The 461,373-nt window shown below is 38.2% G+C and carries 462 protein-coding genes, 3 tRNA genes, 2 pseudogenes, 2 riboswitches and 2 other annotated features (2 of these 471 cut by a window edge); of the genes and pseudogenes, 376 read left to right on the top strand and 91 right to left on the bottom strand.

Annotation, left to right across the window (positions count from 1 at the left end; translation table 11 throughout):
* Positions 1 to 555: the 3' portion of a TIGR04053 family radical SAM/SPASM domain-containing protein gene (locus tag ACWM35_RS03415; protein WP_454815487.1), read on the top strand. The gene continues 570 nt to the left of window position 1, outside the view; the window shows 555 of its 1,125 coding nt (coding positions 571-1,125); its start codon lies beyond the left edge, outside the window; it ends in the stop codon at positions 553 to 555.
* Positions 556 to 597: 42 nt separating this feature from the next.
* Here ACWM35_RS03415 and ACWM35_RS03410 read toward each other — a convergent pair whose 3' ends face one another.
* The gene (locus ACWM35_RS03410) at positions 598 to 1,293 is read right to left on the bottom strand and encodes a Crp/Fnr family transcriptional regulator (RefSeq protein WP_454815485.1); all 696 of its coding nucleotides are present in this window, start codon (positions 1,291 to 1,293) and stop codon (positions 598 to 600) included.
* 276 nt (positions 1,294 to 1,569) lie between these two features.
* Here ACWM35_RS03410 and moaA point away from each other — a divergent pair, with 276 nt between their 5' ends.
* Positions 1,570 to 2,586, top strand: a complete 1,017-nt coding sequence (moaA, locus tag ACWM35_RS03405) for a GTP 3',8-cyclase MoaA (RefSeq protein WP_454815483.1) — start codon at positions 1,570 to 1,572, stop codon at positions 2,584 to 2,586.
* A 66-nt stretch (positions 2,587 to 2,652) separates the two neighbouring features.
* Here moaA and ric read toward each other — a convergent pair whose 3' ends face one another.
* Positions 2,653 to 3,351, bottom strand: coding sequence for an iron-sulfur cluster repair di-iron protein (gene ric / locus ACWM35_RS03400; RefSeq protein ID WP_454815481.1), 699 nt, complete (start codon positions 3,349 to 3,351; stop codon positions 2,653 to 2,655).
* Positions 3,352 to 3,594: 243 nt separating this feature from the next.
* Here ric and ACWM35_RS03395 point away from each other — a divergent pair, with 243 nt between their 5' ends.
* A complete protein-coding gene (locus tag ACWM35_RS03395; RefSeq protein WP_454815479.1) occupies positions 3,595 to 4,860 on the top strand; it encodes a molybdopterin molybdotransferase MoeA in 1,266 nt (421 codons plus the stop codon).
* Positions 4,848 to 5,429 (top strand): molybdopterin-guanine dinucleotide biosynthesis protein B, encoded by a 582-nt coding sequence (gene mobB / locus ACWM35_RS03390; RefSeq protein WP_454815477.1) that lies wholly within the window; start codon positions 4,848 to 4,850, stop codon positions 5,427 to 5,429. The genes ACWM35_RS03395 and mobB overlap by 13 nt, the downstream gene beginning before the upstream one ends.
* 73 nt (positions 5,430 to 5,502) lie before the next feature.
* Here the strand turns inward: mobB and ACWM35_RS03385 are convergent, their stop codons facing one another.
* Positions 5,503 to 6,195: a Crp/Fnr family transcriptional regulator gene (locus ACWM35_RS03385; RefSeq protein ID WP_454815475.1), complete on the bottom strand. Its 693-nt coding sequence runs from the start codon at positions 6,193 to 6,195 to the stop codon at positions 5,503 to 5,505.
* 198 nt (positions 6,196 to 6,393) lie between these two features.
* Here ACWM35_RS03385 and ACWM35_RS03380 point away from each other — a divergent pair, with 198 nt between their 5' ends.
* Positions 6,394 to 6,573 carry a YjzC family protein gene (locus ACWM35_RS03380; RefSeq protein WP_454815473.1) on the top strand — a complete coding sequence of 60 codons (180 nt, stop codon included), beginning with the start codon at positions 6,394 to 6,396 and terminating at the stop codon, positions 6,571 to 6,573.
* Positions 6,574 to 6,678: 105 nt separating this feature from the next.
* The gene (clpB, locus tag ACWM35_RS03375) at positions 6,679 to 9,273 is read left to right on the top strand and encodes an ATP-dependent chaperone ClpB (RefSeq protein ID WP_454815471.1); all 2,595 of its coding nucleotides are present in this window, start codon (positions 6,679 to 6,681) and stop codon (positions 9,271 to 9,273) included.
* A 39-nt stretch (positions 9,274 to 9,312) separates the two neighbouring features.
* Here the strand turns inward: clpB and ACWM35_RS03370 are convergent, their stop codons facing one another.
* Positions 9,313 to 9,498 (bottom strand): YjzD family protein, encoded by a 186-nt coding sequence (locus ACWM35_RS03370; protein ID WP_454815469.1) that lies wholly within the window; start codon positions 9,496 to 9,498, stop codon positions 9,313 to 9,315.
* A 208-nt stretch (positions 9,499 to 9,706) separates the two neighbouring features.
* Here ACWM35_RS03370 and ACWM35_RS03365 point away from each other — a divergent pair, with 208 nt between their 5' ends.
* The 3 genes from ACWM35_RS03365 to ACWM35_RS03355 all read left to right on the top strand — a co-directional run bounded on the left by ACWM35_RS03365 (position 9,707) and on the right by ACWM35_RS03355 (position 12,449).
* Positions 9,707 to 10,429: a hydrolase gene (locus tag ACWM35_RS03365; protein WP_454815467.1), complete on the top strand. Its 723-nt coding sequence runs from the start codon at positions 9,707 to 9,709 to the stop codon at positions 10,427 to 10,429.
* An 84-nt stretch (positions 10,430 to 10,513) separates the two neighbouring features.
* Positions 10,514 to 11,341, top strand: coding sequence for a hypothetical protein (locus ACWM35_RS03360; protein ID WP_454815465.1), 828 nt, complete (start codon positions 10,514 to 10,516; stop codon positions 11,339 to 11,341).
* 145 nt (positions 11,342 to 11,486) lie between these two features.
* Positions 11,487 to 12,449 carry a BMP family ABC transporter substrate-binding protein gene (locus tag ACWM35_RS03355; protein ID WP_454815463.1) on the top strand — a complete coding sequence of 321 codons (963 nt, stop codon included), beginning with the start codon at positions 11,487 to 11,489 and terminating at the stop codon, positions 12,447 to 12,449.
* Positions 12,450 to 12,470: 21 nt separating this feature from the next.
* Here the strand turns inward: ACWM35_RS03355 and ACWM35_RS03350 are convergent, their stop codons facing one another.
* Positions 12,471 to 12,713 carry a hypothetical protein gene (locus ACWM35_RS03350; protein ID WP_454815461.1) on the bottom strand — a complete coding sequence of 81 codons (243 nt, stop codon included), beginning with the start codon at positions 12,711 to 12,713 and terminating at the stop codon, positions 12,471 to 12,473.
* Between the two features lie 187 nt (positions 12,714 to 12,900).
* On the opposite strand from ACWM35_RS03350, the gene ACWM35_RS03345 reads away from it, so the two are divergent.
* From ACWM35_RS03345 to ACWM35_RS03305, 9 genes are all read left to right on the top strand, one after another.
* Entirely contained in the window at positions 12,901 to 13,833 is a 933-nt protein-coding gene (locus tag ACWM35_RS03345) for a beta-ketoacyl-ACP synthase III (RefSeq protein WP_454815459.1), read from the top strand.
* Between the two features lie 104 nt (positions 13,834 to 13,937).
* Positions 13,938 to 15,179 (top strand): beta-ketoacyl-ACP synthase II, encoded by a 1,242-nt coding sequence (gene fabF / locus ACWM35_RS03340; protein WP_454815457.1) that lies wholly within the window; start codon positions 13,938 to 13,940, stop codon positions 15,177 to 15,179.
* Positions 15,180 to 15,555: 376 nt separating this feature from the next.
* Positions 15,556 to 16,335, top strand: coding sequence for a DUF2268 domain-containing protein (locus tag ACWM35_RS03335; RefSeq protein WP_454815455.1), 780 nt, complete (start codon positions 15,556 to 15,558; stop codon positions 16,333 to 16,335).
* Between the two features lie 130 nt (positions 16,336 to 16,465).
* Complete coding sequence (locus ACWM35_RS03330) at positions 16,466 to 17,488, top strand: ABC transporter ATP-binding protein (protein WP_454815453.1); 1,023 nt, start codon at positions 16,466 to 16,468, stop codon at positions 17,486 to 17,488.
* A gap of 5 nt (positions 17,489 to 17,493) precedes the next feature.
* Positions 17,494 to 18,498 carry an ABC transporter ATP-binding protein gene (locus ACWM35_RS03325; protein WP_454815828.1) on the top strand — a complete coding sequence of 335 codons (1,005 nt, stop codon included), beginning with the start codon at positions 17,494 to 17,496 and terminating at the stop codon, positions 18,496 to 18,498.
* 38 nt (positions 18,499 to 18,536) lie between these two features.
* Positions 18,537 to 20,249, top strand: a complete 1,713-nt coding sequence (opp4A, locus tag ACWM35_RS03320) for an oligopeptide ABC transporter substrate-binding protein (protein ID WP_454815451.1) — start codon at positions 18,537 to 18,539, stop codon at positions 20,247 to 20,249.
* A gap of 160 nt (positions 20,250 to 20,409) precedes the next feature.
* Positions 20,410 to 21,375, top strand: coding sequence for an oligopeptide ABC transporter permease (gene opp4B / locus ACWM35_RS03315; RefSeq protein ID WP_454815449.1), 966 nt, complete (start codon positions 20,410 to 20,412; stop codon positions 21,373 to 21,375).
* Positions 21,376 to 21,388: 13 nt separating this feature from the next.
* A complete protein-coding gene (gene opp4C, locus ACWM35_RS03310) occupies positions 21,389 to 22,306 on the top strand; it encodes an oligopeptide ABC transporter permease (protein ID WP_454815447.1) in 918 nt (305 codons plus the stop codon).
* Between the two features lie 119 nt (positions 22,307 to 22,425).
* Positions 22,426 to 23,172 (top strand): DUF3603 family protein, encoded by a 747-nt coding sequence (locus tag ACWM35_RS03305; RefSeq protein WP_454815445.1) that lies wholly within the window; start codon positions 22,426 to 22,428, stop codon positions 23,170 to 23,172.
* 56 nt (positions 23,173 to 23,228) lie between these two features.
* Here the strand turns inward: ACWM35_RS03305 and trpS are convergent, their stop codons facing one another.
* Complete coding sequence (gene trpS, locus ACWM35_RS03300) at positions 23,229 to 24,218, bottom strand: tryptophan--tRNA ligase (protein WP_454815443.1); 990 nt, start codon at positions 24,216 to 24,218, stop codon at positions 23,229 to 23,231.
* 49 nt (positions 24,219 to 24,267) lie between these two features.
* Positions 24,268 to 24,511, bottom strand: a binding site (T-box leader).
* A gap of 53 nt (positions 24,512 to 24,564) precedes the next feature.
* On the bottom strand, positions 24,565 to 24,921 hold the full coding sequence (locus ACWM35_RS03295; RefSeq protein WP_454815442.1) for a DUF3899 domain-containing protein: 357 nt from the start codon (positions 24,919 to 24,921) through the stop codon (positions 24,565 to 24,567).
* A 213-nt stretch (positions 24,922 to 25,134) separates the two neighbouring features.
* Here ACWM35_RS03295 and ACWM35_RS03290 point away from each other — a divergent pair, with 213 nt between their 5' ends.
* The 5 genes from ACWM35_RS03290 (at position 25,135) to ACWM35_RS03270 (ending at position 30,925) form a co-directional block, all read left to right on the top strand.
* Complete coding sequence (locus ACWM35_RS03290; RefSeq protein ID WP_454815440.1) at positions 25,135 to 26,820, top strand: peptide ABC transporter substrate-binding protein; 1,686 nt, start codon at positions 25,135 to 25,137, stop codon at positions 26,818 to 26,820.
* 132 nt (positions 26,821 to 26,952) lie between these two features.
* Positions 26,953 to 27,882 (top strand): oligopeptide ABC transporter permease, encoded by a 930-nt coding sequence (gene opp3b / locus ACWM35_RS03285; RefSeq protein WP_454815438.1) that lies wholly within the window; start codon positions 26,953 to 26,955, stop codon positions 27,880 to 27,882.
* On the top strand, positions 27,882 to 28,910 hold the full coding sequence (gene opp3C, locus ACWM35_RS03280) for an oligopeptide ABC transporter permease (protein WP_454815436.1): 1,029 nt from the start codon (positions 27,882 to 27,884) through the stop codon (positions 28,908 to 28,910). Before opp3b ends, opp3C begins: the two co-directional genes overlap by 1 nt.
* A gap of 15 nt (positions 28,911 to 28,925) precedes the next feature.
* A complete protein-coding gene (locus ACWM35_RS03275; protein WP_454815434.1) occupies positions 28,926 to 29,960 on the top strand; it encodes an ABC transporter ATP-binding protein in 1,035 nt (344 codons plus the stop codon).
* A gap of 23 nt (positions 29,961 to 29,983) precedes the next feature.
* Positions 29,984 to 30,925, top strand: coding sequence for an ABC transporter ATP-binding protein (locus tag ACWM35_RS03270; RefSeq protein WP_454815432.1), 942 nt, complete (start codon positions 29,984 to 29,986; stop codon positions 30,923 to 30,925).
* A 37-nt stretch (positions 30,926 to 30,962) separates the two neighbouring features.
* Here ACWM35_RS03270 and ACWM35_RS03265 read toward each other — a convergent pair whose 3' ends face one another.
* Entirely contained in the window at positions 30,963 to 31,148 is a 186-nt protein-coding gene (locus ACWM35_RS03265; protein ID WP_454815430.1) for a hypothetical protein, read from the bottom strand.
* A gap of 430 nt (positions 31,149 to 31,578) precedes the next feature.
* On the opposite strand from ACWM35_RS03265, the gene spxA reads away from it, so the two are divergent.
* From spxA to pepF, 5 genes are all read left to right on the top strand, one after another.
* Positions 31,579 to 31,974, top strand: a complete 396-nt coding sequence (gene spxA / locus ACWM35_RS03260) for a transcriptional regulator SpxA (protein WP_454815429.1) — start codon at positions 31,579 to 31,581, stop codon at positions 31,972 to 31,974.
* 296 nt (positions 31,975 to 32,270) lie between these two features.
* Positions 32,271 to 32,942 (top strand): adaptor protein MecA, encoded by a 672-nt coding sequence (gene mecA, locus ACWM35_RS03255; RefSeq protein WP_454815427.1) that lies wholly within the window; start codon positions 32,271 to 32,273, stop codon positions 32,940 to 32,942.
* 69 nt (positions 32,943 to 33,011) lie between these two features.
* Positions 33,012 to 34,523 (top strand): cardiolipin synthase, encoded by a 1,512-nt coding sequence (gene cls / locus ACWM35_RS03250; protein WP_454815425.1) that lies wholly within the window; start codon positions 33,012 to 33,014, stop codon positions 34,521 to 34,523.
* Between the two features lie 94 nt (positions 34,524 to 34,617).
* Positions 34,618 to 35,817 (top strand): competence protein CoiA family protein, encoded by a 1,200-nt coding sequence (locus ACWM35_RS03245; RefSeq protein WP_454815424.1) that lies wholly within the window; start codon positions 34,618 to 34,620, stop codon positions 35,815 to 35,817.
* Positions 35,818 to 35,948: 131 nt separating this feature from the next.
* Positions 35,949 to 37,766: an oligoendopeptidase F gene (gene pepF / locus ACWM35_RS03240; RefSeq protein ID WP_454815422.1), complete on the top strand. Its 1,818-nt coding sequence runs from the start codon at positions 35,949 to 35,951 to the stop codon at positions 37,764 to 37,766.
* Between the two features lie 761 nt (positions 37,767 to 38,527).
* On the opposite strand, the gene ACWM35_RS03235 is transcribed toward pepF, so the two are convergent.
* The 3 genes from ACWM35_RS03235 to ACWM35_RS03225 all read right to left on the bottom strand — a co-directional run bounded on the left by ACWM35_RS03235 (position 38,528) and on the right by ACWM35_RS03225 (position 40,516).
* Positions 38,528 to 39,388 carry a ClpXP adapter SpxH family protein gene (locus tag ACWM35_RS03235; RefSeq protein WP_454815826.1) on the bottom strand — a complete coding sequence of 287 codons (861 nt, stop codon included), beginning with the start codon at positions 39,386 to 39,388 and terminating at the stop codon, positions 38,528 to 38,530.
* A 2-nt stretch (positions 39,389 to 39,390) separates the two neighbouring features.
* Positions 39,391 to 39,798: a globin domain-containing protein gene (locus ACWM35_RS03230; protein ID WP_454815420.1), complete on the bottom strand. Its 408-nt coding sequence runs from the start codon at positions 39,796 to 39,798 to the stop codon at positions 39,391 to 39,393.
* A gap of 127 nt (positions 39,799 to 39,925) precedes the next feature.
* Positions 39,926 to 40,516, bottom strand: coding sequence for a CYTH domain-containing protein (locus tag ACWM35_RS03225; RefSeq protein ID WP_454815418.1), 591 nt, complete (start codon positions 40,514 to 40,516; stop codon positions 39,926 to 39,928).
* A 118-nt stretch (positions 40,517 to 40,634) separates the two neighbouring features.
* On the opposite strand from ACWM35_RS03225, the gene ACWM35_RS03220 reads away from it, so the two are divergent.
* From ACWM35_RS03220 to ACWM35_RS03205, 4 genes are read left to right on the top strand one after another with little or no spacing between them, the layout of a single operon-like run.
* Positions 40,635 to 40,994, top strand: coding sequence for a UPF0738 family protein (locus ACWM35_RS03220; RefSeq protein WP_454815416.1), 360 nt, complete (start codon positions 40,635 to 40,637; stop codon positions 40,992 to 40,994).
* Between the two features lie 33 nt (positions 40,995 to 41,027).
* Positions 41,028 to 41,666 (top strand): GTP pyrophosphokinase, encoded by a 639-nt coding sequence (locus tag ACWM35_RS03215; RefSeq protein ID WP_454815414.1) that lies wholly within the window; start codon positions 41,028 to 41,030, stop codon positions 41,664 to 41,666.
* Between the two features lie 38 nt (positions 41,667 to 41,704).
* Positions 41,705 to 42,505 (top strand): NAD kinase, encoded by an 801-nt coding sequence (locus ACWM35_RS03210; protein WP_454815412.1) that lies wholly within the window; start codon positions 41,705 to 41,707, stop codon positions 42,503 to 42,505.
* Positions 42,506 to 42,520: 15 nt separating this feature from the next.
* Positions 42,521 to 43,420, top strand: a complete 900-nt coding sequence (locus ACWM35_RS03205) for an RluA family pseudouridine synthase (protein ID WP_454815410.1) — start codon at positions 42,521 to 42,523, stop codon at positions 43,418 to 43,420.
* An 81-nt stretch (positions 43,421 to 43,501) separates the two neighbouring features.
* Here the strand turns inward: ACWM35_RS03205 and prpE are convergent, their stop codons facing one another.
* Positions 43,502 to 44,242: a bis(5'-nucleosyl)-tetraphosphatase PrpE gene (gene prpE / locus ACWM35_RS03200; RefSeq protein ID WP_454815408.1), complete on the bottom strand. Its 741-nt coding sequence runs from the start codon at positions 44,240 to 44,242 to the stop codon at positions 43,502 to 43,504.
* A 116-nt stretch (positions 44,243 to 44,358) separates the two neighbouring features.
* Here prpE and ACWM35_RS03195 point away from each other — a divergent pair, with 116 nt between their 5' ends.
* The 3 genes from ACWM35_RS03195 to ACWM35_RS03185 all read left to right on the top strand — a co-directional run bounded on the left by ACWM35_RS03195 (position 44,359) and on the right by ACWM35_RS03185 (position 47,706).
* Complete coding sequence (locus ACWM35_RS03195) at positions 44,359 to 46,215, top strand: monovalent cation:proton antiporter family protein (RefSeq protein ID WP_454815406.1); 1,857 nt, start codon at positions 44,359 to 44,361, stop codon at positions 46,213 to 46,215.
* Between the two features lie 101 nt (positions 46,216 to 46,316).
* Positions 46,317 to 47,087 carry an enoyl-ACP reductase FabI gene (gene fabI / locus ACWM35_RS03190; RefSeq protein ID WP_454815404.1) on the top strand — a complete coding sequence of 257 codons (771 nt, stop codon included), beginning with the start codon at positions 46,317 to 46,319 and terminating at the stop codon, positions 47,085 to 47,087.
* A 118-nt stretch (positions 47,088 to 47,205) separates the two neighbouring features.
* Complete coding sequence (locus ACWM35_RS03185; RefSeq protein ID WP_454815402.1) at positions 47,206 to 47,706, top strand: CotO family spore coat protein; 501 nt, start codon at positions 47,206 to 47,208, stop codon at positions 47,704 to 47,706.
* Positions 47,707 to 47,791: 85 nt separating this feature from the next.
* On the opposite strand, the gene ACWM35_RS03180 is transcribed toward ACWM35_RS03185, so the two are convergent.
* Positions 47,792 to 48,298, bottom strand: coding sequence for a CotY/CotZ family spore coat protein (locus ACWM35_RS03180; RefSeq protein WP_454815400.1), 507 nt, complete (start codon positions 48,296 to 48,298; stop codon positions 47,792 to 47,794).
* Positions 48,299 to 48,424: 126 nt separating this feature from the next.
* On the opposite strand from ACWM35_RS03180, the gene ACWM35_RS03175 reads away from it, so the two are divergent.
* The 7 genes from ACWM35_RS03175 to ACWM35_RS03145 all read left to right on the top strand — a co-directional run bounded on the left by ACWM35_RS03175 (position 48,425) and on the right by ACWM35_RS03145 (position 52,070).
* Positions 48,425 to 48,781: a DUF1360 domain-containing protein gene (locus tag ACWM35_RS03175; RefSeq protein ID WP_454815398.1), complete on the top strand. Its 357-nt coding sequence runs from the start codon at positions 48,425 to 48,427 to the stop codon at positions 48,779 to 48,781.
* A gap of 337 nt (positions 48,782 to 49,118) precedes the next feature.
* The gene (locus tag ACWM35_RS03170) at positions 49,119 to 49,586 is read left to right on the top strand and encodes a YhcN/YlaJ family sporulation lipoprotein (RefSeq protein ID WP_454815396.1); all 468 of its coding nucleotides are present in this window, start codon (positions 49,119 to 49,121) and stop codon (positions 49,584 to 49,586) included.
* A gap of 16 nt (positions 49,587 to 49,602) precedes the next feature.
* Entirely contained in the window at positions 49,603 to 50,079 is a 477-nt protein-coding gene (gene spoVAC, locus ACWM35_RS03165; protein ID WP_454815394.1) for a stage V sporulation protein AC, read from the top strand.
* The gene (gene spoVAD / locus ACWM35_RS03160) at positions 50,080 to 51,105 is read left to right on the top strand and encodes a stage V sporulation protein AD (protein ID WP_454815392.1); all 1,026 of its coding nucleotides are present in this window, start codon (positions 50,080 to 50,082) and stop codon (positions 51,103 to 51,105) included.
* Between the two features lie 4 nt (positions 51,106 to 51,109).
* Positions 51,110 to 51,466 carry a stage V sporulation protein AE gene (gene spoVAE / locus ACWM35_RS03155; RefSeq protein ID WP_454815390.1) on the top strand — a complete coding sequence of 119 codons (357 nt, stop codon included), beginning with the start codon at positions 51,110 to 51,112 and terminating at the stop codon, positions 51,464 to 51,466.
* A gap of 108 nt (positions 51,467 to 51,574) precedes the next feature.
* On the top strand, positions 51,575 to 51,691 hold the full coding sequence (locus ACWM35_RS03150) for a YjcZ family sporulation protein (protein ID WP_082799360.1): 117 nt from the start codon (positions 51,575 to 51,577) through the stop codon (positions 51,689 to 51,691).
* A gap of 124 nt (positions 51,692 to 51,815) precedes the next feature.
* Complete coding sequence (locus ACWM35_RS03145; RefSeq protein WP_454815824.1) at positions 51,816 to 52,070, top strand: stage VI sporulation protein F; 255 nt, start codon at positions 51,816 to 51,818, stop codon at positions 52,068 to 52,070.
* Between the two features lie 41 nt (positions 52,071 to 52,111).
* Here ACWM35_RS03145 and ACWM35_RS03140 read toward each other — a convergent pair whose 3' ends face one another.
* The 5 genes from ACWM35_RS03140 to ACWM35_RS03120 all read right to left on the bottom strand — a co-directional run bounded on the left by ACWM35_RS03140 (position 52,112) and on the right by ACWM35_RS03120 (position 56,609).
* Positions 52,112 to 54,403, bottom strand: coding sequence for a UvrD-helicase domain-containing protein (locus tag ACWM35_RS03140; RefSeq protein WP_454815388.1), 2,292 nt, complete (start codon positions 54,401 to 54,403; stop codon positions 52,112 to 52,114).
* Between the two features lie 126 nt (positions 54,404 to 54,529).
* Positions 54,530 to 54,952 carry a GNAT family N-acetyltransferase gene (locus tag ACWM35_RS03135; RefSeq protein WP_454815386.1) on the bottom strand — a complete coding sequence of 141 codons (423 nt, stop codon included), beginning with the start codon at positions 54,950 to 54,952 and terminating at the stop codon, positions 54,530 to 54,532.
* Positions 54,953 to 54,960: 8 nt separating this feature from the next.
* Positions 54,961 to 55,473 carry a YjcG family protein gene (locus ACWM35_RS03130; protein ID WP_454815384.1) on the bottom strand — a complete coding sequence of 171 codons (513 nt, stop codon included), beginning with the start codon at positions 55,471 to 55,473 and terminating at the stop codon, positions 54,961 to 54,963.
* Positions 55,474 to 55,571: 98 nt separating this feature from the next.
* Positions 55,572 to 56,294 (bottom strand): alpha/beta hydrolase, encoded by a 723-nt coding sequence (locus ACWM35_RS03125; RefSeq protein ID WP_454815382.1) that lies wholly within the window; start codon positions 56,292 to 56,294, stop codon positions 55,572 to 55,574.
* 102 nt (positions 56,295 to 56,396) lie between these two features.
* Positions 56,397 to 56,609 carry a WYL domain-containing protein gene (locus ACWM35_RS03120; protein WP_454815380.1) on the bottom strand — a complete coding sequence of 71 codons (213 nt, stop codon included), beginning with the start codon at positions 56,607 to 56,609 and terminating at the stop codon, positions 56,397 to 56,399.
* Between the two features lie 138 nt (positions 56,610 to 56,747).
* Here ACWM35_RS03120 and ACWM35_RS03115 point away from each other — a divergent pair.
* The 3 genes from ACWM35_RS03115 to ACWM35_RS03105 all read left to right on the top strand — a co-directional run bounded on the left by ACWM35_RS03115 (position 56,748) and on the right by ACWM35_RS03105 (position 58,011).
* A tRNA-Val gene (locus ACWM35_RS03115) sits at positions 56,748 to 56,820 on the top strand.
* 177 nt (positions 56,821 to 56,997) lie between these two features.
* Positions 56,998 to 57,345, top strand: coding sequence for a lmo0954 family membrane protein (locus tag ACWM35_RS03110; RefSeq protein ID WP_454815378.1), 348 nt, complete (start codon positions 56,998 to 57,000; stop codon positions 57,343 to 57,345).
* 18 nt (positions 57,346 to 57,363) lie between these two features.
* Positions 57,364 to 58,011, top strand: a complete 648-nt coding sequence (locus tag ACWM35_RS03105; protein ID WP_454815376.1) for a PspA/IM30 family protein — start codon at positions 57,364 to 57,366, stop codon at positions 58,009 to 58,011.
* 50 nt (positions 58,012 to 58,061) lie between these two features.
* Here the strand turns inward: ACWM35_RS03105 and ACWM35_RS03100 are convergent, their stop codons facing one another.
* The gene (locus ACWM35_RS03100; RefSeq protein ID WP_454815375.1) at positions 58,062 to 58,733 is read right to left on the bottom strand and encodes a response regulator transcription factor; all 672 of its coding nucleotides are present in this window, start codon (positions 58,731 to 58,733) and stop codon (positions 58,062 to 58,064) included.
* Positions 58,734 to 58,962: 229 nt separating this feature from the next.
* Between ACWM35_RS03100 and ACWM35_RS03095 the strand changes: the two genes are divergently transcribed.
* From ACWM35_RS03095 to ACWM35_RS03055, 9 genes are all read left to right on the top strand, one after another.
* Entirely contained in the window at positions 58,963 to 61,122 is a 2,160-nt protein-coding gene (locus tag ACWM35_RS03095; protein WP_454815373.1) for a YhgE/Pip domain-containing protein, read from the top strand.
* A gap of 89 nt (positions 61,123 to 61,211) precedes the next feature.
* Positions 61,212 to 62,090: a GNAT family N-acetyltransferase gene (locus tag ACWM35_RS03090; RefSeq protein ID WP_454815371.1), complete on the top strand. Its 879-nt coding sequence runs from the start codon at positions 61,212 to 61,214 to the stop codon at positions 62,088 to 62,090.
* A gap of 95 nt (positions 62,091 to 62,185) precedes the next feature.
* Complete coding sequence (locus tag ACWM35_RS03085) at positions 62,186 to 62,851, top strand: Yip1 family protein (RefSeq protein WP_454815369.1); 666 nt, start codon at positions 62,186 to 62,188, stop codon at positions 62,849 to 62,851.
* 5 nt (positions 62,852 to 62,856) lie between these two features.
* On the top strand, positions 62,857 to 63,984 hold the full coding sequence (locus ACWM35_RS03080; protein ID WP_454815367.1) for an efflux RND transporter periplasmic adaptor subunit: 1,128 nt from the start codon (positions 62,857 to 62,859) through the stop codon (positions 63,982 to 63,984).
* Positions 63,981 to 64,673, top strand: a complete 693-nt coding sequence (locus ACWM35_RS03075) for an ABC transporter ATP-binding protein (RefSeq protein ID WP_454815365.1) — start codon at positions 63,981 to 63,983, stop codon at positions 64,671 to 64,673. The genes ACWM35_RS03080 and ACWM35_RS03075 overlap by 4 nt, the downstream gene beginning before the upstream one ends.
* Positions 64,670 to 65,863 carry an ABC transporter permease gene (locus ACWM35_RS03070; RefSeq protein ID WP_454815363.1) on the top strand — a complete coding sequence of 398 codons (1,194 nt, stop codon included), beginning with the start codon at positions 64,670 to 64,672 and terminating at the stop codon, positions 65,861 to 65,863. Before ACWM35_RS03075 ends, ACWM35_RS03070 begins: the two co-directional genes overlap by 4 nt.
* A 127-nt stretch (positions 65,864 to 65,990) precedes the next feature.
* Entirely contained in the window at positions 65,991 to 67,157 is a 1,167-nt protein-coding gene (gene trpB / locus ACWM35_RS03065; RefSeq protein ID WP_454815361.1) for a tryptophan synthase subunit beta, read from the top strand.
* A gap of 135 nt (positions 67,158 to 67,292) precedes the next feature.
* Positions 67,293 to 68,975 carry an ABC1 kinase family protein gene (locus ACWM35_RS03060; protein ID WP_454815359.1) on the top strand — a complete coding sequence of 561 codons (1,683 nt, stop codon included), beginning with the start codon at positions 67,293 to 67,295 and terminating at the stop codon, positions 68,973 to 68,975.
* Positions 68,976 to 68,995: 20 nt separating this feature from the next.
* The gene (locus tag ACWM35_RS03055) at positions 68,996 to 69,901 is read left to right on the top strand and encodes an oxidoreductase (protein WP_454815822.1); all 906 of its coding nucleotides are present in this window, start codon (positions 68,996 to 68,998) and stop codon (positions 69,899 to 69,901) included.
* Between the two features lie 70 nt (positions 69,902 to 69,971).
* Here ACWM35_RS03055 and ACWM35_RS03050 read toward each other — a convergent pair whose 3' ends face one another.
* On the bottom strand, positions 69,972 to 70,775 hold the full coding sequence (locus ACWM35_RS03050; RefSeq protein ID WP_454815357.1) for an alpha/beta fold hydrolase: 804 nt from the start codon (positions 70,773 to 70,775) through the stop codon (positions 69,972 to 69,974).
* Between the two features lie 495 nt (positions 70,776 to 71,270).
* Here ACWM35_RS03050 and ACWM35_RS03045 point away from each other — a divergent pair, with 495 nt between their 5' ends.
* The 6 genes from ACWM35_RS03045 (at position 71,271) to ACWM35_RS03020 (ending at position 76,564) form a co-directional block, all read left to right on the top strand.
* A complete protein-coding gene (locus ACWM35_RS03045; protein ID WP_454815355.1) occupies positions 71,271 to 72,905 on the top strand; it encodes a long-chain-fatty-acid--CoA ligase in 1,635 nt (544 codons plus the stop codon).
* 20 nt (positions 72,906 to 72,925) lie between these two features.
* A complete protein-coding gene (locus ACWM35_RS03040) occupies positions 72,926 to 73,705 on the top strand; it encodes an SDR family oxidoreductase (protein WP_454815353.1) in 780 nt (259 codons plus the stop codon).
* A gap of 119 nt (positions 73,706 to 73,824) precedes the next feature.
* The gene (locus ACWM35_RS03035) at positions 73,825 to 74,265 is read left to right on the top strand and encodes a hypothetical protein (RefSeq protein ID WP_454815351.1); all 441 of its coding nucleotides are present in this window, start codon (positions 73,825 to 73,827) and stop codon (positions 74,263 to 74,265) included.
* 20 nt (positions 74,266 to 74,285) lie between these two features.
* Positions 74,286 to 74,897: a hypothetical protein gene (locus ACWM35_RS03030; protein ID WP_454815349.1), complete on the top strand. Its 612-nt coding sequence runs from the start codon at positions 74,286 to 74,288 to the stop codon at positions 74,895 to 74,897.
* An 18-nt stretch (positions 74,898 to 74,915) separates the two neighbouring features.
* Positions 74,916 to 75,482, top strand: a complete 567-nt coding sequence (locus tag ACWM35_RS03025) for a polyhydroxyalkanoate biosynthesis repressor PhaR (protein WP_454815347.1) — start codon at positions 74,916 to 74,918, stop codon at positions 75,480 to 75,482.
* Between the two features lie 20 nt (positions 75,483 to 75,502).
* On the top strand, positions 75,503 to 76,564 hold the full coding sequence (locus ACWM35_RS03020) for an alpha/beta fold hydrolase (RefSeq protein WP_454815345.1): 1,062 nt from the start codon (positions 75,503 to 75,505) through the stop codon (positions 76,562 to 76,564).
* A gap of 84 nt (positions 76,565 to 76,648) precedes the next feature.
* Here the strand turns inward: ACWM35_RS03020 and ACWM35_RS03015 are convergent, their stop codons facing one another.
* Positions 76,649 to 77,431, bottom strand: a complete 783-nt coding sequence (locus ACWM35_RS03015; RefSeq protein ID WP_454815343.1) for an alpha/beta fold hydrolase — start codon at positions 77,429 to 77,431, stop codon at positions 76,649 to 76,651.
* 199 nt (positions 77,432 to 77,630) lie between these two features.
* Here ACWM35_RS03015 and ACWM35_RS03010 point away from each other — a divergent pair, with 199 nt between their 5' ends.
* The 7 genes from ACWM35_RS03010 (at position 77,631) to pabC (ending at position 83,433) form a co-directional block, all read left to right on the top strand.
* Entirely contained in the window at positions 77,631 to 78,167 is a 537-nt protein-coding gene (locus ACWM35_RS03010) for a hypothetical protein (RefSeq protein ID WP_454815341.1), read from the top strand.
* 148 nt (positions 78,168 to 78,315) lie between these two features.
* On the top strand, positions 78,316 to 79,230 hold the full coding sequence (locus tag ACWM35_RS03005; RefSeq protein ID WP_454815339.1) for an ABC transporter ATP-binding protein: 915 nt from the start codon (positions 78,316 to 78,318) through the stop codon (positions 79,228 to 79,230).
* Positions 79,223 to 80,065, top strand: a complete 843-nt coding sequence (locus ACWM35_RS03000) for an ABC transporter permease subunit (RefSeq protein ID WP_454815337.1) — start codon at positions 79,223 to 79,225, stop codon at positions 80,063 to 80,065. The genes ACWM35_RS03005 and ACWM35_RS03000 overlap by 8 nt, the downstream gene beginning before the upstream one ends.
* 183 nt (positions 80,066 to 80,248) lie before the next feature.
* Positions 80,249 to 80,443 carry an IDEAL domain-containing protein gene (locus tag ACWM35_RS02995; RefSeq protein WP_454815335.1) on the top strand — a complete coding sequence of 65 codons (195 nt, stop codon included), beginning with the start codon at positions 80,249 to 80,251 and terminating at the stop codon, positions 80,441 to 80,443.
* Positions 80,444 to 80,572: 129 nt separating this feature from the next.
* A complete protein-coding gene (gene pabB / locus ACWM35_RS02990; protein ID WP_454815333.1) occupies positions 80,573 to 81,976 on the top strand; it encodes an aminodeoxychorismate synthase, component I in 1,404 nt (467 codons plus the stop codon).
* Positions 81,977 to 81,978: 2 nt separating this feature from the next.
* Complete coding sequence (gene pabA / locus ACWM35_RS02985; RefSeq protein ID WP_454815331.1) at positions 81,979 to 82,563, top strand: aminodeoxychorismate/anthranilate synthase component II; 585 nt, start codon at positions 81,979 to 81,981, stop codon at positions 82,561 to 82,563.
* A 6-nt stretch (positions 82,564 to 82,569) separates the two neighbouring features.
* On the top strand, positions 82,570 to 83,433 hold the full coding sequence (pabC, locus tag ACWM35_RS02980) for an aminodeoxychorismate lyase (RefSeq protein ID WP_454815329.1): 864 nt from the start codon (positions 82,570 to 82,572) through the stop codon (positions 83,431 to 83,433).
* Between the two features lie 43 nt (positions 83,434 to 83,476).
* Here the strand turns inward: pabC and ACWM35_RS02975 are convergent, their stop codons facing one another.
* On the bottom strand, positions 83,477 to 84,118 hold the full coding sequence (locus ACWM35_RS02975) for a hypothetical protein (RefSeq protein ID WP_454815327.1): 642 nt from the start codon (positions 84,116 to 84,118) through the stop codon (positions 83,477 to 83,479).
* Positions 84,119 to 84,425: 307 nt separating this feature from the next.
* On the opposite strand from ACWM35_RS02975, the gene ACWM35_RS02970 reads away from it, so the two are divergent.
* The 5 genes from ACWM35_RS02970 to ACWM35_RS02950 all read left to right on the top strand — a co-directional run bounded on the left by ACWM35_RS02970 (position 84,426) and on the right by ACWM35_RS02950 (position 93,285).
* A complete protein-coding gene (locus ACWM35_RS02970; protein WP_454815325.1) occupies positions 84,426 to 85,019 on the top strand; it encodes a hypothetical protein in 594 nt (197 codons plus the stop codon).
* A gap of 82 nt (positions 85,020 to 85,101) precedes the next feature.
* Entirely contained in the window at positions 85,102 to 85,572 is a 471-nt protein-coding gene (locus tag ACWM35_RS02965; protein ID WP_454815323.1) for a CoxG family protein, read from the top strand.
* A 120-nt stretch (positions 85,573 to 85,692) separates the two neighbouring features.
* Positions 85,693 to 88,455 carry a phosphoenolpyruvate carboxylase gene (gene ppc, locus ACWM35_RS02960; protein WP_454815321.1) on the top strand — a complete coding sequence of 921 codons (2,763 nt, stop codon included), beginning with the start codon at positions 85,693 to 85,695 and terminating at the stop codon, positions 88,453 to 88,455.
* A 243-nt stretch (positions 88,456 to 88,698) separates the two neighbouring features.
* Positions 88,699 to 91,302: a bifunctional acetaldehyde-CoA/alcohol dehydrogenase gene (adhE, locus tag ACWM35_RS02955; protein WP_454815319.1), complete on the top strand. Its 2,604-nt coding sequence runs from the start codon at positions 88,699 to 88,701 to the stop codon at positions 91,300 to 91,302.
* Between the two features lie 348 nt (positions 91,303 to 91,650).
* Positions 91,651 to 93,285 (top strand): long-chain-fatty-acid--CoA ligase, encoded by a 1,635-nt coding sequence (locus tag ACWM35_RS02950; protein ID WP_454815317.1) that lies wholly within the window; start codon positions 91,651 to 91,653, stop codon positions 93,283 to 93,285.
* 54 nt (positions 93,286 to 93,339) lie between these two features.
* On the opposite strand, the gene ACWM35_RS02945 is transcribed toward ACWM35_RS02950, so the two are convergent.
* The gene (locus ACWM35_RS02945) at positions 93,340 to 94,122 is read right to left on the bottom strand and encodes an alpha/beta fold hydrolase (protein ID WP_454815315.1); all 783 of its coding nucleotides are present in this window, start codon (positions 94,120 to 94,122) and stop codon (positions 93,340 to 93,342) included.
* Positions 94,123 to 94,271: 149 nt separating this feature from the next.
* Between ACWM35_RS02945 and phaQ the strand changes: the two genes are divergently transcribed.
* From phaQ to ACWM35_RS02915, 6 genes are all read left to right on the top strand, one after another.
* Positions 94,272 to 94,709, top strand: coding sequence for a poly-beta-hydroxybutyrate-responsive repressor (phaQ, locus tag ACWM35_RS02940; protein ID WP_454815313.1), 438 nt, complete (start codon positions 94,272 to 94,274; stop codon positions 94,707 to 94,709).
* Complete coding sequence (locus ACWM35_RS02935) at positions 94,690 to 95,298, top strand: hypothetical protein (RefSeq protein WP_454815311.1); 609 nt, start codon at positions 94,690 to 94,692, stop codon at positions 95,296 to 95,298. Before phaQ ends, ACWM35_RS02935 begins: the two co-directional genes overlap by 20 nt.
* 204 nt (positions 95,299 to 95,502) lie before the next feature.
* Entirely contained in the window at positions 95,503 to 96,675 is a 1,173-nt protein-coding gene (locus ACWM35_RS02930; RefSeq protein ID WP_454815309.1) for a coiled-coil domain-containing protein, read from the top strand.
* Positions 96,676 to 96,838: 163 nt separating this feature from the next.
* Entirely contained in the window at positions 96,839 to 97,672 is an 834-nt protein-coding gene (locus ACWM35_RS02925) for an undecaprenyl-diphosphate phosphatase (protein WP_454815307.1), read from the top strand.
* A gap of 181 nt (positions 97,673 to 97,853) precedes the next feature.
* The gene (locus ACWM35_RS02920) at positions 97,854 to 97,958 is read left to right on the top strand and encodes a YjcZ family sporulation protein (RefSeq protein WP_454815305.1); all 105 of its coding nucleotides are present in this window, start codon (positions 97,854 to 97,856) and stop codon (positions 97,956 to 97,958) included.
* 21 nt (positions 97,959 to 97,979) lie between these two features.
* Complete coding sequence (locus ACWM35_RS02915) at positions 97,980 to 98,111, top strand: YjcZ family sporulation protein (RefSeq protein ID WP_454815304.1); 132 nt, start codon at positions 97,980 to 97,982, stop codon at positions 98,109 to 98,111.
* Positions 98,112 to 98,173: 62 nt separating this feature from the next.
* Here ACWM35_RS02915 and ACWM35_RS02910 read toward each other — a convergent pair whose 3' ends face one another.
* A complete protein-coding gene (locus ACWM35_RS02910) occupies positions 98,174 to 99,913 on the bottom strand; it encodes an AAA family ATPase (protein ID WP_454815302.1) in 1,740 nt (579 codons plus the stop codon).
* A 135-nt stretch (positions 99,914 to 100,048) separates the two neighbouring features.
* Complete coding sequence (locus ACWM35_RS02905; RefSeq protein ID WP_454815300.1) at positions 100,049 to 100,306, bottom strand: hypothetical protein; 258 nt, start codon at positions 100,304 to 100,306, stop codon at positions 100,049 to 100,051.
* Between the two features lie 190 nt (positions 100,307 to 100,496).
* Here ACWM35_RS02905 and ACWM35_RS02900 point away from each other — a divergent pair, with 190 nt between their 5' ends.
* The 5 genes from ACWM35_RS02900 to ACWM35_RS02880 all read left to right on the top strand — a co-directional run bounded on the left by ACWM35_RS02900 (position 100,497) and on the right by ACWM35_RS02880 (position 105,969).
* Entirely contained in the window at positions 100,497 to 102,077 is a 1,581-nt protein-coding gene (locus tag ACWM35_RS02900; protein WP_454815298.1) for a peptide chain release factor 3, read from the top strand.
* 129 nt (positions 102,078 to 102,206) lie between these two features.
* The gene (locus ACWM35_RS02895) at positions 102,207 to 103,304 is read left to right on the top strand and encodes an SDR family oxidoreductase (RefSeq protein ID WP_454815296.1); all 1,098 of its coding nucleotides are present in this window, start codon (positions 102,207 to 102,209) and stop codon (positions 103,302 to 103,304) included.
* Positions 103,305 to 103,419: 115 nt separating this feature from the next.
* Positions 103,420 to 103,887 carry a hypothetical protein gene (locus ACWM35_RS02890; RefSeq protein ID WP_454815294.1) on the top strand — a complete coding sequence of 156 codons (468 nt, stop codon included), beginning with the start codon at positions 103,420 to 103,422 and terminating at the stop codon, positions 103,885 to 103,887.
* 238 nt (positions 103,888 to 104,125) lie between these two features.
* Positions 104,126 to 104,872 (top strand): RNA polymerase sigma factor SigI, encoded by a 747-nt coding sequence (gene sigI / locus ACWM35_RS02885; protein ID WP_454815292.1) that lies wholly within the window; start codon positions 104,126 to 104,128, stop codon positions 104,870 to 104,872.
* Entirely contained in the window at positions 104,869 to 105,969 is a 1,101-nt protein-coding gene (locus ACWM35_RS02880) for an anti-sigma-I factor RsgI family protein (protein WP_454815290.1), read from the top strand. Before sigI ends, ACWM35_RS02880 begins: the two co-directional genes overlap by 4 nt.
* Positions 105,970 to 106,008: 39 nt before the next feature.
* Here ACWM35_RS02880 and ACWM35_RS02875 read toward each other — a convergent pair whose 3' ends face one another.
* From ACWM35_RS02875 to ACWM35_RS02855, 5 genes are all read right to left on the bottom strand, one after another.
* Positions 106,009 to 106,212, bottom strand: coding sequence for a small, acid-soluble spore protein, alpha/beta type (locus ACWM35_RS02875; protein WP_454815288.1), 204 nt, complete (start codon positions 106,210 to 106,212; stop codon positions 106,009 to 106,011).
* A 143-nt stretch (positions 106,213 to 106,355) separates the two neighbouring features.
* A complete protein-coding gene (locus ACWM35_RS02870; protein ID WP_454815286.1) occupies positions 106,356 to 107,684 on the bottom strand; it encodes a (Fe-S)-binding protein in 1,329 nt (442 codons plus the stop codon).
* Complete coding sequence (gene glcD / locus ACWM35_RS02865) at positions 107,681 to 109,093, bottom strand: glycolate oxidase subunit GlcD (protein ID WP_454815284.1); 1,413 nt, start codon at positions 109,091 to 109,093, stop codon at positions 107,681 to 107,683. The genes ACWM35_RS02870 and glcD overlap by 4 nt, the downstream gene beginning before the upstream one ends.
* 113 nt (positions 109,094 to 109,206) lie before the next feature.
* A complete protein-coding gene (locus ACWM35_RS02860; protein ID WP_454815282.1) occupies positions 109,207 to 110,328 on the bottom strand; it encodes a CdaR family transcriptional regulator in 1,122 nt (373 codons plus the stop codon).
* Positions 110,329 to 110,556: 228 nt separating this feature from the next.
* Positions 110,557 to 110,904: a DUF3905 domain-containing protein gene (locus ACWM35_RS02855; RefSeq protein WP_454815280.1), complete on the bottom strand. Its 348-nt coding sequence runs from the start codon at positions 110,902 to 110,904 to the stop codon at positions 110,557 to 110,559.
* Between the two features lie 133 nt (positions 110,905 to 111,037).
* Here ACWM35_RS02855 and ACWM35_RS02850 point away from each other — a divergent pair, with 133 nt between their 5' ends.
* Positions 111,038 to 111,199 carry a hypothetical protein gene (locus ACWM35_RS02850; RefSeq protein ID WP_454815278.1) on the top strand — a complete coding sequence of 54 codons (162 nt, stop codon included), beginning with the start codon at positions 111,038 to 111,040 and terminating at the stop codon, positions 111,197 to 111,199.
* Between the two features lies 1 nt (position 111,200).
* Positions 111,201 to 111,350, top strand: coding sequence for a hypothetical protein (locus tag ACWM35_RS02845; RefSeq protein WP_454815276.1), 150 nt, complete (start codon positions 111,201 to 111,203; stop codon positions 111,348 to 111,350).
* Here the strand turns inward: ACWM35_RS02845 and ACWM35_RS02840 are convergent.
* Positions 111,347 to 113,107, bottom strand: a complete 1,761-nt coding sequence (locus ACWM35_RS02840; protein ID WP_454815274.1) for a B12-binding domain-containing radical SAM protein — start codon at positions 113,105 to 113,107, stop codon at positions 111,347 to 111,349. The two genes, ACWM35_RS02845 and ACWM35_RS02840, sit on opposite strands and share 4 nt — an antisense overlap.
* A gap of 388 nt (positions 113,108 to 113,495) precedes the next feature.
* Here ACWM35_RS02840 and ACWM35_RS02835 point away from each other — a divergent pair, with 388 nt between their 5' ends.
* Positions 113,496 to 114,509, top strand: a complete 1,014-nt coding sequence (locus ACWM35_RS02835; RefSeq protein ID WP_454815272.1) for a 2-oxoacid:acceptor oxidoreductase family protein — start codon at positions 113,496 to 113,498, stop codon at positions 114,507 to 114,509.
* Positions 114,509 to 116,803, top strand: coding sequence for a thiamine pyrophosphate-dependent enzyme (locus ACWM35_RS02830; protein WP_454815270.1), 2,295 nt, complete (start codon positions 114,509 to 114,511; stop codon positions 116,801 to 116,803). The genes ACWM35_RS02835 and ACWM35_RS02830 overlap by 1 nt, the downstream gene beginning before the upstream one ends.
* A 45-nt stretch (positions 116,804 to 116,848) precedes the next feature.
* Here ACWM35_RS02830 and mtnK read toward each other — a convergent pair whose 3' ends face one another.
* On the bottom strand, positions 116,849 to 118,033 hold the full coding sequence (gene mtnK, locus ACWM35_RS02825) for an S-methyl-5-thioribose kinase (RefSeq protein WP_454815268.1): 1,185 nt from the start codon (positions 118,031 to 118,033) through the stop codon (positions 116,849 to 116,851).
* 106 nt (positions 118,034 to 118,139) lie between these two features.
* Positions 118,140 to 118,299: riboswitch (SAM riboswitch) on the bottom strand.
* A 77-nt stretch (positions 118,300 to 118,376) separates the two neighbouring features.
* A complete protein-coding gene (locus ACWM35_RS02820; RefSeq protein ID WP_454815266.1) occupies positions 118,377 to 119,162 on the bottom strand; it encodes a carbon-nitrogen family hydrolase in 786 nt (261 codons plus the stop codon).
* Positions 119,163 to 119,272: 110 nt separating this feature from the next.
* Between ACWM35_RS02820 and ACWM35_RS02815 the strand changes: the two genes are divergently transcribed.
* The 10 genes from ACWM35_RS02815 to ACWM35_RS02770 all read left to right on the top strand — a co-directional run bounded on the left by ACWM35_RS02815 (position 119,273) and on the right by ACWM35_RS02770 (position 128,340).
* Positions 119,273 to 120,451 carry an aminotransferase class I/II-fold pyridoxal phosphate-dependent enzyme gene (locus tag ACWM35_RS02815; RefSeq protein ID WP_454815264.1) on the top strand — a complete coding sequence of 393 codons (1,179 nt, stop codon included), beginning with the start codon at positions 119,273 to 119,275 and terminating at the stop codon, positions 120,449 to 120,451.
* Positions 120,452 to 120,526: 75 nt separating this feature from the next.
* Positions 120,527 to 120,637, top strand: a riboswitch (SAM riboswitch).
* Positions 120,638 to 120,842: 205 nt separating this feature from the next.
* The gene (mtnW, locus tag ACWM35_RS02810; RefSeq protein WP_454815262.1) at positions 120,843 to 122,054 is read left to right on the top strand and encodes a 2,3-diketo-5-methylthiopentyl-1-phosphate enolase; all 1,212 of its coding nucleotides are present in this window, start codon (positions 120,843 to 120,845) and stop codon (positions 122,052 to 122,054) included.
* Positions 122,055 to 122,729: a 2-hydroxy-3-keto-5-methylthiopentenyl-1-phosphate phosphatase gene (locus ACWM35_RS02805; RefSeq protein ID WP_454815260.1), complete on the top strand. Its 675-nt coding sequence runs from the start codon at positions 122,055 to 122,057 to the stop codon at positions 122,727 to 122,729.
* On the top strand, positions 122,723 to 123,352 hold the full coding sequence (locus ACWM35_RS02800) for a methylthioribulose 1-phosphate dehydratase (RefSeq protein WP_454815258.1): 630 nt from the start codon (positions 122,723 to 122,725) through the stop codon (positions 123,350 to 123,352). Before ACWM35_RS02805 ends, ACWM35_RS02800 begins: the two co-directional genes overlap by 7 nt.
* Before the next feature lie 23 nt (positions 123,353 to 123,375).
* Positions 123,376 to 123,909 (top strand): 1,2-dihydroxy-3-keto-5-methylthiopentene dioxygenase, encoded by a 534-nt coding sequence (locus ACWM35_RS02795; RefSeq protein WP_454815256.1) that lies wholly within the window; start codon positions 123,376 to 123,378, stop codon positions 123,907 to 123,909.
* A 219-nt stretch (positions 123,910 to 124,128) separates the two neighbouring features.
* Positions 124,129 to 124,371, top strand: a complete 243-nt coding sequence (locus tag ACWM35_RS02790; protein WP_454815254.1) for an aspartyl-phosphate phosphatase Spo0E family protein — start codon at positions 124,129 to 124,131, stop codon at positions 124,369 to 124,371.
* A gap of 504 nt (positions 124,372 to 124,875) precedes the next feature.
* The gene (locus ACWM35_RS02785; RefSeq protein WP_454815253.1) at positions 124,876 to 125,703 is read left to right on the top strand and encodes an electron transfer flavoprotein subunit beta/FixA family protein; all 828 of its coding nucleotides are present in this window, start codon (positions 124,876 to 124,878) and stop codon (positions 125,701 to 125,703) included.
* A gap of 33 nt (positions 125,704 to 125,736) precedes the next feature.
* Positions 125,737 to 126,777, top strand: coding sequence for an electron transfer flavoprotein subunit alpha/FixB family protein (locus ACWM35_RS02780; protein WP_454815251.1), 1,041 nt, complete (start codon positions 125,737 to 125,739; stop codon positions 126,775 to 126,777).
* Positions 126,761 to 128,056 carry an FAD-dependent oxidoreductase gene (locus ACWM35_RS02775; protein ID WP_454815249.1) on the top strand — a complete coding sequence of 432 codons (1,296 nt, stop codon included), beginning with the start codon at positions 126,761 to 126,763 and terminating at the stop codon, positions 128,054 to 128,056. The genes ACWM35_RS02780 and ACWM35_RS02775 overlap by 17 nt, the downstream gene beginning before the upstream one ends.
* Positions 128,056 to 128,340 carry a ferredoxin family protein gene (locus ACWM35_RS02770; protein WP_454815247.1) on the top strand — a complete coding sequence of 95 codons (285 nt, stop codon included), beginning with the start codon at positions 128,056 to 128,058 and terminating at the stop codon, positions 128,338 to 128,340. The genes ACWM35_RS02775 and ACWM35_RS02770 overlap by 1 nt, the downstream gene beginning before the upstream one ends.
* Positions 128,341 to 128,463: 123 nt before the next feature.
* On the opposite strand, the gene ACWM35_RS02765 is transcribed toward ACWM35_RS02770, so the two are convergent.
* Positions 128,464 to 128,808, bottom strand: coding sequence for a hypothetical protein (locus tag ACWM35_RS02765; protein WP_454815245.1), 345 nt, complete (start codon positions 128,806 to 128,808; stop codon positions 128,464 to 128,466).
* 218 nt (positions 128,809 to 129,026) lie between these two features.
* Here ACWM35_RS02765 and ACWM35_RS02760 point away from each other — a divergent pair, with 218 nt between their 5' ends.
* A complete protein-coding gene (locus ACWM35_RS02760; RefSeq protein ID WP_454815243.1) occupies positions 129,027 to 129,548 on the top strand; it encodes a hemerythrin domain-containing protein in 522 nt (173 codons plus the stop codon).
* A 21-nt stretch (positions 129,549 to 129,569) separates the two neighbouring features.
* Here ACWM35_RS02760 and ACWM35_RS02755 read toward each other — a convergent pair whose 3' ends face one another.
* Positions 129,570 to 130,808 (bottom strand): MFS transporter, encoded by a 1,239-nt coding sequence (locus tag ACWM35_RS02755; protein WP_454815241.1) that lies wholly within the window; start codon positions 130,806 to 130,808, stop codon positions 129,570 to 129,572.
* Between the two features lie 168 nt (positions 130,809 to 130,976).
* Between ACWM35_RS02755 and ACWM35_RS02750 the strand changes: the two genes are divergently transcribed.
* Together ACWM35_RS02750 and ACWM35_RS02745 are read left to right on the top strand one after the other, a co-directional pair.
* Entirely contained in the window at positions 130,977 to 131,417 is a 441-nt protein-coding gene (locus tag ACWM35_RS02750; protein ID WP_454815239.1) for a MarR family winged helix-turn-helix transcriptional regulator, read from the top strand.
* A 95-nt stretch (positions 131,418 to 131,512) separates the two neighbouring features.
* Positions 131,513 to 133,207 carry a M3 family oligoendopeptidase gene (locus tag ACWM35_RS02745; protein WP_454815237.1) on the top strand — a complete coding sequence of 565 codons (1,695 nt, stop codon included), beginning with the start codon at positions 131,513 to 131,515 and terminating at the stop codon, positions 133,205 to 133,207.
* 44 nt (positions 133,208 to 133,251) lie between these two features.
* Here the strand turns inward: ACWM35_RS02745 and ACWM35_RS02740 are convergent, their stop codons facing one another.
* On the bottom strand, positions 133,252 to 135,402 hold the full coding sequence (locus tag ACWM35_RS02740) for an AAA family ATPase (protein WP_454815235.1): 2,151 nt from the start codon (positions 135,400 to 135,402) through the stop codon (positions 133,252 to 133,254).
* A gap of 194 nt (positions 135,403 to 135,596) precedes the next feature.
* Here ACWM35_RS02740 and ACWM35_RS02735 point away from each other — a divergent pair, with 194 nt between their 5' ends.
* Positions 135,597 to 136,643, top strand: a complete 1,047-nt coding sequence (locus ACWM35_RS02735) for a YkvI family membrane protein (RefSeq protein ID WP_454815233.1) — start codon at positions 135,597 to 135,599, stop codon at positions 136,641 to 136,643.
* 41 nt (positions 136,644 to 136,684) lie between these two features.
* Here the strand turns inward: ACWM35_RS02735 and ACWM35_RS02730 are convergent, their stop codons facing one another.
* Positions 136,685 to 137,296, bottom strand: a complete 612-nt coding sequence (locus tag ACWM35_RS02730; protein ID WP_454815231.1) for a CPBP family intramembrane glutamic endopeptidase — start codon at positions 137,294 to 137,296, stop codon at positions 136,685 to 136,687.
* Between the two features lie 146 nt (positions 137,297 to 137,442).
* Between ACWM35_RS02730 and ACWM35_RS02725 the strand changes: the two genes are divergently transcribed.
* Positions 137,443 to 137,562, top strand: a complete 120-nt coding sequence (locus tag ACWM35_RS02725; RefSeq protein ID WP_454815229.1) for a DUF6254 family protein — start codon at positions 137,443 to 137,445, stop codon at positions 137,560 to 137,562.
* A gap of 92 nt (positions 137,563 to 137,654) precedes the next feature.
* Here the strand turns inward: ACWM35_RS02725 and ACWM35_RS02720 are convergent, their stop codons facing one another.
* Positions 137,655 to 137,843 (bottom strand): YkvS family protein, encoded by a 189-nt coding sequence (locus tag ACWM35_RS02720; RefSeq protein ID WP_454815228.1) that lies wholly within the window; start codon positions 137,841 to 137,843, stop codon positions 137,655 to 137,657.
* A gap of 217 nt (positions 137,844 to 138,060) precedes the next feature.
* On the opposite strand from ACWM35_RS02720, the gene ACWM35_RS02715 reads away from it, so the two are divergent.
* The 6 genes from ACWM35_RS02715 to ACWM35_RS02690 all read left to right on the top strand — a co-directional run bounded on the left by ACWM35_RS02715 (position 138,061) and on the right by ACWM35_RS02690 (position 142,380).
* Positions 138,061 to 138,255, top strand: a complete 195-nt coding sequence (locus ACWM35_RS02715) for a hypothetical protein (RefSeq protein WP_454815226.1) — start codon at positions 138,061 to 138,063, stop codon at positions 138,253 to 138,255.
* A 296-nt stretch (positions 138,256 to 138,551) separates the two neighbouring features.
* Positions 138,552 to 138,818, top strand: a complete 267-nt coding sequence (locus ACWM35_RS02710; RefSeq protein ID WP_454815224.1) for a phosphocarrier protein HPr — start codon at positions 138,552 to 138,554, stop codon at positions 138,816 to 138,818.
* Positions 138,818 to 140,530, top strand: coding sequence for a phosphoenolpyruvate--protein phosphotransferase (ptsP, locus tag ACWM35_RS02705; protein ID WP_454815222.1), 1,713 nt, complete (start codon positions 138,818 to 138,820; stop codon positions 140,528 to 140,530). Before ACWM35_RS02710 ends, ptsP begins: the two co-directional genes overlap by 1 nt.
* A gap of 111 nt (positions 140,531 to 140,641) precedes the next feature.
* Complete coding sequence (locus ACWM35_RS02700; RefSeq protein WP_454815220.1) at positions 140,642 to 141,115, top strand: hypothetical protein; 474 nt, start codon at positions 140,642 to 140,644, stop codon at positions 141,113 to 141,115.
* Positions 141,116 to 141,253: 138 nt separating this feature from the next.
* Positions 141,254 to 142,132, top strand: coding sequence for an NAD(P)-dependent oxidoreductase (locus tag ACWM35_RS02695; RefSeq protein WP_454815218.1), 879 nt, complete (start codon positions 141,254 to 141,256; stop codon positions 142,130 to 142,132).
* A gap of 68 nt (positions 142,133 to 142,200) precedes the next feature.
* On the top strand, positions 142,201 to 142,380 hold the full coding sequence (locus tag ACWM35_RS02690; RefSeq protein ID WP_454815216.1) for a hypothetical protein: 180 nt from the start codon (positions 142,201 to 142,203) through the stop codon (positions 142,378 to 142,380).
* Positions 142,381 to 142,396: 16 nt separating this feature from the next.
* Here the strand turns inward: ACWM35_RS02690 and ACWM35_RS02685 are convergent, their stop codons facing one another.
* Both ACWM35_RS02685 and ACWM35_RS02680 read right to left on the bottom strand, forming a co-directional pair.
* On the bottom strand, positions 142,397 to 143,563 hold the full coding sequence (locus ACWM35_RS02685) for an aminotransferase A (protein ID WP_454815214.1): 1,167 nt from the start codon (positions 143,561 to 143,563) through the stop codon (positions 142,397 to 142,399).
* 287 nt (positions 143,564 to 143,850) lie between these two features.
* Positions 143,851 to 144,330 (bottom strand): YkyB family protein, encoded by a 480-nt coding sequence (locus ACWM35_RS02680; RefSeq protein ID WP_454815212.1) that lies wholly within the window; start codon positions 144,328 to 144,330, stop codon positions 143,851 to 143,853.
* Positions 144,331 to 144,567: 237 nt separating this feature from the next.
* Between ACWM35_RS02680 and ACWM35_RS02675 the strand changes: the two genes are divergently transcribed.
* Complete coding sequence (locus tag ACWM35_RS02675) at positions 144,568 to 146,661, top strand: sensor domain-containing protein (RefSeq protein ID WP_454815210.1); 2,094 nt, start codon at positions 144,568 to 144,570, stop codon at positions 146,659 to 146,661.
* Positions 146,662 to 146,702: 41 nt separating this feature from the next.
* Here the strand turns inward: ACWM35_RS02675 and ACWM35_RS02670 are convergent, their stop codons facing one another.
* Positions 146,703 to 147,581: a metallophosphoesterase gene (locus ACWM35_RS02670; RefSeq protein ID WP_454815208.1), complete on the bottom strand. Its 879-nt coding sequence runs from the start codon at positions 147,579 to 147,581 to the stop codon at positions 146,703 to 146,705.
* Between the two features lie 175 nt (positions 147,582 to 147,756).
* The gene (locus ACWM35_RS02665) at positions 147,757 to 148,566 is read right to left on the bottom strand and encodes a C39 family peptidase (RefSeq protein WP_454815206.1); all 810 of its coding nucleotides are present in this window, start codon (positions 148,564 to 148,566) and stop codon (positions 147,757 to 147,759) included.
* 157 nt (positions 148,567 to 148,723) lie between these two features.
* Between ACWM35_RS02665 and ACWM35_RS02660 the strand changes: the two genes are divergently transcribed.
* From ACWM35_RS02660 to ACWM35_RS02610, 11 genes are all read left to right on the top strand, one after another.
* The gene (locus ACWM35_RS02660; RefSeq protein WP_454815204.1) at positions 148,724 to 149,935 is read left to right on the top strand and encodes an EAL-associated domain-containing protein; all 1,212 of its coding nucleotides are present in this window, start codon (positions 148,724 to 148,726) and stop codon (positions 149,933 to 149,935) included.
* 69 nt (positions 149,936 to 150,004) lie between these two features.
* Positions 150,005 to 150,241: a hypothetical protein gene (locus ACWM35_RS02655; protein ID WP_454815202.1), complete on the top strand. Its 237-nt coding sequence runs from the start codon at positions 150,005 to 150,007 to the stop codon at positions 150,239 to 150,241.
* Between the two features lie 227 nt (positions 150,242 to 150,468).
* Positions 150,469 to 150,705, top strand: coding sequence for a YkuJ family protein (locus ACWM35_RS02650; RefSeq protein ID WP_045515459.1), 237 nt, complete (start codon positions 150,469 to 150,471; stop codon positions 150,703 to 150,705).
* Positions 150,706 to 150,817: 112 nt separating this feature from the next.
* A complete protein-coding gene (gene cbpB / locus ACWM35_RS02645; protein ID WP_454815200.1) occupies positions 150,818 to 151,270 on the top strand; it encodes a cyclic-di-AMP-binding protein CbpB in 453 nt (150 codons plus the stop codon).
* A gap of 56 nt (positions 151,271 to 151,326) precedes the next feature.
* Positions 151,327 to 152,835, top strand: coding sequence for an MDR family MFS transporter (locus tag ACWM35_RS02640; protein WP_454815198.1), 1,509 nt, complete (start codon positions 151,327 to 151,329; stop codon positions 152,833 to 152,835).
* Between the two features lie 92 nt (positions 152,836 to 152,927).
* Positions 152,928 to 153,803, top strand: a complete 876-nt coding sequence (locus tag ACWM35_RS02635) for a LysR family transcriptional regulator (protein ID WP_454815196.1) — start codon at positions 152,928 to 152,930, stop codon at positions 153,801 to 153,803.
* Positions 153,804 to 153,879: 76 nt separating this feature from the next.
* On the top strand, positions 153,880 to 154,590 hold the full coding sequence (dapD, locus tag ACWM35_RS02630; RefSeq protein WP_454815195.1) for a 2,3,4,5-tetrahydropyridine-2,6-dicarboxylate N-acetyltransferase: 711 nt from the start codon (positions 153,880 to 153,882) through the stop codon (positions 154,588 to 154,590).
* A gap of 59 nt (positions 154,591 to 154,649) precedes the next feature.
* A complete protein-coding gene (locus ACWM35_RS02625; protein WP_454815193.1) occupies positions 154,650 to 155,774 on the top strand; it encodes an N-acetyldiaminopimelate deacetylase in 1,125 nt (374 codons plus the stop codon).
* On the top strand, positions 155,771 to 156,220 hold the full coding sequence (locus ACWM35_RS02620) for a TlpA family protein disulfide reductase (protein ID WP_454815191.1): 450 nt from the start codon (positions 155,771 to 155,773) through the stop codon (positions 156,218 to 156,220). The genes ACWM35_RS02625 and ACWM35_RS02620 overlap by 4 nt, the downstream gene beginning before the upstream one ends.
* Positions 156,221 to 156,338: 118 nt before the next feature.
* On the top strand, positions 156,339 to 157,253 hold the full coding sequence (locus ACWM35_RS02615) for a DUF4349 domain-containing protein (RefSeq protein ID WP_454815189.1): 915 nt from the start codon (positions 156,339 to 156,341) through the stop codon (positions 157,251 to 157,253).
* Between the two features lie 71 nt (positions 157,254 to 157,324).
* Positions 157,325 to 157,984 carry a potassium channel family protein gene (locus ACWM35_RS02610; protein WP_454815187.1) on the top strand — a complete coding sequence of 220 codons (660 nt, stop codon included), beginning with the start codon at positions 157,325 to 157,327 and terminating at the stop codon, positions 157,982 to 157,984.
* Between the two features lie 45 nt (positions 157,985 to 158,029).
* On the opposite strand, the gene rnjA is transcribed toward ACWM35_RS02610, so the two are convergent.
* The 3 genes from rnjA to def (ACWM35_RS02595) form a co-directional block, all read right to left on the bottom strand.
* Positions 158,030 to 159,697 carry a ribonuclease J1 gene (rnjA, locus tag ACWM35_RS02605; RefSeq protein ID WP_454815185.1) on the bottom strand — a complete coding sequence of 556 codons (1,668 nt, stop codon included), beginning with the start codon at positions 159,695 to 159,697 and terminating at the stop codon, positions 158,030 to 158,032.
* 3 nt (positions 159,698 to 159,700) lie between these two features.
* Positions 159,701 to 159,913, bottom strand: a complete 213-nt coding sequence (locus ACWM35_RS02600; RefSeq protein WP_454815184.1) for a DNA-dependent RNA polymerase subunit epsilon — start codon at positions 159,911 to 159,913, stop codon at positions 159,701 to 159,703.
* 473 nt (positions 159,914 to 160,386) lie between these two features.
* Positions 160,387 to 160,941 (bottom strand): peptide deformylase, encoded by a 555-nt coding sequence (gene def, locus ACWM35_RS02595; protein ID WP_454815182.1) that lies wholly within the window; start codon positions 160,939 to 160,941, stop codon positions 160,387 to 160,389.
* 211 nt (positions 160,942 to 161,152) lie between these two features.
* On the opposite strand from def (ACWM35_RS02595), the gene ACWM35_RS02590 reads away from it, so the two are divergent.
* From ACWM35_RS02590 to lpdA, 5 genes are all read left to right on the top strand, one after another.
* The gene (locus ACWM35_RS02590) at positions 161,153 to 161,815 is read left to right on the top strand and encodes a YkyA family protein (protein ID WP_454815180.1); all 663 of its coding nucleotides are present in this window, start codon (positions 161,153 to 161,155) and stop codon (positions 161,813 to 161,815) included.
* A 349-nt stretch (positions 161,816 to 162,164) separates the two neighbouring features.
* Positions 162,165 to 163,280 (top strand): pyruvate dehydrogenase (acetyl-transferring) E1 component subunit alpha, encoded by a 1,116-nt coding sequence (pdhA, locus tag ACWM35_RS02585; RefSeq protein WP_454815178.1) that lies wholly within the window; start codon positions 162,165 to 162,167, stop codon positions 163,278 to 163,280.
* Between the two features lie 3 nt (positions 163,281 to 163,283).
* Complete coding sequence (locus ACWM35_RS02580) at positions 163,284 to 164,261, top strand: alpha-ketoacid dehydrogenase subunit beta (protein ID WP_454815176.1); 978 nt, start codon at positions 163,284 to 163,286, stop codon at positions 164,259 to 164,261.
* Between the two features lie 113 nt (positions 164,262 to 164,374).
* The gene (locus tag ACWM35_RS02575; RefSeq protein WP_454815820.1) at positions 164,375 to 165,685 is read left to right on the top strand and encodes a dihydrolipoamide acetyltransferase family protein; all 1,311 of its coding nucleotides are present in this window, start codon (positions 164,375 to 164,377) and stop codon (positions 165,683 to 165,685) included.
* A gap of 3 nt (positions 165,686 to 165,688) precedes the next feature.
* Positions 165,689 to 167,104, top strand: a complete 1,416-nt coding sequence (gene lpdA / locus ACWM35_RS02570) for a dihydrolipoyl dehydrogenase (RefSeq protein WP_454815175.1) — start codon at positions 165,689 to 165,691, stop codon at positions 167,102 to 167,104.
* 422 nt (positions 167,105 to 167,526) lie between these two features.
* Here the strand turns inward: lpdA and ACWM35_RS02565 are convergent, their stop codons facing one another.
* Positions 167,527 to 167,961 carry a DUF1885 family protein gene (locus tag ACWM35_RS02565; protein ID WP_454815173.1) on the bottom strand — a complete coding sequence of 145 codons (435 nt, stop codon included), beginning with the start codon at positions 167,959 to 167,961 and terminating at the stop codon, positions 167,527 to 167,529.
* Positions 167,962 to 168,107: 146 nt separating this feature from the next.
* On the opposite strand from ACWM35_RS02565, the gene ACWM35_RS02560 reads away from it, so the two are divergent.
* Together ACWM35_RS02560 and ACWM35_RS02555 are read left to right on the top strand one after the other, a co-directional pair.
* Complete coding sequence (locus ACWM35_RS02560) at positions 168,108 to 168,407, top strand: DUF3055 domain-containing protein (RefSeq protein ID WP_454815171.1); 300 nt, start codon at positions 168,108 to 168,110, stop codon at positions 168,405 to 168,407.
* A 163-nt stretch (positions 168,408 to 168,570) separates the two neighbouring features.
* On the top strand, positions 168,571 to 168,687 hold the full coding sequence (locus tag ACWM35_RS02555) for a GapA-binding peptide SR1P (protein ID WP_454815170.1): 117 nt from the start codon (positions 168,571 to 168,573) through the stop codon (positions 168,685 to 168,687).
* A gap of 62 nt (positions 168,688 to 168,749) precedes the next feature.
* On the opposite strand, the gene ACWM35_RS02550 is transcribed toward ACWM35_RS02555, so the two are convergent.
* Positions 168,750 to 170,222 carry an aminotransferase class I/II-fold pyridoxal phosphate-dependent enzyme gene (locus ACWM35_RS02550; protein ID WP_454815168.1) on the bottom strand — a complete coding sequence of 491 codons (1,473 nt, stop codon included), beginning with the start codon at positions 170,220 to 170,222 and terminating at the stop codon, positions 168,750 to 168,752.
* Positions 170,223 to 170,442: 220 nt separating this feature from the next.
* Between ACWM35_RS02550 and ACWM35_RS02545 the strand changes: the two genes are divergently transcribed.
* The gene (locus ACWM35_RS02545; RefSeq protein WP_454815166.1) at positions 170,443 to 171,402 is read left to right on the top strand and encodes an NAD(P)H-dependent flavin oxidoreductase; all 960 of its coding nucleotides are present in this window, start codon (positions 170,443 to 170,445) and stop codon (positions 171,400 to 171,402) included.
* Positions 171,403 to 171,444: 42 nt separating this feature from the next.
* Complete coding sequence (locus ACWM35_RS02540) at positions 171,445 to 171,717, top strand: UPF0223 family protein (RefSeq protein WP_454815165.1); 273 nt, start codon at positions 171,445 to 171,447, stop codon at positions 171,715 to 171,717.
* A 31-nt stretch (positions 171,718 to 171,748) separates the two neighbouring features.
* Here the strand turns inward: ACWM35_RS02540 and ACWM35_RS02535 are convergent, their stop codons facing one another.
* Positions 171,749 to 172,381 carry a YktB family protein gene (locus ACWM35_RS02535; RefSeq protein ID WP_454815163.1) on the bottom strand — a complete coding sequence of 211 codons (633 nt, stop codon included), beginning with the start codon at positions 172,379 to 172,381 and terminating at the stop codon, positions 171,749 to 171,751.
* A 177-nt stretch (positions 172,382 to 172,558) separates the two neighbouring features.
* Between ACWM35_RS02535 and ACWM35_RS02530 the strand changes: the two genes are divergently transcribed.
* Both ACWM35_RS02530 and ACWM35_RS02525 read left to right on the top strand, forming a co-directional pair.
* Positions 172,559 to 172,753 (top strand): hypothetical protein, encoded by a 195-nt coding sequence (locus ACWM35_RS02530; RefSeq protein WP_454815161.1) that lies wholly within the window; start codon positions 172,559 to 172,561, stop codon positions 172,751 to 172,753.
* Between the two features lie 153 nt (positions 172,754 to 172,906).
* Positions 172,907 to 173,707, top strand: coding sequence for an inositol monophosphatase family protein (locus tag ACWM35_RS02525; RefSeq protein WP_454815818.1), 801 nt, complete (start codon positions 172,907 to 172,909; stop codon positions 173,705 to 173,707).
* A gap of 36 nt (positions 173,708 to 173,743) precedes the next feature.
* Here ACWM35_RS02525 and ACWM35_RS02520 read toward each other — a convergent pair whose 3' ends face one another.
* Positions 173,744 to 173,920, bottom strand: coding sequence for a YlaF family protein (locus ACWM35_RS02520; RefSeq protein WP_454815816.1), 177 nt, complete (start codon positions 173,918 to 173,920; stop codon positions 173,744 to 173,746).
* A gap of 164 nt (positions 173,921 to 174,084) precedes the next feature.
* Here ACWM35_RS02520 and typA point away from each other — a divergent pair, with 164 nt between their 5' ends.
* From typA to ACWM35_RS02505, 3 genes are read left to right on the top strand one after another with little or no spacing between them, the layout of a single operon-like run.
* On the top strand, positions 174,085 to 175,923 hold the full coding sequence (gene typA, locus ACWM35_RS02515) for a translational GTPase TypA (RefSeq protein WP_454815159.1): 1,839 nt from the start codon (positions 174,085 to 174,087) through the stop codon (positions 175,921 to 175,923).
* A gap of 26 nt (positions 175,924 to 175,949) precedes the next feature.
* Positions 175,950 to 176,264 (top strand): YlaH-like family protein, encoded by a 315-nt coding sequence (locus ACWM35_RS02510; protein ID WP_454815157.1) that lies wholly within the window; start codon positions 175,950 to 175,952, stop codon positions 176,262 to 176,264.
* A gap of 14 nt (positions 176,265 to 176,278) precedes the next feature.
* A complete protein-coding gene (locus ACWM35_RS02505; protein WP_454815155.1) occupies positions 176,279 to 176,572 on the top strand; it encodes a hypothetical protein in 294 nt (97 codons plus the stop codon).
* A 303-nt stretch (positions 176,573 to 176,875) separates the two neighbouring features.
* Here the strand turns inward: ACWM35_RS02505 and ACWM35_RS02500 are convergent, their stop codons facing one another.
* Entirely contained in the window at positions 176,876 to 177,076 is a 201-nt protein-coding gene (locus ACWM35_RS02500; RefSeq protein ID WP_454815153.1) for a YlaI family protein, read from the bottom strand.
* A 165-nt stretch (positions 177,077 to 177,241) separates the two neighbouring features.
* Between ACWM35_RS02500 and ACWM35_RS02495 the strand changes: the two genes are divergently transcribed.
* Positions 177,242 to 177,697, top strand: coding sequence for a pyridoxamine 5'-phosphate oxidase family protein (locus ACWM35_RS02495; protein WP_454815151.1), 456 nt, complete (start codon positions 177,242 to 177,244; stop codon positions 177,695 to 177,697).
* Positions 177,698 to 177,776: 79 nt separating this feature from the next.
* Here the strand turns inward: ACWM35_RS02495 and ACWM35_RS02490 are convergent, their stop codons facing one another.
* Positions 177,777 to 178,376 carry a YhcN/YlaJ family sporulation lipoprotein gene (locus ACWM35_RS02490; RefSeq protein WP_454815149.1) on the bottom strand — a complete coding sequence of 200 codons (600 nt, stop codon included), beginning with the start codon at positions 178,374 to 178,376 and terminating at the stop codon, positions 177,777 to 177,779.
* A gap of 201 nt (positions 178,377 to 178,577) precedes the next feature.
* Between ACWM35_RS02490 and ACWM35_RS02485 the strand changes: the two genes are divergently transcribed.
* On the top strand, positions 178,578 to 179,906 hold the full coding sequence (locus tag ACWM35_RS02485; protein WP_454815147.1) for a PhoH family protein: 1,329 nt from the start codon (positions 178,578 to 178,580) through the stop codon (positions 179,904 to 179,906).
* 62 nt (positions 179,907 to 179,968) lie between these two features.
* Here ACWM35_RS02485 and ACWM35_RS02480 read toward each other — a convergent pair whose 3' ends face one another.
* Positions 179,969 to 180,466, bottom strand: coding sequence for a peptidyl-prolyl cis-trans isomerase (locus tag ACWM35_RS02480; protein WP_454815145.1), 498 nt, complete (start codon positions 180,464 to 180,466; stop codon positions 179,969 to 179,971).
* 163 nt (positions 180,467 to 180,629) lie between these two features.
* Between ACWM35_RS02480 and ACWM35_RS02475 the strand changes: the two genes are divergently transcribed.
* The 3 genes from ACWM35_RS02475 (at position 180,630) to pyc (ending at position 185,794) form a co-directional block, all read left to right on the top strand.
* Complete coding sequence (locus ACWM35_RS02475; RefSeq protein ID WP_454815144.1) at positions 180,630 to 180,914, top strand: YlaN family protein; 285 nt, start codon at positions 180,630 to 180,632, stop codon at positions 180,912 to 180,914.
* A gap of 172 nt (positions 180,915 to 181,086) precedes the next feature.
* Positions 181,087 to 182,289 (top strand): FtsW/RodA/SpoVE family cell cycle protein, encoded by a 1,203-nt coding sequence (locus ACWM35_RS02470; RefSeq protein ID WP_454815142.1) that lies wholly within the window; start codon positions 181,087 to 181,089, stop codon positions 182,287 to 182,289.
* A gap of 64 nt (positions 182,290 to 182,353) precedes the next feature.
* Positions 182,354 to 185,794 carry a pyruvate carboxylase gene (gene pyc, locus ACWM35_RS02465; RefSeq protein ID WP_454815140.1) on the top strand — a complete coding sequence of 1,147 codons (3,441 nt, stop codon included), beginning with the start codon at positions 182,354 to 182,356 and terminating at the stop codon, positions 185,792 to 185,794.
* Positions 185,795 to 185,829: 35 nt separating this feature from the next.
* On the opposite strand, the gene ACWM35_RS02460 is transcribed toward pyc, so the two are convergent.
* Entirely contained in the window at positions 185,830 to 186,741 is a 912-nt protein-coding gene (locus ACWM35_RS02460) for a COX15/CtaA family protein (protein WP_454815138.1), read from the bottom strand.
* A 555-nt stretch (positions 186,742 to 187,296) separates the two neighbouring features.
* Between ACWM35_RS02460 and cyoE the strand changes: the two genes are divergently transcribed.
* From cyoE to ACWM35_RS02425, 7 genes are all read left to right on the top strand, one after another.
* Positions 187,297 to 188,235, top strand: a complete 939-nt coding sequence (gene cyoE / locus ACWM35_RS02455; RefSeq protein ID WP_454815136.1) for a heme o synthase — start codon at positions 187,297 to 187,299, stop codon at positions 188,233 to 188,235.
* A gap of 122 nt (positions 188,236 to 188,357) precedes the next feature.
* The gene (gene coxB / locus ACWM35_RS02450) at positions 188,358 to 189,416 is read left to right on the top strand and encodes a cytochrome c oxidase subunit II (protein ID WP_454815134.1); all 1,059 of its coding nucleotides are present in this window, start codon (positions 188,358 to 188,360) and stop codon (positions 189,414 to 189,416) included.
* A 32-nt stretch (positions 189,417 to 189,448) separates the two neighbouring features.
* On the top strand, positions 189,449 to 191,320 hold the full coding sequence (gene ctaD, locus ACWM35_RS02445; RefSeq protein WP_454815132.1) for a cytochrome c oxidase subunit I: 1,872 nt from the start codon (positions 189,449 to 189,451) through the stop codon (positions 191,318 to 191,320).
* Entirely contained in the window at positions 191,320 to 191,949 is a 630-nt protein-coding gene (locus tag ACWM35_RS02440) for a cytochrome (ubi)quinol oxidase subunit III (protein ID WP_454815130.1), read from the top strand. Before ctaD ends, ACWM35_RS02440 begins: the two co-directional genes overlap by 1 nt.
* A gap of 4 nt (positions 191,950 to 191,953) precedes the next feature.
* Entirely contained in the window at positions 191,954 to 192,289 is a 336-nt protein-coding gene (gene ctaF, locus ACWM35_RS02435) for a cytochrome c oxidase subunit IVB (RefSeq protein ID WP_454815128.1), read from the top strand.
* A gap of 128 nt (positions 192,290 to 192,417) precedes the next feature.
* Positions 192,418 to 193,323, top strand: a complete 906-nt coding sequence (ctaG, locus tag ACWM35_RS02430) for a cytochrome c oxidase assembly factor CtaG (protein ID WP_454815126.1) — start codon at positions 192,418 to 192,420, stop codon at positions 193,321 to 193,323.
* 95 nt (positions 193,324 to 193,418) lie between these two features.
* Positions 193,419 to 193,883: a DUF420 domain-containing protein gene (locus ACWM35_RS02425; RefSeq protein ID WP_454815125.1), complete on the top strand. Its 465-nt coding sequence runs from the start codon at positions 193,419 to 193,421 to the stop codon at positions 193,881 to 193,883.
* A 52-nt stretch (positions 193,884 to 193,935) separates the two neighbouring features.
* On the opposite strand, the gene ACWM35_RS02420 is transcribed toward ACWM35_RS02425, so the two are convergent.
* On the bottom strand, positions 193,936 to 194,295 hold the full coding sequence (locus ACWM35_RS02420; RefSeq protein WP_454815123.1) for a YugN family protein: 360 nt from the start codon (positions 194,293 to 194,295) through the stop codon (positions 193,936 to 193,938).
* Between the two features lie 183 nt (positions 194,296 to 194,478).
* On the opposite strand from ACWM35_RS02420, the gene ACWM35_RS02415 reads away from it, so the two are divergent.
* Positions 194,479 to 194,913 (top strand): CBS domain-containing protein, encoded by a 435-nt coding sequence (locus ACWM35_RS02415; protein ID WP_454815121.1) that lies wholly within the window; start codon positions 194,479 to 194,481, stop codon positions 194,911 to 194,913.
* Between the two features lie 272 nt (positions 194,914 to 195,185).
* The gene (locus ACWM35_RS02410; RefSeq protein ID WP_454815119.1) at positions 195,186 to 196,139 is read left to right on the top strand and encodes a CAP domain-containing protein; all 954 of its coding nucleotides are present in this window, start codon (positions 195,186 to 195,188) and stop codon (positions 196,137 to 196,139) included.
* Between the two features lie 30 nt (positions 196,140 to 196,169).
* Here the strand turns inward: ACWM35_RS02410 and ACWM35_RS02405 are convergent, their stop codons facing one another.
* Positions 196,170 to 196,538 (bottom strand): hypothetical protein, encoded by a 369-nt coding sequence (locus ACWM35_RS02405; protein WP_454815117.1) that lies wholly within the window; start codon positions 196,536 to 196,538, stop codon positions 196,170 to 196,172.
* Between the two features lie 18 nt (positions 196,539 to 196,556).
* On the bottom strand, positions 196,557 to 197,045 hold the full coding sequence (locus tag ACWM35_RS02400) for a PaaI family thioesterase (RefSeq protein ID WP_454815115.1): 489 nt from the start codon (positions 197,043 to 197,045) through the stop codon (positions 196,557 to 196,559).
* A 144-nt stretch (positions 197,046 to 197,189) separates the two neighbouring features.
* Here ACWM35_RS02400 and ACWM35_RS02395 point away from each other — a divergent pair, with 144 nt between their 5' ends.
* From ACWM35_RS02395 to ACWM35_RS02375, 5 genes are all read left to right on the top strand, one after another.
* Positions 197,190 to 197,618 (top strand): YlbD family protein, encoded by a 429-nt coding sequence (locus ACWM35_RS02395; RefSeq protein ID WP_454815114.1) that lies wholly within the window; start codon positions 197,190 to 197,192, stop codon positions 197,616 to 197,618.
* Between the two features lie 18 nt (positions 197,619 to 197,636).
* Positions 197,637 to 197,876, top strand: coding sequence for a YlbE-like family protein (locus ACWM35_RS02390; RefSeq protein ID WP_454815112.1), 240 nt, complete (start codon positions 197,637 to 197,639; stop codon positions 197,874 to 197,876).
* Between the two features lie 90 nt (positions 197,877 to 197,966).
* Positions 197,967 to 198,407 (top strand): hypothetical protein, encoded by a 441-nt coding sequence (locus tag ACWM35_RS02385; protein ID WP_454815110.1) that lies wholly within the window; start codon positions 197,967 to 197,969, stop codon positions 198,405 to 198,407.
* Between the two features lie 60 nt (positions 198,408 to 198,467).
* Positions 198,468 to 198,911: a YlbF family regulator gene (locus tag ACWM35_RS02380; protein ID WP_454815108.1), complete on the top strand. Its 444-nt coding sequence runs from the start codon at positions 198,468 to 198,470 to the stop codon at positions 198,909 to 198,911.
* A gap of 115 nt (positions 198,912 to 199,026) precedes the next feature.
* Positions 199,027 to 199,302, top strand: coding sequence for a YlbG family protein (locus ACWM35_RS02375; RefSeq protein WP_454815106.1), 276 nt, complete (start codon positions 199,027 to 199,029; stop codon positions 199,300 to 199,302).
* 70 nt (positions 199,303 to 199,372) lie between these two features.
* Here ACWM35_RS02375 and ACWM35_RS02370 read toward each other — a convergent pair whose 3' ends face one another.
* On the bottom strand, positions 199,373 to 199,762 hold the full coding sequence (locus ACWM35_RS02370) for a DUF7147 family protein (RefSeq protein ID WP_454815105.1): 390 nt from the start codon (positions 199,760 to 199,762) through the stop codon (positions 199,373 to 199,375).
* A 361-nt stretch (positions 199,763 to 200,123) separates the two neighbouring features.
* On the opposite strand from ACWM35_RS02370, the gene rsmD reads away from it, so the two are divergent.
* Entirely contained in the window at positions 200,124 to 200,669 is a 546-nt protein-coding gene (gene rsmD / locus ACWM35_RS02365) for a 16S rRNA (guanine(966)-N(2))-methyltransferase RsmD (RefSeq protein WP_454815103.1), read from the top strand.
* Positions 200,670 to 200,695: 26 nt separating this feature from the next.
* Positions 200,696 to 201,178, top strand: coding sequence for a pantetheine-phosphate adenylyltransferase (gene coaD / locus ACWM35_RS02360; protein WP_454815101.1), 483 nt, complete (start codon positions 200,696 to 200,698; stop codon positions 201,176 to 201,178).
* 43 nt (positions 201,179 to 201,221) lie between these two features.
* On the opposite strand, the gene ylbJ is transcribed toward coaD, so the two are convergent.
* A complete protein-coding gene (gene ylbJ / locus ACWM35_RS02355) occupies positions 201,222 to 202,436 on the bottom strand; it encodes a sporulation integral membrane protein YlbJ (protein WP_454815099.1) in 1,215 nt (404 codons plus the stop codon).
* Between the two features lie 219 nt (positions 202,437 to 202,655).
* On the opposite strand from ylbJ, the gene ACWM35_RS02350 reads away from it, so the two are divergent.
* Entirely contained in the window at positions 202,656 to 203,435 is a 780-nt protein-coding gene (locus ACWM35_RS02350; protein WP_454815097.1) for a patatin-like phospholipase family protein, read from the top strand.
* 6 nt (positions 203,436 to 203,441) lie between these two features.
* Positions 203,442 to 204,461 (top strand): SepM family pheromone-processing serine protease, encoded by a 1,020-nt coding sequence (locus ACWM35_RS02345; protein ID WP_454815096.1) that lies wholly within the window; start codon positions 203,442 to 203,444, stop codon positions 204,459 to 204,461.
* A 27-nt stretch (positions 204,462 to 204,488) separates the two neighbouring features.
* Here ACWM35_RS02345 and ACWM35_RS02340 read toward each other — a convergent pair whose 3' ends face one another.
* Positions 204,489 to 205,703, bottom strand: a complete 1,215-nt coding sequence (locus tag ACWM35_RS02340) for a nucleotidyltransferase (RefSeq protein WP_454815094.1) — start codon at positions 205,701 to 205,703, stop codon at positions 204,489 to 204,491.
* Between the two features lie 267 nt (positions 205,704 to 205,970).
* Here ACWM35_RS02340 and ACWM35_RS02335 point away from each other — a divergent pair, with 267 nt between their 5' ends.
* The 4 genes from ACWM35_RS02335 to ACWM35_RS02320 all read left to right on the top strand — a co-directional run bounded on the left by ACWM35_RS02335 (position 205,971) and on the right by ACWM35_RS02320 (position 208,384).
* Positions 205,971 to 206,498, top strand: a complete 528-nt coding sequence (locus ACWM35_RS02335; protein ID WP_454815092.1) for a YceD family protein — start codon at positions 205,971 to 205,973, stop codon at positions 206,496 to 206,498.
* Positions 206,499 to 206,651: 153 nt separating this feature from the next.
* The gene (rpmF, locus tag ACWM35_RS02330) at positions 206,652 to 206,825 is read left to right on the top strand and encodes a 50S ribosomal protein L32 (RefSeq protein WP_024029176.1); all 174 of its coding nucleotides are present in this window, start codon (positions 206,652 to 206,654) and stop codon (positions 206,823 to 206,825) included.
* Between the two features lie 92 nt (positions 206,826 to 206,917).
* Positions 206,918 to 207,691 (top strand): enoyl-CoA hydratase/isomerase family protein, encoded by a 774-nt coding sequence (locus ACWM35_RS02325; protein ID WP_454815090.1) that lies wholly within the window; start codon positions 206,918 to 206,920, stop codon positions 207,689 to 207,691.
* A 75-nt stretch (positions 207,692 to 207,766) separates the two neighbouring features.
* On the top strand, positions 207,767 to 208,384 hold the full coding sequence (locus tag ACWM35_RS02320; RefSeq protein WP_454815088.1) for an RsfA family transcriptional regulator: 618 nt from the start codon (positions 207,767 to 207,769) through the stop codon (positions 208,382 to 208,384).
* A 123-nt stretch (positions 208,385 to 208,507) separates the two neighbouring features.
* On the opposite strand, the gene ACWM35_RS02315 is transcribed toward ACWM35_RS02320, so the two are convergent.
* Positions 208,508 to 208,981, bottom strand: coding sequence for an N-acetyltransferase (locus ACWM35_RS02315; RefSeq protein WP_454815086.1), 474 nt, complete (start codon positions 208,979 to 208,981; stop codon positions 208,508 to 208,510).
* A 237-nt stretch (positions 208,982 to 209,218) separates the two neighbouring features.
* Between ACWM35_RS02315 and ACWM35_RS02310 the strand changes: the two genes are divergently transcribed.
* From ACWM35_RS02310 to pyrE, 48 genes are all read left to right on the top strand, one after another.
* Positions 209,219 to 210,556 carry an acetyl-CoA carboxylase biotin carboxylase subunit gene (locus ACWM35_RS02310; RefSeq protein ID WP_454815084.1) on the top strand — a complete coding sequence of 446 codons (1,338 nt, stop codon included), beginning with the start codon at positions 209,219 to 209,221 and terminating at the stop codon, positions 210,554 to 210,556.
* 14 nt (positions 210,557 to 210,570) lie between these two features.
* Positions 210,571 to 210,783 (top strand): acetyl-CoA carboxylase biotin carboxyl carrier protein subunit, encoded by a 213-nt coding sequence (locus tag ACWM35_RS02305; protein WP_454815082.1) that lies wholly within the window; start codon positions 210,571 to 210,573, stop codon positions 210,781 to 210,783.
* A 21-nt stretch (positions 210,784 to 210,804) separates the two neighbouring features.
* Positions 210,805 to 212,346, top strand: coding sequence for an acyl-CoA carboxylase subunit beta (locus tag ACWM35_RS02300; protein WP_454815080.1), 1,542 nt, complete (start codon positions 210,805 to 210,807; stop codon positions 212,344 to 212,346).
* Positions 212,347 to 212,475: 129 nt separating this feature from the next.
* Positions 212,476 to 213,378 carry a 2-dehydropantoate 2-reductase gene (locus tag ACWM35_RS02295; protein ID WP_454815078.1) on the top strand — a complete coding sequence of 301 codons (903 nt, stop codon included), beginning with the start codon at positions 212,476 to 212,478 and terminating at the stop codon, positions 213,376 to 213,378.
* Positions 213,375 to 213,767, top strand: a complete 393-nt coding sequence (locus ACWM35_RS02290; protein ID WP_454815076.1) for a DUF3397 domain-containing protein — start codon at positions 213,375 to 213,377, stop codon at positions 213,765 to 213,767. Before ACWM35_RS02295 ends, ACWM35_RS02290 begins: the two co-directional genes overlap by 4 nt.
* A gap of 79 nt (positions 213,768 to 213,846) precedes the next feature.
* Positions 213,847 to 215,481 carry a bacillithiol biosynthesis cysteine-adding enzyme BshC gene (gene bshC / locus ACWM35_RS02285; protein WP_454815074.1) on the top strand — a complete coding sequence of 545 codons (1,635 nt, stop codon included), beginning with the start codon at positions 213,847 to 213,849 and terminating at the stop codon, positions 215,479 to 215,481.
* Between the two features lie 175 nt (positions 215,482 to 215,656).
* Positions 215,657 to 216,088 carry a division/cell wall cluster transcriptional repressor MraZ gene (gene mraZ / locus ACWM35_RS02280; RefSeq protein ID WP_454815072.1) on the top strand — a complete coding sequence of 144 codons (432 nt, stop codon included), beginning with the start codon at positions 215,657 to 215,659 and terminating at the stop codon, positions 216,086 to 216,088.
* 68 nt (positions 216,089 to 216,156) lie between these two features.
* Positions 216,157 to 217,095, top strand: coding sequence for a 16S rRNA (cytosine(1402)-N(4))-methyltransferase RsmH (gene rsmH / locus ACWM35_RS02275; protein WP_454815070.1), 939 nt, complete (start codon positions 216,157 to 216,159; stop codon positions 217,093 to 217,095).
* Between the two features lie 31 nt (positions 217,096 to 217,126).
* Positions 217,127 to 217,486: a cell division protein FtsL gene (gene ftsL, locus ACWM35_RS02270; protein WP_454815068.1), complete on the top strand. Its 360-nt coding sequence runs from the start codon at positions 217,127 to 217,129 to the stop codon at positions 217,484 to 217,486.
* Entirely contained in the window at positions 217,483 to 219,723 is a 2,241-nt protein-coding gene (locus ACWM35_RS02265) for a penicillin-binding protein (protein ID WP_454815066.1), read from the top strand. The genes ftsL and ACWM35_RS02265 overlap by 4 nt, the downstream gene beginning before the upstream one ends.
* A gap of 97 nt (positions 219,724 to 219,820) precedes the next feature.
* The gene (locus ACWM35_RS02260) at positions 219,821 to 221,740 is read left to right on the top strand and encodes a stage V sporulation protein D (RefSeq protein ID WP_454815065.1); all 1,920 of its coding nucleotides are present in this window, start codon (positions 219,821 to 219,823) and stop codon (positions 221,738 to 221,740) included.
* Positions 221,741 to 221,873: 133 nt separating this feature from the next.
* On the top strand, positions 221,874 to 223,334 hold the full coding sequence (locus ACWM35_RS02255; protein WP_454815063.1) for a UDP-N-acetylmuramoyl-L-alanyl-D-glutamate--2,6-diaminopimelate ligase: 1,461 nt from the start codon (positions 221,874 to 221,876) through the stop codon (positions 223,332 to 223,334).
* Positions 223,335 to 223,336: 2 nt separating this feature from the next.
* Positions 223,337 to 223,780, top strand: a complete 444-nt coding sequence (locus tag ACWM35_RS02250) for a hypothetical protein (RefSeq protein ID WP_454815061.1) — start codon at positions 223,337 to 223,339, stop codon at positions 223,778 to 223,780.
* Position 223,781: 1 nt separating this feature from the next.
* Positions 223,782 to 224,756 (top strand): phospho-N-acetylmuramoyl-pentapeptide-transferase, encoded by a 975-nt coding sequence (gene mraY, locus ACWM35_RS02245; protein ID WP_454815059.1) that lies wholly within the window; start codon positions 223,782 to 223,784, stop codon positions 224,754 to 224,756.
* Complete coding sequence (gene murD / locus ACWM35_RS02240) at positions 224,757 to 226,109, top strand: UDP-N-acetylmuramoyl-L-alanine--D-glutamate ligase (RefSeq protein ID WP_454815057.1); 1,353 nt, start codon at positions 224,757 to 224,759, stop codon at positions 226,107 to 226,109. It begins immediately after the preceding gene.
* Positions 226,110 to 226,178: 69 nt separating this feature from the next.
* On the top strand, positions 226,179 to 227,279 hold the full coding sequence (gene spoVE / locus ACWM35_RS02235; RefSeq protein ID WP_454815055.1) for a stage V sporulation protein E: 1,101 nt from the start codon (positions 226,179 to 226,181) through the stop codon (positions 227,277 to 227,279).
* 156 nt (positions 227,280 to 227,435) lie between these two features.
* Positions 227,436 to 228,539, top strand: coding sequence for an undecaprenyldiphospho-muramoylpentapeptide beta-N-acetylglucosaminyltransferase (gene murG, locus ACWM35_RS02230; RefSeq protein ID WP_454815053.1), 1,104 nt, complete (start codon positions 227,436 to 227,438; stop codon positions 228,537 to 228,539).
* Between the two features lie 61 nt (positions 228,540 to 228,600).
* Positions 228,601 to 229,509, top strand: a complete 909-nt coding sequence (gene murB / locus ACWM35_RS02225; protein ID WP_454815051.1) for a UDP-N-acetylmuramate dehydrogenase — start codon at positions 228,601 to 228,603, stop codon at positions 229,507 to 229,509.
* A gap of 190 nt (positions 229,510 to 229,699) precedes the next feature.
* On the top strand, positions 229,700 to 230,494 hold the full coding sequence (locus tag ACWM35_RS02220) for a cell division protein FtsQ/DivIB (protein ID WP_454815049.1): 795 nt from the start codon (positions 229,700 to 229,702) through the stop codon (positions 230,492 to 230,494).
* On the top strand, positions 230,475 to 231,182 hold the full coding sequence (locus tag ACWM35_RS02215; protein ID WP_454815814.1) for a DUF881 domain-containing protein: 708 nt from the start codon (positions 230,475 to 230,477) through the stop codon (positions 231,180 to 231,182). Before ACWM35_RS02220 ends, ACWM35_RS02215 begins: the two co-directional genes overlap by 20 nt.
* Positions 231,183 to 231,233: 51 nt before the next feature.
* Entirely contained in the window at positions 231,234 to 231,971 is a 738-nt protein-coding gene (locus tag ACWM35_RS02210; RefSeq protein WP_454815047.1) for a DUF881 domain-containing protein, read from the top strand.
* Positions 231,971 to 232,333: a small basic family protein gene (locus ACWM35_RS02205; RefSeq protein ID WP_454815045.1), complete on the top strand. Its 363-nt coding sequence runs from the start codon at positions 231,971 to 231,973 to the stop codon at positions 232,331 to 232,333. Before ACWM35_RS02210 ends, ACWM35_RS02205 begins: the two co-directional genes overlap by 1 nt.
* Before the next feature lie 126 nt (positions 232,334 to 232,459).
* Positions 232,460 to 233,743 carry a cell division protein FtsA gene (gene ftsA / locus ACWM35_RS02200; RefSeq protein WP_454815043.1) on the top strand — a complete coding sequence of 428 codons (1,284 nt, stop codon included), beginning with the start codon at positions 232,460 to 232,462 and terminating at the stop codon, positions 233,741 to 233,743.
* A gap of 39 nt (positions 233,744 to 233,782) precedes the next feature.
* On the top strand, positions 233,783 to 234,916 hold the full coding sequence (ftsZ, locus tag ACWM35_RS02195) for a cell division protein FtsZ (protein WP_454815041.1): 1,134 nt from the start codon (positions 233,783 to 233,785) through the stop codon (positions 234,914 to 234,916).
* A gap of 507 nt (positions 234,917 to 235,423) precedes the next feature.
* Positions 235,424 to 236,362, top strand: coding sequence for a sigma-E processing peptidase SpoIIGA (gene spoIIGA, locus ACWM35_RS02190; protein WP_454815040.1), 939 nt, complete (start codon positions 235,424 to 235,426; stop codon positions 236,360 to 236,362).
* Positions 236,363 to 236,406: 44 nt separating this feature from the next.
* The gene (gene sigE, locus ACWM35_RS02185; protein WP_454815038.1) at positions 236,407 to 237,126 is read left to right on the top strand and encodes an RNA polymerase sporulation sigma factor SigE; all 720 of its coding nucleotides are present in this window, start codon (positions 236,407 to 236,409) and stop codon (positions 237,124 to 237,126) included.
* A 162-nt stretch (positions 237,127 to 237,288) separates the two neighbouring features.
* Positions 237,289 to 238,068 carry an RNA polymerase sporulation sigma factor SigG gene (gene sigG, locus ACWM35_RS02180; RefSeq protein WP_454815036.1) on the top strand — a complete coding sequence of 260 codons (780 nt, stop codon included), beginning with the start codon at positions 237,289 to 237,291 and terminating at the stop codon, positions 238,066 to 238,068.
* Between the two features lie 96 nt (positions 238,069 to 238,164).
* Entirely contained in the window at positions 238,165 to 238,434 is a 270-nt protein-coding gene (locus ACWM35_RS02175) for a YlmC/YmxH family sporulation protein (RefSeq protein ID WP_454815034.1), read from the top strand.
* A 69-nt stretch (positions 238,435 to 238,503) separates the two neighbouring features.
* Positions 238,504 to 239,328 carry a peptidoglycan editing factor PgeF gene (gene pgeF, locus ACWM35_RS02170; RefSeq protein WP_454815032.1) on the top strand — a complete coding sequence of 275 codons (825 nt, stop codon included), beginning with the start codon at positions 238,504 to 238,506 and terminating at the stop codon, positions 239,326 to 239,328.
* Positions 239,325 to 240,002, top strand: a complete 678-nt coding sequence (locus ACWM35_RS02165) for a YggS family pyridoxal phosphate-dependent enzyme (RefSeq protein ID WP_454815030.1) — start codon at positions 239,325 to 239,327, stop codon at positions 240,000 to 240,002. Before pgeF ends, ACWM35_RS02165 begins: the two co-directional genes overlap by 4 nt.
* A 14-nt stretch (positions 240,003 to 240,016) precedes the next feature.
* Complete coding sequence (locus ACWM35_RS02160; RefSeq protein WP_454815028.1) at positions 240,017 to 240,457, top strand: cell division protein SepF; 441 nt, start codon at positions 240,017 to 240,019, stop codon at positions 240,455 to 240,457.
* Positions 240,458 to 240,462: 5 nt separating this feature from the next.
* A complete protein-coding gene (locus tag ACWM35_RS02155; protein WP_454815026.1) occupies positions 240,463 to 240,726 on the top strand; it encodes a YggT family protein in 264 nt (87 codons plus the stop codon).
* Between the two features lie 40 nt (positions 240,727 to 240,766).
* Positions 240,767 to 241,540 (top strand): YlmH family RNA-binding protein, encoded by a 774-nt coding sequence (locus tag ACWM35_RS02150; RefSeq protein ID WP_454815024.1) that lies wholly within the window; start codon positions 240,767 to 240,769, stop codon positions 241,538 to 241,540.
* An 88-nt stretch (positions 241,541 to 241,628) separates the two neighbouring features.
* A complete protein-coding gene (locus ACWM35_RS02145; protein ID WP_454815022.1) occupies positions 241,629 to 242,144 on the top strand; it encodes a DivIVA domain-containing protein in 516 nt (171 codons plus the stop codon).
* A gap of 51 nt (positions 242,145 to 242,195) precedes the next feature.
* Positions 242,196 to 242,440: a binding site (T-box leader), on the top strand.
* A gap of 74 nt (positions 242,441 to 242,514) precedes the next feature.
* Complete coding sequence (ileS, locus tag ACWM35_RS02140) at positions 242,515 to 245,286, top strand: isoleucine--tRNA ligase (protein ID WP_454815020.1); 2,772 nt, start codon at positions 242,515 to 242,517, stop codon at positions 245,284 to 245,286.
* 141 nt (positions 245,287 to 245,427) lie between these two features.
* Positions 245,428 to 245,724, top strand: coding sequence for a hypothetical protein (locus tag ACWM35_RS02135; RefSeq protein ID WP_454815018.1), 297 nt, complete (start codon positions 245,428 to 245,430; stop codon positions 245,722 to 245,724).
* A gap of 79 nt (positions 245,725 to 245,803) precedes the next feature.
* Positions 245,804 to 246,295, top strand: coding sequence for a signal peptidase II (gene lspA / locus ACWM35_RS02130; RefSeq protein WP_454815016.1), 492 nt, complete (start codon positions 245,804 to 245,806; stop codon positions 246,293 to 246,295).
* Positions 246,267 to 247,178, top strand: coding sequence for an RluA family pseudouridine synthase (locus ACWM35_RS02125; RefSeq protein ID WP_454815014.1), 912 nt, complete (start codon positions 246,267 to 246,269; stop codon positions 247,176 to 247,178). The genes lspA and ACWM35_RS02125 overlap by 29 nt, the downstream gene beginning before the upstream one ends.
* Positions 247,179 to 247,360: 182 nt before the next feature.
* Positions 247,361 to 247,903, top strand: a complete 543-nt coding sequence (gene pyrR, locus ACWM35_RS02120; protein ID WP_454815012.1) for a bifunctional pyr operon transcriptional regulator/uracil phosphoribosyltransferase PyrR — start codon at positions 247,361 to 247,363, stop codon at positions 247,901 to 247,903.
* Between the two features lie 177 nt (positions 247,904 to 248,080).
* Positions 248,081 to 249,382, top strand: coding sequence for a solute carrier family 23 protein (locus ACWM35_RS02115; protein WP_454815812.1), 1,302 nt, complete (start codon positions 248,081 to 248,083; stop codon positions 249,380 to 249,382).
* Positions 249,383 to 249,533: 151 nt separating this feature from the next.
* On the top strand, positions 249,534 to 250,478 hold the full coding sequence (locus tag ACWM35_RS02110) for an aspartate carbamoyltransferase catalytic subunit (RefSeq protein WP_454815010.1): 945 nt from the start codon (positions 249,534 to 249,536) through the stop codon (positions 250,476 to 250,478).
* Positions 250,438 to 251,724: a dihydroorotase gene (locus ACWM35_RS02105; RefSeq protein WP_454815009.1), complete on the top strand. Its 1,287-nt coding sequence runs from the start codon at positions 250,438 to 250,440 to the stop codon at positions 251,722 to 251,724. Before ACWM35_RS02110 ends, ACWM35_RS02105 begins: the two co-directional genes overlap by 41 nt.
* Positions 251,721 to 252,824 (top strand): carbamoyl phosphate synthase small subunit, encoded by a 1,104-nt coding sequence (locus ACWM35_RS02100; RefSeq protein WP_454815007.1) that lies wholly within the window; start codon positions 251,721 to 251,723, stop codon positions 252,822 to 252,824. Before ACWM35_RS02105 ends, ACWM35_RS02100 begins: the two co-directional genes overlap by 4 nt.
* The gene (gene carB / locus ACWM35_RS02095; RefSeq protein ID WP_454815005.1) at positions 252,803 to 256,009 is read left to right on the top strand and encodes a carbamoyl-phosphate synthase large subunit; all 3,207 of its coding nucleotides are present in this window, start codon (positions 252,803 to 252,805) and stop codon (positions 256,007 to 256,009) included. The genes ACWM35_RS02100 and carB overlap by 22 nt, the downstream gene beginning before the upstream one ends.
* Positions 256,006 to 256,779, top strand: a complete 774-nt coding sequence (locus tag ACWM35_RS02090; protein WP_454815003.1) for a dihydroorotate dehydrogenase electron transfer subunit — start codon at positions 256,006 to 256,008, stop codon at positions 256,777 to 256,779. The genes carB and ACWM35_RS02090 overlap by 4 nt, the downstream gene beginning before the upstream one ends.
* Positions 256,776 to 257,717 (top strand): dihydroorotate dehydrogenase, encoded by a 942-nt coding sequence (locus ACWM35_RS02085; protein WP_454815001.1) that lies wholly within the window; start codon positions 256,776 to 256,778, stop codon positions 257,715 to 257,717. Before ACWM35_RS02090 ends, ACWM35_RS02085 begins: the two co-directional genes overlap by 4 nt.
* The gene (gene pyrF / locus ACWM35_RS02080) at positions 257,689 to 258,402 is read left to right on the top strand and encodes an orotidine-5'-phosphate decarboxylase (protein ID WP_454815000.1); all 714 of its coding nucleotides are present in this window, start codon (positions 257,689 to 257,691) and stop codon (positions 258,400 to 258,402) included. The genes ACWM35_RS02085 and pyrF overlap by 29 nt, the downstream gene beginning before the upstream one ends.
* The gene (pyrE, locus tag ACWM35_RS02075) at positions 258,402 to 259,037 is read left to right on the top strand and encodes an orotate phosphoribosyltransferase (protein ID WP_454814998.1); all 636 of its coding nucleotides are present in this window, start codon (positions 258,402 to 258,404) and stop codon (positions 259,035 to 259,037) included. Before pyrF ends, pyrE begins: the two co-directional genes overlap by 1 nt.
* A 29-nt stretch (positions 259,038 to 259,066) precedes the next feature.
* Here pyrE and ACWM35_RS02070 read toward each other — a convergent pair whose 3' ends face one another.
* A complete protein-coding gene (locus tag ACWM35_RS02070; protein WP_454814996.1) occupies positions 259,067 to 260,779 on the bottom strand; it encodes an Rqc2 family fibronectin-binding protein in 1,713 nt (570 codons plus the stop codon).
* Between the two features lie 171 nt (positions 260,780 to 260,950).
* Between ACWM35_RS02070 and ACWM35_RS02065 the strand changes: the two genes are divergently transcribed.
* The 17 genes from ACWM35_RS02065 to spoVM all read left to right on the top strand — a co-directional run bounded on the left by ACWM35_RS02065 (position 260,951) and on the right by spoVM (position 278,738).
* On the top strand, positions 260,951 to 263,629 hold the full coding sequence (locus ACWM35_RS02065; RefSeq protein WP_454814994.1) for a calcium-translocating P-type ATPase, SERCA-type: 2,679 nt from the start codon (positions 260,951 to 260,953) through the stop codon (positions 263,627 to 263,629).
* Positions 263,630 to 263,722: 93 nt separating this feature from the next.
* Positions 263,723 to 264,598: a YicC/YloC family endoribonuclease gene (locus tag ACWM35_RS02060; RefSeq protein ID WP_454814992.1), complete on the top strand. Its 876-nt coding sequence runs from the start codon at positions 263,723 to 263,725 to the stop codon at positions 264,596 to 264,598.
* A 60-nt stretch (positions 264,599 to 264,658) separates the two neighbouring features.
* Positions 264,659 to 264,922, top strand: a complete 264-nt coding sequence (gene remA, locus ACWM35_RS02055) for an extracellular matrix/biofilm regulator RemA (protein ID WP_454814990.1) — start codon at positions 264,659 to 264,661, stop codon at positions 264,920 to 264,922.
* Positions 264,923 to 264,932: 10 nt separating this feature from the next.
* A complete protein-coding gene (gmk, locus tag ACWM35_RS02050) occupies positions 264,933 to 265,547 on the top strand; it encodes a guanylate kinase (RefSeq protein WP_454814988.1) in 615 nt (204 codons plus the stop codon).
* Position 265,548: 1 nt separating this feature from the next.
* Positions 265,549 to 265,767: a DNA-directed RNA polymerase subunit omega gene (rpoZ, locus tag ACWM35_RS02045; RefSeq protein WP_454814986.1), complete on the top strand. Its 219-nt coding sequence runs from the start codon at positions 265,549 to 265,551 to the stop codon at positions 265,765 to 265,767.
* 175 nt (positions 265,768 to 265,942) lie between these two features.
* Positions 265,943 to 267,160 carry a bifunctional phosphopantothenoylcysteine decarboxylase/phosphopantothenate--cysteine ligase CoaBC gene (coaBC, locus tag ACWM35_RS02040; protein WP_454814984.1) on the top strand — a complete coding sequence of 406 codons (1,218 nt, stop codon included), beginning with the start codon at positions 265,943 to 265,945 and terminating at the stop codon, positions 267,158 to 267,160.
* Positions 267,147 to 269,558, top strand: coding sequence for a primosomal protein N' (priA, locus tag ACWM35_RS02035; RefSeq protein WP_454814983.1), 2,412 nt, complete (start codon positions 267,147 to 267,149; stop codon positions 269,556 to 269,558). The genes coaBC and priA overlap by 14 nt, the downstream gene beginning before the upstream one ends.
* 118 nt (positions 269,559 to 269,676) lie before the next feature.
* Positions 269,677 to 270,162, top strand: coding sequence for a peptide deformylase (gene def / locus ACWM35_RS02030; protein WP_454814981.1), 486 nt, complete (start codon positions 269,677 to 269,679; stop codon positions 270,160 to 270,162).
* Positions 270,159 to 271,103, top strand: a complete 945-nt coding sequence (gene fmt / locus ACWM35_RS02025) for a methionyl-tRNA formyltransferase (RefSeq protein WP_454814979.1) — start codon at positions 270,159 to 270,161, stop codon at positions 271,101 to 271,103. The genes def (ACWM35_RS02030) and fmt overlap by 4 nt, the downstream gene beginning before the upstream one ends.
* A gap of 1 nt (position 271,104) precedes the next feature.
* Positions 271,105 to 272,457 carry a 16S rRNA (cytosine(967)-C(5))-methyltransferase RsmB gene (gene rsmB, locus ACWM35_RS02020; RefSeq protein WP_454814977.1) on the top strand — a complete coding sequence of 451 codons (1,353 nt, stop codon included), beginning with the start codon at positions 271,105 to 271,107 and terminating at the stop codon, positions 272,455 to 272,457.
* Positions 272,458 to 272,460: 3 nt separating this feature from the next.
* Entirely contained in the window at positions 272,461 to 273,552 is a 1,092-nt protein-coding gene (gene rlmN, locus ACWM35_RS02015) for a 23S rRNA (adenine(2503)-C(2))-methyltransferase RlmN (RefSeq protein WP_454814975.1), read from the top strand.
* Between the two features lie 5 nt (positions 273,553 to 273,557).
* Complete coding sequence (locus ACWM35_RS02010) at positions 273,558 to 274,310, top strand: Stp1/IreP family PP2C-type Ser/Thr phosphatase (protein ID WP_454814973.1); 753 nt, start codon at positions 273,558 to 273,560, stop codon at positions 274,308 to 274,310.
* Positions 274,311 to 276,275, top strand: coding sequence for a Stk1 family PASTA domain-containing Ser/Thr kinase (gene pknB / locus ACWM35_RS02005; protein ID WP_454814972.1), 1,965 nt, complete (start codon positions 274,311 to 274,313; stop codon positions 276,273 to 276,275).
* Between the two features lie 55 nt (positions 276,276 to 276,330).
* On the top strand, positions 276,331 to 277,212 hold the full coding sequence (rsgA, locus tag ACWM35_RS02000; RefSeq protein ID WP_454814970.1) for a ribosome small subunit-dependent GTPase A: 882 nt from the start codon (positions 276,331 to 276,333) through the stop codon (positions 277,210 to 277,212).
* Position 277,213: 1 nt separating this feature from the next.
* A complete protein-coding gene (gene rpe / locus ACWM35_RS01995; RefSeq protein WP_454814968.1) occupies positions 277,214 to 277,858 on the top strand; it encodes a ribulose-phosphate 3-epimerase in 645 nt (214 codons plus the stop codon).
* 54 nt (positions 277,859 to 277,912) lie between these two features.
* The gene (locus ACWM35_RS01990; protein ID WP_454814966.1) at positions 277,913 to 278,560 is read left to right on the top strand and encodes a thiamine diphosphokinase; all 648 of its coding nucleotides are present in this window, start codon (positions 277,913 to 277,915) and stop codon (positions 278,558 to 278,560) included.
* 94 nt (positions 278,561 to 278,654) lie between these two features.
* Positions 278,655 to 278,738: a stage V sporulation protein SpoVM gene (gene spoVM, locus ACWM35_RS01985; RefSeq protein ID WP_035445740.1), complete on the top strand. Its 84-nt coding sequence runs from the start codon at positions 278,655 to 278,657 to the stop codon at positions 278,736 to 278,738.
* Positions 278,739 to 278,830: 92 nt separating this feature from the next.
* Here spoVM and rpmB read toward each other — a convergent pair whose 3' ends face one another.
* Positions 278,831 to 279,019, bottom strand: coding sequence for a 50S ribosomal protein L28 (rpmB, locus tag ACWM35_RS01980; protein WP_007087786.1), 189 nt, complete (start codon positions 279,017 to 279,019; stop codon positions 278,831 to 278,833).
* Between the two features lie 249 nt (positions 279,020 to 279,268).
* Between rpmB and ACWM35_RS01975 the strand changes: the two genes are divergently transcribed.
* From ACWM35_RS01975 to ACWM35_RS01545, 87 genes and pseudogenes are all read left to right on the top strand, one after another.
* The gene (locus ACWM35_RS01975; protein ID WP_263328033.1) at positions 279,269 to 279,631 is read left to right on the top strand and encodes an Asp23/Gls24 family envelope stress response protein; all 363 of its coding nucleotides are present in this window, start codon (positions 279,269 to 279,271) and stop codon (positions 279,629 to 279,631) included.
* 15 nt (positions 279,632 to 279,646) lie between these two features.
* Positions 279,647 to 281,329, top strand: a complete 1,683-nt coding sequence (locus tag ACWM35_RS01970; RefSeq protein WP_454814963.1) for a DAK2 domain-containing protein — start codon at positions 279,647 to 279,649, stop codon at positions 281,327 to 281,329.
* A gap of 103 nt (positions 281,330 to 281,432) precedes the next feature.
* Positions 281,433 to 282,095 (top strand): L-serine ammonia-lyase, iron-sulfur-dependent subunit beta, encoded by a 663-nt coding sequence (sdaAB, locus tag ACWM35_RS01965; protein WP_454814961.1) that lies wholly within the window; start codon positions 281,433 to 281,435, stop codon positions 282,093 to 282,095.
* Positions 282,096 to 282,133: 38 nt separating this feature from the next.
* Positions 282,134 to 283,030, top strand: a complete 897-nt coding sequence (sdaAA, locus tag ACWM35_RS01960) for an L-serine ammonia-lyase, iron-sulfur-dependent, subunit alpha (RefSeq protein WP_454814959.1) — start codon at positions 282,134 to 282,136, stop codon at positions 283,028 to 283,030.
* Positions 283,014 to 285,062: an ATP-dependent DNA helicase RecG gene (recG, locus tag ACWM35_RS01955; protein ID WP_454814957.1), complete on the top strand. Its 2,049-nt coding sequence runs from the start codon at positions 283,014 to 283,016 to the stop codon at positions 285,060 to 285,062. The genes sdaAA and recG overlap by 17 nt, the downstream gene beginning before the upstream one ends.
* 118 nt (positions 285,063 to 285,180) lie before the next feature.
* Positions 285,181 to 285,747, top strand: coding sequence for a transcription factor FapR (fapR, locus tag ACWM35_RS01950; protein ID WP_454814955.1), 567 nt, complete (start codon positions 285,181 to 285,183; stop codon positions 285,745 to 285,747).
* A 14-nt stretch (positions 285,748 to 285,761) separates the two neighbouring features.
* Positions 285,762 to 286,757 (top strand): phosphate acyltransferase PlsX, encoded by a 996-nt coding sequence (plsX, locus tag ACWM35_RS01945; RefSeq protein ID WP_454814953.1) that lies wholly within the window; start codon positions 285,762 to 285,764, stop codon positions 286,755 to 286,757.
* Positions 286,758 to 286,772: 15 nt separating this feature from the next.
* Positions 286,773 to 287,720 carry an ACP S-malonyltransferase gene (gene fabD / locus ACWM35_RS01940; RefSeq protein WP_454814952.1) on the top strand — a complete coding sequence of 316 codons (948 nt, stop codon included), beginning with the start codon at positions 286,773 to 286,775 and terminating at the stop codon, positions 287,718 to 287,720.
* On the top strand, positions 287,717 to 288,460 hold the full coding sequence (fabG, locus tag ACWM35_RS01935) for a 3-oxoacyl-[acyl-carrier-protein] reductase (RefSeq protein ID WP_454814950.1): 744 nt from the start codon (positions 287,717 to 287,719) through the stop codon (positions 288,458 to 288,460). Before fabD ends, fabG begins: the two co-directional genes overlap by 4 nt.
* Before the next feature lie 107 nt (positions 288,461 to 288,567).
* Positions 288,568 to 288,798 (top strand): acyl carrier protein, encoded by a 231-nt coding sequence (acpP, locus tag ACWM35_RS01930; protein WP_454814948.1) that lies wholly within the window; start codon positions 288,568 to 288,570, stop codon positions 288,796 to 288,798.
* Positions 288,799 to 288,959: 161 nt separating this feature from the next.
* Positions 288,960 to 289,703: a ribonuclease III gene (rnc, locus tag ACWM35_RS01925; protein ID WP_454814947.1), complete on the top strand. Its 744-nt coding sequence runs from the start codon at positions 288,960 to 288,962 to the stop codon at positions 289,701 to 289,703.
* Positions 289,704 to 289,756: 53 nt separating this feature from the next.
* Positions 289,757 to 293,329: a chromosome segregation protein SMC gene (gene smc, locus ACWM35_RS01920; RefSeq protein WP_454814945.1), complete on the top strand. Its 3,573-nt coding sequence runs from the start codon at positions 289,757 to 289,759 to the stop codon at positions 293,327 to 293,329.
* A gap of 18 nt (positions 293,330 to 293,347) precedes the next feature.
* A complete protein-coding gene (gene ftsY, locus ACWM35_RS01915) occupies positions 293,348 to 294,331 on the top strand; it encodes a signal recognition particle-docking protein FtsY (RefSeq protein ID WP_454814943.1) in 984 nt (327 codons plus the stop codon).
* Positions 294,332 to 294,424: 93 nt separating this feature from the next.
* A complete protein-coding gene (locus tag ACWM35_RS01910; RefSeq protein ID WP_454814941.1) occupies positions 294,425 to 294,757 on the top strand; it encodes a putative DNA-binding protein in 333 nt (110 codons plus the stop codon).
* Between the two features lie 12 nt (positions 294,758 to 294,769).
* Complete coding sequence (gene ffh, locus ACWM35_RS01905; RefSeq protein ID WP_454814939.1) at positions 294,770 to 296,122, top strand: signal recognition particle protein; 1,353 nt, start codon at positions 294,770 to 294,772, stop codon at positions 296,120 to 296,122.
* A gap of 119 nt (positions 296,123 to 296,241) precedes the next feature.
* Positions 296,242 to 296,514, top strand: coding sequence for a 30S ribosomal protein S16 (gene rpsP / locus ACWM35_RS01900; RefSeq protein WP_454814937.1), 273 nt, complete (start codon positions 296,242 to 296,244; stop codon positions 296,512 to 296,514).
* 11 nt (positions 296,515 to 296,525) lie between these two features.
* On the top strand, positions 296,526 to 296,756 hold the full coding sequence (locus ACWM35_RS01895; protein ID WP_454814935.1) for a KH domain-containing protein: 231 nt from the start codon (positions 296,526 to 296,528) through the stop codon (positions 296,754 to 296,756).
* Positions 296,757 to 296,853: 97 nt separating this feature from the next.
* Positions 296,854 to 297,249, top strand: a complete 396-nt coding sequence (locus tag ACWM35_RS01890) for a YlqD family protein (RefSeq protein WP_454814933.1) — start codon at positions 296,854 to 296,856, stop codon at positions 297,247 to 297,249.
* Positions 297,250 to 297,768, top strand: coding sequence for a ribosome maturation factor RimM (gene rimM, locus ACWM35_RS01885; RefSeq protein ID WP_454814932.1), 519 nt, complete (start codon positions 297,250 to 297,252; stop codon positions 297,766 to 297,768). It begins immediately after the preceding gene.
* On the top strand, positions 297,768 to 298,508 hold the full coding sequence (gene trmD, locus ACWM35_RS01880) for a tRNA (guanosine(37)-N1)-methyltransferase TrmD (protein WP_454815809.1): 741 nt from the start codon (positions 297,768 to 297,770) through the stop codon (positions 298,506 to 298,508). The genes rimM and trmD overlap by 1 nt, the downstream gene beginning before the upstream one ends.
* 145 nt (positions 298,509 to 298,653) lie before the next feature.
* Positions 298,654 to 298,998 carry a 50S ribosomal protein L19 gene (gene rplS, locus ACWM35_RS01875; protein ID WP_454814930.1) on the top strand — a complete coding sequence of 115 codons (345 nt, stop codon included), beginning with the start codon at positions 298,654 to 298,656 and terminating at the stop codon, positions 298,996 to 298,998.
* A 168-nt stretch (positions 298,999 to 299,166) separates the two neighbouring features.
* Positions 299,167 to 299,718, top strand: coding sequence for a signal peptidase I (gene lepB / locus ACWM35_RS01870; protein ID WP_454814928.1), 552 nt, complete (start codon positions 299,167 to 299,169; stop codon positions 299,716 to 299,718).
* Positions 299,719 to 299,737: 19 nt separating this feature from the next.
* Positions 299,738 to 300,607: a ribosome biogenesis GTPase YlqF gene (gene ylqF, locus ACWM35_RS01865; protein WP_454814926.1), complete on the top strand. Its 870-nt coding sequence runs from the start codon at positions 299,738 to 299,740 to the stop codon at positions 300,605 to 300,607.
* 96 nt (positions 300,608 to 300,703) lie between these two features.
* A complete protein-coding gene (locus ACWM35_RS01860; protein WP_454814924.1) occupies positions 300,704 to 301,474 on the top strand; it encodes a ribonuclease HII in 771 nt (256 codons plus the stop codon).
* 209 nt (positions 301,475 to 301,683) lie between these two features.
* The gene (gene sucC / locus ACWM35_RS01855) at positions 301,684 to 302,844 is read left to right on the top strand and encodes an ADP-forming succinate--CoA ligase subunit beta (RefSeq protein ID WP_454814922.1); all 1,161 of its coding nucleotides are present in this window, start codon (positions 301,684 to 301,686) and stop codon (positions 302,842 to 302,844) included.
* Positions 302,845 to 302,867: 23 nt separating this feature from the next.
* Positions 302,868 to 303,770 (top strand): succinate--CoA ligase subunit alpha, encoded by a 903-nt coding sequence (gene sucD, locus ACWM35_RS01850; protein ID WP_454814921.1) that lies wholly within the window; start codon positions 302,868 to 302,870, stop codon positions 303,768 to 303,770.
* Between the two features lie 87 nt (positions 303,771 to 303,857).
* Positions 303,858 to 304,739: a DNA-processing protein DprA gene (gene dprA / locus ACWM35_RS01845; RefSeq protein ID WP_454814919.1), complete on the top strand. Its 882-nt coding sequence runs from the start codon at positions 303,858 to 303,860 to the stop codon at positions 304,737 to 304,739.
* 455 nt (positions 304,740 to 305,194) lie between these two features.
* The gene (gene topA, locus ACWM35_RS01840) at positions 305,195 to 307,273 is read left to right on the top strand and encodes a type I DNA topoisomerase (RefSeq protein WP_454814917.1); all 2,079 of its coding nucleotides are present in this window, start codon (positions 305,195 to 305,197) and stop codon (positions 307,271 to 307,273) included.
* A gap of 187 nt (positions 307,274 to 307,460) precedes the next feature.
* Complete coding sequence (gene trmFO / locus ACWM35_RS01835) at positions 307,461 to 308,768, top strand: FADH(2)-oxidizing methylenetetrahydrofolate--tRNA-(uracil(54)-C(5))-methyltransferase TrmFO (RefSeq protein ID WP_454814915.1); 1,308 nt, start codon at positions 307,461 to 307,463, stop codon at positions 308,766 to 308,768.
* 373 nt (positions 308,769 to 309,141) lie between these two features.
* Positions 309,142 to 309,684 (top strand): ATP-dependent protease subunit HslV, encoded by a 543-nt coding sequence (gene hslV, locus ACWM35_RS01830; RefSeq protein WP_454814914.1) that lies wholly within the window; start codon positions 309,142 to 309,144, stop codon positions 309,682 to 309,684.
* A gap of 17 nt (positions 309,685 to 309,701) precedes the next feature.
* Complete coding sequence (gene hslU, locus ACWM35_RS01825; protein WP_454814912.1) at positions 309,702 to 311,105, top strand: HslU--HslV peptidase ATPase subunit; 1,404 nt, start codon at positions 309,702 to 309,704, stop codon at positions 311,103 to 311,105.
* A 116-nt stretch (positions 311,106 to 311,221) separates the two neighbouring features.
* Positions 311,222 to 312,001, top strand: coding sequence for a GTP-sensing pleiotropic transcriptional regulator CodY (gene codY / locus ACWM35_RS01820; protein ID WP_454814910.1), 780 nt, complete (start codon positions 311,222 to 311,224; stop codon positions 311,999 to 312,001).
* A 456-nt stretch (positions 312,002 to 312,457) separates the two neighbouring features.
* Positions 312,458 to 313,162 carry a 30S ribosomal protein S2 gene (gene rpsB / locus ACWM35_RS01815; RefSeq protein WP_454814908.1) on the top strand — a complete coding sequence of 235 codons (705 nt, stop codon included), beginning with the start codon at positions 312,458 to 312,460 and terminating at the stop codon, positions 313,160 to 313,162.
* Positions 313,163 to 313,322: 160 nt separating this feature from the next.
* Positions 313,323 to 314,204 (top strand): translation elongation factor Ts, encoded by an 882-nt coding sequence (gene tsf / locus ACWM35_RS01810; protein WP_454814906.1) that lies wholly within the window; start codon positions 313,323 to 313,325, stop codon positions 314,202 to 314,204.
* Between the two features lie 106 nt (positions 314,205 to 314,310).
* Complete coding sequence (pyrH, locus tag ACWM35_RS01805; protein WP_454814904.1) at positions 314,311 to 315,036, top strand: UMP kinase; 726 nt, start codon at positions 314,311 to 314,313, stop codon at positions 315,034 to 315,036.
* The gene (frr, locus tag ACWM35_RS01800) at positions 315,036 to 315,593 is read left to right on the top strand and encodes a ribosome recycling factor (RefSeq protein ID WP_454814902.1); all 558 of its coding nucleotides are present in this window, start codon (positions 315,036 to 315,038) and stop codon (positions 315,591 to 315,593) included. The genes pyrH and frr overlap by 1 nt, the downstream gene beginning before the upstream one ends.
* A gap of 241 nt (positions 315,594 to 315,834) precedes the next feature.
* Positions 315,835 to 316,614 carry an isoprenyl transferase gene (locus tag ACWM35_RS01795; protein ID WP_454814900.1) on the top strand — a complete coding sequence of 260 codons (780 nt, stop codon included), beginning with the start codon at positions 315,835 to 315,837 and terminating at the stop codon, positions 316,612 to 316,614.
* A gap of 76 nt (positions 316,615 to 316,690) precedes the next feature.
* Entirely contained in the window at positions 316,691 to 317,479 is a 789-nt protein-coding gene (locus tag ACWM35_RS01790) for a phosphatidate cytidylyltransferase (RefSeq protein ID WP_454814898.1), read from the top strand.
* A gap of 49 nt (positions 317,480 to 317,528) precedes the next feature.
* Positions 317,529 to 318,671: a 1-deoxy-D-xylulose-5-phosphate reductoisomerase gene (dxr, locus tag ACWM35_RS01785; RefSeq protein WP_454814896.1), complete on the top strand. Its 1,143-nt coding sequence runs from the start codon at positions 317,529 to 317,531 to the stop codon at positions 318,669 to 318,671.
* A gap of 18 nt (positions 318,672 to 318,689) precedes the next feature.
* Entirely contained in the window at positions 318,690 to 319,952 is a 1,263-nt protein-coding gene (rseP, locus tag ACWM35_RS01780) for an RIP metalloprotease RseP (protein ID WP_454814894.1), read from the top strand.
* A gap of 153 nt (positions 319,953 to 320,105) precedes the next feature.
* A complete protein-coding gene (locus ACWM35_RS01775) occupies positions 320,106 to 324,431 on the top strand; it encodes a PolC-type DNA polymerase III (protein ID WP_454814892.1) in 4,326 nt (1,441 codons plus the stop codon).
* 238 nt (positions 324,432 to 324,669) lie between these two features.
* Entirely contained in the window at positions 324,670 to 325,140 is a 471-nt protein-coding gene (rimP, locus tag ACWM35_RS01770; RefSeq protein ID WP_454814890.1) for a ribosome maturation factor RimP, read from the top strand.
* 35 nt (positions 325,141 to 325,175) lie between these two features.
* Positions 325,176 to 326,297, top strand: a complete 1,122-nt coding sequence (nusA, locus tag ACWM35_RS01765) for a transcription termination factor NusA (RefSeq protein WP_454814888.1) — start codon at positions 325,176 to 325,178, stop codon at positions 326,295 to 326,297.
* A gap of 17 nt (positions 326,298 to 326,314) precedes the next feature.
* Positions 326,315 to 326,599, top strand: coding sequence for an RNase P modulator RnpM (gene rnpM / locus ACWM35_RS01760; protein WP_454814886.1), 285 nt, complete (start codon positions 326,315 to 326,317; stop codon positions 326,597 to 326,599).
* Entirely contained in the window at positions 326,596 to 326,898 is a 303-nt protein-coding gene (locus ACWM35_RS01755; protein WP_454814884.1) for a YlxQ family RNA-binding protein, read from the top strand. The genes rnpM and ACWM35_RS01755 overlap by 4 nt, the downstream gene beginning before the upstream one ends.
* Positions 326,899 to 326,919: 21 nt before the next feature.
* The gene (infB, locus tag ACWM35_RS01750) at positions 326,920 to 329,196 is read left to right on the top strand and encodes a translation initiation factor IF-2 (RefSeq protein WP_454814882.1); all 2,277 of its coding nucleotides are present in this window, start codon (positions 326,920 to 326,922) and stop codon (positions 329,194 to 329,196) included.
* On the top strand, positions 329,193 to 329,474 hold the full coding sequence (locus tag ACWM35_RS01745) for a DUF503 domain-containing protein (RefSeq protein ID WP_454814880.1): 282 nt from the start codon (positions 329,193 to 329,195) through the stop codon (positions 329,472 to 329,474). Before infB ends, ACWM35_RS01745 begins: the two co-directional genes overlap by 4 nt.
* Before the next feature lie 17 nt (positions 329,475 to 329,491).
* Positions 329,492 to 329,866, top strand: coding sequence for a 30S ribosome-binding factor RbfA (gene rbfA, locus ACWM35_RS01740; protein ID WP_454814878.1), 375 nt, complete (start codon positions 329,492 to 329,494; stop codon positions 329,864 to 329,866).
* A 52-nt stretch (positions 329,867 to 329,918) separates the two neighbouring features.
* Positions 329,919 to 330,839, top strand: coding sequence for a tRNA pseudouridine(55) synthase TruB (gene truB, locus ACWM35_RS01735; RefSeq protein WP_454814876.1), 921 nt, complete (start codon positions 329,919 to 329,921; stop codon positions 330,837 to 330,839).
* A 28-nt stretch (positions 330,840 to 330,867) separates the two neighbouring features.
* Complete coding sequence (gene ribF, locus ACWM35_RS01730; protein WP_454814874.1) at positions 330,868 to 331,839, top strand: bifunctional riboflavin kinase/FAD synthetase; 972 nt, start codon at positions 330,868 to 330,870, stop codon at positions 331,837 to 331,839.
* Positions 331,840 to 331,976: 137 nt separating this feature from the next.
* On the top strand, positions 331,977 to 332,246 hold the full coding sequence (gene rpsO / locus ACWM35_RS01725) for a 30S ribosomal protein S15 (protein WP_454814872.1): 270 nt from the start codon (positions 331,977 to 331,979) through the stop codon (positions 332,244 to 332,246).
* A gap of 201 nt (positions 332,247 to 332,447) precedes the next feature.
* Positions 332,448 to 334,568, top strand: coding sequence for a polyribonucleotide nucleotidyltransferase (gene pnp / locus ACWM35_RS01720; RefSeq protein ID WP_454814870.1), 2,121 nt, complete (start codon positions 332,448 to 332,450; stop codon positions 334,566 to 334,568).
* 130 nt (positions 334,569 to 334,698) lie between these two features.
* Positions 334,699 to 335,646 carry a polysaccharide deacetylase family protein gene (locus ACWM35_RS01715; RefSeq protein WP_454814868.1) on the top strand — a complete coding sequence of 316 codons (948 nt, stop codon included), beginning with the start codon at positions 334,699 to 334,701 and terminating at the stop codon, positions 335,644 to 335,646.
* A gap of 129 nt (positions 335,647 to 335,775) precedes the next feature.
* Positions 335,776 to 337,011, top strand: coding sequence for a M16 family metallopeptidase (locus ACWM35_RS01710; protein WP_454814866.1), 1,236 nt, complete (start codon positions 335,776 to 335,778; stop codon positions 337,009 to 337,011).
* Positions 337,012 to 337,112: 101 nt separating this feature from the next.
* The gene (locus ACWM35_RS01705) at positions 337,113 to 337,355 is read left to right on the top strand and encodes a YlmC/YmxH family sporulation protein (RefSeq protein ID WP_454814864.1); all 243 of its coding nucleotides are present in this window, start codon (positions 337,113 to 337,115) and stop codon (positions 337,353 to 337,355) included.
* Positions 337,356 to 337,529: 174 nt separating this feature from the next.
* The gene (dpaA, locus tag ACWM35_RS01700) at positions 337,530 to 338,432 is read left to right on the top strand and encodes a dipicolinic acid synthetase subunit A (RefSeq protein ID WP_454814862.1); all 903 of its coding nucleotides are present in this window, start codon (positions 337,530 to 337,532) and stop codon (positions 338,430 to 338,432) included.
* Complete coding sequence (dpaB, locus tag ACWM35_RS01695) at positions 338,429 to 339,028, top strand: dipicolinate synthase subunit B (RefSeq protein ID WP_454814861.1); 600 nt, start codon at positions 338,429 to 338,431, stop codon at positions 339,026 to 339,028. The genes dpaA and dpaB overlap by 4 nt, the downstream gene beginning before the upstream one ends.
* Before the next feature lie 194 nt (positions 339,029 to 339,222).
* Positions 339,223 to 340,278 (top strand): aspartate-semialdehyde dehydrogenase, encoded by a 1,056-nt coding sequence (asd, locus tag ACWM35_RS01690; RefSeq protein ID WP_454814859.1) that lies wholly within the window; start codon positions 339,223 to 339,225, stop codon positions 340,276 to 340,278.
* 36 nt (positions 340,279 to 340,314) lie between these two features.
* Positions 340,315 to 341,559 carry an aspartate kinase gene (gene dapG / locus ACWM35_RS01685; RefSeq protein ID WP_454814857.1) on the top strand — a complete coding sequence of 415 codons (1,245 nt, stop codon included), beginning with the start codon at positions 340,315 to 340,317 and terminating at the stop codon, positions 341,557 to 341,559.
* Positions 341,560 to 341,630: 71 nt separating this feature from the next.
* Positions 341,631 to 342,502, top strand: a pseudogene (gene dapA / locus ACWM35_RS01680) (4-hydroxy-tetrahydrodipicolinate synthase).
* A gap of 207 nt (positions 342,503 to 342,709) precedes the next feature.
* A complete protein-coding gene (locus tag ACWM35_RS01675) occupies positions 342,710 to 344,377 on the top strand; it encodes a ribonuclease J (protein WP_454814855.1) in 1,668 nt (555 codons plus the stop codon).
* 149 nt (positions 344,378 to 344,526) lie between these two features.
* A complete protein-coding gene (locus ACWM35_RS01670) occupies positions 344,527 to 345,282 on the top strand; it encodes a ClpP family protease (RefSeq protein ID WP_454814853.1) in 756 nt (251 codons plus the stop codon).
* Positions 345,279 to 345,515, top strand: a complete 237-nt coding sequence (locus ACWM35_RS01665) for a YlzJ-like family protein (protein WP_454814851.1) — start codon at positions 345,279 to 345,281, stop codon at positions 345,513 to 345,515. The genes ACWM35_RS01670 and ACWM35_RS01665 overlap by 4 nt, the downstream gene beginning before the upstream one ends.
* A gap of 159 nt (positions 345,516 to 345,674) precedes the next feature.
* Positions 345,675 to 348,023: a DNA translocase FtsK gene (locus ACWM35_RS01660; protein ID WP_454814849.1), complete on the top strand. Its 2,349-nt coding sequence runs from the start codon at positions 345,675 to 345,677 to the stop codon at positions 348,021 to 348,023.
* A 278-nt stretch (positions 348,024 to 348,301) separates the two neighbouring features.
* Positions 348,302 to 349,027 carry a GntR family transcriptional regulator gene (locus ACWM35_RS01655; protein WP_454814848.1) on the top strand — a complete coding sequence of 242 codons (726 nt, stop codon included), beginning with the start codon at positions 348,302 to 348,304 and terminating at the stop codon, positions 349,025 to 349,027.
* A gap of 85 nt (positions 349,028 to 349,112) precedes the next feature.
* A complete protein-coding gene (locus ACWM35_RS01650; RefSeq protein WP_454814846.1) occupies positions 349,113 to 350,195 on the top strand; it encodes a BMP family lipoprotein in 1,083 nt (360 codons plus the stop codon).
* 183 nt (positions 350,196 to 350,378) lie between these two features.
* Positions 350,379 to 351,914: an ABC transporter ATP-binding protein gene (locus ACWM35_RS01645; protein ID WP_454814844.1), complete on the top strand. Its 1,536-nt coding sequence runs from the start codon at positions 350,379 to 350,381 to the stop codon at positions 351,912 to 351,914.
* Positions 351,907 to 352,953 carry an ABC transporter permease gene (locus ACWM35_RS01640; protein ID WP_454814842.1) on the top strand — a complete coding sequence of 349 codons (1,047 nt, stop codon included), beginning with the start codon at positions 351,907 to 351,909 and terminating at the stop codon, positions 352,951 to 352,953. The genes ACWM35_RS01645 and ACWM35_RS01640 overlap by 8 nt, the downstream gene beginning before the upstream one ends.
* Entirely contained in the window at positions 352,954 to 353,913 is a 960-nt protein-coding gene (locus ACWM35_RS01635; protein WP_454814840.1) for an ABC transporter permease, read from the top strand. It begins immediately after the preceding gene.
* 195 nt (positions 353,914 to 354,108) lie between these two features.
* Positions 354,109 to 355,389, top strand: a complete 1,281-nt coding sequence (gene yfmF, locus ACWM35_RS01630; RefSeq protein WP_454814838.1) for an EF-P 5-aminopentanol modification-associated protein YfmF — start codon at positions 354,109 to 354,111, stop codon at positions 355,387 to 355,389.
* Positions 355,389 to 356,678 carry an EF-P 5-aminopentanol modification-associated protein YfmH gene (yfmH, locus tag ACWM35_RS01625; RefSeq protein ID WP_454814836.1) on the top strand — a complete coding sequence of 430 codons (1,290 nt, stop codon included), beginning with the start codon at positions 355,389 to 355,391 and terminating at the stop codon, positions 356,676 to 356,678. The genes yfmF and yfmH overlap by 1 nt, the downstream gene beginning before the upstream one ends.
* A 74-nt stretch (positions 356,679 to 356,752) precedes the next feature.
* A complete protein-coding gene (gene ymfI, locus ACWM35_RS01620) occupies positions 356,753 to 357,475 on the top strand; it encodes an elongation factor P 5-aminopentanone reductase (RefSeq protein WP_454814834.1) in 723 nt (240 codons plus the stop codon).
* A gap of 80 nt (positions 357,476 to 357,555) precedes the next feature.
* On the top strand, positions 357,556 to 357,813 hold the full coding sequence (locus tag ACWM35_RS01615; RefSeq protein ID WP_454814832.1) for a DUF3243 family protein: 258 nt from the start codon (positions 357,556 to 357,558) through the stop codon (positions 357,811 to 357,813).
* Positions 357,814 to 357,965: 152 nt separating this feature from the next.
* Positions 357,966 to 358,757: a YmfK family protein gene (locus tag ACWM35_RS01610; protein WP_454814830.1), complete on the top strand. Its 792-nt coding sequence runs from the start codon at positions 357,966 to 357,968 to the stop codon at positions 358,755 to 358,757.
* Positions 358,758 to 358,778: 21 nt separating this feature from the next.
* A complete protein-coding gene (locus ACWM35_RS01605) occupies positions 358,779 to 359,687 on the top strand; it encodes a RodZ domain-containing protein (RefSeq protein ID WP_454814828.1) in 909 nt (302 codons plus the stop codon).
* A 54-nt stretch (positions 359,688 to 359,741) separates the two neighbouring features.
* Entirely contained in the window at positions 359,742 to 360,320 is a 579-nt protein-coding gene (gene pgsA / locus ACWM35_RS01600) for a CDP-diacylglycerol--glycerol-3-phosphate 3-phosphatidyltransferase (RefSeq protein ID WP_454814826.1), read from the top strand.
* Positions 360,321 to 360,339: 19 nt separating this feature from the next.
* Entirely contained in the window at positions 360,340 to 361,590 is a 1,251-nt protein-coding gene (locus ACWM35_RS01595; protein WP_454814824.1) for a competence/damage-inducible protein A, read from the top strand.
* Between the two features lie 683 nt (positions 361,591 to 362,273).
* Entirely contained in the window at positions 362,274 to 363,314 is a 1,041-nt protein-coding gene (gene recA / locus ACWM35_RS01590) for a recombinase RecA (protein WP_454814822.1), read from the top strand.
* 320 nt (positions 363,315 to 363,634) lie between these two features.
* Positions 363,635 to 365,194, top strand: coding sequence for a ribonuclease Y (gene rny, locus ACWM35_RS01585; RefSeq protein WP_454814820.1), 1,560 nt, complete (start codon positions 363,635 to 363,637; stop codon positions 365,192 to 365,194).
* A gap of 87 nt (positions 365,195 to 365,281) precedes the next feature.
* Complete coding sequence (locus ACWM35_RS01580) at positions 365,282 to 366,079, top strand: TIGR00282 family metallophosphoesterase (RefSeq protein WP_454814818.1); 798 nt, start codon at positions 365,282 to 365,284, stop codon at positions 366,077 to 366,079.
* 157 nt (positions 366,080 to 366,236) lie between these two features.
* The gene (spoVS, locus tag ACWM35_RS01575) at positions 366,237 to 366,497 is read left to right on the top strand and encodes a stage V sporulation protein SpoVS (protein ID WP_003181955.1); all 261 of its coding nucleotides are present in this window, start codon (positions 366,237 to 366,239) and stop codon (positions 366,495 to 366,497) included.
* Between the two features lie 473 nt (positions 366,498 to 366,970).
* Positions 366,971 to 368,707, top strand: a complete 1,737-nt coding sequence (locus ACWM35_RS01570; RefSeq protein WP_454814816.1) for a 2-oxoacid:acceptor oxidoreductase subunit alpha — start codon at positions 366,971 to 366,973, stop codon at positions 368,705 to 368,707.
* Positions 368,708 to 369,574, top strand: a complete 867-nt coding sequence (locus ACWM35_RS01565; protein WP_454814814.1) for a 2-oxoacid:ferredoxin oxidoreductase subunit beta — start codon at positions 368,708 to 368,710, stop codon at positions 369,572 to 369,574.
* A gap of 308 nt (positions 369,575 to 369,882) precedes the next feature.
* Complete coding sequence (gene miaB / locus ACWM35_RS01560; RefSeq protein ID WP_454814812.1) at positions 369,883 to 371,427, top strand: tRNA (N6-isopentenyl adenosine(37)-C2)-methylthiotransferase MiaB; 1,545 nt, start codon at positions 369,883 to 369,885, stop codon at positions 371,425 to 371,427.
* A 1-nt stretch (position 371,428) separates the two neighbouring features.
* Entirely contained in the window at positions 371,429 to 371,881 is a 453-nt protein-coding gene (locus ACWM35_RS01555) for a RicAFT regulatory complex protein RicA family protein (RefSeq protein ID WP_454814810.1), read from the top strand.
* A 249-nt stretch (positions 371,882 to 372,130) separates the two neighbouring features.
* Positions 372,131 to 372,676, top strand: a complete 546-nt coding sequence (locus ACWM35_RS01550; protein ID WP_454815808.1) for an outer spore coat protein CotE — start codon at positions 372,131 to 372,133, stop codon at positions 372,674 to 372,676.
* 100 nt (positions 372,677 to 372,776) lie between these two features.
* Positions 372,777 to 372,977 carry a hypothetical protein gene (locus ACWM35_RS01545; RefSeq protein ID WP_454814808.1) on the top strand — a complete coding sequence of 67 codons (201 nt, stop codon included), beginning with the start codon at positions 372,777 to 372,779 and terminating at the stop codon, positions 372,975 to 372,977.
* A gap of 13 nt (positions 372,978 to 372,990) precedes the next feature.
* On the opposite strand, the gene ACWM35_RS01540 is transcribed toward ACWM35_RS01545, so the two are convergent.
* Complete coding sequence (locus ACWM35_RS01540; RefSeq protein WP_454814806.1) at positions 372,991 to 373,542, bottom strand: GNAT family N-acetyltransferase; 552 nt, start codon at positions 373,540 to 373,542, stop codon at positions 372,991 to 372,993.
* A gap of 126 nt (positions 373,543 to 373,668) precedes the next feature.
* Here ACWM35_RS01540 and ACWM35_RS01535 point away from each other — a divergent pair, with 126 nt between their 5' ends.
* Complete coding sequence (locus tag ACWM35_RS01535; protein ID WP_454814804.1) at positions 373,669 to 374,331, top strand: serine/threonine protein kinase; 663 nt, start codon at positions 373,669 to 373,671, stop codon at positions 374,329 to 374,331.
* A 76-nt stretch (positions 374,332 to 374,407) separates the two neighbouring features.
* On the opposite strand, the gene ACWM35_RS01530 is transcribed toward ACWM35_RS01535, so the two are convergent.
* A complete protein-coding gene (locus ACWM35_RS01530) occupies positions 374,408 to 374,743 on the bottom strand; it encodes a spore coat protein (protein ID WP_454814802.1) in 336 nt (111 codons plus the stop codon).
* Between the two features lie 21 nt (positions 374,744 to 374,764).
* A complete protein-coding gene (locus tag ACWM35_RS01525; RefSeq protein WP_454814800.1) occupies positions 374,765 to 375,043 on the bottom strand; it encodes a ferritin-like domain-containing protein in 279 nt (92 codons plus the stop codon).
* A 988-nt stretch (positions 375,044 to 376,031) separates the two neighbouring features.
* Here ACWM35_RS01525 and ACWM35_RS01520 point away from each other — a divergent pair.
* Positions 376,032 to 376,397 (top strand): annotated as a pseudogene (locus ACWM35_RS01520) (CAP domain-containing protein); the annotation flags it as partial.
* A gap of 56 nt (positions 376,398 to 376,453) precedes the next feature.
* Here the strand turns inward: ACWM35_RS01520 and ACWM35_RS01515 are convergent.
* Positions 376,454 to 376,846, bottom strand: a complete 393-nt coding sequence (locus ACWM35_RS01515; protein WP_454814798.1) for a hypothetical protein — start codon at positions 376,844 to 376,846, stop codon at positions 376,454 to 376,456.
* A gap of 152 nt (positions 376,847 to 376,998) precedes the next feature.
* On the opposite strand from ACWM35_RS01515, the gene ACWM35_RS01510 reads away from it, so the two are divergent.
* The 4 genes from ACWM35_RS01510 (at position 376,999) to uvsE (ending at position 379,652) form a co-directional block, all read left to right on the top strand.
* Positions 376,999 to 377,250: a transcriptional regulator SplA domain-containing protein gene (locus ACWM35_RS01510; protein WP_454815806.1), complete on the top strand. Its 252-nt coding sequence runs from the start codon at positions 376,999 to 377,001 to the stop codon at positions 377,248 to 377,250.
* Positions 377,243 to 378,271: a spore photoproduct lyase gene (gene splB / locus ACWM35_RS01505; RefSeq protein ID WP_454814796.1), complete on the top strand. Its 1,029-nt coding sequence runs from the start codon at positions 377,243 to 377,245 to the stop codon at positions 378,269 to 378,271. Before ACWM35_RS01510 ends, splB begins: the two co-directional genes overlap by 8 nt.
* A gap of 130 nt (positions 378,272 to 378,401) precedes the next feature.
* Positions 378,402 to 378,632: a hypothetical protein gene (locus tag ACWM35_RS01500; protein ID WP_454814794.1), complete on the top strand. Its 231-nt coding sequence runs from the start codon at positions 378,402 to 378,404 to the stop codon at positions 378,630 to 378,632.
* 66 nt (positions 378,633 to 378,698) lie between these two features.
* On the top strand, positions 378,699 to 379,652 hold the full coding sequence (gene uvsE, locus ACWM35_RS01495; RefSeq protein ID WP_454814792.1) for a UV DNA damage repair endonuclease UvsE: 954 nt from the start codon (positions 378,699 to 378,701) through the stop codon (positions 379,650 to 379,652).
* Positions 379,653 to 379,676: 24 nt separating this feature from the next.
* Here the strand turns inward: uvsE and ACWM35_RS01490 are convergent, their stop codons facing one another.
* Positions 379,677 to 380,615, bottom strand: coding sequence for an AEC family transporter (locus ACWM35_RS01490; RefSeq protein ID WP_454814790.1), 939 nt, complete (start codon positions 380,613 to 380,615; stop codon positions 379,677 to 379,679).
* A 126-nt stretch (positions 380,616 to 380,741) separates the two neighbouring features.
* Here ACWM35_RS01490 and ACWM35_RS01485 point away from each other — a divergent pair, with 126 nt between their 5' ends.
* Entirely contained in the window at positions 380,742 to 381,596 is an 855-nt protein-coding gene (locus ACWM35_RS01485; RefSeq protein WP_454814788.1) for a manganese catalase family protein, read from the top strand.
* Positions 381,597 to 381,652: 56 nt separating this feature from the next.
* On the opposite strand, the gene ACWM35_RS01480 is transcribed toward ACWM35_RS01485, so the two are convergent.
* Positions 381,653 to 382,285, bottom strand: a complete 633-nt coding sequence (locus tag ACWM35_RS01480) for a LysE family transporter (RefSeq protein WP_454814786.1) — start codon at positions 382,283 to 382,285, stop codon at positions 381,653 to 381,655.
* A 209-nt stretch (positions 382,286 to 382,494) separates the two neighbouring features.
* Here ACWM35_RS01480 and ACWM35_RS01475 point away from each other — a divergent pair, with 209 nt between their 5' ends.
* Positions 382,495 to 383,007: a DUF3231 family protein gene (locus ACWM35_RS01475; protein ID WP_454814784.1), complete on the top strand. Its 513-nt coding sequence runs from the start codon at positions 382,495 to 382,497 to the stop codon at positions 383,005 to 383,007.
* A gap of 89 nt (positions 383,008 to 383,096) precedes the next feature.
* Here the strand turns inward: ACWM35_RS01475 and ACWM35_RS01470 are convergent, their stop codons facing one another.
* Positions 383,097 to 383,981 (bottom strand): LysR family transcriptional regulator, encoded by an 885-nt coding sequence (locus tag ACWM35_RS01470; protein ID WP_454814782.1) that lies wholly within the window; start codon positions 383,979 to 383,981, stop codon positions 383,097 to 383,099.
* Positions 383,982 to 384,146: 165 nt separating this feature from the next.
* Here ACWM35_RS01470 and ACWM35_RS01465 point away from each other — a divergent pair, with 165 nt between their 5' ends.
* From ACWM35_RS01465 to ACWM35_RS01440, 6 genes are all read left to right on the top strand, one after another.
* The gene (locus ACWM35_RS01465) at positions 384,147 to 387,044 is read left to right on the top strand and encodes a 2-oxoglutarate dehydrogenase E1 component (protein ID WP_454814780.1); all 2,898 of its coding nucleotides are present in this window, start codon (positions 384,147 to 384,149) and stop codon (positions 387,042 to 387,044) included.
* 62 nt (positions 387,045 to 387,106) lie between these two features.
* The gene (odhB, locus tag ACWM35_RS01460; protein WP_454814778.1) at positions 387,107 to 388,357 is read left to right on the top strand and encodes a 2-oxoglutarate dehydrogenase complex dihydrolipoyllysine-residue succinyltransferase; all 1,251 of its coding nucleotides are present in this window, start codon (positions 387,107 to 387,109) and stop codon (positions 388,355 to 388,357) included.
* Between the two features lie 203 nt (positions 388,358 to 388,560).
* Positions 388,561 to 388,995 (top strand): MarR family winged helix-turn-helix transcriptional regulator, encoded by a 435-nt coding sequence (locus tag ACWM35_RS01455; protein WP_454814776.1) that lies wholly within the window; start codon positions 388,561 to 388,563, stop codon positions 388,993 to 388,995.
* A 91-nt stretch (positions 388,996 to 389,086) separates the two neighbouring features.
* Positions 389,087 to 390,850: an ABC transporter ATP-binding protein gene (locus ACWM35_RS01450; RefSeq protein ID WP_454814774.1), complete on the top strand. Its 1,764-nt coding sequence runs from the start codon at positions 389,087 to 389,089 to the stop codon at positions 390,848 to 390,850.
* A 40-nt stretch (positions 390,851 to 390,890) separates the two neighbouring features.
* Entirely contained in the window at positions 390,891 to 392,678 is a 1,788-nt protein-coding gene (locus tag ACWM35_RS01445; protein WP_454815804.1) for an ABC transporter ATP-binding protein, read from the top strand.
* A 254-nt stretch (positions 392,679 to 392,932) separates the two neighbouring features.
* Positions 392,933 to 393,115: a Fur-regulated basic protein FbpA gene (locus ACWM35_RS01440; RefSeq protein WP_454814772.1), complete on the top strand. Its 183-nt coding sequence runs from the start codon at positions 392,933 to 392,935 to the stop codon at positions 393,113 to 393,115.
* Between the two features lie 107 nt (positions 393,116 to 393,222).
* Here the strand turns inward: ACWM35_RS01440 and ACWM35_RS01435 are convergent, their stop codons facing one another.
* Positions 393,223 to 393,963 (bottom strand): SH3 domain-containing protein, encoded by a 741-nt coding sequence (locus tag ACWM35_RS01435; RefSeq protein ID WP_454814770.1) that lies wholly within the window; start codon positions 393,961 to 393,963, stop codon positions 393,223 to 393,225.
* Positions 393,964 to 393,965: 2 nt separating this feature from the next.
* Positions 393,966 to 394,880, bottom strand: a complete 915-nt coding sequence (locus ACWM35_RS01430) for a hypothetical protein (RefSeq protein ID WP_454814768.1) — start codon at positions 394,878 to 394,880, stop codon at positions 393,966 to 393,968.
* Positions 394,881 to 395,065: 185 nt separating this feature from the next.
* On the opposite strand from ACWM35_RS01430, the gene ACWM35_RS01425 reads away from it, so the two are divergent.
* Complete coding sequence (locus tag ACWM35_RS01425; RefSeq protein WP_454814766.1) at positions 395,066 to 395,893, top strand: Cof-type HAD-IIB family hydrolase; 828 nt, start codon at positions 395,066 to 395,068, stop codon at positions 395,891 to 395,893.
* Positions 395,894 to 395,959: 66 nt separating this feature from the next.
* Here the strand turns inward: ACWM35_RS01425 and pdxR are convergent, their stop codons facing one another.
* Positions 395,960 to 397,357 carry a MocR-like pyridoxine biosynthesis transcription factor PdxR gene (gene pdxR / locus ACWM35_RS01420; protein ID WP_454814764.1) on the bottom strand — a complete coding sequence of 466 codons (1,398 nt, stop codon included), beginning with the start codon at positions 397,355 to 397,357 and terminating at the stop codon, positions 395,960 to 395,962.
* A 148-nt stretch (positions 397,358 to 397,505) separates the two neighbouring features.
* On the opposite strand from pdxR, the gene ACWM35_RS01415 reads away from it, so the two are divergent.
* The 3 genes from ACWM35_RS01415 to ACWM35_RS01405 all read left to right on the top strand — a co-directional run bounded on the left by ACWM35_RS01415 (position 397,506) and on the right by ACWM35_RS01405 (position 401,741).
* Positions 397,506 to 398,033, top strand: a complete 528-nt coding sequence (locus tag ACWM35_RS01415; protein ID WP_454814762.1) for an ECF transporter S component — start codon at positions 397,506 to 397,508, stop codon at positions 398,031 to 398,033.
* Between the two features lie 315 nt (positions 398,034 to 398,348).
* Positions 398,349 to 400,280 carry a fructose-1,6-bisphosphatase gene (gene fbp / locus ACWM35_RS01410; RefSeq protein WP_454814760.1) on the top strand — a complete coding sequence of 644 codons (1,932 nt, stop codon included), beginning with the start codon at positions 398,349 to 398,351 and terminating at the stop codon, positions 400,278 to 400,280.
* Between the two features lie 222 nt (positions 400,281 to 400,502).
* Positions 400,503 to 401,741 (top strand): Bcr/CflA family multidrug efflux MFS transporter, encoded by a 1,239-nt coding sequence (locus ACWM35_RS01405; RefSeq protein ID WP_454814758.1) that lies wholly within the window; start codon positions 400,503 to 400,505, stop codon positions 401,739 to 401,741.
* A gap of 345 nt (positions 401,742 to 402,086) precedes the next feature.
* On the opposite strand, the gene ACWM35_RS01400 is transcribed toward ACWM35_RS01405, so the two are convergent.
* Together ACWM35_RS01400 and ACWM35_RS01395 are read right to left on the bottom strand one after the other, a co-directional pair.
* The gene (locus ACWM35_RS01400; protein ID WP_454814756.1) at positions 402,087 to 402,389 is read right to left on the bottom strand and encodes a hypothetical protein; all 303 of its coding nucleotides are present in this window, start codon (positions 402,387 to 402,389) and stop codon (positions 402,087 to 402,089) included.
* A 347-nt stretch (positions 402,390 to 402,736) separates the two neighbouring features.
* Positions 402,737 to 403,438: a hypothetical protein gene (locus ACWM35_RS01395; RefSeq protein ID WP_454814754.1), complete on the bottom strand. Its 702-nt coding sequence runs from the start codon at positions 403,436 to 403,438 to the stop codon at positions 402,737 to 402,739.
* A 506-nt stretch (positions 403,439 to 403,944) separates the two neighbouring features.
* Between ACWM35_RS01395 and ACWM35_RS01390 the strand changes: the two genes are divergently transcribed.
* From ACWM35_RS01390 to ACWM35_RS01380, 3 genes are all read left to right on the top strand, one after another.
* On the top strand, positions 403,945 to 404,313 hold the full coding sequence (locus ACWM35_RS01390) for a MerR family transcriptional regulator (RefSeq protein WP_454814752.1): 369 nt from the start codon (positions 403,945 to 403,947) through the stop codon (positions 404,311 to 404,313).
* Positions 404,314 to 404,492: 179 nt separating this feature from the next.
* Positions 404,493 to 405,617, top strand: coding sequence for an NADH-dependent flavin oxidoreductase (locus ACWM35_RS01385; protein ID WP_454814750.1), 1,125 nt, complete (start codon positions 404,493 to 404,495; stop codon positions 405,615 to 405,617).
* Positions 405,618 to 405,635: 18 nt separating this feature from the next.
* The gene (locus tag ACWM35_RS01380; protein WP_454814748.1) at positions 405,636 to 406,376 is read left to right on the top strand and encodes an SDR family oxidoreductase; all 741 of its coding nucleotides are present in this window, start codon (positions 405,636 to 405,638) and stop codon (positions 406,374 to 406,376) included.
* Positions 406,377 to 407,052: 676 nt separating this feature from the next.
* Here ACWM35_RS01380 and ACWM35_RS01375 read toward each other — a convergent pair.
* Positions 407,053 to 407,622, bottom strand: coding sequence for a recombinase family protein (locus tag ACWM35_RS01375; RefSeq protein WP_454814746.1), 570 nt, complete (start codon positions 407,620 to 407,622; stop codon positions 407,053 to 407,055).
* A gap of 380 nt (positions 407,623 to 408,002) precedes the next feature.
* On the opposite strand from ACWM35_RS01375, the gene ACWM35_RS01370 reads away from it, so the two are divergent.
* The 12 genes from ACWM35_RS01370 (at position 408,003) to ACWM35_RS01315 (ending at position 413,462) form a co-directional block, all read left to right on the top strand.
* Positions 408,003 to 408,455, top strand: coding sequence for a hypothetical protein (locus ACWM35_RS01370; protein ID WP_454814744.1), 453 nt, complete (start codon positions 408,003 to 408,005; stop codon positions 408,453 to 408,455).
* A 384-nt stretch (positions 408,456 to 408,839) separates the two neighbouring features.
* Positions 408,840 to 409,973 (top strand): helix-turn-helix domain-containing protein, encoded by a 1,134-nt coding sequence (locus ACWM35_RS01365; RefSeq protein WP_454814742.1) that lies wholly within the window; start codon positions 408,840 to 408,842, stop codon positions 409,971 to 409,973.
* Positions 409,974 to 410,278: 305 nt separating this feature from the next.
* Positions 410,279 to 410,515 carry a helix-turn-helix domain-containing protein gene (locus ACWM35_RS01360; RefSeq protein WP_454814740.1) on the top strand — a complete coding sequence of 79 codons (237 nt, stop codon included), beginning with the start codon at positions 410,279 to 410,281 and terminating at the stop codon, positions 410,513 to 410,515.
* A gap of 21 nt (positions 410,516 to 410,536) precedes the next feature.
* Entirely contained in the window at positions 410,537 to 411,145 is a 609-nt protein-coding gene (locus ACWM35_RS01355) for a hypothetical protein (RefSeq protein WP_454814738.1), read from the top strand.
* Positions 411,145 to 411,378 (top strand): hypothetical protein, encoded by a 234-nt coding sequence (locus ACWM35_RS01350; RefSeq protein WP_454814736.1) that lies wholly within the window; start codon positions 411,145 to 411,147, stop codon positions 411,376 to 411,378. The genes ACWM35_RS01355 and ACWM35_RS01350 overlap by 1 nt, the downstream gene beginning before the upstream one ends.
* The gene (locus tag ACWM35_RS01345; protein WP_454814734.1) at positions 411,378 to 411,770 is read left to right on the top strand and encodes a hypothetical protein; all 393 of its coding nucleotides are present in this window, start codon (positions 411,378 to 411,380) and stop codon (positions 411,768 to 411,770) included. The genes ACWM35_RS01350 and ACWM35_RS01345 overlap by 1 nt, the downstream gene beginning before the upstream one ends.
* 87 nt (positions 411,771 to 411,857) lie before the next feature.
* Positions 411,858 to 412,205: a hypothetical protein gene (locus tag ACWM35_RS01340; protein WP_454814732.1), complete on the top strand. Its 348-nt coding sequence runs from the start codon at positions 411,858 to 411,860 to the stop codon at positions 412,203 to 412,205.
* A gap of 3 nt (positions 412,206 to 412,208) precedes the next feature.
* Entirely contained in the window at positions 412,209 to 412,625 is a 417-nt protein-coding gene (locus ACWM35_RS01335; RefSeq protein ID WP_454814730.1) for a phBC6A51 family helix-turn-helix protein, read from the top strand.
* Positions 412,625 to 412,885 (top strand): hypothetical protein, encoded by a 261-nt coding sequence (locus ACWM35_RS01330; protein ID WP_454814728.1) that lies wholly within the window; start codon positions 412,625 to 412,627, stop codon positions 412,883 to 412,885. The genes ACWM35_RS01335 and ACWM35_RS01330 overlap by 1 nt, the downstream gene beginning before the upstream one ends.
* A complete protein-coding gene (locus ACWM35_RS01325) occupies positions 412,882 to 413,046 on the top strand; it encodes a hypothetical protein (protein WP_454814726.1) in 165 nt (54 codons plus the stop codon). The genes ACWM35_RS01330 and ACWM35_RS01325 overlap by 4 nt, the downstream gene beginning before the upstream one ends.
* A gap of 2 nt (positions 413,047 to 413,048) precedes the next feature.
* Positions 413,049 to 413,264, top strand: coding sequence for a hypothetical protein (locus ACWM35_RS01320; protein ID WP_454814724.1), 216 nt, complete (start codon positions 413,049 to 413,051; stop codon positions 413,262 to 413,264).
* Between the two features lie 15 nt (positions 413,265 to 413,279).
* A complete protein-coding gene (locus ACWM35_RS01315; protein WP_454814722.1) occupies positions 413,280 to 413,462 on the top strand; it encodes a hypothetical protein in 183 nt (60 codons plus the stop codon).
* A 373-nt stretch (positions 413,463 to 413,835) separates the two neighbouring features.
* Here ACWM35_RS01315 and ACWM35_RS01310 read toward each other — a convergent pair whose 3' ends face one another.
* The 4 genes from ACWM35_RS01310 to ACWM35_RS01295 form a co-directional block, all read right to left on the bottom strand.
* A complete protein-coding gene (locus ACWM35_RS01310) occupies positions 413,836 to 414,696 on the bottom strand; it encodes a hypothetical protein (RefSeq protein WP_454814720.1) in 861 nt (286 codons plus the stop codon).
* Positions 414,697 to 414,753: 57 nt separating this feature from the next.
* Positions 414,754 to 415,785, bottom strand: a complete 1,032-nt coding sequence (locus ACWM35_RS01305; RefSeq protein ID WP_454814718.1) for a tyrosine-type recombinase/integrase — start codon at positions 415,783 to 415,785, stop codon at positions 414,754 to 414,756.
* A gap of 163 nt (positions 415,786 to 415,948) precedes the next feature.
* Positions 415,949 to 416,022, bottom strand: a tRNA-Arg gene (locus ACWM35_RS01300).
* A gap of 399 nt (positions 416,023 to 416,421) precedes the next feature.
* Positions 416,422 to 417,138 (bottom strand): YwaF family protein, encoded by a 717-nt coding sequence (locus ACWM35_RS01295; RefSeq protein WP_454814717.1) that lies wholly within the window; start codon positions 417,136 to 417,138, stop codon positions 416,422 to 416,424.
* 151 nt (positions 417,139 to 417,289) lie between these two features.
* Here ACWM35_RS01295 and mutS point away from each other — a divergent pair, with 151 nt between their 5' ends.
* From mutS to ACWM35_RS01280, 3 genes are all read left to right on the top strand, one after another.
* A complete protein-coding gene (gene mutS / locus ACWM35_RS01290) occupies positions 417,290 to 419,884 on the top strand; it encodes a DNA mismatch repair protein MutS (RefSeq protein ID WP_454814715.1) in 2,595 nt (864 codons plus the stop codon).
* Positions 419,885 to 419,905: 21 nt separating this feature from the next.
* Positions 419,906 to 421,777 carry a DNA mismatch repair endonuclease MutL gene (mutL, locus tag ACWM35_RS01285; RefSeq protein WP_454814713.1) on the top strand — a complete coding sequence of 624 codons (1,872 nt, stop codon included), beginning with the start codon at positions 419,906 to 419,908 and terminating at the stop codon, positions 421,775 to 421,777.
* A gap of 136 nt (positions 421,778 to 421,913) precedes the next feature.
* Entirely contained in the window at positions 421,914 to 422,366 is a 453-nt protein-coding gene (locus ACWM35_RS01280; RefSeq protein WP_454814711.1) for a hypothetical protein, read from the top strand.
* A 72-nt stretch (positions 422,367 to 422,438) separates the two neighbouring features.
* Here the strand turns inward: ACWM35_RS01280 and mreBH are convergent, their stop codons facing one another.
* Positions 422,439 to 423,446 (bottom strand): rod-share determining protein MreBH, encoded by a 1,008-nt coding sequence (gene mreBH, locus ACWM35_RS01275; RefSeq protein ID WP_454814709.1) that lies wholly within the window; start codon positions 423,444 to 423,446, stop codon positions 422,439 to 422,441.
* Positions 423,447 to 423,764: 318 nt separating this feature from the next.
* On the opposite strand from mreBH, the gene miaA reads away from it, so the two are divergent.
* The 3 genes from miaA (at position 423,765) to spoVK (ending at position 426,151) form a co-directional block, all read left to right on the top strand.
* Entirely contained in the window at positions 423,765 to 424,721 is a 957-nt protein-coding gene (miaA, locus tag ACWM35_RS01270; RefSeq protein ID WP_454814707.1) for a tRNA (adenosine(37)-N6)-dimethylallyltransferase MiaA, read from the top strand.
* A gap of 26 nt (positions 424,722 to 424,747) precedes the next feature.
* Positions 424,748 to 424,978, top strand: a complete 231-nt coding sequence (hfq, locus tag ACWM35_RS01265; protein ID WP_454814705.1) for an RNA chaperone Hfq — start codon at positions 424,748 to 424,750, stop codon at positions 424,976 to 424,978.
* Positions 424,979 to 425,203: 225 nt separating this feature from the next.
* Positions 425,204 to 426,151: a stage V sporulation protein K gene (spoVK, locus tag ACWM35_RS01260; RefSeq protein ID WP_454814703.1), complete on the top strand. Its 948-nt coding sequence runs from the start codon at positions 425,204 to 425,206 to the stop codon at positions 426,149 to 426,151.
* A 33-nt stretch (positions 426,152 to 426,184) separates the two neighbouring features.
* Here spoVK and ACWM35_RS01255 read toward each other — a convergent pair whose 3' ends face one another.
* Positions 426,185 to 426,790: a trimeric intracellular cation channel family protein gene (locus ACWM35_RS01255; protein WP_454814701.1), complete on the bottom strand. Its 606-nt coding sequence runs from the start codon at positions 426,788 to 426,790 to the stop codon at positions 426,185 to 426,187.
* Between the two features lie 158 nt (positions 426,791 to 426,948).
* Between ACWM35_RS01255 and hflX the strand changes: the two genes are divergently transcribed.
* From hflX to glnA, 4 genes are all read left to right on the top strand, one after another.
* Complete coding sequence (hflX, locus tag ACWM35_RS01250; RefSeq protein WP_454814699.1) at positions 426,949 to 428,244, top strand: GTPase HflX; 1,296 nt, start codon at positions 426,949 to 426,951, stop codon at positions 428,242 to 428,244.
* A gap of 14 nt (positions 428,245 to 428,258) precedes the next feature.
* The gene (locus ACWM35_RS01245; protein ID WP_454814697.1) at positions 428,259 to 429,530 is read left to right on the top strand and encodes a methionine gamma-lyase family protein; all 1,272 of its coding nucleotides are present in this window, start codon (positions 428,259 to 428,261) and stop codon (positions 429,528 to 429,530) included.
* A 473-nt stretch (positions 429,531 to 430,003) separates the two neighbouring features.
* The gene (locus tag ACWM35_RS01240; protein WP_454814695.1) at positions 430,004 to 430,405 is read left to right on the top strand and encodes a MerR family transcriptional regulator; all 402 of its coding nucleotides are present in this window, start codon (positions 430,004 to 430,006) and stop codon (positions 430,403 to 430,405) included.
* A gap of 34 nt (positions 430,406 to 430,439) precedes the next feature.
* On the top strand, positions 430,440 to 431,774 hold the full coding sequence (gene glnA, locus ACWM35_RS01235) for a type I glutamate--ammonia ligase (protein WP_454814693.1): 1,335 nt from the start codon (positions 430,440 to 430,442) through the stop codon (positions 431,772 to 431,774).
* A 281-nt stretch (positions 431,775 to 432,055) separates the two neighbouring features.
* Here glnA and lexA read toward each other — a convergent pair whose 3' ends face one another.
* Positions 432,056 to 432,679, bottom strand: a complete 624-nt coding sequence (gene lexA, locus ACWM35_RS01230; RefSeq protein ID WP_454814691.1) for a transcriptional repressor LexA — start codon at positions 432,677 to 432,679, stop codon at positions 432,056 to 432,058.
* Positions 432,680 to 432,838: 159 nt separating this feature from the next.
* Between lexA and yneA the strand changes: the two genes are divergently transcribed.
* The 9 genes from yneA (at position 432,839) to ACWM35_RS01185 (ending at position 441,556) form a co-directional block, all read left to right on the top strand.
* Complete coding sequence (gene yneA, locus ACWM35_RS01225; RefSeq protein WP_454814689.1) at positions 432,839 to 433,162, top strand: cell division suppressor protein YneA; 324 nt, start codon at positions 432,839 to 432,841, stop codon at positions 433,160 to 433,162.
* Positions 433,163 to 433,165: 3 nt separating this feature from the next.
* Positions 433,166 to 433,816 (top strand): YneB family resolvase-like protein, encoded by a 651-nt coding sequence (locus ACWM35_RS01220; RefSeq protein ID WP_454814686.1) that lies wholly within the window; start codon positions 433,166 to 433,168, stop codon positions 433,814 to 433,816.
* 82 nt (positions 433,817 to 433,898) lie between these two features.
* Complete coding sequence (locus tag ACWM35_RS01215; RefSeq protein WP_454814684.1) at positions 433,899 to 434,129, top strand: DUF896 domain-containing protein; 231 nt, start codon at positions 433,899 to 433,901, stop codon at positions 434,127 to 434,129.
* A gap of 184 nt (positions 434,130 to 434,313) precedes the next feature.
* Entirely contained in the window at positions 434,314 to 436,320 is a 2,007-nt protein-coding gene (gene tkt / locus ACWM35_RS01210) for a transketolase (RefSeq protein WP_454814683.1), read from the top strand.
* A gap of 243 nt (positions 436,321 to 436,563) precedes the next feature.
* Entirely contained in the window at positions 436,564 to 437,004 is a 441-nt protein-coding gene (gene sirA, locus ACWM35_RS01205; RefSeq protein ID WP_454814681.1) for a sporulation inhibitor of replication protein SirA, read from the top strand.
* Between the two features lie 76 nt (positions 437,005 to 437,080).
* Positions 437,081 to 437,302 (top strand): YneF family protein, encoded by a 222-nt coding sequence (locus tag ACWM35_RS01200; protein ID WP_179602106.1) that lies wholly within the window; start codon positions 437,081 to 437,083, stop codon positions 437,300 to 437,302.
* 324 nt (positions 437,303 to 437,626) lie between these two features.
* Positions 437,627 to 437,827 carry a cold-shock protein gene (locus ACWM35_RS01195; protein WP_454814678.1) on the top strand — a complete coding sequence of 67 codons (201 nt, stop codon included), beginning with the start codon at positions 437,627 to 437,629 and terminating at the stop codon, positions 437,825 to 437,827.
* 182 nt (positions 437,828 to 438,009) lie between these two features.
* On the top strand, positions 438,010 to 439,761 hold the full coding sequence (locus ACWM35_RS01190) for an ABC transporter transmembrane domain-containing protein (RefSeq protein ID WP_454814676.1): 1,752 nt from the start codon (positions 438,010 to 438,012) through the stop codon (positions 439,759 to 439,761).
* A gap of 1 nt (position 439,762) precedes the next feature.
* Positions 439,763 to 441,556 (top strand): ABC transporter ATP-binding protein, encoded by a 1,794-nt coding sequence (locus tag ACWM35_RS01185; RefSeq protein WP_454814674.1) that lies wholly within the window; start codon positions 439,763 to 439,765, stop codon positions 441,554 to 441,556.
* An 89-nt stretch (positions 441,557 to 441,645) separates the two neighbouring features.
* Here the strand turns inward: ACWM35_RS01185 and ACWM35_RS01180 are convergent, their stop codons facing one another.
* Positions 441,646 to 441,825, bottom strand: a complete 180-nt coding sequence (locus ACWM35_RS01180; RefSeq protein WP_454814672.1) for a Spo0E family sporulation regulatory protein-aspartic acid phosphatase — start codon at positions 441,823 to 441,825, stop codon at positions 441,646 to 441,648.
* Positions 441,826 to 442,087: 262 nt separating this feature from the next.
* Between ACWM35_RS01180 and ACWM35_RS01175 the strand changes: the two genes are divergently transcribed.
* Entirely contained in the window at positions 442,088 to 442,795 is a 708-nt protein-coding gene (locus ACWM35_RS01175; RefSeq protein WP_454814670.1) for a cytochrome c biogenesis CcdA family protein, read from the top strand.
* Positions 442,796 to 442,871: 76 nt separating this feature from the next.
* Complete coding sequence (locus ACWM35_RS01170; RefSeq protein ID WP_454814668.1) at positions 442,872 to 443,342, top strand: CcdC family protein; 471 nt, start codon at positions 442,872 to 442,874, stop codon at positions 443,340 to 443,342.
* A 74-nt stretch (positions 443,343 to 443,416) separates the two neighbouring features.
* Here ACWM35_RS01170 and ACWM35_RS01165 read toward each other — a convergent pair whose 3' ends face one another.
* Entirely contained in the window at positions 443,417 to 443,848 is a 432-nt protein-coding gene (locus ACWM35_RS01165; RefSeq protein WP_454814667.1) for a DUF2621 domain-containing protein, read from the bottom strand.
* A 202-nt stretch (positions 443,849 to 444,050) separates the two neighbouring features.
* Between ACWM35_RS01165 and ACWM35_RS01160 the strand changes: the two genes are divergently transcribed.
* Positions 444,051 to 444,147 (top strand) — tRNA-Sec (locus ACWM35_RS01160).
* A 150-nt stretch (positions 444,148 to 444,297) separates the two neighbouring features.
* Here the strand turns inward: ACWM35_RS01160 and ACWM35_RS01155 are convergent.
* Complete coding sequence (locus tag ACWM35_RS01155; RefSeq protein WP_454814665.1) at positions 444,298 to 445,518, bottom strand: helix-turn-helix domain-containing protein; 1,221 nt, start codon at positions 445,516 to 445,518, stop codon at positions 444,298 to 444,300.
* A gap of 441 nt (positions 445,519 to 445,959) precedes the next feature.
* Between ACWM35_RS01155 and ACWM35_RS01150 the strand changes: the two genes are divergently transcribed.
* The 3 genes from ACWM35_RS01150 (at position 445,960) to ACWM35_RS01140 (ending at position 452,190) form a co-directional block, all read left to right on the top strand.
* A complete protein-coding gene (locus ACWM35_RS01150) occupies positions 445,960 to 450,102 on the top strand; it encodes a S8 family serine peptidase (RefSeq protein WP_454814663.1) in 4,143 nt (1,380 codons plus the stop codon).
* Between the two features lie 153 nt (positions 450,103 to 450,255).
* Positions 450,256 to 450,978 carry a metallophosphoesterase gene (locus tag ACWM35_RS01145; RefSeq protein WP_454814662.1) on the top strand — a complete coding sequence of 241 codons (723 nt, stop codon included), beginning with the start codon at positions 450,256 to 450,258 and terminating at the stop codon, positions 450,976 to 450,978.
* A 216-nt stretch (positions 450,979 to 451,194) separates the two neighbouring features.
* On the top strand, positions 451,195 to 452,190 hold the full coding sequence (locus tag ACWM35_RS01140) for an ABC transporter substrate binding protein (protein ID WP_454814660.1): 996 nt from the start codon (positions 451,195 to 451,197) through the stop codon (positions 452,188 to 452,190).
* 508 nt (positions 452,191 to 452,698) lie between these two features.
* On the opposite strand, the gene ACWM35_RS01135 is transcribed toward ACWM35_RS01140, so the two are convergent.
* From ACWM35_RS01135 to ACWM35_RS01115, 5 genes are all read right to left on the bottom strand, one after another.
* Positions 452,699 to 453,499, bottom strand: a complete 801-nt coding sequence (locus tag ACWM35_RS01135; protein ID WP_454814658.1) for a replicative DNA helicase — start codon at positions 453,497 to 453,499, stop codon at positions 452,699 to 452,701.
* 92 nt (positions 453,500 to 453,591) lie between these two features.
* Complete coding sequence (locus tag ACWM35_RS01130; protein ID WP_454815802.1) at positions 453,592 to 453,840, bottom strand: DnaB-like helicase N-terminal domain-containing protein; 249 nt, start codon at positions 453,838 to 453,840, stop codon at positions 453,592 to 453,594.
* The gene (locus tag ACWM35_RS01125) at positions 453,779 to 454,117 is read right to left on the bottom strand and encodes a hypothetical protein (RefSeq protein ID WP_454815842.1); all 339 of its coding nucleotides are present in this window, start codon (positions 454,115 to 454,117) and stop codon (positions 453,779 to 453,781) included. The genes ACWM35_RS01130 and ACWM35_RS01125 overlap by 62 nt, the downstream gene beginning before the upstream one ends.
* Positions 454,114 to 454,941: a hypothetical protein gene (locus tag ACWM35_RS01120; RefSeq protein WP_454814656.1), complete on the bottom strand. Its 828-nt coding sequence runs from the start codon at positions 454,939 to 454,941 to the stop codon at positions 454,114 to 454,116. The genes ACWM35_RS01125 and ACWM35_RS01120 overlap by 4 nt, the downstream gene beginning before the upstream one ends.
* A gap of 288 nt (positions 454,942 to 455,229) precedes the next feature.
* Positions 455,230 to 455,928, bottom strand: a complete 699-nt coding sequence (locus tag ACWM35_RS01115; RefSeq protein ID WP_454814654.1) for a hypothetical protein — start codon at positions 455,926 to 455,928, stop codon at positions 455,230 to 455,232.
* A gap of 331 nt (positions 455,929 to 456,259) precedes the next feature.
* On the opposite strand from ACWM35_RS01115, the gene ACWM35_RS01110 reads away from it, so the two are divergent.
* Positions 456,260 to 456,391 (top strand): hypothetical protein, encoded by a 132-nt coding sequence (locus tag ACWM35_RS01110; protein WP_454814652.1) that lies wholly within the window; start codon positions 456,260 to 456,262, stop codon positions 456,389 to 456,391.
* Positions 456,392 to 456,459: 68 nt separating this feature from the next.
* Here the strand turns inward: ACWM35_RS01110 and ACWM35_RS01105 are convergent, their stop codons facing one another.
* A complete protein-coding gene (locus tag ACWM35_RS01105) occupies positions 456,460 to 457,029 on the bottom strand; it encodes a biotin transporter BioY (RefSeq protein ID WP_454814650.1) in 570 nt (189 codons plus the stop codon).
* Positions 457,030 to 457,240: 211 nt separating this feature from the next.
* Between ACWM35_RS01105 and ACWM35_RS01100 the strand changes: the two genes are divergently transcribed.
* The 4 genes in view from ACWM35_RS01100 to ACWM35_RS01085 are tightly spaced (each overlapping or abutting the next) and all read left to right on the top strand, a layout consistent with a single transcriptional unit that may run on beyond the window.
* Positions 457,241 to 458,314 carry a Wadjet anti-phage system protein JetD domain-containing protein gene (locus ACWM35_RS01100; protein WP_454814648.1) on the top strand — a complete coding sequence of 358 codons (1,074 nt, stop codon included), beginning with the start codon at positions 457,241 to 457,243 and terminating at the stop codon, positions 458,312 to 458,314.
* Entirely contained in the window at positions 458,305 to 459,819 is a 1,515-nt protein-coding gene (locus ACWM35_RS01095) for a hypothetical protein (RefSeq protein WP_454814646.1), read from the top strand. The genes ACWM35_RS01100 and ACWM35_RS01095 overlap by 10 nt, the downstream gene beginning before the upstream one ends.
* On the top strand, positions 459,816 to 460,565 hold the full coding sequence (locus tag ACWM35_RS01090; RefSeq protein ID WP_454814644.1) for a DUF6063 family protein: 750 nt from the start codon (positions 459,816 to 459,818) through the stop codon (positions 460,563 to 460,565). Before ACWM35_RS01095 ends, ACWM35_RS01090 begins: the two co-directional genes overlap by 4 nt.
* A protein-coding gene (locus tag ACWM35_RS01085; protein WP_454814642.1) for a hypothetical protein crosses the window boundary here: on the top strand, positions 460,543 to 461,373 show its 5' end (the start). Its footprint extends 3,633 nt past the window's final position; the window shows 831 of its 4,464 coding nt (coding positions 1-831); the start codon lies at positions 460,543 to 460,545; the stop codon falls past the right edge of the window. Before ACWM35_RS01090 ends, ACWM35_RS01085 begins: the two co-directional genes overlap by 23 nt.

The raw sequence follows: 461,373 nt of genomic DNA, 5'->3' as shown, positions 1-461,373 counted from the left end.
ACTGGAAGAGGACAGGAATCAGATATGATTTCCCCAGTAGAACATGAAAAAGTATTTAGATGGCTATATGACCTAAGTAAACGAGTTTCATTTGATATAAAAACAACAGCAGCACAGCATTACCGTCGTGTTGTAATTCAGCAAAAGATGCGTGAAGCAAAAGAACACACCGACGAGATTAACTATCTTAGTGCCCTAACAGAACAGGGGCTAACAGGTTCAATTGACGGACTTGGCCGTGCTCCAAAAGGTGTAAATGATGGAAATGGATTTGTCTTTATTTCACATATTGGCGACGTTTATCCAAGCGGTTTGCTGCCAGTGAAAGCAGGGAATGTCCGCGAACAGCCGTTAGCAGAAATCTATCGGGAATCTCCAATCTTTCAATCTCTAAGAAATCCTGATTTGTACAAAGGAAAATGTGGAGTATGTGAATTCCGCCATGTTTGCGGAGGATCAAGGTCTAGAGCATATTCGATGACAGGAGATTACCTTGAAAGTGAACCATTCTGCGTCTACATTCCTAAAGCCTTACGAGAAAAGCAACAGCAATAAAATAAAAAAATGGAAGCAATCCTCGACGATTGCTTCCAAGTTCTATTCAATACTGCAATAAATGGCAGGACAATTTTCACAGCCGATTTCATCTTTTAAATATTGGAGATCAATAATCGTAATTTTTCCTTTTTTAACTTGAATAATGTTATCCCTTTTTAGTTCGCTGAGAATTCGGTTTGTACTTTCTCTTGAAGTTCCGCAAAAATTAGCAAGTTCTTGGTTCGTTAATGGTAAATCAATTAATATTCCGTTATCCTTTTGAATACCATAACTATTAGTCATCCTAATAAGTGTAGAAAAAAGTGCTCCGCGTTTTCCATTTAAAACAAGGTCACGGAATTTAGTTTGAGTTTTTCGGAAATGATCACTCATCCATTTCATAAATTCGAACGCAAGCTTACTATTTTGAAAAATTTCACTTTCAATCACGTCTTTTTTGATGGCAACTATTTCGCCTTCTTCAAGGACTTTAGCACTTAATAAATATCTCGGATTGTCGGTAAATAGTGTTAATTCACCGCAAATATCATTTTCACCACAAATTCTTAAGGAGAGTTCACGGCCATCAGTAGTAATTTTGCTTATTTGAACTTTACCGGAAACAATAATAAAAAGCTCTTCAGCAAGCATCCCCTCTTGGAACAAATAGGTTCCTCTCTCACTTTTTATCTTTCTATCGGCAAAACGAAGCAATTCTTTAATTTCTATAGAATGAGTTGGTTTGATATTCGTCATCATGGTTTTCACCTCAAAGTGTCTTTGATAAACATTGTATTTTATTTGTTAGTTTCATTTTATCGTAGGTTTTAACCATAAATACGATTAAACAATGACAATATAGTGAAAACTTATATGATTTCGTGTAAGAAAGTGTTGAAGTGTATTATAATTCGATTGTGAATAAATGTTGAAAAGTATATAAGAAGTGTAAAAATAGTGAATAATAGACTTAATGAAATGGCAAGATTTATGGAATCACTAGCTTCTTGAAACTACTGGAGTTGATATAAATTGGAAAAGACCATTATAAAAGATAAATTAAATCGGCCTTTACGAGATTTGCGAATATCTGTTATTGACCGGTGTAATTTTCGCTGCCAGTATTGTATGCCTGCTGATCAATTTGGAGATGATTTTGAATTCCTGCCAAAAAGTGCTCTCCTTAGCTATGAAGAAATTGAACGTTTGGCTAAAATTTTTGTGAGCTTAGGTGTGGAAAAAATCCGTCTAACTGGCGGCGAGCCTCTCCTTCGCCGAGATATGCCTACTTTAGTTCAGAAGCTTTCAAGTATATCAGGTTTAAAAGATATTGCTTTAACCACGAACGGTGTATTACTGCCAAAACTGGCTGTAAACCTAAAAGAGGCTGGGCTTAAACGAGTAAATGTCAGCCTCGATACACTAAATGATGAATTATTTGGCAAGATCAATGGACGCGGTGTCAGTACTAAACCAGTTTTAGATGGAATCGAAGCAGCTCAGAATGCGGGGCTTGGGGTAAAAATTAATATGGTTGTTAAAAAAGGGCTGAATGATTCGGAAATTATCCCTATGGCAAATTTCTGTAAAAATAATGGTTTAGAGCTTCGCTTTATCGAATATATGGATGTTGGATCATCGAACGGCTGGAAAATGGATGATGTCATCACAAAAAAACAAATATATGAAATGCTAAGAAAACATTATCAAATCGATGCTCTCGATCCTGCTTATTTTGGTGAGGTTGCAAAATTATATAATTACAAGGATACAGACGTAAATGTAGGCTTTATTTCTTCTGTCTCTGAGTCTTTCTGCGGCAGCTGTACTAGGTCAAGACTTTCTGCTAATGGACAGATTTTTACTTGTTTATTTAATGGGAATGGGCATGATATTCGAAACTTTATGAGGAACGGAGCAACAGATGCTGAGTTGCGTGAGCGGATTACTAGCATTTGGAATGGCAGAGAAGACAGGTATTCCGATGAAAGAACCGCTGAAACTACAAAACAGCGCAAAAAAATTGAAATGTCCTATATCGGTGGCTAAAACTCTCTCTTTTTTGAAGAGAGTTTTTTTCATTAAAATAGAGGCTGATTTCTCAGCCTCCATTTTTTAAAGATATCTTGGAAATAGAATATTGTTTTCGAGATGTACGTGCATGAAGGTCAGTCCCTCAAGATCCTCTAAACGCTTGTAAACTAAACGGTAAGTTCCGCAAGCATCTACTGGTGGAGTGAAATCAGAAGTGATTTCGCGTAACTCTCTTAAGATTGCTCCTGCATGATCATGTTCCTTTTCTAATTCTACAATCATTTGAATGGATTCCTCACGATTTTCAACCGTACCGTCTGCAAGCTTCTTAATGATTGGGAAGACAATGGCTTCTTCTTTATCCATATGCTCGATTAATTCTTTCTTTAACTCATAAAAAAGTTCATATACTCTTAAAAGCTCTGGGTGGCTGTCACCGTGAACACGAGATACCTTAGTTACATAAGGACTCATCATGGATAATTCTTCTCTTGATGTTAGGTGGTAATGGTTAATAACATGGTCAATAATCGTATTTGAATCCGATTTTGTCCAAACCTCTAAGTCAGTTTCTGTTGAACTGCTTTTTTCATAAACTTCCTTTAATTCGTTCATTAATACTTCTTCATTGATTTGGTTTGCAGCAATTGCATGTGACAGGGGGATATTGCCTCCACAGCAAAAGTCGATTCGATATTTTTTAAATATATCACTGGATTTTGGAAATTCATTGACAATATCTTTAACTAAAGAGTTTGTTGAAAAAGGGAATGTAATCATAAAGATCCTCCTTAAATTTGATAAGCTTTTTATTTCTAATTTAAGGATACTGGATTTTTAAGTGAAAATAGGTGACCTGAATCACATATCCATAAAGATTTTAATGTTTTTTGTGACTATCTGAAAGTTTTCGTTCATATGTGATGTTTGCTATGTCAGGAAATTTTCGATACCTTTATAATAAAGAGTAAGACGAACTAATGTAGTAATATTTTACCCGTTATATAGGCAGGAGTGAGTAATTTGCTAGAGAGAAGAACACCCATTGCGGTTGGAGTGGCAGTTGAAAAAATAATGGAGCATCAACTAACCGGGATAACAGAATTTGTGTCCATTGATGAGAGTTTCGGCCGTTTTTTATCAGAAGATTTAACGGCAACCAGTGATGTTCCTCATTTTGATCGTGCGCCGTATGACGGTTTTGCTGTCAGGTCAATCGACACAAAGGATGCAACGCAAAACAATCCAGTAGAATTTAAAGTGATTGATCATATTGGAGCAGGTTTGACATCTGCTAAAATTGTTAAGGAATACGAAGCTGTTCGGATTATGACCGGGGCAATGATGCCGGAAGGTACGGACTGCGTCGTGATGTTCGAAGTGGCAAAAGCTTTTGAAAAAGATGGAATGCCATTTATGTCCATTAAAAGAAGCTTTAACAGTGGTGATAATGTCTCCTTCCGAGGGGAGGATGCTAAAGAGGGCGAAGTGTTGGTGAGCAAAGGAACATTGATTAATCCTGGGATTCAAGCAATGCTCGCAACTTTTGGTTATCATCAAGTTCCGGTTGCCAAAAAACCGCTCATTGGATTATTTGCAACCGGTACAGAATTATTAGAGGTGGATGAAGAATTAGTACCAGGAAAAATCCGCAATAGTAATTCCCCTATGATCGCGGCACAGATTCAGAGAGCTGGTGCTGATGTTCATTATTTTGGCAAGCTTCCAGATGAGTTTGATACATGTTATGAAGCAGTAAAAGAAGCTCTTGGACAAGTGGACATCCTTATTACAACAGGTGGAGTTTCAGTCGGTGATTTCGATTATCTTCCCGCTATTTATCAAAAGCTTGGGGCCAATGTGTTATTTAATAAGGTTGCAATGAGACCTGGAAGTGTAACAACCGTTGCACAACTAGAAGGGAAGCTTTTATTTGGACTATCTGGTAATCCCTCTGCCTGTTATGTTGGTTTTGAGCTATTTGTACGACCGATTATTCGAAAAAAGTTATTTGCAAACCAACCACATTTACGCAAGGAGAAAGCACTTCTTGAAGTGGATTTTCCAAAGGCAAATCCGTTTACTAGGTTTGTTCGCAGTGCGTATTCGATTAAAGAGGGAAGGCTTACCGTTCAACCTAGCGGATTAGATAAGTCCAACATTATCATGAGTCTTTCTGGGGCTAACTCCTTTATGATCCTGCCAGGTGGAACAAGGGGTTTTGAATCGGGTACAGAAGTAGAGATTTTATTGCTTGAAGATCAAACTGGCAGTGAATGGCCTTGGTAAATACAGTTATTTTTCAATCAGTTGGCTATCAAAACAGTGGAAAAACAACTTTTTTATTAAATTTAATTCAAAAATTATCAGAACAAGGGATAAGAACGGTAACTATTAAACACCATGGGCATGGTGGGAAACCTGAAGTAGCCGAAGAAAAGGATTCGTCGAGACATCTTCAAGCAGGCGCGCTTGCCTCTTTGGTGGAAGGTGAAGGACGAATCGTTCTTCAAGCTGAGGGAATCCATTGGTTTTTAGAGAAACAAATTCAGTTGATGAAACTTTTTTCTCCAGATATCATTTTTATTGAAGGCCATAAACAGAAATCATATCCTAAGCTTGTTTTTCTAAGAAATGAAGCGGACCTTGGTCTGTTAATGATGGTGAAGAATATTAGGGCTATTATCGTCTGGAAAGAAGAGTTGATTTTTCAAGTGCGAGAAATGGTAGATGTTCCGGTTTATTATATAAATGATGTCAATGCAATTATTCAAATTTCTCGAACACTACAACAGTTTGTTCAAAAAAATGGTAAAAAGGACAATTCAGTTAATTTTATCACTGAGGATTTTTCATAATTTAGCTAACATGAATAAAGAGGATAGTATATTTGTTATGAAAAAAATCGGTCGTTTGACCGATTTTTTTGTCTTAATTTATTTTACAAATTTCGATGGGACAATCTTCACATTCAATTTCAATCTTTAAATATTCTAGATCATGGATGGTAATCAGTCCTTTATCGATGGAGATGACATCAGCTTTTCTTAGGTCACTGAGGAGACGATTAACTACTTCACGGGAAGTACCGCAGAAATTGGCTAATTCTTGATTGGTTAGCGGCATTTCAATTACTATTCCTTCATTTGTCTTAAAACCATAGCTATTAGAAATCCTAATTAAAGTAGAATAAAGCGCACCTTTTTTTCCGTGGAGAACTAAGTCGCGAAATTTCGTTTGAGAAATACGATAGTGTTGACTCATCCATTTCATGTATTCAAGTGAAAGTTCTGTATGATTAGCCATTTCTCTCTCTAATTCATCTTTCATAATGACAGCGACTTCTCCACTTTCAGCAACTCTTGCGCTTAATAAATATTTTGGCGTGGGAGAAAATAAATCTAATTCGCTGATGAAATCACCCGTCGAACACATTCTTAATGTTAGCTCACGACCATCTGGAATTATTTTACTCAATTGAATGATACCACTTTGGACAAGGAACAACTCACTCGCTACAGAACCCTCTTGGAAAAGAAAAGTGCCTTTTTCAATTTTCTTTAGATGATGAACCGTATTAAATAGCTGTGATAACTTTACTGGTACTTCTTTTACTGATTGCATAAGATAACCACCTTTAAAGGGGTGAATTAATAATTACTATAATTATATTGATTACAAAGATTATATCGCAAGAAATGTGGGATAAATTCATATAATCGTCATAATTCGCTGGGCTTTTCTCTCATTACAAAATTATTCCTTTAATGACTTTATGTTAGATGGAAATAATAAGTCTGAACATGGAAAGGAGGGAATATGATGGGGCAAAATCATCAATTTAAATCAGGAAAAAAGGCACCTAATAATGGAATATATGTAGAAGTTGGCGATACTGGAGATAACGTAGTTAAGCCAAAAATGATTAAATTAAAAGCAGGAGATGCATTTCCAGAAACGTCAAATATGAATCGTGTTTGGACATATAAAAGAAAGCCTTAAATTAGTCTTAAAAAGTCATCCAAACCGGATGGCTTTTTACATATATTACATAATTGGTTATAATAGAATTAATAGGTCAAAAATGGTCAAATGGAGTGAGGGAAGATGGATTTAAATCGAATGACAGAACGTCTGCAGCAGGGTATATTGGATGCCCAATCAATAGCGATTAAAAGCAATCATCAAGAGGTGGACGAACCTCATTTGCTCCTTGCCCTGCTTAGTCAAGAGGATAGTCTTGTCCGAACGGTTTTAGAACGGGCAGAGATAGCGCCGGGTATTATTAAAAAATCATTGGAAACCTCATTGGCAAAGAAGCCACAGGTAACAGGGAGCGGCTCAGAACATGGGAAACTGTACATCACTTCTAAACTACAGAAACGTATTGTGAGCGCAGAGGAATTTGCTGCTAAGTTTTCCGATGACTTTTTATCCATTGAGCATATATTATTAGCCTCCTCGTTTGCACATGATTCAGAATTAGCAAATTTCATAAAGGGAAATGGAAAAACGCCAGAAAATATTTTGCAAGCGATTAAAGAAATTAGGGGGAATCAAAGAGTGACATCACAAAATCCAGAAGCAGTCTATGATGCACTTAAAAAATATGGAAGAGATCTTGTAGCTGAAGTAAGGGGAGGTAAGGTAGACCCAGTCATTGGCAGGGATGCTGAAATCCGCCATGTCATCCGAATCTTGTCTAGAAAGACAAAAAACAACCCTGTCCTCATAGGAGAACCGGGAGTTGGGAAAACGGCTATTGTCGAGGGTCTTGCCCAAAGAATTGTAAGGAAAGACGTACCGGAAGGCTTAAAGGATAAAACCATTTTCTCCTTGGATATGAGTTCATTAATTGCAGGGGCAAAGTTCAGGGGAGAATTTGAAGAGCGATTGAAAGCTGTTTTAAATGAAGTGAAGAAAAGTAATGGTCAAATTCTCCTTTTTATTGATGAGTTGCATACCATTGTCGGAGCAGGAAAAACCGAAGGAGCTATGGATGCAGGGAATATGTTAAAACCAATGCTTGCAAGGGGAGAACTTCATTGTATTGGTGCTACAACCCTTGACGAGCATCGCAAATACATTGAAAAGGATCCTGCGCTCGAGCGTAGATTTCAACAAGTACTGGTCCAGGAGCCAAATGTTGAAGATACGATCTCGATTTTAAGAGGCTTAAAGGAACGGTTCGAAGTCCATCATGGTGTAAAAATCCATGATCATGCGCTAGTGGCTGCTGCAACTTTATCTGATCGCTATATAACCGACCGCTTCCTGCCTGATAAAGCGATTGATCTGGTCGATGAAGCGTGTGCCTTGATTCGGACGGAAATTGATTCAATGCCAACGGAGTTGGATGAAGTAACACGCCGGGTCATGCAATTAGAAATTGAAGAGGCTGCCTTGCGAAAGGAGCAGGATGAGGTAAGTAAACAAAGACTTGTTACCTTATTAAAGGAACTAGCTGAATTAAAAGATCAGGCTAATAGTATGAAAGCGCAATGGCTCCATGAAAAACAAGGGATTCAAAAACTACAGGAGAAACGGGAACAGCTTGAGAAACTGCGCAGGGAATTACAGCAGGCAGAGGATAAATATGATTTGAATCGTGCAGCAGAGCTTCGTCATGGACAAATTCCTCTTGCTGAAAAGGAATTGAAAGAGCTGGAAATGACGATATCACAGAGCGAGCGTTTACTGCGAGAGGAAGTCACCGGTGAAGAGATTTCGAACATTGTTTCCAGATGGACGGGAATACCTCTATCTAAGCTTGTTGAAGGCGAACGGGAAAAACTACTGCGCTTAGAAAAGATTTTACAAGAGCGGGTCATTGGGCAAAATGAGGCTGTACAACTAGTTACAGATGCGGTATTACGTGCCCGTGCAGGAATCAAAGATCCAAATCGACCTATCGGATCGTTCCTATTTTTAGGACCAACAGGTGTTGGAAAAACGGAACTTGCTAAAGCATTGGCTGAGTCCTTATTTGATAGTGAGGAACATATCATTAGGATTGATATGTCTGAGTATATGGAGAAACATGCGGTATCACGATTAATTGGTGCACCTCCAGGCTATATAGGCTACGAGGAGGGTGGGCAGCTCACAGAAGCGGTTAGAAGAAGACCATATTCCGTTATATTAATGGATGAAATTGAAAAAGCCCATCCAGAAGTGTTTAACATCCTCCTTCAGGCTCTAGATGACGGCAGGATAACTGATTCACAAGGTCGAATCGTTGATTTTAAAAATACGGTTATCATTATGACATCGAATATCGGCTCTCAATTCTTACTCGAACGGAATGAAAATGAGGTTGAGATATCAGATGAAACACGGGATAAGGTTCTTGGACAGCTGAGAGCACATTTTCGTCCCGAATTTTTAAATAGGATTGATGAGACGATTTTATTTAAACCATTATCATTAACTGAGATTAAGGATATTGTTGTCAAAATGATGAAAGAACTTCAAAACAGGCTCAAGGAACAGCAAATTGAAGTTACGATCTCAGATGAGGCAAAGGAATATATTGCTGTAAATGGTTTTGACCCAATCTATGGAGCTCGGCCGCTAAAACGGTTTATTCAGAGAAATTTAGAAACGAAGCTAGCAAGAGAGATCATAGCTGGAAAGGTTCACGATCATTCTACCGTAAAAATTACAACAGATAATGGTGAACTAAGTCTTAAAGTAAATTAAAAAAGGTCATCCTTGACGGATGGCCTTTTTACATACTTATTAATGTTTTTCTACTGGCTCATTAGGAATAATTGCGGAAGCTATGTAGATTAAAATCGTCACGCCAAAGGAAACAATTGCACCTGGCATAAAAGTAAATTCTGCTCCTTCAGTCATTGAGCTAACAACATATGAAAGCATTTGCACTAAAAGGAATGTCCAGAAAAAAGTCCAAAAGTATCGCACTATTTTTCACCTCTAACCTATTTTACATCTCTTTTCATATTACCATACCTTTATAAATTTATAAACGCAAAAAATGACATTTATCCATTCTAATCGGAAAAATCGGAAAATGTGATTAGTTGTTGCTTTTAACTTAGGCAATCTCCCATTCAAATTATGTGAAAATACATACAATATTTTGAGGAATTATGTAAAAGGAGATTTAGCGATGGAGAACCGGAGTTTTCAAATGGATACCCAGTGGAATATCATTCATTATCCTGAAAAGCCCACAGGTTTTGGAATCTTAATTATTGGAGATGAGAGACATTTTGTGGACGAGAATAAATGCTTTTGGACACAAAATGAAGGGAAGCTGGCCATTATTAATCAATTAAAAAAATCAGGATACACCATTTTTTCCTCAAATTTATATGGGCGAAACTGGGGAAGTGATCAAGCGGTTGAAATGGCACAAAGGCTTTACCAGCAAGTATTACGTAATGAAATCCTTAATGACAAAATTCATCTTTTAGCAGAAGGTATGGGGGCACTTGTAGCCGTTAAGATCATGGAAAAAATGCAAGATAAAATAAGGTCAGTTGTCCTACTTAATCCAGTGTTATCATTGAAAAACCATATTGAACAAGAAAAAGATCATAAATTCTTTTATAAAAAGTTAATGAAAGAAATAGCGGATGCTTACAAAAAGGATCAGAAAGCACTCGAAGAAGAACTGAATGAAATGGAATCCACGGTAAATGTGAATTTTGGTATTCCGATAAAAATTATTCACGTTATGTCTGGCGGCAGGTCATATAATCATTCAAAACAACTGCAGAAAGCATTAGTGAATACGGATATTTACCCGACATATATTGTTCTCGAAAAGAAACCGCAGATTGGCAGCATGATGATTAAATTTTTTACCAGTTTTGAAAATGAGCTTTAATTTACATGCCCCCCTCAAACGGAAATAATTCCAAATGAAGACGCATAGGATTCATTATAGAATAGAGGGGGGGCAGATACTTAAATGGACAAGGCAGTACTTTTAGGCGTATATGACTTTATTAACTTTCATGTGTGCAAAGCTTTACTGAATAAAGGATTTGAAGTAACCGGTGTACGATTTGAACCCGAAAGAGAGATAGCTTTTTTAGATGAGAAAAGAGACGAAATCGGAAGAAATGCAAATTACACAGAGTATCCATATTCAAATTGGATTTATACGTATGATGAGACAGAGGCAATTGTTCTGTCTATTTATGATCTTTATATGCAATATAAAGAGATTTTATTAAAAGAGTCAGAAATGCAGGGGCTGCTTACGAATTATTTTACCAAGATCCAAGATAGGAGGTTAAAGTTTATTATCTTTGTACCTAGCCAGTTGCTTACAGGAGCAATCGAGGAAAAAACATTCATAGTTATCGATGAATTCATAACGAAGTTAAGAGAATCCGTTCATCAAGTACAGCTTATTTACTTACCAGCTATTTTCGGACCATGGCAGCCGGAATCCTTCATGTATCAGCATACAATTGTTAGCGAAATACAAGGTAATAGTAATTTCAAAGGACTTCGGGAGGATACTAGGGACGCTTTATATATTTTAGATGTTGTAGATTTGATCATTGACTTAATGGATAATGGTAAACCTGGCACTTATTTGTTCGAAAGTGGCATGAAAGGCCAATGGGAAAAAGGTGCTGCCTATTTACATGTTGAAGAAGAGCCTGCTAAGGAAAGAAAATTACTGGATCAAAATGGTCCAATTACCAAAATTAAGGTGGATAAAATGACTGCAATTTCAGAGGGAATAAATAAACAAGTGGAACTAACAAAACGACTTTATAAATAGTTAATTAACAATATATAGAAGCAGAGGAAAATTATCTTTTCAATTTTTTTCTCAAAGGTTAGAATAAAAGTATTATGTCGTTTCTTGTCATTAAAATATAGTAGAAACGTATTTCGGATTGGCTGTAAAAAAGGAGTTGCAATGGATGCTTAACCGCTTCGGAATGATTCTAATATGTCTCTTATTCCTTGGAGCATGTTCGAATCCGACGTCCCCTAGTACGATACAAAAAGTCGGCCTATTAGTACCTGAAACAGTTGATGATCAAGTTTGGGGGACAAAAGGGTATGAAGGATTGTTAAAAATACAATCAAAATTTGACGTAGATGTATATTATAAAGAAGGTATGAATTCAGAGGCTGTTGTCGAGCAAGCCATCAAGGAATATGAGCAAAAAGGAATAAATCTAATTTTTGGACATGGCTCAGAATACGCGGAATATTTTAATGAAATTTCCACTAACTATCCTGATATTCATTTTGTCAGCTTTAATGGGGATGCCAAAAATAAAAATACGACAAGCTTGAACTTCAAAGCCCATGCGATGGGTTTTTTTGGAGGGATGGTGGCAGCCCATATGTCAGAAGCAAAAAAGGTTGGAATCATCGCAGCTTATGAATGGCAGCCTGAAGTTGAGGGTTTTTTTCAAGGAGCAATAACCGAAGATAGTGATACTGAAGTAAACATTGTCTATGTTGGAAATTGGGATGATGAGGATAAAGCACTTGAATTAGCGGACCAACTGATAGAAGAAGGTGTTGATGTTGTTTATCCAGCAGGTGATGGGTATAATGTCCCGGTAATTGAAAAGATGAAGGAACATGGTCTTTTTGTCATAGGTTATGTTTCGGATCAATCTGATCTTGGTGGATCAACAGTTTTAACGAGTACGATTCAAGAAGTGGATAAGCTTTATGAACATATTGCAGAACAATTTAATGAGAAAGAGTTGAAATCTGGTAATCTTTCTTTTGACTTTCAAGAAAATGTGATTTCGCTCGGGAAGTTTAGTCCGTTAGTAGATAAAGAATACATAAAAAAACTTGAAAAAAAGATTGATGTATATAAAGAAACAGGAAAACTACCAAAACAAGAAATAGCAGAATAAGCTGCCGGATAAAACGGCAGCTTATTTTTTTTTCCAAAAACGTTCAACTAGAGGATACACTTTATTAATTAAAGGCTTTAGATTCTGTGCAGACTTCATTAATGAATCAACATTCTCTAGGATTGCAACGATATCAGGTGAAGAAGGATTACTCCGTTCTTTCTCCTTTACCGCTTCGGTATGATGAGCACGACCTGGTCCAAACATAAAACGGTTAAAACGGTCACCATCACTCCGTTCTTTATTTTGTACTTCTTCGTCCATATAGATTAACCTGCCTTTCGAAGATATAAAGATTCATTTTAGATTATGATAAGGTTATATAAAAGGTATGGACATTAGCGGGGATAAAATTCATTTTAAATAGTTGCTTTAAGTACTGTATATTTGTTAAAATTAGTACCAAGTCATAATAATTGATAATAAATTTAATATATAAGGAGATGATTCCATGAATGCAGGTATTGTTGGAATCGGAAGATATTTACCAGAGAAAATTATAACGAATGCTGATTTAGAGAAAATGATGGATACATCGGACGAATGGATTCGGACTCGTACAGGTATTGAAGAACGACGTATCGCCGAAGATAATATTAACACATCCGATATGGCTTTCTTTGCGGCACAGAATGCAATTAAAGATGCTGGTATTTCTCCAGAAGAAATAGATTTAATCCTAGTTGCAACAGTCACCCCTGATCGTCCTTTTCCATCTGTTGCGTGTATGCTGCAAGAACGACTTGGGGCAAATAGAGCAGCGGCAATGGATATTAGTGCAGCATGTGCTGGATTTATGTATGGAGTGGTCACAGGTAAACAGTTTATTGAATCAGGGGTTTACAAGCATATTCTCGTTGTTGGGGTTGAAAAACTATCTAAAGTCACCAACTGGGAAGATCGTAACACTGCCGTTCTATTTGGTGATGGTGCGGGAGCAATCATCCTTGGTTCCGTTTCAGAAAATAGAGGGATTCTATCTTTTGAATTAGGTGCGGATGGAACCGGAGCAAAGCATTTATATCAAGATGAGTATATTATCATGAATGGACGGGAAGTATTTAAATTTGCAGTCAGACAAATGGGAGAAAGCTGTATCAATGTCCTAGAAAAAGCCGGGTTAACGAAAGAGGATGTCGATTTCCTTATTCCTCATCAAGCAAACATCCGAATCATGGAAGCATCTAGACAAAGGCTTGAGCTTCCGGTTGAAAAGATGTCTAAAACGGTTCATAAATATGGCAATACTTCCGCAGCCTCAATACCAATTTCGATTGTGGAAGAACTAGAGGCTGGAAAAATTAAAGACGATGATGTTATTGTAATGGTAGGATTTGGCGGCGGTTTAACATGGGGCGCCATCGCTATTCGATGGGGAAAATAAATTAGAATAGCAGAAGTATTATCTGAGAATATTCCCTAGGTAAAAGTTAGTCAGAAATACTATAAATAAATTGGGAAAAGTAGTGTTGTAAAGGAGATGTCAATATGGAAAAGCACAGGGTTGTGGTAACAGGTGTTGGAGCGGTAACTCCGCTTGGAAACGATGTTGAAACCACGTGGAAAGGGATACTTGAAGGGAAATCAGGCATAGGACCGTTAACCCGTGTTAATGCAGATGAATATCCAGCAAAAGTAGCTGCCCAGATTAATGATTTTAATCCAGAAACGTTTATGGATAGAAAAGATGCAAGAAAAATGGATCGTTTTACGCAATACGCGGTTGCTGCTTCTTTAATGGCGGTAGAAGATGCGAAACTAATTATTAATGAAGAAAATGCTCCTCGTGTCGGTGTTTGGATCGGTTCAGGAATTGGCGGCATGGAAACCTTTGAGGAGCAATATGAGATTTTTCAAAAGAGAGGCTATCGCAGAGTAAGCCCATTCTTCGTACCAATGCTCATACCTGATATGGCTACAGGTCAAGTTTCGATTACTCTTGGTGCAAAAGGCTTTAACTCTTGTACGGTTACTGCTTGTGCAACAGGTACGAATTCGATAGGAGATGCGTTTAAAGTCATTCAGCGTGGGGATGCGGATGTCATGATTTCCGGTGGAGCTGAAGCGCCGATTACAAAAATGTCTGTGGCGGGCTTCTGTGCAAATACCGCTCTTTCTAACAATCCAGATCCAAAAACGGCGAGCAGACCCTTTGATAAAAATCGAGATGGATTTGTTATTGGAGAGGGTGCAGGAATTGTTGTTCTTGAAAAGCTGGAGCATGCTTTAGCACGTGGGGCAAAAATATATGCTGAGATTGTTGGATATGGAGCAACAGGTGATGCCTATCATATCACTGCTCCGGCACCTGCTGGAGAAGGCGGTGCAAGGGCGATGAAAATGGCCATTAATGATGGCGGCTTAAATCCAGAAGATATTGATTATATTAATGCACACGGCACAAGCACCGAATATAACGACAAATTTGAAACACTTGCAATTAAAGAAGTCTTTGGTGAACATGCCTATAAATTGGCATTGAGCTCTACGAAATCTATGACAGGACATCTTCTCGGAGCTGCGGGTGGGATTGAAGCTATTTTTACGGTTCTAGCCATTCAAGACAGCATTTTACCGCCAACCATAAATTATGAAACACCAGATCCTGAGTGTGATTTGGATTATGTTCCAAATGCTGCTCGGCCTAAGGAAATCAAAGCTGCTCTTAGCAATTCCTTAGGATTTGGCGGACACAATGCCACCATTGTCTTCAAAAAATATGAAAATTAATCAATCGACCAGGACTTTCCTGGTCGATTTTTTAAAAGACAAGAAAGTAAAACATTAGACTTTGAGAATTGTCCAGCTCCAGCGCCCTAGCGGCTAGTGTCCTTCGCTCTCCGCCCTACGATAAGTCAAGTACGAATGCGCTAACGCTCTTCGTGTTTCCTTTATCTCAGTTGGAGTGCTCCATAAAGGAAGGCTTCGTAAGCATTGGCATCGCACGAAGGAAAAGCGTTTTTCTTTTTCGATGAGGCCATACGCCGCTGACCAGGGCGTTTCCGCTTTTCTATGAACCCTCCACTTAAATGGTACATAAAATATGTAACATCGATGTTTTGGTAATGGAGTGAGGGTAATGGGCATTGTTCGAACGGATGTTTGGTTGGAAGCTGATTTTGACCACCCCGCAAAAATCTGTAAAAGACTTTTACCTGTGTTCAAAGGTCTGGATACAACACAAGTTTATGACCAATTAGTAAGCTTTGGAATGTATAGACCAAATAGGGCTACAAAGCAGATTTTTGAAAAACTGAAGAAAAACGAAGTTTGGAATCAAGTTGAATTATTAATTAAGAAATATAAGGAAAAATGGAATGGTCCCGATGTCCCGATTTATATATTTCCAATTGGACAACAAAGTGGCCTTTTCTCAAGAAGAGAAGAAAAAATAAGAGGTGGTGTTTCATTCCCAGATAAGATGTTTTTGTTTCTTTCAGATATAGTTAGTATGAATGAGCTTGAGGCCCTGTTTGTCCATGAATACCACCATGTTTGCCGGCTAAATAAGTTAAATAAAAAGTTTGAGGATTATACATTACTTGATTCAATCATAATTGAAGGACTTGCAGAATATAGTGTATTGAAACATTGTGGACGACAATTTTTAGCAGAGTGGTGCAGTATGTATACGGAAGCTGAAATGAAAACATTTTGGGATAAGTACCTAAAAAACAAGTTGGAAAAGAAAAAAACAGACCGAGGTCATGATGAACTATTGTTTGGAAGCGGAAGAATTCCTAAACTATTAGGTTATGCTGTTGGTTTTAAAATTGTTGAAGATTACTTCAGTAATAATCATTATACTGCTAAACTTTCTTTTAGCATGCTATCAAAAAATTTTCTTTCAAAAGAAAACGTCTTTTTTCAAAAGCCTAAACCCTGAGGCTTTTTTTTATTCATGATAGTGAAAATAATAAATTATCTAAAAAATCTTGCAATTGTAATAATTCTGTAATAGACTTCTATTTAAGTATAGTGAATTGACAGAATAATTAAAAAGTAAGAGGTGTGCTATGAGCTCAAAAAATTCCCTACTCAAAGAGGCACCATTGCTCGAAGTTAAAAACCTAGAAACTGCATTTGATATTGACGGTACGTATTACAATGCCGTTGATCATGTTTCTTTTAAAGTAAAACCCCGGCAAATTGTTGGCGTTGTGGGTGAATCAGGGTGTGGAAAATCGGTAATGAGCCTTTCAATCATGCAGCTTTTACCAAAAGGTATAGGGAAAATCCAATCAGGTGAAATCATTTTCGATGGAATTTCCTTAGAAAACATGTCTGAATCTCAGATCAATAAAATCCGGGGAAAAGATATTTCAATGATTTTCCAGGAGCCAATGACTTCTCTAAACCCAGTATTTTCAATTGGCTATCAGCTTCAGGAAGTGCTATTTAATCACACAAAAATATCAAAGAGGGAAGCAAGACAAAAAAGTATCGCCCTTTTAAAAAGCGTGGGCATTTCTCGACCAGAAAAAATCGTTGATGAATATCCTCACCAGCTTTCTGGAGGAATGAGACAGAGGGTCATGATTGCGATGGCCATTGCTTGCCAGCCCAAATTGTTAATCGCTGACGAACCGACAACAGCATTAGATGTTACCGTTCAGGCTCAAATTCTTGAGCTTTTAAAAAGTATCCAAGAAGTGAATGATATGTCTGTTATTCTTATCACCCATGATCTCGGTGTAGTTGCTGAAATGTGTGATGAAGTAATTGTCATGTACGCTGGAAAAATAGTTGAGCGAACTGATGTAGATACCTTATTTTATAATCCTAAACATCCGTATACAACCCTCTTGTTGGGAGCTATTCCGAAAATGGATCAGATTGAAGAAAGATTAAGTTCGATTCATGGAATTGTTCCTTCCCTTACGAATATGCCAAAAACAGGCTGCCGTTTTGCCAATCGATGTCCGCAAGCATTACCAGAATGTCAAACCGTTACCCCAGTATTGGAAGAAGTTGAACATGGACATGAAGTAGCATGTTTACTCTACCAAACTAGTAAATCCAGTGGAGGGGTGATGTAATGACAATGCCAACCATACATAGAGAAAAGCATGAATCTTCCTCACAACCAAATAATCTGTTAGAAATAAAAAATTTAAAAACATACTATCCTGTTAAAGGAGGATTTTTTAAGCGGACAATCGGAAATGTAAAAGCAGTGGATAATATCTCATTTGAAATTAAAAAAGGTGAAACTTTCGGCTTGGTGGGAGAGTCTGGCTGTGGGAAATCAACCGCTGGACGAACGATTTTAAGACTATTAAAACCGACCGAAGGACAAATCATCTTTGATGGAAAAGATATTACCAAGGTTGGCGGTATTTCTCTACGGGAGATTAGAAGAGATCTGCAAATGGTCTTTCAGGATCCATATGCATCGTTAAATCCGATGCAAATGGTTGGGGATATTATTGCTGAGCCCATATACAATTTTGAGAAGAAAAGTAAAGAAGTAATGAAAAAAGAAGTCATGGATTTACTAGAAAAAGTCGGGCTCCCAGAGGATGCCTACTATAAATATGCTCATGAATTTTCTGGTGGACAGCGGCAAAGGATAGGAATCGCACGCGCCTTAGCATTAAGACCGAAATTGATTATTGCCGATGAACCTGTTTCGGCTTTAGATGTATCTGTTCAATCACAGGTATTGAACTTATTAAAGGATTTACAAGAAGAATTTGACCTGACATTTCTTTTTATTGCCCATGATCTCAGTGTTGTGAAATATATGAGTGATAGAATAGGAGTCATGTATTTAGGCCATATGGTAGAAATAGCAGGCAAGGACAGCCTTTATGCGGAACCTCTCCACCCATATACACAAGCATTAATTTCAGCGATCCCATCTCCAGATCCTCGGAAAAAGAAAGAGAGAATCATTTTAAAAGGTGATGTACCAAGTCCATTAAATCCGCCAGCAGGCTGTCCATTCCACCCGCGCTGTCCAATGGCGATGGAGGAATGTTCGAAAAAATTGCCGGTATTAAAGGAGGTGAAGCCCTCACATCGAGTTGCTTGCCACCTTTATTAAAAAAAGGCAATACCTAAATCTTTATAGGGGGGAAATGAATGAAGAAGAGTAATATGCTCTGGCTGGCAGCCTTAATGCTGGTATTATCAGCATTTCTAGCTGCCTGTAGTGGAGGAGAAAAAACAGGTACGAATGAGGAAAATGAAGGATCTTCTGGCGAATCTTCAAGTGGACCACAGGATGGAGGTACTCTGGTATACTCACTGGATTCTGCCTTCGAAGGTAAATTAAATTACAACTTCTACGGTACGGCTGTAGATGATGAAATTCTTCAATTTTTTGATGAAAACCTAATTGACTTTGACGAAAAATTACAGGCGCAGCCGAATATTGCATCATGGAAAACAACGGATAACAAGGTTTATGATTTCACGATCAAACAAGGTGTAAAATGGCACAATGGTGAAGAGTTAACCGTTCATGATTGGGAATTTGCTTTAAAGGTACTAGCTGATAAGGATTATGAGGGTCCACGCTATGCCAATGTTCAAAATATTGAAGGTGTTCCTGCATACCATGATGGAACAGCTGACAGTATTTCGGGCATTAAAGTAATCGATGATTATAATATTCAAATTACTTTTGATAAAGCTCGTGTGAACAACCTGGAAAATCTTTGGACATACGTTATGTCCCGTAAGGAATTCGAGGGTATCTCCGTTAAGGATATGATGGCATCTGAGCAAGTCCGTACCAAGCCAGTAGGATTAGGTCCTTTTAAAGTAACAAAAGTTGTTCCAGGTGAATCTGTTGAAATGGAACGCTTTGATGATTATTTTGGTGGTAAACCGCATATCGAAAAAGTAATCTTAAAGGTTATCGATCCATCTTTAACAGTTGGAGAGCTTAAGAATGGAACACTTGATATGACAACGTTCCACCCAAGTATTATTAATGAAGTTTCTGCGCTTGATAATATTGAAGCCATTAAATACCCTGGATTAAGTTATTACTATGTTGGCTTTAAATTAGGAAACTGGGATGGAAGCAAAAACGTTGCAGACGAGCCGAAATATGCAGAGAAAAAGCTTCGTCAGGCCATGTATTATGCAATCAATCGTGAAGAATGGGTAAAAGCTTTCTTCTACGGTGTTGGTGCACCGGTTAACCGCCCAATTCCTACAAATCACTGGATTGCAGCCGACAATGAAGAATTAGAGCAATTTGATTACGATCCGAAAAAAGCAAAAGAATTATTGGATGAAGCGGGATACAAGGACAAAGATGGCGATGGTTTCCGTGAAGATCCAAACGGAAAAGAGTTTGTGGTAAACTTCAGCCATTACGCAACATCAAACCCAACATTCGAAGCTCGTGCAAAGGCACTCACTCAATATTGGGAAGAAGTTGGCTTGAAATCAACGCTTACCATGACGGATTCTAACCTTTACTATGACATGCTTGAGAAGTCCGATAAATCGATGGAAGTATTTTTCGGAGGCTGGTCAACAGGTACAGACCCAGATCCAGCACCACTTTGGAGATCGGATGCGCTTTGGAATTATCCTCGCTGGGTAAATGAAGAAAGTGATAAGCTCCTTGACCAAGCACTTGATATGAGTGTGGTTGGAACAGATGCGGAAAAACGTAAGGACCTTTATGTTGAGTGGCAAAAGCTATTCATGGAAGAGCTTCCTGCGTTACCGATTGCCGAGCTTGAAGAAACAATGGCAATTAACAAGCGAGTTCAAGGCGTTAAATATGATGTATCTGGTAAAAACCGTCCAAATGAATGGTGGTTAAAACAGTAATACAACAAATTTACTAGTGTTAGTCATGTTGGCTGCTAAGATAATGCTAACTTAATCATGATGTTCAAATGGGATGAGGCTATGAAGGATTTTTCTTCACAAGTCTCTCCCATTTATACACAGTTGAGGGATACATAGCTTTTAGATAAGGAGAATGCACATGTTAAAGTATGCATTACGAAGAATATTGGGAATGATTCCAATGCTGCTCCTAATCTCTATTATCGTTTTCACTTTGGCAAAATTAATGCCAGGGGATGGACTAAGTGGAGAAATCGACCCAAGAAATACAAGTCCAGAATATATTGCAGAAATGCGGGAGAAATTGGGCTATAATGATCCATTGCCACAGCAGTATTTCCGATGGATTAGTGGTTTTATCGAAGGGGATTTCGGCAAGTCAACACGATTTAAAATTCCTGTATCAGAGGTAATTTTGGAAAAAATCCCAAATACACTTTTACTCGGAGGGACATCAATCTTAATTACTTATATTCTTGCCTTTTTAATGGGGACTTTTTCAGGTCGGAAACCATACACCATTGCTGACAATGTAATTGGCGGTTTAAATTATTTAGGATTAGCTATTCCTTCGTTTATTGCCGGTGTTTTTGCTATTTATTTCTTCTCCTTTACATTAAATTGGTTCCCATCCAATGGATCTGTCGATATTCAGTTGGAAGATGGAACGATAGAGTGGTGGTTGAGCCGTCTTCATCACGTCTTTTTACCGGCTGTTGTACTTGGTTTACTAAGTACTGCCAGTTATACTCAGTTTTTACGTAATGATATTATTGAAAATAGCAGGAAAGACTTTGTTCGAACTGCAAGAGCAAAAGGAACACCAGAGGGAAAAATTTATAATGTTCATATTTTAAGAAACTCAATTATTCCACTTATTACTTTTTTAGGGTTTGATATTGTTGCCATTATTAGTGGCGCAATTATAACTGAAACGATCTTTACTTATCCAGGAATCGGTCAACTTTTCCTTGATTCTGTTGGGACAAGAGATTATCCTGTGTTAATGACTTTAACTATGTTTTTCTCATTCATGACACTTGTGGGCAATTTAATAGCTGATTTATTGTATGGTGTTGTGGATCCGAGAATTAGATTGGATTAAGGGGGAGTATAAAATGGAAATTGTTACTCGAAAGGAATCAAAAGTTTTCAAAACACCCCTGAAAAAGAGTCTATCACCTTGGGCAATGGCCCGACAAAAGTTTCTCAAAAATAAGTTGGCAATGATAAGTCTTATCTTTTTGTTCATCGTAGCCGTTCTCTCTATACTTGCACCATATATTACTACTGCTGATATTTCCCGAATTAATATTGGTGATATGGGATTAAAACCATCCGGTGAACATTGGTTAGGAACGGATAAAAGCGGTAGAGATGTCTTTACCAGACTCTTATATGGCGGAAGAATTTCTTTACTGGTCGGACTTTCCTCTACTATATTTGTCATTTTCATTGGGACAGTTATAGGTTCGATTGCGGGGTATTTTGGAGGAACAGTTGACAATCTATTAATGAGATTTACTGACTTAGTCTTAAACTTTCCTTTTCTTGTTTTTGTCATCGTAATCAATGCGATTTTATTTGGAGTTGGAATTGTAAATAGTGTGTGGGTATTAATAGGAGTAATAAGCTTGCTGAGCTGGGGAGGGATTGCCCGAATTGTACGAAGCAAAATCCTCGCAGAGAAAGAAAATGAATATATCATTGCAGCGGTATCCATCGGCTGTTCACCAGCAAAGGTAATTATTAAACATCTTTTACCCAATGTACTATCAACCATTATTGTTCAAGCAACCATTACCTTTGCCACGATGATTGTGATTGAATCTGCACTAAGTTATCTTGGTTTTGGTGTTCCGCAAGAAATACCCAGCTGGGGAAATATGCTGAATTCAGCAAGAGAACCGGATGTATTGCAATTTAAACTTTGGATTTGGGTTCCGCCAGCAATTATTATTACTTTAACCATTCTGTCGATCAATTTTATTGGTGAAGGATTAAAAGATGCATTAAATCCGAAATCCAGAAGATAAAAGTCTGCCAACAAAAGGGCAGACTTTTTACTTGGTTCAAAATATATATTAAGGAATAATTTAACTAATGTCTGCCCATACTGATTGACAAATAGTTTCTTGAAGTGAGGGGTTGTACAATGTTGTATCTTCATGATGTTTGGGTAAATTGGTTTGAAGGTGAAGAAAACGGATATAATGTCTGCCACTTTCATGAGTGGCGTAAAGATGACGGCGTTGAACTATTAGATCAAGTTCCACTTTTAAAAGTTGAACCAATTCTCTTTAACTATATTGAGAACGATCTTTCAGAATTACCTCAACCGCTTCTAGATGATATCTTTCAGAAAGCCTATTTAAGAAAAAACCACGAAAGAGTTCAACTTGAGTATTGCTTTGTTGTTACGGACGGTGTTGGAATTCTAGCTGTTGATACGATCGGATATTCGATTCCGATAAGGAAAAGCAGACTTATTCCAAGGCAGGAGCAGCTAGTATATGAAATGATCGCCACTCACGAAGCAATCAACTATCAATTTCAGCAAAATTTCGAGAATAAGGATTTTCATATTTTATCTCCTGAACCTGGTTTAATGAATGGGCTAACTAGAAAAGAAAGACAGTTAAAACAATTATTATTTATGGCCCTTGATCAATTACATACATCCAAGAATGAAGCTGAAGTCCGCTATTGGTTTACTGAATGGTGTCCGGAAAGGTATCAGGCCATTCAAGAACTGAATTTTGAGAGTGCTTGGCAGCAATTATTCGAGGAGACAAAATATGGCTGGTCGAAACGTCATGAAACATTTTGTGAGAACCTAATAAAAGGACAGCCATTTTTTGAAAAACTTTGGGAAATGGAGCATGGCCCTAAGGTAAATTAAAAGCCTGACCCGAAAGGTGATCGAACCTTTCGAGGCCAGGCTTTTTGTCTTTCTTCTTATCTTCTCTTGCGTCCTAGTCCCATGGCGTTTTCCATTTTCTTAAGGGTTTTACTTGCTACTTGGTTTGCTTTTTCCGCACCGCGATCCAATATTTCATCTAGTTCACTTGATTCCATTAAATGATTATATTTTTCTTGAATGGGTTTAAAGAATCCTGAAACGACTTCTGCCATGTCTCCTTTGAAATCACCATATCCTTTTCCTTCGTACATCGCTTCTAGCTCAGGGATTGATTTATTACCAAGAATCGAATATATCGAAAGCAGATTTGAGATCCCAGGCTTGTTTTCTTTGTCGAAACGGACAATTCCTTCAGAGTCAGTAACCGCACCCTTTATTTTTTTCTCAATTTGCTTTAAATCATCTAAAGGAGTAATCGAAGCTTTTTGGTTTGGATCTGATTTACTCATTTTCTTGGTTGGCTCTTGTAATGACATAATTCTAGCTCCAACTTCAGGCAAACGGATATCTGGTATGGTTAAAATTTCCCCATATTTTTTGTTGAACCGTTCTGCTAGATCTCGTGTCAATTCTAAATGCTGCTTCTGATCTTCGCCAACAGGAACAAGATCCGTATTATACAATAATATATCTGCTGCCATTAATGGTGGGTAGGTCAGCAAACTAGCAGATACAGCTTCTTTTCCAGCTGACTTGTCTTTAAACTGCGTCATTCTTTCTAACTCGCCTATATAGGAGATGCATTGCATCATCCATCCTGCCTGAGCATGTGCTGGAACCTCTGATTGAATAAATAAAGTAGCTTTTTCTGGATCAATTCCTACAGCGATATATAAGGCTGCCAGACTGCGAATGTTTTTTCGAAGAGCTAATCGATCCTGTGGGACAGTAATCGCATGTTGATCAACAATGCAAAAATAGCAATTATACTCATTTTGAAGCTCAACAAATTGCTTCATGGCCCCAATATAGTTTCCAAGCGTGATTGTCCCGCTTGGTTGAATTCCTGAAAAAATTGTCTTCATTTCCTTTTTCCTCCTATTAATAAATATAAAAAACCATTCATCCCACAATAATAGGGACGAATGGTTTCGCGGTACCACCCTAAATTACTCTAAAAGAGTCACTCAGCTCCAAAATCATTTCTGATTAGGAATCCTTATAACGTAAGGCCAACGTCTTTTCCTACTATTTTTGTACAAAAGGTTCAGAAAGAAGCTCAAAAGTCCATTCGGTATTTTTCCGTGTTTGTTTCCACCATCCACAAACTCTCTAAAAACGGATGAAAATACTTACTACTCTTTATCATCGCTAATATAGATGTTAATTTACAATATATTATAATGAAACGAATATTGTTAATCAAGTTAGCTAAATATAAAAAAGGATTAAGGCAATTACCATAAATAAGCCAATAAATAAGCCATAGAAGAACAATGGTTTTTTATCGATGGAAACAAGTTCTGATAAAGCTGGGATTTCATGGAATTTTCGTTTTTCCTCATGTCTAGTAAAAATAAGGTTAAACGATCTAGATACAACATCAAAAAATCCAGAATGAATGGTGTGTATGAGCAAACCAGAGAAAAGTAATACTGCTGAAAAATAAAACGATATATTGATATAGCTTAACAATGTAAATTCGTGATAAAAAATAAGGGAAACGGCTAAAATAAGTAATTGAGAGATTGCCAAAATTAGGATTCTCTTTTTAAGCCGGCTGTTCATGTAAAAACCCCCAAAACATTGATTTAATAAGGAAGATTATACATGAATTTACCTGATAAGTCTAAATTATATCACATTACCTTGTAATGAAAACGTAATGAATGTATCTATTCTGTAAATTAAATATTAAAAAATTATGTACAATTCAAAAAAAATATGTATAATAGGAAATGTAGTAATTTTTCAGAATAATAGAAAAGGGAGGTCATACTAGTGAAGAAATCAAAATTTTCACTAATTCTAGTTCTATCATTAGTACTCAGCATGTTCTTAGCTGCATGTAGTGGTGGAACTAAAAAAGAAGAAGATACAGGAAAAGATAGTGGTGAAAAAACTGAAGAATCAGCATTAGCTGATACACAAGAAATCACTGTATTAGAGTCTGCTGAGATTCCATCTATGGATTCGGTTATTGCAGAAGATACTGTTGCATTTTCTATGTTAAACAATACTAATGAAGGTCTTTACCGTATGGATCAGGAGCAAAATCCTATTCCTGCATTATCAGATGGTGAGCCAACAATTAGTGAAGATGGCCTAACTTATACTTTCAAAATCAGAGATGCAAAATGGTCTAATGGTGATGCTATCACTGCTAACGACTTCGTATATGCATGGCATCGTGCAATTACTCCAGACACTGCGTCTGTATACGGACCATATATTATGCCAGGAGTAATTAAAAACGCTGATAAAGTTTATAAAGGTGAACTACCTGTAGCTGAACTTGGTGTTAAAGCATTAAGCGATAAAGAATTAGAAGTAACTCTTGAAAAGCCAGTTCCATATTTCTTATCTTTAATGGGCTTTGGTACATTCTATCCACAAAACCAAAAATTTGTTGAAGAAAAAGGTGCAGATTTTGCGAAAAATGCTGAAAACCTAATCTTCAATGGACCATTTACTATGACTAAATGGGATGGCGAAGTTGCAACTGAATGGACACTTGAAAAGAATGAAAATTACTGGGATGCTAAAAACGTAACCCTTGAAAAAATTAACTTTAACGTAGTGAAAGATCCTCAAGCAGCTGCGAATGCTTTTGAAGCTGGTGAGGCTGATGTAACACCAAAACTTTCTACACCTGCAGTAATCACTCAATATGAAGGTGACGACCGTTTAGTGAAATGGTTAGAACCAACTGAATTCTGGTTGAAATTCAACCAAGAAAACGAAGCTATGAAGAACAAAAACATTCGTAAAGCACTTTCAATGGCATTTGACAAAGATGCGCTTGTAAATGATATCTTACAAAACGGTTCTTTAGCTGCTAACTATGCAGTGCCAGCTGACTTTGTAAAAGATGAAAATGGTAAGGATTTCCGTGATAAATACGGTTCTTTCAACGAATACAATCTTAAAGAAGCTCAAGCAGCTTGGGAAAAAGGTTTAGAAGAACTTGGTAAAACTGAACTTTCATTTGAATATGTTGCTGGTGACTCAGAAACAGCTAAAACAATGGATGCATTCATTGAAAACCAATTAGAAACTAACCTTAAAGGTCTTTCTATTAATGTAAATAGTGTTCCTTTTGCCATTCGTTTAGACCGTGAAGATAATCAAGACTATGATATCTTACACAGCGGTTGGGGTCCTGACTACGCAGATCCAATGACATATTCTGACCTATGGTTAACAGGCGGCGGTCATAACAAAATGAGTTATTCAAACCCTGAGTATGATAAGTTAGTAAAAGATGCACAAACAACTCTTGCTAATGATCCAGCGAAGCGTTGGGAAGCTCTACAAAAAGCTGAAAAAATTCTAATGGATGATTTTGCAATTGCAGGAACATACCAACGTGCTGCTAACATGCTTGTAAACGAAAAATTAGAAGGCTTTACTTATCACTTAGTTGGTGCTGAGTACAGCTGGAAATGGGCTAAATTAACAAAATAATTTCCAATTATTTTAGGTGGCTAGGCCTTAAAATAAAAGAGAGTATATTTATATACTCTCTTTTTGCCTGACTTAGAAATGTCGAAAAATGGTGAATATTTTTTATCTTTAAATTTAATAGGAGGTGCACTAATGGTTAAATATATTGGGCAGCGTATTTTTTACATGATACTCACGTTGTTTTTAATCGCATCACTGACTTTCTTTCTAATGAAATTGATTCCAGGTACACCTTTTAAAAACCAAGCAAAACTAACAGAAGCCCAGTTGGAAATCATGTTAGACAAGTATAATTTGGATGAGCCAGTGCCAGTTCAATATATAACTTATATTGGTAATTTAGTTAAAGGGGATTTGGGAACATCTTTTCAGTTTGGTAACACAACTGTATCAGAGCTCATTGCTAATCGTATCGGAGCTTCAGCAGTGTTAGGGGCACAGGCCTTAATACTAGGTACAATAATAGGGATATTATTGGGGATTATTGGTGCATTGAGACAAAACACCTGGGTGGATTATGGTTCTACCTTTATAGCAGTACTCGGTAAGTCTATACCATCATTTGTTTTTGCTGGTTTACTTCAATATTATGTCGGTGTTAAATTAGGTTGGTTCCCGGTAGCGTTTTGGAAGGGACCTGAATACACCGTTATGCCAACAATAGCATTGGCGATGTTCCCGATTGCGATTTCAGCTCGTTTTATGAGAACTGAAATGATTGAAGTTTTGGGGTCTGATTATATCACACTGGCAAAAGCAAAAGGGGCCAGTTATTTCGAAATCGCTTTCAAACATGCTCTTCGTAATGCATTAATTCCAGTTATCACTGTATTAGGACCTTTGGCTGTAAGTTTGATGACAGGGTCATTAGTAATTGAAAAGATTTTTGCGGTACCAGGTATTGGTGAACAATTTGTTAAGTCTATAACTGTAAACGACTATTCCGTTGTAATGGGAACTACATTATTGTTTGCGTTCTTGTTCATCGTAATCATTCTTGTTGTAGATATTTTATATGGATTAATCGATCCACGAATTCGTTTAGCGGGAGGTAAGAAATAATGGCACAATTTGAAGAGAAAATCTCCAAAGATCAATTTCAGCCCGCAAAAATTGACTCCTCCCAATCAGAAAAAATTTCAAAACCAAGCTTGAATTATTGGCAAGATGCCTGGCTAAGGGTTAGGAAAAATAAGGGTGCAATTATTAGCTTAGTGGTCGTTGTGCTTTTAACTATTTTGGCATTAGTTGGACCAAGTATTAGTAAGTATGAGTTTGATAAGCAAAATACGAAACATGCAAACCTACCGCCGCGGATTGAAGGTTTAGAAAATGTTTCATGGCTTCCATTTGATGGAACAAGAACATTGAAAAATGGTAATGTTGTAAATCCTTACGAACAAAAGAATATTGAAGAACATTATTGGTTTGGTACAGACAGTTTAGGTCGTGATATCTTCTCACGGGTATGGAAGGGTACACAGATTTCTTTATACATTGCCTTACTTGCAGCGGTCATTGATATGATTATCGGTGTTACGTTTGGAGCCATTTCAGGTTATTTTGGTGGGAAAATTGATACAATTTTGCAAAGGATTATTGAAATACTTACCGGAATTCCGAACCTCGTTATTGTTATTTTGATGATTTTAGTATTAAAACCGGGTATCATTTCGATAACCGTTGCATTGACTATTACTGGCTGGGTAAGTATGGCCCGGGTTGTTCGTGCTCAAGTACTAAAGCTTAAGAACCAGGAATTTGTACTGGCTTCAAGAACATTAGGGGCATCTGACGCGAAAATTATTTTCAAGCACCTTATTCCAAATCTAGCAGGTGTAATTATTATCAATACTATGTTTACAATTCCTAATGCGATTTTCTTCGAAGCATTCTTAAGCTTCATTGGATTAGGACTACAAGAACCATTAGCATCTTTAGGGACATTAATTGATGATGGTTTTAAATCGATGATTGCTTTTCCACATCAAATGATTATTCCCGCAATTGTAATCAGTGTCATTATGATTGCATTTAATATGATTGCTGACGGTTTACGTGATGCATTAGATCCAAAAATGAGAGATTAAGGCAGGTGAATGATAATGGAAAATATTCTAGAAGTGAAAGACTTGAACATTTCCTTCCACACATTTGCTGGTGAGGTTAAAGCCATTCGAGGGGCAAACTTTCAATTAAAAAAGGGCGAGACTTTGGCCATTGTTGGTGAATCAGGTTCAGGTAAATCTGTTACAACAAAAGCCATTATGCGTCTACTACCAGAGAGTAATTCAGAAATTAAGTCAGGTCAGATACTATTTGATGGTAAAGATTTAGCAAAATTAACAGATAAAGAAATGCAAAAGATTCGTGGTAAAGAAATTTCAATGATTTTTCAGGATCCAATGACCTCACTAAATCCAACAATGACCATTGGAAAACAAATTATGGAGCCTATTATCAAACACCAAAAATTATCTAAGGCTGAAGCTAAAGGTAAAGCAATTGATATTCTTCGATTAGTAGGTATTCCAAGACCAGAAGAGCGTTTTAAACAATATCCTCATCAGTTTTCTGGCGGGATGAGACAAAGGGTTGTAATTGCGATTGCATTAGCGTGTAATCCCAAAGTATTGATTGCTGATGAGCCAACTACGGCACTAGATGTTACGATACAAGCGCAAATATTAGAACTTATGAAGGATCTTCAAAAGAAAATTGATACGTCAATTATCTTTATTACCCATGATTTAGGGGTAGTTGCTAACGTGGCAGACCGTGTAGCGGTTATGTATGGAGGCAAAATAGTGGAGATTGGAACCGTAGATGAAATTTTCTATAATCCGAAGCATCCGTATACTTGGGGATTAATTAGTTCGATGCCTGATATGGATACAAAAGAAACGGAGCTTTATGCTATTCCTGGTTCACCTCCAGATTTACTGAATCCGCCAAAAGGAGATGCATTTGCACCTCGTAATGAGTTTGCTATGAAAATTGACTTGGAACAGGAACCTCCGATGTTTAAAGTTTCTGAAACCCATTATGCTGCAACATGGTTGTTGCATCCAGATGCTCCAAAAGTAGAGCCTCCTGCTGCAGTACAAAAAAGAATGCACCAGTTCACGGGGTCTAAATAAACATTAAAGGAGGTTAATCAAAAATGGAAAAGAGAAAAAAACTGCTTGAGATTAAAAATCTAAAACAACATTTTAATGTTGGAAAAGTTAATGAAGTGAAAGCAGTTGATGGAGTCTCCTTTGATATCTATCAAGGTGAAACAGTTGGACTTGTTGGAGAATCTGGCTGTGGAAAATCAACAACAGGCCGTACAATTATTCGTCTGTATAATGCAACGGATGGAGAAGTAATATACGATGGGGTAAATGTTCACGGAAAAAAATCAAAAGATGAATTGAAAACTTTCAATCGAAAAATGCAAATGATATTCCAAGACCCTTATGCATCTTTAAATCCAAGAATGAAGGTCTCTGACGTAATTGCTGAGGGGATTGATATTCATGGACTAGCCAAAACCAAAGAACAGCGGATGCAAAGAGTTTATGATTTACTAGAAACTGTAGGGTTAAATAAAGAACATGCAAACCGGTATCCACATGAGTTCTCTGGCGGTCAACGACAGCGGATTGGGATTGCCCGTGCATTAGCAGTGGAACCTGAATTTATTATTGCTGATGAACCAATCTCTGCATTGGATGTATCGATTCAAGCGCAGGTTGTTAACCTAATGAAAAAGCTGCAAGAAGAAAAGGGTTTAACCTACTTATTTATTGCCCATGACCTTTCTATGGTGAAATATATCAGTGATCGAATTGGTGTAATGTATTTCGGTAAAATGGTCGAGCTTGCACCAGCAGAGGAATTATATAAGAATCCGTTGCATCCTTATACGCAATCATTATTATCTGCGATCCCAACTCCAGATCCAATCAGTGAGCGGACTCGTAGACGTAAAGCCTATGACCCTGCTAGTCATAATTATCAATCTAATGAGTCGGTTGAATTCAGGGAAGTAGCTCCAGGCCATTTTGTTCTTTGTTCAGAAAAAGAATTTAAACAACATCAAGAACAATATAAACATTAAAAAAAACGATCTCAATTTTTGAGATCGTTTTTTATCATTACTTTTTCTTACCGCCAACACTCTTCCAGCCAGTTTGGAATCTGGCACTTTGATTAACAAATTCTTTACGGCTTTTACCGCCAAATACATTTTCACCGAAACTGTTTGTCATAACACCCATTAGTGCGGTAATCCCGATAATTAGTAATGCAACAATGGATAAGTCGATTATGTAACCACCCATGAAAATCCCTCCATTATCAAAATGCAAAGCCATATACAAGATATGCATTGTAAATCCCCTACTATTATTTTAAAAGAACTCGATAGTTAATGAAAGAGGAAAAACAATTAATTTGGACAGAATATGATAAAGTGAAAATAAATGTATGCGTTTTCATTAAAACCTAGTAATTGAGAATAGAAAGTTTTAAAAAAACCTTAGTTTATTTCATAAAAAATGAAACCTTTTTGTATTATTTTCGTCTTATATAATGATAGATGACAAATATGAATAATTAACTATTTTTGAAAAAAGGATACCTTTTTTAGAAACAGTGGTGTATAATCAATGATATAAATTACTTATTTATAATAATTTTAATTATGATGCTAATATTTATAGATTCTACGATATATTATCAGCCGTAAATAAAAGAGGAGTGTGAAGACGAATGGTAACATTATACACTTCACCGAGTTGTACATCATGCAGGAAAGCGAAGTCATGGTTAGAAGAACATGAAATTCCTTATACTGAAAGAAATATATTTTCAGAGCCACTGTCCATTGAAGAAATTAAAGAAATTTTGCGCATGACTGAAGATGGGACAGATGAGATTATTTCTACAAGATCCAAGACATTTCAAAAATTAGATGTCAATTTAGACTCTATGCCACTTCAGGATTTATTTGAATTAATAAAAGCAAATCCTGGGTTATTACGTCGTCCAATTATTATTGATGAAAAGCGTTTGCAGGTTGGATATAATGAAGATGAAATTCGTCGTTTTCTTCCAAGAAGAGTTCGTACTTACCAACTACGTGAAGCGCAACGTATGGTGAACTAATTTATTTATAAAGCCTTCATAAAAATGAGGGCTTTTTCTGTTCCTTCATTTTATTATTATTTGAGATTTCGCTGTCATTTTGTTACAATATAAGGAATATCTAATTATTAGGCAAATGAATCGTTTTTGCATAATTGGTGATATTTATTTCCCAAATTCTTAATTCTATCATAAAATATAAGTACAAGGATTGTTTACTTTTTTCAATCATGATCGATACACAGGTAAACAATTTTGTATTGTCTGCATGAGGGTATTTAGTCCCTTCAATTTGAGCAAGGAAGGGAGAGGGAAAGATGGAAATCGAACGTATAAACGAGAACACTGTAAAATTTTATATCTCTTATGGCGACATAGAAGAACGAGGGTTTGACCGTGAGGAAATTTGGTACAATCGTGAGCGTAGCGAGGAACTCTTTTGGGAAATGATGGATGAAGTTCATCAAGAAGAGGAGTTTGTTGTGGAGGGTCCTCTTTGGATCCAAGTTCAGGCTTTGGAAAAAGGATTGGAAGTACTAGTTACAAAAGCCCAAATATCAAAAGATGGACAGAAGTTTGAGCTCCCAATTCCTAGTGACAAATTTAAGGATCTTCCTGTAGATGATAACATTGAGGATATTCTTGATCATCATTTCAATCCTAAGCATTCTGATGATGACGATCTTTTACTTGAGGAAGAGTCCTTAGAGTTTTTAATCGCTTTTAAGGATTTTGAAGATGTGATTATGCTTTCAAATCGCGGCGGACTTGATGAGTTAGTTACGAAACTGTATCATTTTGATAATAAATACTATTTATATACAGAGTTTCCAGAGGATTTATTTGGCGAGGATGAAATCGATGATATATTGAGTATCCTGCTTGAATACGGATATGAAACTCAACTTACGATTCATCGTATCCAGGAGTATGGAAAGCAAATAATTGCTACAAATGTCTTTGCTGAAGTTAGAAAACATTTTAAATAAAGATGCCGATTTCTTTAAGAAATCGGTATTTTTTACATACACTTCTTTATTAGACTGGCGGTGTTGAATTTGAAAAACACAGTAAGGATTGGTATATTTTTATCTACATTAGCTATCCTCCTGTTTATCTTTAAAGAATATTTATATAGTGGATTCTTTGGGTTTCTTAGCCTGTTAATCACACTATCTGTAATATTTATTGGATTTGTTATTTTTCTTGAGAATCGTCATCCTACACAGACTATTACTTGGCTGGTGGTATTGGGGAGTTTTCCACTGATTGGTTTTATCTTTTATTTGCTTTTTGGTCGGAATTATCGAAAGGAAAAAATGTATCGGAAGAAATACTTCCTTGATAAACAGGCTTTTTTAACGGTCGAAGGTATGAATGATCCACGCAGTGAAGAGAAACTTCAGCTTATGGGGGAGCATCAAGCAAGAATGTTTGCTTTAGCACAAAAGCTCGGGAATAGTCCGATATCCTTTGATACTTCCACCAAGATATTAACAAATGGTGAGGAAACGTTTAAACATATTCTTGAGCAGTTAGCTAAAGCAAGACATCATATACATATGGAATACTACATCGTTCGCCATGATGATATAGGACAAGAAATAAAAAAGCTGCTCATTGAAAAGGCAGTGCAAGGAGTTAAAATTCGTTTTTTATACGATGCCGTCGGCTCCTGGAAATTATCAGATGCCTATATTAATGATTTGAAAAGAGCGGGGATTGAAACGGTTTGTTTTGGACCGGTAAGGTTACCTTTCCTTAATAATAAATTTAATTTCCGCAATCATAGGAAGATTATTGTCATTGACGGAACAATTGGCTTTGTTGGGGGACTTAATATTGGCGATGAATACTTAGGAAGAAACCAAAATTATGGTTTTTGGCGTGATACCCATTTGATGTTAAGAGGAGAGGCTGTTCGAAGTCTGCAGTTAATCTTTTTACAGGACTGGTATTATATGACCAACCATAGTTTCTTAACAGCAGAGTATTTATCTCCGCAAATCGACGATGACAATCATGGTGGTGTTCAGTTAATTGCTGGTGGTCCTGATAATGAATGGAGTGTTATCAAAAATATCTTTTTCGCCATGATTACTTCTGCGAAGGAATCTGTTTGGATTGCTTCTCCTTACTTCATTCCTGATGAAGATATCTTTTCAGCCATAAAAGTAGCCGCTTTAAGCGGCGTGGATGTGAGATTACTCGTTCCGAATCGTCCGGATAAGCGTATTGTATTTCATGCATCACGCTCCTACTTTCCAGAGCTTTTGGAAGCAGGCGTGAAAGTGTATGAATATGAGCGTGGATTTATGCATAGTAAAATCGTTATTGTTGACTATGAGCTAGCCTCGATCGGAACGTCAAATATGGATATGCGAAGCTTTCATTTGAACTTTGAAGTAAATGCGTTTCTATATCGGACAACAAGTACACAACAGTTGGTTACTGAGTATTTGAATGACTTACAGTATGCAAATCAGCTGGATTTGAATACCTTTAATAAAAGACATTTAGGACTGCGACTACTTGAATCAACATCAAGACTGTTATCACCGCTTTTATAATAATAACTCGCCTCTGGCGAGTTTTGTTATTTCAGAAAAAGGATTTTTAAGTAGTGGTGGCGAAACTAGTAAACATAAGGAGGTGTCATTACTTTTGCTTACTGCACAAACAAAATCTGGAAAATCAATTTGTCTTGGATTAGATTGTAAGAAGGAGGTGCTGGTTAAGCTTCGAGAGAAAGAAGAATTTTTTTGCCCAATCTGTGGAGAAGCTGTATTGCTTAAATTAGGAAATCAGCGGATCTATCATTTTGCCCATCGGAGCGGTCATGTGTGCCGTGATTTTTATGAAAATGAAACAGTTTACCATTTGGAAGGAAAACGCCAGCTATATCAATGGCTGTTAGCTCAAGGGATACCAGTTGCATTAGAATATTATGATGCGGAAATTCAACAGAGGCCCGACATTGTGTTCAGGCATAATGGGAACAAATACGCCTTAGAATATCAATGTTCACCGATATCTGAGGAGCTATTTCAAGAAAGAACTAACGCCTATTTTCTGCAAAATTATATTCCACTCTGGGTAATCGGTAATAATCAACTAAAAATGAAAACGAGCAATGTTCTTTCTCTTACGAGTTTCAACTATTTTTTTTTAAGAAAGTCAACGAATGGTCAGTATTTCCTTCCATCCTATTGCCCCGAAAAAAAGCTTTTTCATATTTTTGGTTCCTTCCTGCCCTATTCAATTCGTAATACATTTACCAGCCATATTCAGTTTCCCTTATATAATATCTCTGTTCCTAATATCATCGATCCTATTTTACCCAATCCAAATTGGTTAAATGGATGGGATAAAGAGATGGAAAAGTTCAAGTTTAACTGTTCTATTCGACCTAGTCCGGAGCAAAAACGATTTCTTCATGAAATATATCTTCAACATCTTAACCTGTTCTTACTCCCGCCTGAAATAGGCCTTCCCGTCCGACATTCACTACTTATCCAAACACCAACAATTATTTGGCAGACCTATCTTTATATGGATTTTATTCAGCACTTACTCCCTAATGATTATATCGATCTTAGGGATGCAGAAAGAATCTTCTATAAGAGATTGAGAAAAAAAGATATTATCATGAGAGCGTTACCGCAGATTTCAAACGATTCACCATATATTCTTGTTGAAGAGTATTTTCAAATGCTCGAGAAGATGGGGATGGTCAGCCAAAAGGGGCAATTTATTTTTCAATTTAATAAAAGATTTACCATTCCCAAATCTAACAGGGAGCGAGAAGAGCAAAAGAGGTTGTTTGACCAAAAATATTCTCATCAAATTCTTGTGAAAAAATAATGAAAGGCTAGGTTTGGGCATAATATAAGGGGTAAATTGTTAATAAATAAAAGGAAATATGTAGGATAAGGAGAATATTAAAGAGGTAAACTTGTTACGGTTTGTGAAAAACCTGAATGGAGGATGGAATAATGGCAAATGAAGCGGCGGTAAAGACACTACCTGCTAGAAATGAAATTCCTGTCGAGGAAACATGGAGATTAGAAGATATCTTTGCTAGTGATCAGGATTGGGAAAAAGAATATCAAGAAGTGAAGAATCAAATTCCCGGGATAAAAGAATTCGAAGGGAATCTTGGTAAAAGTGCGGATATACTATACAACGCGCTGCAATTTCAGGATAAACTCCTTGAACGACTTGGTAAGTTATATACATATTCCCATATGCGCTATGACCAGGACACGACAAATTCTTTTTACCAGGGATTAGATGATAAAATTAAGAATTTATATTCTCAAGCAGCCAGTCAATTAGCATTTATTGTTCCTGAAATTCTTGAGATTAAGGAAAGTAAAATAAATGAATTTTTTGGTACGAAACCAGAACTAAAGTTATATGAGCAAGCACTCGCTGAAATTAATCTTCAAAGACCACATGTACTTTCAAAAGAACAAGAAGCATTATTGGCAGAAGCTAGTGAGGTTATGGACACTTCCAGCAATACATTTGGTATGCTTAATAATGCTGATTTAAAGTTTCCTTCCATTAAGGATGAAAATGGGGAGGAAGTTGAGATCACCCACGGTCGCTACATCCGCTTCTTAGAAAGCTCTGACCAGCGTGTGCGCAGGGATGCTTTTAAAGCAGTTTATGAAACATATGGAAAATTTAAAAATACCTTCTCCAGCACCTTAAGCGGGAATGTGAAGAAGGATAATTTTAATGCAAGAATTAGAAAATATGAATCGGCAAGACACGCAGCACTATCAGCAAACAATATCCCTGAGAGTGTCTATGATAATTTAGTAAACACGGTCAATGAAAATCTTCATTTATTGCACAGGTATGTACAGCTGCGTAAGAAGGTTTTAGGTCTAGACGAACTTCATATGTACGATTTGTACACACCTTTAGTGAAAGATGTGAAGATGGACATTCCTTATAACGAGGCAAAGGATTTTGTCATTAACGGATTAGCTCCATTAGGTGAGGAGTATACGGCTATTTTAAAAGAGGGCTTTGAAAACCGCTGGGTGGATGTCCAAGAAAATAAAGGTAAGCGCAGTGGGGCCTATTCTTCAGGTGCTTACGGTACGAATCCTTATATTCTCATGAACTGGCAGGATAATGTTAATAACTTATTCACGCTTGCCCATGAATTTGGTCATTCCGTCCATAGTTATTACACAAGGAAAAATCAGCCTTATCCATATGGAAACTACTCTATTTTTGTAGCTGAGGTTGCTTCGACATGTAATGAGGCATTATTAAATGATTATTTATTAAAAACGATTGATGATGAGCAAAAACGAATTTATTTATTAAATCATTATTTAGAAGGATTCCGCGGTACCGTTTTCCGGCAAACGATGTTTGCAGAATATGAACACCTGATTCATCAAAAGGCTCAAAATAATGAGGCATTAACGGCTGAATTATTAACAAATGAATACTATGCCTTAAATAAAAAGTATTTTGGTGAAGAGGATATTATCATTGATGACGAAATCGGTCTAGAATGGTCTAGAATTCCGCATTTCTATTACAATTATTATGTATATCAATACGCTACCGGCTTTAGTGCAGCCACTGCTTTAAGCAAACAGATTTTAGAGGAGGGCGAACCGGCTGTCAAACGCTATATTGATTTCCTAAGTGCGGGAAGCTCTGACTATCCAATTGAAGTCTTGAAGAAGGCCGGAGTTGATATGACAAGCGCTGAGCCAATTAGAAATGCGTGTAAAGTATTTGAAGAAAAGCTCAATGAACTAGAACTGTTATTATCGTAACAAAAAAGGATGACTGCTAAAACAGTCATCCTTTTTTGTCTAGCTCCAGCGCCTAGGGGCTCGAAGTCATAAGAGTGTCTAGTTCCGGCTCCTTGGGACTCGAGTCGTAAGCCGCCCCTGAAGAAGGCAAAAAGCGCCTTCTTGCAGTGGTCGTCTTACGCCTTCGTCCCAGAGCAGTCACCTCCACTTTTCGATCAATCCGTCAAAAAGGTTAAAGAACAACCTTCTCGCCTGCTCGTCTTATGCCTGTCGACCCTGAACGAGGCGCTTCCGCTTTTCGAATTAAAATCCTTTGAACTTTTTCCGATCATTCATAGAGAACAATAATATAAAGATTGAAACAAATAATAGGGGAATACTTATGAACAACGGGAAGATTTTCATTAGGGCAAGAATATGGAGAAAAAAAGCACCAGCAAAAAAGAGCACCATTAGAAAGAAAGGCAATTTGCTTACCACAGAATACCCCACCTTTAACACAATTAATAATAGAATTTACCACTAGTTTATTAATGAGATGCTAATAATATGATAATTTGACAATAATGTGAAATAACACACAAACTAATTGCCAATAGACCCAATCACATGATATATTTTATACGTGAAGTTGATCACAACAAACATATACCCCTTTGTTTGACCGTGAAAAATTTCTCCCATCCCCTTTGTTCGTATTTATAGAAAAAGACCTTGCAAATGCAAGGTCTTTTCGTTTTTTGATAAAAAGAAAAACCAGATTCATATAAGAACTGGTAATCTTAATCTTGTATATATCGCCAGAAAGTCCCATATTTAGCTGGCAGCTGTTCCACTTTTTGAAGCAAAAGTAGTTTTTTCATTTCACGTTCGACTTGAGAAATAGACATGTTATAAACAACCGCAATCTCCTTAGAAGCTACGAATTTAAAAAATTTCATAAAATTTTCTAAAGAAGGCGGCTGGGCCTTAACAGGTTGATCAGACAACATTTCTTCTAAAATCTGAACATACACCTCATAAGGGTAAAAACCAGTGATTTTTATTCCTTCATCTTCAGCATTTTCATTGAAAAATACAAGTGTAGGAGTTTCTTGAACCTCCATTTCTACCGTGATTTTTAAATCACACTGAAATGCTTTTGCTGCGCTTTCTGATAGAAGGTCAGATTCAAATTCATCTACATCTATTCCCACACTCATTGCACATTCCTTTAGAACATCGATTTGAGAAATATTTTGCTTATCTAAGAATAATACTTCCTGAAGTTTTCGCAGGAAGCGAATTCCTGCCCGTCGACCCTGTAGTTCCGCCGCTTTAATCGCAATCGAAGCAATATACGGGGTTGCCACTGGGTTCTCTAACCATAAGCTTCCATCACAAGACATTCCTGATCTGCTTGCTGTTTTCTCCCACAATTCCGCAATTATTTCAAAGTTCTTTTTACTACTTATATTTAAATGAGTGATTCGACCGCTAAGCACATGTTTTAGAGAAAAATAACGCCCGTATTCAATTTGCAATTTCTTTAAGATTGGCTCAAGTGCCCAGCACTCTGGGCATATTGGATCAATAAACATATATATTTCAATTGGCTTTTTATCATTATTGCATTGCTGTTTTGTACTATGCATGTCTTTCATTGTCACGAATCTTCACCTAGTAATTCTTCGCTGTCTGGCGTATTTATCATATGCTGGGCAGTGAGAAGCAATCGCGAATAAAACTCATCTCTTATTAGGCCTTCAAGTCCAGTTTTGTCCATTGCTTGTGTCATACAAGACAACCATGCTTTTGCTCTTGTCGGTGTAATTGGAAAGGGCAGGTGTCGTGCACGCATCATTGGGTGACCATGCTCTTCCGTATACAATGCAGGTCCTCCTAAATATTGTGTTAAAAATTGCTTCTGTTTTCGAGCAATTTCTGAAAAGTCATTTGGAAATATTGGGGCAAGATCGGGATGTTGTGCAACCAGTTCATAAAAATTATCGACAAGGCGGTGCAGGGTTTCTTCGCCAATTGCCTCAAAAGGTGTAGGCTTTTTCTCAATCATGTTGACAACTCCTCAAATTTTGTTGTTTGTATCCTAATTTTAGCAATGGATTTTTCATATCTCAAATAAACCGCTTAGAAAATAGTAATTTTTTAAAGACATACATTATTTTTTGCTTAAAAGCGTTTTATTTTGAAGCATCATTTAAGTATTTTTGTTCGTAAAAACGACGTATTTTATTTTTAGTTGGCCGGATTGGAATATCATATTGTTTAAGAAGTTCTAGGAATATTTGCTTACCGAGTTGATAGTTTTCCACTTCATACTCTAATTCATAGTCATCTTTATTTAAATAAAAGCTATGATCTAAAACCAATAGCCCGTTTTTATATAAAAATTCAACCCTGTTTGTTGTTAATGATCCAAAATACTCTACCTGATCGATCGGGATACCTAACTCTGTGATTCGATTAGAAACGATTCCTTTAGGCAGAGGACCGTTCTGAAGGGCGGTGATATATTCATCTAATGTTAGAATTTGTGTTGTTTCAAGAAGGCCAACATTTGCAGGTTGCTTTAAGGTTAATTCATAATCATCCGCTTTTTGTCTTATACGAAGAGCGGATTTAAATTTTTTTAAAGTAAAATCTGCTGTATCAAAATAATGGTTTTCTTGTGTAAAGATTTGCTCAGGGGCAATTTTGAATATTTGTAAGAACCGTTCATATTCGCTTATAGTAAGCATATTTTTAAATTCAATTTCTATCATCTCAGACATTTGTCCCATTCCTTTCGCTCATATATGTATTTTATCCTAGCTTCTATTTAAACTGCAATTCTTGGGGGAAATGGATAGATTATGCTAAAATAGGATAGTGGAAGTTGGAGGTATTAAGATGAAAAGAAAAATTGAAATTATTCATGCAGAATTAACAGATAATAACTTATTGTTTCAGACGAACCAATCAATTAATGAGTTGACACCAGGTGAGCAAATACTAGTTGACTCCGAAAACTTTTCCTTTATTTATTTAATGGAGGATCAACACGACTATATTTATATCGTCATTCCAGAGGATTTTTGGCCGCAATTGAAAGTTATGCTTGATCGTCCGGTGCCCGTATGGATTCATGATGGTGATAACAAAAAAGAGTTAACCAATTTTTATGAAGAATTAGACTATATTGTTAGCAACATTCGAGGAAATAGTAACTATGGTGTTGATATGGTAACAAAAGTGGAGGAAACTTTTTAGTCATAATTTAGTTAGTTACATAGAGGTGGAATGATGAAGCATTGGGACCAGTTTTTAGCACCATATAAACAAGCTGTTAATGAGCTAAAAGTAAAATTAAAAGGGATGAGAGGTCAATTTGAGCTTAATTCTACCCATTCACCAATAGAGTTTGTCACGGGGAGAGTTAAACCAATAGCAAGTATACTTGATAAGGCCAATCAAAAGGGGATTCCTCTAGATAAGTTAGAGGAGGAAATGCAAGATATTGCCGGGATGAGAATCATGTGCCAATTTGTAGACGACATTCATCATGTGGTCAGTTTATTGAGAAGCCGCAATGATTTAGAAGTTGTCGAAGAACGAGATTATATTTCTCATAAAAAGACAAGTGGTTATCGGTCATACCATGTTGTCATTCGCTATCCAGTACAAACGATTCATGGGGAAAAGAAAATCCTTGCTGAAATTCAAATTAGGACATTGGCGATGAATTTTTGGGCAACAATTGAACATTCACTAAATTATAAATATAAAGGCGTTTTCCCAAGTGATATACAGATGAGGCTACAGCGCGCTGCTGAAGCGGCATTCCGTTTGGATGAGGAAATGTCATTAATACGCGGTGAAATCCAAGATGCACAGGCTTTTTTTACAAAAAATAAAGAATTAAAGCAAGAAGAGACAAGTTAATCGGTGCCTTGTAAATAAGAATTAAGGAGTAAATGAAGATGAAATTTGCCATTACATCTAAAGGAGATCAGAAATCGAATATCCTAATGCACAAGATGCGGACCTATTTACTCGATTTTGATCTTATATATGATGAGGATCAACCTGATATTGTCGTTTCCATTGGTGGAGATGGTACGCTCCTATATGCTTTTCACCGCTATAGCAGCCGTTTAGCAAAGACGGCTTTTGTGGGAATTCATACAGGGCATCTTGGTTTTTATGCGGATTGGACACCTGAAGAAATTGAGAAGCTTGTTATTGCCATTGCGAAAACCCCTTATCAAGTAGTTGAATATCCATTATTAGAGGTTATCATCCGCTATCAGCATGCAGGAAAAGAGTCAAGATACCTTGCCTTAAATGAGTCGACTGTAAAAAGTGTGGAAGGAACATTGGTCATGGATGTAGAAATCCGTGGACAGCATTTTGAAAGGTTTCGTGGTGATGGACTATGTGTTTCAACTCCTTCAGGCAGTACTGCTTATAACAAGGCACTTGGCGGGGCGATTATTCACCCATCCATTTCAGCGCTTCAGGTAGCAGAAATGGCATCGATTAATAATCGTGTGTTTCGTACAGTAGGTTCACCATTAATCCTTCCATCACATCATACATGCATGTTAAAACCGGTAAATAGAGTTGATTTCCAAGTTACGATTGATCATTTAACTCTTTTACATAAAGATGTGAAATCGATTCAATTTAGAGTTCCTGATGAAAAGATTCGCTTTGCCAGATTTCGGCCTTTTCCTTTCTGGAAACGAGTCCATGATTCTTTTATTTCAGATTCCGATTAAGCGGAGGAAAGAACCATGTTATCACGTTTTCAATTACAATGGAAAATCGATATAAAGGATGAAGGAAGGTTAATTAAGGAATTCCTTAAGGAAGAGGAAATATCACGGTCCGCTCTTACTGATATTAAATTTAAAGGTGGACAGATCCTTGTTAATAACGAGGAAGTAAATGTCCACTATAAGTTAAAGAAGGGTGATTTTTTAACCTTAATCTTTCCACCTGAGACCCCTAGTGCAGGTGTAAATGGAGAAAACATACCACTTGAAATTATTTTTGAAGATGAATACTTGTTAGTTGTCAATAAGCCGCCGGGGATGAATACGATCCCTTCAAGAGAACACCCTAATAGCAGTCTGGCAAATGCACTTGTTGGTTATTATAAAGAAATTGGTGTGAAAGCTACCTCGCATATTGTTACACGCTTAGATCGTGATACATCAGGCATTGTTCTTATTGCCAAACATCGACATATTCATCATTTATTTAGTATGCAGCAGAAAAGTGGAAAGGTAAAACGTACATATGAAGCATTGGCAAAGGGCGTTTTGCTGCAAGCTAGAGGTACAATTAAAGAGCCAATTGGGAGAAAAGAAGACAGTATTATAGAACGAGAGGTTCGAAGTGATGGACAATATGCTTGTACTCACTACCAGCTCACACACCAATATTCGAAGTTTGCGCATATAAAACTGCAACTCGAAACAGGCAGAACCCATCAAATTCGTGTCCATATGTCGTTTTTGGGACATCCATTGCTTGGTGATGATTTATACGGAGGAGACAGGTCCTTAATCCAACGACAGGCCCTTCATTGTAGACATATCCAATTCATTCATCCGATTAATCACAGGAATATGCAATTTTCTGCACAGCTTCCAGAAGATATCAACAAAATCATTCAGGCTCATCCGTAATTTCGGGATGAGCCTGTTTTTTCGAAATATGTAGATTTCCTAGGAAATTTGTAGAGTGTCTCGTGACATTTTTCCTGATTTTTAAGCAAAGTCTTTAAATTTTTCAGCGATATATGGCATAGTAGAGTCTACGGAAACAATCTCCATTTCAGGATATCTTAATGCCGTTAGCTTTCCTCCAAAAACAGCACCCGTATCAATGTTATATGTATTATTGATGACCCGAGGTTCTCTAACAGGAGTGTGCCCATAGACAATCGTCGGTTCACCACGATAGGATTTAGCCCAATCCCTTCTTACAGGTGAACCATCAGGATGTTTTTCACCAGTAATGTCTCCGTAAAGGACAAATGTTTTCACCTTTGCATTTGTCTGACCTATGTATTCTTCTTTTATTCCTGCATGTGCAATAACTAATTTATTTTTGTCTAATACTAAATGCAATGGTGATTTTTCATAAAGTTCGATAAATTTATTACGAATGGATTGCTGCTCCTGTTTGTATAATGACTTATATTCCGCTACGGTTGTTTCTAGACCATGGGTCTCCTGAACTTTGTTTCCAAGAAAATAACGATATAGTTTATTGCAATGGTTACCCGGAGTGTAGTAAGCCTGTTTTTGTTCTATGACGAGGCGCCAAACAATTTCGGCTACCTTAAGAGAGGCAGGACCACGGTCAGTTAAATCTCCGACAAAGCCAAGAACACGATTTTCTGGATGCTCGGGAATCCCGTTGTCCCAATAATAACCGCATTTTTTTGTTAGTGCTTCAAATTCTGGTAAGCAGCCATGGATGTCGCCAATAATATCAATTTTCATAAAATCTTACCCCCTTTTTTATATTTTTGGTTTTTTATTGATATTTTATAAAGATCTGTTTGCCTACAGTTTCATTAATGAAAAAAATCTTTTAGTTGTAGAGGAGGATGATATAGTTGGAACATCATGCATCCGTTTTTTCGTTGTTGATCGTTGTCACTATTGCCTTTGTTACACCCCTGTTACTTCATCGATTAAGACTTAATTTTATGCCTGTTGTTGTCGCTGAGATCATTATGGGGCTAGTAATTGGGAAAAGTGGCTTTAATGTTGTCCATGAAGATATGTGGCTTTCCACCCTTTCCACCCTTGGATTTATATTTCTAATGTTTTTAAGTGGTCTTGAAATTGATTTTTCAGCCTTTACAGGCGGAAAGAAGCCAAGTGTCCTACCGAACGGGAAACAGGAGCCTAATACGTTTCTAATTTCATCGTTGATTTTTGCTGGAATCTTTATTTTTTCTCTTGGATTATCTTATTTGTTTGTCCTTGCTGGTTTTATTGATAATGCCTTCTTAATGACTTTGATTATTTCAACAATCTCCTTAGGTGTTGTTGTTCCTACATTAAAAGAAGCACATTTAATGAAGACAAATATTGGTCAGATCATACTATTAGTTGCCGTTATTGCTGATTTAGTTACAATGATTCTTTTAGCTATCTTTGTTTCGTTCTATGACCCTGAATCAAAAAATATTTGGTTATTAATCATTCTTTTTGTAGCTGGAGTCATTCTTTATTTTGTTGGTAAACGATTTAAAAATCGCCCACTATTAGAATCATTATCGAAAGGAACTGTCCAAATTGGAACAAGAGCGGTACTTACTTTAATCATTGTCCTAGTGGGGCTTTCTGAAACGGTAGGTGCTGAAAATATTCTTGGAGCTTTCCTCGCGGGGGTACTTGTTTCCTTATTGTCACCCAATCAGGAACTTGTACATAAGCTTGATTCCTTTGGGTATGGTTTTCTAATACCAATATTTTTTGTGATGGTAGGAGTCGACCTTGATGTATGGTCGCTGTTTGCAGATAAGAAGCTTTTGATGCTTATACCGTTCTTATTATTAGGTTTGTTTTTATCAAAAATGATCCCTGTATATCTGTTGAAAAGATGGTATGATACCAAAACAGTTTTGGCGTCGGGCTTCTTACTAACTTCTACGCTGTCTTTAGTTATTGCAGCAGCAACGATTGGTGAAAGAATGGAGGTTATTACCAATGAAATGAGCGGGACATTAATACTCGTTGCGGTCATCACATCCATTGTGACACCAATCGCTTTTAAGAAATGGTTCCCAAAAGAAGCAGCGGTAGAAAGAAAAGTAAAGGTTGCATTCCTGGGAGCTAATCAAACGACACTCTCTGTTTCAAGGGAACTTAAATCGGGTTTATATGAACCAGTTTTGTTTCATAAAAAAGTGGAGAAATCAGAAAAACAAATTGCCAATTCTGTATTCGACATTATTGAAATCAATGATTATTCTGTTGAGGAACTAGAAAAAACAGAGATCTTTCAATCAGATATTGTTATTATTTCAACGGGCGATCAAGATATAAATGCTGTACTCGCCATTGCTTGTAAAGAAAAAGGAGTAGCACGGGTCATTTCAAGGATTGAGTCGCCAGAAATTGAAGAAAACTTACGAAAACATAATATAGAGGTATTTTCGACCTTTCATTCAACAAAAGCATTATTACGTGCTCTAATAGAATCACCAAGTATTATCAATATCTTAACGAATCAAGAAACAGCTTTGTTCGAAATTAACATGTTAAATGAACATTTCGATGGAATGACGTTAAGAAGATTCCCGTTTACAGGCGATGTTATCTTTGTGCGGATTTTTCGCGGTAAGGATTCACTGATTCCTCATGGCGATACAGAGCTTATGTTGAACGACCGCTTAATCGTAACGGGTTCAAAGGAGTATGTGAACGAGTTGAAAAGAGAACTGGAATTTTGTAAATACTGAGGATAAATTGTCACATACTTTTCAATTTTAAAGGAATAGTGTAAAATTAGTACCAAGTACTAATAACTAATAACATGTATTAATAGGAGGACGTTCTAAAAATGAATCTTTCTTTAGCTGGAAAAACATATGTCGTTATGGGTGTTGCGAATAAACGCAGTATTGCATGGGGGATTGCCCGTTCACTGCATAATGCTGGAGCCCGATTAATTTTTACTTATGCTGGTGAAAGGCTTGAAAGCAGTGTACGTGAATTGGCAGAATCTCTTGAAGCTGAGGGTACACTTGTCCTGCCATGTGATGTAACAAGTGATGAAGAGGTTGCGAAATGCTTTGCTGGTATTAAAGAAACAGTAGGAACAATACACGGAATTGCACATTGTATTGCTTTTGCCAACAAAGAAGAACTAAAAGGTGAATATATGAATACTACCAGAGAAGGCTTCTTGTTAGCACACAATATTAGTTCCTATTCACTTACTGCCGTTGCTAAAGAAGCTAGAGGCTTAATGACAGAAGGAGGCAGCATTGTTACTTTAACATACCTAGGTGGAGAGCGTGCTCTGCCTAACTACAATGTTATGGGAGTAGCCAAAGCTTCTCTTGATGCTAGTGTCCGCTACCTAGCTGCAGATCTTGGAAAAGAAGGGATTCGTGTGAATTCCATCTCTGCTGGTCCAATTCGTACATTATCTGCAAAAGGGGTTGGAGACTTTAACTCGATTACTAAAGTAGTTGAAGAAAAAGCACCTTTGCGGAGAGCAACAACTACAGAAGAAGTAGGAGACACCGCCCTTTTCCTTTTCAGTGATCTTTCCCGTGGGATTACCGGTGAAAATATTCACGTTGATTCAGGTTATCATATTTTATAAAAGGAAGATTCGCTCATTATTAGATGGGCGGACCTTCCTTTTTTTTATAAGATAATGAACGTGTATAGGCGCCATGCATACATATAAAGTGTAGGAATATGTAAATGGAGGTGAGTGCATGGAAAAAGAGACAAAGCGTGGACCATTACTATATATTTCACAGCCTTTTTCAATCCAACCGTCCAATAATATGCAGGAAATCTTTTCAAGCAGGCAAGCACGTCAGCTGCCTATGGAAGAACCGCCACAAGTGGAAGAGGTTAAAAAGAAAAAAGGCTTTGAAGTCTCATTAGCGAAAACGGAGAAACCTAAAGAGATAAATAGGATGGAAACTAAAAAGGATTCCACACCTGATAAAAAGCACGATTCTCATCGTAAATTTAATCGGGTCAAAGGTTTTAAGGAAATGAATTTACATGAGCGTTTAGAGTATCTTGCTAATTTCCCAAGTGTCCTGCCGCCTGTTCCATGCGTTTTTTATACGGAGGAAGAGAATTATCAAGGATATTTACTCGAATATAATGAAGATGAGATAACAGTCCAATTTCCTAATCAAACAACGGAGATAATTCCTGTTAATGAATTAAAAGATATCATGATGATTGGGATAAGAAGATGAAATAAAAAAGCCAGCCGGGTGTTCGACTGGCTCATTTCTTTCATAGTCTAGTTTATCCATAGGCTATGAGTTTTTCCCTTTTCGCTTAATCACAAAGTCCAAGGTCAACATCGGCAATACATTGTATTGCACAGAAGCATCTTAAGTCAACAGTGATACAGTCATTGCTGGCACGGAAACGATCAACCTGGCAAACTCTTGATAGGTCGATACAGCATTTATCTCCACCAACTAGGTTTACTGGAACAAAGTTTCCACCTTCTCTACGGCCTGGAATTAGGACCCGGAGCGTTGCACAGCAGTTATCGAATACATCTTCAACGCGGAAGTAGATGGATACACATGCATTATTTTCGCCGTTAAAAAACGCGTGGAAAGGTGAGCCATCTGAAGTTTTTAATAAAAATACACGAGTATCTGGCATATCTCTCCTTGCCGGTGAAACTAAAGTGCCAAGCGGTTCCATAAAACAACTAGGACAATCTACGCACTCATCATCTACAGCATTATCCTGAATATCCTTAATTGCCCTTACAACTTCACAAATACAGCTGTCGCCACGAAAATCGTCGCTATTTCTGCCACAACCCATTAAATACTCCTCCTATCGTGATATATATCTTACATTAATAACATATTTAAGCAGGTCCTTTTGAGTAACGGACAAACGCCTTATTTACCAAAATTAGGCATATATAGAGGAAAGGACAGGGATTGAATGGCGATAAATTTTTTTGAATTTATTATATTGGCATTAGCCTGCTTCAGAGTGACAAGGCTAATTGTTTTTGACAAGATAACTGAGTTTATTCGTACTCCTTTTTTCGATGAAGTCGAAGAGGAAAATGAAAATGGTCATACAGAGATATATTTCATGCCAAAATCGACTCCGCTAAAAAAATTTATGGGTACTTTACTTAGTTGCTATTGGTGTACCGGTGTTTGGGTGGCAGCCGGGCTAACAGCTGGATATTATTTACTTCCCACTATTATGTCGCCGATCATTTTAGTATTTGCGATTGCTGGTTTAGCGGCTATCGTGGAGTCCCTCGTACAATTATGGATGGATAATTAAAGAAAACTAGTTGTTCGTTGAGACAAGTTTTTTTCTTTTTCATATTGTATAAGTAGCTTAAATATGATTTAGGAGTGAAGTAAAAAGATGAATCGAGAGAAGAAGAATTCACAGGTAAGTAGACCTTCTCAGAAAAATAGACCAGCTAAGAAAAATGGCTGTGGCTGCGGTAAAAAGACCCAGAGATGATGAAAAAGCTGTCAGGTAATTCTGGCAGCTTTCATTATTTTTTTATCATGTCTTACAAAAGTTCGTACTTTCCAGTCATAATTTTTGCTGATGTCGAAAAAACTATCTTTTAGGAATAGTTAAATCATCGACAAGGGACGGGAAAAAGATGGGTTTATACAATCGAATGATTATTATGGTATGTATTATGTTATTGAGTGCATGCAGTCACGACGAAAATCTAAAGGATAGCCAATTGGCACTTATGAAGACGACAAATCCCAACCCAATAATGACCGATCAAGATAGAAGTCATGACCGAGTGGAAAAAATTGAAAAAGAGGTGAATGCTTTTGATGAAATTTACGATGCTTCGATTGTGAAGGGGAAGGAAGAAACACTTGTAGTTTATAAAGTGAAGCATATGCAGCGTTTTAGAATGAAAGATATCGAAAAAAATCTCACCAAAATCCTCGAGGATAAATATCCAAAAGAAAAATTCGTGGTCTCAAGTGATTATAAAATATTTCTTGAAGCTGTCCGGCTGTCTGAAAGAATGAAAAATGGTAAACTTTCCGATCAGCAGGCTGAGAAGCGCTTCAGCGAAATTATTAAAATGACGACCGATATGAAGTAGGAAAGGATGAAGGGTGATGGCGAGCAAGAAAGAGAAGATGAATCCCCAACAACAGAAGTATCAACAGCTTCAGCAAAAACATGAACTAAAACGACCTGTTCTTAAAAACTGTATTAAAGCTTTTTGGGTAGGTGGCTTAATATGTGTTATAGGCCAAGCTATTAGTTATTTTTACATTTACTTTTTTGACTTTACCGAGCAAAATGTCGGCAATCCAACGGTAGCAACGATGGTATTTTTATCGATGCTACTCACAGGATTTGGAATTTATGACCGCCTCGGACAATTTGCAGGAGCGGGGAGTGCGGTGCCTGTCACCGGTTTTGGAAACGCTGTTATTTCAGCAGCAATCGAGCACCGGACAGAAGGATTTGTACTAGGTGTTGGCGGGAATATGTTTAAGCTTGCTGGATCAGTGATTCTTTTTGGAGTATTCTCTGCCTTTGTTGTGGCTTTAATAAAAACGTTACTGAAAATGTGGGGGGTATTGTAATTGTTAAAAGGTCATCAATCCTGGGTATTTCATAACCGGCCAATGATAACAGCAACAGGTGTTTCCGGTGGCCCCTTTGAAGCAAACGGAAATTTAGCCAATGACTTTGATATCCTCCATGAAGATTTATGGATGGGGATGGAATCCTATGAAAAAGCGCAGCGAGTCCTTCTTGAAGAGGCGATAAGAACCACATTAGCCAAAGCAAAAATCGAGAAGGAGTCGGTTCAATTTTTATTTGCTGGAGATTTGATTAATCAAATAACACCAACTAGCTTTGCAGCGCGAACAATGCAAATCCCCTATTTTGGATTGTTTGGCGCCTGCTCCACGTCGATGGAAGGGCTGGCTCTTGCCTCCTTTGTCATCAATTACCAAGGTGCTCAGTACATACTAACAGGCGCCTCCAGTCATAATGCAGCCACGGAAAAACAATTTCGTTATCCAACTGAATATGGAGGACAGAAGCCTCCAACAGCACAATGGACTGTTACCGGTGCGGGGGTGGCACTTGTAACAGCCAATGATCCTTCAAAACAGAATCCCGTAATCGTATCAGCAACGATTGGGAAAGTAATAGATATGGGCTTAACAGATCCCTTCAATATGGGTGGGGCGATGGCGCCTGCTGCTGCCGATACGATTATGGCCCATTTTCGCGATTTAGAGTTAGAACCTTCCTATTATGATTTAATTATCACTGGTGACTTAGGTAGAATCGGTCATGATACCGCCTTTGAGCTGATCAATAAAAGTGGACTTAAATTAGAGCGGAAACAATTTCAAGATTGTGGATTATTGATTTATAAGGATGATCAGCCCGTACAAGCTGGGGCAAGTGGAGCTGGCTGCTCGGCAACCGTTTTGTATGGTCATTTACTAAACGAAATGAAAAAGGGTAGATATAAGCGGATTTTAGTTGTCGCAACAGGGGCTTTATTGTCTCCCCTTAGCTTTCAGCAAAATGAAACGATTCCATGTATTGCGCATGCTGTGGCAATCGAAATGAATGAAGAAGGGAGGTAATTTTTTGCTAGCGATGTTTTTTTGGGCATTTGTAGTTGGTGGATTATTTTGTGTCTTAGGGCAGATTTTATTTGATGTTGCGAAGCTTACACCAGGACATACCTTAAGCTTGCTTGTTGTCGCGGGAGCAGTGTTGGATGGTTTTGGTCTGTATGAGCCGCTTGTTGACTTTGCTGGTGCAGGGGCCACGATTCCGATTACAAGCTTTGGAAATTCTTTGGTTCATGGGGCCATGCAGGATGCTGAAAAGCACGGATTGATTGGCGTATTGACAGGGATGTTCCAGGTTACAAGCTCAGGAATTTCAGCAGCCATTATTTTTGGCTTTCTTGGTGCTCTTATTTTTAGGCCTAAAGGCTAAAAAAGAATCCCGCATATTCACAGCTTGTTTTTAGAAAGTTGCCTAGTACACTTTGATGACCCTTCTCATATGTTATTAATGAGACTTATCAAAGTGAGGTGACATTGTATGTTCTGTGGATATGGCGGCTACGGTTACGGTGGCGGATATGGCGGCGGTTCTACTTTTGTATTAATCGTCGTATTATTCATTCTGTTAATTATTGTCGGTGCTAGCTTTTATTAAGAATTGGCAAAAGCTTGCAGCGAAGGAAGGGGTTGGCCATAAAAACCGGTCAGCCCTTTTCTTTTCACCAAATTTAAGTTCCTTCATACAATAAAGTAGTTTATGAAGGAGCGTGAATTTGAGCATGGATAACGGATTCTTTAAAAACGTCGAAAAGAAAACTGGCGTAAATATGAAAGATATTTTTGATTTAGCGAATTCCTTGCAAAATGCAAATTTTAAAGATGAGAAAACGGTTCGTAATGTCATTCGCCGAGTATCGCAAATTGCTAATAAACCGGTAAATAAAGAAACAGAAGATAAAATCGTTCAATCCATCGTTAAAGATGGAAAACAGCTTGATTTTAATACGATTTCGAAAATGATTAATAAGAAGTAAGAAAAAGGCCTTTTTCCTCATGTGGAAAAAGGTCTTATGTTTTATTGCTTCTTTTTTCTCATCAAGGGTGTGAGAAAACGAGAGGGGGAAGCTTTTTTACCTCTGCGAAATTGTGGAACAGAGATATATAATTCTTGCATTGCGCGGGTCATCGCTACATAAAAAAGTCTTCGTTCTTCTTCGAGTGCAGCGAAATCACCATTTCGACTTGCTTCTAATGCATAGTCATGCGGCAGACTTCCATCGACGGAACCGATAATATACACATTTTTGTATTCCAGACCTTTGGCACGATGAATCGTACTAAGAGTAACCGCATCGGTAAAGTGCTTACCTAAGTTTTTAATTTCTTTGTTCATCGCTGACATATGATCAGCATGGGCCAATAAAGTTTGAATCGTATCAAAACCTTTTGCGGCAACTTTTAAATCCTTCAAATCATCTGACCCTTTTTCCAGTTGATCTGACTCATTTCCCCGCTTCTTTAAAAAGTCAAGAAAACCAATATCCTTTTCAATGATTTCCAGCGCTTTAATGGGGGAGGAATACTTTAATGCTTGAATAAACGGCACGATCTTTTTTAGTTTTTTCTCTTGAAATGGATGCTTTGTTTTTAGATGTAAAAGCGCCTTAAGCGAACTGCAATCTTGAAGGATGCTCTCTGCTTTTAAATCCTTGATTACCGTTTGTTTTAAAAATAAAATTGGTAAAATATCTGATAATGCCTGTGAATCATCTTCGTTTAGGCTTAATTTAAAAAATGAAAGGACACTTTTCACAATTCGTCGTTCATAAAACGATTCAGCGTCAAGATCAATTTTAAACGGTAGATTCGAACTGGCCAATCGTTCAAATATCGCTCGAGATCCTGCATTCGTCCGATACAAAATCGCAAAATCTGAAGGATTAGCACCTAGGGCAATTTTCTCTTGTAAATCAGATACAATCATTGTTGCTTCTTCTTCTTCATCGTATGGAAAAAAGCTTACAGGCGGTGTAAGAGATTCAAATTGTGCAATCATCTTTTTTAGCCTTCTAACTTTATTTTTCTTAATCATTTCATTAGCTGCTGAAACAATTTCATGTGATGAGCGATAATTTTGATCTAGTGTAATCAATTTAGCTTCGGGAAAGTCTTTTTCAAAATCCAGCAAATAGGCAGGATCACTTCCGCGGAAGGCATAAATCGATTGATCATCATCGCCAACAGCACAAACGTTTTTATGTTTGCTCGACAGCAGTTTGATTAGTTCATATTGAACCATATTTACATCTTGAAATTCATCAATTAAGAAATAGTGAAATCTGTTTTGATACAATTCTAGAAGGGACGGGCTGGAGCTAAGCAGTCGGTAACAACCTATCAGCATATCATCAAAATCAAACATGTTTTCACGTGTTTTATATTCCTCGTATTTTTCATAAAGGAATAGAGTCTTTTCTTCCCATTCTGTTTCCGGCTTAACTGCCTGAGGTAATAAAAGTGAATTTTTCCAAAAGCCGATTTGCTGCAGGGCCAAATCAAAAGCAAATTCCTTTTCTGATAAATCGATTTCTTTTCCAGCCTCTTTCAATATCCGATCTCTCTGCCACTCTTTTTTCAGCAGTCGCTCAGAAGACCATTGGCTGCCTTCATGAAACATAAGAATGCGATAAAAAATACTGTGAAAGGTGCCTGTCACCAGTTGATTTATTTTTTCTCTTTTCATTTGCGGATAGGATAGCAGACGGTTTTTCATTTCTCCTGCAGCCTTTGAAGTAAATGTAACGAGCATTATGTTTCGCGGATCAATATTTTTTACTTCAAGCATAAAGGCCGTTCGTGCAGTGAGAACTCGTGTTTTCCCGCTTCCGGCTCCGGCAAGGACCAGCAGGGAACCATCAATTTCAGTGACGGCTGCCGCTTGACTTTTATCGAGAACAACTCCATTGGCTGATAGTTCCATTAAATAAGGGGAGTGCTCTAATTGTGGAACTTCATTAGACTTTTTAAAAGCTATAGAGGTTTCAATTAATTTAGCTGGCCGAAATAAACTGACATTATTGGGTGTATCCACTATGGTTCGCCCCTGCGGTATTCGGAATCCGTTGCGCTCCACATGATTGACTTCCTTGCTATTGGTAGGGATTTCAGGCACGATACAATCCGCTATTTTAGCATTCACATGGCTAAAGTGGGGAAGTTCATGGATTCCTAGAATGAACCGGACCTTTTGCTGACAAACAGGGCAGGATAATTCACCATTTTTTCCTGCTAAATATATTTTTTGATATTGGTCACGTTCTAATTGATCAAGACCAATTCTTCTATTTTGATACATGGCTATTTTCATTGTTCATTCCTCATTATCCAAAAATACGACAATCTTAATCATAACAAAACGTGTGGCTCTCGAAAAGTGGAGGGAAGTGGTCAAAATGAAAAAAGCACTTGTCACGAAAAGGACAAGTGCTTGTCTTTAAAATTTTTTTACCATTGTTTTATGAGGAATTCCTGCGTCTAAGAATTCTTCGGAAACGACTTCATATCCAAGACCAGAGTAGAAAGGGATAGCGTGTGTTTGTGCATTTAATTTTAATTTTTCGACCCCATGTTTGATTGCATGGGCTTCAATTTCATTCATGATGGCTTTTCCTGCACCAGTTTTTCTTGCTTCCTTTAATACGCAAATGCGTTCAACTTTTCCGTAACCATCAACGACACGGAAGCGTCCCGCGCCAATTGGTGAACCGTTTTGGTAAGAAACAAAATGCGTAGCTTCATCCTCATACTGATCAATTTCTTCTTCAGCTGGGACGTTTTGTTCACCTATAAATACGGTTTTTCTTACCGAAAAAGCATCATTAAGTTCATTTTCATTTTCAACAATTTTTACAGTCACGTTTTTATTTATTCCTTTCCAAGACGAAATGTTTCATAGACTGTCCATGAATCATTATCTAGTTGATAAAGTAAATGGAAACGGTCAATTGTTTCTTCATGATTGATTTTTTTCATTCTTAAGGAGCCATAAACATCTGAATGTTCATCGTTAGATAACTTTTGTCCAATGGTAATATGAGGAACAAAGGCATATTCCATATTTTGCTCACTAAATTCTTGGTTAATATCATTATGAAGCTTAGCCAGTTCTTCCGTAGGTTCAACTTTAAAGTAAATAACATTATTTACCGGCTGAAATGAGCTTATTTTGGAAGTCTTTAATGTGAAGGCATTCGTATTGCCTGCAATTTGACGCAGCTTTTCAGCATAGTGCTTGACTTCTTCTTCTGTTGCTTCAAAGGCATTTTTTAAAGTCAAATGTGGAGTAATCAATGCATAATGCGGGTCATAACGTTTACGATAGGAATTAGCTAAATCCTGCAGTTTTTTTGATGGAAAAATAACAACCCCAAATTTCATATGTTTACCTCCAATGAACATGAATTTATCTAAAAATAGACTCGTTACTCCAAAAGTCTTCTAATTATTATAGCAAATTTTCAAAAAATAAGATATGACTAGAACATTGCCTTAAGGGCACGCTTTAAATCGGTTTGCCAATATTTCCAGGTGTGATTTCCATTGAATTCTTCATAAAAATGGCTGAATGACTTTTCATTAAAAGCTTTCGCCAGTTCTCGATTAGGAGTAAGGAAATCACGGATTTCACCTTTTGTGGTTGGAACTTCTGTTTCTTGGTTACCAATAACATGATAGATGTCTAAAAGCTGTGGTTCGCCAAAATTTCTAACTGAGTTTATTATCTCATTATTGACAAACGGTGACTGCAACAACACCTTGCCAAACGTGTGCGGATATTGGAGGGCAGTCATTAGTGACACCGTTGCTCCTAGTGAATCTCCAATCAGTGCTCTTGTAGTACCCATATGATAGGTTGGAAATTCTTTATCGAGATATGGAACTAATTCATGGGCAAGAAAGCGTATGTATGCTGGATTTTGTTCGCCATCAGGATGATACTTTTTCCAGCGGTCCTCTACATTTTTATAGGGTATCCCAATAATGATTAAATTTTCGATTTCCCGCTCGTAAAGATACTCATCTGTTAATCGCCCAATTCGGCCTAGCTGAAAATAATCGCGGCCATCCTGAGCGATTAACAGAGAGTATTTGTATAATGGTGAAAAGTTAGCTGGCAAGTAGACAAGTAGCTGAATTTCTTCTCCCAGCTCTTTGCTTTGAAAGGTCGTTTCTTTAATTGTGCCTCTTGGAAATACCATGTGACAATTCCCCCCATGTTTCGATTGATACATTAGAATTTTATCATATACAAGTTGGAAATGCTCAAGGGGAAAGTATTGTGGTGGGGAGTATGTGTGAAGTTAATGGAGATATCGTTTATTTGGCATGATAGATAGGATATTTTCACGTTTAAAGGTTCGAATCTGTTTACGTAGCAAACAATAGGCGAGGATGTATTCATTATTTACTTCCTTCACAAGCAGCTTCCGTTGGGAAATTTGATTATCCTCAGACAGATAAATCATTTCTAATGGCATTTTTTCTTCGATGGATCGTAATAAAAGCCCTTCCATGTGATCACTCCTTTCTCTATATACTATTAGTATATCCGAACATTCGTTCTTTATTCGGTAGATGTGTAGGAGCAATTAAATAAAATTAGTTGACATTTTTAGCAATTTGAATATAATTAGATTTGTAGCTTAATAAGAGATCTGTTAGCTCAGCTGGGAGAGCGCAACCTTGACAGGGTTGAGGTCGGGGGTTCGAACCCCTCACAGGTCATCAAAAATCCTAATACTCATGTGGTATTAGGATTTTTTGTGTTTAAAGGGTCAGTCTCAATAGGGGACTGACCCTTTCTACGTCTTGGGACCTATATGAAAATCAAGCTTAGGCTCAATTATGAGAAGCTATGAAAAAAGGTAAGATGTAATCAAGAAAGCAAAGGAGGAAAACAAAATGAAAAAATTTGGTTTACTTTTAGCAGGTGGAATCGCAGCAATGGTGTTACTCTCTACAATTGGTCCGATGATTGGATTACTTGTAAGTTTGGGGATTCTTTACTTCATATACAAACAGTTTATTAAAGCTGAAACAACTGGAGGGAAAATTGTCCTAGGAATCTTCGGAGTTATTTTCTTAATGGCTTCTATCTCAAATGCTCCAGCAATCATAGGTGCTGTTGCTGCATATGTACTTTACCTGGTATATAAAAACTGGAACAACAGTAAACGTACCATCGTGAAAGAAGAAACTGATCCATTCGTTAATTTCGAAAAACAATGGAATGAATTAAACAAATATTAATAATAGGAGTGATTTACAATGACAAACTTATTTACTAGAATGAAAAATACGATAATGGCTGATTTACACGAGACACTTGATAAAAAAGAAAGACAAAACCCAATAGCGATGTTGAATCAGTACCTTCGCCAATGTGAGCAGGAAACAGAAAAGGTTAAAACACTGGTTGAACGTCAACATAAATTAAAAGATGAGTTTACAAGAGAACTTTTTCAGGCAGAGAAGTTAGCAGAAAAAAGAAAACATCAGGCGGAAGTCGCTGCAAAAGCAGGGGAGGTAGAGCTTTCTCAATTTGCGGCTGCAGAGTATCAGCAATATACCGAACGTACTGAACGATTAACAGCATCTTTGGAACACGTTAAAGGGCAGCTTGGGGAATTAGAAAGAAAATACGAAGAAATGAAGCATAAGCTGAAAGATATGGATCTTCGCCGCCTGGAGTTAATGGGGCGTGAAAATATTACCAGAGCAAACCATCGTATCAATCAAGTATTGGATTCCAATACTGATAACAATCAATTATTCTCTCGTTTCCAAGAAATTGAAAACTATCTCGATCGCCTAGAACACCAAGTAAACAGTTCTTACTACCGCAGTACCATTGATGCAAGGGTCGAAAAAATTGAAAATGAAATGAAAAAAGAAGAGAGCAAGATGAGTATTTAAGGATACGAAACACATGGATATTTAGTTATTATCCATGTGTTTTTTACTTTTTAAAGGATAATTCCTTTTCTCATCCCGACTGCAACAGCCTCTGCTCGATTATTAACACCAAGTTTTCTAACTACCGAAGTTATATAATCTCGTACAGTAAATTCACTAACCGTCATCCAAGCTGCCATTTCTTTTGTCGAATATCCATTAGCAAGATGCTGAAGTACTTCTGTTTCCCGTTTACTAAGGAGGCTCTTTTCTCGAATCGGCATGAATGGGGAAGAAAAATAATAAGAAAGCAAAGATAAGTAGTTTTTTTCAAATGGGTATTCACCATAATAGCGATCTACTAGAACGCAGCCAACGACAGTATTAAGTAAACTAATTGGGATGATAGCTAATGTTAAATCCAGTTCCTTTAAATATTTGTCAGGAAAATAGTCAAGACTTTCCTCGGTTTTAATAAAAGCAGGCATGTTTCTAATTAATGAATGATAGATTGGAAAAATGGGGCGGACATCCTCCTTTATTCCTCTTATCGACGAAGCCTGATCATTTTCGTACATTAATACCCCTTCACCTAAATGACTTAAGGGTGAGTAGGTAAAGAAGGCGGCTCGTTCGAATGGAAAGAATTCAACACAGCCACGAAGCATTGCCTCAACCTTAATTTTAAGATCGGAGATTCCAGCCATTTTCTTTAAATACTCGTTGACAGCTGTATCCACCATTCGACAATTTTCACCCCTATATTTTCAGTGATTTTAATCATAATACATTCATCTTACAATAGAGTGAAAGTTCTTACAATTTTTTCTGCTACTTTTTGACATATTCCTTAAATAAGTAAGAACTAATCAGAATTGAGGAGGATTGGTTATTCGGAAATAGGATCAATATTTAACAGCAATAATGAATGAGGCTTCAGTCATTATTTATTAAAGCTAAGGGGGAATTTTTTTGAAAGTATTTTCTGAATTAGCACTTCTAAGAAAAGGGAAAGGAGGCTTTTTAATACCTTTACTTGCGGCAATTGTGATTCCACTTATTTATGTCCTTATTTATCTATCGAATCTCTTGGATCCACCCGAAACTTTACCAGATGTACCCGTTGCTGTGGTAAACATGGATATGGGTGCTGAAAATGATGGTGAAAAGCTTACTGTGGGGGATGATCTAGTAAAGGAACTTCAAAAAGAAAAAAAACTGGGATGGGAATTTGTTAGTGAAGAAGATGCCGACCAAGGCTTAAAGGACAATAAGTATTACTTGGTTATAAAAATTCCAGAAGATTTCTCTGAAAGAGCAACCACCGTCATGGATGATAATCCTCAAAAATTACCGCTTGAATATATCCAAAATGAGGGGAAAAGCAGAGTTGTTGCGGATGTAACAAATGGCGCCGTTGAAACAATAAGAGAAACACTGGCAACCAAAGTAACAAAAAAATATGTAAATAATGTATTTACAAGTCTTGGAGATATTGCTGATGGTTATCAGACAGCAGCAGATGGAGCAAATAAGATTCATGATGGATCTACTCAACTCCACGATGGGTCAAGCTTGCTTCATCAGACCTTAACTGGTAAAGCCGGCGACATTCAAACACTAGCTAATGGAGCTAGTGAGCTAGCTGCTGGAACAAAAACACTTCATGCTGGTACTGCCCTATTAAATAGCAGTCTTCAGACAAAATTATCTGATGTCAAAAAACTTGCGGCTGGTGCGAAAGAAATTGAAAAAGGTTTAACCGATTTAAAACCAGGAACGGAAGCCATATTGGGAGGATTAAAGCAGACTCAAGCAGGTACCGTTGGTTTCAAGGAAAAGTTAGAAAAGGAGCTTCTTCCAGGAAGCACAAAGGTGAAGGATGGAATTAATGGGGTAAAGGCAAATGTACAGCAATTGTCAGATTTATCCTCCAACGTCAGCCAATTATTAGCGGCATACCTTGAAAAACATCCAGAGCTTAAGAATGATTCTGAATTGATGACGATTGCTGGTAAAAGTGATGCATTATCTAAAAATATGGCTGGACTTAACACTGGGATTATACCATTGCAACAAGGTGCAGCTGGCGTAGAAAAAGGAGTAAGTGATTCGATTACCGGGACACAGAAAATTATTGATGGAATTGGTACATTAGCTGCCAATCAAGAGCAAAAAATTGTACCCGGGACAGCGAAATTACTGGAAGGTTCAAAACAAGTTGCTAGCGGTAATGCAACGATTGAAACTGGCTGGAATACGCTGATAAGCACAACAGGGCAATTAACGGTTGGTGCTAATAAAATTAATACTGGCATGGTTCAGGTAAGCAATGGAACCCAAACGGTCAATACGGGCTGGGGTGAATTAACTGCTGGCGTGCAACAACTTGATACTGGCCTTGGAGATCTAAATAAAGGCGCAAATGAGCTTGCAACCGGACTGGAGGCTGGTGCTAAGGAAACTGGCGCCGTTCAAACCGGAGAGCAAAATGTTGAAATGTTTGCCTCACCAGTTGAATTAGTCAGCAATACAGTAAATGCGTTTGATCAATATCGTGATTCATCTGCACCATATATTCTCTCACTAGCTTTATTTGTTGGCTTACTGATTATGACAATATTTGTCGACCTTAAATCAACTACTTCAGGAGTTGAACCGAGATCTATTTTAAGCAGATTAACGACACTGCTGGTTATGGCTATTGCACAAGCGATAGTGGTCTCATTGTCTACAATGTTTATTCTTAACCTCAACGTTGAAAGCGGTATCATGTATTTTGTGTTTATGATCGTGACAAGCTTGACGTTTTTAATGATCATTTTATTATTGATTTCATTGGCAGGTCATGTTGGGCGATTTATTTTATTTGTGTTACTCATCATCCAATTAATTATTTCAGGCGGAAATGCACCTATCGAGGCATTACCAGCTTCGATACAAGGAATAAGCCACTTCTTGCCAATGACCCATTCTATTTCTGGTTTTAGATCTTTAATTACATTAGGAGAAATCGGCTCTGCATGGGCGAGCCTTGGAGCTTTATTTGTTTTCCTAATCATTAGTACCGTTATCACTATTGGCTGGAATTATCTGAAAACAAAAGGTGCAGACCAGCCCAGATTAGTTTAAAATTGACTTATATACTTAAAGTTGTAGGCCATGTCTATCAAAGACCTGGTCTACATTTTTGTTGAAAGATATTAATGGAGGGACAGAAGTTGAGAGAATTATTATTTGTTAAAGGATATAAAGATGATACCCATTTAAGAGAAAGTTTTAATCAATTGGCCGAACAAACTTTTGGGATTCAGTTTGAATCATGGTACCAACATGGCTATTGGACGGAAAAGTATCAGCCTTATTCATTTGTTGATAAGGGGAAAGTGGTAGCAAATGTATCCGTTAACCTCGTCAACTTAGTAATTCATCATGAGGTAAAACAAGCAATTCAAATAGGAACAGTGATGACACATCCAGATTATCGGAATAATGGGTTATCTAAAATGTTGATGGACCGAGTTTTAGAGGATTTTAAGAACGTTGACTTATTTTATTTGTTTGCCAATCAATCAGTATTAGAATTTTATCCAAAGTTTGGATTTGAGAGAGTAGAGGAAGTTCAGTTTTCTTTAGAAACTAAATACAAATCATCCAATCAATCTGGCATTAGAAAATTAGATGGCAGTAAAAGTGAAGATTTAGATTTTATCTATAAACTAGCTACTGACAGGGCAGTGATATCAAATATTTTCGGAACGATAAACTCTGAGGAACTTTTAATGTTTTATTGTTTAATGGTTTTCCCTAAGGATATATACTACCTGGAAAATGAGCAATCACTAGTCATTTACCAAATTGAAGAGAATGTTTTGCATCTATATGATGTTGTTTGCAGGAATGAGGTAAATATGAAAGAAATTCTTTCGCGGATAACCCATGATAATATCAAGGAGGTTGTTCTATATTTTCATCTAGATAATCAAGAATTATTGCAGAAGAAACAACCTTATCATTCAAGTAATGTCCTATTTGTTAAAAATATGACGAACGTTTCTCTGCCAGTGGACTTTAAGCATCCGATAACCTTACAAGCATAATTTGGAAATAAATATATTTCTATGAAACTTTCCTATTTTTGGTTCGTATAGATAATTGCAATATTTTACAGATAAAGAAAAGGGAGTGTTTGTGAGTGGAAATTCAAACGGATGTAAAGACAACGAAACAAAAACCGAATATTTTTGGGATGTTTACCAATCCAGGTGAACAATTTGAGAGGATTAAAGAGAATCCTAAAATTTGGCTGCCATTATTAATCGTCAGTATTTTCTATGTAATTGGTATGACGCTAATGTCACTTTCGATGGATACGTCCACATTAATTGATCAGGGGATTCCTGAAGATGAAGCAGCTTTAGTTTTAGGAATAACAAGAGTGACAGTAGCGATTACTGGTATCATTACCCCAATTATTGCTGTTCTAATCAGCAGTGCGATCCACCTAATTATCACAAAAATTGCTAGTTCACCGGCGACTTTTAAGCAATTATTCTCTATGAATACTTTTATTATGATTATTGGAGCTGCGGGAGTTATTCTTAATATGGTGATTAGATACGCAATTGGTGGAAATCCAGAAATATATGTTACTAGTTTAGCAGGTTTATTAAATCAAGATAAGGCAGGAGTATTAGGTTCATTCGAGGTATTTACTATCTGGACGACAATCTTAACGGCGATCGGACTTCATAAGACAGGCCAATTATCCAAGGGGCTTGCTTGGACCATTTCCATTATTTTCTTCTTAATTGGAATCGGCTTTGCCGTAATTGGCAGTCTGGTACAAGGGGCGTTCTAGTTGCCATGAAAAAAAAAGCATGGATTATTATTGGGGTACTAAGTTTAGTAGTTATTATGATTTCTGTTAGTGTTTATCGGGAGGTCTTGGCTAAAGGACCTTCCGTTAAAACGGCAGAGTTAAAAGAGGAGGAAATCTCCTCGCTGTTGATGATACCAGGTACAGTTCAATTAGCGGAAGAACAAATTGTATATGCCTCACCAGAAAAAGGTGAACTGAAGGAACTGCTGGTAAAAGAAGGACAGACAGTTAAAGTGGGTGATATTTTAGCTAGACTGCAAAATTCACAGCTTGAACTTGAAGTGGAGCAGAACAAATTGGCAATTGAAACGGCAAACCTGAAGATAAACCAAATAGATAAGCAAATAAAGCAGTTAAAAGAAAAAGAAAAAACATTAGTTGAACAGGTTGGAAAAGAAGAAGCAAAAAAACAAATAACACCTGAAACAGAACAACTTGATATGGAAAAAAAGCTAGCAAACCTCGATTTAAAGCAAGCGATGCTGCAAAAGGATATCATTAGTAAGCGGCAGAGTGAATTAGAGATTAAGAGTACGATAGATGGCGTTGTCTTATCGGTAAAAACACCTGAAGCTTCTTCTATCGAAGGAGCCATAGCTGAACCGATTGTACATATTGGCAAGTTGGAAGCTTTACAGGCTAATGGTCTTTTGTCCGAATATGACACATTGAAAGTTAGTGTTGGGCAGAAAGTGAACTTGAAATCGGATGCAGTACTTGATCAAAGGTGGGATGGAGAAATCGAGAGTATTGCCCTTCTGCCGCAACAAAATCAAACGGGTGTACAAACTGGAAGTCAAGCCGTACAGTATCCAGTATCTGTGAAAATTACTGGGGATCTTAAAATATTAAAACCGGGCTTCCAAGTCATCATGGAAATTGAAACGGACAAAAAAGTTGCCAGTGTCGTTCCGATGGATGCACTTTATGACGATGGTGATCAACCATTTGTTTATATTGTAAAGGATGGGAAGGCAGAAAAGAAAGAAGTGCAAACAGGTATAACTTCTGGGTCGAAGATTGAGATTTTAGAGGGGATATCAAACAAAGACCAAATTATCATCGATGGACCCGAATCCATCAAAAACGGTCTGGAAGTGACGGTGAAATGATCAGACTGGAATCCATCTATAAAGCTTTTCTGCTAGGGAAAGAGAAAGTAAATATCTTAAACGATATTCATCTTGAAATTAAACAGGGAGAATTTGTCGCGATTATGGGTCCGTCTGGTTCAGGTAAATCAACCTTGATGAATATCATTGGGTGTTTGGATAAACCCACTTCAGGCAATTATTTTCTCGGTGGAGAAAATGTCTCGAATTATAATGATAAAGAGCTAGCAGGGGTACGAAATCAATCGATCGGATTTGTTTTTCAGCAATTTCATTTATTACCGCGTTTGTCAGCGTTGAAAAATGTTGAGCTTCCAATGATATATGCGGGTATTTCCAAATCAGAGCGTCAATCTAGAGCAGAAGAAGCATTAATCAAAATGGGGCTGGAAGATCGGATGGGCCATCTTCCTAATGCCTTATCAGGAGGCCAAAAGCAGCGTGTTGCTATTGCCAGAGCGATTGTCAATAAACCAAAGATAATATTAGCAGATGAGCCTACTGGGGCTCTTGATACGAAAACAAGTAATGCTATAATGGAGCAATTTAGAGAATTGAATGAGGAAGGCGTCACGATTATCGTTGTAACTCATGAAGCAGAAGTTGCTGAGTATGCCAACAGGACGATTATGGTTAGGGATGGAATGGTTCAGTCTCCTACAGAAACAGTTGGGAGGCCTGTGATATGAGTTTTATAGAAAATCTAATGATGGCGTTAAATTCACTGAAGTCTCATAAAATGCGAAGTATTCTTACGATGTTAGGGATTATCATCGGTGTTGGAGCTGTTATTATCGTTGTGGCCATTGGGCAGGGTGGAGAAGCAATGTTGAAATCTCAGATTACCGGGCCAGGGAATACAATTGAATTATTTTATCAGCCTTCTGATGAGGAAATTCGGGCAAACCCGAACATTTTTCTACAGGCTCCATTTAAGCAGGAGGATATTCGGGCTCTTGAACAGATCCCGGAAATTAAAAGTGTTGTAGCCTCAAGCACGCAAGTATCCACAGCCAGGTTTCAGAAGGATACCCTGGATGTGTCTGTAATAGGGATCAATCAGGCCTATATTAAATTGAATGAATTGAAAGCAGGGAAAGGAAGAGATCTTTCAACTTCAGATTTTTTAGGCAGCAGGCGTGCGGGATTAATCAGCCATCAATTACAGGAGGAATTATTTAAAGGAGAAAAAGCGGTTGGTAAAGTGATTAACGTTGCAAATCAACCGATTGAAATCATAGGTGTTTTAGAGAAGCCGACGGGTCTCCTTGCCTTTGGATCGATGGAGGTTTATCTTCCATTTCAAACATGGCGCACCATATATGGAAGTAGTGACTATACACAGGTAACTTTGCAGGCAGAGTCTGCTGAGCAACTTCAGACAGCCGGAAAAAAAGCAGCAAGACTATTAAATACGATGCATAATACGGAAGAGTCCTACCAAGTTCTTAATATGGAGGAAATCGCTGCGGGAATTGGCCAGGTTACTAGAATCATGACTCTAATTATTGGAAGTATTGCCGGAATTTCTTTATTTGTCGGTGGTATCGGAGTGATGAATATTATGTTAGTTTCGGTGACGGAAAGAACGCGCGAGATTGGTATCCGAATGGCTCTCGGAGCAACTAGGGGCCAAGTATTGACGCAATTCTTAATCGAATCGATGACCTTAACATTAATCGGTGGCATTCTCGGAATTTTTCTTGGCTGGGGAACGGCCAGTCTCGTAAGCCTCTTTGCAGGATGGCCATCACTCATTTCTTGGCAGGTTGTACTTGGCGGAGTGGCTTTTTCAATGGTTATTGGTGTTGTGTTCGGACTGCTCCCAGCGAATAAGGCATCCAAGCTCGACCCTATTGAATCGCTTCGATATGAGTAGTGTAATAGAAAGGGATAGAGATAAAAATTCTATCCTTTTTTATGTTGTTATTTGAATATTCTGTTATTATGTTTTATAATGGGTTCAATTATTTGAAAATATTAGTTTAGAAGGAGTCGAGCAGAGCATGGAAAAAGTGAGTTTAGAGAATACAGGTTATTTTGGTGAGTTTGGCGGCAGTTTTGTACCTGAGGATCTTCAGCAGGTGCTAAATGATTTAGATGCCCAATTTATTAAGTATAAAGATGCCCAGGAATTTATTGAGGAATTTAAATATTACCTTAAGGAATATGTGGGAAGAGAAAACCCGCTAACCTTCGCTGCGAATTTAACGAAACAAGTTGGAGGAGCAAAAATATATTTAAAACGTGAGGATTTAAACCATACTGGTGCACACAAAATAAATAATGCTATAGGCCAAATCTTGTTGGCGAAACGGATGGGGGCAAAACGGATTATTGCTGAAACAGGTGCTGGGCAGCACGGTGTAGCAACTGCTACAGCCTGCGCAATGTTTGGCATGGAATGTATTATTTATATGGGTAAGCTTGACACGGAACGCCAGGCATTAAATGTTTTTCGCATGGAACTATTAGGTGCAAAGGTGGTCCCTGTTGAGAAAGGGCAAGGGAGATTAAAGGATGCTGTTGATGCAGCGCTGGCGGACTTAGTACAAAACTATGAAAATACTTTTTATTTATTAGGTTCCGCGGTAGGGCCGCATCCATATCCAACAATGGTTAAACACTTTCAAGCGGTTATTAGTGAAGAATCGAAGAGACAAATTATTGAAAAAGAAGGGAAACTGCCGACTGCTGTTATTGCTTGTGCAGGTGGCGGCAGCAATGCAATTGGTGCATTTGCCCATTATATTGAGGAAAAGAGTGTCCGCTTAATTGGTGTCGAACCAAAAGAAGCTCCGACTTTGACAGAAGGGGTCCCGGCTGTTATCCATGGTTTTAAATGTTTAACTTTGCTGGATGAAAACGGAGACCCTCAGCCGACCTACTCGATTGCTGCAGGTTTAGATTATCCTGGTGTCGGGCCGGAGCATAGTTACTTAAAAACAATTGGAAGAGCAGAGTATGTTACCGTCACAGGTCAGGAGGCTTTGCAAGCATTCCAGACGTTAAGTAAGACAGAAGGAATTATACCAGCGCTAGAAAGTTCTCATGCGGTAGCCTACGCAATAAAACTTGCTGAAAAATTGCCACAAGACAATGTCCTGATTGTCAACCTCTCTGGACGTGGTGACAAAGACGTCGAACAAGTATTTCAGATGATAAAAAAATAACGCTATTAAAAGACGAATCAGAATAATGGTTCGTCTTTACTTTATTAACGAAAAAGTCGCTTGAATATTAAACAGAAAAGTGAGAAGGTTGACATGAATACATAGAATAAAATACTCCAAACAGGAGTGAAAATGATGATTAAGAAAAAAATCCGTCATATTCAACGTTATCGAGACATCGTATATGCCTTCACACGACATGGATTTGGTCTTTTAATGAAAGAATTAGGGCTGGTTGACCTGTTATCGGTTCCAAAACGAGTATTTGTCGAAGGAAATAAAGCCGTGCATAACAGATCAACAGGAGAGCGTTTACGGTTATTTCTTGAGGAACTTGGGCCGACGTTTGTGAAAATGGGGCAAATAGCCAGCACAAGATCTGATATTCTTCCAAAGGATATCATTAATGAACTAGTAAAATTACAAGACCGTGTCTCGCTTTTTCCATTTACAGAAGTGAAACGAATCATCGAAGAAGAATTAGCCGACTCATTGGAGAATTCGTTTGCAGAATTTAGTGAAACCCCATTAGCGGGTGCATCGATCGGACAAGTTCATTGTGGAGTTTTATTAACTGGTGAACGGGTGGCGGTAAAAATCCAACGTCCTAATATACAAAATGTTATTGAAACAGATTTAGAAATTCTTCAGGATTTAGCTAGAATAGCTGAAACAAGACTTGATTGGGCAGAACGGTATCAGATTCGGACAATTGTAGAAGAATTAGCCACATCGCTCCGTGAAGAATTAGATTATGAAAAAGAAGCAAGAAATGCAGAGAAAATTGCAAAACAATTTATTAAGGACCCTAACGTGTTAATTCCAAAAGTATATTGGGAATTAACAAGCTCAAAAGTTTTGACGATGGAATTCATTGAAGGAATTAAATTAAATGAATTGGACGAACTCCAGGGAAATGGCTACGACACAAAAATCATCTGTGAGAGAGTAGTCAACGCTATTTTTCATCAAATACTAATCGAGGGATTTTTTCATGGAGATCCGCATCCTGGTAATATTGTAGCCTTGCCAGGTAATGTCATTGCCTTTATGGATTTTGGGATGGTAGGAAAAATCACACCGGAAATGAAGGCACACATCGCTTCCTTTGTAATTGCATTGATGAGGAAAAATACTGTAGAGATTGTTAAAGCCATTACTAGCATGGGGTTAGTCCCTGATGAGGTGAATCTCAAAAAATTACATGGTGATGTGGAGAAACTACGTGAAAAGTACATAGATGTTCCTTTTAGTGAAATGAGTGTGGGAGCAGCGGTGAACGATCTGTTTTCAGTGGCCTATTGCCATAACATCCAAATTCCAACTGATTTAACCATATTGGGTAAGGTGTTGCTTACACTCGAGGGAACGGTAGAAAAGCTAAACCCTGAAATTAGTATTTTAGCGGTCGCTGAACCTTTTGGCAGACAGCTATTAATAGACCGTTTTAACCCCAAAAATATGGTTGGCTTTGCTTGGAACAACCTTTCGGAATTTGGAGATATTCTTCATGAATTTCCAAAATCGATGAAAGATTTTACCTCTGTTATGAAAAAAGGAAAGATGCAGATTGAAATTTCAACTCAGGAAATCGAACCTTTCCTAAAAAAATTTAATCTCATTAGTAACAGGTTATCATTTAGTATAATTTTGCTTTCCTTCAGTATTATTATGGTAGGCATCATTATTGGAGCTTCCATTTCAGGTCAGACACCAGTGCTTTTTACCAAGATTCCAATAATAGAAATAGGATTTATTATCACTACACTAATGTTTTTATGGTTGTTATTTTCGATTTTTAAATCGGGAAGATTTTAATCTAGGATGTGAGCAAATTGATGGAACAAAACCTTACTGGAAAGAGAGTTATTATTACAGGGGCCAACAGCGGTATTGGCTTTGAAGCTGCGAAAGCACTAAGTCAAAAAGGTGCCCAAGTGATTTTGGCCGTAAGAAACATTCAAAAAGGGAATACAGCGGTTGAGTCTATCCTCAAGGAACAGCCTCAAGCAACGTTAGAGGTAATGAAACTTGATCTTGCTGATTTAGAAAATATAAGAGAGTTTGTAAAAAAGTATCGCTCTCACTATGAATCGCTTGATATTTTAATCAATAATGCGGGTGTTATGGTTCCGCCACTTCAAAAAACAAAAGATGGATTTGAATTACAATTTGGCAGTAATCATTTAGGACATTTTGCGTTGACAGGCTTATTACTCCCCTTACTCAAAAAAACAACAAATTCGCGTGTGGTATCCATTAGTAGTATTGCCCATAGAGGCGGTTCCATCTTCTTTGATAATTTGGATGGCTCAAAAGGTTATAAGCCAATGGAATTTTATCGGCAAAGTAAATTAGCTAATTTATTATTTGCGAAAGAGTTGGATGCAAAGTTTAAACAGCATGGAATTAAAGCATTAAGCCTCGCCTGTCATCCCGGAGTTTCAACCACAAACCTTTTTAAACTAGGAAAAAGAGATGCTCCGGACTTTCTGAAAAAATTAGCAACCTTATTTTTACAATCTGCAGAAAAGGGAGCTCTTCCAACGATTTACGCGGCAACCGAAAAAAGTTTACTAGGCGGTGAATATATCGGACCAGACGGAAAAGAAAATCGAAAAGGGAAACCTACAATTGAAATCCCTGCTGAAGGAGTATACAATCCAGAAACGATGAAAAAACTTTGGGAGGTTTCGGAAATCTTAACAGGTGTAAAATATGATTTTTCGAAAATAGAAAGCTAAGAAAATATATTTGAAAATTCATAGATAAATAAGAAAGATGCCTGATTATCTGATCAGGCATCTTTCTTATTTATTGATTATTCAAGAAATCCAACACTTTTGAATTTACTAGATCACAGGCTTCAGTCGGATAGATATGTCCTGCACCTTTTACTGTAAGGAATTCTGCATTTGGAATTTTTTCAGCAAGAGTCGTACCATTTTCATACGGTACCAGCCGGTCTGCGTCTCCATGGATGACAAGTGTCGGCACTTTTATTTGATGAATTTCATCGTAGGTGTCATGGGCAAGGCAGGCCTGGAGCTGAAGAATATAGGCATATGGGAGAATAGGCATTTCAATTCTCTTTTCAATGTCTTCGGCGACTAGGTTTCTATGATTCTCAAGAAATTCTTGACTGTATATGATCGGTGCTGTTGCCCAGGCAACTTCTTCAGGCGTTGCTGTAGAGGAACCTCTTGAAGCCATGTGCATGGAAACTTCGAGACTTGGTTGTACATGTTTTTCACCGCCAGACGTTGTACAGCCTAAGATCAAGGATTTGACTCGTTCTGGATACTTGAGGGTTAATCTTTGGGCTATCATTCCGCCCATAGAAATACCATAAACATGGGCTGATTCAATTTCTGCGGCATCCAATACAGTTCTAGCATCCTCTGCCATAAGTTCGATGGAATAAGGGGTGTTCGGTTTTCCGCTTCTACCTACTCCGCGATTATCAAAAACGATTACTTTATACTGCTCACTTAGTGCAGGGATGGTTCTAAACCAAGATTTCGAATTGAGGGACAATCCCATAATTAATAGCAGTGGTTCACCTTCACCATGGACTTCATAATATAAGTCAATTCCATTAGCATTCGTGATGGGCATGCTAACATCTCCTTTTCTACTATATATTTATTCATTGTATGTTAATTTTCCTTTCGAAAGAACAATTAGATGATAAGCCTTTCCTCTAATAGAGTGCTGAGTTATAGGAAAATATTAATTTCTTAAAGTTGCATCTCTAGTAATGGTAATAAATGTATAATCATAATGATTTTTCCTGCAAAGCTCGCGGTGAATATTGTGAACTTTCAATAAATATTTCGACAACTTTCGATGATATTTTTTATCGAAATAAATATGTACTGCATATGAAAATGGATGATTCAAGAGTCAAAGTTAATAGGTTGGGACAGCTGTTATGAACCGAATTGGAATTTGCAGAATTTTGTCGACAAAGGGAGGTTTACAAAACAACATTTTATTACAATAATCAGAATTATATTGATATTTTTTTTACGGGAGTAAGGAATAAGTTTGGACACTCGTAAAAGGGAATATGAATAATTTTATTTAAAAAACTGAGGAGGCATCGTGTTTATGGTTTACGAGAGAAAGCCGTGGTTGAAATTTTATGATTCAAGAATTGAAGAGGATGTTCGAATCGAGCACCATTCACTTTATGATTTCTTGCAAAGTGCAGTAACCCGATATAGTGATAAAACTGCTTTTACTTTTTTTGGCAAGACAATCAGCTACAATGACACGAAATTTGTGACAGATCAGTTTGCAGCAGCCTTACATAATGATGGATTTAAAAAAGGCGATCGCTTGTCCATTATGCTTCCTAATTCCCCTCATTACGTCTTCACTTTGTTCGGGATTTTTCGCCTAGGCGGAATTGCTGTTCAAGTGAATCCAATGTATGTCGAAAGAGAAATTGAACATGTTTTGAATGATTCAGGCTCTGAGTACATAGTTGTTCTCGATGCACTATATCCAAGAATAAAAAAAGTACAGCCAAACACATCGGTAAAAAAGGTCATTGTCGTTAGCTTTGGAGGAGCTAGACCTGAATTAGCCGAAGGTGATCAATATTTTGATGATTTTCTAGCTAGTGATGTAAACATCCCTGAAGTAGAAATAGATCTAGTGAATGATGTAGCATTGCTTCAATATACTGGTGGGACTACTGGTCTCTCAAAGGGTGTTATGCTTACCCACAATAATCTATTGGCAAATTTCAATCAAGTTTGTGATTTTGCGTATAAAACCTGTGATCATAAACCGGATAATTTAAAGATGATAACCGTTTTGCCGATGTTCCATGTTTATGGCCTTTCTAGTGTGACTCTTTGCGGAATTAGAGAAGGTGCCAATCAAATAGTATTGCCAAAATTTGATCCTAAAGAAGTAATGGAAATTGTAAAAAGAGAAAAGCCATTCCAAATGTCCGGTGTGCCAACCATGTTTTTTGCCTTAAACAGCCAACCAGGATTAGAAGAGAGTGGGTTTGATAGCTTTTACTATGTAAGTTGCGGTGGAGCTCCACTACCTGTAGAAGCGGCGAAAGTATTTGAAAAAAGAACAGGAACAAAGCTGCTTGATGGGTACGGACTTTCAGAGGCAGCACCAACTGTCATTTTTAGCCCACCGTTCCTTCCAAGAAAATTTGGCAGTATCGGAATTCCAGTTCAAAGCACGATTGTAAGAATTGTTCATGAAACCGATGATGGTTATGTAGATGCACCAGTTGGCGAAGCAGGTGAATTAATCGTCAAAGGACCTCAAGTAATGAAGGGCTATTGGAATCGTCCAGAGGATACTGATTCGGTCTTGAAGGATGGATGGCTGTTTACAGGAGATATCGCGAAAATGGATGAAGATGGGTATTTTTATATTGTTGACCGGAAAAAGGATATGATTATTGCGAGCGGTTACAATGTTTATCCAAGTGAAATTGAAGAAGTGCTTTATATGCTAGAAGCGGTAGAAGAGGCACTTGTAATTGGTGTACCTGATCCATATCGTGGGGAAACCGTAAAGGCGTATGTAAAAGTGAAAGATGGATATTCCATTACTGCTGAGGAAATCAAGCAGTTTGGTAGAGAAAATCTTGCACCATACAAGGCACCAAAAGATGTAGAAATCCTTCCTGAGCTGCCAAAATCTACGGTTGGAAAACTACTAAGAAGAGTATTAAGAGATCAAGAGAAAGCGAAAGTAAATGCTTAATTGATAGGAGGAGTTAAACAATGAATATTCAAGAATTATTCAGCTTAAAAGGAAAAATCGCTATTGTAACAGGCGGTGGCCGTGGCTTAGGGCAACAAATTGCAGAAGCTTATGCAGAAGCAGGAGCGAACGTTGTTGTTTGTTCACGAAACCTTGGAGCATGTGAGGAAATTAGTAGAAGTTTAAATGAAAAAGGCGTGCGTTCTCTTGCTTTAAAATGTGATGTATCCAATCCTGAAGAAATTCAATATGTCGTGGATGAAACGCTGAAGGAGTTTGGCCGAATTGACATTTTAGTCAATAACAGTGGCATTAGCTGGGGGGCACCTGCTCTAGAAATGCCCGAAGACAAATGGGATAAAGTAATGGATATAAATTTAAAAGCCGTATTTTTATTTTCTCAGGCAGTCGGAAAAATCATGGTTGAACAGCGATCTGGCAAGATCATTAATATTGCTTCAATCGCGGGAATGGGCGGACAGGACCCAAAAGTAATGGATGCAATCGGATACTCCTCAAGTAAAGGGGCTGTCATTGCCTTTACAAAGGATTTAGCGGTGAAGCTAGCACCATATAATGTCCATGTGAATGCCATTGCTCCTGGATTTTTCCCAACTAAGATGGCTAAAATGGTTTTGGATTATTCTGGTGAAAAAATTCTCGAACGGACACCTGCTGGACGCTTTGGCTCGGATGATGATATGAAAGGCCCTGCACTTTTCTTAGCATCCAATGCCTCGGACTATGTTTTCGGACATGTGCTAACGGTGGATGGCGGTACTAGTGCCTCTATTCAATAGGTAAAAGTTATATTTTACCAGAAATAAGTTGATGTTGAAATGATATTTTGAATTGACTTAATACTCAAAATTCATTATTCTAAAATCAACATACCAACCGGTTAGATAAGAGGTATCTTATGGAATCCATGCACCATAATTCGAATGCTTTTTATAAGCAATTAGAAGAAGAACTCAATAAAAGAATCCATCAAAATACCAATTGTCCAGCCTTTACTAAAGCCTTTGGTAAATCAGTAGACAATCACGTTGACAAAGTTTTGTTTTCTAGAAGATTAATTGCAAATTGGTTGAAGCGAGTGGATGTTCCTACCAAGGATGAGTTTGCTGATATTTCAGTGAGATTAGTAGATTACGAGGAAAAGTTAGATGAGCTGGAAGATACCGTTTATCTGATGAACAAACAACAAAATAAGAATATCGGTCAAATTGAAGTGCTTAAGGAATCATTAGAAGCATTGCTCCATGAGGTAGGGAAGGAAGTTCGAGGTCTTCAGGCCAGAAAAATTGAATCACTTGAAAATGACTTAGCGGATTTAAAACAATTATTTAATAAATAGCCAAGAGGAGGAGAAGGACAATGGTAAATAATAAAGAGGTAGAAAATCAAGAAATCGAGGTTAGCCCAGAAGAACAGTTATCAAGCTATGAATTAATGTGGAAGGCAGCCTTTGCAGAATTAGATGCATGGTCTGAAAGATTAAACTACCGCGATGAAGTCTTTTTGACCGCTACGAAAACTTATGTTGATGCAGTTAAACGCAATCAAGAAAATCTTAAAGCTGTTACTGAGCAATTTAATAAAGAGCTTCGTGAGTGGGAAAAAGGTGCACGTGAAGAATTATTAATGACTACAACAACGATTCAACATTTCATCCCTATTAAATCCTATGAAGAAATTAATCATGTTGTCGATGATATTCAAAAAAGAACTTATTCACTATTAACAACTCCTATTCGTTCATTAACTGGTGGACAAGCACTGGATAAATATTTGGATATGGTAGAACAATATATTTCTTTTAGAAAAAGAGGAAGAGAGAAGTATATTGAAAGTGTGAAGAAAACAAGTAATGTTTTATATGAAAATCAGAAAATATTTGTAAATCTGTTTGCAAAGCAAGTTAAAAATGCGCTATTCCCATTTCAACAATATATGAAGAATGTAACGGAAACAACAACTAAATCCTAAAAGAAGAGGGAGAAGACCATGACAAGTAATAAAACATACGATCCATATGAAGCTTTTCATAAGTACAGCCAATTATGGGAAAAACAAATCAATGATTTTATTTATCTTTGGACCAATAATAATGAATTTGTCAAAATGTCCGGATTAGGATCTGAATTACATGCGCGTAATGTTGAAAGATTTAAAAAGAATCAGGAAACAGTTGCGAATTTATTCAATTTACCAACGAAAAGTGACGTTGAAAACGTAGCTGCCTTAACGATCCAAGCGGAAGATAAAATTGAAGCTCTTGAGGAGCAAATTTGGGAGCTGCAGGATGCAGTGAAATCTCAGAGTAAAGAGATCGAAACTGTAGTAGAGGTTTCTAAAGAAATTATTAAACTTACAAAACAACTAAAAACAGAATTAGTGAAAACCAAAAAAGAACAGTCTGAAACAAAGCATTTATCCCTTGAAATTCAAGAGCTGAAACAGGAATTGTATAAATTAAATAGTTTTAAAGATGAATTTGAGAACTTAAAAGTTCTGTTAGAAAAAGAAAAGACAGGAGAACCAGTATTAGCAGGTGCAGGTACTTCTAAATAAGAACGAGAGGAGGGAAAACAGTGTCAGTAGAATCACCATTAAAAAATATTATTCCGGATTATGAGAAAGAAATGAACCGCTGGGCACATATGTTTAAGCTGTTAAGTGAACCGGAACCAAAGATTGGACATACTCCAAGGAAAGAAATATGGAGAAAGAATAAATCGGTACTTTGGCATTACCCTGCCAAGGAGAAAAAGTATGAGATCCCATTATTTTTTGTCTATTCTCTGTTTAATAAACCATACATTTTAGATATTGCTCCAAAGGCTAGTGTCATTGAAAGATTAACAAACATGGGCTACGACGTGTATTTATTAGACTGGGGAGCACCTGGCTATGAAGACAAAAAAATTGGACTGGATACCTATATTGAAAAATATTTACGTACCGCTGTAAAGCGTGCGATTCGCCATTCTGGTGCAGAGGAAATAACCGTGATTGGATACTGTTTAGGTGGTACAATTGCTTCTATTTATGCCTCGATTGCTGACGAGCCTATCAAGAATTTAGTTGTTGCTACAGTTCCAATTGATTTTGGACCGTTTATGGGACCAGATAAATGGGCAGAAGGAATGAGAAATGGTGATGTGAATATTGATCGCTTTATTGATGCTTATGGAGTGGTACCTCCTCAAATAGTAGAGGGGATGTTCCGTGCAATTGGAGCGCCAATTTATTTTACCAATTACACGATGCTCTTAAGTCGAGCGCATGATCACCGTTATGTCGATAAGTGGCGTCGTATGAATAAATGGACACGGGATCAGGTTCCGTTTGCTGGTGAAGCCTATAGACAATTATCCAACGATCTTTTTAAAGAGAACAAGCTCGTTAAAGGGGAATTGATGATTGGAAATAAAAAGGCTGACCTAAAAAACATTAAGGCTAACCTTTTTGTTGTATCAGGCTCTAGAGATAATTTAATTTTAGAAGACCAAAGCAAGCCGATTATGGATTTGGTATCAAGTGAAGATAAAACCTATATCTGTGTAGAGGCAGGACATGTTGGTTTAGCTTTGTCAGGCATGTTTGCAGATATAGTAAACGGATGGGCTTCTAGCAGGTCCAATCCGCTGTAATATTATTTTGTAATAAAACGATTCACAGGAACATATATACTATGTATGGGCAAGGGGGGAGAGGAAGGAATGTTTCCTTCCCCTCTAACTTGCCATCTTATGTTTATTTAAAAAATTTCGCAGCACTTTGTTGAATGCTTCCTTAGCTTCAAGCTTTGCTATATGCCCTGTATTCTTAAAAATCACAAATTCAGAGTGACGAATCGCTTTGTGCATCAATAATTGAATCCAGACTGGTGTCACAGAGTCATATTGTCCACCGATAATTAATGTAGGGACTTTAATGGTTGGGAGCAGGCATACATTATTCACTCTAAGGCATGCTTTCATTGCTTTAACATAGTACTCACGATTTGGTTTGTAAAATTTACTAAATTCCTCAAAGTTTTCTTCGCTCCATGAGTAAAGGCAAACACGGGCAGCAATGTCTTTTTGAACATCTATTGGCAGTGACTCGGACCGCGCCTTACGGTATTTAATAAAAAGCTCACCAAGACGTTTAGGTGCATAGTGAAAGGTGCTTACTAGCATTAATGAACGGCATATTTGCGGCGCTTGACGGTAGATTTCTTGGGCAACCATTCCCCCCATCGACAATCCACAAATGTGGGCGCTTTCAATATTAAGATCCTTTAAAAGACTAATTACATCAAAAGCAAAGTTTTGAATAGATATCTCTCCAGGGGAATGATGAAATTCACCATGGCCTCGTAAATCTGGGATAATTAACTCATACTGATCTGCGAATTCAAACTGATTGGACCAACCTTCCTTTACCTCTCCAAGTCCATGAATAAAAACTAAGGGTTCACCAACACCAAGGCGTAAATAAGGCATTCCAGAGCGGCTTTTGAATCCTTCACTCAAAACGCATTCCTCCTAGTGATTTTTTATAAACTTTGTTTCCAATATAAGTAAGTGTTAAACATTTATAATATTCTGATTAACTTATTATATAAATGAGGTTGACAAATTATTACATGTAGGTGTAAATTACATATATAGACGAGCATGAATCTACATAAGTTCAATTAAGACATTAATGGAGATACTAGGAGGTTCCAAAATGACAAAAAAAGCAGTTGAGATGACGGAAGAGGAAAGTAAAGTTAACGCATTTGTAGACACACTATGGAATCAGTACGAGCAATCGTTAGATTGGTCTAGAAAACTGACTGAGAGCAGGGATGAAGCCTATTTAAAAGCTGTCAAAGAAGTGACAAGTCTAAATAAACAATATCGCAGCTCAGTGGCCAATTTTTATCAACAATCTAAAAAAACAAATGGTGACATTGTTAAAGGAGTATCAAGTACGATTATAAATCGAGGTGAAAAAGGGCCTGAGGTTGCAGGTCAAGTTCAAGAAGTTTCTGCCCGCATCGAAGATCTAGTGTTAACTCCATTTAAATTAACTTTTAATTTATTAGACCGCCTGGATAATAATCTTGTGGAAAATAGTGAGAACCTAGTAAACTATGCGAAAGTACGCCGTTCTGGCTGGCAAAATGTTACGAACGAGTATGTAAAAGCAGCAAGAAATAATCACAAAAAATTAGTAGGACGCTTTGAAGACAGCCTAAAGGTCCTTGTCAATTCAAAATAATTTTAAGGCAAAAGGAAAGAGACAATCGATTCTGATTGTCTCTTTCCTTTTCCTATACGGGATATCAAAGAAAATAATTAAAAAGAATTGAACGAAGTTCATGGGTAAATCGTATTAAGAATGATGAGTGTTTTAAGGGGGGATTATTTTGACGAATATCATTGAGGTTGATAAAGTAAGCAAACAGTTTAATGACCGTGAGATCTTGAATGATGTTACATTCAAGATAAAAAAAGGTAGTATTAACGGGCTTCTCGGTCCAAATGGTGCTGGGAAAACAACGATCATTCGGTTACTAAATGGTGTAATTGAAGCGACAAGTGGAGAAATGAAGGTACTGGATTTTAACCCAGGTATCCAGGGGGATGAAATCAGAAAAAAAGCTGGAATCGTTACGGAAAGCGCTAGTCTTTATCACGATATGACCGCTTGGGACAATCTTGTATTTTTTGCAAAAATCTATAATGCCTATGATCCAAAGAGAATTACATATTTACTTGAGCAGTTCGATATGCTTGGTCATAAAGATCAATTAGTGGGCAGTTTTTCAACAGGGATGAAAAAAAGGATTTCCTTAGCAAAGGCGTTAATACATAGACCTAGTTTACTATTTCTTGATGAGCCAACCAATGGTTTGGACCCGGAGGGAATCAATGAAGTGATTCACTATTTACGTAAAGTGAATCAAGAGGACGGGGTAACTATCTTGATTTGTTCCCATGTTCTCCACCAACTTGAAACCATATGTGATTCTTATTTATTTTTGAATAAGGGCAGGATCATCGAAAAAGGGTCAAGGAAAGAATTAGAGGATAAGTATTTAACCGAAGTAAAATTATTAGTTGAAACAGGATTAGAACTTGCTGAAGGTCAACTATACAACGGTTATCCATTTATCAGGAAAGGGATTAATCAATTGGAGTTTACCTTACGCTCTAAAGGAGAGATAACCCCGTTATTAGCAAAAATCATTAATGAATCGTGGGTCCATAACAGTGAAATTACCAATAGGAGCCTTGAGGCACTTTATTTTAAAATTAGGGGGGCTGATGGGATTGAATAAAAGTACCGTCCTTACCATTGCAAATAAAGATTTAAAAGCGACGTTTTCATCAAAAAAAGTCTGGGTGCCGATGATTATTGTTGCCGTGATATTATGTATTATTATTCCAGCCGGTATGGCGTATGCTGGGCTCCATTTTGATATGGTGGGAGAATCCAGCAAGGATATTGAAAAAACAATAAATTCTTTTATACAAAGCTTTCCTAATGAAGAAATGAGAAATACACTCGCGGGCTTGCCAACACTAAATTTTAAATTTGTCTATTTTTTCTTAACATTTATGTTAATCCCATTTTTTTTATTGGTTGCGATTATTAATTCCACGGTGACGGCTTCAAATAGTTTTGTCGGAGAAAAGGAAAGAAACACCCTAGAAACCTTGTTATTTGCACCAATCTCGATTAAAGACTTATTCTTAGGGAAAGTGCTAGCATCACTTATCCCGACTCTGGCCATCACTTTTACTGCTTATATCATTAATCTTATTTTAGTAAATATGATTACTTATCCTTATTTTGGTGAGGTATTATTCATCAACTCTACCTGGTTGATTTTAATGTTCTGGGTGATCCCAGCATTAGTACTGTTTACTATCATTTTAAGTGTCTTTATCTCAGCAAAGGTCAAATCATTTCAAGAAGCCCAACAATTTGGCGGAATCTTAGTACTGCCAATCATCGGCATCGTCATCAGCCAAGCAAGCGGACTTTTCTTCTTAAGCCCGCTCATCCTCTTCTTATTTGGAACAGGCCTGCTCATCGCAAATGGCATCCTACTGAAAATCATCACAAAATACAACCAGAGAAACGCACTATTCACAAGCCAAATCCACTAACACAAAAAGCTGCCATGCAATCGCATGGCAACTTTTTGTGTATTGAATGTCCACTGGAGACAGACAAATGTATTTTTGTGGTGACAGCACCAGATAAAAATAATTTGAAAAATGCGAAATAAACTATTTGAATTTTTAGAAAACTAACTGTATAATTAAAAAAAGCTTAAGGAGTTGATTTCCATGGAAAAGAGATTATTGAATTCACCACAACCAACAGATGAGAACAACGATTCTGTGATTGCTGAAATGTTTTTAAACAACGTCCTGCTTGATTTTCGAAGAGATGCGATCCGTAAGGAAATCGACCGTTCTTTATTAGAAAGAAATAAGGAAGCCTTTATCCAGTTGACTGAGGAATTGAAGAAGATTTCTTAATGTTATTAAACGATTAGATATTTTTCAAAAGTGGGAAGTCCTATTTCATATAGGGCTTCTTTTGTTTTTTAAATTTTAGTAAAATTCATATAGGATAAAATAAAGCAATTTGGTATGGGAGTGAAATAGTTGAATCAGCTTCATGTGTACAGCAAAAAAATCCCTTTTTCTTTTTCAAATTTTTTTACAAGGTATCGAGCTATCGCTAAAGACTTCAGCCATCACATGGTACTGGAAAGCGGGCGAGGTGGGCGATTTAGTATTGCGGCATTTGACCCTGAGACCATTATTACAGGAAAGAATGGCCAGGTAGAAATACAAAAGAGGAATGAAACTGAGTATCTTCAAGGGAATCCATTACATTTATTGAAAGAATGGATGAGTCAATTTCAGGTTGAGAAAATCGAAGGCCTTCCAGACTTCTTAGGTGGTGCATTAGGTTTTATCAGTTATGACTATGCTCGCTATATTGAAAGGCTGCCTGACTTAGCGGAAGACGATTTACAATTGCCAGAAATCTATTTTTTTATTGTAAAAGAATGGTTCATATTCGACCATCAAGAAGAAGTACTTTGGCTGTTATTTCTATCAGAGAATGGACAAGGTGTAGATGATAAAATGGAATACTGGGAAGAACTCTGGCTTGATGAGACCGAAATTCCATCTTCACAAGCAGCTGCTAGAATGGATACCACGCAACTAGAAGTCTCCATGAACGAAGCGCAATTTAAGGATGCAGTAAACAGAATTCAGCAGTATATTTCTCAAGGTGACGTGTTCCAAGTAAATTTATCGGTCCGTCAATCAAAACCCATCCATGTTGAGGCCATTGAGGTTTATGAACAATTACGTGTCTTAAATCCATCTCCCTATATGGGATATTTTCATACACCAGAGTTTCAGATTGTCAGCGGCTCACCCGAGCTTCTTGTCAAAAAGAAAGGAACCGAAGTAAGCACCAGGCCAATTGCAGGTACCCGTTCGAGAGGAAGGGACGAGGAAGAGGATATAAAGCTTGCTAATGAGCTGATTGAGAATGAAAAGGAACGCGCTGAACATGTGATGCTTGTTGACTTAGAACGGAATGATCTTGGCAGGGTTTGTACGTATGGCTCGGTTGAAGTGAATGAATTCATGGTCATCGAAAGATATTCCCATGTGATGCATATTGTTTCGAATGTACGAGGAGTTTTAGAAGAATATAAAACAAGCTTTGATATCATTGATGCTGTATTTCCCGGCGGAACGATTACTGGAGCACCAAAGGTAAGGACAATGGAAATTATCGAGGAGCTTGAACCTGTGCAAAGAGGGATATATACCGGCTCCATGGGGTGGATTGATTTTAGTGGTGACTTAGAAATGAACATTGTTATTCGTACAATGCTTGTGAAAGATGGTAAAGCACATGTACAAGCTGGGGCAGGGATTGTGATTGACTCCCATCCCATGCATGAATATAAGGAATCATTAAAAAAAGCAACCGCTTTATGGAAAGCCAAAGAGATGGCGGAAGGGATAGAGGGTGAATAGCAATGATTTTCATGATCGATAATTATGATTCTTTTACCTTTAACTTAGTACAATATTTAGGAGAGTTAGGTGAAGAATTAGTTGTAAAACGGAATGACCAAACGACAATTTCTGAAATAAGGGAAATGAAGCCGGATTTCTTAATGGTATCTCCAGGGCCGTGCAGCCCAAATGAAGCGGGAATCAGCCTTGATGCAATCAAGGCGTTCTCAGGTGAGATTCCGATTTTTGGAGTCTGTCTGGGGCATCAAACGATCGCACAAGCCTATGAAGCTGAGATAGTCCGTGCTGAACGGCTTATGCATGGGAAAACTTCGGAGATGTTTCATGATGGGAAAACCATCTTTCTGGGTCTGCCCAACCCGTTTCCAGCAACAAGATATCACTCACTGATTGTCAAGAAGGAGACATTACCTGATTGCTTTGAGGTAACGGCTTGGACGAGCGAGGGAGAAATTATGGCCATCCGTCATAAGGAACTCCCAATGGAGGGGGTTCAATTTCACCCCGAATCGATCATGACTTCCTGCGGAAAAGATTTGTTGAGAAATTTCATTCATTATTATGCAAAGACATTGAAAGGTTAGCCATACATGTATATTTATATAAATGGCCAATTTGTTAAGAAAGAGGAAGCGGTTATTTCTCCCTTTGATCATGGTTTTTTATACGGTATCGGTCTATTTGAGACCTTTCGGATCTATGGAGGGCACCCCTTTTTATTAGATGATCATTTAGAACGGCTAAATTTAGGCTTAAGAGAACTTGAAATCGAAGTAAACTTTAACCGGGAAGTCACAAACCTCATCCTCCAGCAATTACTGGAAATGAATCAATTATCCAATGCGTATATTCGCTTCAATGTATCTGCGGGAATCGGGGAGGTTGGATTGCAGACTGAACCATATTGTCAGCCTAATGTGATTATTTTTCCTAAACCATTACCATCCTCCGGTGAATTAGTCGAAAAGAGGGCGGTATTACTAAATTTGAAAAGAAATAGTCCTGAAGGTAAGGAAAGACTTAAGTCCCACCATTTCATGAATAATATTCTTGCAAAAAAAGAGATGGGTGACGCAATGGATCAAGAAGGAATTTTCTTATCACCTGATGGATATGTTGCTGAAGGAATTGTTTCGAATATTTTTTGGAAAAAAGGTAATAGCTTGTACACGCCGTCGATTTCGAATGGAATATTAAATGGTATTACTCGCCAGTTTATTCTTAAATTAGCGAAAGAAATGAAACTAGACATACATGAAGGATTTTTTCTACCAGAACAAGTAGAGCAGGCGGATGAAGTTTTTGTTACGAATTCTATCCAAGAAATCGTCCCTCTTTTTGATGTTTGGGGGAATCCTAAACCCGGGAAAAATGGAGTCTTTGTTCAGACCCTTTTTCAATCCTATCGAGAATTCAGTTCAACTCTTTGGACTAGAAATGAGATTATTAGGTAGCTTTGAAAAATATACCAGGTGCCAATTGTAGAGGCACCTGGTATCATGTCTTTTTCTCCTCTTTTTTATTAAGCTTATAGAATGTTAATGGCTGATCGGAGCCAGTCATTAAATTATATACATAGGAGGAAGTAAGTTTATATCCATCTTCCATTTTTTGAGCGAGATAATTCGTTCTTTCAAAAAGTATGGAACGTATATGATTTAACTGTCGTGATATTTTCTCAGTTAATGCCTCTTGTTGATCTAGGCGATTTAATACACCAACTTGAAACTCTTCTTGATTCGAAAATTTCTCGGATAGCTGCTTTTGGAGTTCCATTTGTGCACTTATTTGTAAAGAAAGTTCGAGATTCGCTGTTTGAAGCTGACTGTTTTTTTCATCAAGTACTTTGAGCCAACGAATCATCTGTTCTTCAAATTCTTTTTGACTTTGAGTATTCAACTTAAGATCGTTTAGCTGACTGTTTAATTCGCTCCATTGGTTGGATTGTATATCTTCCTGTTCGTAAAAACGGTGCTTCATCTCATTAAATGAATGGATTAGTGAAACATTTGCCCTTTGTTGCTCGTCTATATATTCTGAAATATAATCATGTTTCATATAGTCCTGATTGGGTGCATTTATTTTCTCGTTATTCTTAAAAACATCCGGGTGATCTTTTCTGTTGATAAATAATCCCATGTCACCACCTCTTTCTTCTGAATGTACTATTTTATGCGGAAAATCTTAAAAATGGGAAATTTTAATAAAAAAACAGGAAAAATGTGTATCTATGATGAATTTAATTTAGTAAATTATAATGAATAAGTGAAAACCATCATTTCCTGTTCAATAAGTCTCAGGTCTTAGTTAAAAATAATTCCTAGGGGTGTTTACCTAAATTAGGAAAATAGTATGATGATAGAAAGAAGAAAAAGGGGAATTATTAAAATGTGAATAGGGGTAAAAACAATCCCTTCTTTTAGAGAAAACGTAGGGGGAGTATATAATGAGGAAGGTTTACGTACTTCTGACTGATACTGGAACGGTCTTAACAAAAATGATTAAATTATATACAAAAAAGCCTCATAATCACGCATCTATTGCTTTAGATGATCAATTATGGGATGTATATAGTTTTGGAAGGAAGAGGCCTCGAAATCCTTTCATAGCTGGATTTGTACGGGAAAATATCCGGGGTGGTATATTTAGAAATGCAGATTGTGCGATTTACTGCTGTACTCTTACGGAAAGACAATATGAAACGATTCGCCAAAAAATTAAAGAAATTGAAGAGAATAAAGGTGATTATCGCTACAATCTATTAGGTTTATTTGCAGTCATGTTCAATATGGAGTATGACCGAAAAAATGCCTTTTTTTGTTCTCACTTTGTAGCAGCTCTTCTTAATGAATCAGGAATTGAAATTAATAAGGAAAAACCACTGTCGCTTGTAACACCAGATGATATTAAAGAAGCCTCTTCATTAGAATTGGTCTATGAAGGGAAATTAGCTGATTACTTTGGTGAAGCAAGTAGGAGAGAAATTTCAAGTTCCAGTTATTATCATGATTTTAATTCAGATCGAGTAGAGGTTATATAACCAAGTGAAAAAACATATATCTTTTAAAAAGACCTTCATCAACATGAAGGTCTTTTACTTTGATAACGAAAGAGGGAGTTTCATGCCAAGTGAGTTACAGCAACTTGAATTAGCAATACCCATAGAATACATTTGGAGCTTCATAAGGGATGCTGATAATTGGGCACCAATGGTACCGGGGTATATTTCCCACGAGAAAATAAGTAATCAGATCATCACATGGGAATTTAAAAGTGATCTTGGCATTGTGAAAAAAAAAGTTTTTCTCCAAATTGAAATTAAAGAATGGAATGAGCCCCATCGGGTCAGCTTTGAATTAAAGCGAAAGAATGAAAAGTACCTGGGGGAAGGTTATTTTGAAGCAAAGGCGATGAACAAAAATAAGACGTGCGTGACTGCATTTCTTGAAATCAATGCCAGTGGTGCTATGGGTACATTAGCCAATTCGCTATTTAAATCAGCTAAACCCATGTCCTCAGAGGAAATGGAAGAAATAATTTCCTCAAAATTAGAAGAATATAAAGCAGCAAGTACGAATCAGCAAACCAGGTGATCAACTGGTTTGTTTTTTTTATTAAAAATTTAAACAATTTGTTAAACATGAAGCCGAAAGTTGTGATATATTAATAATTAAAATTTTACTAAGTTAAATTAGTAAAGGGAAGGTGAGAGTATGGCAACAGAGTTAAAGGCAAATGACAGCAGTCTTCCACTGCGCCGTGATGTAAAATTATTAGGCCAAATGCTTGGAGAAATTCTTGTAAATCATGGTGGAACTGAACTGTTAGATAAAGTAGAAAAAATTAGGGCAATGAGTAAGTCTTTAAGAACCCAATTTAATAAAGAAATATATTCTGAATTAAAACATGAGATTTCCAATTTAACTACACCAATGCGTAAACAAGTTATTCGAGCTTTTTCTATGTATTTCCATTTAATTAATATTGCAGAACAAAACCATCGAATTCGCAGGAGAAGACAATATCATCTAGATGATGAAAATATTTTTCAGCCAAATTCGATTGAAAGTGCGATCCTGTCTTTAAAAGATAACCATATAAGTGAAGAAATGATTCTCGATGTTCTGGATAATATGTCACTTGAATTGGTCATTACAGCACATCCCACTGAGGCAACGAAACGTTCTATTCTCGAAATACAACAAAGAATTGCGGAAATTTTAAAGGAACTGGATCACCCTTTACTTACTCCAAGAGAGCGAAGGAAACTTAATGAAAGTTTATTTAATGAAGTTACCATCCTTTGGCAGACAGATGAACTTCGCCATTACAAGCCAACCGTGTTAGACGAGGTTCGTAATGGACTCTATTATTTTGATCAAACATTGTTTGATGTTCTTCCTGAAATCCATCAGGAGGTCGAGGATTGTCTGACAAAGAATTATATGAATACTAGTTGGAACGTACCGAATTTCCTGCGTTTCGGTTCATGGATTGGCGGCGATAGGGATGGCAATCCAAACGTAACTCCAGAGGTTACTTGGGAGACCTTACATATGCAGCGGAAGCTAGTCTTGAAGAAATATAAAAATGTTTTAATCGATTTAATGAAACGTTATAGTCATTCTACAACCCGAGTTGGAGTTAGTGAAGAACTGCTGCAAACATTAGTGCAAGAGGAAGAGTTATTTTTACCAGAAGAGAAAAAGTGGCCGATAGAAACTGAAGTTTATCGCAGAAAATTTGCGATCATTATTGAACGAGTTAAGCAGGTCGGAAAATCTGAACGGGGATACAATACTTCTGAGGAATTATTAGAGGATTTATTTATCGTGCAAAGAAGCTTGCAAAGCCATCACCCAGCTGCTCACGAGTTAAAGACGATCCAAAAGCTTATTCGTCAGGTGCAGCTTTTCGGTTTTCATTTAGCGACACTGGATATTCGCAATCATAGTGGGGAGCATGAGGCGGCCATATCAGAAATTCTAAGAAAAGTTAGAATTGCTGAAAATTACTCTGAACTTGATGAGGAGACAAAAATACAAGTTCTCCAGAATATTTTGCTCGATCCACGCCCGCTGTTACTCCTTAACGAGGATTACTCAGTTGAAACTCAGCAGATGATTAATGTTTTTCAGATGATAAAGAATGCACATAAAGAATTCGGGCTTCGTTCCATCTCAGTATATCTCGTCAGTATGACCAAATCTCCAAGTGATTTGCTAGAGGTGCTAGTGTTGGCAAAAGAAGCAGGTATTTATCGTCTTCATGCAGATGGATCAATCGAAAGCCAATTAAATGTGGCTCCATTGTTGGAAACGATCGATGATTTAACGGCAGGCCCTAAAATTATGGAAACCTTATTCCAAATGCCGGTTTACCGTAATCACTTAACACAAATGAATAATCAACAGGAAATAATGCTTGGTTACTCGGATGGAAGTAAGGATGGCGGGACATTAACGGCAAACTGGAAGCTGTACAAAGCTCAGTTAGAAATCCATGAGATGGCCAAAAAATATCAAGTTAGGCTGAAGTTCTTTCATGGCCGCGGCGGATCTTTAGGGCGTGGAGGCGGTCCATTAAACAAAAGCTTGTTATCTCAGCCGGCAGAAACCATCGGGGATGGAGTGAAAATTACCGAGCAAGGTGAAGTGCTATCGTCTCGCTACCTGCTTGAAGATATTGCTTATCGGAGCTTGGAGCAGGCAACTTCGACACTTCTGCAGGCTTCTGCTCGAGTTTCAAAAGAGGCTGAGAAGGGAAGAATCCGAGATGATCAATGGGAAAGGACTATTGAGGAAATCTCTAATACTGCTCTTACGAAATATCAATCTCTAGTTTTTGGGGATCCAGACTTCCTAACCTATTTTAATGAAGCAACGCCATTAAGGGAGCTTGGAGACCTAAACATCGGCTCAAGACCAATGAGCAGAAAAAACCGCGGCCGTTTTGAGGACCTGAGGGCAATCCCATGGGTATTTGCCTGGACCCAAAGCAGGCAATTGCTTCCAGCTTGGTATGCTGCAGGGACAGGATTAGAAAGCTTTGCTTCTAAAGGTAAGGAAAATTTACAGTTATTGCAGCAGATGTATGAGAGATGGCCATTTTTCCAGTCCACGATTGATAATTTGCAAATGGCATTAATGAAAGCTGACATAACAACTGCTAAGGAGTATTTAACATTAGTGGAAGATCATTCCATAGCTGAGAGGATTTTTGCAAATATTCTCGATGAATATGAAAGAACAAAAGAAATACTCCTCAAAATAACAGGCGATAATGAATTGCTTGATCATACACCAAATATTAAAGACTCTGTGTTCCGGCGTAATCCATATGTTGATCCATTAAACTTCTTGCAAGTGGAGTTAATAAAGCAGTTACGAGGTCAGGACGAGCCCAATGAGGAGCTATTAACCGAGGTGCTATTAACAATTAGTGGAATCTCAGCAGGCCTTCGCAATACTGGTTGATTTATTGGAAGCTATAAACCCTTTCACGGGTTTATGGCTTTTTTCATGAACACTTAGTCCTGCTATTTTTTGAACATTTCGTGAATTTTTGAAAAATGAATGAATATTCATTCGTTTTTTTGCAAAATTCGACATTTATCTTCATATCGACCGTGATATATTTTAGCCAGAATTACATAATGCAAAGAAATTAGAGCTAAAAATCTATCATGAAAAGTTCATTTGATTTGGAGGGGTATGAAAATGGCAGTTGAAGAAAAGGTAGTTCAGGAGAAACAGAATGTAGCAGCAATGATTGATATTCTAGGAAGACATGCGGATAAGGCGTTACGTGAATTCCGTGGTTTCACTCAAGAAATGGTTGATAAAATCGTCAAGCAAATCGCGCTAACAGCACTTAATAATCACAAACATCTTGCAAAGCTTGCCGTAGAAGAAACACGAAGAGGTGTGTATGAAGATAAAATATTTAAAAATATGTTTGCAACAGAGTTCATCTACAACAATATCAGAGATTTAAAAACGGTTGGTGTCATCAATGTAAATGAGAATGAAGGTATGGTAGAAATTGCTGAGCCGGTTGGGGTTATTGCAGGTGTAATCCCCATTACCAATCCTACTTCCACCGTCATTTTCAAAACGCTGATATCGATAAAAACTAGAAACCCAATTATTTTTGCATTTCCGAAATATGCGCAAAAATGCTGCACGGAGACAGCGAAGCTTCTTAAAGAGGCAGCAGTCCGTGCAGGAGCGCCTGAGCATAGTATTCAATGGATTGAATCACCCTCACATGAAGCATTCCAAGTGTTAATGAAGCATCCGAAGGTGTCGCTTATCCTCGCTACCGGAGGACCAAATTTGGTGAAAGCTGCCTATAGCTCTGGAAAACCAGCACTAGGTGTGGGGGCTGGGAATGTACCTTGTTATATTGAGAAAACAGCCAATATTAAGCGTGCTGTCAATGACATCATTTTATCGAAAACATTTGATAACGGCATGATATGTGCATCCGAACAGGCATTGATTATCGACCAGGAAATTTATGACGAAGTGAAACTGGAAATGATTGCTCATAACTGTTATTTCCTTAATAGTCAGGAAAGACATATGCTCGAAAAGGTTGTCATTGACGAAAAGTCTGCGGGACTTAATCCAATGATAGTTGGATTACCTGCGTTTAGCATCGCAAAAATGGCTGGAATTAGCGTACCCGTAAATACCAAAATATTAATTGCTGAAATAGACGGTGTCGGTCCTGCGTATCCTCTCTCTTGTGAAAAGTTAAGCCCTATCCTTGCCTGCTACAAGGTTAATAGTTTCGCAGCAGGTCTGCTTAAAGCTGAAGAAACTCTTGAATATGGCGGGCTTGGACATTCGGCAGCGATTCATACAAGTGATCAAAATTTAATCGATACCTTTGCATTAAGAATGAAGGCAGGAAGAATCATGGCCAATACGCCATCTACTCATGGAGCAATTGGTGATATTTATAATACCTCATTACCATCGTTAACAATTGGATGTGGAACATATGGAGGGAACTCTGTGTCACAAAATGTGGGAGCAGAAAATTTAATTAATATTAAAAAGGTTGCCAAAAGAAGAACGATGACTCAATGGTTTAAAGTTCCATCACAAATTTTCTTTGAGCCAAACTCCATTGGAGTTCTAGCTTCAGTTCCGGGAATCTCAAAAGCATTCATCATTACAAGTTCAAGCCAAGTGAAAAATGGTTCGGTCGACCGGGTCCTTTATCAGTTGAAAAAAAATCCTGGAAACATCCAAGTCGAGGTTTTATATGATGTTGAGTCAGAACCATGTATAGAAACAGTTAAAAACGGTGCCGAAAGAATGGGAAAATTTCAACCGGATTGTCTTATTGCCCTTGGCGGAGGCTCCGTAATGGACGCAGCAAAAGCAATGTGGCTGTTTTATGAGCATCCTGATGCAGACTTTCATCAGTTAAGGCAGAAGTTCTTTGATCCGAGTAAAAGGGTAGTTAAGTTCCCACTCCTTCGAGGAAAAGCAAGGTTTATTGCCATTCCGACAACCTCTGGAACGGGATCTGAGGTAACTGCTTTTTCGGTTATCTCTGATAAACAGGCAAATATCAAATATCCACTAGCAGATTTTCAGCTTACACCAGATATAGCGATTGTTGATCCGCAATTTGTCATGACTGTGCCAAAGCATGTTACAGCAGACACTGGAATGGACGTGTTGACACATGCAATCGAGGCTTATGTATCCGTGCTCGCTAATGACTTTACTGATGGACTAGCATTAAAAGCTATCCAATTAGTATTTGAATATTTGCCACGTGCCTACCAGGATGGAATGGACGAACGTGCCCGTGAAAAAATGCATAATGCCTCCACAATTGCAGGTATGGCCTTTGGAAATTCATTCTTGGGAATTAATCATAGTCTTGCGCATGCCCTTGGTGCCGAATTCAATATCCCACATGGACGGGCGAATGCCATTATGCTACCGCATGTTATTCGCTATAATGCAGCAAAACCGAATAAATTCATGACCTATCCAAAATATGAACACTTTATTGCCGACCAGCGCTATGCGGAGATTTCAAGAATGCTGGGACTTCCAGCCAGCACAACAGAGGAGGGTGTAGATAGTTTAGTTCAAGCGATCATTAATTTGGCCAAAGAGTTAGAATTGCCAATGAGCATTGAAGAAGCGGGGATAAACAAAAGCAAGTTTGAAAGTAAAATTAATATTTTGGCAGAAAATGCCTTTGATGACCAGGATACAATCGCCAATCCGAAACAGCCACTAGTAACGGAGCTGGTTGAATTATACCGCCAAGCCTATGAAGGGAAATAGATGAATACCAGCCTCAAAAACACTAGGTAAATAATAGAAAACCTATATTAAAGTAGTTTGTAGATTGTAAATCATATGAGCTAATTCCGAATATTGTGTGAACAAGGATGAATGTTTCGACAAAAAACCTCTGTATTCTTCCCTTCTGATTCGTTTTTTTAAATGATTTGAATGTAGAAAAATCGTCATGGAATGAAAAATGCGTAATCTTGTCGATTTGGATACGTTTACAAAAATCGATTTAAAAACAATAATTTAAGTGGTTATAACTTCTTCCAACTTAAGAAGGTGAATTCGAAAGTGAATCATTTCAATAAATTGGGAGGGAAGAAAGAGGAGGAGACGTTAATGGTATATATGCAAAAGCCGTGGTTGAAATTTTATGACCCGAGGATCAGTAAGGAAGTGACCGTCGATTATCATTCATTATTTGACCTTCTGCAGCAAGCAGCAAATATTCATGGTGATAAACCAGCTCTTACCTTTTTTGGAAGGTCGTGGAGCTATAAAGAAACAAGAATGATTTCCGAAATGCTTGCTGCCTCATTATATCGAATTGGCTTTAATAAGGGTGATCGGCTAGCCATTATGCTTCCTAATTGTCCTCATTATATTTTTAGCTTATTTGCTGGATTTCGATTGGGTGGTATCGCAGTTCAGGTTAATCCAATGTATGTAGAGAGAGAAATAGAATACGTCCTTAATGATTCCGAAGCAGAATACATGATAGTCTTTGAAAATCTATATCGGAGAGTGAAACAGGTTCAGCCAATAACCTCTTTAAAAAAGATTATTGTAGTAGGTTTTGGTGGAGAAAGGACAGAACTAGCCGATGGCGATCTATACTTTGAAGATTTTTTAACTCATGATAACCTCATTCCTGAAGTTCCTATTAATATTAACGATGATGTAGCCATATTACAATATACAGGTGGAACAACAGGTGTTTCCAAAGGAGTAATGCTTACGCATCGCAATCTGCTCGCAAATATCATTCAGGTTTGTGATTTTACCTATAATGCAGTTGATGAAAAACCGGAAAACTTTAAAATTATCAGTGTGCTGCCAATGTTTCATGTTTATGGACTTTCATGCAATGCCCTTTCAGCGATTAGAATCGGTTGCAATCAACTAATTCTACCACGTTTTGATGTGAATGAATTGATAGAACTGGTCAACAGGGAAAAGCCATTTCAACTTACAGCTGTGCCGACGATGATTTTTGCTTTAAACGGCCATCCACATCTAGAAAAGAGTGCCATAGGAGAAATCTTTTATTTAAGCAGTGGCGGAGCCCCGCTGCCCGTTGAGCAAATTAAGTCATTTGAAAAAAAAGTAGGAGCAAGGCTCTCAGACGGCTATGGGCTATCCGAAACGGCGCCTTCAGCCATTTCCACTCCACCATTCCTGCCGCGAAAATTAGGTAGTGTCGGAATTCCGCTTCCTGGTACAGAGGCGAGAATAGTAAAAGAGACGGAGCATGGATTTGAAAATGTTCCTGTAGGTGAAGCAGGGGAGCTAATACTTCGTGGGCCACAGGTCATGAAAGGTTACTGGAAGCGACCAGGTGATACGGAAATGGTCATAAAGGATGGCTGGCTCTTTACAGGTGATATTGCCAAAATGGACGAGGATGGATATTTTTATATTTTAGACCGTAAAAAAGATATGATTATTGCGAGCGGCTACAATGTATATCCTCGTGAAATTGAAGAGGTTTTATATCAGCACGAGGCTGTTGAGGAAGCCATTGTTATCGGGGTTCCTGACTCTTATCGAGGAGAAACCGTCAAGGCGTTTGTTAAATTAAAAATGGGTGCATCCATTAAACCAGAAGAATTAATTGGATTTACCAAAGAATTCCTTGCACCATATAAAGTGCCAAAAGAGATCGAATTTCTTCAAGATCTCCCAAAATCATCCGTTGGCAAACTTTTAAGAAGAATGGTGCGCCAAGAAGAAGAGAAAAAACTTAAGATTTAGATTCAAGTAAATATGTTAGCGGGAAAGACCCCCATCTTTCCCGCCAATATTAAATTAAGCAGCAGCCTTATGCCGGTTTAAGAACTTACGTAGCAGAAAATTAAACCGGTCTGTTGCTTCTAGCTTTGTTAAATGCCCTGTATTTCTCAAAATAATAAATTGAGAATGAGGTATCCGCTTATGCATACAAAGTTGAATCCAAACTGGTAAAATAGAGTCATATTGTCCGCCAATAATAAGTGTTGGAACACTGATTTTAGGCAGTAATGTAATATTATTTACTTGAAGACAGGCTTTAAGTGATTTTAGAAAAATGTCGGGCTTTGGTTGGAAATAGGAGCTGAAAATTTCAATGTTTTTTTTATTCCAGGAATATAGAGCTAAATGAGCTGCGGTTTCTTTTTGCTTGCCTTCTTTCAGCAAGGATTCGAACTTCGATTTTCTGCTTTTAAATAACAATTTTCTAAGTCTCTTAGGGAAAAAGTGGAATGTACTAACCAAAATGAGAGATCTGCAGAGGTTGGGGGCTTGACGATAAACTTCTTGAGCGACTGCTCCACCCATCGATAAGCCTAAAATGTGAGCGTTTTCAATTTTTAATTCATTCAATAGACCAATAACATCAGCAGCGAAAGTGGGAATAGATATTCCATTTGTTTTGGTGCATTCACCGTGCCCACGCAAATCAGGAATGATTAACTCATACTGATCAGCTAGCTCATATTGACTATGCCAGCCTTCTTTCACTTCACCTAAACCATGGATGAGAACTAATGGTTCCCCACTGCCAAAATGTAAATAAGGAACCCCTGACCTACTAATTTTTACTATTACCATTTGACACCACCTTCATTGGAATTAATAAATTTATTTCCAAGTTATGAATATAATAAACGTGATGTTAGAATCTATAATAACATGTATTTGTCAACTTGACAAAATATTACTTATAGGTGTAAAATACATCTAGGTGAGGTGATATAAAAATGGTAAATCAAGACAATCAATCTGTCAACCCTTCAAAAAATTTTGTTCTGCCATTTGTTTTATTGCTTCTTAGCAGGGTGTCTCTCCATGGTTATGAATTAAGTCAGAAGTTGCAAGCATTTGGTTTTAAAACGATTGATCAGGGAAATCTGTACAGACTGTTGAGGCAACTAGAGAAAGACGAACTTGTTTCATCAGAATGGGATACAAATGGAACTGGTCCAGCAAAAAGAAGATACTCGATTACAAAAGCAGGTATTACATACTTAAATGGTTATGCGCATCAGCTTGAAACCTATCAATCGATGTTGGATCAATTTTTCAAAATGTATTCTAGTTTCCTAGAGCTCTATATTCCTTCTTTTCAAAAGAGGGATTCGATAGAGAAAGTATCTAGTAAAAAAAGGAGGAAGGACAATGGCACAGAAGAAGAGTGAAGCGGTTCAAGCTACAGTAGATAATATCATTCCAGTCGAAGAACCTAAAACTGAAAATGTATTTGTTGACACACTTTGGAATCAGTATGAGCATTCACTTGAACGAGCAAGACAATTGCGGGAAACTCGTGAGGACGCTTATATCAATGCATTAAAGGAAGTCATCAAGTTTAATAAGCAGTATAGAAAATCACTCGCCAACCTCTATGATCAAGCAAAAAAGACGAATAAAGAAGTGGTATCTGAACTTGTGCAAGAATTGAATGCCCGCAAGGAAGATATGTTGAAAGAAGAAGCAAAAGTTGAAGCGGAAATATTGACTGAACGGGAAGAGCTTAAAGCCCAGTTAAAAGAAGTGACTAAACAATTGGAAAACCTAGCTTTTACTCCGGTTAAATCTGTATTCCAAATCATCGACCAATTAGAAGATAACTTTGAAAAGAATACAGAGGCCAACATTGCTTATGCCCGTGAACGTAGAAATGCATGGCAGCAAGTAACGAATGAATATGTAAAGATGGCTAGAAAAGCTCATAATGAAATTGTTAATCGAACCACAAATAGCATGAAAGAGCTTGTTAAATCCTAGTTGCAGTTTTAATAGCATTTTTTAGCAGATCAAATTCCAATGGTCTGCTTTTTTATGTTAATTATTTAACAAATTGTAAAAAAATGGTCAAATAGGAATTTTGCAACAAAAACTTAATATTTTTATTACTAAATTGATATGTTTTAGTGTTACACTCTAGTTGCTATTAAAAGGATATGTAAACTAGGAAAGCAGGGAGTATATTTGAAAAAAAGGATTACGGCAATAAGTGCATTCATGATGCTCGGAATCGGAAGTCCAACAGTTACCCCCCTTGTTCATGCAGAGGAAAATGAAAGTTTAGATAACCAGCGTAGTAAAATCCAAATGGAGATCTTAGATGCAAATGTAGAACTTATGCAAGTGAAAAATGAGCTGGAAAGATTAAATGAACAAATAATCCGTGTAGAGCAGGCAATCCTAGATAATAACAAAATGATTGTGGAGACTGAAGAGAAAATAAAAGTTTCCCAAAAAGAAATAGAAGATCTTGAACAAGAAATTTCTATTTTAGAAGAGAAAGTTTTTAAGCGGAATGAAGTATTAAAAAAACGAGTTATTTCCTTTCAGGAATCTGGTGGGAAAGTTAGTTATCTTGACGCTTTGTTAGGGTCGGTAAGCTTTGCTGATTTTATTGACCGAATGGGTGCCGTCGCAACCATGGTGGAGGCAGACCAAAACCTGATAAAGATTCACGAAGAGGATATTCTGAACATTGAAAAAAAACACACAGAAGTAAAAACGAAATTGCTTGAGCAAAAAGAGATGATGACAGAGTTAGAGGGTATGAGTACGCAAATTTTAGAGCAAAAACAGCAAAATGAACAGCTAAAGGAAGAATTAAAAAATAGAGAACAAGAGACGCTATCTGAACAGGAGAATTTACAACAACAAGATCGTGAACTTGCTGTGAGCTTAGGTTTCGATGTGTCAGACTTGTTGAATGATCCACAACTATTTCGTAATGAAACCGTCCAAAAGGTAGTAACCGCAGGTTTTCGATATATTGGCAGTTCAGTCTATGTTTTCGGCGGTGGTCGATCAGAAGAAGATGTTGCAAATGGCAGATTTGATTGCTCGGGATTTGTTCATTGGGCTTTTTCTCAAGCTGATATACAAATTGGTGCCAGTACAGAAACATTAAAAAATGAAGGAACACCGGTAAAAGTGACTGAGATGCTCCCTGGTGACCTTGTCTTTTTTGATACTTATAAGAAAGATGGTCATGTTGGTATTTACCTAGGCAATGGCAAATTTATCGGCTCCCAAAGTTCAACAGGTATAGCGATTGCAGATATGACAAATGGTTATTGGCTGGAAACTTTTAATGGTCGGGTTAACCGAATAATAGCTGATAGTGAAAGCGAGGCTAATTAACCTCGCTTTTATCGTTTGATAAGGACCTTAATATTTTCTTTCTGTTTTTCATTTAAGTTATAGTAAAATATATTTGCTAATGAATATGGAAATTCAGTACAATAATTTAAGTCATCATTGTCCCTTATCATTGTAAAAGAAAAAGTTAGGAGAAGTTTACAAAATGGATTTTCTTTTGATTATTAAAGCAATTATTTTAGGATTAGTAGAAGGTCTAACAGAATTTGCCCCTGTATCATCTACAGGACATATGATCATTGTGGATGATATGTGGCTCAAATCGGAAGAATTTTTAGGTAAGTATAGTGCAAATACCTTTAAAGTTGTTATTCAGCTTGGTTCGATTTTAGCAGTGGTGGTAACTTTCTATCAAAGATTCATTGACCTATTAGGATTAGGTCGAATAATGAACAAGGTGTCGACTCAGGGCGGCAGCCGCTTAAAACTTACTCATGTCATTGTTGGTTTAATTCCTGCTGGGGTCTTAGGAGTTCTTTTTGAGGATTACATCGATGAGTACTTATTTTCAACTGAGACTGTATTAATTGGGTTAGTTATTGGCGCAGTATTCATGATTATCGCCGATCGTTTTGGGCCGAAGCAGCCTAATATCGAAACGGTTGACCAAATTACATATAAACAGGCATTAACAATTGGGCTTATTCAATGTTTCTCGTTATGGCCTGGATTTTCACGTTCCGGCTCAACAATCTCAGGTGGCGTTTTACTCGGCCTGAGTCACAGGGCGGCAGCTGACTTTACATTTATTATGGCTGTTCCGATTATGGCAGGTGCTAGCTTCTTGTCTTTGTTGAAGAATTGGGAGTACATAACTGCTGAAGCATTGCCGTTTTATATCGCTGGATTTATTAGTGCTTTTGTTTTTGCCTTAATCTCAATCCGCTTTTTCTTAAGACTAATAAATAAAATCAAACTTGTTCCATTTGCAATTTATAGAATTGTACTAGCTTTCATCATTTTTCTTGTTTATTTATAATTAGTAAGTTCTTCATAGGCAGCGCCAATAAGGCGACTGCCTATTTTTTATTTCATGGTTATAAGCCCATTAGAATAGGCTTAGTCTTTTTTCCAAAATTGGGTAATTTGGATATGTGTCTATCGCACATTTTTATCAGGATGAATAGGATATATGGAATTAAGAAAAGGAGGTAATGTTTATGTCTGGTTCACATGGCGGTTACGGCGGCGGCTTTGCTTTACTAGTTGTATTGTTCATTTTGTTAATTATTATCGGTGCTTCTTGGTGTGGAGGATACTATTAATATAATGAGGAGGTCATAAATATGCCATTTGGTTATGGATATGGTGGTTGTGGCTACGGCTATGGCGGTTGTGGTTATGGCGGCGGCTTTGCATTAATCGTTGTTCTTTTCATCCTATTAATCATTGTCGGAGCAGCTTGTTTTAGATATTAATTGATAAGAAAGAGACCCTCTTGATCAGTCAAGAGGGTCTTGTGTGTTCTTCTTTATCGGTTTTAAGCCAATACCAACTCTTCCGTAACTGCCTCAGCTTTTCCCCAGACAATTTCTTCAACCTCAAAGCCTTCAAGTGTTTCTTTCTTTAATAATGCGTCGACCAATTGCTGGTACTGTGTTGGGTGGTTTTTAATGAGGTTATCAGCTTTTGCTAATCCCTTATCAAATAATTCTCGCATTTTTGTTTCTTTTTCTTGTTTGTTAAAAGTAAGAGTAAAACCATCGTGGAGTATACCGTTTTCTACCATTTGTTCGATCATCTGTTTTGCCTGTTGGACGTCTCCGCTGACACCAATACTATGTTCACCAAGCAATATTCTTTCTGCAACACCGCCGGCCAATATCATTGCCACTCGGTCAAGGAGGTCACTTGCTGTCGACAATTCCAGTTCTTTCGGAATAGGTGCCACATAACCAAGTGCTTCACCACGAGGGATGATCGTGGCTTTTCGCACTGAACCTGGCTTCGTTAGTGAAGCAACCATCGCATGACCAGCTTCATGTATGGCAACTCGATGTTTTGTTTCTTTATCTTGTAACGCACGTGAAGTACTTCCTAAAATGGTACGGTCAAGGGCATAATCAATATCAATCTTTGTAATGACATCCTGCCCGTGTCGAACTGCGTGTCTACTGGCAGTATCAAATAGTGATTTCAGTTCAGCACCTGAAAAACCGGATGTACTTTCCGCTAATTGGTTTAAAGAGTCAAGAACGTCAGTGGTTAAGGATTTTCCATTAGTGTGAATATCAATGATTTCCCTTCTGCCTTTTTTATCTGGTAGCGGTACATGAAATGAGAAATCAATCCTTCCTGGACGAAGGAATGCTTCATCAAGCATATCCTTACGATTCGTGGCGGCAATAAATAATATTCCATCGTTGGCATGACCGCCATCCAATTGAACGAGCAACTCGGTTAATGTCTTTTCTCCTTCTTCCCCGCCATGGGCTTTCCTTCTTCCGGCAAGCGCATCTACTTCGTCAATAAATATTACTGCCGGACTTTGTTTCCTAGCTGATTGAAATAAAGAGCGGACTCGGCTTGCACCAACGCCTACAAATAATTCATTAAAGGCAGAACCGCTCGATGAAAAAAATGAAGCATTTAGTTCACGGGCAATTGCTTGTGCTAATAAGGTTTTTCCTGTTCCTGGCGGGCCGTATAACAGGATTCCTTTTGGTGGATTAATACCCAATTTAATCGCCCTTTCTGGCTCCTTTAACGTCGTAAGTGTTTGTAAAATTTCTTCCTTCATTTCTTCAGCAAGTCCGCCAATATCATCTAGACTAATGGTAGGGAGTGGACGCGCCTGTGAAACACTGTTTTTCATTGATTTCGTTAGACCTAAGCCGCCTTTTGATTTTTGAATGGCAAAAGCTGTTCCAGCTAGAGCAAGGACCACAACGGCCATCATCCATTTTCCATAGGGGCTGCTGTTTGAATAGGAATAATGGATCTTATATGTCTCAACAAGTTTCTCGATCATTTGACTGTTTGGCGGAACATTGGATACATATTCCTCACTTCCAGCTTTAAGTTGAATACTCCCATTTGAATGCTCTGTAAGTGATACTGCTTTTCCCTGTTGGTTTTGTATGATTTGCTCTACAGATGAAAAGGGTATCTCCATTTTTTTATTTGCAGTTTGGGTAAACCACACAATTCCTGCAATAATAAATATGAACGCTGTGATGAGCGGAATTATCTTTGAAACTAATTTTTTACTTTGATTCAAGTACTGTCATCTCCTTAAACAGAGTCTCACTCTATTATAAAAGGAATTATGCAAAAGAGGATGTGGGAATGGATGGGATTTTCCAAAAGAAAACCCTTCTGATTTCTCAGAAAGGGTAATAGATAGAAATACAGTTTATAAACTTCTTAAAGTCGGGATTAGTGGTGCAAGTACACTTTGAGCAAGTACACCATAACTGATACCAATACTCGATTGTTTAGGCCATTTAAAAACATGAATTTTTTCAGACTTTCCTTCAAACAAAAATAATAGCTGATCGCCCTCCACGGCAATTCCAATATTTTTATAAGCAATGTTATTTTCGGTTAATACAATTTCAAAAGCTCTTTGAATAAGGTTTAAAGTAGGTTGATCAATGGTCGTAATATTCATAGTTCCTCCTGTAATTCTATGGATTCATTGTGAACCTTCAGTTCAACAGATTTCTTTATTATCCTCTCTTTTATTATATTCTTAATAGATGATGGATAAAAGAAAAATCGAGGATTGCAAAGTTCGCGTTAGACATATAAGATTGAAGTTATGGGCAAAAATTTTGACTGTCAAAAGAGAGGAATAAAAAATGGGTAATAAATTTACAGACGAAGTATTATCGCGTCGGACTTTTGCGATTATCTCCCACCCGGATGCTGGGAAAACGACGTTAACTGAAAAGCTGCTCTTATTTGGTGGAGCAATTCGTGACGCTGGAACGGTAAAAGCGAAAAAAACAGGAAAATTTGCAACAAGTGACTGGATGGAAATTGAAAAACAACGGGGAATCTCTGTAACATCCAGTGTTATGCAATTTGATTATCATGATTTTCGGGTGAATATTTTGGATACTCCTGGACATCAGGACTTCAGTGAAGATACGTATCGTACGTTAATGGCAGTGGATAGTGCTGTCATGATCATTGATTCCGCTAAAGGGATTGAGGAACAAACATTAAAACTATTTAAAGTCTGCCGAATGCGGGGAATACCGATTTTCACATTCATAAATAAGCTTGATCGACAAGGGAAAATGCCTTTAGAATTACTTGCGGAATTAGAAGAGGTCCTTGGAATTGAGTCCTACCCTATGAATTGGCCGATTGGTATGGGTAAGGAGTTCCTAGGGATCTATGATCGTTATTATAATCGTGTCGAGCAGTTTCGGGTTGCTGAAGAGGATCGCTTCCTAGCTTTAAATGCTGACGGAGAAATAGAAGGCGACCACCCGATCAAAGCCTCTGGTCTTTATGAGCAAACACTTGAAGAAATTATGCTATTAAATGAAGCTGGAAACGAATTCTCAGCTGAAAAAGTAGCAGCTGGTAAAATTACTCCAGTTTTCTTTGGAAGCGCACTAACTACCTTTGGCGTTCAGACGTTCTTAGAGTCTTATTTGGAATTTGCTCCGCCGCCAAAAGCTCGGAATTCGTCGATAGGTGAAATTGATCCGCTTTCTGAACAGTTTTCAGGTTTTGTCTTTAAAATTCAGGCAAACATGAATCCTGCCCACCGCGACCGGATTGCCTTTGTTCGAATTTGCTCAGGTAAATTTGAGCGTGGAATGAACGTAAATATACCACGACTAGGGAAGCAAATTAAGCTTTCACAATCGACCTCGTTTATGGCTGAAGAGCGAAACACGGTAGATGAAGCGGTTAGTGGTGATATTATCGGTCTTTATGATACGGGAACTTATCAAATTGGTGATACGATTACGACTGGCAAAGAAAACTTTCAATTTGAGAGATTGCCGCAGTTTACCCCAGAACTATATGTTCGGGTATCCGCGAAAAATGTTATGAAACAAAAATCATTCTATAAGGGCATCCAACAGCTAGTTCAAGAAGGTGCGATTCAGCTGTTTAAAACCGTAAAAATGGATGAATATTTGTTAGGGGCAGTTGGTCAATTACAATTTGAAGTATTTGAACATCGAATGAAAAATGAATATAATGCTGAAGTTTTAATGGAACGTATGGGATCTAAGATTGCCAGATGGGTTGATAGTGATACGATAGATGAGAATCTTTCCAGTTCAAGAAGCTTACTTGTAAAAGATCGCTACGATCAATATGTCTTTTTATTTGAAAATGATTTTGCCCTTCGTTGGTTTCAAGAAAAAAATCCTGAGGTTAAACTGTATAATCCAATGGATCAGCATGAATAATCATAAAGGCGGGAGAAATCCCGTCTCTTTTTTTGTTGAATATACTGAAATTTCAGACTTTACTCCTATTGACGGAGAAATTTGAAGACGCTTACAATTAGGACAAATGTTTAGGGGAGGATGAAGGGGATGGAAAATGGGTATTTTTTCACAGGATTTCCTGGTTTTATTTGTAATCAGTTGATCAGGGAGGTAGTAAAAAAGAATCAAATTCAATTTGTCGTCTATGTTCTGGTAATTCAAGGGATGATGGATAAGGCAAGAAAAGAACGTCAGGAAATCATTACAGAGCTGGGTTTAAAGGAAGAGTCATTTATCATCATTGAAGGTGATATCACTGTACCTGGTCTGTTAATTTCAGAAGCAAATCATACCCTTCTTAAAGAAAAAGTTACCCATGTTTTTCATCTGGCTGCTATTTATGATTTAGCTGTTCCTCGCGAAATCGCCTTTAAAATTAATGTAAATGGAACGGACAATGTAAATCATTTCGTCAAAGGGCTTACCTCCTTAAAAAGATATGTTTATTTTAGTACAGCCTATGTAGTGGGGAAACGTGAAGGGATTCTATATGAAACAGAGCTCATTCGCCCAGAAAGCTTTAAAAATCATTATGAAGAAACTAAATATGAGGCAGAAGTTTTAGTTGAAAAGCTGAAAGCAGAAGTACCCATTACAATCATTCGCCCAGGGATTGTAAAAGGTCATTCCGAAACAGGTGAAACCATTAAGTTCGATGGACCATACTTTATGATGAATTTTTTAGAACGGCTTAAATTTCTACCTGTATTACCTAGAATTGGAAAAGGGGAAGCGAATGTAAATTTAGTTCCAATTGACTATATTATCAAAGCAACGACATATCTTAGTTTTTTTGAAAATAGTGCAGGGAAAACCTATCACTTAACTGATCCCAAGCCGTATCGTGCCTCAGAGATTTATCGTTTCTTTATGAAGGAATTGATGAACAGAAAACCGATAGGGATGATTCCGTTAGCAGTAGGAAAATGGCTGCTTTCCATTAAACCAATGAGGAAATATCTTGGGGTTGAGAAAGAAGCGCTAGATTATTTTTCATGGAAAGGAAATTTTGATTGTTCTCAAGCTGTGATGGATTTAAAGAATTCTGGAATAACCTGTCCCGATTTTACAGAAGGTATTAAAGTTATGACCTCTTTTTATTTAAAGCAAAAGGATAATCCCAACTATCAAATACCGATCCGATAATTAAAAAGAACGGAAAAATTATTTTGGATCTTCTGGTTATTTATTCCAATTGCGGAGAAGCTAAATAATAACAGCTTTCAAAGCTAAATAATCATATTAGAAACGGAATAGACTCATGAAGAAAATGACAAGATTTGAAGCCATATTGTGGAGTATTGCCTTTCCAGGTTTTAGCCAGCTATTAATGAGGGATTATATAAAGGGTATTTTATTTATCTCCCTTGAGTTCATTATTAATGCAAATAGCAAATTTAATAGTACGATCATGTATAGTTTCTTAGGTGAAATAGAAAAGGCAGAGGCAAATGTAAACTACCAATGGCTTATGTTTTATCCTTGTGTCTATATGTTTGCGATGTGGGATGCGTATCGTTCAGCAATGCCCCAGGAAGAAAAATACTCGTATTTACCGTTTGTATTTGGTGCTTATTTTGTTACTGTTGGGTTAATGGTTTCTCCAAGAGTAAATATTTTAAATATGCATCCGGGTCCTGTGTTTTTACCGATGCTGTTTTTAATCCCTGGTTTACTTATAGGATTTTTCTTTAAATGGTTGATCCAAACCCTAGTCGCAAGAAGATAGCAACGACTTCAAATCAGTATCATTCTGGTTTGATTTTTTTTTGTTATAAAAAATATTTTCGATTTGCCCCCACAATGACATTTTATTATTCGTAAATGTTTAGTGAAACAAAAGTTATCATGAAATGTTTTCTGGAATTTATATCCTTTTTTGGTTATTCTTTTCTTCCTTGTATTGCCCTCACAAAATCAATAATAATTTACGTATGTTATAATTGGTTTCATAGTGAGGTGAGGTAATGCTAGGTTTATTGTTCAGACCCGTGAAAAAGAAACAAACATTAGAACAAACGGTTTTGTTGATACAACAAGGAAACCGGACACTTTTAGACGAAATAATTGAAAACTATAAACCCTTTATTGCCAAAACTGTCTCCTCGGTATGTAAACGATATATATATGAAACCGATGATGAATTTAGTATTGGACTCATTGCATTTAATGAGGCAATTGAAAAATATTCTCCTGAAAAAGGAAGTTCACTATTAAGTTTTTCCGAAGTGTTAATAAAGAGAAGAGTTATTGATTATATTCGGAAACAGTCGAAAAATCAGCATGTCAGTTTGGATTTAACATACTCCTCTTTAGAGGAAGAATCACCGGGCACGATAATTGTGAATGAACTTTCACTAGAGGATTATAAAAAAAATTCGGATGCTGATTTAAGGAAAGAAGAAATCGTTCAATTTCAAACTTTATTGGCTTCGTTCGAATTAAGCTTTCATGATTTAGTAGAAAATTCTCCAAAGCACTCTGATGCCAGAACGAATGCAATTATGGTAGCGAAGGTATTAGTTGAAAATAGTGAGTTAAAAAACTTTTTATTGGAGAAAAAACGGCTTCCAATTAAGGATTTAGAAAAAATGGTTGATGTCAGCAGAAAAACGATTGAACGAAATCGAAAATATATTATTGCAATTGCTTTAATTTTATCTAGTGATTATTTGTATCTGAAGGACTATCTTAAGGGGGTGTTAGAGGAGTGAAAAAGGGTGTAATAATGGATATGAACGAGTCTTTTCTGACTTTGTTAACCCCCGAAGGAGAATTCCTACGAGCAAAAAAGCAGGATATAGCCTATTCTATTGGAGAAGAAATTTATTTTTTTCCAATTGTAGATAGTGAGAAGAGAAAATGGTTATTATCTATAAAAAATTCATTTAAACTTAAATCAATTTGGAAACCTGTTACTGCTCTAATTCTCTTTATTAGCGCCGTTTTCCCAATTTACCAAAGTAATCAAGCCTATGCATATATGTCAATTGATGCTGAATCGAGTATTGAACTTGGACTGAATAAAAAAATGCAGGTTGTTGAAATAAATGGTTTTAATGATGATACGGAAAAGATCATCGCGGAGCTTGAGGATTGGAAGAAATTAGATGTTGCCGAAATAACAAAAATTCTTTTAGCAGAATTGAAAGAAGAAGGAATTATTGCAGCAGAAGAACCTATTATCATTTCAACGGTGAAAACAAACCAATTAGATGAAAAGGTAGAAACTAGATTAGAGCAAAACATAGAAGAAATTAAACAAAGTGTTGTGGACCAGCAAATTAAAGTAAATGAATACACTACCACAAAAGATGAACTGGAAAAAGCACTTGCCTCAGGAGTATCAGTTGGCAAATATCATAAGCGGAAAAATGATTCAGAACAAAAACAGCAGCCTAAGGAAAGGGCAAATATGGACCGATTTGGAAAAAAACAAAATCAAAATGTCCCACCTGCGCCTTCAAATCCAGATGTTACGAATAAAGATGCTGGTAATAAAGATTGGGAATCTGATAATAAATCCAAAGGGAAACAGAAAGAAGAAAATATGGATATCCCGAATGTTCCTCAAGAGGGACATGAGATAAAAAGTCGGGATCAGTGGAGAGAAGATCGTCAAGAACAGAGGGAAGATAACCGACCAAATCAGAATCAAGTTCAACGACATGAACAGCGTCAGCAGGAAAACAGAGGACCGCAGGGCCAAAATAAGAATGAGCAGCAATCACGGGTAAACGAAAATAATAATAATAGTCAGCAGTGGCAGTCGAATGATAAAAACAAAAATAATAAAAATAAACATGATTAAGTCCGGCAGATGTGTGCCGGACTTTTGCCATTTATTCAATTATTGTTGTGGAGATTGACCAGACATTTGTGCTTGTGCTTGTTTGACCAATCTTTTTGTAATTTCGCCGCCAACAGAACCATTAGCACGTGAGACGGTATCTGAGCCGAGGTTTACGCCAAATTCTTGTGCAATTTCATATTTAACTTGATCAAGATACTGTTCAATTCCTGGAACTAATAACTTGTTGCTGCTGTTAGCCATTTTTTTCACTCCTTAAGATCTATACAGAGCAGGATTTTCATCTCTGTAATGGTATTTTGGATTGATTGGGCTATTTTCATAAGTGGTAATGTTTATCGGTAATGGAATACTTCTTTAAAATAAACAGAACGGCTCAGTACTTTTTACTTTTGTTGAACTGCTAGTAATAGTAAGTCAACGATGTGGATGCCGCGAATTTTTGCTGATAGACCTTCTCGTTCGATTCCGAGTTTCATTTGCAGTAGACAGCCTGGGTTTGCGGTTACAATAGTTGTTGCATTTGTATTCTTTGCATGGACCATTTTCTTATCCAGATATTGCATGGACATTTCTGATTCAACAATATTATAAATGCCTGCAGAGCCGCAGCAACGGTCAGAATCTTTCATTTCAATATACTCTATTCCCTTTATCGCTTTAAGTAGCGTACGAGGTGCCGATGCTGTTTTCATAACGTTTCGCAGGTGACAGGAATCCTGATAGGTAATAATTTGCGGTGGAAGTTCTAAGTTCACTTTTTCGTGAAAACGAACCCCCACTAACACCTCAGAAATATCTTTGATTTTTGAGGTGAATGCTTTTGCGCGGTAAATCCATTCCTGGTCATCTTTTAATAAGTGGTCATAATCAATCAAAAATGCCCCGCAACCTCCTGCATTTGTAATGATATAATCAACATTTAAATCTTCAAAGGCTTTAATATTCCGTTTTGCTAGATCTTTTGCTGATTCCTTTTCGCCACTATGCCCATGTAGAGCACCACAGCATGTTTGAGCAGGAGGAATAACGATTTCACAGCCTGCGAGCTGGAGTAATTTCATCGTTGCGTCATTGGTTTTCATAAACATAGTATCCATTAAACAACCGCTGAAAAAGGCAACACGGTTTGTCTTTGTTCCTAATGCCGGCAATTGTCTTGGACGATTTTTTAATTCCTTCATAGTTGGAACATTGGGAATGATTTTTTCCATTGTTACTAAACTCTCTGGTAAAAGACCTAAAAAACCAATTTTTCTCGCAATCGTTTGGATCCCTGAGCGTTGATAGAAACCGATTAGCCCCGTTAGCTTTCTCATTCGGTTTGGATGTGGAAATAAGCCTTCAAAAACGGTTTTCCGCACTACGAGAACAGGCAAAGAGTGTTTTTTATTTTGTTGAATAATATCCCGTGCCTCCTCAAGCAGGTGACCATAATTTACACCCGATGGACAAACGGGCTCACAAGCACGACAGCCAAGGCAAAGTTCAAGTGAACGTTCAAAGTCTTCATCAGGCTCAATAAGTCCATCCACAACGGCTTTCATGAGGGCTATCCTACCTCGAGGGGAGTGGGATTCCTTGTAGCCTGATTCTATATAGGTAGGGCAAGAGGGCAAGCAGAATCCACAACGCATACAATTCAATAGTTCATCTTGATCCATTCTTGCCTTAAATTGTTCTTGGATCTTAGTCTGTTCATATAATGTGGTCATTTTGATATCACCACACGCTTTCGGCTTTCTTTTGCAAATACTTTCCCAGGATTCATGATATTATTTGGATCTAAAGCTTGCTTGATTGCCATCATGGCAGCAATCCCTGCTTTACCAAGTTTTAATTCAAGAAAAGGAGCTTTCATGACACCGACACCATGCTCGCCTGTTATTGTTCCACCGAGTTCAATTGCCTTTTCAAAAATTTCTGCAAAAGCCATTTCAACTCTTTCCATTTCATCATGATTTCGCGAGTCAGTTGGACAAGTAGGATGAAGGTTTCCGTCTCCTGCATGACCAAAAGTGCAAATTTCTATGTCATATTTTTCGGCAATCTTGTTAATCGCATTCACCATATTGGCTATTTCGGATCTTGGAACAGTTGCATCCTCAAGTATAGTAGTTGGTTTCAATCGAGCAAGGGCTGAGAGCGCTGCTCGTCGTGCCGTCCTTAATGCATCTGCTTCTTGTTCAGAGGAGGCGATTTGAACCGAAATCGCTTGTTCCTGCTTACAAATTTCCGTCATTTTTATTAAATCACGCTCAACCACTTCTTGAGGGCCGTCTTGTTCGATTAAAAGTACTGCTTTAACATCTGTTGGCAAGCCAATTTGCGCAAATGCCTCTACTACTTTTAATGTAGGTTGATCCAAAAATTCAAGTGTTGTTGGAATGATTTTATTAGCAATGATCTTTGAAACGGATTTTGCCGCTGCCTCAATATCTTGATATAAGGCAAGCATTGTTTTTTTTGTATCAGGCATTGGGATGAGTTTTAATGTAGCTTCGGTGATGATGCCTAAGGTTCCTTCAGATCCCACCATCAACCGTGTTAAATCATAACCGGCAACATCTTTTGCCAATTTTCCACCCGTTCTGATAATCTCACCGTTTGCTAAGACAACCTCCAAACCAATCACATAATCTCGAGTAACACCATATTTAAGTCCACGGAGTCCACCAGAATTTTCATTAATATTACCGCCAATAGTAGAGATTTTCATGGAACTTGGGTCAGGTGGATAGAAAAGTCCGTGTGATTCAATCTCGTTGATCATATCCAAAGTAATCACACCAGGTTGCACAGTAATCGTTAAATTCTCATTATCAACTTCAAGGATTTTATTCATATGTTTAAATAAAAGGACTATCCCGCCTTCTGTTGGACAAGTTCCTGCACAAAGATTGGTTCCTGAACCGCGGGGGACAATAGGTATCTTATGCTCATTACATATTTTTACGATTGCAGCTATGTCATTTGCATTTCTTGGACTGACAACTGCATCAGGCATCGACTGAAAATTAGGTGTAGCATCATAGGAATAAACAAGTCTTTCTACTTTTGAATCATCATAATTTTCTTTTGAAACAATCGAAACAATTTTATCTTTTATTATGTTAGTTAGCATATATTTTCCCCCATTGTCACGCTTACACATTTTCTTAACGTAATTAACTATAATTAAGTATAAAAAAAACAGGCTTGGGCCTGCTATGGATTAAAATACAAAAAATGAATGATTTATCTTAAAATATTTGGATGTTTATCTAAAATGTGTAGGGCGATTTTAAGGGATAGAAGGTCATCAAGATTTTGATGGTTTAAACCGGTCATCTCCTCTAGTTTTTTTAACCGGTAGTGTAATGTATTAATATGGATATGTAATTTTTCTGCGGTATTTTTTAAGGAATGATTTTGATTTATTAGTTCTCTTAATGTTTCAAGTAACTCTTTATCCAATATAATAGAACCTATAGTCCGTTGGATAAATTCTAGTTTTGTGTTCGTACTGAGTTCGTCCATAATCATTTCAAAGGTTAAGTCTTCGTCAAAGACAATTTTTCTCATTTCATCCGCTGATTTTAATGCTCTTTCCGCATTTCTGTAAGAGTGTCCAAGTTCCTTAGCCGATGCTTTTTGACCGATTCCCGCGTAGGCGATGACGCCAATGGTGTTTTCCAAATAATATATGAAATCTCTTAGTTTCTTTTCAATGAGCTGGCGTGAAAGGTTTTTTTCACCGTCCAAAATAAGAAGCATTCGTTCACTCCCGAAGCGTGCAGCAATATCATTACTTAATGGGTTGAAATAGTTGAAAATCGAGGACCATTCATCTCTTGTAAGCCGCTGGGTATTTTGTTTAAACTGGATGATGGCCATTACTCGCTCAACATTTAGCTCAATATCGAACATCCTAGCTTTATTTAAGTAACTATCATCCCATTCCTTTAATTGGAGCCAATCCAAAATAAATGATTCGAGGGAGCGATAATGTGATTCAAATTGTTCGGTAAAATAATTTTCACTTATGAGCAATTCTGTCATTTTTCGAATGATTTCTCCAAATGGTGTTACCGTCAGCGGATTCCCTGTAATGCCAATGACTCCAATGACTTCGTGTTGGAAGAATATGGGCAAGTTTATTCCGGCTTTAACACCTTTAAGAGAAATGCTATCTTCCTCAGTTATGATGAACTTTCGTTTTTTCTCAAGTGTAATTAATGCTCCTTCATGTAAATTTCCGATTCTCTTTTCGTCTGTTCCAGCAATAATGATTCCATTGGTATTCACGACAATGATCTCTTCATCGATTAATTTCCGTACCTCTAAAACGATCTTGGCAGCAAGTTTTGGTAATAACAAAATTCACACCTCCGGCTTATCCGTGGTTTAATTATATAAAAAATCCGGGGAATTTCCCCGGATTTTATACATTAGATAAGAAGAATAACATTCGACTTTGAGAATTGTCTAGCTCCAGCACCTAGGGGCTTGGGTCATAAGCCGAGCCGTCAAAAAGGTTAAAGAGCAACCTTCTCGCCGGCTCGTCTTATGCCTGTCGCCCCTGGACAAGGCGCTTCCGCTTTTCTTTTAATCCGTACCTTTACTGACATCTTTAGTGGGATGCATAAATGGATAGCCCTTTGGTTTCTTTTTACTTTCAAGCAGTTCTCGATTTTCAGGTGTATTCCAGCCGATATCATTGGTAGGATGAACCCATTCATCACCAGACATAATCGCAGGGTCAGTATCTTCAGTCCAGTTTTCTAATGGTGAGTTAGGAGAGGAGTATAAGCTATCCCCAATAACAACTCCATGTTCGTTCACAAAAGGTTCTTCCATTTTAATTCCTGTGTCTTCAAAACTTGGAGCATTGATTTGATGGGGCATAGTCTCATTAATGCTTAATTTTTCTGGGACTGATTTCTTTTTTACCATTTCACTCACTCCTGTTTTTATTTATTTTCCGCTCCCAAAGTAAAAATATTTATGAAAAATAAGGAAGTGATTGATTAAAGACTTTTGATAAAAACTAAAGGGGAAACAAATATAAAAATTGGAGGTCCATTGAATGGCGAAAAGAAAAGCAGAATATAATGCAGTTGAAAAATACTCCAAGACACCGCATAAAAATGTACAAAACACTGAATTCACAGCAGAATTTGCAAATGATGATAATGCAATTCGTTTTGCTAACCGCAATTCGAAGCAGGGGAAAAAGGGAAGAAGCTAAGATGAAAAAGAAGCTTGATGTAAAGGTTCCTCGTGAGGAATTCAGCATTGAATTTGGTGATGTGAATGGCATTAAGTTATATGAAATTCTTCAATCAACGAGTGAAAATAAAAAGACCCACAAAAATAAAAAAAATAAGCCGGCACATTAAGCCGGCTTATTTGTATCCACTTGGAAAGAAAAAACAAGAGTTCGATTATGGGAAGGATCAAAGTAGGCAAATAAAATGGTAGGATTTCTCTCTAAAATCCCGTCTGAGAGATAAGTTCCAAGGTCAAAGGATAGATCTTCTGCCATCGTATGCTTAAACAAATCTTTTTCATCAAGCTGTAACTCGCAAAACTCCTGTCCTAATCTGGATGGCTTATCAATAATTTGATCGTATACATTCGTTCTCTTCTTTTTATCCATGCTATTTTCCCACCAAGGTTTTCTTGGCTTATATTTATGGTTTCGTAGATAATCATATTTCATTAGTCCAGCAATTATATCCAAATCTGCTACGTACTGACTTTCCAAAAAAGAATAAAGTCTGCGGAATAAATCTTCAAGCTGATGACCAATTCTTGACCAGCCTTGAGAATCCCAGTAGGTTCCAAATTCTTGGAAAAAGTCGAAAGGGGTTGAAAATACTTTTGTTACTAAGAATTCAACTGTATGGTCCATCCGATGATCGTTCCAGTATTTTTCTAATACATCCTCTACTTGTTTGATCCTGACGATGTCCTCGAACGAGAGGACATTATTTCCTAAGATCTCATAAGGCGAGTGGTCCATATAAATATAATCGTGATCTGCTGCCCGAAGTCGCAAACCAGTCCCTCTTAACATCTTTAAAAAGCCTAACTGCAGTTCCTCTGGCCGCATTTCGAAGACATCATTGAAAGTTTTGCGGAATGAGTGGTAGTCCTCTTCTGGAAGTCCGGCAATTAAATCAAGATGCTGGTCGATTTTCCCGCCTTCTTTTACCATCGTGACTGTCCGTGTCAGCTTTGCAAAATTTTGCTTACGCATGACAAGTTCATTCGTATAGTCATTGGTAGATTGCACTCCAATTTCAAAGCGGAACAATCCTTTTGGTGCCTCATTATTTAAAAATTCGATAACCTCAGGACGCATTATATCTGCGGTAATTTCAAATTGAAAGACAGTCCCAGGCAGATGTTCATCGATTAAGAAGCGGAACATTTCCATCGCATAGCTTCTGCTAATATTAAATGTTCGGTCCACGAATTTGATTGTCTTTGCTCCGTTTGCCATTAAATAGCGGATATCTTCTTTAATTTTTTCTCTGTCGAAATAACGGACACCTACTTCGATGGATGAAAGGCAGAATTGACAGCTAAAAGGACAGCCGCGGCTAGTTTCTATATAGGTAACTCGCTTTCCAAGATGGGAGATATCTTCAGGAAAACGGTACGGAGATGGCAGTTCTTTTAAATCAAGCTTATTCATTTGCGGGGTGAATTTCACTTTGCTATTTTCCCTAAAGGCAATTCCAGAAACCTTTTTGTAATTATGGGTAGATTTCATTTCTGTAAGTAATTGTTTGAAGGTTTGCTCTCCTTCACCCATAACGATAAAATCAATATTTGGATTTTTTTCCATCCATTCACCGGTATCATAGCTGACTTCTGGCCCACCTAATACGATCACGATGGAAGGGTTTATTTTCTTCAACATATTAATAACTTTTAATGTTTCTTCAATATTCCAGATGTAGCAGCTGAAGCCGATTACCGTAGGGTTTTGCTGGTAAAGGTCAGTAACAATATTCATAACAGGGTCTTTAATCGTGTATTCCTTAATTTGTATTTCATGCTCAGGGGCAGCATAGGATTTTAAATAACGAATGGCCAGGTTTGTATGGATATACTTGGCATTCAAGGTCGAACAAATAACATTCATAGTAAAACTCCTTTGTATAATTGAAAACGATATTTTATTATAGTTTATTTTATCGGAATTAGCTAGACAGGGACATAAACAAGGCTCACATCCAATACGGTGTGAGCCTTGCTATGCTAGGTTGGAGAGAGGTATTATTGTCTGTTGTACTACAGTTTTCCACCTGTTATATTTTCGTATTACTGTAAAATGATCAATTAAATAAAGGCTTCAAAGAAAAAATTTAATTGTGTTATAGGAAATTTTTGTTGATGTTTGATTTTTGTCACAGCGTAATATTCAAATTTCCCCTACAATAATTTTGAAAGTTTTATGTATTTAATTTGTATTTTATTTGTATTTTATTTGAACGAGCAGTAGTTTTGCTATCTATATGGGGAGGGATAGTATGTCGAAATTACCGAAAAAAAATGACCTTGGATTTTTTGAAATCCGCTTAGAATCCATTGGTGGCTTAGGAGCCAATCTGGCTGGAAAAATGCTTGCTGAAGCGGGAGTATTAGGTTTAGGACTAAACGGTTCTAATTTTTCGTCCTATGGATCTGAGAAAAAGGGATCACCGGTAAAGAGTTTTATTCGCTTTTGTGATGCAGATGTAGAAATAAGAGATCATAGCCCGATTGAGCAGCCGCATGTAATTGGCGTTTTTCATGAAGCACTCTATAAAACGGTAGATGTTGTAAGCGGTTTGAATGCGGATGGCATTGCATTGGTCAACTCTTCAAGAGAATTTGATGAAGTCAAGACCGATTTGCAGCTTGAATACGGTACACTTGCGATTGTCGATGCGTTAACAATTGCAGTTGAGGAAAAAACAAAGGTAAATACAGCGATGCTTGGTGCCTTATACCGAATTTGTGATTTTCTAGATCCGGATTCAATGCGAAATGTCATTCGCAAAACTTTTGAAAAGAAATACCCTCATCTAGTTGAACCAAATATTCGTACGTTTGACCGAGGTTACAATGAAGTTCAATTTAAAAGATACGAAGTTCCTGTAGATGCTGAGGGGAAAAGCTTCACAAGAACGGTACCACAATTAGGTTATTTAACCCAGGAAATTGGCGGAGTAATGACTGCACAGGCAAATAGTATTTTAAAAGATTTAAGTGGATCACGACAAGGATTCCTGCCAGAGTTCAGTCAAGAAAAATGTATTCATTGTGCGGCATGTGACAATGTATGTCCGGATTATTGTTTTGTTTGGGAAGAAGGCGAAGACAAGCGCGGAAGAAAGCAAATGTTTCTTAAGGGAATTGATTATCAATACTGTAAGGGTTGCTTAAAATGCGTTGAGGCATGTCCTACCGATGCGCTAGGAGATCTGCGTGAAATGATTGGGTATGCGGATGCGAACCGGGTAAAGCAAAACTTTCCTTATGTAACAGGAGGTAGTTTCTAATGGCTATTTTGGAAGATAAATTAACAAGTCAGAGAGTTGCTGAACAACTTTCAACCTTTGAATCCGGAAATGAAATGGCTGCGATGGCAGCTGCTCAAATTAATTATCATATCATGGGGTATTTTCCAATCACGCCATCTACGGAAGTTGCTCAATTTTTAGATCAAATGAAAGCACGTGGCGAGCATGATATAAAATTGATTCCGGCGGATGGAGAGCATGGCTCTGCAGGAATTTGCTACGGTGCAGCAGCAACTGGTGCCCGTGTATTTAACGCGACAAGCGCAAATGGTCTTTTATATATGATTGAACAGCTGCCAGTTCAAGCTGGAACTCGCTTTCCAATGGTTATGAACCTAGTTACCCGGGCTGTTAGTGGGCCGCTTGATATTAGAGGAGATCATTCTGACCTTTATTTTGCATTAAATACTGGGTGGGTTATTTTAACGGCAAGAACTCCTCAAGCTGTTTATGATATGAATATCATGGCATTGAAAATTGCCGAGCATTCAAAAGTGCGACTCCCAGTTATTGTTGCTTATGACGGGTTCTTTACTTCCCATCAAAAGCGGAGAGTAGAGTATTTCAAGGATCGCAGCATTGTTCAGCAATTTGTTGGTGAATGTCCAACCGATTACCATTTTGCTAGAGATCCGAAGAAACCTGTTACGATTGGCGCTCATATGAATGGTGACGATCTCATGAACAATCATTTTCAGCAGTCAGAAGCAATTTACGCAGCTGGTGAAGTATATAAAGAGGTTGCAGCAGAATATGCACGTATTTCAGGGCGTGAGTTTCCAGTACTTGATTTATATCAAATGGATGATGCTGAAGTCGCATTGTTCCTATTAAATTCTGCCGCTGAATCAGCTAAAGATGTAGTTGATCAGCTTCGGGCGAAAGGAATAAAAGCGGGGGTAATTAGTCCAAATATTATTCGTCCATTCCCTGCCAAGGAAATCCGTGAAGCTCTTAAAAATGTAAAAGCATTATTAGTGGGGGAACGTGCAGATTCTTATGGTGCAAATGGACCGAATTTAACACATGAAGTCAAATCAGCGCTTCAAGATGATCGTGAAAATCAAACAATCGTTTTAAGCCGCGTCTTTGGACTTGGCGGTAAGGACTTTTACGCAAGTGATGCACTAAACTTCTTTGAAATGGCGATCTCAGCAATGGATAAAGGCTGCGCTGATAAACCATTTGATTATTATGGCCATATACCAGGGAATCCGGACAACATTCTTAAACCGGTCATTACTCCACAACATGGCGATGTCTATAAATCGGGATTAATTGAAGTGAAAATGGATGAAGAAATGAACAGGTTAAAGGTAAAGATCCCGCCATTACGAGCACTCACAACTAAACCAAAGCGGATTGCCTCTGGACATGGTGCATGTCCTGGCTGCGGAATTTTTGCGGGATTGGAATTGTTCTTTAAAGGGATTGAGGGAGATATCGTTACACTATTTCAAACAGGCTGTGCTTATGTGACAACGACCTCTTACCCGCATAGTTCACATAAGCAAACGATGATTCACAACCTGTTTCAAAACGGTGCCGCTACTTTGTCAGGTACACTCGAAGCATTTCTTGAGCTGAAACGCCGTGGAGAAATTGAAGTATCGGATGATGCAACCTTTGTGATGATTACTGGCGATGGTGGAATGGATATCGGTATGGGTTCTGCGATTGGAACGGCTCTACGTGGACACAAATTGATCATGCTTGAGTATGATAATGAAGGTTACATGAATACGGGTTCGCAAATGTCCTATTCTACTCCACTCGGTCATATGACGAGTACATCTGGAGTAGGGAAAATGCAAAAAGGGAAGTCCTTCCATCATAAGGATACGGCACAAATAATGGCAGCTACCAATATTCCTTATGTCTTTACTGGAGCAGAAGCGTTCCCACAAGATTTAATTAAAAAAGGTGCAAAGGCACAATGGTATGCACAAAACGTTGGGACCGTCTATGGGAAAATTCTTATTACCTGCCCGTTAAACTGGAAGTCTGAGGATCGTTATGGTGCAACGATATTGGAGGCAGCTGTCAATTCCTGTTTCTTCCCGCTTTATGAGGTTGAACAAGGGGTAACGACGATTACCTATGATCCAGAGGCAAAGAACAAACGTATCCCTATTTCTGACTGGTTAAAATACATGGGTAAAACAAAACATCTTCTCAAGGAAGAAAATAAACCAATCCTAGAAGAATTTGAAGCAGAAGTAGAAAATAGATGGCAACGCCTTAAAGCAAAACATGAAAATCCATTTTTGTAATGTAAACAGGAAAAAAGCAATCATGATGATTGCTTTTTTCCTGTTTTATAGCAGACTTTTAATTGTATTCAAAAGAGTTTCAAGATCATTCAGCTTTTTTCTTTGTTTAATCAGTACTTTTCCAAGTTCAAGGGTTTTCTGCTTTGCAGCTAAGCGGAAACTATCGTCATCAATGTGGTCTAGATCTGCAACATGGGCAAGACCAATCGTTCGACGGATTAACTCGCAGCCCGCAAAGCCAACGGCATCTTCAAAATACTTAGACAGAACATGGTTTAAAAATAAATTGGATTTTGACAGTAAGTCCTTATTTTCTGACACCCAAAGGCTGGAGAATTGTTTTTCAAAAACAGTCCAGAAATTCTCAACATGATGGACAAATACCTCACTTTTTTCATGATTTACAATCACCTGAAAAAGAAGATTAGCAAATACTTGTCCAATGTCAAAACCTGCTGGTCCATAAAAAGCAAATTCTGGATCAATGACCTTTGTCTCTTGGTTATCGGCAAAAACACTACCAGTATGCAAATCACCATGTAGAAGGGCTTCCGCTTCTGTTAAAAAGCTCTTTCTTAAAACAGCAACATGAAACTTTAAATCTTCATCATGCCAAATCGCTTCGACATCTTGGCGTAATCCTTCTTCAAATTCATTTGTTTCTGCATCAAAATAAGGGTCCGAGAAAATTAAGTCCTCCGTAATATGGCATAGGTCTGGATTAATAAACTTTGCAACTTGCTCTTTTTTTAGTTCCGGACCTAATGCATAATCTGAGGTATAGAAAAGTACTTTGGCTAGAAACTCCCCTAGATCCTTTGAGAGTAATGGATAAGTCTCACCATTAATAAAACCTGTTCGTGCAATGGTTAAATGGGATAGATCTTCCATAATTGTAATCGCTAACACATCATTGGTGAAATACACTTCTGGAACAAGATCGGGAACAATATGACCAAACACCTTCAAGGCATCGGCTTCAATTTTTGCTCTTTTTAAAGTAAGAGGCCAGCTTTCTCCCACTACCTTTGCATATGGAAGTGCTTGTTTGATAATTATGCCTTTACCACTTTTGCTTTCGACGATATGAAAGACAAGATTGAGGTTTCCGTCGCCAATTTCAGTGCATGTAAGGTCTGGGTTTTCATCAAACAACTTTAACGATATTGCTAGCTGGATTGCATCGTTTTCCGTTAATGGTTTATAGATTTCTTGATTAAGTGTCTGCAACTGTATTCCTCCTTGGTATAGGGAGGCCTGTTTATGCTGTTTTGTTAGCATGAAAAAGCCTCTTTCTTAAATCTGAAAGAGGCTAGAAGACAAATGTACTTCGCACCTCTTATCTCTCAGAAAGAATTTCCTTCTGTTGGAATTAGCACCGTGCCTTAAAGGGTAACATCCCAGCGCCTATTTGTACGCGCCCCATTTCACAATGGAATTACGGTCGGTTGCTGGGCTTCAAAGGGCCAAATCCCTCAGCCAGCTCATGATAAGAGAAAATGTAATTTTCAATTTTTTCAGTATGATAAAAATGATAACAGGATGTTAAATAAACTGTCAATAATTTTAATGATTATTTATAAAATTCTGGTTTTCGATCGGCAAAAATAGGAATTTGCTTTCGAACATTTTTTACAAGTTCTAAGTTAAGCTCTGCTGATAATATTTCTTCGTTGCTCCCAGCTTCTGCGATTACTTCCCCCCATGGGTCAATGATCATAGAATGTCCAGCAAATATATTATTGGGATCTTTTCCGGCACGATTACATGCAATAACGAAACATTGATTTTCAATGGCGCGAGCAATTAGCAATGCACGCCAGTGTGCTAAACGTGATTTAGGCCATTCCGCTACAACAAAAAGAACCTCCGCTCCCTGTTCCGTATGGGCCCGAATCCATTCCGGAAAGCGAATATCATAACAGATGACTCCCGCAAAAAGATGATTCTCTAATTCGAACAAGCCTTTTTCCGTTCCTGCTTCAAGGTATAGATGTTCATCCATCAGTTTAAAGAGATGTAGTTTACTATATTGATGGATTAGCTCTCCTTTTTTGTTGATGATAAGGAGGGTATTTTTTACCCCGTTTTCACCTCTGTTAGCTATGGACCCACCAACAAAATGTACCTGATATTTTTGTGCTAAACGTTTTAAAAAAGTGATAGAGTCCTGTCCATCCTTATCAGCAATTTCATCCAGTCGTGTTAAATCGTATCCTGTTGTCCATAATTCGGGCAGCACAATAATATCTGGAGTTTCCATCATGGCTCGGTCAATCAAACGTTCTGCTAATTGATAATTCTTACTTGGTTCACCAAAGCAAATATCCATTTGCAGGCAGGTTATTTTTAATTTCAAAAATGTTCACCCCATTGTAAATTTTGAGAAATTTTTCTTTACAAGCTTTTATAAAAGTTATATCATTTGTGACTAGAATTTCAACATAAAAAAATGAATGGGGTGAGACCATGAAACAATATCCACCATCAGAGCGATTAAAAAGTCTTCCAGACCAGTTTTTTGCTTCACTCGTGAAAAATGTGGGTCAATCGATTGCTGCAGGTCATGATGTGATTAATTTAGGACAAGGTAATCCTGATCAGCCTACTCCGGAACATATCGTGAGAAAATTGCAAGAGGCTGCAACTAATCCCGTTAATCATAAATATTCACCGTTTCAAGGACATCATTATTTAAAACAAGCTATTGCCGATTTTTATTTTAGAGAATACGGTGTTAACCTGGATCCCCATACAGAAGTGGCGATTTTATTTGGCGGTAAAGCTGGATTAGTAGAAATTCCTCAATGCTTATTAAATCCTGGTGATACTATTCTCGTCCCAGATCCAGGATATCCAGATTATTTATCAGGTGTTGCCCTAGCAAAAGCTGAGATGGTAACAATGCCGCTGCGAGAAAATAATCATTTTTTACCCGATTATAACGAAATACCAATAGATGACTTAGAAAAGGCAAAATTAATGTTCCTTAACTATCCAAATAATCCAACAGGGGCAACGGCGACGAAGGAATTTTTTGAAGAAACGGTTCTGCTTGCCAGCAAAAATAATCTTTGTGTGGTCCATGATTTTGCATATGGGGCAATTGGTTTCGATGATAAAAAACCACTGAGCTTTTTGCAAATTGAAGGAGCAAAAGAGGTTGGGATTGAAATCTACACCTTATCAAAAACCTACAATATGGCAGGATGGCGAGTTGGATTTGCTTTAGGGAATGAAAGTGTCATCTCGGCAATTGAGCTTTTGCAAGACCATCTTTATTGCAGTCTTTTTGGGGGAATCCAAGAGGCTGCTGCCGCGGCACTAAACGGTCCACAGAGATGTGTCAATGAATTAAATGAGTTATATGAGCGAAGAAGAAATGTGTTGATACAAGGTCTTCGATCCTTAGGATGGGATGTTAAGGCGCCAAAAGGATCATTTTTTGCTTGGCTAAAGGTTCCTGAGGAATTTTCCTCGGCTGAATTTGCTGATCTTCTTCTTAAGGAAGCACATATAGCGGTTGCACCTGGCATTGGCTTCGGGGAATTGGGTGAAGGCTATGTCCGAGTTGGACTCCTAACATCCGAAGAAAGACTTGAAGAAGCAGTCAGAAGAATCGGCACTTTAAAAATTTTTAAAAAATAGATTGACAAACATTTTATTCTTGGAATAATCTTAAATAAAGTTTAACAACATGGAAATGTATAATATACGATCGTTTTCTTATCAAGAGCAGGCGGAGGGAAAAGCCCTATGAAGCCCGGCAACCGACTTAATTTTTGTGTTAAGCACGGTGCTAATTCTTGCAGCGATGATGCTGAAAGATGAGAAGATGTTAGTAAGTGACACTAACCTCTTCTTTTTTGAAGAGGTTTTTTTATACGTTAAGAAGGTATAAAATTTTAGCAAAGAAGATATTTCGACGTAGTTAAAATTTTTAGGAATTAAGTATAAGTGCAACTAGGCAATCGCCTGCGCCTTACGGCTTGGCGCTAGCCAAGTTTTCTTTACGTTTTTGGAAAAAGGAAGTGTTTGAATGACGGAACTAATTGCAACTTATGTGGTAAATGACGAAAAATATCCGGAAAAAAAAGCAGAGGAAATTGCTTTAGGTTTAACTGTTGGTTCGTGGACGAACTTACCTGAGCTTGAGCAAAGTCAACTTCGGAAGCATAAAGGCCGGGTGGTTTCCATTGAAGGAAATACATCTGAATTGGGAGAACAATCGCTAATTCGAATTGCCTACCCAACAATCAATTTTTCAAATGATTTACCTGCTATTTTAACAACTGTATTTGGAAAGCTGTCATTGGATGGGAAAATCAAATTATTAGATTTGAAGTTTGAGCAGGAATTAAAAAGCCATTTACCTGGTCCTAGATTTGGTATCGAGGGACTGAGGGAGAAAATTGGTGTATTTAATCGACCGCTGTTAATGAGTATTTTTAAAGGGATTCTTGGGAAGGATCTTTCTTTCTTAACCGAGCAGCTTAAGCAACAAGCCCTCGGTGGTGTTGATTTTGTAAAAGATGATGAAATTCTCTTTGAAAATGAATTGACTCCATTTGAAAAAAGAATTTCTGCCGGAAAAATAGTTCTTGAAGAAGTATTTGAGCAAACTGGACAGCGCACTTTATATGCAGTCAACCTAACCGGAAGAACATCACAGCTGAAGGAGAAAGCTAAACGTGCTGCGGAGCTTGGTGCTGATTTACTATTATTCAATGTTTTTTCATATGGATTGGATGTTCTGCAAGAATTGCGAGAGGAGGATGAAATCAGTCTGCCAATTATGGCCCATCCCGCAGTTAGTGGGGCTTTAACCTCATCCTCTCAGTACGGATTATCTCATTCGTTATTACTCGGGAAGCTACTCCGTTATGCAGGTGCTGATTTATCGTTATTCCCATCCCCATACGGAACTGTAGCATTAGAGAAAGCACAAGCTTTGTCAATTGCCAAGGAATTAACAAGAGAAGATGTCTTTAAAAGGGCATTTCCAGTTCCGTCTGCAGGTATACATCCCGGATTAGTCTCATTATTAATACGTGATTTTGGGGTGGATTCTGTCATAAATGCAGGTGGAGGGGTACATGGCCACCCAGATGGTGCTCGCGGTGGCGGTCTTGCCTTCCGTCAAGCAATTGATGTAAGTCTTCAAGGGAAAAGCTTAGCCAGCGGAGCTGAAAGTTATTCCGAACTTAATAAAGCTCTTCAGTTGTGGGGCAATGCTGAGGTGACAATCTAAATGAGTAAGCCTGTCATTTACTGTGATTTTGATGGAACCATCACAGAAAGCGATAATATCATTGCCATAATGAAAAAATTTGCACCCCCAAATTGGGAAGAAATCAAGGATCGAATCCTTGCCCGAGAAATTTCAATTAGTGAAGGAGTAGGGCAGCTTTTTGCGGCATTACCAAGCAGCAAAAGAGATGAAATCACAAGCTTTGTGATTGAAAATGCCAAAATTCGTGAAGGATTTGCGGAGTTTGTTGATTTTGTTCGGTCCGAACAGATTCCACTTTATATTGTCAGCGGAGGAATTGATTTCTTTGTTTATCCCATTCTTGAGAGATATGGTCCGTTTGAAGGGATTTACTGTAATGAAGCCGATTTTTCAGGAGAAACCATCAAGATTCTTTGGCCGTATGATTGTGACTCAGGCTGCGAAAATAAATGCGGCTGCTGCAAACCAAGTATTATTCGAAATTTATCTCAGAATGAAGACCATTATAAAATAGTCATCGGTGATTCCGTAACAGATCTGGAGGCAGCTCGTCTAGCAGACTTTGTCTTAGCAAGAGATTTACTCGAGGAAAAATGTGCGGAGTGGGAAATAAACTATCAGGGATTTACAAGCTTTTTTGAATGTATAGAAGCGATAAAAACTAGGATTGGGGTGAAGAAGCTATCATGTTAAAGGAGAAATGGCTAGAATTAGCGGATGTTAAGGATGAATTATCTGAACGGGATTGGTTCATGGGAACGAGCGGAAATCTAGCAATTAAAGTAAGTGATGCACCGATTCAATTTCTTGTGACAGCGAGTGGCAAGGATAAGCGTAAACGAACCAATGAGGATTTTGTCTTGGTGGACGAGTTTGGGCATGCCGTTGAAGAAAGTAATCTGAAGCCTTCTGCAGAAACGCTTCTTCACGTTGAAATTTACCGTAAGACCAATGCCGGCTGCAGTCTCCATGTCCATACAATTGATAATAATGTCATTTCAGAGGTATATGGTGATCATGGTGAAGTCACCTTTAAAGGACAAGAGCTAATAAAAGCATTTGATAAGTGGGAAGAAGACGCGGTGCTCACGATTCCTATCATCAAAAATTATGCTCATATTCCGACTCTTGCAAGTGCTTTTTCAGAACATATAAAAGGTGATACAGGAGCTGTTTTAATTCGCAATCATGGAATTACCGTTTGGGGCAGAAATGCTTTTGAAGCGAAAAAAATCCTAGAGGCCTCGGAGTTTTTATTCCGGTACCAGTTACGCCTTCTAGAGCATAAACCATATCAATTATTTAAAGTAGTATAATAATCAAAGGAGAGAAGACTCATATGGCCAATATTACATTTCAAACTAGGAAAGAACAAATCAATAATCAAGAAGCGGTAGTAAGTTTTTTAAACAGTCAAGAAGTCATCTATGAAAAATGGGATATCACTAAATTGCCGCAGGAATTGGTAGAAAAGTATCTTTTAAGTGACGAGGAAAAACAGGCTATCTTAAATGCCTTCAAAGTGGAAATCGCTAATATTTCCGAAAGACGGGGCTATAAAGCTCAAGATGTGATTTCATTATCTGAAAACACTCCCAATCTAGATGTTTTACTGACCAATTTCAAAAATGAGCACCACCATACAGATGATGAAGTTCGATTCATTGTAAGCGGACACGGTGTATTTGTCATTCAAGGGAAAGATGGCGAATTCTTTGAAGTGCATCTTGAACCAGGTGATTTAATTTCTGTTCCAGAAAACACTAGGCACTATTTTACACTTGAGGAAGATCGAAAGGTTGTTGCTGTCCGGATTTTTGTTACGACAGAGGGCTGGGTACCAATTTACGAAAAAGAAGAAGTAACACCATAACGAAGAAAACTGGCTGCAAAAGTGCAAGCCAGTTTTTTGTGTTACTTAGAAAATAGAATAGGAAGAAGTAGAGATGATATACAAGAAAAATGTCGAAAAATGCTTGTTTTGTCTACTTTTGCGAAAGTATTTACTTTTACCTAAAATCTTGTCATAATTCTTCAAGTAATCTATTTTTTAGTAATTTAATGTAAAAGAGTAAGGAGTAGGTGGAGAAAATTGGATACGTATGGTAATAATCCTTTTGAAATGCTAGAGGCAATTAAAGTCAAAAGGGAAATGATGATTGAATGTGCGAACCTTAATGGTTTCACTTGTGAAGAAACTATCAAATACAGTCAGGAACTTGATGTTTTAATAAATGAATACCAAAAAGCTTCAAAAGAATTTACCAAATCAAAAGAAGAAGTGAAAATTGCATTTAAGCAAATGATCCTGATTTGGCCAAAGGTATGTGTATAAACCTAAGTAGAATTCCATTGCACAAGTTATCGTCGCTAAGATGAAGGCCTTAAAATTACTCTATTTACCTCATAAAAAGTGCTGCTAAAAGGCCTTCTAAGCATATTTTGAAAGACCCTTCCCCTGTGAAAGAGCAGAAAGAACACTCCTAACTTTTACCACAATTATATCAGTCCTAACACTTCTTAAATTAACAGTCCTAATATATCTACAAGTTTAGACAGATACTGTGATTTTTATCATTGTATATATTTGAATATTTCATATAGTTGAATTAGTGCTGCAACATGGAATATTCTCTCTCTTAACTAAAACCACGACAACCTCTTCTACTTCTAGAGTAACATCCTTATTAAATTTATCAATTATAACAGAAAACGATCAATGTTTGGTCATATGCTTGTGTTGCGATTCATATATCGTAATAAAAAGCATTTTTAATAACCAAGTAAAGAAAGCGTTTTACCTTTTTACTTAAAAAATCTGGAGGAGGGAAAGTCCTACATGCACATTGTCGTATGTGTCAAACAAGTTCCCGATACAAAAATTATTAAAATCAATCCAAAAACAAACACACTCGACCGTCGCAGCGCACCTGCCATTTTGAATCCTTACGATGCGCATGCCGTCCAGGAAGCTGTAAAGATTAAAGAAAAAACCGGCGGTACTATTTCCGTATTATCAATGGGGCCGCCACAGGCTACAGCGGTAATTAAGAAGAGCGTTGAGATTGGTGCTGACAGAGGCTATTTAATTACGGATCGTGCCTTTGCTGGAGCAGATACGCTTGCAACAAGCTATGCCCTATCGAAGGCATTGGAGAGAATCAACAAGGAGCTTCCTGTTGATATGATAATTTGTGGGAAACACGCGATTGACGGTGATACTGGACAGGTTGGACCAGGAATCGCCAGGAGGATGGATATTCCCCCAGTTACCAATGTTATTGATGTATCAGAAGTGAATTTAGAAGAGAAGACAGTGTTAATAAAACGTAAATTATCCAATGGTTATGAATTGATTCAAGCCGAAATGCCATGTTTATTAACGGTCGAAAAAGAAATAAATGCGATCGAGTACTCACCAATGCCAAATATGATTAAAGCCGCAAGGTATGAACCCGTCATTTGGGCTGTCAGCGATCTTGAAAATGTTGATCGCACTCAGCTAGGACTCAAAGGGTCGCCGACCATTGTCGGAAAGATGTTTACACCGCCGCGTCCAGAAGGCGGGAAAAAAATAGAGGGATCGGCGGATGAGCAAGTTAAACAGCTGATGGAAATCCTGATGGAGAAAAAAGACGTATTAGCCATTCAAACATCTAACCAATAAAGAACATACCTTTTGACGTGGGGAGGGGTTTACATGAATTTTGAAGAATACCGTGGAGTCTGGGTTTTCATCGAACAAAATAACGGAAAAGTTGAAGGAGTATCACTTGAGCTTTTGGGTGCAGGCCGGAAGCTAGCAGATAAACTACAAGTTCCTTTAGCAGGATTTTTATTAGGAAGCGAAATAAAACCATTAGCCAATCAAGTGATTGCTTATGGTGCTGATGAAGTTTATTTAGTGGATCACCCCGTTTTAAAACTATATCGGACAGAGTCCTATATGAAGGGCGTTATGAAGCTTGTTGAAACCTATAAACCGGAAATTATTTTATATGGAGCAACACCGAATGGAAAAGACTTAGCGAGTGCCGTTGCTACTGACTTAGCAACAGGTTTAACAGCGGATACAACGATGCTTGATGTGGACTTGGATAAACGATTGCTAGAAGCGAGCCGCCCAGCTTTTGGTGGTAATATCATGGCGACCATCCTTTGTAAAAAACATCGTCCACAAATGGCAACGGTTCGACCAAAGGTAATGAAAGCTCTTGAACCTGATGCGGGTAGAAGTGGGAAGATTATTGAAGAAAGCATTGATTTAAAGGAAGAAGATATGCGGACAAAAGTGCTGCAAATTGTGAATGACGTAACAAAAAAGGCAAATTTAGCTGATGCCCATGTTATCGTGTGTGGCGGCAAAGGCATGGGGGATGTCCAAAACTTTGAAATTCTTTATGAACTAGCGGATTGTATAGGTGCAACAGTTGGCGGAACACGGGATGTTGTCGAAGCGGGCTGGCTCCCGCATGAGCTCCAAATTGGCCAGACTGGTGAAACCGTTACTCCAAAAATTTATTTCGCAATCGCCTTATCAGGAGCCATCCAACATGTAGTAGGAATGAAAAACTCAGAGTTAATCATCGCCATTAATAAGGATCCTAACGCACCAATCTTTGATGTTGCAACATATGGAATTGTAGGGGATGCAATGGAAATTGTCCCGAAGTTAATCGAGCAATTTAAGCAGCTGCGAAACGAAAAAGGCGGTGAAGTAAGCTATGCGAGAAAAATTTGATGTAATTGTCGTTGGAGCAGGTCCAGCAGGCACAGCCTGTGCGCTCGTTTGTGCTCAAAGCGGCTTAAATGTATTGCTGATTGAAAGAGGCGAGTATCCAGGAAGTAAAAACGTTATGGGTGGTGTTTTGTACCGCAAACAAATGGAAGAACTGATTCCTGAATTTTGGAAGGAAGCACCACTTGAGCGACCTGTTATTGAACAACGGTTCTGGATGATGGACAAAGAATCTGTCCTTCAATTTGGTTATAAAGGACTTGAATGGGGAGTAGAGCCTTATAATAACTTTACCGTTTTAAGGGCACAGTTTGACCAATGGTTTGCGCAAAAAGCAGTAGCAGCTGGTGCTTTGCTTATTAACGAAACGGTGGTTACGGAGTGTATAGTGGAGAATGGCAAGGTTGTTGGTGTTCGGACCGATCGTCCAGATGGTGAAGTGTATGCAGATGTCGTGGTTCTAGCCGATGGAGTAAACTCGCTGCTTTCCAAGCAATTAGGCTTTCATAAGGAATTCCGTCCGGATGAGGTAGCCCTAACCGTAATGGAAGTTATTAATCTTCCAAAAGAGAAAATAAATGACCGCTTTAACTTGGAAGAAAATCAAGGCTGTACGATAGAAATCTTTGGAGATTCCACAAAAGGGAATCTTGGAACTGCGTTTCTTTATACGAATAAAGATAGCTTGAATATTGGGGTAGGCACAACCCTTTCTAGTATGATTAATGCGAAGATGAAGCCGTATGAGCTTTTGGATTATTTAAAAACTCATCCAATGGTTCGCCCCCTTATCGCAGGCGGTGAATCGGCTGAATATCTTGCCCACCTCATTCCAGAAGGGGGTTACAGGTCTGTGCCAAAGGTTGCCGGGAACGGTGTTGTTGTCGTCGGAGACGCAGCCCAGTTAGTTAATGCGATTCATCGAGAGGGATCAAACATGGCGATGGCATCAGGCAAAATGGCCGCAGAAACCGTTATTGAGGCTAAGTTCCGCGGGGATTTTTCTGAATCTAGTTTAAATCTCTACCGGGAGAAGTTATATGATAGCTTTATTATTAAAGATTTAGAGAAATATAAAGATGCGGCGCACACATTTGAAAAATATCCACAATATTTTAAGGAATATGTTCCGATGATGAACAAAGCGGCCAGCAAGTTCTTTACGGTTGATGGAACCCCAAAACGTGATAAGCAGAAGCAAATTATGAAGAGTGTAACAGCTGAACGAGGAACGATTAAAGTATTGCAAGATATTTATCGTGCTTGGAAGGCGGTGAAATAATGTCAACGAAGAATATCGAAGAAAAACAGTATCTTCTTCGCTTTAAGGCAGACACGAAGTCACATTTAACGGTAATGGACCATGATATTTGTATGACAAAATGCCCTGATAAAATTTGTACGGTGTTCTGTCCCGCTGAGGTTTATAAATGGGAAGGCCTAAGAATGCAGGTTGGTTATGAAGGCTGCCATGAATGCGGCAGCTGCCGCATTGGATGTCCCTATCAGAATATCAAATGGGAATATCCAAAAGGAGGTCATGGAATTGTCTTTAGATTAGCATAAGAAAAGGTGCTGTTGCAAAATAAGCAACAGCATCTTTTTCTTTTATATATAACGACATATGTATGTTATTTCACAAGTGAGAATAAAAAGAAGGTGAAGCGGAAGGTAAGTATATTTTGGGGATTAGCTTATTTTCTCTTGTAGGCTTAATGAGGAAAGGTTATCAAGTTTGCTTGATTTCACGAACGAACTAGCTAAATGATTGGCAGAATCCATGGACTCCATTGCTTGAGAACAATAGAATGGTCTTCGCCAATTAAAATCACCTTCGCAATCGGCAGGATAAATACTCACTTTCCAGTGGTAATAGATTTTTGGCTGAGGGAGCTGTACCCCTTCGACGGCAATTAGCCAATGCGTCGGTGAATCATAGTGAAAAAGCTCGGATTCCTGAAGTGATGCTAGGTCATTTACACCAATAGGAATTAGTGCCTTTTGATAAAAATCGTGATAATTAGGGGTTTTCATAATTTTTAGCCCTCCCTTATTACTTCTATCTATATTATATGAAAGTTTCTTAGTTTTTTTGAGTATAAATGTTAAAATTTTTTGAAAATTTTAACAAGCTATTTTGTCTTGTTGATAAAATGCCTTTTTTCTTGCAATATGTGACTGGTGTCACAACAAAAGAGAAACTTAACTTTTATACTAATAACAACAATAAACACAAAGAGGTGTAGTTAGAGATGAGTGGTTGCATGAGTGCTTTTGGAGGTATGCCTCCAGCAGACCTTTGTAAAGGATTGAAGCAATTAAAGGAAGAACATCCGCCATTATTAGTCCAATTAGATGGACTATATAAATTAACGCAGGAAATTGAACAACATGATGAGGTGGAAAGAAGTTTTGCTGAATTAATCATTCAGGTGACAAAATTTAAGGATGATCTTGACCCACATTCTGACAGGGAAGAGGGGGTTCTTTTTCCAATGATGGGAGTATATATTGGAACAACTTCTGGTCCGATTGCCGTAATGGAATACGAACATGACCAAGCGAAATCCCATATTGGAGAATTCTTGTCAAAGGCTGACAGCAGTCAAGCGATAGAAGAAATGAAAAATTTAGCTGTATTAATTAAAAATGCCTACTTCATTCTAACTGAGCATTTTGCTAAAGAAGAAAATGTGCTTTTCCCGATGGCAGAAAGAATGCTTTCAGATGAAGAGAAGGAAGAATTATATCAAAAAATTCAAGAGATAAAGTAAAGGATGGGATGCCCCATCCTTTTAATTATTCCATTCCCTTAATTTTTGGTCACTTGGTAACAGGTAGGCGGTTAATCCCAGTAATGGCAGGAATCCAAGTAACGATACCATTGAGGATAAACCAATTAAGTCAGCTATGTAACCGAGTCCAACGGAACCAATGGCGCCCATACCAAAGGCAAGTCCGACCGTTAATCCTGACATGGTTCCAATTTTTCCAGGAACAAGCTCTTGTGCATAGACAACGGTAACCGAAAAACTTGTCATCAAAATAAAACCGGTTAATGTAAGAAGAATAAATGTGACCATTGCCGGTACAAATGGAATGAGGATTGAAAAAGGGACCGTTAATAGCATCGAAATGAAAATAACCTTTTTCTTCCCAAAACGATCGGCAAGAGGACCACCAAAAAAGGTCCCTACCGCACCGGCTACTAAAAAGGCAAATAAGAAAAGCTGTGATTCTTTAATAGAAAGCGAATATTCTTTAATGCCATAAAAAGCATAGAAATTAGTCATTCCTGAAATATACCATGATCGAGCGAATATAAGGAGCAAGATTAACCATAATGTTTGCTTTACTTTTTTTGAAAGGACATTTTTTTGTTTTTGGTTCACACTCTCTTTTTTCTTTAGTAACAATCCATCTGGTGCTTTTAGTCTCTTATTATACCAATTTGCGATATAAATTAATAATATTACTGCCAGTGCAGCAACAATAGAAAACCAAGAAGCACCCCTTTGTCCTAGAGGGACAAGAATGAGTGCGGTAATCAGTGGAGCAAGTGCCTGACCCGTGTTACCGCCAACTTGATAGATTGATTGGGCCAGCCCTCTTCTTGTACCCGCCGCCATATAGGCCACTCTTGAACCTTCTGGGTGAAAGACAGCTGATCCAAGCCCAATAAAGAGCACTGAGATAACAATGAACTCAAAGCTTGGAGCAAAGGCTAAGCCTAGAACCCCGCCCAGCGTGAAGGTAAGGCCTATGGGCAAGGCATAGGGCATTGGTTTTTTATCTGTGATAATACCTATTACCGGCTGCATGACCGAGGATACAATATTTAAGGAGAAGGCAATCATACCAAGCTGGGTGAAGGAAAGTCCCATTGATTTTTCTAATACCGGAAACATTGCAGGAATGACTGATTGAATGGCATCATTGAGTAGATGACATATCCCTATGATGAAGAGTATATTGTACATCGTTGTTTCCGATGTGTTTTTTAGCTTCGCAGCTAAAACAGCAGGTTGACTCAAAATCCTCACCTCATGTATTTTTGGATATAATTTGTGAATAGTCACAATTATATCACTATTCCTAGCTGGTGGAAAAAAATACTGTTTTCATATGTAAATTGACACAAAACTAAAAGAGATTTATAATAATCTTGAAGCTGAGATAATTTTATAAAGGATGTAGTTTTTATGGATAATGAGTCATTGTCTCAATCATTGAAGTTATTTATTGTCCTCTCAAGGGCTTACAAAGCGATTAATGAGCATGTTAATAAAGTTATTCAGACAAGTGGGTTAAATCCAACAGAATTTGCTGTTTTAGAGCTTCTATACCACAAAGGCGACCAACCAATGCAGCAAATTGGCGGAAAAATCTTGCTTGCAAGCGGCAGTATCACGTACGTGGTAGATAAACTTGAACAAAAAGGCTTGCTAATAAGAATTGCTTGTCCAAACGACAGACGTGTTACGTATGCTCAAATTACGGATAAAGGGAAAAGTTTTATTCAAGAAATTTTTCCGGAACATGCCCAGCAAATCCATCGTTTAATGTCGAGCTTAACAGATGAGGAAAAACTGGAAGCGATTGAATTATTAAAAAAATTAGGATTGCCAGCAGGAAAATTTTAATACGGCTTTTTGCCGTATTTTTTTTGTGTAAAAGGAATATGAATCACTAGTGTAGAAATCATATAATTGGTAATCAAGAAAAGGGGGCTAATCTGATGAGTTTTGAAAATTTTACATACGTACGTCCAGAGTTAGAAGAAGTAAAGAAAAACTTCGAGGCTGTTCTGGGCCGATTTGAGAGTGCAGCATCAGTAGAGGAACAGAGTCTTGCCATGAATGAAATAAATGAAATCAGGAACAATCTGGGGACAATGTTCAATCTATGTTATATACGTCATTCTATTGACACAAATGATGAGTTCTACAAAGCTGAACAAGACTATATGGACGAACTCCAGCCAGAGGTTGAAGGCTTAGTGACAAAGTATTATCAAGCACTTGTTAATTCTAAGTTTCGCTACCAATTAGAAACAAGGTGGGGCAAGCAACTATTTGCCCTTGCAGAAGGTCAAATTAAGACATTTAAACCAGAGATTGTTCCATTGCTTCAAAAGGAAAATCGCTTATCCACAGAATACACAAAGCTGATCGCTTCTGCCAAAATTGACTTTGAAGGCGAAGAAAGAACTTTAGCTCAATTAGAGCCGTTCACTGAATCGACCGATAGAAATATGAGAAAAAGAGCAAATGAAGTAAAGTTTGCTTTTTTAGCTGAGCATGAAACTGAGCTTGATCGCATTTATGATGAGCTTGTAAAAGTTAGAACAAAAATTGCGCAAACACTTGGGTATAAAAACTTTGTTGAACTCGGCTATTATCGGATGATGAGAACAGATTATAATGCCGAAATGGTTGCAAAATTTCGTCAGCAGGTGAAGGATTTCATCGTCCCGATTGCGACAAAGCTAAAGAAGCGTCAACAAGAACGAATTGGTGTTCAACAATTAAAGTATTATGATGAAGGCTTCAATTATCAAACAGGTAATGCTGCTCCGAAAGGCAGTCCAGAATGGATCATTGAAAATGGACAAAAGATGTATGAAGACCTTTCAACAGAAACGGGCGAATTTTTCAAGTTTATGCAAGAAAATAACTTAATGGACCTTGTTGCGAAAAAAGGGAAAGCAGGCGGTGGATATTGTACGTACATTGAGGATTTCAAAGCCCCATTTATTTTTTCTAACTTCAATGGAACATCTGGCGATATTGATGTACTGACACACGAAGCAGGCCATGCTTTCCAAGTTTATTCGAGCCGTCATTTTGAAATTCCAGAGTATTATTGGCCAACGTACGAAGCGTGCGAAATACATTCGATGAGTATGGAATTCTTTACATGGCCATGGATGGAGCTTTTCTTCAAGGAAGATACCGATAAATACAAGTTTTCTCATTTAAGCGATGCTCTATTATTCCTTCCTTATGGAGTTTCCGTCGATGAATTCCAGCACTGGGTTTATGAAAATCCTGAAGCGACTCCAGAAGAGAGAAAATCGCAGTGGCGTAAAATTGAGAAAAAGTATTTGCCGCATAAAGATTACGATGGAAACTCGTATTTGGAAAAGGGCGGATTCTGGCAGCGCCAAGGTCATATTTATAATTCACCTTTCTATTATATCGACTACACACTAGCTCAAATTTGTGCTTTCCAATTTTGGAAACGCGGAAGAGAGAATCAAGAAGAAGCATGGGCCGATTATGTAAAGCTTTGTAAACTAGGTGGCAGTATGTCATTCACAAACCTCGTGAAAGCTGCTAATTTAATTTCACCATTTGAGGATGGCTGTGTTGAATCAGTTGTCGGTGAAATTGAAGCATGGCTAAACTCAGTTGAAGATCAAAAATTATAAAGTAATAAAAGCGAAGCTTAAGAGCTTCGCTTTTATTAATAGATTTAATTAACATTGATTCTTTCAGCGGATACGGTTATTTGGCCGTTTTCGATTGTGACAGCTAACTGAGCAGCATTTGGGTCTTCGAGGATAGTATCAGCAATCTTATCTTCTAATTGTTCTTGTATCACCCTGCGGAGCGGGCGTGCACCAAAGGATGGATGGTAGCCAAGCTCAGTTAACTTTTCCTTAGCCTCAGTTGTTATAGTCATTTTAAGCTTTTGTTCTTTTAACGTTTCTTGTAATTCGGCAAGCATTAAATCCACAATCTGTATTAGATGTTCTTTCTCTAGTGATTGGAATTCAATAATACTGTCAAAACGATTTAGGAACTCTGGCTTAAAGAAGCTGCCTAATGAATCTAATATGCTTGCTTCCTCAATGGCTTCAGTCGTTCCAAACCCGACATGAACCGTTTTATGTCCGACTCCAGCATTGCTTGTCATAATAATAACAGTATCTTTAAAGCTAACAGTTCTTCCTTGACTGTCAGTTAGACGCCCATCTTCAAGAATTTGTAGGAACATATGTTGAACATCGGGATGAGCTTTTTCAATTTCATCCAAAAGAATGATGCTATATGGGTTTCTTCGGACTTTTTCAGTTAATTGTCCAGCTTCTTCATGTCCAACATAACCTGGTGGTGAACCAATTAATTTAGAAATACTGTGTTTTTCCATAAATTCACTCAAATCTAAACGAATCATAGAATCTTTTGTTCCAAATAATTCTTCTGCAAGCGTTTTGGTTAACTCGGTTTTACCAACACCTGTTGGACCTACAAATAAGAAAGATCCAATTGGGCGATTTTTAGGCTTCAAACCAGCTCTGCTGCGTCTAATCGCTTTTGCAACTTTATCAACCGCTTTTTCTTGACCGATTACCTTATTATTTAAATGTTCTTTCAGATTTTTTATCTTTAACTGCTCATCCTGCTGCAGTTTGCCGACCGGAATGCCAGTTTTTTGCTCAATGATTTTTTGAATATCTTCAACTGTCACTATCGGTCTTTCAAGATTTCTTTCAGTATTTAAGGCCTTTTCAAGTTTTGCTTCTTCATCCCGAAGACTAGCTGCCCTTTCATACTCCTCATTTTTAAGAGCTTTTTCCTTCTTTGCTGCTATTTCATTCAGACGATTTTCAATTTGTTCATGGCTAGTAGAATCTGTATTAAGATTTAATTTTGATCCTGCCTCATCAAGTAAATCAATCGCCTTATCTGGTAAGAAGCGGTCTTGAATATATCGCTGTGATAAATGTACACAGGCTTCAATAGCGTCATTAGAATAGCTTACTTCATGGAAATCCTCATATTTCTTTTGGATTCCTTTTAAGATTTCGATGGCTGCTTCTGTAGTAGGCTCTAACACGTGAACTGGTTGGAAGCGTCGTTCTAGAGCAGAATCTTTTTCAATTTGTCGATACTCTTTTAAGGTTGTGGCTCCAACTACTTGCAATTCTCCACGGGCTAGTGCAGGTTTTAATATGTTTCCTGCATCCATAGAACCTTCAGCAGAACCAGCACCAATTAATAAGTGAATCTCATCAATAAATAAAATAATATTCTTTCGTTCTTGCAGGTCAGCAATCAATTGCTTCATCCGTTCCTCAAACTGGCCGCGAATACCAGTATTTGCTACAAGCGATGCAACGTCAAGGAGATAAACCTCTTTGTTACGTAATTTACTTGGTACATCTCCTTCTGAAATTTTAATCGCTAGACCTTCCGCAATCGCGGTTTTACCTACACCGGGTTCACCAATTAACACCGGATTATTTTTATTTCTTCTATTTAATATCTCGATCACGCGCTTAACTTCATCATTTCGGCCAATAACAGGATCAAGCAGACCTGCTTTGGCTATTTGAGTTAAATTACGACCAAATTGATCAATAAAGCTGCCGCTATTTCGATGCATTTTTTGAGTGGGTTGGGGGCCATTTTCTTTTTGTTCGTAAGAATTCTTTGAGAAAAATAAGTCTTCAAATGAAAAACCTGGTAAAGCATTCATTGCTGGTCCAATTTTTCCTCCCATTGCAGACTTTTCTTTTACATAACAATCATGACAAAGTTTGATATCCTTACGTTGTCCATTGATGTTCAAGTTAAGTTGAACGTTAGCATGATTTTGTTGACATATTTGACAAAGCATTTAATATAACCTCCTCAATGATTGTAATTGTTTTGACTTTGACTATATTTGACCTTATGACCACAGTATACTCTGACCTTTTTTGACTTTCAAGTGATTTGTTCAGGGATTTTTTACCACAACTTTGAAAAAAATAAATAGCTCGTCTTTGTTTGTCTCTTTCCTCATATATTGATGGGAGAGGGGGAGATGAGGTGAAAAAGAATTGGTCAGCAGCTTTTCAAATCGCCGCGGTTTATGTGGGTACTGTTGTTGGCGCGGGATTTGCAACTGGAAGAGAAATCGTGGAGTTTTTTTCACGCTTTGGCTTCATCGGCTTTATCAGTATATTACTAAGCGGCTATCTCTTAATTGTGTTAGGTTCAAAATTAATGAGAATTGCAGCTCAAATAAATGCAGTCTCTTATCAGGAATTAAATACACACTTGTTTGGCAAGTGGGCAGGCCGGGGTATTAATATTATCATGTTGTTTATGCTTCTTGGAGTTAGCGCGGTAATGCTTGCTGGGGCCGGGGCAGTATTTGAAGAGCAACTAGGTCTATCAAAAAATTTAGGTGTGTTTATCACAATATTTTTATCCTTCCTCGTAATGATGATTGGAACAAGGGGATTATTTGCTGTAAATTCTTTTGTAGTCCCAATCATGATTTGCTTTAGTTTAATGTTAATGACGTTTTCCGTTAAGCAGGCTGATTTTATTGATCATTTATTATTCATACCCAACGCTCTAGATGGTTGGAAAGGGATATTAGCACCATTTTCATATACTGCATTAAACTTAGCGCTAGCCCAAGCAGTCCTTGTGCCGATAGCGAATGAGATTAAGGATGACTGGACGATCAAGTGGGGAGGTTTTTTGGGTGGGGCTGCATTGACAATCATACTTATTTCTAGCCATTTCACTCTAATCATGCTTCCTAATTTAGAGCTGTATGATATTCCAATGGCTATCATTATGAAACAAATGGCACCTTTTTTTTATTGGGTTTTTGTCCTTGTTATTTATGGAGAAATATTTACTTCCGTTATTGGTAATGTGTTTGGACTAGATCGCCAGTTAAAGCAATTTATGAACATCCCTACTCTCATTTCGATTTCAGCGATATTTTTTGTTTCGTACTTTATCAGCCTAGTTAATTATAGTGAATTGTTAGCTGTGCTGTACCCATTGTTCGGTTATATTAGTCTGGGCTTTTTTTTCCTATTATGGATAAAGCCAATGGACCGGCCTGTAAAATAATCAAAAGAAAAAGCATCAGTTCAGCGAGAACTGATGCTCTTTTATTTCAGCGGGATGATAAGAAAAATTAATATATCAAAAATAATATGTGAAACAATGACCAAGGGCATGCTCTTTTTCCATAAATAAAGGGCTCCCCAGATTGAACCCGAAATAAAGGCTGCAAGCATTAAGATAAAAGTACCAGAATAGATGTGGGCAGATGCATAGAGGATTGATCCACCGAAAATACTAGCCACTGGTCCAAGATAGCGCATCAGCCTCTTTTGAATAAAGCCGCGCCAAAACAATTCCTCTCCCGGTGCAGCTACTAAAATGAGGGCAAGATAGTGCCAAAATTGAGAGGGGGCAAACCATCGATATAGTTTGTTTATGGTTTTTTCAAACGGGAGATTAAATATTTCAATAACTTGAAAACCGAGCCAAAACAGCAAATATATCAATAAACCCGAGATTACGCCAAGTGATATGTATTTGAATAAGGCTGCTTCATCATCAACAGCTTCTTGAAACATCGCGAAGGTAATTAACACAAGGATTGACCCGGAAAAGATATACCAAAAAATCGCACGATCATGAAAAGTGAAATACATAAGGATATGTGCAATAACCAAACCCGCAATGAGGCGGAGGTCAAAAAAACGGTTCTGCAATTCAGTACCTCCTTTCTAAACATTAAAATTTATTTTAGCAAAAAAGCTTAATGGAAGGAAATCATTACATCACAGTTTAGACGGTTTTTAATAATAAGTTTGAAGAAAATGAAAAAAATATATAAATGGAAGGAGGATGATTAAAAATGAGTAAATCTCAACGTCAGTATGAACGAGAATGGACTGTTCGTAAACAAGACCAAAACCCTCACGGAAAAGTAAAATCTTTTAAGCAGCTTTCAAATGAAACGAAAAAAGATGAATGACGGCTTTCACGAACAGTTTTGCCAAAAGATAACTTTTTTTACTCAAAAAGAAAAGACAGTTCAGTGGCTGTCTTTTCTTGTACTCTATTAAATTAATAAGCGCTTTCTTTTATAATCTTATAATTTTTATGGTTAACAACTGTTCGCTGATCTAACTCTAAGTCACGGTAATTGTCCATATACGTTAGGTCGACTATGACGGAATTTTCATTTACTTTCTCAACAATCCCTAGTAAGCCACCGCGGAATTCAATAATATTCCCTACCTCTGCTTTTTTCAAATTAGTCTCACTCCCTTGACAAACTATTAATATCCATGTAAATAACAGTTTGCACTAATTTTCTAGATTCGTAAAGCCTTTTATATGACAATTAAGTTAATTCTTTATAAAAATTATCAAAAAAATGGAATCGTTTTCTTTTTTCTTTAAATATTAGACAGAAGCCAGGTCATTATTATACTTTATAATAATAAGCTATTAAGAGAGGTGCTCATTGGTGCAAGAACAATATGTAAATGAAATCTTAGATAAATTAATGAACGGAGAGCTTTCAGAGTATTACGTTAAGAATGAGGAGTTTATGGTATTTCGCCAAGTGTTGGTCAAGAGAACAGACTTTAAGCATTTTCGTGGAATTGCCCAGCGGAGTGGTGACGTCCTATATAAATACTTAAAAGAAGCAAGAAGCTAGGGATAATTTCGGGATAATTCGACTTTTTTATGAACTTTTTTATCAAAAATTTATTTCTTTGATTTTAATGCGCTTACATAAGTGTTTTTCAGTTGTCTGTAGTGTTTGAAAATGGTATCCTAGCAATTGTATAAAATTCAAATTATGCAATATTTCTTGTCTTTTTTACATACTCCACAGCTTTCGGGAAAAAATAACAATTAGTTCAGCCGTACTTTTTTCCTGATAAAAAGTTGTTTGGTAAATAAGTAAATAGTGACAAGTAACCCATTTAAACTAGAAGGAGTTTGATTATCATGGCGGTAAAACAATTTAAGGTAACAGCAGATACAGGGATTCATGCAAGACCAGCAACTCTATTAGTACAAACGGCTAGTAAATTTGATTCTGAAATCAACTTAGAATATAAAGGCAAAAAAGTGAATTTAAAATCTATTATGGGTGTTATGTCTTTAGGAATCGGACAAGGTGCTGATATTTCCATTTCTGCAGAAGGCAGTGACAGCGAAGAGGCATTAAGAAGCCTTGAAGAATTATTGAAAAAAGAAGGATTGGCAGAGTAATGACATTTTTACAGGGAATAGCGGCTTCAAATGGCATTGCCATTGCAAAAGCATATCGTTTAGTTGAACCAAATTTATCTTTTGAAAAGAAAACGATTGAAGATTCAGCTTCTGAGGTTGACCGTTTTCGTCGTGCAATGGAAACCTCGAAGTCAGAGCTAGAAGCAATCCGTGACCGGGCAAATACTGAGCTGGGAGCAGATAAAGCAGCAATCTTTGAAGCACATCTTCTAGTTTTAAGTGATCCTGAATTAACTGGGCCAATTGAAGATAAAATTCAATCTGAGAAAGTAAATGCAGAATCAGCCCTGAATGAAATTGCAGATATGTTTATCACGATGTTTGAGCAAATGGACAATGAATATATGAAAGAACGCGCAGCTGACATCCGTGATGTGACAAAACGTGTTCTAGCCCATTTGTTAAATGTTCAGTTAGTAAATCCCAGTATGATTGCCGAAGAGGTTATCATTGTTGCTGAGGACTTAACACCATCAGACACAGCACAGCTTAACCGTCAATTCGTAAAAGGTTTTACAACTGATATTGGTGGACGGACATCGCATTCTGCCATCATGGCACGTTCAATGGAAATTCCGGCAGTAGTAGGAACCAAGACTGCTACTGAAGAAATTAACAATGGTGACTTTGTCATTGTCGATGGGATTAAAGGTGAAGTCCATATTAATCCGACACCAGAACTCGTTGAACAATATCGAAAAACACATCAGGAATTTGAAGCTCAAAAAGCGGAATGGGCAAAGTTAGTCAATGAAAAAACGGTTTCTGCTGATGGTCATCATGTAGAGCTAGCAGCGAATATCGGTACTCCTAATGATTTAAAGGGTGTAATTGAAAATGGCGGCGAAGCAGTGGGTCTTTATAGAACAGAATTCCTCTATATGGGCCGCGACCAGCTCCCAACTGAGGAAGAACAATTCGATGCTTATAAAGCTGTTTTAGAAGGTATGAAGGGGAAACCAGTTGTTGTCCGCACATTAGATATTGGCGGCGACAAAGAACTTCCATATCTTCAACTGCCTAAAGAGCTTAACCCATTTTTAGGTTTCCGTGCGATTCGATTATGTTTAGAAGAACAAGAAATCTTCCGTACACAGCTTCGTGCACTCCTTAGAGCAAGCAGCTACGGTAATTTAAAAATTATGTTCCCAATGATTGCAACTTTAGATGAATTTAGAGAAGCGAAGGCCATTCTAGAGGATGAAAAACAAAAGCTTGTTTCTGAAGGGAATAAAATTTCTGACAAAATCGAATTAGGAATTATGGTAGAGATTCCATCAACTGCCGTATTAGCAGATCAATTTGCTAAAGAAGTAGATTTCTTTAGTATTGGAACCAACGACTTAATTCAATATACAATGGCTGCTGACCGTATGAATCAGCGTGTATCTTATCTCTATCAGCCTTATAGCCCATCGATTTTACGATTAGTCAAAATGGTGATTGATGCTGCCCACGCAGAGGGTAAATGGGCAGGTATGTGCGGAGAAATGGCTGGAGATGAAACGGCGATTCCTCTTCTTCTCGGACTTGGTTTAGACGAATTCTCAATGAGTGCCACGTCAATTTTAAAAGCACGTTCACAAATTAAGAATTTGAAGAAATCTGATATGGAGAAGCTTGCAGCACAAGTACTCAATATGCAAACAACGGAACAAGTAATTGAAGCCGTTAAAGAAGCAACTAAATAACACTTCTATGTAAAGAGACAGAATGAAACTTTCTGTCTCTTTTTTATATCTTTGGCTACGTTTATTACCAGAATTTTTTGGTTATGGTAGAAGCATAAAGGAGTGTTCGATATGCAGAGGAAGACAAGGTGGATTGTAATATGTGTCAGCGTAATCATTTTAATGTCGTCTATCACTGGATGTGGATTCCCAATTTCAAAGGAATTGATTGTCAATCGTTATGCAGACGCCTTATTAACCAAAAATAATGAACTTCAATTTCGCTTTCGGATTAATAACGAATTTTTGGAAAACTATGACCTGTATAAAGTGAAAGTTACGATTCATGATGATAAGTTAGCTGCTGCGATGGGGAAAAGAGAAATTATTTATGGAGAAGAACAGGTTCTTAACGGAGAATATGTAGAGGTAGAAGAGAAAAGTGAGAAATATATCTTTATGGAGCCAATCCGCTTAGTAGAGGATTTACACATCCATGAACTTCAAGAGATGATAGAAAAAAATAATGCTGTCTCAATTGAAATCTATAATGATCAAGAGGTTTTTGGAAGAGTGTATTTAACAAATTTTTCTTCTGAACTCTAATAATTATAGCATTTACTGGACATGCTAAAAAGGTGCATAAATTGGAGATTGAGCACAAACCCGGAATGCTATTGGTTCCGGTTTTTTTGTGTTTTGGATTATAATGAGAGACAAATAGGTAAAGGTGGATTGATTCGGTTGCTTACTCCAGAAAATACAATAATTGGCTTTATTGGGACAGGCGTAATGGGAAAAAGTATGGCAGGTCATTTAATGAAGGCGGGATTTCCTTTGATCATCTACACAAGAACAAAGGAAAAAGCTTCGGAACTAATAGACAATGGGGCTCAATGGGCGGAGACTCTTGAAGAATTAGCGGCAAAGGCAAATGTTATTTTTACTATGGTTGGTTACCCCGAGGATGTGAAACAAATTTACTTGGGAGCAAATGGAATCCTTGAAACCGTAAAAGCAGGAAGCTATGTTATTGATATGACAACTTCTGCTCCAACGCTAGCAGAGAAAATATTTGAAATTGCGAAGGAGAAGGGTATTCATGCAATTGATGCACCTGTTTCAGGTGGAGATATTGGGGCAAGAGATGCGAAACTATCTATTATGGTTGGAGGTGTAGAGGAAGACTTTGATAGAGTAAAACCGCTTCTTGAAAGGCTAGGAACAAATATTGTTTTTCAAGGAAAGGCAGGAAGTGGTCAGCATACGAAAATGTGTAATCAAATTGCCATCGCTTCCAATATGATTGGTGTTTGTGAGGCCATTGTCTACGCTGAAAAGGCCGGATTAAATCCGAATACAGTTTTAAAAAGCATTACATCAGGTGCAGCAGGAAGCTGGTCTTTGAGCAATCTTGCTCCTAGAATGTTAGCAGAAAACTTTGAACCGGGATTTTACATTAAACATTTTATTAAGGATATGAAAATTGCCTTAGATGAGGCAGAAAATATGCAAATGGAAGTGCCTGGTCTGGCTCTGGCAAAATCCCTTTATGAACAGCTGGCTGAAAAGGGAGAAGAGGATAGCGGCACCCAAGCGCTTTATAAATACTGGAAGGATTAATATATACCTTGAATAAATTTCTTTTCAATTCAAAAACTAGTGAAGAAATTGAATTGGGAGGAATTTTAATGGCAAAACGGACCAAAAAGAACGATCCACAGCAAAAAAACAAAAAGGGATTTGATTCTTCGAAACTAAATGAAGAATTTGCTCATGAAATGGGATCGGCTGCAACGAATAAAATTCATAAAGATAAAGCAAAAAAAGAAAAGGCGCCGAAAAATAACGGTCAATATAATGGTCAATAAACGGTCACCCTCACTTTTAGCAGTGAGGGTGACTGTCATTTTGAAAATAATGTTCCATGCGGTTTAGTCCTAATGTTAAGGTTTCCATAGAGCAAGCAAAGGATAGGCGGAAATAACCTTCACCGTAGTCTGAAAAGGCACTACCCGGTACGACAGCCACTTTTGCTTGATGCACTAAATCTAGTGCAAAATCAAAACTATTCGATGGGAAGGATGGAGGGATTTTTACAAAGAAATAAAAGGCTCCGTCAGGCTTCACTACATCTAATCCCATTGAAGTTAAACGCTGAAAGACATATTCGCGTCTTAATTGATATTCTCGTTTCATCGGAAGAGCATCATCGATCCCGCTGGTTAATGCCTCTAAAGCGGCATATTGGGCAATCGAATTTGCACATGAAACATTGTATTGATGCACTTTAATAATATGTTTAGAAATGTTCTCAGGTGCAAATAACAAACCAATACGCCAGCCTGTCATGGAATGAGATTTAGATAAACCATTAATGACGATCGTTTTCTCTTTAATGAAGGATGCAATCGACACATGTGGTTGGTCATAAAGTAACTCACTGTATATTTCATCTGCAAGAATAAAAATATCTTTGTTCTTTAGGTAATTTGCGATTTCCTTCAACTCTTGTTCTGTCAGACTTACCCCAGTCGGGTTCGAAGGATAGGGCAGAACAATACAACGGGTATTTTCTGTTATGTAAGGTTGTATCGTTTCCAGTGTAAAACGGAATTGATTTTCTCTTATATCCACATAAACGGGTTTTGCACCACACATTCGGATAATCGGCTCATAGCCTGGATAAATCGGCCCTGGTAGAATGACTTCCGTTCCAGGTGCCAGGATTGTTCGAAAAGCAATATCAATCGCTTCGCTTGCCCCCACCGTTACAATTACTTCTGTCTCTGGATTATAATTAAGATTATATTTTTGAGCGACAAATTGACTGGCAGCCTTTCGAAGTTCGATGGTGCCAGCATTATGAGTATAGGTAGTTAAATTTTTCTCAATTGCCTCAATTCCTGCTTGTTTGACATGGTCAGGTGTCGGGAAATCAGGCTGTCCGATTGTCAAGGAAATGACATCCTCGATATGTGAAACCATATTATAAAATCTTCTAATTCCTGAAACCTCTATGTCTGTTACCGTTTTATTCACTAGGTGTTCCACGCTTTTCATCCCTCCATAATACTGATTATATACAGAACTTTATAAAGATAAAAGCCGGATAGTCCGGCTTTGTTACAGGAAAAGAAAGAAATCTAGACTTCGAGAATTGTCCAGCTCCACAAGAGTAAGCTTCGAAAGCGGTACCTCGCACGAAATAAAAGCGTTAGCTTTTATGAGGAGCGCCTAGGGGCTCGGGTCATAAGCCAAACCGTCAAGAAGGTTAAAAAGCAACCTTCTCGCCGGCTCGTCTTATGCCTGTCGCCCCTGACCAAGGCGCTTCCGCTTTTCTACGTATATCTTTCTCCAAGTTTTTTGAAAATTGGCTTTTGATAAGCACGCTGATTTCTTCGATTATTTGAGGGGGGGTTTTCGAATTCAGAAATCCCTGTATAGGCTTGTAAAACCATTTTAGCATGATTGAGTGAAAACGAGGATTTAGGATTTCTCATACTTCCATCCAATTTCCCCAAATGAGGAAGTTCTTCGAAATCAAGCTTTGTTGGTGGAATATGAAAAGTATACCGCCCGCATTCGACAAGAACATCGGATTGCTGCTGGCTATTTCGAGGATTTTGAGAAAAATGGAGTCCAATTTTTTTCGCTTTTCCTTCTGCAATTAAATTTTTTAATGATTCATGCTTTAATTTATATAGGTATTTGGGGTTGGTTGCTGTTTTGGCATGGCGATTCACAATAAAGAGAGCTTGTGAGAGGTTATCAATTGTTAGCTTTCCGTGTATGTGGGGAGGTTTTCGATCGTGATTCAAAATATGTTCTCCTTTCTCTGGTTAAACATCAAAAGGTATATAAATATTTTCCTTTAGATGCTCTAGGTAATAAAATTATTTTGTAGTAAGATAGTAAATAGAGATATTTTAGTGAAATAATCATTATTTTCTATAAATTCTTTTTCTTTCTTATTATATAATTGTAAAATAGAAATACAAGAAAGTAAAAACATTATTGTAAAAAAAGAGAATTTTTTACGTTTAAAGGATGATAACATGGAGCATTTCAATAGTGTTCTAGCTAATGAACTGACAGTAGGACAAGTTAGCAGTAAGATTCAGAAAATTATTTTTGATATTATTTTCCAACATGTTCAAGATATGGTCTATGTTATGAAGGTAGAAAAAGGGCCAACTTTTCGATATTTATTTGCTAATGAGGCGGGTTTTAAAAAAGCAAATCTTTCTTTGGATGCCATTGGAAAAACAATGGATGAGGTACTGCCTTATGATTTTGCCGTTAATTTAAAAAAGAACTATGAAAAATTATTGAAGAAAAGAGAAATTATTTCTTTTGATGATGTTTTCTATTTTGATGATGGTAGAAAAGTTTATGGTGAGTCAATATTAACTCCTATATTTAGCGGTAATAATTCTATTCGCTATGTAGTAGCCATCACGAGGGATGTTACACAATGGTCGTTAGAAAAGAATAGGATTATTGAAAGCGAACAGCGTTATCGCTCCATTGTGAATAATAATTTAGATGCCATCCTCTCGATAAGTCTTGATGGGAAAATACTCGAAGCCAATCCTGCAGCTGCCTTGATGACAGGCTATTCTGAAAAGCAGATGATAAACCGGTCTATTTATGACTTGATTAATGATTATGAATTAGAAGATTTTAAAAATCAAATAGAAAAAACATGCACTGGTTATGCTTTAGAAACACTGGATTGTAAAATTATACATAGCAAGGGGCAACTGCTCACTGTTCATTTAAAAACCATCCCGATTGTAATCCATGGTGAAATAACAGGGGTCTATGTAATAGGTAAGGATCTTTCCGAACAAGCTAAAAATATGGAAACAATAAAATTTATGGCATTTCATGATCAATTAACAGGATTGTTAAATAGAAGGGCATTGCTAGAACACTTAAATGAACAGATTAATAAGCCTGTTGAAAATGAGTTTGCATTGATTTCCATTGATCTTGATCGTTTTAAATATTTAAATGACACACTGGGGCACCTAGCTGGCGATGAAATACTTAAGCGAGTTGCTGATCGCTTAAGTCAATTCCAAACAGAAAATTGTCTTGTTTATCGCCAAGGCGGGGATGAATTTACTATTCTTCTGTTTAATGCGAATCGTGAGGGGACAGTGAAATTTGTCCAAAAGATATACTCACAGTTTGTTCAATCATTTTATTTTAACTCCCAAGAGTATTATATTTCACCTAGCATTGGAATTAGCATGTATCCAAATGATGGTAAGGATGCGGAAATGCTGATAAAAAATGCGGATGAGGCTTTATTTAGGGTTAAAGAAAAAGGAAAAGCACATTATCAATTTTATAGGTCTGACATGAACCCTGTGTTAAGTAATGTTGTTACATTAGAAACACATCTTCGTAAAGCAATTGACCGTAATGAATTTATTCTATATTTTCAGCCGCAAATAAATATAAAAAATGAAGAAGCAAAAAGCTTTGAGGCACTTCTTCGCTGGAAAAATAACGAATTGGGTTTTATCACTCCAAGTGTTTTCATCCCACTCGCTGAAGATACTGGATTAATTATCTCAATCGGAAATTGGGTAATAGAAAAGACTTGTGAACAGATTAGAAAATGGAATCAACAAGGTTATAAAGAAATTCGAATTGCTATTAACATCTCTCAAAAACAATTTCAACAGCATAATCTTGTAGATTTTATCAGATCTATGATTGAAAAATACCAGATTTCGCCAACCTCTTTAGAAATTGAAATAACGGAAGGTTCGATGCATGATGCTAAGGAAACGCTGCCAATTCTAAAAAAACTAAAAGAATTAGGAATTACGATTTCAGTAGATGATTTTGGTACAGGATATTCCTCGCTGAATTATCTAAAACAATTTCCAATTGATGTGTTAAAAGTGGACCGTTCCTTTATTAGAGATATTTTAGTGGATGAAAAGGCAGCTGCTATTACCTCTACGATTATTCATTTGGGGAAAAGTCTAGGTTTAGAAGTCATTGCTGAGGGAGTAGAGAATAAGAGTCAGGTTGAATTTCTGTTAAAAGCAAACTGTCATAAAATCCAGGGTTATTATTATTCTCAACCTATTCCAGCCGAGGAATTAGAGAAAAGGTATTTTTCATAGGGCAATAAAAAAATCCTTATCATTTTATGATAAGGATTTTTTTAATTTAAGGCCACTTGTTTCAAGGTAAATACCGTTAATTCAGGTTTTGCCATAAAGCGGAAGGGGAGACGAGTGGTTCCGATCCCCCTATTTACATATAGAGACAGGGGGTTATTTTCACCAATTGAATATAGTCCTTCAGGATAGTTTTGAGCATATGGAGGAATGACGAGTGCACCTACAAATGGAATTTTCACCTGGCCGCCATGGCTATGTCCACTAAGCTGCCACTGGATTTGATAGGTAAATGCCTCATCAGCCACATCTGGGGCATGGGACAGGAGCATTTTAAATGCTTCGCTTGGTACTTGTTTTTGAGCTAGATCAAGGTTGGGCCTTCCAAGCATGTGATCGTCAATTCCAATTAAGTAAATCTTGCTGCCATCATTTTGGATGATTGGACGGGATTCGTTTAATAGTACGGTAAAATTTGAAAGTTCCATAAGATTTCTATAAATGTCAGAACCATAGCCGCCGTGGTCATGATTGCCGAAAACGCAATATTTTCCTAATGGGGGATTTAACTCCTGCAGAATTGGGACAATTTTATGAATCTCTGCAAATTTATTTGGCTCGTCCATCAAGTCGCCTGTAAAAAAAATTAAATCAGGCTGAAGCTGGTTAATCTTCTTAATCAAGGTTTTAAACTGCTTTACGGTATAGTGGAACCCGAGATGGGTATCGCTGAACTGGACAATTTTTATTCCATCAAAGCTAAGGGGAATAGAGGGGTGCCTAATATCAAGTGCATTAATTTCAAGTAGTGAAGGTTCGATTCGATTGGCGTATAAGTATCCTCCTGAGCTAAGCCCGAGGATGGTAAGAATTGAACCAAAGGCAGTTTTCAGAAACGTTCTCCTTTTTATTGTTTTAGGCATTATTATTCTACCAACCTTTTTTTAAATGTTTTTTATATTCACTGGTATTTTCTTTAAAAATGATCGATAAAGCAAGTGATAACCTTTTTTGGATTTTTTACAAGCTCTTAATAGTTATTATTCAAAGGTTGGTCGTTTCATGCAAAAAAGAACAGCACTGTGGCTGTTCTTTGTATCAGCGATAGCTTACTGCTCTGCTTTGCAAAGCTTTCCAAGATGCGATAAATCTTTCCTTTTCTACTTTAACTTGTTTTCTCCCTGAGAGTGGATCATTTAAATAGACAAAATTTGCGTCATAACCTACGAGAACTACCGCGTGTAAATCAAGTGGAGTCTTTATCAACTGCTGGCCGTGTGACCAAGACTCCCAGCGGTCCGGAAGGCGATAATCACCTGTTGTCCAAACAACTACTGGATATCCTGCGGAAACATGTTCTAAAACGCGTTCAAAGGGTTGGTTCGTTAAATTTATAGCACGGCCAGGGAGTTTTTGATTTATCAGCTCAATCATTGGCCCATCAAACACAGCATAACCTGCTTGCCTTCCTGTCATGTCTCCTACAAAGCCATCAGCTGGATTTCCCCAGCTGATAATATCGCCGTTTGCGGCTCTGCTAATTGGGTCTTGGTCTTTTTTTATTAATTGGTACAGCTCCATTTTATTGGTATTGGCACCGGCATAATTCAATACCATCGCAAGGCTCGTCACTTCGCACCCATATTTCAATTCGGGGTTTTGTCTAATTAAGATTACATCTAGCATGGCTGAATCCTTTTTGGCAATAACGGTTTCTTGACTAGTCTTGTTTAATGACTCAGCTTGAGGTTTATTGAGGGTTTTTGTAATTTTAGGCTTCGGTACTTGCTCATACGTTTCTAAATAGCTTGTTCTATTTTGATTTTGGTGCTTAGTTAGCACCTCAGTATCATTAGAACTACATCCAAACAGTGGAAGGATTGAAGCTAATAAGCAAAGTTTGTTCAAAACTCTTCCTCCTAACATATGGACTTGAAGATAGTATTCATTTGTTTGAAAAGCACTATAATGGTATTCTTTTGCCAAAGAACAAGTAATGCAAGTTGAACGTATTGTATATTAGGGTATGGTATAATGAGGAAAAATCTTTCTGGAGGGTACTTGAATGGATGCATTGGATATCCTAACGGATCTTGAAAATGTCATTCCTTATTTTCAACCAATTATTAGTGCAGATGAACAGCGCGTCATTGCCTATGAGGTATTGGGAAGATATAGGTCAGCAGGCAATATTATTAGTCTTGGCCCATTTTTTCATGATGATCAAATTCCTGATGAATATAAGTATGAAGTGGATCAGTTATTAGTACAAAAAGCATTGGAAAAAGCATTCGATCTTGAAGAGGATGTAAGCATTTATTTGAATCGCGATGCAAATTTGCTCATGTATCGGCACGGAGAGCCATTTTTACAAGAACTATTGGCTTTTGAAAAGCGTGGCATGAATTTAAGTCGGATTGTCTTAGAAATCTCTGAGGGAAATTATCAGGGTGATTTTGATCAACTAGATCACTTATTGCAATACTATCGGACATATGGTTTAAAAGTAGCGATTGCAAGTATTGATAGTGAGACAAATTTTTTTGAACGAATTGGTCAGCTAAAACCAGAAATCATAAAGATTAATTTACAAACATTAAAATCAAATGGAAATGGGAATAACTTCACGGATGTTTTATTCTCACTCTCACTGTTAGCAAGAAAAATTGGTGCCACACTCCTATTTGAAAATATTGAAATGAGCTATCAACTCCAATTTGCCTGGAAAAATGGCGGTAGATATTATCAAGGGTTTTATCTCCATAAGCCGGCACCGGAGTTTATTAACAGGCAATTATTAATGGAACGCTTAAAGGGAAAATTTCATGAATTTATTGCTTATGAGAAGAAAAAACTTGAAGCCATTTACACGGCAGCTGAATTTTTTCAAACGAAAGTACAGGATATTGTTGTGAAGAACCGAAAAGCTGACTACGAAGAACTTTTACTGTCTTTGGCCAAAGAGATGGATCAAATTGCCTTTCGGATGTATGTTTGTGACGAAGATGGTTTTCAAAAGTCAGCGAATATTTTTAAAGGGAAAAATGGCTGGCAAACACAAGAAGAATACATCGATAAAAATTGGAGCTGGCGTCCTTATTTCTTAGAAAATATTATCAAGATGAGGAATGAGCGCAAAGGAATATTGTCTGATTTATATAGCGATATCGAAACGGGAGAAACAATCCGAACATTTTCATTTCCTTTAAACGGCAACGATTATTTATTTATGGATATCTCGTACCAGTATTTATTTGATCATGACCAGTTGTTATAACTTCAATTGTATAGAATGGTTCCTGAAGTGGAAATTTAATAAAAAACTTCGTTAAAGGAGAATTCACGGATGAACCTGCTTGTTAATGTCCTTTCCATTGTTATTTTTGGAATTTTAGCGGTTTCGCTTATCTCAACTTGGTCTCTTGCCAGAAAACAAAAAGCGGTTGAGGGGGAAATTGATACACAAATCCCTAAGCATGTTCAGGAACATGTCTACATGAGAAATCCAATTTTTTTAGCTTATATCATTTTTTTTGCCTTAGTTTTATTTATCATCCTTTTTGTAGCTATTACTTTTTATTAATAGGTCTCAACTTTAGGCCTATTTTTACGGAAAAAATGGCTTTGAAAGAAAAAAGTTGCCATTTTCTTCATTTTTGCTTGGACAAATGCGTTCGGTTATTTTATTCTTTTAATATTGGCATATTCCGAACGGAAGAGTTTCTGGAAAAAATCCATGTGGATAGAAATATGCCAAAAGAGAAACATAATAGTAGAAAGTTTGCTTGTGTTTGAAAGGAGACGGAGCATATGTCACAGCTTCAAGGTATATTAACCCGGTTAAAAAACCTTCAGGAACAATCTAATGGAGGAGAACCGGCACAACGCTATTTCGAAGTAAATGGCGAAAGAAAATGTCAGGTAACATTTCATCCAAAAACCGAAACATTTGAATTGGAAATATATAATGAAAAGGAAAAGCCAAAGCGTTACCAATTTGACAACGTAGATATGATAACAATTGAAATTTTTGATTTAATTCAATAGGGACCTTCTCAGGTTCCTTTTTTTCATCAATTCGATTTGTTTAATAAACCAGTTCACCGAAAACTATGATAGAATATACATGTGTTAAAACAAAATTGAGGAGTTTTCGGCGATGATTAGTCTTCACAATGATGAATTTTTGCAAATAGATATTCGTAAATTGATGATTCCATCTGAGCGGGTTGCACATGTACAAATTGGAAATAATTTAGAACACGCTTTGTTGGTGTTAACTAAAAGCGGTTACACGGCTATCCCGGTTTTAGACCCAAATTATAAATTACATGGGTTAATAAGTACGCCAATTATTATGGACTCCATTCTTGGGTTAGAGAGAATTGAATTCGAAAAGCTGGAAATGAAGCGCGTTGAGGAAGTAATGAATAAATCAGTCCCACGTGTGAAAATTACTGCTTCTTTGGATACCTGCCTAAAGCTCCTGGTGAACCATCCGTTTCTATGTGTTGATACAGAGGAAGGATATTTTGAAGGTATATTGCCCCGAAGTACTTTGCTTAGGCAGTTAAATAAAGTTATTAGCACAATAAGTAATATTGATCGTTAAGGCTCCCTAATTGGGGGCTGTATTATTTTTATTTGAGGATAGTAGAAGGTGTAATTATGGATGTTGTGATAAATAGTAAGCAAACTAAGCAAACAAAAAGGCCATTTGTTCTGGCGGCAGTTATGCTTGCCATGTTTATGGGGGCGATCGAAGCAACGATTGTTTCCACTGCGATGCCAGCGATTGTTGCAGATTTAGGAGGGTTCACTCTATATAGCTGGGTGTTTTCAGCCTATTTATTAATGAATGCGGTAACGGTTTTAATTTATGGAAAGCTTTCGGATTTGTTCGGGAGAAAACCGGTCCTCCTTTTTGGTATAACCGTTTTTTTAATAGGATCGATACTATGTGGGTTTGCAACCTCAATGAAGACCCTCATCATTTTTCGATTAATTCAAGGCTTTGGTGCCGGAGCTGTCATGCCGATTGCAACGACCATTGTGGGAGATATTTACTCTGCCGAGGAAAGAGCAAAAGTTCAAGGCTATTTATCAAGTGTATGGGGCATATCTGCTATCACGGGACCAGCGGTGGGGGGGTTACTTGTTCAGTATGTTAGCTGGAAATATGTGTTTTGGATTAATATTCCGCTTGGGATATTCTCTATGATTGGTCTCATTCTTTATCTACATGAAAATATTGAAAAGAAAAAGCATGAAATTGATTACATTGGAGCGCTATTATTAACGGTATCCATCTCCTCCTTAATGTTCGTCCTCGTTGAAGGGGGAGGAAGATGGTCTTGGGGTTCCTGGCAGGTATTCTCCTTATTTGCCTTGTTTACCATTACGATAATTGGATTTGTCTTTCAAGAGGGACGGGCCAAGGAACCGGTTATGCCCTTTAATATATGGAAAGAACGCTCGATATTTATCGCAAATATAACTTCATTAACTACTGGGATTATGTTAATTGGTATATCTAGCTTTCTTCCAACCTTCGTTCAAGGGGTTATGGAACAATCCCCGATTATTGCCGGGTTTACATTAACAACGATGTCCATCGGTTGGCCGATTGCATCAACAATGTCTGGGAAGATGCTGATATCGGTGGGATACCGCAAAACCCTGCTGATTGGTGGAGTTGCCTTAATTCTTGGAAGTATTGTTTTTACGACGATGTCAGCCACTTCTGGGCCCCTCTGGGCAGCAGTTGGTTCATTTATTGTAGGGATTGGTATGGGATTAACGTCCACAGCCTTTATTGTCTCTATCCAAGCTACTGTTAGCTGGGAGCAAAGGGGGATTGCAACAGCCGCTAATATGTTTATGCGCAATCTCGGGAACACGATTGGAGCGGCTTTGCTAGGTGGTATCCTTAATAATCGTCTAGCGGGCTATTTAGATGAACATTCCGGACAAGCGACTCAAAAGCTTACCATTGATTCAGCCAATCTATTATTAAATGAGGATGAACGGGCAAATCTTCCCGAATTAGTAAGAGGTATCCTCCAGGATGGATTGACGATGTCCCTACATTGGGTCTATTACGGTGTCCTTGTTTTTTCAATTGTAAGTTTGGTCCTGATCTATTTTACCCCTAAGAAAGAAACTGGCTCTGCATAAAAGCAGAGCTATTTCTGTGTTTTTTAATGAAATAATTCAATCTTCTCTATATAATAAAAAGGAAATTGAAAAACATAAAAAGGTGGATGCTTTTGTCTTCATTGTCAGAATTTCAGTTACTCTCTGTATTAGCTCAGGAAATGAATATGCGCAAAGCATCAGAAAGGCTTTTTGTATCTCAGCCAGCACTGTCCCAACGGCTTCAAACCATTGAAAAAGACTGGGGAACAAAATTATTCATTCGTTCTCAAAAAGGATTGGCGCTGACTCCGGCTGGAGAGCTGGTCATTCAATTTGTTAATGACATACTTACGAAAGAGGAAAAGGTGAGAGAAGCCATTCACTCCCAGCAAGCAGGTGTGTCAGGGACCTTAAAAATTGCTGTTGCATCCATTGTTGGTCAAAATTGGCTTCCAAAAGTATTAAAAAAGTATATTGATACATACCCACAAGCGAAAATCTCACTCGTCACAGGTTGGAGCAGTGATATATTAAAAAGTCTATATGATGACCAGGTTCATATCGGGATTATTCGAGGTGCTCCTGATTGGAAAGGAGTAAAATTAAAACTTTTCAGTGATCCGCTATTTCTTGTAGACAGAGTTATTACAAGTCCAGAGCAGGTGCTAATTACCGACCGTCCCTTTATTCAATTTAGGAGCGATTCGAATTATTATCAAGAAATCCAAGATTGGTGGATGCGACAGTTTAAGACGTCACCGAAAAGAACAATCGTAGTGGATCAAATTGAAACATGTAAGCAAATGACCTTTAATGGCTTAGGCTATTCGATTCTACCGGGTATTACCCTAAATAATACTGAAAAGGAAATCTATAAGATTCCATTACTAGATGAACATGGAACCCCATTGAAACGTGATACTTGGCTTTTGGGTTATGAGTCTTCATTTCAGCTAAAGCAGGTACAAGCGTTTGTAGACTTAATTAAAGAACATAGCGGAGAATAATCTATTTTTCTTGTTTTCAGAACCTTTGTTTGATAAAGTAAATTTTAATTACAAAGTTATGGAGGTACATAATATTATGACAATGATGGATGCAAATGAAATTATTTCTTTTATTCAAAATGCCAAAAAATCAACTCCTGTAAAGGTATATGTTAAAGGAGATTTAGAGGGAATAAATTTTGGTGAAAATGCTAAGACCTTTATTAATGGAAACACAGGCGTTGTTTTCGGGGAATGGTCCGAAATTAATCCTGCCATAGAAGCAAACCAAGGAAAAATTGAAGATTATGTGATTGAAAATGATAGACGTAATTCTGCTATTCCTTTGTTAAATACGAAAAATATTAATGCGCGAATTGAACCAGGCGTCATTATTCGTGACCAAGTTGAAATTGGTGATAATGCCGTTATTATGATGGGAGCAGTTATCAATATTGGTGCGGTAATCGGAGAAAAAACCATGATCGATATGGGTGTTGTTCTTGGAGGAAGAGCAACTGTCGGGAAGAATTGTCATATTGGGGCTGGTACTGTGTTGGCAGGAGTTATCGAACCGCCATCCGCAAAGCCTGTTATCGTGGAAGATGATGTTGTAATTGGTGCAAATGCTGTAGTGCTTGAGGGAGTTACCGTTGGAGAAGGGGCAGTCGTTGCAGCAGGTGCGGTTGTCATTGACGATGTTGCTCCATATACAGTTGTTGCGGGAACACCGGCCAGAAAAATTAAAGATATTGACGAGAAGACAAAATCAAAAACAGAAATTAAGCAAGAACTTCGACAGCTATAAATATATGGAGGAAGCGTAGGGACATTCCTGCGCTTCCTTTTTAGAAAAGGAGTCTATCGATGAACCCTTATGTGAAAATCCGTCGTGATCTTCATCAAATACCTGAATTAGGATTTCAGGAATATAAAACCCAAGCCTATTTATTATCCTATCTTGAAACATTGCCACAAAATCGTCTCACAATCAAAAAATGGAAAACAGGTTTGTTTGTTAAAATTCATGGGACAAATCCAAGGAAAACAATTGGATATCGTTCCGATATTGATGGCCTGCCTATTTCAGAAGAAACAGGATTGGACTTTCCGTCGACACATCCGAATCAAATGCATGCTTGCGGCCATGATTTTCATATGAGTATTGCCCTAGGGGTCATTACACATTTCATTAATAATCCGATTTGTGATAACCTTTTATTTTTATTTCAACCAGCTGAAGAAGGTCCAGGTGGGGCAGAACCAATGTTGAAAACAGATATCATGAAGGAATGGAAACCTGATGAAATATACTCACTCCATATTGCACCGGAATATCCTGTAGGAACAATCGCCCTTAAAGAAGGATTGCTTTTTGCCAATACATCAGAACTTTTTATTGATTTAAAAGGGAAGGGTGGACATGCTGCGTACCCTCATCAAACAAATGATATGGTCATTGCAGCATGTACACTTGTCAATCAATTACAGACCATTGTTTCGCGCAATGTCGATCCGCTCGATAGTGCTGTTATCACCATTGGGAAAATTACTGGAGGAACGGTACAAAACATTATTGCAGAAAGAGCTAGACTAGAAGGGACGATCCGCTCACTTTCAGCAGAATCAATGAAAAAGGTAAAACATCGAATTGAGTGTTTAGCAAAAGGAATCGAGGCTGGTTTTGAATGTGAAGTCATGATTGATTATGGTTCGATGTATCATCAAGTGTACAATGATTCGCAAATAACGAGAGAATTTATTCAATATGTCGAGACAGAAGCAATTGTGAATGTAGTAGAATGTAAAGAAGCGATGACCGGGGAAGATTTTGGTTATATGCTTAAGGAAATTCCTGGCTTGATGTTTTGGCTTGGAGTGGATTCATCTTATGGACTGCATCACGCGAAATTAAATCCAAAAGAAGAGGCCATTGAAGTAGCCATCAATCTTCTTACTAGTTACTTGACTAATCGGGGGAATATCGGATGAAATTACGTGAACCAATGCCAGAATTGGCTGGTGCAACGGAATGGCTAAATGGTGAAGTGAGAAAAGAGGATCTAGTAGGCAATAAACCGACTTTGATTCATTTCTGGTCAGTCAGCTGCTATTTATGTAAAAAAGCAATGCCTCAGGTCAATCAATTCCGTGATGACTATAAAGATAAATTAAATGTGATTGCTGTTCATATGCCAAGGACAGAAGAAGATTTAAATCTTGAGCAGATTAAAAAAGATGCAATAGAGTATGGAATTATTCAGCCCATTTTTGTGGACAGTGAGCACAAATTAACAGAAGCCTTTGAAAATCAATATGTACCTGCATACTATATATTTGATCGTGAAGGTAAACTGCGTCACTTCCAAGCAGGTGGCAGTGGAATGAAAATGCTTGAAAAGCGTGTTAACCGTGTCCTAGAAGAAAAAGTAGAATAAAAAACGAGAAAAGACTGTTCGTATTTATTTACGAGCAGTTTTTTTGTGGGATTGTAACCATCTTCCAATGGTATCGTCAATATAATTATAGGGGTAAAAATTAAAAGGGGTGTCGATAGTGAAGAAATTTGTTAAGATATTTGTTCCTCTCATGATGGTTGCAATATTATTTTTGATATCGGCTTGTAGTTCGAATAGTAATACTGAAAATGCAAAAATGAGTGCTGATAAGAGTACGGAAATGAATTCTGCATCATCAGGTGGACAAGATAGCAAAGCTTCTCTTTCAAATGAAGCGGCAAAAACGGAACAAAGGAGTGCAACAGATATAAAGATACCGAATCAAATGGTCATTTATCAAGCAGATTTACAATTACGCGTGAAAAAGTTTGAACAAACCTTACAAAAAATAGAGGAGCAAGTACTTAAGTATGGCGGTTATATTGCACAGTCTAATGTAATAAAGGAAGGGAAAGAACAGGTGAGTGGTACAATTACGATCCGTGTTCCCCAAACTCATTTCCAGGCCTTTCTATATGATGCAGAAGGCCAAGCTGCTGAAGTTCTCGGGCGGAATATAAATGGGACAGACGTTACCGAAGAATATGTTGATCTTGAATCAAGAATAAAGTCAAAAAGGGTGGTGGAAGAGCGACTTACTTCATTTATGCAATCAGCCACGAAAACAGAAGACTTATTAAAGATTTCTTCCGACCTTGCAGCTGTCCAGGAGGAAATTGAAATGATTCAAGGAAGAATGAAGTATTTAGAAAATCAAACCTCCTTATCGACGATAACGATTACCTTATATGAAAATAAGGTCATCGTTCCAGAGCTTGAAGAGGATGACCTAAATACATGGGAAAAGACGAAAAAGCAGTTCATGAAAAGTACAAATATGCTGTTAGCTGCCCTCTCCGGAATTGTCGTGTTTGTTTTAGGTAATTTACCAATTATCATAATAATAGCTGTTATAGCCGTTGGCATATATTTTTATCTAAGAAAATTTCGAAATAGAAATAGTGGTGAATAAACAGGCTATTTGCAACTATATTGGATATGCTAAAATGAAAATGGTTAATTGATTATCCTGGGGGAATTGTAGTGAAAAAGAATTTTGCAGTAATTGGACTTGGCCGGTTTGGCGGCAGTATTTGCCGCACGTTATCTGAAGAAGGATTTGAAGTACTGGCTATTGATAAAAATGAAGAAAGAGTAAATGAGTTTGCAATGATTGCATCCCACGCTGCTGTGGGAGATACAACGGATGAGGCTGTTTTAAAAAGCCTTGGAATTCGCAATTTTGACCATGTCATTGTCGCTATCGGTGATGATATCCAATCTAGTATATTAACAACGCTAATTCTAAAGGAGCTCGGTGTCACTCATATTACCGTTAAGGCACAAAATGATTACCATGAAAAAGTCCTCTTGAAAATTGGGGCGGATAAGGTAGTTCACCCTGAAAGAGATATGGGAAGAAGAATTGCTCATAATATGTCTTCTAGCAGTGTTCTCGATTATTTAGAGCTTTCAGATGAACATAGTATCGTAGAAATTGTTGCCAATGGAAAAATTGGAGGACACACGATCATTGATTTAGACATTCGAAAGAAATATGGATTAAACATAGTAGCAATCAAAAGAGGCTTGGATATCATAGTTTCTCCTAAACCAAATGAGGAGCTGCGAGCAAATGATGTGTTAATTGTCATTGGTACAGACGATGATATCGATCGCTTCGAGAAAAAGGTTATGCAATAAGAAAAAGAGGAAGCGCCATCAACGAGACGCTTCCTCTTTTCATTATTAGACTTCCATAATTATCGGCAGAATCATTGGTCTGCGCTTTGTTTTTTCGTAAAGGAATGGTGCTAACGTATCAGTAATTTCATTTTTAATTTCTGACCATTGGCTAGTTTTTCTTTCCATCACTTTATTTAAATGCTTGGTGATAAGGTTTTGAGCATCATTGATTAAATCACCAGATTCCCTCATGTAAACAAAGCCTCTTGAAATAAGATCAGGACCAGATGCTATTTTGAAGTCTTTCATATTAATACTTACAACGACAACGACTAAGCCTTCTTCAGAAAGGATTCGACGGTCACGTAAAACGATATTTCCGATATCACCAACACCACTTCCGTCAATATACACTGAACCAGAAGGGATTTTCCCAGCTACTTGCGCACTGTTTTCAGAAAGAGCTAAAACTTCACCATTATCCATGATAAAACAATTTTCTTCTTCGACACCACAGTCTACTGCAAGCTTTGCATGCATTCTTTGCATCCTGTATTCACCGTGAATTGGCATGAAGAACTTAGGTTTGATTAAACGAAGCATAAGCTTTTGTTCTTCTTGTCCACCATGACCAGAGGTATGAATATTACTTAGTTTACCGTGAATGACTTCCGCACCCGCTCTAAACAGCATATTGATTGTGCGGCTTACACTAATGGTGTTCCCAGGAATAGGGGATGAAGAAAACACAACCGTATCACCAGGGATAATTTGAATTTGTCTATGTGTACCATTGGCAATTCTTGATAAAGCGGCCATCGGTTCGCCTTGACTGCCTGTACAAAGTATCGTAACTTTGTCAGCAGGTAGACGGTTAATTTGATTTGCTTCAATAAACGTTTCTTTTGGTGCGGTAATATAGCCTAACTCTAAGCCAATATTTATTGCAGCTTCCATGCTTCGGCCAAAAACGGCAACCTTTCTTCCGTTGGCTACTGCAGCCTCAACCACTTGTTGAAGCCTGTGAATATTAGAGGCAAACGTCGCAAAAATAATGCGGCCATCCACTTTTCGGAAAATATCATCAATGCTTTCACCGACACGGCGCTCTGACATTGTAAATTCAGGCATTTCACTATTTGTACTATCAGAAAGTAAACATAGAACGCCTTCTTTTCCGATTTCTGCCATCTTTGTTAAGTTTGCAGGTTCTCCTACTGGAGTAAAGTCAAATTTAAAGTCACCTGTATGAACAACTTGTCCAGGAGGCGTCTTGACAACAATTCCATAGGAATCTGGAATACTATGGGTGGTTCTAAAGAAACTTACAGATGTTTTACGGAATTTAATGATATCATCTTCTTTAATCTCAATAAGCTTCGCAGTTCGTAATAAGCCGTGTTCTTCCAGCTTGTTTTTAATAAGTCCTAAGGCAAGCTTACCGCCATAAATCGGAATATTAATCTCACGTAACAAATAAGGAATACCACCAATATGATCTTCATGACCGTGAGTGATAAATAATCCTTTAATCTTTTCTTCATTTTTTACTAAATAGGTGTAATCAGGAATAACATAATCTATCCCTAATAGTTCGTCCTCAGGGAATTTTATCCCCGCATCAATTAGGATGATCTCATCCTGAAATTGAACTGCATACGTGTTTTTGCCGATTTCGCCTAAACCGCCAAGGGCGAACACTGCAGTTTGATCATTTTTAACAAATTTCATAAATTATCCAATCTCCAATACTTTAAAGTCTTCATTTTGCTGTTCATATTCTAAATAATCGCCTTTTACTGCCTGAACAAATTCAACATTATATCCTTTATCCGCTATTTTTTTACGAACCTCTCTTACCGATTCACCCTCAATATAAAGAGTTTTTGTTTTCTCTCTAACAGGGACTTCTTTGATGCTCTCTTGATAATATACCTTAAATACCATTACTATATCGCTCCTTAAACAATCATAACTTTTTTATTATATAGAAATATTACATCTTTTTCATTTATTTTCTATTTTCGCCTATAAAGGCAACTTTTGGACAATTAGAGAAAAATATGTAAAGTGGATCTTTATAATTAATTTACAATAAGGAAGGAGCCCTTCTCAAGTTTGAAGGGCTCGAAACAATGTTTTAAGCAATCGATTTTTTTCGCAGTAAACCATTCCACTGTTTTAAAAGCTTCTTTCTTAGCTTCTTTAACATAGTGGATCATCTCCTTACTTCTTATTTTAAACGATCCTTGTCCAATGTAAAGCAAGCCACGATAGATTATTGAAGATTTTTTTAAAATTAGTGTTTTTTTACTATTATTATATGGTGAAAACGCTGATTCTTTCATGGATAAACATGGAATTATTCTTGAATAAAAATAAAAGCGGTCGCAGTTAACAGCGCTTCCGCCTTTTGGTTCTTATCGTTCGATAGCAATGGCACCTTCAATTGGTTTAAATGGATCCTGCTTGTCAATATAATCATAAAACATAATTCCATTTAAATGATCAATCTCATGTTGAAAGCAAATCGCAGGAAGTCCTTTTAAGCGAAGCTTTACTTCATTTCCGTCAATAGTTGTACCTTTTAAGGTAATACGAGCAAATCGAGAAACGTAGCCAGGAATATTCTCATCTACAGACAAGCAGCCTTCACCAGAGGTTAAATATGATTTTTCTACTGAATGGCTGATGATTTTCGGATTAAACAAAGCATAACTGTAGAGATTTCCTTTTTCGTCATGAAGATGAACGGCAATCATCCTTTTAGAAACATTTATTTGCGGTGCTGCTAGCCCGATGCCTGGCCTCAAGCCATATGTAGAGGCAATTTCTTCATTTTGGCTATTTATTACATATTCTAATAATTTTTTTAAGGTATTTTTATCTTCTTCTGTAGGCGGCATTGGTACATCTTCTGCTACTTTTCTAAGAGTAGGATGGCCGTCCCGAATAATATCATCCATCATTAACATGATCCTTTTCACTCCTGTTAGTTAACTAAAATTATTGATATTCATTAGTCTAACAGACTATACCTGAAAAGTTAATTAGCTGAGACAATTTAGTATCGGAAAGACAAGGAGGCTCCTACATTACTGTGTAATAATTTATTGAGGAGAGATTGTCAATAATAAGCTCGGAGGATATAGTAAGGAATGTAATTACATTGGGAGGGTGGGGACTGTGATTATAAGAAAATACTTGACCGTTTTTTCTATTTTGGTCTTTGTTTTCATCTTAAGTGGTTGTATAAGTGAACAGTCATCAGCAGAAAAATTATATAAAGCATTAGAAAAAGTCGCTGCAGCTGAAAAGCAATTCGAGGAGCAACAAGAGCCACTTACTGTTCTCGAAAAGCAAGAAAGAGATATTTACAACAAGATTATGGCACTTGGCATGAAACAACATGATGAAATTGTTAAATTGGCCGATGAAGCGCTGGTAATGGTTGAGAAAAGAGAAGACCATTTAATAAAGGAAACAGAAAGTATCAAAAAATCTGAAGAAGAGTTTAAAAAAGTTGGGGAAATTAAGGAGCAACTGGAAGAACCTAAGCAAAAGCAAAAGGCTGATGAGTTATTTGATATTATGCTGAAGCGTTATCAAGCGCACAGTCAATTGGCAAAAGATTATTCTGAGGCGCTAGTTAAAGATAAAGAATTATACACTTTGCTTAAAAATAAAAATATTTCCTTTCAGGAACTTGAAAAGCAAGTAACCACTTTAAATGAAACTTATCAAAAAGTGTTAAAAGTAAATGAAGAATTCAATACCCTAACAGTTCAATATAATGCAAAAAAACTTGAGTTTTATCAAGTATCAGGATTAGAAATAGCGGAAGAATAGAAATCGGTAGAAAAACTACCGATTTTCTTATGTATTTAAGTGAAAATATATCAATATAACAGTGTGTGCTATTGAGTGGTACAGAGGATTTTGTGGAGAGGATATTTTTTTATACATCCATGATGTAAAATTATAAAACATAGTATTTGACGAGGTGCAATAGATATTGTAAACTCAATATGGAATCAATTATTGTACCATTATTTTTAAAAAAAATTATGATACAGGGTTAATTGGAGATGGCAGATAGAATTTCACGTTTATGTTGTAAAAGTTTTTTGGGTAATCTAACAAGAGTGGATTAATATCTTTACATTATTGTTATCAAAAGAAAGGAAGATGTGACAAAATGGCTTCTAAACTTAAGAATGCCCAGCTCGATGCAAGGAAAGCACTCGATGCAGCAGCAGATCAATTTCAAACGTTTCAAATTTTAAATGAAGAGGGCGAAGTTGTAAATGAAACAGCTATGCCTGACTTAACTGATGAGCAGCTTCAAGAATTAATGCGCCGTATGGTGTATACACGTATTCTTGACCAGCGTTCAATTTCTTTAAATCGCCAAGGTCGTCTTGGTTTCTATGCTCCAACAGCTGGCCAAGAAGCATCTCAATTAGCTTCACAATTCGCTCTTGAAAAAGAAGATTTTATCCTGCCTGGATATCGTGATGTTCCACAATTAATCTGGCATGGTCTACCATTATATCAAGCTTTCTTGTTCTCGCGTGGACATTTCCAAGGAAACCAGATTCCAGAAGGTGTTAATGTTATTTCACCACAAATTATTATTGGTGCTCAATACATTCAAGCAGCAGGTGTTGCTTTAGGATTTAAAAAGAGTGGTGCAAAAGCTGTTGCAATTACATATACAGGTGACGGTGGAGCATCTCAAGGTGATTTCTATGAAGGGATAAACTTTGCAGGTGCATTTAAAGCGCCGGCGATCTTTATCGTTCAAAATAACCGTTTTGCAATTTCTACTCCAGTAGAAAAGCAATCCGCTGCTAAAACAATCGCTCAAAAAGCAGTTGCTGCAGGAATTCCTGGTATTCAAGTAGATGGAATGGATCCACTAGCGGTATATGCGGCAACTCGCGATGCCCGTGAACGTGCGATTAATGGAGAAGGCCCAACATTAATTGAAACCTTAACATATCGATATGGCCCACATACAATGGCTGGTGACGATCCAACTCGCTATCGTACATCTGATCTTGATAATGAATGGGAAAAGAAAGATCCACTTGTCCGTTTCCGTAAATTCCTTGAAAAGAAAGGAATTTGGAGCGAAGAGAAAGAAAACGAAGTAATTGAACAAGCAAAAGAAGATATTAAAGAGGCAATTAAGAAGGCAGATGCTGCACCAAAACAAAAGGTGACTGATCTAATGTCTATTATGTTTGAAGATATGCCTTATAACTTAAAAGAACAATTTGAAATTTATAAAGCAAAGGAGTCGAAGTAAGTCATGGCTCAAATGACAATGATCCAAGCTATCACGGATGCACTGCGCACAGAATTGCGCAACGATCCTAAAACATTATTATTCGGAGAAGATGTTGGTGTGAATGGCGGTGTATTCCGTGCGACTGAAGGTCTTCTTAAGGAATTTGGAGAAGATCGTGTATTTGATACTCCACTTGCTGAATCAGGAATCGGCGGTTTAGCTGTTGGTCTATCATTAACAGGCTTCCGTCCTATCCCTGAAATTCAATTCTTTGGATTTGTATTTGAAGTAATGGACTCCATTGCAGGACAAATGTCTCGGATGCGTTACCGTTCAGGTGGCCGCTACAATATGCCAGTTACAGTCCGTTCTCCTTTTGGCGGTGGTGTACATACACCAGAGCTACACTCAGATAGCTTAGAAGGTTTAATGGCTCAAACTCCAGGATTAAAAGTAGTTGTTCCTTCAACTCCATATGACGCAAAAGGATTATTAATTTCAGCGATTCGTGATAATGACCCTGTTATATTCCTTGAGCATTTAAAATTATATCGCGCTTTCCGTCAGGAAGTTCCTGAAGAAGAATATACAATCCCACTTGGAAAAGCGGATGTAAAACGTGAAGGTACGGATTTATCTATCATCACTTACGGAGCAATGGTTCATGAGTCATTAAAAGCTGCGGAAGAATTAGCAAAAGAAGGATTTTCTGCAGAAGTTATCGATTTACGTACTATCAGCCCGCTTGATATTGAAACAATCATTGCCTCTGTTGAAAAAACAGGTCGTGCAATCGTTGTTCAAGAAGCTCAAAAACAAGCTGGTATTGCAGCGAATGTAGTGGCAGAAATCAATGATCGTGCTATTCTAAGCCTTGAAGCACCTGTTCTAAGAGTGGCAGCGGCAGATACAATTTATCCTTTCTCTCAAGCAGAAACAGTATGGCTTCCAAACTATAAAGATGTCATTGAAACAGCAAAGAAAGTTTTAAATTTCTAATTGTCGGTGGGAAATAGGAAAGCTGTTTCCCTACTTTTACTAATGATAGCTGATTAATATAAATAGGAGGATGAATCCCAGTGAGCGCAACCGCAACCACATTCCAATTTAAAATGCCTGACATCGGTGAAGGTATTCACGAGGGCGAGATTGTCAAATGGTTTATTAAGTCTGGCGATAAAGTCCAAGAAGATGATGTACTTTGCGAAATACAAAATGATAAAGCTGTTGTAGAAATTCCTTCGCCTGTCGAAGGTACTGTTCTTGAAGTTTTAGTTTCTGAGGGAACTGTTGCAACGGTTGGACAAGTTTTAGTTACTTTTGATGCACCAGGTTATGAGAACTTACAATTTAAAGGTGACGATCATGGTGATGAAGCACCGGCATCTGCTCCTGCGGCGGCACCAGCTCCAGCTGCATCAGAAACGAAACAGGAAGCACCTGTGGCAGCAGCACCAGCACCAGCACCAGTTCAAACTCAAGCTGAAGTAGATCCTAATCGTCGTATCATTGCAATGCCAAGCGTTCGTAAATATGCTCGTGAAAAAGGTGTTCAAATTGCACTTGTAGCTGGCAGCGGTGAAAATGGTCGTATTCTTAAAAATGATATTGATGCATTCTTAAGCGGTGGAGCAGCTCCACAAGCGCAAGTGGAAACTCAAGTTCCTGCTGGTGAAGCACAAGCTGCTGCACCTAAGGCAGCACCAATTCCAGAAGGTGAGTATCCTGAAACCCGCGAAAAAATGAGCGGTATTCGCAAAGCGATTGCAAAAGCAATGGTCAATTCAAAACATACTGCACCACATGTAACTCTTATGGATGAAATAGATGTGACTAAGCTTGTAGCACATCGTAAGAAATTCAAAGAAGTTGCTGCAGGTAAAGGTATTAAGCTTACATTCCTGCCTTATATTGTTAAAGCATTGACAAGTGCTTTACGCGAATTCCCAGCGTTGAACACATCACTAGATGATGCAACGAGTGAAATTATTCATAAACATTACTACAATATCGGTATCGCAGCTGATACTGAAAAAGGTTTATTAGTACCTGTCGTGAAAGATGCGGATCGTAAATCAGTGTTTACTATTTCCAACGAAATCAATGAATTAGCTGGAAAAGCACGTGATGGCAAGCTAGCTCCAAATGAGATGAAGGGTGCTTCTTGTACGATTTCAAATATTGGCTCTGCAGGTGGACAATGGTTTACTCCAGTCATTAATCACCCTGAAGTAGCAATTTTAGGTGTGGGCCGAATTGCTGAAAAACCAATCGTTAGAGACGGTGAAATTGTTGCTGCTCCAGTATTGGCACTTTCATTAAGCTTCGATCACAGAATGATTGATGGTGCAACGGCACAAAATGCATTGAACCATATTAAACGTTTACTGAACGATCCAGAACTATTGTTAATGGAGGCGTAACAAATGGTAGTAGGAGATTTCCCAATTGAAACAGATACTATAGTCATTGGTTCCGGTCCTGGAGGATATGTTGCAGCTATCCGTGCAGCCCAATTAGGACAAAAAGTGACAATTATTGAAAAAGAATATATCGGCGGTGTTTGTTTAAACGTAGGCTGTATCCCATCGAAAGCTGTTATTGCAGCCGGTCATCGCTACGAGGTTGCTAAGCATTCGGATGCATTTGGTATTACTGCAGAAAACGTCAAGGTTGATTTTACAAAGGTTCAGGAATTTAAATCTGGAATTGTAAAAAAATTAACTGGCGGTGTTGAAGGTTTATTAAAAGGTAACAAGGTTGACATCGTTCGTGGAGAAGCATACTTTGTTGATGGCAATTCATTGCGCGTCATTGGTGAAAATTCTGCACAAACATACACATTTAAAAATGCGATCATTGCAACAGGATCTCGTCCAATCGAGTTACCTACCTTTAAATATTCTAAACGTGTTCTAAATTCAACAGGTGCACTCAATCTTCAAGAAATTCCAGAGAAAATCGTTGTAATTGGCGGCGGTGTAATTGGAATTGAGCTTGGTGGTGCTTATGCAAGCTTCGGTACTCAAGTAACGATTTTAGAAGGTGCAGATGAAATTCTTGGACTAGGTGTATTTGATAAACAAATGGCTGCCCTTGTAAAGAAAACCATGAAGAAAAAGGGTGCAGAATTCTATACAAAAGCATTAGCTAAAGGTGTAGAAGAAACCGAAAACGGTGTTGTTGTAACGTTTGAAACTAAAGGTGAAGAGAAGAAAATTGAGGCTGACTATGTATTTGTAATGGTTGGACGCCGACCTAATACAGATGAAATGGGACTTGATCAAATTGGTGTGAAGCTAACGGATCGAGGACTTATTGAAATTGATAAGCAATGCCGTACAAGTGTTGGAAATATTTACGCCATTGGTGATGTCGTTCAAGGTCCACAATTAGCACACAAAGCATCCTATGAAGGGAAAATCGCGGCAGAGGCTATTGCAGGACATTCCTCTGAAATTGATTATTTAGCGATCCCTGCAGTTGTCTTCTCAGAACCAGAATTAGCAAGTGTTGGTTATACAGAAGAGCAAGCGAAAAAAGAAGGAATCACAGTAAATGCGGCTAAATTCCCATTTGCTGCAAATGGCCGTGCATTATCGCTTGATAGTGCAGATGGTTTTGTTAAGCTTGTGACTCGTAAAGAGGATGGCCTTGTTATCGGTGCACAGATTGCCGGTGCAAGTGCATCTGATATGATTGCTGAATTAGGTTTAGCTATTGAGGCTGGTATGACTGCAGAAGATTTAGCAATGACCATTCATGCTCACCCAACATTAGGGGAAATTACAATGGAAGCTGCTGAAGTAGTGCTTGGAACACCAATCCACATTCTAAAATAATGATACATCCAAGTCCTTTTCGTTTCATAACGGAAAGGACTTTCCCATTTTTTAGCGAATATCAAATATATCTCCCTGTTTTCATTCATATATATTACTTAACAACAGAACGATATTTCTATTAAGACGTATGTTTAAAGTGGTGATGAATATGAGGGTTTATATTGTCGTAATTCTGCAGTTTTTCATTTGGAGCAGTTTCACCTTGATTGAATGGCTGTCCAAGCATGACCAGCTCATGTATAAAGTCTTAATGTTTTTTGTTTTCTTTTATATAGCATTTTTAATTGGAAATTCTGTGACAAAATCGAAAGAAAAAACTTTCTTTATTACTTCACTCAGCCTCGTGATTTATACTTCCATCCATTACACACTTTCATTAATTACACATTAAAAAACTCCCTATTAGGGAGTTTAAGCATTTATTTCCTTGGATAGTAGTACATGACTCTTTCATTAAAAAGATGCAATTCTGCTTTTAATTTCTTAGCAAGGAATTTACAGAATTCATTTGCCTTTCCTTTATCACCAAAGGTTGATTGTTCCGGTAATGTGACCTGTATGTAGGTTTGTTCACTTTCATTACCCTCTTCATCTCGAATGGTTTCTTGATCAATGCCAATTAAAATCGCGTAATAACGTTCGTTGTTTGAGTGTAAATAAAACCATTTCCCTTTTCCATCCTCTGTTTCTTTTATTTCATACGGAAAAGCAGATTCGCCATATTGCCAATTTAATTGATCTCCCGTTTTAACGGTGATATTTTTATAATATTGGAAAAGATCCTTTAGCTCATCAACCGTTACGGTTTGCTGTGCAGATGAAGGCACAAGCTTAATGAATGCGTTTTCAGCCATCATCATTCCCCCCTAGCCCATTTATGTCACCTCTATTCTAGCACTGAAAAAACCTGGATGACAACTGTTAGTGATAAATGAGGTTGTTAATTACCAAAAAATGAATTATAATAATATTCTGAATGTTAATATAAAGGAGGCTTCATATGGAATTATTCGATAAACTCTATGATGAGCATGAGAATGTAAATGTGAGATTTATTGGATTTACAACCGAACATACACGGTATGATTTCGGGATCATTTTCACTAATATGTTTTTTGGAAAGCCCCTTGTTGTCTGCATGCAAACTGGCCGTTCAACTCTCCTCGACCCAAACGAAATTAAAGACATTGAATACCTTCAAAATGTTTTTCGGATTCCTGATAAGCAACAAGCCGCTGATTTAGCCGAATTCTTCAGCTTAACCCTTCCACAAATTCCTTTTGTAACCGAATATGAGTAATTTTAAATGAAAAAGGCCTGTTCGAGGGTCTTTTTTTATTATAAAAAAATAAATGTGACATACAATTTAGGCTTGAAATTTTAAATGTGTTATATTATTATAGATTTAAGGATGTTAAAACGCTTTCAATAAACATTTCATTATGAAAAGGGGATTGAAAAAAATGGGTACAATCGTATGCCAGGCTTGTGATTCAACTATTGATCATTTTGAAGATGAAAAAGTAACAGTTCTCTATTCAAAATGTAATTGCTGTGATGAACATCATTCAGAAGAATAATTTAAAACCTACTTTTTAAAATAGAAACAGGATTCCAAATTGGAATCCTGTATTTTTGTGTATTAACGAATAGCTTTATATTCTTTTATAACACGAATGGTTTTGATTTCATCATCTTCAGGACCTTGAACAGGTAATCCAGCCTCAAGATTTTTCTGGATGTAATGTAGGTTTTCTTTTGTGATAATTTCACCTGGAATGAAAATTGGAATTCCAGGAGGATAGACCATGATGAACTCCGCAATAATTCTACCTTCTGATTCTTCAAATGGAATGACTTCCGTGTCTGCATAGAAAGCGTCTCTAGGCGTTAATGCAAGCACAGGGATGTCTGGCAACAATACTTGTAATGGATTATGCGTACTCCCGAGATCTTCGCGTTCCATGGCTAGTTCTTTTAAGGCATTTACTAACAGGTCTGCTTCATAATCTGTATCCCCAAGGGTGATAATACAAAGGATATTGTATAAATCGGACATTTCAACTTCAATATTATGTTTCTCTCTTAACCATTTTTCGACCTCATAACCGGTTAATCCCAATTCTTTTACGGAAATAATTAACTTTGTTGGATCATAATCAAATGTGGCCTTAGAGCCTAATATTTCTTCACCAATACAATGCAAATGATCAATTTCGTTGATTCTTTTTCGTATTGTTTGTGCAAGGACGATCGTTTTGTCGATTAATTCCTTACCTCTGGTTGCCAATTGTTTCCGTGCAACATCTAGAGAAGCAAGTAATAAATACGATGTGGAAGTGGTTGTAAGCATGCTTAGTATTGCTTGGACATGCTTAGCAGAAACTAAACCTTCTTTTACGTTCAAAATTGAGCTTTGTGTCATCGACCCTCCGAGCTTATGAACGCTAGTGGCAGCCATGTCCGCACCTGCCTGCATGGCAGAAAGAGGTAATTCATCGTGAAAGTGAATATGAACCCCATGCGCTTCATCAACAAGTACCGGAACATTATGAGAGTGGGCGATTTCAACAATCTTTTTTAAGTCCGCAGAAATTCCAAAATACGTTGGATTAATCACCAGAACTGCTTTAGCGTCTGGGTGCTGAAGAAGTGCTTTCTCCACAGAATCGGTGGTAATTCCATGTGATATACCTAGTTCTTCATCAATTTCTGGATGAATAAATACAGGGATAGCTCCCGAGAAGACTATGGCTGACATCACAGATTTATGCACATTTCTTGGAACGATAATTTTATCATCAGGTCCGCAAACAGCCATAATCATGGCAATTATGGCACCGCTAGTTCCTTGAACAGAGAAGAATGTACGATCTGCACCAAATGCTTCCGCTGCTAAATCTTGAGCCTGTTTAATCATTCCTTTAGGGCTGTGAAGATCATCTAAAGGTCCGATATTTATTAAATCAATGGATAGGGCATTGTCCCCAATAAAATGGCGGAAATCAGGATCAATTCCTGCTCCTTTTTTATGTCCCGGTATATGGAATTGGACCGGATTATTTTTTGCATGTTCTAATAAACCGCTAAATAACGGTGTTTGATTTTGCGACAATTTAGTTCCACACCTCTTTATTTAAAAAGTACATTGTATATAAATACATAAAACAAATGAAATTATAGCACTATTACTTATGCTTGCATAGAGATATATGTTTCACTTAGCTACTTTTATTTCGTACGCCTTGTGCTTTTCTGTTTTAGTGTCCCTTCAAAAAAGGATATTTACCCTTTAAGAAAGAAATATGTTAGTAACATTATTAGGAGGGATTGTATTGAATTGGCAAACACGTGTAACGGACATTTTAAATATCAAATATCCGATTATTCAGGGGGGGCTTGCTTATCTTGCTTATTCTGAACTGGCGGCCGCCGTTTCGAATGCTGGCGGACTTGGGCAAATTACCGCGATGTCACTAGCGAACCCAGACCAGCTTCGTGAGGAAATAAGGAAAGTGAAAAAGCTGACGAATAAACCTTTTGGTGTCAACTATGCAATAGGTCAGCACGGTAGACCGTTTGCGGATATGCTACAAGTAGCCATTGATGAAGATGTTCCGGTTATTTCGATGACTGGAGGCAACCCAGCCCCTATTTTTGAACAATTAAAAGGGACAGACATCAAAAAGCTGGTCTTAGTAGCAGCAAAAAGACAGGCTCAGAAGGCGGAGCAGCTTGGTGCAGATGCCGTGATGGTTGTTGGACAAGAAGGAGGAGGACATCTGGGTAGGGATGATATTGGAACAATGGTTCTTATTCCACAAGTGGTGGACGCTGTTTCTATTCCGGTTATTGCTTCCGGAGGAATAGGGGATGGAAGAGGATTTATGGCGGCCTTAAGCCTAGGAGCAGAAGGAATTGAAATGGGAACGAGATTTATTGCTACGAAGGAATGTGTCCATGCAAATGAGCTTTATAAACAGAGGTTAGTCGAAGGAACAGAAGCTGATACTGTTATTATTAAACGCACTCTAGGGATGCCAGCGCGGGCGATTGCTAATTATTGGACTGAGAAAATCCTTGAGGTAGAAAAAGAAAACGGGGATTACGAACAACTGAAAGATCTAATTAGTGGCAAGGCGAATAAACGCTACATATACAATGGGGCGGAAAATGAAGGTTTTGCTTGGGCTGGTCAGGTAATGGGACTAATAAAAGATGTTCCTTCGGTAGCTGAACTTTTTAGCCGCATGATTAAAGATGCAGAAAAAATTCGTGAAAAATGGACAAAATAACGATAATATAAGGTTATGTAAAAATAGTGAGCAGGTGAAATTTTGGAATATCAGTACCCAATTGATTATCATTGGTCAACCGATGAAATCGTTGATGTCATTAAATACTATGAAGCAATTGAAAAAGCCTATGAAAAAGGCATCGATCGTGATGAACTAATGAACATCTATCGCCGTTTTAAAGAAATTGTTCCAAGCAAAGCAGAAGAAAAAACAATTTGTGGCGAATTTGAAGAAATTAGTGGTTATTCCTCCTATAGGGCAATAAAAAAAGCAAAAGAAACTGCCTCTGGTGAGAAGATCATAATGAAGTAGAAAAAAGCTCCAGGTTCTCTGGAGCTTTTTTCTATTTGATATTTAAAGCCATTTTGTATAGAGGTGCTACTTTATTAAATACCTCATTTATTTGTTGAAGCAAATCGTCTGCACTCATCTCTAATACTTTTTCCCGACTTATTTCATATCCGCACAATAACTCTGCTTTCTTTACTTTTTCCAATCGCTCTAACATGCTTTTAAGATCCTCTTTTTTTAGCTGCCCATGTTGATAGGATTCTGTCTTAGTGTGGTCAAGAGACCAAGCAAATTCCTTTGGTATTTCTTTATAAATTTTTGATATTTTTTTTGAGAGCCGTACCGCAATCTCTTGTTTTTGCGGTGCCTCATAAATAACAGCAAACCAGATAAATAGATGAGTTTCCCAAAGTCCAATTTGGAAATGGGGCATCATTTTGTAACCCCTTGGATTATTTGCAAACGCAACCCAAGTATCTTTTGGTGGATTAATGGTTCTTCTCGCATGTTTAGCCACATGAACAAACATTTCATCGCCGGTCAAGGTCGATAAAGTGGGGGCAAAATATTCCCCAAGGCTTTCTAGTTTTGGGCGAATCCTTTCTTTTAACGCATCCATTCTTGGTTCTAAACCATCTATTTGAAAAACTTCGAAATCAATATTGGTGAATCCTTGAAATTCCATAAAAAGTCCTCCTGCCGAACATTTTTATTTATTGTAGCATATTGTCGGAATTTGAATAAGTTTAATGCCTATCTAGGTTAACACACAAATTTGTTGCAACCTTACATAGTGGCTCATATTATATCAGTAAAAATAGTCTGAAAAATAAGTTAATAACGATTGAAAGGAGAGCGTAAAATGAAACAAGTCATGAATACGTCCTTAAAAAAAGTTGGCGAGAAAGAAAGAAAGGCAGTCTTAAGATTAGAAATGGATTATGAATTAGCAACGCTATTTGAGGCGATCGAAGAAAAAAATGAAAAGAAAATGAAGGAATGTAAACAAAAATTAGAGAAAATTCGCCTAGAATTAGTGCGATTAAAGGCTCTTTAGAAATAATCTTCAAAGGTGATACTTTTGGGAATGATACGAAATAGATTATTTTATGAGATAATATAGAACGAACTCTGGAAATATTGGAGAGAGTTCGTTTATTATTTTATTTAGATACATAAAATGGATGATTATAGAAAATATTGGAGGGAAATTATGGACTGGGAATACATTGAACTTCTTGCAAAGCAATGGGTAATTGAGGCAGGGGAGAAAATCCGAAGTTCGTTTCATCAAACCTTAAATATTCAGACAAAATCAAATCCAAATGATCTAGTTACGAATATTGATAAGGAAATTGAACAGTTTTTTATTAATAAAATTAGAACCACTTTTCCAGCCCATAAAATATTAGGGGAAGAGGGATTAGGCGATGAACTAGAGGATCTTGACGGCATTGTTTGGATCATTGATCCGATTGATGGGACCATGAATTTCGTTCATCAACAGCGGAACTTTGCAATTTCCCTTGGTATTTATGAAGAAGGGAAAGGTAAAATTGGAATCATATATGATGTAGCCCACAACGAATTATACCATGCCATTAAAGATAAAGGGGCTTTTATGAATGATGTTAGGCTTCCTATATTAAAGGAAACTACGGTAAAAGAATCGATTATAGCTTTGAATGCAACTTGGGTGATGGAAAATCATCGTATTGATCACAATTTGATGATCCCGTTAGTTAAAGAAGCAAGGGGAACTAGATCTTATGGGTCGGCCGCACTTGAAATGGTGTTTGTAGCAACTGGCCGGGTAGATGCGTATATCTCGATGCGGTTATCACCATGGGATTATGCGGGAGGTGCTGTTATTATTGAGGAATTAGGAGGGGTAACCTCGAACTTAAGAGGTGAAAAGCTCGACTATATATCGAAAGATTCACTTCTCGTTGCCAAACCTGGCTTACACCAAACAATCATGAAGGATTATTTAAAAGATGGGAAATGGTAAGAAGCCTGATTGTCTCAGGCTTCTTTTAAGTATGATTTATAATTCTCCGTTCGCTCGCATTTTTGCTTTTGTTTTAAAACCCATTCCCATCACAACGATAACGGCAAGGATACAACCGATAATCCCGGTAACACTCTTTTCTCCAATTGCTACACCAATTCCCATAATTCCACAGGCTGCAAGAATCGAATAGACAACGAAAATCCACTTGATTTGATTCTTCAGATAAATCCCCTCCCCGAGAAAACAAATATAATAATTTCATTCTATATAAAAACCTTATAGGTTTCCACTTTAATTATGGTATAATGTTTTAGTTGTAAATGGGAAACTATATATAGCTTGAATTTTTTTAAATAGAGGTAGGAGTGAATCTTTTGAAGATAAGAGAAGATATTCGCAATATTGCAATCATCGCCCACGTAGACCATGGAAAAACTACTTTGGTCGACCAATTATTGAAACAGTCAGGAACTTTCCGTTCAAATGAGCATGTTGAAGAACGTGCAATGGATTCAAATGACCTAGAGAGAGAACGTGGAATTACGATTCTTGCAAAGAACACAGCGATTCAATATAAAGATACAAGAATCAACATTTTAGACACACCAGGACACGCTGATTTCGGCGGTGAAGTGGAACGGATTATGAAAATGGTTGATGGTGTTTTACTTGTCGTTGATGCCTATGAGGGTACAATGCCACAAACACGTTTTGTTCTAAAGAAGGCACTAGAGCAAAATTTAACTCCGATTGTCGTTGTCAATAAAATTGACCGGGACTTTGCACGTCCAGCAGAAGTCATTGATGAGGTCATTGATTTGTTTATTGAGCTGGATGCAACAGAAGATCAGCTTGAATTTCCTGTCATTTATGCTTCTGCTATCAATGGTACTGCAAGTGTTGATGCTGAAAAGCAGGATGAAAACATGCAATGTTTATATGATGCGATTGTAGAGCACATCCCAGCACCAGTTGATAACCATGAGGAGCCACTTCAATTCCAGGTTGCCTTACTTGATTATAATGATTATGTTGGTAGAATTGGGATTGGAAGGGTATTCCGGGGCACAATGAAGGTTGGCCAGCAGGTTGCCTTGATGAAACTGGATGGTTCTGTTAAACAATTCCGTGTTACCAAAATTTTTGGCTTCTTCGGATTAAAGCGCCAAGAAATTCAGGAAGCAAAAGCAGGAGATTTGATTGCCGTTTCAGGAATGGAAGATATCAACGTCGGTGAAACCGTTTGTCCAGTTGAGCATCAAGAGGCACTGCCTGTTCTAAGAATTGATGAACCAACCCTGCAAATGACTTTCGCTGTAAACAATAGCCCGTTTGCAGGTAGAGAAGGAAAATATTTAACTTCAAGAAAAATTGAAGAAAGATTACATGCACAATTACAAACAGATGTAAGCTTGCGAGTTGATAATACTGATTCGCCTGACGCTTGGATTGTTTCAGGGCGTGGTGAATTACATTTATCCATCTTAATTGAAAATATGCGTCGTGAAGGCTACGAGCTTCAAGTGTCAAAACCAGAAGTAATTGTAAAAGAGGTTGACGGTATTCGCTGTGAACCAGTAGAAAGAGTTCAAATTGATGTTCCTGAAGAACATACTGGTGCGGTAATGGAATCTATTGGTGCCCGTAAAGGTGAAATGATTGATATGATCAACAATGGTTCTGGTCAAGTTCGCTTAATCTTTAATGTTCCAGCAAGGGGATTAATTGGCTATACGACTGAGTTCTTAACGATGACGCGAGGGTATGGAATTATCAACCATACATTCGATAGTTATCAGCCAATGCTTCAAGGCCAAGTAGGTGGAAGACGTCAAGGTGTCCTTGTTTCTATGGAATCAGGTAAAGCATCTACTTACGGGATTATGCAGGTTGAAGATCGCGGAACCATTTTCGTTGATCCGGGAACTGAAATTTATGAAGGCATGATTGTTGGTGAACACACTCGTGAAAATGATATCACCGTTAATATTACCAAAGTAAAACAGGCAACCAATATCCGTTCAGCAAACAAAGACCAAACCTCGGTTATTAAAAAGCCAAGAATAATGACTTTAGAGGAGTCTTTAGAGTATCTTAACGATGATGAGTTCTGTGAAGTAACACCTGAATCCATTCGTTTGCGTAAGAAAATCCTTGATAAAAATGAACGAGAAAGACAAGCGAAAAAGAAAAAATATGCAGAATTGAGCTAAGCTCTCGTGAGAGGAGGTTTTGCTAAGTGAATGTAGCGGAACGGCTTTCGTTTTTCCCTGCTCTGTATAATGTAACCGAACAGCCAAAATTAGGAATGTGGCTTCTCTATTTAACCATCGTCGCATTATCGATTTTGGTATATAAACTTGGTTTTGCAAAAAAGCTGCCACTTGGAAAAACGATTATTATTTACATTTTTTTAGCGGCTGGCAGTACAATCCTTACTTTATTAGGTATCTTTTTGCCGATTGCAGAGGGACTTGTTGTAGCTGCTTTAATCTTAATCATTTATAAAATTCGCTTACACCAATCGAAGAAACAGCAGGCTGAAGCAAAGTAACGGGGGATACAGAAATGAAATCGGTACAGGATGCACTTTATAATTGGCTTTCGATAAAGGTTGTATGTGATGCTCGTCCTGAGGATACGGCAGCGAGAGAAACGTTAGATCTGTTTGATGATATGATCATGAACGAATACCGTTTGACGAATATTGAAGTGACAACCGATGAGATGATGTACTATGTTTCATATATTCAGGGTGGAGAAACGAAAAAGACACGCTTTCCTCGTGAACTGATAGAGGTTATGCTCAACCAAATCAACGAAGAGCCTGATAAATATTGTAACTTCCCATTTGAAGACTAAGAAAAGCGGAAGCGCCCTGGTCAGCGGCGTATGGCCTCCTCGAAAAAGAAAAACGCTTTTCCTTCGTGCGATGCCAATGCTTACGATGCCTTCCTTTATGGAGCGCTCCAACTGAGATAAAGGAAACGCGAAGAGCGATAGCGCATTCGTGCTTGACTTATCGTAGGGCGGAGAGCGAAGGACACTAGCCGCTAGGGCGCTGGAGCTGGACAATTCTCAAATTTGAATTTTATACTTTCTTATCATAGAAAAGACCCGCATGTCATAAAAACATGCGGGTCTTTTGTTTAAGTAGCTGTTCTCTTACCAATTATCATCTTCAGAACGAGCGCGGTATAATCTAAAATTTCCACTGTCAAGTCTTGCCTTTGTTTTTTCAGATATTCGATTACTGCAGTCATGACACATATATGTATGGATTGGACGATTTCGAAGACGTTTTGCCTCCAAGGATTCATCTTCAATTGATTCAATTTTATCGCAGATCACGCATTTTACTCTCATCATACACCTCGAGTCCATTCTTTTACAGTTATATTATAGTATAACATTCTCTTCTGTGGAAGGTAACCAAATGTGTTTAAGTTGATGAAAAAAACAGATAATAGTAATATGAGAATATCTGTTTTTAAAATAGCATCATGGAAATGATTAAAGGGGTTGTATGGAATGGCAAATCAGGTTGAACCAAAGCTTATTCAGCCATTATTTGAAGAGCTGCAAAAGGAAAGGTTCGTTACATTAGCAACAATTGATTTTGAAACAGGAGGCCCAAATGTAAGTGCAATTTCTTGGGTATTAGCAAAAGATGAAGATACAATCTATTTTGCAGTAGATAATCGGTCAAGAATTATTCAGAATATTAATCAAAACAACAAAGTTGTATTAAATTTAATTGCTAATGAATCTACATACTCCATTCAAGGCGATGCCGCTCTTAAAGAAGAGAGACTAAAAGATGTACCACTAAAACTGGCGTTGATCGAGATTAGGATTAACGAGGTTAGAGATGTAATGTTCTATGGTTCTAAAATTGTCACAGAGCCACAGTACGACAAAACCTATGACAAGGCGGCAGCCGCAAGATTAGATACTCAAGTAATGGAAGCCATGAAAAAAGCTTAGTCGTTTGACTAAGCTTTTTTGGCTAGCTCCAGCGCCTAGGGTCATAAGCCCCTAGGCGCTGGAGCTTCCGCTTTTCTTTCTATTGTGGTTTTTTGTGCATATGCTCTTTTGATTCTTCTTCTTGTTTACGATCTAATGTCTTTTCTTCTTGTTGATTAAGCTGTTTCTTTGGTTCTTCGGGTGCTTTTGTTGGATTCGGGTCGATAATTTTAGCTGGAATTTCCGGCATTAATCGTCCGGCAACATCGGCTAACTCCTCCATGATTCCACGTATTGGTCTTCCCTTTTGAATATCAGCTGATATTTCCTTTAAGCGCTGATTAGTATCTGCATCAGCAATGACCACTGCCCTGGCACCATAGGGGTCGTTTTTCAAGCTTTCAGCGACTGAGTACTTAATCGAACCCACCTGTGAACGATCTACCTTGGAATTGACATCAATTCCAACGATTGCATACCTTCCGAGGACGACTGCCGTCGCATCGTTTACCTCTGGAATACTAGTTGCGAGTTCAACAAGACGTTTGGAAACCTGCTGACCGGTTTTACGATCGACATTTTCAATTTCGCTGTTCTTTACGTTTATTAAATTTTGCTTTTGATCATTTTGGGCAGTATTGGTGTTATTACATCCAATTAAAACTAAAATTAAGCCAATAATCATAAAAAACTTCTTCATTTAATATCCTCCTCCACAAAGAGTTGAAATAAACGAATAAAAAAGATTGTTATTTGTAATAGTCAACTTACATTTATTGTGCGGAAAACCTTCTATCTTTATTCGAATAAACATATATTTTACCAAAGTCGTTTCTAGCAAATAGGTTTGTCATCTATTCGGGGTACAAACCTAACAACTAGAAATAGTGGAGGCGTCGCTTTGAGTAAAATATACGTGTTAGATACAAACGTCTTATTACAAGACCCGTATTCCATATTCTCTTTCGAAGATAATGAAGTTGTCATACCAGCAGTTGTCCTAGAAGAAGTGGACTCAAAGAAAAGGTATATGGATGAAATAGGAAGAAATGCCCGGCATGTTTCAAGATTAATTGATGGCATGAGAGCCGCAGGAAAACTTCATGAGAAAATTCCGCTTGAAAATGGTGGAACCATTCGGATTGAGTTGAACCATCGAGCATTTCACGATTTACAGGACATTTTTATTGAAAAAACAAATGATAATCGAATTCTCGCAGTTGCAAAGAACTTATCTTCAGAGGAACTAATGAAGGAAAATGGTAAGCCTGTTATCTTAGTGAGCAAGGATGCTCTCGTGAGAGTGAAGGCTGATGCCATTGGATTAACAGCTGAGGACTTTTTAAGCGATCGAGTCGTCGAGGTTGATCATATTTACACAGGCTTTGTGGAGGTATTTCTCTCAGTAGAATTACTAGGGCGCTTTTATGAAAAAGGTGAACTGCTTCTATCGGAAATTTCAACACATTCATTTAATCCGAATCAATATTTAATCATGAAGGATTCACTTGGCGGTTCATCTTCAGCGTTAGGAATGGTGGACAAAACCAGGAAAAAAGTAAAGAAACTTGCCATCAATCAAGAACATGTTTGGGGAATTCATTCCAGAAATGTTCAGCAAACAATGGCCATTGAATTATTGCTGCGTAAAGATATTCCACTTGTCACCTTGATTGGGAAAGCTGGAACTGGAAAAACCCTACTTGCACTTGCAGCTGGTTTAATGTTGACTGAGGACTTTAGAGAATTTAAAAAACTTCTCGTGGCACGGCCAATTGTACCAGTAGGAAAAGATCTCGGTTTTTTACCTGGAGAAAAACAAGAAAAACTTAGACCATGGATGCAGCCGATTTATGATAATCTTGAATATTTATTTAATACAAAAAAGCCAGGGGAGTTAGATGCCATCCTTGCGGGTATGGGGTCGATCGAGGTTGAGGCCCTAACCTATATTCGCGGTAGGAGCTTACCAAAGCAATTTATCATCATTGATGAGGCACAAAATTTAACGAAGCATGAAGTAAAGACCATCTTAACCCGGGTGGGTGAGGGAAGTAAAATAGTCTTAATGGGGGATCCAGAGCAAATTGACCATCCATATCTTGATGCCTATAATAATGGTCTTACTTATGTAGTTGAGCGGTTTAAGGATCAGCTTGTTTCCGGACATGTTAAATTATTGAAGGGGGAAAGGTCTGGATTAGCAAGACTTGCAGCTGAGCTTCTCTAGCGGTAAGAAAGCAATGCGATAGCATTTAATAGGAAACGGGTACCAAAAGGGCACCCGTTGTCTTACTTTACGATGAACTCTCTCACGTTCTTTATCGGATTTCCTTTGTTTGAGCCATCTCCGAAATAAACATGAATAGGTCCGTCGCTAGTTAGAGGTTTTCCTGCATCAGAGAAAGCGAGAATAAGTTCTTTCGCTATATCGAGTGATATTTCATGTTCCTCATTAACCGTTTTTACAATCACTTTCTTTGCGTTTTGTTTAGGCTCAGCGTTTGTTAAGAATGGCTTAAAAGGAATTCCAAATGTGCCAGTTAAAACCTTTTCTTTTTCATATTTTTTTTCGGTCTTTAAAGTTGGCGGAAAAACGGCACCTTCAGTTATTTCACGATCCCAATGTTTTGAAACAGACCTTGTATAGGCTTCCAGCTCATCGGTTACTTCTTGTTGCTTAGAAAAAAAGGTAGTTAACTCAATTTTACGGTCATCGAAAATCCAAACACCTGGGTCAAGTGTAATGGAAAATTTCGTTTCTCCAGAAATTATTATGATGCTCTCCATCTTCCATTCCTCCAATTCTACACAATAAAAGTATAACCTGTATGATGGGGAATGTCATATTTGGACAATCATGGTATTCATTGCGTTAATGTTCTTGCAATTTTCACTAGTAAAAGGTAAAATTTATAGATAGATTGGTAATCGCTCTGAAATGGGGGGATCAATGTTGGCGTCTGAAATGGTTGTGAATCATCACGAAAAAGCATATGCCTTATTGCAGGCTGACGCTGAAAAGATATTAAAGCTTATTAAAGTGCAAATGGATAATCTCACGATGCCTCAATGCCCTCTTTATGAAGAGGTATTGGACACGCAAATGTTTGGGTTATCTAGAGAGATTGAATTTGCGGTTAGATTGGGCTTAATTGACGTCAAGGATGGCAAAGCGATCTTAGATAAATTAGAAAGAGAATTATCAGCGCTTCACGATGCATCCATAAGAAAATAACTAAAAAACTCAAACAATGTATCAGGGAGTTGTTTGAGTTTTTTATTATATTCCTTTTTCGGAATATTCTCTATTTAAAATCTTGATGTACAGTAACTTTTCCTCAAGAAATTCGTAGGATTTTCTATTATAATAGTAATAACGACAATTTTGAAATCGAGGAAGTTATTATATGATTAAGAAAATATTTAAGTCCTATGATTATTCGATCATCATTTCCATTATACTTTTAGCCCTATTTGGTATGGTCATGGTCTATAGTGCCAGCATAGCATCGTCTGTCCAAAGATATGATGTTCCAAGTGATTATTTTTACCAGAAACAAAAACTATATCTATTAGTTTCTGCGATTATTTTTGGTGTGACAGCATTATTCCCTTATAAAATAATGAAAAGTACGAAATTCTTACTACCAATGGTTGGTTTTTCTATCATTGCTCTCCTAGGACTTTTTGTTTTCGGACAAGTTAGAGGGAATGCCCAAAGTTGGTATGACTTAGGCTTTATTAGTATTCAACCCGCTGAATTTGTAAAAATTTCATTAATTATTTATCTATCTGCAGTTTATGCCAAAAAACAAGAATATATTAATAAATTTAATCATGGCGTCCTTCCTCCGTTAGCATACCTAGTAATTGTCTGTGGATTAATTGCTTTTCAACCAGACTTTGGGACAGCCATTATTATTTGCTTAATAGCTGGTACGATTATTCTTTCGTCAGGAATGAACTTCAAAAATATAATCAAGTTAATTTTACTTGGATTGATATTGATGTCACCAGTCATCCTTGCATTACAGGATGAAATTTTTTCCGATAAACGTAAGGACAGATTTTCCGTATTAAGTGATCCTTTTGCCGATGAACTAGGTTCAGGTTTTCATCTAGCAAACTCTTATATTGCCATCGGTTCTGGTGGAGTAAATGGGCTAGGACTAGGGAAGAGTGTTCAAAAGCTAGGTTATTTACCAGAGTCACATACGGACTTTATCATGGCAGTAATCGCCGAAGAACTTGGAGTTTGGGGAGTTAGTTTTGTCATTCTTACGCTAGGGTACATTGTCTTGCGAGGGATCTATCTTGGCTTGCGCTGTAAAGACCCTTTTGGCAGTTTATTAGCGATTGGAATCTCTAGTATGATTGGAATTCAGTCATTTATTAATCTTGCAGGTGTTTCGGGAATCATTCCGCTTACTGGTGTAACATTGCCATTTGTAAGTTATGGTGGATCATCGCTTCTTCAATTAGCAATTGCTTCAGGAATTCTCGTGAATGTTTCTATGTTTGTGAAATATGAAAGTAAATACAAAACAAAGCAGTCTGAGAAGGAAAAAAAGATAACCCTGCAAGAAGGAAATGTATATAAATTGCGTTGATAACGCGGGGAACAAAAATTCCCTGCGTTTTTTATAAAATAATAGAGAGAATGAGGTGCTTCTATTGGGGAAACAAATCAAAAAGGTTTTGGTAGCAAACAGAGGGGAAATTGCGATCCGTGTTTTTCGTGCTTGTACGGAGTTAAATATACGTACGGTAGCAATATATTCAAGAGAAGATTCAGGCTCTTATCACCGCTACAAAGCTGATGAAGCTTATTTAGTTGGAGAAGGAAAAAAACCTATAGATGCTTATTTAGATATAGATGGAATCATTGAAATCGCTAAATTCAGCGGTGCAGATGCCATTCATCCAGGCTATGGCTTCTTATCGGAAAATATTCATTTTGCAAGAAGATGTGAAGAAGAAGGAATTATTTTTATCGGACCGAAATCTAAACATTTAGATATGTTTGGTGACAAAGTTAAGGCAAGAAAGCAGGCAGAACTTGCCGGTATTCCAGTTATTCCGGGAAGTGATGGTCCAGTAAACGATTTAAGTGACGTACTAAATTTCGTCGAAACTCATAGCTTTCCAATAATTATTAAGGCTGCACTAGGCGGCGGCGGTCGAGGGATGAGAATTGTCAAAACGGAAGAGGAACTGAAAGAAGCTTTTGAACGGGCTAAATCGGAAGCAAAAGCAGCTTTTGGCAGTGATGAGGTTTATTTAGAAAAGCTTATTGAAAAACCTAAGCATATTGAGGTTCAAATTATTGGTGATGCTCATAAAAATATCGTTCATTTATTTGATAGGGATTGTTCCGTTCAACGACGACACCAAAAAGTTGTTGAAGTGGCGCCAAGCGTTTCAATTTCGGAGCAATTACGCGAGGAAATTTGTGCTGCTGCAGTTAAATTAATGGCAAATGTAGAATACCTAAATGCGGGAACAGTTGAGTTTCTTGTTTCAGGAAATGACTTTTACTTCATTGAAGTAAACCCGAGGATCCAGGTAGAGCATACTGTCACGGAAATGATCACAGGGATTGATATTGTACATACTCAGATATTAGTTGCTGAGGGTCAAGAACTTCATAGTCCGATTATCGGGATTCCAGCACAGGAAGATATCCGAATCAATGGCTTTGCGATTCAGTCACGTGTTACAACCGAAGATCCATTAAATAATTTTATGCCTGATACCGGTAAGATTATGGCTTATCGCTCCGGTGGGGGATTTGGAGTTCGTCTTGACGCTGGAAACGGATTCCAAGGAGCAGTTATTACCCCGTATTATGATTCTTTACTTGTGAAGCTTTCAACATGGGCATTAACATTTGAGCAAGCTGCATCCAAAATGGTCAGAAATTTACGAGAGTTTAGAATTCGTGGAATAAAAACAAATATCCCGTTTCTAGAGAATGTCGTTAAACACGAAAAGTTTCGAAAAGGAGAATATGATACCTCCTTTATTGATACAACACCGGAGCTATTCGTTTTTCCAGTTAGTAAAGATAGGGGCACGAAGATGCTCTCCTATATTGGAACGGTAACTGTGAATGGATTCCCTGGTATTGAAAAAAAGAAGCGACCAGTATTTACAAAACCTAGAATACCAAAATTAAAATATGACACGCCTTATCAATTTGGAACAAAACAAATTCTTGATCAAACCGGTCCTGATGGACTTGTGAGATGGATTAAAGAGCAAAGCCAGGTGTTGTTAACAGACACGACTTTTAGAGACGCCCATCAATCATTATTAGCTACAAGAGTAAGATCAACAGACATCTTGCATATTGCTGAGCCGACAGCCAAGCTTTTACCTGAATTATTTTCGTTTGAAATGTGGGGAGGAGCAACATTTGATGTCGCCTACCGCTTTTTAAAAGAGGATCCATGGGAAAGGCTGCGAATGCTTCGGAAAAAAATTCCGAATGTTCTGTTTCAAATGTTGATTCGTGGTTCAAATGCGGTTGGTTATAAAAATTACCCTGATAATCTTATTCGAGAATTTGTCGATCAATCAGCTAAAGAAGGAATTGATGTATTTAGAATCTTTGATAGTTTAAACTGGGTAAAAGGAATGGAAGTGGCGATTGATGCTGTTCGTTCTTCCGGGAAAATTGCTGAGGCTTCTATCTGTTATACGGGAGATATTCTTGATACCACAAAAACAAAATATGATTTAACGTACTATAAATCCTTGGCTAAAGAGCTTGAAAATCAAGGTGCTCATATATTAGGGATTAAGGACATGGCAGGACTATTAAAACCAGAAGCGGCTTACCGTCTCATTTCAGAACTTAAAGAGTCGATTAATATACCAATCCATCTGCATACCCATGATACAAGCGGAAATGGAATCTTTACTTATTCACGTGCGATCGACGGTGGGGTAGATATTGTAGATGTAGCATTAAGTACAATGGCGGGACTTACCTCACAACCAAGTGCAAATTCACTTTACTATGCTCTTGATGGGAAGAGTAGGAGACCAAATATTAAAATTGACTCATTAGAGCAGCTCTCCTATTACTGGGAAGATGTCCGAAAATATTATCATGATTTTGAGTCAGGAATGATTGCTCCTCATTCTGAAGTATACCAGCACGAAATGCCAGGGGGACAATATAGTAATCTTCAGCAGCAGGCGAAGGGTGTAGGTCTTGGTGAGGACTGGGAACAGGTAAAAGAAATGTATGGACGAGTCAATCAAATGTTTGGCGATATAGTTAAGGTAACTCCTTCTTCAAAGGTAGTAGGCGATATGGCGCTATTTATGGTTCAAAATAACTTAACCGAAGCAGATGTGCTGGCAAGAGGTGAATCTCTAGACTTTCCAGACTCTGTTGTTGAAATGTTCCAAGGTTATTTAGGGCAGCCGTATCAAGGGTTCCCAGAAGAATTACAAAAAGTGATATTAAAAGGTAAAAAAGCTTTAGAAGTCCGGCCAGGTGAACTGCTAGAAGAGGTTAATTTCGATGGTTTAAGGAATGAACTCGAAAAAGAACTAGGGCGAAAGGTTACAAACTTAGAAATACTTTCCTATGCTCTTTATCCCAAGGTTTTTCAAGAGTATATAAATACGGTAGAACAGTTTGGAAATATTTCCTTCCTCGATACTCCAACATTCCTTTATGGATTAAGGCTCGGAGAAGAAATTGAAGTGGAAATTGAAACGGGGAAAACTCTTATAGTGAAGTTAGTTTCGATTGGTCAGCCACAAGCAGATGGGACACGTGTCGTTTATTTTGAATTAAACGGACAACCCCGTGAAGTTAATATTAAAGATGAAAGTATCAAATCAGCTGTAACAGCAAGATTAAAGGCTGATGCTAAAAATGAGCAGCATATCGCCGCGACAATGCCAGGTACTGTTGTTAAAGTTTTAGCTGAAAAAGGTGAAAAGATTGAACGAGGTGATCATTTAATGATTACAGAGGCAATGAAAATGGAAACAACTGTCCAAGCACCTTACTCAGGGATAGTTAAAGATATTCATGTAACGAGTGGGGATTCCATCCAAACTGGGGACCTGCTAATAGAACTTGAAAAGTAATATAAAAAAAGTTGCCGGATATTCGGCAACTTTTTTTAGCTTTGTTTATTTTTTCTTGATCTTGATAGTAACAATAGAAAATAACTAAGCATTCCAAAAAGACAAGTAATAAACAATGCATGGAACAGGGCGATATACAGATTTAAACGGGTGATAATAACAAATGCACCGGACATTACCTGTAATGAAACAAGTAAAAAAGCGACGATCCAGCCCCAATAGATAACTTTTTGATGTTTATAATGCTTGACCGCCAAATATGCAATATAGGCAATCCAAATAAATATGACCCCTGCTGCAGTACGATGGCCCATTTGTACCCACTCAAATAAATTACTTGGCAGTGCGAATGAGTCATTAATACATAACGGCCAATCTCGGCATATTAAGCTTGATTCCGTATGACGAACAAGTGCCCCGGTATAAATCACAAAATAACTAAAAATGGATACGGAAGTGATATGAAACCCCATTCGTTTGTCAATGATGAGTTTATCTGCTTCAAACTTTTTATCAATCTCAAAAATTAATAAGGTTAATAAAAACACAGCGGCAAAAGATATGAGAGAAATACCAAAATGCAGGGCAAGAACAAAATCAGATTGCTCCCAGATAACTGCAGCAGCCCCAATTAAACCTTGTAAAACTAAAAAGAAAAATGACAAAAATGAGAGGAATTTTGTTTCCCGGATATGCCCGATTACTTTCCAACTCCAAATAGATAGAATCAGAACCATGAAACCAACTGAACCAGAGACAAGCCTGTGGGCCAATTCGATTACTAGTTCTGGAGTTATCTCTGTAGGCATAAATTGTCCGTTACATAGGGGCCAGGATCTGCCACACCCCATTCCAGATTCCGTTTTTGTAACAAGTGCTCCACCTAACAAAACAAATATCATCCCAATAGTAGTGGCTACAGCTAGCCACTTTAAAGAGCGACGCAAGAAAATCACCTACTTAAATAATAAGTTCAATAATTTGTCAAAGAATATTCTTGACAGTATAATTAATAAAAAATGTTGGAACGGAATAAGCCCTTATCCATCATAACGAATTACTTTAAAAAAGAACAGAATTTATCCTTGGAAAAAAGGAAAGATGATAAAAAATAAGGGTGAATAAATAATTTTTGGTTTCCACTATTATTATAGTGAAAACGATTGAGGTTTAAAGGGAAATCTGTTAGAACTATAATTGGAGTCTTTTTCTCTCATCCATTATCTTCAAAAATTTGAGCCGTATCAATGTTTTTTTGTTTTTTAACTAGAATTTTAGGAAAAAATGTATTGTTTTTGGTGTCGGATTATGTTGGACACAATTTAGTCAAAAATTATTCGAAAAAAATTCACAAAAATGTTCGAAAGTGTGATTTAATATACAGAGAAAGTGTTATCTGAATCACGCCTTTTTTATTTAATTATGAGAATTTATCTAATAATGATAAACAATATTTAGTACGGTTTTTAGGAGATTGAAAATGGTTTTTAGGAGGGGAATAGATGTCCAATTCAAAGGTAATTGGTGATCCGTCAATTGAGAATGGGGCCTCAAGTCTCAATTCAACTTTAGAAAAAAGTTCAGTTTGGAAAGATTTCACAGCACTTATTAAAATTGGGATTGTGAATTCTAATATTATTACCACCTTTACAGGTATATGGCTAGCACTTCATTTCACTGGTCAAAGTTTTCTTGGTAATTTAGATATTGTTCTCCTTACCGTTGTTGGGTCATCCTTAATTATTGCGGGTTCCTGCAGTATTAATAATTATATTGATCGTGATATTGATCCTTTAATGGAAAGAACAAAAGCTAGGCCTACAGTAACAGGGAGAATCGAACCCTCTAAAGTACTTCTATTAGGTATTTTACTGATTGGTCTGGGTACAATGTGTTTATTGTTTACAACAATGACTGCAACGGTGATAGGACTGCTTGGAGTTTTTAGTTATGTCGTCCTCTATTCACTATGGTCGAAGCGGCAATTAGTTTCAAATACAATCATTGGCAGTGTATCCGGGGCTGTCCCACCGTTAATCGGCTGGGCAGCAGTAGATGGAAATCTTGATATGATTGCTTGGGCATTGTTCATTATCATGTTTATATGGCAGCCCCCGCATTTTTATGCCTTAGCGATGAGAAGGGTAGAAGAATATCGCGCAGCAGGTATTCCAATGCTCCCTGTTGTGAAAGGGTTTAAAACAACGAAGAAACACATTTTAATCTGGGTAGCACTTTTGTTGCCAACACCATTCTTACTTACTTCTTTAGGAATCCCATTTCTAATTCTGGCAACTGTTTTAAATATCGGTTGGCTCGTTTTAGGGATTTATGGATATAAGATCAAAGATGATATAAAGTGGGCAAAGTTAATGTTTGTGTACTCATTGCAATATTTAACTATTATTTTTGTAGCAATGGTTATTGTTACATTAGTTTAGCTTTGTCTGGATGTTCTTTCTTTGTTAAGGGGATTCTCTAATAAAGAAAGAACAATTCTACATACATTTTTGATCAAAACATAATTTAGAAATCAATATGCGAAAGAGGGGTTTGATTAAGCATGAAAAGGCTTGCAAAATGGCAGATGTTCTCGATGTTTGCTATTCTTATGCTCGTTCTATCAGGATGTGGTAAAGAGTACTTGTCGACGTTACAACCTGCTGGTGAAGTTGCAGACATGCAATACGATTTAATGAAATTAAGTACTTTTATTATGGTAGGAGTCATTTTAGTTGTTTCTATTATCTTTATTCTAGTACTTGTTAAGTTCAGAAGAAAAGATGATTCTATTCCAAAGCAAGTAGAAGGAAGCCACAAACTTGAAATTATTTGGACAACAATTCCTATCTTATTACTACTTATTCTTGCCGTTCCTACGGTTGCTGCTACCTTTAAACTTGCAGATGTAAAAGAAATGGATAAGAAGAATTCTGATGCACTTGTTATTAATGTACGCTCCAATCTATATTGGTGGGAATTTGAATATCCTAAGCAAGGAATTGTGACGGGTCAGGATTTAGTTGTACCTACAGATGAAAGAGTTTACTTTAGTTTGAAGTCTTCGGATGTAAAACACTCTTTCTGGGTTCCAGCAGTAGGTGGAAAGCTTGATACAAATACTGATAATGTTAATAAGTTCTGGCTGGAATTTGACAGCAAGAAGGCAGAAGAGGCCGGTGATTTATTCTATGGTAAGTGTGCTGAGCTATGTGGTCCTTCCCATGCGTTAATGGACTTTAAAGTTAAAACGATGAGTCGCGATAATTTTGATAATTGGGTTACAGCTATGAAGGATGTCAAAGAGCCGAAACAAGCTGAAACGGATTTGGCTCGTGAAGGTCAAGAAATCTTTAATCAAAGCTGTGTGAGCTGTCACGCTGTCACACCTTCAAATGAAACACCTGAGGCAGCCAGGATTGCTCCGAACTTAACGACCTTTGGTGAGCGTTCACGAATTGCTGGTGTTTTAGATCATAATGAAGAAGAATTAAAAAATTGGTTACGTACGCCTGAAAAATACAAACCAGGCAACTTAATGACCGGTAAGTATCCAGAGTTATCTGAAGATCAGCTTGATGCTTTAACAGAATACTTAATGGGCTTAAAAGTTCAGGAATAATAGGGGATATAGTTGAAAGGGAGGTAAAACGCGTGAGTACCTACGCTCAAAAAAAGGGATTTGGCGCAACAATATGGGATTATCTAACAACTGTTGACCATAAAAAAATCGCCATCCTATATCTTATTGCAGGTGGATTTTTCTTCGTAGTAGGCGGACTTGAAGCAGTCTTCATCCGCATCCAGCTTGCAGTGCCAAACAATGACTTTGTAAGTGCGGGTTTATTTAATGAAATTATTACAATGCATGGAACAACAATGATATTCCTTGCAGCGATGCCGCTTGTATTCGCCTTTATGAATGCGGTAATGCCATTACAGATTGGTGCACGTGATGTTGCGTTTCCATTTGTTAACGCATTAGGATTTTGGTTGTTCTTCTTCGGGGGAGTATTCTTAAATCTTTCATGGTTTTTTGATGGGGCACCTGATGCAGGTTGGACATCCTATGCATCACTAGCAATGGAATCGAAAGGTCACGGTGTCGATTTCTATGTCCTAGGTCTCCAGATTTCCGGTATAGGAACACTTATTGGTGGTATTAATTTCCTTGTCACGATCATAAATATGCGTGCACCTGGAATGACTTATATGAGAATGCCGTTATTTACTTGGTCAACTTTTGTTACTTCGGCACTAATTTTATTTGCTTTTCCACCATTAACAGTAGGTCTTGTATTAATGATGTTTGATCGTATGTTTGGTTCAAACTTCTTTGTTACAACAATGGGAGGAAACACCGTAATCTGGGAGCACTTATTCTGGATTTTTGGACACCCAGAAGTATACATTTTAGTACTTCCTGCCTTCGGTATTTTCTCAGAAATCTTTGCAATGTTCTCAAGAAAACGTCTATTCGGTTACTCTTCAATGGTATTTGCAACCGTATTAATTGGTTTCTTAGGATTCATGGTTTGGGCACACCATATGTTTACAACAGGACTAGGACCAGTTGCGAACGCCATTTTCGCTGTAGCTACAATGGCAATTGGTGTACCAACAGGAATTAAGATTTTTAACTGGTTATTAACGATGTGGGGTGGAAGTGTTAAATTTACAACTCCAATGCTCTATGCATTAGCTTTTATTCCATCTTTTATTGCTGGTGGAGTTACTGGTGTAATGCTTGCTTCTGCAGCAGCAGACTATCAATATCATGATACTTATTTTGTTGTAGCGCATTTCCATTACGTTATTGTCGGCGGTGTAGTTTTCGCAATTCTTGCAGGCACACATTTATATTGGCCGAAAATGTTTGGAACGATGTTAAATGATACTTTAGGAAAGATTACTTTCTGGTTATTCTTTATTGGTTTCCATATGACATTCTTTATCCAGCACTTCCTTGGTCTTTGGGGGATGCCGCGTCGTGTATTCACATACTTACCAGGTCAAGGGTTTGAGACGTCTAATTTAATTAGTTCCCTTGGTGCGGTATTTATGTCATTAGCAGTTATCGTCCTTCTTTACAATATTATTATGACATCTGTGAAAAATGTTAGAGTAGGCAACGACCCTTGGGGCGATGGCAGAACTCTTGAATGGTCGCTTCCATCACCACCACCATTCTACAACTTTAAGCAACTTCCGCTTGTTCGTGGATTAGATGCTTATTGGTTAGAAAAGATGGATGGTAAAAAAGGAATGACTCCAGCTGAGCCACTTGGAGATATTCATATGCCAAACGCATCATTTTTACCATTTGTGATTGCATTCGGTTTATTTGTAGCTGCTTTTGGTGCACTATTTAACATGGATGATAAAGCTTGGTCATTGCCAGTGATAATCATTGGATTATTAATTACCTTTGGGGCAATGTTCATGCGCTCTGTTAAGGATGACCATGGCTTCCATATCCATAAGGAAGAGTTAATGGATGAAGAGGATAAGGGGGTAAAGGCATAATGCACGCAGAAGAAAAATTTACTGTAGAGACATGGCCTGCTGAGCCTGAAAAAGCATCCCTTGAGGCAAAAAATAAATTTTTAGGCTTTTGGTTCTTCTTAGGGGGAGAGACAGTACTATTCGCTTCCCTATTTGCAACCTACCTTGCCTTAAAAGACAAGGTGCCTGATTCAACACATAAACTAGCAGCAGATTTATTTGATTTACCACTTACATTTGTAGCTACGATGCTGTTATTAACGAGCTCTTTAACAAGCGTATACGCTATGTATCATATGAAGAACTTCAATTTTAAGAAAATGATGACATGGTTAGGCATCACACTTGTTTTAGGTGCAGGTTTCTTAGGACTAGAGGTTTATGAATTTAACCACTATGTTCATGAATATCATCATACCTTTACTAGCAGTGCTTTCGGATCCGCTTTTTACACATTGGTTGGATTCCACGGAGGTCACGTTGCATTTGGTCTTGCATGGATTCTAACGTTAATGATTCGTAATTCAAAACGCGGATTGGACCTTTACAATGCTCCTAAGTTCTATGTAGCAAGCCTTTACTGGCACTTTATCGACGTTGTTTGGGTATTCATCTTTACTGTTGTATATTTAATGGGAATGGTGGGATAAACTGATGGCAAATACACAATTAAATTCAGGTAACCCAAGAGTTGACATTGAATATCGTCGCAAGAAAAATGCTGAAGAAATGAGACACCAAGTAATTACTTTTACCTTGATGATTTTCTTAACTTTAATTGCATTTGCGGCAGTAGCTGTAAAAGGTTTTACCTCGTGGTTTACAGTGCCTTTTATCTTCTTGTTAGCAGTAGTTCAGGTTGTATTTCAGCTTTACTATTTCATGCATATGAAACATAAAGGGCATGAAGCACCATCATTATTTTTATATTCAGGTTTACTAGTGGGATTAGTAACGATTCTTGCATTCGTTACAATCATTTGGTGGTAATCTAAATGAAAGAAAATCGGCTCGAAGCCGATTTTCTTTTTTAGGAAAGAATTTCATTTCTTTGCGTCGCGGATTGGCAAAGGTTATAATGACTATATGATTTATCTATTATTTTGAGGTGATATGCGGTGCTTACATTAGATATTTTTGGCTTTAAAGCACTTTGGAGCCCGTACTTCCTATTAACACTTATCGCATTAACAGTTGTCTATTTTTTAGTAACAGTTAAGTATCGTACCAGGTTTGCTGATAGTGAGACATTAACGAAGAAACAAGCTGGATTATTTATTCTAGCAATGATTCTAATCTATGCGATCAAAGGGTCGCCTCTTGATTTAATGGCTCATCTTATGTTCTATGTCCATATGACTCAAATGGCATTACTCGTGTTGGTAATTCCGCCTATTTTTATTTTTGGAATACCGGTTTGGATCTGGAGGAAAATCTTTAATCATAAATGGATCGAATCTTCATTCAAATTCTTAACCAAACCACTGATAGCCTTAATTGTTTTTAATGGTTTATTTTCCTTTTATCACATTCCGATGATATTTGACAGCGTAATGCAGAATTTTTGGTTGCATGCAGGCTATTCATTCTTACTATTTATTGTCGCTGTATTAATGTGGTGGCCGCTTATAAATCCTGTACCAGAACATCAAAGACTAAGTGGGCTTAAAAAAGTTGGATATATTTTTGCAGACGGAATCTTAATTACGCCAGCATGTGCCTTAATTATCTTTGCTCCAGATTCTATTTATGCCACTTATTCAAATCCTGAAATATGGGCAAATGTTATGAGCTTATGTGTTGGACCGGCTACGTTTGCAGGCTTAAACATATCAGGACCGGAGTTGTTTAGTTCAATGTCATTGGTTCACGACCAACAACTGGGTGGTGTATTAATGAAAATTATCCAGGAAATTGTCTATGGCGTTGTTTTAGGACATGTATTCTTTGAATGGTATCGTAAAGACCAGGCAGAAACAGAAAAAGAAATGAAACAAACGCTTAAGCCGACTCTGGTAAAATAATCTCCCATCCAAATGGGAGATTTTCTTTTAATTGAAATTGCAGTAAAAGTAAATTAAGATTATCATAGAATATTATTGAAGAGAGGATTTTTTTAATGAATTCCTTACCGATTTTACCAACAATAAGTACAACCTTCATTGCTTTAAGTGCCATTACGGTAGCGATTGGTTGGTGGCAGATCAAGCAAAGAAAAATTGAAGCACATAAAAAGACAATGTTCCTTGCTGCTATTTTTGCCCTGTTATTCTTTATTATTTATGCCTCAAGAACTGTTTTTATAGGGAATACGGCTTTTGGCGGCCCGGAGGATATAAAAATCTATTACACTTTATTTTTGATTTTTCATATTACATTAGCTACAACTGGGGCAATTTTTGGTATCGTTACTTTGTATACTGGCTATAAAAATAGTTTAAAAAGGCATAAAAAGCTTGGTCCGATTACAAGTGTTATCTGGTTTTTTACTGCTATTACTGGTATAGCTGTTTATTTATTATTGTATGTATTCTACCGTGGTGGAGAAACTACTTCTGTAATAAAAGCCATTTTAGGATTCTAAATGAAAAAAAACAAAGGCGTATGAAAATTAATTCATCCGCCTTTGTTTTGCTTTAAATTGCAAATTTTTCTACTTCTGTCTTAACTTCTTCAAGAATTTTCTTGCATTGATTTACTAATGAAGTAGGGAAGTTTTCGCCTTCACCGTATTCAACACCATGTGGATAGTAGTGTTTACCTAATAGTGGGGTCATCAGCTGGATGACAGCTTTATTTGCACCAACATCACCTTCAACAGCGTAGCCGCGTAGACGTAAGTAAAATACCCCTTCTTTTAACTCAAACTTACGATCATATGTAACTCGTTCATAGTCGCCTTGTTCTCCGCGATATAAACCTTGATCAAGCATCACTTCATCTAAACGGTTTAAATCAGCTTTAAATTTTTCAATTCCGATATTCTCGAATTTCACACTTAGTCCCTCCTATGAAAAATGCCTTACCCCTTATGTTTTTTACTGCAGGTTAGCAAGTTAAGTCAATTTAATAATAGTTGAAAATGTTTAAACTTGCAATGAATAGATGAGCGAATAAATTAAACCGAGATGGAAAACCTAAATTATTGTAAAAGACTATTCTATGTAGGGGGCGACTTAGTGGAAAAAATACGCGATATTATGACTGATGATGTTGAATGTTGTACTTTGTTGGATAATATATATGAAGTTGCGCTAAAAATGAAGGAATTAAATGTTGGTGCGATACCGATTGTAGATCAGGAAAAGATTGTTGGTATGATTACAGACCGCGATATTGTTATTAGAGGTGTAGCAGAAAAACATCCAGGATCAACTAAAGTAGAAGATATTATGAGCAGCAAATTGATTACGATTTCAGCTGATGCTTCAACGAAAGAAGCAGCTAAGCTAATGGCTGAGCACCAAATTCGCCGTTTACCAGTGGTTGAGGGTGATAAGCTTGTTGGTATCGTCTCACTTGGTGACTTTGCAATTAGAGAATTGACTGATGATCAAGCAAAAACGGCTCTTACCGAAATTTCAGAACCAAACTATAACGGAGTTCAACATTAACAAACAACAAAACAGATACAAATTGTATCTGTTTTGTTGTTTTAATATTACTGTTAAAAATAATATTCTTTATTACTACGAATGCTATAGGTGATATAATTATTTTATCTATAATATAAACATAGAAATAGTAATAGAGAGGGTGAAAGCCTCTGCGTTCTCTCATCAGAATTCTCATTTTATCAGCAGTTTTTGTAACCATTGGGTTTTACGCCACCGTAAACGAAAAGGATGATAGTGGTATCTTAATTAAAGATGACGCTGGATTAGAAATGAATCAATCGTTATCTCAGAAACAGAATAATAATATTCAAGGAGCCACACCTAATGAGCGGCCAAAAGAGGGTTTGGGTTTATTAATTGGCCAAGACGTTTCTATGTTAAAAAATGAATTTGGTGAGCCACAAAGAATTGATGCATCCTTTTATGGGTATCAATGGTATATATATAATCTCGATTATTCTCGTTATATTCAAGTTGGCGTCGATCATAATAATCAAATCGTAACACTATTTGCTGTTGGAGAGCAGATGAATGTAATGCCATTTAAAATTGGCCAGCCGGTTGAAGAAATCTTTAATAGTACTGATATTGAGATGAATATTGACATTGATCTTAATGGCAATTCCTATCGTTTTGAATTAAATGAGGCAGATTTTAATATGCGGCCGCTAGTCCGCCTCGGTGATGTCTATGTTCAGCTATACATCGATAAATTTACTGGTACGCTATCGAGCCTTCGTTTTTTGAATGCAGAGACCTTAATAAAACAACGTCCATACGAGCTCGTTTATAGGGGGAATCTGTTGGAGCCAGATGAGCCAAACGAAGAATTGTGGCGTAATATTGAGGAAGGTACAGAAAAAGAGATTCTCGATATTACGAACGTTTTAAGAATAAGGCATAATTTGGATCCATTGATTTGGGATGAGGAGACCTCCCAGGTTGCTCTTGGCCACAGTAAAGATATGTTTGAGAGTAAGGACTTTTCTCATACCTCAAAGAAATTTGGAAACCTCTCTGATCGCCTTGAGGCAGGAAAAGTGGTGTTTAAAGCGGCAGGAGAAAATATTGCAGCCAATTATACCGATGCTCCTGCTGCTGTAGAAGGATGGCTGAATAGTAATGGGCACAGGGAATCGTTGCTAAATGATGATTTTACCCACTTAGGTGTTGGTGTATATCAAAAGTATTATACTCAAAATTTCATACGGAAAGAAGAATAAAAAAGGAGACAATTATGTCTCCTTTTCATTTTAGCCCATTTTCGTGTTTATTTGTTGGTATTGATTAAAGTGGAAGTTGCTTCCTTCCCAATGACCATATATTCTAATGACATCCCCAATCGTAAATAAATCCATTTGGGTATTCTTTTGCAGTGGTGTAATTTTTTTTGCTTTTATTAACTTTGTTTCTGTCTGCAATTTTATTTCTTGAACAAATATATACCGGTGGTAATAAAAGCGTTGTCTTTCTTCCGTTATACTTTTAATCTCACCTGTGAGAATGGCATCTTCTCTTACTTCAGCGACTGCGAGCCATTTGTGATCATTTTCTCGCATCTCTTTTTTCGTCAACCAATAGAAATAAAGACATATGATCGGGATTAAAATCGCGGTAACCATTTTATTTCATTCCCCTAACTATTTTTGAATGATAAAAAAAGTACCAGTTGCATGGGCGATTTTTTTTCCGTCGCTGCGATAAGCTTCACCTGTGACGACGACTGTTTTTGAACCTTGATGAATGAGTTCCGCTGTACAGCGCATATGCTCCCCAATTCCTGGTGCAATATAATGGATATTAAGCTGATTCGTTACAGCACCATGACCTTCCGGGAGAATCATATTTGCGACTGTCCCCATTACTGAATCAAGAACCGTTGCCGTTATCCCTCCATGGACAATGTTTAAGGAATTATCTAATAATGGATTTAAGGGTATCGTTATTTCACATGTTTTCTTCTCTTTATCCATTTTTCTTTCCATATGTAATAAACCATCAATATATTGCAATTTTGGTTTTTTTACTTTTTTCTGAATCCCTTCTAAAGCGTGGACAAGGGCGCTAATATCCTTTTCTGTTCCTTGTTCGAGGCATTGGTCTAAAAGTTGGTGTAAATAGTCCTTCATTCTTAACTTCCTCTCTAAATATATGTCTGAGGACATCTTATCACATAAAATAACTATTTTCATAAGTTCAGGAGAGTTTTCACAAATCTCAAGATGCTACATATCGTATTAATAGGCGGTTGATTTGGGCAGGAGTGAAGTAAAATGCAAAAAAAATTACATCCTTCCGTGATTGAGTTCAAAGAATTTGTACGTAACAACCCAAATTTAATACGAGAAGTTCGAAGTGGTAAATCAACGTGGCAGGAATTATATGAAGACTGGTATCTTTTGGGGGATGAGGACACCCGCTGGGAAGCAATCGGGAAGGAAAAAAGTTCAAAACAAGAATCAAATAAGGAAAATGATTCTAAATCAGATTCCAATAAAGATAAAAAAGGTGACTGGGCGTCGCAAATACTTGGATCCGTACAGAAAATGGATCCAGAGCAGATTCAGTATTATCTAAATAATTTAAGTCAAGCTCTTGGGGCCATTCAAGGGGTGATTTCCCAATTTAAAGGAAGTCATCAAGGGAAGCTTGTAAAAGCACAACCGGAACATAAGCATCCTTTTTTATTTCGGAAAGATTAACAGAAGGGATTAATGCTCATGAGAAGAGATGTTTTAGAATATTTGAATAATCAAAAGGAGCTAAAAAAATTTATTCGCGAACAACCGCTATGGTACCGAAAGCTTTCAAGAAATCCATATGATTTGCAGTCACTGCAGATTGAATCACTCCATTATTATAAAAAGACGATACCGCATCAGGTGGAGAAGTTTTCTAATAATGTGCAAATGGCTTCTATGATGTTTTATATGCTTCAGTCAATGAAAGAGCAAAATTAATCTTTGACCACTTTACGGAGTGGTCCTTTTCTTGTTTTTTGAGTAAAAAATACAAAGGAGGCGAACAATACACACAAAGGAGTGATTGGTTTGAATAAGTTGAAAGAAATTTCCTTGCTATCATTAGTGATGATGATACCCATTCTTTCTGGATGTCATCACGATATTCCAAAGCCAGAATCCGTAGTAAAAGCAGAGCAAATAAAAACAACTGCCATTCCTGTTAATCAAGAAACGATCAAACAAAATTCGACCCGATCCCTGTTTGTGCAGCATAAAATTAAGGGTAGTCATGTCTTTGTGGAATGTATCTTAACGGGAATTAGCTTTCGTGAACAGGACAATGCTGGACAAGAAGTAGGAAAGCTAGTGGTATCGGTTGATGGAAAGAAAACAGATGAGGTTACATCTGCTGCGTTTATTTTGAAAAACCTTCCTCCTGGAGAGCATAAAATTAAGCTTGAGGTTGTAAATTTGAAGGATGAGCCTTATGGAATTACTAAGGAATTCTTGGTAAATATCCCTAAGTGATTGTTTACTTCACTATCGCTATACATTCATGGTAAAATGGTGAATGGAGGTGGGCGCAGGATGCTTGCTACGTCAGAAAGAATAGAATTACTTGATCATGCTGAGCAATTAGCAAAAATGGTATTAGAATATGATATTGTTGAACAATATCATATTTGTTTATATAAAATGCAAAATAACAGAGAAACACAAGGGAGAATCCGTCGTTTTGCAAAATTAAAAGACGAATATGATGAGGTCCAGCGTTTCGGTAAGTACCACCCTGATTATAAAAGGGTAATGAGCCAAATCCGTGAATACAAACGAGAAATGGATCTTGATCCACTTGTTGCTGAATTCAAATTAGCGGAAAACGATTTACAAAATCTTTTAGATGAAATCAGCATATTAGTAGGTGGAGCTGTTTCCCAACATATTAAAGTTCCTACAGGAAATCCATTTTTTCATACAGGTTCACACGGTGGAGGCTGTGGCAGCGGTGGAAGCTGTGGCTGCTCAGCTTAAAAATCAGCTATTTTTCAGCTGATTTTTTTTATTAATTAATCATGTACAATTGAAATAAACCGTTTAACTATGCTAGACTAATGTAAAATGATGGTTTGTTGAAGGGGAAAAATGTATGTTTGTTCAAAGACAGGGGCTTGTGGTTTGGCTATACTCATTAAAACAGGCTAAAATGTTAAGACGTTTTGGCAATGTTCATTTCGTCTCAAAAAAATTAAAATATGTCGTCCTATATTGTAATCAAGAGGACCTTGAAGGAATTATGGAAAAAATAAATTCCTTTTCATTTGTTAAAAAAGTCGAACCATCTTATAAACCATTTTTAAAAATGGAATTTGAGAATTCTCAGCCAGATAAAGCAAAGGAATACGATTATAAAATGGGTATTTAAAATAGAAAAGCGGAAGCCTAGGAGCTGAAGCTAGAAAAAAAGGTGAGGAAAAGGTCCTCACCTTTTTTTGTTACTCTAATGGTTTGATATAGTGGTTTAATCTTAAAATCGCAATCAAATGCTGATAATATAACTCTTTTTCATGGAAAATAGTTGATGGTTTTACTGAAAGCTCAATCACCTGTTTTTCAAGTTCCTGAGCGGTCTGATTAAAAAGGTCAAATCTTTTATTTGGGATGAACTTTGGATTTGGAATACCTTCTCGACAAATATATAGTGGCTGGAATTTGCCAGGATTGGTAGGCGCTAAAACAACGACTAGTGATGAAACTTGTTTGTCCTTTACGAATGTATGAAAAGCCATCATATGCATGAGTCGATGTTTATTTGCTTTTGCAAGTTCTAGCAACTCATATAAGTCTGAATAACCCTCTCCTAATTCAATAAAACGCTGTATCAAATAAAACTCCCCTTTATTAAAACAAATTCATTCATAAGATATCATATTTGCACAAAAGAAAAAACCCTGCAGAAAAACACTGCAGGGTCCTTCTACATCCTTATTCAGGATAGAAGGCAAAGGGAGAGGAGAAACCGGAGGAAGAACTTATGGGGAAACGTAAGTCTTCTCCGCGGTTGGCAACAACATCCTCGAATTGATGTTGTTAATTACATTATCTCCACATGCTGAAAGGTTATACGTGTTTTAGATAATTTTTCAACATAGTCTATTTGTTCATTATGGTTAGTTGGCTAGTTATGTCAATTATGATAGGATTATGTAGAAATATGATTTTTGAAAAAATTGTGGTGATGATATTTTGAGAGTAGTTTCAGGTGTTTGTAAAGGCAGACCGTTAAAAGCAGTTCCAGGAACTTCAACAAGGCCAACAACGGATAAAGTAAAAGAAGCTTTGTTTAATATGATCGGTCCCTATTTTGATGGTGGAATCGGATTGGACCTTTTCGCTGGGAGCGGCGGATTAGGGTTAGAAGGACTAAGCAGGGGATTAGAAAAGGTTATTTTTATTGACCGGGATCCGAAAGCAATTCAAGTAATCCATGAGAATATTCATGCTTGTAAAATGGAGGATTTTGCAGAAGTTTATCGAAATGATTCAGAGCGGGCGCTAAAAGCCCTAATAAAAAGAGAGATTAGCTTTGACTACATATTTTTAGACCCGCCATATAAGAAACAGCAATTAATACAGTTAATGGAAAAGATCGCTGAACATCATCTGTTAAATAGTGGTGGGATCATTGTTTGTGAACACAGTCATGACGTAGAATTACCAAAAGAAGTGGGAGGATATTCTCAATATAAGCACGAAAAATATGGGATTATTGCCATTACCATCTATTCTTAAATTTAACATTATAGGAGGAGTTCTATTTGGCGAGCATTGCGGTTTGTCCAGGAAGTTTTGATCCAATCACATTTGGTCATCTAGATATCATTCGAAGAGGCGCTAAAGTTTTTGACATGGTCTATGTAAGTGTTATGAACAACTCTTCGAAAAATCCGCTATTCAGTGTAGAAGAACGAATTAACTTAATTAAAGAAGTAACGAAGGACCTACCGAATGTAAAGGTTGACGAACATTCTGGTCTCCTTGTGGAATATGCCAAGGCAGTCAATGCCAATGCCATAATCCGTGGCCTGCGTGCAGTTTCAGACTTTGAATATGAAATGCAAATTACTTCAATGAACAGGGTGTTAAATGAAGAAATTGAAACCTTTTTTATCATGACGAACAATCAATATTCATTCTTAAGCTCCAGTATTGTTAAAGAAGTCGCGAAGTACAATGGCAATATCTCTGAGCTTGTACCACCAATTGTTGCAAAAGCATTGCATGAAAAATTTAATCGATAATCATCACAAGCCGAAAAGCCTTTGAAGTAATTCCAAAGGCTTTTTAATTTTTTCGTAATCTTAAATAAAGCAGGAAAACGTAAATAGCTAATGAAAAGATGGTGATAATAGGGCCATATTCAATTAGTTTATGGTAATAGCTATGAAGCCATGCCCCCTCTTCAAAAAAACCAACAGGAATTGCATTAGAAGGTTGCTCAGTTTGGAAAAAGCGTAGATAAACCGGCTTCCACAAGAATAAAGTAAACAAACTGGCAAGAATTCCATGAATGATTCTCGCAATAAAGAACGGCTTAAAGCGAATATCTGTTTGAGCGAGAATGCTTGCTACTTGTGCTTGAATACTAAAGCCGCTAAAAGCTAAGATAAAGCTTGTAATGATAGCTTGCTGTAATAGTGTTGCATCTTGAACTTGGCTGGTTAATTGACTTCCAAGAGTAATTTCAAATAAACCAGAGATAAATGGAATGCTTAGCATGGTTGGTAATGAAAGTGAGGCAAATAGGAGATCAAAAACTTTTGCAATGGCAGCCGTAATATGTAAATGAAATAGAAGCTTATTTATCACCGAAAAAATAATGATAAAACCCCCGATCATTAGCAAAGTTTGAATGGAAGAATTGACCGCATCCCCTAGGAGCTTACCAATTGGCCTTTGGTCATTTAATCTTGTTCGGTGTAAAGTTGACAGGGCTGTTCTAATTTTAGAACCCTTCCGTCTATTCTTTTCCTTATCTGGTGTTTCATTACCGTAAAATCGCATAATAATCCCAACACAAATATTCCCTAAATAATGAGCTAAAGCTAAAATAACACCTAAATGTGGATTATAAAAAAAGCCGACTGAAACAGCACCAAAGATAAATAATGGATTAGAGGAGTTAGAAAAGGATACTAGTCTTTCCGCTTCAATCTGTGTTAACTGACCTTCCTGCCGAAGTCTTGCCGTAAACTTAGCTCCAGCAGGATAACCTGAGGCCATTCCCATTGCCCAAACAAACCCTCCAACACCTGGAACTTTAAATAGCGGTCTCATCAATGGTTCTAATAAAACCCCAATAAATTTCACAACACCAAAACCAATCAACATTTCGGCTATGATAAAAAAAGGTAAAAGGGAAGGAAAAACTATCTCCCACCACATATTTAAACCTCGTATCGAGGCATCTAAAGCCTCCTGAGGATAAGTGATTAGCGAAACAGCTAAAATGATTACTGAAATAGATAAGAAAATCGTTTTTAGTTTTGAACGAAACAAGGAAAAGGCCTCCTTTCCGATAGTTTTGTTATACGCTATAAAAAATTAATGTTAAAATAAGGATTATTCATTAGCTCGTTAAAAGTCCCAACTTGTCCCCATATAACACAAATATACTCATTGAAAGTTAATTTAGACCATAAGTTTCATCAGATTTCATCAGCCTTACAGAATGAATAATTCTCTACCCTTAATGCTCTATGAGAAGGAGGGAACATGATGGACCATCCTAAAATCGGATTAGCGCTTGGTTCTGGTGGTGCACGTGGTTTTGCCCATTTAGGTGTTATTAAGGTCTTAAAAGATGCCGGGATCCCTATTCATCTTATTGCAGGTAGCAGTATGGGTGCTCTTGTTGCCAGCTTTTATGGGGCGGGTATCGAAATGGATCGTTTATATAAACTTTCTACTGCATTTAAACGTAAGTACTTTCTAGATTTCACTGTGCCTAAAATGGGGTTTATTGCGGGGAAGCGGGTGAAAGAATTCATCAGGGTTTTCACTCATGGAAAGAACATTGAAGAATTATCCATCCCATTAGGGATTGTCACCACAGATTTATTAACGGGTGAGAAAGTGGTCTTTAAACAAGGACCAATTGCGGAAGCGGTTAGAGCTAGCATTTCAATCCCAGGAATTTTTGTACCTGAAAAGTATAATGGGAGAATCTTAGTAGACGGTGGTGTTTCCGACCGCGTTCCCGTATCGGTGGCAAAGGAAATGGGAGCAGATATTGTAATTGCTGTTGATGTTTCCAGTGTAAAACGGAATGCAGAAATTACATCGATCTATGACGTCATCATGCAGAGCATTGATATTATGCAAACGGAAATAATCATTAATCGAGAGATTGCTACAGATGTCATGATTCGTCCACCCGTTGAACTTTATAGTTCTCGTGCATTTACCAACATTGATGAGATTATCTCCATCGGAGAAGAAGAAACCAAAAAACAGCTTGGATTGATAAAAAATGTGATAGAGAACTGGAAGGGGTAACAATGCATGCGCAAAAAGATATTGATCGGTTCCTTAATTCTTGTAGCCATTATGATGATGGGAGCCGTATTTTATCCATTGCCTTTTTATGTCTCGAAGCCTGGAATGGCAAAAGTATTGGAGCCTATTGTCCAGGTTGAAGATGGAACAAAGGCAAAGGGCAGTTATATGCTGACAACTGTAAGAATGGGAAAAGCGAATATATATTCCTATATAGAAGCAAAACTGTTTGATTATGTTGAAATCTATCCAGAGAATGCAATCTTACGGGAATCAGAAACACAAGAGGAATATAATGCACGTCAGCTCCATTTAATGGCAGGTTCAAAGTTAAATGCGATTGAAGTAGCCTACCGAAAAGCTGGTTTTCCAGTTGATTATAAATATAAAGGAGTCTATGTGGTTCAGGTATTACCGGGCATGCCTGCAGAGGGGAAACTCCTTGCTGGTGATCGCGTCATCGAAGTGGATTCTCAGGAATTTTCATCTTCTGAAAGTTTCATCGAGTATGTTGGGAAGAAAAAAGCTGGGGATCAATTGATTTTAACGATCAGAAGAAACAAAGAGACGAAAACAATCAAAATCAATGTTCAGCCCTTTAAAGAGGACCCAAATAAGGTTGGAATTGGAATTTCTCTTGTGGATGATAAAGAAATTATTGTTCAGCCAAAAGTTACAGTCAATACCGACGAGATTGGTGGCCCTTCTGCAGGACTAATGTTTTCGTTAGAAATCTATGATCAGTTAATGGAAGATGACTTTACCAGAGGCTATAAAATTGCCGGGACTGGTACAATAGATCCAGAAGGAAATGTGGGACCAATCGGAGGAATTGATCAGAAAGTGGTTGCTGCTGACAAAGCTGGAGCTGAAATCTTTTTTGCCCCAAATGAGAAGGGAAGCAGTGAGTCTAATTATCGAGTTGCAGTGAATACGGCACGTGAAATCAATTCCAAAATGAAAATCGTACCGGTAGATTTAATTGATGATGCAATAAATTATTTACAAAAACTTTCCAATAAGTAAAAAAGATGGTGCAGAGCATCATCTTTTTTACTCAATATAAAGAGGCGGCTGTTTAAACTCTAGGTTGAAGGGTTTGGCTGTAGAGGGTCCGCTAGTCCCTAATGTATAAATTCGTGCAGCTTTGATGTCCAGTAAAATCTCGTTACTTTTAAAGGCAGATAGTTTAGCAATGAGAGGAAGACTTAGATGTGTTTTCTGCTTATTTAAGTATTCTTTCCCATCTCGGGTCATTCCCAGCAATCTTAAATAGGAGGCTTTTTCTGAGAACCGCTGCATTTCTATTTTTTTCGTATTCGTCAGGACATGGACACATAATCTCTGAAGTCTTGTCCATGTATAACGTTTTGTTTTGATTTTTTTCATGAAATCCTGAAAACTGGAAGCCTCTAGGGCTGCAGCTATTAATCTGTGCTCAAGTCCTTCTTCGACCTCATATATTTCTTTCAATTCCTGGGGCTGACATTGGAGCAGACGAAATTGTAAATATGGCCAATAATTTTCCCATTCGTGAAAAGTACCATATTCGTTTATATATTCCTTCAACAATTGGCTGGTTGGTGCTGGTACATATTGTTCAATCGTTGCTGCATCCTGACTAGTGGAAAATAGGGCTTTCCGAATACTAGTTGCACTTGCGATGGTTTCCGTAGCGAAGTGTTCGTCATGGTAATTCGCATTTTTTCTTTTTACTGTAAAAGGTTTAACAGAACTACTTTGTTGTTGAAGCGCTTTTATATAATGATAACCTAGAATATTATTTGGTTTTGCTAAATTCACATTTTTTTCGGTGCTAGACAGTGCCTGAAAGGATATGGATAATGCTTTAGGATAGCTGATTCCTGTTTTTATATTATTTTTAATATGAAGATCTAATTGCTCTTTTTGCTTATCAAAAAAGTCGATTGTTTCTAGAAAAGAAGAAAGATCCCCGCTTTCGCTGCCAAAACAAAGGGAATCACAGCCGATTGCATCTAAGATTGAAACAGCGCCGTTAGCGAATGTTTCTGCTTTTTGTGTTGCAAACTGGTACGGTAGTTCAATTACGATATCGACTCCATTTAAAAGGGCCATCTTTGTTCGATACCATTTCGAAACAAGTGCAGGCTCGCCACGTTGGAGAAAATTCCCGCTCATGACTGCGATGACGATATCAGCACCCGTCGCATCTCTGGCAGCTTGTAAATGGAAAGCATGTCCATTATGAAAAGGGTTATATTCTACAATTACACCAACAGCTTTCATAAATATAAAATCTCCTTCTATTTTCATAGTGATCTATGTTATTATCTTAAAGTACTGTTATTATAGCAAAAATTCCAATAATAGGATAATTCAGCGTTAGTTTAGAGATGAAGGGATTGTAAATGAACTTTCATGGATAAACTATGGAATGGAACAATAATACGGTTCAAAAATGAAATAAAACTCGCCTTTAGGGTGTAAAGAAAAAACATTGACAAAAAATTAATCGAAGGCTATAATTACCTTTGTTGCCTTGGGGTGATTCAAATGAAATGGACATTAAGCCAATTACAAAAATATCGAAACAAGGATTTTCAGATTGATGATATTATTCGAGTAGATGAGATTAAGGAAACGGATCCATCCATTCGCGAAGTCTCACCGATGCATATTACAGGCCGGGGAGATATTGATTCAACAAAAGTGACATTCCATATAAAAGTTGAAGGTCATTTAATCCTGCCTTGTTCTCGAACTTTAGTGGATGTAAAACTCCCGATTAATGTCGAAACAACTGAAACTTTCCTCTTAAATGGTTCTGAATATGAAACTGAAGAGGAAGTCTATCAAGTAAAAGGTGATGTGATTGATTTAATGCCTGTCATTAGAGAAATTCTTTTACTTGAAGTTCCGATGCAGGTTTTCTGTGAAGATGTCAATTCTGAAGATGCTGCTCCTCAATCAGGTAAGGATTGGGAAGTTGTTCGTGAAGAAGATCGTTCTCAAAAGATTGATCCAAGACTAGCAGGGCTTGCGAAGTTTTTTGATGAAAACAAATCATCTTCCGACTCATAATCGGCAAAACAAGAAGCAAAATGAAGATTCAGAATTCCTGTTCTTCATTACACTTAATCAACTTTGAAAATTGTCTAGCTCCAGTCGCCATCGGCTCGATGTCACAGCCGGTAAATAGGCGCCTTACGCTTTTCTTATAAGGAGGTGGGAAGAATGGCTGTACCTTTTAGAAGAACATCTAAAACTGCAAAAAGAAAACGTCGTACACATTTTAAATTAAACGTACCTGGTATGGTAAGTTGCCCAAACTGTGGTGAAATGAAACTTGCTCACCGCGTATGTAAAGCTTGCGGAACATACAAAGGAAAAGACGTTGTTAACGACTAATTTCCATGATTGTAAAAAGCACAAGGGTGATGAAACCCTTGTGCTTTTGTCTTTTTACATAAATAGTAGTTTTATGGAGGGAGGAGAAAACAGTGTCATACACAATTGAGAAACGTGAAAAGGGTTATTTATTATTCACCATCACAAGAAATGAAAAAAGAAATGCTATTAATTATGATGTGATGGATGGTTTAGTAGAAGCTGTTTCGCGGGCAAAAGAATCTGATGTTAAAGCACTAGTACTCACTGGTGAAGGTCATTCTGCATTTTGTTCAGGTGGAGATTTATCCGTTTTTCATTTATTACAAACAGAAGAAGAGGCCTATTCAATGCTTTCAAAAATGGCAGGAATTCTATATTCTCTGCTTACTTTACCTAAGCCAACCATTGCTTTAATGAATGGAACGGCTATTGGCGGGGGATGTGAACTAGCGACTGCCTGCGATTTTCGCTTGGCAAGACAGGGTATAAAAGCAGGTTTTGTGCAAGGAAAACAAGCGATAACGACTGGCTGGGGTGGCGGATCCATTTTAATGGAGAAATTTCCAGCTCCAATTGCCATGAAACTATTAATGGAAGCAGAAATCCTAACTGCTGGATACCTCCATACTGTTGGCTATATTAATGAACTGTATGATGATCAAGATGCAATCGTTGCATGTGAAGCATATTTAGAGAACATTTTGTCTATTGATGTTTCCGTCCTAGAAGCCTATAAAAAGATGTTAATTCGAAAATGGGAGGAAAGCAAGCTTCGAGAAAGAATAGAAAAAGAGGTTCGCTTATGCTCTGTCCTATGGGAAAGTGATGCCCATCATGAATATGTCCAAAAATTTATTCAAAAAAAAACACATAATCAGGAATAAAAGACAAACTGTAATCAGTCTATCTTTTCTAGTAGATGCATATGTATGAATAAAAACACTAGGAGGGATTTTCTGATGTCACCAACTCGCCAAGATGCATGGTCACAAGATGAAGATTTATTGCTTGCAGAAGTTGTGTTAAGACATATTCGCGAAGGCGGGACACAACTGCAAGCGTTTGAGGAGGTTGGCAAACAGCTATCGCGTACGTCTGCGGCATGTGGTTTCCGTTGGAACTCATTTGTAAGAAAGCAATATAAGTCTGGGATTGAACTAGCAAAAAAGCAACGGAAAGAAATGAAAAAACAAAATAATGTGAAAGAACTGAGCCAAGATCTTGCTCATGTGGAATCTCCAGCATCACCATCAGTTCCTAGTGATACGGTATCCTTTCAATCAGTTATTCAGTTTTTAGAGGGGCTTCATAAAAAAGCGGAGGTATCCGCAAAAAATGAGGCAGCTAGGGATAAGTCAAGTGAGAAAATAAAAGAATTGGAAAAGAAAGCTTTTACTCTTGCGGCGGAAAACGAGAGACTTACAAAAAATTTAAAAGCTATTGAAGAGGATTATCGTTCCTTAATTGAGATTATGGAGCGGGCACGTAAAATGGTTGTCTTACAGGAAGAAGACCGCCAGCAAAAAGTAAAGTTTCAAATGGATAAGAACGGAAATTTGGAAAGAGTAGAAAAATAAGAAAAAGCGGACGTAATGTCCGCTTTTCTAATTAGAGAATATACTTTGTACTTTGTTTACTGTCTAGCTCGAGCCCCTAGGGGCTCGGGGTCATAAGCCCCTGGGCAAGGCGCTTCCGCTTTTCTAATTATGCTGTGCCTCTACGCCTTCTGGATACCAGACAATTGGGTTCTCACCACGGTCGCGTTCCATATCATAATCAACGGCAATGAATCCCATCTTTTCCCAAAACTCTGCAGATCTTACTCTTGGATTCGTTTTTATTGGCTGACCGAATGTTTTGGCAAATTCTACAAGCGTTTTTCCATAACCTTTACCCTGATAATCTGGAAGTACTTCTAGCTTAAATAATTCTAGATATTTTTGTGGCGGGTAAAAATAGCGGTCGAATTTTGCGTCAATTTGATAAAGACTCATCCGAGCAACTAATTTGTCCCCGAAGTAGATCCCGTAGAAAGGAGATTCACTATCATTATCAACCATATTCGCTTCAAGATCCTCAAGCATTGACAGTTCTTGAATCCCATATTCTTTGAATTTTTTAAATTCCTCTAGTGTTTTAAAGTTAACTTTAAGCTTCTCTACCTTCAACCGCATATTTGAACCTCCTAAAAGTGATAACCAACTTTAATTGTATATTTACTTTAATAACTGAATAAGATGGAGATGAAATAATTTTGGCATAATTCAAAATGAATTACTTTCATTATATAACAAAATAACAAAAAATTCTTTACTTAATTTTCGAAAGCGTTTTCAAAATTTGCAGGAAATTTAGATAATCATGTAGAAATATAATACCGGAGCGTAAAAGGGTAGGAAAGGGGTAAAAATGTGCAAAAAATCTTAATTGCTAATAGAGGTGAAATTGCCCTTCGGATTATAAAAACATGCGGGCAAATGGGAATAGAAACGATTGCTATTTATTCTGAGGCAGATAAAGACCTGCCATTTGTTAAAGCGGCGACAAAAGCAGTTTGTGTGGGAGAAGCTCCTGTAAGTAAATCCTATTTGATGACAGAGAAAATTTTAGAAGTTGCAAAAAATGAAAAGGTTGATGCAATCCACCCTGGCTATGGCTTTCTCTCTGAAAATGCTGCATTCGCCAAGCTAGTAAGTAACGAGGGGATTGTATTTATAGGACCTAAACCTGAGACGATTGAATTAATGGGGGATAAAATCGTTTCAAGGCAAACGATGGAGCGGGCAGGCGTTCCGATCGTTCCAGGTAGTGGTAAGGGATTAAAAACAGTAGAAGAAGCATGCAGTTTAGCTACAACCATTAACTACCCGGTCATGTTAAAAGCGAGCAGCGGTGGCGGCGGAATCGGTATGGTGCTGTGTGAAGATGAGCAAGCGCTCGTTAAGTCTTTTGCTTCGACAAAAACAAGGGCTTTATCATATTTTGGTTCAGATGAAGTCTTTATCGAAAAATATATTCCCGATGCACGACATATAGAGGTTCAAATATTTGGAGATACTCATGGAAATCTTGTCCATCTATTTGAAAGGGATTGTTCCATTCAGAGAAGACATCAAAAGGTTGTTGAAGAATCTCCATCTCCATTTTTATCAAACGAAACTCGTCAAAAGATCTATGATACTGCTGTCAAAGCAGCAGAATCTGTTGGCTACATCAACGCTGGTACGATTGAATTTATTGTCGATGAGAAAGAGAATTTTTACTTTTTAGAAATGAACACCCGTTTGCAGGTCGAACATCCCGTTACGGAAATGGTTACTAGCTTGGACCTGGTAAAGTGGCAGATACTTGTGGCACGTGGTGAAAAATTACCACTTTTGCAATCGGAAATAAAGTCGTTTGGTCATGCGATTGAATTCCGTCTCTATGCAGAGGATCCTGTCCGTTTCCTTCCTTCACCAGGAAAGATAACTACATTGTCTTGGAATGAAACAAAAGGAGTTCGAATTGATGCAGGTTACCAAGAAGGGAATACGGTAACTCCTTATTATGACCCGATGATTGCAAAATGTATTTTTTATGGTGACAACCGTCAGGAAACCATATCAGCAGCGGAGAATTTTATTAACAATATTAAAATCGAAGGTATAAAAACAAATTCTCCACTATTTTTAACAATCCTCGCTGCAGAGGACTTCCGAAAAGGCAACTATACAACCAACTTTTTAACAAAAAAATTAGTGAAATAAGGAGCGGAAATAATATGAAAGAAATAACAGCATCCATGGCAGGAACAGTATTAAATGTGTTTGTAGCGAATGGTGATAGTATCAACTCAGGACAAGAGGTTATGATGCTCGAATCGATGAAAATGGAGATTCCGATCGAAAGCGAGGAATCTGGGGTTGTAAAGGAACTTCGAGTTGCGATTGGCGACTTTGTTAATGAAGGCGACGTATTGCTTGTACTAGAATAGGAGTTTAGAAGGAGGATTAGCATGGCAACAACGAATACATTAAATGAACAATTAATGGAAAAAAGAAAAGTCATTGAAGCTGGTGGTCATCCCAAATATCACGAGAAATTAAAACAGCAAAATAAGCTTTTCGTTCGCGATCGTCTTGCTTTGTTATTTGATGACGGCAAGTTTGAAGAGGATGGGAAATTTGCCAATGCCGAAGCTTTGGATTTGCCAGCAGATGGTGTTGTCACTGGAATTGGAAAAATTAATGGTCAAACCGTATGCGTGATGGCAAATGATTCAACGATAAAAGCAGGCTCCTGGGGGGCAAGAACGGTAGAAAAAATTATTCGTATTCAAGAGACTGCTGAAAAGCTGAGAGTTCCATTATTTTATCTCGTTGATTCCGCTGGTGCACGTATTACCGATCAATTAGAGATGTTTCCAAACCGAAGAGGAGCGGGGAGGATTTTTTATAATCAAGTTAAGCTCTCTGGGATGATTCCACAAGTTTGTCTATTATTTGGTCCTTCTGCAGCAGGTGGTGCTTACATTCCAGCTTTTTGTGATATTGTCATCATGGTCGATCAAAATGCATCGATGTATCTTGGCTCGCCGCGAATGGCAGAAAAAGTTATTGGCGAAAAAGTTACCCTCGAAGAAATGGGCGGAGCCCGAATGCATTGCACTGTCAGCGGCTGTGGAGATGTCTTGGCATATAGTGAGGAAGAGGCGATTGAGTCCGCTAAGAAGTACATAAGTTACTTCCCGGCAAGTTTCAAAGAAAAGCCGAAAATGGTCAATGGTGTGGAGACGAAGGATGGCCGCGAATTAGAAGCGATTATTCCAGAAAATCAAAATGCTCCATTCGATATGTATGAAGCGATTGAACGCTTAATTGACAAAGATAGCTTTTTTGAAATAAAAAAATTATTTGCCCCAGAATTAATTACTGGGTTTGCTAGATTAAATGGTAGAGTGGTTGGTATCATAGCAAACCAGCCGAAAGTAAAGGGTGGAGTCCTGTTTGTTGATTCTGCAGATAAAGGGGCGAAATTTATCCAACTTTGCGATGCCTTTCATATTCCATTGCTGTTTCTTACTGATGTACCAGGGTTTATGATTGGTACAAAGGTAGAAAGAGCAGGAATCATCCGTCACGGTGCGAAGCTAATTGCTGCGATGAGCTCTGCTACTGTACCGAAAATTTCTGTTATCGTAAGAAAAGCTTATGGTGCCGGTCTTTATGCAATGGCGGGTCCCGCGTTTGAACCTGATTGCTGTATTGCCTTACCTACAGCTCAAATTGCTGTAATGGGGCCAGAAGCAGCAGTAAACGCAGTTTATTCCAATAAAATTAATGAGATCACAGACCCGAAAGAACGGATTGCCTATGTGCAGGCAAAGCATCAGGAGTACAAAGAGCATATCGATATTTATAAATTAGCATCAGAGTTAATTGTGGATGAAATTGTGGCTGCTTCGGAACTGCGAAATGTCCTTATTCAACGTTTTGCCTATTATGAAACAAAAGAAATGAACTTTAGTGTTCGTAAGCATCCAGTGTATCCTGTTTAGGTGGTTAGCAAATAATAAATCCCGTGCCGAGTGCTCTCGAAACGGGATTTTTCTATTTATTATCTAACTATGAAGCTGCGTATTCTGCTAAAATATGATTAAAAAATAGAGTAAAATGAGGGAGTTTTCATGAATATTGGGATTATCGGTGCGGGTTCTATCGGGTTATTATTTGCTGCATACTTGAACAATGCTTTTAACATAACCATTTATTCAAAAACAACTGAACAAGCAAATTTGTTAAATCAGCGAGGACTAACGCTCCAAAAAAGAGGAACAGAAGTAAATGTTAAAGTTCAGGCGGTTCCAATCTCGGAGTGGACTGGAAAAGATGACCTTACCATTGTTGCGGTCAAACAATATCAATTGGATTCTGTCATAACCAAATTAAATAATCAACCTGTTATGCCGAAACAATTATTGTTTTTACAAAATGGAATGGGTCATTTAAAGCTGTTAGAAAATGTGGAAGCAAATCAAATTTTTCTCGCATCTGTTGAGCATGGAGCGTTGAAAATAAACGCAACCACTGTTCGCCACAATGGAGAAGGAGCAATATATGCAGCGGTATATAAAGGGGATCAAGAAAAACTACAAGCTTTTTCTCAGGCCTCTCCAGCAGAATTCCCAATTTTCTTGAAAGATCATTATGTTGAAATGCTTGTAAATAAATTAATTGCAAATGCTGTGATCAATCCCTTAACAGCCATCCTACAGGTGGAAAATGGTGAACTCATTGACAATTTTTATTATTTCACTGTATTAAAAAAGCTTTTTTCTGAATTATCCTTTGTCCTTAACCTGGATGACCCTGACCGACATATAAAAAATATTATTACTATTTGCAAAAACACAGCAACAAATCGATCTTCCATGCTTAAAGATTTGGATACAAAGCAAATAACAGAGGTTGATGCAATTTTAGGATTTGTTATAGAGGAAGCGAAAAAACAAGGAAAGGATGCTCCGCTGATAGAAAGTTATTATAATATGTTAAAAGGGAAAGAAAGAGAGTGGGGGGATAATAGTTGAGTTCATTCATTTCCGCGGTTATGACGATTTTTTTTATGATACCATTACTGGGATTCATAATTATCTATTTATTGTATAAAATGATTACAAAAAACTCGCTCAAATCTTTTCATGTAGCTTTAGATTTATCAACGATTCTATTTATACTATCTGTACATTTTCTTACCATGACCATTTGGGGAGAATCATTTTTCTGGTTGATCGTAATCTTATTATTGCTTATTGCGATGGTTTTCGTTATTATCCATTGGAAAATCAAGGGGGAAATAGAGTTCAATAAGGTATTCAAGGGGTTTTGGAGATTTAACTTTCTTATCTTTTTTTTCGCCTATATTACCTTAACGCTCTATGGCTTACTTCACCGTGCCCTTACTTTTACTTTTTCGTAAGCAAAGATTTTTTGAAATTTAATGGTTAATGCTATACTCGTATGGAGTGAATATGGTTGAGTAGAAAGGAAGTACTTAAATGGAGATTTTAAATCTCTCTTTGCCAGCAACGAATCGATTTGCCTCAAATTATCTAGAGCAATCTGATGATATCCAGCCTTTTTTTCATTATCGATTTAACCACAAAACGGATGATGTCAAAAGGTTGGATGAGCTAAGTAATCGACATTTCCCTCGTGAGGAAGTTGCGGCATATATTGAGAAATTTATGGAGCGTTTTCCATCCTCAGAAGCTGTTAAAGCATCGCTAATTAAATTTAGTCAGGCGAATAGTGTTGTTGTCATTGGTGGTCAACAAGCAGGAATTCTAACGGGACCTCTTTATTCGATACATAAAATAATTTCGATTATTAAATTAGCGGAACAAAAGGAGAAGCAGCTGGGGATACCGGTAGTTCCTGTTTTCTGGATTGCTGGTGAAGATCATGATTTCCATGAGGTTAATCATGTGTATGTCCCATCAAATCAAAAAATAAGCAAATGGACGTATCCTGAAAAAGTGGTTCAAAAGAAAATGGTATCGGATATTGTTTTGGATAAGGATATTTGCCTGAATTGGGTTGAACAAATCATTGAGAATTTTGGTGAAACGAACCATACAAAACAGTTGCTTTCATTTGCGCAAGAACAACTAAAGAAATCCAATACGTTTGTCGACTTTTTTGCAAACTTGGTTATGGAGCTTTTTAAAGACCATGGACTGCTAATTGTTGATTCTGGAGATAATCAATTCCGTCTTTTACAAAAGGAATTCTTTACAAAACAAATTACCTATCATGATGCGATAACCAGCCATTTACTTGAACAGCAAAGTATCATTAGTAAAACAGGATACCCACTAACAATTGACACACATGAACGGGCGGCCAATCTATTTTATTACAATAAAAGATTGAATGAACGAATACTTCTTGAATTTGATTTGGAAAATAATAAATTTGTGGGGAAAAGTGGAGTGGTTTCGTTTACTAAAGATGAGTTGGTGGGGATTGCGATGGATGATCCTGCAAAACTTAGTAATAACGTGGTGACGCGGCCATTAATGCAAGAATGGCTATTTCCAACCCTCGCTTTTATTGCTGGTCCGGGAGAAATCGCCTATTGGGCAGAACTAAAGTTGGTATTTGAACATTTTGGGATCAAAATGCCCCCGATTGTGCCAAGAATAAATATCACTTTATTAGATCGTGGAGTTGAAGCGGATCTTTTGGAGCTGCAATTAGAATTAGCGGCAGTTTTAAGCAACGGCACGAAGGCAGTAGAAGAACAATTCCTAGAGAAAATTAAGGATCAAGAAGTGGAGGAGTTGTTCTCGGAGACAAAGACGCAGCTATTGCTCCAATACGATCGAATAGAAGCAAAAACAGAAAAGCTTGACCCGGCATTAATACCTTTGTTAAAGAAAAATGAAGAGTTTTTACTCAAGCAAATCAGCTTTATGGAAAAAAAGCTGGAAGATTCAGTAAAACAAAAGCATGAAGTGATGATTAATAAATTTCGCAGAATTGATCTTTCATTAAGGCCGGACGGTTTTCCACAAGAACGAATTTGGAATATATTCTATTATTTCAATCAATACGGGACTGAATTAATAAGAGATCTAATGGTGCTTGATTATGATTTCGATGGTCGTCATAAGGTAATAAAAATGTAGAGAAACTTTACTTAATCGTAAAGTTTCTTTTTTTTGTGTTGTTGTAAGGGTATTCAATATTGAGGAATTCTCTGGATAAAAAAGGATTTTTGGAAAAAGGGGAGAATATTAAAAAATAAGTGGAGGAAAGTGGGGGAATGTGGTACATTTTAAATAGAAAGTGGGGGTAGCGGGTATGTTCATGGGTGAATACCATCATAGCATTGATAATAAAGGTCGAATGATTGTGCCCTCCAAATTCCGTGATGAACTTGGTGAGATGTTTATCATCACACGCGGTTTGGATCAATGTTTATTTGGTTACCCATTATCTGAGTGGGCGGTTATTGAAGAAAAATTGAAAGGCCTGCCGCTGACAAAAAAAGATGCCCGTGCATTTACTCGATTCTTCTTCTCTGGAGCGACAGAGAGTGAGCTTGATAAACAAGGAAGAATCAATATTCCAGCCCCATTGCTGCAATATGCAAAATTAGAAAAAGAATGTGTCATTCTTGGCGTTTCCAATCGAATTGAAATCTGGAGCAAACAGATTTGGGAGGACTATTTCTCACAATCCGAGGAATCTTTTGCTGAAATTGCAGAAAATATGATTGGATTTGATATATAATGGAAAAGTTATATTAAAATAATTCTGTTATATAATCAGATCTTTTGATTGGAAAAGGTGATTAAAAAATGTTTGAACATACAACTGTGTTACTAGATGAAGCTGTTGAAGGATTAAATATCAAACCGGACGGCATTTATGTTGATTGTACATTAGGTGGAGCCGGGCATAGTTCCCTCATTCTTTCAAAACTTGGAGAACATGGAAAATTAATCGCATTTGATCAAGATGAAACAGCGATTGTGAATGCAAAGGAAAAATTGGCGGCATACAGTGAGCAGCTTACTATAGTAAAAAGTAATTTCACCTATTTAAAAGAAGAGTTAGAGAAACTGGGAATTGAAAAGGTTGATGGGGTTCTTTATGACCTCGGTGTTTCCTCTCCGCAATTAGACACTCCTGAAAGAGGCTTTAGTTATCATCATGATGCACCGCTTGACATGAGAATGGATAACGAAGCAAGCGTTTCAGCCTATGATGTCATTAATCATTGGTCCTTCGAGGATTTAGTTCGAATCTTTTTTCGCTATGGTGAGGAGAAGTTCTCTAAACAAATTGCCCGCAAAATAGAAGCAAGAAGGGCAATCAAACCGATTGAAACTACCTTTGAGTTGGTTGAGCTTATTAAAGAGGGCATACCAGCTCCGGCGAGAAGAAAAGGTGGACATCCTGCAAAGCGAATTTTTCAAGCAGTTAGAATTGCGGTTAATGATGAATTAGGGGTGTTTGAAAGATCATTACAACAAGCAATTGAACTTTTAAAACTTGAAGGAAGAATTAGCGTTATTACTTTTCATTCATTAGAGGATCGAATTTGTAAAGCAACGTTTAAAAAAGCAAGTGAAACACCAAATCTTCCACCAGGCTTGCCGGTAATACCTGATGAATTTAAGCCAGTATTAAAGTTAATTACGCGAAAGCCTATTGTTCCTTCTGATGAGGAATTAGAACATAATAATCGTGCACGCTCTGCAAAGCTAAGGGTTGCAGAAAAACAAAAGATTTAGAAGATAAATAAATAAAAATGGAGGGGAAAGAATGAGTAATCTTGCCAGGAAATTTCAGCAACAGCAACAAGCGGAAGGGACAGTTCAAAACAAGAATCAAGTAAAAACCAAGAAGCACTGGCTTACGCCAGGTGAGAAAATTATCGGTTTGGTGTTTACAGGATGGGTTTGTTTTGGCGCTGTCCACATCATTTCGAATCAAGCGGAAATTTACCAGGTCAATAAGGATATCCAAGAGGTACAGACTACCATAAAGGAACAGGAAAAAGTAAATAATGATCTTGAAGTTCAAGTAAGTGAGTTAAGCACGTACGAACGGATATGGGAAAAGGCAAAACAAATGGGGCTAGTTTTAAATGAAAATAACGTCAAGGTTGTGCACGAGAGATGAACAAAAAACAGCCATATATGAATTTCGGAGCAGCTGGATTATTTATATTTTTCAGCCTGCTCTTTTTTGTCTTAGTTTTTAGATATTTTTCGATCCAACTTACCGGTGAGGTTGGAAATCATGCATTAGCGGCTAAGGCTGAGCAAAAATACAGCAAGGAAGGGACCCTTGAGGCAGCAAGAGGTGTGATTTATGATCGCAAGGGTGAAGTAATTGCTGAAGATACGACAGCCTATACCTTAATCGCCATTCTTGATAAAAAAATGACGACTAATCCTAAAAAACCGAATCACGTCGAAGACCCCGAAAAGACAGCGCGAGAGCTGGCAAAAATTATAGATATGGAAGAGTCAGAGATTTATAGCAGATTAACGAAAAATCAATTTCAGGTGGAGTTTGGGAAAGCGGGCAGAGATATTTCCCACCAAACAAAGCAGGAAATTGAAGCGTTGAAACTCCCAGGTATTACTTTTAAACGTGATTCTAAACGTTTTTATCCAAATGGGATATTTGCTTCCCACTTAGTCGGCTATGCAGAGCGAGACGAGGAGCAGGAAGGATCTTATGTTGGACAAATGGGGATTGAGAAAACATTAAATGATCAATTAACCGGAACGAACGGCAAAATAAATTATGAAAGTGATCTATGGGGATATATCCTTCCTGATGGCAAGGAAAAAATTACTCCGGCAGAAAATGGTAATGATGTTTATTTAACCATCGATAAAAAGATACAAACGTTTTTAGAGGATGCCATGAACAAAGTAGTAAAAGAATATAAGCCGAAAAAAATTATCGCGATTGTGGCTGACCCAAAAACAGGGGAGATTCTAGCAATGGGTCAAAGACCCTCCTTCCATCCAAAAACGAAGGAAGGGATTAATAATAGCTGGCATAATGAAGTGATAGAAACATCCTTTGAACCAGGTTCAACGATGAAGATTTTTACGCTGGCAGCAGCGATTGAGGAAAATAAGTTTAATCCAAATGAACTGTATCAGTCGGGTTCATATAAAGTGACAGACAAAGACGTTCCGATTCATGACCATAAACGCTCTGGCTGGGGAACGATTACCTATCTTGAAGGTGTGCAGCGTTCATCCAATGTAGCATTTGCGAAAATTGCAAATGAAAAATTAGGCTTTGAAAAATTCCGAGAATATTTAACGAAATTTGGTTTTGACAAAACGACTGGTATTGACCTGCCGTTTGAAACTTCGGGGAAAATTCAATATCAATGGCCGATTGAAAAGGCAACAACAGCTTATGGACAAGGGACAGCGATCACACCCATTCAACAAATCCAAGCTGCTACGGCGATTGCAAATGGCGGTAAAATGATGAAACCACAGGTTGTTGATAAGATTGTTAACCATGATACAGGGGAAGTTGTGAAAGAATTAAACCCTGAAGTTGTTGGTTCACCAATTTCAGAAAAAACGGCAAAGGAAGTACGTGATATTCTCGAAACGGTAGTTACAAACACTGAAACAGGTACAGGAACTCGTTATCAAATTGAAGGATATAGTGTTGCGGGGAAAACCGGAACTGCTAGTATTCCAGATCCCAAAGGTGGGTATTTAAATGATAAGCCTGGAGATTATATATTTTCATTCTTAGGGATGGCACCAAAAGATGATCCAAAGCTGATTGTTTATGTTGCCGTTCAACAACCTGAAATAGAAGGTCATTATTCTTTAGGCTCCATTCCTGTTTCAATGATTTTTAATCCTGTTATGAAAAATAGTTTACAGTATTTGAATATTCAGCCTTCCCAACAGGAAAAAGCATCAACTATAAAATTAGCTGATTTCCATGATCAATCCATTAACAATGTAACGAAAAGCCTTCAAGACCAAGGGCTGAATGTAGTAGTTCTTGGAAATGGAACGAAAGTGATTGGGCAAGTTCCAGCAGCAAATACGACCATTCTCGAAGGTACAAAAGTCATGCTCCAAACAGATGGTGATTTAATCGCACCGGAAATGGAAGGGTGGTCACTCCGTGATGTGATGAAGGTTGCTAAGTTAGCGGGTATGAAACTCAATTCAACTGGTAGTGGTTATGTCTTCAAACAAAATATTAAAGCCGGAGCCATCCTGCAAAAAGGTGATTACTTAATTGTTGATCTAAAAACTCCTGAGGAAATAATAAAAATTGACGAGAATTTAGAGGACACATCGGGTATTGAAACCGAACAAACGGGTGGGGAGCAAGAGAATCTCCCGCAAGAGTAAGAACGAATAGGAGTGATCTTTGTCCAACCCCCGTTCTAATCAAATAGGTACAAGCATATAAATGAACGACCAGTAATGAAGGAGGCTCGTTCATTTTATGCGTGTTTCAAATGTAACTGTCCGTAAACGGTTAATGATTGCTATGTTCGCAGGTATTCTCATCTTTTTAATTATTGATGTACGACTTGGTTATGTTCAGTTTTTTCTGGGTGATATGTTAACAGGTAAAGCGAAGGATTCATGGAGCCGGGATATACCTTTTGAGCCTAAACGTGGTGAGATCGTTGATCGCAATGGTGTTGCGCTTGCGACCAATATTAGTGCTCCAACAGTATATGTGGTGCCTAGACAAGTAAAAGAGCCAGCTGTAACAGCTGAAAAACTTTCCTCTGTTTTGGGGATGACGAAAGAAAAGGCCTATCAACAAATTACGCAAAAGAAAAGTATTGTCCGAATAAATGAGGGTAGAAAAATTTCTCATGAAAAGGCTAAGGAAATTCGAGCCCTTGGGCTCGAAGGAGTCTATATTGGTGGAGATTCTAAACGTCATTATCCATATGGAAGCTATTTATCCCATGTTCTTGGTTTTACGGGCATTGATAATCAAGGTTTAATGGGACTGGAACAATATTATGATAAAGAGTTGAGCGGCGACCGCGGCTCCGTTAAGTTTTATGCCAATGCCAAGGGAGAAAGAATGAACGATATGGCAGATGATTATGAGGAACCGATTGATGGTCTCGATCTTAAACTAACCATTGATACGAAAATTCAAACCATTGTCGAAAGAGAGCTGGATATTGCCGAAGCAACCTATAATCCTGATGGGATTATTGCAATCGCCATGAATCCCAATAATGGTGAAATTTTAGCAATGTCAAGCCGTCCAACCTTTGATCCAGCTAATTTCCGAAATGTCCCACAGGAAGTGTATAACCGTAATCTTCCCGTTTGGTCTACGTATGAGCCAGGGTCGACTTTTAAAATAATCACCTTAGCTGCAGCGTTGGAAGAAGGAAAGGTTGACTTAGAAAAGGATCATTTTCATGATCCGGGTTCGGTCGAAGTAGGAGGGGCTAGATTAAAATGTTGGAAAAGAGGCGGACATGGCAGTCAATCCTTTCTTGAAGTTGTCCAAAACTCCTGTAACCCTGGATTCGTCGAATTAGGACAAAGATTAGGAAAAGATACACTATTTAAATATGTTAAAGATTTTGGTTTCGGCCAAAAGACCGGGATTGATTTAGCAGGAGAAGGGACGGGAATCTTGTTCAATTTAGATCGTGTTGGACCAGTGGAGTTAGCTACAACCGCATTCGGGCAGGGAGTGTCGGTGACCCCAATCCAACAGGTTGCCGCTGTGGCTGCTGCTGTAAATGGGGGGATCTTATATAAGCCATTTATTGCAAAAGAACTAATCGATCCCTTAACAAAAGAAATTGTGATGCGGAATACCCCTGTTGAAAAAAGGAGAGTAGTTTCTGAGGAGACATCCAAAGAAATCCGCCATGCTCTTGAAAGTGTCGTTGCTCAAGGTACAGGCGGTAAGGCGTTTGTTGATTCATATCGTGTTGGCGGCAAAACAGGTACGGCACAAAAAGCACAAGGCGGCAGATATCTTGAAAATAACTTTATTGTTTCCTTTATAGGCTTTGCTCCAGCTGATGATCCGCAAATCGTTGTCTATGTAGCGGTTGATAATCCAAAAGGAGCACTTGCCTTTGGGGGACTCGTTACGGCTCCTATCGTGGGTAGTATTATGAAGGATGGCTTAACGGCTATGGGAGTCGAACCAAGAAAAGATCAAATAGAAAAAGAATTAAAATGGCCTGACACTCCGCTAATAACTCTCCCTGATTTAACGGGATTAACCAAAATTGAAATTACGGAGCAGTTATTAAATCTTAAAATTGATCCTAGCGGTGAAGGGAATGTTGTCGTGAGGCAATCACCGGAACCTGGTACAAAAGTAAAAGAAGGATCTACGATAAGACTTTATTTTGATAAAGAAGAATAAATATAGGATATTATAGGCGGCCGGAAAATTTTCCGCCGCCTGTTTTTTCGAATGATAAATAGCAATATAGAATGTTTTGCTGTAAAATAAGGTGAATTATGTGTATGTGAACGTATTGAGAGGATTTGAGACAATGAAACTACAGGATTTACTAGATCATTTGCATCTGCTCGTTCCTTATCAAGGAATTAATCCAGAAATTACATCCATTGAAAATGACAATCGTAAGGTGCAAAAGGGAAGTTTATTTATTTGTATTAAAGGATATACGGTTGATGGGCATGACTTTGCAGAATCAGCGGTAAAAATGGGAGCAGCAGCCGTCGTTGCTGAGCGACCACTTGCACTTGCAGTGCCTGTTATCGTCGTTAACGATACAACTAGGGCAATGGCTGTTCTTGCAGATGCTTTTTATCAGCAGCCAAGCAAAAAATTTCATTTAATCGGTATTACCGGAACAAACGGAAAGACCACAACTAGTCATATTATTGAGAAGATATTTTCCGATATTAATCACCGTACAGGTTTAATTGGAACGATGTATACGAAAATCGGGGAGCAAATAATTGAAACGAAAAACACTACCCCAGAAAGCTTAGTCCTTCAAAAAGGTTTTCAGCAAATGGTTGAGGCTAAAGTGGACACAGTTATTATGGAAGTTTCTTCGCATGCCTTACATATGGGAAGGGTTCACGGCTGTGACTATGATGTGGCGGTATTTACGAACCTCACCCAAGACCATCTTGATTATCATAAAACAATGGAAGAGTATCAGCATGCCAAAAGTCTATTATTTTCTCAACTAGGAAATACATTCAATAACGATAAACCAAAATTCGCTATTTTGAATACGGATGACGCTGCCTCGGAAATGTTTCATAAAGCAACAGCAGCCCATGTCGTGACATATGGAATTGACAAGGAGGCAGATTTCCGGGCTAAGAATATTCGGATGACAGCTTCAGGTACTGACTTTGAGTTGATTTTTAAAGAAGAAAAATATCCCATACATCTACAATTGCTAGGTAAGTTCAGTGTTTATAATGTATTAGCCAGTATTGCAGCAGCGTTTGTTTCCAACATACCGTTGAAAGACATTATTACATCGATTGAGAGCATTAAAGGGGTTTCTGGACGATTCGAGCTTGTGGATGGGGGGCAGGATTTCACTGTTATCGTTGATTATGCCCATACACCTGACAGCCTCGAAAATGTATTAAAAACCATTCAGCATTTCGCTGAGAAAAGGGTTTTTGTCATTGTTGGCTGTGGCGGCGATCGAGATCGGACGAAGCGTCCGTTAATGGCGGAGATTGCTTGCAGACTTGCCACTGACCCAATCTTTACATCTGATAATCCTAGAAGTGAAGATCCTATAGCCATCTTAAAGGATATGGAAGCAGGTGTTCAGGGGAATACCTATAAGACAATACCAGATAGAAAAGAAGCGATCACAGCTGCAATCGAGCAGGCTTCTCCGGGTGATGTTGTTTTGATCGCGGGTAAAGGCCACGAAACTTATCAAATCATCGGAAGCAATGTATATGATTTTGATGATCGAGTGGTTGCTTTGGAAGCAATTAAGGGGAGATAGGAATGTATTTAGCGTTTAATGATTTAGTTGAAATGTTTGAAAAATTCAAAGGTGTGCAAGAAGCCGATCACTGGTACTATACTGTAACAGACAGTGCCAAAATGCCGCAGCCAAGGGGATTATTCCTGCCTATTAGTGATGATTCAGGGGACCTTTTAGAGGCGATTGCCAACGGAGCGATAGCAGCTGTATGGGATAGTAAGAAACAGGTTCCACATTATACACCAAATCACTTTCCTGTTTTTTATACGGATGAACCTGTGGCTGCCCTTCGACATGTACTAAAAATGCTATTAGAAAAACTAGATGGAGAAATAGAAGAGAAAATGATTAAGACAAATTTCGTAATTTTAAATAAAGAACTTCTCAAAGAAAATAAACAAACATATGATATTGCTGTAATGCTCGAAAAAATAGCTGAACGTAAATCTGAGAGGGGGGAATAAAATGCTGGAGCAAGTTATTTTTTTCACAATCCTGATGGGCTTTCTTATTACTGTCCTTCTATCTCCTATATTTATTCCCTTCTTGAGAAGGTTGAAATTTGGACAAAGCATTCGAGAGGAAGGACCAAAATCGCATCAAGTGAAAACGGGGACTCCAACGATGGGCGGCATTATGATTTTGTTCTCCATCATTATTACAACTCTTATCATGACAGGTAAGTTTTCGGAGCCAACGGTTAAAACCTATTTATTATTACTTGTAACAATCGGTTTTGGTTTACTGGGCTTTTTAGATGACTTTATCAAAGTGGCTTTAAAGCGTAATTTAGGTTTAACCTCAAAGCAAAAACTTTTAGGTCAAATCATCATATCCGTTATTTTTTATCTCGTTTATAAACAAAATGGATTTCCTACTGAAATCAGTCTCCCGATTAGCGGATACTCGATTGATTTAGGATGGTTCTTTGTAATTTTTATTGTTTTTTGGCAAGTAGGTTTTTCGAATGCTGTTAACCTCACTGATGGTCTTGATGGATTATTGTCTGGTACAGCGGCCATTGCATTTGGTGCTTATGCGGTTCTTGCCTGGAATCAATCACAAGTGGAAGTTGCGATCTTTTCAGTGGCTGTTGTAGGAGCTGTATTAGGATTCCTAGTTTTTAACGCTCATCCTGCAAAGGTATTTATGGGTGATACAGGGTCACTTGCACTCGGTGGGGCTATTGCCACCATTGCGATCTTAACGAAGCTTGAGTTATTGCTGGTTATTATCGGTGGAGTATTTGTGATTGAAACGTTGTCCGTTATTTTGCAGGTTATCTCGTTTAAAACAACAGGAAAGAGAATCTTCAGGATGAGTCCTCTCCACCACCATTATGAGTTGATAGGCTGGTCAGAGTGGAGAGTTGTTGTTACGTTTTGGAGTGTAGGGTTAATCTTAGCGATACTAGGTATCTATATTGAGGTGTGGTTATAATTGAAGCAGATTAATACGTATCTTCATAAAAAAATATTAGTACTCGGCTTGGCTAAAAGCGGGGTAACGGCTGCTGCTCTTTTACATAAGCTGGGAGCATTTGTTACAGTAAACGATAAAAAACCTTTATCAGAAAATCCTGAGGCACAAGGGCTCTTAGAGCAAGGAATTAAAGTGATTTGTGGTGAGCATCCTGTCGAACTGCTGGATGAAGGCTTTGAATTGATTGTCAAAAATCCGGGAATTCCCTATCAGAATCCAATCATCGAAGGTGCGATTGAAAAAGGAATCCCAGTTTTAACTGAGGTTGAGCTGGCATATCAAATCTCAGAAGCTCCTTTCATCGGTATTACTGGAACAAATGGAAAAACCACGACAACAACGCTTGTTTATGAAATGTTGAATGAAGGACATAAAAATCCACTCATTGCAGGTAATATTGGAACGGTTGCATCAGGCGTCGCTCAGGAAGCAACGGAAGAAAATCAAATTGTCATTGAGTTATCCTCTTTTCAATTAATGGGGATTGATACTTTTAAACCGAAGATTGCCATTATCACTAACCTTTATGATGCTCATTTAGATTATCATGGGACTCGAATGGAGTATGTCAAGGCGAAAGCAAATATTGCAAAAAACCAGACCAAGGCCGATTATCTCATTGTAAACGCCGATCAAGAGGAGGTCTTAGAGATTGCTCGTCAATCGAAGGCTTCAATCATCCCTTTTTCAACCAAGAAGGTACTGGATAAAGGTGCATACATTAAGGATGGCTGGATTAGTTTCAATGGTGAAAATGTGATGTTGGTCAAGGATATCGCCTTGCCAGGTGTCCATAACCTTGAAAATATTCTATCGGCAATGGCAGCTGCAAAGTTAACTGGGGTCGATAATGAAGCGATAATCCAGGTGCTTAAGACTTTCACTGGGGTAAAACACCGATTACAATACGTTGCTGAATTGGACGGAAGAAAATTCTATAATGATTCAAAAGCAACCAATACCTTAGCAACGATGAATGCATTGAAGGCATTTCAGGCACCTATTATTCTTCTAGCGGGTGGACTTGATCGTGGTAATGAATTCGATGAATTGATACCATATTTGAAACAGGTAAAAGCGTTGATTACCTTTGGTCAGACCGCAGCAAAAATTGAACGAGTTGGCAGAGATGCGGGAATAAAACGGATACTTCGAGTCGATAATGTGGAAAAAGCCGTGCCTGCTGCTTATGATTATTCCGAAGCAGGCGATGTAATCTTGTTATCTCCTGCATGTGCCAGCTGGGACCAATATAAAACTTTTGAGGTCAGGGGAGACATTTTTATCAAAGCGGTGCATAAGCTTAATTAAGGGCTTGTCCACTTAGAGTTGTTTTAAAAACTCGGCATAGCCCAAATCTTGTTACCCGAGGTGTGTGTGGTGCCGACTAAGAGAACGACTCCTGACTTTATTTTATTAATTGTAACATTTACGCTACTGGCAGTTGGACTAATCATGGTATACAGTGCTAGCGCTGTATGGGCAGAATATAAATTTGAGGACTCTTTCTTTTTTGCCAAGAGGCAAACTTTGTTTGCTGGTGTCGGAATTGCTGCCATGTTCTTTATTATGAATGTTAACTATTGGACATGGAGAACTTGGTCAAAAATGATATTAATTGTCTGTTTCATATTGTTATTACTCGTTCTCATCCCAGGGATAGGAAATGTTAGAAATGGATCACGAAGCTGGATCGGAGTTGGAGCTTTTTCTATCCAGCCATCCGAATTTATGAAGCTAGCGATGATTGCTTTTTTAGCAAAGTTCCTTTCTGAACGCCAGAAATTGATTACATCGTTCCGAAAAGGACTTGTCCCATCATTAGGTCTTGTGTTTATTGCATTTGCGTTAATTATGCTTCAGCCGGACTTAGGTACGGGAACCGTTATGATAGGAACCTGTGTTGTCATGATTTTCATTGCAGGGGCAAAGGTGGGACATTTTGCATTACTAGGGTTATTAGGTTTAGCTGGTTTTGTTGGTCTGATTGCTTCAGCCCCTTATAGGATGAAAAGGATAACTTCGTTTCTTGATCCATGGGAGGATCCTCTGGGAAGTGGATTTCAAATGATTCAATCACTATATGCGATTGGACCGGGTGGTTTGTTTGGTCTAGGTCTTGGTGAAAGCAGACAAAAGTTTTTTTACTTACCTGAACCACAAACGGATTTTATATTTGCAATCCTTTCAGAGGAACTTGGATTTATTGGCGGTTCGTTCATCATTCTGTTATTTGCTCTGTTACTATGGCGAGGAATCCGAATTGCTCTTGGAGCACCGGATTTATATGGGAGCTTTCTCGCAGTTGGAATTATCTCCATGGTTGCGATACAAGTAATGATAAATATCGGCGTTGTAACAGGATTAATGCCTGTAACCGGGATTACATTGCCGTTCTTAAGCTATGGCGGTTCATCCTTAACTCTTATGTTAATGGCAATTGGCGTTTTATTAAACATCAGCCGCTATGCCAGATATTAAAACACCCTGTTTTAAGACAGGGTTCTTTTTATTTTAATGTTTTATTAATTTACAATTAGATAACATTCTATTTTCAATTACTATCTTGCGCAGATTTTATAGTAAGATAAGATGAGAATTTAGATAAGCCAAATTTTTATTGAGGTGGAACCTACCATGAGAATAGTAGTAAGTGGTGGCGGGACAGGTGGACATATTTATCCTGCTCTTGCATTAATACGGGAAATTCAAAAAGAGACAAAGGATGCAGAATTCTTATACATAGGTACGAAGAACGGTTTAGAAAGCACGATAGTTCCAAGGGAGAATATCCCTTTTAAATCAATCCATATTACTGGGTTTAAAAGAAAACTATCTTTGGATAATATTAAAACGGTTCTGAGATTTTTAAAGGGCGTTAGGGATAGCAAAAAAATGCTCAAAGAATTCCGGCCAGACATTGTGATTGGAACTGGTGGGTATGTTTGTGGCCCGGTCGTCTATGCAGCTTCAAAAATGGGTGTCCCTACAATCATACATGAACAAAATAGTGTTCCAGGGTTAACAAATAAATTTTTAAGCCGATATGTAAATAAGATAGCTGTATGTTTTGATGAGGCGAAAGACTACTTTCCTGAGAATAAAGTAGTCTTTACAGGCAACCCTCGTGCTTCTGAAGTTATCGGCAAGGATGGAATTCAGGGACGGTTGTCGGCAGGATTAAGCACGACGATGCCGGCTGTATTAATATTTGGCGGGAGCCGCGGAGCAAGGCCAATTAACGATGCCGTTGTGAAGGCACTTTCGGAATTGGGGGAAAAACCCTACCAAGTTCTTTACATTACTGGTGATGTCCATTTTGAAGATGTAAAAAATGAAGTGGAGTTAGTGGGAAACCCCAAAAATGTGATTATAAAACCATTTATTCATAATATGCCGGAAGTGCTCTCAGGAATGGATTTAGTTGTTTCTAGAGCTGGAGCTTCTACACTTGCAGAGATTACTTCACTTGGAATACCAAGTATCCTTGTACCAAGTCCATATGTAACGAATAATCATCAAGAAAAGAATGCAAGATCACTTAGTGATCATGGTGCAGCAGAATTACTATTAGAAAAGGATCTTAACAATAAAAGTCTTGTTCAGCATATTGACAGGATATTATTAAATGAAGACATTCGCGATGAGATGCAAATAAAAGCAAAAAAATTAGGGGTTCCGGATTCTGCAAACAGGCTTTTTGAACTGATGAAACAGCTTGTAAACGGGAGACAAAAGTAGCCCAAAAGATTTTTTAGCATACACTGATATTACACGTTTGTTTAAAGATAGGGTGATAGGAATGAACGGATTATTAACGGAATTACAAAATTTAAATATTGGAAAAGTAAAAAGTAATGAACCACTTTCCCAGCATACAACGATGAAAATTGGCGGACCTGCTGATTTGTTAATTGAACCTTCTTCAATAGAAAACATAAACAAAGTCATGAATGTAATTAAGGAGAAGCAGCTGCCTTGGAGAGCGATAGGCAGAGGATCCAATCTTCTTGTCTCTGATAAAGGGATAGAGGGGATTGTAATCAAATTAGCTAATGGATTAGGTCACTTAATCATGAATGGTTCGACGATTATCGCAGGCGGTGGTCATTCCTTAGTCAGCTTATCAACGATGATATCGAAAAAGGGTCTATCCGGTTTGGAATTTGCCAGCGGTATCCCTGGTTCTGTTGGTGGAGCGGTATATATGAACGCTGGTGCACATGGGTCTGATATCAGCAAAATTTTAACAAGAGCACATATCTTATTCGAGGATGGAACGATGGAGTGGCTTTCGAATGACCAAATGGAGTTCACCTATAGAACGTCTGTACTGCAAAAGAAGCGTCCCGGAATCGTTCTGGAAGCTGAATTTAAGCTTATTGAAGGAGATCGCGCAGCAATAGTGGCACAGATGCAGAAAAATAAGGATTATCGAAAAGAAACACAGCCATGGAATTTTCCATGCGCAGGCAGTATTTTTCGAAATCCACTGCCACAATATGCAGGTAAGCTAATTGAAGAAGCAGGTTTAAAAGGCTATCAAATTGGCGGTGCAAAAATATCAGAGATGCATGGGAATTTTATCGTAAATGCAGGTAATGCAACTGCGAATGATGTTTTAGCATTAATTCAGCATGTAAAGGATACAATCGACCAATTATTTGGTGTGAAAATGGAAACGGAAGTAGAAATAATTGGACGAAAATAGAAAATAAAATGATCGGCTAATGACAAATTTTGTGATATAATATCTCATTATAAATATAGGAAAAATCTAAGAAAATGATGACGGCATGATTTTTCGTGCCGTTGTTTTAGGTTTTAGGAAACTCATGATTTGCTCTTTTTGAGGTTTTCTTTCAGACATGCTGGGCATGTTTCTTAATGGAGGGAAGTGTATGGATAAAGGTAAGATTGTTGCTCTTGAGGATCGCATCCCAAAGCTAAAAGAGCAACGGCGGCGAAAAGCGAATAAAAGGCTTATTTTACTGCTTTTCTTATTTTTTACAATGATTGCCGTAGTTGCTTATGTACAATCGCCATTAAGTCATGTTAAAAAGATAACAATTAAGGGTAATGAGATGCTATCAACCGATGAAATAATTAGTGAAACAGGGATAAAGAAAGAAGAAACAAACATTTGGAGCATCAAGAAAAAGGAAATAACGAAAGAACTGCAAGGGTTAAGTGAAATAAATAAAGCAGAAGTAATGATGCAATGGCCAAACTCAATTATTATTAACATTCAAGAGCGAAAAAAAGTAGCATATGTGGAAAACGAAAATTCCTATTTTCCAGTTATGGAGAATGGAAAAGTTTTAAAGGATAGGCAATTAACTGAAATCCCCGTAAATGCACCGATTTTATTTAAATTTAACGAAGGGGCTATCCTTAATGAAATGATCGCAGAATTAGACAAACTGCCCGATGAAATTCTAAATTCCATTTCCGAAATCCATTATTCCCCGAAAAAAACGGACGACTACCATATTTCCTTATTTATGAATGATGGTTTTGAGGTTAGTGCAACGATGAGGAGTTTTTCTGATAAGATGGTTCACTATCCTTCCATCATTAGCCAATTAGATCCTAGCCAAAAAGGAATTATCGATTTAGAAGTAGGTTCGTTTTTTAAGGCCTATGAAACGGAAGTGGAGGAGTCAGAGGGTGAAAATGATAAAGGTGAAGGGTAAGCATGTAATTCTATCCCTTGTTTGCCTTGTTCTAGGGTATATGATTGCATTCTCCTATCATTTTACCCAAAAGGAAATGAATGAAGAGCGCTCCAATTTGTCAGGGAAACAATGGGAGAAAACCCTTGATTTAAGAAACCAGCTTAATGAACAAAAGGAACTCAATCGTAAATTAGAAAAAGAACTTCACGAGAAGCAAGCAAAGGTTCTCGAAAACGAAAAGGATCTTTCAAAAGAGGCGCAGGTTTATTTAAATCTTGCCGAAGATGCAGAGAAATTCAGAATGTTTCTAGGGAAGGTAAAGGTAAAGGGGAAAGGCGTTACTGTAAACCTTGCAGACGGTGCCTATGATCCAACAGAGAAGAATATTAATAATTACCTTGTCCACGAATACCATGTATTTAAAGTAATTAATGAATTGTACATTTCAGGGGCGGCCGCAATTGCCATCAATGGGCAGAGATTAACTAGCCACTCCTATATTATTTGTAATGGGCCTGTTATTACCGTTGACGGTATTCAACATCCAGCACCATTTGAAATTACCGCAATTGGGGATCCTGAGGTTTTATCTTCTGCTCTGAATCTAACAGGAGGAGTAAAGGATCAGCTCGTAAATGATAATATTGTCGTTTCAATAGAAAAAAAGAATGACATTATTTTCAATCCCATACTAGGAAACTCATAAGAAAACAATCCGTGTCCACGTTAATTATTTTTAAAAGGTTAGGTGAAAAAAGTGGACAAGCATAGAAAAAACATTCGATTTACTTTAATATCTATCCTCATCGGCTTTATGATTGCGATCCAATATCAGACCATGCAAAAACCAGAAGAGCGGGATACACGTGATAATTGGCAGCTTAGAGAAGCGTTATTAATTGAAAAAGAATTACAATCCAATTTATTAAGTGAAATGGGTTCGATTGAAGAAAAATTATTGGCATATGAATCCAAGCAAAAACAAAGCAAAGAACAGGCTTTGCGGGATACTCTACAAGAATTAAAAATGGAAGCTGGTTTGACAGAAGTGAATGCTCCAGGCATCATTTTGAAAATCGAACCGATTCTTGAGGAAATTCAACTTGGTGCTCCAATTTCTTCAAGTGTTTCGCCGGATCTTTTAAAAAGATTATTGAATGAATTGAACATGTATGAAGCAAAATACGTAGCCATTGATGGGCAGAGAATTATTAATACAACGGTAATAAGAGATATTAATAACGAAACTAAAATAGATGGACATTCATTAACCAGCCTGCCTATTGAAGTAAAGGTAGCTGTTGATAATACTGTCATTGCTGAAAAGCTGTACAATCGGATGAAAGCTTCTAAGGCTGCAGAGGAATTCTTCATTGATAACCTTAAGTTAACCGTTTCTGAACCAGTGTCAGAACTTAAAATTCCTGCTTATGAACATCCGATAAGGGTTCGCTATTTAGAGTCGATGAAAGTGAATGAAGGAGGCAGTTCATAATGTGGCTTCCGGTACTAGGGTTGATTGTGGGTGTAATCCTCGGTTTACTGACAGATATAAAAATACCTGAAGAATATTCTAATTACTTGTCGATTGCTGTATTAGCAGCACTAGATACTTTATTTGGGGGAATAAGGGCACACTTGCAAAATATATATGATGAAAAAGTATTTGTTTCTGGTTTCTTTTTTAATATATTACTAGCTGCAAGTTTAGCTTTTCTAGGCGTACATCTTGGTGTAGACTTGTATTTAGCAGCAGTTTTTGCCTTTGGTGTACGCTTATTTCAAAATATTGCTGTCATTCGACGGATTTTATTGACAAAATGGTCAAATTCAAAAGAAAAATTAGAAAAAAATTGATTTTTTTAAAGGGAATCATTTAGTTGTGACGAATATTTTTATAGAATATAAGGTGTTAATTCATTTATTACTATTTTATAAAAAGTTGTTGTTCGACTGAAGGAATGCTAAAGGAGGTGCCAAAGAATGAACAGCAATGAAATATATGTAAGTCTTGACATCGGTACATCCAGTGTAAAAGTTATCATTGGTGAAATGGTCAATGACTCGTTAAATATTATTGGTGTGGGCAATGTAAAGTCTGAAGGACTAAGAAAGGGTTCAATCATTGATATAAACGATACCGTTCATTCTATTAAAAAGGCGATTGAAGAAGCTGAAAGAATGATTGGAATGGAGATTCGACAAGTGATTGTCGGAATTACGGGGAATCACGTGATGCTACAGCCTTGTAGAGGAGTAGTAGCTGTATCAAGTCAAAATCGTGAGATTACGAATGAAGACGTTACTCGAGTGATGGAAGCAGCACAAGTGATGTCTATCCCTCCAGATCGTGAAATTATTGGAGTGGTTCCTAAACAATATATTCTTGATGGTAAGGATGAAATTCATGACCCGCGCGGAATGATAGGTGTCCGCTTAGAAATGGACGGGGTTCTCATTACCGGTTCAAAATCCATTATTATTAATACATTGCGATGTGTTGAACGTGCTGGACTTGATATACTTGACATTGTATTACAGCCGCTTGCAGCTGGTGAATATGCATTGTCAAAGGATGAAAAAAATCTTGGAGTAGCTTTGATAGATCTTGGTGGTGGTTCGACAACCATTGCCGTTTTTGAACAAGGTTTCTTGGCTGCAACAAGTGTTATTCCTGTTGGTGGAGATCATATTACTAAGGACCTATCAATTGGACTTCGTACTTCAACAGAAGATGCAGAAAAGATCAAAATAAAATATGGACATGCTTTTTATGATGATGCTTCAGAAGATGAAGTGTTCAGTGTTCCGATTATCGGCAGTGATCAACATCAACAATTCAATCAATTGGAAGTTTCTGATATTATTGAAGCAAGATTAGAAGAAATCTTTGATTTGGTCGTTAACGAGATGAAGCGTTTAGGTTATAGTGATTTACCAGGCGGATATGTTTTAACCGGTGGAATTGCAAATATGCAGGGTGTGCTCGAACTAGCCCAGGTAATTTTGCAAAATAGAGTCCGCAATGCCGTACCTGACTATATTGGAGTAAGAGAACCTCAATATACAACAGCTGTTGGTTTAATAAAATATGCATATAAGAATGCCAGCTCACCAGGTGGAAACTTTGTAGCCGCAGCGCCTGTGTCTGAACCAATCGAAAAGAGAAGTCCAAAACAACAACAGCCAAAAGCAAAAGCAGAAAAACATCCGGAAGATAAGATGTCATCAAAAGTAAAAAAATTCCTTGGTCTCTTTTTCGAGTAGAATACGAAAAGGAATATCGACGAATTAGGAGGATTTGTCATGTTAGAGTTTGATACAAATTTAGATTCTCTTGCTACAATAAAAGTTATTGGTGTTGGCGGCGGCGGAAATAACGCGGTAAATCGTATGATTGAACACGGTGTTCAAGGTGTAGAATTTATTGCGGTTAATACCGATGCCCAAGCATTAAACCTTTCAAAAGCAGAAGTAAAAATGCAAATTGGTGCAAAGCTAACTCGAGGACTTGGTGCAGGAGCTAACCCAGAAGTTGGAAAGAAAGCGGCTGAAGAAAGTAAAGAGCAGCTTGAAGATGCATTGCGCGGTGCAGATATGGTGTTTGTAACTGCAGGTATGGGCGGTGGAACAGGAACTGGTGCAGCACCAGTTATTGCGCAGATAGCTCGTGACCTAGGCGCATTAACGGTTGGTGTTGTAACACGTCCATTTACTTTCGAAGGTAGAAAGCGTTCAAATCAAGCTTCTGGTGGAATTGGAGCAATGAAAGAGGCGGTAGATACACTAATTGTCATTCCAAATGACCGACTTCTTGAAATTGTTGATAAAAGTACGCCAATGCTTGAGGCATTCCGTGAAGCAGATAATGTTCTCCGTCAAGGTGTCCAAGGTATTTCAGACTTAATCGCCACTCCAGGTCTGATTAACTTAGACTTTGCTGATGTTAAGACGATTATGTCTAATAAAGGATCTGCATTAATGGGAATTGGGGTTGCAGCAGGTGAAAACCGGGCAACAGAAGCAGCAAAGAAAGCCATTAATTCACCATTACTAGAAACTTCTATTGATGGGGCACAAGGCGTTTTAATGAACATTACTGGTGGAAGCAATTTAAGCTTGTATGAAGTTCAAGAAGCTGCTGATATTGTAGCTACAGCGACTGATCAAGAAGTGAATATGATTTTCGGTTCCGTTATTAACGAGAATCTTAAAGATGAAATTATCGTTACTGTCATCGCGACAGGATTTAATGAAGAGGCAATTCAACCAAAATCGACTCGTCCAGCATTTGGACAAGCCAAACCGCAAATCACGCCTGTTAAAAAAGAATCAAAGCGTGAAGAGATTCAGCACGAACCAGTTCGTAGCAACAGCGGATCTCAAGAGGATGCACTAGACATCCCAACATTCCTACGCAACCGTAACCGCAGACGTTAATAAAAAAATTTAAAGACATGATCCAAAATGGATCATGTCTTTCTTTTTTACTTCATAAGAAAGTGTAAAACTCGACTTTGAGAATTGTCCAGCTCCAGCGCCTAGGGGCTCGGGTCATAAGCTTGTCTAGTTCCGGCTCCTTGGGACTCGAGTCGTAAGCCGCCCACTGAATGAAGGCAAAAAGCGCCTTCTTTCAGTGTTCGTCTTACGCCTGCGTCCCAGGGCAGTCGCCTCCACTTTTCGGTCAATCCGTCAAGAAGGTTAAAAAGCAACCTTCTCGCCGGCTCGTCTTATGCCTATCGCCCCTAGACAAGGCGCTTGCGCTTTTCTTTATCATAAAAACCAATTAGACAAAATACGTTTTTAATAGTGGAAATTTCTGATTTTTTGATTACAGAAAGTGACACACTTCCAACCATTACCTAAGTTATACTTTTTCGTAACCAGAATAATAGATATAAGCATGCAAATATCCATAGGGTCGGAGAAATCAAAGGGGGAGACTGCTTGACCGTATATTTAGATGTAATTTGGGCTCTTAACCTACTATTTGATAGCCTGCTTCTCTATTTATCCTCCATTTTTTTAAAAAGACAAACACCTATTTGGAGGTTAGTTGCTGGAGGTTTTATCGGTTCTCTAATTATATTATTATCGTTTACCCCTTTACATTCTTTCACGAACCATCCAATTACCAAACTATTTTTTTCCGTCGTAATGGTGTTGATCGCATTTGGATATAAACGTCTAACTTTTTTTATAAAAGCATTAATGACGCTTTATGTAACCACGTTTCTTATTGGCGGAGCATTAATAGGTGCACATTATTTTGTTCAATTCGATTCACAGATGTCATCCAAGGTGATGATGGCTAGTATTACAGGGTTTGGTGATCCAATCAGTTGGCTTTTTGTAGTTTTGGGATTTCCAATAGCATGGCATTTCTCGAAAAAGAATATTGAAGGTATGGAGATGACCAAAATTCAGTTTGATCAAATCGTAAATGTCACAGTGAATATAGCTGAGGAAACTCTGACGGTCAAAGGATTAGTAGACAGCGGTAATCAACTTTATGACCCTTTGTCAAAGCTGCCTGTCATGTTTGTTTCAATAAAACACCAAATAGAGCAGATGGCTGAACCTATACAAAAAACGGCAATTGATCCTGATGGGATTATCAACGGGAATCAAGAATTCCCCATCGAATGGCAAAATAGGCTGAGAATTGTACCTTGTCGGGTGGTTGGACAAGAGCATCAACTAATCGTGGCCTTAAAGCCTGATTCCATAAAAATTGTCTCAAATGGAGTCCAATATTTATGCAAGGAGGGACTTGTGTCGTTTACAATACAGCAGCTTTCAGCCGATGATGCCTTTCAATGCATCGTTCATCCGAAAATGCTAACCGGACAAAAACAGAATGCCGACTCAGTGAAAGTAAGTTAATAATACTATACTCTGAAAAATAATTTTTAGAAGGAGGAACATGCATGAAAAAATGGAGACTTCGCTTATCCTATTACTGGTATAAATTATTAATGAAATTAGGGCTTAAAACAGACGAAGTATTTTATATAGGCGGCAGCGAAGCCCTGCCGCCTCCTCTGAGTAAGGATGAAGAAGAAATGCTGTTAAATAAGCTCCCTGGGGGTGATAAGGCAGCAAGATCCATACTAATTGAGCGAAACCTAAGGTTGGTTGTTTACATTGCAAGAAAATTTGAAAATACAGGAATCAACATCGAAGATTTAATTAGTATTGGGACGATTGGATTGATTAAGGCTGTAAATACCTTTAATCCAGAAAAGAAAATTAAACTGGCTACATATGCATCAAGATGTATTGAAAATGAAATTCTCATGTATTTACGTAGAAATAATAAAATAAGATCAGAAGTTTCATTTGATGAACCATTAAATATTGATTGGGATGGTAATGAATTATTATTGTCTGATGTTCTTGGAACAGACGACGATATCATTACGAAGGATCTTGAAGCGAACGTTGATCGGAAGCTGCTGACAAAGGCGCTTCACCAGTTATCAGACAGAGAAAAGCAAATCATGGAGCTTCGCTTCGGCCTCACGAATGGAGAAGAAAAAACACAGAAAGACGTAGCGGATATGCTGGGAATATCTCAATCCTATATCTCTAGATTAGAAAAAAGGATCATCAAAAGACTGCGCAAAGAATTTAATAAGATGGTATAAAAAAATAAATTTTTTTCCTCTTAAAAAATCCAGTAAAATAAATGAGTTAGTCGTATTTTTCGACAATCGAAAGTGATTCCTTCTCGCTGACATGTGCATATTTTTCCTTCTCAAGGAGATACTGTTTTTTGTACAGCAACTCCTATGAGGAGGGAAAAGGGATTGACTCGAAATAAGGTTGAAATTTGCGGCGTAGATACATCAAAACTTCCTGTATTAAAAAATGAAGAAATGAGATTACTCTTCAAGCAAATGCAAGATGGTGACATTACAGCCCGAGAAAAACTCGTCAATGGAAATTTACGACTCGTTCTAAGTGTAATCCAGCGCTTTAATAACCGAGGCGAATTTGTTGATGATTTGTTTCAGGTAGGCTGTATTGGACTTATGAAATCAATCGATAACTTTGATTTAGGTCAAAACGTAAAGTTTTCCACTTATGCCGTACCAATGATTATAGGCGAAATACGTAGGTACCTGCGTGATAATAATCCTATACGCGTTTCGAGGTCCCTAAGAGATATCGCATATAAGGCTCTCCAAGTCAGGGAACGATTAATGAGTGAAACTTCACGGGAACCGACGGCAGAGGAGATTGCAAGGGTATTAGAAGTGCCACATGAAGAAATTGTATTCGCCCTAGACGCCATTCAAGACCCAGTTTCTTTATTTGAGCCGATTTATAATGACGGAGGGGATCCTATTTTCGTCATGGATCAACTTAGTGATGAGCGAAATAAAGATATTCATTGGATTGAAGAGATAGCCTTAAAAGAAGGCATGCGGCGTTTAAATGAACGTGAAAAATTAATTTTAAGAAAGCGATTCTTCCAAGGGAAAACCCAGATGGAAGTAGCAGATGAAATTGGTATATCTCAAGCCCAAGTTTCAAGGCTTGAAAAAGCAGCAATTAAACAAATGAATAAAAATATTCAAAGCTAAAGCTGCCCTTTGGGCAGCTTTATTTTTGTATTTAAAGATAAATTGCTGACGCCAATCATATATTTTAATAGTAAAGATGGCAGGAGTGTGAATGGGATGGTTAAGATTTCTGAATTCCAAATAAAGGATGTTGTAAATGTATCTGATGGTAAAAAGCTTGGAAACATAGGTGATATAGAAATAAACTTAAGCACCGGGAAGATTGAAGCGGTTGTCATATCTGGTAATGGCAAGGTTCTTGGCTTTTTTGGAAGAGATGAGGATATTATTATTCCGTGGAAAAATATAATAAAAATTGGTCAAGATGTAATTCTGGTTAGGTATAAGGGGATGGAGGAAAGAATATCAGAAGAATTGGAAGCTTAATATGTCCCACGTACGGTGACCATTTTCCCTTTTCATGGTAAACTAGAAAAAAACAAAAGAGGATTGTATATGGAACCGTTTGTATTAAACAATCAATCATTTTTTTTGCTTGAAAACTGGATGGAACAGTTCCCTGGACTCGTTGCTGGAATCACTAGCAAAAATGGTGGATCAAGCGTTGGGATGTATGATAATCTAAACCTTGGTTTTCATGTCGGGGATCATCTTGATTCTGTTTGTGCCAATCGATATAAGGTGGCCGATTTGCTCGAATTTCCGCTTTCCCATTGGGTCGGTGCTGAGCAAACTCATGCCATTCAAATTAAGAATGTCACTCGTGATGATCGTGGTAGAGGGGCAGAAGATTATAATAGCTCATTTAAGGAAACCGATGGTTTTTATACCAATGAAGAGGGAATTTTATTAACTCTTGTGTTTGCTGATTGTGTCCCTCTTTTCTTTATTTCTCCTGAGCGTCGGATGATTGGTGCAGCACATGCTGGCTGGAAAGGGACCGTTAACGATATTGCAGGACGAATGATCGATACTTGGACGAATGAAGGAATTGAGCCAAGTCAAATTTTTGTAGCGATAGGACCGTCTATATGTGAAAAATGTTATATTGTTAATGATAATGTCATTAACTTCGTTGAAAATATACTGGATGATGTCGAAAAAAAACCATATAATCTAATAAAAGAGGGTCAATATCAATTAGATTTACGAGAAGTTAATAAATTACTCCTCCTTAAGGCCGGTGTGCCAGAAAAGAACATTCTTATTACGGGTTATTGTTCTAGCTGTAATGATGCTGAGTTTTTTTCACACCGCCGGGACAAAGGGAAAACAGGAAGAATGTTAAGCTTTATAGGCTGGAAGGAGGCCGCTAAATGAAGGTAGCAGATAACCTTGCACAAATACAAAAACAAATAAATGATGCTTGCCTAAAGGGAAATAGGACTCCTGATGATGTAAAGTTGATTGCTGTGACCAAATATGTAAGTACTGAAAGAGCAAATGAGGCACTCGAAGCAGGAATCACGGATTTAGGTGAAAATCGAGATGATGGTTTACTTGCTAAGTCGGAGGTTTTAGGGGACAAGCCTACCTGGCATTTTATTGGCACATTGCAAACCCGCAAAGTTAAAAACATAATAGAAAAAGTCGAATATATTCATTCTTTAGACCGTATTTCACTTGCTGAGGAAATTAATAAAAGAGCTAGTCATAAAGTGAAATGTCTTGTTCAGGTTAATGTATCACAAGAAGAATCAAAGCATGGTCTTAGAGAAGAGCAGGTTATAGAATTTGTTAAAAGCCTTCAGCCATTTGATAATATCATTGTTTCGGGGTTGATGACGATGGCTCCTAATACCGTTGATGAAACTATATTACGTGACTGTTTCCGTAAGTTAAGCAGGCTGCGAGACAATGTCAGAGCATGCCAGCTGGACTATGCCCCGTGTACAGAGCTTTCCATGGGGATGTCGAATGATTTTACCATTGCGATTGAAGAAGGGGCTACAATGGTGAGAATTGGAACGGCCCTTGTCGGTGAAGATGGGTAGGAGGAAAAAAGAAGATGACGATTAAATCAAAATTAAAAACATTTTTCTTTTTAGATGATGACTATGATGAAAATGAAGTTGAAAATGTAAAGGTAGAGCCGGTTAAACCTTTAAAACAACAGCATTCCGTTAAAACACAAAATGTTGTGAGCTTGCAAAGTGTACAAAAATCAGCAAGTAAAGTAATTTTAGTTGAGCCCCGCGTTTATGCAGAGGCTCAAGATATCACCGATCATCTGAAAAACCGACGCTCCGTCGTAGTAAATCTTCAACGTATTGGACGTGAGGAAGGCAGACAAATCGTTGATTTCCTAAGCGGAGCTGTTTATGCCCTAGGTGGTGACATTCAAAAAGTAGGCTCTAGCATTTTTTTATGCACTCCTGATAATGTTGAGATTTCAGGGAATATCTCTGAATTAATCCAAGGACAAGAATATCACGATACGAGGTGGTAGAAGAAATGGATATGATTTTTACTATTTTGATTCAATTAATTGGAATATACAAATGGATGCTCATTATTTATATTTTACTCTCATGGTTCCCAAATATGAGAGAGTCACAAATTGGAGCAATCCTTGGTCGCCTTTGTGAGCCATTTTTAGAGCCTTTTAGGAAGATTATCCCGCCAATTGGAATGATGGACCTCTCACCTCTAGCTGCGTTTTTCGTCTTATCTTTTGCACCGGCTGGTTTACAAGTCATACACCGTTTAATTTCCTAAAAACACCAGGTTTATTCTGTAGACAATTGAGGAGTAAATTATGAACATCTACCAGCATTTCCGGCAGGAAGAGCGGGAGTTTATTGATCAAGTGTTAAGCTGGAAGGACTATGTGGAAACTTCCTATTCGCCAAAATTGACAGATTTTTTAGATCCTCGGGAACAGCATATCGTTAAGACCCTGATTGGAGAAAACGGAGCAGTGCAGCACCAGTTATTTGGAGGCACAGCTGAAAGTGAGCGAAAAAGAGCGCTTCTTGTCCCTGATTATTGGACACCAAATAAAGCAGATTTTCAAATTAATCTGTTTGAAATTGATTATCCGATGAAATTTGTTACGATTGAGCACCCACAAGTGTTAGGTTCACTAATGTCGTTAGGACTGAAACGGGGGAAATTCGGTGACATCCTAATGAGAGATGGGCGTGTTCAATTTTTTATCGCAGCAGAAGTAAATGACTACATGAAAATGAATCTTGAATCAATTGGCCGGGCATCCATTCGTCTAAAAGAAATAGAGTTGGAAAGGGCCATAGAGATGAAGGATTTATGGATTGAACAGGATTTTACTGTGTCTTCATTACGTCTCGATACGGTCATTTCAGGTATTCATCATGTTTCCCGGCAGAAATCGTTAACTTTTATCCAACATGGTCTAGTGAAAGTAAACTGGACTTTATCTGAGAATCCTTCGTTTGAATGTGCTGAAGGTGATTTATTGTCAGTAAGAGGTCATGGCAGAGTGAAAATTTTGTCAGTTGAAGGAAAAACAAAAAAAGATAAATGGCGGATTGTTGTCGGGAGACAAAAATAATTTTTTGTTCTCTTGCAGGAAATTAAGAGAACATTGTCGAATCTTAGCCTATACATATTAATATAGAGAAATTCTTGGAGGTGGCATCATGCCGTTAACGCCGTTAGATATTCACAATAAAGAATTTAATAAAGGATTTCGTGGATATGATGAAGATGAAGTAAATGAATTCCTTGATCAGGTGATAAAGGATTATGAATTAGTTCTACGTGAAAAAAAGGAAATGGAAGAGCGCTTGAATGAAATGAAAGAGCGTCTTGGTCATTTTGTAAATATTGAAGAAACCTTAAATAAATCGATTGTCATTGCACAAGAGGCTGGGGAAGAAGTAAGACGTAATGCCCAAAAGGAAGCCAAGCTTATTATTAAGGAAGCAGAAAAAAATGCTGACCGAATTGTGAATGAGTCGCTGTCTAAAGCTAGAAAGATTGCTCTTGAAATCGAGGATTTAAAGAAACAGTCAAAAGTATTCCGTACACGATTTAAGATGTTAATTGAAGCTCAGCTTGATATGCTGAACACGGATGACTGGGATCATTTATTAGAATATGAAATTGATGCAACCGAATTAAAAATTCATGAGGAAGAGGATTCCTTAGCTTGACGAGAAAGTAATACTTAGCATATAATTTCTTAACAGGTTAGAATAGAATCGACATTGACAATGATGGGGACAGTACAATTTTTAGTGAACTTTTCTTAGCGAGTCGGGGACGGTGTAAGCCCGATAAAAGCGAAAAATTGGAAGATCACCCTTGAGTCCCAGGCTGAAACTCTCAGGTAGAGACGAGTAGGTTGTGGCGGGTTATTCTCGTTACGAATTTTTAAGAGGAATGTAAGTTTTGAACTTAACATTCTATCAGGGTGGTACCGCGGGAACAAAACCTTCTCGTCCCTATTTTGGGATGAGAGGGTTTTTTTATTTGGAAAAATGGCAATTCTGTTCTATAAAGAACCACAGGAGGAAGTAAAAAATGGAGTATAAAGATACGTTATTAATGCCAAAAACGGAATTTCCGATGCGTGGCAATCTTCCACAAAGAGAACCTGAACTTCAGGGAAAATGGGAAGAAATGAATATTTATCAAAAGGTACAAGAGCGGACGAAGGGCCGGCCAATGTTTGTCCTCCATGACGGACCTCCATATGCGAATGGAGATATTCATATGGGCCATGCTCTCAACAAAATTTTGAAAGATTTTATTGTCCGCTATAAATCAATGAGCGGCTTCAATGCCCCGTATGTCCCTGGCTGGGATACACACGGTCTCCCGATCGAACAGGCACTGACAAATAAGGGTGTTAAACGTAAAGAAATGACAGTTGCTGAGTTTCGACAACTGTGTACAAAATATGCTCTTGAGCAAATTGATAACCAGCGGGAACAATTTAAACGACTAGGTGTCCGCGGTGATTGGGAAAACCCATACATCACCCTTAAGCCAGAGTATGAAGCACAACAGATTAAAGTATTCGGTGAGATGGCTAAAAAAGGTTATATTTATAAGGGGCTTAAGCCTGTGTATTGGTCACCTTCGAGTGAATCTGCACTAGCGGAAGCAGAAATTGAGTATCAAGACAAACGTTCAGCATCTATCTATGTTGGCTTTAAAGTAAAAGACGGAAAAGGAGTTCTTGATACCGATACGGAAATTGTTATCTGGACGACTACTCCGTGGACGATTCCAGCTAATCTTGGTATTTCTGTCCATGCTGATTTAAACTATGCTGTAGTTGCTGTAAACGAAAAGAAATACGTAGTAGCTGAGGCTCTTTTAGAATCCTTAACAAAAGAATTTAGCTGGGAAGAAGCCGTTATTGAGAAGAAGGTTAAAGGGAGCGAGCTAGAGTATATCGTAGCGGTCCATCCTCTTTACGGTCGTGATTCATTAGTCATGCTAGGTGATCATGTTACAACCGATGCAGGAACAGGCTGTGTTCACACAGCACCTGGTCATGGTGAAGATGACTTCTATGTGGGACAAAAATATGGACTTGATGTTCTCTGTCCAGTCGACGATAAAGGTGTTATGACTAGCGAAGCACCAGGTTTTGAAGGATTATTCTATGATGCTGCTAATAAACCGATCACGACTGCACTCGAAGAGGCCGGGGCACTATTGAAGTTGGATTTCTTTACTCATTCTTATCCGCATGATTGGAGAACAAAAAAGCCTGTTATATATCGTGCTACTGCACAATGGTTTGCATCTATTAAAGATTTCCGTAATGAACTTCTTGAAGCCGTTAAAGAAACAAAGTGGGTTCCTGCTTGGGGAGAAACACGATTATTTAATATGGTACGTGACCGTGGTGACTGGTGTATTTCCCGTCAGCGTGTATGGGGAGTTCCAATCCCAGTTTTTTATGCGGAGAATGGTCAAGAAATTATTACGGATGAAACCATTGATCATGTTTCAGCGTTATTCCGAGAATTTGGATCTAATATTTGGTTTGAGCGTGAAGCGAAAGACCTTCTTCCGGAGGGCTTCACACATCCGGGCAGTCCGAATGGTTTGTTCACGAAGGAATCAGATATCATGGATGTATGGTTTGATTCGGGTTCTTCTCATCAAGCTGTTCTTCACGAGAGAGAGGATTTGGTTCGACCTGCCGACTTGTATTTAGAAGGTTCTGACCAATACCGCGGCTGGTTTAACTCTTCCTTATCAACGGGAGTTGCTGTAACAGGTAAGGCTCCATATAAAGGTGTTTTAAGCCATGGCTTTGCTCTTGATGGTGAAGGTCGTAAGATGAGTAAGTCAATCGGTAATGTCGTTGTTCCGGCAAAAGTAATGAATCAATTAGGTGCGGATATATTGCGTCTTTGGGTTGCTTCTGTTGATTATCAGGCGGATGTCCGTGTATCTGATGCAATCTTGAAGCAAGTTGCCGAGGTTTACCGAAAAATTCGTAATACTTTCCGCTTCTTATTAGGAAACTTAGCTGATTTTAATCCTGATACAGATACGGTTGCCTTTGAAAACCTGCGTGAAGTGGATCAATTCATGCTTGTAAAACTGAATAAATTGATTAAATATGTCCGCAATGCTTATGACAATTATGAATTCGCTGGCATTTACCATGCGATTAATAATTTCTGTACATTAGATTTAAGTGCTTTCTACTTAGATTTTTCCAAGGATGTTCTGTACATTGAATCTGTTAATCAACATGATCGTCGAGCGATCCAAACAGTTCTATATCAATCCTTGTTGTCATTAACAAAGCTGGTATCACCAATTCTTTCTCATACGGCTGACGAGGTCTGGAAGCACATTCCTGCTGTTTCCGAAGAAAGTGTGCAGTTAACGGATCTTCCGGAATATGAGGAGCTTGATAATGCAGTAGCATTAGAAGAGAAATGGACTGCATTTATGAATCTTCGCGATGATGTTTTAAAAGCTCTTGAAGAGGCAAGGAATGAAAAAGTTATTGGTAAATCATTGACTGCTAAAGTTACCTTGTATGTAAGTGATACAACAAAAGCTTTATTAGATTCGATCGAAGAAAACGTGCAACAGCTATTTATCATTTCTGGCTTTGAGGTTGCAGGTTCTTACGATCAAGCACCTGAAAATGCGATTAAATTAGATAGTGCAGCTATTGTAGTTACCAAAGCAGAAGGAGAAACATGTGAACGCTGCTGGGTAGTAACACCGGAAGTAGGCAAGGATTCAGAGCATCCAACACTTTGCCCGCGCTGTGCTGAAGTAGTCAAAGAAAACTATAGCCATTTGGCCTAAAGTCTAGCCCTGTGCATGAAGCGCAGGGCTTTAAAATTTTCCACCTCCGTTAATTCCTGCTGATGATGTCAAATGTTTTCCTGTGTCAAGTTGAAAGGGATGACAAACAATAAGACAAATAAGGAAACGGAGGTAACAACTATGGATGCACTGCAGGAAAAGCTGTTTTTAGAACTCCGTCAAACGCAAGAGGAAATTCTGACATCGTTAAAAAGCAAGGAAAAGAATGAGTGGATCATGACGATATTAGAAGAAGAGCTTACAGATATTAATGCAGCCATTGAGAAGCTCGAAAATGGGTGTTATGGGCAATGTGATGACTCCGGAGAACCGTTTCCAGATTATTTATTAAAAATTATGCCGACCATTAAGTCGACAAAGGATAGAGAAACGATGGAGCATTTTTACCGAAAGCCAATTAGTTCCACTTTTTTCTAAGCTTAGATTGTCGTTTCGCTGAAAATTATGCTAAAATGCTAAGGAAGTAAAGTGCTCGTGCAGATGGAGGTATTTCTTAGTGTTTTATTATTTAATTGCTTTTTTTATTATTTTGTTAGACCAAGTTACAAAATGGCTGATTGTCACAAAAATGTATCTTGGAGAAAGTATTCCTGTTATTGATAATTTTCTGTATATTACCTCCCATCGGAATAGAGGTGCTGCATGGGGAATTCTACAAGGTCAAATGTGGTTCTTTTACTTGATTACTACAATCGTCATTATTGGAATCATTTACTATATCCAAAAAGCGGCAAAAGGTAAGCTGCTTTTAGGAGTCTCACTTGCCTTCATGCTTGGTGGGGCGATTGGGAATTTTATTGATCGTGTCCTGCGAAAAGAAGTAGTTGACTTTATTCACACTTACATTTTTAGCTATAATTTCCCAGTTTTTAATATTGCGGATTCAGCTTTAGTTATAGGTGTCATTTTATTAATGCTTCAAATGCTTCGTGAAGAGAGAGAAACAAAGGAGAAATCATATGGAGAAAATGGAACACATCATTCTTGAGGAGCAAAAAGGTGACCGGATTGATAAGGTTGTTTCAACTTTAAATGAAGAATGGTCCAGAACCCAGGTCCAGCAATGGATTAAAGATGGGAATGTCCTTGTGAACGGGCAGAAGGTTAAAACAAATTATAAATGTGCTTTTAATGATCAACTTGAAATTAATATCCCAGAACCGGAAGAGTTAGATGTTATTCCAGAAGAAATGGATTTAGAGATCTACTTTGAAGATAAAGATGTAATTGTGGTTAATAAGCCGCGAGGAATGGTTGTACATCCAGCACCTGGCCATTTAACTGGCACCCTGGTAAATGGTCTTATGGCCCATTGTAAGGATTTGTCTGGGATTAACGGTGTGTTACGCCCTGGTATTGTCCATCGTATAGATAAAGACACCTCCGGTTTGTTAATGGTGGCAAAGAACGATATGGCCCATGAAAAGTTGGTTAATCAATTGGTCGAGAAAACGGTGACAAGAAAGTATAAAGCGATTGTCCATGGTGTCATTCCACATGATTTTGGCACCGTTGATGCACCGCTTGGCAGGGATACGAAAGACCGTCAAAGTATGGCAGTTGTGGATAATGGGAAGCATGCAGTGACTCATTTTCATGTACTTGAACGGTTTAAGGATTTCACCTTTGTAGAATGTCAATTAGAAACTGGAAGAACCCATCAAATTCGTGTCCATATGAAGTACATTGGCTATCCTTTAGCTGGTGATCCAAAATACGGCCCGAAAAAGACCCTTGAAATAGATGGACAAGCATTACATGCGGGTGTTCTAGGTTTTAATCATCCAAGAACAAATGAATATATAGAGTTCGAAGCACCGCTTCCTGAAGAATTCGAAAGATTGCTGACTCAACTTCAAAATAATCGTTGACAGTAATTAAATAAGTATAGTAATATAACTACAGTTGAATATGCCTTTAAATCAGTCCTGTGAGGCTGAGAAGGAAACGGTTTAGGATAGGGATAATAATACCCTTATCTGTTCATGCAAACTTGTCTACCTCTCACCTCAAGGTGAGAGGTTTTTTTATTTTTAACAAAGTAGGTGCCAGGATGAATCAAAAAGCAGAAGTTCTTGATGCACAAGCGATCCAAAGAGCATTGACAAGGATTGCCCACCAAATTATTGAGAAAAACAAAGGAATAGAAAATTGTGTTCTCGTTGGAATTCGGACTAGAGGAATATTTCTAGCAGAACGACTGGCAGCCAAAATTCAAGAAATTGAAGGAAAGCCAATCCCTGTCGGTGAAATTGATATTACCTTATATCGCGATGATTTAACAAAAAAAACAGACAATCAAGAACCGCTTGTTAAAGGCTCGGATATTCCGGTAGAAATTTCAAATAAAAAAGTTGTTTTGGTTGATGACGTATTATATACAGGTAGAACAGTAAGAGCGGGTATGGATGCTCTTATGGATCTTGGAAGACCGGCTGCTATTCAGCTTGCCGTACTCGTAGACCGCGGTCACCGAGAGCTTCCAATCCGAGCCGATTATGTCGGGAAAAACATCCCAACTTCCAGTACAGAAAAAATTGTGGTAGAACTAGCAGAAGTGGATAAAGCAGATCACGTAAGTATATTTGACAAATAAATAGCTGCCCTTTTAAAAGATAGTCCTGTGAGGCTAACAAAGGGGAAATGACTAAATGTTTATTTAATTTGGCATTTCTATACCCTCTTTGTGCCCTCCGGTTAAAGAGGGTATTTTTTTGGGAACATAAACTAGAAAAAGATAAGTGTTTCAAACATAGGAGGAGAAAATTAAATGATCAATCAACCCATTTTAGATGTAACAGATGCCCCGAAACCAGCCCAATGGTTAACACTAAGCCTGCAGCATTTATTTGCGATGTTTGGTGCCACCATTTTAGTTCCTTATCTTGTTGGTTTAAGTCCGGCAATTGCCTTAATCTCCAGTGGACTTGGAACCTTAGCGTTTCTCATCATTACGAAATGGCAGGTACCAGCTTACCTCGGCTCATCGTTTGCATTTATCGCACCAGTAATTGCGGCAAAAGCATCAGGCGGTCCTGGGGGTGCGATGATTGGATCGTTTTTGGCGGGTCTTGTATACGGAATCGTGGCACTAGTAATCAGTAAAGCAGGGCATAGATGGATTATGAATCTTTTGCCTCCAATCGTAGTTGGACCAGTAATCATTGTCATCGGTTTAGCTCTTGCAGGAACGGCTGTTGGTATGGCAATGAATAATCCAGCTGGTGAATACAGCTTGCTTCATTTCTCTGTAGCCCTGGTCACATTAGCAGCAACGATCATTTTCTCGATCTACTTAAAAGGAATCTTGAGCATCATCCCGATTTTGGCAGGGATTGTTGTGGGATATATTTACGCGTTATTAGTAGGAATTGTTGATTTTCAACCAGTTTTGGATGCCAAGTGGTTTGAAATGCCAGAATTCATCATCCCGTTTGTAAGTTATGAGGTAAAATTCACTTGGGACTTAGCCCTGTTAATGGTGCCAGTAGCCATCGTAACTTTGTCTGAACATATCGGTCACCAGCTTGTCCTAAGTAAGGTAGTAGGCAGAGATTACATTAAAAAGCCAGGATTACATCGATCAATCCTTGGTGATGGAACAGCAACCATGATTTCAGCTTTAATTGGCGGACCGCCAAAAACAACGTATGGTGAAAACATTGGGGTCCTCGCGATTACAAGAGTATACAGTGTTCACGTAGTAGCAGGAGCGGCGATATTAGCGATTATCTTCGGCTTTGTTGGAAAAATTACAGCATTAATCAGTACAATCCCAACTCCTGTTATGGGTGGTGTATCAATTCTCCTCTTCGGAATCATCGCTTCATCTGGGTTGCGTATGCTGGTTGACAGCAAGATTGATTTCGGTGACAAACGTAACCTTATTATCTCATCTGTCATCCTAGTGATTGGAATCGGTGGCGCCTTTATTAAAGTCTCCGAGCAATTTCAAATCCAAGGAATGGCCATGGCTGCGATTTGCGGATTAATCTTAAATCTTGTCTTACCTGGAAGAGAGCCGGCTAAGGATGATCTCTTTGAAGAAGTGGTCGATAGTAAGAAAACAGCATAAATCAATTAACCTTTTAAATGAAGTCCAGAGAGGCTTATAAGGGTGTACAAACTTGAACCATGTCTACATTCATGGTCTAAGTATGAATTTTTGCACCCTGATTCTTTTGGTCAGGGTGCTTTTTTAATCCAAATGGAGAGGCGGGAAATGCATGTTAAATCATTTATTGACCACGAATGAATTAAAGGTGGAAGAGATTTATCACATCTTAGAAGATGCGCAGAGGTTCGCTGATGGTAAAGAGTGGCGCCCAGAGGATCAAATGTTTTCAGCTAACTTATTCTTTGAGAATAGCACTAGAACGAAATGTAGTTTTGAAGTGGCGGAAAGAAAATTAGGTTTAGGTGTCATTCCCTTTGAAGTCCAAACTTCAAGTGTTCAAAAGGGTGAAACTCTTTACGATACCGTTAAAACTTTAGAAGCAATCGGTGTCAATGCCATAGTTATCCGTCATGGCCAAGACCGTTACTTTGATGAGTTGGTCGGAAAAGTAAATATCCCAATTATTAACGGTGGTGATGGATGTGGACATCATCCTACTCAATCACTGCTGGATCTCTTAACCATCTACCAAGAATTTGGAACCTTTACAGGATTAAAGGTCGCCATTATCGGTGATATCAGACATAGCAGAGTAGCAAGATCAAATGCAGATGCACTGACAAGACTAGGGGCTGACGTTATTTTTTCCGGGCCTGAAGAGTGGTTTGACCAACATAGTTTAAACTCTTCTAAATTTGTACCAGTTGACCAAGCAATCGAGGAAAGTGATGTTGTCATGCTGCTTCGTGTTCAGCACGAGCGCCATCAAAAGAAAGGAAGCTTTACAGCAGCACAGTATCATGATCAATTTGGTCTCACTTTAGATCGGGAAAAGAAAATGAAACCGAGGAGCATTATTATGCATCCGGCTCCAGTCAATCGCAATGTTGAAATTGCAGATGGATTAGTAGAATGTGAGCGGTCTAGAATTTTCAAACAAATGGAAAATGGTGTTTTTGTTCGAATGGCTGTGTTAAAACGGGCGATTGAAAGTTTAAAAGGAGGTTATAACCATGAAAATACTTATTCAAAACTCAAACTACAAAGCCTCTAATGGTGAGATGAAACAGGCAGACATCTTAATTGAAGACGGTATGATTACAGAAATTGATAGAAACATAGAGGCAAGCGTTGACAGAATCGTAGATGCCAAGGGATTGTTAGTGGCTCCTGGATTTATTGATTTACATATTCATCTCCGGGAACCTGGCGGGGAAAAAAAAGAAACCATTGAAACCGGTACATTGGCTGCCGCACGAGGCGGATTTACCACCGTTGCTGCAATGCCAAACACAAGACCAGTTCCAGATTCAAAGGAACAAATGGAGTGGCTGCAAAATCGAATCCAAGAAACGGCTAATGTTCGAGTGCTACCCTATGCCTCAATTACAGTAAGGCAGCTTGGGAAAGAACTAACTGACTTTGAAGCATTAAAATGTGCTGGTGCCTTTGCTTTTACGGATGACGGGGTAGGGGTACAGGAAGCAGGAATGATGCTCGCAGCGATGAGAAAAGCAAAAGAAGTAAATAAAGCGATCGTTGCTCATTGTGAGGATAATAGCTTAATTAATAAAGGTTCTGTCCATGAAGGGACTTTTTCAAAGAAGCATGAAATAAATGGAATTCCTTCCGTGTGTGAATCTGTCCAAATTGCAAGGGATGTTCTGTTAGCTGAAGCAGCTGGCTGTCATTATCATGTTTGTCATATCAGCACGAAAGAGAGTGTGCGAGTGGTAAGGGATGCGAAAAGGGCTGGAATTAAAGTAACAGCGGAAGTTACACCACATCATTTACTTTTATCAGAGGATGATATTCCTGGACTAGATACCAATTATAAAATGAATCCGCCGCTGAGAGGAGCAGCCGATCAACAAGCATTAATCGAAGGCTTGCTTGATGGAACGATTGATTTTATTGCGACTGACCATGCGCCACACACAATCGAGGAAAAAGGGGAAGGAATGTTGCTGGCACCTTTCGGTATTGTAGGATTGGAAACAGCATTCCCACTTCTTTATACCCATTTAGTACTAAAGAACATTATTACATTGGAGCAATTACTTGATTACTTAACGATTAAACCAGCTGAAACCTTTGAGTTACCATACGGAAAAATCGAAGTGGGAGCACCGGCTGACATCGTACTTTTGAATCTAAAAGCGGAACGTGAGATTAACCCAGAGGAATTTTTATCGAAAGGAAAAAATACACCTTTCACTGGCTGGAAATGTAAAGGCTGGCCGGAAATGACAATTGCAGCAGGACAAATCGCTTGGGAAAAAGGACGTGTTACTGTATGAAAGCTCAACTAATTCTTGAAGACGGTACGATTTTTGTAGGAGATGGCTTTGGCGGTCATAATGACACAATGGGTGAGGTTGTTTTTAACACAGGGATGACTGGATACCAGGAAATTCTTTCAGACCCTTCCTACTGTGGTCAGATCGTGATGTTGACCTATCCATTAATTGGTAATTATGGTATCAACCGTGATGATTTTGAGTCAATCACACCTGCTGTGAAAGGCTTCATTGTTAAAGAAGTTACGGATTTCCCTTCCAATTGGAGAAGTGAATTTACTATCGATGAATATTTTAAAATGAAAAAAATCCCTGGGATTGCAGGGATTGATACCCGTAAATTAACAAGAATTATTCGTCAATATGGAACACTAAAGGGTGCGATTTGCAGCATCGAACATGATCCAGCAGAAGTGTTAAGCAAGCTGAAGCAGACTCGCTTTTCAACTGACCAAGTCAGAAAGGTTTCAACGAAAAATGCCTATCCAAGCCCGGGACGGGGAAAACGCATTGTTGTTCTAGATTTTGGAATGAAACATGGTATCCTTCGGGAATTAAATAAACGCGGCTGTGATGTGGTCGTCGTTCCGTATCATTCAACGGCAGATGAGATTCTCCAATTGAAGCCGGATGGAGTCATGCTTACAAATGGACCTGGGGATCCAAAAGATGTACCAGAAGGAATCCACACAATCAAACAGCTTATTGGAAGAGTGCCGATTTTTGGAATTTGCCTTGGCCATCAATTATTCGCCCTTGCCAGCGGTGCAGATACTGTAAAAATGAAGTTTGGACATAGGGGCTCTAATCACCCTGTAAAAGACTTATCGACGGGGAAAGTAGCGATCACTTCACAGAACCATGGTTATACAGTGGATATGAAATCAATCGAAAATACTAGATTAGCAGTAACTCATATTGCATTAAATGATGGAACGGTTGAAGGATTGAAACACTTGGATTACCCGGCATTTACAGTCCAATATCACCCAGAAGCATCCCCGGGACCTGAAGATGCCAATAATTTATTTGACCAGTTTCTTACTATGATTGAAGCAGAAAAGCAGGAGGGATCATCATGCCTAAACGTACAGATATAAACTCCATTTTAGTGATTGGATCAGGACCTATTATCATTGGTCAGGCAGCTGAATTTGACTACGCAGGAACACAGGCTTGTATCGCGTTAAAAGAAGAAGGATACAGAGTCATTCTTGTGAACTCGAATCCAGCAACGATTATGACAGATACAGAAATAGCAGATGCAGTATATATCGAACCACTAACATTAGATTTTGTTTCTAGAATAATTCGTAAGGAACGTCCTGATGCACTAGTGCCAACACTAGGTGGTCAAACTGGATTAAACTTGGCGGTACAATTAGCGGAATCCGGTGTGCTTGAAGAGTGTGGAGTGGAAATCTTAGGTACAAAGCTGTCTGCGATCAAGAAAGCGGAAGATCGGGACTTATTTAGAACGTTGATGAATGAATTAGGCGAGCCAGTTCCTGAAAGTGAAATTATCCATCAATTAGAGGAAGCTGAAAGCTTTGTTGAAATAGTTGGTTATCCGGTTATAGTCCGTCCCGCGTATACGCTTGGCGGAACAGGCGGAGGTATCTGCCATAATCATGATGAACTAGTGGAGATCGTTACAAGCGGTTTAAAACACAGCCCTGTTAATCAGTGTTTATTAGAAAAAAGTATAGCAGGCTTTAAAGAAATTGAATATGAAGTAATGCGTGACGCAAATGACAATGCCATTGTTGTATGTAATATGGAAAACATCGATCCGGTAGGTGTTCACACAGGTGATTCTATTGTGGTTGCGCCAAGCCAAACACTTAGTGATCGCGAGTACCAGCTCCTGAGAAACGTATCATTGAAAATTATCCGTGCTTTAGGGATTGAAGGTGGATGTAATGTCCAGCTAGCTCTTGATCCGGATAGCTTCCAATACTATATTATCGAAGTAAATCCACGGGTAAGCCGCTCATCAGCACTTGCTTCCAAGGCAACAGGCTACCCGATTGCCAAACTTGCAGCGAAAATTGCTGTTGGGCTGACACTTGATGAAATGATGAATCCTGTTACAGGAAGAACGTATGCAAGCTTTGAACCTGCTCTTGATTATATCGTATCGAAGATTCCGCGCTGGCCATTTGATAAATTTGAGTCTGGTAATCGTTCGCTTGGAACGCAAATGAAAGCGACAGGAGAAGTAATGGCGATTGGCCGTACGTTTGAAGAATCATTATTAAAGGCTATTCGCTCTTTGGAAGCAAATGTCTATCATTTTGAATTAAATGGGGCAGAAGAAATCGATGATGAATTGTTAGAAAAGCGGATCCGTAAAGCGGGTGACGAGCGCCTCTTCTATATTGCAGAGGGCTTTAAGCGCGGTATTACCATCGAAACAATCCACGAATGGAGCAAAATTGATTTATTCTTCCTTAAAAAGATGGAAGGAATCATAGAACTTGAGAGAAAGCTGGCAGACAGCCCATTAGATCCTGTAATTCTTAAAGAAGCGAAACAAAAAGGCTTTACAGATAAAAAAGTTGCGGAACTCTGGAATATGACAGAAAGTGAATTATATCAATTCCGTAAGCAAAACCAAATAATTCCCGTATATAAAATGGTTGATACATGTGCTGCCGAATTCGAATCGGAAACACCATACTTCTATGGCACATACGAAGAAGAAAATGAGAGCATCGTTACAACTAAGGAAAGTGTCATTGTTTTAGGATCAGGGCCAATCCGAATCGGCCAAGGAATTGAATTTGACTATGCAACCGTGCATTCCGTAAAAGCGATAAAAGAAGCAGGCTATGAAGCGATCATTATTAATAGTAATCCTGAAACGGTTTCTACTGATTTCAGTATCTCAGACAAACTTTATTTTGAGCCGCTAACGATAGAAGATGTCATGCATATCATCGATTTGGAAAAACCATTAGGCGTGGTCGTTCAATTCGGCGGTCAAACAGCGATTAATCTGGCTGCAAAACTTGAGGCCAATGGTGTGAAGATTCTTGGAACTAGCCTAGAGGATCTTGATCGTGCGGAAGATCGGGATAAATTTGAAATGACATTAAAACAGTTAGGTATTCCGATGCCGCTTGGAAGAACGGCATTATCTGTTGATGAAGCCGTTCAAATTGCAAATGAGATTGGCTACCCGGTGTTAATTCGTCCTTCCTATGTATTAGGAGGCCGGGCAATGGAGATTGTGCACCAGGCAGAAGATTTGCTTAGGTATATGGAGAATGCTGTGCGCGTAAATCCAGACCATCCAGTCCTGATTGACCGTTACCTAACAGGAAAAGAAATAGAAGTTGATGCGATTAGTGATGGAGAAACAGTCTTAATCCCAGGAATAATGGAGCATATCGAACGTGCAGGAGTTCACTCCGGTGATTCGATTGCTGTATACCCACCGCAGACTTTATCAATGGAAATTAAACAGCAACTAGTAGATTATACAAAAGAGCTTGCACTAGGACTAAATATTGTTGGGTTGTTAAATATCCAGTATGTTATCTCTAATAATCAAGTATACGTTTTAGAAGTAAATCCAAGATCAAGCCGAACAGTGCCATTCTTAAGTAAAATTACGAATGTGCCGATGGCGAAAATTGCAACAAAAGCAATCTTAGGGGTTTCGATCCCTGATCAAGGCTATGCAGCTGGACTTGTGCCTGAAAAGGAAGGAGTATTTGTAAAAGTACCAGTCTTTTCGTTTGCTAAGCTGAGAAGTGTCGACATCACACTTGGACCTGAAATGAAGTCGACTGGCGAGGTTATGGGCAAAGATACAACATTAGAGAAAGCCTTATATAAAGGATTAATTGCCTCTGGTATGAATATTCAGCCATTTGGAACTGTCCTGTTCACGGTAGCGGATAAGGACAAGGAAGAGTCACTTAAGCTAGCAAAACGTTTTGCGGCAATTGGTTACCGTTTAATGGCGACAAGTGGAACAGCTGCGATGATGGAATCAGCTAATCTACCAGTAAAAGTTGTTGGGAAAATCGGTTCTGAAGGAACCACCTTACTCGATGTTATCCATCGTGGAGAAGTACAGTTCATTGTCAATACAATGACAAAAGGGAAGCAAATAGAAAGTGACGGCTTTAGAATCCGCCGTGAGGCCGTTGAGAATGGTGTCCCTTGCTTAACATCCCTAGATACGACAGAAGCAATCCTGAAAGTAATTGAATCGATGAATTTTTCAACTGAAGCGCTGGTACCAGATACAAAGGAGGCTGTGTTTGCATGATCAAAAAAGAAATATGCAAAATTACCAGCCAAAAAGAAATCGCTGAAAATATTTTCGAGTTATCTGTGAAAGCAGATTTCGTTGAAGATATTCAGCAACCTGGACAATTTGTTCATATTCGGGTCTCAAATCATTGGGACCCGGTTTTACGAAGACCGATTAGTATTTCTTCGTATGATAAAGAAAACCATGAATTTACCATGATTTATCGCAGGGATGGCAAGGGTACATCAATGCTTGCGGAAAAAATAGCGAGTATGGAGCTTGATATTCTTGGACCGCTTGGAAATGGATTTCGTGTTGAAGAAGCAAGTGAGGGTGAAACGGCCTTGCTTGTCGGTGGTGGGATTGGTGTTCCACCTTTATATGAACTATCGAAACAGTTGAAAGCAAAAGGTGTTAAAGTGATCCATATTCTAGGCTTCCAAACATCCTCTGCGGTGTTTTATGAACGTGAATTTTTAGAACTGGGTGAAACCTATATAACAACTGTTGATGGGACGCATGGGCATAAAGGTTATGTTACAGATGTTATGAAACACTTGTCTTTTGACATGATTTTTTCTTGCGGTCCAACGCCAATGTTAAAAGCCATTGAAGAAGGATATCCAAATCACAAAGTATTTTTATCCCTGGAAGAGAGAATGGGTTGTGGAGTTGGTGCTTGCTTTGCCTGTGTTTGTAAGCGTAAAGACGATCCAGAAGGAATTTCTTATAAAAAAGTTTGCACGGATGGTCCAGTATTCCAAGCAGGGGAGGTTATTATATGAGCCGGTTAAAGATTGAAATCCCGGGATTAAGCTTGAAGAATCCAATTATGCCAGCATCGGGATGCTTCGGTTTCGGGAAGGAATACAGCCAATTTTATGATTTGAGTCTTCTTGGCGCGATTATGATTAAAGCAACAACAGTTGAGCCAAGATTCGGTAATCCAACACCACGTGTAGCTGAAACTTCCGCTGGAATGTTAAATGCTATTGGTTTACAAAACCCAGGTCTTAAAAAAGTGGTGAGTGAAGAGTTGCCATGGCTGGCTGGATATGATGTTCCGATTATCGCAAATGTAGCGGGTTCGTCAGAAGAGGATTATGTTGTAGTGGCAAAAGAAATTTCAAAACAGCCCAATGTGCATGCATTGGAATTAAATATCTCTTGCCCAAATGTTAAAACTGGTGGAATTGCCTTTGGTACGATTCCGGAAGTGGCTAAAAATTTGACACGTAAGGTAAAAGAAGTTTCAGAGGTACCGGTTTATGTAAAACTCTCTCCTAATGTTACGAATATAGTAGAGATGGCTAAGGCTGTAGAAGCTGGTGGAGCAGACGGGCTGACAATGATTAACACACTCGTTGGGATGCGACTCGATCTAAAAACTGGTAAGCCAATTCTCGCCAATGGTACTGGTGGTTTATCGGGTCCTGCAGTTAAGCCTGTTGCAATTCGAATGATTTATGAAGTAAGTCAGAATGTTAATATTCCGATTATCGGGATGGGTGGAATTCAATCGGCTGAGGATGTAATTGAATTCTTTTACGCTGGTGCAAGCGCAGTAGCAGTCGGTACAGCAAATTTTGTTGATCCGTTCATCTGTCCAAGTATTATTGATGGATTACCCTCGTTGATGGACAAATTAGGCTATGACCATATTAGTGAATGTACGGGAAGGAGCTGGAAGAAAAATGAAAAAATCACTCATCATCGCGCTTGATTTTGCCAACGGGAACGAAGTAGAAAAATTTCTAGCCCCTTTTGATGAAGAAAAGCTTTTTGTAAAAGTAGGGATGGAGCTTTTTTACCAGGAAGGCCCATCTATTGTCACAAAATTGAAGGATAGAGGACATCAAATTTTCCTAGACCTAAAACTTCATGATATTCCTAACACCGTGAAAAGTGCGATGATTAGGCTCGCTGGTCTTCAGTGTGATCTTGTCAATGTCCATGCAGCTGGAGGAAAAGAGATGATGATGGCTGCCCTTGAAGGTTTAGAAGCAGGGACGACTGCGGGGCAAAGGCGCCCAAACTGTATCGCAGTCACACAATTAACAAGTACATCGGAAGCACAAATGCAAAATGATCAGCTTATCCCAGTTTCATTGACGGATTCGGTTTTGCATTACGCTGGACTGACAAAGGAAGCTGGTCTTGATGGAGTCGTTTGTTCTGCTTGGGAAGCCTCAGCGATACGCGATCTTACAAGTGATTCGTTTTTAACGGTAACGCCTGGAATCCGGATGGAAACGGATGCTGTTGGTGATCAAAAACGTGTAGCTACACCACAATTTGCTCAAAGTGCAGGTGTAAGTGCGATCGTGGTAGGACGCTCCATTACAAGATCGGCTGACCCTGTTAAAAGTTATCAACAATGGATAAAGACATGGAAGGGAGATATTTAATGAAACACACAATTGCAGAAAGATTATTAGACATCAATGCGGTAGCATTAAAACCCAATAATCCATTTACTTGGACCTCCGGACTTCGTTCCCCGATTTATTGTGATAATCGCTTAACATTATCCTTTCCTACTGTTAGAAGAGAGATTGCCGTAGGGCTGCAAAAATTAATTCTAGAAAACTATCCAAATGCAGAAGTCATCGCAGGGACTGCAACTGCTGGTATTCCCCATGCTGCATGGGTCAGCGAACGGATGGACCTGCCAATGTGCTATGTCCGCTCGAAAGCCAAAGGGCATGGAAAAGGTAATCAGATTGAAGGTAAGGTAGAAGAAGGTCAAAAAGTGGTCGTTGTTGAAGACTTAATATCGACTGGCGGCAGTGTCATTACGGCTGTTCAAGCATTACGAGATGCAGGTTGTGAAGTACTTGGCGTCGTATCCATATTTACATACGGCCTTGAAAAAGGGAAAATGGCCTTTTTACAGGAAGAAATTAACAGTGAATCACTGACTGATTTTGCTGCATTGGTTGAAGTAGCGATTGAAAAAGGTTCGATTAGTCAAAATGATGAAGAAAGCTTAATGTCATGGAGCAAAGATCCGGCTGAATGGAGTAACCGATATAATAATTAATGAAAAAGCCCCGGAAATCCGGGGCCATTTCAATTTTTTTTCAATTTAAGAACGATTTCTTCATCCGGTGTAACGTAAACCGTTTGCTGATTGTCATAAATCACGAATCCTGGCTTTGCACCACTTGGCTTCTTAACAAAACGGACTCTAGTGTAGTCAACTGGCACAGAGCTTGAATTTCGAGCTTTGCTGTAATAAGCTGCTAAACTCGCTGCCTCATGTATCGTCATATCTGATGGCTCTTTACTTCGAATCACAACATGTGAACCAGGTATGTCCTTCGTATGAAGCCAAATTTCATCCCTAGCCGCAAGCTTATTCGTTAAATAATCATTTTGTTTGTTATTTTTTCCAACGATAATTTCCACACCATCGGAAGATTGATAATGGTCAAGGACTGGCTTCGCGTTATTTATTTTTTTGCTATTTCGTTTTTGACGATCGCGAATATAACCGCCTTCGACGAGCTCCTCACGAATTTCCTGAATATCCTTCGGTGAGGCTGTATGAATCTGCTGTTGTAAATTTTCAAAGTAATCCGCTTCAGCCCGAGCTATTTGTATTTGTTCTTCAACAATGGTTAATGCATTTTTAGCTTTTTGGTATCGTGCAAAATATTTTTGTGCATTTTCTGCGGGATTCCTACGCGGATCAAGTGTAATCACAATGGTAGCACCTAATTCATCATAATAATCAAGGACCTCGATCTCTGTCATACCCTTTTTGGCTGCATAAAGGTTTGCCGTTAACAGTTCACCGTAGCGTTGGAATTGCTCTGCTCTCGCTGCTTCCTTTAATGTCACTTGTAATTTTTCAATCTTCTTTTCGTTTTTTTCCTTTTCATTGATAATCAACCGCTCAATATCATTACCCTGCTGTTTTACCCGGTCACGTTCTGCCTTGCCAAAATAATAACGGTCGAGCATTACGCTTAAGTTCTCAAAGGTTTTAGCATGTCCTTTTAAATGCTCAAGAGGAAATAAATAGAAGAATTCTTTGCCATCAGCATCGATGATGGAAGGGGTAATATCACCTCTTCCAACTCTTTTCATTAGTGAAATAAATGTACTCGGTAATGTTGTTCGATTGGCTAAACCGCTTTGAAAAATAACTTCTTTTGCAAATAATGGTGATGTTCCAGAAAATTGTTCGACAAGTTGGCGGTCTAGTTTTCCACTATTGAAATCAACCTTTCGTAAAACATCCTCTTCCGTTGCTAAAAATGGATTGGCTTTGTTTTGCTCTGGAGGTGCGACGTAAGGCTGTCCTGGGAGCACAGCTCTGTGACTGTTAATGGCAAAGGAAACATGCTTAATACTATCAAGAATCATGTTTCTCGTTTTATCGACTAAGACAATATTACTGTGTCTGCCCATTATTTCAATGATCAATTGTTTATAGCTAATATCACCGATTTCATTTCGGCCTTTGATCTCAAAAATAATCATCCGATCATTATCAACTTGATAGATATCTTCTAAAATATATCCTTCAATATGCTTACGGAGGAGCATACAGAACATTGGCGGTTCACTTGGATTATCGTATGCTTCGTTTGTCAGCTGAACCCTTGCGTAACTTGGATGGGCTGACAAAAGCAGCTTTTGATTTGCTCCGTTTGCTCGAATCGTTAAGATTACCTCATTTTTATATGGCTGATGGACTTTATTAATTCTTCCGCCCTTTAAGGAACGTGAAAGTTCATCGGCCATTGCTTTTGTAAATAAACCATCAAATGACATGGAAAACATCCTTTACTTCTTCAATATAAAATAATTATATCCTACAAAATAAAATTCTGTCTCATTTTACCTTAAACCTTCCTCGAATATCCTAGCATTTTTTTGGACGAGTCTGAATAAACATTCTTTAGAGCTAGTCTGAATGATAAAAGGGGGAAGTGAGATGGTCGGATGAAATTCCATGAGATGGAGATCAAACAGGTAGAAAAGGTTCTAGATACCGACTTTTCATCAGGGTTATCACCGGATGCTGTTAAAAAGCGGATAGCCCAGCACGGGTATAATGAATTGGAAGAAGGAGAAAAGCAATCGGCTTTACTCTTATTTTTTAGTCAATTTAAGGATTTTATGGTTTTGGTACTACTTGCGGCTACACTGATATCTGGTCTCCTTGGTGAGTATATTGATGCGATTGCGATTATCGCCATCGTTATTATTAATGGTTTTCTTGGATTCTTCCAGGAACGGAAAGCAGAAAAATCCCTTCAGGCACTAAAGGAATTATCAGCCCCGCAAGTATCGGTCCTTCGGGATGGTCAGTGGTTGAAAGTTCCATCAAAAGAAATAGTTCCTGGGGATATTATTAAATTTTCAAGTGGCGATCGGATTGGTGCAGATGTCCGAGTCATAGAATCACGGAGCTTAGAAATTGAGGAATCCGCTCTAACGGGTGAATCTGTCCCCGTTTCAAAGCATACAGACAGCTTAAAAACAGTGAATCCTGGTATTGGAGATATGGAGAACATTGCCTTCATGGGGACAATGATTACGAGGGGAAGCGGGGTAGGTGTTGTCATCGGCACAGGGATGAAAACGGCAATGGGGCAAATTGCTGATTTGCTGCAAAAGGCGGAAACACAGGATACCCCATTGCAGCGGCGCTTAGAGCAATTAGGGAAAATATTAATTACCGTTGCTTTATTTTTAACCGTTCTTGTTGTCGCGATAGGGGTTATTCAAGGACATGAGCTGTATACGATGTTTTTAGCAGGGGTTTCACTGGCAGTAGCGGCGATTCCTGAAGGCCTCCCAGCTATTGTTACGGTTGCCTTATCCCTCGGCGTTCAAAAGATGATAAAACGAAATGCGATTGTTCGAAAACTTCCTGCAGTAGAAACGCTAGGCTGTGCTTCCGTCATTTGTTCAGATAAAACGGGTACGATGACACAAAATAAAATGACCGTTACCCATCTGTGGAGCGGTGGAAATACGTGGACTGTTGATGGAGTAGGCTACCAGCCGCAGGGGGGATTTTACCGCAACAAAACACGTGTTCACCCAAAAGATGAAAAGGCATTACAGCAAATGCTCATTTTTGGAATGATTTGTAACCATTCAGAATTGGTCATGAAAGACGATGACTATTACCTAGATGGTGATCCAACAGAAGGCGCGCTCCTTGTAAGTGCTATGAAAGCAGGTTTTCAACGCTCAGACCTGTTAGCTGAATTTACGATTCTTAAAGAATTCCCATTTGATTCAGCAAGAAAAATGATGAGTATGCATGTAAAGGACAAACAAGGAAGACACTTTATCGTGACAAAGGGAGCACCCGATGTCATTTTAGGTAAATGTGAATCGATTCTATGGGGAAGCAGGTCACAATTTCTTGGAACAGAGATGCAAAATGGCGTCCAGGATGCCATAAATAATCTAGCCTCAAAGGCGCTAAGAACGATTGCAATTGCTTTTAAACCTGTGCAGGCAAATACAATCATTTTAAGTGAACAAGAAGCGGAGAAAAATCTAACCTTCATTGGTGTCCAAGGTATGATTGACCCACCAAGGCCAGAGGTAAAGGCAGCCGTAAAAGAATGTAATGCAGCCGGGATTAAAACGGTGATGATTACCGGTGATCATGTTATTACCGCAAAAGCAATAGCCGCTGAACTAGGAATATTGACGCGGAAAAGTAAAATCCTTGATGGGAATGCTTTATCGGGGATGTCGGTGGATGAACTTGAAGAAGTGGTGGAGGATGTCTCTGTTTTTGCCAGGGTTTCACCAGAGCATAAACTTAAAATAGTAAATGCATTACAAAATAGAGGTCATATTGTTGCGATGACAGGTGACGGTGTAAACGATGCTCCTGCGATAAAAGCGGCAGATATTGGTGTGGCAATGGGAATTACCGGTACAGATGTAGCGAAAGAGGCATCTGCACTTGTATTATTGGATGATAATTTTGCCACAATCAAAGCAGCTATTGAAGAGGGCAGGAACATATATGAAAATATTCGTAAATTTGTCCGTTATTTACTTGCTTCCAATGTTGGAGAAATCTTAGTGATGTTGTTCGCGATGTTATTGGGGTTACCATTGCCCCTCGTTCCGATTCAAATCCTGTGGGTGAATCTTGTTACAGACGGGCTCCCGGCAATGGCACTTGGGCTAGACCGCCCTGAAGAGGATGTGATGAAGCGGAAGCCGCGTAGTCCAAATGAAGGCGTGTTTGCTCGAGGGTTAGGCTGGAAGGTGATCTCTCGTGGTTTTCTCATTGGGGTTGTAACCTTGCTGGCATTTATGATTATTTATGATAAAAATGCTGATAATCTGCAGTACGCACAGACCATTGCCTTTGCTACATTGGTTATGGCACAGTTAATCCATGTTTTTGATTGCCGCAGTGAAAAATCTGTCTTATCAAGAAATCCATTTGGGAATCCCTACTTAGTATGGTCGGTTATCTCGTCACTCGCATTAATGCTTGTTGTGATTTACTACCCGCCATTACAGCCGATATTCCATACTCTGCCAATTTTATTCAGTGATTGGCTGTTAATTCTAGGTCTTTCATCTGTTCCAACTTTTTTACTAGCTGGATCATTTTTGTTAAGAAAAACAAAATAAAGTATGTTATAATCCAAAAGGTAGTAGAGAACAAACTCTATTACCTTTTGTTAGTTGGACCGATCACTGAATCGTAGATTGGAAGTGCAAATGATGGTTATTAGTATGACGGGCTTTGGAAGAAGTAAATTAGAATCTGCCGCTTTTTCTGTAAATGTCGAAGTAAAAACGGTCAACCATCGTTTTTGTGAGATCAATATTCGGATGCCTAGACAATTATTAAAGATTGAAGATAAAATGAAGAAAAAATTGAATCAACAGCTTAGGCGTGGCAGAGTGGAAGTATATGTGACAATTGACGGGGAAGGGGCAGTATCTCGTAAAGTCCTTGTTGATTGGAAATTGATTGATGAATATTACAAATTTATCAATCAAGCTCGTGAGAAATATGGTATTGATACAAAAATAACCCTTCATGATTTACTTAACCGCAATGAACTTATACATATTGAAGAAAATGAAGTTGGCAATGAAGAGCTTGAGAATCTAGTTTTATCTGCCACGGAAGAAGCGGTTCTGCAGTTAAAACAGATGAGGATAGCTGAGGGAGATGAGTTAAAAAAAGATTTACTCACCTCCTTATCACAGCTGGATTCAATCATCATGGATCTGAAGGAACTTGCTCCACTAGTGGTTACCGCTTATAAAGAGCGATTAACGAAGAGAATGCAAGAATTTATTCAAGGACAAATCGATGAAACAAGAATTGTAACAGAAGTGGCTGTTTTTGCAGACAAAGTAGATATTAATGAAGAATTGACGAGGCTGTTAAGTCATATTCAGCAGTTTATGAAAACTTTAAATGAAAATGAACCAATTGGCAGAAAGCTTGATTTCCTTGTTCAAGAAATGAATAGAGAAGCGAATACGATTGGGTCAAAAGCAAATGATTCGAAGATTGCCAAAAAGGTTGTCGACATTAAAAGTTTACTTGAGAAGCTGAAAGAACAAGTTCAAAATATTGAATAGCAGTTGTTTAGAAAATGTTTGACTCGGTCAAAATATATTATTAATGATTGGATGATAGTCATGTCGATTAAGTTGATTAATATAGGATTTGGAAATATCGTATCTGCCAATCGGATTATTTCCATCGTTAGCCCTGAATCTGCTCCTATAAAAAGGATTATCCAAGATGCTCGAGATCGGGGATCATTAATTGATGCTACATACGGAAGACGGACACGTGCAGTTATCGTTATGGATAGTGACCATGTGATTCTTTCGGCTGTACAGCCTGAAACAGTTGCCCATCGTTTAGTGGACCGTGATGAAATTATTGATGAAGGGTAGGATTTTTTAGATGCAAGAAAAAGGATTGCTAATAGTTCTTTCTGGCCCATCAGGTGTTGGAAAGGGGACGGTGAGAAAGGAAATTTTTTCTCATCCTGATACTGCGTTTGAATATTCGATTTCCATGACAACCCGTTCTCCTCGTCCTGGTGAAGTGGACGGGGTTGATTATTTTTTTAAGACAAGGGAACAGTTTGAAGAATTAATCGAACAAGACAAATTATTAGAGTATGCTGAATTTGTTGGTAATTATTATGGAACACCCGTTGATTATGTTCGAGAAACTCTGGATGCTGGAAAAGATGTTTTTTTAGAAATTGAAGTAAAAGGTGCACGTCAGGTACGTGAAAAGTTCCCAGACGGGCTGTTTATCTTCTTAATGCCTCCAAGCCTCTCTGAATTAAAGAATCGGATTGTGACAAGGGGTACAGAAACGGAAGAGTTAATAAACAACCGCCTGTTATCGGCCCGTGAAGAAATTGAAATGATGGAATTATACGACTATGTCGTCGAAAATGACCAAGTTGAGTTGGCGTGTGAACGAGTGAAAGCGATCGTTGTCGCGGAACATTGCCGAAGAGAACGAGTAGAACATCGTTATAAAAAATTGCTGGAGGTAGAATAGAATGTTATATCCTTCTATTGATTCGTTATTAAATAAAATTGATTCAAAGTATTCTTTAGTATCAGTGGCAGCAAAGCGTGCCCGTGCTATGCAGCAAGCACATGATGAAAGATTGCCAAAATATGTTTCATATAAATATGTAGGAAAAGCGCTAGAGGAAATCTACAGCGGCGACCTTACTTATCGTGTTGCCAAAAAAGCTGACTCAGTGACTGAATAACGGATTCCAACAAGCCAAAGACAAAAACAAGAAAGGTCTGACAGAAATTAAATGTCAGACTTTTTATTTTTATTGCAAAAATTGTAGAAAAATGGGTGAAATAGATGAAAAATCATCATCATTCTAGCATAATAATAGGAAAGAGTATTTGGAAAAGATGTGGGGGTTTTAGACAATGAATAAAAAAATCTTATTATGTGTAACAGGAGGAATTGCTGTATATAAAGCAGCCGCTTTAACGAGTAAACTTGTTCAATCAGGTGCAGAGGTAAAAGTCATACTCAGTGACTCGGCTGCCAAATTTGTTTCCCCATTAACCTTTCAGGCTTTATCCCGCAATGAAGTCTATACTGATACTTTTGAAGAAAAGAATCCAAGTGTGATTGCCCACATTGATCTGGCTGACTGGGCAGATTTAATACTTGTTGCACCTGCGACAGCTAATACAATTGCAAAGCTTGCCAATGGGATTGGCGATAATATGATTACGACCACCTTATTAGCGGCAACAGCACCTGTTTGGATTGCTCCCGCTATGAATGTACATATGTATGACCATCCAGCAGTGAAAAAAAATATAGCTACTTTAGCTGACTACGGATATCAGTTTATTGAACCGAGTGAAGGTTATTTAGCCTGCGGCTATGTTGGCAAGGGCCGATTGGAAGAGCCTGAAAAGATTGTTGAACTATTGAAGCGGTACTTTTTATCAAAAAGTTCATTGAAATTGAAAGGAAAGACCGTTTTAATTACCGCCGGTCCGACAAGAGAGAAAATTGATCCTGTCCGGTTTATTTCCAATCACTCTACTGGGAAAATGGGGTATGCCTTAGCAGAAGCGGCGAAGAGTGCAGGGGCGAAGGTTGTGTTAGTGTCAGGACCAGTAAATCTTCCGGCTCCAGCTGGAGTTGACCTAATAAAGGTTGAGAGTGCAGAAGAGATGTATCAGGCAGTGATGAACCGCTATGACGCTGTTGACATTGTGATTAAAACAGCTGCTGTTGCTGATTACCGGCCAAAAATTTCCTATGACCATAAAATGAAAAAGCAACCAGGAGACAAAACAATTGAGTTAGAAAGAACAAAAGATATATTATTTGAGCTTGGGAGTATGAAAACGAACCAAGTCCTTGTGGGTTTCGCGGCGGAAACAGACAATGTAGAAGAATATGCATTGAAAAAACTACATGCAAAAAATGCTGATATGATTGTTGCCAATAATGTAAAGGCTGAAGGAGCGGGATTCGGTACAGATACAAATATAGTTACGCTCTATAAACGGCAAGGTGGCAAAATGTCGCTGCCATTGCTATCGAAAAAGGAGACGGCCGAACGAATTATAGAGGAGACCGCTGAGATAGTGAAGGAATTGAATAAAAATGGGAATTGCTAGTGTCATCGTGGATGTTCCCGCGAAACAAACGGATAGGACGTTTGATTATCTTATACCTGATGATTGGGTTGAGACGATTCAGCCGGGGATGAGAGTCATTGTACCGTTTGGCCCAAGAAAAGTTCAGGGATTTGTCATTGATATTAAGTCTGAATCAGATTTTTTAAAGCTTCGTGAAATCAGTGAGCCAATGGATCTTGAGCCAATCCTTAATCCGGAATTATTAGCACTCGGGGAATGGCTGACAGATCATACGCTGTGTTTTAAGATCTCTGCTTTTCAGGTCATGCTTCCTGCAGCATTAAAAGCCAAATACGAAAAGACAGTTAAGCTTGCTGCAGATGTCCAAATAACAGCATTACCTGATAAACTCCAGGAGATTTTTCACCATGAGGGAATGATTCACTGGGATGAGGCTATTAAGCTAGGCATCGTTCCGGTGCTTCAAAGGGAGGCGTATAAGGGCCATCTTGAGGTTACCTATAATGTAAAGGGAAAAATTAAGAAAAAACAATTGAAGTTTGTTAGCCCGATTGTCTCAATCCCTGAATTAATAGAGGCTGCACACCAATTGCCGCAAAAAGCAGAAAAACAAAAAGTATTATTAGAATTTTTTATCAAGCATTATGAACCAGTTGAATTGAGGAAGATCATCAGTGAATTAAAGATTTCCTCGACGACAGTGAAAGCGCTCATTGAGAAGCAATTGCTAATGGAGCAAGAAATGGAAGTTTACCGTGACCCTTATGAACATCGCACGTTTGAACGGACAGAGCCGCTTCGATTAACAGTTGATCAGCAATCAGCAATTGGACCAATTCTTGAAACGATTGAAAATAAAAAACATGAAGTATTTCTTCTCTATGGGGTAACTGGCAGCGGAAAAACAGAGATTTACCTCCAATCCATTCAAGATTGTCTTGAAAAGGGAAGGGAAGCAATCGTACTTGTACCCGAAATCGCCTTGACTCCACAAATGGTTAATCGCTTCAAAGGTCGATTTGGTAATTTAGTTGCTGTTTTACACAGCGGTTTATCAGCAGGTGAAAAATATGATGAATGGCGTAAAATTCAGCGCAAAGAGGTAAAAGTAGTGGTTGGTGCTCGGTCGGCTATTTTTGCACCGTTTGAAAATCTAGGGATTATTATTATCGATGAAGAACATGAAACGAGCTATAAACAAGAAGAAATGCCCAGGTACCACGCCAGGGATGTTGCGATTGAACGAGCAAAGAATTATGATTGTCCAGTTGTCCTTGGCAGTGCTACCCCATCGTTAGAATCCTTTGCGAGGGCGCAAAAAGGGGTTTATCAGCTCTTAAACCTGCCAAACAGGATGAACCAAAAAGGGCTACCCACAGTAGAAATAATTGATATGCGTGAGGAGCTTCGTGCTGGCAATCGCTCCATGTTTTCTACTAAGCTATTTGAAATGCTAAAACAGCGAATGGAGCGGAATGAACAAGCAGTCTTATTTTTAAATAAGCGTGGCCACTCCTCATTTGTCATGTGCAGGGACTGTGGATACGTGATGAATTGTCCAAATTGCGATATTTCTTTAACCTATCATCGCGTGAATGAACAAATGAAGTGTCATTACTGCGGCTTCGAAAGCCGCGTCCCGCTAGTCTGTCCAGAATGCTCCAGCGAGCATATTCGCTATTTTGGGACTGGTACGCAGAAGGTAGAGGAGGAGTTAGCGAAGATTCTTCCAGAAGCAAGAGTCATTCGAATGGATGTTGACACTACTGGAAGAAAAGGAGCACATGAAAGTCTTTTAAAGGACTTTCAGGATGGAAAAGCGGATATCCTCCTTGGGACACAAATGATTGCAAAAGGCCTGGATTTTCCTAATATCACCCTTGTAGGTGTTCTTTCTGCCGATACGATGCTCCATTTACCAGATTTTCGATCGTCTGAAAAAACCTTTCAGTTGTTAACGCAGGTTAGTGGCAGGGCTGGGCGTCACGAATTACCTGGTGAGGTAATTATTCAAACGTATACACCTGAGCATTACAGTATAGAATTGGCTGGAACACAGGATTATGATCGCTTTTATCAAAAAGAAATGATGGTTCGAAAAATGCATCACTATCCGCCGTTCTACTATTTAACCTTGATTACTATAAGTCATGAACAATTAGTTAAGGTTGTTTCGGAAACGGAAAAGATTGTCTCGTTTATTCGTTCTCGAATTTCAAACCATGCCGTTGTTCTTGGACCTGCGGCTTCACCGGTACCAAGAGTGAATAATCGCTATCGCTATCAATGTTTAATAAAATATAAACGGGAACCTGAGCTTTTTAAAACATTGAAAACCATTCTGGACCAATATCAATCAGATACGAAAAGCGGCTTACTTGTATCGATTGATGTAAACCCATTTATTTTGATGTAATTGGCCTAAAAATCGTTGCTATAAAAGGTTATGATAAGGTATTTTGGGTGAAAATGAATACTAACTATAAGGGCTTGAGAATAATTTTCCCCTTTAAGATGAAACTGGAGGAACAGCATTGGCAATACAAAAAATTGTTACCTACCCTTCTGAAATACTCGAAAGAAAGTGCAAGCCGGTAGGAAAGTTTAACAAAAGGCTGGCAAGATTGCTTGACGATATGTATGATACCATGATTGAATATGACGGTGTTGGACTTGCAGCACCACAAATAGGTTTAGATGAAAGAATCGCCATTGTCGATATCGATGATGAAATGGGAACAATTGAGATGATCAATCCCCGAATCTTGAAAACCTCAGGAGAACAAACGGGGCCGGAAGGGTGTTTAAGCTTCCCGGATCTTTATGGAGAAGTGACAAGACCCCATTATGTGAAAATCGAAGCATTTGACCGGCAAGGAAGAAAGTATACATTGGAGGCTGAAGAGTTTCTTGCAAGAGCGATTCAGCATGAAATAGATCACTTAGACGGAGTTCTTTTTACGACTAAGGTTTCGAGATACTTGACAGAAGATGAGCTAAAAGGAGAAGAAAGTGAATGACAAAAATCGTTTTTATGGGTACACCAGATTTTTCGGTGCCCGTCTTACGCAAAATTATTGATGATGGCTTTGATGTAATCGGCGTGGTTACTCAGCCAGACCGACCGGTAGGGAGGAAAAGAGTTTTAACACCTCCACCTGTCAAAGTTGAAGCATTAAAGCACAGTATTCCGGTGTTTCAGCCAGAAAAAATCCGTCAACCAGAAGAACTCGAAAAAATCCTCTCCTTAAAGCCAGACTTAATTGTTACGGCAGCTTTTGGGCAGATTTTACCAAAAGAGCTGCTTCAGGCACCGACTTATGGTTGTATAAATGTTCATGCCTCCCTGCTCCCAGAGCTTCGTGGCGGAGCACCTATCCATTATGCGATTATCCAAGGAAAGAAGAAAACGGGAATTACCATCATGTATATGGTTGAAAAGTTAGATGCTGGTGATATTTTAACTCAAGTAGAGGTCCCGATTACAGAAGAAGACAATGTAGGGACGCTTCATGAAAAGCTAAGTGCTGCTGGTTCAGAACTTTTATCTAAGACATTGCCACAGCTGCTTGAAGGGAAATTAACTCCGATTCCGCAAAACAATGAGGAAGCTACTTTTGCGTATAATATTAAACGGGAACAGGAAAAAATTGATTGGACGATGACCGGTGAGGAAATTTACAACCATATTCGCGGTTTAAATCCATGGCCAGTTGCATTTACCCTCATAGATGGACAGGTTTTAAAGGTGTGGCGTTCAGAGAAGACTGCAGGTACTTCTGAACAGGATGCAGGAACTATCCTTAAGCTTGAAGCCGATGGGATAACGGTAAGTACGGGAAATGGAACAGCGATAAAGATTACGGAACTACAGCCTTCTGGTAAAACAAAAATGACGAGTGAACAGTTCTTACGGGGAGCTGGCGCTAAACTTACATTGGGCAGTAAATTAGGAGAATAACATGACTTCAACAAGAAAAAAAAATGTACGTGAAATAACCATGGAATTACTTACAACCATAGAAAAAAATCAATCGTACAGCAACCTATTATTAAACAGTACGATTGAAAAGAATAAGGTAGCTGCTATAGATATTGGGTTATTGACAGAACTTACCTATGGGACGATTCAGAGGAAAATGGCTTTAGATTATTTCTTAAAGCCATTCATAAAGAATAGTAAAAAATTAGAAAATTGGGTGTTACAGCTACTAAGGCTAACGCTCTATCAAATGGTTTACCTTGATAAAATTCCAGACCATGCAGCAATTTATGAAGCAGTAGAAATTGCCAAAAAACGTGGACATAAAGGGATTGCAGGAATGGTGAATGGGGTGCTGCGCAGCATTCAGAGGCAAGGTCTCCCATCCTTAGAGGAGATCGCTGACCGAAACGAAAGATTAGCCATTGAAACCAGCCATCCGAAATGGCTGGTTGACAGATGGGTTAGGCAGTTTGGATTTGAAAAAACACAAGAAATGTGTGAGATAAACTTAACAGCTCCCTTGCAAACAGCTAGAGTGAATCTAACTAAGATAAGTGTTCGTGAATGTATCGAGGACTTGGAAGAAGAGGGTTTCCAAATTGAAAAAAGCCCTGTCATCCCGGAAGCGATACGCTCCTATAGAGGGAATTTAGCTTTATCACGAGCGTATAAAAAGGGTTTCCTTACGATACAGGATGAGAGTTCTATGTTTGTTGCATATGCTCTCGATGCAAATGAAAATGAAAAGATTCTCGATGCATGTGCTGCTCCTGGTGGAAAGAGTACCCATATAGCCGAAAAAATGAAATTAACTGGGGTAGTTTACTCCATTGACTTGCACGAGCACAAAGTCAAACTCATTAATGATCAGGCATCTCGCTTAAATCTAGGTAATATAAAAACAATGGCAATGGATTCCAGAACCTTGGGGAACCATTTTGAAGAAGAGTCATTTCACAGAGTTTTATTAGATGCCCCTTGCTCAGGGCTTGGTGTAATGAGAAGAAAACCTGATATGAAATATACGAAGCAAGAAAAGGATATTATTAAATTAAGTACAATTCAGCAAAATCTTCTTGATTCTGTTTCTACCTTGGTGAAAAAAGGTGGTATTCTTGTCTATAGTACGTGTACAGTAGATAAAGAGGAAAATGAAAATACAATCAAGGAATTTCTAGCACAACACTCAGAGTTTGAACCAGACCTTTCATTTAAAGATAGGATGCCAGAGGCGGTTCAAGAGCTGATTACAGAGTATTATTTGCAAATTTTCCCGCAGGATTTTGGATCAGACGGATTCTTTATCGCAGCATTAAGAAAGAAGGTGTAACAGTTGGAACAACTAAATACAACTGAGAAGAAAACAACAATAGAAGAAAAGAAAACATCAATCTATTCCTTAGAACTTCACGAATTAAAAGATTGGTTAAGTGAAAATGGTGAAAAACCTTTTAGAGCAGAACAAATATTTGATTGGCTTTATAAAAAAAGAATCTCTTCATTCGAAGAAATGAGTAATCTTTCAAAAGGGTTACGAGATAAAATATCCCAACAGTTCCAGCTTACAACATTAAAAACCGTGATTAAGCAAACCTCTGCAGACGGTACGATTAAGTTTTTATTTGAGCTCCATGATGGATACTCAATAGAAACAGTACTTATGCGTCATGATTACGGAAATTCGGTGTGTGTCACCACACAGGTAGGCTGCCGAATTGGTTGTACTTTTTGCGCATCAACCTTAGGAGGATTAAAGCGCCACCTGGAAACTGGTGAAATTGTGGCCCAGGTAGTAACGGTGCAACAGGCACTTGATGAAACGGATGAACGAGTAAGCTCAGTGGTAATTATGGGGATTGGCGAACCTTTTGATAATTATGATAACATGCTATCATTTTTGAAAAATATCAATCATGAAAAGGGATTGAATATTGGAGCGAGACATATTACTGTCTCTACTAGTGGAATTGTTCCAAAGATTTATCAATTTGCAGACGAAAATATGCAAATCAATTTTGCAATTTCCCTACATGCTCCAAACACCGAATTACGGTCACGGTTAATGCCAATTAATAGAGCGTATAAATTGGATGACTTGATGGAATCGGTAAGGTATTATATCGATAAGACGGGGCGTCGAATTAGCTTTGAGTATGGTCTTTTTGGTGGTGTGAACGATACGGTAGAGCATGCGGAAGAGTTAGCAGAGTTGTTAAAAGGCCTAAAATGTCATGTGAATCTCATACCAGTTAATTATGTTCCAGAAAGGGATTATGTGCGTACACCGAAAGATAAGATTTTTGCATTTGAGAAAACACTGAAAAATCGTGGTATAAATGTAACTATTCGCCGAGAGCAGGGGTCTGACATTGATGCAGCATGTGGACAACTTCGTGCAAAGGAGCGAAAAGAAGAGACGAGGTGACAGTTGTGAAAGCTGTATATAGAACAGACGTAGGGAGAATTAGGCAAAATAATGAAGATAGTGTAGGGATTTTTGTCAACCAAGACGGTAATCGCCTGGCCATTGTAGCCGATGGGATGGGTGGTCACCGTGCTGGTGATGTGGCAAGTTCCATGACATTAGCGCATTTAAAGGATTTATGGGAGCAAACTTCTGGGCTTCAAACAGCCGATCAAGCAGAAGCATGGTTAAAAACAAGCATTTCACATGTAAATCAATTATTGCTAGATCATTCTATCAGTCATGAAGAATGTGAAGGAATGGGAACAACAATAGAAGCCATCATTACTACAAACCTTTTTGCAAGCGTAGCTCATGTTGGTGATAGTCGTAGTTATATATTAAATGATTCTGGATTTCAACAGTTGACGGAGGATCATACGCTTGTAAATGAGTTAGTTCGTTCCGGACAAATTTCTAGAGAGGATGCGGAGCATCATCCAAGAAAGAATGTTATTTTAAGAGCTTTAGGAACAGAACAAACTGTTAACATCGATATTAAGACGATTACTTTTGAAGAGGGCGATATTCTCTTATTATGTTCTGACGGACTTTCCAATAAAGTAAGTGAAGCAGAAATGATTGAGATTTTAACGAATGATGAGAAGTTGGAGAAAAAAGCAGAAACGCTGGTATCCTTAGCCAATGAATATGGCGGCGAAGATAACATTACCCTGGCAATTGTGGAGTTTTTCGAAAGTGGCGAGGGTGATGTATAGATGGTAATTGGTAAAAGATTAAGCGGACGCTATAAGGTTTTAGAAATGATTGGCGGCGGCGGAATGGCGAACGTCTATTTAGCTCACGACATGATTTTGGACCGTGATGTTGCCGTAAAAATGCTTCGCCTTGACTTTGCGAATGATGAGGAGTTTATTCGTCGATTTCGCAGGGAGGCTCAGTCTGCCACAAGCTTAGCGCATCCGAATATCGTAAATATTTATGATGTTGGTGAAGAGAACGACCTATACTATATTGTAATGGAATATGTAGACGGGCAGACTTTAAAACAATACATACAGCAAAATTCACCGCTTCGAGTAGAGGAAGCGCTTGAAATTATGAGACAGCTGACATCAGCTATTTCTCATGCCCACCAAAATCACATTGTCCATCGCGATATTAAGCCGCAAAACATTCTTGTGGACCGCGTTGGGAATGTAAAAATAACGGATTTTGGGATTGCGATGGCCCTAAGTGCAACAAGTATCACCCAAACCAACTCGGTTCTTGGTTCGGTTCATTATTTATCACCAGAACAAGCAAGAGGCGGTATGGCTAATAAGAAGTCTGATATTTATTCTTTAGGGATCGTTATGTTCGAATTATTAACAGGTCGTTTACCGTTTTCTGGTGAATCAGCGGTTTCAATCGCGTTAAAACATCTGCAATCAGAGACTCCCTCCGTAAGAAGATGGAACCCAAACACCCCACAAAGTGTGGAGAATATTGTTTTAAAAGCAACAGCTAAGGATTCCTTCCATCGTTATAACAGTGTAGATGAAATGGAGGAGGATTTAAGAACTGCTTTAGATTCGGATCGGATCAATGAACAAAAATTTATCATTCCAATCGATGACGATGCAACAAAGGCGATACCGGTAATTACAAACGACCGGCCGCTGCAAAACCTTGATGAAACGTTAGTGCATAGCCAAGAGAAAATTCCAAACAACCAAAGTAATCTTGATAAAAAGGGAATAGAAAAGAAAAAGCGTAAAAAATGGCCGATTATCTTACTATCAACGGTTGTTCTTTTAACCTTATTAGCAATTTTCACGATAACTTTATTACCCGATTTACTTTCCGCTAAAGAAATTGAAGTTCCTGAAGTTCAGGGAATGGAGGCAGATGAGGCTAAGATAAAGCTTGAATCAGCTGGATTAAAGGTAAGTAAAGAAATAGAAATTACCGATGAGGAAATAGAAGAGGGCAAAGTAATTAAAACGAACCCAGAAGAAGGAAGCACAGTAAAAGAACATGCCTCGATTACCTTGTATATTAGCACTGGAAAAGAAAAATTTGAGCTATCAGATTACGTTGGCCGCGATTATGAAGATGTCGCCCGCTTATTGGATAATTACAATTTTAAGGATATAAAAATATCCGAAGTCACTGACGACAGTGATCCGGGAACGATTCTAAGTCAAGATCCTGAAAGCGGCGAAAAAGTGGTTCCAGAAGAAACGGTGTTAGAGTTTGAAGTAAGTAAAGGTCCAGAGAAAATTATTTTAAAGGATTTAACCCAATACAACACGAGGGGAGCACAGGATTATCTTGCTTCTGTTGGACTTACTCTGGATGCTTCCCAAGAAGCATTTCATGATACGATTCCTGCAGGCATGATTATTTCCCAAACTCCAGCAACAGGGACAGAAATGAAAAAGGGTGACAAGGTCTCAGTGGTTGTTTCCAAAGGTAAAGAAGAAAAACCATTTAAACCAGTTTCGGTAGATATCACCATTGAGTACACGGGTATAGAACCAGGTCAAAAACAAGAAGTTATCATTTATATTCAGGATGTGAATCATACAATAAGCACGCCGGTACAGTCCTTCCCGATTACCGCAACAACGAAAACAACGATCGAGCTGACAGTTTCAGCTGAAAGTGACGCAGGTTATAAAGTTTTCAGAGACGGTCGTGTAATTGAGGAAAAATCTGTACCTTATCCTGCAGATTAGAATAATTATACTTCCTGGAAAAGATATGATTGTAAAAAAGGCAAGGAGTGTTGCTATGCCTGAAGGAAAAATTGTCAAAGCGCTAAGTGGTTTTTATTATGTCATACATGAAGGTCAACTTATCCAGTGCCGTGGCAGGGGAGTATTCCGAAAAAACAAGATTACACCTCTTGTTGGTGATGAAGTGGTCTTTCAAGCGGAGAATGACCGTGAAGGATATATATTAGAAGTAAAGCCGCGAAAAAATGAACTAGTCCGGCCGCCAATTTCAAACGTGGATCAGGCTATTCTTGTTTTTTCAGCTGTTGAACCTGATTTTAGTACGGTCCTTTTAGATCGGTTCTTGGTGTTGATTGAATTTAATCATATTAAACCACTTATTTGTATTACAAAAATGGATCTCACTAATCAAGAACAAATGCAGGCAATTACAGAATACGCAGATGAATACCGAGGTATGGGGTATGAAGTGATTTTAACATCGTCAGAAACGGCAACCGGTATTGAGGGCCTCAATCCCCATATAAACAATAAGATATCGGTATTTGCTGGACAATCAGGTGTTGGGAAATCATCATTATTAAACGTATTACGTCCAGATCTTGAGTTGAAAACAAATGATATTTCCTCTCATCTTGGCAGAGGTAAACATACTACCCGTCATGTGGAATTAATCAAAATAGGCGATGGTCTGGTTGCAGATACACCGGGCTTTAGCTCGCTTGAATTCACCAATATTGAAGCAGAAGAGTTAAACTATTGCTTTCCGGATATAGCAAGCGTAAGTGAAAATTGCAAATTTCGCGGCTGTCTCCATCTCAGTGAACCAAGGTGTGCCGTTAAAGCAGCGGTAGAATCAGGCATGATTGCAAAATATCGCTATAAACATTATGTTGATTTTCTTGAAGAAATTAAAGATAGAAAGCCGAGGTATTAAAATGGTGAAAATTGCACCTTCTATCCTTTCAGCTGATTTTGCTAATTTGGGGAGCGAGATTATAGCGGTAGAAAAGGCGGGAGCCGACTATATTCATGTTGATGTAATGGATGGACATTTTGTCCCTAATATTACGATTGGGCCTTTAATCGTTGAAGCGATTCGACCCGTTACACAGCTTCCGCTGGACGTTCATTTAATGATTGAAAATCCGGATCAATATATTGAAGCATTTGCAAAGGCAGGTGCCGACTATATTACCGTCCATGTTGAAGCTTGCCGTCATCTACACCGGACCATCCACCATATTAAGTCGTTTGGAGTAAAAGCCGGGGTCGTGTTAAATCCAGCCACACCAGTCGATTCGATTCAGCATATTTTGGCTGATATTGATATGGTATTATTGATGTCTGTTAACCCAGGTTTTGGCGGGCAAAAGTTTATCCCTGAGGTCCTTCCGAAAATCAGACAGGTGAAAGAAATGGCAGCTAAGAAAGGTTTAACGATTGAGATTGAAATTGATGGCGGTGTTAATCCAGAAACGGCAAAACTATGTATGGAAGCCGGAGCAACCGTTCTAGTTGCTGGTTCAGCCATTTATAATCAAGAAGATTATGCGGAAGCAATTTCCTTAATCAGAGGATAAAAAAGTAAAAAGCCGGCTTAAGCTGGCTTTTTCTTTTAGAAAAGAGGACGTGTAATGAAAATTAATATTGTCGCTGGAGGGCCTGAAGAACTGCTCCCGAATTTGCAGGATTATCAGGATCAAAATGAAATCTGGGTGGGAGTGGATCGCGGGGTATTCTTCCTCCTAAAAAACGGCCTAATACCTGCAATAGCGTTCGGCGATTTTGATTCCGTATCAACAAAAGAATTAGCGGTAATCGAAGGACAAGTTAAACAAATTAAAAGATATAAGCCGGAAAAAGATGAGACTGATATGGAACTAGCATTAAATTGGGCGTTAGAACAGGATGCTGAAGTTATTCGGATATTTGGTGCAACAGGAGGAAGATTAGATCATCTATTCGCCAATATACAATTATTATTTAAGCCGTTTAACGAAGTAAAAAGGACGGAAATCATCTTAATTGACAAGCAAAATAACATGTTTTTAAGAGGTCCAGGCAGTTATCAAATAAAAAAATGTCCAGAAAAAAAATACATATCTTTTATCCCTCAAACCTTATCAGTTAAAGGAATAACCCTAACAGGATTTAAATACCCATTAAAAAACCGTCATATTTCCATCGGATCCACATTATGTATTAGTAATGAACTTGTTGGTGATTATGGTACTTTTTCATTTTCTGAAGGCATATTATTAGTGATAAGAAGTGATGATTAATTCGATTTCTAGTGGTACTGATTTCGTTTATTTGAATAAAATAGTATGGGCATACGAAAAAGTTGAGATGTGTGAGATGGTGAGGAGGGACAGTATGAAGTTTTATACAATTAAACTGCCGAAATTTTTAGGTGGACTTGTCCGAGCGATGATTGGTGCATTTAAAAAGAATGAATAGAATTTTGTTTGAAGCACCTATAAGGTGCTTTTTATTTTGCAAAAAAAGGGGAAGAATGATTAAAGGGCACCCTTTACAGGATGCCCATCTAATTATACGCGTTCAACTTTACCAGATCTTAATGCTCTTGCAGAAACCCAAACACGCTTTGGCTTTCCGTCAACAAGAATACGTACTTTTTGTAGGTTAGCACCCCATGTACGCTTGTTAGCGTTCATAGCGTGTGAACGAGCGTTACCAGTTGTTGTTTTCTTACCAGTTACAACACATTTACGTGGCATAATGATTTCCCTCCTTAATACCAAAAGCTTTAAACAGCATTTACGTTATTGTCCAAAGATACCTTAATAATTTATCACACAACTTATCGTAATGCAATAGTTGTTATCAAACCTTTCAAGAAAAATACCTTGACAATGAATTTATTTTAATACAGTAATATTATAAAGGGAAGTATGACTTTCAAATTTTTCTTGACTATAGTAAAATGTCATTATTCAAGGAGCAAATTCCAAAAGGGGGAACGATTCATGTCCATTGAATTAAAGAATAAGTACGGACAAATTGATATTTCAAATGAAGTAATCGCCACCATCGCTGGAGGAGCCGCAATCGATTGTTATGGAATCGTCGGTATGGCTTCTAAGAATCAAATTAAAGACGGTCTAACCGAGATTTTACGAAGAGAAAATTTTACTCGTGGAGTTATTGTTCGTCAGGAAAATGAAGAAGTACATATTGATATGTATATAATCGTTAGCTATGGAACGAAAATTTCCGAGGTTGCTCATAACGTGCAATCGAAGGTTAAATACACACTCGATAAGACCGTTGGACTTGCCGTTGACTCGGTAAATATTTACGTTCAGGGAGTTCGTGTGACGAACCCGTAGTGAGGAGGAAAGTTTGTGTCAATAACAGCATTAGATGGAAAACGTTTTGCAGAGATGGTGATTCAAGGTGCGAATCACCTGTCAGCCAATGCTAAAATGGTTGATGCATTAAACGTTTTTCCAGTGCCCGATGGTGATACTGGAACGAATATGAATTTATCGATGACCTCCGGGGCAAAAGAAGTTAAGAATTACGTTCAAGAGCATATTGGAAAAGTGGGTACGGCCTTATCAAAAGGTTTGCTTATGGGAGCACGAGGAAATTCAGGTGTCATCCTTTCACAATTGTTTCGTGGGTTTTCAAAAGCAGTGGAAACTAAAGCGGAGATTTCTGCCAAAGAATTTGCTGCTGCCTTTGAGTCAGGTGTTGAAACGGCCTATAAGGCAGTCATGAAGCCTGTTGAAGGGACGATTTTAACGGTTGCCAAAGATTCTGCTAAAAAAGGCGTTCAGGCAGCGCAAAAGTCAAATGATATCATCGTTATTATGGAGGAAATTTTAAAAGAAGCGAAAGCATCCCTTAAGCGTACTCCAGATTTACTTCCTGTACTTAAGGAAGTGGGAGTTGTTGATAGCGGCGGTCAAGGGCTTGTTTTTGTTTATGAAGGCTTTCTAGCTGAATTAAAAGGCGAAAAATTGCCTGATAGCCCAGAAGCGCTTCCATCCATGGATGATATGGTCAATGCAGAACATCATAAGAGTGTTCAAAGTCACATGAATACAGAGGATATTGTATTCGGCTATTGTACAGAATTTATGGTGAGGTTTGAAGAGGACAAATTATCTAAGCATCCGTTTAAGGAACAGGTTTTCCGTAATGATCTCAGCAGGCTTGGAGATTCCCTTCTTGTCATTGCTGATGAAGAGGTCGTTAAGGTGCATATTCATTCGGAACAGCCGGGTGATTGCTTGAACTATGGTCAGCGTTATGGAAGTTTAATTAATTTAAAGATAGAAAATATGCGCCAGCAGCATACGAATATTGTTGGCGAAACTCATACACCATTAGTGTCAAATAAACCACAGCCTCCAAAAGAGAAACAGGAATATGGGATTGTAACGGTTTCAATGGGTTCAGGTGTAGCTGAATTGTTTAGAAGTATTGGTGCTCATGCTGTGATCGAAGGCGGCCAAACAATGAATCCTAGTACAGAGGATATCGTGAAGGCTGTGAAAGAGGTAAATGCGAAGAAAGTATTTATTCTTCCAAATAATAAGAATATTATTATGGCTGCGGAGCAGGCTGCTGATGTTTCGGAAGAAGAAATTTATGTCATTCCAACCAAAACTGTACCACAAGGGCTTACTGCTTTATTAGCCTTTAATCCAGGTGCCGATGTTCAAAGTAATGAAGCTGCGATGAAGGATGCGATGCAGCAGGTTAAAACAGGTCAAATTACCTATGCTGTCCGCGATACACAAATCGATGGCTTGGAAATTGAAAAAGATGATTTCATGGGAATTTCTGAAGGGAAAATTGTTGTAAAGAATAAAGAAAAAGCAAAAGTTGCTGAAGAATTATTGGCTCAAATGTTAGATGAAGATTCGGAGATCTTAACGATTATTTATGGTGAAGATGTTTCTGAAGACGAAGTGGGTGCACTTGCCGCCTTTGTTGAGGAAAATTTTGCAGACGTTGAAGTTGAACTTCATGACGGAAAACAACCATTATATTCCTTTATCTTTGCAATTGAATAAGGTGTTAAAATAAGAAGAGGAAACTCTTCTTTTTTCTTTTTAATATGTTATAACTATAAAGGGATGTAAATAAAGAGTTATTTTCCTGAGGGGAGAAGACGATATGAAATATAGAAGTGTTTTTGACATCATTGGACCGGTAATGATTGGTCCTTCAAGTTCACATACTGCTGGGGCAGCTAGAATTGGTAGGGTGGCTCGAAGTTTGTTTGGCAGGGAGCCTAAATGGGCCAATATTTCATTATACGGCTCATTTGCCCAGACCTATAAAGGGCATGGAACAGATGTTGCGATTGTCGGCGGTTTATTAGATTTTGATACGGATGACGTTAGAATTATTAATGCAATTGATATAGCTAAGGAACGGGGCATTAAATTACGTTTTATTGAAGAAGAGGCGGTAACAGATCACCCAAATACTGCTCGAGTCATCATTGGTGATGATAAAGGCGAACTAGAGTTGGTCGGAATATCCATTGGCGGCGGAAAAATTGAAGTGACGGAATTGAATGGCTTTGAATTAAAATTATCCGGAAACCATCCTGCAATCTTAGTTGTCCATAATGACCGTTTCGGGGCAATCGCTAGCGTTTCAAATGTACTGGCAAAATATGAAATCAATATTGGTCATATGGAGGTTTCTCGTAAAGAAAAAGGAAAACTTGCCCTCATGACGATTGAGGTTGACCAAAATATCGAGGATAAAATCATTCATGAACTTGAACAACTACCAAACATTCTTAAAGTAACTAGAATAGTTGATTAATTAGAAAAGCGGTTATGAACAACAAGGGGGAAGTCACATTGTTTCGTAATGTTGCAGAGCTAGTAGAACTGGCAATAACTCAAAATAAAAAAATTTCAGAAATTATGATAGAACAGGAAGTGACTGTAACCGGGCGCAGCCGGGAACAAGTTCTTGCCTTTATGGAAAGAAATTTAACTGTTATGGAGGAAGCCGTTGAACGTGGAATTAAAGGTGTTACCTCCCATTCAGGTTTAACAGGTGGAGATGCGGTTCTTCTTCAAAAATACATTGAAAAAGGTAATTTTTTATCAGGAAAAACGATTTTAGATGCAGTAAGTAAAGCGGTTGCAACAAATGAAGTGAATGCAGCTATGGGAACCATTTGTGCAACACCAACGGCTGGTTCGGCAGGCGTGGTTCCTGGTACATTGTTTGCTGTCAGAGATAAGTTAAATCCGACGCGAGAGCAAATGATTTCCTTTTTGTTTACAGCTGGAGCCTTCGGATTTGTTGTTGCTAACAACGCTTCTATTTCGGGTGCAGCAGGCGGATGTCAGGCTGAGGTAGGTTCTGCTTCTGGAATGGCGGCAGCTGCCATCGTTGAATTGGCTGGCGGTACTCCTCAGCAATGTGCGGAAGCGATGGCGATTACTTTAAAAAATATGCTGGGTCTCGTTTGTGACCCTGTTGCAGGCTTGGTTGAGGTACCTTGTGTAAAGCGAAATGCCATGGGGGCTGCCAATGCAATGGTCGCTGCCGATATGGCATTAGCGGGGATTACGAGCCGGATTCCTTGTGATGAGGTAATCGATGCCATGTTTAAAATTGGTCAATCAATGCCAACAGCATTAAAAGAAACTGCGCAAGGAGGGTTGGCGGCTACACCGACAGGTCGTGAACTCGAAGCAAAGATCTTCGGTATTCCGCGCGGGCAAAGTGAATCTAAATCTTAAACAATCTGTAACAGCATTAAAAGGGATAGGGGAAGAAACGGCAGAAAGCTTGGCAGAAATGAAAATTTTCACGATTCAAGATATAATGGAGTATTTTCCTTATCGTTATGAAGATTACCGTCTTCGTGACCTCGCGGAAGTGAAGCATGAAGAAAAAATTACCGTGGAAGGGAAGGTTCATAGTGAACCTTCTCTTGCCTATTATGGGCGGAAGAAATCAAAGCTGATGTTTCGGATGTTTGTGGGGCAATATTTAATTAAGGTTGTTTTTTTTAATCAACCCTATTTGAAAAATAAGATTTTGATCAATGAAACAATTACGATTACTGGTAAATGGGATGCCCACCGCCAGACGATAACCGCCAGTGAAATGCAAGCAGGGACAAATGCAAAAGCGAAGGAATTTGAACCTGTTTACTCACTTAAAGGTAAAATAACCACAAAGGGTATGAGAAAATTTATTCATATGGCCTTTCAACAGTTTGGTCAATTTGTGGAGGAGACTTTACCTTTAGCGCTGGTAAAAAAATATCGTTTGCTTGATCGGCGACAAGCATTAAAAACAATGCATTTTCCAATTGACCAAGAAACGGTTAAACAAGCTAGACGACGTTTAGTGTATGAGGAGTTTTTGCAATTCCAGTTAAAGATGCAGGCGTTGCGAAAGTTTGAACGGGAGCATTCACCAGGTATTGAGATAATATATCCGGAGGCTAAAGTAAAGGAATTTATTGACCGCCTCCCGTTTCCACTCACAAATGCTCAAAACCGGGTTGTCGATGAAATATTAACCGATTTAAAGTCACCGCTTCGGATGAACCGCCTGCTTCAGGGGGATGTTGGTTCGGGGAAAACGGTGGTAGCGGCAATCGGCTTATTTGCCAGTGTCACGGCTGGTTATCAAGGAGCTTTAATGGTTCCAACAGAAATATTAGCAGAGCAGCACGCTGAATCACTTAAGCAATTATTAGAACCGTTTGAGATCAGATGTGAGTTGTTAACGAGCTCAGTCAAAGGGAAACGCCGGAAAGCAATCCTTCAGGACATAGCAGAAGGGAGTGTACATGTTCTAATCGGGACACATGCTCTCATTCAGGACGAAGTTTCCTTTCATAAACTAGGTTTTGTGATTACGGATGAACAGCATCGTTTTGGAGTGGAACAGCGCAGAATTTTGCGTGAAAAAGGTGAGAATCCAGATGTGTTGTTTATGACGGCAACCCCGATTCCGAGAACATTGGCGATTACTGTTTTTGGAGAAATGGATGTATCGATCATTGATGAAATGCCTGCAGGACGGAAGGCCATTGAGACCTATTGGGCTAAGCCAGATATGCTAGATCGTGTGCTTTCCTTTGTGGAGAAAGAGTTAGTGAAAGGTCACCAGGCGTATGTCATTTGTCCTTTAATTGAGGAATCGGACAAGCTCGATGTACAAAATGCCATTGATGTACATACGACATTAAGCCATTATTTCCAAAATCGCTATCAAGTAGGGCTCATGCATGGTAGATTAAGTTCTGAAGAGAAAGATTCAGTTATGAAGCTGTTTAGCAGTAATCATGTTCAGGTGCTTGTTTCTACTACGGTTGTTGAGGTAGGGGTAAATGTTCCCAATGCTACGATGATGGTTATTTATGATGCAGAAAGATTTGGTCTCTCTCAGCTTCATCAGCTTCGAGGCAGGGTTGGTAGAGGTAGTGATCAATCCTACTGCATATTACTGGCAGATCCGAAATCCGAGGTTGGTCAGGAAAGAATGAGGATTATGACGGAAACGAACGATGGCTTTGCTCTGAGTGAAAAGGACCTTGAGTTACGAGGACCAGGGGACTTTTTCGGTAGAAAACAGAGCGGAGTCCCGGAATTTAAGCTGGCTGACATGGTTCATGATTATCGAGCATTGGAAACAGCTAGAAATGATGCAGCCATGATGATTCATTCAAACTCCTTCTGGACTTCTCCAGAATACGAAACGTTAAGGAACCAATTGGAGGAGACAGGTGTTTTAGAAGGGGAAAAACTAGATTAGTTTCATTAGTAAAAATAGTTACACTTTAAGCAGCTTGCATCTTTTTCTTGCAATCTGCTTTTTCAAATTTTATACTACTATTAGTACCTAGTCATAAGATCTCGGACGGTGTGTTATTATGAGAAGAACAAAGAAAGAACGGCAGCAATTATTAACAGAGACAATTCAGGGAAATCCATTTATTACTGATGAAGATTTGGCAGAGAAATTTCAAGTTAGTGTCCAAACCATTCGTCTTGATCGTTTAGAATTATCGATACCTGAATTGCGTGAAAGAATTAAAAACGTGGCAGAGAAGAAATTTGAAGATGAAGTTCGTTCACTGCCAATTGATGAAATCATTGGTGAGATTATTGATATTGATTTAGATGATAGTGCCATTTCGATTTTTGATGTCAGAGAAGAACATGTTTTTAAACGTAACCAGATTGCACGCGGACATCATGTCTTTGCCCAAGCCAATTCCTTGGCAGTGGCGGTCATCAACGATGAATTAGCTTTAACGGCAAAAGCGAATATCCAATTTAAAAGATCGGTTAAGCAGGATGAACGAGTGGTAGCAAAAGCCAAGGTGATAAAAATTGATGATGGCATTGGCAGGACCATTGTGGAAGTAAACAGCTACGTCAATAATGAAATCGTATTTAGCGGTGAATTTGAAATGTACCGGTCTAAAAACAACTAAAGGATTGAGACTAGATGAAATTAGCGATAGATGCAATGGGCGGTGACCATGCACCAAAAGAAATCGTCCTTGGTGCAATGAAAGCCATTAAAACCTACCCAGACATACATATAACACTCGTTGGTGATGAGAGTAAAATAAAACAGTACTTAACAGATGCTGAGCGAATCACAATTCTACATACGAATGAGGTAATCTTAGGGACGGATGAACCCGTTAGAGCTGTTCGTCGGAAAAAGAATGCATCGATGGTTCTAGCAGCGCAGCAAGTAACCGACGGAGAGGCAGATGCCTGTATTTCTGCAGGAAACACAGGGGCATTAATGGCAGCCGGACTATTTGTCGTTGGAAGAATAGACGGAATTGACAGACCAGCCCTCTCTCCTACATTACCGACCATTGGCGGTGAGGGTTTTCTCTTATTGGATGTTGGGGCAAATGTCGATGCAAAGCCTGAACATTTGCTGCAATATGCAATTATGGGCTCGATCTATAGTGAGAAAGTCCGGGGAATTGCCAATCCACGAGTTGGGTTATTGAATATTGGAACGGAAGATAAAAAGGGAAATGAATTAACAAAGCATTCATTTGAACTGTTAAAACAGGCAAATGTCAATTTTGTTGGGAATGTTGAAGCTAGGGATCTTCTTGACGGTGTGGCAGACGTTGTTATAACAGATGGTTTTACGGGAAATATGGTATTAAAGACCATTGAGGGCACAGCCCTTTCAATGTTTAAAATGTTAAAAACCTCATTAATGAGCAGTGTGAAAAGCAAATTAGCAGCGGCTGTATTAAAACCGGAATTTGCAGCGTTAAAAAATACGATGGACTATTCGGAGTATGGTGGTGCAGGATTATTTGGCCTAAAGGCTCCTGTCATCAAAGCTCATGGATCCTCAAATAGCCAATCTATTTTTAGTGCGATACGGCAGACTAGAGAAATGGTCGAAAAGGATGTTGTAACGCTCATTAAGAAGACGGTTGAAGAATCAAAAATCGAAGCATAAAAAAGGAGAGTGGCCATGAGTAAAATTGCATTTATTTTCCCAGGGCAGGGTTCACAAGTTGTCGGAATGGGGCATCAGCTTGCTGATCAGAATCCTGAAGTAATGGCTTTTTTTAAAAAGGCGGACGAAACTCTTAACTATGAGTTAAGTAAGCTTATTTTTGAGGGGCCTCAAGAGGAATTAACCTTGACCGTTAATACTCAGCCAGCACTTTTAACCACTTCTATAGCGATTTTGGAACACTTCAAAAAGGCAGGAATAAAAGCGGATTTTCTGGCAGGACACAGCCTTGGCGAATATACTGCTCTTGTTGCCTCTGGAGCGATTTCCTTTGAAGAAGGGGTATTTGCTGTTAGAAAAAGAGGCGAGTTTATGGAAGGGGCTGTTCCTAATGGTGAAGGGACAATGGCTGCAGTATTAGGACTTGAGCGAGAATCACTATCTGCAGTTACTGCGGAGGTTACTAAATCAGGTGCTCCCGTTTCATTAGCCAATTTGAATTGTCCTGGACAAATCGTCATTTCAGGTTCGCGTAAAGGTGTAGAGCTTGCTAGCGTTAAAGCGAAGGAAGCTGGGGCGAAGAGAGTAATTCCTTTAGAGGTCAGCGGACCGTTTCATTCTACCTTAATGGAGCCTGCCGCAAGCCAATTACGTGATGTTCTAGATGGACTAAGCATGCAAGATGCAGAAATTCCGGTTATTGCTAATGTCTCAGCAAACCCTATGAGTGCAGCTGATGAAATAAAAGAAAATTTAATCAAACAGCTATATTCACCGGTATTGTGGGAAGATTCAGTTGTGAAAATGGTCGATTTTGGTGTAGATACATTTATTGAAATTGGACCAGGGAAGGTCCTTTCCGGATTAATTAAGAAAATTAATCGATCCGTTAAAACGTATGCTGTATCTGATGAGGACAGCTGTCAATCTGTGATAGCAGCATTAAAGGAGGAACAGCTATGACTTTAGAAGGTAAAGTAGCCCTTGTTACGGGTGCTTCCAGAGGGATTGGCAGAGAAATAGCCCTAGAACTGGCGAGACAGGGTGCGAATGTTGTCGTTAATTATGCGGGCAGCGAAGCGAAAGCCAATGAAGTTGCAGAAGAAATAAAAATGCTTGGGAAAGAAGCTTTTGCTATTAAGTGCGATGTTTCTAACAATGAAGAGGTTTCTGCAATGGTTAAAGAAACCATAGAACGCTTCGGTAAATTAGATATTCTTGTAAATAATGCTGGAATCACGAAAGATAATTTATTAATGAGAATGAAGGAAGAAGAATGGGATGATGTTATTAACATCAATCTAAAAGGTGTTTTCCTTTGTACCAAGGCAGTAACACGGCAAATGATGAAGCAGCGTGTTGGCCGAATTATCAATATTGCCTCCATCGTTGGCGTAAGTGGAAATCCTGGACAGGCTAATTATGTTGCTGCTAAAGCAGGGGTCATTGGATTAACAAAAACGACGGCAAAGGAACTTGCTTCGCGCAATATTACCGTTAATGCCATTGCACCAGGTTTTATTACAACCGATATGACCGACAAACTAACAGAAGAGTTAAAGACTGAGATGTTAAAACAAATTCCATTAGCTCGGTTAGGAGAACCAAAGGATATTGCGAAAATGACTGCTTTCCTGGCATCAGATGACGCTTCCTATATAACTGGCCAAACCCTTCATATTGATGGCGGAATGGTTATGTGATTAGAAAAGCCGAAGCGCCTAGGCGCTGGAGTTGGACAATTTCACAAACAAACGTTTGAATTTTTTACTAAATACACTATAATAGCTTGAGGGGAGGTGAAGTGAACATGGCAGAGGTTTTAGAACGTGTTACTAAAATCATCGTTGACCGTTTAGGTGTGGATGAGTCTCAAGTTACCCTTGAAGCTTCTTTCAAAGAGGATCTTGGCGCTGATTCCCTAGACGTAGTTGAATTAGTTATGGAATTAGAAGATGAGTTTGATATGGAAATTTCTGACGATGATGCTGAAAAAATCAGCACAGTAGGTGATGCTGTTAATTACATAAATAACAAGTAATAATCGTTGGATTTCTTCAAAAGCTCCGTTTTCAAACGGAGCTTTCTTCTGTATTATAGAACTTGGCAGTAAAATAATTCTGCCAGGTTTCTTTGCGTTTTGAATGGTGTTTTTTTAAACTGTGATTAGATGTAAAATTTATGCAAGGTGGAGACTTGATAATGCGCAAAAAAGGTAAAGAAAACGAAATGAAAAATCGCGCAAAAGATAATCAATTTAAGGATTTTCAAACTAAAATTGGTATTCATTTTGAAAATGAAAAATTATTGAAGCAAGCTTTTACTCATTCATCCTATGTGAATGAGCATCGCAGAAAGCCTTATGAAGACAATGAAAGGCTTGAATTTTTAGGGGATGCTGTACTTGAACTGACGGTTTCACAATTCCTTTTTAAAAAATATCCAATGATGAGTGAAGGTGAATTAACGAAGCTCCGCGCTGCCATTGTTTGTGAGCCATCGCTTGTAACCTTAGCCAATGAGCTGAACTTCGGCCCGTTAATCCTATTAGGAAAAGGCGAGGAAATGACTGGCGGTAGAGAACGGCCTGCACTACTTGCCGATGTGTTTGAAGCTTTCATTGGTGCCCTATACTTGGATAAAGGTCTAGAAATCGTCATCGAGATTCTCGATAAAGTTGTTTACCCTAAAATAAATGAAGGTGCTTTTTCTCATGTGATGGATTTTAAAAGCCAACTGCAAGAATTAATTCAAAGAGATGGGATCGGTATAATTGAATACCGGGTATTACTTGAAAAAGGTCCTGCTCATAACAAGGAATTTGTTTCAAGGGTTTCATTAAATGGTGAAGAATTAGGTATTGGTACTGGAAAATCAAAAAAAGAAGCAGAACAGCATGCCGCCCAAAAGGCGCTGGAAGTATTGAAAGCAAAGACAACTTTGTAATACAGTAGAATGCTAAGGGGTGTTTCCGGCCAAGCTCTAGGGAGGATAACGAAATGTATTTAAAACGGTTGGATATCATTGGATTTAAATCCTTTGCCGAACGGATCGGTGTGGATTTTGTTCCAGGAGTCACAGCAGTTGTGGGTCCCAATGGAAGCGGGAAAAGTAATATCACAGATGCTATCCGTTGGGTGTTGGGCGAACAATCTGCTAAATCATTAAGAGGCTCTAAAATGGAAGATATCATTTTTGCTGGAAGTGATTCGAGAAAGCCGTTAAATTATGCGGAAGTCACACTAACACTCGACAATCAAGATGAACGGTTGGCCATTGACTACAATGAGGTTAGCGTTACAAGAAGAGTTACGCGTTCAGGTGAAAGTGAGTTTTTAATTAATAAACAGCCATGCAGGTTAAAGGATATTATTGATTTATTTATGGATTCTGGCCTTGGGAGAGAAGCGTTTTCGATTATCAGCCAAGGGAAGGTAGAAGAAATTCTAAATAGTAAAGCCGAAGACCGGAGAACGATTTTCGAGGAAGCAGCAGGTGTTCTAAAGTATAAAAACCGCAAGAAAAAAGCTGAAGTAAAACTGTCGGAAACACAAGAGAATTTAAACCGTGTAAACGATATATTACATGAGCTGGAAAGCCAGGTAGAACCTCTAAAAATCCAGGCATCGATTGCTAAGGATTATCTTGAGAAAAAAGAAGAACTGGAGAAAATCGAAGTTGCCTTAACTGTATATGATATTGAAGACCTCCATCAAAAGTGGGAAAACTTATCACACCAGCTTGAGACACATCAACAGGAAGAGATAAAACTTGCTTCAACACTGCAAATAAAAGAGGCAAAGATCGAGGAGACGAGGGATCATATCGCTGCCCTTGACGAGTCGATTAATGATTTGCAAAATGTCCTCCTCTATGCGAGTGAAGAGCTTGAAAAGTTGGAAGGCAGAAAAGAAGTTTTAAAGGAACGGAAAAAAAATGCCTCGCAAAATCGGATTCAGCTTGAGAAAAATATCGCTGAATTTACTGAAAAGGTCAATCATTTACAGGGGAATAGAGATAGTCAAAAAGAACTTTTTGATCAGTTGAAAGATCAAGTGAACTCTCTACAGGTTCTTCTTAAGGAAAAACAGGAGAAGCTAACCCTATTTGCTGAAAATATTGATGAAAAAATAGAATCTTTAAAAGGTGAATATATTGAGCTGCTTAACGAGCAGGCAGGTGCTAAGAATGAATCGAAATATATTGATCAACAGCTAGAACAGCAGGAGAGAAAAAGTACCCGGCTCGACTCTGAAAATCAGAGGTATATTGAAGACCGCCGCTTAGCTCAAGCGAAAAAGCAAAAAATCCAGTCAGCGTTAGAAGAAGTTCAAAAAAAGTTAGCTGATCAAGTGGTTGAATTTAGGGAACAGCAGCGAAAGCTCGAGAACATAAAAAATAATTATCAAAAGCAAGAAAAAATGTTGTATCAAGCCTATCAAATTCTTCAGCAGGCTAAATCAAGAAAAGAAATGCTAGAGGAAATGGAAGAGGATTTTTCAGGCTTTTTCCAAGGGGTTAAGGAGATTCTTAAGGCACGCAACAAGAAGCTCCATGGCATTGAGGGGGCTGTAGCAGAACTTGTTACGGTTCCAAAGGAATATGAAACAGCCCTTGAAACGGCATTAGGGGCAGCCCTGCAGCATATTGTTGTTGACACAGAGCAGAATGCCCGACAGGCCATTCAATATTTGAAACAAAATTCTTTTGGTCGTGCTACTTTTTTACCAATGAGTGTTATCAAAGGTAGACCGTTATCCACTGCGCAACTGTCATCCATACAAAATCACCCTTCATTAGTGGGAAGTGCGGTCAGTCTTGTAAAATATGAGGGGAAATATGAAGAAGTCATTCAAAACCTTTTAGGGAATGTCGTAGTCACTAAGGATTTAAAGGGTGCTAATGAACTTGCGAAAATCCTCCAATACCGCTGTCGTCTTGTTACCCTTGAAGGGGATATTGTAAATCCAGGCGGCTCGATGACAGGAGGGGCGGTTAAACAGAAAACAACGTCGTTACTTACTCGTAAAGGTGAGCTTGAAGAGTTAAAGGGGAAAATTGCGGTAATGGACGACAAGACAGCCGTTATCGAAAACCAAGTCAAATCACTGAAAGAGTCCGTTGCTTTAAACGAACAAGCTCTTGAAAAGATTAGGGAATCTGGTGAAGAGTTAAGATTAAGTGAACAATCATTAAAAGGCGACCTTCGTGAAGCAGAGATCGAAGAAAAGAATATTAATGACCGATTAGCCATTTATGATCAAGAAAAAGGTCAATTTTCTGATGAACAACAATCTTTAACCTCACGAAAAGAAAAACTGCACCAAGAAATGGAGATATTCAAAGGGAAAATTGCTTCTCTTGATGAAGAAATCGCCAAATTAACGGAACAAAGGTCGAATAATCTTACTTCAAAAGAGTCCTTAATGAAAGAAATCAATGACCTAAAAGTGGAGTTTGCCGCGAAAAATGAGCAATTTATCAATACAAATGAACGGTTTGAGTTGATTAAAGCGGAATTAAAGGAGAGCGAGCAAAAGTTAATCCTTTATACAGAGGACCTTCAATTATTAAACTCAGAGATGGAAGGCAGTACTTCTGGTGAGCAGCAATTAGAGATAGCTGCCAAACAGAAGCAGCAGGATAAAGAGGAAACTATATCATTAATCTCTTCAAGAAGACAGGAACGGATGAAGATGCAAACCGGACTGGAAGATGCTGAACTTGAGACGAAGGAGATAAAACGGCTTCATAAGGGCATGATTGAAGTTTTAAAAGATGAAGAAGTCAAAATAAACCGTTTGGACGTTGAGCTTGAAACGCGACTTGCCCATCTCAGAGAAGAATATCTCCTTTCATTTGAAGGCGCAAAAGAGCAATATCCGCTTACCGTGCCAGTAGAGGAAGCACGCAAAAAGGTAAAACTCATTAAATTGGCGATTGAAGAACTCGGCAATGTGAATCTTGGAGCGATTGAAGAATACGAGCGAGTCTCAGAACGATATGAATTTTTAAATGAACAAAAGACCGATCTTCAAGAGGCAAAGGATACGCTCTTCCAGGTCATTGAGGAAATGGACATCGAGATGAAACGGCGGTTTGAGCTCACCTTTAATGGGATTCGTGAACACTTTGAGCCCGTGTTTCGTGCTTTATTTGGTGGTGGAAGGGCAGATCTTAAGCTGACCAATCCAGAGGATTTATTAAATACAGGGGTAGAAATTGTTGCCCAGCCGCCAGGAAAGAAACTGCAAAACTTAGGACTTTTATCCGGTGGAGAAAGAGCATTAACAGCGATTGCGCTATTATTTTCCATTTTAAAAGTCCGCCCAGTACCATTCTGTATTCTTGATGAGGTAGAAGCAGCACTAGATGAAGCGAATGTTTTTCGTTTTAGCCAATATTTAAAACGATTTAGTTCTGAAACGCAATTCATTGTTATTACGCATAGAAAAGGCACAATGGAAGAAGCAGATGTTCTTTATGGTGTCACGATGCAGGAATCAGGTGTCTCAAAGCTCGTATCCGTTAGACTAGAAGATACGAAGGAGCTAGTTGAAGTTGAATCATAAAAAATAGGAAGTGAAGAAATGAGCTTTTTTAAGAAATTAAAAGAAAAAATTACGAAACAAACTGAGACGGTAACAGAAAAATTTAAAGAAGGCTTAACCAAAACGAGGGATAATTTCTCTGGCAAAGTAAACGACCTTGTTGCAAGGTACAGAAAAGTGGATGAAGATTTCTTCGAAGAATTAGAGGAAATTCTCATTCAAGCTGATGTGGGGTTTGATACCGTTATGAAGCTCATCGAGGAGCTGAAGATGGAGGTTAAACGCCGAAATATTCAAGACCCTCAGGAAGTTCAAGGTGTTATTTCCGAAAAGCTTGTGGAAATTTACAATGCAGGTGAGGAACAGTCATCACTATTAAATATCCAAGAGGGAGAACTTACCGTCATTCTTTTTGTTGGTGTAAATGGTGTAGGTAAAACAACGACAATCGGGAAACTCGCCCACAAATTCAAAACGGAAGGTAAATCAGTGCTCCTTGCTGCAGGAGATACATTCCGTGCTGGTGCAATCGATCAGCTTGAGGTGTGGGGGGATCGAGTCGGCGTGGATGTGATAAAGCAGGAGGAAGGGTCGGACCCGGCTGCTGTTATGTACGATGCCCTTAAGGCTGCAAAATCACGTAAAGTGGATATTTTGATTTGTGATACAGCAGGACGCCTGCAAAACAAGGTTAATCTGATGAAAGAACTGGAGAAGGTCAAGCGGGTAATTGAACGGGAAGTTCCTGGTGCACCACATGAAGTTCTCTTAGTCCTTGATGCAACGACAGGACAAAATGCCCTCATTCAGGCTAAAACTTTTAAGGAAGCAACGAATGTTAGCGGAATTGTTCTTTCAAAATTGGATGGAACCGCAAAAGGTGGGATTGTTCTTGCAATCCGTAATGAATTGAAAATTCCAGTTAAATTCGTTGGCCTTGGAGAGAAAATGGATGATCTTCAAGTGTTTAATGCAGAGCAATACGTATATGGATTGTTTGCGGACCAAGTGGAACAATCTTAATTGCCGTTGTAAAGGTATTATCTTGACAGACAGTGTAACACTGTGTAAACTTACTTTTGTAAAGGCTTTTCACTTAACATGGGAGTTGGTAGCATGCTTGAAAAAACAACACGAATGAATTATCTCTATGATTTCTATCATTCGTTGTTAACACCAAAGCAACAAAGCTATATGTCTCTCTATTATTTGGATGATTACTCACTTGGAGAAATTGCCGAAGAGTATGATGTCAGCCGACAAGCGGTTTATGATAATATCAAGCGAACAGAGGCAATGCTTGAAGAGTATGAAGAAAAGTTATTATTATTTCAAAAATTTCAAGAGCGCAGCAAGCTTTTACGACATGTTAAAGGAATGCTGTCTGAAGAACACCCTTCAAAGCAGGCAATGTTAGAGGTGGTTGCCGAGCTTGAGAAATTAGATTAGGAGGCGGCATGAATGGCATTTGAAGGATTAGCCGACCGACTGCAGAATACAATTCAAAAAATCCGTGGAAAAGGAAAAGTCTCTGAAGCGGATGTAAAAGAAATGATGCGTGAAGTTCGTCTTGCTCTATTAGAAGCAGACGTTAACTTCAAGGTTGTCAAAGATTTTGTTAAGAAAGTCAGCGAACGTGCAGTAGGACAAGAGGTGTTAAAAAGTTTATCCCCTGGACAGCAAATCATTAAAATTGTTAATGAAGAATTAACAGAGTTAATGGGGGGAGAACAAAGTAAGATTGCCGCATCGAACCGTCCTCCTACCGTTATTATGATGGTGGGATTACAAGGTGCTGGTAAAACAACGACAACAGGGAAATTGGCAAATTTACTTCGTAAAAAGTATAATCGTAAGCCGATGCTTGTTGCCGCCGATATTTATCGTCCAGCAGCGATTAAACAACTTCAGACGCTTGGAAAACAGTTAGATATGCCTGTTTTCTCGCTAGGGGATCAGGTAAGTCCAGTTGAAATTGCCAAAGAAGCCATCGCCAAAGCAAAAGAAGAGCATAATGACTATGTTCTTATTGATACCGCAGGTCGATTGCATGTGGATGAAGCCTTGATGGACGAGCTGAAGGATATTAAAGAATTAACAAAACCTGATGAAATTTTCCTTGTCGTCGATGCGATGACAGGACAGGATGCTGTAAATGTTGCCCAAAGCTTTAATGAACAGCTCGGATTGACGGGTGTTGTTTTGACGAAACTTGACGGTGATACGCGCGGTGGGGCAGCCCTATCGATTCGTGCCGTTACCCAAACCCCAATTAAGTTTATTGGTATGGGAGAGAAGATGGATGCATTGGAGCCGTTTCATCCAGAAAGGATGGCTTCAAGAATTCTTGGCATGGGGGACGTTCTGACGCTCATTGAAAAGGCGCAGGCAAACGTGGATGAAGAAAAGGCAAAAGAGCTTGAGCAAAAAATGCGAACAGCATCTTTTACGCTCGATGACTTTTTGGACCAACTTGGACAGGTACGCAATTTAGGACCGCTTGATGAGTTATTAAAAATGATGCCTGGCGCAAATAAAATCAAAGGCTTGAATAATCTTCAAATCGATGAGAAACAAATTGCCCATGTTGAAGCGATCATTCGCTCTATGACAATGGAAGAAAAGACTCATCCAGAAATCTTGAACTCAAACCGTAAAAGGCGGATTGCAAAAGGGAGCGGTAGACCGGTGCCGGAAGTAAATCGTTTATTAAAACAGTTTGAGGACATGAAGAAGATGATGAAGCAAATGACAGGTATGCAGCAAAAAGGCAAGAAAAAAGGTGGATTTAAATTTCCATTTAAACCTTTTTAATAAGTTTTGTTTTGTTTAAAATTGGTAATAATATATGTAAAGAAAAAACACTTTACAAATGATTTAATAATTGATAATATACTATCTTGTGTGAAACTATTCGGAGGTGCTTATTTAAAATGGCAGTAAAAATTCGTTTAAAGCGTATGGGAGCAAAGAAAACTCCTTTTTATCGTATCGTAGCAGCAGATTCTCGTTCTCCTCGTGATGGACGTTACATTGAAGTGATCGGAACGTACAATCCGGTTGCTCAACCAGCGGCAATCCAAATCAACGAAGAATTAGCTCTTAAATGGTTACAAAATGGTGCGAAACCATCTGATACAGTTCGTAACCTTTTCTCTAACGAAGGCATCATGGAAAAATTCCATAATGCTAAGTTAAGCAAGTAATTGGAGTAAAAATGAAACAATTACTCGAAACGATTGTTAAGCCTCTTGTTGATTTTCCAGATGATGTTCGAGTGGACGTAATCGAAGAAGATCAACGAATTACCTACCATTTATCAGTCAATAAGACAGATATGGGGAAAGTAATTGGAAAGCAGGGGCGCGTTGCAAAGGCCATTAGAACTGTTGTATATGCAGCAGGATCATCACAACAAAAGAAAATTTTTCTAGAAATTGGTGAATAGCTTTTTGCATCTAGATAAAAGGGAGGGTTAATAATCCTCCCTTTTTTGCTATCTTAGAAAAGTGGAAGGATGGAAATTGCTTTAGGGAGGCAATCTTGTGCAAATCATTCAAACGGTTGTGGTGAAACAAATATTAACAGAAGAAAGTAAACAAAAGCTGCTTGAAAAATATTTTGCAGCAAAGCTGCAATTGCAAAAAGAATATCAACAGCTTCAATTTGAATTAAAAAGACTTGAAAAAAATAAAAAGTATCAAACCAGCCTCTTAAACAAACATTTTGAAAAGGAACTTCAAAAACGGGGTGAAAAAGAAAAACAGCTTGAGTTTCAAATTGAACAATTACATATGCTACCGATAGGGAGCGAATTAAAGGAAAAAGAGGTACAAGCCCTTATTGAAGTCAATGTTGGGGATGTATGGGATGAAAAATTAACTCAAAGAACGATCCTTATTAAGGATGGAATGATTGAAGAAATACGAGGTGAAAAATAGATGGAAAAATGGTTTAATGTTGGCAAGATTGTGAATACCCATGGGATTAGAGGTGAGGTGCGAGTTATTTCTCGAACTGATTTCCCTGAGGAGCGCTATAAGATTGGCAACGTTTTGTATTTATTTATGCCAAAAGCTACTGTCCCAATCGAATTAACTGTTAAAACGCATCGCAGTCATAAAAACTTTGATCTCCTAACGTTTGAAGGCTTTGAAAACATTAACGAAGTTGAAAAATTTAGGGATGGGATTTTAAAAGTTCCTGAGTCGCAGTTGGGAGATTTAAATGAAGGTGAATACTATTATCACGAGATTATTGGCTGTAAAGTTGAGACGATTGAAGGAGTGGAAATAGGCACGGTGTCAGAAATCCTTTCACCGGGTGCTAATGATGTTTGGGTTATAAAAGGCAAGGGTGGAAAAGAAATCTTGATTCCTTATATTGATGAGGTAGTTAAGAAAGTTGATGTCAAGGGAAAACTCATCTTAATTGAACCGATGGAAGGGTTACTTTCATGATGAAGATTGATGTTTTATCGCTATTCCCTGAAATGTTTTCAGGTGTTTTTGGACAATCCATTCTACATAAAGCAACAGAGAAGTCGGCAGTTCAATACAATGTTGTCAATTTCCGCGATTACGCTGATAATAAACATCATACCGTCGATGATTATCCTTATGGTGGCGGTGCTGGCATGGTTTTAAAGCCACAGCCTATCTTTGATGCGGTAGAAGCATTAAAAGCACAGGCAGATAGTAGAAACGCGAGAGTCATCCTCCTTTGCCCTCAAGGGGAGCGCTATGATCAACGCAAAGCGGAGGAATTAGCTCAAGAGGAACATCTTATTTTCATCTGCGGTCATTATGAAGGATATGATGAAAGAATCCGCGACCATGTAGTGACAGATGAAATTTCAATTGGTGATTATGTCTTAACTGGCGGGGAGCTTGGCGCCATGGTGGTAATCGACAGTGTTGTCCGTCTTTTACCAGAAGTACTAGGCAATGAAGAATCCCATATGAAGGATTCTTTTAGTACAGGTCTTTTGGAACATCCTCATTACACAAGACCAGCCGATTTTAGAGGATTGAAGGTTCCGGATGTGCTGCTGTCTGGTAATCACAAACTAATCGAGGAGTGGCGGAATAAGGAAGCACTCCGAAGAACACTTACCCGCCGGCCGGATCTTTTAGAGAAGATAGAGTTAACCAAAGAACAGGAAAAATGGCTGATGGAAGTAAAAAAAGAATTTGAATAGTTATTGCACGGGGTTCTTTTTTGTGGTAAGATACTTCTTGTGACTTGAGCTGAGTTTAATAATTCGGGTTGGTCTTATAAAGATGTTCCGCTGCAATGAAATGAATGAGATGTGCATGAGCGTCTGTTGGAAGGAGTTGAAAACGATGCAACAATTAATTAAAGAAATTACACAAGAACAACTTCGTACTGATCTTCCTTCGTTCCGTCCTGGTGACACTGTACGTGTACACGTTAAGGTTGTCGAGGGTACTCGCGAACGTATTCAGTTATTTGAAGGTGTTGTAATTAAGCGTCGTGGTGGTGGAATTAGCGAAACTTTCACAGTTCGTAAGATTTCTTACGGAGTAGGCGTTGAGCGTACTTTCCCTGTCCACACACCTAAAATTGCGAAGCTTGAAGTATTGCGTCGCGGTAAAGTTCGCCGTGCTAAGCTATACTACCTACGTAAGCTACGTGGTAAAAAAGCGCGTATTAAAGAAATTCGATAATAAAAGAAAGAGCTTGCTCTGCAAGCTCTTTTTTCGTACAACCAATCTTATTACTGTAAATAAATCATTAAAGTTTCATAAAAAAAGAGCCCCATCGTGAATAATAGGGTGTTTTTATGTAAAATAAAAGGTAGATAATATTTTTTCAGTGATTGGTGGGGAATTGCTATGGCGAGAAAGAAAAATGAACTCTGGGAATGGATCAAGGCATTATTAATTGCTGTTGCACTTGCAGCAGTCATTCGATATTTTCTTTTTGCACCAATTGTGGTCGATGGATTATCAATGATGCCAACATTACAACATCAAGACAGGATGATTGTAAACAAACTAAGCTATAAAATTGGTGAGCCGGAGCGATTTGATATTATCGTCTTTCATGCACCTGAACAAAAGGATTACATAAAGCGAGTCATTGGCTTACCGGGTGACCAAATTGAATATAAAGATGATACATTATATGTCAATGGGAAAGCCTATGAAGAACCATATTTAGATGAATATAAAGAAGGCGTTGAAGGTCCATTAACGGATCCTTTTAAGCTTGAAGAAACAAAAGTCGGTAAACAAACTGTCCCAGAGGGTGAATTGTTCGTTATGGGTGATAATCGCCGTTTTAGTAAGGATAGCCGGCATATTGGAACCATACCAATGGAAAAGATCATTGGAAAAACGAGCATTGTTTATTGGCCTTTAAAAGATGCTCACATCGTGAAATAGTGTTTGGGAGGTGACTCTTATGACGATTCAATGGTTTCCGGGCCATATGGCCAAAGCCCGTCGAGAGGTCACAGAAAAATTAAAGCTAGTTGATATTATTTTTGAATTGGTTGATGCAAGAATACCGTATTCATCAAGGAATCCAATGATAGATGAAATCATCCAACATAAACCACGGCTGGTTTTATTAAATAAAGCTGATATGGCAGATAAAGCTGTGACAAAAGAATGGATAGCCTTCTTTGCTAAACAAGGTATAAAAGCACTAGCAATCAATTCTCAAGCTGGTGAAGGGATGAAGGAAATAGTCCAAGCATCCCATGAGATTTTAAAAGAAAAATTTGATCGTTTAAAGGCAAAAGGAGTTAAAAATCCACGAGCAATAAGAGCAATGATTGTAGGTATTCCAAATGCTGGTAAATCAACACTGATTAATCGGCTTGCTAAAAAAAATCTTGCCAAGACCGGGAATACACCAGGTGTAACAAAAGCTCAACAGTGGATAAAAGTCGGTAAAGAACTAGAATTATTAGATACCCCCGGAATACTATGGCCTAAATTTGAAGATCAAGAGGTTGGAAAAAAGCTGGCAGTAACCGGAGCAATTAAAGATACGCTATTAAATCTTCAAGATCTTGTCGTTTATTCATTGCAATTTCTCGAGCAACATTATCCAGAGAGACTAAAAGAGCGTTATAAGCTCGAGGCTGTCCCGGAAAATGTAGTGGAGATGTTTGACCACATTGGGGAATTAAGAGGCTGTCTTGGGGCCGGAGGGGTCGTTGATTATGATAAAGTCTCAGAGCTTGTCATAAGGGAAATCAGGTCGGAAAAATTTGGATCGATATCTTTTGAACGGCCAAGCGAACTCGCCACTCCAACAGAATAGTTCAAAGAAAAGCTCACTTACTTGGTGAGCTTTTCCTTTATTTTGGGATTGAAACGGTAGATGCTTTAAAGGTATGATTACAAGCGGGTGAAGAAAATGAAGATACAAACAATAATTGAAATTGAAGAACTGCTTCGTACTATTACTTCTGAAGATGATCCTGCCCTGCAAACCTTACTGCATGATGAGCGGAAAGGTGTTCAAAAGCTAATACATAAATGGCGTAAGCAAAAAGCAATGGAGAAACAAATACACGAAAAGTTTCTTGTCATGAATTCCTACGAAAAAAAATATCGGTCACAAGGATATCATTATATCGCTGGTGTGGATGAGGTTGGCAGGGGACCGCTGGCAGGTCCCGTGGTGGCAGCGGCAGTGATTTTGCCAAATGACTTCTACCTAGCAGGGATTGATGATTCTAAAAAACTATCGGAAAATAAGCGTCTTGAATTTGATGAAATCATCAGAAAAGAAGCAATTGCTTATAGCGTAGCGAGGATCGATGCTGAGGTAATTGATCAAATTAACATTTATGAGGCTACAAAAAAAGCAATGCTATCAGCGATCGTCAATTTAACTAGACAACCAGATTTTCTGTTAATTGATGCCATGAAACTAGAAACTCCATATCCTGTTGAATCGATTATTAAAGGGGATGCTAAAAGTGTATCCATTGCTGCGGCTTCGATTGTTGCAAAGGTCGCAAGAGATAAATTAATGGTTGAAATGGCATCTGAATTTCCTGTATATGGATTTCAGAATAACATGGGCTATGGCACAAAAGAACATTTGACTGCCATAGAGAAGCATGGAATTACTCGGTACCATCGAAAAAGCTTTGCTCCTGTGAAGGATATGTTTAAATAATAATAATAGGACAGGCTTTGGCCTGTTTTATTATTGTAAAAAATAGTTTTATAGTAGAACTGGTTGAAAACGCTTTATTTTCAAGTGGTGGAACAATCATAATATTAAGATGAATATAATTTTTTTGCATTTTGGTAGACAAGGTTAGTGTCATTATATAAAATGAAAACGGAGTCAATTTTTTGAAGAGTTTGATAGGAGGATGGGAAATGAATATCCATGAGTATCAAGGAAAAGAGATCCTCAGAAAGTATGGGGTAACGGTTCCTAATGGAAAAGTAGCTTTCACTGTTGAAGAAGCTGTCGAAGCTGCAAAAGAATTAGGTACACAAGTATGTGTAGTAAAAGCGCAAATCCATGCTGGCGGACGGGGGAAAGCTGGCGGAGTTAAGGTTGCAAAAAACCTTGACGAAGTTCGTACATATGCAAGCGAAATCCTTGGTAAGACATTGGTTACACACCAAACTGGCCCAGAAGGTAAAGAAGTTAAGCGCCTGTTGATTGAAGAAGGCTGCGATATTAAAAAAGAATATTATGTCGGCCTTGTTTTAGACCGTGCAACTTCTCGTGTCGTCCTAATGGCTTCAGAAGAAGGCGGAACAGAAATTGAAGAAGTAGCTGAAAAAACTCCGGAAAAAATCTTTAAAGAAGAAATCGATCCGGTTATTGGTTTAATGCCATATCAAGCTCGCAGAATCGCATTCAACATTAACATTCCTAAAGAACTGGTCAATCAAGCGGTTAAGTTTATGATGGGCTTATATAGTGCTTATATTGAGAAGGATTGCTCCATTGCCGAAATCAACCCTCTCGTTGTTACTGGTGATGGAAAAGTAATGGCATTGGATGCAAAATTAAACTTTGACTCTAATGCACTATATCGTCAAAAAGACGTACTGAGCTATCGTGACCTTGAGGAAGAAGATCCAAAAGAAATCGAAGCTTCAAAATATGATTTAAGCTATATATCGTTAGATGGTAATATCGGCTGTATGGTTAATGGTGCCGGACTTGCGATGGCAACAATGGATATCGTTAAGCATTATGGCGGCGACCCTGCTAACTTCCTTGATGTTGGGGGCGGTGCTACAGCTGAGAAAGTTACCGAAGCTTTCAAAATTATCCTTTCAGATCCAAACGTAAAAGGTATTTTTGTTAATATCTTTGGCGGAATCATGAAATGTGATGTCATTGCTGAGGGTGTTGTAGAGGCAGCTAAACAAGTTGGACTTAGTGTACCACTTGTCGTTCGCTTAGAAGGAACGAATGTTGATTTAGGTAAGAAAATCCTAGCTGAATCCAGCATTGACATTATTGCAGCTGAATCTATGGCTGACGGAGCACAAAAAATCGTTTCCTTAGTGAAATAGGATCTTAAGAAAGGGGAATTAACGTGAGCGTTTTTATTAATAAAGATACGAAAGTAATTGTCCAAGGGATTACTGGTTCAACAGCCCTTTTTCATACAAAACAAATGCTTGAATATGGTACACAAATTGTTGGCGGTACTACTCCTGGTAAAGGCGGTATGGAAGTTGAAGGAGTACCTGTCTTTAATACCGTGAAAGAAGCCGTTGCAGCTACTGGTGCTACTGCATCCGTCATCTATGTGCCAGCTCCATTTGCAGCTGATGCGATTATTGAAGCTGTAGACGCTGAATTGGATCTTACCATTTGTATAACTGAGCATATCCCAGTATTGGATATGGTAAAAGTTAAGCGATATATGGAAGGTAAGAAGACTCGTTTAGTAGGTCCTAACTGTCCGGGAGTTATTACACCTGACGAGTGTAAAATTGGAATCATGCCTGGTTACATTCATACAAAAGGCCACGTGGGTGTTGTTTCACGTTCTGGTACCTTAACATATGAAGCCGTTCATCAATTAACACAAGCTGGAATCGGCCAAACAACAGCAGTTGGAATTGGCGGCGACCCTGTAAACGGGACAAACTTTATTGATGTTTTAAAAGCATTCAATGAAGATCCTGAGACATATGCTGTCATCATGATTGGGGAAATTGGTGGTACAGCTGAAGAAGAAGCGGCTGAATGGGTGAAGGCTAATATGACGAAACCTGTTGTCGGCTTTATCGGCGGACGCACAGCACCTCCAGGGAAGCGTATGGGGCATGCTGGAGCGATTATTTCTGGCGGTAAGGGGACAGCCGATGAAAAAATCCGTGTTATGAACGAATGCGGTATTAAAGTTGCTGATACACCTTCTGTTATGGGTGAAACCTTGATTGAAGTATTAAAAGAACAAGGATTATACGAAAAGTGTAAAACACATTAATTCGATACATCTTTGAATACTAGAAATAGTCTCCTAATGAAGGGGGGCTATTTCTTCTTTTTAAAAAATATATTTGGAGGTATATTTATGGACGATTTTAAGGAAAGGCTCATTACTTTGCTTCATTATCCAGATATCTCATGGAATACAGTCTTTCAATTGCTGAAAAAAGACCCAAAGCTTCAATTTGTTCACCAGCATCCCCATCAAAAAAGTATATTCCCACATTCTCCAGGTACCATTACCCAAACCACACTTTCCACAACCCTAAACCTTCCATTAGAAACTATTCACGAACAAATCCGTCATTATGAGACAAATGATATTAAGGCTATCTCCATTTTTGACAAGGACTACCCCGAAATGTTAAAAGAAATTTATCAGCCACCCTGGGTCTTATTTGCTAAGGGAAATGTACCATTACTTTATAAAAAGCCGAAACTTGCGGTGGTAGGCTCACGCCAAGCGACACAATACGGTAAAAATGCGATTCGCTTAATCTTCCCCCATCTGATGGAAAAAGGAGTACTCATTGTCAGTGGTTTAGCGAAGGGGATTGATACCCTTGCCCATGAATATGCTATAAAAAATCAAGGAAATACGATTGCTGTGATCGCAGGAGGTTTTTATCATATATATCCAAAAGAGAATATGAATCTTGCGCTAGAAATAATGAAAACACAGCTGATTGTTTCAGAATATCCTCCCGATACAAAACCATTAAGATGGCATTTTCCAGCAAGAAATCGAATTATCAGTGGACTATCAAATGGAACCTTCATCATCGAAGCGAAGAGGAAGAGCGGCTCTTTAATAACCGCCAACTACGCCGTCAATGAAGGACGTGAAGTATTTGCATTACCAGGAAGTATATTCAACCCATTCTCATTAGGTACGAATGACCTAATCCAACAGGGAGCAAAGCTCGTCACATGTGCAGAGGATATTTTCGAAGAACTACGATTGTAAATGAAAACTAAGAAATTCATAAAATTTAACGTAGATTTTTGTAGTTTTTTTTCATTAATATAAAAAATTAGCAAAAAAAGGTTGAAATTAGTTCAGATATGTTATACATTTTCCAACAGATATTCGAAAAAATATGACTATATAGGAATAATTTGGAGTATGATTATCATTAAATAAGTGTAAACGGTTTCTCTTTCAACCGCTTGTTCGTTGACAACAGACCGACTTTTGTTTCAGAATAGTAGGTATTAAAAAAACGAATTCTATCCGAAGTGATTTTAGTACGAATAGAAAAAATTTGGGATAAGGCATTTTTGTAAAGTATTTTCACATATCCGAGTTAGAAATTTGGAAATTAGGAAATCTTCTCAAATTGTAAGCAGCTTAGAATCTGGTTTTTTCCTGTTTCGGGTGCTTCCACAATTCTTATATCCCTCTCCGAGGAGGATTTTTGCATGTCAGATTTTCTTGTAATTGTAGAATCGCCAGCAAAAGCGAAAACAATTGAACGCTATTTAGGAAATAAATATAAAGTAAAAGCCTCGATGGGGCATATCCGTGACTTACCGAGAAGTCAAATGGGTGTCTCTAAAGAAACGAACTTTGAACCGAAATACATTACGATACGCGGAAAAGGACCTGTTTTAAAAGAATTAAAAACAGCCGCCAAAAAAGCAAAAAAAGTTTTCCTTGCAGCTGACCCGGATCGTGAAGGGGAAGCGATTGCTTGGCATTTAGCACATAGTTTAGATGTTGATATATCATCAGACTGCCGGGTTGTTTTTAATGAAATTACAAAGGATGCAATTAAGGAATCCTTTAAGCATCCACGTCCCATCAATATGGATTTAGTAGATGCTCAGCAGGCAAGAAGGGTTTTGGATCGTCTCGTTGGTTATAATATTAGCCCGCTTCTTTGGAAAAAAGTAAAAAAAGGCCTAAGTGCAGGACGTGTTCAATCGATCGCGGTCCGATTGATTATTGACCGAGAGAAAGAAATTAAAGCGTTCACTCCAGAGGAATACTGGACCATTGAGGGAGATTTTGTTAAAGGGAAAAATCATTTTAACGCAAACTTTCATGCTTTAGTAAATCATCCAAAAACGACACTTTCTTCTAATGAGGATGTCGAGGCGATTTTAAAACAATTAAATGGGGATAGCTTTAAAGTTATTTCAGTAACCAAAAAGGAAAGAAAACGAAACCCATCACCAGCTTTTATTACATCATCTCTACAGCAGGAAGCAGCTAGAAAACTTAACTTCCGCGCCAAAAAAACAATGATGCTTGCACAGCAACTGTATGAAGGAATTGAGCTGGGATCCGCTGGTACAATTGGTCTTATTACTTATATGAGAACCGATTCAACAAGAATTTCTGAGGTTGCTCAGAAAGAAGCCGCAGATTATATTCGTAATGAGTATGGAGAGAACTATTTAAAAGAAGAACAAAGAAAAGAAAAAAAACAATCTAACGCCCAGGATGCTCACGAAGCAATTCGACCAACAAGTACCCTCAGGGAACCTAATAGTGTTAAACAGTTTTTATCAAGAGATCAATTCCGTTTATATAAGCTAATTTGGGAAAGATTTTTGGCTAGTCAAATGGCTCAAGCGGTTATGGATACGATGAGCGTCGATTTGCAAAATGGAAATGTGGTATTTCGTGCTACCGGCTCTAAGATTAAATTTCCAGGTTTCATGAAGCTATATGTTGAGGGTTCTGATGACCAAGTGGAGGAAGGCAATAAAATGCTCCCAGATTTGCAAGAGGGGGACGAGGTTTTCAAAAAAGATATAGAGCCTAAACAGCATTTTACGCAGCCGCCACCAAGATATACGGAAGCTAGATTAGTAAAAACGCTTGAAGAACTAGGTATTGGCCGACCATCCACCTATGCGCCAACATTAGATACGATTCAGAAGCGTGGCTATGTTGCATTAGATAATAAACGTTTTGTTCCCACTGAATTAGGTGAAATTTGTAATGAGTTGATGCTTGAATTCTTTCCAGACATTCTTGATGTTGAATTCACAGCAAAAATGGAACAAGATTTGGATAATATTGAAGATGGTAAAGTCCCATGGGTTGAGATTATTGATCATTTCTATCAGGATTTTGAAAAGCATTTGGAAAAAGCTGAAAAAGAAATGCAATCAGTTGAAATTAAAGATGAACCAGCAGGAGAAGATTGTGAACTATGTTCAAGTCCAATGGTCTTCAAAATGGGACGATTTGGAAAATTTATGGCCTGCAGCAATTTCCCAGACTGTCGTAACACAAAAGCAATAGTCAAGGAAATCGGAGTAACTTGTCCGAAGTGTAAAGAAGGTCAAATCATCGAACGGAAAAGTAAGAAGAAGAGACTATTCTATGGCTGCGATCGCTTTCCGGAATGTGAGTTCATTTCATGGGATAAACCACTTCCAAGAAGCTGTCCTAAATGTGAGGGGCCGCTTGTTGAAAAGAAATTAAAAAAAGGTGTTCAAGTCCAATGTACGGAATGTGATTACAAGGAAGTTCCGCAAAGTTAGAAAAGAGTGAGCACTGCTCACTCTTTTTGTATGTCAATTCTTTTTAAATTTTTAAATCATAAAACTTTTTTCTGTTTGATTCGTATAGTACAATGCAAGATGGGTTAAAAAGAGGGAAAAGTAATTGTTGTAAAAATCAAATACACCTAATAACTTATTCAGCTATGAAAATATCAGGAGGTTCGTAATGACGAATGTAACCATTAATGTAATTGGTGCTGGCTTGGCAGGAAGTGAAGCGGCATGGCAAATAGCAAAACGCGGTGTAAAAGTTCGCTTATATGAAATGAGACCTGTCAAACAGACACCAGCCCATCATACCGATAAATTTGCGGAACTTGTGTGTAGTAATTCATTAAGAGCGAATACATTAACAAATGCTGTCGGTGTATTGAAGGAAGAAATGAGGAAACTTGATTCTGTTATTATTGCTGCAGCTGACGCTTGTTCGGTTCCAGCTGGTGGGGCATTGGCTGTTGACCGCCATGAGTTCGCCGCCAAAGTGACAGAATTGGTAAAGAATCACGAAAATGTTACGGTTATAAATGAAGAGGTTACGGAAATACCCGAGGGGATTACTGTTATCGCTACTGGTCCGCTAACAAGTCCTGATTTATCGGCTCAGCTTAAGAACCTAACTGGTGAAGATTACCTTTATTTTTATGATGCTGCTGCACCGATTATTGAAAAAGATAGTATTGATATGGATAAGGTATACCTGAAATCCCGTTATGACAAAGGGGAAGCTGCGTACTTGAATTGTCCAATGACGGAGGAAGAGTTTAACCGTTTTTATGAAGCGCTAATTTCTGCAGAAACGGTTCCATTAAAAGAATTTGAAAAGGAAATCTTTTTCGAGGGATGTATGCCGATTGAGGTAATGGGACAGCGTGGAAAGAAAACGATGCTGTTTGGTCCATTGAAGCCTGTTGGGCTTGAAGATCCAAAGACAGGGAAAAGACCTTATGCAGTAGTTCAGCTTCGTCAAGATGATGCTGCAGGAACTTTATATAATATTGTTGGTTTCCAAACGCATTTAAAATGGGGCCCGCAAAAAGAAGTAATCCAATTGATTCCAGGGCTTGAAAATGCCGAAATTGTTCGTTATGGAGTTATGCACCGGAATACGTTTATTAATTCACCGAAAGTGCTGAAATCGACCTATCAATTCCGTAATCGTGAAGAGCTGTTCTTTGCAGGGCAAATGACAGGGGTTGAGGGATATGTAGAATCTGCAGCGAGTGGCCTGATTGCTGGCATCAATGCAGCCAGATTAGCTGCTGATCAAGAACCATTAGAGTTCCCTGAAGAAACAGCAATCGGAAGTATGGCGCGATATATAACGACGGCAAATCCTAAGAATTTCCAACCGATGAATGCAAACTTTGGCTTATTTCCAGAGCTCCCTGAAAAAATCAGAGGGAAACAGGAAAGAAATTTACAACATGCCAATCGAGCGTTAGAAACAATTCAGAACTTTGTGAAAGTTTTGTAAAATTCCTTGCAAGGGTTTCTAAAGTGTGATACGATTTAGTAGCCTTTGTAGGTAAATATAATAATAAATGTGAATGTTTTTCTAAAAATTTGATTCACCTGTTTACAAATCGAGAAGAAATAGGCACAATATATTATTGTGCCTTACCAACATACTGTCAGTGATTACGTATTGTTCACGACTGAACAAATGATTAGGATCTTATTATTACCTCCTTTGAATTTGACATAAGAAGATGAAATAGTTTCAGTTTGAATGTCTAAGGGTATAAATAAATTCAGTTTTCATACTATTTTAAGGGATATCCATAACTAAGTATGTCACTCTCTTGTTACATATGATTAGTTAGTAAAAATGCAAGAGGAGGATCTTAATGAATCAATTTCATGCAACGACAATCTTTGCTGTCCAACATAATGGACAATGTTCAATGTCTGGGGACGGTCAAGTAACATTTGGGAATGCGGTTGTGATGAAGCACACTGCAAAAAAAGTGAGAAAGATTTTTAATGGTAGAGTATTAGCTGGATTTGCTGGTTCTGTAGCAGATGCGTTTACCCTTTTCGAAATGTTTGAAGGGAAATTAGAAGAATATAACGGTAACCTCCAAAGAGCTGCTGTTGAGTTAGCTAAACAATGGAGAAGTGATAAAGTACTCCGAAAGTTAGAAGCAATGTTAATTGTTATGAACTCCGAGGATTTACTTCTAGTGTCTGGTACAGGTGAAGTCATTGAGCCTGACGATGGAATACTGGCAATTGGTTCTGGCGGAAATTATGCTCTAGCAGCAGGACGCTCATTAAAGAAATATGCTGGCGACCATCTAACAGCCAAAGAAATTGCCAAGGCTTCTTTAGAAATAGCTGCTGAAATTTGTGTGTACACAAATCACAACATTATTGTTGAAGAGCTTTAATGGGAGGGAACCAATAAATGGCTAATACGACAAATTTAACCCCGCGTCAAATTGTTGAAAAACTCGATCAATATATTATTGGACAGAAGGATGCGAAAAAAGCAGTTGCTGTTGCTCTTAGAAACCGATACAGAAGAGGCCTGTTGAACGAAAAACTTCGTGATGAAATTATCCCAAAGAATATATTGATGATCGGTCCAACGGGTGTCGGTAAAACGGAAATTGCCCGAAGAATTGCAAAATTGGTAGGTGCACCATTTGTAAAAGTCGAAGCCACAAAATTTACTGAAGTAGGCTATGTTGGCCGTGATGTTGAATCAATGGTCAGAGATCTCGTTGAAACATCAGTCAGATTAGTGAAAGAAGATAGAATGCTAGCTGTAAAAGAACGTGCAGAGCAAAATGCGAATGCTCGACTTGTCGATTTACTAGTTCCTTCTGCAAAGAAATCAGCTAATTACAAAAATCCTTTAGAGATGTTATTTGGCGGTGGCAACCAATCCGCTGAACAAGAGTCGCATCAAGAGGACTATTCTGTTACTGAAAAAAGAAAGATTGTTAAGGAGAAGCTTTCCCTTGGACAATTAGAAGATGAGATTGTAACCGTAGAAGTAGAGGAGCAAACTCCTTCAATGTTTGATATGCTTCAAGGTTCTGGCATTGAACAAATGGGTATGAATATGCAGGACGCACTAAGCAGTTTTATGCCGAAAAAACGTAAAAAGAGAAAATTGACGGTTCGGGAAGCTAGAAAAGTTTTAACAAATGAAGAAGCCGCTAAATTAATTGATATGGATGAGGTATCCTCAGAGGCTTTATATCGAACAGAGCAGACTGGTATTATTTTTATCGATGAGATTGATAAAATTGCCAGCAAGAGTTCTGGTGGTTCGTCTGCAGATGTTTCACGTGAGGGAGTACAAAGAGACATTTTACCAGTAGTTGAGGGTTCAACAGTTGTTACAAAGTATGGAACTGTTAAAACTGATCATATTTTATTTATTGCTGCTGGTGCCTTCCATATGGCGAAACCATCAGATTTAATTCCTGAGTTGCAGGGAAGATTTCCGATTCGCGTTGAATTAACAAAATTAACGGTTGAAGATTTCTTCAGAATTTTGATTGAACCGGATAATGCCTTAATTAAGCAATATCAAGCATTATTGGAAACAGAAGGTATACAAATTGAATTTTCTGACGATGCTATTCGTAGAATAGCTGAAGTTGCTTTCGAAGTGAATCAAAATACGGATAATATTGGGGCAAGAAGACTCCATACAATTTTAGAAAAATTATTAGAGGACTTATCTTTTGAGGCTCCGGATATATCAATGGAGAAAATTACGATAACTCCACAATACGTAGATGATAAGCTTGGAGCAATTTCAAAAAATAAAGATTTAAGTCAATTTATTCTCTAGAAACAATCGTTCACGACATGATGGTTTGATAAACGCATTACCTAATTTCGCTGTAATGATTGATATATAATACTAAAACTAAATAATGGTTCCAGATAATTAGGAGGAAGAAACAGATGGATTTACTTACAAAAACAAGAAAGATTAATGTGCTTTTACAGAAGGCAGCAGGAAAGCCGGTTAACTTTAAAGAAATGTCCGAAACTCTTAGTGAAATTATTGAAGCGAATATTTTTATTGTTAGCCGTCGCGGTAAGCTTTTGGGCTTTGCAATTAACCAGCAAATTGAAAACGACCGTATGAAACAAATGTTAGAAGACCGTCAATTCCCAGAAGAATATACAAATGGATTATTTAATATTCAAGAAACTTCATCAAATCTTGATGTTGAAAGCCAATATACAGCATTCCCTGTAGAAAATCGTGATCTTTTCCGTGAGGGATTAACAACGATTGTTCCAATTATTGGTGGCGGGGAACGTCTTGGTACATTGATTCTTGCAAGATTACAAGAAAAATTCCACGATGATGACCTTATTCTTGCTGAATATGGTGCAACCGTTGTTGGTATGGAAATTTTACGTGAAAAATCAGAAGAAATTGAAGAAGAAGCAAGAAGCAAGGCAGTTGTTCAAATGGCAATCAGTTCATTATCTTACAGTGAACTGGAAGCGATCGAGCATATTTTTGAAGAATTAAACGGTAATGAAGGCTTACTTGTTGCATCTAAAATTGCTGACCGTGTTGGAATTACACGCTCCGTTATCGTTAACGCGTTAAGAAAGCTTGAAAGTGCTGGAGTAATCGAATCCCGTTCCCTAGGTATGAAAGGAACTTATATCAAAGTCCTTAATGACAAATTCCTAGTAGAACTAGATAAATTAAGATCAAACTAATCTACTCAACCCCTGTCAGATCAAAATTTGACAGGGGTTTTATTTTAAATGACTGTGTAAAAGGCCATAGTTAATTGTTTTACTGAGTTGATTGGAGCGGAAGGCACGAAGACTCCTGCGGGAGTACGGGGCAGGGGGAGACCCCGCAGGAGCAAAGCGACGAGGAGGCTCCTCGGCACGCCCGCGGAAAGCGAAGTGCCTCGTGACAGGCAAAAACCACCTGTCCCTGCGGTGATTATTCGAAGAAGCTTTCATTAGTGGAGTGGACATCAACGGGCAAGTTTAACGAGCCTATTAAAAATTAATATTTAGACTTGATTGTATGCGGGACATATGCTATATTATTTCATGGTGTTATTACACACGCTTGTTGATTTATCAGTTGGTGCTGTTAACAACAGTTTCTGTTAAATATGAGACAAGCGGAGGAAATCAAACCATTAGGAGGAAAAACACATGTCAGTCATTTCTATGAAGCAATTGCTTGAAGCTGGTGTACACTTCGGACACCAAACTCGCCGTTGGAACCCTAAGATGAAGAAATATATCTTCACTGAGCGTAACGGTATCTACATCATCGACCTTCAAAAAACAGTTAAAAAGGTTGAAGAAGCTTATAACTGGGTAAAAGACCTAGCTGCTAACGGTGGCACAATGCTATTTGTTGGTACTAAGAAACAAGCTCAAGATTCTGTTAAAGAAGAAGCAGCTCGTTCTGGTATGTACTATGTAAACCAACGTTGGTTAGGTGGTACTCTAACAAACTTCGAAACAATCCAAAAGCGTATTGGCCGCTTGAAAGATATCGAAAGAATGTCTGAAGACGGTACTTTCGAAGTATTACCTAAAAAAGAAGTTGTTCAATTAAAGAAAGAACAAGAACGTCTTGAAAAATTCTTAGGCGGAATCAAAGATATGAAGCAACTTCCAGATGCTTTATTCATCATCGATCCTCGTAAAGAGCGTATCGCAGTTGCTGAAGCTAAGAAATTGAACATTCCTATCGTAGGTATTGTTGATACAAACTGTGATCCAGACGAAATCGATGTAGTTATTCCTGCGAATGACGATGCGATTCGTGCGGTTAAGCTTTTAACTGGTAAAATGGCAGACGCTATTCTTGAAGCAAAACAAGGTGAAGAAGTAGCGGTAGAAGCTTAATATTAAATGGTATGAACTGATAAAAGGTGATAAGAGGGAGACCCTTTATCACCTTTTTTTAAAGAAAACTCGTCGATTGACTGGGTAAAGAATGTTTATCTTAAGTTTGAATGGCTAAGATATGACTATAATACATAGTATTTGAAGGAGGAAATGAATTATGGCAGTTACAGCTCAAATGGTAAAAGAATTACGTGAAAAAACTGGCGCTGGGATGATGGATTGTAAAAAGGCGTTAACAGAAACAAATGGTGATATGGAAAAAGCAATTGACTTCTTACGCGAAAAAGGAATTGCTTCAGCTGCGAAAAAAGGTGACCGTATTGCTGCAGAAGGCTTAACATATGTTGTTGCTGAAGGAAACAATGCAGTTATTTTAGAAGTTAACTCTGAAACAGATTTCGTTGCTAAAAACGAAGCGTTCCAAAATCTTGTTAAGGAATTAGCTGCTCACTTGCTTGCAAATAAGCCTGCAACAGTTGAAGAAGCATCTGCACAAACGATTAATGGCGTAACAGTTGCAGATTATATCAATGCTGCGATTGCTAAAATTGGTGAGAAATTAACACTTCGTCGTTTTGCAGTTGTTTCAAAAACGGATAATGATGCATTTGGTGCTTACCTTCATATGGGTGGACGCATCTCTGTATTATCTGTTCTTGAAGGCACTACTGATGCAGAAGCTGCGAAAGATGTTTCTATGCATATCGCTGCATTACGTCCAAAATACGTTTCTCGTGACCAGGTTTCTCAAGAAGAAGTTGAGCGTGAGCGTCAAGTTCTTACTACTCAAGCTCTTAACGAAGGCAAGCCAGAAAACATCGTTGCGAAAATGGTTGAAGGCCGTCTTGGAAAGTATTTCGAAGATGTATGTCTTCTTGATCAAACATTCGTTAAAAACCCGGATCAAAAAGTTCGTCAATTTGTTGAATCTAAGGGTGCAACTGTACGCGAATTCATTCGTTTTGAAGTAGGCGAAGGAATTGAAAAGCGTGAAGATAACTTCGCAGAAGAAGTTATGAACCAAGTAAATAAAAAGTAATTTTTTTTAAGCAAGGTTACAGAAATATGTTTTGAATAGGGAACACGCCTGTGTTCCCTATTTTTAAAGGTTTTTTTGCAAGATATTACATAATATGGAGGTTCATATGAGCGGTCCTAAGTATAAACGTGTCGTATTAAAATTAAGCGGTGAAGCTTTGGCTGGTGAATCAAGCTTCGGTATTAAACCATCGGTTATCAAATCCATTGCTGCTCAAGTGAAAGAAATTCAAGAACTAGGGGTTGAAGTAGCTGTAGTTGTTGGCGGCGGCAATATTTGGCGTGGTAAAATCGGCAGTGAAATGGGTATGGATCGTGCAACAGCTGATTATATGGGGATGCTGGCAACAGTTATGAACTCTTTGTCGCTACAAGACAGCTTAGAGCAATTGGGAATTGAAACACGTGTGCAAACTTCTATCGATATGCGCCAGGTTGCTGAACCATATATTAGACGCCGCGCGATCAGACATTTAGAGAAAAAGCGTGTTGTTATTTTTGCTGCCGGTACTGGAAATCCGTATTTCTCAACAGATACAACTGCAGCATTAAGAGCCGCTGAAATCGAAGCTGAGGTCATCTTAATGGCTAAAAATAACGTCGATGGAGTATATTCTGCCGACCCACGATTAGACCCAAATGCAACAAAATATGATGATTTATCATTCTTGGATGTTCTTAAAGAGGGTCTGCAGGTTATGGATTCAACGGCTTCTTCATTATGTATGGACAACGATATTCCACTTATCGTTTTCTCTATTATGGAACAAGGAAATATTAAACGAGCGGTTATGGGTGAAAAAATCGGAACGATTGTTAGGGGGAAACATTAATGCCAAAACAAGTGATAGCAGTTACAAAGGATAGAATGTCAAAAGCCATTCAAGCATATTCACGTGAACTTGCCAGCATTCGTGCGGGTCGTGCAAGTGCATCGTTATTAGACCGAATTACCGTTGATTATTATGGTGCACCGACTCCTGTTAACCAAATGGCTGGTATATCCACACCAGAAGCTAGATTACTTGTTATTCAGCCTTACGATAAAACCATTCTAGGTGATATTGAAAAAGCGATTCTTAAGTCAGATTTAGGGTTAAATCCTACCAATGATGGCTCGGTTATTCGTATTTCCATTCCTCAACTAACAGAGGAGCGACGTAAGGAACTTGTAAAATTAGTGAAGAAAGAATCAGAAGAAGCGAAGGTTGCTATTCGTAACATTCGCCGTGATGCCAACGATGATTTAAAGAAGTTGGAGAAAAATGGAGAAATTACCGAGGATGCCCTTCGTGGTTATTCTGATGATATTCAGAAACTAACGGATGAGCATATTAGTAAGGTCGACCAAGTTACAAAAGATAAAGAAAAAGAAATTATGGAAGTTTAATTTACCATTAAAAGTAGAGGGCCCTCTTTTTAAGGGGGTTTTTTCTCTATTTCATATTTTAAATTAACGGTATTCTTATTTGTTGTAAAAGTACATAAATTATATATTAGAAGATATCTTTTTGCTTTTTTGGTATGATAAAGGCATGCGAAAATAAGTGTTCTTATAACGTATCAACACATAGTCTGTGGAATAATCTATTTCGGAGGAAATGATTATCTTAATTTGGAGGAGCAATGTTATGTTTAAGAAAATAAGGCTTTGGAAGAATCAAAATAATAACTCTTCCACACTCCGAGAAAAAATAGAAGAAATTAAAAATTTGCCTGTGCCTGATCATGTTGCAATCATCATGGACGGGAACGGCCGTTGGGCTAAGAAAAGGGCTTTACCACGAGTTGCTGGACATCACGAAGGCATGAAAGTCGTTCGTAAAATTACAAGGTTGGCGAATAAATTAGGAATAAAAACCTTAACTTTATATGCATTTTCAACCGAAAATTGGAAACGGCCAAAAAATGAAGTCGACTTTTTAATGAAGTTGCCAGAAGAATTTTTAGGAACCTTCCTTCCTGAATTAATTGAGGAAAATGTTCAAGTTAAAATGATGGGTTATAAAGAACAGCTTCCGTTACATACCTTGAATGCAATTGAAAAAGCTATAAAAGAGACAAAGAATAATGATGGACTTATTTTAAACTTTGCCCTTAATTACGGTAGTAGAGCGGAGATTATTGATGCCGCGAAACGAGTCTTAAATGATTACAAAAGTGGAATGCTAAATGAGAATGAGTTAGATGAAGAGGTATTTTCCTCCTATCTTATGACTTCTGAAATTCCAGACCCTGATTTATTAATTCGGACAAGTGGTGAAATTCGTCTTAGTAATTTTATGCTATGGCAGGTGGCTTATTCTGAATTTTGGTTTACAGAAGTTCTATGGCCAGATTTTAAAGAAGAACATCTGCTTGAAGCAGTAGAAGTATTTCAAAACCGCCAACGCCGATTCGGGGGAATTTAATTTTGAAGCTATTGAATAGTTCAGATAGACATCACAGATGAGACAATCTCGAACGAAAAAGGTGTTGAAAACTTAGATGAAGCAAAGAATCATAACAGGAGTTGTCGCAGCAGCCTTATTTTTACCAATTGTTTATTACGGCGGTCTGCCATTTGTACTCCTAACATATTTCATGGCAACAGTCGGATTATATGAATTATTAAAAATGAAAAAACTTAGCATTTTTTCTGTTCATGGACTACTATCTATTTTATTCCTTTGGGTAGTTCTTTTTCCAGAGCAGTATAATCATGTTTTAGATGGATTTTATTATACTAAAACTGAACTGGCAATTGTTTTGATCATGTTATTATTAACTTATACTGTGGTAACAAAAAATCGTTTTACCTTTGAGGATGCCGGTTTTTCGATTTTATCAGCAATATATGTGGGCATCGGGTTTTACTTCTTGATAGAAACTCGTGAGGCTGGTCTTGTCTATATCATTTATTCCTTATTTATGATTTGGGCAACAGATTCGGGAGCCTATTTTATTGGAAAAGCAACTGGTAAGAGGAAGTTGTGGCCAGAAATTAGCCCGAATAAAACCGTTGAAGGCTCGATTGGCGGTGTGATTTGTGCATTAGTTGTTGCTGTATTGTTTGTATTGCTAACGGATATTAATGCATCGATCGTTTCATTGATGGGGATTACTGTGATCCTATCTATTTTTGGACAAATTGGCGACCTTGTTCAATCCGCTTTTAAACGTCATTTTAATGTGAAAGATTCCGGTAATATCTTGCCAGGACATGGCGGGATTCTTGACCGCTTTGATAGTATTTTATTCGTTTTACCTTTGTTGAACTTATTTCATCTATGGTAAACGGTAAAAATTTATGTTAAAAGCTTTACTCTATAGGAGTTGAACCTTGTTGAAAATGATTAGTATTTTGGGGGCAACTGGCTCGATTGGCACCCAAACATTAGATATTCTCCGTGAGCACCCGACAGAATTTAATTTGTTGGCAATCTCAATTGGAAGAAATCTTGATTTAGCGAGAAAAATGATTGTTGAATTTCAACCTGAGCTTGTCTCTGTTCAAGATTACCATGACTGTCAAACTTTAAAGGGAGAATTTCCTCAAACCAAATTTACTTTTGGAGAAGATGGACTGGTTGAAGTGGCAGTTTACCCGAAAACAGATATCCTTGTTAATGCTGTACTAGGAAGTGTTGGTTTAAATCCAACCCTACAGGCAATAGAAAGTGGAAAAACAATTGCTATTGCGAATAAGGAAACGCTTGTTACAGCTGGTCATATTGTCATGAAGGCGGCTGAGAAAAATGGTGTGGCTTTACTCCCAGTAGATAGCGAACATTCAGCTATTTTCCAATGCCTACAGGGTGAAAAAGAAAAGAATATTGAACGCTTAATTTTGACAGCATCAGGTGGAAGTTTTCGTGACCGAAGTAGAAAAGACTTAGAAGGTGTAACAATAAGTGATGCATTGAACCATCCAAATTGGTCAATGGGAGCAAAAATTACCATTGATTCGGCCACAATGATGAATAAGGGTCTTGAAGTAATAGAGGCACACTGGCTTTATAACATACCATATGAGAACATTGATGTACTTCTTCATAAAGAAAGCATTATTCATTCAATGGTAGAGTTCCATGATAGCAGTATCATGGCTCAATTAGGAACACCTGACATGCGCGTTCCGATCCAATATGCACTATCATATCCGGACCGTTTGCACCTTCCTTCTTCCAAACGATTAAACTTAGCAGAAATCGGCAAGCTTCATTTTCAAGAAATGGATCTAGAGCGCTTTCGCTGCTTGAAATTTGCATATGAAGCAGGAAAAATAGGCGGTACAATGCCAACGGTTTTAAATGCAGCTAATGAAGTAGCTGTTGCAGCATTTTTAGAAGAGAAAATTCAGTTTTTACAAATTGAAGATTTAATTGAGAAGGCTTTAAGCAGCCATCAATGGATAGACAACCCCAGTCTTTCTGTCATTCAAGAGGTGGACAAAGAAACAAGACAGCTCGTACGTTCACTATTATAAAAAAGGTGGTTTTTTCGTTTGAGTACAGTTATTGCTTTTATTGTTATCTTTGGTGCACTAGTTTTCTTCCATGAATTAGGACATTTAGTTTTTGCAAAGCGTGCCGGGATCCTTTGCCGGGAATTTGCGATTGGTTTTGGACCTAAGATCTTTTCGCATAAAAAAGGTGAGACGACTTATACCATAAGGCTTTTGCCGATAGGTGGTTTTGTCCGCATGGCAGGAGAAGACCCTGAAACAGTTGAAATTAAACCTGGTTACCGAATTGGTCTCATATTTGATCAGGAGAATAAAGTTAATAAAATCATCCTAAACAATAAAGAAAAGTTTCCTAATTGCCGTATTGTTGAAGTGGAATTTGCGGATATTGAACGTGATTTAATCATTAAAGGATATCCGGATGATGATGATGAAAGCTTGCAAACCTTTTCTGTGAGTCAAACCGCTGTTACCGTTGAGAATGGAATTGAAACACAAATTGCTCCTTATCATCGTCAATTTGCTTCTAAAACACTACCACAAAGAGCGATGGCGATATTTGCTGGGCCGATGATGAATTTTGTGTTAGCGTTCTTTGTTTTTATCGTTATTGCTCTATTACAGGGTGTTCCGACAAACGAACCGAAATTAGGAGAAATCACTTCTGATGGGGCAGCGAGTGCAGCAGGATTAGTAAAAGGGGATATTGTTCAGAGTATTAATGGTGCTGAGATCTCCAGTTGGTCAGATGTTGTGGAGATTATCAGAGAAAACCCGAATAAAGAACTTGATTTCACCATTACTAGAGAAGGTAAAGATTTAGAAATTCCTGTTACACCTAAGGAGCAAACAGTTGAGGGTAACAAGATTGGAATTATCGGCGTATACAGTCCGGTGGAGAAATCCCCAATTCAAGCTATCACTTCTGGTTTTGAAGAGACCTATTTTTGGACGAAGCAAATCTTTGTGATGCTTGGAAAATTAGTAACCGGGCAGTTCTCGATTGATATGCTTTCAGGACCTGTTGGAATTTATGTTTCAACGGATACCGTCGTTCAATCAGGTATTTATTATGTCATGAAGTGGGCTGCTATATTAAGTATTAATCTAGGTATCATGAACTTGCTGCCACTCCCAGCGCTTGATGGAGGAAGATTAATGTTCTTTGCGGTTGAAGCGGTACGAGGAAAACCAATTGACCGTCATAAAGAAGGGCTTGTTCATTTTATTGGTTTTGCCCTGTTAATGCTTCTCATGCTAGTGGTGACCTGGAATGATATTCAAAGATTTTTCTTAGATTAATGCAATTGTAAATCCCTGTTTAAAACAGCAGGGGTTTATTTTTTTTGCCTATATTTTTCTGTCGAATTAAGACGAACGATTGTGTTTGATATGGTATAATTACATTTTGTAATAAAGAATCAACGTGATTTTATATAGATGGGAGAGGGAATGATGAGCGATCATGCCGCAGGCAAAAAAGAGCGATTCTTACTCTTGCTCCAGCAACTAGAATTAAATGAGGACGCTGTTGTAGCACAATTTCCAAATGCAGAAATAGATCGATTAATTGTCGAAAAGAAAGCACGAAAATGGCATTTTCAATTTTTATTAGAAAAAGTACTTCCATTTGGTATGTATCTTCGCTTTACAACCCAATTGGAGAGAAAGTTTTCGAATATCGCAACGATATCCTATGATTTCAAAGTAACAGATCAAGACATTCATCCTGAACTGATCCTGGAATATTGGAGTCATGCTGTTCAGCAAATCGATGGAATCGCACCTCCTTTAGTAAAGCTATTGAATGAACAAGTTCCTGTCATTAGTGGGAACAAACTAACCGTAGCAGTTCGTCATGATGCTGAGGGTGGGGCAATAAAGAAGAAGTATGGACCAGTTCTGACCTCGACGTATCAGTCATTTGGTTTTCCGAGTTTATCGATTGAAACGGAAATCCAAAGCGTCGAAAAAAATGACGAATACCAGCAGTTTTTATTAGCTAAGCAAAAAGAAGACCAAGAGCGCGGCTTGATGGCGTTTGTAGATTTACAGAAACAAGAAGCTGAAAAAGCTTCAGGCGGAGTAGAAATTCCAGATGGACCGCTTTCAATTGGCCTAACGATTAAGGATAATCAAGACTTCCGAACCATGATTGAAATAGTAGATGAAGAACGAAGAGTCACGGTGGAAGGATATATCTTTGATGCAGAAACAAGAGAATTAAGAAGCGGCCGTACTCTGCTAACCTTTAAGATTACGGATTATACAAGCTCTATCATGGTTAAGATGTTCTCTCGAGACAAAGAAGATGCTGCCCTCTATCAACGAGTAAAAAAAGGGATGTGGGTTAAAGTCCGAGGCAGTATTCAAAACGACACGTTTGTTCGTGACTTGGTGATGATTGGAAATGATATAAACGAAATGAGACCACCTGGTCGTAAGGATACAGCACCAGAGAATGAAAAGCGGGTAGAACTTCATCTTCATACGCCAATGAGTCAAATGGATGCCGTAACTCCGGTAAGTGCATTGATATCGCAGGCGAAAAAGTGGGGACATAAAGCGATTGCCGTTACGGACCATGCGGTTGCACAATCCTTCCCTGAAGCTTACGGTGCGGGAAAGAAGAATGATATAAAAATTCTTTATGGTGTAGAAGTAAACTTAGTCGATGATGGAGTTCCAATTACGTACAATGACGCCAACCGATTACTAGCAGAAGATACATTCGTTGTCTTTGACGTAGAAACCACAGGACTGTCAGCGGTATATGATACGATTATCGAGCTAGCTGCCGTTAAAGTGAAAGAAGGGGAAATCATTGACCGCTTTGAGTCCTTTGCAAATCCGCATCATCGTTTGTCTGCAACAACGATCAATCTGACAGGAATTACCGATGATATGGTGCAAAATGCTCCAGAAGTCGATGAGGTTATTAAAAAGTTTTATGAGTGGGTGGGAGACGCTGTCTTAGTTGCCCATAATGCTTCCTTTGATATGGGCTTCCTTAATGTGGGCTATAAAAAGATTGGCTTAGAGAAAGCAAAAAATCCAGTCATTGATACATTAGAGCTCGGAAGATTTTTATATCCTGAAATGAAAAACCATCGTTTAAATACATTAGCAAAGAAATTTGATATTGAATTAACCCAGCACCATAGAGCGATCTATGACGCGGAGGCCACTGGGTATTTATTACTGAAAATGCTAAAGGATGCTCTGGATAAGGGGATCGAATACCATGATCAATTTAATGATAATATGGGAAAAGGTAATGCATACCAGCGTGCGCGTCCGTTTCATTGTACATTGCTTGCGCAAAATGATATTGGCTTAAAGAACTTATTTAAGTTGGTGTCCATTTCGCATATTGAGTATTTTTACAGAGTACCTCGAATTCCTAGGTCGGTTCTGCAAAAATATCGAGAAGGCATTTTAGTCGGCTCTGCCTGTAATAAAGGCGAAGTTTTTGAAGGGATGATGCAAAAGTCTCCAGATGAAGTCGAGAATGCAGCGAGATTTTATGATTATCTCGAGGTCATGCCGAAAGAGGTAAATGCCCCGCTAATTGAAATGGAGCTTGTTCGCGATGAAAAGGCGCTTGAAGATATTATCGGAAATATCGTCAAGCTAGGTGATAAATTGGATCTTCCTGTCGTTGCTACAGGGAATGTTCATTATTTAAATGAAAATGACAAGATCTACAGGAAAATATTAGTTAATTCCCAAGGCGGTGCAAATCCGCTTAACCGACATCAACTGCCAGATGTCCATTTCAGGACTACGAATGAAATGATAGATGCCTTTTCTTTCCTAGGTTCAGAGAAGGCGAAGGAGATTGTTGTAACGAACACAAATAAAATAGCGGATATGATTGATGTCATTAAACCGATTAAAGATGATTTGTATACACCTAAAATCGAAGGTGCCGACGAAGAAATGCGTGAGATGAGTTATGCTATGGCTCGAAGCATTTACGGGGAACAACTACCGGAAATTGTTGAAGCTCGATTGGAGAAGGAACTGAAAAGTATCATTGGCCATGGTTTCGCCGTTATTTATCTCATTTCTCATAAATTAGTAAAAAAATCATTGGATGATGGTTATCTAGTCGGTTCACGTGGGTCGGTTGGTTCTTCTTTAGTCGCGACAATGACTGAGATTACCGAAGTAAATCCACTGCCTCCGCACTATGTTTGTCCTACCTGTAAGCATTCAGAGTTTTTCAATGACGGATCAGTAGGCTCAGGCTTTGATTTACCTGATAAAGACTGTCCGCAATGTGGAGAAAAATACCGTAAAGATGGACATGATATCCCATTCGAAACATTCCTAGGCTTTAAAGGGGACAAGGTACCCGATATCGATTTGAATTTTTCCGGTGAATATCAACCGCGGGCACATAATTACACGAAAGTGCTTTTCGGTGAAGAATATGTATATCGTGCGGGAACGATTGGTACTGTTGCGGATAAAACTGCTTTTGGTTATGTGAAAGCCTATCAGCAGGATAACAATCTGCAAATTCGTGGTGCGGAAATTGAACGGCTTGCGTCTGGATGTACTGGCGTTAAGAGAACAACCGGACAGCACCCTGGGGGAATTATTGTTATTCCTGATTATATGGATGTTTATGATTTTTCGCCAATTCAATTCCCAGCTGATGATCGGAATTCTGAATGGAAGACAACACATTTTGATTTCCATTCCATCCATGATAATGTATTGAAACTTGATATCCTTGGACACGATGATCCCACTGTTATTAGGATGCTTCAAGACCTTAGCGGGATAGATCCAAAAACCATTCCCACCGATGATCCTGAAGTCATGAAAATTTTTAGTGGGACTGAATCTTTAGGCGTAACTGAGCAGCAGATTATGTGTAAAACAGGTACGCTGGGAATCCCGGAATTTGGGACTCGATTCGTTCGCCAGATGCTTGAGGATACAAAACCAACAACGTTTTCCGAATTAGTTCAAATATCAGGGCTTTCCCATGGGACAGATGTATGGTTGGGAAATGCGCAAGAATTAATCCATAACAAAATCTGTAACCTAAGTGAAGTAATCGGCTGTCGTGACGATATCATGGTTTACCTGATTTATCAGGGACTAGAACCTTCTTTTGCTTTTAAAATTATGGAATCGGTCCGTAAAGGTAAAGGTCTGTCGGAAGAAATGGAAGATGAAATGCGCAAGAACGAAGTACCTGAATGGTACATCGACTCCTGTAAAAAAATAAAGTACATGTTCCCGAAGGCGCATGCTGCCGCATATGTACTTATGGCTGTAAGGATTGCTTATTTCAAGGTACATCTTCCGTTGTTATATTACGCTGCATATTTTACGGTTCGTGCTGATGATTTTGATATTGAAGCAATGGCTCGTGGTTCTGAAGCGATTCGTGCAAAGATTGAAGAAATTAATGCAAAAGGGCTGGAAGCGTCAAATAAGGAGAAAAATCTTCTAACTGTCCTTGAGCTTTCATTAGAAATGAGCGAGCGAGGTTTCTCTTTTAAGAATATCGATTTATATAAATCATCTGCTGATGAATTTATTATTGAAGGAAATTCACTGATACCGCCATTTAATTCTATTCCGGGTCTTGGTACAAACGTTGCCTATAGCATCGTAAAAGCAAGACAAGACGGGGAGTTTTTATCAAAAGAAGATTTGCAGCAGCGCGGTAAAGTATCTAAAACGATTATCGAGTTTTTAGACAAGCAAGGCTGCCTCGGTGATCTGCCTGACCAAAACCAGCTATCACTTTTCTAGATGAAAAAATATTCAAAAGTAGAAGCGTATGGACAAGGCGCTTCTACTATAGGTGTTTGCATATAAATATTGGTTATGGTATAGTTTTATTGGAAATACTAAGAAATACTCTCGTTCAAGAGTGGGGAAACCCGCTCTTTCATTTTTGTATACAACTTTTTTTAGACAGAGATATTTATAAAATTTTCCGTGAACTACATATAATATGGGTAAAAATGATCGGTAAAGGAGGTTTAACATGAGTAAAGTAACAGAAATAGTTGAAGAGCTCACACAGCCTATCGTTCAAGAGCTCGGATTAGAATTAGTGGAAATTGAGTTTGTGAAAGAAGGGAAAAGCTGGTTTCTGCGCGTATATATTGATAAAGAAGACGGTGTCGATATTGAGGACTGCGGAACTGTTAGTGAACGGCTAAGTGAAAAACTCGATGAGCTTGACCCGATAACCCATAATTATTTTCTTGAGGTTTCTTCTCCTGGAGCAGAGCGGCCACTGAAAAAACCGAAAGATTTGGAAAAGGCGATTGGTAAAAATGTTTTTGTTAAAACATATGAGCCGATCGACGGTGAAAAAAGCTTTGAAGGAACTTTGCTTGAATTTGACGGGAAAGTATTGAAAATCGAGGTAAAAATAAAAACCCGGAAAAAGGCCATTGAAATTCCTTATGAAAAAGTAGCAAATGCAAGACTGGCAGTTATCTTTTCTTAGAAGAGAAATTAATATAGTGAGGGGGATATAATCAGATGAGCAGCGAACTATTAGATGCTCTTATCATACTAGAAAGAGAAAAAGGCATTTCAAGGGACGTTTTAATTGATGCGATTGAAGCAGCGCTTGTATCAGCTTATCGCCGTAACTTTAACCAGGCCCAGAACGTGCGAATTGACTTAAACCTGCAATCAGGCTCAATGCGAGTTTTTGCAAGAAAAGAAGTAGTGGATGAAGTGTTTGATCCCCGACTTGAAATATCGTTAGCGGATGCAAGAAATATTAATCCCAATTACGTTGTTGAAGATGTAGTTGAAATGGAAGTAACACCAAAAGACTTTGGAAGAATCGCAGCGCAAACGGCAAAACAAGTGGTGACCCAACGCGTTCGAGAAGCTGAAAGAGGCATTATTTATTCCGAATTTATCGACCGTGAAGAAGATATTATGACGGGGATCGTTCAAAGACTGGATTCCAAATTTATTTACGTAAGCCTTGGAAAAATCGAAGCATTACTTCCAGTAAATGAACAAATGCCAAATGAACGTTATAAGCCACATGACCGTATTAAGGTCTTCATTACGAAAGTGGAAAAAACGACAAAGGGTCCGCAAATTTTTGTATCGCGTACACATCCTGGACTGTTAAAACGATTATTCGAAATCGAAGTTCCTGAAATTTATGATGGAACAGTGGATATCAAGTCGGTAGCTCGTGAAGCTGGTGACCGTTCGAAAATTTCCGTTCATTCGGAAAATGATGAAGTGGATCCAGTAGGTTCATGTGTTGGACCAAAAGGCACAAGGGTACAAGCAGTTGTGAATGAATTAAAAGGCGAAAAAATTGACATCGTGAAATGGTCAGATGATCCTGTTGTGTTTGTAGCCAATTCATTAAGCCCATCTAAGGTGTTGGATGTTATGGTCAATGAGGCTGACAAAGCAACAACCGTAGTAGTTCCTGATTACCAACTGTCTCTTGCGATTGGAAAGCGCGGGCAAAATGCACGACTTGCTGCAAAATTGACAGGCTGGAAAATTGATATTAAGTCTGAAACTGAAGCACGTGAACTAGGAATCTATCCTCGGGAAGAAATGATTCGTCTGTTTGATGATCAAGATGATATTGACTTCAATAATGAAGAAGAATTGGAATAAGAGTGAGGTGAATGATCGTGAACAATCGTAAAAAAGTTCCTATGCGAAAATGTGTAGCAACCGGTGAAATGAAGCCGAAAAAAGAACTCGTTCGCATCGTTCGCTCAAAAGAAGGGGAAGTAACCATCGACCTGACTGGTAAAAAAGCTGGCAGAGGTGCTTACCTTTCTAAGGACAAAGAAGCGGTCCTATTAGCCAAGAAAAAGAACACCTTATCTAATCACTTACAAGTTACAATAAATGAAACATTATATGAGGAGCTCTTAGAGCTCATAGAGAAGGAGAATCGGCAATCCATATGAAGTCGAATCAATGGATGTCATTACTTGGCTTAGCCAATCGAGCACGCAAAATCATATCGGGTGAGGAGCTGTCCGTTAAGGAAATTCGTAGCGGAAAAGCGAGACTCGTATTATTATCGGCAGATGCATCGGAAAATACGAAAAAAAAAATTACAGATAAATGTAGGTCCTATGAAGTCCCAATAAAATTCGTAGAAGATCGTTATCTTCTTGGTCAGGCAATTGGCAAAGAAGCCCGCGTTGTTGTAGCTGTAATGGATGATGGATTTGCCAAAAAACTGGTTACGTTGCTCGATTAATTCTAGCGGGGGTGAAATAATATGAGTAAAATTCGTGTTTATGAATATGCAAAAAAACACAATCTTTCAAGCAAAGATGTTATTACAAAGTTAAAAGAAATGAATATAGAGGTTACCAATCATATGGCAACATTAGAGGATGCCGCGGTTATTAAGCTTGATGCAACATATAATAAAAACCAAAGCAACCCTTCCGGGCAAAAGCAAGCTAGACCACAACAACAAAATCGCCAGAATCAGAATCCACAGCAGCAGGGAGTTAAACCACAAGTGCAAAGTAAAACAAGTCCAAAAGCTTTTGAGGATGACGACACAAAAACTAATACTCCAAGCAAGGTAAAAGTGGCTTCACCACCAAAAACGGCTGACACTAAAAAACAAAATCAACAATTCCAATCTAAGGAAAATAAGGTTTTCAGCGCTGGAAAAGGGAATAAAAAACCTTTTAATAATAATCAGAATCGCAATAATAATAATAACAATCGGAAGAAGAATCATACACCTGTTCAACAGGCTCAGCCACAAGTAAGAAAGGTGAAAGAACTTCCGGCTAAAATTACTTTTAGCGAATCTTTAACTGTTGGTGAGTTAGCAAAGAAAATATACCGAGAACCTTCTGAAATTATCAAGAAGTTATTTTTACTTGGCGTAATGGCAACAATCAATCAGGTATTAGATAAGGACGCAATTGAATTGATTGCAAGTGAATATGGTGTTGAGGTTGAAGAGGAAATTAAAGTAGATACTACTGATCTTGAAGTTTATTTTACAGAGGATGAAACAGAAGACCTCGTAGAAAGACCGTCAGTGGTAACTATTATGGGTCACGTTGACCACGGTAAAACAACGTTACTTGACTCCATTCGTAATACAAAGGTAACCGAAGGTGAAGCAGGTGGAATTACCCAGCATATTGGTGCATACCAAGTTGTTGAAAATGGTAAAAAGATAACATTCCTTGATACACCAGGACATGCTGCTTTTACAACGATGCGTGCACGTGGTGCGAAAATTACTGATATTACCATCCTTGTAGTTGCTGCTGATGACGGTGTAATGCCGCAAACCGTTGAAGCCATCAACCATGCAAAAGCTGCGGAAGTTCCAATTATCGTGGCTGTTAATAAGATGGATAAAGAGGCTGCCAATGCTGATCGGGTTATGCAGGAACTTACTGAGCATGGATTAGTTTCTGAAGCTTGGGGTGGAGATACAATCTTTGTTCCGCTTTCCGCGAAAACTGGAGAAGGAATCGATAATCTTTTGGAAATGATTCTTCTTGTAAGTGAAGTGGAAGAATGGAAAGCAAACCCTAATCGTAAAGCAGTTGGAACTGTAATTGAAGCACAATTAGATAAAGGTCGTGGATCAGTTGCTACCTTACTCGTTCAGAATGGTACACTGAAAATAGGTGACCCTATTGTTGTAGGAAACACGTATGGTCGTGTTCGTGCAATGGTAAATGACCTTGGACGCCGAGTGAAAGAAGCTGGACCATCTACGCCAGTTGAAATTACAGGTTTAAGTGATGTTCCACAAGCAGGTGACCGTTTCGTCGTATTTGACGATGAGAAAACAGCTCGTCAAGTTGGTGAAGCACGTGCGCAACAAGCACTTGCAGCTCAACGTGGTGAAAAATCTATCGTCAGCCTCGATAATTTATTTGAACAGTTAAAGCAGGGTGAGATGAAGGATTTAAATATCATCCTTAAAGCTGACGTTCAAGGTTCTGCTGAAGCTGTGGCAGCTTCCTTACAAAAAATTGATGTTGAAGGAGTGAATATCAGGATTATTCATAGTGGTGCTGGTGCCATCAATGAGTCGGATATTACACTTGCTTCGGCTTCTAATGCCATTGTAATTGGCTTTAACGTTCGTCCTGATGTCAATGCGAAGCGTGCAGCTGAACAAGAAAAGGTAGATGTTCGTCTACACAGTATTATTTATAAAGTAATCGAAGAAATCGAATCAGCTATGAAAGGTATGCTAGACCCTGAATTTAAAGAAAAAGTCATTGGTCAGGCAGAAGTTCGCCAAACCTTTAAAGTGTCTAAGGTTGGAACGATTGCTGGTTCTTATGTAACAGATGGAAAAATCACCCGTGATAGTGGAATTCGTTTAATTCGTAATGGTGTTGTTATTTTTGAAGGAAATATTGATGCATTAAAACGATTTAAAGATGACGCCAAAGAAGTTGCACAGGGTTATGAATGTGGTATTACCATTAAAAACTTCAATGATGTTAAAGAAGGAGATATTATTGAAGCTTACGTAATGGAAGAAATTGAACGTAAATGATCGTAGGTTTAGTACTTTGTGAATGTATCATTTACGATGCCCATTCTTTAAAAGAAAAACGTGCAGTTTTGCAGCGAATTCTCACTCGTTTGAAACAGAGATTTAATGCCTCTGTTTCTGAGGTAGATCATCAGGATGTATGGCAGAGAACAAAAATTGCAATAGCGGTTGTTAGCTCCACGCGGGCTTCCACCGAGCTTGAGCTGCAAAACTGCTTGAAATTAATCGACTCGTTTCCTGAGATAGAAAGAACGATCACCGATATTGAATGGCTTTAAATTAAGAGGTGAAAGTGATGAGCCACAGAGCAAATCGTGTTGGAGAACAAATGAAGAAAGAACTAAGTGACATCATCGGTCGAAAGATTAAAGATCCTCGGATCGGCTTTGTGACGGTTACAGACGTTCAAGTAACAGGAGATCTACAACAAGCAAAGGTTTTCATTTCTGTACTTGGTGATGAAGAACAAAAAGAGAACACGTTAAAAGGTCTTGCAAAAGCGAAAGGTTTCATTCGTACTGAAATTGGACACCGGATTCGCTTGCGCAAAACACCTGAAATCCTATTTGAATGGGATGAATCTATGGAGTATGGTAACCGAATTAACTCTCTCCTTCATCAATTGCATCGCAGTGATGAAAAGCCAATGGAAAAAAATGAAGAAGAATAGAAGGATAGACAAATGTCTATCCTTTTTTTGATAATAGAAAGGGATGGTTGACGTGGAAGGGATTCTGCCGTTATTTAAACCTGCCGGGTTAACGTCGCATGATTGCGTCTTTAAATTAAGGAAAATATTAAAAACAAAAAAGGTTGGTCATACCGGTACATTAGACCCTGATGTAACGGGTGTTCTTCCGATTTGTATCGGGAAAGCAACGAAGGTAGCTGAATACATAACAGATGCAGGAAAAACCTACGAAGGGGAAGTGACCATTGGTTTTGCAACTACTACCGAAGACGCTTCGGGTGAAGTCGTAGCTGCAAAAAAGGTAACGGGCACTATAACAAGAGAAGAAATTCTTCGAGTGCTTCAATCCCTTACAGGTGAAATTGAACAAACCCCGCCAATGTTTTCTGCAGTTAAAGTAAATGGAAAACGGCTATATGAATATGCTCGGAAAGGGATTGAAGTTGAGCGGCCAACGAGAAAGGTAACGATTTATTCGATTGAATTAATGGATGAAAGAGAAGAGTTTGCAGGAGATACGATTTCTTTCAAATTTAGAGTGGACTGCAGTAAAGGAACCTATATCCGAACCTTAGCGGTGATGGTAGGAGAAAAATTTGGTTACCCTGCACATATGTCAGGTTTAAAAAGGGTGAAATCGGCTGCTTTTACGATTGAAGACTGCTTAACCTTTGAACAAATTGAAAGTATGATGGAATCTGGTGCGATTTCTGAAGCATTAAGACCGTTAGAAATGGCTCTTTCTCATTTGCCGAAATACGTAATTAATGATAAAGTAGCAGAGAAAGTGAAAAATGGCGCACTTTTGCAAATACCAGACCATTTAAAAAATAGTGACGGACCTGTTATCGCTGAAACGGAGGAAGGGCAGGCACTTGCCATTTACGCCAAACACCCAAGTAAGCCTGGTCTTCTTAAGCCAGTTAAAGTGTTAAGAAATGATCAAGAATAAGGAACGGTCTAGAAAAGGTGAGTTTTACTTGGAAGTAATTAAGCTTAATTTTCCACTAACTATAGATGTAAAGCAATTCCCGCCACTTTCAATGGCGCTTGGATATTTTGATGGAGTGCACTTAGGTCATCAAAAGGTTATTACTGAAGCAAAATTGCAAGCAGTGAGCAAGGGTCTTTTTTCTGCAGTTATGACCTTTGATCCTCATCCTTCTGTTGTTCTAGGTAAAAATGAGAAGCACATTCAATATATCACTCCATTAGTTGAAAAAATTAAAATTATCGAAGATATGGGCATTGATTATCTTTTTATCGTGAACTTCTCGAGGGATTTTGCCAACCTGCTGCCACAAGAGTTTATTGATCAATTCGTTATTGGCTTAAACGTAAAACATGTAGTGGCTGGCTTTGATTATACGTATGGGCGGATGGGTAAAGGGACAATGGAAGTATTGCCTTTTCATTCTAGGGAGCAATTTTCAATTTCAATCGTTGATAAATTTTCTACTGGAAATGAAAAGGTAAGTTCAACGCGGATTCGACAATTTCTAAAGGAAGGACGAACTGCCGAACTTCCTGAGCTATTGGGAAGATATTATACTACTTCCGGGATTGTCGTTGATGGAGATAAACGCGGCCGAACAATCGGTTTTCCGACTGCAAATGTTGAGGCAAATGATGACTATATCCTGCCACCCCTTGGTGTTTATGCGGTAAAAATCAAAATCCTTAACAAGTGGTATCATGGGGTTTGTAATGTCGGGTACAAACCAACCTTTAATAAGGAAACGTTAAGGATTTCTGTCGAAGTGCATATATTCCATTTTGATGAGGATATTTATGGGGAAGAAGTAATTATTGAGTGGCATCAGTATCTCAGAAAAGAACAAAAGTTTTCAGGGATTACAGAACTGGTAGCTCAAATTGAGCAGGATAAGCAAAATGCCATCCATTACTTTGAACAAATCGACAAACTTATAACTAATAATTGTGAAAACTAGTCTTTATTCAGGTTTTAACTTGCTTTTTGCCAGGAAAAGTTGTATTCTTATTAACGTATTAATAACCTTTGCTTGGCAAGTCGAGTCACCGACGCTTGCTCAGTAACAGGGGATAGTAAATTTAGGAGGTGAATAGGATGGCAATCACTCAAGAGCGTAAAAATGAACTTATCGCTGAGTATAAAACTCATGACAACGACACTGGATCTGCAGAAGTTCAAATCGCTGTCCTTACTGAATCAATCAACAATTTGAATGAGCACTTACGTACTCACAAAAAGGACCACCACTCACGTCGCGGTCTGTTGAAAATGGTTGGTAAGCGTCGTAATCTTTTAACTTACCTACGTAACGCAGATGTACAACGTTACCGTGAGTTAATCAATAAGCTTGGTCTTCGTCGATAATTCAAAAGAAAGCGGGAGTTTTCCCGCTTTTTTGTTAGGTTTAAAATATAATGATACATATTAAAGTCATGAAAAATTGTACATACTATTAGTATATTTATTTTGATAACATAAGCTTAACAGGCTTTTTTTATATTAGATGATAAAAGCGATTAACTTTCGCATTATCCTCCAAAGTGATTTAGAGAGAGAGGTAAAAATATGGAACAAACGAAACATGAATATTCCATGGAATGGGCTGGCCGCAAGCTGTCTGTCGAAATTGGCCAGCTGGCTAAACAAGCAAATGGAGCAGTATTAGTCCGTTATGGTGATACGGCAGTTTTAAGTACTGCTACAGCATCAAAAGAACCTAAAAATCTGGACTTCTTTCCTTTAACGGTTAATTACGAGGAAAGATTATATGCAGTTGGTAAAATTCCAGGGGGATTCATTAAACGCGAAGGCCGTCCAAGTGAAAAAGCGATTTTGGCTAGTCGTCTAATTGACCGTCCGATTCGTCCGCTTTTTGCAGATGGATTCCGTAATGATGTCCAAGTGATCAGTATTGTAATGAGTGTTGACCAAGATTGTTCATCTGAAATGGCTGCAATGTTTGGGTCTTCATTAGCAATATGCACTTCTGATATTCCATTTGAAGGACCTATTGCTGGGGTTGTTGTTGGCCGTGTAGAAGGTGAATTTGTTATTAACCCAACTGTTGAACAAGCTGAAAAAAGCGATATTCATTTAACAGTAGCGGGTACAAAAGATGCCATTAACATGGTTGAGGCAGGCGCAAATGAGGTTCCTGAGGAAACAATGCTTGAAGCTATTATGTTTGGTCATAATGAAATCAAACGATTGATTGAATTTCAAGAAAAAATTGTCGCTGAGGTAGGCAAAGAAAAACGAGAAATTAGCTTATACGAAATCGACAAAGAGCTTGAAGCAGAAGTGAGAAACATCTGTGAAGCAGATATGGTAAAAGCGATACAAGTACAAGAAAAGCATGCTCGCGAGGATGCAATTAAAGAAGTGAAAAATCAGGTTATCTCAAAATATGAAGAGCAAGAAGCAACAGAAGATGATCTAAAGCAAGTGAAACAAATTTTAGATAAGATTGTAAAGGGCGAAGTGCGCCGCTTAATTACGGTCGAGAAGGTACGTCCAGATGGCCGTAAAATCGATGAGATCCGTCCATTATCCTCTCAGGTAGGTATTTTACCGCGAACTCATGGATCAGGTCTGTTTACACGTGGACAAACTCAGGCATTAAGTATTTGTACACTGGGAGCAATGGGTGATGTTCAAATTCTCGATGGTCTGGGAATTGAAGAAGAAAAACGCTTCATGCACCATTATAATTTCCCATCCTTCAGTGTTGGGGAAACAGGACCAATTCGTGGACCAGGCCGCAGGGAAATTGGTCATGGTGCACTAGGTGAAAGAGCACTTGAGCCAATTATTCCTAATGAAAAAGATTTCCCATATACCATCCGTGTCGTTTCTGAGGTGCTTGAATCGAATGGTTCTACTTCACAAGCAAGTATTTGCGGAAGTACGCTAGCGATGATGGATGCTGGTGTTCCAATTAAAGCACCTGTTGCAGGTATTGCTATGGGACTTGTTAAATCGGGTGAACATTACACCGTTTTAAGTGATATCCAAGGGATGGAAGACCATCTAGGAGATATGGATTTTAAAGTGGCAGGTACAGCAAAAGGTGTAACGGCATTACAAATGGATATCAAGATTGATGGTCTATCTCGTGAAATTTTAGAAGAAGCGCTTCAACAGGCAAAAGTGGGTAGAATGCATATTCTAGATTCCATGCTGGCTACAATTTCTGAACCAAGAGAAGAACTATCTCAATTTGCACCAAAAATCTTAACAATGAACATAAATCCAGATAAAATCCGTGATGTTATTGGGCCAAGCGGTAAACAAATCAATAAGATTATTGAAGAGACTGGCGTAAAGATTGATATTGAACAGGATGGTACGATCTTTATTGCTTCAGCTAATCAGGAAATGAATCAAAAAGCGAAGAAAATTATCGAAGATATTGTCCGTGAGGTTGAAGTAGGCCAAATGTATCTTGGTAAGGTGAAACGAATTGAGAAATTCGGTGCCTTCGTAGAAATTTTTGCTGGAAAAGATGGACTAGTTCATATTTCTGAATTGGCAGAAGAACGTGTTGGTAAAGTCGAAGATGTCCTTGCAATAGGTGATGAAATTCTCGTTAAAGTAACCGAAATTGATAAACAAGGTCGTGTGAACCTTTCACGTAAGGTAGTGTTAAAAGAACAACGTGAAAAGGCAGAACAGCAACAGCAATAAGGGTAACCTCTCGTCTCGATGAGCCGATGAGACATAGGAAGGTCAGGGGTAACCCTGACTTTTTCCATGTTAATGCTTAGTTCTACCTTGTCCCCACCATACATAATCTATATGGAAGGGGGCATAGTAGATGAAAAAGTTAAGTTTAATTGTAATTTTATTTGTGATTGCATGGATTTCTGTAAATAATCCAGTTGTTAATACATATGTGGCTTCTCTTCAGGAAAATGCCTTGCCTGCGGGCAAACAAGAGGATCCGCTTTACCAAACCATCATTAAAAATGCACCTACATACAATATCCCCGCTTCCGATGCGAAAATCGACAGAGTGTGGAAAGCCATCCCTGGCTATAATGGACGTATGGTTGATGTAGAAGCATCTTTTAAAAATATGAAAAAAAACGGCCATTTTGATGAAAAAAAACTGATATTTACACAAACTAAACCGAAAGTCCATCTTAACAATCTTCCTCCGACCCCTATTTATCGTGGACATCCCGATAAACCGATGGTTAGCTTCATTATTAATGTGGCTTGGGGGAATGAATACTTATCGGAGATCCTTGCTACTTTAAAAAGGCATCAAGTTTCAACTAGTTTTTTTCTAGAAGGTAACTGGGTTAAAAATAATCCGGATTTGGCCAAAATGATCGTAAGTGCAGGACATGAAGTTGGCAACCATTCCTATTCCCATCCGAAGATGGAAAACTTATCTGCAGCACAAACGAGGGAACAATTACTTAAAACAAATGAAGTCATCGAAGCAGCCACCGGCGTAAAATGTGTTCTATTTGCCCCACCCAGCGGTGGATATCGTGATGAAACGGTAAAAATAGCAGCTGAATTTAATATGAAAACCATTATGTGGACTGTTGATACAATCGATTGGCAAAAACCAACTCCGGATGTATTAATCAATCGGGTAATGAAAAAGATTGACAATGGTGCAATGGTATTAATGCATCCAACTGAATCAACTGCGAAATCGTTGGATCGCTTAATTACACAAATGAAAGAAAAGGATCTTAAAATCGGTACTGTAACTGAGCTAATGGACGAAGAACGAATTTTAAAGTAGCTTCCGTCTTCTATTTTAAGAAGTGTAGGATAATACCACTTTGAGAATTGTCTAGCTCCAGGCGCCATCGGCTCGAGGCATAAGCTGATAAGCAGGCACCTTCCGCTTTTCTAGATAAGGAGGATTTTGATGATTAATAAATACACTTGTAAAAATGGAGTAAGAATCGTACTAGAAAATATCCCAACTGTAAGGTCTGTTGCGATTGGTGTGTGGATTGGAACTGGTTCAAGACATGAAAATCCGCAAACAAATGGGATTTCCCATTTCTTAGAGCATATGTTTTTCAAGGGAACTTCCACACGAACAGCAAAAGAAATTGCAGAATCGTTTGACAGTATTGGCGGTCAAGTAAATGCGTTTACTTCTAAGGAATATACTTGCTACTATGCAAAAGTTCTCGATACTCATGCACAGTTTGCTTTAGATGTTTTAGCCGATATGTTCTTTAATTCAACTTTTGATGAAGAAGAATTGAAAAAGGAAAAAAATGTTGTCTTGGAAGAAATCAAAATGTATGAGGATACTCCAGATGATATTGTTCATGATTTATTAAGCAGAGCGATTTATGGAGACCATCCACTTGGTTACCCGATACTAGGAACAGAAGAAACATTAAATACTTTTAGCGGCGCCTCACTGAAAGAATACATCCATAACCGCTATACCCCTGAAAATGTAGTAATCTCAATTGCGGGCAATGTGACGGAAAAGTTTATTCAAGAGGTAGAAAAGTATTTTGGATCCTATGAGGGCGGAAATAGTGGCGAAGAAGAAACCATTCCTGTTTTTCACGCTAATCGTCTAACGCGAAAGAAAGAAACCGAGCAAGCTCATCTATGCATTGGTTTTGAAGGATTAAAGGTTGGTCATGAAGACGTCTACAGCTTGATTATTTTAAATAACATCTTAGGCGGGAGTATGAGCAGCAGGTTATTCCAAGAAGTTCGGGAACAAAGAGGTTTAGCTTATTCTGTCTTCTCATACCACTCTGCTTATCAAGATAATGGAGTCGTAACCGTTTATGGCGGTACGGGTGCAAAGCAACTTGATGTTTTATTTGAAACCATCCAAGAGACACTTAACACCTTAAAGCGGGATGGCATTACGGATAAAGAATTAAAGAATAGTAAAGAACAGTTAAAAGGAAGCTTAATGTTAAGTTTGGAAAGTACAAATAGCCGTATGAGCCGTAACGGAAAAAACGAGCTACTTCTAAAGCGCCATCGTTCATTGGATGAAATTATCGAACAAATTGACCAAGTTTCCAAACTAGGTGTTGATAATATGGCAAGAACAGTGTTTACTGATAACTATTCTGTTTCCTTAATAAGTCCTGATGGAGAGCTTCCAAAGGGGTTATAGTAAAGAAAGAACAGTTCGTTTCCGAACTGTTTTTTTATGTCTATTTTAGGACTACTCTCGATAAACTTATATAAATGAGTAATGAGAGGAGTTCGTTTTTTATGCGGTTAAGTGAATTAAGTGGCAAAGAGATTGTAGATGTGAAGAAGGCAGAGCGTCTCGGCGTCCTCGGTCAAACAGATCTTGAAATTAATGAAGGAACTGGTCAAATTCAAGCACTGCTCATTCCCACTGTTAAATGGTTTGGATTTAAGAAACTCGGGGAAGAAATTAGGGTTCCTTGGCAGCATATTAAAAAGATAGGTAATGACATGATCATAATCGATGTACCGGAAGAAGAATAAACAGAAATTAAATAAAATTGATAAAAGCCCAAGCAAAATTCATTTTTGCTTGGGCTTTTTTATTGAATCATTCATGGAAAACTCACAGAATGAATGTCACTTACATAAGATGTTGAAGTGATAAGAGATAAGAATTCCTGCTTGGATTTTGTTGAAAAGAAGGTGAATGATTTCATGCTAACAGGGATGCAGATAGCAGTGATTGGCGGAGATGCTAGACAGCTGGAAATAATAAGGAAATTAACTGAGTTAGATGCCAGACTATCTTTAATCGGCTTCGAACAGCTTGACCACGCCTTCACAGGTGCTGTTAAAGAAAAGTTGGATGAAGTCGATTTTTCAAATATGGATGCTTTAATCTTACCGGTTCCCGGTACAAATTTAGAAGGACAGGTTGAGACTATCTTTTCGAATGAGAAGGTTATTTTGACAAGTGATATGTTAATGAAAACACCAGAGCATTGTACGATATATTCTGGTATCAGTAATTCCTATTTAAGCGGAATTACTAATGAGGCTAAACGTCATCTTGTTCAGCTTTTTGAGAGGGATGATGTAGCAATTTATAATTCTATACCTACTGTAGAAGGGACCATCATGATGGCAATCCAGCACACGGATTTCACCATTCATGGTTCAAATATTGCGGTATTAGGATTAGGAAGAGTAGGGATGAGTGTAGCAAGAACGTTCCATGCTCTCGGTGCAAAAATAAAGGTTGGAGCAAGAAAAACGGAACACCTGGCAAGAATTACTGAAATGGGGTTAACACCTTTTCATCTAAATAATATCGAAAAGGAAGTTCGAGATTCCGATATTGTCATCAATACAATCCCGTTATTAATCGTTACAGCATCAGTTATTTCCAAACTTCCTGCCCATACCCTCATTATTGACCTTGCCTCAAAGCCCGGCGGAACTGACTTTCGATACGCGGAAAAAAGGGGAATAAAAGCCCTGCTTGCGCCAGGATTACCCGGGATTGTTGCGCCAAAAACAGCTGGTCAAATACTAGCGAACACTTTGGCCCAATTGCTTCAAGATGACTTAGGAAAGCGAAAGGGGAAAGCAAAATGAGTTTAAAAGGTAAAAAAATTGGGTTTGGATTAACGGGATCTCATTGTACTTATGATGCAGTGTTTCCCGAAATTGAAAAGTTGGTTCATGCAGGTGCGGAAGTCATCCCAGTCGTTACCTTTACAGTAAAAAACACGGATACCCGCTTTGGTAAAGGGGAGGACTGGATCCAACGAATTGAAGACTTAACAGGGAATAAAGTGATAGATTCCATTGTAAAAGCAGAACCGTTAGGACCAAAAATTCCGTTGGATTGTATGGTTATTGCCCCCTTAACAGGTGTGTCGATGAGTAAATTTGCTAATGCTATGAATGATAGTCCAGTATTAATGGCTGCGAAGGCAACCTTAAGGAATTTAAAACCGGTTGTCCTCGGAATCTCTACGAATGACGCCTTAGGCTTAAATGGAGTTAATTTAATGAGATTAATGGCCACAAAAAATATATATTTTATTCCTTATGGCCAAGATGATCCTGTGAAAAAGCCAAATTCCATGGTGGCACGGATGACGATGCTGATGGAAACGGTGGAAGCAGCGATTGAGGGCAGGCAGCTACAGCCAGTGTTAGTGGAAAGATACAAGGATCTCGACTAATTCAATCTCCTTTCATGTCAAAAATGGTTATTTCTTTTGTAGAATATGTTAATATATTTATAATTCAATCATCAGTGGGAACCTTTGTCCCGCTGATGAGTATTCTTATATTAACAAGCCTTTTCTGATTCTATCTTCCATAGAACCAGAAATGACTAATAAATTTTGCTGAAAGATTGAGAGGAGTCCATGAAATGAGTCAACAAAATGGTTTTCACGTTGCTGTTGTAGGGGCAACAGGTGCGGTTGGGCAACAAATGATTCAAACATTAGTGAAAGAAAAATTCCCTATTAGTCAATTAACTTTATTATCTTCAGCCCGTTCCGCAGGGAAGGAAGTTGAAGTTAATGGAACATTGCATACGATTCAAGAAGCAAAGCCTGAGAGCTTTGAAGGAGTCGACATCGCTTTATTTAGTGCGGGCGGAAATATCTCTAAAGAGCTTGCTCCAGAGGCCGTAAAACGTGGGGCAATTGTTGTGGACAATACAAGTGCTTTCCGTATGGATCCAGAAATTCCTTTAGTTGTGCCTGAAGTAAATGAAGAGGACCTTCACAATCATAATGGTATTATTGCCAACCCAAATTGTTCGACCATTCAAATGGTGGTTGCATTAGAACCCATTCGAAAAAAATATGGCTTAAAGAAAGTGATTGTCTCTACTTATCAAGCAGTATCAGGCGCAGGTGCTGTTGCCATCGAAGAATTGCAGGAACAAACGAAAGCCATTTTAAATGGAGAACCAGTAGAACCTAAGGTTTTACCAGTAAAAGCAGACAAGAACCATTATCAAATTGCTTTTAATGCGATTCCTCAAATCGATAAATTCCAGGACAATGGTTATACATTTGAGGAAATGAAAATGATAAATGAAACGAAAAAAATCATGCATTTGCCAGATTTACACGTATCAGCTACTTGTGTTAGATTGCCTGTAGCCGTTGGGCATTCTGAATCCGTTTATTTTGAAATCGAAACAGATGACATTCAGGCAAACGAACTTAAGGGATTATTAAGTGATTCCCCAGGTGTAGTTTTACAAGATGATCCTGAAAATCAGGTTTATCCAATGCCTGCAGACTGCGTTGGGAAAAATGATGTCTTTGTTGGAAGGATTCGTAATGACCTGAATGAAAACCGTGGATTCCACATGTGGGTCGTTTCTGATAACCTGTTAAAAGGTGCAGCGTGGAACTCAGTTCAAATAGCACAAAGCTTAGTTAAGTTAGGATTAATCAAGAATAAATAAAAAAGTTTTCATCAAAGAGGCAGGTTAAATTGTCATATGAAAATTATTGTACAGAAATTTGGCGGAACATCTGTCAAGGATGAAGAAAGTAGAAAGCATGCTAAGGCACATATTAAAAAAGCCATTGCAGATGGATATAAGGTGGTAGTAGTTGTATCAGCAATGGGGAGAAATGGCGACCCTTATGCAACCGATACACTACTCTCATTAATAGGCGGAAATGTAAGTAAAGTAAGTAAACGAGAACAAGATATGCTTTTATCTTGTGGCGAAATTATTTCTAGTATTGTATTTTCAAACATGTTGATAGACAGTGGATTAAAGGCAACTGCTTTAACGGGAGCCCAATCAGGATTCCGAACAAACAGTGACCATTCAAATGCAAAAATTATTGAAATGAAATGTGATCGTCTATTACGGGAACTAGAATCGAATGATGTTGTGGTAGTTGCTGGTTTTCAAGGTGCAGCAAAGAACGGGGACATAACAACAATTGGACGAGGCGGCAGCGATACCTCTGCTGCGGCGCTCGGTGCAGCACTGAATGCAGATTGGATTGACATTTTTACCGATGTCGAAGGAATTATGACAGCAGACCCACGCATTGCGGAAAATGCAAGACCATTATCTGTAGTCACATATAATGAGGTTTGCAATATGGCTTATCAAGGTGCGAAAGTAATCCATCCTAGAGCAGTGGAAATTGCGATGCAGGCGAAAATTCCGATTCGAATCCGTTCAACCTATTCTGAAAATCTTGGTACGTTGGTCACTTCGATTCATAAAGAATCTAGGGTAGGCAGTGATATTCGCGAAAGAACGGTTACTGGAATTGCACACGTATCTAACGTTACGCAAATCAAGGTTTTCGCAAAGAAAGATCAATATAATTTACAAGCAGAAGTATTTAAGGCGATGGCAAATGAAAAAATAAGCGTTGATTTTATCAATATTTCTCCAAATGGTGTCGTTTATACGGTAACAGATGAAATGTCCAATCGGGCGATTGAAGTGTTATCACAATTAGGACATGAACCTGTTGTTGAAAAGCATTGTGCGAAGGTCTCTGTAGTTGGTGCAGGAATTGCGGGTGTACCAGGAGTAACTTCTAAAATCGTCACGGCGCTGTCAGAAAACGGAATTCGTATCTTGCAATCTGCTGATAGCCATACAACGATTTGGGTGCTTGTGAAACAAGACGATTTGGTGAAATCAGTGAATGCACTGCATGATGCCTTTCGTTTAGAAGAAGAAATAGATACGAAGGTTTATGATTATTAATTTTATCCTCAACCTTTATCCTAACTTGATATACTGAATATGGATTTGTTAGTAGTGAAAGGAGTAAGAAAATGGTTCATTTTGGGCGAGTATCAACTGCCATGGTTACGCCTTTTGATAAAAAAGGACATATCGATTTTGCTAAGACCACTCATTAGTTAATTACTTGATTGAAAATGGAACTGATTCACTAGTTGTGGCTGGGACTACCGGAGAATCACCAACGCTTTCGAAGGAAGAAAAGCTGGCTTTATTTAATCATGTTGTAAAGGTAGTAAATAAGCGAATTCCAGTAATCGCAGGTACCGGCAGTAACAATACGTACGCATCAGTAGAATTAACAAAAAGGGCAGAGCAGCTTGGTGTAGATGGAATCATGGTAGTTGCGCCTTATTATAATAAACCGAACCAAGAAGGCTTATATCAGCATTTTAAAACTGTGGCTGAATCTACCTCTCTTCCTGTGATGTTGTATAATGTACCAGGGAGAGCATCGGTAAATATTCTCCCTGAAACAATCATTAAGCTTTCAAAAATCCCTAATATTGTTGCTGTGAAGGAAGCTAGCGGGGATATAAATGCAATGACGCAAATCATAGCGAATACCGCGGAGGATTTTCACCTTTATAGCGGAGATGATGGAATTGCACTCCCTGTATTAGCGGTAGGTGGGGTGGGGGTAGTCTCAGTAGCCTCACATGTTATTGGCAATGAAATGCAGGAGATGGTAAGAGCATTCTTCCAGGGAGAAAATGCGAGAGCGGCAAAACTGCATCAAGAGCTCCTGCCGATTATGCTGGGATTATTCGCAGCACCTAGTCCAGCACCTGTAAAGACGGCTTTACAAATGAAAGGATTAGATGTTGGACCATTAAGGCTTCCGCTTGTACCATTAAATGAACAAGAACGGGCTGTATTAAGTAAACTTATATTAGGTAAATAAAAGCACTTCAAGCCAATTGACCCGATTGTCGATTGGCTTTTTACTTTTTTATAAATAATAAAGAACCTCCCAGGTAAGTCTGATTCCATCAATGGAATTAACAACTAAATTTGGTTGTAAAGGTTTTCTTCCATCAAGTATAATGGAAATAACTGATTTCGATCGGCCTGAATTTATACCAGACAACTTCATAGGAGGAAACGGAAATTGAGACACAGAAAAAATCAATCCATTAAGATTATCGCTCTTGGTGGAATAGGAGAAATCGGGAAAAATATGTACCTTGTTGAAGTGGACAATGACATTTTTGTTATTGATGCCGGGTTAATGTTCCCCGAGGAAGAAATGCTTGGCATCGATATTGTTATTCCTGATATTACATATTTAACCGATAATAAAGATAGGTTGAAAGCAGTTTTCCTTACTCATGGTCACGAAGATCATATTGGTGCCCTTTCCTATCTATTGCGCCAAATAAATGTACCTGTATATGGAACAAAGTTAACTCTGGCCCTAGCAAATGCCAAACTGAAAGAGCAGGACTTTAGCGGAAAGCCTAATTTTATTGAGGTGGATTCTAATTCTATCATTGATATGGAATCGGTAGAAGTAAGTTTTTTTAGAACTAACCACAGTATTCCTGATTCAGTGGGGATATGTATTCATACATCCGAGGGTGGCATTGTTTACACTGGGGATTTTAAATTTGACCAAGCAGCCACGAAGCTTTATAAACCAGAAATCGGAAAGATGGCAGCAATCGGTGAAAACGGCGTATTGTGCTTGCTATCAGATAGTACTGAGGCAGAAAAGCCGGGATACACGACCTCTGAGGCCATCGTTGAGAGAGAATTATCGAATGCGTTTTACAATGCACCAGGAAGAATCATCGCAGCTTGTTTCGCATCGGATATAAACCGAATTCAGCACATTTTTGATGCAGCGCGAGATAATCGCCGCAAAGTTGCTGTAGTTGGTAAAAGCCTTGAAAGGATTTATCATATTGCTCTTGATTTAGGATATTTAGAAGTAGCAGAAGATTTAATTATTCCTATAAGTGAGATAAACGAATTTGAAGACCGGGAGATCGTTTTATTGGTGACTGGCAGCCAAGGAGAACCGATTGAAGTTCTTCAGAAAATGGCAAAGCAAACAGCAAAGCCTGTCAACATCCAACGGGGTGATACTGTATTAATTGCCGCTTCACCACTGAGAGGTAGTGAAGTATTAATCTACAAAACGATTGATATGCTATTCCGAGCAGGAGCCAATGTTGTTTCGGGAAAAAGAACCATCCATGTCTCCAGTCATGGAAGCCAAGAAGAACTGAAGTTTATGATAAATTTGATGAAGCCTACGTTCTTTATACCTGTACACGGAGAATATCGAATGTTAAAAGCTCATCGAAAACTGGCAATTGAATGTGGTGTTGCGGATGGAAATATCCTCATTCCAGACCGCGGGGATGTTGTCGAATGGAAGGACGGAGCAGTTTCTATCAGTGGAAAGGTTCCTTCTGGAAATGTTTTAATTGATGGAATTGGTGTTGGTGATGTTGGTAATATTGTACTCCGGGATCGGAAACTCTTATCCCAGGATGGTATTTTAATTGTTGTTGTAACATTAACCCGCCAGGAGAAAAGAATTGCGGCAGGTCCAGAAATCATTTCTCGAGGATTTGTCTATGTTCGGGAATCTGAAAAATTAATGGACGATTCAACGAAATTAGTCAGAGATATCGTCGAAAGAAACATCGCGAAAGAAACTTTTGAATGGGCAAGCCTAAAACAAGACATTAGAGATGATCTAAACAAATTTTTATTTGAAAAAACAAAACGAAGACCGATGATACTACCAATCATCATGGAAATATAATCACAATATCAAAAGGCATTGGGATCCCCCCAATGTCTTTTCTGTGTGGAGTAAAGTAAGCAAAACTTTAATTATGAAATCAAATCTAAAAGAATGAAAATAGCATCAAGGTCAATACTAGAATTATCATGCGTGAAGGGAGACTTATCATGAATAGGGATTTACAAAAAAGTGAATCTGGAAATCAGGAAGGTCAAGAGCCTCCAAAAGAGGAAAAGCCGACTTCCCCGTTAATGGAAAAGATTCAGCAGCTTGGGCAAACAAATGTGCCACAGCTGACCCCAGATTCAAGAATTCATTGTTTAACCATTATCGGACAAATTGAGGGGCACTTAGCCCTGCCTCCGCAGAATAAAACAACAAAATATGAACATATCATCCCGCAACTAGTAGCGATTGAACAAAATCCAAAAATAGAAGGAGTTTTAATTATATTAAATACAGTTGGAGGCGATGTTGAGGCAGGACTTGCCATTTCAGAAATGCTTGCCACGCTATCAAAGCCAACTGTATCCATTGTATTAGGAGGAGGTCATTCTATTGGCGTACCGATTGCGGTATCTTGTAATTATTCCTTTATCGCAGAAACGGCAACAATGACCATACATCCAATTCGATTAACTGGACTGGTGATTGGGGTTCCGCAAACCTTTGAATACCTCGACAAGATGCAGGAGAGAGTGGTCAATTTTGTTACAAAGCACTCGAAAATTACGGAAGAGAAATTTAAGGATTTAATGTTTGCTAAAGGAAATTTAACACGTGACATAGGGACTAACGTTATTGGTGCGGATGCCGTTCAATATGGTTTAATGGATGAAGTTGGCGGCTTGGGGCCAGCAATGAAAAAATTAAATGAATTAATTGACCAATCAAAGGAAAATACCGAGGGGCTGATTCAATGATTTTATATACGATGATGCCACAGGAACTTATATTCCCATCTGAAAATGAGTCGATGATCAACCAGCAGATTGTTTCCTATCAGGGGGTTTCCTTAATAGTGGAGCATATTGATCAGCAAAATGTACAAGTAATTCGAGTTCTAAGCAGTGATCCTCAACATTTTCTCGATGGCAGATTTTGTCCTGGAACAAAAATTTCTTATGCTGATATTAGTGGATTGTCCTCATTCTAAGCGAATAATATGGTATAATCAGGTTATAAAGATAGAAGCAGCCATTCAGGCTGCTTTCTTCCTTTTCTCCCTATTATTGTTTGCCTTTAGACCTTGTAGGGTTTGTAATGGCGAGTATTTGACAATGATAGTACTACATTTTATTGGCTAGGTGATCAAATGGCAAAACGAAAGAGAAGAACTCCCAAAAAGAGAGATAATCATTTAAAACAAACCATTCAATATGAATTAACCGCTCTAGCGCTATTAGCTCTTTCTATTATCTCGATGGCAAAGTTAGGAGCCGTTGGTGGAGTGACGGTATTATTTTTCCGCTTTTGGATGGGAGAATGGTACATGCTCAGTTTAATTGGACTTCTAATTTTAAGTATTTATTTAATGTGGAAGAGAACCATCCCTTTTTTCTTTCATATTAAATTAACAGGTTGTTATTTTATTATTTCAGCTATTCTTCTCTTAAGCCATGTAACACTTTTTCGCTTACTTTCAAATAATGGACAATTCAAAGATCCCAGTGTAATAAGTAATACATGGGAAATCTTTATGATGGAAGTTCGCGGTGAAACGAGCACGATTGATCTTGGTGGAGGAATGATCGGTGCAGTTCTATTTGCTATGTTCCATTATCTATTTGCTGAAACCGGTACTAAAATTATCGCATTTATTTTTATACTGATTGGATTTATTTTGATTACTGGACGATCTTTTGGTGATTTTATCGCGAAAATTGGCGTCTCTGTTGGTGGTTTTTCCAAAAACCAATGGGGTGCCTTTAAATCTGATGTAGCAGAGTGGAAACAAAAACAACAAGAACGTAGAGAAGAGAGAAGAACCCAGCAAGAGCAGGCACGTGAAAATCGTTCTACCAATCAGGCTCCTGAAATATTGGTTTCGCAACAAGCTCTTCAGGAAGAAGCAGCGACTCCGGCTCCTGAACCAATTATTTCAAGCTTTGCGGATCGCGCTTATCAAGATGAAACTCAGAAACCGAAGCGGAAAAGGGAAGAGTCTAAGGAAAAGCGAAATGAGCAGAATGATGAAGAGGACCATACTCCGCCTATAACCTTTACAGAAGTAGAGAATGTCGCTTACGAACTTCCACCGCTAAAGCTATTAAGGCTGCCGAAACAAACAGACCAGAGTGGTGAATATGAATTAATCCATGCGAATGCAGCTAAACTTGAACGGACTTTCCAAAGCTTTGGTGTGAAAGCGCGTGTTACCCAGGTGCATCTCGGTCCTGCCGTTACTAAGTATGAAGTTCATCCTGATGTTGGGGTTAAAGTAAGTAAGATTGTCAGCTTGAGTGATGATTTAGCCTTAGCTCTTGCGGCTAAAGATATTCGCATCGAGGCACCAATCCCAGGAAAATCAGCTATCGGTATTGAGGTGCCTAATTCTGAAGTAGCAGTCGTTTCACTAAGAGAAGTCTTGGAAGCAACTCAAAATAATAAGCCCGATGCAAAACTTCTCATCGGTTTAGGTAGAGACATTACAGGTGAGGCGGTACTTGCCGAATTAAACAAAATGCCGCATTTACTTGTTGCCGGATCAACTGGAAGTGGTAAGAGTGTCTGTATCAATGGAATCATCACCAGTATATTAATGCGTGCAAAGCCACATGAGGTTAAATTAATGATGATTGATCCGAAGATGGTAGAGTTAAATGTTTATAATGGTGTGCCACATCTACTAGCACCTGTTGTGACTGATGCTAAAAAAGCATCGCAGGCATTAAAAAAGGTAGTTAGTGAAATGGAACGTCGTTATGAATTATTCTCCTTTACGGGAACTCGTAATATCGAAGGCTACAATGATCATATTAAAAGGCATAATATCGAGGAAAATGATAAACAGCCACTATTGCCATACATTGTCGTCATTGTCGACGAGTTAGCGGACTTAATGATGGTCGCCTCATCGGATGTTGAGGATTCAATCACTAGACTTGCACAAATGGCACGTGCTGCTGGAATTCACTTAATCATCGCCACACAGCGGCCGTCTGTAGATGTCATTACAGGGGTAATCAAGGCTAATATACCGTCAAGAATAGCCTTTGCCGTTTCTAGTGCGACGGATTCACGAACGATCTTGGACATGGGCGGTGCAGAAAAACTACTTGGACGGGGAGATATGTTATTCTTACCTGTTGGAGCTTCAAAGCCTGTACGAGTTCAAGGTGCCTTTTTATCTGACAGTGAAGTAGAGGATACCGTTAATTTTGTAATTGGCCAGCAAAAAGCACAATATCAAGAGGAAATGATTCCGGATGATACCCCTGAAGCGATGGGGGAAGTGGATGATGACCTTTATACTGAAGCGGTTGATTTAGTTATTGAAATGCAAACAGCTTCTGTTTCGATGTTACAGCGCAGGTTTAGAATTGGTTATACGAGAGCCGCTCGATTAATTGATGAAATGGAGGCACGCGGAATCGTTGGTGCCTATGAAGGTAGTAAGCCAAGAGCGGTTTTACAAACAAAAACGAATGAAGAAGTCAATTGACGCACAATTCAAAAAAGAGCCACCCTCCGGCTCTTTTTTTGATTCTATTGAATTTATTACCATAAATATACACTTAAAATAAGGTTAATGATAAATTATAGCAGATTTTATTGGAAAAACACTTTTTATTTGTGACAATTTTCGACAAATTAGCTTTTTTCGACAAAATCTTGAAATACTATTTCCTAAATCCAAAAAACATGGTATATTATTTTCGATTAGTAGGAATGATTATACATCAGATGTCTGATGTCTTAGAAGAAGTTGGAGGTACCTGCATGTCAATAAAGTTAGATAACCGACATTTATACCTGCAAGTGATCGATCGGTTGAAGCAAGATATCGAAAAAGGGGTATATAAAGAAAAAGAAAAATTGCCTTCTGAATTTGATCTTGCCAAACAGCTCGGTGTAAGCAGGGCAACACTTAGAGAAGCGCTGCGTATTCTTGAAGAAGAAAACGTTATCATCCGCCGTCATGGAGTTGGAACGTTTGTTAACTCTAAGCCGCTGTTTACGTCAGGGATCGAGCAACTTTATAGTGTAACTGACATGATTTTATATGCAGGGATGAAACCTGGAACAATCTTTCTAAGTTCATCGACTATTGGAGCTACCGAAGAGGACAGTCGTCGATTTTCATGTTCTTTAAATGAGGAAATAGTGGTCATGGAGAGGGTTAGAACTGCAAATGGGGAGCCTGTTGTCTATTGTATCGACAAAGTACCCGAGAAAATCTTGCCTGAAACATTCTCACATGGTGAGGAATCAATTTTTTCCATTTTGGAAGAAGAAGCTAACCGGAAAATTACATACGCGGTTGCCCAGATTGAACCTATTGGTTACCATGAAAAAGTTTCCCCAATTTTAGAGTGTGATCCAGAAACAGCGTTGCTTGTGTTAAAGCAAATGCATTTCGATGAAATGGATGAACCAATCCTTTTTTCGGTAAACTACTTTAAAGCAGACAAATTTAGTTTTCAGGTATTACGAAAAAGATTTTAATTTTTATGTATGAATGAAAACGGAATCAAAGCTGCTAATTGGTTATTTTCTACTCAATCAACAACAATATTAGGGGGTAAATACCTTGAAAAAGCGAAAAATTGGTATGGCTTTATCACTTGTTCTTGCTGCGGGAACACTTTTAGGAGCATGCGGCAAAGCTGATGACAAAAACGAAGGTGCTACTGGCGGTAAAGATGAAGAAAAAGCATTTACAGTAGCAATGGTTACTGACGTCGGCGGTGTTGATGACAAATCTTTCAACCAATCTGCTTGGGAAGGTCTACAAGCATTCGGTAAAGAAAACAACCTAGAAGAAGGAACAAAAGGTTATACTTACCTTCAATCGAAATCAGATGCAGATTATTCAACAAACCTTAACACACTTGCACGTCAAGATTTTAATTTAATATACGGAATTGGGTTCATGATGGAAGGTGCTGTTGACGAAATCGCTCAACAACAAAAAGATTCAAACTTCGCCATCGTTGATGCTCAAGTAAAACAACCTAACGTTGCAAGCGTTCTTTTCAAAGAGCAAGAGGCATCATTCTTAGCGGGTGTAGCGGCTGCAATGACTACAAAAACAAATAAAATTGGATTCATTGGCGGTATCGAAGGTGCTGTAATTGAGCGTTTCGAGTCAGGATTTGTTGCTGGTGTTAAAGCTGCTAATCCAAATGCTACTGTTGATGTACAATATGCGGGTGCATTTGACAAAGCTGAACTTGGACAAACCATTTCTGCAACAATGTACTCTGCAGGTGCTGACGTAGTATTCCACGCTGCTGGCGGTACTGGTAACGGACTTTTCAAAGAAGCAAGCGATCTTAAGAAAAAAGATCCTGCTCGTGAAATTTGGGCTATCGGTGTAGACCGTGACCAAAGTGATATGGGGCCAGAAGTTGTTCTTACATCAGCTCTTAAGCGTGTAGACGTAGCTGTTAAAGACTTAGCAACAAAATCAAAAGATGGTAACTTCCCTGGTGGAGAGGTTGCACTTTACGGTCTTGCTGAAGACGGAGTTGGCGTAGCTCCAATCAATGCTAAAGTTGCTAACAAAGCTGATATCGAAGCTAAAATCCAAGAATGGGTTGAAAAAATCAAGTCAGGCGATGTAAAAGTTCCTGGAACTCGTGATGAATTAAAAACATTCAGTGCAGAATAATAAAAGTGAATAAGCGGGATGAAACAAGCCCGCTTGTTCTTTTAATGAAAATCTTAAATAAAGTGTAGAAATGAATTCTATATTTCATTTAGGATTTTAAAGGGAGAAATCCCTATTTTTAAAATGCTAAAAAGGTCTGACCTCTTACTACTACTATTTACCTTATTAAAGGGAGTGAAATAGATGGAATATGTAATTGAAATGCTCAATATCCGTAAAGAATTTGGCGGATTTGTTGCGAATGATAACATAACCCTTCAGTTGAAAAAAGGAGAAATTCACGCATTACTAGGTGAAAATGGAGCAGGAAAATCTACTTTAATGAACGTTTTGTTCGGTCTCTATCAGCCAGAACAAGGAGAGATTCGAGTAAAAGGTAAACCAGTCAAAATTTCGAATCCAAACATTGCGAATGATCTTGGTATTGGAATGGTGCATCAGCATTTTATGCTAGTAGATACTTTTACAGTTACAGAAAATATTATTCTCGGGAAAGAAATTACGTCTGGCGGCCGGATTGATTTAAAAAAGGCCGAGCAAGAGGTTCGCGCTATTTCTGAAAGATATGGATTAGCTGTGGATCCAACTGCGAAGATTTCTGATATTTCAGTAGGGATGCAGCAAAGGGTTGAAATCTTAAAAACACTCTATCGCGGTGCAGAAATTCTAATTTTTGATGAGCCTTCTGCTGTTTTAACACCACAAGAAATAAAAGAATTAATGCAAATTATGAAAACTCTTATTAAAGAAGGTAAATCTATCATTCTTATTACTCACAAACTAAAAGAAATCATGGAAGTTTGTGATCGTTGTACCGTTATTCGAAAAGGAAAAGGGATTGGTACAGTTAATGTAAGCGAATCCAATCCAAATGAACTTGCGAGTCTCATGGTTGGCCGTGAAGTTACTTTTAAAACTGACAAAACGCCTGCGGTACCAAAGCAGGAAGTATTTGAAGTAAAAGATTTAATAGTAAAAGATGCTCGAGGTATTTCGATTGTTAATGGGCTTGATTTAGATATTCGTGCTGGTGAAATTGTTGGAATCGCCGGTATTGATGGAAATGGTCAAACTGAATTTATTGAAGCGATTACTGGACTTCGTAAAGCAGAAAGTGGAAGCGTGAAGCTAAACGGAAAAGATATATTCAATCTTACCCCGCGTAAAGTGACAGAATCAGGTGTCGGACATATCCCGCAAGACCGTCATAAACATGGGCTAGTATTGAATTTTCCTATTGGAGAAAATATGGTTCTACAGACCTATAACAAAAGACCTTTTTCAAAGAGTGGCATTTTAAATTTTAAAGAAATTTATAATAAGGCGCGAAAATTAATCGAAGAGTTTGATGTGCGTACACCAAGTGAATATACTTTAGCTCGTGCTTTGTCAGGTGGTAACCAGCAAAAAGCGATCATCGGCCGTGAGGTTGACCGAAATCCGGATCTCTTAATTGCTTCCCAACCAACTCGTGGTTTGGATGTTGGTGCCATTGAGTTTATCCATAAACGTCTAATTGAACAACGTGATAATGGAAAAGCAGTTTTACTTGTGTCATTTGAATTAGATGAAATTATTAATGTAAGTGATAGAATTGCTGTTATTTATGAAGGCAAAATTGTTGCAGTCGTTAATCCGAAAGAAACAACGGAACAAGAATTAGGATTATTAATGGCTGGATCGAATAGAAAGGAAGCGGGTGAAGCAACCAATGTCTAAACGCTTACGGGGAATTATTACACCAATTATTGCCGTATTATTAGGTATTCTTGTTGGTACGATTATCATGTTATTAAGTGGCTACGATGCTGCCGCTGCATTTACAGCACTTTGGAATGGTGCATTTGGTGATGTTTACTACATGGGAGAAGTAGTTAGACAATTCACACCATATATTTTGGCAGGTTTAGCCGTTGCATTTGCTTTCCGTGTTGGTTTATTTAATATCGGGGTTGAAGGGCAATTCATGGTTGGTTGGCTTGCTGCAGTATGGGTAGGGGTTGCCGTTGACCTTCCAAGGATTATTCATTTGCCACTTGCAATCATTGCTTCCATTGTCGCAGGTGCACTATGGGCATATATACCCGGACTTTTAAAAGCCCGTTTCCGTGTTCACGAAGTAATCGTAACAATCATGTTAAACTATGTCGCATTGCATGTTACGAACTATATTATTCGATATGTTATTACTGATAATGGTGATAAAACAGAAATAGTAAAAGAATCTGCTACATTAAGATCTGAATTTTTCCAAAGCATTACAGACTATTCTCGTCTACACTGGGGAATATTTATCGCGATTGCATGTTGTTTTATCATGTGGTTCCTATTAGAGAAAACCACAAGAGGTTTCGAATTACGAGCAGTAGGATTTAACCAGCATGCATCACAATATGCAGGTATGAATGTGAATAATAATATTATTTTATCTATGGTTATCTCTGGTGGATTTGCTGGTTTAGCAGGCGCAATGGAAGGTCTGGGTACTTTCGGTTATGCTGCTGTTAAAGGTGGATTTACAGGAGTAGGTTTCACAGGTATTGCGATTGCTTTATTAGGTGCTAACACAGCATTGGGTGTTTTCTTCTCGGCTTTATTATTCGGTATTTTAGAAGTTGGAGCTTTAAATATGCCGCTTGAGGCTGGAGTTCCAAATGAACTTGTTGATATTATCATTGCCTTAATCGTATTCTTCGTTGCGGCAAATTATATGATAAGAGTAGTTCTGGATAAGTTCAGTAAAAAGGGGGTGAAGTAAGTGAGCTTAATGGATATTTTGATGATTGTCGTTCCATCTACTCTTTTATGGGCAGCTCCACTTCTCTTCACTGCATTAGGCGGTATTTTCTCAGAACGATCTGGGGTTGTAAATATTGGTCTTGAAGGTTTAATGGTTATTGGTGCATTTACGGCTATCGTATTCAACTTAACATTTGTTGATGCATTTGGGAGTTTAACGCCATGGATTGCGATCCTTGTAGCGATGGTGGCAGGTGCGATTTTCTCAATCCTGCACGCGGTAGCAGCAATTACATTCCGTGCGGACCATACAGTTTCCGGGGTAGCGATTAACCTCTTGGCTTCAGGATTAACATTGTTCCTTGTAAAGCTTATTTATGATAAAGGTGAAACAGGGATTATTAGTAAAGGATTTAACAAAATTGATATTCCTGTTTTGAAAGATATACCAATCTTAGGAAAAATCTTTTTCCAAAACACTTACTGGACATCTTTCCTTGCAATTATCGTAGCAGTTATTGTATGGTACATCATTGCGAAAACTCCATTTGGTCTCCGACTTCGTTCTGTTGGTGAGCACCCAATGGCTGCAGATACGATGGGTATTAATGTTACAAAAATGCGTTATTTAGGTGTAATCATCTCTGGTGCTCTTGCTGGTATTGGCGGTGGGGTATATGCCCAATCGATTACATCAAACTTTAGCCACTCTACGATTAGCGGACAAGGTTTCATGGCTCTAGCAGCAATGATCTTTGGTAAGTGGCATCCACTAGGCTCACTTGGAGCAGCGTTGTTCTTTGGGTTTGCACAAAGTATCAGTATTATTGGTTCGAACCTACCGTTCCTATCCAATATCCCAAGTGTGTATTTATTAATTGCACCATATGTCTTAACCATTCTTGCCCTTACTGGTTTCATCGGCCGTGCCGACGCACCAAAAGCAAGTGGTACTCACTATATCAAAGGAAGTCGTTAAGGCTCTCCAACCAAGATCCTCTGGTCTACCAGGGGATCTTTTTGTTATGTAAGAGTGTTATTACTTGTATTGAACGAGCTTGGGAAATTATAGTAAGAATAAGGGTTTATAACAATGGAAAAGATGTAAAATAACCGCATCAATGTTTACATACTTTATTATTAGTACCTACATTCCCTAAAAGGAGGGCAAATAATGGATTCAACTGCTGAAAAAATAAGCCAGATGCAAGGATACAAGCTCCACGTAATCGAAACAGATAAATATAAAACCAATACATTTGTATGGAAAATGAAGGCTCCATTATCAAAAGAAACGGTAACAAAGAGAGCACTTCTCCCTCAGGTGCTGCAAAGCAGTTCAGGAAAATATCCGACCACCACCGCACTTCGCTCATATCTTGATGATTTATATGGTGCCACCCTATATATCGATTTAGCCAAAAAAGGGGAGTATCATATTATTAGTTTCTCCCTTGAAATTGCGAATGAAAAATTCTTGAGTGACCCGAGTCCGTTATTGAAGAAGGGTTTCGAGTTATTAGCAGAGGTATTAACAAATCCAAATGCCTCGGGCAATGCTTTTGACCAGGAGACTATAGATAAAGAGAAGCGAACGCTAAAACAGCGGATTCAATCTGTTTATGATGATAAAATGCGATACTCGAATGTTCGCCTTATGGAAGAAATGTGCAAAGGGGAGCCATACGCCCTGCAAGTGAATGGGGAAGCAGAGGAAGTCGACTCCATCACCGCAGAAAATTTATTTGATTATTATAAGCGCGCATTTTTGGAAGACGAAATGGACCTTTATGTCGTTGGGGATGTTAATGAGGATGAAGTAAAAAACATTGCCAATGAATTATTTAATTTTGAAAACCGTACGCCTAAAACGCTTGAAACAGCAGAGATACGGAAGAAGGATGAAGTCCTGGAGGTTAAAGAGCAAGAAGATGTCAAACAAGGAAAATTAAATATCGGCTATCGGACAAATATTGTTTTTGGTGATCCGGATTATTTTGCTCTTCAACTATTTAATGGAATCTTTGGCGGTTTTTCACATTCTAAATTATTCATTAATGTCCGGGAAAAGGCAAGCCTTGCCTATTATGTTTCCAGCAGGCTTGAAAGTCATAAAGGATTAATGATGGTGATGTCGGGGATTGACTTAAAGAACTATGACCAGGCGGTAGGGATCATCCGCGAGCAAATGGAAGCCATGATAAATGGTGACTTTACCGATCAGGAGATAGCTCAAACAAAAGCGGTCATCCGCAATCAAATTCTTGAAACAATTGATACCTCACGAGGTTTAACCGAGATCCTCTATCATAATGTTGTTGCCGATAAGGACATAAAGCTGAATCAATGGATTGATGGAATAGAAAATATTAACAAAGAGGAAATTGTCGCAGTGGCAAACAAGATTAAACTAGATACGATTTATTTCTTAATTGGAATGGAGGCGGATAGTTAGTGGAGAAGATTAATTTTGATCAACTTCAGGAAGAATTATTTCATGAAAAATTACCTAACGGTTTAAATGTTTATATTTTGCCGAAAAAAGGATTCAATAAAACATTTGCAACCTTTACGACGAAGTATGGGTCGGTGGATAACACATTTGTTCCACTAGGAAAGGATGAATACATTCAGGTTCCGGATGGAATTGCCCATTTTCTAGAGCATAAGCTGTTTGAAAAAGAAGATGGTGATGTATTTCAACAATTTAGCAGGCAAGGAGCATCTGCCAACGCCTTTACCTCCTTTACACGAACTGCCTATTTATTTTCCAGTACCGCGGATGTCGAAAAAAACCTTGAAACATTAGTTGATTTTGTTCAAGATCCTTATTTTTCAGAAAAAACGGTTGAAAAGGAAAAAGGGATTATTGGACAGGAAATTACGATGTATGATGATAATCCAGATTGGCGTCTATATTTTGGTCTAATTCAAAATCTTTATCAAAACCATCCGGTTAAAATTGATATTGCAGGAACGATTGAATCGATCTCAAAGATTAACAAGGATCTGCTTTATGAGTGCTATAATACCTTTTATCATCCAAGCAACATGTTATTGTTCATCGTAGGACCAGTTGACCCTGATACATTTATGAGTCAAGTTAGAGAAAATCAAGCGAAAAAGGAATATAAAGACCAACCGGAGATCAAGCGGAAATTTGATGACGAACCTGCACAAACTGCAGAAAAGCTTCAAGTCCTGAAAATGAATGTGCAAACCTCGAAATGTCTGGTAGGGATGAAAGCTCTTCATGTGGATCAGACGGGTAATGAATTATTAAAGAATGAATTAACGATGAATGTACTCCTTGATTTACTATTCGGAAAGAGCTCTGAAAATTATAATCAACTATATAGTGAGGGGTTAATCGATGAAACCTTCTCCTATGATTACACCCAAGAACAGGGTTTTGGTTTTGCGATGGTTGGCGGCGATACAAGCAATCCGGATCTACTTGCTGAGCAGCTTAAAAAGATGCTGTTCCAGGCGAAAAATGGAACTGCTTTTACCGATGAACAATTGGGGCGTGCCAAAAAGAAAAAAATTGGGGCATTCCTTAGAGCTGTGAATTCTCCAGAGTATATTGCCAATCAATTCACTCGATATGCTTTTAATGATATGAATTTGTTTGATGTCGTTCCGACGTTGGAGAAAATTACGTTAGATGACGTAAAAGCACTAGCGGCCGAGGTCATCTCTGAAGAACGGTTCTCTGTATGCCAAGTAATCCCTAAAAAATAAAAGTGAAGGCGCCGCTGGTCGGTGCTTTTTCTTTGGAGTAAAATAAAAGGATATGGAAAGAAAGAGTGAAGGACATGAAAAAGTACATCCTTATTACTGGCGCAAGCGGCGGCATAGGCCAAGCTGTTGCCATCCAGTTGGCTTCAAAAGGCTATCATTTATATTTACACTATAATCGGAATGAAACCTCAATCAGAAAATTATTAGCAACATTAGCTCCGTTTGGAGGAGAATACATCACCATTCAAGCGGATTTGTCAGACCCTAATGGATATATAAAATTGTGCTCGCAAATTTTTTCATTGGATGGGATGATACACTGCAGCGGCAATAGCCATTATGGCCTGTTAATTGACCTTAAACAGAAGGAAGCAGAATCTTTAATGCAGCTGCATGTGACCAGCCCGCTAATGATTACTAAGGAATTGCTGCCAAAGCTTCTCCAAAAGCGAGCGGGAAATGTAGTCGTGATCACATCAATATGGGGTCAAACTGGAGCTGCCTGTGAAGTGGCCTACTCCGCGGCAAAGGGGGCTCAAATTGCCTTCATTAAGGCTCTTAGCAAGGAGGTAGCACTAAATGGAATTCGGGTTAATGCGATTGCCCCAGGGGTGGTAGAAACCCCCATGATGAGCCAGTTTACCCAAGAAGATAAAGATTTGCTAAAATCTGAAATTCCGATGGGTAGATTAGGTGATCCAAAAGAAATTGCGAATGGAGTCGTTTTCCTCCTATCAGATGAGTCCTCTTATATAACCGGACAAGTTCTATCTATCAACGGGGGCTGGCATTCATAATTTATTCACATTTTTAATTGAATAAATCTCACTCTTCCTCCGCAAAATAACCTTGTACCATTTTTAAAGGAGGGTTATGTATGTCAGTTTTAGATAATTGGAAACAATGGGAAGATTTTTTAGCTGATCGTTTACATCAAGCGCAAAATGAAGGGATGAGTGAGGGAGCAATCAGCAACCTGGCTTATCAAATTGGTGATTATTTATCTAACCAAGTTGAGCCTAAGAATGAACAAGAAAGAATTTTAGCAGACCTTTGGTCCGTCGCTGATAAAGAGGAACAACAGGCAATTGCAAATATAATGGTTAAACTCATCCAAAATAATGGCACACGCTAAAAGAGAGGATTCCTCTCTTTTTTTTTGATTTTTCTCACATCTATACATTATGGGCCTTTCCCTTGTTTTTCCTTTCATCTTCATTCAAAATCATATATTATAGGGGATAGATGATGATAGGTGAAAATTGTCGTAAACTTGAGGAGGGTTTTATGGTAAAAAAAGAATGGTATTTAGAATATGAGATACAAAAAAACCGTCCCGGTTTGTTGGGCGACATTTCATCACTGCTTGGTATGCTATCCATTAATATTGTCACGATAAATGGGGTAGACGAAGGAAAACGAGGGTTGCTCATTTTAGTTAAAGATGACAATCAAATAAAACGGTTAGAGTCAATATTAAAAACAATGGACACAATAAAATTAATAAAGATTCGTGAACCGAAACTGCGTGATCGGCTTGCTGTTCGTCATGGTCGTTATATCCAGCGAGATGCAGATGATAAAAAAACATTTCGCTTTGTTCGGGACGAACTAGGGGTATTAGTCGACTTTATGGCTGAATTATTTAAAAAAGAAGGTCATAAATTGATTGGAATTCGAGGGATGCCTCGGGTTGGTAAAACCGAATCAGTGGTTGCAGCAAGTGTCTGTGCCAATAAGCGATGGATGTTTCTATCTTCTACTTTATTGAAACAAACCATTCGAAATCAATTAATTGAAGATGAGTACAATGCTGATAATCTCTTTATTATTGATGGAATTGTTTCAAGAAGACGGGCAAGTGAACGTCACTGGCAGCTAGTTCGGGAGATTATGCGCTTACCAGCTGTAAAAGTGGTGGAGCATCCTGACATTTTTGTTCAAAATTCTGAGTACACCCTAGATGATTTTGATTATATTATCGAGTTAAGAAATGATGCTGAAGAAGAAATTACATACGATATTGTTGACCAGAATAATATGTTTACTGGTTCGGAATTTGGAGATTTTGATTTTTGAAATATTGGAAGGTGTTAAAAGGTGACTGAATTAGGTAATCGACTAAAAGAAGCGCGATTAGCCAAAGGTTTAAGCTTAGAAGATGTACAGTCAATCACAAAAATACAAAAGCGGTATTTGATTGGAATTGAAGAAGGCGATTATTCCAGTATGCCGGGGAATTTTTATGTCCGCGCCTTCGTCAAGCAGTATGCAGAATCTCTTCAACTGAATCCTGATGAAATATTTGAAACCTATAAGAATGAGATTCCTGCTACTCATAACGAAGATTTACCCGAGCAATTATCCAGAGTTAAAACCCGGAAAACGCTAACGGAAGGAAACTCGAAGATTTTTGATGTTTTGCCTGCAGTATTGATTGGAGTTTTTGTTCTCGGTGCAGCAGGATTATTGTATTTCTTCTTTATTAATAATGTCGGTGACAGTGCAAATGATTCCGTAAAAAAAGAAACAGAACCCGTTAAATATGTGAGATCCGAAAATCTTGATAAAGCGGAAGAAGCGGAAAACGATACAACTAAGGAAGAAAATACTGAAAAAGAGGATACTGAACAAAAGCAAGAAGAGGAAGAAACAAAAGTTGAAGAAAAACCAAAGCAAGAATTAACATTTATTCAAAGCAGTGGCAAAAATTCAACTTATGACTTAAAAAATGCAGAAAAATTTGAAATAAAATTGGTTTCAAAAGGACAAACTTGGATAAATGTAAAAAATGGCAGTGGAAAATCCTATTTTCAAGGGATGCTCTCAACTAATGGCACGGCTGAGCAGGCCGTAGATTTATCCAGTGAAACGCAAGCGGTAATCGTTGTTGGAAACACAATCGATACTGAAATTTTTGTAAATGACCAAAAGCTTGAGTTTGCTATTTCACCGACAGAAATGGTTAATCAGAACATTACGATTCAATATGTTCCGAAGACCGAATAGTCATCTCATGATGACTATTTTTCTTCGTTGCAATAAAAATTTGGAGGAAATGATATGAATGTCCCAAATAAAATTACGATTTCAAGAATATTATTAATTCCATTATTCTTGATTATTATGCTCGTTCCCTTTGAGTGGGGTACGATGAAGCTGTTAGGAGCAGAACTTCCCGTTACTCATTTTGTTGGAGCGCTAATCTTTATTTTTGCTTCTTCTACTGACTGGGTCGATGGCTACTATGCCCGTAAATATAATCAAGTTACCAATATGGGAAAATTTCTTGACCCGCTTGCCGATAAACTACTTGTATCCGCTGCGCTTATTGTTTTAGTTGAATTAGGATATGCGGCATCATGGATAGTGATTGCGATCATCAGCCGTGAATTTGCAGTAACAGGTCTCCGTCTTTTATTGGTAGAAGGAGGAGAAGTCGTAGCAGCCAATGTTCTAGGAAAAATCAAAACATGGGCACAAATAGTCGCGATTTCAGCACTTTTATTACATAATATTATTTTTGAAATGATTGGTTTTCCATTTGATGATGTTGCATTATGGATTGCATTACTATTCACCATCTGGTCTGGATGGGATTATTTCTCGAAAAATATGCATGTTTTTAAAAATTCAAAATAGCTAGCAGGAGTGACGGATAATGAATGCTGAAATTATTGCTGTTGGATCTGAATTGCTGCTTGGTCAAATTGTGAATACTAACGCCCGTTTTTTATCGCAGCATTTAGCGGGCTTAGGGATAAATGTATATTTTCATACAGTTGTGGGCGATAATTCTGACCGTTTAAAGTCCGCACTGGAAATTGCAGAAAAGCGTTCTAACTTAATAATTTTTACAGGTGGATTAGGTCCGACCAAAGATGATTTAACAAAAGAAACAATAGCGAAATATCTTGGAAAACAATTGGTAATGGACGCAGAGGCATTAGCGTCGATTGAGCTGTTTTTTAAAAAGACCAACCGAGTTATGACCGAAAATAATAAAAAACAAGCCCTTGTTTTTGAAGGTTCACATATTCTCCCAAATCATCATGGAATGGCTCCAGGCATGATGGTAGAGAACGATGGGCATATTTATATGCTATTGCCAGGTCCGCCAAAGGAAATGGAGCCAATGTTTTTACATTTTGGGACAAAGGCTCTTGCAGATAAAATGAAAACCGATGAAAAAATTGTTTCCAAAGTATTAAGGTATTTTGGAATCGGAGAAGCAGCATTAGAAACTGAAATTATCGATTTAATTGATCAACAAACGAATCCGACAATTGCTCCGCTTGCTTCTGATGGGGAGTGTACCTTACGGTTAACGGCTAAGCATGCGGATGCTGCTTCTGCCCATGCAATGCTCGAAAAAGTGGAACAGGCGATTAATTCCCGAGTAGGTCAATATTGTTATGGTTATGACAATACTTCGTTGACCGCTGAACTTACGAAGCTGATGAAAGAAAAAAACTTATCAATCGCGGCTGCCGAAAGTTTAACAGGGGGGGTGTTTCAACAGGAATTAACCAGCTTTCCAGGAGCAAGTTCTGTTATTAAAGGCGGCGTTGTATGTTACACCAATGAAGTGAAACACAAGGTTTTGAATGTTAAGGAAGAGACGATTGAAAAGTATGGCGTAGTGAGCAGTGAGTGTGCAAAAGAGCTTGCTGAAAATGTCGCCGACCTTATATCCACGGATATTGGGATAAGTTTTACCGGAGTGGCTGGTCCAGGTGAATTGGAAGGGAAGCCTGTAGGTACAGTCTTCATTGGAATTGCAATCAAGGGAAGACCAACAATCGTCGAAAAACTGCAGCTTGGCGGCTCAAGAGAAGCCAACCGGATCCGCTCAATCAAATACGGATGCTATTACTTAATGAAATACTTGAAAGAATCACAGAACGCTTAATGGCGATCTGTGATTTTTTATATACTGGGAGAAGAAAGAGAATGCTGTATTAGGGTAAATCTAAAAAATCGACATCATAAAGAGTTCATTATGCCCGAAAGAATGAAGGAAGCAGGAAAGCGGTCATTATAAAGGAGTCATAATGCCCGAAATCATGAAGGAAGCAGGAAAGCGGTCATTATAAAGGAGTCATAATGCCCGAAAGAATGAAGGAAGCAGGAAAGCGGTCATTATAAAGGAGTCATAATGCCCGAAAGCGTGAAGGAAGCAGGAAAGAGGTCATTATAAAGGAGTCATAATACCCGAAAGCATGAAGGAAGCTGGAATGTGGTCATTATAAAACATTTATAACGACCAAAAAAGAAAAGGAAGAGGAGAAACGGTTATTATAGATCCGAACCACAATTGTGAAACTTAACTAAATGGGTATTTTATTCAACCAAAAACTATTTTTCAGATAATAATAGAAAAAAGCCAATTAGGAATAGGATTCACTGTAAAATGTTTCAAATCCCATGGGGAATTGCCTATTTTTACATACATATTCGCATTAAAAAAACAGAATAAACGTTCGTCTTTTTGCTCGACAAATGACACAAAAGAGGTTATATTATTAATAGGTTTTAAAACAAATGATTTTTTGGCTATTATTTTATGTTTTATATATAGAGGAGGAAAAATGAGTGAGTGATCGTAAAGCGGCCTTAGAAATGGCGTTAAAGCAGATAGAAAAGCAATTTGGTAAAGGCTCCATCATGAAAATGGGCGAGCAAACAGAAACAAAAATTTCAACCGTTTCAAGCGGTTCCTTAGCGTTAGATGCAGCACTTGGAGTTGGTGGATATCCTCGGGGAAGGATAATTGAAATATATGGTCCAGAAAGCTCAGGTAAAACAACAGTAGCACTACATGCGATTGCAGAAGTACAGGCAGCTGGTGGACAAGCAGCGTTTATCGACGCCGAGCATGCCCTAGACCCAGCATATGCACAAAAATTAGGTGTTAACATTGATGAGCTATTGCTATCCCAACCAGATACAGGGGAGCAAGGACTTGAAATCGCAGAAGCATTAGTGCGAAGCGGTGCAATCGATATTATTGTCATTGACTCAGTAGCTGCGCTAGTACCAAAAGCAGAAATTGAAGGAGAAATGGGAGACGCTCACGTGGGTCTACAAGCACGTTTAATGTCTCAAGCCCTTCGTAAATTATCAGGAGCTATCAACAAATCCAAAACCATCACAATCTTTATTAACCAAATCCGTGAAAAGGTTGGAATCATGTTCGGAAACCCTGAGACGACTCCTGGGGGTCGTGCGTTAAAATTCTACTCCACGGTCCGTCTTGAAGTACGCCGTGCTGAGCAATTAAAGCAAGGCACTGATGTGGTCGGAAACAAAACAAAAATTAAAGTTGTTAAGAATAAAGTTGCGCCACCATTCCGTACAGCTGAAGTCGACATTATGTATGGAGAAGGAATTTCTAAAGAGGGCGAGATTATCGATATTGGCTCGGAATTAGATATCGTTCAAAAGAGCGGTTCCTGGTATTCATACAACGATGAAAGAGTTGGTCAAGGACGGGAGAATGCTAAGCTATTCTTAAAAGAAAACCCAAATCTTCGCCTTGAAATTCAACAAAAAATCCGTGAGCATTACGGCTTGGATGGAGAAAAAGTTGTAACCGAAACAGATGATGATGAGCAATTTGAACTATTAGATTAACATTTTCAAGCAAAACCTATGATCAGGTTTTGCTTTTTTTATAAAATTTTATAAAAATTCTGTTGGATCTATTTTTATAAAAACTTTATTACTATAGTAATAGAATTGGTGGTAAGGAATTTCTAAATATTTCAAAAAGCTGATTGGACTTACCCTTGACAATGAATATACACACATTTACAATTAACATGTATATTTTACATTTTTGTTAATATTACAATGAAAAGCCTTAGTGCTTGCTGTATGTTGAACCGAAACAATGTACATGCCGACACTTAAAAAAGTGTAACAAAAAGTTCATAGCAAGAGGAGGTGTAACGATGGAACCAATTACGATCATCTCCATTTTGCTTGGCATTATCGTCGGTGCCGTTGTTGGCTATTTTGTTCGTAAGTCCATTGCAGAAGCAAAAATAGCGGGTGCAAAGAATGCTGCAGAGCAGATTCTTGAAGATGCAAAGCGTGACGCTGATTCATTGAAAAAAGAAGCTTTGCTTGAAGCAAAGGATGAAATTCACAAGCTTCGTACTGAAGCTGAACGTGAGGTTCGTGAACGAAGAAATGAACTGCAAAAACAAGAAAACCGTTTACTGCAAAGAGAAGAGAATTTAGATCGAAAGGATGAATCGTTAAATAAGCGTGAAATTCTTTTAGAGAAGAAGGATGATTCTCTAAACCAAAGACAACAGCATATTGAACAGATGGAAAGCAAAGTGGACGAGTTGGTACGATCACAACAAACAGAACTCGAACGTATTTCTAGCTTGACGCGTGAAGAAGCAAAAACGATCATTTTAGAGCGAACAGAGCAGGAATTGTTGTATGATACTGCAATTATGATCAAAGAAAGTGAAAACCGCGCGAAAGAGGAAGCTGACAAGAAGGCGAAGGAAATTCTGTCGCTAGCAATCCAGCGTTGCGCTGCTGACCATGTTGCGGAAACAACTGTTTCTGTAGTCAACCTTCCAAATGATGAAATGAAAGGCCGTATTATTGGTCGTGAAGGAAGAAATATCCGTACCCTAGAAACATTAACTGGAATTGACTTGATTATCGATGATACTCCAGAGGCTGTTATTTTATCCGGATTTGACCCTATTCGTCGAGAAACTGCCAGATTGGCACTAGAAAAACTAGTTCAAGATGGGCGAATCCATCCTGCACGTATTGAGGAAATGGTAGAAAAATCTCGTCGGGAAGTGGATGAGTACATTCGTGAAGTTGGGGAACAAACAACCTTTGAAGTGGGAGTTCATGGATTGCATCCAGACCTCATCAAAATTCTAGGGCGCTTAAAGTTCCGTACTAGTTACGGACAAAATGTCTTAAAGCACTCTATGGAGGTTGCACAACTTTCAGGCTTACTTGCAGCCGAGCTTGGAGAAGATGAAACATTAGCACGTCGTGCTGGGTTACTACACGATATTGGTAAGGCAATTGACCATGAAGTGGAAGGAAGCCATGTTGAAATTGGGGTTGAGCTTGCGACAAAGTACAAGGAACATCCTGTCGTTATCAATAGTATTGCATCCCATCATGGTGATACTGCACCAACTTCAACGATTGCCGTGCTGGTAGCGGCTGCTGATGCATTGTCAGCTGCGAGACCAGGGGCACGAAGTGAGACACTAGAAAACTATATCCGCCGCTTAGAAAAGCTGGAGGAGATTTCTGAGTCTTATGAAGGTGTTGAGAAATCATTTGCGATTCAAGCTGGACGTGAAGTGCGGATTATCGTGAGACCAGATGCGATTGACGATCTTGCTGCACATCGTCTTGCAAGAGATATTCGGAAACGGATAGAAGAAGAGCTTGATTATCCAGGACATATTAAAGTAACAGTCATCCGTGAAACAAGGGCTGTAGAATACGCAAAATAAAGCGGTGCGCATGCACCGCTTTTATTTATTAAATCAAAGTGTGATACAATCTATTAATAAAATTCCTATCTATGAAAGGGTTTAACAATGAACTTATTATTTGTTGGAGATGTTGTCGGTTCACCAGGCAGAGATATGGTGAAAGAATATCTGCCGAAATTAAAGGAGAAATTCCGTCCTACTTTTACAATCATTAATGGGGAAAATGCAGCAGGCGGCAGGGGAATAACAGAAAAAATCTATCGCGAGTTTTTGGGCCATGGTGCCCAAGCTGTTACCCTGGGAAATCATGCGTGGGATAACAAAGAAATCTTTGAGTTTATTGAAAATGCTAAAAATATGGTTAGACCTGCGAACTTCCCTGAAGGTACGCCAGGAAATGGACTAACTTTTTTCAAAGTAAATGATATCGAAATAGCCGTTATCAATTTGCAAGGAAGAACCTTTATGCCTCCATTAGATTGTCCTTTTAAAAAAGCGGATGAATTGGTGGAAACGGCACAAAAGAGGACACCGTTTATCTTTGTGGATTTTCATGCCGAAGCAACGAGTGAAAAACAGGCAATGGGTTGGTATCTGGATGGTAGAGTATCTGCAGTAGTTGGGACACATACACATGTGCAGACAGCAGATAGCCGTGTGTTACCTAATGGGACCGGCTATTTAACAGATGTAGGGATGACAGGGCCATATGATGGAATCCTGGGGATGGAAAGAGAAGCAGTGATAACGAAATTTCTTACAAGCCTCCCGGTCCGGTTTGAAGTACCTAAGGCTGGACGCAATCAACTAAGTGCTGTCTATATGGAATTAGATCGAAAAAACGGTCACTGTAAAAAAATCCAACGTATTTTAATTAATGATGATCACCCATTTTATTCATAATTATTTTCTCTAGGAACTCGCCATACGGCGAGTTTTTTTGTCCAAGCCGGAATATGTCTTTAAAAAAATGAATATAGTAGCAGTGGAATCTTATATACTCGATTTTTTCATGAAACTCTCATGCGGGGGATCGGGATTATACAAGGAGGAGCTAGGAATGGAAATATTAAAAGTTTCAGCAAAATCTAATCCTAATTCTGTAGCTGGTGCGCTTGCCGGAGTTCTGCGTGAAAGAGGTGCTGCAGAAATACAGGCAATTGGTGCAGGTGCATTAAATCAAGCCGTTAAGGCAGTAGCGATTGCACGAGGATTTGTAGCGCCTAGCGGAGTTGATTTGATTTGCATCCCTGCCTTTACCGATATTCAAATTGACGGTGAAGAACGCACAGCTATAAAGCTAATTGTGGAACCGCGGTAAGAGACAGAGGTTTTATTTCATTCCAATGGGGGGGCAGCATGATAACATACATTTAACCTGCTTATTGTCAGCAGGTTTTTTTATGTCCTTTTATGAGGGAAAATATTATTCTGGTATATAGCTTATTGTTTTCTTCTATAAAAAATTTAAAGACAAATATTTAAATAGTTTTATTAGAAATCCCATTAAATCGCTATTAATCGTTATTCTTTTTATTATTTGAAGCAGGAAGCAAAATGTCAATTTTTTAATTATAAAAAAATATTCATATTTTAGACAATAATTCGTCTGAAAGGGTTGCATTTTTAAGTTTATAGGTCTAGAATTGTAAGCGTTTAGTACATATTCATTAGTTCATTTATTATAGTCTTTATCGCTTTAAAAGATTAAAATCTAGTGAATTACTTGGAAAAGTGCTACAATTTAAATGATTTATTAAATATATCTTTTACATATCCAAAGGGGTGTAAGTCATGATCAATCAACTTTCGTGGAAAGTTGGCGGACAACAAGGGGAAGGTATTGAAAGTACTGGGGAAATATTTGCAATTGCATTAAATCGCCTCGGTTATTACTTGTATGGTTATCGTCACTTTTCATCTCGTATTAAAGGTGGTCATACCAATAACAAAATTAGAGTAAGTACGACTCAAGTTCGTTCAATCTCTGATGACCTAGACATTTTAGTTGCATTTGACCAAGAAACGGTTGATGTAAACTACAAAGAATTACATCAAAATGGTGTTATTTTAGCTGATGCGAAGTTTTCACCTGTAAAACCTGAAGATACTCAAGCAGCTATGTATGCGGTTCCATTTACAGAAATTGCAACTGAGTTAGGGACTTCCCTAATGAAGAACATGGTTGCAATTGGTGCAACTTCTGCTGTCTTGAACTTGGATATTACGGTCTTTGAAGAAGTAGTTCAAGAGATTTTCGGCCGTAAAGGCGAACAGGTTGTTGCAAAGAATATGGAAGCGATCAAAGCTGGCTTTGATTATATGAAAAAACAACTTGGTGAAGGCGTACAAGTCATGGAGCTTGAAAAAGCGGATGGCAAAAAACGTATGTTCATGATTGGTAATGATGCAATTGCATTAGGTGCACTTGCTGCAGGATGCCGTTTTATGGCTGCATACCCAATTACACCTGCTTCTGAAATAATGGAATATTTAATAAAAGAACTTCCACCACTTGGCGGAGCGGTAATTCAAACAGAGGATGAAATCGCAGCTTGTACAATGGCTATTGGCGCAAGCTATGGTGGTGTTCGTGCACTTACAGCTTCAGCGGGCCCTGGATTATCCTTGAAAATGGAAGCTATCGGTCTTTCTGGCATTACAGAAACACCTCTTGTCATCGTTGATACGCAACGTGGCGGTCCATCTACTGGATTACCAACTAAGCAAGAACAATCCGATTTAATGGCAATGATTTATGGAACACATGGAGAAATTCCAAAGATTGTAATGGCTCCAAGTACTGTCCAAGAGGCATTCTACGATACTGCCGAAGCGTTTAACTTAGCTGAAGAATACCAATGCCCTGTTATTGTCTTATCTGACTTACAGTTGTCATTAGGTAAACAAACAGTGGAACCACTTAATTTTGAAAATGTTGAAATCAGACGCGGAAAGCTTGTAACCGATGAAATTCCTGAAATTGAAAACAAAGGATATTTCAAACGATATGAAGTAACAGAAGATGGTGTTTCACCACGTGTGATTCCTGGTATGAAAAATGGAATTCACCATGTAACTGGTGTAGAACACGATGAAACTGGGAAACCTTCAGAATCTGCTGCTAACCGTATTGCACAGATGGATAAGCGTTTCCGTAAAGTTGAAAATATTCGTTTTAACACACCTGTTCATAAAAATATTAAGCATGAAGAGGCTGATATTTTATTGGTAGGTTTTAACTCAACTCGCGGTGCCATTGAAGAAGCTATGGTTCGTTTAGAAAGCGATGGTTTAAAAGTAAACCATGCGCATATTCGCTTGATTCACCCATTCCCAACTGACGAAGTTCTTCCGCTCGTTCGTTCAGCTAAGAAGGTAGTAGTTGTAGAGAACAACGCGACTGGTCAATTGGCGAATATTATGAAAATGAATGTTGGACATGCTGAAAAGATTATTAAACATGTAAAATATGATGGAAATCCATTCCTACCACACGAAGTATATACAAAATGTAAGGAGTTGTTCTAAATGGCCACTTTTAAAGACTTTAGAAATAATGTTAAACCGAACTGGTGCCCTGGCTGTGGCGACTTCTCTGTACAAGCGGCAATGCAACGTGCGGCAGCAAATGTAGGTCTTGAACCTGAAAACTTAGCTGTTATTTCAGGTATTGGCTGTTCTGGTCGTATCTCTGGTTATATCAACTCTTATGGCTTCCACGGAATTCATGGACGTTCTTTACCAATTGCACAAGGTGTTAAAATGGCCAACCGTGATTTAACAGTCATTGCCTCTGGTGGTGACGGAGACGGTTTTGCAATCGGGATGGGACATACCATACATGCGATTCGTCGTAACATTGATATTACCTACATTGTAATGGATAACCAAATTTATGGTTTAACAAAAGGACAAACATCACCGCGTTCTGCTGCAGGCTTCAAAACAAAGTCTACGCCAATGGGCTCAGTAGAGCAGGCAATTTCTCCAATGGAAATGGCTTTGACAGCGGGTGCAACATTTGTCGCACAAAGCTTTTCAACTGATTTAAAAGATCTTACGGCTTTAATTGAAGCTGGTCTTAATCATAAAGGGTTTTCTTTAATCAACGTATTTAGCCCATGTGTAACCTATAATAAGGTAAACACTTATGACTGGTTTAAAGAAAATCTTACGAAGCTAAGTGATGTTGAAGGTTATGATTCATCAAATCGAGAACTGGCTATGCAGACATTAATGCAGCATAATGGTCTAGTAACAGGACTCATTTATCAAAACACTGAACGTCAATCTTATCAGGAATTAATTAATGGATACTCAGATTCTCCATTAGCAAAAGCTGAACTTAATCTTGATCAAGCATACTTTGATAAATTAGTTGGCGAATTTATGTAAAATCAATCCCCGTGGTTAATACCGCGGGGGTTTTTATATTCCAAAACGTGATGTCTTTCACATAAATTTATATAAAACCCCTGTAAAATGTAGGAATAGGTGTCTTTTTTTTATGTATTGGATTATCCCAAAAGCGGTTGTAGTGGTAGTCCATCGGCTATTATCTATTGTTTTCATGTCTATTAACCTTTATACTATAATAATGTGCAGATTGAGCGTTTTCATGTCTTTGTTTGCACAGGTAAATATTGACATAGTGAACATAAATAGACATTACTAAGGAAATGGACTGAAAGGAGTTTTTTTACTTGAACGAAAATCAACGCTTAGAAGGTCAACAAACAAAGGCTGCTAATTCTTCGGACAAAAAATCCGCCAAGGATTATAGCAAGTACTTTGAGCAAGTCATCACGGCGCCTTCTTTAAAAGATGCAAAAAAGCGTGGGAAAGAAGAAGTTAAATACCACAACGACTTCGCCATTCCAGAAGAATTTCGTGGCATGGGTGAAGGTCGAAAGTTTTATATCCGTACGTATGGCTGTCAAATGAATGAACATGATACAGAAGTTATGGCAGGAATTTTCTTAGCATTGGGTTATGAGCCTACTGATAATACAGAGGATGCCAATGTCATTCTTTTAAATACATGTGCGATTCGTGAGAACGCTGAAAATAAAGTATTTGGTGAACTTGGCCATCTAAAAGCGTTAAAATTAGAAAAGCCTGATCTGCTATTAGGTGTATGCGGCTGTATGTCTCAAGAGGAATCCGTTGTTAATAAAATTCTAAAAACATACCAACAGGTCGATATTATTTTTGGTACACATAATATTCATAGACTTCCAAACATCTTGCATGAAGCTTATATGTCAAAGGAAATGGTTGTTGAAGTTTGGTCCAAAGAAGGTGACGTTATTGAAAACCTTCCGAAGGTACGCCGTGGGAATATTAAAGCATGGGTGAACATTATGTACGGCTGTGATAAATTCTGTACGTATTGTATTGTTCCATTTACACGTGGGAAGGAACGCAGTCGTCGTCCAGAGGAAATTATTCAAGAAGTCCGTCATTTAGCGGCACAAGGTTATCAGGAAGTGACTCTTCTTGGCCAAAACGTAAATGCTTACGGCAAAGATTTTGAAGATAGCCAGTACGGTCTTGGCGATTTGATGGATGAGTTACGCAAGATTGATATCCCGCGTATCCGTTTTACGACTAGTCATCCACGTGACTTTGATGACCATTTAATTGAAGTTCTGGCTAAGGGCGGCAATTTAATGGATCATATTCACCTTCCTGTTCAATCAGGTTCCACGGATGTCTTGAAAATAATGGCTCGTAAATATACAAGAGAACAGTATTTAGAGCTAGTTCGTAAAATTAAAGCGGCGATTCCAAACGTTGCGTTAACAACCGATATTATTGTTGGTTATCCGAACGAAACGGATGAGCAGTTTGAAGAAACGATGTCCTTGTATCGCGAAGTTGGATATGAACTTGCATATACCTTTATCTATTCTCCACGCGAAGGCACACCTGCGGCAAAAATGGAGGATAATGTTCCAATGGAAGTAAAGAAAGAACGTTTGCAACGCTTGAACGCTCTTGTAAATGAACTATCTTTAGAGGCGATGAAAAAACATGAAGGCCAAATTGTTGAAGTGCTTGTTGAAGGGGAAAGCAAGAACAACCCTGATGTACTAGCAGGTTATACATCTAGAAATAAGCTTGTTAACTTCAGGGCACCAAAATCAGCGATTGGTAAGATTGTAAAAGTGAAAATTACTGATGCAAAAACATGGTCATTAAACGGAGAAATGGTGGAAGAACTAGAAACAATAGAGGTGAAGTAAAGTGGCGAAGTATACAAAAGACGATATCGTCGCACGCGCTATAGAATTAGCAGGCATGATTGCTGAAACTGAGGAAGTAGATTTTTTCAAGCGAGCAGAAGCTCAAATTCATGATAACCAAAAGGTTAGTACATTAATATCAGATATTAAGGGTCTACAAAAGCAAGCTGTTAATTTACAGCATTATGGAAAACCTGAAGCCTTAAAAAAAGTGGAAGCCAAGATTTCTTCTATTGAAGAAGAATTAGATGATATTCCTGTTGTTCAAGAGTTTAAGCAGTCACAATTAGAAGTAAATGAATTGTTACAACTCATTGCAACAACCATTTCCAATAAAGTTACCGATGATATTCTTGAATCAACTGGCGGAGATGTTTTGCGCGGTGAAACAGGCGCCAGCCTTAAAAATGGCGGGTCATGTGCCGGTCATGATGATTGCGATCACGAGCATTAATTACTTCAGCCAGGCTAATTGCAGCCTGGCTTTCTTATTGCCTAGCTTCAGCGCCTAGGGTCTTCCGCTTTTCTTTATTTATCTTATCCCCGAATCAACGAAATACTTGCCTACTAGGAACATACCTATAAATTCCGCATAAACTGAACTATCAATAAACATTTATCCAATATTCACAGAAAATATCGCACACTAGTCTAAAAAAATGCATAGGATGAATTGAAAATGAATGAGGAGGTTTCGCGCGAAATGGGAGAATACAGAGAGATAATTACAAAGGCCGTAGTTGCGAAAGGGCGTAAATTCACCCAGTCCAATCATACGATTAGCCCTGCACATAGTCCATCCAGCATCCTTGGCTGTTGGATTATCAACCATAAATACAACGCGAAAAAAGTCGGCAAGACAGTAGAGATACACGGATCTTATGACATCAACGTTTGGTACTCTTTTAACGATAACACGAAAACAGAAGTTGTGACTGAACGTGTTCAATATACTGATGTCATTAAGTTAAAATACCGTGACGATGATTGCTTAGATGACAATGAAATTTGTGCCCGCGTGTTGCAGCAGCCAAATTGTTGTGAAGCAGTCATTTCCCCAAATGGGAACCGTATCATTGTCCATGTTGAAAGGGAATTCCTTGTGGAAGTAATCGGTGAAACAAAAGTATGTGTAGCCGTTAATCCAAAGGGTTGCCGTGATGATGATGATGACTGGGGCTTTGATGTTGACGATGAAGAATTCGAGGATTTAAATCCAGATTTCTTACTAGGCGTCGAAGAAGAATAAACAAACTAGGAAGTTTCCACTTCCTAGTTTTCTTTTTAATGAGAATGATGCATCAAACACCAAAAAGTATAACACCCTAGTGTTAGGAGGTGTTTGATTCATGGAACCAAAGCAACCTGGTAGTCATAAAATGCCTGATTTTGATCAACTAAACGACCGAATTATAGCAGAAAATACTGCTGGCCCTCATTTAGTGATCAAAACAAATCTTGATCCGAAAAATGCCACAGAAAATAACCCTTACTATCATAGTGAAGAAACGAAGGACCCCAAAAAATTTAGAAATTATTTTGAGGAATGACCAGCCAGGGGGTTTAACCCTGGCTTTTTAGCCATTCTTCTTTAAGTAAAGATAATACATAAGTGTCATGGAAATTGTTGTTTTGAAACATATAGTCACGTAATAATCCTTCTTTTTTGAACCCCATTTTTTCTAGGAGGGCAACAGATGGTGTATTTTCTGGATAGACGACAGCACCAATACGATTTAATTCTAATTCTGTGTAACTAAAGCGTAACACCTCTAATATGGCTTCCAACGTATATCCCTTTCTCCAATAATCAGGGTGTAATTCATATCCAATTTCTGCCCGCATATTTTTTAACTGTAAACCATTTAGCCCAACTGTCCCAACGAGTTTATAATTTTCTTTTAAAACCATGCCCCAGCGTATTCCACGTTTTTCAAAGAAATTCTTTTGAAACATATCAATCAACTTTATCGCTTCACCGAGTGAACGGAAATGGTCCGTTCCATAGTACTTTGTAACTTCTTCTCGTGATAGAATTTCATATAAGCTATTCGCGTGATTATGGGTTATCTCTACCAACTTTAGCCGCTTTGTTTCTAAAAGTGGGAAATTCATGGTTTCACCTCTACAATAAATATTTCAGGAATTATGTCTAAATACTGAAAATTATTTCAAATTTTAGTGTACAACGGCTGTATAATAAAATAAAGTAATTTTTAGATTTAATGCTGAGGTGTGCAAATGCAAATTGAAAAGTATATCAAATTGATCGGAAAAGAATTACTACCCCATATTCAATTATCAATGGAAAGTCCTTTTGATCCGATTATTGTTAAAAATGAATCAACGACTTGGAAAACAATCGGGAGCGGTAATTATGCTGGTGTTTTTTCACATGAGTCTAATCCTAAATGGGTAGTAAAGGTGTACGGACGGAGTCCTGAGGCAATAAAAGAGGAAATTGAAGTTTATAAAAAACTAGGCAATCATCCAACCTTTTCATCGCTAATTGACTACGGGGAAAATTATTTAATTTTAAGAAGGATTGAGGGGATCACATTGTTCGATGCGGTCATAAAAGGAATTCAAATTCCGCAATCCGTGATGGATGATATTGATGAGGGAATTGCCTATGCAAGGTCAGTTGGTTTGAATCCATATGATATACATGGGAAAAATGTAGCGATGTCTAATGGACGGGGGTATATCGTTGATGTGTCTGATTTTTATAAGGAGGGTGTATGTCGAAAGTGGACAGATTTGAAGAAAGCCTATGAAAAGATATATCGGCCTTTTCTTTATAAATATCACCCACCCATTCCTTTTTTCATTGTCGACAATGTCAGAAAAGGCTATCGTCTGTACCGTAAAATAAAACGGAAATTAAATAAGAAGGGAGATTGAGCCTGATACTTCCTGAATAATATTTTTGAATTAATTGGTAGAAAGATGGCCACGCAGGGTCATCTTTCTACATACATTAGTAGGGAAATTGCGAGGAATATCCGTTAAACTGCTGATAAGCTTGATCGATTTTTTGTTGTTCTTCTGCTTCAAGCTTATACCAGCCATGCTGAAACATTAAGTTATAAAGCGCGCGGCAGCTTTGATGTGTTTCGGATAAGATTTGCAATAAGTCTGAATGCAACTGTTGGTGGCTTGCCTCGCGGATGGCAATATTTAAACTGTCTGTTATATATTTACAAGTACTTAGGCCATCATTTAAAAAGTCTCGATCATTCATATCTGGCCCTTTTACTGTTGGTAATTCTCCAGTTTGGGGATTGGCGATTTGATTGTTATTCTGATTTTGCATAGTTTCTGCCTCCTGGTCAAATTAACCTTGCTGCTGTGACTGTTGCGGTTTAGGTAAGCTTGCTAAAACACTGTTGTTATCCACCTGTAAATGAGGGAGCAACCTCTGGAAATGATTCTGATGCATCTTCCCCATATTATCGAGGGCTTGTTTAATTTCTGGATTTTTCACTTGCTGTGCAAAAAAGTGGAATTTTTTAAGTGCTAAAAGCTGCCAAGATAACACATCTTTTATATAGAGCAAGTCTTTTGTAGTTATAGCACGCGGCGGAGTAGGAATTGGAACCGGATTCGTTGGCATGATTTGAGCTCCTTTCATCTTTGAACTACGTTTATAGAATAAACAAATGGTCCTGTAGTTATGCTTTTTAAAAATAGGCTTCACATATATCCAGAAAAGCATTCGGCAAATATTGCCGAATGCTTTTTGTTTTCCCGATTATGCGTTTATTTTCCATCATTATTTTTTTGAAAAAAATTAAAAATAAGGAGGCAAAAACATTTTGTATTTTTGCAAGGAGGTAATCAATTTGATAAAGAAGCCTTTTAGTTTTGTTTTGACAGCTGTTTTATCACTTGGACTTGCGGCATGTAATAATGATGCGGATAATGCAGCTAATGGTGATCGTACCGCCAGAATAGATCGTAATAACAATATTATGAATGTTGGTAACGGAAGAGATGACGGTATAGACCATAATGGTCCACTGACAGAGGATTATACGAATAATGATAATAATGACAGTGACATCGACCGTAATAATAACAACCGTCGAGATCGAGTAATTACCAATGTAAATAATAATCGCGATCGATATCTTAACAATGATCGCAATGATCGAGTGGATCTAAATAATGATCGAAATGGTCATCGCGGGTTATTTAATGTAAACAACGATCGAGATTTCGATTGGAACCGTGATAATAAGCGAGCAAACAGAATCAATAATAATGATATGAACATCTCCGCCTCTAATACGACGATTAATAGTAATAAGTATCCGCACACGAGGGCGGTATTAATTCAAGATGCCAAGTATCAATTTGTTCGAATTGATCCTAGATCTGGAGTTCGGTTACAGATAGGAGTCCCTGGGCAAGTGCCAAATCAGCAGCAACAGATAGGACTGGCACCAACTCCTCAGCAACCAGCAACACCGGCACCAGCACCAGCAACACCGGCACCGAAGCCTGCTGCTCCTGCACCAGCAGCACCGGCGCCGAAACCGGCAGCTCCTGCACCAAAGCCAGCAGCACCAGCTCCTGCCACAGGGGATGTCAATAACTTTGTACAACAGGTTATAGATTTAACAAATGCGCAGCGAAGCAAAAATGGTCTGCCTGCATTAAAGGCAGATGCGCAATTAAATAGTGTAGCACAAAAGAAATCAGTCGATATGCAGCAAAATAATTATTTCTCACATACTAGTCCAACGTACGGATCTCCATTTGACATGATGAGGGATTTTGGAGTGTCCTATAAATCAGCCGGGGAAAACATCGCTCAAGGTCAACGAACTCCACAAGAAGTCGTAAATGCGTGGATGAATAGTGAGGGACATCGAAAAAATATTTTAAGTGGTAATTTTACTCATATTGGTGTTGGTTATGAAAAAACGGGCCATCACTGGACACAAATGTTTATTGGAAAGTAAAAAAAGTCAAAAACCCCTTTGAGAGGGGTTTTTGATACCATATAGGGTCCGTCTCACTAGAGCCGGACTTTTAGATCCTTTTGGATATTAGAAGCTTGAAGAGGAGAGTTTCTGAAGATGTTTAGTAAGCCCACGATACTCAGTAAAAGGAACAGTAGTGTCAATCCAGCCCAAGCATAAGTGAATAGATCACGGATTGTATTGGCTTTAGACTTTTCATCTTCATTTGGAACTGGGTTTTCAGTGCCGTAATAAGTCTTACTGCCATCAACACCATTGATGACTAGCCAATCTTGTTTCGCCCAATGATCTTTTTTATGGGATAGGATAATGTTTGTGTCGTTATCCTTCGACGTCTGCTTAGGTCCATAGGACCACCGTTGAGTCCAAGCGAACACTAAGGCGATCGTAATGGTAACACATACAGCAACAAAAAAGGTATTTTTCATCATTCCGACCTCTCTTTTTCTCTAGTAATTTGCATCTTTATGTAAAATTTTACTAGGATGATTATACCAATTAATTAGAAGATTTCGAATATTATTCGTTCGACAATGTTCTTTGTAAATATGTCGTAAAGGAGGATTTATTGTAGATGGATATGTACCAATCCTACCAGCAGGGACAAATCGTATATGTGATCATACGGAATCCGCATGCCCAAGACGTAGCAAATGTACAAGAAGCAGCTGTTGTTCAAAATCCTGAGTCACCAAATCAATTGGCCCTTTTTATATATGAAACCTATTATCCCTTAACGGATGAAGTAGCGGTATTCTCGACCGTATCCGAGGCTGAAAATGCCTATCAGGAAGCCTTTGGCTTAACTGAAATAGAGGAACAATATGGTTAAGCCATTTGTCCCCCAACTCGTTTATGTTGAACCAGCGGCCTTAGAGTATCCACTTGGAAAAGAACTAATGAAAAAATTTAAAGATATGGGAATTGAAGTTAGAGAAACCACCTCGCATAATCAGATTCGCAATTTACCAGGCGATACGGACCTTCAGCGTTATCGAATTGCAAAATCGACATTGGTGATCGGCGTGAGGAAAACGTTAAAGTTCGATACATCCAAGCCATCCGCAGAATATGCCATACCTTTTGTTACAGGTTGTATGGGGCATTGTCATTACTGTTACTTGCAAACAACTATGGGCAGTAAACCTTATATCCGTACATATGTAAACATTGAGGATATTTTTGACGCAGCTGAAAAATATATGAAGGAGCGGGCACCGGAAACAACTAGATTTGAGGCTTCCTGTACCTCAGATATTGTCGGTGTTGACCATTTGACCCATACATTAAAAAAAGCTATTGAATTTTTTGGACAATCAGAATTTGGGAACCTCCGTTTTGTCACAAAATTTGCGCATGTCGACCATTTGCTTGACGCCAAGCATAACGGACGGACGCGATTTCGCTTTAGTATGAATGATGATTATATTATTAAAACATTTGAACCAGGAACATCGAGACAGCATGAAAGGATTGAAGCAGCTGGAAAGGTAGCTGACGCAGGATACCCCTTAGGTTTTATTATTGCACCGATCTACCTTCATGAAGGGTGGAAAGAAGGGTATAAAGTTATGTTTGAGCAGTTAGAATCTAAGCTTCCCCATTCAGCGAAACAAGACTTAACTTTTGAATTGATCCAACATCGTTTTACCAAACCTGCGAAAAGAGTGATTGAGAAAAATTATCCAATGACTAAATTAGAACTTGATGAATCCAAGCGGAAATGGAAGTGGGGGAAATATGGTATCGGCAAGTTTGTATATACCGATCAGGAGCAAGAAGATATAAAGGATACTCTAGGTGACTACATCAATAAATTTTTCCCTCAAGCGAAAATAGAGTATTTCACATAATGTAAACTGACCATGGGAAAGATAAATACCTGTGATGTTAATATACTAATCATTTAATATAAGGCTGTGTGAATGCTGGAATGGAAATCAACAGATATTTAAACAGCTTAATTAAACAAGGTAAAGGAGAATGATGACATGGCTAATCAACCAAGTAATAAAAATCAAAAAGGTAAATATCAACAAGGATCAGGCACTCAATATCATAAAGAGCATGCCAGTCATGTCCCTGATTACGGTGGAAACACTGTCGATCCCAACGCCAAAGGATTGGCTAATAGCAATCCAGCCGATCAATAAACGTAAATTAGTATTAGAGAAGAAGACCATCGATACAAAGAGATGGTCTTTATTTATGTAACCGTAATATTGAAAGAAACCGTGGGAAAAAATAAATGTGCTTCAGGAAAGGTGGCACTGTCAATTAATGAAAATTCGTTTTGGGTATGTGGCGAATGCATTAAGCTTATGGGATGCGAGTCCTTCAAAATCACTAACGTTTACAAGGTATGCAGCTCTTCCTAAAAATGAGCGTATGGAAAAGTTAAAAGCTGTAACCGCTGAAAATATACATCATACAATAAGAATTTTGCATTATAATATCGCCCATGAAATAAAATTATATCGGTTTTCAAGCTCCTTAGTGCCGTTAGCCACTCATCCAGAAGTAATGTGGGATTTTGTTACTCCGTTTAAAAGTGAATGGGAAAAGCTAGGTCAATTGGTTCGAAATCATCAGATTCGACCAAGCTTTCACCCCAATCAGTTTACCTTGTTCACAAGCCCCCGAGAAGAAGTGACCGTTAACGCAGTGAAAGATATGGAATATCATTATAAGATGCTTGAGGCTATGAATGTTCTCGATAATGGATTTATTAATATCCATATTGGAGGAGCTTATGGTGATAAAGAGAATTCAATAGAGCGATTTCACCATAATTTAAAAATGCTTCCAAACGAGATTAAAAGCAAGATGACGCTTGAAAATGATGATAAGACTTATAATGTCGAAGAAACGCTCCTTGCGTGTGAAAAGGAAAAGGTCCCGATGATACTTGATTATCATCATTATATGGCGAATAAAGGGGAAGTTGATCTTCCACGGTTCTTAGAACGTATTTTTAAAACATGGGATTTTTTTGAAGCTATTCCTAAAGTCCATATTTCCTCACCTAAATCAGAACAAGCCTTTCGTTCCCATGCTGATTTTGTTTCAATCGAGTTCATTCTTCCATTTTTGAATATGGCTAAAATAGTGAACCAGGACTTTGATATTATGATAGAAGCAAAACAGAAGAATCTTGCTATGCATAAGTTAATAGAAGATATATCCTCAATCCGAGGAGTAAAAAGAACCTCAAGTTCGATGGTGGAATGGTAGGTTCTTAAACGATCCTTTTAGGGTTTAAAACCTGAAAAAATTTAAGAGCATGTAAAGAAATGGAATGCTAAAAACACATAAAAGGGTAGTTAATAGGACACCAAAAGATGAAAAAGCAGTATCAGCACCATATTTTTGTGAATACAGGGAAATCGTAGGGGCTGAAGGCATCCCTGAAACCAGCACAGCAATGGTGATTAGTGGAAATGGTACAGACAATCCAGCGAATGGAAGTAGCAGAATGGGAATAAGGAGCAACTTGACAAAGGCAGATTTCCAAAGGTAGATATTTTTCATAAAAATAAAGGCCTCTTTCATTTTTACGTTTGCAATTAATATTCCAATCATCATCATTGAAAGGGGAATGGTCATTTTACCGATGGATTCTAAACCTGTGGAAATCATCTCTGGCAAACGGATGGGAAGTAAAAATATGACCAAACCGCTTAAGGTGGATAGTATTCCTGGATTAAGAAAAATACTTTTCCAACTTACGGTTACTTTCCTTTTATTAAAAAGATAAATTCCATAAGTCCATATGAGGATTAAATAACATAAGTTAAAGATGGTTAGATAGACAATTCCTTGTTCACCAAGTAGTACATAACTTACAGCGTAACCGATAAAGCCTTGATTACCAAAAATCGTGAGGCCCTCATAGACGCATTTTTGTTTTTCTGGAAGTTTAGAGCGCCTTCTCATCCAGCTAGCAATAAAAATAGAGAGTCCAAGGATATACGCAGACATCAAAATAAGCCACAAAAAATCTTTTACGATGGTAAACGAAAACGAAATATCTAAAGAGAACAAAATCATGGCGGGTAAAGTAACAGTAAGGATCAGTTGTGTTAATACGTCGTTAGCGTTGTCATTTAAGATACCTTTCTTTCTCACGATATAGCCTAGAATGGCTATTCCATATAGGATCAACATCTCCTGCAAAAATGCTCCAGCTGAATCCATCATACCACCTCCTCAATTTACTGTATGAGGTAGGCATTTGGATGGTTATTGAGGAATGAAGAAATTGGATAAAGGAAATTTCTTTAGCAAAAGATAGAAGGTAAGGAATTTTAAGGAGGAAAAAGAATGTATTTTTATAGAGAAGACCTAATTAATATGATTGTTCCTGATAAACCAGACCCAGCGGCCGCCAAGGTGCTCCAAGAAACGTTAGGTGGAAGATTTGGTGAAATGCGAACGATGATGCAATTTTTCTTTCAAAGCTCCAACTTTCGTGGAAACCAAAAGCAGTATCGAGATTTGATTAGAGGTGTTTTTCTAGAGGAAATAAGCCATGTAGAACTTGTTCAAACAACTATTAATCAGCTGTTAAATGGTTCAGGAGAAGATGCGGTAGGGGCTGAAGGTTTTACTGGTGCACCATTAGAAGAAGCAATCAAACACGCAAATCCGCACCATTTTATTATGGGGGCACAAAGTTCCCTTCCTGTTGATGCAGCAGGTCTTCCTTGGAATGGTAATTATGTTTATAGCCATGGAAACTTAATAAGTGACTTATTGGATAATCTTGTGTTAGAGTCTACAGGTGTTTTACAAAAATCACGAATTTATGAAATGAGTTCCAATAAAACGTTTAGAGAAACTCTTGCTTTCTTGATAGTTCGGGATAATGCCCATCAAAATGCTTTCGCAAAAGCATTAGAAACATTAGGGGTTAATTGGGCGAAACTTTTCCCAGTTCCTAATTACGATATAAATAAATATCCTGAATGTCGAAAATATGTTGAAATGGGCTTTCATAATGCACAATTCAACTTTAGACTGGATGAAACACTTATCGGTCAAATTTTCCAAGGTGAAACCCCAAGCAGAAATGGAGGTACACTACAAGTAGTACCACCTCCAAATGGTTTTCCTGTACCGGTATTGCCAGAAATGCCAAACGAACATAGCCCGGGTTTACATGATTTAAATTCCTAATTATAGAATTAAGAAGGATGGGACAATCCAAGTGTCCATCCTTTTTGTTTTGTGGATTAACCCAAAAGTGATGTCATACCTTGATATCCAAAATATAAGCCGAAAAGGATCAATGAAACTCCAGAAACAATGGATATTAGGATTAAACTTTTTACATTTAGAAGTTTTCGGAATCCTGTAGTAAGTGCTGCAACCAATATATCCCAAAAGGTTAGCCCTAGAAAAATCATACTACTGTAAATTAATAGTGATTCAGTTCCGTTTGTTTGTACCGTTTTAGCTAAGACAGAGCCATAAATCCCTAACCAAAAAAGAATCGATAATGGACTGGTAATCGACATAATAAAACCAGTAATAAAGCACTTAAACAATGACTCCTTTGTTCTACTTTGGGATAGGGTAATGGTATTTGAATTTTTTATACTTTCGAATCCTGTATAAATAAGAATAAATCCACCAAATAGCCAAAGAAAAATTTGCACAATCGGGATAGTAAGAAATTGAACCATTCCTAAATAAACCATTAGCATGAAGATTCCATCAGCAATCATAGATCCAACTCCTACGATCCATGCATGCCAGAAGCCATTTTTTATCCCCTTATCTAATCGTGCAGAATTAACGGGACCAATTGGAGCGGCTAATGTGAATCCTAAAATGATGTAACTAACCAAAATGGGTATGCTCAAAAAATCACTCCACTTCACTCGTCGTAACAACCTGTACATTTTATGAGGGGAATCCAAACCCTAGTCCAAATAATTCGTAATTTCCTGTACGAAAAAATTATTAATAAAACTTCAATAATTAGGGAGTCGAACGGAGAAAATATATTTGTGCTTGAGGAAAGGTGGCACTGTGTATGAATAAATTTTCCTACAACCTAAGGAGGGTAACTATGGGAATTTTAAGTGGAAATCCTAAGGAAGAGCCATTACATTATGGTGAGGTTTTTGATCTTTGGGCTTCTGTTTTAGCTGGCAATAGTATGATTGCTGGTTATCAAACGATGATCAATCATGCAGGTGATGCTGATTTAAAAAAGTTACTAGTTGAAGCGGTTGAAATTTGTCAGCAAGAAAAGAAACAAGTGGAAGAATTATTAAAAGAAAATGGAGTTGGCCTGCCTCCTGCATCGCCTGAGCCTCCTGAAGCATGTTTAGAGGATATTCCTGTAGGAGCAAGGATTCCAGATCCAGCGGTAGCTGCTACACTTTCGGCAGATATCGCTGCTGGACTCGTCGCATGTAGTCAAGTGATTGGGAAGTCAATTCGAGAAGATGTAGCGATGATGTTTGGTCAGTTCCATACACAAAAAGCAGCACTAGGTGCAAAAGTACTTCGTTTAAACAAAGAAAAGGGATGGCTCATTCCGCCCCCATTGCATCTGAATAAGCATGGGGATTGTTAAATAAACAGAAAAACCCTTGTGATGACAAGGGTTTTTCCTCTGTTTTAGTGCAATAGCAGTTTTGTTCAGAAAATGGTTGAATTTTTAAATTAATTATTCTTCCAATCAAAATTTTCAATGAATTGGACAAATGCCCTTACGACATTCCATTCCAGGGAATCCTTATGATAGTACATCCACGTTCTTCGCAATATAGGATTTCCTGCTTGATCCGTTAAATTAACTTTGTATAAGTCCTCTATCCCAGATAGTACCCTGTTGGACAAGATCCCATAACCTAGACCATTTATAACCATTTCCTTACATGTATCCACTTGATCGACTTCAATACTGATAAAAGGCGCTTGTGCATAATTTTCAGCCCACCAATGATCGATGATAGATTTTAATAAGTAATCCCCTCGATATTCGATTCTCGGGAGACGAGGGAGATCCACCATATCAAACTTCTCGTTTGAAGCAATACAAATATTTTCCTCAAATAATTGGTGCGTCGCTAACCCCCTCCAGCCATAGTCGCCTCTAACAAAACCGATATGAACATCTTTATTGTGAATCAGTTGGGTTACATCTCTGCTCCATCCTGTAATCACTTTAAATTCTACATGGGGATATTGCTTTTTAAAAAGTTTCAAAAGATAGGGGAGTTCATAATTTGCGAAAAAATTGGATACCCCCAATTTCAATGTACCAACTACTTCATTCTTTTCTTTATTACTCATATTTTGGACATTTTCTTTTATCCTTTGATAATGAGCGAGAGCCTCTTCTGCACACTGGACAAGGTATTCTCCTTCTGGGGTAAAATGCACTCCTCGGCTTTCACGGGTTACGATCTTAACACCTAGCTCTTCCTGCATATGCTTTAATCGGCTCGTCAATGCCGGCTGGGTAAGAAATAATAATCGGGCCGTTTTCGTTAGATTCTTTTGATGATATAGTTCCTTCAGTATTTCCCAATCACGATAATCCATTGTTCCACCCATCTATCTGTTATAAATAATTTTTATAGTTTAATATAATTTTTTATCATTTTATTTATTTCAATTATTACATTATCCTTAAGATTGAGCAATTAATAATATTTGATTTTATTATCCAAATTAACATATGAGAATCTCAAACTTGGGGGTATTGAAATGGGAGTGGAGTATAACATGCCAAATCCATGGAGAAATTTTAATGGTCCAAACCTTGGTTATGTAATAGAACAATATGAGCGGTACACTAGCGGTGATGACACCGTTGATCCTGAACTAAAAGAACTGTTCCTTAAATGGGGCTCACCTTTGTTATCATTTGAGTCAGAAAATAAGATAGAAACAATCAAAAAGGAAACCACACTAGATTATTCTGCTAATATAACAAAAGTTATGAATGTAGTAAGACTGCTCGATACAATACGCTCACATGGACATGTAGCAGCAAAAATAAATCCTTTGGAAGAAAATGAAAAAAATCATGAGTTGTACAATCTTGAAAAACAAGGATTAACTGAACATGATTTGAAAGCGATTCCAGCTCGATGGGTATGGGAGAATTCACCGGACGGCATTGCAAGTGCTTGGGATGCTATGAATCATTTAAAGAGTATTTACTCCTCCAAACTAGCTTATGAATTTAGCCATGTACAGGATATGGAAGAAAGAAAATGGTTACAGGAGATGGTGGAGAGGGGTTCTGTATACGGCTCCTTAACTAAAGAAGAACAAACGAATTTGTTACAGCGGTTAACTGAGGTAGAAGGATTTGAGCAATTCTTGCATAAAATCTTTGTCGGTCAAAAGCGCTTCTCCATTGAAGGTGTAGATATGCTTGTACCGATGCTAGATGAAGCAGTGCACCAAGGTGTCGGCGAAGGAACACGCAATGTCCTGATTGGTATGGCGCATCGCGGTCGCTTAAGTGTCCTTGCGCATGTTTTAAATAAACCATACAGTAAGATATTCTCAGAGTTTCTGCATTCTTCTGCAAAACAACAAGGGCCATCAGCTGATTTAGTAGACATCAGTGAAGGCTGGACAGGAGATGTCAAATACCATTTGGGTCGTAATCGATTCATAGAAGGAAATAACGCGGTAAGGACTCGCGTTACTCTCGCCAATAATCCGAGCCACCTTGAATTCGTCAACCCCGTGGTCGAAGGATTTACAAGAGCGGCTCAAGAGGAACGGCAAAAAGCTGGTTACCCTGAGCAGGATGTGTCAAAAGCATTTGCGATTTTAGTCCATGGTGATGCCGCCTTTCCTGGACAGGGAATTGTTGCAGAAACATTGAATTTGGGTGGATTAAAAGGGTATCGGACTGGTGGAACTATTCATATTATTGCCAACAATATGGTTGGCTTTACGACGGATAGCCATGATTCTCGTTCTACAAGATACTCGAGTGATTTAGCTAAGGGATTTGAGATTCCGATTGTCCATGTCAATGCGGATGACCCAGAGGCATGTATGGCCGCAATTCGACTAGCGTATCAATATCGTACGCGTTTTCAAAAGGATTTCTTAATTGATTTAGTTGGATACCGACGTTTTGGTCATAACGAAATGGATGACCCAGCGGTTACTCAGCCACAGGTGTATAAAAAAATCGGAAAACATCCGACGGTCAGAGCTTTATATTCCCAATTATTGCAGAACAAAGGCGTTGTAAATCAAATTGATGTTGAGCAAATTAATCGCACAGTCCAAGATTTACTGAAAGCCGAGTATGACAAAGTTTCAGAGAAGAAGCAGGGTGAACCCCTTGTGGAAGTAGGGGTACCAGGGGTAATTGCCAAAGGGATTCCTCCGCTTCAAACAAGTGTACCGCTTGAAACGCTTCGTGTATTAAATTCTGAATTGCTGAAATGGCCTGAGGGTTTTCGGGTTTATCCTAAATTAAAGCGGATATTGGAGCGCCGGGAAACGGCATTACAAGAGAACGGAAAAGTTGAATGGGCGGTAGCCGAAGTATTGGCATTGGCATCAATGTTAAAAGATGGAACGCCGATTCGTTTAACTGGTCAAGATTCTGAGCGCGGAACGTATGCACAGCGCCACATTGTGCTCCATGACACAGAAACGAATGAAACATATTCGCCATTGCACCATCTTCAAGAAGCGCGGGCTTCGTTTACGGTTCATAATAGCCCATTGTCGGAAGCAGCTGTAGTAGGTTTTGAATATGGCTATAATGTATTTGCACCTGAGACACTTGTCCTATGGGAAGCTCAATATGGCGACTTTGCCAATACAGCACAGCCATTATTTGATCAATTTGTTTCCTCTGCTAGAGCAAAATGGGGACAGAAATCAGGTATGGTACTTTTATTACCTCATGGTTATGAAGGACAGGGGCCTGAGCACTCCAGTGCCCGACCTGAACGTTTCTTACAATTGGCAGCTGAAAACAACTGGACAGTAGCTAACTTAACAAGTGCTGCCCAATATTTTCATATCTTGCGTCGTCAGGCTTCTATCTTAGGAACAGAGTTCGTTCGTCCGTTGGTAATTATGACACCAAAGAGTCTGCTTCGTCACCCAATGGTATCATCTAATGGATCTGAACTTAGCGAAGGGCATTTTCAAACTGTTGTCGAACAACCGAAGCTTGGGACAGTAGCAGAGAAGGTGAAACGCTTAGTGCTAACGACTGGTAAGATGGCGATCGATCTGGCTGTGGAAATGGATGCTGGTAAAGAGGGTCGAAACTTGGACGAAATACACATTGTTCGCATCGAACAATTGTATCCATTCCCGAAAGAAAAAGTGGAAACCATCATAAATCGCTACCCTAACCTAAGGGAGATTGTATGGGTTCAGGAAGAGCCGAAAAATATGGGAGCTTGGCATTATATTGCACCGACCCTATATGATCTAGCTTCAGGTAACCAGACAGTCGGATACATCGGGCGTCAGTACCGATCAAGCACGGCTGGAGGAGACTCGTTAGTTCATAAAAAGGAACAAGAACAAATTATCGAACAGGCGTTGAATCCTAGTAGTATCACAGTTACTCAGAAACAAGAAAAAGACTCCGTTAATAATAGATAACGAAATCAGAAGGTCTAGACAAGTATAAATTGATCAACAAAATTCCTAGGAGGCTATGACAGATGTTTGAAATAAAAGTACCAGAGCTCGCAGAATCCATCACTGAGGGAACGATTTCACAATGGCTCATTCATATTGGTGACAAGGTCAACAAAGGGGATAGCGTTGTAGAACTGGAAACCGACAAAGTTAATATTGAATTAAATGCTGAACACACAGGTGTAGTTACCAAGGTATTAAAAGAGCCTGGTGATACGGTTGAGGTTGGCGATATTATCGCGATTATTGAAGAGGACACGGTTGCAGGAAATGTTGAGACTGTTCCTGAAATAGCGTCAGAAAAAACGGCAGAAGAAACCGTAATTCAACCAGTTTCCCAGCCAGAACCAGAAACTGCGAAAACAACTCGGCCAATTGCTTCACCAGCAGCTAGAAAAATGGCAAGAGAAATGGGGATCGATTTACACCAGGTGAGCAGCAATGACCCGCTTGGAAGAATTCGACCAGAAGATGTGAAAGCACACAGTAATACCCCAGTGAAAAAGGAAGAACCTAAATCGGAAAAAGCAAGTCCGAAACCAACTGGCCAACCATTAGATACAGAGTTTGATAAACCGGTAGAACGTGTGAAAATGTCACGTCGACGTCAAACAATTGCAAAACGCCTGGTTGAAGTACAACAGACTGCAGCGATGTTAACGACTTTTAATGAAGTTGACATGTCCGCGATTATGGATTTGCGCAAACAGCGGAAGGATCTCTTTTATGAAAAGCATGGTGTTCGCCTAGGTTTCATGTCTTTCTTTACAAAAGCGGTCGTTTCCGCCTTAAAACAATACCCGCTTTTAAATGCCGAAATTCAAGGGGATGAATTGCTTATCAAAAAGTTTTACGATATCGGTATTGCCGTTGCAGCCCCTGAAGGTTTAGTGGTACCAGTGGTCCGCAATGCAAATTCAAAAAACTTTGCTGAAATTGAACAAGAGATTAGCAATCTTGGTAAAAAAGCGCGAGATAACGCTCTAACTTTAAAAGATTTACAGGGTGGTACATTTACCATAACTAATGGCGGAGTTTTCGGTTCTTTAATGTCAACGCCAATTTTGAACAGCCCTCAGGTAGGTATCCTAGGGATGCATAAAATTCAAACAAGACCTGTAGCGATCGATGATGTGCGCATGGAAAACCGCCCAATGATGTATATCGCTTTGTCTTACGATCATCGAATTGTCGACGGCAAAGAAGCAGTTAGCTTTTTAGCCACTGTAAAAGAATTGTTAGAGGATCCACATTCTCTATTATTAGAAGGATGATTATCAACAGTATTTGAGAAAAAAGCCTTGAATTTTTTTCAAGGCTTTTTTTTTGCGTAGGTACTGGTTCAGTCACTTTTAGCATGAAATAATAAAGAAAAGATCCTAATAATTAAGACGGGAACATTTAATTAAATATTTCCAAATTGACAAGCATTCTCAAAGATTATATATTATCTAATAGTATTAGATAAATTCAGAAGGTGATTATTTTGGATTACAGAGCATTAGCAGACGAAATGGTGAGTAGCATGATGAAGTCACCTAAAAAGCCGTTTCAGAAAAAAGTCGACGACCTTTCTCATGGTGAACGAAGAATATTAGGGTTCCTTCATTTTTTTCAAAATGGAGTTACATCAGGTGAACTTAGTGAAAAACTTTTCCTCAGCACCCCCCGGGTGGCATCAGCCCTTAACAGTTTATCCAAAAAAGGATTTATTGAACGTAATAGGGAAGAGGATGACAAACGAATTGTCATTGTTACGATCACTGAAGCAGGTAAAAGCTTCGTTATGGAAGAAAAGGATGAAGCAATATCAATGCTTGAGAATACCTTAAAAAAACTAGGTGAACAAGATGCCAAGGAATTTGTTCGAATTATTAAAAGGATTACGGAAATCACAACAGAAGATGAGTGATGATGATGCGGGCATGAAAAAAAGGCTGCATGATCAGTAAGGAATATCTAACACTATTAGATTATTAGTAAAACCTTAGGGAGGGCTATTTATGCTGAGAATTTTTAAACACCTTCAGAAAAAAGACTGGCTATTTATTTTTTACAGCTTAGTATTCATCGTAACGCAGGTGTATCTTGATTTAAAACTGCCTGATTACATGCATGATATTACCATGCTCGTCCAGACAGAAGGAAGTAAAATGAGCGATGTTCTGCTCAATGGCGGTTATATGCTTTTGTGTGCGATTGGTAGTATGATCGCGTCAATTATTGTGGGTTACTTTGCAGCAAAGGTAGCAGCTGGATTTTCAGTACGGCTGCGAGCAATGGTATTCGAAAAGACAATGTCTTTTTCGATGGAAGAAATCAATGGATTTTCAACGCCTAGTTTGATCACACGCTCAACAAATGATATCACACAGATTCAATTGCTTATTGCAATGGGGCTGCAGGTAATTGTAAAGGCACCGATTTTGGCTGTTTGGGCAATCTTTAAAATTATGGGGAAAAGCTGGCAATGGACAGCAGCAACTGGAATTGCTGTTGCCTTCCTGATATTAATGTTAACAATCCTAGTTTTTGTTGCTTTGCCCAAATTTAAAATCATTCAAAGTTTAACCGATAACTTGAATCGAGTGTCGAGGGAAAACTTAGCTGGTATAAGGGTTGTTCATGCCTACAATGCGGGTGAATACCAAGAAACAAAATTTGAAAAAGCAAATAGCGAACTGACACAGACGAATCTATTCACAATGCGAACAATGGCGATTATGATGCCAACAATGGGAGTCATTATGTCAGGTATGAGTCTAGCTATCTATTGGATAGGTGCCTACTTGATTAATGATGCTACTTTACCAAATCGATTATCCTTGTTTTCGGATATGGTTGTTTTCTCATCCTATGCCATGCAGGTTATTATGGCTTTTATAATGCTTTCCTTCGTTTTTTTCATGCTGCCAAGGGCTTCAGTTTCCGCCAAACGAATCAATGAGGTTCTAGAAACCGAGTCCAAAATCATGGATGGGAATTTAACAGAAGGGGAGAATGCTCACTCCGGCGAAGTGGAATTCCGCAATGTAAGTTTTAAATATCCAGATGCGGCAGATTATATTCTCCGCAATGTAAGCTTTACTGCAAAAAAAGGAGAAACAGTAGCCTTCATAGGTTCAACCGGCAGTGGTAAGAGCTCACTGCTTAACCTAATTCCTCGATACTATGATGCAACAGAAGGGGAAGTATTGGTGGATGGTGTGAATGTGAAAAATTATCTCCAGCAGTCATTAAGAAATAAGCTTGGTTATGTCTCTCAAAAAGCTGTATTGTTCAGCGGCACGGTTTCGTCCAATGTAGCTTATGGTAAGAGTGGAAAAAATTCATCCCAGGAAACGGCTATTAAAAGGGCAGTGGAAATAGCGCAAGGGTCAGAATTTGTTGAAAAAATGGATAATCAATATGATGCAGCGATAGCCCAAGGTGGTACCAATATTTCCGGTGGACAGAAACAAAGATTATCAATTGCGCGTGCGGTTTATCGACAACCCGAAATTTATATTTTCGATGATTCTTTTTCAGCACTAGATTATAAGACGGATCAAGTATTGCGGTCAGTGCTTAAAAAAGAAACACAAGATGCCACTACATTAATTGTTGGACAACGTATTGGTACCATAAAGGATGCAGATCGAATTGTGGTATTGGACGATGGTGAAGTAGTGGGGATTGGTACCCACCAGGAGCTATTAAGGAACTGTGGAGTTTACCAGGAAATTGCCTATTCTCAGTTATCGAAGGAGGAGCTTGAAATTGGGTGAAAATAGCCATGAACATAACAGAAAGACACCTCCTGGAGGAATGGGAGGACCAGGGTCTATGCCTGGCCCTGGAGCAAAACCTAAGAATTTCAAAAAAACCATAAGTCAGCTCATGCAATATTGTAAAGTCTTTTTACCAATGATCATCATCGCATTGGTGCTTGCGATGGCAGGGGCCATTTTCAATATTGTGGGACCGGAGCTGCTTAGTGAGATTACAGATTTGATTACAGAAGGATTAATGACGAGCGTTGATATTAATGCGGTGGTCAATGTGGCAGCCATTCTTGCCTTTTTATATGGCCTAGGAGCTCTATTTAACTATATACAAGGATTTATTATGGTCACGGTCACACAGCGAGTGTCAAAGAATTTAAGGACCGATTTATCTACTAAAATCAATCGACTGCCATTAAAATACTTTGACACTACTAGTACCGGAGATGTTTTAAGCCGGATAACGAATGATGTCGATATGATTGGACAGACGATGAACCAGAGCTTAAGTACACTTGTTTCGGCAATCACCATGTTCCTTGGCTCACTCATCATGATGTTTTATACAAACTGGATCATGGCTATATCTGCCATTCTTTCTACAATTATAGGATTTGCTTTAATGACGTTTATCATCTCAAAGTCTCAAAAATACTTCGTTCAGCAGCAAAAAGAGCTTGGAAAGTTAAACGGTCATATTGAAGAAATTTATTCTGGCCATCATGTGGTAAAGGTTTATAATGGTGAAAAAAATGCCAAGGAAACCTTCCATGAAATCAATACAAGACTATATGATAGCGCTTGGAAATCTCAATTTATGTCAGGCCTGATGATGCCATTAATGATGTTTATTGGAAACTTTGGCTATGTGGTTGTTAGCATCGTGGGTGCAGTGCTTGCAGTAAATAATGTCATTTCTTTTGGTGTCATTGTTGCTTTTATGATCTATATCCGACTGTTTACACAGCCACTCTCACAAATTGCCCAGGCGGCTACTAACTTACAGTCTACAGCGGCTGCTAGTGAACGAGTATTTGAATTCCTTGCGGAAGAAGAACTTGCAGAAGAAAGTGTAAAGAAGGAAAAACTTGAAAAGGCCATTGGTGATGTCGAATTTAAGAATGTTCGCTTTGGCTATAGCGAAGATAAAATGGTAATTAAGAATTTTTCAGCCAATGCAAAGGCAGGACAAAAAGTAGCGATTGTCGGTCCTACCGGTGCCGGTAAAACAACCTTGGTCAACCTGCTGATGCGATTCTATGAAGTAAATAGCGGGGAAATTTTGATTGATGGTATACCAACAAACAAACTGACACGGGGGAATATTCACGATCTTTTCAGTATGGTTCTTCAAGACACATGGTTGTTTGAAGGCACCATTCACGAAAATATTGTCTATTCCAGAAAGGGAGTGACGAATGAAGAAGTAGTAGAAGCATGTAAAGCAGTAGGACTTCATCATTTCATTCAGACTCTTCCAAAAGGCTATGATACGATTCTAGATGATAAAGCCAATCTTTCCACTGGCCAAAAACAGTTGATTACCATTGCTCGTGCCATGGTTGATCATAAACCATTACTCATTTTAGATGAGGCAACAAGTTCGGTTGATACCCGTACAGAAGTATTGATTCAACAAGCTATGGATAAATTGACCGTTGGCAAGACTTCATTCGTGATTGCCCATAGACTTTCTACGATTAAAAATGCTGACCTCATATTAGTAATGAAGGATGGAGACATTATCGAGAGTGGAAATCACTTTGAACTGCTTGAGAAAAATGGTTTCTATGCGGAGCTTTACAATAGTCAGTTTGAAGAGGTATCTTAGGAAGATCAGGAATAAGTCGAAATAGAAGAATGGGTAAAATACGAGTTTCCTTATGGATCATCACTGTGTAATTTTAGGTACTCAAATTTTGTCAATAAATTCGTGAAGACACTGTCATGAAAGTGTCTTCATTATTTAAACTTAATTCCTACTTTACAGATAGGAATTATAAGTTTATAATAAAATTAATCGAATATAATGAATAATTGTCGTACTCAATGGATAGCTTGTGTAAAACTAAAGGAGTGTTTCTGATGAGAAATAATGATGAAAAAAAGCGACAAAAACTTATCAATAAGTTAATTTTCTTAAACGTATACAATAAAGAAGATCAGCAGCTTTATAAATTATCACTATCGAAATTACAATATGAGTATAGAAGATTTAATTTACAAAACCATCCGCATGGTGAGTTTGGGTCAATTCAGTTTGTATAAATCATGTTATGTTCTATTTAAATGTAATTAAAAGGAGAGATGACTATTTGCAGTCAACTCTCCTTTTTTGGTTATTGCTTTAAATTTTTCCCTTGAGCCGGTAAGATTTATCGTTTTTCCCTGACAATCAAGGATGAAATCCAGCCTTCGATCCCGTTTGCGGTTTGAACTTTAAGCCACTTAATTCCTTCTGAATCTACTTGTTCTTCATTCAAAAAGTGCATGATTTCTCCATTTTTAATCGTGTATTTACGTGGAGCGGTTAGATCGGGAGCTTCCCGAATATTGCCGCCTTCTTCATAATTCTTATTTAAAATGAATTCTTTTGGATCAGGAGTGGATCCTGTTGCTTGAACGTGGACCTGATCTTGGTTTAACCATACCTCAGCATTATTCCATTTTTGTGCATACCACTCGTTTGGATTGTTCATGATGGCAGCAGTAAGCAAAATCACTAAAGTTGTGGCGAAATGGAAAGTCCATCTTTTAATCTTTCTCTTATTCCTTGTCCGTTTCTTAGAAAGTTGGATCATTTTGTTGAAAAAACGTTCAAACAAAGCAAACATTCCTTCTAAAATATCGACCCATATCGATATGCCAGCTTTCCCAGCTTCTCTCCGTCTTCTTTGCATCGTGCAAAGAAGTATCATGATTGGGTAAGAAAGGAGATGATGTGTTTTTTGCAAAAAACGGCACAATAAGTTTAAGAAGGGAGGTACCATGTACAACAAAATCATCCTCGCGAGTTGCAGGAGCACAAAGAGAGCAAAAAAAATTCGCAACCATTCCGGCAGGAGAGAAAGAAAAGACCATGTCCTAAACAGCTGATCTAAAATGGATACCACCATTGCTAATCTCCTTTATTGAAATAGGATGGAAGTTCTCTTCTTGGACTAGAAATCTGTCTATTTCTATTTTCTAGATTACCAGGGAGATAGGGGAATAGCTTTTTTAGTTTGGCTAATCTTTGTTCTGCCTCAAACTGGTCAATTGAGTGATCGTTGATCAAATTAAAAAGTTGTTTGTTTACCTCATTTTTAAAGGCATGATTTTGGCTAAACTCCGATTCTACTAACCGCTTTGCCATTTCATTCTTTTCTCCAAGCTTCCCTGCTGTGATAAAATCACCTGCTTGGAGAGCTTCTTTAATCGAGGCCGAAATCCGGCGCGACTCCTCCAAGTCCAGAGCCTCTTGATAGGCAGATAGTTCTGCGTTCCGGTCTAAATCGGCGATCGCCTCATCATGGCGCTGGTCTCGAATACCTTGCCGGATTAATACCCGAACATTCCGAACCACAATACCAGCCTCTCGTAAGACCTTGACTAATCGTGAGGTTTGAAAAAATTCCTCAATATGCCGGGCGAAATCCAGCTCCTCTTCAATCGGATAAAATCTTGCTTCCGATTCCACCCAGAAGGGAAGATGATTGTTAATAATGCTGCCAATCTCTCCTGCATTTTGTTGAACTAACCGTTCAGGGTGTTCCACGGCAATATCAATAGATAAATTGACAAGAAACCTTCTTCCTCTAGTAGCGGATGGGACTTCCTCCTTATAAATGATGGTTTCCTGCTGCATATTGACGGTATAAACCTTTTTATACTTGCCAATCCGCAATTCACTACGTGACAGTCGCTCTCCATTTTTAACGGCATAGTATTTGTTTTGATGATTAACATAAACGAAGGCATGGGTCATGGACGAAGCCGGTGGCTTTTCCAAAAAACTAAACTTTACATCTTTTACATCTTCAATAAAATGCATTAGGTTATTCCCTCCAAGTTAATAATTCTCATTGAGAGAGGACGTACGCTTGTCTACATTCTATGCAGGCAAACAGAAGAAAAGCCCCTAAATCTAGTAAGTATGGAGGAATTATGTCAATCATGGTTTTTCTCTTTCCTCTATAGTAAAATAAAAAAGTATTTTAATAGGAAGGGAAAACTAGAATGAACTATAAAATGATTGTCCTGGATTTGGATGATACACTGCTGCGCGATGATTTGACTATTTCCCCGAGAACAAAGCAAGCACTGATGGAAGCGCAGGAAGCAGGTGTGAAGGTTGTACTGGCTTCTGGACGGCCAACAAGTGCAATGCTGAGCATAGCAGAAGAGTTACGTTTGAGTGAATATGGCAGCTTTATCCTCTCGTTTAACGGTGCTAAAATCATCAATTGCCGAACAGGTGAGGAATGGTTTAGCTCGATGTTGCCAACTGAAATAGTCCATCAGTTATATGAGATCAGCCGCCGAGAAAATGTATGGATTCATACGTATGTCGGTGACACGATTGTTACAGAAAATGCAAATCCCTATACCGATATTGAAGGCGAATTGACAAAAATTCCGATAAAAGTAGTGAAGAATTTTGTCGATGCGGTAACTGAACCTGTTGTGAAGGTATTGATGCTGGAAGAACCGGAGCTTCTTGCAAGAGTGGAAAAGAAACTGCAAAAGGAGTTTGCAGGAAGACTAAGCGTGATGAGGTCAAAGCCATTCTTTTTGGAGTTTACTGAATTCGGTGTAACGAAAGGAACGAGCTTGAATAGTCTTATTCAACAGCTTGGCATCAGCAGGGATGAAGTCATTGCGATTGGGGACAGCGGCAATGATTTATCGATGATCCAATTTGCCGGCCTCGGTGTTGCGATGGGAAATGCAGCTGAAGAAATCAAAGCCCAGGCGGATTTTATTACCGATACCAATATGAATGACGGCGTTGCAAAAGTTGTAGAAGAGTTTATCTTTAGAAAAACGCTTATTGAAATCCCATAATGATAAAAATACCGGAGAGCCCTCCGGTATTTTTAATTGGTCTCATAGTAATTGGGCTGAAAATAATTATTTTGCTATTCCCCAGCATTGCATTAATTGGTGAATGCCTTCCTCCATTTTCTCCAAAGGGATGCCACCGAACCCTAACAGAAACGTTGGATACTTATATTTAATTGGCTTTAACAGATATTCGGTTACAGGGTAAATGGCGATAGAGCTTTCAGCCGCGATTGTTTTTAACTCATTTTCACTTTTTTGCAAGGGAAGGGAAATTAAAATGTGCATTCCAGCTTGGTCTCCAGTGATGATGACTTCAGGATAATACGTTTTAAAGATTTGGGTCAATTTATCAAGTTTTTTACGGTAAATTTTTCGCATTCGGTTTAAGTGTTTTGAAAAATAACCGTCTCTCATGAAGCTGGCTACGATATGCTGGTCGAATCTCGGGACAGTCGCTGAATAATAATAGAATGTTTCCTTATATTTTTTCAGCAATGTTGAAGGCAAAACAAAATAAGCCACTCGTAACGACGGCATTAATGATTTGGTGAACGTACTCAGATAAATGACCTTATTGTTTTGGTCCATCCCTTGCAATGCAGGAATGGGTTTTCCGGTGTAACGGAATTCGCTGTCATAATCATCTTCAATGATGTAACGATTCTCGAGCTTTGCTGCCCAATGCATTAGCTGTGTTCTTCTTGTTGCGGAAAGGACCGCACCGGTCGGAAATTGGTGGGATGGGGTAATGTAAACCACATTCGCATTTGTTTTTTCAAGCTCATCCACAATTAATCCATCTTCATCAACCGGGATCGGAATCGCTTTATTTTGCAGTTGAATTCTTGGGATTGCCGAATAGCCGGGATTCTCGAGGGCGAAGTTTGAATCATTTTCAAGCAACCTTAAAATCATCGGAAGGAGTTGTTCCGTACCCGAGCCAATCACAATTTGCTCCGGTTTACACACAATCGCCCGTGATTGATAAAGGTATTTTGCTATTTCAGTCCGTAATGTGTATTCTCCTTGAGGTTCTCCAATCTGTAACAACTCTTTTGATGGATGATCATATAAATCTTTTGCATATTTTCTCCACAGTGAAAAAGGAAAGGAGTCTGTATCGATTTTTCCTGGGTGAAAGTCAAAGTGGATTATTTTTTCCTCAGCTTCCTCTACAGACAACTCCACTTGTTCTGTTTCGATATAAGGTAATTCATTAATATCCTCTACAAAAAAACCAATCCGCGGTTTTGACACAATAAAGCCCTCTGCAATCAGTTGAGCATAGGCAACTTCAATGGTAGTTTGGCTGATGTTTAAAAAATCAGCTAATTTTTTTTTGGAGGGCAGTTTCGTACCAACTTCAATTTGTTTGCTCATAATCGCAGTTTTAATTCCAATATAAAGCTGTTCATACAAGGGTTTTTTCGTGTTTTTATTCAATTCAAACATTAGCATATCCATTGGAGAATCCTCCTCTCTGACCATGTCATTTTTTGAAAAAGTGGCACTTTTTATATTGTCAGATTTTATTATACTAGTAATCATTAGAGAAGAGGAGATCTTTTTTATTAACTTGAACACAACATTTGAAAGGGCAAGGGGGATTTACATGTTCACGACAGAACAAAACAAAACGAGAATTCTGGTTCTCAATGCACTATTTATTACATTAACATTTCTAGCCACAATGTTTATCAACATCAGGCTGCCATTGATGGGAAATGGAGGCTTGATCCATTTAGGTAACGTGCCACTTTTGATTGCCGCGTTTGTTTTTGGTAAAAAATCAGGAGCGATAGCAGGTGCCTTTGGTATGGCTCTTTTTGATATTGTTTCAGGATGGACATTATGGGCTCCGTTTACATTTGTTATCGTTGGTACGATGGGCTATGTAGCTGGCCTTATTGCTGAGAAGATGCCAGGCAAAAAGCTTTACGTACATATACTAGCAGTGGCTACTGCCCTGATCATCAAGGTTGTCGGCTATTATTTTACAGAAGTCATCCTTTACGGCAACTGGATCCAGCCGTTTGGTTCTATCCCGGGTAACATCATGCAGCTTGTCATCGCCGGCATCATTGTCGTACCACTTGCAAATGGGTTTAAGAAAAGGGTAGGGCGTACGAATTCAATCTAGCTAGCTTTGAAGACACCATTACCGATGTTCAGCTAGAAGAACATGCAGATACTTTTGGTGTTGTTCCCTGTCAAGGGAAAATAGAATTCTAATAATCTTTAGGTGTGTTTTCATTTGAGAACATGCCTTTTTATATATTGAAATATGATATATTTAATTAAAATGTAAACTCAGGATATAGGAGAAATCGATGTCAAAAACCTTATCCGTGATACATGGGTGGTATTTCTATCCTATCGAAGCTGCTATCTGATTATATATACAAATTATCTCAATCTATTAGAAATGCTGAATTTTGAAAGGGGATACATGGTTTTGAATTCAAAATATCTAGATTTGCTAGTCCAAAAATATGATTGTGAAGAAAAAGTGGTGACTGAAATTATTAATCTGGAAGCCATTCTTAATTTACCAAAGGGGACAGAACATTTTGTCAGTGATTTACATGGGGAGTATCAAGCCTTTCAACATGTGTTACGAAATGGTTCAGGGAATGTAAAAAAGAGAATTAAAGACTTGTTTCAAGATGTTTTATTTGAAAAAGAAATCAATGAATTTGCGACATTAGTTTATTATCCTGAAGAAAAATTAAAATTAATGAAAAGTCATTTTAGCAATGAACAAGAATTAAACCAATGGTATATCGTCATCATCGAGCGGATGATCAGGCTTATTTCTCATGCTTCCTCCAAATATACACGTTCGAAATTACGTAAAGCATTGCCGAGTCAGTTTGTGTTTATTATCGAAGAGCTGCTATACAAAACCAATCAATCGGAAAATAAGGAGCAATATTATAAGGAAATTGTCGAGCAAATCATCTCCTTAGGTCAGGCAGATAAGCTTATAACAGGGCTTGCGTATACCACTCAGCGATTGGTTGTCGATCATCTTCATGTAGTGGGGGATATATATGATCGTGGACCCGAACCTGATAAAATCATGGATACTCTGATCAATTATCATTCAGTTGATATTCAGTGGGGAAACCATGATGTACTATGGATTGGTGCTTTTGCTGGTTCAATGGTTTGTCTTGCCAATATCATTCGTATCTGCGCAAGATATGACAATTTGGATATTATTGAAGATGTATATGGAATCAATCTTAGACCTCTGTTGAATCTTGCGGAGAAATACTATGAAGACAATCCGGCCTTCAGACCTAAAGTACATTCAGAAAATAAACAATCTGATCTTGAAACACTACAAATAACGAAAATTCATCAAGCCATTGCCATGATTCAGTTCAAACTCGAAATGCCCATTATCAAGAGACGTCCGTTTTTTAATATGTCGGAAAGGCTTTTACTTGAGAAAATTGATTATGACAAGAACGAAATAACGATTTATGGGAAAACCTACTCCCTAGAAAATACTTGCTTTGCTACGGTAAATCCGGAGAAGCCTGACCAATTATTAGAAGAAGAAAAGCAGGTGATGGAAAGATTATTATTTTCGGTCCAGCATTCAGAAAAGCTGGCACGGCATATGAATTTCCTGATGAAGAAAGGGAGCCTTTATTTAAGATATAACGGGAATCTATTGATACATGGCTGTATTCCATTAGATGAAAAAGGGAATATGGAAAAAATGGTAATTGAAAATAATACCTATTCAGGTCGTGAATTACTTGATGTTTTTGAACGGTATTTACGGCATGCTTTTGCACACCCTGAAGTGTCAGATGATCTTGCGACGGATATGGTCTGGTATTTATGGACAGGAGAATATTCATCACTCTTTGGAAAAAGAGAAATGACCACTTTTGAGAGGTACTTTATAAAGGATAAGGCGACCCATAAAGAGAGAAAGAACCCATATTACTATTTACGTGAAAATGAAGAAATTTGCAGCAAACTCCTTACAGAATTTAATCTGAATCCTGACCAGGGCCATATTATCAATGGGCATACACCCGTCAAAGAAATTGAGGGCGAAGATCCAATTAAAGCAAATGGTAAGATGATCGTGATCGATGGAGGTTTTTCCAAAGCTTATCAATCAACAACAGGTATAGCAGGATATACGTTACTCTATAATTCCTTCGGTATGCAACTGGTCGCCCACAAGCATTTTAATTCAAAAGAGGATGTTTTACTTAACGGGACAGACGTTTTATCAATTAAAAGAGTAGTAGATGAAGAGTTAAAGAGAAAAAAGGTTAGGGAAACAAATGTTGGAGAGAAATTATTACAGGAAATCTCTATTTTAAATAGTCTGAGAGAATATCGCTATATGAATTGACACTAAGAACATAGCTTATCATTTCAAAGAGCAGGATTTATCCTGCTCTTTTGCTAAATCATGAATCTTCGATCTGTTTTTCAAAGATCTTTATAAAATATTTCGCTTGACGAAGTAATTTGTCCTATGCTATTTTTGTATGCATGTTACGTTACAAACTAGTTATGGTGTTGACCATTGTAAAAATACATACCAATGGTTTTATAGAAAGGAGAGTAATAGTTGAATACTTTAACAGGCACGAAACGATTACAACTTGCTTTACTACTAGGGTCACTTGGTCTTTTAGGCCCATTTACGATCGATACGTACCTGCCATCCTTTCCTACGATTGTGAAGGACTATGATACGACGGCATCTCTCGTTCAAGTTAGCTTAACGACTTGCCTACTTGGATTAGGATTGGGTCAATTAATTATTGGACCGATGAGTGATGTGCAAGGCCGGCGGAAACCGCTCAGGACTTTTCTCTTTTTGTATTTAACCGCTTCTGTAATTTGTGCATTTGCACCCAATATTTACACTTTTATTGGTGCCCGTTTCATACAAGGCTTTGCTGCAGCAGGTGGCCTCGTTATTTCTAGAGCGATCGTTCGAGATCTCTACAGTGGAAGAGAACTGACTAAGTTTTTCTCTTTATTGATGTTAGTGGGAAATCTCGGACCGATCGTGGCACCGATTGCCGGAGCCATTATACTGGCGTTTACAGATTGGTCAGGAGTTTTTCTAGTTTTATCTTGTATAGGTATGGTCTTAGTTTTAATGGTTACATGGAAACTAGAGGAAACCTTACCTGAGGAAAGGCGTGTCCCAAGTGATTTTTCACAGGTTCTTAAGAATTTTGGTTCCTTGTTCCGGGATCGGGAGTTTATAGGCTATGCCTTTACTCAAGGATTAATCGTTGCTGGGATCTTTGCATATGTTTCAGGTATTCCTTTTGTTTATCAAAATATTTACGGTGTATCTCCGCAAGTATTCAGTTTATTATTTGGAGTGAATGGTGTAGCGCTGATTATTGGAAGTCAATTGGTTGGACGTTTAGCAGATTATATATCTGAAACGACCTTCTTAAAGATCGGGTTATTTACGGCTAACATAGCAGGGGCTGTGTTACTTGCAGCTCTTCTGTTGAAGGCGCCACTCATTGCTGTTGCGATTCCTATCTTCTTGTTTATTGGATCATTGGCCGTCATTTCTTCCACTTCGTTCACGTTAGCTATGGAGAAACAAGGTCATATAGCAGGAAGTGCCTCTGCGCTTTTAGGGCTTTTGCCATTTGTTCTGGGGTCCTTAACAGCTCCACTTGTCGGTATAGCTGGAGAGTATTCAGCCATTCCAATGGGGGTAATTATGTTTGCAACTAGCTTTATCGCTTTATTGATTTATTTTGGAGTGGTCCGAAAAGTTTTCAAGGTTCAGCCAAGAAGGAAGCTGAAGGGGAATATTCAAATTAAGGGATAACAGAAAGGCCTGACTGAATAGAGTCAGGCTTTTTAAATCAAAATAGATACTATTTATCAAAGCCTTAAACAAAAATAAAAAGCCTTGAAAAATCAAGGCTTTTTGACGTCCCGAAGAGGATTCGAACCTCCGACCTACAGTTTAGGAAACTGGAACGTAACTATATTTCGTTGAGCTAAACGGTGAAAAATGCGATTATATCAAGCGTTTGACCTATTCGAATGCTTAGACGAAGACAACCAACGTTCACGGCGACGTCCTTCGTTCAAATGAACCGTATCATTTAATTTACGACCATTGTAACGCTTTTCTAAAAAATTGACAACAAATAAAAACGCAAATCCTTCACGAATTGACGACTTTTTCCCGATAGGTTAACAATGATTGAATGATTTCTTCGTTTGGAAGTTGTTTAGCTGCCAAATCGTCAAGAAACTTCGTTGAATCGCTTGCAGGGTCGCTTGCTTCGTCCTTCGGGAATTGTAATTTCGATAAAATTGTAAATGCGTTGTATTGATGAACACGGTCAAGGGGTGTTCCTTCTTCGTAATAGATAGACGCCAGGTCAACGGATTCTCCTTCCGTGATAATCTTCTTATGTGCTTCGATCGAAACAACAAGAAGACGGTCTTTCAAGTATTGCTTCAAAGTAATTCACCGCCCGAAAAAATATCATTTGAAAGAATCCCCGCCGATTGTATAGATTTGACGAGGCGAAGTGCTTGAAGACGTCCGAACGTCCTTAAAAATATAATAACAAATATTGTCCCAAGCGTAAAAAGTGAAACTTTTCATTCGTTCCGTGTAAATGAATTCAAGCAAAGCGTCACAAAATGGCATTTTTACGGCACATATTAGGCGAAAGAACTTCTTTTTCTTCTTCGTTTGTAATCATCATGTATTACCTCTAAAGGCGGGAACTACTTCGCCGACACGAAGCCCATCGAAAGTATTTTGCCCTTTGCGATCGTCCCGCAAGGGGCATTTTTTTTTTGTCAAAAATGGTTTGGTTGACTAAGTTCTTTTGAAACCTCTTTTATAAAAATCCGCATTTTCTGAATGAATTCGAAACAAAATGAATCATCTAAAAGAATTCTATTTTCAAAGAAATTTTTATCTACTCGAATGCCTTTTATAGATTCGATTTCTTTTATTTGCTTTTCGTTGTTCCCGTCTATATATCCGCCGTTATGTATTAAAAGATTCCGTACTTTATTACATTTTCGAATATAACTCCATTCGGGTGATTTATCGGGAAAATTTAACCCCGCAACCTTTTTTAAGTAAACTTGTGCTTTTTCTATTCCGTTATGCCTTAAATCGCTAATATCAAGGTCAACCAGCTTTCTTTGCCGTATATCTTTACATGCCTTTATAAGATAATTTTCTAAAAAAGCGAAACAAGTATAAAATAATGACGTCCTCATAATATGGGGGAACTCGATTCCATAACGATATTTATCGCCTTGAAAAAACGAAAAGGAATTTAAACTTCTAATAAAAGAATCGTCTTCGTCTTCCTCATTCTCATAGCCTTCTTCGTTGTCTTCTTCGTCTTCCTCTCGGTCTACAACCGTTTCTAAAAATCTATTATCTAAAAATTCTTCGATATCCTTTGCGTACCTTTGGAAATTATTTAACGGAATATCAATATTAACGAAGTCGGAAAGAATCGGGTCGTAAATCGGAAACCTCAACAATATCACTTTCTTTCGTTTTTGCTTCCATTATATCAGAATCCTAATATAAAAGGCGTTATTGTCGCTGCATTTCGTTCGAATGACATTTAATAATAACGATCAATAATCGAATAGATATCGAAGGGGAAAGAAGAAGGGAAGGCGAAAGGTCTTCGTTTCTATCGCTACAAAATGTTGCGGTGAAAATAAGGAGATTTTAAAACGGAGCACCAAACATTAAAAGCTTTACTTAACTGTAACGCTTTTTTTTATTCAGCTAACTAAGCAGTTTTGTTAAATAAGGAATGGGATAACATTAAAAAAGGAAAATTCGTAGTATTGGCGAGTTTTCCTTTTTTATTGCCTGACGAAACCAAATTAATCTAAAAAATGTTAGTGCGTCATAGAGAGACAAAATATAATCCCTTGACTTGGAGTACACTCTAAGTATTACTCTTACATTGTGTTAGAAATTAATAATGAAGGAAGATATAGACATATCAGATTTAATGGAGGCGGTTAAATTGACATATTCTATTGGAGAATTTTCTAAAATCGTTGGGTTAAGCGAACATACCTTGAGGTTTTATGAAAAGGAAGGATTAATAAAAGTAAACAGAGACGATAACAATGTCAGAATCTACTCGGATGAAAATAAATTGTGGATTGAATCATTGCTACATCTAAAAAATACGGGGATGTCTCTAAAAGAAATGAAGCAATTTGCCATGTGGGGGCATGTTGGGGATGAAACAATGGAAGACCGGTTAGCTTTACTTAAAAATCATCGAAAAAAAGTAGTGGAAGAATTTGAAAAGCTTCGTCAAAGTTTAGAACATCTGGATAATAAAATTAATTTTTATGAAAATGAATTAGGAGACTGTTTCTCTTAAAATTAAACAGCCAGTTGTTTTTCCATTTGCGTCTTTTTGAAACAACTCGTAATCGAAAAAATAAAAATAAAAAAACACTTGCCTTAGAGTGCTCTCTAAGGATTAACCTATTCTTGCACCATATGATACAACTTTACAAAATAGTGCAAAACTAACTAGAACAAGAAAGAGGTTAGAAAATGAACACAAAATATAGCAACTTATTTGAATCATTTACATTTAAAAATGGTATCACCATAAAAAATAGAGTCGTTATGGTACCAATGACAACTTGGAGCAGTAATGATGATTACACCGTTTCAGATGAAGAAATAAAATATTATAAAAAAAGAGTCAATGGAGTAGGACTTGTTATCACAGGATGTACTCATGTTCAACCAAACGGTATAGGTTTTACGCATGAATTCGCAGCTTATGATGATAAATTTATTCCAAGTCTACGGAAATTGGCGGAGGCTGCGAAAAGTGGGGGAGCTCCTGCGTTGCTTCAAATATTTCATGCAGGCAACAAAGCACTGCCATCTTTAACTCCAAATGGTGAGGTGGTTAGTTCCAGTGCTGTAGAGACTGAAGCTACTGCATTTGCTCCTTCAGTATTACCTAGAGAACTTTCACATGATGAAATAATAGAAGTGATTCATGCTTTTGGAGAAACAACCAGACGAGCGATTGAAGCTGGTTTTGATGGTGTTGAAATTCATGGTGCACACGGATTTTTACTTCAAAACTTCTTCTCTCCTTTCTTCAATAGACGTGAGGATGAATGGGGTGGCTCTCTAGAAAATCGCTTGCGTTTCCCATTGGCAGTCATTCAGGAAATGAAAAATGTGATTAAGAATCACGCAACAAGACCGTTTATTTTAGGATATAGAATATCACCCGAAGAAAATGGCGGTTATGGGATGGAAGATGCCTATGAGTTAATTGACCGTCTGGTTGAACAGGATTTGGATTACATCCATGTATCACTTGATGATGTATCTTCAAAACCACGAGGCATTGAAGATGGAAAAACACGTCTTGAATTAATTGTTGAACATGTAAACGGCAGAGTTCCTGTAATGGCTGCTGGTTTTATGGTAACTGCTGATGATGTTGCATCTGCATTAAATAAGGGTTTATCTCTAGCAGCGATTGGTCACGGGTTAATAATGAATCCAGACTGGGTTGAAAAGGTACAGATTGGAAAAGAAACAGAAATTGAGACAGCAATTAAGACTTCAAAAGTAAGTGACCTTGAGCTTCCAGAAAAACTTTGGGGCATAATTCAAGCTTCAGGTCCATGGTTTAAGATCGAAGAATAAAGAGAGGATGTCGCTTATATGTCAAATATTCAAGATAAGGTTGTCATTATTACTGGTGCCTCTAGCGGGATTGGTGAAGCTACTGCAAAAAAACTTGCATTTAAAGGTGCGAAGCTGGTACTGGCGGCTCGTCGAGAAGATAGATTAAAGAAATTACAAGAAGAGATTCAAAATAATGGCGGGCACGCTATTTATAAAGTGACTGATGTTGCCTCACACGAACAAATGGAAGAGTTAGCTGAGTATGCCCTTAAAGAGTTTGGGAAAATTGATGTAATGGTCAATAATGCAGGAGTAATGCCGCTATCACCTGTTCATCAGAAAAAAATTAATGAATGGGATACGATGATTGATGTGAACATCAAGGGTGTTCTTTATGGCATTGCTGCTGTTCTTCCGTCCATGAGAGAAAGAAAAGAAGGGCATATCATTAATGTTTCCTCAATCGCTGGTCATTTAGTATTCCCTGCTGGTGCAGTTTATAGTGGTACAAAGTTTGCTGTACGTGCCATTACGGAAGGTCTTCGTATAGAAGAGGCTAGTAACAATATTCGTACAACCATTATCTCGCCAGGAACTATTACTACAGAATTACTTGAAGCCATTTCAGATCCAGAATTAAAATCTGCAATCGTTGAAGATAGCAAAATTGGAATCGAGCCTGTTAGCATTGCTCGTGCCATTGGATTTGCAATTGAACAACCATCAGATGTGGCGATTAATGAGATGATTGTTCGTCCAACCATTCAAGAACTCTAAAAAGAAAATCTTTGTAATTAAGTAGCCCCACTTTTTGGGGCTGCTTATTTGGTATTTATGACATATACAATTAAAATGGAGATTGATTTTAAACTTGTGAAGATTTGTACTTAAACTACAATGAAAATAAGTTTCTTCAAGATTAGAAGAATGACAATACTTAAGAAGACCCTGCTCAATCGTTAAAAAAAAGAGGAGAGCGATAATAAATAAGTCTATGGATTAGGGTTGACTGAATTAAGGTCAGGATCAGATTGAAACTTCCTATCCATTTTCATTATCTGTGGTGAAGTGTCGATTTTTGCGCTTCATGGATGGCTAACGGGTGCGTTAGTGAATGAAGAGACCGTCTTTTGATGGTCTTATTGAATTTGTCACTGCTTACACATGAATGACGTTTTAATGTAATGCGATATTTAACTGAATAACGATTCGTTGTAAAAGAAAAAGGGTATCGTTTTTGGCGTTGCGGGCTTCGTTTTGGGTTCGAAGGGGAAACGATAGAGAAACGTTTAAATAACGAAAAATAACGTTTCAAGAATTCGCTGGAAGCCTTTTTCGCGTCCCTCTATGTCCGAAAGAATCAAACAAGAAAAACACGAACAATCTAAATAACGTCAATGGTTTGTCAAGTGTTTTCGCTTTACGTATTAAGACATAAAAATAAGACGCCGAATCATTTCGACGCCTTTCCTTCCCGTTCCCTTTTCGCCCGTATTAACGTTGATTTACTTATTCCCGTTGTCGCTTCGACTTCTTTATATGAATTCCCTTCGTCCAACAATGAAAGGGCATGTTCGATTTGTTTCTTCGTGAATTTCTTCGGTCTTCCTTCTCGAAAGTCTTCCCGCTGCTTCGCTATTGCTTTGCCTTCTTGCGTTCTTGTTACAATCATATCCCTTTCGAATTCAGCGAATGAACTCATAATGTTGAAGATTAATCGTCCTGTTGGCGTATCTTCGACAATCCCCATATTCAAAACGTGTACCTTTACGCCACGATCGAATAGTTCTTTTATTGTTGTCATTGCGTCGATTGCCGACCTTGCAAAGCGGTCTAATTTAGTAATAACAAGCGTGTCATCTTGCGACAATACTTCTAGCAATGATTCGAATTCGGGACGCTTCTTCGTTGTCCCTGTGAATTTCTCTTTATATATTTTGTCGCAACCTTCCGCTTCCAACGCTTGAAGTTGTGCTTCCAAGTCTTGGGCGATTGTTGATACTCTTGCATATCCATACTTCATTACAATTCCCCCTATTACTTTTGATACTAAGTTATGACACCATTCGATACCTTGATTTTATTACGTTGTTAAATCGGTGTCAATACTTATAAGTTATGACTATAAATGAATATGACGAAGGGATTCGGCAAGCAATCGTACCGCCGAAATAATCCATTGTTTAATAGCGAACAATAAAATAAATTATGCGTATAAATGTTTGGAAGTAAAGACCCACCTAAGGGGTGACACACCCCCTTTTTTGGCGGAAGATGGCGTTCCGAAAATATACGTTACAAAGTTCGAAAAGTACGGGCAACAAATGGACAATAAATGACACGTTTTTTACTGTTTGATAGAATTGAAATAGATACATAATTTTACAAAAGGGGGAATTCGATTTGCCTACGTGGATTCAATGGGTTAGTTTTGCGTTATCTGTTGTCGGTTCTATTTCGGGCATTTGGGCGTTAGTCCTAAATCACCAAAGAACTGCAATAACAAAACGCAAAGAGAAGGAACGGCTGGAAGCAAAAAAGAGGGCGAAATTTTCGATTGAGCGAACCAAAGAAATGGGTTCAAAACGAATGCAAGACAAATTTGTCCTTCGTAATACTGGCGAAGCAGAAGCCAGGAACGTGAAAGTTGAGTTTTATAATTACGACAGGAAAGGCGACGGTACTAAACGCCTAATAAACTTACTTATGGACGATATTCCTTCGATTATAAACGCTGGTCACACTATAAAAGCATTAATGATTATCGCTGGAAATACCGCTCCGCCGTGGGAAGTCGTCATTACGTGGGACGACGATTTTAAAAGCGGAAATGTTATCGAAACCACTTTAAATTGACGACAAACTTTTGTTATTATATTGCCAACATCTTCAAGCAATCGTTCACCCCAAATCGATAGAACGAAACCCGTCCTAAATTTTTTCTAAGGGTCGGGTCTTTTTTTGCGTTTTTGACGTGGAACTTTGTTACCTTACCGTTACACCCCCGCCAATCCCCGACCACCTATCGCCCAAAAATCGAATTGATCCCCGTAAGATTTACGTAAGGAATCGCCGAAATTGTTGGTAAAAATTAGGTTGTAAAGTACGCTTGACAACCTAAAGATAAAAATTTCCCCTTTGGTACTTGTCGAAACCTTATTCGGTTGAATTATTAAGCGAATGGACGATTTGTCGGGTCGTCCGTTACAAATTTAAAACGATTAAGGGGGAAAAATCACAATGACGACAAAAAGAAGCGAAGAAAGGAAAGAGTTATTTTTCAAAGTAAACAAAAGAATGACAAAGGAAACAACGCTAATCGCCCAAATCGAAAAAGAAATAAGGGGCGGCTATGCGACACTTGCGGCAATAGCTTTATTCATGGATGAAGACGGAAGGGCGTTCCCAAGTCAAGCAGAACTTGCGAAACAATGCGGGGTTTCACGGCAAACAATCAACGCAAGAATTAAGGCATTGACGGAATTTCGAACAAAGGACGGGCAAGCGGTTCTTGAAGCCGAAACCGTTCGGGAAGGAATGGACAAAACACGGACATTTTATCGTTTGCTTCCAGCTTCGGGAATGACGTTTATTCATGACGTGCCGAATGAGGTTGTCAAGTCAGCTTTACAAGCAAATGAAGACAATCAAGAACAATCGTCAAATAAGGTTGTCAAATCTGCTTTACAACGTCAAGAAGTCGCCGAAGGTTGTGAAGAAACGGAAGAAGGTTGTCAAGTAGGCTTGATAGGGGTTGTAACAAAATCGGATAGGTTGTCAAGTGGATTTTACACTAATAAGAATTCAGTTATAACAAAATCCAATAATAAGATTTCAAATATAACAATAACCAATAAGGGCGGGGCTATTGTTGAAAAAGAAAATAATTCTCTATTAGAAAACAACAAAGATAATATTAAAATATCTATTGTCGAAGATAAAGAATCGAAAGATTTGGCGAAAGATACGAATTCTATTAAATCCGATATTGTTGCGAAAGATTCCGAAAAGAAAACCGAAATAACCGAAGACCAAGACGGGCACGGCACGGGGCACACGGCGGCAAAGCAAACGATCGAAGTCAAACAATCCGAATCATTGTCGTTGGAACAAATCGCACGGGAACGGGCGGCAAGGGCGGCAGACGTCCAAGCGGAAGCCCGTCGAAAGTATTTCGAAGAACAAAAGCGGTTTGAATCGGCTTATTATGGCACGAAAAACGTTCATACGGATTCGGAACCCTTGTCGAAGGGGAAACGTCCAAGCGTCCAAAAATCGCCCGTTATACGCCAAAATGAAGCGTTTGATGAAGAAGAATGGCTTGCGTTGATTGCCGAAGCGAACGCCGAAGCTATGGCACGAATGAACGGATAAAAAAATTTAAGATTTTCGAAAAAAGTCGGTTTTCGGTACTTGTCAAAAGGGGGTACGGTCAAATTATTAAGCGTAAAGGAAAAAGAAAGGTTTCGCCCGTTACCTTTCCTTTCCCCTGTATGTTGTGCATAGGTAATACCTCATTTCGATACGGATAACCCGACACAAAACGGGCGTTTTGCTTTGAATTGTGGTTGAGTAATTTTCGTCATATTCCCCGAAATCAGACGCTTGAAAAAGCGTCTTTTATTTTTGGGTTTACTGTTAAAATTTCAATCTTTTAAATATAAAAGGCGGTGAAGATTATGAGATATGGAACGGACGTTTTCAGATTGCATGGAAAGCCGTTGACGATTCTTCGAATAAATAACGGGTTGAAAGTTTCGGACGTTGCGAAGGCGTTAGGCGTTACTTCCGCACACATTTCACAATGTGAAAAATCAAAACGTAAACTTTCGGAATTAAAGACAAAAGAATTTCTTCAACTTGTTGGAATTAGTGAAGAACAAGCGAAGGCACTTGCTCAACTTATCAGAAACTAATCGAAAGGAGGTTTTAAAACTATGAAACTATTTGAAAACGAAAAATTTACGAAGGTAAACGAAAGAATCAAAGAACTTGAATCAAAGAAGGCAGCCGTGCAAGGCGAAATCAACGAAATCCTTACAGCCGTTGAAAAGTCTATCGAAGCGTATGCGTTGGGAGAAGTTGATGAAAAAGACGTCAAGAAGGCGGAACAATTGTTGCAAGAAAAAACGAAGGAAATCGCCGACCTGGAAGAAATGATTCAACGTGTCAAAGGCGTTCGAAAATCCGTCGCAATCGAATCCGTTCCATTTGTTAAAGAAGCACGGAAGAAGAAGGTTGAAGCGATTCAAAAGAAATATGATTCGAAGATTCCCGAAGTCATTGCCGCAAGAAACGAATTCTTGAAGCAATTGGCGGAACTTGGACGAATTGCGAAGGAAGTCGGCGGTGTGAATTCAGAATTCAATTCGATCATGGTTGAACTTGGTGAAAAACCTTCCGTTTATGGTTCGGCAATTGATGAAAGGGCAGTTATTTCGGGGGGGTGGACGCTGGAGAAAGATTGTTTAGGCGTTGAAGAAAATCTTCAATTAAGAGTCTATAAATCGGGGGTTGTTCCGCAAGAGTTCGGGGGTGCGAATTAATGGTTCAAGGCACTTTGTCGGCGTTCGAATATTTGGTTAAACAATTAGAATATGAAGTTCGCACGGGTGAAGAAGTTCTTCGATTGAAAGACGAAGGGAAAACATTCGACGAAATTAGTGAAATTGTCGGAATCACGCCGACGGAAGTTCGAAGTATTCGCCCAATACGGGTTGAACGTTTGAAAGAACAATTTGAATCATATCAAAAACGATTGAAAGGGGGAAGAAAATAATGAAATTCAACCAATTCGATAATCTAAACTATCAAAAGGCAAAGCGTCAACCGCTTGACGATATAGCAGAGGGTTATAAAAAACGAAATCCAATGAAAGAGGAAGTTCCAAGCGATTCAATCGAAGCGTTGCGTAAACTATACAACGCCGACCCGAATTCTTTGAATCCTACGCAACTTCTTATTCTTGGAATGTCGGAATTGCAGAAGAAAAACAAAGAGGAGATGGAAAAACGTCAAAAAGCGGTCAATGATTATATGAATCCGTACAATGCCGCAAAGAAGCAAGACGAAGAAATGATTTCCGCAAGAAGCGAAGAATTTGAACAACTTGCCCGCCAAATGCAAGAACTTCAAAAAGCGTTTGCGGAATTGAACGGGGGCGGCGAATAAAAATGATGTTCGCCGTTTTCGTTTGTTATGCGGTTTTTCTAATTGACGTTTTGAGAAATCGGGAATCTATCAAACGGTGGTGACGATATGTCGTCAAATGAAAATATGAAACGTTGGAAAACCGAAGAAATAATTCGGCGATTGAACGTCGCCCTTCATGGTTTCGATATTTCGAAATTATCCGTCCAAGAACAAAGATTTGTTGAAGAACAAGCGAAAAGGCGACTTGAATTGCAGGCGGCAAAGGAACGCTTGCAGCCGAAGCACGAACAGAAACTTTCAAAGGCGGAAGAATTAGAAGAACGTCGTCTTCGTACTTTGTGGGCGAAATTCGAAAAGGTTACAAACGGGCGACCCGTGAAAGAACTGTCAAATGCGGATTTAGAAAAGCAATCGAAAATATTACGTTCTATTGTTGGACGAAAGGGGGTGTAATTTATGGATATTTTCGAAGGAATGACCGAACTTGAAATAAAAATCGTTCATGAACTATTAAACAAAGGAAATCGCACCTATGAACAGGTAGCGGAAGCCGTTGGAATTAGTGAAAGGCATTTGTTCCGCTATCGTCAAAAACCGCATATCAAACGTGCTGTGCGGGAACTTGCTATTCAAGAACTTGAAGAAGAAGTTCCAACAATGATGAAAGCATTAAAACGAAACATTCAAAAAGGCGATTATCGTTCAATTGAATTAGGTTTCAAGGCGTTGGGCTTACTCGTGGAACGGCGTGAAGTTAATCAAACGACAACGATCGAAGATAATCGTTTCAAAAATATGTCAATGGACGATATTGACGCCGAACTTCAAGAAATCGAACGTCAATTGAAGGTCATTGAAGGCGGTGCAAAATAGTGCGTCGCCTTATTGATATCACTAAACAATTGACAAACGGTCTTGACGTTGAAGTTCATGCGATACGGGGCGAACATTTGGAAGCGAATCTCAAAAGAAGAATCAAAGAACGGAAGGCAAAGGCTGCGGCAATGTTACGGAACGACATGCCTAATAATGTTTTTGTAATTGCCCGTGTTTGTCACTTGGACGTTATGACGGTTCGTGACTTGGAGCGGGAATATTTGAACGAAATGAAACGCAAGGGGGAAGTCGAATGAAGCGAATGAAAAATAATAATGACGTTGTTGTCCGCCGTTTTCAAGGCGAAGATATTGAAAGTTTAATAGAACGATTCAATTTCCGAATGAGAAAACACGGCAAATCGACCAAACTTCCTCAAGATTATCGTTTCACGACAAAAACCCGTAAGGGGGTTTAATCATGCCAGCAATGAAATATGAATTCTTTGAATCTATTTGTATAACAAACGGAATTGTTACGAAGAACTTGACCCGTCTTGAAGTTGAATTTCATGCGTTGGGGATTCTTGGATATAAGGGAACAATCAACGATCAAAGAAGGGCTTTCTATGAATCACGAACGGGGATTTCGTTTCTTGTAGACGCAAGGAACGCCAATGACCCGAATCAACCATAAAGGGAGTGAGTGATATTGTTGCCGATTAGTTACAACAAAAGACGTCGTTCCAAGACGTTTTTAAGTCCGAATAGTATGACGCCAATTGCACCAAGTAGTCATTTTGACTATACGGAATACAAAGCGGAACTTGACCGCCGTAAACACTTCGGCGAACCAAAAGAAAGAGAGGAATCCGAAAAAACTGAAAACGATTAAAAAAGCCGATTCCTTAATCGTTGGGATCGGCTGCGTCTTCTGTTTCATTAAATTATTGACGCGTTCTACATTTGACAATATGACGAAATTGCAATTCGGACAAGACGAAGCAGCAAGAAACCCTAAAAGCATCCGTCGAAGTATCTTGCCGACCTTGCTTCGAAAGACATTTCTTCGGAATAATCATTGATTAAATGTTAGATTATAAGAAAAAGGTCGCCAATCGTGAAAATTGGCGTTTTAATTTGCCCAAATTACGAGAAATGGCTTTCATATTGCTCCAATTTCGCATGTTTTCGACCTTACGAATAAAAAACCATTCAGAAGCCTAAAAACGCATTATAAGCCAAAATATCAACTATTTTTGTGATTTTTACACTTCAAGCCAATTATAAAAAGGAACGGGATTCGGCTTCGGTTCAGTCATTTCTTTATACATTCGAACGGCTTCTTTTTGGACGAATGACCCTAAATCTTCAAATTTTTCCCCGAAATACTTCAAGACGAAATTATCAAATCGACGACGGGCGGATTCCACTTTTTGTTTCTTCGCTTCTTCAATTTTCTTCATTACGGCAAATTTACGGATTTCATTCGAAAAAACTTTTTCACAATAAGAACTAAACGATTGAATTTGAAGACCGTTTTTCACTTTGTCGCCGATTTTTAGCGCAAGATATCGAACGATATTTTTCAGATTGCAGTCAAGGTCGATTGTTGTTGATAAATTTGAAACTTTCTCAATGATTTCTTTATTATCGCTATTAATATCTCTTTCTTGTTTTTGTGATTCTGTTTCAAATGGTTCGAAATCGTCAATTAGCGTCAAACCCCCGTCATTGCTGGCTTTGTTCCTTGTGTATGATGTAACCCCTTGTTGTAACCTTTCAAGACAAAAAGGAAGAATTCTTATGACTTTTACACTTGGACGACCAGCTTTCGTTTTAGTCCGCACGGAATCGACGACACCTAACGATTCAAGCGTCTTCAATGCCTTATTGATCGTTTTGCGGGAATATCCCGTTTGTTCTCCAATAGTTGATTGTTTCATGAACGACAATCCGACACAACGCAAAGACGCCTTTCCAAGACAAAGCAGAACGTCAATAACCGATTGCGGGACGTCCTTTCGAATATGGTCGATATAAGAATATATAGATTTGTCCATTTCTTCAACGCTTGGAAATGATTCGTGTTTTTTCAGTTCTTGAATGTCGATAGCAGCAAAAGTCATTTCAATTCTTCCCCTTCGTTTATTTGATTTCTTTTTTCTACGATTCTATGAGGTCGTCTATTTTCTTCCCTTATTTGAATTCTTTCGTAAACGTAAAACAGGACTATAAAGTGAATGTTGATTCTTTATTGTTTCGTCGTCCATTTGAATATATTTTCTTGTTGTCGTGATATCAGCATGACCGACAATCCGTTGAAGTGTAAAGACGTCTCCGCCGTTCAAAATAAAATTGCGGCAAAACATATGCCGAAAGACGTGCGGGGAAACTCTTTTCGTGATTCCCGCTTTGTCACGATACATTCGAAGTCGCTTCCGAAATGAATTCGGATTGTACTTTGTCCCGCAATTGGCAAGAAAGACAAATTCCGTTTCAAAATATGTCTTGTTTTCGGTGACTAATTCCATAAGTAAACGAACAACTTGATTCGATAAAGGTAAAATTCTTGGTTTGCGATTCTTGTTTTTTGTTGCGGGTAAAATGATTGATTTTGTTTTGAAATCAATATCTTTCGTTTCAAGGTCGCAAACTTCCGAAATTCTCATTCCTGTATCTAACATTAAAAACATCATTACATGGTCACGGAATTGTGCGTATTCCGAAAGGTCGGGGATTGAAATGATCCGTTCGATTTCTTCGTCGGTCAATGGTTCAACGTTATCGTCGTCAACCCGCATTAATTGGATGTTTTCGACGGGATTCTTGTTGATGATTTGTTCTTTATACAACGCATTGAAGAACGCTTTGAGAAATCGGGTGCGGACGTTCACCGTAAAAGGCGACAATCCGAAGACTTGCTTCTTTTCGTTCCAATGTTCTTCTTTAAGATAAACGACATATTCACGGATAATTCCCGTCGTGATATCTTCGACGTTGGTCAATTCGGGATAGCTTTCTGACAACCATTCACGAAACCAATTCATGATAATTCCATATTCACGATATGTCCTTTCCCGAACGCCAAGCGACTTTTTCAATGCAAGAAAATGTTCGAACGCTTGGTCAATGGTATATGTCGCAAATGATGATTCTTGGACGATAGATTTCGCCCGCTTCTTGACTATCTGCTTTCCTTTTCGACTTGAAGACAAAACAAAAAACGCCCCTTTCATTCTTATCTGATACGGATAAGAACGAAAAGGACGTCTTACAGTCTAATATGTTTTTCGGGGTGAAACTGTTGGACTTCGAAATTGCTTTCGAATAGACAATTGCTTTACAAACGTTGATTTGACGCTGTTTTTCGAATATGTACGTCCCGAAGAGGATTCGAACCTCCGACCTACAGTTTAGGAAACTGTTGCTCTATCCTGCTGAGCTATCGGGACATATTATGTAACGATTTTAATTATAATGAGAGAATGGAAAAAGGTCAATGAATTTATTGTTTTTCACCATTTAACAAAAAAACCTTGTAAAACCAAAATTATCAGTTGGTTTTACAAGGTTTTTAAACGTTTATATTAATAGTAAATGAAAGTTATACTCATAGCAATTTCGCGATGGCAATTTGAGCAAGTGCTATTTCCTGGTGGCAATTCAATCGTTTTTTTGCAATGCGGACAAATGGTCGTAAATTTATTTTTAAAAATGATTTTCGAATCTGAATCGTTTGGACCATTAAATGTCTTAATCAATTCAAATTCCCCCTTTCAAAAATCATTCTACCTCATGAAAGGAAATTTCGTGTTTCAAAAATAAGAATGGATATTTCTATAATGAGATTATTAAGGGTGCCCGTCACCGGTTTTTGAACGTAAGATCAACCAGACAAGGAGACTTAACCCAATTAATAAGCCTTCCATGGACAGGATGTACCAAGGGTAGGGGCCAAGGACATTTAGGAGACTTGCACTCTTGGGTTTGTGACTTAAGAACATATAATTTCCATCCACCACTTTATTAATCAGCATAATAATCGGCATAAGGAAATTTAAAAAAACAAAAAGTTTTACAACAGACCAAATCGTAGGACGATAACCAATAACCCAAGTGAAATAAAAGACTACCCAGATGGTCATTAGATGAGTATAAAAGAAATGAATAAATCGAAAATGAGGAAAATCAAACGTTAATAATGGAGTAAAGATCGCCTGAGATGCTCCTAATAAAGCAGTAAAAAGTAAAATTTCATATATGATTTTTTTCCTTGTTAGTAATAGAATAACCGATAAGATGAGACTGATACTGCATAATTCTAAGGGAATAGCATGACTGACATTCCATGTCCCATTCATCAACATCCATAAGTGATAGCCTGTCTCCATTACGACTAGCGAGATCGCGACACCGACTTCTGCCATACGCCATGTCCCGTGTCTCATTTTCTCTCGCTTTCGAAAAATAACGATCGATACGAGAAAAAGGAGCAATATTATTACAAAATGGCTGATTGAAAACATAGCAAAGTCAAATTCTTTATTGCTGCCACCAAACCATGTCATCATCCAACCCCCTTTATTCTAATATATGCAACAGAAAATCAGGCCTGACCAAAATACTGGAAAGAAATTTCTTCCTCATCTAGTCTACCTAATATGTGATATAATAGTTTGTCGAAGATACTCGAAAATGAATAATTTCTTGGAGGTCATTATGGCAGGTTATACGCCGATGATACAACAATACTTAACCGTTAAGGCAGATTATCAAGATGCCTTTTTATTTTTTAGACTTGGAGATTTTTACGAAATGTTCTTTGAGGATGCGATAAATGCCTCACAAGAATTAGAAATAACCTTAACAAGCCGAGAAGGGGGTACAGATGAAAGGATACCGATGTGCGGTGTCCCTTACCATTCTGCCCCTAACTATATCGAACAATTGATTTCCAAGGGCTATAAAGTAGCGATTTGTGAGCAAACAGAGGATCCAAAACAGGCAAAAGGTGTGGTCAGACGTGAGGTTGTTCAGTTAATCACTCCAGGAACCGTTATGGAAGGGAAGTCTTTATCAGAAAAAGAAAATAACTATATTGCCTCCATTACCTGTTTTGATGATCAAACATATGGTTTTGCTTATAACGATCTTTCAACAGGTGAGAGTCGGGTAACCCTGCTTTCCACTAATTTTGAGGAAGTATTAAATGAGTTAGCCGTCTTAAGCGCCAAAGAAGTCGTGGTTGCTAGCAGCTTCGATGGGGATTTGCAAAAGAAAATGCGTGAGCGGGATGTTCTTGCCATTTCTATTGAAGATAATAGTTCAATCGAAATGAACTTTTCACATCTTATTGAGGGTTTAAACCAAGATAAACTAAAACAAACAGTAGCAAGACTTTTTCATTATCTATATCGTTCCCAAAAGAGAAGTCTTGACCACCTGCAGCCTGTAACGACCTATCAAATTCATCAATATATGAAAATTGATTACTATTCCAAGCGGAACCTAGAATTAACCGAAACGATTCGCTCTAAAGGGAAAAAAGGTTCGCTTTTATGGCTGCTTGATGAAACGATGACGGCAATGGGTGGCAGAACTCTTAAACATTGGATCGATCGGCCTTTAATTTCTAAGGAACAAATTGAACAACGCCAATCGATCGTTGAAGTATTAATAAACCGCTATTTTGAGCGTCAAGAGCTTCGTGAAAAATTAAAAGAAGTGTACGATTTAGAACGATTAGCTGGACGCGTTGCGTTCGGGAATGTCAATGCCCGTGACTTAGTCCAATTAAAACGATCCTTAATGCAGGTTCCATTTTTAAAACAGATCCTCCATGGTATGGAGCAAGAGGAAGTTCTACAAATTGCTGATAAGCTCGATCCGTGTGAAGAAATTACCGATCTCCTTGAACAGGCCATTGTCGAGAACCCGCCGCTTTCCTTAAAAGAAGGAAACATGATTCGCGATGGGTATAATGAACAGTTAGATCAATATCGTGATGCCAGCCGGAACGGAAAAACATGGATTGCCCAGCTTGAGCGTGAAGAGCGCGAGAAAACGGGGATTAAATCGTTAAAAGTTGGCTATAATCGTGTGTTTGGCTACTATATTGAAGTGACAAGAGCGAATTTACATCTGCTGCAGGAAGGTCAGTATGAGCGGAAGCAGACCTTAACCAATGCGGAACGTTTCATTACTCCTGAACTGAAAGAAAAAGAAGCATTAATTTTACAAGCGGAAGAAAAATGCGGTGAGCTTGAATATGAACTCTTTACGGAAATTCGTGAGATCGTCAAGGAACAGATCCCACGCCTACAAGCGTTAGCGAAGACGGTCAGTGAGCTGGATGTCCTTCAGTGCTTTGCTCAAGTTAGTGAAGAACGCCGCTATGTAAAGCCTCAGTTTTCAACGGATCGGAAAGTTGTTGTAAAGGACGGCCGGCATCCGGTTGTTGAAAAGGTCCTGAATGCACAGGAATACGTTCCAAATGACTGCTTTATGGACAGTGAACGAGAAATTCTTCTGATTACTGGTCCGAATATGTCGGGTAAAAGTACGTATATGCGCCAAATTGCCTTGACGGCGATCTTAGCACAAATTGGCTGTTATGTACCTGCCGCAGAGGCCGTTTTACCGATATTTGATCAAGTATTTACAAGAATTGGTGCCGCGGATGATTTGATTTCCGGTCAAAGTACGTTCATGGTGGAAATGCTTGAAGCCAAAAATGCGATAACGAATGCAACGCAGAATAGCTTAATCCTATTTGATGAAATTGGACGCGGAACATCGACCTATGATGGAATGGCGCTGGCCCAAGCGATCATTGAATACATTCATATAAATATCGGTGCTAAAACACTATTTTCCACGCACTATCATGAATTAACGGTTCTGGACGACGAACTAGAGAAGTTAAAGAATGTTCACGTAAGTGCGATTGAACATAATGGGAAACTTGTCTTCCTTCATAAAATAAAAGAAGGTCCAGCTGATAAGAGTTATGGAATTCACGTGGCGGAGTTAGCGGAATTGCCAAAGGAATTAATACACAGGGCCAATGAGATTTTATCTTCTTTAGAACAAAATGATGTTCAAACAGCACCTATTAAAAAAGAAGAAAAAGTAATACAAGAACAACCAGCCCAGCTCTCCTTCTTTGATGAACCGAAGGAAGCGAAAAAACAAGAGCTGACTTCGAAAGAAAAACGAGTAGTAGAGAAGATGAAAGAGCTTGATATTTTAGATTTAACACCGCTTCAGGCGATTAATATGTTATATGAGCTTCAGAAAAAGTTAAAAGGTTAAGAGATTTGGAGGTGAAACGGCATGGGCAAGATTATCCAATTAGATGATGCACTATCTAATAAAATTGCCGCGGGTGAAGTAGTTGAACGACCTGCTTCTGTCGTAAAGGAATTGGTTGAGAACGCCATTGATGCTGGGAGTACCGTCATCGAAATTGAAGTCGAAGAAGCAGGTCTAGCGAAGATTCGGATCACCGATAATGGGGGCGGCATTGAAGAAGACGATGTCCTTGTCGCCTTTCAACGTCACGCCACAAGTAAAATCAAGAATGAAAATGACTTGTTTCGCATTCGGACACTAGGATTTCGTGGGGAAGCCCTGCCGAGTATCGCTTCTGTTTCAAGACTTGAGCTGAAAACTTCAACAGGCGAGGGTGCTGGAAATCGGGTTGTAATTGAAGGCGGAAAAGTAAATGTGTTTGAAAAGGCTTCGAGCAGACGGGGGACCGACATTACGATCACGGATTTGTTTTTTAACACTCCGGCCCGTTTGAAGTATATGAAGACGATTCATACTGAGCTTGGAAATATCACCGATGTTGTGAATCGACTTGCTCTTTCCCATTCAGAAGTGTCATTTCGGTTAATCCATAATGAACGAAAGTTGCTGCAAACGACTGGTAACGGAGATGTCCGTCAAGTATTAGCTTCTATATATGGATTGGGAATTGCAAAACAGCTTATTCCAATATCCGGAACCTCACTTGATTACAAAATCAGCGGGTTTGCTTCCATGCCGGAAGTGACGCGTGCATCTCGAAATTATATTTCGACGATGATTAATGGTCGATTTATTAAAAACTATCCATTAGCCAAAGCGATTCAAGAGGGGTATCATACTTTACTGCCCATCGGCCGCTTCCCAATCGTACTCTTAAATATCGAGATGGATCCTCTATTGGTGGATGTCAATGTCCATCCATCAAAAATGGAGGTGCGGATTAGTAAGGAAGCAGAACTGAATGAACTGGTTACCTCGATTATCAAAGATGCTTTTAAATCAAAGATTCTGATTCCGACAGCTTATACGCATGAAAAAAAAGAAACACCAAAATCCGAGCAGACAGCCTTCATTCTTGATGAAGGAACGGATACGGCACCTGCACCGGTGAAAAAAAAATTGGAATGGACACGTCCAGTTTTTCCACCAACTATCCACGAACAGGTTTCAAGGATGGATGTTAAGGTTGAACAAACGGAGGAGAGTCCGATTTCTGAGGATTGGGATCCTTTTAGTCCTGTTATCGATTCCGTTCCACCAGTTCAGGAACATGTCCCTGATGCATCGATGCCAGATATTCAAACAGAAAGCCGAGTCCCAAGAATGTATCCGATTGGGCAAATGCATGGAACCTATATTTTTGCCCAAAATGAAAATGGTTTATATATTATTGACCAGCATGCTGCACAAGAACGCTTAAAGTATGAGTATTTTCGTGAAAAGGTTGGCCAGGTACATGCAGAGCTTCAGGAAATGCTTGTCCCGTTAACATTTGAATATTCTACGGATGATTTTCTAAAAATCAATGAGTATCAACATGAACTGGAAAAGGTCGGCGTTTTCTTAGAGGAATTTGGTTTGAATAGTTTTATTGTTCGTTCTCATCCTCAGTGGTTCCCAAAAGGGGAGGAAAAGCAAATCATTGAGGAAATGATTGAGCAGCTTCTTTTGATGAAAAAGGTTGATATTAAAAAACTGCGAGAAGAAGCCGCGATTATGATGAGTTGTAAAGCTTCAATCAAAGCAAACCGCCATCTTCGAAATGATGAAATTCAGGCGCTATTGGATGATTTAAGAAAAGCATCCGATCCGTTTACCTGTCCGCATGGGCGCCCGATTATCGTTCATTATTCTTCCTATGAGATGGAGAAGATGTTCAAACGGGTCATGTAACTATAATGAAGAGTGTTCTCTTAATAAAAGAGACGCTCTTTTTTATTTTTCAAAAATGTACTTATCATTTTGTTTGTTGTGGTGTAAAATTACACTATATAGATAAATGAATATTCGTAAAAAAGTAGGTGGACGAATGGTTGCTTTTGGTCTATTAAGTGCCTTTTTACCAGTTGTCTTAATTATTTTTATCATTATTTATGCCGTGAAGAACAAAGAAAAGGGGGATGAAGCGGTGATACGCCATCTTTATACGTATTTGGTTCTATTTGCCACACTGATGATGGTTATTGGCGGAGGTATTTCAATTTTTATGGCTGCAGCAGATTTAATCAGTCCACCAAGCTATTATCAAAGCTATGAAGATTTTAAACAAATGAGGATCGATGGGAAAATCAAAGATGAGAACGGCGAGCAGTATACTGAAGAAGAAATTCGGGCTGATTATGAGCAAACCGTTAAGTATGAAAAGAACAGGATGCAGGAAAGTGCGAAAAATCAAATCATTAAGAGTCTGGGCTTTATTGTGATTCCACTTCCCATTTTCCTTTACTTTAATAATATGAGGAAGCGGCAGGCGGATATTTAATATGATAAACACTAAAAAGGAGCCATTGGCTCCTTTTTTTAGTGTTTAAACTTCCTGGTTCTTTTTTATCACTTACTTTACTGCTGCCGGAATTTTATGCATGAAGCGAAGGGCTTCCCCAGTACCAATCGCCACTGATTCCAGAGGATTTGGTGCGAGCTGCACCGGAACGACGATTTCCTTGCTCAGCCATTCCTCCATGCCTTTCATTAAGGCACCGCCGCCTGTTAGAATGACACCACGATCAACGATATCACCGCTAAGTTCGGCAGGGCAATCCTCAAGTGTTGCTCGAATGGCCTCTAATATATGAAGCAATGATTCTTTCAACGCATTTCTAATTTCATAGGATGAGAGAGTAACAGTTTTAGGTAAGCCTGTAACAAGGTCACGGCCGCGGACATCCATGGTTAGCTCCTCGTGATCCACAAGAGCATAACCGATTTCCATTTTAACCTTTTCTGCTGTCCTTTCTCCGATTAAAACATTATATGCTTTACGGACATGTTGGATAATCTCTTCATCAAGTCGGTCACCGCCAATTTTAATCGAATGGCATGACACCACGCCACCAAAGGAGATAATCGCAACCTCGGTGTTTCCACCGCCAATATCGACAATGACATTAGCAACCGGTTCATCAACAGGTAATCCTGCACCAATCGCGGCCGCAACCGGTTCTTCAATCAGCTGAATTTTCTTCGCTCCAGCATTTCGAACCGCATCTTGGATGGCTCTTCTTTCCACGCTGGTTGAACCTGATGGGGTACAAACCACAACATTAGGTTTGCGGACTGCAAAGCCCATCTTCTTTGATGCCTTCCGCATGATATGCTTAAGCAATTCTGTAGTGACATCATAATCGGCAATAACTCCCTCTTTTAACGGCCTGACAGCAATAATTTTTTCAGGTGTCTTACCAATCATTTCTTTCGCTTCATTTCCAACTGCGACAACATTCTTCGTGTCCGTGTCGATGGCGACCACCGATGGTTCATTTACGGCAATCCCTTTATTTTTACTATATACAAGGATGTTGGCTGTCCCTAAATCAATACCAATTTCAAAATTTGATAACATATTAATCACCTAGTTTCCCTATTTTTCTACAAAATAAGCTACGATTAAGCCTATCATGAATTTGAGGGTAAATAGGGGTTTGTAAATGAAACGTTATTGGATTGTAAAGTAGCCTGAACAAAATCATCGTTTTGTAAACGAATCGATATTAGAATGTAATTTATCAAGAAAATTTTTTCTGGTATGTAAATGAATTTCCTTTTTCGGGAATGCATAGGAAGGTGTTTTTTTGTATATACTTATTTGATGTTCAACTGCTTTGTAAAATTGTGTTACGATAAAGAAAATGAAAAAGATAAAAAGGGCAGAGTGAAGGTATTGAATAATAAACAAAAATTATTAGTTCTTATTGGACCGACAGCAGTTGGAAAAACAAAGTTAAGCATTGAACTTGCAAAACAATTTAATGGTGAGATTATCAGTGGAGATTCGATGCAGATTTATCGTGGGATGGATATCGGGACCGCAAAAATAAAAGTCGAAGAGATGGAAGGAATAACTCATCATTTAATTGATATAAAAGAACCAGACGAAAGTTTCTCTGTCGCCGATTTTCAGCAACTTGTTCGAGCGAAAATAGCCGAGATTTCTTCAAGAGGAAAGTTGCCAATGATTGTTGGCGGAACAGGGCTTTACATTCAATCCGTCATCTATGATTATCAATTTTCTGCTGTAGGCGCAGATGACGCGGTTCGATTACAGTTGGAAGAAAGGGCAAAAGCAATCGGAAATGAGGCACTCCATGATGAATTAACAAAGATTGACCCTGAAAGTGCTGCGCAAATCCATCCGAATAATGTGAGAAGAGTGATCAGAGCACTTGAAATTTACCAATCTACTGGTAAGATTATGAGTGAGTACCAAAAAGAACAGCAACTAGATCTTCTTTATGATACTGCCCTCATCGGACTAACGATGGAACGGGATCATCTTTATGAGCGGATTAATACTCGGGTAGAGTTAATGCTTGAGGAGGGGTTGATTGAGGAAGTCAGCCGATTACATAAACATGGTCTACGCAATTGCCAATCGATTCAAGCGATTGGTTATAAAGAAATTTATGATTATCTTGATGGTAAATCAACACTCACGGATGCGGTTGAATTATTAAAACAAAATTCCCGGCGTTATGCCAAACGGCAATTAACCTGGTTTCGCAACAAGATGGAAGTCGAGTGGTTTGACATGACAGATGTCTCAAGTTTGTCAAAAAAAATAACGGAAATTTCATTGTTTGTTGAAGGAAAGCTACAAGTAAAATCGAATACATATTAGTAGAGATAATAGAGGAGGATATACAAATGAAAACCACCATTAACATTCAGGATCAGTTTTTAAACCAATGTCGTAAGGATAATACCAATGTGACTGTATTTTTATTAAATGGATTTCAGTTGAGAGGCCAAATTAAAGGCTTTGATAATTTTACCGTTCTTTTTGAATCAGAAGGAAAGCAGCAATTGGTTTATAAGCATGCGATTTCAACCTTTGCTCCGCAAAGAAACGTATCTCTTGATTTGGATGCCCAATAAAATTATGAACATAAATTCGAGTCCTATTCTTAGGGCTCTTTTTATTTTTCTATTGATGAAAATTAAGATTGTTGAATACACATAAATGAAGGAGTATTTCCTGAAGCAAGTAAACCAATACCTAATTTGTAAATCGCGGATAAAACTTAGAATATTCTTCTTTAATTCTAAGTCGGATAAAAAGCTGACGGATGGAAATTGTTTGCAGAATGAGAGGTGAAAGCTTTGGATCAACCGATTCGCATGAAAAGTAATGGACAAATTAAGGTGGTCCTCAACTCACAAAAGAAAAAGTCCTTAAGTAAAGAGTTACCTGCACCTCAAGTTGTTCCAAAGGTTATTCCCCCTGAGCATTCGGCACTTAAGGAAATTGAAGCCGAACTTGGGGCACTAGTTGGTATGGAAGAAATGAAACGAATGATAAAAGAAATTTATGCGTGGATTTATGTCAATAAGAAAAGGGAAGAAATGGGATTAAAGGCAAGAAAGCAAGCTCTTCACATGATGTTTAAAGGGAATCCAGGAACAGGTAAGACAACCGTAGCAAGATTGATTGGCAAGCTTTTTCAAAAAATGAATGTCCTCACCAAGGGGCACTTAATTGAAGCTGAACGTGCAGATCTCGTGGGAGAATATATCGGACATACGGCTCAAAAAACAAGGGATCTTATTAAGAAGGCGCAAGGGGGAATATTATTCATTGATGAGGCCTACTCCCTTGGCCGCGGCGGGGAAAAGGATTTCGGGAAAGAAGCGATTGATACGCTTGTTAAGCATATGGAGGATAAACAACATGAATTTATTCTAATCTTGGCTGGGTATTCCCGAGAAATGGATTATTTTCTTACATTAAATCCTGGGCTTCATTCGCGTTTTCCATTGGTGATTGATTTTCCTGATTATGATATTGAGCAATTGATGGAGATTGGGGGCCGAATGCTTGAGGAGAGGGAGTATACATTTAGTCATGAGGCAGAAAAAAAACTAAAGGATCACCTCATTTGGGTGAAAGCTGTCCTTAGTCCCAATAGTTTCTCGAATGGACGCTATATTCGTAACATTATTGAAAAATCAATCCGTGCTCAGGCGATGCGGCTTTTAATGTTAAATAGTTATGATCGCCACGAGTTAATGACCCTTAGGAGTAATGATTTGGTGTTTGAAGAAGACTAAAAAAATCGGCGGACAATGATTCCCGCCGATTTTTTAATGTGCTCCTAGTCTTCTAGAAGGAAGTTTCCAATTAAATGTATAGGATAGAACCCTGAGTGCTGTTACAAGGACAAATAAGGTATATAGCTCCCATGGGCTTGAAGCAATGTTTAAGCCAATAAGGATTCCTGCAAGAATTGCCCATACTGCATAAATTTCTGCTCTTAATACAATTGGTTTTCTTCCTGCCAGTAAGTCACGTATGATTCCACCGCCTATCCCGGTTAACACTGCGGCCACAATTACCGCACTCAGTGGATGATTCATATTTGCTGCATAAATCGCACCTTGTATTGCAAATGCTGATAACCCAATGGCATCGAAAAAGTTTCCCCATCTTTGCCAGTGCTTAAGAAGATTATTTGGAAATAAATATACGGCTGTCATGGATAACAAAGCGATTTGGAAAAAAAGACCTTGTTCCCACAGTGCTGAAACCGGGACACCGATTAACAAATTTCTAATAGCTCCACCACCGAATGCGGTGACAATTCCTAGAATATAAACTCCTAAAATATCATATTCTTCTTCCATCGCAACAATGGCCCCGCTAACTGCAAAGGCAATGGTCCCAATAATACTTAGTACTTCCCACGTCATGTTTCGTTTCCCCTCGATGATTTCTATTTCTCTTCCATATAAATGAATAATTATTACCAAATAACTTGATTTTATCATGTATAGGGTATTTATCAACTAAAATTTTTTATGATAAAAAAATGGATGGAAATTAGAGTAATCGCCGCTTTTTTGGTATGATGAGAACAGAAATTTTAGGAAAGCAGGGTGTTGTTTTGGAACAAGAAGTAAGCTTTGAAAAAGCAATTTTGGTCGGATGTCAAACTCCAACACTAGATGATGTGCGATTCCAATATTCGATGGAAGAACTAAGTTCCTTAACAGAGACAGCAAAAGGAAAGGTACTCCTATCTGTTGTTCAAAAACGCGACCGCCCACATCCAGCGCTTTACATAGGTAAAGGTAAGGTGGAGGAATTAAAGGCGCTTGTAGACGAGCTAGAGGCGGACTTAGTCATCTTTAATGATGAATTATCTCCAAGTCAGAAGCGAAATTTATCCTCTGAAATCGAAGCAAGAATCATTGACCGAACTCAATTGATCTTAGATATTTTTGCCCAAAGAGCTCGTTCGAAAGAAGGAAAGCTACAGGTCGAATTAGCTCAGCTTCAATATCTCTTGCCTCGGCTAGCTGGTCAAGGGACGGCGTTATCAAGATTAGGGGCTGGAATTGGAACAAGAGGACCGGGGGAAACAAAGCTAGAATCTGACCGTAGACATATTCGCCGGAGAATTGATGATATTAAAGGTCAGCTATCTGTCATTGTCCAGCATCGCGATCGCTACCGGGAAAGAAGAAAGAAAAATAAAACCTTCCAGATCGCCATTGTTGGTTATACCAACGCGGGTAAATCGACGTTATTTAACCGGCTTTCAGAAGCGGAATCCTATGAGGAAAACCAATTATTCGCTACACTGGATCCGATGACGCGGAAATTAATCCTGCCGAGCGGCTTTACGACGCTCATTACCGATACAGTTGGCTTTATTCAGGATTTGCCAACCTCCCTTATCGCAGCCTTTCGTTCCACACTAGAAGAAGTAAAGGAAGCGGACTTGCTGCTTCATGTGGTCGATATGTCTAATGCGGATTATTTTCAGCATGAGAAAACCGTCAATAAGCTCCTCGAGGATTTGGATGTCAAAGAGATTCCGCAGTTAACGGTTTATAATAAAAAGGATATTAAGCACCAGGATTTTGTTCCGACAGCGAACACACCTATGGTTTTTATTAGTGCTTTTGACCAAGAGGACCGGGTGGATTTAAAAAGAAAATTGGAACAGCAAATGATTGAAATGATGGATGCCTACCAGGTTGCCATTCCTTCGACGGAAGGGAAACTGCTAGCACAATTGAAAAATGATACGATCGTAAGAGAACTTATTTTTAATGAGGAAAGTGAACTTTATCAATGTAAAGGCTATTCGATGAAGGATCATCAAATCTCAGGACAATTACAGAAATACAAACAGTAGATAGGAGCAACAACATGTTTCAACAGTTAAAAAATGGGGAAAAGCTGCAGCAATTAGTAAGAGGAGTCGAACAGCAAATTGCTGGAGTACATAATGCAATCGAGGAGCGAATTGAATTCAATCAATTTCGTGTCTTGCAAAGTTATAAAAAGCATCGAGTAAGCGATTCACACTTTATTCCTTCCACTGGCTATGGTTATGATGATATCGGCAGAGATACCTTGGAATTAGTTTATGCCGATGTTTTTGGTGGAGAGGCAGGACTTGTCCGCCCGCAAATTATTTCAGGAACGCATGCCATTTCAATTGCGTTATTTGGCGTACTGCGGCCAGGTGACGAACTTTTGTATATAACCGGAAAGCCTTACGATACGTTGGAAGAAATCGTCGGCATCCGTGGAAATGGAGTTGGCTCCTTAAAGGAATTCGGAATATCCTATGATAGTGTTTCTTTAACGCAGGAAGGGGCCATTAATTGGGACGATGTCGCCAAGAAAATCAAACCGAACACGAAAATGATCGGAATCCAACGCTCGAAAGGTTATGCCACTCGTCCATCCTTTACAATAGCAGAAATAAAAGAAATGATTGCTTTTGTGAAGGAAATCAAAAATGATGTGGTTGTGTTTGTGGATAATTGCTATGGTGAATTTGTTGAAGAATTAGAGCCTTGTCATGTTGGGGCCGACTTAATGGCGGGTTCGTTAATAAAAAACCCAGGTGGCGGTATTGCGAAAACGGGCGGCTATATTGTTGGGAAAAAGCAGTGGGTGGAGGCTTGCTCCTATCGGATGACTTCTCCTGGTATTGGTGCGGAAGCAGGAGCTTCCCTATATAGCCTTCAAGAAATGTATCAAGGCTTCTTTTTAGCCCCACACGTCGTTGGCCAAGCGTTAAAGGGTGCGGTATTTACCGCGGCATTCCTTGAAAAATTAGGAATGAATTCTTCACCGAAATGGAATGTGCAACGTACAGACTTAATCCAAGCAGTTCAGTTTGATGATAAGGACAAAATGGTTGCCTTCTGCCAGGCGATCCAGTTCGCATCGCCAATCAATTCTCATGTCACAGCTTATCCGGCCTATATGCCGGGCTATGAGGATGACGTGATCATGGCGGCAGGAACCTTTATTCAAGGAGCAAGTATTGAATTAACGGCTGACGGTCCAATTAGGCCGCCATATGTGGCGTACGTCCAAGGCGGACTAACCTACGCACATGTCAAAATCGCCGTTTGTTTAGCAATAGACAGCCTCGTTGAAAAGAAATTAATTGAATTAAATTAAGACTCAAGAGGATACTAAAGGATAGCTAATAAGGTTATCCTTTTTCTTTAAGGTTATGTTAAAGAATATTGCTGATAAGAATAAAAAATTACGTGTGGAATAGAGAAAAATCTTTTGTTAAAGGTCTCTACGTGCCTGAAGGTGGTCTAGAAAAGGAAATCGGTAACCTAAAGAGGTTTTACGTTACGGTAAACAGTTTGAATTAGAGATCTCGGTAAAGTAAAGCTGTTCTACGTGACCGAAAACGTGTTCAAGAAGAGAAACCAGTAATGTATAAAGGTTCTGCGTTATTGGGACGAGATACCGTTATTGAGAATCTAATCATCAATCAGCTTAATTGGTTCAAAAACAATAATTATACTTAACAAATCCTTTTGAAAAACCATGTGAGAAAACTTAACATTAGATTGACATCTTTTCTAACACGAAATATAATAGCAATATAAATTAGAAAAAGGAGAGGAGAAATTAAAGTGAGTGGGAAAGAATTACGCCGCTCCATGCCACTGTTTCCGATCGGAACAGTCATGCAATTAACAGAATTAACTGCTAGACAAATCCGTTACTATGAAGAGCATCAATTGATTTCTCCAGCAAGAACAGATGGAAACAGGAGATTGTTTAGTCTTATTGATATTGATAGACTGCTAGAAATTAAGGATTTAATTGATCAAGGAGTGAATATGGCTGGGATCAAGCAGCTTTTATTGATCAAAGAACAGCAGGCTAATGTTTTACAACAAGTAAATGAAAAAGCCAAACAAGAATTAACGGACGAACAGCTAAGAAATCTTCTTCGTCAAGAATTGCAGCAGGCTGGTAGATTTAATCGATCGTCGTTGCGTCAAGGTGATATGTCACGATTTTTCCATTAGAAAATTTTTATAATATAAGGTGGAGGGAATAAAAATGGCAAAGTATACAAAGGAAGATATTAAGAAATTAGCAGTAGAGGAAAACGTTAAGTTCATTCGTTTACAGTTCACTGATATTCTCGGAACAATTAAAAATGTAGAGATTCCAATTAGTCAATTAGAAAAAGCACTTGATAACAAAATGATGTTTGATGGTTCATCTATCGAAGGTTTCGTTCGAATCGAAGAATCTGATATGTTACTTTATCCAGATTTAAATACTTGGGTAGTTTTCCCTTGGACAGCTGAAAAAGGTAAAGTTGCACGGTTGATTTGTGATATCTATACTCCAGAAGGTAAACCATTTGAAGGTGACCCGCGTAATAACTTAAGAAGAGTATTAAAAGAAATGGAAGACTTAGGTTTCACAGACTTTAACCTAGGACCTGAACCAGAATTCTTCTTATTTAAATTAGACCAAAAAGGTGAGCCTACATTAGAATTGAATGACCAAGGCGGTTACTTTGACTTAGCTCCTACCGATTTAGGGGAAAACTGCCGCCGTGATATCGTTCTTGAACTTGAAGAAATGGGCTTTGAAATTGAAGCATCTCACCATGAGGTAGCACCAGGTCAGCATGAAATTGACTTTAAATATGCGGATGCACTAACAGCTTGTGACCAAATCCAAACGTTCAAGCTTGTTGTAAAAACAATTGCTCGTAAACACGGCTTGCATGCAACGTTCATGCCAAAACCATTGTACGGTGTAAACGGATCTGGAATGCACATGAACCTTTCATTATTCAAAAATGGGGAAAATGCATTCTTCGAACCAACAGGTAACCTTCAAATGAGCGATACGGCTCGCCAATTTATTGCAGGGATCTTGAAGCATGCGCCAAGCTTTACAGCAGTAACCAATCCAACTGTAAACTCTTATAAGCGTCTTGTTCCAGGCTACGAAGCTCCTTGTTACGTTGCATGGTCTGCTAGAAACCGTTCTCCACTTATCCGTATTCCGGCATCACGCGGATTAAGTACTCGTGTTGAAGTCCGTAGCGTTGACCCAGCAGCAAATCCATATCTAGCAATGGCAGTACTATTAAAAGCTGGTTTAGATGGAATTAAGAATCAATTAACTCCTCCTGCTCCAGTGGATCGTAACATCTATGTTATGAGCAAGGAAGAAAGAATCGAGGAAGGAATCATCGATCTTCCAGCAACTCTTGCTCAAGCTCTAGATCAATTGAAATCTGACGAAGTTATCGTTGCCGGTCTTGGCGAGCATATCTTCGAGCACTTCGTTGAAGCAAAAGAGATTGAGTGGGATATGTTCCGCACCGTCGTCCATCCTTGGGAGCGCGAACAGTATTTAAGTATGTATTAATAGTAATAGACTCAGTGTGGATTGGCTCCATACTGGGTCTTTTTTGTTATTTCTATTTAAAGTGGACTTGTGTGACCGAAAAGATGAAAAAGCAAGTAGTAGGGTCACAGCAGGAGGTCTGGAGTGACCGAAAAGATGAAAAGGTGAGTAGTTGAGTCACAGCAGGAGGTCTGGAGTGACTGTAAAGAGAATAAAGCAATTAGTAGGGTCATATCAGGAGTTCTGAACCATAAATAAAAAGCCCAATTCCACATGAATTGGACTTTTTGCTATTTAAAAAATTAATGAATATGACGATAAACCCCAATAACTTTCCCTAAAATCGAAACATTTCGCAAAATTATAGGATCCATTGTAGAGTTTTCCGGCTGAAGGCGGATGAAGTCTTTTTCTTTAAAGAATCGTTTACATGTAGCCTCATCTTCTTCTGTCATTGCAACCACGATATCCCCATTATTCGCTGTTTGCTGCTGCTTTACGATTACATAATCCCCATCAAGAATACCAGCTTCTATCATACTCTCACCCATGATTTCTAGCATAAATACATGCTCATCTGCAGGTGCTAGTCTTTCTGGAAGAGGGAAATATTCTTCAATGTTTTCGATGGCAGTAATCGGAAGTCCAGCTGTTACTTTCCCTAGAACAGGAACGTTGACTACATTGTTTCGAGGAATACTTACATGTTCATCTATTTCTAGGATTTCAATCGCTCTTGGTTTTGTTGGGTCACGTCTGATAAGGCCTTTACTTTCTAAACGAGCTAAGTGCCCATGAACGGTTGAACTCGATGCAAGACCGACCGCTTCTCCAATTTCCCTTACGGAAGGCGGATAACCTTTTTTCTTAACTTCCCCTTTAATAAAATCAAGGATATCCTGCTGCCGCTTTGATATTTTTGTCATTTTTTGTTACACCTCGCCCTAGTAATTATTAACTTTATTATATCATGTTCGTTTTTTTTATACAAACATAAGTTCGAATTAATTGTTGACATCAAACAAACGTTCGGATTATAATAAAGACAAATAAACGAACATATATTCTAGTAAGGGGTTTTGAAAATGAAAAAAATATGGAACCAATACTCTTATGCTATTTTACTTATTGTATTAAGCTGCTCTTTAGCCTTTATGTTATCTCTACGATTTAATTCACCAGAAGAAGATCAATATATAAAGATTAAGATCTCAGAAGGAGATTCTCTTTGGAAAATATCTAATCAATTTTCTGAGCAACATTCACTATCGAATAATGATTTTGTCAGTTGGGTCAAACAGCATAATGATATAGACGGAGATCAAATCTATCCAGGTGAAGAAATTATGATACCAGTAAACCAAGATGTTCCCTTTCCTACTGAACTGGCGAGCGCTGCAGGAGAATAGTAGATGAAAGCTATTATTTATTGCCGTGTGAGTACCAATAAGGAAACACAGGAAACCTCATTAATCCGTCAGGAAGAAGAATTAATTCAGCTTGCGAAACAATATCAATTTGAAGTTGTTTCTATTATTAAGGAACAGGCTAGCGGTTATGATTTAGAACGGGATGGAATTCTAGAGTTGTTAGACCAAATTAAGGATGTATCGGTACAAGCAATTCTCATTCAAGATGAAACGAGACTTGGAAGAGGTAATGCGAAAATCGCTCTTTTGCATTGTGTTTTAAAAGAAGGCATCAAACTTTATTCCATTTCACATAATGGAGAATTGCAGCTTTCAGAGTCTGATTCCATGGTACTGCAAATTGTCGGAATGGTGGAAGAATATCAGCGCAAGCTACATAATATTAAAATAAAACGTGGAATGAAAAGAGCGGTTAGTCAAGGATACAGGCCTGAGAAAAATTTGAAAAATTTAGGGCAGCGTTCTGGCCGGGACAAAATAGAGGTTCCGCTTAGCGAAATAATCCGTTTGCGAGAAAATGAATTAACCTTTTCTGAAATTACGGCGACACTTCGTGGATTTGGTTATAAGATATCAAAAGCAACTGTACATAGACGTTATCAAGAACATCTCGAAACCGAACAGGAAGAGTAGTGGACCATTTGCCTTGTCAGATGGTCTTTTTTTAAGTAAAATTAATCTTTATGCAGCAAGTATTGAAAGGAGGGTCAAACTCATGCTCTCAAAAGAAAAAATGGCTAGAATCAATGAATTAGCAAGGAAAGCAAAGTCATCTGGATTAACCGAAGCGGAAGCGAAGGAACAATCTGCGTTAAGAAGTGAGTATTTGTCAACTTTCCGCAGTTCCATGCTAGAAACGTTAACCAATACAACGATAATAGATCCAAATGGTACAGATGTAACACCTTCAAAAATAAAAGCCAGACGAAATAAAAATCTCCATTAAAAAAAAGGAAAACGCTTACTTCGTTTTCTTTTTTTACATATTGAGGCTTAGTATGTGTCAAAATAAGAAACATATGGTGTTTTAACCCTTAATTTGACTATATTTGTTGAATTAATTGAGGGAGAACTTTATTATTAATGGTGTTATTATCTTTTATCCTAGTGAAACAGGAGTGATTTAGTAAATGTTTGATACTATTGATGCATTATCAGTAACTTCAATTCGTACATTATCAATCGATGCAATTGAAAAAGCTAACTCGGGACATCCAGGTATGCCAATGGGTGCTGCACCTATGACCTATGCATTATGGACACGTTATATGAACCATAATCCGAAGAATCCTAAATGGTTTAACCGTGACCGCTTTGTTTTATCTGCTGGCCATGGCTCAGCGTTATTATACAGCATGTTACATTTATCTGGTTATAACCTTTCAATGGATGATTTAAAACAGTTCCGTCAATGGGGAAGTAAAACTCCAGGGCATCCAGAGTATGGCCATACAGAAGGTGTAGAAGCAACTACTGGTCCACTTGGACAAGGTATCGCAATGGCTGTAGGTATGGCAATGGCAGAGCGCCATATGGCTGGAGTTTATAATAAAGAAAACTATGAGCTTGTAAACCATTATACATATAGTATTTGTGGAGATGGCGACTTAATGGAGGGTGTATCAGCAGAGGCTGCGTCACTTGCAGGACATTTGAAATTAGGCCGACTCGTAGTGTTATATGATTCAAATGATATATCACTTGATGGAGATTTAAATAAATCGTTCTCTGAAAGTGTTAAGGAACGTTTTGGATCATATGGCTGGCAATACCTTCGCGTTGAGGATGGCAACAATCTAGAAGAGATTAGTAAAGCCTTGGAAGAAGCGAGAAATGACCTAGACCGTCCAACGATTATTGAAGTAAGAACCGTTATCGGTTATGGCTCACCAAATCGTGCTGGAACTTCTAAAGTACACGGTGCACCACTTGGAGCAGATGAATTAAAGTTAACAAAAGAATCGTACAAATGGACATTTGAAGAAGATTTCCATGTGCCGGAAGAAGTTTATTCTCACTTCCAAAAGCAAATTGTCGAGAATGGCGAAAAGAAGGAAAAAGAATGGAATGATCAATTCGCTCAGTATAAGAATGAGTACCCTGAATTGGCATCTCAACTTGAATTAGCCTTGAAAAATGAACTTCCAGAGGGATGGGATAAAGATATTCCTGTCTATAGTGAAGGTAAGAGCCTTGCTACACGTGCTTCATCAGGTGAAGTATTAAATAGCATTGCGAAAAATCTTCCTACCCTATTTGGCGGTTCTGCAGACCTAGCAGGTTCTAATAATACCATGCTTAAAGGTGAAAAGGATTATATGCCAGATTCTTATGAAGGCAGAAACATCTGGTTCGGTGTTCGTGAATTTGCGATGGGTGCTGCGATGAACGGTATCGCTTTACACGGTGGTGTGAAGATCTTCGGTGGAACTTTCTTCGTGTTCTCTGATTACTTACGTCCTGCTATTCGTCTTGCTGCATTAATGGGACTTCCTGTAACGTATGTATTTACTCATGACAGTATTGCTGTTGGTGAAGATGGTCCGACTCACGAACCAATTGAACAAATAGCTGCATTACGTGCTATGCCAGGACTTTCTCTCATTCGTCCAGCGGATGGAAATGAAGCAGCAGCAGCTTGGAAACTTGCCATCGAGTCTACTAATAAGCCAACGGCTCTTGTTTTAACTCGTCAAGGTCTTCCAACACTAAAAGGCACTGACACAAATGCTTATGAAGGAGTTTCTAAAGGGGCTTATGTTCTGTCTCCTGCGGATAAAGAAACTCCAGATGCGTTATTACTTGCCACAGGTTCTGAGGTGAGTTTGGCTGTTGAAGCTCAAAAAGCTCTTGCTGGAGAAGGAATTCATGTATCTGTTGTCAGCATGCCATCATGGGATCGTTTCGAACAGCAATCACAAGAGTACAAGGACTCTGTGTTGCCGAAGAGTGTGAAAAAACGTCTTGGAATCGAAGTTGGTGCCTCTCTAGGCTGGCATAAATATACTGGTGATGAAGGCGATGTCTTGGCAATTGATCAATTCGGAGCTTCTGCCCCTGGTGAAAAAATTATGGAAGAATACGGCTTTAGCGTAGGGAACGTTGCAGCTCGTGTTAAAGCTCTTTTACAAAAATAATGAAATATTTCAAAAGGAACGGCTCTTAGAGTCGTTCTTTTTTGTTTCTTATACCATATTGAACGTTTGATGAACGTACATCAACATTGGTGACAATACAATGATTATTAAAATATAATAGTATTTGGAGGAATCTTCTGAATTCGACAAAAAAAGTGAAAGTTTTCTGCGTCGTAAGACAAATGTTTTGGAAGTGTTTTTTTATAATGAAAGAAAGTGGATTCAACGAAGGGGAGGAAAGTGGTGAGAAATTATCAGCTTTATTTGATAGAAGATGAATTTGCCGCCCATTACTTCGGAAGAGAGCTTATGTTTTTTCAGCTTTTTCAGGAACACGACAAATCAGATGGTGAGCTTAGATTTATTACAAAAAAACAAATTTCTTATATAACGAAGACTGTAGAGGTATTAAAAATTCATAAATTAATTCAAAAACAGCTTGGGAGGAAGAAAGGGTTCCGTGCTGACCATGGTACATATACGATGGAATTGAGCGGGAAATTAAGTAGGGCTAAATTACAAGTTTTTCAGGATATGATTACCGTTGAAGCGACGGGGACCTATGAAGCTGAGACGATATTTTTTGAAGTACTTCGTAAATGTGAATCCTCGTTTTTGGCATTGGATATGGATCATCAACGATTTGGATGGTTAAAACCGATAAAAGAAAGAAAATATGTTTAATCTTTGCAAGTGAATATTGTATATTCCCGTTTAATTTAGTACACTGTATGATAGACAACATGAAGGAGGAAGTTAAATGGGTACAGGTCTATGGATTCTAGTTGTTATCCTAGCATTAGTAGCTGGTGTAGCTCTAGGATTTTTCATTGCTCGTAAATATATGATGGACTACTTAAAGAAAAATCCGCCAATTAATGAGCAAATGCTAAAAATGATGATGATGCAAATGGGTATGAAGCCTTCTCAAAAGAAGATCAACCAAATGATGTCCGCTATGAATAAGCAACAAGGTAAATAAAATAGGACAAGCACTCATTATAAATGGGTGCTTTTTTTCATTCTTGTTATAGTTTTGTTAGCAGGACTATCGATAGATAATTGGTTACAGTCTAGCAAATTAATCGTACCAAAGACTTAATAAACAAAGTGTGTAATCAGAATTATTATGACATATTTACTGTTATGAAGTGATTTCTTGCTATTAATAATATTAAGTGCTATACTAAGGAAGAATTATTTTTGTTCGGTGTAAAGGATTGTATTAGTAAAACTTTTCGTCTTGATGATCACTGGGAGCAAGGATAGTAATACATTGTGTGAAAACACGCAGGAGGCAACAAAAATGGAAAACGGTAAAGTTAAATGGTTTAATGCAGAAAAAGGTTTCGGATTCATCGAGCGTGAAGGTGGAGAAGACGTATTCGTTCACTTCTCAGCTATCCAAGGCGAAGGTTTTAAATCTTTAGAAGAAGGTCAAGAAGTGACTTTCGATGTTGAGCAAGGTCAACGTGGAGCTCAAGCAGCTAACGTTCGTAAAGCTTAATAACTTCCAACTAAGGCAGACTCTTTATAGAGTCTGTTTTTTTTGCAAAAAAACTGACCGACTCGAATATAATTGCTAACTGTTATAAATATTTCAAAATCTTTATTATTTTATAAAAATTTGGTAAAATGAAACCTCGAGACAAATGGTGTAAATTCCAAAATTATACTCGGGGGAGTTTTATGAAGGTATTTTTAGAGTTAGGCTGGTTTTTTAAACAGGAGAAAAAAGCATACATATCAGGAATCGTTATTTTGATGTTTGTCGCCTTACTGCAGCTGGTTCCGCCGAAGGTCATCGGAATTATTGCAGACCATATTCATAACGGTACTTTGACAAAAAGCGTATTATTTGAATGGATGGGGATTCTCGCAGCTGCAGGCTTAGGGATGTACGGCTTAAGGTTTTTTTGGAGAATCATGATTTTTGGTTCAGCTGTTAAGCTTAGTAAGCTATTAAGGAATCGCCTTTATCATCATTTTACCAATATGTCTCCTTCTTTTTATCAGAAGCGCCGTATTGGCGATTTAATGGCACACGCGACCAATGACCTACAGGCCATACAGCAAACGGCAGGGGTAGGGGTTCTAACATTAGTAGACTCCCTTTCTACTGGAGGCTTTGTCATTTTAGCGATGGCCTTTACAATTAGCTGGAAACTAACATTAATTTGTTTAATTCCGATGCCTTTCATGGCCATGTTGACAAGTTGGTTTGGAACAATGCTTCACCGAACCTTTCACAAGGCCCAGGAAGCATTTTCAGATTTAAATGATAAAACACAGGAGAGTATTACTGGGATTAAAGTCATAAAAACGTTTGGACAGGAAAAGGAAGATATCGAGGCTTTCAGAAAACAATCGGAAGATGTTGTCCAAAAAAACATTGTGGTTGCAAAAATCGATTCCCTTTATGATCCGACAATCGCGATCATCGTCGGAATATCCTTTTTCCTCTCTATCACTTTTGGTTCGAAATTTGTAATGGCAGGCGAGTTAACGATTGGTGAGCTCATTGCTTTCACTACCTATCTTGGTTTATTAATTTGGCCAATGCTGGCTTTTGGCTGGTTGTTCAACATTGTCGAGCGCGGCCGTGCATCCTACGATCGAGTTTCCAATTTACTGCGTGAAAAAGTAGATATTTCCGATAGAGAAAATGCGCTTGACGTCGTGCCAAGTGGTGATATCCACTATAATATCAGTGCGTTTAGCTATCCTGGGGAAAAAGAGCCTACCTTAAAGGATATTTCATGCCTCCTGAACAGAGGCGAGACGCTTGGAATTGTCGGTAAAACAGGTGCCGGTAAAACAACTTTTCTAAAACTTCTAATTCGGGAATTCGAAGGTTATCAAGGAGAAATTGTTTTTGGTGGCAACCCGATACAAGACTATAAGCATGAAAAATTACGTCAGGCGATTGGTTATGTCCCTCAGGATCATTTTTTGTTTTCAGCGACCGTTGCTGAAAATATAGCCTTTGCGAATCCCACCGTATCAATAGAAGAAATCTATGAAGCTGCCAAGCTAGCTAGTATTCATGAAGATATCCTTCAGTTTACCGATGGATATCGAACGATCGTAGGAGAGCGGGGTGTTTCGTTATCGGGAGGTCAGAAACAAAGAATTTCAATTGCCCGAGCCCTGCTGATGGATCCGGAGGTTTTAGTGCTTGACGATTCTTTGTCTGCGGTTGATGCAAAAACAGAAGAGGCAATTCTGTCCTCATTAAGGGAGAATCGTGAAGGGAAAACCACGATTATTACCTCACATCGCTTGAGTGCGATTCAGCACGCTAACATCATACTCGTTCTAGATGAAGGTAAGGTAATTGAAAAAGGTACACATCTAGCACTAATGGAAACAGACGGATGGTATAAGGAAATGTATTTACGTCAGCAACTAGAAGAACTAGTAGAGCATGGGGGGCATTAAGATGGAAGAGTATGCGCAGCTATCCGAAAGAGCGCAGAGAAAGGTCCTCTTTCGGCTGCTTTCTTATACAAAACCGCATAAAAAATCATTAATAATGGCATTTGGACTCCTCTTGTTAACTACGTTAGGAGAATTGGTAGGGCCGTTTTTAGTCAAAATCTTTATTGATGATTATTTGACTCCAGGAAATTTAACTTTTCAACCACTTCTCATTCTTGGTGCCAGCTATTTAGGGATCCAGATCTTGAAATCAATCCTGCTGTTTTTTCAATTAGTGAAATTCCAGGAGATTGCATTAAAAATTATCCAACAACTCCGAATCGATGTTTTCTCAAAAGTTCAGTCTTTAGGTTTAAAGTATTTTGACAAAACACCAGCAGGGAGCATTGTATCAAGGGTAACGAATGATACCGAAGCAATTAAAGATATGTTTGTCACCGTACTGGCTACGTTTATTCAAAGTGGAGTCTTACTTGCCGGTATTTTTATTGCCATGTTTATCTTAGATGTAAAACTTGCTTTGTTCTGTCTCGTTTTCATCCCACTCATTCTTTTTGTCATTGGTTTATATCGAAAGTTGAGCTCGAAATTTTATTTAGATATGCGTGAACGCTTAAGTCAATTAAATGCAAAGCTAAGTGAATCATTGCAGGGAATGAGTATTATCCAGGTGTTTCGCCAGGAAAAGAGACTTCGTAAAGAATTTGAAGCAATAAATGAGCAACATTATCAATCAGGGATGAAGAATATTAAGATTGATGGGCTATTACTACGCCCCGCGGTGGACTTAATTTCAGTTTTAGGCATAATCATTGTTTTAAATTATTTTGGGCTAACCTCACTTGAAACCTCAGTGGAAATCGGTGTACTATATGCCTTTGTTAATTACTTAGAACGCTTCTTTGAACCAGTCAACAATATGATGATGAGGCTTTCCTTATACCAGCAGGCAATTGTTGCCGGCACCCGGGTATTTCGACTTTTAGATAAGGAAGAATTAGCACCTATGCAAAAGGATGGTAATAATCTTTCTATTGAAAAAGGGAAAATTGAGTTTAAAAATTTAACCTTTTCCTACGATGGGAAAAGAGATGTCCTAAAGAATATTTCATTTACCGCAAATCCCGGAGAAACGGTAGCGCTTGTTGGACACACCGGAAGTGGGAAAAGCTCGATCATTAACTTACTGATGCGATTCTATGAATATGAACAAGGTGACATTCTGATTGATGGTGTTTCGATTCGTGATTTTTCTAAGGAAGAACTTAGAGATAAAATGGGGCTAGTCTTGCAGGATCCGTTTTTGTTTTATGGAACTGTCAAAGACAATATTCGCCTACATAACGAAACATTATTAGACGAACAAGTGGAGGAAGCAGCACAATTTGTTCAGGCAGATACATTTATTGAGAAACTTGAAGATGGCTATCATCATAAAGTGGTAGAAAGGGGTTCAACCTTTTCAAGCGGTCAGCGTCAATTAATCGCTTTTGCAAGAACGATTGCGGCCAATCCTAAAATTCTTGTTCTTGATGAAGCAACAGCAAATATCGATACCGAAACAGAAGAAGCAATCCAAACAGCGCTTGCGAAAATGCGGCAGGGTCGGACGACCATTGCAATTGCACATCGGTTATCTACGATACAGGATGCGGAATTGATCCTTGTTTTACACCAGGGAGAAATTGTTGAAAGAGGAACCCATCAAGAGCTCCTTGCATTAGGAGGGTTATATCATAAAATGTTCTTATTACAAAATGGAGCCGCTGAGCGCTTAGAGGATGCAGTCAATTAAATAAAACAAAAAAGCTTGGCTGTAATGCCAGGCTTTAATTTTGCATATCATTATATTATCGATTACGACAAATCGGTCAGTTTGGGCTACTAAAAGTTCACTAATTGGTTACTTTTTTTTATATATCTTCGATTATATTCATTTAATAAATGGTCTAGCTCCTGACTATAGCGAATCGCAATGGAGGAAGTCAAGCCGTTAGTTTGGGCGACCTGAATTAATTCAGCACGCTTTTTTTCTATTAACGTAACTAGGTCTTGTTTAATCACAGCCCAAGTCCTTTCCGGAGTATCCATAAGTTGAGAGATTAATAGGAAATTGTCTACTAATGTTTTACTAGTATAACCTAAGTTGGGAATAAATTCAAAGCAATTTGTAAATAAATATCCAACAAATTGAGGGGGTTATTAGAAAAAATGGAAAGAATTATCTATAAATATTTAGAGTCACAAAATATTCATGTATATTATTAACACTTAAGTCGTGGTTTTGTTAAAATGAAAGGGTATCGACTATATTGGGAGTGTTTATATGACTGATGTTAATATATTTTTAGCTTTAGGTGCGGGGTTTTTAAGCTTTATTTCACCATGCTGTTTACCATTGTACCCAGCTTTTTTATCGTATATTACCGGGATGTCCGTTGGTGAATTAAAAACTGAAAATGCCATGTTGCAAAAACGAAGTCTTCTGCATACGATATTTTTCTTATTAGGGTTTTCGGCGATCTTCGTAGCAATCGGGTTTGGCACTTCCTTTATTGGCAGTTTTTTTCTAGAATATAAAGATTTAATACGCCAGTTGGGCGGCATATTTATTGTTGTATTTGGTTTGATGATCGTTGGTGTTTTTAGTCCTGAGTTTCTCATGAAGGATCGTCGCTTAGAGTTTAAAAACAGACCTTCCGGCTATATTGGTTCTGTCCTGATAGGGATGGCGTTTGCGGCGGGTTGGACTCCTTGTACAGGACCAATTCTAACCTCTGTCATTCTTCTAGCAGGTTCAAACCCAGGTTCAGGCGTGATCTACATGATTGCCTATTCATTAGGATTTGCGATTCCATTTTTAATCATGTCCTTCTTTGTTGGACGGATGCAGTGGATTCGAAGAAACAGTGGCAAGATTATGAAAATTGGTGGATACATTATGATCGTGATGGGGATCGTACTCTTTTTTGATTGGATGACAAAAATCATTTCGATTTTTCAAGGAATGTTTGGCGGCTTCACAGGATTCTAAAGATAGGAATTGATGCCTCGGCTATTTCAGGTATATAATAATTTCTGTGATTATATTTATATAGGGGATGAATCCTATGAACTTCGTTGTTGTTTCTTCAATAGGGGCCGTTTTTATGGGCATCTTTGCTTTATTCATCCGAATGAAAGCAGCAAAGAAACCGACTAACGGATTTAAAATTATTATGCCGCCTTTCTTTATGTCGAGTGGGGCATTGATGTATGTCGTACCGCAATTTAGATTGACTCCATTAGAAATGGCAGAAGCGATTATCTTGGGGATGCTGTTTTCCATTCTGCTGATTAAAACCTCAAAATTTGAGATACGCGACAATGATATTTATCTTAAGCGATCCAAGGCGTTTTTCTATATATTGGCTGGGCTTTTAGTTGTAAGAATAGGGTTGAAATCAATCTTAAGTTCAACCATTGATTTCGGCGAACTTAGCGGAATGTTCTTTTTACTAGCATTTAGTATGATTGTCCCATGGCGGATTGCGATGTATCTTGACTATAAAAAGCTCTATAAAAAGCTTCATAGCATATGAGATGAAAACCACTGTTTTTTCGCAAATCAGTGGTTTTTATTTTCTCAAAATAAAAAACCGCCACAATAGACGGTTTAAAATAAATGCTCGTAAGGAGCGACATCGATTCTATTTTCAAATAACTTTTTACGTAAAAATTTATGATCTCTTTTTGGCGTCGCTTGAATATAACCGCGAATAACAAGATCTTCGGTAATTTTCGGAGCCTTTTCCTTTATGGCAATTTCGCCAATCTTCCCAGCGATTTTATGCTTGGCAACATCACGAAATAATTCAGGCACCGGGCTGACCAAATCATCAAGCAATGCCTTTTCATTGTCACTCCAGAGGTGAAGGGATTCGTTCACGAAATACTCTTCCCAATCCATGGCTGACTTGCCATCTTCCTTAGGCATTCTCTTTAAAAATTTACGAAACATAAAAAAGCCGCCAATGGCCATTGAACCTGCAAATACAAAAATCCATAATAATATAAACCATAAAAACCAACCAGATAGTTGTCCCATTTCATTCACCTTCAAGAAACTATTTTTCACCTTATTATAGTCTGTTTTAAGGTGAAATGACAAGCAATGGGTTAGTAATGGATGTTTTTAAGACAAAGCGACATAGTTGCAAAACTTGTCGAAAAAATGACAATACTGACTACTCTATTGATTTATCACTATAATTCATTGTATTATGGTTACAAATAATATCCTTCCCTACGGGGCTGAATGGGGTACTGGTGTCCCTCATAGTCTTCAAAACTACCTGAGACCTGCGTGCCAGGTCTGGTGGGTTCGATTCCCACACAGTCCCGCCAATTAAATAATACCAATGATTCACTTGAATACTTATTATAAATAGACTGAGACTCTACGTCTTTTTTATTTTCTCCAATAATTAACACTTACAATTACTCTTTTATTTATAAAAAAGGCATGACACTTTATTGGTGGCATGCCTTTTCTATTTAATGATTTATCCATACATGAGCTATTTTCAATGCTTTACCAGTTTTTTTCTGTTGAAAGTAATAATTAAATAATTCTTTTTCGGAACGTTTAATTAAATAAATAAACCCAAATTTTTTAAACAAAGGAAGTGAAAAATCGGATAAGTGTTGATGATATTCTTGTTCTTTATTTTGAATTAAATAACCAAGCAAGGTAAATAGGTTTATATATAATTGTTCATTTATCTTTATAGCTGTTTCTAGTCCTTCGTTTGCCAGTTGTAATAATTCGTCTTTTTGAAGTATCCCCCCATAATAGGCACTTCTTATATAGCCTTCTAATGAAAGTAAGTAAGGGCTTGATCCGTTATTTTTAAGGCTCATTGACTCTTTATAGTATTTATTGGCTGTTTGATAATTTTTTCTTCTATAATATTCAAAAGCTAGGTTGTGTAATACCCTTGCCTTTCGATCAGGTGAATGACAAATTTCACAGCTCTTGATTAAACTTTCAAACCTCTGAATCGTTTCTTTGAAATCACCATCATCTTTTACTTGAATCGCCATCAGCATCTCTGCATCAATCACTCTAAGATAATTATTAATTTCTTTGAAAAATTGACGCGATTTTTCAGCAAAAAAATAAGCCATAACTGGTGATTCATTTAAATGATAGGCTACTGCTAAATGATAGGTATATTCTTTGTTATTGTATTCTGAATCATTAATAGATTTTAATGCTTGCATTGCTTTTAGATTTTCATGAGTAGCTAAATAATAAACACCTAAAACATGTTTAAACAAATTAGCTTCGTAAGTTGATAATTTATCTTCTTTCTTTTTGATTTCAACGATGATGTCATATGCTTCCTCGGTCAAATTATGCATTAATAAATATCTAACACGAAGTAATTTGTAAAGATAGATGTAATCAGAGATTTGAATTAAATCTTCTTGCTCAAGATCATTATTGATAAGATCCATTTCTTCAATTAATTGCATGACAATAACATCATGCCAATGATTTAAACTTTTTTTTATATTTTTAAGTTTTTTTATTTCATTTTCGAGATTAATACCTAGTCGCTCGGCTAGCAGAGTAATAATTTCAGGTGCATATTCAGTATGTAAACGTTCTATTTTACTAATATGGGTTCCAGAACAAATCCCTTTTCCTAATTGCTCTTGAGTCATTTGGTATTTCTCCCGATAAAACTTAATGATTTTCCCCTCATACATATTGAAATTCCCCTTTAGAAAATTATATTTTGATAGTTTTGAGTTTTGGAAAACCACGATTCCCCCAAATTCAATAAATACTTTTTCTATACATGACAAAAAAATGTAATTTTCTAGTAATACAATACTCGAAAATCTATTTAATTCTATAAATTCTGACAATATTCAACAGTGTTATCAGCAAATCTTATAGGAGAAATAGGAAAACTCGTAGAATAATTCCCCCAATTTACCAACATTAAAAGCTCAAGTACAATATGAATGAATAGAGTTATCTAATTATTCACACTCTTATTTTACACTATGTTTCTTTAGGGGGGAAAGCGATGCTCATAGGAATATGTAATCATTTTATGAAGGAAAACATAAAAGATTATTATTTTTAGAAAGTAATAGTAAAAACTTTAGCTGAAATTAAATGAGTTGAAGGAGCGTAGTTTTATGACAATTAGCAAGAAACGATTACTAAAGGTTATGGTAACGGGAGTAGTAGCATCCAGCCTACTTACATCATATTTAATGCCTCAACAAAAATCTTATGCTATCTCAAAATCTGCTGAATCGATCTTAAAAGAGTTATCTGAAGAACAGCGACAGTCTATAAAACAATTAACTCCACAAGAAGGATTTGTCATTGATCCAAGTTTATTGTCACTAAAAGATAAAACTGCCAATATCATTGTTGAGTTCAAAACAGCTCCTGTTGAAAATGCTCAAGAATCTAAATCAAAAGGTACATCGAATGGTAAGGACGAAAAGATAAAAGGGGAACAAGAATATTTCAAGCAGCGTTTAGAAGAACTTTTTAAGAACAAGAAAGAGTTAAACCAAACATTAAAAGAAAATCCAATTCAATATGAAATCAAACAAACTTATCAGAAAGTATTTAATGGAATGGCAATGACAATTCCTACAAGTGAAATTAATACCTTACTTGAGACTGGTGTTGTTAAAAGGATTTGGAAAGACAATGTCGTTAGATTACCGATAAATGAAACATCAGCTACACAAGAGCCAACAACTGGAAAAGTAATTCCGCCAGCGCTTCCACATATAGGAGTTGATCGTTTACATAATGAGGGCCTAAAAGGGCAAGGAATAAAAGTTGGAGTACTGGATACAGGGATTGACTATAATCATCCTGATTTAAAAGATGTTTATAAAGGCGGATATGATTTTGTTGAAAATGACTCTGATCCGATGGAAACAACTAGAGAGCAATGGTTGGCATCTGGTCAACCTGAAACGATTAATGGAAGTTCTTACTATACTGAACACGGAACTCATGTTGCTGGTACCATCGCTTCAAACCCCAAAAATGATGTTGAATTTGCCATGACGGGTGTGGCACCGAAAGTTGATTTGTATGCCTATCGAGTATTAGGAGAATATGGTTCAGGCAATGATTCATCTGTTATTGCAGGTATAGAAAGATCGGTTGAAGATGGGATGGATGTTATTAATCTATCATTAGGTAATAATAATAATCATTCCTTAGACGCAACATCTGTAGCGATCAACAATGCAGCATTAAGAGGAGTCATACCGGTTATAGCTGGAGGAAATGCAGGGCCAAATCCTGGAACGTTAGGTTCTCCAGGTGCTTCTCCCCTAGCAATCACGGTTGGTGCGAGTGATGTACCGACTGATATTCCAACTGTTAAAACAAGTTTAGCAGATATTACAGTTCAAAATACATTAATGGGGCATGGACTTGGTAAGGATTATCTACAGTTAATGGATAATGAGTATGAGGTTATTGAAGTAGGAATTGGCACAGAAGAGGACTATACGGACAAAAACGTGAATGGGAAAGTGGCATTGATTTCTCGTGGTACGATTTCATTTGATGAAAAAATTCGACGTGCTTACGAAAAAGGTGCTGTAGCGGTATTAATTTATAATGATACCGATGGAGAGATTCCAATTTTCTTAGGTGAAAATCATGGTTATGTCCCAACATTTAAAATGGTACATGCAGATGGGGTTAAACTTTCAGAAAAATTAAAAGCAGATCCTACAGCTAAACTTAAATTTACAGACATACAGTCAAATATGACTACAGGTGATGTGTTAGCTGATTTTAGCTCGCGTGGGCCAGTTAGTAATAACTTTGATATTAAGCCAGATGTAGTAGCGCCTGGGGTATCTACATTCTCTACAGTTCCAGAATTTATTAATAGTCCTGAAGAGGGCGTCGATTATTCAAGTAGTTATGCGAGTTTAAGTGGAACATCGATGGCAACACCTCATGTTGCCGGAGCTGTAGCTTTATTATTACAATCACATCCAGAATATACAGTAGGAGATGTAAAAGCTGCGCTTATGAATACGGCTGATCCTTTAAAAGGTCGTCCATACAATGTGAATGAAGTTGGAGCAGGACGAGTCGATGCATATGAGGCAGTTCACAATACAACGTTATTTGAAGTGCAAAATAAGACAACTACCCTAGATGAAAAGGGATTAAAAATAGAGATTGATGATATCTCAGGATCACTGCCTTTTGGCAGTATTACACAATCAAGTGAGACTCAAAATAGAACAACGTCGATTTCTATTAAAAATTTAAGTAGTGAACTAGAAACCTATCATACGAGAATAGAATTCTTAACGATCGGTGGTGTCTCAAAGGATGCTGCACAGAGTGGTGTCACGCTTCAATTACCAACTACGATTAATGTGAATGGAAATGAAACTAAAAATGTGAATGCAGAAATTTCCATTCCAGCTAATGCAGAGTTTGGCATATATGAGGGATATATTTATATTGAAAATGAGTCAAAAACGGCAGAATATCAAATTCCTTTCCATGTTCGTTATTCAAAACCCGGATTCGAAAAAGTAACATTTAATAAACATGCTATTACCAATGACCTAAGTAACTTCCATCCATATATCCAGCCGTTTACACCAGTCGATTTCAGGTTAAATAGCCATATGAAAACGATTGACGTTGTTGTTAGCGATCTAGATGGAAATCCGATTGGATATTATGGCACGTTTAATTTAGAAAATGCAGCAGTTGATACGGATTACTTTATTTTCTTCGGATTTTCAGGTGAAGTAAAACGTTTTACAGGTGATCCCAATAAACCTTTAGCACAAGAATATGAATCACTTCAAGAAGGGAAATACATTGTTTCTTATATTGGGACAGGGGTAGATGGAAAAACATATAAAATCGATAATGACATGGTGATCGATAATACCGCTCCAACACTGGAATTTGATAAGAAAACAGGAATCCAAGAACTTGCAAGTTCAGATTTAACAACTGAGAGTTATGACGGACAAGATTATACAGCCTATTGGGTGCATGGAAAATTGTATGATGATACGATTGATTATTTAAAAAGTAGAGGTCATGACATCACTCAAGAGGCAAATACCGCGTATGCTTATCAAGATTCTTTTTGGCCGACAGCTCAATTTTTCCCAAATGCAAATGGTGAATTTAAATTTGGTGTCCTGCCGGAAGAATATGAAAACCATCCAACAAATGTAAGAATTTATACGCATGATTACGCTACGGCAGGGAATCCGATATTCCCAGAGTTTACATTTATAAATAAAGGAGATAAATATGCTGTTATAAAAAACAATACAAAAGCTGTAAGTCTTGGATCGGAGTTTGTAAATACCTTTACAGTTCAAAACGCCAAAGATTTAACAAGTGCATCTTTAACAATCGATGTTCCAAATTTCTATAAAGTTACAGATGTTAAGCCATCAAAACAACTAGTGGATCTTGCAAAGAAAAATAATTGGACTGTTAATGTCGCTAAGCCGCAAATTACTGAAAGCACATGGTCTAATATGACAGCATTTGCAGTAGATATTTCAGACAAAAAGACACAATTACCAGTTTCCATTCATAATGATATTGATTTATTGGATATCACATTAAAAGTAGTCGATGACCATAATTACATGGTAGAAAGTTCATTCAATTATCAAGAATCATCTTATCAAACAAGCTCTGGTAATAAAACTTCTTTACCAACTTTTGCTGAAAGGTTTAAATTCATCTCTCAGCACTCCTGGGTAGAAGGCTACTACCATGGGGAAGCAGTTAACTTAGACAACTATGATTTAGATTATTCAAAAATTGGTACAAAAGCATATCTAGTAGATAAAAAAGGGAAAAAGTACCGAGCTGATATTTCAAATAGAGGGTATATGACGTTTAAGGATATTCCTGCAACGAAAGATGACTATACGTTAATAGTAGATATTCCTGGTCATTTCCTCTACAGTAAAAAGTTAACATTAAGCAGAACGATCGATGGAAAAGTTCAAGGTAATTTCTATACTGTTTATACGGATACAGCAGCTGCTGGGGATGTCAATGGAGATCATGTTATTGATATTTATGATGCAAAGCTTGTAGCAAATAGTGCTGGAGAAACAGGAGATAAACTAAAAGCAGATTTAAATAAAGACGGGATCGTAGATATCGTAGATTTCAACTATGTTGAAAAGAACTTTCTGTCGATCAATCCATACTTCCCAACATCAAATAAGCCAGTTGAAAAAACGAAGGATTTATCAATAGAAGAATTGAAAAAAAGATTTAATTAATAAAATTTTCCGGTTATCAAAACAAAAAAATCTATTCATTCCGTTTAATTAACAAAAGTCCTCTCAATCATATGGAGGACTTTTTTTCTTGGAGGAATTAAAGCCGTTTTGTTGAAATAAAAAATAACGATGGAAGATGAGGGGGTGTTTCGGTTGAGGCGTATCGTGATTTCGGATATTCATGGTTGTGTAAAGGAGCTAGAACAGTTGCTACAAAAAACAAAAGCTCGACCGGAGGAAGTTGTATTTTTAGGTGACTATGTAGACTCTGGCCCTGATAGTGTTGAAGTTTTAGAGATTGTTAGTGAATTGTGCAATCAGGGGGCAACGGCTTTATTAGGTAACCATGACGAGTTATTTTTAAAATGGCTAGATGATAAGGAGATCATTTACTATTATGGAAAGATAGGCGGAGTGGCGACGATTAATAGTTGTTTAAAGAGACTAGGAATGGATGAGATTGAATACTCTCAATTGCTTTACGACGAAAGTAAAGAAAAGGAAATAAGAAATAAAATTCTAGAGAGTTTCCATGCACAGATTTCTTTCCTACGCAAGCTTCCCTTATATAAAAAGGAAGGAGATCTCATCTTTGTTCATGCTGGAATTAATCCAAAAAAGGGGCTGGATTTGACGACAAAAGTAGAGTTTCTCAATCTCCGGGACGAATTTATTTATGAGTATCATAAACAAGAAACGGTTATTTTCGGACATACACCAACTCGAAGAATTCATCAGCAAAACGATGTTTATTTCGGCCAAAACCGCGTCATCGGGATTGATGGAGGTTGCGCATTTAGAGGCCAGTTAAATGCATTAATCATCAACAATGGTGAGTTTAGTTCAACATCTATATTAAAAATAGAAGAAAGCTAACTAAATATTATAGCTTTCTAACTTACATGCTAGAAGCTGCTCAAGGTAGGCAGCTTCTTTACTTTGTTGTGGAAAAAAATCTTTTTTGCAAAATAGTGTTGTACACAATCGCTTCAACGTGTTAAAATCTGAATATTATTAATTTTATGTCAAATAATCTATCATAACAGCAAGAATATACATAATAGGTTAGTTGAATTAAATGGGGGACTACAAATGAAAAAGAGTTTAGTAATAATGTTGTGTGGATTGCTAGTACTGCTTTCTGCATGTGGAGGAGCTAGCAAGGAAACGAGTGGTGGGAAAGAGGAAAAAGAAGTAAAAATCGGGATTACTCAACTTGTTGAACACCCATCTTTAGACGCGGCTCGTGAGGGTTTTATTGAGGCCTTAAAGGATGCTGGCTATGAAGATGGTAAAAATTTAAAGCTCGATTACCAAAACGCCCAGGGTGACATGAACAATAATCTGACAATAGCTCAAAAATTGGTTGGAGACAAGAATGATCTTATATTGGCTATCGCTACTCCAAGCGCTCAGGCGGTGGTAAAATCAACGAAGGAAATCCCATTATTGTTTACAGCTATTACCGATCCGGTAGGTGCTGAGCTTGTCCAAAGTTTGGAAAAGCCTGGTGGTAATGTGACAGGCACATCTGATACACACCCAGACGCAATAAAGAATACGATTGCTGCGATTAAAAAATTTGTACCCGATGCCAAGAAGGTAGGCATCATCTATAATAACGGTGAACCAAACTCTGTTGTAAATGTTAAAAACGCGAAGAAAGCTCTGGAAGCAGAAGGGTTAGAAGCAGTTGAAACAACAATAACTACTGGTTCCGAAGTAAAGCAGGCAGCCGAGTCATTGATTGGACGTGCCGATGTATTTTACATTCCAAAGGACAACACTGTTGTTGCTGCCTTAGAATCGGTGATTACAGTAGCGAATGCTCAAGATATCCCAACGTTTGTCGGGGAAGGGGATTCAGTTAAACGAGGAACCTTTGCATCCTATGGTTTAGATTATCATGACTTAGGCTATGCAACTGGTAAAATGGCTGTGGAAATTCTAAAAGGGAAAAAACCAAGCGAAATTCCAGTTGGCTTCCCGGAAAATCTTGAACTGATGATCAACAAGAAAGCCGCACAGGAGGAAGGTATCACCTTAACGGATGAGATGCTAAAAGATGCGAAGATAGTGGGAGAATGATTAAAACCATGATCGATAACCTGCCAATTACAAGGCAGGTTATTCGTTTTCATAATATTGTAAATATTAATTGATTTTGTAAACGCTTTCAAATATAATGTGAATAGGTCAAAGCAAATGGACATATTAATTAACAGAGTTGGTTGTCCTGACCTTAAATATTAACAGACTATCAAAATAGCTTTCGAAGACAACTTAGCACATTCCAACAAGTTTCAAGGATGTTAATTTGTACGAGGAGAGGGGAATTTGATATGTGTAGCGTGTTAGGCAATTTGTTTAAAAGTTATGGTAATCTATTTTCTAAGGTAAAAGTGGATTACAGAGAATTAACGGACGAGGAACAATGGGAAGAGATTGCAAGGTCTTTTAAATTTTAGGCAAAGTATAAATAAATGGTTAAAAGCGATTCTTAACAAAGGATCGCTTTTTTTCATGTTTGCTAAGCAAGGGGATAGCGCTGCTTTTATTAACCCGATAATTGGTACGGTACAGATAATATCATAGCCTAACAAAATCGACTATAGTTCTTCTCAAACGCCAATTTAATAACTCCCACTGGTCCGTTTCGATGCTTGGCTATATTCACGTTAATCTGCTCACTCTTTTCTGAATTCACTTGATCAAACTCATCCCGACTTAATAGCATAATCACATCTGCATCCTGTTCAATACTACCGGAATCACGTAAGTCTGACATCACTGGTCGTTTATCCATCCGCTGTTCTACGCCTCTGGATAACTGGGACAATAGGATGATCGGTACTTCATATTGCCTCGCAATTTGCTTTAATTCCCGTGTTATATTACCTACCGCCAAGTCATGGCGTTCAAATCGCTTCGTTTGGGTAATGAGCTGTAAATAATCAATGATTACAAGGTGATTGCCATCCGGGTGCTCCCGTTTCGTCTTTTGGATCGCAGCTCGAATATCAGCAACGGTTTGCCGCGGTTCATCGTGGATATGCAAATTCCAATTATCCAAAAGTCCAACCGCATGGACAGCCCGTTCATAGTCATTCCCGTTGAAATAGCGGTAAGAATTTTTCCATTTGGAGCCGTCTACATTGGAAATATCACTCAGCAACCGTTTGATTAACTGTTTTGAAGGCATTTCTAACGAAAAGAAATCAACGGTACCGCCGTCCTTGCAGCAATTTTTTGCTAGATTAAGAGCCAGAGCGGTCTTGCCAACCGATGGACGTGCTGCGATAATAATCAAATCCCCATTCTGCAGTCCATTGAGCATTCCATTCAGCAGGGGGAAACCAGTATCGACCCCTGAAAATTCTCCTTTGTCCTCGACCATTTCATCATACACTTCGTATAATACATCTCTTTTAGTTTTGTGGTTTATTTTCCCTAAATCCTGCAAATCTATATAGGTTTTATAAAATTCATCTACCCGGCGTTTCCCAATTGCTTAACCATCATGAGAGGATCAATCGGCTTGTTCTGTTTTTCCAGCTCCCGCATTGCTTGAAAAAGGAGCTGGTTTCTTTTTTGTGAAAAATGGCATGGCTCTAACGTAATTTCATGAATCAGTTCCGGAGCGAGAAAGATTGCACCTAAAAGGACGCCTTCTGCTTCAAACAGATTTTCTTGTTGAATATTCAATGATCCAGTGAGGTAGTGGTATTCGTTTGGCATGGCTAGATTCGTGCTCAATTCTCTCCCGTCCTTCCTTTATCCATTTCTCTAACGTTTCTGGAAAATCATTTTCTTCATCAGGGAAAACAGCTATATCAGCAATCATCGGAGGAAAAGGACTTTTTCTAATGTGGTTTTTCAGTTTTCCTAACACCTTTTCATGGTCCATATCAAAGCAAAATTCGAACCATTGCTGAATGGTTTCGTCCTTGATAATGAAGTTGGAATAAACTGATTCAATGAGTACTAATAGTTTGAGTACCTCTTCCTTGGTCATTTTGATTCCTCCTGTAAGATAATTTTCCCTTCCTGAATCATCCTTTCCACCCGTTCAGCCATAGACTCTTTCTTTGTTTTTTTTGGATTTTTCTCTGCCTCTAATTTTGTCCTTATCGCCTTTTCGCAATACAATGGGCTGGTAATATTTCTGTTTGGATTCTTCATTTGATAATCATGGAAGATATCCACTATCCAAGTTTCTAACTGTTCCGTTTTCTGAGGAAGCTGACAAATACGTTCAATCGCTAATTGATCTTTTGGACTCAAAAATATTCCATTGTTTCGTAAAGCAATAAATTGTTTGGAAATCCTTTTGATTCGGATTTCCATCCAGTTTTCAGGTTCAGGGTGATCATCAGTATTTTTTATAGTCTTAAATTCTTGAGTTCTTTTATATGGTTCCAGTTCTGTTTTGTTATCGTTCTGAGAGTGTTCCACTTCCGTTTCGCGAAACGGAGGGCAAAAAAAATCACCTGATCCGTCCAAACATGTAAGGTCATCGGAATTGATCACGGTAAAAAGTGTGCCTAAAGGTGTTTCTTCAGCTTTCAGCAGTCCTTTTTTTACAAGTTTGTCGACTGCACGCTTTACGGTGCTCTTAGCTAGTGGCTTTTTCGCTCTTCCTTCTATGTACATCAAATCCTCACCTAACTGGGAGTAAGCTCTTAAATACTGGCCCTTTGTTAACTTCATCCCATTCAAAACAATTCCATCATCGTAAGCCGCTTTCATTAAGATCCAAACATACAGCCGGAAAGCCGTAACGTTAAACCATAATTCATCATTGGTAAATTGCTTCGTCAATTTTACCCAGCCAGCCATCTAATCATCTCCTATAAATATTCTCACTCCTTATATAGAGAAAAGAAGGGTAAAAGGACAGGTTCAGGGGGAAATTTTTTGTATAAATTGCAGGAGAAAAAAGCAAAAAGACTTAACCGCCTTGGTTAAGTCTATATATGAAATGGATAAGGTACTTGTCTAATCGTCTATTTAAAATCCTTTCTATGTTTTTTTCGAATATATTTTATCGAAAAGGATTAGCCATTTAATCCTTTGTTTTCGATTTTTTTACTTATATGAAGTTGTCTTTTCTTATTGGTTGTTCTATTAACCTCCCCTCATGATCAAAATGGTTTGGTTATGATCACCTGGACCGATAAAATCTAATGCGGCAGGAGAGAAGACTTTAACTTTTCTCTTAACTCCCTCCAAAAGTATTCGGATTGGCTCAAGAACTAGATGATTCTCAAAGATATTGCCTCCAGAGAATATCTTCTTTTTGATTCTCCTTACGTATTGAGCCTTATTTTTCGTTTTTACCGAGATCACTAAAACAGGCTCTTTTGCTTCCTCATGAGGGTGTCGTGAAACTGGCACTGTCAGTAACACTTCTTCCTTGATGGAAGCTACGATTCCAATTTCACTTTCATTTAACAACAGGACGAAGTCATGTCCTGTATTTGTTTTCTTTTGGACAATCGCCACCTCATCTGAGATACATGTGACGAAATCTTCGGATTCGTTCTTGTAGGAGTCTAGTGAGGTTTCTTTTTTCTTGATGACTCGAAAGAATGCTTTTGCTCCAATTTCTTCATCTGTAAAGTCAAAGGGACTTATACTGTTTGTCCGGACAAAGTATAATTTATTTACCTTTTCTTTACTGTTTAATTGGATACATAAAGCAACATCTTCTTTCACCGCCTTTCCCTCATCGTTCGAGAGTTTGGGGACATTCATGTTCATTCCTGGAAATTGAACGAAAATGTAGCTGAAGTTTTTCCTAAGCTGTACATCCAGAAGTCTCATAAACTCACAACCTTTCCGATTTGTTTACAAGGTTTATGCCCTTGTAGGGGTATAATTTCAATATCCTAACTTTACTTTCCTGTATGATATGAAAAGTTTTCATCGTCACTTTCTTTTGAAATGTGATGGTTCCTCTCTTTTGTTGAGTAATTATGAGCAAATCTACTATCGAAAAACAGAGATTTGTCGTTTCATTCTCTAAGTTTTTAAAGCTCTCATAAAATTTTTATATAAATATTTTACAGATTCAATATGATTATTTATAATATATGTAAATTACACATATGAGTGGTGGTTTAGATTCTGTTAATTTTGGAATGGAGGGATTTATGTGAGTGAGCAAGAAGAAATGTTGATTTATAAAACTACAAATATATTAAAGAAGGATACAAGTATGATGAAGTTAAACGATATCATCGAGGAATTGGTTTGTATCATTGAATCAAAAAATGAGGTTGAATGAAAAAATCCAAGTGAGAATTATGTTTCTCACTTGGATTTTTTAACTTCATTATTAATTATCGTTCAAATTCAGATAGATACTTTTTGAGGTTCAGCTAACAGTTTTGCTGATACAAGCCTTTTGTAGACCGAAATACCAATCCAGGATGCTAAAAAAGCTTTAATCAAACCAACAATAATAAAAGGCAAAAATCCTGAAGCAAAGGCAGCTGTCCAAGTCATTTCAGCTGCATATTTTAGCCAAACAGTCCCAAAGGACAAGGTAACAAGCATCCCGATTGTATTAGCAATCATACCATTGAAAACAGTGAAGTTCGTTTTTTCTAAATAAAGACCAGTTAAAAAGGCTGCAGGGATAAATCCAATAATAAAACCTCCAGTAGGACCAACAATGACACCAAATCCACCCGACATTCCGCTGAAAACTGGAATCCCAATCGCTCCGATAAGAGCGTATAAAATAACTGAAAAAGTCCCATATCTTGAGCCCAAAATAGTCGCTGCTAAACCTACGGCAAGTGTTTGTCCTGTTATCGGAACAAGTGGTAATGGAATGGTAATTTGAGCCAAAATACCAATTATGGCAGCAAATAAAGCACTTATAATCCACATTTTTAATTGATTGCGTGTTTGAAACATATGATCACTACCCCCTTTGTTTTATGTTAACTAAATTTATGTATCGGTTAACAAATAAAGTATAAAATGTTTACCAAACCATTGTCAAACTAATTTTTATGATGAAATCATTTATTTTACTAAGAAAATTCCATTTACCCTCAATCTCATAACTAGTTTATAATAAAAGGATGTCCAAAATGGATTTATGAAACTATGAAGTTGTAAGTAGGTGAACAAAATAGACATCATTGAAACAAGGGTGAGAGGTTTTATTGCGGATATTCAACACCCAAAACAAAAAAAGAAAATAAATATGAATGATTTAGAACTTCAGTTACGAAGGCTTTTGGATGATTATTTTGAAATGGACGGATATTCGTTGTTCTACCGTACAATCGAAACATTGCAAACGGAGGGAATACTCATTCCCATTCAAAATAATCAATATAACGGTAGAACACCGGCACTTTCCTTATACTATTGGGTTAATATCAAAGTTCAGGCAATGAAATGGGATCGTCTTGCCATGATGAAATTAGGCGATCAGTTTGATTTTTCCTTTTATGAACGGCATCCCGAGTGGCAAACCAAGGACGAATGGGAAAGAATCCAAAACTTATATACTTTTCTAAAGTCAAGCCAGGATCGGGAAACTGTGTCAATTGAAGAAAGAAGCTTAGAGCTTTTTGGCCATGAAAAATTTCTGTTAGACAGTGATAGTTTTCCTGAGGGAAAAGGATTTTTAGCTAGAATCGGAGTATCAGAAGAGCAGCTTAAAATAGTGACTTACGGCGAGCCTTTTGTGTTTTGGATGAAACAAGGGAAAGAAATAAAAGATATTCAGAGGGTATTGATCGTTGAAAATTTATCATTCTTCCATACTTCCATTAAGTTATTGGAAGTCAGTCAGCTCGATTATGAACCTGAGCTAATTATATATGGTGAAGGAACGAAAATTGAACGAAGCTTTTCTTTCTTCTTTCGAATGTTTCCAGCGCACAACTTTCTTTTCTATTACGCAGGAGATCTTGATGCTGCGGGATACGGAATTTTAACTAGGCTTATAGAAAAATACCCTGATTGCTGCATACAGCCTGCCTTGAAAATTTATCGCAAAATGCTTGAATGTATCGATCAAAAGAATGATCAAAAGCAAGGCCAAACAAAAAACCTAAAATACCGTGATACCTTCTTCCAATGGTTTACTGAAGAGGAACAAAAGCTTTTGATGCTACTATGGCAGGAAAATAAGAGGATCCCACAAGAAGTTTTAACAATCGAAACTTGGAGGAAATGGCAGTGAACGAATCATGGGAAGGTTTCGCACAGCGAATGCAACGATTAAATCCATTGTTTGAGCTTGGGAGGGGAATGGAGGTAGGCGAGCTAAAACCTCATATCCAAACCATTCTGATGCAAGTGCTCCTCATCATCTTTTATCGAGAATTAAATGATGATGACCATCGAAGTAAATCCGATATCAAATTTATGGTAGAAGATTCGATTAAACAAATGAAGCTATTAGCAGATGATAAACAGATTGAACGGATTACAAGCGGTCTTTTATATCAGGGAAAAGAAGAGTATAGCAAACCGTTCGAGGCCCTATATTACGATGAAATAAGACAATCATGGGAGACACAGGTCTTCCGTTATGTCACCATGGATGAATTGTACACAAATCTTGAAATGGGCGGGTCCATTGTTTATAAACTAACGGATGTTGCTCAGGAAATGATCTTTATGAGCAGGGAAATGGCAGAGGAGTTCTCCATCACGATTGAACAGCTGTATAGTATGCAATTGATTAAAAATGGTAATTTTCGAAAAGCTACTCGAAACCTCGATCACCTCATTTCACGCGTAAACCGCTTAATGGCAAATGAATTTTCATTCCAAAAAGAAATGATCAACAATCCCAAAATCTTATTGGTCGAAGAAGAATGGCAAAGAGCCGATAATCGAGTTGAAATTGAAAAGCAATTTGAAGAAGAGAAAAACCACTTCCGTACGATTACTAGTATGATAGAAAAGACGAAACGAAGAAATGAAGAAGATGATTATATTCAAAAAGAATTGATTGTTCTTCAAGAAAAAATTGGCCATACAAGGCAGTTGCATGATCGGTTTGCAAAGCTAGTCATTCAAAATATTTCCTACGAGATGAAATTAAAAGCAGAAAACCCGTCCTTGTTTTGGGAAAACAGTCTCGTTTCATTTCGTGAGCATTACTATGAAAATTGGATAATGAAGGAAAACGTACAACATTTCACTGTCATCGAAAAGGTGCTTTCGCCTTTATTCTCACCAAAGAATGAGTTTATCCTGCCACTTGATTGGATTTGGGGGGAGCAAGAACTCAATGAGAAACAATTAACGGACCTTATCATAGAAGAAGAGCCGGAAGAAAGTATGACACGGCTGCGAGTAACCAACTGGGATTCCGTTATTAAGGCATGGAGTTATGTATTTCAATTTTTACAAACAAACGGTGAATTTTCATTAACGGATTTAAAAGACCTGCCATTAGAGGTACAGGATTTATGGTTTGAAGAATCTGAAACGATCGATTTGTGGATGATGTTCGATAAAAAACCGTTGAAAGTCCAAGTACTGCATCGAAAGGAAGAAACCTTAAGTGATGAAAGGGAAATTCTTCTATATAAACTAATGAAGGAGTATCCACAATTTGAAATGTTTGAAGGTTTAAAGCTCTATACCATGTTCGATCATCGGGCAAAGCCATTCCTTTGGTATCAAATGAAAATCACCCCTTTTAAAATTTGTGTGCAGGAGGAGAAACGATGAATGCCGATACCATCAAGAGAGCATCAGCAGTTTATTTTACGCTATTAAAGAATAAGGTTATCGACGAAAATAGTGAACATTTCCAAACCTATTTCGATCCGGAAGTAAGACAGACAGTCCTTTTATTAGCGGACGAATCCGGTACTTATATCATTGAAGCACCAAAACGTATTCATTTAGTGGTTCAGCCAACTGGTTCGGTTTTTGCAACGAATTTTACCCATATGAAAGATAAGCACAAACAAGTTGAAACGAGGAAACATTTTCATCTTATTAGTATCGTTATTATGTCTTTTTTAGCAGCCATCGACCGTAACCAGGCAGCAAAGATTCGAACGAAACGGGAAGGAATCAGTTTCTATGCTTTAGAACGTCTTGTGAATGATCTAATCATTAAATGGGAGAGTCTGCTTAAAACTCAACCGAGCTTCGGAGAAGAAGAACGAATTGATATGAAGGAGGTTGTGACCACCTGGAAATACATGGAGGTTGATAGTGATGATTTTGGGTTGAAAAAGGGTAATAGACGAACCAGAGTCGGTTTAATTGCCGGTGCTATGCGCTTATTAGAGAGTGAGGGGCTAATCGTTATTTTGGATCGGGACGATATCGCTAAGGTCATTCCTAAACAAGAGCTTTTTGAACGGATTGAATACTTGTATCACGATTATGATCGTTATGAACTTTTTAAAAAGTTAATGACGTCTTCAGAGGAGGATGAGCATGCCGAAAATCCATCGAATTAGAATTGTCGGCCTGAAGTATGATGGCATGCAAAAGCAATATAAAGATACTACGTTTAATTTCCATAACGATGAGACATCTACAAATGGTCTGATTGCGATGATGAATGGCGGCGGAAAAGGTGTATTCCTTCAAACCATTTTTCAAGTACTTAAACCTGGTACCTCTTGGGGAAAGCAAAACAATCGTTATTATCAGCAATTCTTCTTTAATAATAAAGAGCAGTTTATTCCCTATACCTTTCATGTTCTTATTCAATGGGAATTGGATGGTGCGGACCGCCACCATTTGATAACCGGAGGAATGTTCTCAGCCGAACAGCGGATTTCAATGAGTGAAGAAAACGCAGATAAACCATTGGAACAGGAAGCTAAGATTCTCCCGAATATTACATTTTATACCAGAGAGTTTGAACGGAAGGAAGAGGCAGCACTTGAGCATATCCCGCTTTTTGAAAATGATGAAGTGGCTGAAACCGAAAGCTTGAAGGATTATTTAAAGTGGAATGGATATGACGTCTACCGAGATACAAAGAAGCACTATCGCATCCTTGATACATACGGCATTAACCGTAAAGACTGGGATATTATGAAGGACATTAATAAGGATGAAGGCGGCGTTGGCAAGTATTTCGAGGGGGCTGAGGACGATCATTCTCTGTTCCAGAAACGAATCATTCCAACTGTAAGTCAGGTCTTACATCGAACCGAACATCAAAAAAACGATCTTGTCGAGATATTTAAGAGTCAGGCTAGTATTGCCAAGGACCTGCCAGTTCTATTAAAAAGAGAGCAAGCCCATAAGGAGTTT

It is taken from the genome of Neobacillus sp. K501, assembly GCF_053749995.1.
The sequence above is the reverse complement of the archived record's forward strand: the minus strand, read 5'-3'. Positions and strand labels throughout refer to the sequence as shown.

Excerpts from the sequence above, each read along its gene's own strand:
- ACWM35_RS03410 (WP_454815485.1), bottom strand. The coding sequence starts at position 1,293 with ATGACGAATATCAAACCAACTCATTCTATAGAAATTAAAGAATTGCTT.
- ric (WP_454815481.1), bottom strand. The coding sequence starts at position 3,351 with ATGATTACATTCCCTTTTTCAACAAACTCTTTAGTTAAAGATATTGTC.
- mobB (WP_454815477.1), top strand. The coding sequence starts at position 4,848 with ATGGCCTTGGTAAATACAGTTATTTTTCAATCAGTTGGCTATCAAAAC.
- ACWM35_RS03385 (WP_454815475.1), bottom strand. The coding sequence starts at position 6,195 with ATGCAATCAGTAAAAGAAGTACCAGTAAAGTTATCACAGCTATTTAAT.
- ACWM35_RS03380 (WP_454815473.1), top strand. The coding sequence starts at position 6,394 with ATGGGGCAAAATCATCAATTTAAATCAGGAAAAAAGGCACCTAATAAT.
- clpB (WP_454815471.1), top strand. The coding sequence starts at position 6,679 with ATGGATTTAAATCGAATGACAGAACGTCTGCAGCAGGGTATATTGGAT.
- ACWM35_RS03365 (WP_454815467.1), top strand. The coding sequence starts at position 9,707 with ATGGAGAACCGGAGTTTTCAAATGGATACCCAGTGGAATATCATTCAT.
- ACWM35_RS03360 (WP_454815465.1), top strand. The coding sequence starts at position 10,514 with ATGGACAAGGCAGTACTTTTAGGCGTATATGACTTTATTAACTTTCAT.
- ACWM35_RS03355 (WP_454815463.1), top strand. The coding sequence starts at position 11,487 with ATGCTTAACCGCTTCGGAATGATTCTAATATGTCTCTTATTCCTTGGA.
- ACWM35_RS03350 (WP_454815461.1), bottom strand. The coding sequence starts at position 12,713 with ATGGACGAAGAAGTACAAAATAAAGAACGGAGTGATGGTGACCGTTTT.
- ACWM35_RS03345 (WP_454815459.1), top strand. The coding sequence starts at position 12,901 with ATGAATGCAGGTATTGTTGGAATCGGAAGATATTTACCAGAGAAAATT.
- fabF (WP_454815457.1), top strand. The coding sequence starts at position 13,938 with ATGGAAAAGCACAGGGTTGTGGTAACAGGTGTTGGAGCGGTAACTCCG.
- ACWM35_RS03330 (WP_454815453.1), top strand. The coding sequence starts at position 16,466 with ATGAGCTCAAAAAATTCCCTACTCAAAGAGGCACCATTGCTCGAAGTT.
- ACWM35_RS03325 (WP_454815828.1), top strand. The coding sequence starts at position 17,494 with ATGCCAACCATACATAGAGAAAAGCATGAATCTTCCTCACAACCAAAT.
- opp4A (WP_454815451.1), top strand. The coding sequence starts at position 18,537 with ATGAAGAAGAGTAATATGCTCTGGCTGGCAGCCTTAATGCTGGTATTA.
- opp4B (WP_454815449.1), top strand. The coding sequence starts at position 20,410 with ATGTTAAAGTATGCATTACGAAGAATATTGGGAATGATTCCAATGCTG.
- opp4C (WP_454815447.1), top strand. The coding sequence starts at position 21,389 with ATGGAAATTGTTACTCGAAAGGAATCAAAAGTTTTCAAAACACCCCTG.
- ACWM35_RS03305 (WP_454815445.1), top strand. The coding sequence starts at position 22,426 with ATGTTGTATCTTCATGATGTTTGGGTAAATTGGTTTGAAGGTGAAGAA.
- trpS (WP_454815443.1), bottom strand. The coding sequence starts at position 24,218 with ATGAAGACAATTTTTTCAGGAATTCAACCAAGCGGGACAATCACGCTT.
- ACWM35_RS03295 (WP_454815442.1), bottom strand. The coding sequence starts at position 24,921 with ATGAACAGCCGGCTTAAAAAGAGAATCCTAATTTTGGCAATCTCTCAA.
- opp3b (WP_454815438.1), top strand. The coding sequence starts at position 26,953 with ATGGTTAAATATATTGGGCAGCGTATTTTTTACATGATACTCACGTTG.
- opp3C (WP_454815436.1), top strand. The coding sequence starts at position 27,882 with ATGGCACAATTTGAAGAGAAAATCTCCAAAGATCAATTTCAGCCCGCA.
- ACWM35_RS03275 (WP_454815434.1), top strand. The coding sequence starts at position 28,926 with ATGGAAAATATTCTAGAAGTGAAAGACTTGAACATTTCCTTCCACACA.
- ACWM35_RS03270 (WP_454815432.1), top strand. The coding sequence starts at position 29,984 with ATGGAAAAGAGAAAAAAACTGCTTGAGATTAAAAATCTAAAACAACAT.
- ACWM35_RS03265 (WP_454815430.1), bottom strand. The coding sequence starts at position 31,148 with ATGGGTGGTTACATAATCGACTTATCCATTGTTGCATTACTAATTATC.
- spxA (WP_454815429.1), top strand. The coding sequence starts at position 31,579 with ATGGTAACATTATACACTTCACCGAGTTGTACATCATGCAGGAAAGCG.
- mecA (WP_454815427.1), top strand. The coding sequence starts at position 32,271 with ATGGAAATCGAACGTATAAACGAGAACACTGTAAAATTTTATATCTCT.
- pepF (WP_454815422.1), top strand. The coding sequence starts at position 35,949 with ATGGCAAATGAAGCGGCGGTAAAGACACTACCTGCTAGAAATGAAATT.
- ACWM35_RS03235 (WP_454815826.1), bottom strand. The coding sequence starts at position 39,388 with ATGAAAGACATGCATAGTACAAAACAGCAATGCAATAATGATAAAAAG.
- ACWM35_RS03230 (WP_454815420.1), bottom strand. The coding sequence starts at position 39,798 with ATGATTGAGAAAAAGCCTACACCTTTTGAGGCAATTGGCGAAGAAACC.
- ACWM35_RS03225 (WP_454815418.1), bottom strand. The coding sequence starts at position 40,516 with ATGTCTGAGATGATAGAAATTGAATTTAAAAATATGCTTACTATAAGC.
- ACWM35_RS03220 (WP_454815416.1), top strand. The coding sequence starts at position 40,635 with ATGAAAAGAAAAATTGAAATTATTCATGCAGAATTAACAGATAATAAC.
- ACWM35_RS03215 (WP_454815414.1), top strand. The coding sequence starts at position 41,028 with ATGAAGCATTGGGACCAGTTTTTAGCACCATATAAACAAGCTGTTAAT.
- ACWM35_RS03210 (WP_454815412.1), top strand. The coding sequence starts at position 41,705 with ATGAAATTTGCCATTACATCTAAAGGAGATCAGAAATCGAATATCCTA.
- ACWM35_RS03205 (WP_454815410.1), top strand. The coding sequence starts at position 42,521 with ATGTTATCACGTTTTCAATTACAATGGAAAATCGATATAAAGGATGAA.
- prpE (WP_454815408.1), bottom strand. The coding sequence starts at position 44,242 with ATGAAAATTGATATTATTGGCGACATCCATGGCTGCTTACCAGAATTT.
- fabI (WP_454815404.1), top strand. The coding sequence starts at position 46,317 with ATGAATCTTTCTTTAGCTGGAAAAACATATGTCGTTATGGGTGTTGCG.
- ACWM35_RS03185 (WP_454815402.1), top strand. The coding sequence starts at position 47,206 with ATGGAAAAAGAGACAAAGCGTGGACCATTACTATATATTTCACAGCCT.
- ACWM35_RS03180 (WP_454815400.1), bottom strand. The coding sequence starts at position 48,298 with ATGGGTTGTGGCAGAAATAGCGACGATTTTCGTGGCGACAGCTGTATT.
- ACWM35_RS03175 (WP_454815398.1), top strand. The coding sequence starts at position 48,425 with ATGGCGATAAATTTTTTTGAATTTATTATATTGGCATTAGCCTGCTTC.
- ACWM35_RS03170 (WP_454815396.1), top strand. The coding sequence starts at position 49,119 with ATGGGTTTATACAATCGAATGATTATTATGGTATGTATTATGTTATTG.
- spoVAC (WP_454815394.1), top strand. The coding sequence starts at position 49,603 with ATGGCGAGCAAGAAAGAGAAGATGAATCCCCAACAACAGAAGTATCAA.
- ACWM35_RS03150 (WP_082799360.1), top strand. The coding sequence starts at position 51,575 with ATGTTCTGTGGATATGGCGGCTACGGTTACGGTGGCGGATATGGCGGC.
- ACWM35_RS03145 (WP_454815824.1), top strand. The coding sequence starts at position 51,816 with ATGGATAACGGATTCTTTAAAAACGTCGAAAAGAAAACTGGCGTAAAT.
- ACWM35_RS03140 (WP_454815388.1), bottom strand. The coding sequence starts at position 54,403 with ATGAAAATAGCCATGTATCAAAATAGAAGAATTGGTCTTGATCAATTA.
- ACWM35_RS03130 (WP_454815384.1), bottom strand. The coding sequence starts at position 55,473 with ATGAAATTTGGGGTTGTTATTTTTCCATCAAAAAAACTGCAGGATTTA.
- ACWM35_RS03125 (WP_454815382.1), bottom strand. The coding sequence starts at position 56,294 with ATGGTATTTCCAAGAGGCACAATTAAAGAAACGACCTTTCAAAGCAAA.
- ACWM35_RS03120 (WP_454815380.1), bottom strand. The coding sequence starts at position 56,609 with ATGGAAGGGCTTTTATTACGATCCATCGAAGAAAAAATGCCATTAGAA.
- ACWM35_RS03110 (WP_454815378.1), top strand. The coding sequence starts at position 56,998 with ATGAAAAAATTTGGTTTACTTTTAGCAGGTGGAATCGCAGCAATGGTG.
- ACWM35_RS03105 (WP_454815376.1), top strand. The coding sequence starts at position 57,364 with ATGACAAACTTATTTACTAGAATGAAAAATACGATAATGGCTGATTTA.
- ACWM35_RS03100 (WP_454815375.1), bottom strand. The coding sequence starts at position 58,733 with ATGGTGGATACAGCTGTCAACGAGTATTTAAAGAAAATGGCTGGAATC.
- ACWM35_RS03080 (WP_454815367.1), top strand. The coding sequence starts at position 62,857 with ATGAAAAAAAAAGCATGGATTATTATTGGGGTACTAAGTTTAGTAGTT.
- ACWM35_RS03075 (WP_454815365.1), top strand. The coding sequence starts at position 63,981 with ATGATCAGACTGGAATCCATCTATAAAGCTTTTCTGCTAGGGAAAGAG.
- ACWM35_RS03070 (WP_454815363.1), top strand. The coding sequence starts at position 64,670 with ATGAGTTTTATAGAAAATCTAATGATGGCGTTAAATTCACTGAAGTCT.
- trpB (WP_454815361.1), top strand. The coding sequence starts at position 65,991 with ATGGAAAAAGTGAGTTTAGAGAATACAGGTTATTTTGGTGAGTTTGGC.
- ACWM35_RS03060 (WP_454815359.1), top strand. The coding sequence starts at position 67,293 with ATGATTAAGAAAAAAATCCGTCATATTCAACGTTATCGAGACATCGTA.
- ACWM35_RS03055 (WP_454815822.1), top strand. The coding sequence starts at position 68,996 with ATGGAACAAAACCTTACTGGAAAGAGAGTTATTATTACAGGGGCCAAC.
- ACWM35_RS03050 (WP_454815357.1), bottom strand. The coding sequence starts at position 70,775 with ATGCCCATCACGAATGCTAATGGAATTGACTTATATTATGAAGTCCAT.
- ACWM35_RS03045 (WP_454815355.1), top strand. The coding sequence starts at position 71,271 with ATGGTTTACGAGAGAAAGCCGTGGTTGAAATTTTATGATTCAAGAATT.
- ACWM35_RS03040 (WP_454815353.1), top strand. The coding sequence starts at position 72,926 with ATGAATATTCAAGAATTATTCAGCTTAAAAGGAAAAATCGCTATTGTA.
- ACWM35_RS03035 (WP_454815351.1), top strand. The coding sequence starts at position 73,825 with ATGGAATCCATGCACCATAATTCGAATGCTTTTTATAAGCAATTAGAA.
- ACWM35_RS03030 (WP_454815349.1), top strand. The coding sequence starts at position 74,286 with ATGGTAAATAATAAAGAGGTAGAAAATCAAGAAATCGAGGTTAGCCCA.
- ACWM35_RS03025 (WP_454815347.1), top strand. The coding sequence starts at position 74,916 with ATGACAAGTAATAAAACATACGATCCATATGAAGCTTTTCATAAGTAC.
- ACWM35_RS03010 (WP_454815341.1), top strand. The coding sequence starts at position 77,631 with ATGACAAAAAAAGCAGTTGAGATGACGGAAGAGGAAAGTAAAGTTAAC.
- ACWM35_RS02995 (WP_454815335.1), top strand. The coding sequence starts at position 80,249 with ATGGAAAAGAGATTATTGAATTCACCACAACCAACAGATGAGAACAAC.
- pabA (WP_454815331.1), top strand. The coding sequence starts at position 81,979 with ATGATTTTCATGATCGATAATTATGATTCTTTTACCTTTAACTTAGTA.
- pabC (WP_454815329.1), top strand. The coding sequence starts at position 82,570 with ATGTATATTTATATAAATGGCCAATTTGTTAAGAAAGAGGAAGCGGTT.
- ACWM35_RS02975 (WP_454815327.1), bottom strand. The coding sequence starts at position 84,118 with ATGGGATTATTTATCAACAGAAAAGATCACCCGGATGTTTTTAAGAAT.
- ACWM35_RS02970 (WP_454815325.1), top strand. The coding sequence starts at position 84,426 with ATGAGGAAGGTTTACGTACTTCTGACTGATACTGGAACGGTCTTAACA.
- ACWM35_RS02965 (WP_454815323.1), top strand. The coding sequence starts at position 85,102 with ATGCCAAGTGAGTTACAGCAACTTGAATTAGCAATACCCATAGAATAC.
- ppc (WP_454815321.1), top strand. The coding sequence starts at position 85,693 with ATGGCAACAGAGTTAAAGGCAAATGACAGCAGTCTTCCACTGCGCCGT.
- adhE (WP_454815319.1), top strand. The coding sequence starts at position 88,699 with ATGGCAGTTGAAGAAAAGGTAGTTCAGGAGAAACAGAATGTAGCAGCA.
- ACWM35_RS02950 (WP_454815317.1), top strand. The coding sequence starts at position 91,651 with ATGGTATATATGCAAAAGCCGTGGTTGAAATTTTATGACCCGAGGATC.
- ACWM35_RS02945 (WP_454815315.1), bottom strand. The coding sequence starts at position 94,122 with ATGGTAATAGTAAAAATTAGTAGGTCAGGGGTTCCTTATTTACATTTT.
- phaQ (WP_454815313.1), top strand. The coding sequence starts at position 94,272 with ATGGTAAATCAAGACAATCAATCTGTCAACCCTTCAAAAAATTTTGTT.
- ACWM35_RS02935 (WP_454815311.1), top strand. The coding sequence starts at position 94,690 with ATGGCACAGAAGAAGAGTGAAGCGGTTCAAGCTACAGTAGATAATATC.
- ACWM35_RS02925 (WP_454815307.1), top strand. The coding sequence starts at position 96,839 with ATGGATTTTCTTTTGATTATTAAAGCAATTATTTTAGGATTAGTAGAA.
- ACWM35_RS02920 (WP_454815305.1), top strand. The coding sequence starts at position 97,854 with ATGTCTGGTTCACATGGCGGTTACGGCGGCGGCTTTGCTTTACTAGTT.
- ACWM35_RS02915 (WP_454815304.1), top strand. The coding sequence starts at position 97,980 with ATGCCATTTGGTTATGGATATGGTGGTTGTGGCTACGGCTATGGCGGT.
- ACWM35_RS02905 (WP_454815300.1), bottom strand. The coding sequence starts at position 100,306 with ATGAATATTACGACCATTGATCAACCTACTTTAAACCTTATTCAAAGA.
- ACWM35_RS02900 (WP_454815298.1), top strand. The coding sequence starts at position 100,497 with ATGGGTAATAAATTTACAGACGAAGTATTATCGCGTCGGACTTTTGCG.
- ACWM35_RS02895 (WP_454815296.1), top strand. The coding sequence starts at position 102,207 with ATGGAAAATGGGTATTTTTTCACAGGATTTCCTGGTTTTATTTGTAAT.
- ACWM35_RS02890 (WP_454815294.1), top strand. The coding sequence starts at position 103,420 with ATGAAGAAAATGACAAGATTTGAAGCCATATTGTGGAGTATTGCCTTT.
- sigI (WP_454815292.1), top strand. The coding sequence starts at position 104,126 with ATGCTAGGTTTATTGTTCAGACCCGTGAAAAAGAAACAAACATTAGAA.
- ACWM35_RS02875 (WP_454815288.1), bottom strand. The coding sequence starts at position 106,212 with ATGGCTAACAGCAGCAACAAGTTATTAGTTCCAGGAATTGAACAGTAT.
- ACWM35_RS02870 (WP_454815286.1), bottom strand. The coding sequence starts at position 107,684 with ATGACCACATTATATGAACAGACTAAGATCCAAGAACAATTTAAGGCA.
- glcD (WP_454815284.1), bottom strand. The coding sequence starts at position 109,093 with ATGCTAACTAACATAATAAAAGATAAAATTGTTTCGATTGTTTCAAAA.
- ACWM35_RS02855 (WP_454815280.1), bottom strand. The coding sequence starts at position 110,904 with ATGGTAAAAAAGAAATCAGTCCCAGAAAAATTAAGCATTAATGAGACT.
- ACWM35_RS02850 (WP_454815278.1), top strand. The coding sequence starts at position 111,038 with ATGGCGAAAAGAAAAGCAGAATATAATGCAGTTGAAAAATACTCCAAG.
- ACWM35_RS02845 (WP_454815276.1), top strand. The coding sequence starts at position 111,201 with ATGAAAAAGAAGCTTGATGTAAAGGTTCCTCGTGAGGAATTCAGCATT.
- ACWM35_RS02840 (WP_454815274.1), bottom strand. The coding sequence starts at position 113,107 with ATGAATGTTATTTGTTCGACCTTGAATGCCAAGTATATCCATACAAAC.
- ACWM35_RS02835 (WP_454815272.1), top strand. The coding sequence starts at position 113,496 with ATGTCGAAATTACCGAAAAAAAATGACCTTGGATTTTTTGAAATCCGC.
- ACWM35_RS02830 (WP_454815270.1), top strand. The coding sequence starts at position 114,509 with ATGGCTATTTTGGAAGATAAATTAACAAGTCAGAGAGTTGCTGAACAA.
- ACWM35_RS02815 (WP_454815264.1), top strand. The coding sequence starts at position 119,273 with ATGAAACAATATCCACCATCAGAGCGATTAAAAAGTCTTCCAGACCAG.
- mtnW (WP_454815262.1), top strand. The coding sequence starts at position 120,843 with ATGACGGAACTAATTGCAACTTATGTGGTAAATGACGAAAAATATCCG.
- ACWM35_RS02805 (WP_454815260.1), top strand. The coding sequence starts at position 122,055 with ATGAGTAAGCCTGTCATTTACTGTGATTTTGATGGAACCATCACAGAA.
- ACWM35_RS02800 (WP_454815258.1), top strand. The coding sequence starts at position 122,723 with ATGTTAAAGGAGAAATGGCTAGAATTAGCGGATGTTAAGGATGAATTA.
- ACWM35_RS02795 (WP_454815256.1), top strand. The coding sequence starts at position 123,376 with ATGGCCAATATTACATTTCAAACTAGGAAAGAACAAATCAATAATCAA.
- ACWM35_RS02785 (WP_454815253.1), top strand. The coding sequence starts at position 124,876 with ATGCACATTGTCGTATGTGTCAAACAAGTTCCCGATACAAAAATTATT.
- ACWM35_RS02780 (WP_454815251.1), top strand. The coding sequence starts at position 125,737 with ATGAATTTTGAAGAATACCGTGGAGTCTGGGTTTTCATCGAACAAAAT.
- ACWM35_RS02775 (WP_454815249.1), top strand. The coding sequence starts at position 126,761 with ATGCGAGAAAAATTTGATGTAATTGTCGTTGGAGCAGGTCCAGCAGGC.
- ACWM35_RS02770 (WP_454815247.1), top strand. The coding sequence starts at position 128,056 with ATGTCAACGAAGAATATCGAAGAAAAACAGTATCTTCTTCGCTTTAAG.
- ACWM35_RS02765 (WP_454815245.1), bottom strand. The coding sequence starts at position 128,808 with ATGAAAACCCCTAATTATCACGATTTTTATCAAAAGGCACTAATTCCT.
- ACWM35_RS02760 (WP_454815243.1), top strand. The coding sequence starts at position 129,027 with ATGAGTGGTTGCATGAGTGCTTTTGGAGGTATGCCTCCAGCAGACCTT.
- ACWM35_RS02750 (WP_454815239.1), top strand. The coding sequence starts at position 130,977 with ATGGATAATGAGTCATTGTCTCAATCATTGAAGTTATTTATTGTCCTC.
- ACWM35_RS02745 (WP_454815237.1), top strand. The coding sequence starts at position 131,513 with ATGAGTTTTGAAAATTTTACATACGTACGTCCAGAGTTAGAAGAAGTA.
- ACWM35_RS02740 (WP_454815235.1), bottom strand. The coding sequence starts at position 135,402 with ATGCTTTGTCAAATATGTCAACAAAATCATGCTAACGTTCAACTTAAC.
- ACWM35_RS02725 (WP_454815229.1), top strand. The coding sequence starts at position 137,443 with ATGAGTAAATCTCAACGTCAGTATGAACGAGAATGGACTGTTCGTAAA.
- ACWM35_RS02710 (WP_454815224.1), top strand. The coding sequence starts at position 138,552 with ATGGCGGTAAAACAATTTAAGGTAACAGCAGATACAGGGATTCATGCA.
- ptsP (WP_454815222.1), top strand. The coding sequence starts at position 138,818 with ATGACATTTTTACAGGGAATAGCGGCTTCAAATGGCATTGCCATTGCA.
- ACWM35_RS02700 (WP_454815220.1), top strand. The coding sequence starts at position 140,642 with ATGCAGAGGAAGACAAGGTGGATTGTAATATGTGTCAGCGTAATCATT.
- ACWM35_RS02690 (WP_454815216.1), top strand. The coding sequence starts at position 142,201 with ATGGCAAAACGGACCAAAAAGAACGATCCACAGCAAAAAAACAAAAAG.
- ACWM35_RS02675 (WP_454815210.1), top strand. The coding sequence starts at position 144,568 with ATGGAGCATTTCAATAGTGTTCTAGCTAATGAACTGACAGTAGGACAA.
- ACWM35_RS02670 (WP_454815208.1), bottom strand. The coding sequence starts at position 147,581 with ATGCCTAAAACAATAAAAAGGAGAACGTTTCTGAAAACTGCCTTTGGT.
- ACWM35_RS02660 (WP_454815204.1), top strand. The coding sequence starts at position 148,724 with ATGGATGCATTGGATATCCTAACGGATCTTGAAAATGTCATTCCTTAT.
- ACWM35_RS02655 (WP_454815202.1), top strand. The coding sequence starts at position 150,005 with ATGAACCTGCTTGTTAATGTCCTTTCCATTGTTATTTTTGGAATTTTA.
- ACWM35_RS02650 (WP_045515459.1), top strand. The coding sequence starts at position 150,469 with ATGTCACAGCTTCAAGGTATATTAACCCGGTTAAAAAACCTTCAGGAA.
- cbpB (WP_454815200.1), top strand. The coding sequence starts at position 150,818 with ATGATTAGTCTTCACAATGATGAATTTTTGCAAATAGATATTCGTAAA.
- ACWM35_RS02640 (WP_454815198.1), top strand. The coding sequence starts at position 151,327 with ATGGATGTTGTGATAAATAGTAAGCAAACTAAGCAAACAAAAAGGCCA.
- dapD (WP_454815195.1), top strand. The coding sequence starts at position 153,880 with ATGACAATGATGGATGCAAATGAAATTATTTCTTTTATTCAAAATGCC.
- ACWM35_RS02625 (WP_454815193.1), top strand. The coding sequence starts at position 154,650 with ATGAACCCTTATGTGAAAATCCGTCGTGATCTTCATCAAATACCTGAA.
- ACWM35_RS02620 (WP_454815191.1), top strand. The coding sequence starts at position 155,771 with ATGAAATTACGTGAACCAATGCCAGAATTGGCTGGTGCAACGGAATGG.
- rnjA (WP_454815185.1), bottom strand. The coding sequence starts at position 159,697 with ATGAAATTTGTTAAAAATGATCAAACTGCAGTGTTCGCCCTTGGCGGT.
- ACWM35_RS02600 (WP_454815184.1), bottom strand. The coding sequence starts at position 159,913 with ATGGTATTTAAGGTATATTATCAAGAGAGCATCAAAGAAGTCCCTGTT.
- def (WP_454815182.1), bottom strand. The coding sequence starts at position 160,941 with ATGTTAATGATGGATGATATTATTCGGGACGGCCATCCTACTCTTAGA.
- pdhA (WP_454815178.1), top strand. The coding sequence starts at position 162,165 with ATGGCTTCTAAACTTAAGAATGCCCAGCTCGATGCAAGGAAAGCACTC.
- ACWM35_RS02580 (WP_454815176.1), top strand. The coding sequence starts at position 163,284 with ATGGCTCAAATGACAATGATCCAAGCTATCACGGATGCACTGCGCACA.
- ACWM35_RS02575 (WP_454815820.1), top strand. The coding sequence starts at position 164,375 with ATGCCTGACATCGGTGAAGGTATTCACGAGGGCGAGATTGTCAAATGG.
- lpdA (WP_454815175.1), top strand. The coding sequence starts at position 165,689 with ATGGTAGTAGGAGATTTCCCAATTGAAACAGATACTATAGTCATTGGT.
- ACWM35_RS02565 (WP_454815173.1), bottom strand. The coding sequence starts at position 167,961 with ATGGCTGAAAACGCATTCATTAAGCTTGTGCCTTCATCTGCACAGCAA.
- ACWM35_RS02560 (WP_454815171.1), top strand. The coding sequence starts at position 168,108 with ATGGAATTATTCGATAAACTCTATGATGAGCATGAGAATGTAAATGTG.
- ACWM35_RS02555 (WP_454815170.1), top strand. The coding sequence starts at position 168,571 with ATGGGTACAATCGTATGCCAGGCTTGTGATTCAACTATTGATCATTTT.
- ACWM35_RS02535 (WP_454815163.1), bottom strand. The coding sequence starts at position 172,381 with ATGGAATTTCAAGGATTCACCAATATTGATTTCGAAGTTTTTCAAATA.
- ACWM35_RS02530 (WP_454815161.1), top strand. The coding sequence starts at position 172,559 with ATGAAACAAGTCATGAATACGTCCTTAAAAAAAGTTGGCGAGAAAGAA.
- ACWM35_RS02505 (WP_454815155.1), top strand. The coding sequence starts at position 176,279 with ATGAAATCGGTACAGGATGCACTTTATAATTGGCTTTCGATAAAGGTT.
- ACWM35_RS02500 (WP_454815153.1), bottom strand. The coding sequence starts at position 177,076 with ATGAGAGTAAAATGCGTGATCTGCGATAAAATTGAATCAATTGAAGAT.
- ACWM35_RS02495 (WP_454815151.1), top strand. The coding sequence starts at position 177,242 with ATGGCAAATCAGGTTGAACCAAAGCTTATTCAGCCATTATTTGAAGAG.
- ACWM35_RS02490 (WP_454815149.1), bottom strand. The coding sequence starts at position 178,376 with ATGAAGAAGTTTTTTATGATTATTGGCTTAATTTTAGTTTTAATTGGA.
- ACWM35_RS02480 (WP_454815145.1), bottom strand. The coding sequence starts at position 180,466 with ATGGAGAGCATCATAATAATTTCTGGAGAAACGAAATTTTCCATTACA.
- ACWM35_RS02475 (WP_454815144.1), top strand. The coding sequence starts at position 180,630 with ATGTTGGCGTCTGAAATGGTTGTGAATCATCACGAAAAAGCATATGCC.
- ACWM35_RS02470 (WP_454815142.1), top strand. The coding sequence starts at position 181,087 with ATGATTAAGAAAATATTTAAGTCCTATGATTATTCGATCATCATTTCC.
- cyoE (WP_454815136.1), top strand. The coding sequence starts at position 187,297 with ATGTCCAATTCAAAGGTAATTGGTGATCCGTCAATTGAGAATGGGGCC.
- coxB (WP_454815134.1), top strand. The coding sequence starts at position 188,358 with ATGAAAAGGCTTGCAAAATGGCAGATGTTCTCGATGTTTGCTATTCTT.
- ACWM35_RS02440 (WP_454815130.1), top strand. The coding sequence starts at position 191,320 with ATGCACGCAGAAGAAAAATTTACTGTAGAGACATGGCCTGCTGAGCCT.
- ctaF (WP_454815128.1), top strand. The coding sequence starts at position 191,954 with ATGGCAAATACACAATTAAATTCAGGTAACCCAAGAGTTGACATTGAA.
- ACWM35_RS02425 (WP_454815125.1), top strand. The coding sequence starts at position 193,419 with ATGAATTCCTTACCGATTTTACCAACAATAAGTACAACCTTCATTGCT.
- ACWM35_RS02410 (WP_454815119.1), top strand. The coding sequence starts at position 195,186 with ATGAATCAATCGTTATCTCAGAAACAGAATAATAATATTCAAGGAGCC.
- ACWM35_RS02405 (WP_454815117.1), bottom strand. The coding sequence starts at position 196,538 with ATGGTTACCGCGATTTTAATCCCGATCATATGTCTTTATTTCTATTGG.
- ACWM35_RS02400 (WP_454815115.1), bottom strand. The coding sequence starts at position 197,045 with ATGAAGGACTATTTACACCAACTTTTAGACCAATGCCTCGAACAAGGA.
- ACWM35_RS02395 (WP_454815114.1), top strand. The coding sequence starts at position 197,190 with ATGCAAAAAAAATTACATCCTTCCGTGATTGAGTTCAAAGAATTTGTA.
- ACWM35_RS02390 (WP_454815112.1), top strand. The coding sequence starts at position 197,637 with ATGAGAAGAGATGTTTTAGAATATTTGAATAATCAAAAGGAGCTAAAA.
- ACWM35_RS02380 (WP_454815108.1), top strand. The coding sequence starts at position 198,468 with ATGCTTGCTACGTCAGAAAGAATAGAATTACTTGATCATGCTGAGCAA.
- ACWM35_RS02375 (WP_454815106.1), top strand. The coding sequence starts at position 199,027 with ATGTTTGTTCAAAGACAGGGGCTTGTGGTTTGGCTATACTCATTAAAA.
- ACWM35_RS02350 (WP_454815097.1), top strand. The coding sequence starts at position 202,656 with ATGGACCATCCTAAAATCGGATTAGCGCTTGGTTCTGGTGGTGCACGT.
- ACWM35_RS02345 (WP_454815096.1), top strand. The coding sequence starts at position 203,442 with ATGCGCAAAAAGATATTGATCGGTTCCTTAATTCTTGTAGCCATTATG.
- ACWM35_RS02340 (WP_454815094.1), bottom strand. The coding sequence starts at position 205,703 with ATGAAAGCTGTTGGTGTAATTGTAGAATATAACCCTTTTCATAATGGA.
- ACWM35_RS02335 (WP_454815092.1), top strand. The coding sequence starts at position 205,971 with ATGAAATGGACATTAAGCCAATTACAAAAATATCGAAACAAGGATTTT.
- rpmF (WP_024029176.1), top strand. The coding sequence starts at position 206,652 with ATGGCTGTACCTTTTAGAAGAACATCTAAAACTGCAAAAAGAAAACGT.
- ACWM35_RS02320 (WP_454815088.1), top strand. The coding sequence starts at position 207,767 with ATGTCACCAACTCGCCAAGATGCATGGTCACAAGATGAAGATTTATTG.
- ACWM35_RS02315 (WP_454815086.1), bottom strand. The coding sequence starts at position 208,981 with ATGCGGTTGAAGGTAGAGAAGCTTAAAGTTAACTTTAAAACACTAGAG.
- ACWM35_RS02305 (WP_454815082.1), top strand. The coding sequence starts at position 210,571 with ATGAAAGAAATAACAGCATCCATGGCAGGAACAGTATTAAATGTGTTT.
- ACWM35_RS02300 (WP_454815080.1), top strand. The coding sequence starts at position 210,805 with ATGGCAACAACGAATACATTAAATGAACAATTAATGGAAAAAAGAAAA.
- ACWM35_RS02295 (WP_454815078.1), top strand. The coding sequence starts at position 212,476 with ATGAATATTGGGATTATCGGTGCGGGTTCTATCGGGTTATTATTTGCT.
- bshC (WP_454815074.1), top strand. The coding sequence starts at position 213,847 with ATGGAGATTTTAAATCTCTCTTTGCCAGCAACGAATCGATTTGCCTCA.
- mraZ (WP_454815072.1), top strand. The coding sequence starts at position 215,657 with ATGTTCATGGGTGAATACCATCATAGCATTGATAATAAAGGTCGAATG.
- rsmH (WP_454815070.1), top strand. The coding sequence starts at position 216,157 with ATGTTTGAACATACAACTGTGTTACTAGATGAAGCTGTTGAAGGATTA.
- ftsL (WP_454815068.1), top strand. The coding sequence starts at position 217,127 with ATGAGTAATCTTGCCAGGAAATTTCAGCAACAGCAACAAGCGGAAGGG.
- ACWM35_RS02265 (WP_454815066.1), top strand. The coding sequence starts at position 217,483 with ATGAACAAAAAACAGCCATATATGAATTTCGGAGCAGCTGGATTATTT.
- ACWM35_RS02260 (WP_454815065.1), top strand. The coding sequence starts at position 219,821 with ATGCGTGTTTCAAATGTAACTGTCCGTAAACGGTTAATGATTGCTATG.
- ACWM35_RS02255 (WP_454815063.1), top strand. The coding sequence starts at position 221,874 with ATGAAACTACAGGATTTACTAGATCATTTGCATCTGCTCGTTCCTTAT.
- ACWM35_RS02250 (WP_454815061.1), top strand. The coding sequence starts at position 223,337 with ATGTATTTAGCGTTTAATGATTTAGTTGAAATGTTTGAAAAATTCAAA.
- mraY (WP_454815059.1), top strand. The coding sequence starts at position 223,782 with ATGCTGGAGCAAGTTATTTTTTTCACAATCCTGATGGGCTTTCTTATT.
- murG (WP_454815053.1), top strand. The coding sequence starts at position 227,436 with ATGAGAATAGTAGTAAGTGGTGGCGGGACAGGTGGACATATTTATCCT.
- murB (WP_454815051.1), top strand. The coding sequence starts at position 228,601 with ATGAACGGATTATTAACGGAATTACAAAATTTAAATATTGGAAAAGTA.
- ACWM35_RS02220 (WP_454815049.1), top strand. The coding sequence starts at position 229,700 with ATGGATAAAGGTAAGATTGTTGCTCTTGAGGATCGCATCCCAAAGCTA.
- ACWM35_RS02215 (WP_454815814.1), top strand. The coding sequence starts at position 230,475 with ATGATAAAGGTGAAGGGTAAGCATGTAATTCTATCCCTTGTTTGCCTT.
- ACWM35_RS02205 (WP_454815045.1), top strand. The coding sequence starts at position 231,971 with ATGTGGCTTCCGGTACTAGGGTTGATTGTGGGTGTAATCCTCGGTTTA.
- ftsA (WP_454815043.1), top strand. The coding sequence starts at position 232,460 with ATGAACAGCAATGAAATATATGTAAGTCTTGACATCGGTACATCCAGT.
- ftsZ (WP_454815041.1), top strand. The coding sequence starts at position 233,783 with ATGTTAGAGTTTGATACAAATTTAGATTCTCTTGCTACAATAAAAGTT.
- sigE (WP_454815038.1), top strand. The coding sequence starts at position 236,407 with ATGAAAAAATGGAGACTTCGCTTATCCTATTACTGGTATAAATTATTA.
- ACWM35_RS02175 (WP_454815034.1), top strand. The coding sequence starts at position 238,165 with ATGGTTAAGATTTCTGAATTCCAAATAAAGGATGTTGTAAATGTATCT.
- pgeF (WP_454815032.1), top strand. The coding sequence starts at position 238,504 with ATGGAACCGTTTGTATTAAACAATCAATCATTTTTTTTGCTTGAAAAC.
- ACWM35_RS02165 (WP_454815030.1), top strand. The coding sequence starts at position 239,325 with ATGAAGGTAGCAGATAACCTTGCACAAATACAAAAACAAATAAATGAT.
- ACWM35_RS02160 (WP_454815028.1), top strand. The coding sequence starts at position 240,017 with ATGACGATTAAATCAAAATTAAAAACATTTTTCTTTTTAGATGATGAC.
- ACWM35_RS02155 (WP_454815026.1), top strand. The coding sequence starts at position 240,463 with ATGGATATGATTTTTACTATTTTGATTCAATTAATTGGAATATACAAA.
- ACWM35_RS02150 (WP_454815024.1), top strand. The coding sequence starts at position 240,767 with ATGAACATCTACCAGCATTTCCGGCAGGAAGAGCGGGAGTTTATTGAT.
- ACWM35_RS02145 (WP_454815022.1), top strand. The coding sequence starts at position 241,629 with ATGCCGTTAACGCCGTTAGATATTCACAATAAAGAATTTAATAAAGGA.
- ileS (WP_454815020.1), top strand. The coding sequence starts at position 242,515 with ATGGAGTATAAAGATACGTTATTAATGCCAAAAACGGAATTTCCGATG.
- ACWM35_RS02135 (WP_454815018.1), top strand. The coding sequence starts at position 245,428 with ATGGATGCACTGCAGGAAAAGCTGTTTTTAGAACTCCGTCAAACGCAA.
- ACWM35_RS02125 (WP_454815014.1), top strand. The coding sequence starts at position 246,267 with ATGGAGAAAATGGAACACATCATTCTTGAGGAGCAAAAAGGTGACCGG.
- pyrR (WP_454815012.1), top strand. The coding sequence starts at position 247,361 with ATGAATCAAAAAGCAGAAGTTCTTGATGCACAAGCGATCCAAAGAGCA.
- ACWM35_RS02110 (WP_454815010.1), top strand. The coding sequence starts at position 249,534 with ATGTTAAATCATTTATTGACCACGAATGAATTAAAGGTGGAAGAGATT.
- ACWM35_RS02105 (WP_454815009.1), top strand. The coding sequence starts at position 250,438 with ATGAAAATACTTATTCAAAACTCAAACTACAAAGCCTCTAATGGTGAG.
- ACWM35_RS02100 (WP_454815007.1), top strand. The coding sequence starts at position 251,721 with ATGAAAGCTCAACTAATTCTTGAAGACGGTACGATTTTTGTAGGAGAT.
- carB (WP_454815005.1), top strand. The coding sequence starts at position 252,803 with ATGCCTAAACGTACAGATATAAACTCCATTTTAGTGATTGGATCAGGA.
- ACWM35_RS02090 (WP_454815003.1), top strand. The coding sequence starts at position 256,006 with ATGATCAAAAAAGAAATATGCAAAATTACCAGCCAAAAAGAAATCGCT.
- ACWM35_RS02085 (WP_454815001.1), top strand. The coding sequence starts at position 256,776 with ATGAGCCGGTTAAAGATTGAAATCCCGGGATTAAGCTTGAAGAATCCA.
- pyrF (WP_454815000.1), top strand. The coding sequence starts at position 257,689 with ATGAAAAAATCACTCATCATCGCGCTTGATTTTGCCAACGGGAACGAA.
- pyrE (WP_454814998.1), top strand. The coding sequence starts at position 258,402 with ATGAAACACACAATTGCAGAAAGATTATTAGACATCAATGCGGTAGCA.
- ACWM35_RS02070 (WP_454814996.1), bottom strand. The coding sequence starts at position 260,779 with ATGTCATTTGATGGTTTATTTACAAAAGCAATGGCCGATGAACTTTCA.
- ACWM35_RS02065 (WP_454814994.1), top strand. The coding sequence starts at position 260,951 with ATGAAATTCCATGAGATGGAGATCAAACAGGTAGAAAAGGTTCTAGAT.
- ACWM35_RS02060 (WP_454814992.1), top strand. The coding sequence starts at position 263,723 with ATGGTTATTAGTATGACGGGCTTTGGAAGAAGTAAATTAGAATCTGCC.
- remA (WP_454814990.1), top strand. The coding sequence starts at position 264,659 with ATGTCGATTAAGTTGATTAATATAGGATTTGGAAATATCGTATCTGCC.
- gmk (WP_454814988.1), top strand. The coding sequence starts at position 264,933 with ATGCAAGAAAAAGGATTGCTAATAGTTCTTTCTGGCCCATCAGGTGTT.
- rpoZ (WP_454814986.1), top strand. The coding sequence starts at position 265,549 with ATGTTATATCCTTCTATTGATTCGTTATTAAATAAAATTGATTCAAAG.
- coaBC (WP_454814984.1), top strand. The coding sequence starts at position 265,943 with ATGAATAAAAAAATCTTATTATGTGTAACAGGAGGAATTGCTGTATAT.
- priA (WP_454814983.1), top strand. The coding sequence starts at position 267,147 with ATGGGAATTGCTAGTGTCATCGTGGATGTTCCCGCGAAACAAACGGAT.
- fmt (WP_454814979.1), top strand. The coding sequence starts at position 270,159 with ATGACAAAAATCGTTTTTATGGGTACACCAGATTTTTCGGTGCCCGTC.
- rsmB (WP_454814977.1), top strand. The coding sequence starts at position 271,105 with ATGACTTCAACAAGAAAAAAAAATGTACGTGAAATAACCATGGAATTA.
- pknB (WP_454814972.1), top strand. The coding sequence starts at position 274,311 with ATGGTAATTGGTAAAAGATTAAGCGGACGCTATAAGGTTTTAGAAATG.
- rsgA (WP_454814970.1), top strand. The coding sequence starts at position 276,331 with ATGCCTGAAGGAAAAATTGTCAAAGCGCTAAGTGGTTTTTATTATGTC.
- rpe (WP_454814968.1), top strand. The coding sequence starts at position 277,214 with ATGGTGAAAATTGCACCTTCTATCCTTTCAGCTGATTTTGCTAATTTG.
- ACWM35_RS01990 (WP_454814966.1), top strand. The coding sequence starts at position 277,913 with ATGAAAATTAATATTGTCGCTGGAGGGCCTGAAGAACTGCTCCCGAAT.
- spoVM (WP_035445740.1), top strand. The coding sequence starts at position 278,655 with ATGAAGTTTTATACAATTAAACTGCCGAAATTTTTAGGTGGACTTGTC.
- rpmB (WP_007087786.1), bottom strand. The coding sequence starts at position 279,019 with ATGCCACGTAAATGTGTTGTAACTGGTAAGAAAACAACAACTGGTAAC.
- ACWM35_RS01975 (WP_263328033.1), top strand. The coding sequence starts at position 279,269 with ATGTCCATTGAATTAAAGAATAAGTACGGACAAATTGATATTTCAAAT.
- sdaAB (WP_454814961.1), top strand. The coding sequence starts at position 281,433 with ATGAAATATAGAAGTGTTTTTGACATCATTGGACCGGTAATGATTGGT.
- fapR (WP_454814955.1), top strand. The coding sequence starts at position 285,181 with ATGAGAAGAACAAAGAAAGAACGGCAGCAATTATTAACAGAGACAATT.
- plsX (WP_454814953.1), top strand. The coding sequence starts at position 285,762 with ATGAAATTAGCGATAGATGCAATGGGCGGTGACCATGCACCAAAAGAA.
- fabD (WP_454814952.1), top strand. The coding sequence starts at position 286,773 with ATGAGTAAAATTGCATTTATTTTCCCAGGGCAGGGTTCACAAGTTGTC.
- fabG (WP_454814950.1), top strand. The coding sequence starts at position 287,717 with ATGACTTTAGAAGGTAAAGTAGCCCTTGTTACGGGTGCTTCCAGAGGG.
- acpP (WP_454814948.1), top strand. The coding sequence starts at position 288,568 with ATGGCAGAGGTTTTAGAACGTGTTACTAAAATCATCGTTGACCGTTTA.
- rnc (WP_454814947.1), top strand. The coding sequence starts at position 288,960 with ATGCGCAAAAAAGGTAAAGAAAACGAAATGAAAAATCGCGCAAAAGAT.
- smc (WP_454814945.1), top strand. The coding sequence starts at position 289,757 with ATGTATTTAAAACGGTTGGATATCATTGGATTTAAATCCTTTGCCGAA.
- ftsY (WP_454814943.1), top strand. The coding sequence starts at position 293,348 with ATGAGCTTTTTTAAGAAATTAAAAGAAAAAATTACGAAACAAACTGAG.
- ACWM35_RS01910 (WP_454814941.1), top strand. The coding sequence starts at position 294,425 with ATGCTTGAAAAAACAACACGAATGAATTATCTCTATGATTTCTATCAT.
- ffh (WP_454814939.1), top strand. The coding sequence starts at position 294,770 with ATGGCATTTGAAGGATTAGCCGACCGACTGCAGAATACAATTCAAAAA.
- rpsP (WP_454814937.1), top strand. The coding sequence starts at position 296,242 with ATGGCAGTAAAAATTCGTTTAAAGCGTATGGGAGCAAAGAAAACTCCT.
- ACWM35_RS01895 (WP_454814935.1), top strand. The coding sequence starts at position 296,526 with ATGAAACAATTACTCGAAACGATTGTTAAGCCTCTTGTTGATTTTCCA.
- rimM (WP_454814932.1), top strand. The coding sequence starts at position 297,250 with ATGGAAAAATGGTTTAATGTTGGCAAGATTGTGAATACCCATGGGATT.
- trmD (WP_454815809.1), top strand. The coding sequence starts at position 297,768 with ATGAAGATTGATGTTTTATCGCTATTCCCTGAAATGTTTTCAGGTGTT.
- rplS (WP_454814930.1), top strand. The coding sequence starts at position 298,654 with ATGCAACAATTAATTAAAGAAATTACACAAGAACAACTTCGTACTGAT.
- lepB (WP_454814928.1), top strand. The coding sequence starts at position 299,167 with ATGGCGAGAAAGAAAAATGAACTCTGGGAATGGATCAAGGCATTATTA.
- ylqF (WP_454814926.1), top strand. The coding sequence starts at position 299,738 with ATGACGATTCAATGGTTTCCGGGCCATATGGCCAAAGCCCGTCGAGAG.
- ACWM35_RS01860 (WP_454814924.1), top strand. The coding sequence starts at position 300,704 with ATGAAGATACAAACAATAATTGAAATTGAAGAACTGCTTCGTACTATT.
- sucC (WP_454814922.1), top strand. The coding sequence starts at position 301,684 with ATGAATATCCATGAGTATCAAGGAAAAGAGATCCTCAGAAAGTATGGG.
- dprA (WP_454814919.1), top strand. The coding sequence starts at position 303,858 with ATGGACGATTTTAAGGAAAGGCTCATTACTTTGCTTCATTATCCAGAT.
- topA (WP_454814917.1), top strand. The coding sequence starts at position 305,195 with ATGTCAGATTTTCTTGTAATTGTAGAATCGCCAGCAAAAGCGAAAACA.
- trmFO (WP_454814915.1), top strand. The coding sequence starts at position 307,461 with ATGACGAATGTAACCATTAATGTAATTGGTGCTGGCTTGGCAGGAAGT.
- hslV (WP_454814914.1), top strand. The coding sequence starts at position 309,142 with ATGAATCAATTTCATGCAACGACAATCTTTGCTGTCCAACATAATGGA.
- hslU (WP_454814912.1), top strand. The coding sequence starts at position 309,702 with ATGGCTAATACGACAAATTTAACCCCGCGTCAAATTGTTGAAAAACTC.
- codY (WP_454814910.1), top strand. The coding sequence starts at position 311,222 with ATGGATTTACTTACAAAAACAAGAAAGATTAATGTGCTTTTACAGAAG.
- rpsB (WP_454814908.1), top strand. The coding sequence starts at position 312,458 with ATGTCAGTCATTTCTATGAAGCAATTGCTTGAAGCTGGTGTACACTTC.
- tsf (WP_454814906.1), top strand. The coding sequence starts at position 313,323 with ATGGCAGTTACAGCTCAAATGGTAAAAGAATTACGTGAAAAAACTGGC.
- pyrH (WP_454814904.1), top strand. The coding sequence starts at position 314,311 with ATGAGCGGTCCTAAGTATAAACGTGTCGTATTAAAATTAAGCGGTGAA.
- frr (WP_454814902.1), top strand. The coding sequence starts at position 315,036 with ATGCCAAAACAAGTGATAGCAGTTACAAAGGATAGAATGTCAAAAGCC.
- ACWM35_RS01795 (WP_454814900.1), top strand. The coding sequence starts at position 315,835 with ATGTTTAAGAAAATAAGGCTTTGGAAGAATCAAAATAATAACTCTTCC.
- ACWM35_RS01790 (WP_454814898.1), top strand. The coding sequence starts at position 316,691 with ATGAAGCAAAGAATCATAACAGGAGTTGTCGCAGCAGCCTTATTTTTA.
- ACWM35_RS01775 (WP_454814892.1), top strand. The coding sequence starts at position 320,106 with ATGAGCGATCATGCCGCAGGCAAAAAAGAGCGATTCTTACTCTTGCTC.
- rimP (WP_454814890.1), top strand. The coding sequence starts at position 324,670 with ATGAGTAAAGTAACAGAAATAGTTGAAGAGCTCACACAGCCTATCGTT.
- nusA (WP_454814888.1), top strand. The coding sequence starts at position 325,176 with ATGAGCAGCGAACTATTAGATGCTCTTATCATACTAGAAAGAGAAAAA.
- ACWM35_RS01755 (WP_454814884.1), top strand. The coding sequence starts at position 326,596 with ATGAAGTCGAATCAATGGATGTCATTACTTGGCTTAGCCAATCGAGCA.
- infB (WP_454814882.1), top strand. The coding sequence starts at position 326,920 with ATGAGTAAAATTCGTGTTTATGAATATGCAAAAAAACACAATCTTTCA.
- ACWM35_RS01745 (WP_454814880.1), top strand. The coding sequence starts at position 329,193 with ATGATCGTAGGTTTAGTACTTTGTGAATGTATCATTTACGATGCCCAT.
- rbfA (WP_454814878.1), top strand. The coding sequence starts at position 329,492 with ATGAGCCACAGAGCAAATCGTGTTGGAGAACAAATGAAGAAAGAACTA.
- rpsO (WP_454814872.1), top strand. The coding sequence starts at position 331,977 with ATGGCAATCACTCAAGAGCGTAAAAATGAACTTATCGCTGAGTATAAA.
- pnp (WP_454814870.1), top strand. The coding sequence starts at position 332,448 with ATGGAACAAACGAAACATGAATATTCCATGGAATGGGCTGGCCGCAAG.
- ACWM35_RS01715 (WP_454814868.1), top strand. The coding sequence starts at position 334,699 with ATGAAAAAGTTAAGTTTAATTGTAATTTTATTTGTGATTGCATGGATT.
- ACWM35_RS01710 (WP_454814866.1), top strand. The coding sequence starts at position 335,776 with ATGATTAATAAATACACTTGTAAAAATGGAGTAAGAATCGTACTAGAA.
- ACWM35_RS01705 (WP_454814864.1), top strand. The coding sequence starts at position 337,113 with ATGCGGTTAAGTGAATTAAGTGGCAAAGAGATTGTAGATGTGAAGAAG.
- dpaA (WP_454814862.1), top strand. The coding sequence starts at position 337,530 with ATGCTAACAGGGATGCAGATAGCAGTGATTGGCGGAGATGCTAGACAG.
- dpaB (WP_454814861.1), top strand. The coding sequence starts at position 338,429 with ATGAGTTTAAAAGGTAAAAAAATTGGGTTTGGATTAACGGGATCTCAT.
- asd (WP_454814859.1), top strand. The coding sequence starts at position 339,223 with ATGAGTCAACAAAATGGTTTTCACGTTGCTGTTGTAGGGGCAACAGGT.
- dapG (WP_454814857.1), top strand. The coding sequence starts at position 340,315 with ATGAAAATTATTGTACAGAAATTTGGCGGAACATCTGTCAAGGATGAA.
- ACWM35_RS01670 (WP_454814853.1), top strand. The coding sequence starts at position 344,527 with ATGAATAGGGATTTACAAAAAAGTGAATCTGGAAATCAGGAAGGTCAA.
- ACWM35_RS01665 (WP_454814851.1), top strand. The coding sequence starts at position 345,279 with ATGATTTTATATACGATGATGCCACAGGAACTTATATTCCCATCTGAA.
- ACWM35_RS01660 (WP_454814849.1), top strand. The coding sequence starts at position 345,675 with ATGGCAAAACGAAAGAGAAGAACTCCCAAAAAGAGAGATAATCATTTA.
- ACWM35_RS01655 (WP_454814848.1), top strand. The coding sequence starts at position 348,302 with ATGTCAATAAAGTTAGATAACCGACATTTATACCTGCAAGTGATCGAT.
- ACWM35_RS01645 (WP_454814844.1), top strand. The coding sequence starts at position 350,379 with ATGGAATATGTAATTGAAATGCTCAATATCCGTAAAGAATTTGGCGGA.
- ACWM35_RS01640 (WP_454814842.1), top strand. The coding sequence starts at position 351,907 with ATGTCTAAACGCTTACGGGGAATTATTACACCAATTATTGCCGTATTA.
- yfmF (WP_454814838.1), top strand. The coding sequence starts at position 354,109 with ATGGATTCAACTGCTGAAAAAATAAGCCAGATGCAAGGATACAAGCTC.
- ymfI (WP_454814834.1), top strand. The coding sequence starts at position 356,753 with ATGAAAAAGTACATCCTTATTACTGGCGCAAGCGGCGGCATAGGCCAA.
- ACWM35_RS01615 (WP_454814832.1), top strand. The coding sequence starts at position 357,556 with ATGTCAGTTTTAGATAATTGGAAACAATGGGAAGATTTTTTAGCTGAT.
- ACWM35_RS01610 (WP_454814830.1), top strand. The coding sequence starts at position 357,966 with ATGGTAAAAAAAGAATGGTATTTAGAATATGAGATACAAAAAAACCGT.
- pgsA (WP_454814826.1), top strand. The coding sequence starts at position 359,742 with ATGAATGTCCCAAATAAAATTACGATTTCAAGAATATTATTAATTCCA.
- ACWM35_RS01595 (WP_454814824.1), top strand. The coding sequence starts at position 360,340 with ATGAATGCTGAAATTATTGCTGTTGGATCTGAATTGCTGCTTGGTCAA.
- rny (WP_454814820.1), top strand. The coding sequence starts at position 363,635 with ATGGAACCAATTACGATCATCTCCATTTTGCTTGGCATTATCGTCGGT.
- ACWM35_RS01580 (WP_454814818.1), top strand. The coding sequence starts at position 365,282 with ATGAACTTATTATTTGTTGGAGATGTTGTCGGTTCACCAGGCAGAGAT.
- spoVS (WP_003181955.1), top strand. The coding sequence starts at position 366,237 with ATGGAAATATTAAAAGTTTCAGCAAAATCTAATCCTAATTCTGTAGCT.
- ACWM35_RS01570 (WP_454814816.1), top strand. The coding sequence starts at position 366,971 with ATGATCAATCAACTTTCGTGGAAAGTTGGCGGACAACAAGGGGAAGGT.
- ACWM35_RS01565 (WP_454814814.1), top strand. The coding sequence starts at position 368,708 with ATGGCCACTTTTAAAGACTTTAGAAATAATGTTAAACCGAACTGGTGC.
- ACWM35_RS01550 (WP_454815808.1), top strand. The coding sequence starts at position 372,131 with ATGGGAGAATACAGAGAGATAATTACAAAGGCCGTAGTTGCGAAAGGG.
- ACWM35_RS01545 (WP_454814808.1), top strand. The coding sequence starts at position 372,777 with ATGGAACCAAAGCAACCTGGTAGTCATAAAATGCCTGATTTTGATCAA.
- ACWM35_RS01540 (WP_454814806.1), bottom strand. The coding sequence starts at position 373,542 with ATGAATTTCCCACTTTTAGAAACAAAGCGGCTAAAGTTGGTAGAGATA.
- ACWM35_RS01535 (WP_454814804.1), top strand. The coding sequence starts at position 373,669 with ATGCAAATTGAAAAGTATATCAAATTGATCGGAAAAGAATTACTACCC.
- ACWM35_RS01530 (WP_454814802.1), bottom strand. The coding sequence starts at position 374,743 with ATGCAAAATCAGAATAACAATCAAATCGCCAATCCCCAAACTGGAGAA.
- ACWM35_RS01525 (WP_454814800.1), bottom strand. The coding sequence starts at position 375,043 with ATGCCAACGAATCCGGTTCCAATTCCTACTCCGCCGCGTGCTATAACT.
- ACWM35_RS01515 (WP_454814798.1), bottom strand. The coding sequence starts at position 376,846 with ATGAAAAATACCTTTTTTGTTGCTGTATGTGTTACCATTACGATCGCC.
- ACWM35_RS01510 (WP_454815806.1), top strand. The coding sequence starts at position 376,999 with ATGTACCAATCCTACCAGCAGGGACAAATCGTATATGTGATCATACGG.
- splB (WP_454814796.1), top strand. The coding sequence starts at position 377,243 with ATGGTTAAGCCATTTGTCCCCCAACTCGTTTATGTTGAACCAGCGGCC.
- ACWM35_RS01500 (WP_454814794.1), top strand. The coding sequence starts at position 378,402 with ATGATGACATGGCTAATCAACCAAGTAATAAAAATCAAAAAGGTAAAT.
- uvsE (WP_454814792.1), top strand. The coding sequence starts at position 378,699 with ATGAAAATTCGTTTTGGGTATGTGGCGAATGCATTAAGCTTATGGGAT.
- ACWM35_RS01490 (WP_454814790.1), bottom strand. The coding sequence starts at position 380,615 with ATGGATTCAGCTGGAGCATTTTTGCAGGAGATGTTGATCCTATATGGA.
- ACWM35_RS01485 (WP_454814788.1), top strand. The coding sequence starts at position 380,742 with ATGTATTTTTATAGAGAAGACCTAATTAATATGATTGTTCCTGATAAA.
- ACWM35_RS01475 (WP_454814784.1), top strand. The coding sequence starts at position 382,495 with ATGGGAATTTTAAGTGGAAATCCTAAGGAAGAGCCATTACATTATGGT.
- ACWM35_RS01470 (WP_454814782.1), bottom strand. The coding sequence starts at position 383,981 with ATGGATTATCGTGATTGGGAAATACTGAAGGAACTATATCATCAAAAG.
- ACWM35_RS01465 (WP_454814780.1), top strand. The coding sequence starts at position 384,147 with ATGGGAGTGGAGTATAACATGCCAAATCCATGGAGAAATTTTAATGGT.
- odhB (WP_454814778.1), top strand. The coding sequence starts at position 387,107 with ATGTTTGAAATAAAAGTACCAGAGCTCGCAGAATCCATCACTGAGGGA.
- ACWM35_RS01450 (WP_454814774.1), top strand. The coding sequence starts at position 389,087 with ATGCTGAGAATTTTTAAACACCTTCAGAAAAAAGACTGGCTATTTATT.
- ACWM35_RS01445 (WP_454815804.1), top strand. The coding sequence starts at position 390,891 with ATGGGAGGACCAGGGTCTATGCCTGGCCCTGGAGCAAAACCTAAGAAT.
- ACWM35_RS01440 (WP_454814772.1), top strand. The coding sequence starts at position 392,933 with ATGAGAAATAATGATGAAAAAAAGCGACAAAAACTTATCAATAAGTTA.
- ACWM35_RS01435 (WP_454814770.1), bottom strand. The coding sequence starts at position 393,963 with ATGGTGGTATCCATTTTAGATCAGCTGTTTAGGACATGGTCTTTTCTT.
- ACWM35_RS01430 (WP_454814768.1), bottom strand. The coding sequence starts at position 394,880 with ATGCATTTTATTGAAGATGTAAAAGATGTAAAGTTTAGTTTTTTGGAA.
- ACWM35_RS01425 (WP_454814766.1), top strand. The coding sequence starts at position 395,066 with ATGAACTATAAAATGATTGTCCTGGATTTGGATGATACACTGCTGCGC.
- pdxR (WP_454814764.1), bottom strand. The coding sequence starts at position 397,357 with ATGGATATGCTAATGTTTGAATTGAATAAAAACACGAAAAAACCCTTG.
- ACWM35_RS01415 (WP_454814762.1), top strand. The coding sequence starts at position 397,506 with ATGTTCACGACAGAACAAAACAAAACGAGAATTCTGGTTCTCAATGCA.
- ACWM35_RS01385 (WP_454814750.1), top strand. The coding sequence starts at position 404,493 with ATGAACACAAAATATAGCAACTTATTTGAATCATTTACATTTAAAAAT.
- ACWM35_RS01380 (WP_454814748.1), top strand. The coding sequence starts at position 405,636 with ATGTCAAATATTCAAGATAAGGTTGTCATTATTACTGGTGCCTCTAGC.
- ACWM35_RS01375 (WP_454814746.1), bottom strand. The coding sequence starts at position 407,622 with ATGAAGTATGGATATGCAAGAGTATCAACAATCGCCCAAGACTTGGAA.
- ACWM35_RS01365 (WP_454814742.1), top strand. The coding sequence starts at position 408,840 with ATGACGACAAAAAGAAGCGAAGAAAGGAAAGAGTTATTTTTCAAAGTA.
- ACWM35_RS01360 (WP_454814740.1), top strand. The coding sequence starts at position 410,279 with ATGAGATATGGAACGGACGTTTTCAGATTGCATGGAAAGCCGTTGACG.
- ACWM35_RS01355 (WP_454814738.1), top strand. The coding sequence starts at position 410,537 with ATGAAACTATTTGAAAACGAAAAATTTACGAAGGTAAACGAAAGAATC.
- ACWM35_RS01350 (WP_454814736.1), top strand. The coding sequence starts at position 411,145 with ATGGTTCAAGGCACTTTGTCGGCGTTCGAATATTTGGTTAAACAATTA.
- ACWM35_RS01345 (WP_454814734.1), top strand. The coding sequence starts at position 411,378 with ATGAAATTCAACCAATTCGATAATCTAAACTATCAAAAGGCAAAGCGT.
- ACWM35_RS01340 (WP_454814732.1), top strand. The coding sequence starts at position 411,858 with ATGTCGTCAAATGAAAATATGAAACGTTGGAAAACCGAAGAAATAATT.
- ACWM35_RS01335 (WP_454814730.1), top strand. The coding sequence starts at position 412,209 with ATGGATATTTTCGAAGGAATGACCGAACTTGAAATAAAAATCGTTCAT.
- ACWM35_RS01325 (WP_454814726.1), top strand. The coding sequence starts at position 412,882 with ATGAAGCGAATGAAAAATAATAATGACGTTGTTGTCCGCCGTTTTCAA.
- ACWM35_RS01320 (WP_454814724.1), top strand. The coding sequence starts at position 413,049 with ATGCCAGCAATGAAATATGAATTCTTTGAATCTATTTGTATAACAAAC.
- ACWM35_RS01310 (WP_454814720.1), bottom strand. The coding sequence starts at position 414,696 with ATGACTTTTGCTGCTATCGACATTCAAGAACTGAAAAAACACGAATCA.
- ACWM35_RS01295 (WP_454814717.1), bottom strand. The coding sequence starts at position 417,138 with ATGACATGGTTTGGTGGCAGCAATAAAGAATTTGACTTTGCTATGTTT.
- mutS (WP_454814715.1), top strand. The coding sequence starts at position 417,290 with ATGGCAGGTTATACGCCGATGATACAACAATACTTAACCGTTAAGGCA.
- mutL (WP_454814713.1), top strand. The coding sequence starts at position 419,906 with ATGGGCAAGATTATCCAATTAGATGATGCACTATCTAATAAAATTGCC.
- ACWM35_RS01280 (WP_454814711.1), top strand. The coding sequence starts at position 421,914 with ATGGTTGCTTTTGGTCTATTAAGTGCCTTTTTACCAGTTGTCTTAATT.
- mreBH (WP_454814709.1), bottom strand. The coding sequence starts at position 423,446 with ATGTTATCAAATTTTGAAATTGGTATTGATTTAGGGACAGCCAACATC.
- hfq (WP_454814705.1), top strand. The coding sequence starts at position 424,748 with ATGAAAACCACCATTAACATTCAGGATCAGTTTTTAAACCAATGTCGT.
- ACWM35_RS01255 (WP_454814701.1), bottom strand. The coding sequence starts at position 426,790 with ATGACGTGGGAAGTACTAAGTATTATTGGGACCATTGCCTTTGCAGTT.
- hflX (WP_454814699.1), top strand. The coding sequence starts at position 426,949 with ATGAGAACAGAAATTTTAGGAAAGCAGGGTGTTGTTTTGGAACAAGAA.
- ACWM35_RS01245 (WP_454814697.1), top strand. The coding sequence starts at position 428,259 with ATGTTTCAACAGTTAAAAAATGGGGAAAAGCTGCAGCAATTAGTAAGA.
- glnA (WP_454814693.1), top strand. The coding sequence starts at position 430,440 with ATGGCAAAGTATACAAAGGAAGATATTAAGAAATTAGCAGTAGAGGAA.
- lexA (WP_454814691.1), bottom strand. The coding sequence starts at position 432,679 with ATGACAAAAATATCAAAGCGGCAGCAGGATATCCTTGATTTTATTAAA.
- yneA (WP_454814689.1), top strand. The coding sequence starts at position 432,839 with ATGAAAAAAATATGGAACCAATACTCTTATGCTATTTTACTTATTGTA.
- ACWM35_RS01220 (WP_454814686.1), top strand. The coding sequence starts at position 433,166 with ATGAAAGCTATTATTTATTGCCGTGTGAGTACCAATAAGGAAACACAG.
- ACWM35_RS01215 (WP_454814684.1), top strand. The coding sequence starts at position 433,899 with ATGCTCTCAAAAGAAAAAATGGCTAGAATCAATGAATTAGCAAGGAAA.
- tkt (WP_454814683.1), top strand. The coding sequence starts at position 434,314 with ATGTTTGATACTATTGATGCATTATCAGTAACTTCAATTCGTACATTA.
- ACWM35_RS01200 (WP_179602106.1), top strand. The coding sequence starts at position 437,081 with ATGGGTACAGGTCTATGGATTCTAGTTGTTATCCTAGCATTAGTAGCT.
- ACWM35_RS01195 (WP_454814678.1), top strand. The coding sequence starts at position 437,627 with ATGGAAAACGGTAAAGTTAAATGGTTTAATGCAGAAAAAGGTTTCGGA.
- ACWM35_RS01190 (WP_454814676.1), top strand. The coding sequence starts at position 438,010 with ATGAAGGTATTTTTAGAGTTAGGCTGGTTTTTTAAACAGGAGAAAAAA.
- ACWM35_RS01185 (WP_454814674.1), top strand. The coding sequence starts at position 439,763 with ATGGAAGAGTATGCGCAGCTATCCGAAAGAGCGCAGAGAAAGGTCCTC.
- ACWM35_RS01175 (WP_454814670.1), top strand. The coding sequence starts at position 442,088 with ATGACTGATGTTAATATATTTTTAGCTTTAGGTGCGGGGTTTTTAAGC.
- ACWM35_RS01170 (WP_454814668.1), top strand. The coding sequence starts at position 442,872 with ATGAACTTCGTTGTTGTTTCTTCAATAGGGGCCGTTTTTATGGGCATC.
- ACWM35_RS01165 (WP_454814667.1), bottom strand. The coding sequence starts at position 443,848 with ATGGGACAACTATCTGGTTGGTTTTTATGGTTTATATTATTATGGATT.
- ACWM35_RS01155 (WP_454814665.1), bottom strand. The coding sequence starts at position 445,518 with ATGTATGAGGGGAAAATCATTAAGTTTTATCGGGAGAAATACCAAATG.
- ACWM35_RS01150 (WP_454814663.1), top strand. The coding sequence starts at position 445,960 with ATGACAATTAGCAAGAAACGATTACTAAAGGTTATGGTAACGGGAGTA.
- ACWM35_RS01140 (WP_454814660.1), top strand. The coding sequence starts at position 451,195 with ATGAAAAAGAGTTTAGTAATAATGTTGTGTGGATTGCTAGTACTGCTT.
- ACWM35_RS01135 (WP_454814658.1), bottom strand. The coding sequence starts at position 453,499 with ATGGTCGAGGACAAAGGAGAATTTTCAGGGGTCGATACTGGTTTCCCC.
- ACWM35_RS01130 (WP_454815802.1), bottom strand. The coding sequence starts at position 453,840 with ATGCCAAACGAATACCACTACCTCACTGGATCATTGAATATTCAACAA.
- ACWM35_RS01125 (WP_454815842.1), bottom strand. The coding sequence starts at position 454,117 with ATGACCAAGGAAGAGGTACTCAAACTATTAGTACTCATTGAATCAGTT.
- ACWM35_RS01120 (WP_454814656.1), bottom strand. The coding sequence starts at position 454,941 with ATGGCTGGCTGGGTAAAATTGACGAAGCAATTTACCAATGATGAATTA.
- ACWM35_RS01115 (WP_454814654.1), bottom strand. The coding sequence starts at position 455,928 with ATGAGACTTCTGGATGTACAGCTTAGGAAAAACTTCAGCTACATTTTC.
- ACWM35_RS01105 (WP_454814650.1), bottom strand. The coding sequence starts at position 457,029 with ATGTTTCAAACACGCAATCAATTAAAAATGTGGATTATAAGTGCTTTA.
- ACWM35_RS01095 (WP_454814646.1), top strand. The coding sequence starts at position 458,305 with ATGGCAGTGAACGAATCATGGGAAGGTTTCGCACAGCGAATGCAACGA.
- ACWM35_RS01090 (WP_454814644.1), top strand. The coding sequence starts at position 459,816 with ATGAATGCCGATACCATCAAGAGAGCATCAGCAGTTTATTTTACGCTA.